The organism is Flavobacterium sp. B167r, from assembly GCF_056824315.1.
In genome coordinates, this window is record NZ_CP124859.1 from 3,020,678 (window position 1) to 3,482,050 (window position 461,373).

At 34.3% G+C, this 461,373-nt stretch carries 416 protein-coding genes, 3 pseudogenes and 1 riboswitch (2 of these 420 only partly in view); of the genes and pseudogenes, 211 read left to right on the forward strand and 208 right to left on the reverse strand.

Annotated elements, in window-relative coordinates:
- Nucleotides 1–156, forward strand: the 3' portion of a protein-coding gene (locus QLQ96_RS13525) for a S41 family peptidase (protein ID WP_482491152.1). The gene continues 1,098 nt to the left of window position 1, outside the view; only the last 156 of its 1,254 coding nucleotides appear in the window; its start codon lies beyond the left edge, outside the window; the stop codon is at nucleotides 154–156.
- A 265-nt stretch (nucleotides 157–421) separates the two neighbouring features.
- Here QLQ96_RS13525 and QLQ96_RS13530 read toward each other — a convergent pair whose 3' ends face one another.
- Both QLQ96_RS13530 and QLQ96_RS13535 read right to left on the reverse strand, forming a co-directional pair.
- On the reverse strand, nucleotides 422–553 hold the full coding sequence (locus tag QLQ96_RS13530) for a hypothetical protein (protein ID WP_482491153.1): 132 nt from the start codon (nucleotides 551–553) through the stop codon (nucleotides 422–424).
- Between the two features lie 41 nt (nucleotides 554–594).
- Complete coding sequence (locus QLQ96_RS13535) at nucleotides 595–2,103, reverse strand: ATP-binding protein (protein ID WP_482491154.1); 1,509 nt, start codon at nucleotides 2,101–2,103, stop codon at nucleotides 595–597.
- Between the two features lie 482 nt (nucleotides 2,104–2,585).
- Here QLQ96_RS13535 and QLQ96_RS13540 point away from each other — a divergent pair, with 482 nt between their 5' ends.
- Both QLQ96_RS13540 and QLQ96_RS13545 read left to right on the forward strand, forming a co-directional pair.
- Nucleotides 2,586–2,924: a zinc-binding dehydrogenase gene (locus QLQ96_RS13540; RefSeq protein WP_482491155.1), complete on the forward strand. Its 339-nt coding sequence runs from the start codon at nucleotides 2,586–2,588 to the stop codon at nucleotides 2,922–2,924.
- A 34-nt stretch (nucleotides 2,925–2,958) separates the two neighbouring features.
- On the forward strand, nucleotides 2,959–3,207 hold the full coding sequence (locus QLQ96_RS13545) for a helix-turn-helix domain-containing protein (protein ID WP_482496967.1): 249 nt from the start codon (nucleotides 2,959–2,961) through the stop codon (nucleotides 3,205–3,207).
- Between the two features lie 327 nt (nucleotides 3,208–3,534).
- On the opposite strand, the gene QLQ96_RS13550 is transcribed toward QLQ96_RS13545, so the two are convergent.
- The 10 genes from QLQ96_RS13550 to QLQ96_RS13595 all read right to left on the reverse strand — a co-directional run bounded on the left by QLQ96_RS13550 (nucleotide 3,535) and on the right by QLQ96_RS13595 (nucleotide 13,631).
- On the reverse strand, nucleotides 3,535–3,726 hold the full coding sequence (locus QLQ96_RS13550; protein ID WP_091490900.1) for a cold-shock protein: 192 nt from the start codon (nucleotides 3,724–3,726) through the stop codon (nucleotides 3,535–3,537).
- A gap of 229 nt (nucleotides 3,727–3,955) precedes the next feature.
- On the reverse strand, nucleotides 3,956–4,258 hold the full coding sequence (locus QLQ96_RS13555) for a hypothetical protein (protein WP_219071062.1): 303 nt from the start codon (nucleotides 4,256–4,258) through the stop codon (nucleotides 3,956–3,958).
- A gap of 737 nt (nucleotides 4,259–4,995) precedes the next feature.
- The gene (locus QLQ96_RS13560; RefSeq protein ID WP_257681323.1) at nucleotides 4,996–5,610 is read right to left on the reverse strand and encodes an arsenate-mycothiol transferase ArsC; all 615 of its coding nucleotides are present in this window, start codon (nucleotides 5,608–5,610) and stop codon (nucleotides 4,996–4,998) included.
- A gap of 42 nt (nucleotides 5,611–5,652) precedes the next feature.
- Nucleotides 5,653–6,126 carry a DUF6428 family protein gene (locus QLQ96_RS13565; protein WP_482491156.1) on the reverse strand — a complete coding sequence of 158 codons (474 nt, stop codon included), beginning with the start codon at nucleotides 6,124–6,126 and terminating at the stop codon, nucleotides 5,653–5,655.
- A gap of 33 nt (nucleotides 6,127–6,159) precedes the next feature.
- Complete coding sequence (locus QLQ96_RS13570) at nucleotides 6,160–6,645, reverse strand: GNAT family N-acetyltransferase (RefSeq protein WP_219071368.1); 486 nt, start codon at nucleotides 6,643–6,645, stop codon at nucleotides 6,160–6,162.
- Between the two features lie 10 nt (nucleotides 6,646–6,655).
- Nucleotides 6,656–6,988: an ArsR/SmtB family transcription factor gene (locus QLQ96_RS13575; RefSeq protein WP_219071321.1), complete on the reverse strand. Its 333-nt coding sequence runs from the start codon at nucleotides 6,986–6,988 to the stop codon at nucleotides 6,656–6,658.
- Nucleotides 6,989–7,346: 358 nt separating this feature from the next.
- The gene (locus QLQ96_RS13580; protein ID WP_219071325.1) at nucleotides 7,347–8,783 is read right to left on the reverse strand and encodes a TolC family protein; all 1,437 of its coding nucleotides are present in this window, start codon (nucleotides 8,781–8,783) and stop codon (nucleotides 7,347–7,349) included.
- Nucleotides 8,773–11,979 (reverse strand): efflux RND transporter permease subunit, encoded by a 3,207-nt coding sequence (locus QLQ96_RS13585; RefSeq protein WP_320492521.1) that lies wholly within the window; start codon nucleotides 11,977–11,979, stop codon nucleotides 8,773–8,775. Before QLQ96_RS13585 ends, QLQ96_RS13580 begins: the two co-directional genes overlap by 11 nt.
- 21 nt (nucleotides 11,980–12,000) lie before the next feature.
- Nucleotides 12,001–13,083: an efflux RND transporter periplasmic adaptor subunit gene (locus tag QLQ96_RS13590; RefSeq protein ID WP_095927849.1), complete on the reverse strand. Its 1,083-nt coding sequence runs from the start codon at nucleotides 13,081–13,083 to the stop codon at nucleotides 12,001–12,003.
- A 158-nt stretch (nucleotides 13,084–13,241) separates the two neighbouring features.
- Nucleotides 13,242–13,631: a hypothetical protein gene (locus QLQ96_RS13595; protein WP_482491157.1), complete on the reverse strand. Its 390-nt coding sequence runs from the start codon at nucleotides 13,629–13,631 to the stop codon at nucleotides 13,242–13,244.
- 505 nt (nucleotides 13,632–14,136) lie between these two features.
- Here QLQ96_RS13595 and nhaA point away from each other — a divergent pair.
- Entirely contained in the window at nucleotides 14,137–15,318 is a 1,182-nt protein-coding gene (nhaA, locus tag QLQ96_RS13600; RefSeq protein WP_482491158.1) for a Na+/H+ antiporter NhaA, read from the forward strand.
- A gap of 25 nt (nucleotides 15,319–15,343) precedes the next feature.
- On the opposite strand, the gene QLQ96_RS13605 is transcribed toward nhaA, so the two are convergent.
- The 11 genes from QLQ96_RS13605 to QLQ96_RS13655 all read right to left on the reverse strand — a co-directional run bounded on the left by QLQ96_RS13605 (nucleotide 15,344) and on the right by QLQ96_RS13655 (nucleotide 26,148).
- Nucleotides 15,344–16,654 (reverse strand): TIGR00341 family protein, encoded by a 1,311-nt coding sequence (locus QLQ96_RS13605; RefSeq protein WP_219071332.1) that lies wholly within the window; start codon nucleotides 16,652–16,654, stop codon nucleotides 15,344–15,346.
- 107 nt (nucleotides 16,655–16,761) lie between these two features.
- Nucleotides 16,762–16,980, reverse strand: a complete 219-nt coding sequence (locus QLQ96_RS13610) for a hypothetical protein (protein ID WP_095954559.1) — start codon at nucleotides 16,978–16,980, stop codon at nucleotides 16,762–16,764.
- 155 nt (nucleotides 16,981–17,135) lie between these two features.
- Nucleotides 17,136–18,188 carry a M14 family metallopeptidase gene (locus QLQ96_RS13615; protein WP_482491159.1) on the reverse strand — a complete coding sequence of 351 codons (1,053 nt, stop codon included), beginning with the start codon at nucleotides 18,186–18,188 and terminating at the stop codon, nucleotides 17,136–17,138.
- 206 nt (nucleotides 18,189–18,394) lie between these two features.
- Nucleotides 18,395–20,188, reverse strand: a complete 1,794-nt coding sequence (locus tag QLQ96_RS13620; RefSeq protein ID WP_482491160.1) for a chloride channel protein — start codon at nucleotides 20,186–20,188, stop codon at nucleotides 18,395–18,397.
- 432 nt (nucleotides 20,189–20,620) lie between these two features.
- The gene (locus QLQ96_RS13625; protein WP_482491161.1) at nucleotides 20,621–20,983 is read right to left on the reverse strand and encodes a hypothetical protein; all 363 of its coding nucleotides are present in this window, start codon (nucleotides 20,981–20,983) and stop codon (nucleotides 20,621–20,623) included.
- Nucleotides 20,984–21,283: 300 nt separating this feature from the next.
- Entirely contained in the window at nucleotides 21,284–21,742 is a 459-nt protein-coding gene (locus QLQ96_RS13630) for a hypothetical protein (RefSeq protein ID WP_219071338.1), read from the reverse strand.
- Between the two features lie 153 nt (nucleotides 21,743–21,895).
- The gene (locus tag QLQ96_RS13635; protein WP_482491162.1) at nucleotides 21,896–23,080 is read right to left on the reverse strand and encodes a DUF3570 domain-containing protein; all 1,185 of its coding nucleotides are present in this window, start codon (nucleotides 23,078–23,080) and stop codon (nucleotides 21,896–21,898) included.
- Nucleotides 23,081–23,097: 17 nt separating this feature from the next.
- Nucleotides 23,098–23,331, reverse strand: coding sequence for a DUF4266 domain-containing protein (locus QLQ96_RS13640; protein WP_482491163.1), 234 nt, complete (start codon nucleotides 23,329–23,331; stop codon nucleotides 23,098–23,100).
- Complete coding sequence (locus tag QLQ96_RS13645) at nucleotides 23,328–24,221, reverse strand: FAD:protein FMN transferase (RefSeq protein ID WP_482491164.1); 894 nt, start codon at nucleotides 24,219–24,221, stop codon at nucleotides 23,328–23,330. Before QLQ96_RS13645 ends, QLQ96_RS13640 begins: the two co-directional genes overlap by 4 nt.
- Before the next feature lie 40 nt (nucleotides 24,222–24,261).
- Nucleotides 24,262–24,696 carry a thioredoxin family protein gene (locus tag QLQ96_RS13650; RefSeq protein ID WP_482491165.1) on the reverse strand — a complete coding sequence of 145 codons (435 nt, stop codon included), beginning with the start codon at nucleotides 24,694–24,696 and terminating at the stop codon, nucleotides 24,262–24,264.
- A gap of 417 nt (nucleotides 24,697–25,113) precedes the next feature.
- On the reverse strand, nucleotides 25,114–26,148 hold the full coding sequence (locus tag QLQ96_RS13655; RefSeq protein ID WP_482496969.1) for a linear amide C-N hydrolase: 1,035 nt from the start codon (nucleotides 26,146–26,148) through the stop codon (nucleotides 25,114–25,116).
- Between the two features lie 513 nt (nucleotides 26,149–26,661).
- Here QLQ96_RS13655 and QLQ96_RS13660 point away from each other — a divergent pair.
- Genes QLQ96_RS13660 through QLQ96_RS13670 form a run of 3 tightly spaced genes read left to right on the forward strand, consistent with a single transcriptional unit; the run spans nucleotide 26,662 to nucleotide 28,759 of the window.
- The gene (locus QLQ96_RS13660) at nucleotides 26,662–27,321 is read left to right on the forward strand and encodes a BON domain-containing protein (RefSeq protein WP_482491166.1); all 660 of its coding nucleotides are present in this window, start codon (nucleotides 26,662–26,664) and stop codon (nucleotides 27,319–27,321) included.
- Between the two features lie 27 nt (nucleotides 27,322–27,348).
- Nucleotides 27,349–28,020 (forward strand): BON domain-containing protein, encoded by a 672-nt coding sequence (locus tag QLQ96_RS13665; RefSeq protein ID WP_482491167.1) that lies wholly within the window; start codon nucleotides 27,349–27,351, stop codon nucleotides 28,018–28,020.
- A gap of 19 nt (nucleotides 28,021–28,039) precedes the next feature.
- Nucleotides 28,040–28,759, forward strand: a complete 720-nt coding sequence (locus tag QLQ96_RS13670) for an LOG family protein (RefSeq protein WP_482491168.1) — start codon at nucleotides 28,040–28,042, stop codon at nucleotides 28,757–28,759.
- A 96-nt stretch (nucleotides 28,760–28,855) separates the two neighbouring features.
- Here the strand turns inward: QLQ96_RS13670 and QLQ96_RS13675 are convergent, their stop codons facing one another.
- Nucleotides 28,856–29,503 carry a hypothetical protein gene (locus QLQ96_RS13675; protein WP_482491169.1) on the reverse strand — a complete coding sequence of 216 codons (648 nt, stop codon included), beginning with the start codon at nucleotides 29,501–29,503 and terminating at the stop codon, nucleotides 28,856–28,858.
- Between the two features lie 287 nt (nucleotides 29,504–29,790).
- On the opposite strand from QLQ96_RS13675, the gene QLQ96_RS13680 reads away from it, so the two are divergent.
- A complete protein-coding gene (locus QLQ96_RS13680; RefSeq protein WP_482491170.1) occupies nucleotides 29,791–30,243 on the forward strand; it encodes a hypothetical protein in 453 nt (150 codons plus the stop codon).
- A 126-nt stretch (nucleotides 30,244–30,369) separates the two neighbouring features.
- On the opposite strand, the gene QLQ96_RS13685 is transcribed toward QLQ96_RS13680, so the two are convergent.
- From QLQ96_RS13685 to QLQ96_RS13705, 5 genes are all read right to left on the reverse strand, one after another.
- Nucleotides 30,370–31,200 (reverse strand): universal stress protein, encoded by an 831-nt coding sequence (locus QLQ96_RS13685; RefSeq protein WP_482491171.1) that lies wholly within the window; start codon nucleotides 31,198–31,200, stop codon nucleotides 30,370–30,372.
- A 65-nt stretch (nucleotides 31,201–31,265) separates the two neighbouring features.
- A complete protein-coding gene (locus QLQ96_RS13690; protein WP_482491172.1) occupies nucleotides 31,266–31,745 on the reverse strand; it encodes a hypothetical protein in 480 nt (159 codons plus the stop codon).
- 36 nt (nucleotides 31,746–31,781) lie between these two features.
- Nucleotides 31,782–31,952, reverse strand: a complete 171-nt coding sequence (locus tag QLQ96_RS13695) for a hypothetical protein (RefSeq protein ID WP_482491173.1) — start codon at nucleotides 31,950–31,952, stop codon at nucleotides 31,782–31,784.
- 212 nt (nucleotides 31,953–32,164) lie between these two features.
- Entirely contained in the window at nucleotides 32,165–32,833 is a 669-nt protein-coding gene (locus QLQ96_RS13700; RefSeq protein ID WP_482491174.1) for a BON domain-containing protein, read from the reverse strand.
- Nucleotides 32,834–32,883: 50 nt separating this feature from the next.
- On the reverse strand, nucleotides 32,884–33,426 hold the full coding sequence (locus QLQ96_RS13705; protein WP_482491175.1) for a hypothetical protein: 543 nt from the start codon (nucleotides 33,424–33,426) through the stop codon (nucleotides 32,884–32,886).
- A gap of 323 nt (nucleotides 33,427–33,749) precedes the next feature.
- On the opposite strand from QLQ96_RS13705, the gene QLQ96_RS13710 reads away from it, so the two are divergent.
- Complete coding sequence (locus QLQ96_RS13710) at nucleotides 33,750–34,187, forward strand: OsmC family protein (RefSeq protein ID WP_482491176.1); 438 nt, start codon at nucleotides 33,750–33,752, stop codon at nucleotides 34,185–34,187.
- 106 nt (nucleotides 34,188–34,293) lie between these two features.
- Nucleotides 34,294–36,786 (forward strand): cation-translocating P-type ATPase, encoded by a 2,493-nt coding sequence (locus QLQ96_RS13715; RefSeq protein WP_482491177.1) that lies wholly within the window; start codon nucleotides 34,294–34,296, stop codon nucleotides 36,784–36,786.
- 8 nt (nucleotides 36,787–36,794) lie between these two features.
- Here the strand turns inward: QLQ96_RS13715 and QLQ96_RS13720 are convergent, their stop codons facing one another.
- The 6 genes from QLQ96_RS13720 to QLQ96_RS13745 form a co-directional block, all read right to left on the reverse strand.
- A complete protein-coding gene (locus tag QLQ96_RS13720) occupies nucleotides 36,795–38,150 on the reverse strand; it encodes an MBL fold metallo-hydrolase (protein ID WP_482491178.1) in 1,356 nt (451 codons plus the stop codon).
- Between the two features lies 1 nt (nucleotide 38,151).
- Nucleotides 38,152–38,982 carry a restriction endonuclease gene (locus QLQ96_RS13725; RefSeq protein WP_482491179.1) on the reverse strand — a complete coding sequence of 277 codons (831 nt, stop codon included), beginning with the start codon at nucleotides 38,980–38,982 and terminating at the stop codon, nucleotides 38,152–38,154.
- A gap of 91 nt (nucleotides 38,983–39,073) precedes the next feature.
- Entirely contained in the window at nucleotides 39,074–39,523 is a 450-nt protein-coding gene (locus QLQ96_RS13730) for an Hsp20/alpha crystallin family protein (RefSeq protein WP_482491180.1), read from the reverse strand.
- 118 nt (nucleotides 39,524–39,641) lie between these two features.
- Complete coding sequence (locus tag QLQ96_RS13735) at nucleotides 39,642–40,691, reverse strand: response regulator (RefSeq protein WP_482491181.1); 1,050 nt, start codon at nucleotides 40,689–40,691, stop codon at nucleotides 39,642–39,644.
- Complete coding sequence (locus tag QLQ96_RS13740) at nucleotides 40,684–41,874, reverse strand: PAS domain-containing sensor histidine kinase (RefSeq protein ID WP_482491182.1); 1,191 nt, start codon at nucleotides 41,872–41,874, stop codon at nucleotides 40,684–40,686. Before QLQ96_RS13740 ends, QLQ96_RS13735 begins: the two co-directional genes overlap by 8 nt.
- A 187-nt stretch (nucleotides 41,875–42,061) precedes the next feature.
- Nucleotides 42,062–43,102: an AI-2E family transporter gene (locus tag QLQ96_RS13745; RefSeq protein WP_482491183.1), complete on the reverse strand. Its 1,041-nt coding sequence runs from the start codon at nucleotides 43,100–43,102 to the stop codon at nucleotides 42,062–42,064.
- Between the two features lie 345 nt (nucleotides 43,103–43,447).
- On the opposite strand from QLQ96_RS13745, the gene QLQ96_RS13750 reads away from it, so the two are divergent.
- Nucleotides 43,448–46,021 (forward strand): cation-translocating P-type ATPase, encoded by a 2,574-nt coding sequence (locus tag QLQ96_RS13750; RefSeq protein WP_482491184.1) that lies wholly within the window; start codon nucleotides 43,448–43,450, stop codon nucleotides 46,019–46,021.
- Nucleotides 46,022–46,074: 53 nt separating this feature from the next.
- Here the strand turns inward: QLQ96_RS13750 and QLQ96_RS13755 are convergent, their stop codons facing one another.
- From QLQ96_RS13755 to QLQ96_RS13770, 4 genes are all read right to left on the reverse strand, one after another.
- Nucleotides 46,075–47,070: an MlaD family protein gene (locus tag QLQ96_RS13755; protein WP_482491185.1), complete on the reverse strand. Its 996-nt coding sequence runs from the start codon at nucleotides 47,068–47,070 to the stop codon at nucleotides 46,075–46,077.
- A gap of 2 nt (nucleotides 47,071–47,072) precedes the next feature.
- Nucleotides 47,073–47,843 carry an ABC transporter ATP-binding protein gene (locus tag QLQ96_RS13760; RefSeq protein ID WP_482491186.1) on the reverse strand — a complete coding sequence of 257 codons (771 nt, stop codon included), beginning with the start codon at nucleotides 47,841–47,843 and terminating at the stop codon, nucleotides 47,073–47,075.
- A 2-nt stretch (nucleotides 47,844–47,845) separates the two neighbouring features.
- Nucleotides 47,846–48,616 (reverse strand): MlaE family ABC transporter permease, encoded by a 771-nt coding sequence (locus QLQ96_RS13765; protein ID WP_482491187.1) that lies wholly within the window; start codon nucleotides 48,614–48,616, stop codon nucleotides 47,846–47,848.
- 250 nt (nucleotides 48,617–48,866) lie between these two features.
- Nucleotides 48,867–49,322 (reverse strand): OsmC family protein, encoded by a 456-nt coding sequence (locus QLQ96_RS13770; protein ID WP_482491188.1) that lies wholly within the window; start codon nucleotides 49,320–49,322, stop codon nucleotides 48,867–48,869.
- Between the two features lie 558 nt (nucleotides 49,323–49,880).
- Between QLQ96_RS13770 and trxA the strand changes: the two genes are divergently transcribed.
- Nucleotides 49,881–50,180, forward strand: coding sequence for a thioredoxin (gene trxA / locus QLQ96_RS13775; protein WP_482491189.1), 300 nt, complete (start codon nucleotides 49,881–49,883; stop codon nucleotides 50,178–50,180).
- 23 nt (nucleotides 50,181–50,203) lie between these two features.
- Here the strand turns inward: trxA and QLQ96_RS13780 are convergent, their stop codons facing one another.
- From QLQ96_RS13780 to QLQ96_RS13795, 4 genes are read right to left on the reverse strand one after another with little or no spacing between them, the layout of a single operon-like run.
- A complete protein-coding gene (locus QLQ96_RS13780) occupies nucleotides 50,204–51,052 on the reverse strand; it encodes a polysaccharide deacetylase family protein (RefSeq protein ID WP_482491190.1) in 849 nt (282 codons plus the stop codon).
- Nucleotides 51,053–51,055: 3 nt separating this feature from the next.
- Nucleotides 51,056–52,081 (reverse strand): hypothetical protein, encoded by a 1,026-nt coding sequence (locus QLQ96_RS13785; RefSeq protein WP_482491191.1) that lies wholly within the window; start codon nucleotides 52,079–52,081, stop codon nucleotides 51,056–51,058.
- 54 nt (nucleotides 52,082–52,135) lie between these two features.
- Nucleotides 52,136–53,335 carry a glycoside hydrolase 100 family protein gene (locus QLQ96_RS13790; protein ID WP_482491192.1) on the reverse strand — a complete coding sequence of 400 codons (1,200 nt, stop codon included), beginning with the start codon at nucleotides 53,333–53,335 and terminating at the stop codon, nucleotides 52,136–52,138.
- Nucleotides 53,313–54,449 carry a glycosyltransferase family 4 protein gene (locus QLQ96_RS13795; protein WP_482491193.1) on the reverse strand — a complete coding sequence of 379 codons (1,137 nt, stop codon included), beginning with the start codon at nucleotides 54,447–54,449 and terminating at the stop codon, nucleotides 53,313–53,315. Before QLQ96_RS13795 ends, QLQ96_RS13790 begins: the two co-directional genes overlap by 23 nt.
- Before the next feature lie 372 nt (nucleotides 54,450–54,821).
- On the opposite strand from QLQ96_RS13795, the gene QLQ96_RS13800 reads away from it, so the two are divergent.
- Nucleotides 54,822–55,481 (forward strand): BON domain-containing protein, encoded by a 660-nt coding sequence (locus QLQ96_RS13800; RefSeq protein WP_482491194.1) that lies wholly within the window; start codon nucleotides 54,822–54,824, stop codon nucleotides 55,479–55,481.
- Between the two features lie 41 nt (nucleotides 55,482–55,522).
- On the opposite strand, the gene QLQ96_RS13805 is transcribed toward QLQ96_RS13800, so the two are convergent.
- From QLQ96_RS13805 to ppsA, 5 genes are all read right to left on the reverse strand, one after another.
- Complete coding sequence (locus QLQ96_RS13805; RefSeq protein WP_482491195.1) at nucleotides 55,523–56,038, reverse strand: hypothetical protein; 516 nt, start codon at nucleotides 56,036–56,038, stop codon at nucleotides 55,523–55,525.
- A 173-nt stretch (nucleotides 56,039–56,211) separates the two neighbouring features.
- Nucleotides 56,212–58,584 (reverse strand): glycosyltransferase, encoded by a 2,373-nt coding sequence (locus QLQ96_RS13810; RefSeq protein ID WP_482491196.1) that lies wholly within the window; start codon nucleotides 58,582–58,584, stop codon nucleotides 56,212–56,214.
- Nucleotides 58,585–58,705: 121 nt separating this feature from the next.
- A complete protein-coding gene (locus QLQ96_RS13815; protein WP_482491197.1) occupies nucleotides 58,706–59,374 on the reverse strand; it encodes a BON domain-containing protein in 669 nt (222 codons plus the stop codon).
- A gap of 50 nt (nucleotides 59,375–59,424) precedes the next feature.
- Nucleotides 59,425–59,955: a hypothetical protein gene (locus QLQ96_RS13820; protein WP_482491198.1), complete on the reverse strand. Its 531-nt coding sequence runs from the start codon at nucleotides 59,953–59,955 to the stop codon at nucleotides 59,425–59,427.
- Between the two features lie 482 nt (nucleotides 59,956–60,437).
- Nucleotides 60,438–62,825: a phosphoenolpyruvate synthase gene (ppsA, locus tag QLQ96_RS13825; protein WP_482491199.1), complete on the reverse strand. Its 2,388-nt coding sequence runs from the start codon at nucleotides 62,823–62,825 to the stop codon at nucleotides 60,438–60,440.
- Between the two features lie 289 nt (nucleotides 62,826–63,114).
- Between ppsA and dinD the strand changes: the two genes are divergently transcribed.
- Nucleotides 63,115–63,987 (forward strand): DNA damage-inducible protein D, encoded by an 873-nt coding sequence (gene dinD, locus QLQ96_RS13830; RefSeq protein ID WP_482491200.1) that lies wholly within the window; start codon nucleotides 63,115–63,117, stop codon nucleotides 63,985–63,987.
- Nucleotides 63,988–64,038: 51 nt separating this feature from the next.
- On the opposite strand, the gene QLQ96_RS13835 is transcribed toward dinD, so the two are convergent.
- Nucleotides 64,039–65,145: a glycoside hydrolase family 130 protein gene (locus tag QLQ96_RS13835; RefSeq protein WP_482491201.1), complete on the reverse strand. Its 1,107-nt coding sequence runs from the start codon at nucleotides 65,143–65,145 to the stop codon at nucleotides 64,039–64,041.
- Nucleotides 65,146–65,327: 182 nt separating this feature from the next.
- The gene (locus tag QLQ96_RS13840) at nucleotides 65,328–65,966 is read right to left on the reverse strand and encodes a PIG-L deacetylase family protein (RefSeq protein ID WP_482491202.1); all 639 of its coding nucleotides are present in this window, start codon (nucleotides 65,964–65,966) and stop codon (nucleotides 65,328–65,330) included.
- 494 nt (nucleotides 65,967–66,460) lie between these two features.
- On the opposite strand from QLQ96_RS13840, the gene QLQ96_RS13845 reads away from it, so the two are divergent.
- Nucleotides 66,461–66,901: a hypothetical protein gene (locus QLQ96_RS13845; protein WP_482491203.1), complete on the forward strand. Its 441-nt coding sequence runs from the start codon at nucleotides 66,461–66,463 to the stop codon at nucleotides 66,899–66,901.
- A gap of 62 nt (nucleotides 66,902–66,963) precedes the next feature.
- Here the strand turns inward: QLQ96_RS13845 and QLQ96_RS13850 are convergent, their stop codons facing one another.
- On the reverse strand, nucleotides 66,964–67,899 hold the full coding sequence (locus QLQ96_RS13850) for a 1-phosphofructokinase family hexose kinase (RefSeq protein WP_482491204.1): 936 nt from the start codon (nucleotides 67,897–67,899) through the stop codon (nucleotides 66,964–66,966).
- A gap of 540 nt (nucleotides 67,900–68,439) precedes the next feature.
- A complete protein-coding gene (locus QLQ96_RS13855; RefSeq protein ID WP_482491205.1) occupies nucleotides 68,440–68,610 on the reverse strand; it encodes a hypothetical protein in 171 nt (56 codons plus the stop codon).
- Nucleotides 68,611–69,354: 744 nt separating this feature from the next.
- Between QLQ96_RS13855 and QLQ96_RS13860 the strand changes: the two genes are divergently transcribed.
- From QLQ96_RS13860 to QLQ96_RS13870, 3 genes are all read left to right on the forward strand, one after another.
- The gene (locus QLQ96_RS13860; protein WP_482491206.1) at nucleotides 69,355–70,620 is read left to right on the forward strand and encodes an NRAMP family divalent metal transporter; all 1,266 of its coding nucleotides are present in this window, start codon (nucleotides 69,355–69,357) and stop codon (nucleotides 70,618–70,620) included.
- A 587-nt stretch (nucleotides 70,621–71,207) separates the two neighbouring features.
- Nucleotides 71,208–71,765, forward strand: coding sequence for a DUF1254 domain-containing protein (locus QLQ96_RS13865; protein ID WP_482491207.1), 558 nt, complete (start codon nucleotides 71,208–71,210; stop codon nucleotides 71,763–71,765).
- 134 nt (nucleotides 71,766–71,899) lie between these two features.
- Nucleotides 71,900–72,352 carry a response regulator gene (locus QLQ96_RS13870; protein WP_482491208.1) on the forward strand — a complete coding sequence of 151 codons (453 nt, stop codon included), beginning with the start codon at nucleotides 71,900–71,902 and terminating at the stop codon, nucleotides 72,350–72,352.
- 109 nt (nucleotides 72,353–72,461) lie between these two features.
- Here QLQ96_RS13870 and QLQ96_RS13875 read toward each other — a convergent pair whose 3' ends face one another.
- Both QLQ96_RS13875 and QLQ96_RS13880 read right to left on the reverse strand, forming a co-directional pair.
- Complete coding sequence (locus QLQ96_RS13875) at nucleotides 72,462–73,934, reverse strand: PAS domain-containing sensor histidine kinase (protein WP_482496971.1); 1,473 nt, start codon at nucleotides 73,932–73,934, stop codon at nucleotides 72,462–72,464.
- A gap of 134 nt (nucleotides 73,935–74,068) precedes the next feature.
- Nucleotides 74,069–74,356, reverse strand: a pseudogene (locus QLQ96_RS13880) (TIGR03643 family protein).
- Between the two features lie 143 nt (nucleotides 74,357–74,499).
- Here QLQ96_RS13880 and QLQ96_RS13885 point away from each other — a divergent pair.
- Nucleotides 74,500–75,183 carry an SDR family NAD(P)-dependent oxidoreductase gene (locus tag QLQ96_RS13885; RefSeq protein ID WP_482491209.1) on the forward strand — a complete coding sequence of 228 codons (684 nt, stop codon included), beginning with the start codon at nucleotides 74,500–74,502 and terminating at the stop codon, nucleotides 75,181–75,183.
- 10 nt (nucleotides 75,184–75,193) lie between these two features.
- On the forward strand, nucleotides 75,194–76,612 hold the full coding sequence (locus QLQ96_RS13890; protein WP_482491210.1) for an SDR family oxidoreductase: 1,419 nt from the start codon (nucleotides 75,194–75,196) through the stop codon (nucleotides 76,610–76,612).
- 272 nt (nucleotides 76,613–76,884) lie between these two features.
- Here the strand turns inward: QLQ96_RS13890 and QLQ96_RS13895 are convergent, their stop codons facing one another.
- Both QLQ96_RS13895 and QLQ96_RS13900 read right to left on the reverse strand, forming a co-directional pair.
- Nucleotides 76,885–77,757 carry an IS3 family transposase gene (locus QLQ96_RS13895; RefSeq protein ID WP_482491211.1) on the reverse strand — a complete coding sequence of 291 codons (873 nt, stop codon included), beginning with the start codon at nucleotides 77,755–77,757 and terminating at the stop codon, nucleotides 76,885–76,887.
- Nucleotides 77,754–78,044, reverse strand: a complete 291-nt coding sequence (locus tag QLQ96_RS13900) for a transposase (protein ID WP_482491212.1) — start codon at nucleotides 78,042–78,044, stop codon at nucleotides 77,754–77,756. Before QLQ96_RS13900 ends, QLQ96_RS13895 begins: the two co-directional genes overlap by 4 nt.
- Nucleotides 78,045–78,903: 859 nt before the next feature.
- Here QLQ96_RS13900 and corA point away from each other — a divergent pair.
- The 13 genes from corA (at nucleotide 78,904) to QLQ96_RS13965 (ending at nucleotide 100,647) form a co-directional block, all read left to right on the forward strand.
- The gene (corA, locus tag QLQ96_RS13905; protein ID WP_482491213.1) at nucleotides 78,904–79,977 is read left to right on the forward strand and encodes a magnesium/cobalt transporter CorA; all 1,074 of its coding nucleotides are present in this window, start codon (nucleotides 78,904–78,906) and stop codon (nucleotides 79,975–79,977) included.
- Between the two features lie 67 nt (nucleotides 79,978–80,044).
- Nucleotides 80,045–82,138 (forward strand): phosphate acetyltransferase, encoded by a 2,094-nt coding sequence (gene pta, locus QLQ96_RS13910; RefSeq protein WP_482491214.1) that lies wholly within the window; start codon nucleotides 80,045–80,047, stop codon nucleotides 82,136–82,138.
- A gap of 95 nt (nucleotides 82,139–82,233) precedes the next feature.
- Nucleotides 82,234–83,418 (forward strand): acetate/propionate family kinase, encoded by a 1,185-nt coding sequence (locus QLQ96_RS13915; RefSeq protein ID WP_482491215.1) that lies wholly within the window; start codon nucleotides 82,234–82,236, stop codon nucleotides 83,416–83,418.
- Between the two features lie 2 nt (nucleotides 83,419–83,420).
- Nucleotides 83,421–84,092 (forward strand): hypothetical protein, encoded by a 672-nt coding sequence (locus QLQ96_RS13920; RefSeq protein WP_482491216.1) that lies wholly within the window; start codon nucleotides 83,421–83,423, stop codon nucleotides 84,090–84,092.
- A 102-nt stretch (nucleotides 84,093–84,194) separates the two neighbouring features.
- Nucleotides 84,195–86,939: a helix-turn-helix and ligand-binding sensor domain-containing protein gene (locus tag QLQ96_RS13925; RefSeq protein WP_482491217.1), complete on the forward strand. Its 2,745-nt coding sequence runs from the start codon at nucleotides 84,195–84,197 to the stop codon at nucleotides 86,937–86,939.
- A 244-nt stretch (nucleotides 86,940–87,183) separates the two neighbouring features.
- Nucleotides 87,184–90,210 (forward strand): SusC/RagA family TonB-linked outer membrane protein, encoded by a 3,027-nt coding sequence (locus QLQ96_RS13930; protein WP_482491218.1) that lies wholly within the window; start codon nucleotides 87,184–87,186, stop codon nucleotides 90,208–90,210.
- Between the two features lie 4 nt (nucleotides 90,211–90,214).
- Entirely contained in the window at nucleotides 90,215–91,711 is a 1,497-nt protein-coding gene (locus tag QLQ96_RS13935; protein WP_482491219.1) for a RagB/SusD family nutrient uptake outer membrane protein, read from the forward strand.
- Nucleotides 91,712–91,782: 71 nt separating this feature from the next.
- Nucleotides 91,783–93,159: a glucoamylase family protein gene (locus QLQ96_RS13940; RefSeq protein ID WP_482491220.1), complete on the forward strand. Its 1,377-nt coding sequence runs from the start codon at nucleotides 91,783–91,785 to the stop codon at nucleotides 93,157–93,159.
- 6 nt (nucleotides 93,160–93,165) lie between these two features.
- Nucleotides 93,166–93,879 carry a carboxylesterase family protein gene (locus QLQ96_RS13945; protein WP_482491221.1) on the forward strand — a complete coding sequence of 238 codons (714 nt, stop codon included), beginning with the start codon at nucleotides 93,166–93,168 and terminating at the stop codon, nucleotides 93,877–93,879.
- A 92-nt stretch (nucleotides 93,880–93,971) separates the two neighbouring features.
- On the forward strand, nucleotides 93,972–96,272 hold the full coding sequence (gene bglX, locus QLQ96_RS13950) for a beta-glucosidase BglX (RefSeq protein ID WP_482491222.1): 2,301 nt from the start codon (nucleotides 93,972–93,974) through the stop codon (nucleotides 96,270–96,272).
- A gap of 91 nt (nucleotides 96,273–96,363) precedes the next feature.
- Nucleotides 96,364–97,137, forward strand: a complete 774-nt coding sequence (locus QLQ96_RS13955; protein ID WP_482491223.1) for a glycerophosphodiester phosphodiesterase family protein — start codon at nucleotides 96,364–96,366, stop codon at nucleotides 97,135–97,137.
- A gap of 32 nt (nucleotides 97,138–97,169) precedes the next feature.
- Nucleotides 97,170–99,089: a discoidin domain-containing protein gene (locus QLQ96_RS13960; RefSeq protein ID WP_482491224.1), complete on the forward strand. Its 1,920-nt coding sequence runs from the start codon at nucleotides 97,170–97,172 to the stop codon at nucleotides 99,087–99,089.
- Between the two features lie 166 nt (nucleotides 99,090–99,255).
- A complete protein-coding gene (locus tag QLQ96_RS13965; RefSeq protein WP_482491225.1) occupies nucleotides 99,256–100,647 on the forward strand; it encodes a M20/M25/M40 family metallo-hydrolase in 1,392 nt (463 codons plus the stop codon).
- Between the two features lie 55 nt (nucleotides 100,648–100,702).
- Here QLQ96_RS13965 and QLQ96_RS13970 read toward each other — a convergent pair whose 3' ends face one another.
- The 18 genes from QLQ96_RS13970 to QLQ96_RS14055 form a co-directional block, all read right to left on the reverse strand.
- Complete coding sequence (locus tag QLQ96_RS13970; protein WP_482491226.1) at nucleotides 100,703–101,005, reverse strand: hypothetical protein; 303 nt, start codon at nucleotides 101,003–101,005, stop codon at nucleotides 100,703–100,705.
- A 5-nt stretch (nucleotides 101,006–101,010) separates the two neighbouring features.
- Complete coding sequence (locus QLQ96_RS13975) at nucleotides 101,011–101,463, reverse strand: hypothetical protein (RefSeq protein WP_482491227.1); 453 nt, start codon at nucleotides 101,461–101,463, stop codon at nucleotides 101,011–101,013.
- Between the two features lie 89 nt (nucleotides 101,464–101,552).
- Nucleotides 101,553–102,233 carry a YiiX family permuted papain-like enzyme gene (locus QLQ96_RS13980; protein WP_482491228.1) on the reverse strand — a complete coding sequence of 227 codons (681 nt, stop codon included), beginning with the start codon at nucleotides 102,231–102,233 and terminating at the stop codon, nucleotides 101,553–101,555.
- A 101-nt stretch (nucleotides 102,234–102,334) separates the two neighbouring features.
- Entirely contained in the window at nucleotides 102,335–103,240 is a 906-nt protein-coding gene (locus QLQ96_RS13985) for a hypothetical protein (protein ID WP_482491229.1), read from the reverse strand.
- Nucleotides 103,241–103,259: 19 nt separating this feature from the next.
- Nucleotides 103,260–104,078 (reverse strand): 3-deoxy-8-phosphooctulonate synthase, encoded by an 819-nt coding sequence (gene kdsA / locus QLQ96_RS13990; RefSeq protein WP_482491230.1) that lies wholly within the window; start codon nucleotides 104,076–104,078, stop codon nucleotides 103,260–103,262.
- 449 nt (nucleotides 104,079–104,527) lie between these two features.
- Nucleotides 104,528–105,043, reverse strand: a complete 516-nt coding sequence (locus QLQ96_RS13995; RefSeq protein ID WP_482491231.1) for a hypothetical protein — start codon at nucleotides 105,041–105,043, stop codon at nucleotides 104,528–104,530.
- A gap of 6 nt (nucleotides 105,044–105,049) precedes the next feature.
- On the reverse strand, nucleotides 105,050–105,502 hold the full coding sequence (locus tag QLQ96_RS14000) for a 2-dehydro-3-deoxyphosphooctonate aldolase (RefSeq protein ID WP_482491232.1): 453 nt from the start codon (nucleotides 105,500–105,502) through the stop codon (nucleotides 105,050–105,052).
- 21 nt (nucleotides 105,503–105,523) lie between these two features.
- On the reverse strand, nucleotides 105,524–106,210 hold the full coding sequence (locus QLQ96_RS14005; RefSeq protein WP_482491233.1) for a lysoplasmalogenase: 687 nt from the start codon (nucleotides 106,208–106,210) through the stop codon (nucleotides 105,524–105,526).
- Nucleotides 106,211–106,218: 8 nt separating this feature from the next.
- Nucleotides 106,219–107,490, reverse strand: coding sequence for a sterol desaturase family protein (locus tag QLQ96_RS14010; protein ID WP_482491234.1), 1,272 nt, complete (start codon nucleotides 107,488–107,490; stop codon nucleotides 106,219–106,221).
- A gap of 213 nt (nucleotides 107,491–107,703) precedes the next feature.
- Nucleotides 107,704–107,979 (reverse strand): ATP-dependent Clp protease adaptor ClpS, encoded by a 276-nt coding sequence (locus QLQ96_RS14015; RefSeq protein ID WP_111376979.1) that lies wholly within the window; start codon nucleotides 107,977–107,979, stop codon nucleotides 107,704–107,706.
- A gap of 36 nt (nucleotides 107,980–108,015) precedes the next feature.
- Nucleotides 108,016–108,849 (reverse strand): 50S ribosomal protein L11 methyltransferase, encoded by an 834-nt coding sequence (gene prmA / locus QLQ96_RS14020; RefSeq protein WP_482491235.1) that lies wholly within the window; start codon nucleotides 108,847–108,849, stop codon nucleotides 108,016–108,018.
- A 204-nt stretch (nucleotides 108,850–109,053) separates the two neighbouring features.
- The gene (gene tpiA, locus QLQ96_RS14025; protein WP_482491236.1) at nucleotides 109,054–109,806 is read right to left on the reverse strand and encodes a triose-phosphate isomerase; all 753 of its coding nucleotides are present in this window, start codon (nucleotides 109,804–109,806) and stop codon (nucleotides 109,054–109,056) included.
- A 90-nt stretch (nucleotides 109,807–109,896) separates the two neighbouring features.
- Entirely contained in the window at nucleotides 109,897–110,391 is a 495-nt protein-coding gene (locus QLQ96_RS14030) for a TlpA family protein disulfide reductase (RefSeq protein ID WP_482491237.1), read from the reverse strand.
- A gap of 326 nt (nucleotides 110,392–110,717) precedes the next feature.
- The gene (locus tag QLQ96_RS14035; protein WP_482491238.1) at nucleotides 110,718–111,386 is read right to left on the reverse strand and encodes a YqiA/YcfP family alpha/beta fold hydrolase; all 669 of its coding nucleotides are present in this window, start codon (nucleotides 111,384–111,386) and stop codon (nucleotides 110,718–110,720) included.
- Between the two features lie 74 nt (nucleotides 111,387–111,460).
- Entirely contained in the window at nucleotides 111,461–111,613 is a 153-nt protein-coding gene (locus QLQ96_RS14040; RefSeq protein WP_482491239.1) for a hypothetical protein, read from the reverse strand.
- Nucleotides 111,610–112,083 carry a DUF6934 family protein gene (locus QLQ96_RS14045; RefSeq protein WP_482491240.1) on the reverse strand — a complete coding sequence of 158 codons (474 nt, stop codon included), beginning with the start codon at nucleotides 112,081–112,083 and terminating at the stop codon, nucleotides 111,610–111,612. The genes QLQ96_RS14040 and QLQ96_RS14045 overlap by 4 nt, the downstream gene beginning before the upstream one ends.
- 90 nt (nucleotides 112,084–112,173) lie before the next feature.
- Nucleotides 112,174–113,274 carry a BT_3928 family protein gene (locus QLQ96_RS14050; protein WP_482491241.1) on the reverse strand — a complete coding sequence of 367 codons (1,101 nt, stop codon included), beginning with the start codon at nucleotides 113,272–113,274 and terminating at the stop codon, nucleotides 112,174–112,176.
- A 61-nt stretch (nucleotides 113,275–113,335) separates the two neighbouring features.
- Nucleotides 113,336–113,875, reverse strand: a complete 540-nt coding sequence (locus tag QLQ96_RS14055; RefSeq protein WP_379695243.1) for a DUF1599 domain-containing protein — start codon at nucleotides 113,873–113,875, stop codon at nucleotides 113,336–113,338.
- Between the two features lie 212 nt (nucleotides 113,876–114,087).
- Between QLQ96_RS14055 and folP the strand changes: the two genes are divergently transcribed.
- Together folP and QLQ96_RS14065 are read left to right on the forward strand one after the other, a co-directional pair.
- Complete coding sequence (folP, locus tag QLQ96_RS14060) at nucleotides 114,088–114,921, forward strand: dihydropteroate synthase (protein WP_482491242.1); 834 nt, start codon at nucleotides 114,088–114,090, stop codon at nucleotides 114,919–114,921.
- Nucleotides 114,922–114,973: 52 nt separating this feature from the next.
- Nucleotides 114,974–115,606 carry a hypothetical protein gene (locus QLQ96_RS14065; RefSeq protein WP_482491243.1) on the forward strand — a complete coding sequence of 211 codons (633 nt, stop codon included), beginning with the start codon at nucleotides 114,974–114,976 and terminating at the stop codon, nucleotides 115,604–115,606.
- A gap of 36 nt (nucleotides 115,607–115,642) precedes the next feature.
- Here QLQ96_RS14065 and rlmH read toward each other — a convergent pair whose 3' ends face one another.
- The 7 genes from rlmH to QLQ96_RS14100 form a co-directional block, all read right to left on the reverse strand.
- On the reverse strand, nucleotides 115,643–116,116 hold the full coding sequence (rlmH, locus tag QLQ96_RS14070) for a 23S rRNA (pseudouridine(1915)-N(3))-methyltransferase RlmH (protein WP_482491244.1): 474 nt from the start codon (nucleotides 116,114–116,116) through the stop codon (nucleotides 115,643–115,645).
- Nucleotides 116,117–116,298: 182 nt separating this feature from the next.
- A complete protein-coding gene (locus QLQ96_RS14075) occupies nucleotides 116,299–116,601 on the reverse strand; it encodes an antibiotic biosynthesis monooxygenase family protein (protein WP_482491245.1) in 303 nt (100 codons plus the stop codon).
- 126 nt (nucleotides 116,602–116,727) lie between these two features.
- A complete protein-coding gene (locus QLQ96_RS14080; protein ID WP_482491246.1) occupies nucleotides 116,728–118,143 on the reverse strand; it encodes an amidohydrolase family protein in 1,416 nt (471 codons plus the stop codon).
- Nucleotides 118,144–118,348: 205 nt separating this feature from the next.
- A complete protein-coding gene (locus tag QLQ96_RS14085; protein WP_482491247.1) occupies nucleotides 118,349–118,633 on the reverse strand; it encodes a GNAT family N-acetyltransferase in 285 nt (94 codons plus the stop codon).
- A 5-nt stretch (nucleotides 118,634–118,638) separates the two neighbouring features.
- The gene (locus QLQ96_RS14090) at nucleotides 118,639–119,034 is read right to left on the reverse strand and encodes an OsmC family protein (protein ID WP_482491248.1); all 396 of its coding nucleotides are present in this window, start codon (nucleotides 119,032–119,034) and stop codon (nucleotides 118,639–118,641) included.
- Between the two features lie 2 nt (nucleotides 119,035–119,036).
- Nucleotides 119,037–119,918: a pirin family protein gene (locus tag QLQ96_RS14095; protein WP_482491249.1), complete on the reverse strand. Its 882-nt coding sequence runs from the start codon at nucleotides 119,916–119,918 to the stop codon at nucleotides 119,037–119,039.
- Between the two features lie 236 nt (nucleotides 119,919–120,154).
- Nucleotides 120,155–121,255, reverse strand: a complete 1,101-nt coding sequence (locus QLQ96_RS14100; protein WP_482491250.1) for a DNA alkylation repair protein — start codon at nucleotides 121,253–121,255, stop codon at nucleotides 120,155–120,157.
- Nucleotides 121,256–121,603: 348 nt separating this feature from the next.
- Between QLQ96_RS14100 and nadC the strand changes: the two genes are divergently transcribed.
- From nadC to priA, 5 genes are all read left to right on the forward strand, one after another.
- Nucleotides 121,604–122,461 carry a carboxylating nicotinate-nucleotide diphosphorylase gene (gene nadC / locus QLQ96_RS14105; protein ID WP_482491251.1) on the forward strand — a complete coding sequence of 286 codons (858 nt, stop codon included), beginning with the start codon at nucleotides 121,604–121,606 and terminating at the stop codon, nucleotides 122,459–122,461.
- Between the two features lie 75 nt (nucleotides 122,462–122,536).
- Nucleotides 122,537–123,460, forward strand: a complete 924-nt coding sequence (locus QLQ96_RS14110; RefSeq protein ID WP_482491252.1) for a YihY/virulence factor BrkB family protein — start codon at nucleotides 122,537–122,539, stop codon at nucleotides 123,458–123,460.
- 1 nt (nucleotide 123,461) lies between these two features.
- A complete protein-coding gene (locus tag QLQ96_RS14115; RefSeq protein WP_482491253.1) occupies nucleotides 123,462–123,890 on the forward strand; it encodes a DUF2147 domain-containing protein in 429 nt (142 codons plus the stop codon).
- Between the two features lie 10 nt (nucleotides 123,891–123,900).
- Nucleotides 123,901–124,659, forward strand: a complete 759-nt coding sequence (gene bla-B1-FLAV / locus QLQ96_RS14120) for a subclass B1 metallo-beta-lactamase (RefSeq protein ID WP_482491254.1) — start codon at nucleotides 123,901–123,903, stop codon at nucleotides 124,657–124,659.
- Nucleotides 124,660–124,683: 24 nt separating this feature from the next.
- Nucleotides 124,684–127,134: a replication restart helicase PriA gene (gene priA, locus QLQ96_RS14125; protein WP_482491255.1), complete on the forward strand. Its 2,451-nt coding sequence runs from the start codon at nucleotides 124,684–124,686 to the stop codon at nucleotides 127,132–127,134.
- An 8-nt stretch (nucleotides 127,135–127,142) separates the two neighbouring features.
- Here priA and QLQ96_RS14130 read toward each other — a convergent pair whose 3' ends face one another.
- A complete protein-coding gene (locus QLQ96_RS14130; RefSeq protein ID WP_308068294.1) occupies nucleotides 127,143–127,841 on the reverse strand; it encodes a LytR/AlgR family response regulator transcription factor in 699 nt (232 codons plus the stop codon).
- Between the two features lie 177 nt (nucleotides 127,842–128,018).
- Here QLQ96_RS14130 and rpsF point away from each other — a divergent pair, with 177 nt between their 5' ends.
- The 9 genes from rpsF to QLQ96_RS14175 all read left to right on the forward strand — a co-directional run bounded on the left by rpsF (nucleotide 128,019) and on the right by QLQ96_RS14175 (nucleotide 147,938).
- Complete coding sequence (rpsF, locus tag QLQ96_RS14135; protein WP_026729424.1) at nucleotides 128,019–128,360, forward strand: 30S ribosomal protein S6; 342 nt, start codon at nucleotides 128,019–128,021, stop codon at nucleotides 128,358–128,360.
- Nucleotides 128,361–128,365: 5 nt separating this feature from the next.
- Complete coding sequence (rpsR, locus tag QLQ96_RS14140; protein ID WP_002987043.1) at nucleotides 128,366–128,662, forward strand: 30S ribosomal protein S18; 297 nt, start codon at nucleotides 128,366–128,368, stop codon at nucleotides 128,660–128,662.
- Between the two features lie 68 nt (nucleotides 128,663–128,730).
- On the forward strand, nucleotides 128,731–129,171 hold the full coding sequence (gene rplI / locus QLQ96_RS14145; protein ID WP_482491256.1) for a 50S ribosomal protein L9: 441 nt from the start codon (nucleotides 128,731–128,733) through the stop codon (nucleotides 129,169–129,171).
- A gap of 130 nt (nucleotides 129,172–129,301) precedes the next feature.
- Nucleotides 129,302–129,775 (forward strand): DUF6495 family protein, encoded by a 474-nt coding sequence (locus tag QLQ96_RS14150; protein ID WP_482491257.1) that lies wholly within the window; start codon nucleotides 129,302–129,304, stop codon nucleotides 129,773–129,775.
- A gap of 1,176 nt (nucleotides 129,776–130,951) precedes the next feature.
- Nucleotides 130,952–142,081, forward strand: a complete 11,130-nt coding sequence (locus QLQ96_RS14155; protein ID WP_482491258.1) for an Ig-like domain-containing protein — start codon at nucleotides 130,952–130,954, stop codon at nucleotides 142,079–142,081.
- 46 nt (nucleotides 142,082–142,127) lie between these two features.
- Complete coding sequence (locus tag QLQ96_RS14160; RefSeq protein WP_482491259.1) at nucleotides 142,128–143,060, forward strand: PorP/SprF family type IX secretion system membrane protein; 933 nt, start codon at nucleotides 142,128–142,130, stop codon at nucleotides 143,058–143,060.
- A gap of 11 nt (nucleotides 143,061–143,071) precedes the next feature.
- Nucleotides 143,072–145,009 carry an OmpA family protein gene (locus QLQ96_RS14165; protein ID WP_482491260.1) on the forward strand — a complete coding sequence of 646 codons (1,938 nt, stop codon included), beginning with the start codon at nucleotides 143,072–143,074 and terminating at the stop codon, nucleotides 145,007–145,009.
- A gap of 243 nt (nucleotides 145,010–145,252) precedes the next feature.
- The gene (gene ligA, locus QLQ96_RS14170) at nucleotides 145,253–147,256 is read left to right on the forward strand and encodes an NAD-dependent DNA ligase LigA (RefSeq protein WP_482491261.1); all 2,004 of its coding nucleotides are present in this window, start codon (nucleotides 145,253–145,255) and stop codon (nucleotides 147,254–147,256) included.
- A complete protein-coding gene (locus QLQ96_RS14175; RefSeq protein WP_482491262.1) occupies nucleotides 147,246–147,938 on the forward strand; it encodes a hypothetical protein in 693 nt (230 codons plus the stop codon). Before ligA ends, QLQ96_RS14175 begins: the two co-directional genes overlap by 11 nt.
- Here QLQ96_RS14175 and QLQ96_RS14180 read toward each other — a convergent pair.
- Together QLQ96_RS14180 and QLQ96_RS14185 are read right to left on the reverse strand one after the other, a co-directional pair.
- Nucleotides 147,925–148,836: a bifunctional metallophosphatase/5'-nucleotidase gene (locus tag QLQ96_RS14180; protein WP_482491263.1), complete on the reverse strand. Its 912-nt coding sequence runs from the start codon at nucleotides 148,834–148,836 to the stop codon at nucleotides 147,925–147,927. The two genes, QLQ96_RS14175 and QLQ96_RS14180, sit on opposite strands and share 14 nt — an antisense overlap.
- 45 nt (nucleotides 148,837–148,881) lie before the next feature.
- Nucleotides 148,882–149,661 (reverse strand): 5'-nucleotidase C-terminal domain-containing protein, encoded by a 780-nt coding sequence (locus QLQ96_RS14185; protein ID WP_482491264.1) that lies wholly within the window; start codon nucleotides 149,659–149,661, stop codon nucleotides 148,882–148,884.
- 47 nt (nucleotides 149,662–149,708) lie between these two features.
- On the opposite strand from QLQ96_RS14185, the gene QLQ96_RS14190 reads away from it, so the two are divergent.
- The 18 genes from QLQ96_RS14190 to QLQ96_RS14275 all read left to right on the forward strand — a co-directional run bounded on the left by QLQ96_RS14190 (nucleotide 149,709) and on the right by QLQ96_RS14275 (nucleotide 166,575).
- The gene (locus QLQ96_RS14190) at nucleotides 149,709–150,221 is read left to right on the forward strand and encodes a DUF6913 domain-containing protein (RefSeq protein ID WP_482491265.1); all 513 of its coding nucleotides are present in this window, start codon (nucleotides 149,709–149,711) and stop codon (nucleotides 150,219–150,221) included.
- A gap of 13 nt (nucleotides 150,222–150,234) precedes the next feature.
- Complete coding sequence (gene dapA / locus QLQ96_RS14195; protein WP_482491266.1) at nucleotides 150,235–151,116, forward strand: 4-hydroxy-tetrahydrodipicolinate synthase; 882 nt, start codon at nucleotides 150,235–150,237, stop codon at nucleotides 151,114–151,116.
- 137 nt (nucleotides 151,117–151,253) lie between these two features.
- On the forward strand, nucleotides 151,254–152,048 hold the full coding sequence (locus QLQ96_RS14200; RefSeq protein WP_482491267.1) for an outer membrane protein assembly factor BamD: 795 nt from the start codon (nucleotides 151,254–151,256) through the stop codon (nucleotides 152,046–152,048).
- A gap of 9 nt (nucleotides 152,049–152,057) precedes the next feature.
- Nucleotides 152,058–152,375 carry a DNA-directed RNA polymerase subunit omega gene (locus QLQ96_RS14205; protein WP_007807938.1) on the forward strand — a complete coding sequence of 106 codons (318 nt, stop codon included), beginning with the start codon at nucleotides 152,058–152,060 and terminating at the stop codon, nucleotides 152,373–152,375.
- A gap of 7 nt (nucleotides 152,376–152,382) precedes the next feature.
- Complete coding sequence (coaBC, locus tag QLQ96_RS14210) at nucleotides 152,383–153,597, forward strand: bifunctional phosphopantothenoylcysteine decarboxylase/phosphopantothenate--cysteine ligase CoaBC (RefSeq protein WP_482491268.1); 1,215 nt, start codon at nucleotides 152,383–152,385, stop codon at nucleotides 153,595–153,597.
- 69 nt (nucleotides 153,598–153,666) lie between these two features.
- Nucleotides 153,667–154,551 (forward strand): type IX secretion system protein PorD, encoded by an 885-nt coding sequence (porD, locus tag QLQ96_RS14215; RefSeq protein ID WP_482491269.1) that lies wholly within the window; start codon nucleotides 153,667–153,669, stop codon nucleotides 154,549–154,551.
- A 61-nt stretch (nucleotides 154,552–154,612) separates the two neighbouring features.
- Complete coding sequence (recN, locus tag QLQ96_RS14220; RefSeq protein WP_482491270.1) at nucleotides 154,613–156,265, forward strand: DNA repair protein RecN; 1,653 nt, start codon at nucleotides 154,613–154,615, stop codon at nucleotides 156,263–156,265.
- Nucleotides 156,266–156,274: 9 nt separating this feature from the next.
- Nucleotides 156,275–156,796 carry a tetratricopeptide repeat protein gene (locus QLQ96_RS14225; RefSeq protein ID WP_482491271.1) on the forward strand — a complete coding sequence of 174 codons (522 nt, stop codon included), beginning with the start codon at nucleotides 156,275–156,277 and terminating at the stop codon, nucleotides 156,794–156,796.
- Nucleotides 156,797–156,817: 21 nt separating this feature from the next.
- Complete coding sequence (gene fabV, locus QLQ96_RS14230) at nucleotides 156,818–158,008, forward strand: enoyl-ACP reductase FabV (RefSeq protein ID WP_482491272.1); 1,191 nt, start codon at nucleotides 156,818–156,820, stop codon at nucleotides 158,006–158,008.
- A gap of 126 nt (nucleotides 158,009–158,134) precedes the next feature.
- Nucleotides 158,135–159,133, forward strand: coding sequence for a glycosyltransferase family 2 protein (locus QLQ96_RS14235; RefSeq protein WP_482491273.1), 999 nt, complete (start codon nucleotides 158,135–158,137; stop codon nucleotides 159,131–159,133).
- Between the two features lie 2 nt (nucleotides 159,134–159,135).
- Complete coding sequence (gene coaE, locus QLQ96_RS14240; protein ID WP_482491274.1) at nucleotides 159,136–159,732, forward strand: dephospho-CoA kinase; 597 nt, start codon at nucleotides 159,136–159,138, stop codon at nucleotides 159,730–159,732.
- A 59-nt stretch (nucleotides 159,733–159,791) separates the two neighbouring features.
- The gene (locus QLQ96_RS14245) at nucleotides 159,792–161,378 is read left to right on the forward strand and encodes a sensor histidine kinase (RefSeq protein WP_482491275.1); all 1,587 of its coding nucleotides are present in this window, start codon (nucleotides 159,792–159,794) and stop codon (nucleotides 161,376–161,378) included.
- A gap of 3 nt (nucleotides 161,379–161,381) precedes the next feature.
- The gene (locus QLQ96_RS14250; RefSeq protein WP_095927693.1) at nucleotides 161,382–162,098 is read left to right on the forward strand and encodes a response regulator transcription factor; all 717 of its coding nucleotides are present in this window, start codon (nucleotides 161,382–161,384) and stop codon (nucleotides 162,096–162,098) included.
- Between the two features lie 513 nt (nucleotides 162,099–162,611).
- Nucleotides 162,612–163,373 carry a hypothetical protein gene (locus tag QLQ96_RS14255; RefSeq protein ID WP_482491276.1) on the forward strand — a complete coding sequence of 254 codons (762 nt, stop codon included), beginning with the start codon at nucleotides 162,612–162,614 and terminating at the stop codon, nucleotides 163,371–163,373.
- Nucleotides 163,363–164,754, forward strand: coding sequence for an RtcB family protein (locus tag QLQ96_RS14260; protein ID WP_482491277.1), 1,392 nt, complete (start codon nucleotides 163,363–163,365; stop codon nucleotides 164,752–164,754). Before QLQ96_RS14255 ends, QLQ96_RS14260 begins: the two co-directional genes overlap by 11 nt.
- 12 nt (nucleotides 164,755–164,766) lie before the next feature.
- Nucleotides 164,767–165,378, forward strand: a complete 612-nt coding sequence (locus QLQ96_RS14265) for a hypothetical protein (protein WP_482491278.1) — start codon at nucleotides 164,767–164,769, stop codon at nucleotides 165,376–165,378.
- Nucleotides 165,366–166,055: a peptide chain release factor H gene (gene prfH, locus QLQ96_RS14270; protein ID WP_482491279.1), complete on the forward strand. Its 690-nt coding sequence runs from the start codon at nucleotides 165,366–165,368 to the stop codon at nucleotides 166,053–166,055. The genes QLQ96_RS14265 and prfH overlap by 13 nt, the downstream gene beginning before the upstream one ends.
- Nucleotides 166,042–166,575, forward strand: coding sequence for a hypothetical protein (locus QLQ96_RS14275; protein WP_482491280.1), 534 nt, complete (start codon nucleotides 166,042–166,044; stop codon nucleotides 166,573–166,575). The genes prfH and QLQ96_RS14275 overlap by 14 nt, the downstream gene beginning before the upstream one ends.
- Nucleotides 166,576–166,739: 164 nt before the next feature.
- Here the strand turns inward: QLQ96_RS14275 and QLQ96_RS14280 are convergent, their stop codons facing one another.
- The 8 genes from QLQ96_RS14280 to QLQ96_RS14315 all read right to left on the reverse strand — a co-directional run bounded on the left by QLQ96_RS14280 (nucleotide 166,740) and on the right by QLQ96_RS14315 (nucleotide 174,026).
- A complete protein-coding gene (locus QLQ96_RS14280; RefSeq protein ID WP_482491281.1) occupies nucleotides 166,740–167,486 on the reverse strand; it encodes an acyl-[acyl-carrier-protein] thioesterase in 747 nt (248 codons plus the stop codon).
- A 15-nt stretch (nucleotides 167,487–167,501) separates the two neighbouring features.
- Complete coding sequence (miaA, locus tag QLQ96_RS14285; protein WP_482491282.1) at nucleotides 167,502–168,431, reverse strand: tRNA (adenosine(37)-N6)-dimethylallyltransferase MiaA; 930 nt, start codon at nucleotides 168,429–168,431, stop codon at nucleotides 167,502–167,504.
- A 153-nt stretch (nucleotides 168,432–168,584) separates the two neighbouring features.
- Nucleotides 168,585–169,424: an ion transporter gene (locus QLQ96_RS14290; RefSeq protein ID WP_482491283.1), complete on the reverse strand. Its 840-nt coding sequence runs from the start codon at nucleotides 169,422–169,424 to the stop codon at nucleotides 168,585–168,587.
- A 30-nt stretch (nucleotides 169,425–169,454) separates the two neighbouring features.
- Nucleotides 169,455–170,816, reverse strand: coding sequence for an exonuclease domain-containing protein (locus QLQ96_RS14295; RefSeq protein WP_482491284.1), 1,362 nt, complete (start codon nucleotides 170,814–170,816; stop codon nucleotides 169,455–169,457).
- A 53-nt stretch (nucleotides 170,817–170,869) separates the two neighbouring features.
- On the reverse strand, nucleotides 170,870–171,523 hold the full coding sequence (locus QLQ96_RS14300; protein ID WP_482491285.1) for a YggS family pyridoxal phosphate-dependent enzyme: 654 nt from the start codon (nucleotides 171,521–171,523) through the stop codon (nucleotides 170,870–170,872).
- Nucleotides 171,514–172,044: a hypothetical protein gene (locus QLQ96_RS14305; protein WP_482491286.1), complete on the reverse strand. Its 531-nt coding sequence runs from the start codon at nucleotides 172,042–172,044 to the stop codon at nucleotides 171,514–171,516. Before QLQ96_RS14305 ends, QLQ96_RS14300 begins: the two co-directional genes overlap by 10 nt.
- A gap of 41 nt (nucleotides 172,045–172,085) precedes the next feature.
- On the reverse strand, nucleotides 172,086–172,973 hold the full coding sequence (locus QLQ96_RS14310; RefSeq protein WP_482491287.1) for a 3-hydroxyacyl-CoA dehydrogenase family protein: 888 nt from the start codon (nucleotides 172,971–172,973) through the stop codon (nucleotides 172,086–172,088).
- Nucleotides 172,974–173,060: 87 nt separating this feature from the next.
- Nucleotides 173,061–174,026 carry a Gfo/Idh/MocA family protein gene (locus QLQ96_RS14315; RefSeq protein WP_482491288.1) on the reverse strand — a complete coding sequence of 322 codons (966 nt, stop codon included), beginning with the start codon at nucleotides 174,024–174,026 and terminating at the stop codon, nucleotides 173,061–173,063.
- A gap of 255 nt (nucleotides 174,027–174,281) precedes the next feature.
- On the opposite strand from QLQ96_RS14315, the gene QLQ96_RS14320 reads away from it, so the two are divergent.
- Complete coding sequence (locus tag QLQ96_RS14320) at nucleotides 174,282–174,923, forward strand: protein-L-isoaspartate(D-aspartate) O-methyltransferase (RefSeq protein WP_482491289.1); 642 nt, start codon at nucleotides 174,282–174,284, stop codon at nucleotides 174,921–174,923.
- 27 nt (nucleotides 174,924–174,950) lie between these two features.
- On the opposite strand, the gene QLQ96_RS14325 is transcribed toward QLQ96_RS14320, so the two are convergent.
- From QLQ96_RS14325 to smpB, 3 genes are all read right to left on the reverse strand, one after another.
- Complete coding sequence (locus tag QLQ96_RS14325) at nucleotides 174,951–175,958, reverse strand: helix-turn-helix domain-containing protein (protein WP_482491290.1); 1,008 nt, start codon at nucleotides 175,956–175,958, stop codon at nucleotides 174,951–174,953.
- A gap of 85 nt (nucleotides 175,959–176,043) precedes the next feature.
- The gene (locus tag QLQ96_RS14330) at nucleotides 176,044–176,682 is read right to left on the reverse strand and encodes a DUF4136 domain-containing protein (protein WP_482491291.1); all 639 of its coding nucleotides are present in this window, start codon (nucleotides 176,680–176,682) and stop codon (nucleotides 176,044–176,046) included.
- A gap of 82 nt (nucleotides 176,683–176,764) precedes the next feature.
- Nucleotides 176,765–177,220, reverse strand: a complete 456-nt coding sequence (gene smpB / locus QLQ96_RS14335; RefSeq protein WP_177209986.1) for an SsrA-binding protein SmpB — start codon at nucleotides 177,218–177,220, stop codon at nucleotides 176,765–176,767.
- Nucleotides 177,221–177,360: 140 nt separating this feature from the next.
- On the opposite strand from smpB, the gene QLQ96_RS14340 reads away from it, so the two are divergent.
- Together QLQ96_RS14340 and QLQ96_RS14345 are read left to right on the forward strand one after the other, a co-directional pair.
- On the forward strand, nucleotides 177,361–177,999 hold the full coding sequence (locus QLQ96_RS14340; RefSeq protein WP_482491292.1) for a hypothetical protein: 639 nt from the start codon (nucleotides 177,361–177,363) through the stop codon (nucleotides 177,997–177,999).
- A 106-nt stretch (nucleotides 178,000–178,105) separates the two neighbouring features.
- The gene (locus QLQ96_RS14345) at nucleotides 178,106–178,330 is read left to right on the forward strand and encodes a VF530 family protein (RefSeq protein ID WP_482491293.1); all 225 of its coding nucleotides are present in this window, start codon (nucleotides 178,106–178,108) and stop codon (nucleotides 178,328–178,330) included.
- Nucleotides 178,331–178,332: 2 nt separating this feature from the next.
- On the opposite strand, the gene QLQ96_RS14350 is transcribed toward QLQ96_RS14345, so the two are convergent.
- The 3 genes from QLQ96_RS14350 to QLQ96_RS14360 all read right to left on the reverse strand — a co-directional run bounded on the left by QLQ96_RS14350 (nucleotide 178,333) and on the right by QLQ96_RS14360 (nucleotide 180,409).
- Complete coding sequence (locus QLQ96_RS14350) at nucleotides 178,333–178,887, reverse strand: DUF3575 domain-containing protein (protein ID WP_482491294.1); 555 nt, start codon at nucleotides 178,885–178,887, stop codon at nucleotides 178,333–178,335.
- A gap of 113 nt (nucleotides 178,888–179,000) precedes the next feature.
- Nucleotides 179,001–179,549 (reverse strand): GNAT family N-acetyltransferase, encoded by a 549-nt coding sequence (locus QLQ96_RS14355; protein ID WP_482491295.1) that lies wholly within the window; start codon nucleotides 179,547–179,549, stop codon nucleotides 179,001–179,003.
- An 8-nt stretch (nucleotides 179,550–179,557) separates the two neighbouring features.
- A complete protein-coding gene (locus QLQ96_RS14360) occupies nucleotides 179,558–180,409 on the reverse strand; it encodes an aldose 1-epimerase family protein (RefSeq protein ID WP_482491296.1) in 852 nt (283 codons plus the stop codon).
- Nucleotides 180,410–180,595: 186 nt separating this feature from the next.
- On the opposite strand from QLQ96_RS14360, the gene QLQ96_RS14365 reads away from it, so the two are divergent.
- Nucleotides 180,596–182,866, forward strand: coding sequence for a M1 family metallopeptidase (locus QLQ96_RS14365; RefSeq protein ID WP_482491297.1), 2,271 nt, complete (start codon nucleotides 180,596–180,598; stop codon nucleotides 182,864–182,866).
- Between the two features lie 99 nt (nucleotides 182,867–182,965).
- Here the strand turns inward: QLQ96_RS14365 and QLQ96_RS14370 are convergent, their stop codons facing one another.
- Complete coding sequence (locus QLQ96_RS14370) at nucleotides 182,966–183,133, reverse strand: hypothetical protein (protein ID WP_482491298.1); 168 nt, start codon at nucleotides 183,131–183,133, stop codon at nucleotides 182,966–182,968.
- A 201-nt stretch (nucleotides 183,134–183,334) separates the two neighbouring features.
- Here QLQ96_RS14370 and QLQ96_RS14375 point away from each other — a divergent pair, with 201 nt between their 5' ends.
- The 11 genes from QLQ96_RS14375 (at nucleotide 183,335) to argH (ending at nucleotide 195,023) form a co-directional block, all read left to right on the forward strand.
- Nucleotides 183,335–183,970, forward strand: coding sequence for a GNAT family N-acetyltransferase (locus QLQ96_RS14375; RefSeq protein WP_202001541.1), 636 nt, complete (start codon nucleotides 183,335–183,337; stop codon nucleotides 183,968–183,970).
- A 63-nt stretch (nucleotides 183,971–184,033) separates the two neighbouring features.
- Nucleotides 184,034–185,227 (forward strand): argininosuccinate synthase, encoded by a 1,194-nt coding sequence (locus QLQ96_RS14380; protein ID WP_482491299.1) that lies wholly within the window; start codon nucleotides 184,034–184,036, stop codon nucleotides 185,225–185,227.
- Entirely contained in the window at nucleotides 185,220–186,197 is a 978-nt protein-coding gene (argC, locus tag QLQ96_RS14385; RefSeq protein ID WP_482491300.1) for an N-acetyl-gamma-glutamyl-phosphate reductase, read from the forward strand. The genes QLQ96_RS14380 and argC overlap by 8 nt, the downstream gene beginning before the upstream one ends.
- 157 nt (nucleotides 186,198–186,354) lie before the next feature.
- The gene (locus QLQ96_RS14390) at nucleotides 186,355–187,494 is read left to right on the forward strand and encodes an aspartate aminotransferase family protein (RefSeq protein WP_482491301.1); all 1,140 of its coding nucleotides are present in this window, start codon (nucleotides 186,355–186,357) and stop codon (nucleotides 187,492–187,494) included.
- On the forward strand, nucleotides 187,494–187,934 hold the full coding sequence (locus QLQ96_RS14395; protein ID WP_482491302.1) for a hypothetical protein: 441 nt from the start codon (nucleotides 187,494–187,496) through the stop codon (nucleotides 187,932–187,934). The genes QLQ96_RS14390 and QLQ96_RS14395 overlap by 1 nt, the downstream gene beginning before the upstream one ends.
- A gap of 359 nt (nucleotides 187,935–188,293) precedes the next feature.
- Complete coding sequence (locus tag QLQ96_RS14400) at nucleotides 188,294–189,487, forward strand: glutamate-5-semialdehyde dehydrogenase (RefSeq protein WP_482491303.1); 1,194 nt, start codon at nucleotides 188,294–188,296, stop codon at nucleotides 189,485–189,487.
- Between the two features lie 94 nt (nucleotides 189,488–189,581).
- On the forward strand, nucleotides 189,582–190,343 hold the full coding sequence (gene proB / locus QLQ96_RS14405) for a glutamate 5-kinase (RefSeq protein WP_482491304.1): 762 nt from the start codon (nucleotides 189,582–189,584) through the stop codon (nucleotides 190,341–190,343).
- Nucleotides 190,344–190,419: 76 nt separating this feature from the next.
- Complete coding sequence (locus QLQ96_RS14410) at nucleotides 190,420–191,373, forward strand: N-acetylornithine carbamoyltransferase (RefSeq protein ID WP_482491305.1); 954 nt, start codon at nucleotides 190,420–190,422, stop codon at nucleotides 191,371–191,373.
- A gap of 102 nt (nucleotides 191,374–191,475) precedes the next feature.
- Entirely contained in the window at nucleotides 191,476–192,249 is a 774-nt protein-coding gene (gene argB, locus QLQ96_RS14415; protein WP_482491306.1) for an acetylglutamate kinase, read from the forward strand.
- 285 nt (nucleotides 192,250–192,534) lie between these two features.
- Nucleotides 192,535–193,605, forward strand: a complete 1,071-nt coding sequence (locus QLQ96_RS14420) for a M20 family metallo-hydrolase (RefSeq protein ID WP_482491307.1) — start codon at nucleotides 192,535–192,537, stop codon at nucleotides 193,603–193,605.
- A gap of 137 nt (nucleotides 193,606–193,742) precedes the next feature.
- Nucleotides 193,743–195,023, forward strand: coding sequence for an argininosuccinate lyase (gene argH / locus QLQ96_RS14425; RefSeq protein WP_207296660.1), 1,281 nt, complete (start codon nucleotides 193,743–193,745; stop codon nucleotides 195,021–195,023).
- An 83-nt stretch (nucleotides 195,024–195,106) separates the two neighbouring features.
- Here the strand turns inward: argH and QLQ96_RS14430 are convergent, their stop codons facing one another.
- On the reverse strand, nucleotides 195,107–196,426 hold the full coding sequence (locus QLQ96_RS14430) for a T9SS type A sorting domain-containing protein (RefSeq protein ID WP_482491308.1): 1,320 nt from the start codon (nucleotides 196,424–196,426) through the stop codon (nucleotides 195,107–195,109).
- A gap of 257 nt (nucleotides 196,427–196,683) precedes the next feature.
- Between QLQ96_RS14430 and QLQ96_RS14435 the strand changes: the two genes are divergently transcribed.
- The gene (locus QLQ96_RS14435; RefSeq protein WP_482491309.1) at nucleotides 196,684–197,682 is read left to right on the forward strand and encodes a DUF2157 domain-containing protein; all 999 of its coding nucleotides are present in this window, start codon (nucleotides 196,684–196,686) and stop codon (nucleotides 197,680–197,682) included.
- The gene (locus QLQ96_RS14440; RefSeq protein WP_482491310.1) at nucleotides 197,679–198,845 is read left to right on the forward strand and encodes a hypothetical protein; all 1,167 of its coding nucleotides are present in this window, start codon (nucleotides 197,679–197,681) and stop codon (nucleotides 198,843–198,845) included. Before QLQ96_RS14435 ends, QLQ96_RS14440 begins: the two co-directional genes overlap by 4 nt.
- Nucleotides 198,846–199,034: 189 nt before the next feature.
- On the opposite strand, the gene ytxJ is transcribed toward QLQ96_RS14440, so the two are convergent.
- Entirely contained in the window at nucleotides 199,035–199,424 is a 390-nt protein-coding gene (gene ytxJ, locus QLQ96_RS14445) for a bacillithiol system redox-active protein YtxJ (RefSeq protein ID WP_482491311.1), read from the reverse strand.
- A gap of 202 nt (nucleotides 199,425–199,626) precedes the next feature.
- On the opposite strand from ytxJ, the gene clpB reads away from it, so the two are divergent.
- The 6 genes from clpB (at nucleotide 199,627) to QLQ96_RS14475 (ending at nucleotide 205,904) form a co-directional block, all read left to right on the forward strand.
- Nucleotides 199,627–202,224: an ATP-dependent chaperone ClpB gene (gene clpB / locus QLQ96_RS14450; protein ID WP_482491312.1), complete on the forward strand. Its 2,598-nt coding sequence runs from the start codon at nucleotides 199,627–199,629 to the stop codon at nucleotides 202,222–202,224.
- Nucleotides 202,225–202,622: 398 nt separating this feature from the next.
- Nucleotides 202,623–203,513 (forward strand): DUF808 domain-containing protein, encoded by an 891-nt coding sequence (locus tag QLQ96_RS14455; RefSeq protein WP_482491313.1) that lies wholly within the window; start codon nucleotides 202,623–202,625, stop codon nucleotides 203,511–203,513.
- A gap of 303 nt (nucleotides 203,514–203,816) precedes the next feature.
- Nucleotides 203,817–204,230 (forward strand): hypothetical protein, encoded by a 414-nt coding sequence (locus tag QLQ96_RS14460; protein ID WP_482491314.1) that lies wholly within the window; start codon nucleotides 203,817–203,819, stop codon nucleotides 204,228–204,230.
- Nucleotides 204,231–204,382: 152 nt separating this feature from the next.
- Complete coding sequence (locus QLQ96_RS14465; protein WP_482491315.1) at nucleotides 204,383–204,628, forward strand: hypothetical protein; 246 nt, start codon at nucleotides 204,383–204,385, stop codon at nucleotides 204,626–204,628.
- Nucleotides 204,628–204,918 carry a type II toxin-antitoxin system RelE/ParE family toxin gene (locus QLQ96_RS14470; protein WP_482491316.1) on the forward strand — a complete coding sequence of 97 codons (291 nt, stop codon included), beginning with the start codon at nucleotides 204,628–204,630 and terminating at the stop codon, nucleotides 204,916–204,918. The genes QLQ96_RS14465 and QLQ96_RS14470 overlap by 1 nt, the downstream gene beginning before the upstream one ends.
- A 95-nt stretch (nucleotides 204,919–205,013) precedes the next feature.
- Complete coding sequence (locus QLQ96_RS14475) at nucleotides 205,014–205,904, forward strand: carbon-nitrogen hydrolase (protein WP_482491317.1); 891 nt, start codon at nucleotides 205,014–205,016, stop codon at nucleotides 205,902–205,904.
- A 119-nt stretch (nucleotides 205,905–206,023) separates the two neighbouring features.
- Here the strand turns inward: QLQ96_RS14475 and QLQ96_RS14480 are convergent, their stop codons facing one another.
- Nucleotides 206,024–207,283, reverse strand: coding sequence for an OmpA family protein (locus QLQ96_RS14480; RefSeq protein ID WP_482491318.1), 1,260 nt, complete (start codon nucleotides 207,281–207,283; stop codon nucleotides 206,024–206,026).
- Nucleotides 207,284–207,773: 490 nt separating this feature from the next.
- Here QLQ96_RS14480 and QLQ96_RS14485 point away from each other — a divergent pair, with 490 nt between their 5' ends.
- Both QLQ96_RS14485 and QLQ96_RS14490 read left to right on the forward strand, forming a co-directional pair.
- Nucleotides 207,774–208,814 (forward strand): agmatine deiminase family protein, encoded by a 1,041-nt coding sequence (locus QLQ96_RS14485; protein ID WP_482491319.1) that lies wholly within the window; start codon nucleotides 207,774–207,776, stop codon nucleotides 208,812–208,814.
- 214 nt (nucleotides 208,815–209,028) lie between these two features.
- Nucleotides 209,029–210,213, forward strand: coding sequence for an endonuclease/exonuclease/phosphatase family protein (locus tag QLQ96_RS14490; protein WP_482491320.1), 1,185 nt, complete (start codon nucleotides 209,029–209,031; stop codon nucleotides 210,211–210,213).
- Between the two features lie 103 nt (nucleotides 210,214–210,316).
- On the opposite strand, the gene fahA is transcribed toward QLQ96_RS14490, so the two are convergent.
- A complete protein-coding gene (gene fahA, locus QLQ96_RS14495) occupies nucleotides 210,317–211,600 on the reverse strand; it encodes a fumarylacetoacetase (RefSeq protein WP_482496973.1) in 1,284 nt (427 codons plus the stop codon).
- A 110-nt stretch (nucleotides 211,601–211,710) separates the two neighbouring features.
- On the opposite strand from fahA, the gene glyA reads away from it, so the two are divergent.
- From glyA to QLQ96_RS14515, 4 genes are all read left to right on the forward strand, one after another.
- Entirely contained in the window at nucleotides 211,711–212,985 is a 1,275-nt protein-coding gene (glyA, locus tag QLQ96_RS14500; RefSeq protein WP_482491321.1) for a serine hydroxymethyltransferase, read from the forward strand.
- 145 nt (nucleotides 212,986–213,130) lie between these two features.
- Nucleotides 213,131–213,724, forward strand: a complete 594-nt coding sequence (locus QLQ96_RS14505) for a MiaE family protein (RefSeq protein ID WP_095951561.1) — start codon at nucleotides 213,131–213,133, stop codon at nucleotides 213,722–213,724.
- A gap of 255 nt (nucleotides 213,725–213,979) precedes the next feature.
- Nucleotides 213,980–215,020, forward strand: coding sequence for a GMP reductase (locus QLQ96_RS14510; protein WP_482491322.1), 1,041 nt, complete (start codon nucleotides 213,980–213,982; stop codon nucleotides 215,018–215,020).
- A 1-nt stretch (nucleotide 215,021) separates the two neighbouring features.
- Nucleotides 215,022–215,525 carry a GNAT family N-acetyltransferase gene (locus QLQ96_RS14515; RefSeq protein WP_482491323.1) on the forward strand — a complete coding sequence of 168 codons (504 nt, stop codon included), beginning with the start codon at nucleotides 215,022–215,024 and terminating at the stop codon, nucleotides 215,523–215,525.
- A 5-nt stretch (nucleotides 215,526–215,530) separates the two neighbouring features.
- Here the strand turns inward: QLQ96_RS14515 and QLQ96_RS14520 are convergent, their stop codons facing one another.
- Together QLQ96_RS14520 and QLQ96_RS14525 are read right to left on the reverse strand one after the other, a co-directional pair.
- Nucleotides 215,531–216,289: a hypothetical protein gene (locus QLQ96_RS14520; protein ID WP_482491324.1), complete on the reverse strand. Its 759-nt coding sequence runs from the start codon at nucleotides 216,287–216,289 to the stop codon at nucleotides 215,531–215,533.
- A 16-nt stretch (nucleotides 216,290–216,305) separates the two neighbouring features.
- Complete coding sequence (locus QLQ96_RS14525) at nucleotides 216,306–216,884, reverse strand: pentapeptide repeat-containing protein (protein WP_482491325.1); 579 nt, start codon at nucleotides 216,882–216,884, stop codon at nucleotides 216,306–216,308.
- Between the two features lie 156 nt (nucleotides 216,885–217,040).
- Here QLQ96_RS14525 and aspA point away from each other — a divergent pair.
- From aspA to QLQ96_RS14555, 6 genes and pseudogenes are all read left to right on the forward strand, one after another.
- A pseudogene (gene aspA / locus QLQ96_RS14530) lies at nucleotides 217,041–218,449 on the forward strand (aspartate ammonia-lyase).
- A gap of 153 nt (nucleotides 218,450–218,602) precedes the next feature.
- The gene (locus QLQ96_RS14535) at nucleotides 218,603–219,889 is read left to right on the forward strand and encodes a BamA/TamA family outer membrane protein (protein WP_482491326.1); all 1,287 of its coding nucleotides are present in this window, start codon (nucleotides 218,603–218,605) and stop codon (nucleotides 219,887–219,889) included.
- 158 nt (nucleotides 219,890–220,047) lie between these two features.
- A complete protein-coding gene (locus tag QLQ96_RS14540; protein ID WP_482491327.1) occupies nucleotides 220,048–220,722 on the forward strand; it encodes a response regulator transcription factor in 675 nt (224 codons plus the stop codon).
- A 1-nt stretch (nucleotide 220,723) separates the two neighbouring features.
- Nucleotides 220,724–222,106, forward strand: a complete 1,383-nt coding sequence (locus QLQ96_RS14545; protein WP_482491328.1) for a HAMP domain-containing sensor histidine kinase — start codon at nucleotides 220,724–220,726, stop codon at nucleotides 222,104–222,106.
- A gap of 83 nt (nucleotides 222,107–222,189) precedes the next feature.
- Nucleotides 222,190–222,912: a hypothetical protein gene (locus tag QLQ96_RS14550; RefSeq protein WP_482491329.1), complete on the forward strand. Its 723-nt coding sequence runs from the start codon at nucleotides 222,190–222,192 to the stop codon at nucleotides 222,910–222,912.
- A 116-nt stretch (nucleotides 222,913–223,028) separates the two neighbouring features.
- Nucleotides 223,029–223,976: a bestrophin family protein gene (locus QLQ96_RS14555; protein ID WP_482491330.1), complete on the forward strand. Its 948-nt coding sequence runs from the start codon at nucleotides 223,029–223,031 to the stop codon at nucleotides 223,974–223,976.
- A 69-nt stretch (nucleotides 223,977–224,045) separates the two neighbouring features.
- On the opposite strand, the gene QLQ96_RS14560 is transcribed toward QLQ96_RS14555, so the two are convergent.
- Nucleotides 224,046–225,467 (reverse strand): aminotransferase-like domain-containing protein, encoded by a 1,422-nt coding sequence (locus QLQ96_RS14560; protein WP_482491331.1) that lies wholly within the window; start codon nucleotides 225,465–225,467, stop codon nucleotides 224,046–224,048.
- A 105-nt stretch (nucleotides 225,468–225,572) separates the two neighbouring features.
- Here QLQ96_RS14560 and QLQ96_RS14565 point away from each other — a divergent pair, with 105 nt between their 5' ends.
- The 6 genes from QLQ96_RS14565 (at nucleotide 225,573) to QLQ96_RS14590 (ending at nucleotide 235,235) form a co-directional block, all read left to right on the forward strand.
- The gene (locus tag QLQ96_RS14565) at nucleotides 225,573–226,487 is read left to right on the forward strand and encodes an EamA family transporter (RefSeq protein WP_482491332.1); all 915 of its coding nucleotides are present in this window, start codon (nucleotides 225,573–225,575) and stop codon (nucleotides 226,485–226,487) included.
- 241 nt (nucleotides 226,488–226,728) lie between these two features.
- On the forward strand, nucleotides 226,729–228,993 hold the full coding sequence (locus QLQ96_RS14570) for an acyl-CoA dehydrogenase family protein (protein WP_482491333.1): 2,265 nt from the start codon (nucleotides 226,729–226,731) through the stop codon (nucleotides 228,991–228,993).
- 211 nt (nucleotides 228,994–229,204) lie between these two features.
- Complete coding sequence (locus tag QLQ96_RS14575; RefSeq protein ID WP_482491334.1) at nucleotides 229,205–230,848, forward strand: DUF6377 domain-containing protein; 1,644 nt, start codon at nucleotides 229,205–229,207, stop codon at nucleotides 230,846–230,848.
- Nucleotides 230,849–231,053: 205 nt separating this feature from the next.
- Complete coding sequence (locus QLQ96_RS14580) at nucleotides 231,054–233,270, forward strand: glycoside hydrolase family 3 C-terminal domain-containing protein (RefSeq protein WP_482491335.1); 2,217 nt, start codon at nucleotides 231,054–231,056, stop codon at nucleotides 233,268–233,270.
- A gap of 118 nt (nucleotides 233,271–233,388) precedes the next feature.
- Entirely contained in the window at nucleotides 233,389–234,036 is a 648-nt protein-coding gene (locus QLQ96_RS14585) for a DUF1349 domain-containing protein (protein WP_379695063.1), read from the forward strand.
- Between the two features lie 71 nt (nucleotides 234,037–234,107).
- Nucleotides 234,108–235,235 (forward strand): acyltransferase family protein, encoded by a 1,128-nt coding sequence (locus QLQ96_RS14590; protein ID WP_482491336.1) that lies wholly within the window; start codon nucleotides 234,108–234,110, stop codon nucleotides 235,233–235,235.
- A 141-nt stretch (nucleotides 235,236–235,376) separates the two neighbouring features.
- Here QLQ96_RS14590 and QLQ96_RS14595 read toward each other — a convergent pair whose 3' ends face one another.
- Nucleotides 235,377–236,483, reverse strand: coding sequence for an NADH:flavin oxidoreductase (locus QLQ96_RS14595; protein ID WP_482491337.1), 1,107 nt, complete (start codon nucleotides 236,481–236,483; stop codon nucleotides 235,377–235,379).
- 7 nt (nucleotides 236,484–236,490) lie between these two features.
- Nucleotides 236,491–236,793, reverse strand: a complete 303-nt coding sequence (locus QLQ96_RS14600; protein ID WP_482491338.1) for an ArsR/SmtB family transcription factor — start codon at nucleotides 236,791–236,793, stop codon at nucleotides 236,491–236,493.
- Between the two features lie 209 nt (nucleotides 236,794–237,002).
- Here QLQ96_RS14600 and QLQ96_RS14605 point away from each other — a divergent pair, with 209 nt between their 5' ends.
- A complete protein-coding gene (locus QLQ96_RS14605; RefSeq protein ID WP_482491339.1) occupies nucleotides 237,003–237,494 on the forward strand; it encodes a TlpA family protein disulfide reductase in 492 nt (163 codons plus the stop codon).
- A 79-nt stretch (nucleotides 237,495–237,573) separates the two neighbouring features.
- Here QLQ96_RS14605 and QLQ96_RS14610 read toward each other — a convergent pair whose 3' ends face one another.
- Entirely contained in the window at nucleotides 237,574–237,954 is a 381-nt protein-coding gene (locus tag QLQ96_RS14610; protein ID WP_482491340.1) for a hypothetical protein, read from the reverse strand.
- Between the two features lie 212 nt (nucleotides 237,955–238,166).
- Here QLQ96_RS14610 and galA point away from each other — a divergent pair, with 212 nt between their 5' ends.
- The 5 genes from galA to QLQ96_RS14635 all read left to right on the forward strand — a co-directional run bounded on the left by galA (nucleotide 238,167) and on the right by QLQ96_RS14635 (nucleotide 245,348).
- Nucleotides 238,167–240,989 (forward strand): beta-galactosidase GalA, encoded by a 2,823-nt coding sequence (gene galA / locus QLQ96_RS14615; protein WP_482491341.1) that lies wholly within the window; start codon nucleotides 238,167–238,169, stop codon nucleotides 240,987–240,989.
- Nucleotides 240,990–241,358: 369 nt separating this feature from the next.
- Nucleotides 241,359–242,228: a helix-turn-helix domain-containing protein gene (locus tag QLQ96_RS14620; protein WP_482491342.1), complete on the forward strand. Its 870-nt coding sequence runs from the start codon at nucleotides 241,359–241,361 to the stop codon at nucleotides 242,226–242,228.
- 305 nt (nucleotides 242,229–242,533) lie between these two features.
- Entirely contained in the window at nucleotides 242,534–242,932 is a 399-nt protein-coding gene (locus tag QLQ96_RS14625) for a cupin domain-containing protein (RefSeq protein WP_379695047.1), read from the forward strand.
- Between the two features lie 227 nt (nucleotides 242,933–243,159).
- Nucleotides 243,160–244,212, forward strand: a complete 1,053-nt coding sequence (locus QLQ96_RS14630; RefSeq protein ID WP_482491343.1) for an NAD(P)-dependent alcohol dehydrogenase — start codon at nucleotides 243,160–243,162, stop codon at nucleotides 244,210–244,212.
- A gap of 152 nt (nucleotides 244,213–244,364) precedes the next feature.
- Complete coding sequence (locus QLQ96_RS14635; protein ID WP_482491344.1) at nucleotides 244,365–245,348, forward strand: aldo/keto reductase; 984 nt, start codon at nucleotides 244,365–244,367, stop codon at nucleotides 245,346–245,348.
- A gap of 297 nt (nucleotides 245,349–245,645) precedes the next feature.
- On the opposite strand, the gene QLQ96_RS14640 is transcribed toward QLQ96_RS14635, so the two are convergent.
- Nucleotides 245,646–246,233, reverse strand: a complete 588-nt coding sequence (locus tag QLQ96_RS14640) for a DUF4142 domain-containing protein (RefSeq protein WP_482491345.1) — start codon at nucleotides 246,231–246,233, stop codon at nucleotides 245,646–245,648.
- Nucleotides 246,234–246,388: 155 nt separating this feature from the next.
- Here QLQ96_RS14640 and QLQ96_RS14645 point away from each other — a divergent pair, with 155 nt between their 5' ends.
- From QLQ96_RS14645 to QLQ96_RS14665, 5 genes are all read left to right on the forward strand, one after another.
- Nucleotides 246,389–247,258, forward strand: a complete 870-nt coding sequence (locus QLQ96_RS14645; protein ID WP_482491346.1) for an XAC2610-related protein — start codon at nucleotides 246,389–246,391, stop codon at nucleotides 247,256–247,258.
- Nucleotides 247,259–247,471: 213 nt separating this feature from the next.
- On the forward strand, nucleotides 247,472–247,711 hold the full coding sequence (locus QLQ96_RS14650; protein WP_482491347.1) for a DUF7218 family protein: 240 nt from the start codon (nucleotides 247,472–247,474) through the stop codon (nucleotides 247,709–247,711).
- Between the two features lie 42 nt (nucleotides 247,712–247,753).
- Nucleotides 247,754–248,848: a DNA topoisomerase IB gene (locus QLQ96_RS14655; RefSeq protein ID WP_482491348.1), complete on the forward strand. Its 1,095-nt coding sequence runs from the start codon at nucleotides 247,754–247,756 to the stop codon at nucleotides 248,846–248,848.
- 84 nt (nucleotides 248,849–248,932) lie between these two features.
- On the forward strand, nucleotides 248,933–249,094 hold the full coding sequence (locus tag QLQ96_RS14660; protein ID WP_012026284.1) for a DUF1328 domain-containing protein: 162 nt from the start codon (nucleotides 248,933–248,935) through the stop codon (nucleotides 249,092–249,094).
- A 93-nt stretch (nucleotides 249,095–249,187) separates the two neighbouring features.
- Nucleotides 249,188–249,835 (forward strand): DUF5661 family protein, encoded by a 648-nt coding sequence (locus QLQ96_RS14665; protein ID WP_482491349.1) that lies wholly within the window; start codon nucleotides 249,188–249,190, stop codon nucleotides 249,833–249,835.
- 70 nt (nucleotides 249,836–249,905) lie between these two features.
- Here the strand turns inward: QLQ96_RS14665 and QLQ96_RS14670 are convergent, their stop codons facing one another.
- Nucleotides 249,906–250,427, reverse strand: coding sequence for a hypothetical protein (locus tag QLQ96_RS14670; RefSeq protein WP_482491350.1), 522 nt, complete (start codon nucleotides 250,425–250,427; stop codon nucleotides 249,906–249,908).
- 187 nt (nucleotides 250,428–250,614) lie between these two features.
- Here QLQ96_RS14670 and QLQ96_RS14675 point away from each other — a divergent pair, with 187 nt between their 5' ends.
- The 3 genes from QLQ96_RS14675 (at nucleotide 250,615) to QLQ96_RS14685 (ending at nucleotide 252,695) form a co-directional block, all read left to right on the forward strand.
- Complete coding sequence (locus tag QLQ96_RS14675) at nucleotides 250,615–251,187, forward strand: YciE/YciF ferroxidase family protein (protein ID WP_482491351.1); 573 nt, start codon at nucleotides 250,615–250,617, stop codon at nucleotides 251,185–251,187.
- Nucleotides 251,188–251,253: 66 nt separating this feature from the next.
- The gene (locus QLQ96_RS14680; protein WP_482491352.1) at nucleotides 251,254–251,985 is read left to right on the forward strand and encodes a DNA-formamidopyrimidine glycosylase family protein; all 732 of its coding nucleotides are present in this window, start codon (nucleotides 251,254–251,256) and stop codon (nucleotides 251,983–251,985) included.
- The gene (locus QLQ96_RS14685; protein WP_482491353.1) at nucleotides 251,982–252,695 is read left to right on the forward strand and encodes a DUF72 domain-containing protein; all 714 of its coding nucleotides are present in this window, start codon (nucleotides 251,982–251,984) and stop codon (nucleotides 252,693–252,695) included. Before QLQ96_RS14680 ends, QLQ96_RS14685 begins: the two co-directional genes overlap by 4 nt.
- A gap of 269 nt (nucleotides 252,696–252,964) precedes the next feature.
- Here QLQ96_RS14685 and QLQ96_RS14690 read toward each other — a convergent pair whose 3' ends face one another.
- On the reverse strand, nucleotides 252,965–253,465 hold the full coding sequence (locus QLQ96_RS14690) for a pyridoxamine 5'-phosphate oxidase family protein (protein WP_482491354.1): 501 nt from the start codon (nucleotides 253,463–253,465) through the stop codon (nucleotides 252,965–252,967).
- Between the two features lie 238 nt (nucleotides 253,466–253,703).
- Here QLQ96_RS14690 and QLQ96_RS14695 point away from each other — a divergent pair, with 238 nt between their 5' ends.
- On the forward strand, nucleotides 253,704–254,135 hold the full coding sequence (locus QLQ96_RS14695) for a response regulator (RefSeq protein ID WP_482491355.1): 432 nt from the start codon (nucleotides 253,704–253,706) through the stop codon (nucleotides 254,133–254,135).
- Here the strand turns inward: QLQ96_RS14695 and QLQ96_RS14700 are convergent.
- A complete protein-coding gene (locus QLQ96_RS14700) occupies nucleotides 254,125–256,947 on the reverse strand; it encodes a PAS domain-containing sensor histidine kinase (protein WP_482491356.1) in 2,823 nt (940 codons plus the stop codon). The two genes, QLQ96_RS14695 and QLQ96_RS14700, sit on opposite strands and share 11 nt — an antisense overlap.
- Before the next feature lie 209 nt (nucleotides 256,948–257,156).
- Here QLQ96_RS14700 and QLQ96_RS14705 point away from each other — a divergent pair, with 209 nt between their 5' ends.
- Both QLQ96_RS14705 and QLQ96_RS14710 read left to right on the forward strand, forming a co-directional pair.
- Nucleotides 257,157–257,498 carry a hypothetical protein gene (locus tag QLQ96_RS14705; RefSeq protein WP_482491357.1) on the forward strand — a complete coding sequence of 114 codons (342 nt, stop codon included), beginning with the start codon at nucleotides 257,157–257,159 and terminating at the stop codon, nucleotides 257,496–257,498.
- A gap of 324 nt (nucleotides 257,499–257,822) precedes the next feature.
- A complete protein-coding gene (locus tag QLQ96_RS14710; protein ID WP_482491358.1) occupies nucleotides 257,823–258,635 on the forward strand; it encodes a hypothetical protein in 813 nt (270 codons plus the stop codon).
- A 66-nt stretch (nucleotides 258,636–258,701) separates the two neighbouring features.
- Here the strand turns inward: QLQ96_RS14710 and QLQ96_RS14715 are convergent, their stop codons facing one another.
- Entirely contained in the window at nucleotides 258,702–258,962 is a 261-nt protein-coding gene (locus QLQ96_RS14715) for a SemiSWEET family sugar transporter (RefSeq protein WP_482491359.1), read from the reverse strand.
- A 149-nt stretch (nucleotides 258,963–259,111) separates the two neighbouring features.
- On the reverse strand, nucleotides 259,112–259,957 hold the full coding sequence (locus QLQ96_RS14720) for an SDR family oxidoreductase (protein WP_482491360.1): 846 nt from the start codon (nucleotides 259,955–259,957) through the stop codon (nucleotides 259,112–259,114).
- 385 nt (nucleotides 259,958–260,342) lie between these two features.
- On the opposite strand from QLQ96_RS14720, the gene QLQ96_RS14725 reads away from it, so the two are divergent.
- From QLQ96_RS14725 to QLQ96_RS14745, 5 genes are read left to right on the forward strand one after another with little or no spacing between them, the layout of a single operon-like run.
- Nucleotides 260,343–261,563 carry a hybrid sensor histidine kinase/response regulator gene (locus tag QLQ96_RS14725; protein WP_482491361.1) on the forward strand — a complete coding sequence of 407 codons (1,221 nt, stop codon included), beginning with the start codon at nucleotides 260,343–260,345 and terminating at the stop codon, nucleotides 261,561–261,563.
- 11 nt (nucleotides 261,564–261,574) lie between these two features.
- Nucleotides 261,575–265,135 (forward strand): response regulator, encoded by a 3,561-nt coding sequence (locus QLQ96_RS14730; RefSeq protein WP_482491362.1) that lies wholly within the window; start codon nucleotides 261,575–261,577, stop codon nucleotides 265,133–265,135.
- A gap of 17 nt (nucleotides 265,136–265,152) precedes the next feature.
- The gene (locus QLQ96_RS14735) at nucleotides 265,153–265,518 is read left to right on the forward strand and encodes a response regulator (RefSeq protein WP_482491363.1); all 366 of its coding nucleotides are present in this window, start codon (nucleotides 265,153–265,155) and stop codon (nucleotides 265,516–265,518) included.
- Between the two features lie 7 nt (nucleotides 265,519–265,525).
- Nucleotides 265,526–266,338 (forward strand): CheR family methyltransferase, encoded by an 813-nt coding sequence (locus tag QLQ96_RS14740; RefSeq protein WP_482491364.1) that lies wholly within the window; start codon nucleotides 265,526–265,528, stop codon nucleotides 266,336–266,338.
- A complete protein-coding gene (locus tag QLQ96_RS14745; protein ID WP_482491365.1) occupies nucleotides 266,317–266,910 on the forward strand; it encodes a chemotaxis protein CheB in 594 nt (197 codons plus the stop codon). The genes QLQ96_RS14740 and QLQ96_RS14745 overlap by 22 nt, the downstream gene beginning before the upstream one ends.
- Before the next feature lie 91 nt (nucleotides 266,911–267,001).
- On the opposite strand, the gene QLQ96_RS14750 is transcribed toward QLQ96_RS14745, so the two are convergent.
- Both QLQ96_RS14750 and QLQ96_RS14755 read right to left on the reverse strand, forming a co-directional pair.
- Nucleotides 267,002–267,766: a porin family protein gene (locus QLQ96_RS14750; RefSeq protein WP_482491366.1), complete on the reverse strand. Its 765-nt coding sequence runs from the start codon at nucleotides 267,764–267,766 to the stop codon at nucleotides 267,002–267,004.
- A 12-nt stretch (nucleotides 267,767–267,778) separates the two neighbouring features.
- Nucleotides 267,779–268,897 (reverse strand): hypothetical protein, encoded by a 1,119-nt coding sequence (locus QLQ96_RS14755; RefSeq protein ID WP_482491367.1) that lies wholly within the window; start codon nucleotides 268,895–268,897, stop codon nucleotides 267,779–267,781.
- Between the two features lie 264 nt (nucleotides 268,898–269,161).
- Here QLQ96_RS14755 and QLQ96_RS14760 point away from each other — a divergent pair, with 264 nt between their 5' ends.
- The 5 genes from QLQ96_RS14760 (at nucleotide 269,162) to QLQ96_RS14780 (ending at nucleotide 277,837) form a co-directional block, all read left to right on the forward strand.
- Nucleotides 269,162–269,521, forward strand: coding sequence for a DUF6660 family protein (locus QLQ96_RS14760; protein WP_482491368.1), 360 nt, complete (start codon nucleotides 269,162–269,164; stop codon nucleotides 269,519–269,521).
- Between the two features lie 108 nt (nucleotides 269,522–269,629).
- A complete protein-coding gene (locus QLQ96_RS14765; RefSeq protein WP_482491369.1) occupies nucleotides 269,630–272,755 on the forward strand; it encodes an efflux RND transporter permease subunit in 3,126 nt (1,041 codons plus the stop codon).
- A 163-nt stretch (nucleotides 272,756–272,918) separates the two neighbouring features.
- The gene (locus QLQ96_RS14770; RefSeq protein ID WP_482491370.1) at nucleotides 272,919–274,160 is read left to right on the forward strand and encodes a TolC family protein; all 1,242 of its coding nucleotides are present in this window, start codon (nucleotides 272,919–272,921) and stop codon (nucleotides 274,158–274,160) included.
- Between the two features lie 2 nt (nucleotides 274,161–274,162).
- Entirely contained in the window at nucleotides 274,163–275,425 is a 1,263-nt protein-coding gene (locus tag QLQ96_RS14775; protein ID WP_482491371.1) for an efflux RND transporter periplasmic adaptor subunit, read from the forward strand.
- 411 nt (nucleotides 275,426–275,836) lie between these two features.
- A complete protein-coding gene (locus tag QLQ96_RS14780; RefSeq protein WP_482491372.1) occupies nucleotides 275,837–277,837 on the forward strand; it encodes a heavy metal translocating P-type ATPase in 2,001 nt (666 codons plus the stop codon).
- 218 nt (nucleotides 277,838–278,055) lie between these two features.
- Here QLQ96_RS14780 and QLQ96_RS14785 read toward each other — a convergent pair whose 3' ends face one another.
- From QLQ96_RS14785 to QLQ96_RS14860, 16 genes are all read right to left on the reverse strand, one after another.
- Complete coding sequence (locus QLQ96_RS14785; RefSeq protein WP_482491373.1) at nucleotides 278,056–278,706, reverse strand: VOC family protein; 651 nt, start codon at nucleotides 278,704–278,706, stop codon at nucleotides 278,056–278,058.
- A 195-nt stretch (nucleotides 278,707–278,901) separates the two neighbouring features.
- Nucleotides 278,902–279,318, reverse strand: coding sequence for a hypothetical protein (locus QLQ96_RS14790; RefSeq protein ID WP_482491374.1), 417 nt, complete (start codon nucleotides 279,316–279,318; stop codon nucleotides 278,902–278,904).
- A gap of 172 nt (nucleotides 279,319–279,490) precedes the next feature.
- Nucleotides 279,491–280,105 carry a hypothetical protein gene (locus QLQ96_RS14795; protein WP_482491375.1) on the reverse strand — a complete coding sequence of 205 codons (615 nt, stop codon included), beginning with the start codon at nucleotides 280,103–280,105 and terminating at the stop codon, nucleotides 279,491–279,493.
- A 20-nt stretch (nucleotides 280,106–280,125) separates the two neighbouring features.
- Complete coding sequence (locus QLQ96_RS14800; protein WP_482491376.1) at nucleotides 280,126–281,268, reverse strand: cytochrome-c peroxidase; 1,143 nt, start codon at nucleotides 281,266–281,268, stop codon at nucleotides 280,126–280,128.
- 197 nt (nucleotides 281,269–281,465) lie between these two features.
- On the reverse strand, nucleotides 281,466–282,932 hold the full coding sequence (locus QLQ96_RS14805; protein WP_482491377.1) for a hypothetical protein: 1,467 nt from the start codon (nucleotides 282,930–282,932) through the stop codon (nucleotides 281,466–281,468).
- Nucleotides 282,919–284,400, reverse strand: a complete 1,482-nt coding sequence (locus QLQ96_RS14810) for a RagB/SusD family nutrient uptake outer membrane protein (protein WP_482491378.1) — start codon at nucleotides 284,398–284,400, stop codon at nucleotides 282,919–282,921. Before QLQ96_RS14810 ends, QLQ96_RS14805 begins: the two co-directional genes overlap by 14 nt.
- Nucleotides 284,401–284,403: 3 nt before the next feature.
- Complete coding sequence (locus QLQ96_RS14815) at nucleotides 284,404–287,763, reverse strand: SusC/RagA family TonB-linked outer membrane protein (protein ID WP_482491379.1); 3,360 nt, start codon at nucleotides 287,761–287,763, stop codon at nucleotides 284,404–284,406.
- Between the two features lie 10 nt (nucleotides 287,764–287,773).
- The gene (locus QLQ96_RS14820) at nucleotides 287,774–288,877 is read right to left on the reverse strand and encodes a FecR family protein (protein ID WP_482491380.1); all 1,104 of its coding nucleotides are present in this window, start codon (nucleotides 288,875–288,877) and stop codon (nucleotides 287,774–287,776) included.
- Nucleotides 288,878–288,944: 67 nt separating this feature from the next.
- A complete protein-coding gene (locus QLQ96_RS14825; RefSeq protein ID WP_482491381.1) occupies nucleotides 288,945–289,544 on the reverse strand; it encodes an RNA polymerase sigma-70 factor in 600 nt (199 codons plus the stop codon).
- A 292-nt stretch (nucleotides 289,545–289,836) separates the two neighbouring features.
- Nucleotides 289,837–290,445, reverse strand: a complete 609-nt coding sequence (locus QLQ96_RS14830; RefSeq protein WP_482491382.1) for a hypothetical protein — start codon at nucleotides 290,443–290,445, stop codon at nucleotides 289,837–289,839.
- 156 nt (nucleotides 290,446–290,601) lie between these two features.
- A complete protein-coding gene (locus QLQ96_RS14835) occupies nucleotides 290,602–291,951 on the reverse strand; it encodes a DUF3526 domain-containing protein (protein ID WP_482491383.1) in 1,350 nt (449 codons plus the stop codon).
- Nucleotide 291,952: 1 nt separating this feature from the next.
- On the reverse strand, nucleotides 291,953–293,404 hold the full coding sequence (locus QLQ96_RS14840; protein WP_482491384.1) for an ABC transporter permease: 1,452 nt from the start codon (nucleotides 293,402–293,404) through the stop codon (nucleotides 291,953–291,955).
- A 5-nt stretch (nucleotides 293,405–293,409) separates the two neighbouring features.
- Nucleotides 293,410–295,863, reverse strand: a complete 2,454-nt coding sequence (locus QLQ96_RS14845; protein ID WP_482491385.1) for a TonB-dependent siderophore receptor — start codon at nucleotides 295,861–295,863, stop codon at nucleotides 293,410–293,412.
- A 1-nt stretch (nucleotide 295,864) separates the two neighbouring features.
- Nucleotides 295,865–296,560, reverse strand: coding sequence for an ABC transporter ATP-binding protein (locus tag QLQ96_RS14850; protein WP_482491386.1), 696 nt, complete (start codon nucleotides 296,558–296,560; stop codon nucleotides 295,865–295,867).
- A 238-nt stretch (nucleotides 296,561–296,798) separates the two neighbouring features.
- Nucleotides 296,799–297,149 (reverse strand): hypothetical protein, encoded by a 351-nt coding sequence (locus tag QLQ96_RS14855; protein ID WP_482491387.1) that lies wholly within the window; start codon nucleotides 297,147–297,149, stop codon nucleotides 296,799–296,801.
- A 150-nt stretch (nucleotides 297,150–297,299) separates the two neighbouring features.
- Nucleotides 297,300–297,731 (reverse strand): DUF1810 domain-containing protein, encoded by a 432-nt coding sequence (locus QLQ96_RS14860; RefSeq protein ID WP_482491388.1) that lies wholly within the window; start codon nucleotides 297,729–297,731, stop codon nucleotides 297,300–297,302.
- Between the two features lie 361 nt (nucleotides 297,732–298,092).
- Here QLQ96_RS14860 and QLQ96_RS14865 point away from each other — a divergent pair, with 361 nt between their 5' ends.
- Nucleotides 298,093–298,842 (forward strand): 4-hydroxy-tetrahydrodipicolinate reductase, encoded by a 750-nt coding sequence (locus QLQ96_RS14865; RefSeq protein ID WP_482491389.1) that lies wholly within the window; start codon nucleotides 298,093–298,095, stop codon nucleotides 298,840–298,842.
- A 284-nt stretch (nucleotides 298,843–299,126) separates the two neighbouring features.
- Here QLQ96_RS14865 and QLQ96_RS14870 read toward each other — a convergent pair.
- A pseudogene (locus QLQ96_RS14870) lies at nucleotides 299,127–299,443 on the reverse strand (4Fe-4S dicluster domain-containing protein); the annotation flags it as partial.
- Nucleotides 299,444–299,584: 141 nt separating this feature from the next.
- Here QLQ96_RS14870 and QLQ96_RS14875 point away from each other — a divergent pair.
- Both QLQ96_RS14875 and QLQ96_RS14880 read left to right on the forward strand, forming a co-directional pair.
- Nucleotides 299,585–300,025, forward strand: a complete 441-nt coding sequence (locus tag QLQ96_RS14875; RefSeq protein WP_482491390.1) for a MarR family winged helix-turn-helix transcriptional regulator — start codon at nucleotides 299,585–299,587, stop codon at nucleotides 300,023–300,025.
- A gap of 2 nt (nucleotides 300,026–300,027) precedes the next feature.
- The gene (locus tag QLQ96_RS14880) at nucleotides 300,028–301,359 is read left to right on the forward strand and encodes a S41 family peptidase (protein WP_482491391.1); all 1,332 of its coding nucleotides are present in this window, start codon (nucleotides 300,028–300,030) and stop codon (nucleotides 301,357–301,359) included.
- A 58-nt stretch (nucleotides 301,360–301,417) separates the two neighbouring features.
- Here QLQ96_RS14880 and QLQ96_RS14885 read toward each other — a convergent pair whose 3' ends face one another.
- Nucleotides 301,418–301,798, reverse strand: coding sequence for a winged helix-turn-helix transcriptional regulator (locus tag QLQ96_RS14885; RefSeq protein WP_482491392.1), 381 nt, complete (start codon nucleotides 301,796–301,798; stop codon nucleotides 301,418–301,420).
- A gap of 108 nt (nucleotides 301,799–301,906) precedes the next feature.
- Here QLQ96_RS14885 and QLQ96_RS14890 point away from each other — a divergent pair, with 108 nt between their 5' ends.
- Nucleotides 301,907–302,518 carry an FMN-dependent NADH-azoreductase gene (locus QLQ96_RS14890; protein WP_482491393.1) on the forward strand — a complete coding sequence of 204 codons (612 nt, stop codon included), beginning with the start codon at nucleotides 301,907–301,909 and terminating at the stop codon, nucleotides 302,516–302,518.
- Between the two features lie 59 nt (nucleotides 302,519–302,577).
- Here QLQ96_RS14890 and QLQ96_RS14895 read toward each other — a convergent pair whose 3' ends face one another.
- Nucleotides 302,578–303,855 (reverse strand): acetyl-CoA C-acetyltransferase, encoded by a 1,278-nt coding sequence (locus tag QLQ96_RS14895; RefSeq protein WP_482491394.1) that lies wholly within the window; start codon nucleotides 303,853–303,855, stop codon nucleotides 302,578–302,580.
- Between the two features lie 238 nt (nucleotides 303,856–304,093).
- On the opposite strand from QLQ96_RS14895, the gene QLQ96_RS14900 reads away from it, so the two are divergent.
- The gene (locus QLQ96_RS14900; protein WP_482491395.1) at nucleotides 304,094–306,529 is read left to right on the forward strand and encodes a TonB-dependent siderophore receptor; all 2,436 of its coding nucleotides are present in this window, start codon (nucleotides 304,094–304,096) and stop codon (nucleotides 306,527–306,529) included.
- Nucleotides 306,530–306,781: 252 nt separating this feature from the next.
- Here QLQ96_RS14900 and QLQ96_RS14905 read toward each other — a convergent pair whose 3' ends face one another.
- From QLQ96_RS14905 to QLQ96_RS14915, 3 genes are all read right to left on the reverse strand, one after another.
- A complete protein-coding gene (locus QLQ96_RS14905) occupies nucleotides 306,782–307,804 on the reverse strand; it encodes an LLM class flavin-dependent oxidoreductase (protein WP_482491396.1) in 1,023 nt (340 codons plus the stop codon).
- Between the two features lie 151 nt (nucleotides 307,805–307,955).
- Nucleotides 307,956–308,363: a DUF1634 domain-containing protein gene (locus QLQ96_RS14910; RefSeq protein WP_482491397.1), complete on the reverse strand. Its 408-nt coding sequence runs from the start codon at nucleotides 308,361–308,363 to the stop codon at nucleotides 307,956–307,958.
- Nucleotides 308,350–309,186, reverse strand: a complete 837-nt coding sequence (locus QLQ96_RS14915) for a sulfite exporter TauE/SafE family protein (protein WP_306160104.1) — start codon at nucleotides 309,184–309,186, stop codon at nucleotides 308,350–308,352. The genes QLQ96_RS14910 and QLQ96_RS14915 overlap by 14 nt, the downstream gene beginning before the upstream one ends.
- Nucleotides 309,187–309,446: 260 nt before the next feature.
- Here QLQ96_RS14915 and QLQ96_RS14920 point away from each other — a divergent pair, with 260 nt between their 5' ends.
- Complete coding sequence (locus tag QLQ96_RS14920; RefSeq protein ID WP_482491398.1) at nucleotides 309,447–310,310, forward strand: helix-turn-helix domain-containing protein; 864 nt, start codon at nucleotides 309,447–309,449, stop codon at nucleotides 310,308–310,310.
- Between the two features lie 99 nt (nucleotides 310,311–310,409).
- A complete protein-coding gene (locus QLQ96_RS14925) occupies nucleotides 310,410–310,916 on the forward strand; it encodes a hypothetical protein (protein WP_482491399.1) in 507 nt (168 codons plus the stop codon).
- A gap of 131 nt (nucleotides 310,917–311,047) precedes the next feature.
- Here the strand turns inward: QLQ96_RS14925 and QLQ96_RS14930 are convergent, their stop codons facing one another.
- Together QLQ96_RS14930 and QLQ96_RS14935 are read right to left on the reverse strand one after the other, a co-directional pair.
- Nucleotides 311,048–311,482: a DoxX family membrane protein gene (locus QLQ96_RS14930; RefSeq protein WP_482491400.1), complete on the reverse strand. Its 435-nt coding sequence runs from the start codon at nucleotides 311,480–311,482 to the stop codon at nucleotides 311,048–311,050.
- Between the two features lie 7 nt (nucleotides 311,483–311,489).
- Nucleotides 311,490–312,047 (reverse strand): GNAT family N-acetyltransferase, encoded by a 558-nt coding sequence (locus tag QLQ96_RS14935; protein WP_482491401.1) that lies wholly within the window; start codon nucleotides 312,045–312,047, stop codon nucleotides 311,490–311,492.
- A gap of 251 nt (nucleotides 312,048–312,298) precedes the next feature.
- Between QLQ96_RS14935 and QLQ96_RS14940 the strand changes: the two genes are divergently transcribed.
- From QLQ96_RS14940 to QLQ96_RS14970, 7 genes are all read left to right on the forward strand, one after another.
- Nucleotides 312,299–313,312: a zinc-binding alcohol dehydrogenase family protein gene (locus tag QLQ96_RS14940; protein ID WP_482491402.1), complete on the forward strand. Its 1,014-nt coding sequence runs from the start codon at nucleotides 312,299–312,301 to the stop codon at nucleotides 313,310–313,312.
- 145 nt (nucleotides 313,313–313,457) lie between these two features.
- The gene (locus QLQ96_RS14945) at nucleotides 313,458–313,844 is read left to right on the forward strand and encodes a DoxX family protein (protein WP_482491403.1); all 387 of its coding nucleotides are present in this window, start codon (nucleotides 313,458–313,460) and stop codon (nucleotides 313,842–313,844) included.
- A gap of 417 nt (nucleotides 313,845–314,261) precedes the next feature.
- Nucleotides 314,262–314,864, forward strand: coding sequence for a GNAT family N-acetyltransferase (locus tag QLQ96_RS14950; RefSeq protein WP_482491404.1), 603 nt, complete (start codon nucleotides 314,262–314,264; stop codon nucleotides 314,862–314,864).
- A 210-nt stretch (nucleotides 314,865–315,074) separates the two neighbouring features.
- Entirely contained in the window at nucleotides 315,075–315,803 is a 729-nt protein-coding gene (locus tag QLQ96_RS14955; protein WP_482491405.1) for a CPBP family intramembrane glutamic endopeptidase, read from the forward strand.
- A gap of 49 nt (nucleotides 315,804–315,852) precedes the next feature.
- Entirely contained in the window at nucleotides 315,853–317,013 is a 1,161-nt protein-coding gene (locus tag QLQ96_RS14960; protein ID WP_482491406.1) for a sensor histidine kinase, read from the forward strand.
- Complete coding sequence (locus tag QLQ96_RS14965; protein ID WP_482491407.1) at nucleotides 317,013–317,720, forward strand: LytR/AlgR family response regulator transcription factor; 708 nt, start codon at nucleotides 317,013–317,015, stop codon at nucleotides 317,718–317,720. The genes QLQ96_RS14960 and QLQ96_RS14965 overlap by 1 nt, the downstream gene beginning before the upstream one ends.
- Before the next feature lie 1,670 nt (nucleotides 317,721–319,390).
- On the forward strand, nucleotides 319,391–319,804 hold the full coding sequence (locus QLQ96_RS14970; protein WP_482491408.1) for a 3-hydroxyacyl-ACP dehydratase FabZ family protein: 414 nt from the start codon (nucleotides 319,391–319,393) through the stop codon (nucleotides 319,802–319,804).
- Nucleotides 319,805–319,888: 84 nt separating this feature from the next.
- Here QLQ96_RS14970 and QLQ96_RS14975 read toward each other — a convergent pair whose 3' ends face one another.
- Nucleotides 319,889–321,085 carry an FAD-dependent oxidoreductase gene (locus QLQ96_RS14975; RefSeq protein ID WP_482491409.1) on the reverse strand — a complete coding sequence of 399 codons (1,197 nt, stop codon included), beginning with the start codon at nucleotides 321,083–321,085 and terminating at the stop codon, nucleotides 319,889–319,891.
- Between the two features lie 30 nt (nucleotides 321,086–321,115).
- The gene (locus QLQ96_RS14980) at nucleotides 321,116–321,874 is read right to left on the reverse strand and encodes a helix-turn-helix domain-containing protein (protein ID WP_482491410.1); all 759 of its coding nucleotides are present in this window, start codon (nucleotides 321,872–321,874) and stop codon (nucleotides 321,116–321,118) included.
- A 310-nt stretch (nucleotides 321,875–322,184) separates the two neighbouring features.
- Here QLQ96_RS14980 and QLQ96_RS14985 point away from each other — a divergent pair, with 310 nt between their 5' ends.
- Nucleotides 322,185–322,688 (forward strand): hypothetical protein, encoded by a 504-nt coding sequence (locus QLQ96_RS14985; protein ID WP_482491411.1) that lies wholly within the window; start codon nucleotides 322,185–322,187, stop codon nucleotides 322,686–322,688.
- 195 nt (nucleotides 322,689–322,883) lie between these two features.
- On the opposite strand, the gene QLQ96_RS14990 is transcribed toward QLQ96_RS14985, so the two are convergent.
- The 3 genes from QLQ96_RS14990 to QLQ96_RS15000 form a co-directional block, all read right to left on the reverse strand.
- Nucleotides 322,884–323,348: a transposase gene (locus tag QLQ96_RS14990; RefSeq protein ID WP_482491412.1), complete on the reverse strand. Its 465-nt coding sequence runs from the start codon at nucleotides 323,346–323,348 to the stop codon at nucleotides 322,884–322,886.
- Nucleotides 323,349–323,478: 130 nt separating this feature from the next.
- Entirely contained in the window at nucleotides 323,479–323,856 is a 378-nt protein-coding gene (locus QLQ96_RS14995) for a hypothetical protein (RefSeq protein ID WP_482491413.1), read from the reverse strand.
- A gap of 257 nt (nucleotides 323,857–324,113) precedes the next feature.
- On the reverse strand, nucleotides 324,114–324,746 hold the full coding sequence (locus tag QLQ96_RS15000) for a nitroreductase family protein (RefSeq protein WP_482491414.1): 633 nt from the start codon (nucleotides 324,744–324,746) through the stop codon (nucleotides 324,114–324,116).
- Nucleotides 324,747–324,856: 110 nt separating this feature from the next.
- On the opposite strand from QLQ96_RS15000, the gene QLQ96_RS15005 reads away from it, so the two are divergent.
- Nucleotides 324,857–325,213, forward strand: a complete 357-nt coding sequence (locus tag QLQ96_RS15005; protein ID WP_482491415.1) for a winged helix-turn-helix transcriptional regulator — start codon at nucleotides 324,857–324,859, stop codon at nucleotides 325,211–325,213.
- A 3-nt stretch (nucleotides 325,214–325,216) separates the two neighbouring features.
- Here the strand turns inward: QLQ96_RS15005 and QLQ96_RS15010 are convergent, their stop codons facing one another.
- The 3 genes from QLQ96_RS15010 to QLQ96_RS15020 form a co-directional block, all read right to left on the reverse strand.
- Nucleotides 325,217–325,708, reverse strand: coding sequence for a MarR family winged helix-turn-helix transcriptional regulator (locus tag QLQ96_RS15010; RefSeq protein ID WP_482491416.1), 492 nt, complete (start codon nucleotides 325,706–325,708; stop codon nucleotides 325,217–325,219).
- Between the two features lie 2 nt (nucleotides 325,709–325,710).
- A complete protein-coding gene (locus QLQ96_RS15015; protein WP_482491417.1) occupies nucleotides 325,711–326,196 on the reverse strand; it encodes a GNAT family N-acetyltransferase in 486 nt (161 codons plus the stop codon).
- Between the two features lie 125 nt (nucleotides 326,197–326,321).
- A complete protein-coding gene (locus tag QLQ96_RS15020; RefSeq protein WP_482491418.1) occupies nucleotides 326,322–326,915 on the reverse strand; it encodes a hypothetical protein in 594 nt (197 codons plus the stop codon).
- Between the two features lie 306 nt (nucleotides 326,916–327,221).
- On the opposite strand from QLQ96_RS15020, the gene QLQ96_RS15025 reads away from it, so the two are divergent.
- The 12 genes from QLQ96_RS15025 to QLQ96_RS15080 all read left to right on the forward strand — a co-directional run bounded on the left by QLQ96_RS15025 (nucleotide 327,222) and on the right by QLQ96_RS15080 (nucleotide 343,097).
- Entirely contained in the window at nucleotides 327,222–328,490 is a 1,269-nt protein-coding gene (locus tag QLQ96_RS15025; RefSeq protein WP_482491419.1) for an alginate export family protein, read from the forward strand.
- Between the two features lie 43 nt (nucleotides 328,491–328,533).
- Nucleotides 328,534–328,736: riboswitch (cobalamin riboswitch) on the forward strand.
- 115 nt (nucleotides 328,737–328,851) lie between these two features.
- Complete coding sequence (locus QLQ96_RS15030) at nucleotides 328,852–330,900, forward strand: TonB-dependent receptor (RefSeq protein WP_482491420.1); 2,049 nt, start codon at nucleotides 328,852–328,854, stop codon at nucleotides 330,898–330,900.
- Entirely contained in the window at nucleotides 330,897–332,042 is a 1,146-nt protein-coding gene (locus tag QLQ96_RS15035) for a YncE family protein (RefSeq protein ID WP_482491421.1), read from the forward strand. The genes QLQ96_RS15030 and QLQ96_RS15035 overlap by 4 nt, the downstream gene beginning before the upstream one ends.
- A 10-nt stretch (nucleotides 332,043–332,052) precedes the next feature.
- Nucleotides 332,053–333,252 carry a cell surface protein gene (locus QLQ96_RS15040; RefSeq protein WP_482491422.1) on the forward strand — a complete coding sequence of 400 codons (1,200 nt, stop codon included), beginning with the start codon at nucleotides 332,053–332,055 and terminating at the stop codon, nucleotides 333,250–333,252.
- Nucleotides 333,253–333,373: 121 nt separating this feature from the next.
- Nucleotides 333,374–335,653, forward strand: a complete 2,280-nt coding sequence (locus QLQ96_RS15045; protein ID WP_482491423.1) for a T9SS type A sorting domain-containing protein — start codon at nucleotides 333,374–333,376, stop codon at nucleotides 335,651–335,653.
- Nucleotides 335,654–335,747: 94 nt separating this feature from the next.
- The gene (locus QLQ96_RS15050; RefSeq protein ID WP_482491424.1) at nucleotides 335,748–336,386 is read left to right on the forward strand and encodes an NAD(P)H-binding protein; all 639 of its coding nucleotides are present in this window, start codon (nucleotides 335,748–335,750) and stop codon (nucleotides 336,384–336,386) included.
- Between the two features lie 168 nt (nucleotides 336,387–336,554).
- A complete protein-coding gene (locus QLQ96_RS15055; RefSeq protein ID WP_482491425.1) occupies nucleotides 336,555–338,540 on the forward strand; it encodes a GAF domain-containing hybrid sensor histidine kinase/response regulator in 1,986 nt (661 codons plus the stop codon).
- A gap of 77 nt (nucleotides 338,541–338,617) precedes the next feature.
- Complete coding sequence (locus tag QLQ96_RS15060) at nucleotides 338,618–338,983, forward strand: response regulator transcription factor (RefSeq protein ID WP_482491426.1); 366 nt, start codon at nucleotides 338,618–338,620, stop codon at nucleotides 338,981–338,983.
- Nucleotides 338,983–340,197, forward strand: a complete 1,215-nt coding sequence (locus QLQ96_RS15065; protein WP_482491427.1) for a tetratricopeptide repeat protein — start codon at nucleotides 338,983–338,985, stop codon at nucleotides 340,195–340,197. Before QLQ96_RS15060 ends, QLQ96_RS15065 begins: the two co-directional genes overlap by 1 nt.
- 1 nt (nucleotide 340,198) lies before the next feature.
- A complete protein-coding gene (locus QLQ96_RS15070; protein WP_482491428.1) occupies nucleotides 340,199–341,020 on the forward strand; it encodes a hypothetical protein in 822 nt (273 codons plus the stop codon).
- Between the two features lie 11 nt (nucleotides 341,021–341,031).
- Entirely contained in the window at nucleotides 341,032–342,462 is a 1,431-nt protein-coding gene (locus QLQ96_RS15075; protein ID WP_482491429.1) for a glycosyltransferase family 2 protein, read from the forward strand.
- A gap of 5 nt (nucleotides 342,463–342,467) precedes the next feature.
- The gene (locus QLQ96_RS15080) at nucleotides 342,468–343,097 is read left to right on the forward strand and encodes a response regulator (protein ID WP_482491430.1); all 630 of its coding nucleotides are present in this window, start codon (nucleotides 342,468–342,470) and stop codon (nucleotides 343,095–343,097) included.
- Here QLQ96_RS15080 and QLQ96_RS15085 read toward each other — a convergent pair.
- Nucleotides 343,094–346,108 (reverse strand): sensor histidine kinase, encoded by a 3,015-nt coding sequence (locus QLQ96_RS15085; RefSeq protein WP_482491431.1) that lies wholly within the window; start codon nucleotides 346,106–346,108, stop codon nucleotides 343,094–343,096. The genes QLQ96_RS15080 and QLQ96_RS15085 overlap by 4 nt on opposite strands.
- A gap of 168 nt (nucleotides 346,109–346,276) precedes the next feature.
- Here QLQ96_RS15085 and QLQ96_RS15090 point away from each other — a divergent pair, with 168 nt between their 5' ends.
- From QLQ96_RS15090 to QLQ96_RS15100, 3 genes are all read left to right on the forward strand, one after another.
- The gene (locus QLQ96_RS15090) at nucleotides 346,277–346,831 is read left to right on the forward strand and encodes an NAD(P)-binding domain-containing protein (RefSeq protein ID WP_482491432.1); all 555 of its coding nucleotides are present in this window, start codon (nucleotides 346,277–346,279) and stop codon (nucleotides 346,829–346,831) included.
- Nucleotides 346,832–347,182: 351 nt separating this feature from the next.
- Nucleotides 347,183–347,995 carry a helix-turn-helix domain-containing protein gene (locus QLQ96_RS15095; protein WP_482491433.1) on the forward strand — a complete coding sequence of 271 codons (813 nt, stop codon included), beginning with the start codon at nucleotides 347,183–347,185 and terminating at the stop codon, nucleotides 347,993–347,995.
- Between the two features lie 79 nt (nucleotides 347,996–348,074).
- The gene (locus QLQ96_RS15100) at nucleotides 348,075–348,686 is read left to right on the forward strand and encodes a DUF417 family protein (protein WP_482491434.1); all 612 of its coding nucleotides are present in this window, start codon (nucleotides 348,075–348,077) and stop codon (nucleotides 348,684–348,686) included.
- Between the two features lie 64 nt (nucleotides 348,687–348,750).
- On the opposite strand, the gene QLQ96_RS15105 is transcribed toward QLQ96_RS15100, so the two are convergent.
- The 4 genes from QLQ96_RS15105 to QLQ96_RS15120 are packed head-to-tail and all read right to left on the reverse strand — an operon-like array spanning nucleotide 348,751 to nucleotide 356,726.
- Nucleotides 348,751–351,174: an ABC transporter permease gene (locus QLQ96_RS15105; RefSeq protein WP_482491435.1), complete on the reverse strand. Its 2,424-nt coding sequence runs from the start codon at nucleotides 351,172–351,174 to the stop codon at nucleotides 348,751–348,753.
- A 1-nt stretch (nucleotide 351,175) separates the two neighbouring features.
- A complete protein-coding gene (locus QLQ96_RS15110) occupies nucleotides 351,176–353,599 on the reverse strand; it encodes an ABC transporter permease (RefSeq protein WP_482491436.1) in 2,424 nt (807 codons plus the stop codon).
- Between the two features lies 1 nt (nucleotide 353,600).
- A complete protein-coding gene (locus tag QLQ96_RS15115) occupies nucleotides 353,601–356,012 on the reverse strand; it encodes an ABC transporter permease (protein WP_482491437.1) in 2,412 nt (803 codons plus the stop codon).
- A gap of 3 nt (nucleotides 356,013–356,015) precedes the next feature.
- On the reverse strand, nucleotides 356,016–356,726 hold the full coding sequence (locus QLQ96_RS15120) for an ABC transporter ATP-binding protein (RefSeq protein ID WP_482491438.1): 711 nt from the start codon (nucleotides 356,724–356,726) through the stop codon (nucleotides 356,016–356,018).
- Nucleotides 356,727–357,010: 284 nt separating this feature from the next.
- On the opposite strand from QLQ96_RS15120, the gene QLQ96_RS15125 reads away from it, so the two are divergent.
- From QLQ96_RS15125 to QLQ96_RS15140, 4 genes are all read left to right on the forward strand, one after another.
- Complete coding sequence (locus QLQ96_RS15125) at nucleotides 357,011–358,360, forward strand: sigma-54-dependent transcriptional regulator (protein WP_482491439.1); 1,350 nt, start codon at nucleotides 357,011–357,013, stop codon at nucleotides 358,358–358,360.
- A gap of 2 nt (nucleotides 358,361–358,362) precedes the next feature.
- On the forward strand, nucleotides 358,363–359,697 hold the full coding sequence (locus tag QLQ96_RS15130) for a sensor histidine kinase (protein WP_482491440.1): 1,335 nt from the start codon (nucleotides 358,363–358,365) through the stop codon (nucleotides 359,695–359,697).
- 106 nt (nucleotides 359,698–359,803) lie between these two features.
- The gene (locus QLQ96_RS15135; RefSeq protein ID WP_482491441.1) at nucleotides 359,804–360,400 is read left to right on the forward strand and encodes a biliverdin-producing heme oxygenase; all 597 of its coding nucleotides are present in this window, start codon (nucleotides 359,804–359,806) and stop codon (nucleotides 360,398–360,400) included.
- 3 nt (nucleotides 360,401–360,403) lie between these two features.
- On the forward strand, nucleotides 360,404–362,680 hold the full coding sequence (locus tag QLQ96_RS15140) for an ATP-binding protein (RefSeq protein WP_482491442.1): 2,277 nt from the start codon (nucleotides 360,404–360,406) through the stop codon (nucleotides 362,678–362,680).
- A gap of 241 nt (nucleotides 362,681–362,921) precedes the next feature.
- Here QLQ96_RS15140 and QLQ96_RS15145 read toward each other — a convergent pair whose 3' ends face one another.
- The gene (locus QLQ96_RS15145) at nucleotides 362,922–363,809 is read right to left on the reverse strand and encodes a DMT family transporter (RefSeq protein ID WP_482491443.1); all 888 of its coding nucleotides are present in this window, start codon (nucleotides 363,807–363,809) and stop codon (nucleotides 362,922–362,924) included.
- A gap of 1 nt (nucleotide 363,810) precedes the next feature.
- Nucleotides 363,811–364,332 carry a GNAT family N-acetyltransferase gene (locus tag QLQ96_RS15150; protein ID WP_482491444.1) on the reverse strand — a complete coding sequence of 174 codons (522 nt, stop codon included), beginning with the start codon at nucleotides 364,330–364,332 and terminating at the stop codon, nucleotides 363,811–363,813.
- Nucleotides 364,333–364,395: 63 nt separating this feature from the next.
- Between QLQ96_RS15150 and QLQ96_RS15155 the strand changes: the two genes are divergently transcribed.
- Nucleotides 364,396–365,259, forward strand: a complete 864-nt coding sequence (locus QLQ96_RS15155) for a LysR family transcriptional regulator (protein WP_482491445.1) — start codon at nucleotides 364,396–364,398, stop codon at nucleotides 365,257–365,259.
- 3 nt (nucleotides 365,260–365,262) lie between these two features.
- Here QLQ96_RS15155 and QLQ96_RS15160 read toward each other — a convergent pair whose 3' ends face one another.
- The 6 genes from QLQ96_RS15160 to QLQ96_RS15185 all read right to left on the reverse strand — a co-directional run bounded on the left by QLQ96_RS15160 (nucleotide 365,263) and on the right by QLQ96_RS15185 (nucleotide 373,296).
- The gene (locus QLQ96_RS15160) at nucleotides 365,263–365,709 is read right to left on the reverse strand and encodes a GNAT family N-acetyltransferase (RefSeq protein ID WP_482491446.1); all 447 of its coding nucleotides are present in this window, start codon (nucleotides 365,707–365,709) and stop codon (nucleotides 365,263–365,265) included.
- Nucleotides 365,710–366,020: 311 nt separating this feature from the next.
- Nucleotides 366,021–366,347, reverse strand: a complete 327-nt coding sequence (locus QLQ96_RS15165) for a DMT family transporter (protein ID WP_026728926.1) — start codon at nucleotides 366,345–366,347, stop codon at nucleotides 366,021–366,023.
- Nucleotides 366,348–366,582: 235 nt separating this feature from the next.
- Nucleotides 366,583–367,143, reverse strand: coding sequence for a Crp/Fnr family transcriptional regulator (locus QLQ96_RS15170; RefSeq protein WP_482491447.1), 561 nt, complete (start codon nucleotides 367,141–367,143; stop codon nucleotides 366,583–366,585).
- A gap of 154 nt (nucleotides 367,144–367,297) precedes the next feature.
- The gene (locus tag QLQ96_RS15175; RefSeq protein WP_482491448.1) at nucleotides 367,298–368,794 is read right to left on the reverse strand and encodes a TolC family protein; all 1,497 of its coding nucleotides are present in this window, start codon (nucleotides 368,792–368,794) and stop codon (nucleotides 367,298–367,300) included.
- 234 nt (nucleotides 368,795–369,028) lie between these two features.
- Complete coding sequence (locus QLQ96_RS15180; protein WP_482491449.1) at nucleotides 369,029–372,151, reverse strand: efflux RND transporter permease subunit; 3,123 nt, start codon at nucleotides 372,149–372,151, stop codon at nucleotides 369,029–369,031.
- A 50-nt stretch (nucleotides 372,152–372,201) separates the two neighbouring features.
- A complete protein-coding gene (locus QLQ96_RS15185; protein WP_482491450.1) occupies nucleotides 372,202–373,296 on the reverse strand; it encodes an efflux RND transporter periplasmic adaptor subunit in 1,095 nt (364 codons plus the stop codon).
- A gap of 827 nt (nucleotides 373,297–374,123) precedes the next feature.
- On the opposite strand from QLQ96_RS15185, the gene QLQ96_RS15190 reads away from it, so the two are divergent.
- From QLQ96_RS15190 to QLQ96_RS15200, 3 genes are all read left to right on the forward strand, one after another.
- Entirely contained in the window at nucleotides 374,124–374,483 is a 360-nt protein-coding gene (locus tag QLQ96_RS15190; protein WP_482491451.1) for a nuclear transport factor 2 family protein, read from the forward strand.
- 73 nt (nucleotides 374,484–374,556) lie between these two features.
- The gene (locus QLQ96_RS15195) at nucleotides 374,557–375,036 is read left to right on the forward strand and encodes a hypothetical protein (RefSeq protein ID WP_482491452.1); all 480 of its coding nucleotides are present in this window, start codon (nucleotides 374,557–374,559) and stop codon (nucleotides 375,034–375,036) included.
- Nucleotides 375,037–375,069: 33 nt separating this feature from the next.
- Nucleotides 375,070–375,525, forward strand: a complete 456-nt coding sequence (locus QLQ96_RS15200; protein ID WP_482491453.1) for a hypothetical protein — start codon at nucleotides 375,070–375,072, stop codon at nucleotides 375,523–375,525.
- Nucleotides 375,526–375,822: 297 nt separating this feature from the next.
- Here QLQ96_RS15200 and pgl read toward each other — a convergent pair whose 3' ends face one another.
- Genes pgl through gndA form a run of 3 tightly spaced genes read right to left on the reverse strand, consistent with a single transcriptional unit; the run spans nucleotide 375,823 to nucleotide 379,491 of the window.
- Nucleotides 375,823–376,539, reverse strand: coding sequence for a 6-phosphogluconolactonase (gene pgl, locus QLQ96_RS15205; RefSeq protein ID WP_482491454.1), 717 nt, complete (start codon nucleotides 376,537–376,539; stop codon nucleotides 375,823–375,825).
- Nucleotides 376,540–378,051 (reverse strand): glucose-6-phosphate dehydrogenase, encoded by a 1,512-nt coding sequence (zwf, locus tag QLQ96_RS15210; RefSeq protein WP_482491455.1) that lies wholly within the window; start codon nucleotides 378,049–378,051, stop codon nucleotides 376,540–376,542.
- Nucleotides 378,052–378,081: 30 nt separating this feature from the next.
- Nucleotides 378,082–379,491: an NADP-dependent phosphogluconate dehydrogenase gene (gene gndA / locus QLQ96_RS15215; RefSeq protein ID WP_482491456.1), complete on the reverse strand. Its 1,410-nt coding sequence runs from the start codon at nucleotides 379,489–379,491 to the stop codon at nucleotides 378,082–378,084.
- Between the two features lie 488 nt (nucleotides 379,492–379,979).
- Between gndA and QLQ96_RS15220 the strand changes: the two genes are divergently transcribed.
- Nucleotides 379,980–381,743, forward strand: coding sequence for a hypothetical protein (locus QLQ96_RS15220; RefSeq protein ID WP_482491457.1), 1,764 nt, complete (start codon nucleotides 379,980–379,982; stop codon nucleotides 381,741–381,743).
- 123 nt (nucleotides 381,744–381,866) lie between these two features.
- Here the strand turns inward: QLQ96_RS15220 and QLQ96_RS15225 are convergent, their stop codons facing one another.
- On the reverse strand, nucleotides 381,867–382,940 hold the full coding sequence (locus tag QLQ96_RS15225) for a calcium:cation antiporter (protein WP_482491458.1): 1,074 nt from the start codon (nucleotides 382,938–382,940) through the stop codon (nucleotides 381,867–381,869).
- Between the two features lie 144 nt (nucleotides 382,941–383,084).
- The gene (locus QLQ96_RS15230) at nucleotides 383,085–383,420 is read right to left on the reverse strand and encodes a winged helix-turn-helix transcriptional regulator (RefSeq protein WP_482491459.1); all 336 of its coding nucleotides are present in this window, start codon (nucleotides 383,418–383,420) and stop codon (nucleotides 383,085–383,087) included.
- 283 nt (nucleotides 383,421–383,703) lie between these two features.
- On the opposite strand from QLQ96_RS15230, the gene QLQ96_RS15235 reads away from it, so the two are divergent.
- Nucleotides 383,704–384,447 (forward strand): SDR family oxidoreductase, encoded by a 744-nt coding sequence (locus QLQ96_RS15235; protein WP_482491460.1) that lies wholly within the window; start codon nucleotides 383,704–383,706, stop codon nucleotides 384,445–384,447.
- A 384-nt stretch (nucleotides 384,448–384,831) separates the two neighbouring features.
- Nucleotides 384,832–385,800 carry a LysR substrate-binding domain-containing protein gene (locus QLQ96_RS15240; protein ID WP_482491461.1) on the forward strand — a complete coding sequence of 323 codons (969 nt, stop codon included), beginning with the start codon at nucleotides 384,832–384,834 and terminating at the stop codon, nucleotides 385,798–385,800.
- Between the two features lie 214 nt (nucleotides 385,801–386,014).
- Here QLQ96_RS15240 and QLQ96_RS15245 read toward each other — a convergent pair whose 3' ends face one another.
- A complete protein-coding gene (locus QLQ96_RS15245) occupies nucleotides 386,015–386,803 on the reverse strand; it encodes an alpha/beta hydrolase (RefSeq protein ID WP_482491462.1) in 789 nt (262 codons plus the stop codon).
- 40 nt (nucleotides 386,804–386,843) lie between these two features.
- On the reverse strand, nucleotides 386,844–387,263 hold the full coding sequence (locus tag QLQ96_RS15250) for an OsmC family protein (RefSeq protein ID WP_482491463.1): 420 nt from the start codon (nucleotides 387,261–387,263) through the stop codon (nucleotides 386,844–386,846).
- A 304-nt stretch (nucleotides 387,264–387,567) separates the two neighbouring features.
- On the opposite strand from QLQ96_RS15250, the gene QLQ96_RS15255 reads away from it, so the two are divergent.
- The gene (locus QLQ96_RS15255) at nucleotides 387,568–387,708 is read left to right on the forward strand and encodes a hypothetical protein (protein ID WP_308854771.1); all 141 of its coding nucleotides are present in this window, start codon (nucleotides 387,568–387,570) and stop codon (nucleotides 387,706–387,708) included.
- Between the two features lie 59 nt (nucleotides 387,709–387,767).
- On the opposite strand, the gene QLQ96_RS15260 is transcribed toward QLQ96_RS15255, so the two are convergent.
- The 3 genes from QLQ96_RS15260 to QLQ96_RS15270 are packed head-to-tail and all read right to left on the reverse strand — an operon-like array spanning nucleotide 387,768 to nucleotide 389,371.
- Complete coding sequence (locus QLQ96_RS15260) at nucleotides 387,768–388,094, reverse strand: hypothetical protein (protein ID WP_482491464.1); 327 nt, start codon at nucleotides 388,092–388,094, stop codon at nucleotides 387,768–387,770.
- 43 nt (nucleotides 388,095–388,137) lie between these two features.
- On the reverse strand, nucleotides 388,138–389,019 hold the full coding sequence (locus QLQ96_RS15265; protein ID WP_482491466.1) for an ImmA/IrrE family metallo-endopeptidase: 882 nt from the start codon (nucleotides 389,017–389,019) through the stop codon (nucleotides 388,138–388,140).
- On the reverse strand, nucleotides 389,003–389,371 hold the full coding sequence (locus tag QLQ96_RS15270; RefSeq protein WP_482491468.1) for a helix-turn-helix domain-containing protein: 369 nt from the start codon (nucleotides 389,369–389,371) through the stop codon (nucleotides 389,003–389,005). The genes QLQ96_RS15265 and QLQ96_RS15270 overlap by 17 nt, the downstream gene beginning before the upstream one ends.
- Before the next feature lie 767 nt (nucleotides 389,372–390,138).
- Here QLQ96_RS15270 and QLQ96_RS15275 point away from each other — a divergent pair.
- Nucleotides 390,139–391,005 (forward strand): hypothetical protein, encoded by an 867-nt coding sequence (locus QLQ96_RS15275; protein WP_482491470.1) that lies wholly within the window; start codon nucleotides 390,139–390,141, stop codon nucleotides 391,003–391,005.
- A gap of 266 nt (nucleotides 391,006–391,271) precedes the next feature.
- On the opposite strand, the gene QLQ96_RS15280 is transcribed toward QLQ96_RS15275, so the two are convergent.
- The gene (locus QLQ96_RS15280; protein ID WP_482491472.1) at nucleotides 391,272–391,502 is read right to left on the reverse strand and encodes a hypothetical protein; all 231 of its coding nucleotides are present in this window, start codon (nucleotides 391,500–391,502) and stop codon (nucleotides 391,272–391,274) included.
- Nucleotides 391,503–391,969: 467 nt separating this feature from the next.
- Here QLQ96_RS15280 and QLQ96_RS15285 point away from each other — a divergent pair, with 467 nt between their 5' ends.
- The 7 genes from QLQ96_RS15285 (at nucleotide 391,970) to QLQ96_RS15315 (ending at nucleotide 398,426) form a co-directional block, all read left to right on the forward strand.
- On the forward strand, nucleotides 391,970–393,277 hold the full coding sequence (locus QLQ96_RS15285) for an epoxide hydrolase family protein (protein ID WP_482491474.1): 1,308 nt from the start codon (nucleotides 391,970–391,972) through the stop codon (nucleotides 393,275–393,277).
- 152 nt (nucleotides 393,278–393,429) lie between these two features.
- The gene (locus QLQ96_RS15290) at nucleotides 393,430–393,843 is read left to right on the forward strand and encodes a cupin domain-containing protein (RefSeq protein WP_482491475.1); all 414 of its coding nucleotides are present in this window, start codon (nucleotides 393,430–393,432) and stop codon (nucleotides 393,841–393,843) included.
- Between the two features lie 175 nt (nucleotides 393,844–394,018).
- Complete coding sequence (locus QLQ96_RS15295; RefSeq protein WP_482491477.1) at nucleotides 394,019–395,038, forward strand: alpha/beta fold hydrolase; 1,020 nt, start codon at nucleotides 394,019–394,021, stop codon at nucleotides 395,036–395,038.
- A gap of 68 nt (nucleotides 395,039–395,106) precedes the next feature.
- Entirely contained in the window at nucleotides 395,107–395,517 is a 411-nt protein-coding gene (locus QLQ96_RS15300) for an organic hydroperoxide resistance protein (protein ID WP_482491478.1), read from the forward strand.
- A gap of 118 nt (nucleotides 395,518–395,635) precedes the next feature.
- Nucleotides 395,636–396,370 carry a DUF1223 domain-containing protein gene (locus tag QLQ96_RS15305; protein WP_482491479.1) on the forward strand — a complete coding sequence of 245 codons (735 nt, stop codon included), beginning with the start codon at nucleotides 395,636–395,638 and terminating at the stop codon, nucleotides 396,368–396,370.
- 291 nt (nucleotides 396,371–396,661) lie between these two features.
- On the forward strand, nucleotides 396,662–397,678 hold the full coding sequence (locus QLQ96_RS15310; RefSeq protein WP_482491480.1) for a sensor histidine kinase: 1,017 nt from the start codon (nucleotides 396,662–396,664) through the stop codon (nucleotides 397,676–397,678).
- Nucleotides 397,659–398,426: a LytR/AlgR family response regulator transcription factor gene (locus QLQ96_RS15315; RefSeq protein WP_482491482.1), complete on the forward strand. Its 768-nt coding sequence runs from the start codon at nucleotides 397,659–397,661 to the stop codon at nucleotides 398,424–398,426. The genes QLQ96_RS15310 and QLQ96_RS15315 overlap by 20 nt, the downstream gene beginning before the upstream one ends.
- A gap of 219 nt (nucleotides 398,427–398,645) precedes the next feature.
- Here the strand turns inward: QLQ96_RS15315 and QLQ96_RS15320 are convergent, their stop codons facing one another.
- The 7 genes from QLQ96_RS15320 to QLQ96_RS15350 all read right to left on the reverse strand — a co-directional run bounded on the left by QLQ96_RS15320 (nucleotide 398,646) and on the right by QLQ96_RS15350 (nucleotide 403,076).
- Nucleotides 398,646–399,041 (reverse strand): DoxX family protein, encoded by a 396-nt coding sequence (locus QLQ96_RS15320; RefSeq protein ID WP_482491483.1) that lies wholly within the window; start codon nucleotides 399,039–399,041, stop codon nucleotides 398,646–398,648.
- Between the two features lie 379 nt (nucleotides 399,042–399,420).
- A complete protein-coding gene (locus tag QLQ96_RS15325; RefSeq protein WP_482491485.1) occupies nucleotides 399,421–400,488 on the reverse strand; it encodes an NAD(P)H-dependent flavin oxidoreductase in 1,068 nt (355 codons plus the stop codon).
- A 5-nt stretch (nucleotides 400,489–400,493) separates the two neighbouring features.
- Nucleotides 400,494–400,868 (reverse strand): nuclear transport factor 2 family protein, encoded by a 375-nt coding sequence (locus tag QLQ96_RS15330; RefSeq protein ID WP_482491486.1) that lies wholly within the window; start codon nucleotides 400,866–400,868, stop codon nucleotides 400,494–400,496.
- 20 nt (nucleotides 400,869–400,888) lie between these two features.
- Nucleotides 400,889–401,626: an SDR family NAD(P)-dependent oxidoreductase gene (locus tag QLQ96_RS15335; RefSeq protein ID WP_482491487.1), complete on the reverse strand. Its 738-nt coding sequence runs from the start codon at nucleotides 401,624–401,626 to the stop codon at nucleotides 400,889–400,891.
- A 15-nt stretch (nucleotides 401,627–401,641) separates the two neighbouring features.
- Nucleotides 401,642–401,860, reverse strand: coding sequence for a tautomerase family protein (locus QLQ96_RS15340; RefSeq protein ID WP_482491489.1), 219 nt, complete (start codon nucleotides 401,858–401,860; stop codon nucleotides 401,642–401,644).
- Between the two features lie 12 nt (nucleotides 401,861–401,872).
- The gene (locus tag QLQ96_RS15345) at nucleotides 401,873–402,406 is read right to left on the reverse strand and encodes a YceI family protein (RefSeq protein ID WP_482491491.1); all 534 of its coding nucleotides are present in this window, start codon (nucleotides 402,404–402,406) and stop codon (nucleotides 401,873–401,875) included.
- A gap of 85 nt (nucleotides 402,407–402,491) precedes the next feature.
- Nucleotides 402,492–403,076, reverse strand: coding sequence for a Crp/Fnr family transcriptional regulator (locus QLQ96_RS15350; RefSeq protein WP_482491493.1), 585 nt, complete (start codon nucleotides 403,074–403,076; stop codon nucleotides 402,492–402,494).
- A 216-nt stretch (nucleotides 403,077–403,292) separates the two neighbouring features.
- Between QLQ96_RS15350 and QLQ96_RS15355 the strand changes: the two genes are divergently transcribed.
- From QLQ96_RS15355 to QLQ96_RS15390, 8 genes are all read left to right on the forward strand, one after another.
- Nucleotides 403,293–404,126, forward strand: coding sequence for a universal stress protein (locus tag QLQ96_RS15355; protein ID WP_482491494.1), 834 nt, complete (start codon nucleotides 403,293–403,295; stop codon nucleotides 404,124–404,126).
- 588 nt (nucleotides 404,127–404,714) lie between these two features.
- Nucleotides 404,715–405,761 (forward strand): beta-ketoacyl-ACP synthase III, encoded by a 1,047-nt coding sequence (locus tag QLQ96_RS15360; protein ID WP_482491495.1) that lies wholly within the window; start codon nucleotides 404,715–404,717, stop codon nucleotides 405,759–405,761.
- Nucleotides 405,762–405,800: 39 nt separating this feature from the next.
- A complete protein-coding gene (locus QLQ96_RS15365; RefSeq protein WP_482491497.1) occupies nucleotides 405,801–406,895 on the forward strand; it encodes a sensor histidine kinase in 1,095 nt (364 codons plus the stop codon).
- Nucleotides 406,896–406,900: 5 nt separating this feature from the next.
- Complete coding sequence (locus tag QLQ96_RS15370; RefSeq protein WP_482491499.1) at nucleotides 406,901–407,656, forward strand: LytR/AlgR family response regulator transcription factor; 756 nt, start codon at nucleotides 406,901–406,903, stop codon at nucleotides 407,654–407,656.
- A gap of 436 nt (nucleotides 407,657–408,092) precedes the next feature.
- On the forward strand, nucleotides 408,093–409,226 hold the full coding sequence (locus QLQ96_RS15375; protein ID WP_482491501.1) for an efflux RND transporter periplasmic adaptor subunit: 1,134 nt from the start codon (nucleotides 408,093–408,095) through the stop codon (nucleotides 409,224–409,226).
- 27 nt (nucleotides 409,227–409,253) lie between these two features.
- Nucleotides 409,254–412,409 carry an efflux RND transporter permease subunit gene (locus QLQ96_RS15380; RefSeq protein ID WP_482491502.1) on the forward strand — a complete coding sequence of 1,052 codons (3,156 nt, stop codon included), beginning with the start codon at nucleotides 409,254–409,256 and terminating at the stop codon, nucleotides 412,407–412,409.
- A gap of 2 nt (nucleotides 412,410–412,411) precedes the next feature.
- Entirely contained in the window at nucleotides 412,412–413,821 is a 1,410-nt protein-coding gene (locus QLQ96_RS15385; RefSeq protein ID WP_482491503.1) for an efflux transporter outer membrane subunit, read from the forward strand.
- 81 nt (nucleotides 413,822–413,902) lie between these two features.
- Complete coding sequence (locus tag QLQ96_RS15390) at nucleotides 413,903–414,685, forward strand: hypothetical protein (RefSeq protein WP_482491505.1); 783 nt, start codon at nucleotides 413,903–413,905, stop codon at nucleotides 414,683–414,685.
- Between the two features lie 6 nt (nucleotides 414,686–414,691).
- Here the strand turns inward: QLQ96_RS15390 and QLQ96_RS15395 are convergent, their stop codons facing one another.
- The 7 genes from QLQ96_RS15395 to QLQ96_RS15425 form a co-directional block, all read right to left on the reverse strand.
- The gene (locus tag QLQ96_RS15395) at nucleotides 414,692–417,097 is read right to left on the reverse strand and encodes a histidine kinase dimerization/phosphoacceptor domain -containing protein (RefSeq protein ID WP_482491506.1); all 2,406 of its coding nucleotides are present in this window, start codon (nucleotides 417,095–417,097) and stop codon (nucleotides 414,692–414,694) included.
- A gap of 177 nt (nucleotides 417,098–417,274) precedes the next feature.
- Nucleotides 417,275–417,733, reverse strand: coding sequence for an SRPBCC family protein (locus QLQ96_RS15400; RefSeq protein WP_482491508.1), 459 nt, complete (start codon nucleotides 417,731–417,733; stop codon nucleotides 417,275–417,277).
- Nucleotides 417,734–417,815: 82 nt separating this feature from the next.
- Nucleotides 417,816–417,965, reverse strand: a complete 150-nt coding sequence (locus tag QLQ96_RS15405; protein ID WP_482491509.1) for a hypothetical protein — start codon at nucleotides 417,963–417,965, stop codon at nucleotides 417,816–417,818.
- Nucleotides 417,966–418,319: 354 nt separating this feature from the next.
- Nucleotides 418,320–419,456 (reverse strand): hypothetical protein, encoded by a 1,137-nt coding sequence (locus tag QLQ96_RS15410; RefSeq protein WP_482491511.1) that lies wholly within the window; start codon nucleotides 419,454–419,456, stop codon nucleotides 418,320–418,322.
- A gap of 192 nt (nucleotides 419,457–419,648) precedes the next feature.
- Nucleotides 419,649–420,803, reverse strand: coding sequence for a DUF4291 domain-containing protein (locus tag QLQ96_RS15415; RefSeq protein ID WP_482491512.1), 1,155 nt, complete (start codon nucleotides 420,801–420,803; stop codon nucleotides 419,649–419,651).
- Between the two features lie 272 nt (nucleotides 420,804–421,075).
- Complete coding sequence (locus QLQ96_RS15420; protein ID WP_482491514.1) at nucleotides 421,076–421,711, reverse strand: hypothetical protein; 636 nt, start codon at nucleotides 421,709–421,711, stop codon at nucleotides 421,076–421,078.
- A 226-nt stretch (nucleotides 421,712–421,937) separates the two neighbouring features.
- A complete protein-coding gene (locus tag QLQ96_RS15425) occupies nucleotides 421,938–422,876 on the reverse strand; it encodes a ring-cleaving dioxygenase (RefSeq protein WP_482491516.1) in 939 nt (312 codons plus the stop codon).
- 317 nt (nucleotides 422,877–423,193) lie between these two features.
- Here QLQ96_RS15425 and QLQ96_RS15430 point away from each other — a divergent pair, with 317 nt between their 5' ends.
- Nucleotides 423,194–424,768, forward strand: a complete 1,575-nt coding sequence (locus QLQ96_RS15430) for a sigma-54 interaction domain-containing protein (RefSeq protein ID WP_482491518.1) — start codon at nucleotides 423,194–423,196, stop codon at nucleotides 424,766–424,768.
- A gap of 275 nt (nucleotides 424,769–425,043) precedes the next feature.
- Here QLQ96_RS15430 and QLQ96_RS15435 read toward each other — a convergent pair whose 3' ends face one another.
- The 13 genes from QLQ96_RS15435 to QLQ96_RS15495 form a co-directional block, all read right to left on the reverse strand.
- Complete coding sequence (locus tag QLQ96_RS15435; RefSeq protein ID WP_482491519.1) at nucleotides 425,044–425,397, reverse strand: cupin domain-containing protein; 354 nt, start codon at nucleotides 425,395–425,397, stop codon at nucleotides 425,044–425,046.
- The gene (locus QLQ96_RS15440; RefSeq protein WP_482491521.1) at nucleotides 425,397–426,017 is read right to left on the reverse strand and encodes an alpha/beta hydrolase; all 621 of its coding nucleotides are present in this window, start codon (nucleotides 426,015–426,017) and stop codon (nucleotides 425,397–425,399) included. The genes QLQ96_RS15435 and QLQ96_RS15440 overlap by 1 nt, the downstream gene beginning before the upstream one ends.
- Before the next feature lie 174 nt (nucleotides 426,018–426,191).
- Nucleotides 426,192–426,482, reverse strand: coding sequence for a GNAT family N-acetyltransferase (locus tag QLQ96_RS15445; protein ID WP_482491523.1), 291 nt, complete (start codon nucleotides 426,480–426,482; stop codon nucleotides 426,192–426,194).
- A gap of 129 nt (nucleotides 426,483–426,611) precedes the next feature.
- Entirely contained in the window at nucleotides 426,612–427,973 is a 1,362-nt protein-coding gene (locus QLQ96_RS15450; protein WP_482491525.1) for a sigma-54-dependent transcriptional regulator, read from the reverse strand.
- Nucleotides 427,974–428,137: 164 nt separating this feature from the next.
- Nucleotides 428,138–428,806: a YoaK family protein gene (locus QLQ96_RS15455; protein WP_482491527.1), complete on the reverse strand. Its 669-nt coding sequence runs from the start codon at nucleotides 428,804–428,806 to the stop codon at nucleotides 428,138–428,140.
- Between the two features lie 9 nt (nucleotides 428,807–428,815).
- A complete protein-coding gene (locus QLQ96_RS15460) occupies nucleotides 428,816–429,289 on the reverse strand; it encodes a Dps family protein (protein ID WP_482491529.1) in 474 nt (157 codons plus the stop codon).
- A 44-nt stretch (nucleotides 429,290–429,333) separates the two neighbouring features.
- Nucleotides 429,334–429,765, reverse strand: a complete 432-nt coding sequence (locus QLQ96_RS15465) for a DoxX family protein (protein ID WP_482491531.1) — start codon at nucleotides 429,763–429,765, stop codon at nucleotides 429,334–429,336.
- An 11-nt stretch (nucleotides 429,766–429,776) separates the two neighbouring features.
- Entirely contained in the window at nucleotides 429,777–431,663 is a 1,887-nt protein-coding gene (locus QLQ96_RS15470) for an amidohydrolase (protein ID WP_482491533.1), read from the reverse strand.
- An 8-nt stretch (nucleotides 431,664–431,671) separates the two neighbouring features.
- The gene (locus QLQ96_RS15475) at nucleotides 431,672–432,406 is read right to left on the reverse strand and encodes a M17 family peptidase N-terminal domain-containing protein (protein WP_482491535.1); all 735 of its coding nucleotides are present in this window, start codon (nucleotides 432,404–432,406) and stop codon (nucleotides 431,672–431,674) included.
- Nucleotides 432,407–432,591: 185 nt separating this feature from the next.
- Complete coding sequence (locus QLQ96_RS15480) at nucleotides 432,592–433,920, reverse strand: alginate export family protein (RefSeq protein WP_482491537.1); 1,329 nt, start codon at nucleotides 433,918–433,920, stop codon at nucleotides 432,592–432,594.
- Nucleotides 433,921–434,026: 106 nt separating this feature from the next.
- The gene (locus QLQ96_RS15485) at nucleotides 434,027–434,659 is read right to left on the reverse strand and encodes a hydrolase (protein WP_482491539.1); all 633 of its coding nucleotides are present in this window, start codon (nucleotides 434,657–434,659) and stop codon (nucleotides 434,027–434,029) included.
- Nucleotides 434,660–434,744: 85 nt separating this feature from the next.
- Nucleotides 434,745–435,062 (reverse strand): phosphoribosylpyrophosphate synthetase, encoded by a 318-nt coding sequence (locus QLQ96_RS15490; protein ID WP_482491540.1) that lies wholly within the window; start codon nucleotides 435,060–435,062, stop codon nucleotides 434,745–434,747.
- Between the two features lie 52 nt (nucleotides 435,063–435,114).
- A complete protein-coding gene (locus QLQ96_RS15495; protein WP_482491542.1) occupies nucleotides 435,115–435,930 on the reverse strand; it encodes an alpha/beta fold hydrolase in 816 nt (271 codons plus the stop codon).
- Nucleotides 435,931–436,447: 517 nt separating this feature from the next.
- Here QLQ96_RS15495 and QLQ96_RS15500 point away from each other — a divergent pair.
- From QLQ96_RS15500 to QLQ96_RS15545, 10 genes are all read left to right on the forward strand, one after another.
- Nucleotides 436,448–437,254, forward strand: a complete 807-nt coding sequence (locus QLQ96_RS15500; RefSeq protein ID WP_482491544.1) for an SDR family oxidoreductase — start codon at nucleotides 436,448–436,450, stop codon at nucleotides 437,252–437,254.
- 30 nt (nucleotides 437,255–437,284) lie between these two features.
- Nucleotides 437,285–438,196 carry a helix-turn-helix domain-containing protein gene (locus QLQ96_RS15505; protein ID WP_482491545.1) on the forward strand — a complete coding sequence of 304 codons (912 nt, stop codon included), beginning with the start codon at nucleotides 437,285–437,287 and terminating at the stop codon, nucleotides 438,194–438,196.
- A 23-nt stretch (nucleotides 438,197–438,219) separates the two neighbouring features.
- Nucleotides 438,220–438,558: a nuclear transport factor 2 family protein gene (locus tag QLQ96_RS15510; protein WP_482491546.1), complete on the forward strand. Its 339-nt coding sequence runs from the start codon at nucleotides 438,220–438,222 to the stop codon at nucleotides 438,556–438,558.
- A 174-nt stretch (nucleotides 438,559–438,732) separates the two neighbouring features.
- Nucleotides 438,733–439,110 (forward strand): hypothetical protein, encoded by a 378-nt coding sequence (locus tag QLQ96_RS15515; protein WP_482491548.1) that lies wholly within the window; start codon nucleotides 438,733–438,735, stop codon nucleotides 439,108–439,110.
- A 304-nt stretch (nucleotides 439,111–439,414) separates the two neighbouring features.
- On the forward strand, nucleotides 439,415–440,338 hold the full coding sequence (locus QLQ96_RS15520; RefSeq protein WP_482491550.1) for a hypothetical protein: 924 nt from the start codon (nucleotides 439,415–439,417) through the stop codon (nucleotides 440,336–440,338).
- Nucleotides 440,339–440,342: 4 nt separating this feature from the next.
- Entirely contained in the window at nucleotides 440,343–442,322 is a 1,980-nt protein-coding gene (locus QLQ96_RS15525; RefSeq protein WP_482491552.1) for a TonB-dependent receptor plug domain-containing protein, read from the forward strand.
- A 6-nt stretch (nucleotides 442,323–442,328) separates the two neighbouring features.
- Nucleotides 442,329–442,697: a hypothetical protein gene (locus QLQ96_RS15530; RefSeq protein ID WP_482491554.1), complete on the forward strand. Its 369-nt coding sequence runs from the start codon at nucleotides 442,329–442,331 to the stop codon at nucleotides 442,695–442,697.
- Between the two features lie 48 nt (nucleotides 442,698–442,745).
- Nucleotides 442,746–443,612, forward strand: a complete 867-nt coding sequence (locus QLQ96_RS15535; protein WP_482491556.1) for an MbnP family protein — start codon at nucleotides 442,746–442,748, stop codon at nucleotides 443,610–443,612.
- A 59-nt stretch (nucleotides 443,613–443,671) separates the two neighbouring features.
- Entirely contained in the window at nucleotides 443,672–444,688 is a 1,017-nt protein-coding gene (locus QLQ96_RS15540) for a cytochrome-c peroxidase (protein ID WP_482491557.1), read from the forward strand.
- A 173-nt stretch (nucleotides 444,689–444,861) separates the two neighbouring features.
- Nucleotides 444,862–445,110: a hypothetical protein gene (locus tag QLQ96_RS15545; protein WP_482491559.1), complete on the forward strand. Its 249-nt coding sequence runs from the start codon at nucleotides 444,862–444,864 to the stop codon at nucleotides 445,108–445,110.
- Between the two features lie 49 nt (nucleotides 445,111–445,159).
- Here the strand turns inward: QLQ96_RS15545 and QLQ96_RS15550 are convergent, their stop codons facing one another.
- The 3 genes from QLQ96_RS15550 to QLQ96_RS15560 all read right to left on the reverse strand — a co-directional run bounded on the left by QLQ96_RS15550 (nucleotide 445,160) and on the right by QLQ96_RS15560 (nucleotide 447,701).
- Nucleotides 445,160–445,363, reverse strand: a complete 204-nt coding sequence (locus QLQ96_RS15550) for a hypothetical protein (RefSeq protein ID WP_482491561.1) — start codon at nucleotides 445,361–445,363, stop codon at nucleotides 445,160–445,162.
- A gap of 145 nt (nucleotides 445,364–445,508) precedes the next feature.
- Nucleotides 445,509–446,930 (reverse strand): FAD-dependent oxidoreductase, encoded by a 1,422-nt coding sequence (locus QLQ96_RS15555; protein ID WP_482491563.1) that lies wholly within the window; start codon nucleotides 446,928–446,930, stop codon nucleotides 445,509–445,511.
- A gap of 153 nt (nucleotides 446,931–447,083) precedes the next feature.
- Nucleotides 447,084–447,701, reverse strand: a complete 618-nt coding sequence (locus QLQ96_RS15560; RefSeq protein ID WP_482491565.1) for a cysteine hydrolase family protein — start codon at nucleotides 447,699–447,701, stop codon at nucleotides 447,084–447,086.
- Nucleotides 447,702–447,945: 244 nt separating this feature from the next.
- Here QLQ96_RS15560 and QLQ96_RS15565 point away from each other — a divergent pair, with 244 nt between their 5' ends.
- The 6 genes from QLQ96_RS15565 (at nucleotide 447,946) to QLQ96_RS15590 (ending at nucleotide 456,056) form a co-directional block, all read left to right on the forward strand.
- Complete coding sequence (locus tag QLQ96_RS15565) at nucleotides 447,946–448,146, forward strand: hypothetical protein (RefSeq protein WP_482491566.1); 201 nt, start codon at nucleotides 447,946–447,948, stop codon at nucleotides 448,144–448,146.
- 207 nt (nucleotides 448,147–448,353) lie between these two features.
- Nucleotides 448,354–448,953 carry a hypothetical protein gene (locus QLQ96_RS15570; protein WP_482491568.1) on the forward strand — a complete coding sequence of 200 codons (600 nt, stop codon included), beginning with the start codon at nucleotides 448,354–448,356 and terminating at the stop codon, nucleotides 448,951–448,953.
- A gap of 175 nt (nucleotides 448,954–449,128) precedes the next feature.
- The gene (locus tag QLQ96_RS15575) at nucleotides 449,129–449,572 is read left to right on the forward strand and encodes a hypothetical protein (RefSeq protein WP_482491570.1); all 444 of its coding nucleotides are present in this window, start codon (nucleotides 449,129–449,131) and stop codon (nucleotides 449,570–449,572) included.
- Between the two features lie 660 nt (nucleotides 449,573–450,232).
- On the forward strand, nucleotides 450,233–453,424 hold the full coding sequence (locus tag QLQ96_RS15580) for a SusC/RagA family TonB-linked outer membrane protein (protein WP_482491572.1): 3,192 nt from the start codon (nucleotides 450,233–450,235) through the stop codon (nucleotides 453,422–453,424).
- 12 nt (nucleotides 453,425–453,436) lie between these two features.
- Nucleotides 453,437–454,861 carry a SusD/RagB family nutrient-binding outer membrane lipoprotein gene (locus QLQ96_RS15585; protein WP_482491574.1) on the forward strand — a complete coding sequence of 475 codons (1,425 nt, stop codon included), beginning with the start codon at nucleotides 453,437–453,439 and terminating at the stop codon, nucleotides 454,859–454,861.
- Between the two features lie 244 nt (nucleotides 454,862–455,105).
- Nucleotides 455,106–456,056, forward strand: coding sequence for an NAD-dependent epimerase/dehydratase family protein (locus tag QLQ96_RS15590; RefSeq protein ID WP_482491576.1), 951 nt, complete (start codon nucleotides 455,106–455,108; stop codon nucleotides 456,054–456,056).
- 230 nt (nucleotides 456,057–456,286) lie between these two features.
- Here QLQ96_RS15590 and QLQ96_RS15595 read toward each other — a convergent pair whose 3' ends face one another.
- The 5 genes from QLQ96_RS15595 to QLQ96_RS15615 all read right to left on the reverse strand — a co-directional run.
- Complete coding sequence (locus QLQ96_RS15595) at nucleotides 456,287–457,057, reverse strand: alpha/beta hydrolase (protein WP_482491578.1); 771 nt, start codon at nucleotides 457,055–457,057, stop codon at nucleotides 456,287–456,289.
- Nucleotides 457,058–457,064: 7 nt separating this feature from the next.
- Nucleotides 457,065–457,604, reverse strand: a complete 540-nt coding sequence (locus QLQ96_RS15600) for a hydrolase (protein ID WP_482491580.1) — start codon at nucleotides 457,602–457,604, stop codon at nucleotides 457,065–457,067.
- A 100-nt stretch (nucleotides 457,605–457,704) separates the two neighbouring features.
- Complete coding sequence (locus tag QLQ96_RS15605; RefSeq protein WP_482491581.1) at nucleotides 457,705–458,736, reverse strand: alpha/beta hydrolase; 1,032 nt, start codon at nucleotides 458,734–458,736, stop codon at nucleotides 457,705–457,707.
- A gap of 24 nt (nucleotides 458,737–458,760) precedes the next feature.
- Nucleotides 458,761–459,504, reverse strand: a complete 744-nt coding sequence (locus QLQ96_RS15610) for a hypothetical protein (RefSeq protein WP_482491583.1) — start codon at nucleotides 459,502–459,504, stop codon at nucleotides 458,761–458,763.
- A 178-nt stretch (nucleotides 459,505–459,682) separates the two neighbouring features.
- Nucleotides 459,683–461,373: the 3' portion of a histidine kinase dimerization/phosphoacceptor domain -containing protein gene (locus QLQ96_RS15615; RefSeq protein WP_482491585.1), read on the reverse strand. Its footprint extends 745 nt past the window's final position; 1,691 of the gene's 2,436 nt are visible here — the last part of the coding sequence; the start codon falls outside the window, past its right edge; its stop codon occupies nucleotides 459,683–459,685.

Consider the following 461,373-nt stretch of genomic DNA (forward strand, 5'->3'; position numbering starts at 1 on the left):
CCAAATGATTCCAATTCCTGGGATAGTTTAGGTGAAGCGTATTTTTTGAATGAGGATAAAGAGAATGCCTTGAAATCATATAAAAAGTCTTTCGAATTAGACTCAGGTTCAGAATCTGCAAAAGCAATGATTCAGAAATTGGAAAGTATGAATTGACAAGATATCTATAAACAAAAGTAAGATGAATGTATTAATCCAAAAAATATATAAAAAATGGCGCCAATTGTCTTCAATCGGCGCCATTTGGCTGTGGTGGCAGGAACGGACAAATTTCTATAAATTTTATGGAAGATTTGAAGAAATTGACTTACCATATATAGTGTCTGTCTTTCCTTGCTTTATGAATTTGGTTTTGATGTCCTGTTGGGGATTGGTATAAAAATCTATTTGATTTTTTAAGACAGCTTAAATAGAATCCGCCTTAGCTTTGTGCGGCACTTTTGCAGGAAGCTCCAATAGTCGATTTGCCACGGTTTTGCAGCAAAACTTTGTCTTGTGAAACATCTTTATAAACCGCCTTAGCTTTTTGCGGTAAAATTGAAGGTAATTCCAATATTGTACAGTTTTGCCATTTGACCAACTGAATCGATATAATTAAATTGCAGATCTGCTCTGTCTTAATGGAAGAGAAACTCTAAATTCTGCACCTTTATCTTTTTTTCCGGAAGCGGTGATTGTTCCATTATGCCTTTTTGCTATTTTTCTGCAGAGCGAGAGACCCAGGCCGTTTCCTTCATACTCATCTTTGGAATGCAGCCTTTCAAAGTCATTAAAAATCCTTTCAGCGTAGACTGGGTCCAGCCCGATTCCATTATCCTTAATGATGATCCTTAAAAAGTCCGAGCCATTATCCTTTATAATCGACGATTTTATGGTAACACGCGGGGGCTGATCCGGTTTTGAAAATTTTAGGGCATTTTGAATAAGGTTGTAAAAGAGCTGGTGTATTAGAATTGGTGCCCCTTGGATATCAGGAAGTTCTCGGGTAATTAGTATGGCTCCTTTTTCTTTTATGATAAGCTCGAGATCGGTCTTAATATTTTCAAAAATCTCATTGAGATTTATTTTTTCAACAGTCTGTATGGATTTGTTAATAGTGGAGTAGGCTAAAATCCCTTCAATAATATTCTGCATTCTCTGTGCACTCTGATCCAGTTTGTCAAAATATTTTTTAGATTTTTCTTTTATAAAATCCTGCGCCTCATTTTTTAAGAGATTATTGAAAAACTTAATTTTCCTTACAGGCTCTTTAAGATCATGGCTGACAATATGTGCAAAATGCAGAAGATCATCATTGGAGCGGCGAAGCTCTTCTGTGTTTTGTGCAACCTGTTTTTTTAATTCTTCCTGAAAGTTCTTCTGCTCATTAATATCCAGAATAGTTCCTATAATGGTCTGGGGCGATCCATTTAAATCACGAACAATCTTTCCGGTTATTTTTACCCACTTCTCAGATTGGCCGCTGCTGATTATTCTTGCTTCATAAGATATCAGCCCTGTAATTTCGGCTTCTCTATGTGCATTCTCCCGGACAGCCAGATCTTCGGGGTGGATTTTTGAAATTAAAACATCAATATCTTTCAGTTCATCAACTGCTAGAATCTGCTTAAAGTTTCCGCATGAAGCAACTTCTCTGTTTGTTAGATTTATCTCGTACGTTCCTATGCCGGAAGCATCAATTGCCATTTTAAGCCTTTCATCTGCCTTAAGGGTCTTCTCTCTGGATTCATGAAGTTCTGTAACATCTGCAGCGGTATTAAGTACGCCGTAGATATTTTGATCTGGATCGTAAAGCGGAATAAAACTATAGTTAAAGTAATAGGATACAATGACACCATTTCTGCTGACTTCTACTTTTTCATCCCGGGCCTGAATTGGTATTCCCGTTTTTAAAACGCTAAGAGCCTGATTAGATAAATATTCTTTTTTAGAATCTGGAAGCACTTCGCTAAATGTTCTGCCCAGCACCTGCTTTCCTTTTCCCCACGTTTCGGTCATAGCTTGGTTAGCAAATACAATCATAAGATTATCACCAGTATAGACGGCCGTAGGCAGAAGGGTATTGTCCGCTATGTCTTGCAGAAGAATCGTATTAGGATGCATGGATTATGTTTTTTGGTGCCGTAAAGTTATCCTAAAGCGGTACTGACTGCATTATGCCGGCTTACTAAGATGTTTCATAATTCCCATGTTTAATGTGGAAATTGTGTAAGCTTTTTATGCAGAAATAAACTAATTTTTAAACTCAGTCCAGCAACAATTAATAAAGGGGATCTGAGAGGGGAAGATATAAGTAATCATTAAATGAAAGGTAATTTTCTAAATGGGTCATCATTATTTGTCAATGATCAATTCAATACAATTTAGGATAATAAAAACTTAATCCTGACTCTATTCCTCGTGTTCGAATCCTGTTAAGTTATCTAATTATAGATTGAAAATTCATTTTATTTTTCTTTATGATACGTATTTTTCTGGCTGTTTCTTTGTTTAGAGTAATTATAAAATAAGGATATAAAAGCAAAAATGATTGAAAAGGGAGAAATAGGAATTGCCCGAAGATTACACGATATTACTACAGGAGAATGACATTTTTTCTGCTTAAAAACCTTGGAGCTGACGTACTGATAGATTGCAAAACAATTGATTTTGAAACTATACTTAAAGATTATGATGTTGTTGTAAACAGCCAGGATCAAAAAATACTTGAAAAATCGTTGAATGTTTTAAGACCAAATGGAAAAGTAATTTCTATTTCAGGACCGCCGACACCTGAATTTGCCAAAGAAATGGGACTGCCTTGGTATTTAAAAATCATTATGTCTCTGCTTAGTTATGGCGTAAAAACTAAGGCTAAAAAAAAGCAGGTGCACTACAGTTTCCTATTTATGAGGGCTGAAGGATCTGGTAGAGGAAAATTATAAAAAAGAACTTAAAATCTGCCATTATGCAGAACTTATACAGATCTCTTCCAGGACATTATCGGGTCTTACCAGCCAATTATTAGATAAAAGTCCCTCTGAGATTATCTGCGAAAGGATTATTGCAGAAGCAGAAAGATTGCTACTTGGCACCAGTTACAATATCAGTGAAATTGGAAATTGCCTGGGTTTTGAAGATGACTCTTATTTTGTAAAATATTTTAAAAAATATACCGGTATCTCACCTTTAGATTTCAGGAGATCCAGCTTAAAAGAAATATCTTAATATTAAGCAATACTGATAATCCTTGAGCGTATTATCAATCATTTAGTTCAGAACAGAAAATAATTATTTGCTTTTTTATTATCCATAATCAAACTGGTCAGGACCTTCAATAGGAAAAGATCCCTTAAATCATTCTTTGATTTGCATCTATATTGATGAAGCTTATCACATATGCCAAATAATTTATTTAATGTTTTCCGTTTCATGGTTTTATATTAGCGGAATGCTTAAAAAATTAATTTAATAAGGCCAAAAGGCTCTTGAATTGTTTTATGATAAAAAAAAAGCACCTGTCAGGGACAGATGCTTTATCAAAGTTATAGTATATTAAGCTATCACTACATTTACTGCGTTCGGCCCTTTTTGGCCTTCTTTTATGTCGTATCGAACCGAGTCGTTTTCACGGATATTTTCCGATAGGCCTGAAACATGGACAAAAATTTCATTTCCTCCGTTATTTGGCGTTATAAATCCGAAACCTTTATCTTCATTGAAGAATTTTACTGTACCTTCCTGCATCTTAAATATTTAATTTGTTCAAATGTAGTGTATTGAAATGCGGTAAAGGGTAAAAAGAAATTAAATTGTGTTTTTATTAACTTTTAGGAAGAAGTTTAAAGGCATAACTACTGGTCTGCATGCTTTTTTATATTCTTTTTTTATAATTAACAAAGGTTATGAATATTGGCATTATTTTATCTGTTTGCATCGCCGGCTTCTTTAAAGTTTATCAGGCAGGTGAATTGTTTTAGCTTGGTAAGCTGCTTTTTAAGCCCCCGTCATTTTTTATTTTAATTATCCCCTTAAGGCTTACGGTGCTCTGGTCATTATCTGGATTTAAAACGATATATCCCTGCTGTTCCAAAAATATTATGGCATCTACTGTTTCTGCATGCTTCAGCTTTTCAAGAGACGGATCGCCGATATTCATGCCTGAGGTTTTAAAAACCGGGTTAAGCAGTTCTGAGAGCTCTTCAAAAGTAAGGCATGAATTAATATTTGCTGCAAGTAATTGAAGTATTTTATCAGCAAGCACAAAAGTTTTTTCCACAAAATATTTTTTTTAAAAATAAGAAAATTGAATCAAAAATAAAAAAAATGGGAAGCTATTTTTTTATATAAGGTTTTAAATCACAAAGCTTTCTTCCCTCACTCCTGTAAAAGGTGTGAGCTGAAAATAATCAGTTTAGAATTTTTAAGGAAAAAAAAAGCAGGCAGTAAGTAATTAAGATGCCAAAGAGCGCTCTGCATGACAGACAATCCTTGCTGAATTTGAATCCATTTTTCCTGGCAGGCGATCATGTAAAACAGGCTGACGGCATAAAGCAAAATTTTAAGTTCGGCTGGAAGTACTATTTTATAGCGGCCAGGCAGAGTTTTGATATTTTTTAGGAAATTTTTACGGTCTTTGCAGCATTAATTTGTATATGAATCTATGTAAAATCTAGAGATATGGAGATAAGCTGCGAAGAATTATTATGGGAGATTATTTTTTTGCTTAACGAAAAGATAAAGGATTTTTACATGCATTCTCCCATGGAGTGCTATAAAACCATGAATATCCAGTTTGCAGGCTTTACGCAGCGGGTGCCGCAGTATTATATTGCTTCATGCCTTAATATCAGTACCGTGCACCTGAGCTGCCTGGAGTATGCCATGAAAAAAAACATCCAAACAGTTAACATTTGTTATTGCATGAAAACCTCAGGTTTATTTATTTGCAGTAGTGCCTCAAGGAAGCCTAGTTTTTTGCGTCCGAGGGCTGGTGCACAATTATCTGCTGCCATTTTATTTTTTTATTTGTGAGAATACGTAAAACATTTCAGTTCCTATCTGCCCGCTGCGCTCCAGATAAGTTTCTTTCTGCTGAGGCGTTCCGTCAGAAATTTTTGGATCGTCAAAAGTGATCGGGATTCTTTTCTCTGCGCCTGCTATAAACGGGCATCCGCCGTCAGCCTGCGAGCAGGTCATTATTGCGGCAAATCCGCTTTCAGGATTGAAATCATCATCATAGGTTTTGGAAAAACCAATGACAGGAAGTCCGTCAGGTGAATATTTTATGGAATAAACGGGGTTTGATCCCTCTGAAAGAGTTTTGATGTTGAATCCTGAATGCTTCAAAATCTCCGCTGCCATTGGGAAAAGGGCAGTAGCCTCGGTTCCCCCCGAATAGCATGAAACGTTTTCGATGCCGTAATAGGCAGCCGCAGTCTGCGCCCAAACCTGCGAGAGATGGCTTCTTCTGGAATTGTGCGTGCAGATTAGGTTTAGTCTGGTTTCCAGCTTACCGTCCGCTTTTGTCTGAATGAAGTCGATTAGTGGCTGCAGGACTGCTTTGCGCTCTTCGGAGATCTGCTTAAAATCAAATGATTTAACGGTATTCTCAATTTGTGGATATAACATAGTTTTTTGGCTGTAAAGGTTTATTGATTTTCTGTTTAATGATTAGCAGCATCCTCCGCCCGGAGTGCATGAAGCGCCATTATCAGTATTTAGCTGAGATAATTTTACTTTTGGCTTATCAGAGGCAATGCCGCACTGCTCCTGAGCAAGGCAGGCTGTCTGTTTATTCAGCAGAGTGAAGTTTCTGCCGTTAAAATCCAAATCGTATTTACCGATAGTTGTGTTCTGGTACTCCACTTCAATTTCATGGTCTTCAATTCCCAATACTTTTTCTGAAAGCTCAATGATGTGAATCAGCTTTCCGGGTTTAAGCCTGTGTTTGTAGTCGCTGGCATCCCAAAGCTGGAAATTTACAACCGTTTCTTTTCTTACTGTTCCTCCGCAGTCGATGAAGTTTTTGGTAACCAGGCCTACTTCAGTCACGTGGAAATATTCCGGTACAAATGTGCCGTTGGGCAGTTCAAAATTTACAGCTTCAACTGTTTTAAGCACTTCTTTAATTTCTGAAAGTTTCATGTTTTTTTATATTTAGTTCAACTATATTTTTTATTAGATAATAACGGAGCTTCTTCTTTCAAGAATCGCAGTATCTCTCCAGATACCATTTTGTTTTCCAATTTTCTCCCTTACACCAAGTATCCTGAAACCTGCTTTTTCATGAATGCGCAGACTTGCTGTATTCTCAGGAAAGATCCCTGCCTGAAGTGTCCAGATTCCTTCTGCTTCGCTCTGCCGGACAAGTTCATTTAAAAGAGCAAGCCCGATTCCTTTTCCTGAATGTGCTGGATCCACATATACGCTCACCTCTGCAACCCCTGCATAAACGCAGCGTGAAGAAACAGGGGTAAGGGAAGCCCAGCCAATTGCCTTGCCATCTTCCTGCATCACAACTCGGCAGGACTTAAGATGTGACTGATCCCAGTTTTCCCATGAAGGGGCGCTGGTCTGGAAAGTCGCATTGCCGGTATCTATCCCTTTTTGGTAAATTAATTTTACCTGATCCCAGTGTTTATCCGAAAGTTTTCTGATTTCCATATCTTTTAGATTAACAGCATTCGCTTCTCTTTTTTGCAAGATTTGCTGATATATGCTCAAAAAAGCCTTTTATCTTTTCCAGTCCGGGTTCATTGATGCAGTAGCAGATAGAATTTCCTTCGATGCTTCCTTTAATCAGACCTGCATTTTTCAATTCTTTCAAATGCTGTGAAACTGTCGGCTGCGAAAGGGGAAGTTCGTTTACAATATCTCCGCAGATGCAGGCATCCACTTTTAATAAGTATTCCATAATAGCAATACGCGCAGGATGGCCTAATGCTTTGGCTAAAACAGCCAGCTCATTCTGGCTTTCTGTAAAGTGATCTGTTTTTGTTGTTCCCATCGTCTTATATTTATATTGCAATATTACGATATACAATTTAAAGAAAAAAAGATTTTATGTTTTTCTTTTGCTGGGTAAGATGCATGATACGCAGAGGGCGCCCAGATTGTCCATAGCCGCGGTAAAGAAGGAAAGCAGTACCTGAATTATTTTTTAACGGCAGCTGAAAATGAGGCAGAGCTTATAAAATCATAGGTGCGGCGGAAGATTGCGGACAGACTCTATTGCCTGAGGGGCATACGCTTAGGAATTATACAGCTGGATTAGTTTTAGATTTGATCCGGGATTAGGTGGTAAGCAGAAAAGGAGCCCTGTTAAAAAACAGGGCTCCTTTAAAAAAAAATAAAAATGAAAACTACTAATTCCAGCCGCCGCCTAAGGCTTTATAAACATTAACAAAAGCATTCATCTGCTGTTTTTTGGTTTCGATAAGTTCAAACTTAGATTCTAAAGCATCTTTCTGGGTCAGTAAAACTTCCATATAATCTGCCCTGGCAGAACTAAATAAGTTATTGGATATCTGAACAGATTCGTTTAAAGCATCAACTTGTTTTGACTTCAAATCATAGCTTTTTGCTGTATTTTGAATTTTAGAAAGCTGATTCGCAACTTCAACATAAGCGTTTACCAAAGTTCTTTCATAATTGTAAACTGCCTGAATTTGTTTGGCGCTTGCAGTAAGATAACTTGCCTTAATAGCATTTCTGTTGATCAGAGGAGCAACCAAATCTCCGGCTATGGAATACAATAGAGATTCTGGAGAAGTCAGCAGATACTTGGCATTGAAAGCTTCATAACCAATTCCTGCTGAAATGCCCAGCGATGGATAAAATTTAGCTTTAGCGGCCTTAATGTCGAGTTTTGCAGCGATTAGTTCCATTTCTGCTTTTTTAATGTCGGGACGATTCTCCAGAAGCTGAGAAGGCACTCCGGCATGAATATCTGCAGGAGTTATAGAACTGAATGTATTGCTGTTTCTGGCAATTTTTTGAGGAAAACGCCCCAACAGGAAATTGATTTTATTTTCTGTTTCGGTTATCTGCTGCTGTATGTCAAACTGAATGCTTTGCGTGCTTAAAATCTGAGCCTCAAACCGGCGTACAGCCAGTTCGTTTACCCTTGCCGCTTCTTTTTGTATTTTTACGACTTTTAATGCATTGGTCTGAATGTCAATATTTTGTATGATGATTTTCAATTGATTATCCAACGCTAAAAGTTCGTAATACGAATCGGCTATTTCTGCAATCAAATTGGTAACTACAAAATTCTTTCCTTCAATAGAACCTAAATAACGGTTTAAAGCTGCTTTTTTAGCATTATGCAGTTTGTTCCAAATATCGATTTCCCAACTTGAAGTCAGCGCAAAACGATAATTAGGAAGCGGATCTGGTGTTTCTTTCCCAGGCATAATTTCTGTTGTAGCTTCACCAGAACCTGTGCTTGTGTATCTTCCTGACTTCGTTACATCTGCACCGGCGCTAAAACCTACAAAAGGCAGGTATTCTCCTTTTCGTGCTTTTACTTCGCTTCTGGCAATTTCAATTTCCTGAAGTGTGATGTTTAATTCCTGATTGTTTTTTAAAGCGATATCAATCAGATTTTCTAAATTTTCGTCTGTAAAATAACTTCTCCATTTTACTTTTCCGGTATTTAGAGTGTCTAAGCCAGTGTCAGCATAGTTTTCTGGCAGTGTTTTGTTTTCTGTTTTTTCTACAATAGTTGTCGTTTTACAACCCGCTATGGTGAGTAATACGCAGGCAAGACCTGCGTATTTTATATTTCTGTTATTCTTCATTTTCCTCCGTTTGATTGTTTGTTGAAAAATCATGTACATGATGCATAAAATCATCAGATAATGAACTTTCTTCTTCTCCTTTAATTAGTTTTCGGCCTTGAGCCAATGAACCAAAAATGTAGTATAGCCCGGGAACAATAATTACTCCGAAAATGGTTCCGAAAAGCATTCCACCAAGCGCGGATCCTCCAATAGTTCTGTTACCGATTGCACCCGCTCCAGAAGCGAAAATCAACGGAATCAATCCTGCAATAAAGGCAAATGATGTCATTAAGATTGGTCTGAAACGAACCTTAGCGCCTTCAATAGCGGCTTCGAGAATGGTAGCGCCCTGCTGGTGTTTGAGGACGGCAAATTCGACTATCAATACGGCATTTTTACCGAGCAGTCCGACCAACATAATTAATCCGATTTGCGCATAAATATCGTTTTGTAAGCCCATCATTTGAAGAATGACAAACGAACCTAAAATTCCAACAGGAATCGATAAAATCACTGAAAACGGAATAATAAAACTCTCATATTGCGCAGCTAACACAAAATAAACGAAAGCCAATACGACTAAAAAGATGTAAAGTGATTCGTTACCTCGTCCAGCTTCATCATAAGAAAGACCTTCCCATGCAATATCATATCCTTTAGGCAATGTTTTAAGCGCTGTTTCCTGTACTGCTTTAATGGCATCAGCAGTGGTGTATCCTTTTGCAGGCTGACCCTGAATAGCAGCAGAATTATACATGTTGTAACGCGTGATCTCATTAGGTCCCTGTGTTTTTTTAAGCGTCATAAAAGCAGAATAAGGCACCATTTCTCCATGATCATTTTTTACATAGAGATTCAATATATCTGACGGAAGTCTTCTGAATTTTGGATCAGACTGCACGTATAATTTAAAGAAACGTCCAAATTTGATGAATCCTTGTTCGTAGGTACTTCCGATTAGAATGTTGAGGTTTTCCATCGCTTTACCAATAGAAACTCCTTTCTGCATCGCTAAATCATTGTTGATCTCTAATTCATACTGCGGATAATTGGCAGCGAAGAATGTAAACAAACCAGAAAGCTCTTTACGTTTGCCTAATTCGGCCATAAACTGCTTGTTGATTTTGTCAAAGTCCTGATAATTGGTATTGGTTGTTTTGTCTAACAAACGCATAGAAAAACCTCCAGAAGAACCAAATCCTGGAATTGCAGGCGGTTCAAAAAACTCTACAACAGCACCCAGATCTTTAGATTTCTTTTCTAACTCTTCCATGATTTCTGTAACAGAATGTTTTCTGTCCGACCATGATTTCAAGTTAATCAAACACGTTCCAGCATTAGAACCACGGCCTTCCGTCATGATTTCGTAACCCGCCAAAGAAGAAACCGATTCAACACCTTCAACCTTTTCACAGATTTTCTGCAGTTTCTGCGCTACCTGATTGGTTCTTTCTAAAGTTGCACCCGGTGGTGTTTGAATGATTCCGTAAATAGTTCCCTGATCCTCACTCGGAATAAATCCAGAAGGTAAAACTTGATTTTCTATAAAAATGAAAGCACAGAACGCAATTAAAATTCCGAAAGTTAGAACTCTTCGGCTCACAATTGTTTTTAGAACGACAACATAACGGCCTGTAAGTCTTTCAAACCATCTGTTAAAAGCATCAAGAGACTTCGTCAAGATATTTCCTTTTTTCTCTTTTCCGTGATTGTTTTTCAAAAGAATCGCACAAAGAACAGGAGTAAGGGTTAAAGCCACGATTGCTGAAATAATAATCGAGCTTGACATGGTAACCGAAAATTGTCTATAAAAAGTTCCAACCGGACCCGACATAAACGAAACGGGGATAAAAACCGAAACCATAACGGCTGTAATGGCGATAATCGCACCTCCAATTTCACCCAAAACTAATTTTACAGCATGGTAAGGCGTAATATGCGGAAATTCTTCAAACTTGGCATGGACGGCCTCGACAACGACAATCGCGTTATCAACTACAATTCCTATCGCTAATACCAATGAAAATAGGGTTACCAAGTTGATTGACATTCCAAACATCTGGATCACAAAGAAAGCTCCAACCAAAGAAACTGGAACGGCAATAATTGGAATTAAAGTGGAGCGCCAATCTCCTAAAAATATAAATACAACTAAGGCAACCAAAATAAAGGCATCTCTCAAAGTATGAACCACCTGATCGATAGAAGCATCTAAGAATTGCGAAACGTCATAACTGATTTTATAATCCATTCCTGGAGGAAAACTTGCTTTCATTTCTTCCAGTTTCGCTTTAACGTCATTGATTACGTCGCTTGCATTACTTCCGTAGTTTTGTTTTAATACAATTGCGGCAGAAGGATGACCATCTAGATTGGAGTAAATATCAAAGAATTCACTTCCTAATTCTACTTTTGCAATGTCTTTTAAGCGAATGCTTTCACCTTCAGAATTCGCACGGACAATTACATTTTCGTATTGTTTTGGCTCGTCGTATCTTCCTTTATAAGTCAATACATATTCTAAAGATTGTGCTGCAATACCAGAACTTTGTCCTAATCGTCCCGGACGGCCAATAATACTTTGTTCTTGTAAAGCTTCCATCACTTCTTCAACAGAAATTTTGTAAGCTCGCATTCGGTCAGGATTCAACCAAACACGCATGGCATATTTACGGCTTCCTAAAATTTGAGTTCTCGCAACACCTTTAACACGGCTGATTTCCGGAATCATTTTTACATCAGCGTAGTTGTAAAGGAATTTTTCATCCATGCTTTTGCTTTTCGAATAAAGATTCACATACATCAGCATGCTGGGCTGAATAGGGGTAATAACAACTCCTTCACGCTGAACCAGTTCAGGTAATAATGGCATTACCTGATCGACCCTTGTTTTGACTCTGATTACAGCTTCATTAGGATCGGTTCCTGGTTCAAAAATGATTCTAAGTGTTGCTTCTCCAGCACTTGTGGCATCTGTCGCCATATAACGCACACCTTGTGTACCGTTAAGCGAATTCTCTAAGGTGATTAAAGTAGATTTTACCAATACATCGGCACTTGCTCCCGGATAAGCAATAAAGATATTTACAGTTGTGGGCGCAATTTGAGGGAATTGCGAAATAGGTAGCTGTTTGATCGACAGCGTGCCTATAAATACAATTATAATCGAAATTATAATTGCAAAAACGGGTCTATGTATAAATTTATTAAACATTTCTTTTTCTTTTAGATTCGGTTATTCCGCATACAGTTCTAAGTTGGACATAACCGATTCGGGTTTTAAAACTTCGTAGTCTATTTTTTGATTTTCTTTTACAAGACGAAGTCCCTCTAAAAGTATTTTATCATGAATCGACAAACCTTCTTTTATTACAAATAGGTGAGGCATTTCGGCAGCAATAACAACCTCTCTCGATTTTACTGCATTGTTTTTATCAATTACATATACATATTTTTTGTCTAAAACCTCAAAAGTTGCTTTCTGAGGTATCAGCATAGCATTTTTCAGTTCTATCGGCATCTGGATGCTTCCGGTTTCCCCGTGTCGTAACAATCTTTTTGGATTTGGAAAAACAGCTCTAAAAGGAATATTTCCTGTTTCATTATCAAAATCGGCTTCAATGGTTTCTACAACTCCGGGATATTGGAATTTTTTATTGTTGGCCATCAATAAATAAACTTTCATTTTACCATTTTTTCCTGCTTTTTCCTGATAATCTAAATATTCAGATTCCGGTACATTATAATATACCCACATTGAACTGTTGTCTGCCAATTCTGTAAGCAGTTCGCCTTCATCAACTAAACTTCCCTGACGGACATGAAATTTATCGATGATTCCGTCAAAAGGCGCTCTGATTTCTGTAAACTGAAGATGAACTTTGCTTAAGGCCATTTCAGCATTTGCTTTTTCCAGTTTGGCTTTTGCCATTGCCAGTTCATTTGGAGAAACCACTTTTTCGTCAGCTAATTTTTTAGCATTTTGGTATTCTATTGAGCTGAAACTTACTTCTGCTTTAGATTTTTTTAATTCGGCTTCATAAAGCGCAGGCATAATTTTAAACAACAGCTGGCCTTTTTTAACCATTTGTCCTTCATCTACATAAATTTTTTCAAGGTAACCGCGCTCTTGCGCTCTTATTTCGATATGTTGAATAGAGTGTATCTGCGATACATAATCTTTTGTAATGGTAGTATCTTTTTCAATTGGATTCGTAACCAGAAATTTGGTTTTTTGCTCTTTTTCTCCTTCTTTTTTAGAGTTGCAGCCTGCAAAAACTAATGCACATAAAGACATGAGCATGAAAATTCTTTTCATAATAATTTCAGAATTAAAACGTAATGATTTTGATTTTTTTAACAGCCTTAAATAAGGCTGAAGTATTCCGCATCCGTTTGCCGGCTTAGAGAAATCATCTGCTGGCAAAGGATAAAACGGTAAATTGGAAATAGTTTGTGACTACTTAGGATAAAAAATCAAATTCTGAAAACTTGAAATCGAAGGTATACTTTATTAGAAAGTAAGGCGAAAATTTTAAAGTTATTAGCCTTTTTGTTAAAGGCAGGACACACTGCAAATTTATTGCGGCGCAGGAAATGTAAAAAGCAGCTGCTTTTTACAAGCTGTTTTTGAATGGTGGAAAAATTTTCTTCATTTTCTTCATTATCTAAAAGACAGCATTTTCTTTTGAAGGTTTCAACAGAATGTCTTTTAGCCAGATAAGCTCCCATATCGGACTTTATTTCCTGAAGTGCTGCAGGGTGCGGTTTTTTCTCTGAGAATTGGCTGCTGCTTGTATATACACTGCCATATCCCATTAACAGGACAACAAGTGACAGGGTAAAACTAGCAAACCATTTTTTCATAGGAAATACAAATTTAGATAAAGAATTTTATAAAAACAATCACTGTAATTTACTAATTTATGGCAAATGGTAATTTGGGATTTTTTAGACGATTTATTAAAAAAATCATTTATTTTTAGCCCTCATATTATGAATTGGCAAATAAATAGAGATTATGCCTTGTCTTTTTTTATCAAAAGCCGGCCGTTTTAAAGAAAATGAAAAGCTGGGCACCAATTCCTAATATGAAGTATGGTTCCAGCCCAGGTCTTATCAATGCCTTTTGCATATCAGCTCTTAAAAGCAGGCTTTTTTATATAAGGGCTGATGATGAAGAGACCGGATAAAATGAACGGGATACCCAGCCGGTGCCCGTTAACAGTAGAGTGCTAATTAGTGTGCCTTTGCAAAATAATCTTACTTACGTGAATGGTCCTAACTGGCATTATTAATAATACCGGGTGCTGGTTCATTTTTATGCATGGATCTTCTTGGCATTTTAAGCCCTAATGCCTATTTTTGTCCAATGGCAAAACTTATAAATCTCAAAATTTTCGCGCATTTTTTCCAATCTTCCGCAGCAGGAGGGATTCTGCTTTTAATTTGTGTGCTGGTTTCTCTTATAATGGCCAATACGGGGCTCGGAGTACATTTTAATGATTTGCTGGGGTATCCTTTGGGATTTGAAGCAGCGGGCCTGCAGCTGCGGTATCCGATCCTGCTGTGGATCAACGATGGTTTGATGGCTGTTTTTTTTCTGCTGGTAGGCCTTGAAATCAAGAGGGAAGTGATAGAAGGTGAGCTTTCATCTCTTCGCCATGCGGCCCTGCCGGTGCTGGCAGCTGTAGGAGGGGTCATGGTTCCCGCATTGATTTACTTTCTTTTTAACGGACAAAGTCCTGATACTGCCAAAGGATGGGGAATCCCAATGGCAACCGATATTGCTTTTGCGCTTGGAATACTTTCCCTTTTAGGAGATAAGGTTCCCTCGGGGCTTAAAATTTTTCTTGCCGCGCTGGCCATTGTGGATGATCTGATTGCTATTTTGGTTATCGCGGTTTTTTATTCCTCGGAACTTCATTTTCTGTATCTGGTTTATGCAGGGGGTATATTTGTACTGCTTATGATTTTTAACCGTTTGGGGGTAAAGAATTTGTTTTTTTATCTCCTGCCCGGTGCGGTGATGTGGTATTTTATACACCATTCAGGCATTCATGCCACGATAGCCGGAGTGCTTACGGCCTTAACGCTTCCCACTAACGAAGAAGAAACGGATTCCCCTTTGGAAAAGCTGGAACATGCTTTGGCTCGTCCGGTAAACTTTATCATCATGCCTGTTTTTGCACTGGCCAATACTAACATTGCTTTTGAATCTGAAATGCTGCAGGGACTTACCGGTAATCTCGGACTTGGAATTATTCTGGGGCTTTTCCTGGGCAAACCCATTGGCATCTTTGTAATGTCATGGTTCTCGGTGAAGATCAGGGCTGCTGATCTGCCTGCTCAGACGACATGGACTCATGTACTTGGACTGGGGCTTTTAGGCGGAATCGGCTTTACCATGTCCATATTTATAGCGCTATTGTCTTTTAAGGAACAGGCCTATCAGAATGAGGCGAAATTTGCGATACTTACTGCTTCTATACTGGCTGGGGTATCAGGCTTTATGCTACTGAGCTGGTATAATAAAAAGAAACGGGAACAGTAGTTTTTTGTTGATTCTTCTTAAGGGCTTACTGTCTTTTAAACAATACGGCATCTTTCACTAAAAGACGTTCATTGAGCCATTTGGTCAGTTTTTCACTTTCCTCTGCCGTTAGGTTTTTTGAGGCATCGTAAATTACAGCGGTGATCGTTGAGGTGCTGTCTTTATAATTCACTAAAGTGTTTTTGGCAATGGAAAGCGAATGGACATCAGGAAATAAGGTTCTTATTTCTTTTAAAAGCTGTTTGTTGTCAAATTTGTTTTTTGCCAGCTCTTTTTCCAGCTGGATTATTTTAACATCCTTTACATTCATTTCATTCTCGCTGCTCTTGATCTGATTTAAGATATCGCCTTTTATGTCGTTAAAGCGGTCGGTGCTGTCCTGTCTGATGCGAAGGCTGGTGCCGGCAAGGTACTTATTGCTGTTGAGTCTGCTTTTAAGGCTCTGAATCTCCTTATCGGAAAATCGTTTCGATAAGAAAGCAAGTTCGAGTTTTTTCTGCTTCGCGTTAAAATCCGTCTTTTTATAAACCACCGTATAACCCTTGCTGCTGAACTCACTGTCAACAAAAAGCTCTATATTTTTTTTAAACTGCTGTTCCCTGTATAGAGAGTAGGCGAGATAACTGCTGGGAACGAGCATTGCAGTAATGAGAAAAGCAATAATATACTTAACTTTTTGCTGCTGCTTTTCATCCACCTGTTTAACAGCAGGATAATTCAGGTATTTTATGATTAGAAAAGTGGCGATACCTATAAAAACGCAGTTGATGCAATAAAGGTAGAAAGCTCCTAGAAAAAAGCTCCACTGGGCAGTTGCAATCCCGTATCCTGCGGTGCATAAAGGAGGCATTAAAGCCGTTGCAATAGCTACTCCGGGAATAGGATTTCCTTTCTCTGACCGCGTAACGGCAATGACCCCGACAACACCGCCAAAAAAAGCGATAAGAATATCGTAAATGTTCGGGGAGGTTCTCGCCAGAAGCTCCGACTGAACGTCCTTGAAAGGACTCAGGTAAAAATAAAGCGTGGAGACCACCAGACTCACAACCGTTGCATTGAGCAGGTTTTTGAGTGATTTTTTAAGCAGTGAAAAGTCATAAATGCCCAGGGCAAAACCGGCCCCTACAATAGGCCCCATCAGAGGGGAGATGAGCATCGCTCCGATGATAACAGCTGTTGAGTTTACATTAAGCCCCACCGAGGCCACAATTATGGCGCAGGCCAGTATCCAAAGATTGGCTCCTTTAAAGGAAATGTTTTTTTTAACGGTCTGCAGTGTTTTTTCCCTGTCGTCTTCTCCTTCTCTAAGATTCAGAATATCAGTAATTTTTCTCATGAGTGTCTACATTAGGGTTACTGCTGTGATCGCTGTATTTAAAGATAAGATTTATTTTAATAACAGGGATGGAGTTCGAAAAGATTATTAGTAAAGTGAACCGTTTATTATCCATTGATTTTATCCTTGTGGTATTGTTTGAGCCATTTTTCCATTTTTTGCAAAAGCTGAATTTCCTCTGGATCACCTGCTGGATCTAAAAGGCCGATGATTGTTCTGTCGTAATTGAATTTCTTATCTTCAAAAATACAGCTGAATTTGGGAACTTCGTTGTGAGATACAAGCCATTTTCCGTGCTCTGTTTTTTTTATTTGAAATTTTTTCATAGGAGTTTAAATTTGTCTGAGTGCTTTAATTATAGTACTGTTATGATAGGCAGGCACCGAACTATTGTAAACGGCTGACAGCAGGCAGTATTGTTCATGGAGATAAAAACTTTTCAAAGCGGCAGGATCTTGGAGCTTTCGGTATTGATATAAAATTAATCCACAGCCTTATAGCCGATACAGAATAATGTTTCGCCTTCGTTTACCGGCAGTCTTCCTGCTTTATAGAGAATTGTGCCGCTTTGTGCCGCGGTGATTATTTTCACATTACGGCCAAAAACATCTGTGATATAGCCAATTTCCTCTTCTTTTATCACTCTGCTTCCTGCTTTAAAACTGCTGTAAAATAATCCCTGGCCGGGTCCCGGAACATAGGCCTGCCTGTTATATTTGTTTTTTGCAGGAGCACCTGGTATCACTTTTTTGCTTTCATACATTTGCAGCTCTTTGAGCATGCGATAAACTGCATTTTTAGTAAAGGAAACATCTGACTTCTCGCAGCTGCCAAGCTTTCCAATTTCAATGCTCAGCGCCGGGATGCCCAGCCTTACGGCCTGCTTAAAGGCATACATCGCCGGCTGGCCTTCGGCAATGGCATAGGGATAACTCACAATGGTGGAAAAACCGCTGTTTTCACTAAGACGGGAAACCAGCCGGGTCTGCTCTTTGAATTCCTTGTTATCGTAATAACAGATAAAGGGTATGAGATCTTCATTGACATCCCCGCCATGCAGATCCAGAAACACGTCCGTGGCGTCAAAAACCTGAGTGGTTATAAAATCAGCAATTACCTCGGTGATACTTCCTGTTCTGCTGCCTGGAAAAACGCGGTTTAAGTTCAGGTTGTCCGAGGGGTTTACAAAAGGAGTTCTCTGGTAGAAGGACTGCAGGTTCATAATGGGAATAATGATTAAATTTCCTTTAAGTTTTTGAGGATTTATTTCCCTGCGAAGCTGCAGCAAAGAGGCTATGGAGGGATATTCCATTCCGTGAATACCTGCCGTTATTGTAAAAGTGGGACCGCTCTGGCTCCCTTTAATTAGAGTTGCGGGAAGATCTGCCGTAATGGAATCCAAGGTGCTTAAATGAAATATGGTGTCTTTGACACCTGGCTGGAGCTGGGCTAAGATCTTTTTTAAAGAATTTTTTTGAGACTGTGCTGTTTGAACTAGTAGTATAGAAAATAAAAAAAAGAGTAAATTTTTCATGCGTATCTTAAAGCGGCTATAGCGCTTAATATATTATTGTTTAGTTGATTTAAATTCAAAATAATAGCTCGGGATTCAATTTGCTGCAGGGAGAAAAACAAAAGCTGATCGAACGGCTCTTTACCTTTTTTTAAAATTTGCTGCGGTCTGCATTTTTTTTATTAGCTGGAACAAAAATGTACCATTGTAATAATCCCTAAAAGTTATTATTCAAATGCCATGGATTTAAGCCTGTTTCGGTAGGATTCCAAAATATCTGATTTAGCCATAAAACCATAATACCTGCCGTTTTTTTCCACAGGGAGAAATATTTTACTGCTTTTCTCAAATTTATTCATGACGGTTTCCATGCTGTCAAAGAGATAGATAGTTTGAACCGGCTTTAACATTATATCTTTGACCATTGTATTTTTAATTTGAGAAGTATCAAAAATGATTTCTCTGATGTCATCAAAATAAACCAGTCCCTCGAGCTCATTCTCCGGGCTCACTACTCCAAAAACCACCTGATCGCAGTGTGCCAGCAGATCGGAAATCTTTTCCATATCCTGATCTGCTGTAAGGGGCAAATAATCTTTTTTTACCAGATCCTCAATATTGAGCGTGCATAAAATATTGCTGTCTTTATTGCTGGTGAAGGCATTTCCTTTTCGGGCAAGGTTTTTTACATCGAGAGAATGTTTTTCAAAACGTTTTGAAACAGCAAAGCTCACCGAAGCGACGATCATAAGGGGTATCATCAGATCGTAGCCTCCGGTTATTTCTGCAATAAGAAAAATCGCTGTCAGCGGGGCATGAAACAGCCCGCTGAGAATTCCTGCCATCCCTACAAGGGTAAAGTTGCTTATCGGAAGATCCGTTAAGCCGGTCAGATTTAGGAGTTTTGAAAAGAAGTATCCTGCATAGGAACCCAGAAATAAAGAAGGGGCAAAGTTCCCGCCGTTCCCGCCGCTTCCAAGGGTTATCCCGGAAGCAAAAGCTTTTAGGAACATGGAAAATCCCACAAAGGCCAGCAGCACCCAGCTGCTGCTGCTGTATTGCTCAAAGAGTGTGTTTTTTAAAAGTGCTCCTGGGTTCTTATCGGCCAGGATTTTGATGCTTTCATAACCTTCACCAAATAGGGCAGGGAAAACAAAAATAAGAATTCCCAATACCGCTCCTCCAATCAGGGCTTTTTTATAGGGGCCAAATTTTAAATGGGCGAAAAAATGTTCTGTTTTTAGAAATTTCCTGGCGTAGAAAACTGCTGTAAGACCAGTAAAAAGTCCCAGCAGCACGTAAAATGGAATATTATGATAGTCGAATGTCTGCTTTTCTCTAAAAACCAGCAGTATATTTTCATTTAAGACGACCGCTGAGACAAGCGCGCCTGTTGCCGCAGCAATCATAATAGGGGTAAAAGCCGCGATTGTAACATCTACCAGCAACACCTCGACAGCAAAAAGCACACCGGCTATAGGAGCGTTAAAAGCGGCCGCTATACCGGCTGCAACCCCGCATCCTATGAGCAGCGTCCGTTCCTGATAGCTTAATTTGAACTGCTGGGCAAAATTGGAACCAAAGGCCGCCCCGGTGATGACAATCGGACTCTCCAGTCCGGCCGAGCCCCCAAGCCCCACGGTAAGGGAACTGGTGATGATCTGGGCGTACATTTGTTTTTTAGGGATAATGCTGGCTTTTCGCGCGACGGTGTACAGGATTTGAGAAGTCCCTTTCTCCAGGCTTCCCCCTAAGATCCTTTTCACCACAAATACAGTCAATACGATCCCGATAACGGGAAGCACACTGTTAATGAAACTTAATTTTACTATTGCGTTGATATAAGCTGCAAAGGAAAAGACCCAATGGGCAAAGGCCTTTAAAAATATTACAGCAAAGGCAACAGTAATTCCAATCAGTACGCTGGAGAGAAAAATGAACTGTTTGCGGGTTAATTTTCTCTGTCCTTCAATAAGGATATGTTTGGCTTTTAAAAGGTGTTTTAGGACTATTTTTATCATTTGTAAGCAGCGTTGTAAAGCTCATGAAGGATTAATTTTTTACCTGCTGGAGCTGTTTGAATGTGTTATGTCTCAATATTTTTATGTTGCAGTGAACAAGGGTATCTGGTGCTATTGTTTACTGCTGCAAGAATTTATTTGTGCAGTAATATGCTGCAATTTGGTTTTTAGACTTGTAAATACAAATACTAAAGAGTTCCCAATTGTTCAAAGATATCGCTGCGGCATGAATTGAAGATTTCTTTAAATTGGATTTTTCTTAAAAACAGCTGTACTAATACTGAAAGAACAGTGTTCTTGGCTGAGAGTTTCAGTCTTAGAAACAGCTTGTCTGGCTTAACTGCATATTTCTTATATCTTTCTGTTTTTTACAGTTTTGTAAGCTATAGGATTACGCAGAGAATTTTTTACTTAAATAAGGAAAGCCCGCTTTTAGAAAAGCTGGTAGAGGTGCAGGTAATTATGACGCTGAATTTGGTAAATAACTTCAATACCGTAAATTAAGCTGTTTTTAAAGATTGTAAAAAGTGCTGATTTAGTGCTGTAAGGAATATTTAAAGCATCGCTTTCCGAAGCAGTTGCACGGTATTTTACTTTACTTTTAAATTTAAAATGGACATCCAGCTCTTTATATTTTATTACGAATGCAGAAGTGATTAAAGTATTGTCAAAAGAGATAAAGCCAGTTTTTAAGTGCCCAGCGCAAGATGGCTCAGGTGATCTGCCTGATGCGCTGTCAGCTGTGAAGGCAAGCAGCGATATTAGAAAAACGTATAGTAAGTTTAAATGCTTCATTAGGGAACCTGCAGGGATTGTATTTCTCCAGAAAGAAAGTGTAACAATATAAGTGATGCAAATATACTGATTTTGAAAAAGAAGAATTATTAAATGACCTAAAAGCTTTATTTTTTTTGTACGGGTTCTTTGTGCTGAATTTTAATTTTTTCATGGTTAATTTTTCCTGTCCCGGATCAGCAGGTTTTTGGCCTTTACGAATTATTTTTTGAATTTTTTGCTAAGTTGTATACTAGAAATACAAAGCTGCCTCTTCAAAGGGGTTAATGGGAAAAATCAAACGTTAATGTAATGCTGATTTTAAAGGCGGGGTTTACTGCGCGAGATATTTTGACTGCCCTTACTGCTGTTTAGAATTTTAGCAGATACGGTAAGCTCTGTATAAACAAGCAGGCAGATAATTGCTGTTTCAAGTGAAAAGTACATCAGATCAAAAGCTGTAAGCTTGCTGTAATGAATAAATAAAAAGGCAGTGGTCAGCGCACAGTACAGTAAATTGGCAGAACTTATTATTCTGATGTAAAGCGTCCATTTTGTTTTTAAAAATAAAAAGCATACAGCGGAGTAAAAGCATAAACAAGCCGCTATTGAGAAGAGTAGAGTTAATGTTGTCTTGGGCATCCCAAAATAGGGGCTTAGATTTGAAAGCACGGCAGAGAGCAGCACAGAATTAAGCAGAGCCCCCACAGAGTCAATTAAGAATAGTCTTCTGGGATTTTTTGCTAGATGACGGGTCAATTTTTCAATAATTTTATTCATTTTCGATTGCTGTTCTCTGATTTAAAGGTAATGGTTTTTTATCAGAGATTCTTATCTGTTCTTTTGTACTGGAACAATTTCCTCTTGCTGCTGTGATGTTATTCAAACACAAAGCCCAATTCAATTGGGCTTTGTGTTTTTTTTTAATTAATTTTATTTGTATTTAATGTTAATACTGATAATATCCGAAGTCATATTGGTAGTTCTTGTATAATGACCGTAACGAATCTCCAGTGTATTCCAGTGTTTAAGACCAAAAATTCCATTAAGGGGAGTAAATTTCATTCCCATCCCAAAGAAACTGCTGTCAAACTTAGACAAATCATAATTGCTGGTGTAGTATTCATCTGCTGCCGTATGTTCTCCGTAGGCTTTAAAATATTTTGTTCCACTCTGGGTATAATACCTGTAAAACGGGCTCACTGAAAATGCCTGGGTTAATTTTACAGGGATTTCAAGATCAGCGGTATGTGCTCTGAGACTCCAGTCATCCGTATAATATCTGTAATATGCACGAATAATTACATTGTCACCTAAGAAATAACTGGCTCTGATTCCCAGTGGAATTTTAAGTCTGGTATCGGGCATTTTTTCCTGATGAACAGAACCATCTTCAAAATAAACTCTGTGAAATGGAAGACTTAAATAACCATTTTGACTGATAACATCTCCTACAAGCATTATCTGCAGGTCTTTGTTTATAACCTGCGAGTAACTCAAAGTTCCTGCAAAAGTATTTCGGTTGGCACTGCCATAACCTTCTTGGCCTGATGGACGCAGTTCAACCGGTTCAATTAGTTTTAACTGATCGATAAAGGTTTGAAACTTAGCTGTAAATTCTCCGTTTTTGTCTTTTGTTTTTTGTGAAAAACTAATGTTTCCTCCAAAAGACTGGTAATCAAATTCGGTCGATGATGAAACGCCAATTCCCAGTGTTCTTCCTTTTTCTTCGTTTTCTCTCATATAAGTTAGAGAAGGGTAGAAGCGGTTGTCTGAAGAGGATGCAGATGAATTGGCACTCAAATCAATCATATCTGATGAGGCAGAGGTATAGTGGTCAATACCGGCTTCAATATCAAAAGTATGTTTAATTCCGGTTTCTCCGTATTTTACCAGTTTAACATCGATCGTGTTGGCAATATCGGTAAGATGTTCAGAACCAATTCCTCCTGTAACAGCAGAATTGTTTCCGTCTTGTTTATAATAACTGGAAACTAGATTTACCTCTTCCAATTTTAATTTTCTGCTTTTGTAAGCTGTGGAATCTGTAGGTACATTTTGCGCTCTTACCTGAAATAATGCCAGTAAGGCAAATCCTGTAATGAATATTCTTTTCATTTTTGATCGTATGAAAATTAGTTACAACCGCAGCCACCGCCGCTTTTTCCTGAATTTGCTCCGGAAGCTCCTTCTCGGTAGGATTGAAAACTGAGTTCTGTCTTTTCTATTTTTCTATTAGAAAGCACCATTTCAGAATCGTTGATTTTTCCTTTCTGATATTCCTTTACCGAAGTGCAGGAAGAGAACAATATGCCGATAAAAGCAATGCTGCAGAATAGTACGAGATTTTTTTGCTTTGGCTTTTTCATTTCAGGTTAATGTTTTTTGAAGTGTAAATTTTGTTGTTGTCATCAATTATAATACAGTATAGATCCGGAATCTGGTCAATTAGAAACAGTCCGGCTTTAATTCCCATAACCGCTATTGGAGTGGCCATTGCATCAGCAAATTCAGCGTTTGAAGCGATAATGGTCACGCTTTTTATTCCGGTTATTGGCAGCCCAGTTTTTGGATCAATGGTATGCGAATATTTTTTTCCGTTGATTGTGATAAACTTTTCGTAATTTCCTGAAGTAGCCACTGCCTTGTTGGATATTTCCATATAAGAAAAGGCTGCATTTGGAGAATCAGGATCAGCCACTCCAATAGTCCATTTAGTGCCATTTGGCTGTAATCCCCAGGCTGAAAGATCGCCACTTGCATTAATAATGCCGCTTTGAACATTGTTTTTTAATAACAGCTGTTTTGCCATTTCTGCCGCATATCCTTTTCCGATACCTCCAAAACCAATCCGCATTTCTTTTTCTTTTAAAAATACCGTTGTGTTTTCTTTGTCAAGAATAATATTTCGGTAATCAATAAGGTGGATCATTTTTTTTGCTGTCTGAGGGTCAGGAAGACTGGTCATTGTTTTGTCAAAATTCCAAAGGCTTTTGTCAAGACTTCCATACGAAATATCAAAAGCTCCTTGTGTAATTTTCGAAATTCCCGTAGCTCTTTCAATAAGATTAAAGACTTCCTGATCTACTTTGACAGGCTCTATTCCTGCATTTTGATTTATTAGATTGGTCTGGCTGTCCTCTTTATAAGTAGTGAACAGTTTTTCGATCCTTCTGATTTCTTCAATGGCAAGATTGATATTCTCATTTCCTGTTTTCTCATTTCCGGCTACAACTGTAATAGTAAAGTTGTTTCCCATGAGTTTTAGGGATTGCGAATATTTTTGATTTTTTAATATGTTACTTTTTGCTATCACAGATTGCTTTTATTTCTGCAGTCCATTGTTCAGGTGTAGTTTCAGGTTTGCCGTGCCAGGTTTTGATTACTTTTCCGTCAGCATCCAAAAGAAGGGTAAGAGGAAAACTTCCTTCCTTATTATAAATTTCGGCTAAACTTTCGTTTCGTTTTACCTGCTCCGGTGTACCGATATTTTTCTTTTTTCTTGGGAAATCAGCATTTACTAGTACCAGGTTGGTGTTGGCCAAATCAGTAAATACCTGACTCTCTAAATAATCCCTGCGAAGAACAATGCAAGGCCCACACCAATCTGATCCTGAGAAGTTAAGCAAAATAAGTTCATGTTTTTCCTTTGCAATTTTTTTTGCATTGTTAAAGTCAGGCTCCCAGTTTATAGGAAGCACCGTTAGTAAAAAGAATAAGGTAATCAGCTTCATTCTAGAGTTTGTTTTTAGATATATACGAAATAACGAATTGTTGGATATCTTATTTTTTTTACTTGCTTAAGATTTGATTAAATTTTTCCGATGCATATCCTTTTATTTTTACATTAGCTGACCCAAAAATAATTACAGTATTTATTTCTTAGGAGATCTTCCCGCTGTACCCTGCAATCTTTGCGGTATACTGCGCTGCAAAGAATTTTCACTGCCATCGGGGCTGATGGCTGCCACAGAGCCCTTTTTTGTCTTGGAGAACTGTACATTCCAGTCCAATTGCTGTACTTCTAAACAATACTCAATTTTCGTTTTTTTAGTATCATATGCCGCAATTCTTCCACTAAGCTATTATCCGCTCCATTTTCCGTCTGCTTTTTTTTATAGTTGATCCATTTTTAGTCTATCAATAATCTTTTATAAATCAAGGCCGGCAAATTTAAACGGCTTTGCTGTTTTAAAATTTAGTGAAGATTCTCCTGAGTAATTTTCATTGTTTTCCAGACTGAGCTTTCTTATTTTTGCTTTTTCACTAAAGTCAATTTTTCTGAATTCAACCCAGACTACATTAGGGTTTAGTACATTGTCAAAATAATATACAAGATTTTTTTGATCTGCTACAGTTCTCCATCTTGTGGAAGAAATATTGGGTTCTGTTGGGGAAGAAATACCAAGAGGTACCGAACAATTTCGAATGCCCCCAAAAACACTTGCAATAGCCATTCTTGTATTATCCGTTTTGGGTATAGCATCAATGTAATAGGATGCCCTGGTGAATCTGTCGGCTGCTCTGTTTGTTCCCGGCAGCATTATAGTTCCTGGAATTCCTTTCCAGTAGCTGTTTATGGCTAATTGTTCATCAAAAATAGGAGAGTTGGTCATTACGGTAAATTTTTTGTCATGATGTATCACCAGCTTTCCATTAATGTATTCTAAAATAGCATTATCTCCTGTTGGATCAGAAATAGACAAATGAACTGTAGCAAAAATGTCAGTTCCCGGAATGTATGACGAAACAACAACAAAATTATCTTTCTCAAATGATTTTACAGCTTCCGAAACGGTAGCGAAATTATCAAGAGTGTACTGCAGCCATAAGGATACTGCTAATCCTTTTTTAATACCATTTTTCTCAAAACTTGGAAAACTTGATTCGGCCAGCCATAAGAGATTGGCAGCAAGACCTTTCTCGTTCATTCCGTCAGAGGATGCAATATCCCAGGAACTGGTTATTACGCTTCCATATTTGGCTTTCCATATAACGGAATTGGTTCCTGCCTGCCCATTGCGCTCTACTGCTCTTGGAAAAATCCCTAGATTAGCCGGAATGCCGCTCTTCCAGTCCATGGAACGAGCTGTAATAATCATATCATTGAGGCCTTTGTAAACGACCCTGGTGCATGCTGCTGTCTTTTGCTGGAAAGAAATCAAAATTGCGAAAAGTAAAACTATTTGGATTTTGTTTTTTTGTCATGATATATCTATTTTTTATTTTAAGTTCAAATATTCCAGATTAGTAATTAAAGTTTAATATTCTATTGGTTTTATTTATTGAATGGATGGTGGCTGTAGATATTTGGCTGAAAAAGAATGGTTTATGTTTGGCTAGATTACAAATAAAATCAATGGAATCTTAAGAAATCTATTGTTGGGATTCAGCTGATTATGTTTCAAAAAAAGAACACAATTTCTTAAGTGTTTTTGAAATAATGATATAAATGAATTGGTGATTCCATTTCAAAGCATATCTTTTTTAGCTTTTTTGTTTTTAAAATTAGCTGAGGGCCAATACTTTTTAATAAGAATGAAACGAATTCACATAACAATCCAATAATGATTTGTATCACTTTTGAGACCGCCAGAAATCATTTTTTTATTGATGTACTTTTTTGAATTTTACCTCATCAGATAAACTAACTGTTTCATACAATAGTAGTCAGTCTATAAAATTTTAAATTTTTTGCCATGAAAAAGAAAGATGATATTTTACAGAAAGAAGTAAGTGAAGCAATCAAATGGGAGCCTCTTCTGCATTCCAATGAAATTGATATCAGGGCCCGCAGCGGCATTGTAACGCTGGGAGGAACAGTTGACAATTATGCTCAAAAGAGAGAAGCGGCGGAAGCCGTTAAGAATGTTTCCGGAGTCAAAAAAATTATGGACGAGATCAAGGTTGACCTATTTTTTTCGGCTGTTAAAAGCGACAAGGAAATTGCTGCATTAGTAAACCAGACCTTAAAAGATAACTGGGCTGTTCCCAGCTACAGCATAAAAGTTACCGTCCAGCAGGGCTGGGTTACCCTAGAGGGCATACTTCATTGGAATTTCCAAAGAAAAGCGGCGGATAATGCCATTCGTTATTTGAAAGGAATACGCGGTGTAATTGATAAGATAAAGATAGAGCCGGAAATCAAAAGCGAATTGAACCAGGAGCTCATCGAGAAAGCACTTCGACGCAGCTGGCTGCTTGAGATCGATAATATTAAAGTAAAGGTTGATGGCAAGACAATATTTCTTACTGGCACTGTTGAATCTCTGTTTGAGAAAGAAGAGGCGGAAAGAATCGCATGGAATACTCCGGGTGTGGGGTATGTATCTAATGAACTTTTAGTGGAATTAGATTGATCAATATTAATTGTAAATAAAAATAGTATGAAAAGTAATGATATCTTGCAGAGAGAAATTCAGGAGGCGCTTAAATTTGAACCCCTGCTGCATGCAGCTGAAATTGGAGTTATTGTAAAAAATGGAATAGTTACCCTTACGGGAAATGTAAATTTACTAGTTAAAAAAACAGAAGCACTCCATGCTGCCAAGAAAATAAAAGGCGTAGCGGCAATTGTCGATGAAATTATGGTTGTATTGGAAAAGGGCTCCTGTACTTCTGATCAGGAAATTGCCGTGCAGATTGTAGCAAAATTTAAAGAAAATCAAATTATTCCTCAAAATACCGTTAACATAACTGTAGAAAAAGGATCTGTGACGGCAGAAGGAATATTACCATGGAACTTTCAAAGAGAGATCGCTCTTGAGTTAATTAGAAATCAGACAGGAGTCAGGGAAGTCACCAATAACATTAAACTGAAAAGAGAAGTATATGATCAGGTAGAAAAAGAGTTACTGGAAAAGGCATTGCAGCGCCACTGGGCATTTGATATGGATGAAATTGATGTTGAGGTGGCAGGGGCTACAGTACAATTATCAGGAACGGTTGGTTCAATCTTTCAAAAAGAAGAAGCAGAAAGGATTGCTTATAAAACCCCGGGAGTGATCAAAGTTATAAATCATTTAAAAGTAAATCTTGAACAGCCCTATCTGTGTTAACTATAAAAAAAATATAATTATGAAAGAGAAGATAGATCAAAATGATAAATCAGAAATTATGTTTTTGCAAGGTCCCCAGTCCAGATTTGCTGAACTTAAATTTATATGTATTACTTTATGGGAGCTTATAAGATGCTTTCGTAAGCTTTATTCTATCGGCCCATGCATTACTTTTTTTGGATCTTCCCGTTTCAGGGAAGATCATTCTTATTATGAATTTACCAAAAAGGCAGCCGGCGAATGTGCCAGACTCGGCTTTACAATAATGACAGGAGGAGGACCGGGCCTGATGGAAGCGGCAAACCGCGGAGCAAAAGAAGTGGGAGGCAGATCCGTCGGGTGCAATATTAAGCTTCCAATTGACCAGATGCCTAACTCTTATCTTGATAAATGGGTAGAGACAAAACACTTTTTTATTCGCAAAATACTTTTGGTAAAATATTCTTTTGCCTTTGTAGTAATGCCCGGAGGTTTTGGGACTTTAGATGAATATTTTGAAGCGCTTACACTTATTCAGACCAGCAAAATTAAAAACTTTCCCATAGTGATCTTCAATAAACAATATCATAAGGCGCTCATTGAACATATTGATCTTATGAAACAGCAGGGAACAATAAATGATGCTGATTCAAAATTATTCATGATAACAGATGATATTGAACAGGCAAGGCTTTTTATTATTGAGAACAGTATTAAACATTATGGATTAAAATCAAAATTTCAACCTAAACCCATTTAATGGATTTGACAGTTTGGACTCTTTTATATTTAGTTTAATACAGCAGCATTTTTGAAATAATTTTTAGTTTAAACAGATTTTACAAACCGAATGTTTTTATTTTTTCTGTAAACGAAGATTCTCAATTATTTTATTTTCAAGCATATCATGTATAATTAATTTTCCATACTCATGTGCGAGAATCGTCTTAGCTGATGGATTAAAGGATTGTGTCTGTGCCGAATATATTAACTTTTGGTCAGGCATTATAAAGAGATTGCTTTCCCAAAAATAATAAGTGTCATTTATATAATAGCCTTCCTGGTAGATTCTGCTGTAAACAGCAGCGCAGTAAATAGAGAAATCATTACCATTAAATGGATCTGTGAGATCAAACATACTTTTTGGAGCGTGGTAGTTTTCTTTTCGTTTATTAAGCAGTACAATCGTTAAAACGGCAGCTAGATCATCTTGCTTTAATTGTGTGATAACTTTTTTTTCATCCTTCCCTTCAAAAGCCTTAGAGCCGTAAAGCTCAAAAGATGCTATGGCATCATAGCCAAGGTTGCATAGATCGTCGGCCAGATGATTTTCCATTTGCCGCTGCAGTGATCTGTCTGAATCTTTTAGCAAGCCAACCACTACAATACGACCGGTTTTCAAATTATTAAGCTGTAAGTCCTGCCATGAACTGACTATACTTGAACTTGCGCACTGAAGCAGTAGAAGGGATACTGGTATGATTATCCATGAAATTCTTTTCATTGTGATTGTTTTGAATTAAATGTTTCTTTTAATAGTTTAAAATTATGATTTTCAAACTGGTTCAAATATGATTGTAATCATCAATGAATTATAAATAGTAAATTATGCAACAATGGTAAATCCATTGAATTACGTAATATATGTGTAAAATCATATCTGCAGATGATCTCGATCATTGAGGGTTTTTTATCATTGGGTTACCTTAGATCTAATTTAAAATCAATAAAGGACTGCCTGTAGATTTATATTTAAGAAAAAATCAAAAAATAAACCTTAAATCAAAAAACATGAAAACAAAATTCAGCATATTGGGAATTTTAACAGTTCTGTTTTATTCCTGCCAGGATAGGTCATCTTCAACTGAAGAGAGCATCGATTCTGATTCATTAATGGTTACGCGGAATATTGAGGAGCAGACCCTTAGAAAATGGTTTTCTTTAAACAGGGAATCTGACAGTATAATTGATGCGGCTGAACTAATCATAAAAAAACAGGGCCAGGTGATAAAGACCGGCAATGAAGAAAAAAAACATAAAACATTGCAAAAGCTCAAGGATCTTCAATTTCATCTTGATGAATTTAAAAACAGGGTTAATTATATTAAAGATTATGAAGCCGATACTGAAACTTTTGACCGGTCTGTAGTTCATCTCTTAGATTCACTAAAATTAGATTACCTGCAGGAAAAGCTTAAACTTGAAGCCGCTATGTGCGAATTTCAAGAATTTCAAATTCCATAGTTTTTTATTCAAAATTAAAAGGATTTGAATAGTTAAGAATGTTTTCGCTGTAAAGAAAAAGCTTTATTGTAAGTTGTAAAAAGTATTGGCAGGCTAACTCGCAGAGGTGAATTTACCTGCCAATTATTATTTTTTAAATACGAGCATTGGAGTTCTGGTATTGAAACCTTTTTCAGCAGTTTTAAGCGGCTGAAATAATTGCTCAAACCAGCTTCGGTCCTCTTTGGCAAACATTGTTATAATAGAAGGTTTCGTTTTCATAATGTCTATCTGCAGATGTCGCAATAATGATACTTCCGGATTTAACTTTTTGAAATGAAAAGATATCTTGTCAGATCTGAATTTTTGTTCAATTTTATTGAATTTTTTATTGATCTCTTCTTCCTGCGTAAAATAGTCGTAATGGTAGACAGCAGTCAAGGCATCAACTGAGGCTGCAAATTTTTTAATCAAGGGTAGTTCAGATTCTAAATTTTCCAGATCAGACGGGTACAGAACGCTGCTAATTTTTTTTATTCTGTAATGCCTTGGAACAACCAGTACGGGAAGCGGAGAATCATGTAAAATTCTGGTGGTATGGCTGCCCAGCAGCTTATTTACAAGACCGCCTCCCCTTGTACTCATACAAATGTAATCGGCCTTGATTCTTTTTGCACAGTCCAAAATGGCTTCATTTACATCTAGCCTGCTTTCTACTATATAATTTATTTTACCTGGCTCTTTGCCTGTCTGTCTGTACAGAGTATGTATAAATTTTGTGAGGGATTGTTTCTGTAATTTAGTATCAGGTTCCGGAAGACCTGCAAAAGTTACAGCTGACCATGGGTCGATTATAAATGCAGTGTTTATATACAGGAATGTAAGCTCATACCCAGTCTGAGAGGCCAGCTGTATGGCAAAACGTAATGCAGTTTTGGAGGAGTATGATAAGTCGGTTGTAACAAGTATTTTTTTCATGTTTTCTAATAGTTTTATAATGAGCGGCAGATTGAAATTATTTTAATGCTTAACGCACTTCAATACTATTTTGAAGCAAACTTCATTTCATTGACATATAGGTTCATTTTTTTCCATTGGCTGTGATCGATTGCTGCGGTATCTACATCAGTAGTCCAGTCAAATCCAGGGAGCAGTTTTAATCTATTTATAACACGTTTTTTGTATCCAAATGAAAAGCGGTCACCTCGCATTTGCAATTCTATAGTTTTGTTGTCATTGGCTATGTTTCCGTATAGTATTGTCTGGGTCTTCCAGTCGCCTCCCCAGATGAGGAAAGATCGTATAAAGCATAAAAAAGCAACTATAATCAAGGCTATTAATTGTGATTTAAAACTTTTTAATTTCCCAAGCAGCCGGCCTGTGATAAATATAAAGGTGAACGCCGCAATAAGAAAGATGGCAAAGTGAAGCATTGAGTTGTTGATGTAAAAAGGGGTATAACGATTCACCAGTGTCAGGGCTGCTGTGATAACAAACAGCGCATATAGCGTTATATTTTTCATAATTTATTATTGTAAAGGTAAAAAACGAAGCAGCTTCTAAAATTTATCCGCATCATTAACTTCAGATTCATCCTGAAAAAGATTTGATGGCGTGTTTAAATCTTTTTCATATTGCTTTCGATCTTTATTGTTTTGTAAAAAGATGTAAATCATCACAATTAAGGTCACGATGCTAAAAAATGCTAATATAATCCAGCTTGGTTCCATGGTATAGATATTTAAGAGTTATCTTTTTTTGAATTTTTTCTTACACTATTGATCAGGATTACAGCTGTAATTGCTGTAATTGCCATTAAGGCTATTATTGTTTTCATAACTTTTTATTTTAGAGTTGTTTTTATGAGATGTCTTTCAAAAGAAATATTTTAGGCTTCAAAGCAATTTGAACAAAAGGGAGAAGCATATTCTCCCTTTAAAAGCTATTCTGATATGGCATATTTATGTTCTACGGCAAGCTGGTTATCTACTGACCAGATACCTGGGGTTTTCCAAACTATTTTTTCAGCTAAATCTTTTTGATAAAGCGAAGAAACAGCTCCGGTCAATGTCACTCCTGTACCGTCAACCCTGACAAGTATATTTTCAGAGTGCAGTGTCCAGTTGCTGGCAAGGGCTCGTGCAATATTCTTTTTCTCAATTTCATCCTGTATTTCAGCTTTTATTTTGATACGGCTGTTTACTCCTTTAACGCCATTAAGATGGCTGATGGATTTGCTGGCAGCTTCTTTTTGGTAATTCCAGGTTACCTGACCTTCCAGAGTAACCCAGCCTTTTTCAACTTTAATCTGAATATTTTCCTGCGGAACATTCCAGTTATCAGTTAAAGCCTTTAAAACATCATTGGCAATATCTTCATCAGATTTGGTGTTGCTGGAATATTTAATTTCTATTTCTTCAACAACTGCCTTTACGCCATCAACATTTTTGGCTGCGTTTTCAGCTTCAATTTTTTTATAATAGGCATCTACAGTTCCCATCAGGGTTACGACACCATTTTTTGCAGTTACGCCAATTTCTGCGGCATGAAGCTGCGGTTCCCATTTAATGGCATTCTGAACATCTCTTTGCAACTCTTCATTTGTTTTCATATCATTTTCATTTAGATTGTTAAATATTAATAGTTGTTAATTTGAAATTTTTAGTTTTTTATTTCGTGGAAGTGAGAAACTTCATTCTTTAATAGTGCTTGGCCCTCTCTTTCTTTTATTGAATTCTCTACAGGAGCATGAGGATTAAGTATGCTTCTTATGATTTCTATATTGGCATTTTTCTGCTGGGCAAACAGTATATATTTACGGGCTTTTATTTCTGTTTTATATTTAATAGGTTCACCTTTTGAGAATCCCATGCCTATTATTGGAAGGGTTGCCCCTAAAAGAACAGCTATACATGCAAATATAATAGGGGTTTTAAAATATGGAAGACTTGCTGTGAAGTTGAAAATAAAAAGCAGTCCAAATAAGAGCCCGCATAAACCGATGGTGAATAATCCGGTAGTGCCCCATTTTTCCATTTTGTCATAAATGTTAAAATTTCCGGTGACACTTTGTTTTATGTAGCAGTCCTGGCCTATTATTTCAAGTCCTCTAATATCACAGCCGCTTTTTTTAAGTTTTTTGACTGCATCTTCTATCTGCTGCAGCGTGTTATAATCTGCTATAAATTGTTGCTGGTTTTCCATGGCTCTCTATTTTTTAATTATGGAAGGTCTAGGCTGTTTTTTTTTTAATTGCCAGAAGCTTTCGCAATTACCGGTATCTAAAAAGTTCTTACTGCATACCTTCTGATTTGCGTTGTAAAATTGCATTAAATCAAAAAAAGGAAAAATGATCTAAATCATTTTGAATAATGACTTTTAGCATTTTTATATTTATTACCAGTTAAAATGATATGTTGAATATCATTTGTTATTATTGGCTGACGAGCTAATTTAGATAAGTCTTATTGACATTTAAATTGATTTGCAGTAGTGAGAACTGCTTTTATATTTCAAAAAATTATTATATGGAGACCTCGCAAGAATATCAGGTAGATTTGCAATGGCTGGAAAATCAAAATGCAAGGGTAAGTGCTGTGATTTTTAGCAGCGCTATAGAAGTAGCAGAAAATTCGTGTTTGAAAAATCTGAAAGAAGATGTCTGGTCAGCAGAACATTTATTTCTTGCGTCTGTTGAAAGCTCGTATATGACAGCATTTTTTAATTTGGCCAGACATAAAGGAATCAAGTTTAAAAAGTTTAAAAGTACAGCCCGTGCATCTATAGCACTATTTGATGATTTTTCAGAGATAACCGATATTGTGCTAAGGCCTATAGTCGTTATTGAGGAAAGTAAAATGATCAGCAGAACATTGAAAATTTTTTCACTGTGTAAGGAACATTGTTTGGTGGTAAAGGCATTAAAAATAAGGCTGCATATATTTCCGTCGGTTAGTCTGGAATAAAAACAGCGTATTCTCTTTTAATACTTTGAAGCGGCTAATTAAAGCAGAAACTTATTTCGTACCTTTAAGATATATTATACTGTGATCTAATTTAGCTGCATAATCTATGAATAAAAAGGAAAAAGAATTACAGGGACTAAGTATCGAAGAAGTTATTGATTTTAGAGAAAAATTTGGAGTCAACAAGTATAATTACAAAAAAGAGAACAGGTTTTTAGCTTTTCTAAAAAACATCTTTGCAGAACCAATGATTCTTTTATTACTCGTTGCCGCCGGAATTTACTTTATCAATAGGCAATATAGCGACGCACTATTTCTTACCGTTTCAATTTTATTAATAACGGCAATATCACTTTATCAGGAAAAGAGAAGCCAAAATGCTTTGGCAAAATTACAGGAATTCACAGAACCTTTATGCAAAGTTATTCGTGACGGGAAACAGCAAAACATTAAAACACAAGATATTGTTGTTAGGGATTTGGTAATTGTTGAAGAAGGGGGATTGGTCCCTGCTGACGGAGTTATCATTAGTTCAAATGATTTTTCAGTAAACGAATCGATACTTACCGGGGAGTCTTTGAGTGTTTTTAAAGATCAAGAAAAAGAAGATAATAAAGTGTTTTCGGGAACTGCCATTGTAAGCGGATTAGCAATTATTAAAGTTACAGAGATAGGAAACCAAACAAGATTAGGGAAAATAGGGAGCAGTCTGGAAGCTATTAACGAAGAAAAGACACCATTAGAACTGCAGATTGGGAATTTTATAAAAAAAATGGTTTTTCTTGGAGTTCTGGTTTTTATTCTGGTATGGGCTATCAATTATGCCAGAATGGGTAATATTCTGGGAAGCCTTTTGGTAGCGCTTACCTTGGCAATGAGCATATTGCCAGAGGAGATTCCGGTTGCTTTTACAACATTTATGGCATTGGGAGCTCGTCGGTTAATGAAAATGGGCATTGTAGTCAAACAAATGAAAACAGTTGAAACACTTGGCAGTGCCACCATTATCTGTACAGATAAAACAGGGACCATAACTCAGAATAAAATGGAGTTAGCGGGGCTTTATTTACCGTCAGGGTTAGAGACCGATGTTAGCATTTTTAGAGAATCAACAGAAACGGAGGATCTTATAACAACCGCTATGTGGGCCAGTGAACCCATACCTTTTGATCCGATGGAGCTAGCACTTCATCATACTTATAAAAAGTTTGCGGCTAAAGATTTGACGGCCAATTTTAAAATGATTCATGAATATCCGTTATCAGGCAAACCGCCAATGATGACCCATATTTTTGAAGATGCTGCCAATAATCGTATTATTGCGGCTAAAGGAGCGCCTGAAGCAATTTTTGAAGTCTGCCATCTTACAAACGAATATAGAGGAATTGTGCTAGAGGCTATGGATAAACTAACCGGAAAAGGCTACAGGGTTCTTGGTGTTGCTCAAGGTGTTTTGGAAGGAAATGATTATCCTGAAAAACAGCAGGAAATCCCCTTTATGTTTAAAGGTCTGGTTGCCTTTTATGATCCGCCTAAGGATAATATTTCAGAGGTATTAGAGTCTTTTTATAAAGCGGGAATAGGAGTTAAGATCATTACAGGTGACAATGCCCGCACAACAAACGCTATTGCTCAGCAGATCGGTTTTAAGGGATCTGATAAAGCCATTACAGGAGATGAACTGATGAAATTGAGTGATTCGGAATTACAAGCTAAAGTATTGGATATCAATCTGTTTAGCCGAATGTTTCCCGAAGCTAAACTTAGGATTGTCAACGCTCTCAAAGCAAACGGGCAGATTGTTGCCATGACGGGAGATGGGGTCAATGATGGGCCTTCCCTTAAAGCATCGCATATCGGTATTGCTATGGGGAAAAAAGGAACAGCTATAGCAAAAGATGCCGCCTCACTTATTCTGGTAGAGGATGATCTTTCTAAAATGGTAGATGCTGTGGCAATGGGAAGGAGAATTTATACGAATCTAAAAAAGGCAATTCAGTATATTATATCAATACATATACCTATCATTCTGATCGTTTTTATTCCGCTTGCTTTAGGATGGATTTATCCCAATATATTCAGTCCGCTGCATGTAATTCTGCTCGAACTTATTATGGGGCCAACCTGTTCGATACTCTATGAGAATGAACCTGCTGAAGCCGATACGATGCAGAGAGGACCAAGAGCATTGATATCTACTTTTTTTAAGACAAAAGAATTGATAACAAGTATTTTGCAGGGAGTTGTTATTACTATAGGAGTATTAGGCGTATATCAGTGGTCAGTATACAATCAATGGAATGAAAACAGCACAAGAAGCATGGTTTTTTTAACTTTGATTACTGCCAATGTTGTACTCACATTAGTAAACCGATCTTTTTATTACTCATTACGGGCAACGCTTCACTATAAAAATTTCATGGTTTCTCTTTTAATAGGCATTACAGTGCTTTTGGTTATACTGCTCTTTACAGTACCCTTTTTACGTTCTTTATTTAATTTTGAAATGCCTACAATTTTTCAGCTCTTTGTATGTGTTTTGGCAGGATCAGTATCCGTATTATGGTTTGAGGTTCCAAAGTATTTTAGAAGGAAATGAAGAATCTTCTAGATTTCTATTTCGCTTCCTATGAGCGGAACACTGCAGTTATAACCATATTTATCCTGAATTTTAATTCGAAGTTCATCTGCCGGAAGATTTTCTCCATGTACTAAGTAAATGCATTTGGGAACATTTTCAAGTACTGAAAGCCAGTTTACAAGATCTTGCTGATCGCCGTGGGCAGAGAGTCCTTCGATCTGAACTATTTTAGCTTCTACGTTATAGTAGTTTCCGTATATTTTAATTTCATTGGCACCTTCAAGAAGTCTTCTTCCACGTGTGCCTTCTGCCTGATAGCCTACCATTATAACAGTAGTTTTTTCAATACCTATATAATGTTCAAAATAGGATAATACGCGGCCTCCTGTGGCCATTCCGCTTGCGGCGATGATTACTTTCGGCTGAGGATCTTCAATGATTCGCATAGTCTGTTCGTATTCAGAAACTATTTTAAACATTTTGCACATTTCATGACAGTCATTAGCAGCGAGTTTGTGCCATTGCATATTCTGTAAAAAAATATCCAGGACACTGGCGCCCATTGGGGTATCCAGAATATAAGGTACATTTGGAATTCTGCCCTCTGTTTTAAGCTGCCATATCAAATACATTATGGATTGTGCTCTTTCAACGGCAAATCCCGGAATAATAACCGTTCCTTTTTGTTCTATAGTGGTATTTATATAGTTTTCAAGTTCTTTTTTTGCATCCAGATCAGGATGAAGGCGGTTGCCGTAAGTACTTTCTAAAAAGAGATAATCTGCCAGTATGGGTTTGGTTGGCGGAAACATCAAAACATCGTCATCGCGTCCTATATCACCGGAGAAAACCAAAGTTTTGTCTTCGAGATTCAGCGTAATACTACAGGCACCAATGATATGTCCTGCACCAGTATAAACAGCAGTAATATCTGGAGCAATATCTGTTGCAATGTCAGGCTGCACGATTTTAAAAAACGGAAAAACGGCTTCAGCCTGCTCTAAAGTATAAAGAGGTTCTGCTTTTTCATGTTTAGAATAATGCTCTTTGTTGGCTTTATTGGCTTCTTCTTCCTGAATTTTAGCGCTGTCTAAAAGAACAAGTTTCGCCACATCTCTAGTAGGAGAGGTGCAATATATTTTGCCCGTGAATCCTTGTGCAACGAGTCTAGGAAGCCATCCGCAATGATCCAGATGACCATGTGTTAGCAGCACATAATCTATTGTAGAAGGCAAAACCGGCAAGGGCTCCCAGTTAAGTTGTCTGAGCGCTTTAAGACCTTGAAAAAGCCCGCAATCAATCAATATTCTAATACCGTTACTTTCTATGAGTGTCTTTGAGCCTGTTACGGTTCCGGCGCCTCCAATAAATTTTACTTTCATTTTAAATAAGTTTACAAATTTGTGAAGCTTCTTTTAGTACATTTCGAATCCTGTTTTCACTAATTCCTATTTTATGAAGACTTTTCGAATCATTAATCAGATCTTTTACAAGTATTTGATCCAGAATAAGCAGTTTTTCTTTTTCGACCATTGAGAGCGTGGTGAGGCAGGTAATCGGGTAAAGTCCTCCTTTATCTATTTTATTTTTAATGCTGTCATTTTTAGGATAATCCCAGCTCAAGAGTGTTATCCCGCTGCAGATAGCAAAATTTTCGGCATCTTTAGTAAATCGGTTATTAGTTACTATTATACAGGAGTCTATGTTTTCGCTTCCGCTAAAAATAGTGTGCTGTTTTGCTTTGAGATCATTAAAGCGGGAAAGAATATACATCGGCACTTTCACATCTGAAGCGCCTTCTCTGCTGCTGTGAAATTTACATTCGACCATCCAGACTATGTTCTCTTTTTTCAGTGCTATATCTACTTCATGCGATACACATTTTCCCTGCAAGGTTAGATTTGTCCTTGTTTTGTAACCTTCAGCAGCATAAAGTCTGGATATAAATTTTTCAAAGAAAAAACCTGCCGGTCCTAGCATTTGTAATGCGTAGCGCAGATTGTATCTAGCAGCATGTCCGTTTGCAGCTTTTTTTAAGATCGCAAACGCCAGTTTGTATATTTGCTTAGTAGTTATGCCTTCATACATTTGATTTTGTATCTGTAAAAGGCATTCTCTAATAAGATCGGCATCAGCCCCAGATTTTTGAAGGGAAAGTTTTAGTTTTTCAATATCGAAAGGCACAACATGGCCTGAGTGTTTAATTACCTTCATACTATTCAATATTACAGCAGATTTTTTAATGAAAATATGGCATAAAATGTGCTTACAAAATATATTTTATGAGCACATTTTATTTTTTGGTTTATCCAATTTTAATTTGTTTTGCTGGAGTCTTAGGACTGGTGTTCTTTTTTGGAAGTGTCACTTTTAGAATGCCATTTTTATAATTGGCATCGATTTTATCAGCTGTCACATTATCTGGTAAAACAAAAGAACGATTAAATGAGCTATAAGAGAATTCTCTTTTTCTAAAATTTTTGCCATTTTCTTCAGCTTCTTCCTCTTTTTCTGCACTGATAGTCAATACTCCATTTTTAACCTCTGCTTTGAAATCTTTATTTTGGAGCCCGGGAGCAGCAAGTTCTATTTCAAAATTTTCGGTATTTTCAATGACATTAACATTGGGCATAAAAGCTCCTTTTTGATTTGTAAAAGCAAAAAATGAGGGTATGTCCAGAAAACCATCGTTAAAAAAATCATCAAAAACGTTAGGTAAAGAAACGTTGTTCTTAGTTGGAACTAGTGTTGTCATAATAGTATAAGTTTATATTAAACATTTGTTGAATTGTTTAACCAAAATTATAGCAGAGTCTCGGTATATAAGATGACGGCAATCATGTGAGAAATTGATACTCATCACATTTGAAGAATTAGTTTTTTATTCTGCTTAGTTTTTCTAAATTAATTATATGTATTGTACTGGAAGTCTTTTCTATTAATCCTTCTTCTTTAAAATCACTTAGCGTCCGGCTTACAGTTTCAGGTGAAGTTCCTGAAAAAGCTGCAAGATCGTCTCTGGAGAATTTGATACTGGTGCCATCAGCGCTGTGCTGATGCAGTAAGTGTACAATGCCCTGCGCGATTCTTTTTCGCACTGACATATAGGCAATCTGCAGCAATCGTTCTTCTTTTTCTCTTACATCATTTGCGAGAATTTTAATGAATTTGGCACCCACATCCGGATATAGAAAAAGGAGTTTATCAAGCTGTTCTGTCGGCAGGAAGCTCAATAACGTATCTTCCAGCGCAATAGTAGTGTCATTGTAGGTATCAGTGGAAAAGAGTATATTAATATCCAGATAATCATTTTCCCTGTAAACTCCCGTAATTAGTTCGCGGCCTTCCTGGGTAAGCTTTACAGTTTTGACTTTCCCGCTTATGATATAGTAGATCCCTAGTACATGATCCCCTTCATAATGAATGTACTGATTTTTTTTATACTGCCGGGCACTGCGGTCCAGCATGATTTCTTTTAGCTTTAACAGTCCGTCTTCTTTCGAAATAGCTGCATTTAGATTTTCGGCGCTCTGTCCATAAAAAAGCTGCTGCAGTTCCTTTTTTTTCAATCTGGCTTCTACGGCCCGCAAGAGTTCCAAATCATCAAATGGCTTGGTAAGGTAATCATCTACTCCCAGTTCCATGCCTTGCCGGATATCCGCCCTTTCCGCTTTGGCAGTTAAAAATATGATAGGAGTTGCCTGTGTTTCAGCATGTTTATGAAGAATATGCAATACGCCATAACCGTCAAGTTCAGGCATCATAATATCACATAATACAAGATCAGGTACTATTTTAAGTGCTGTTTCAACTCCTTTTTTTCCATTAGCCTCGGCAAAAACCTCGTATCCTGATAGTTCAAGTATTTCAGCAACATTTTCTCTAATATTGTCATTGTCTTCAATAATAAGTATTTTAGTCATAACGGGGAAGTTCAATAGTAAATAAGGTTCCTTTATCAACGGCACTTTTAAATGAAATGGTACCGTGCATTAATGATACGTAACGTGAAACGATATGGAGCCCCAGACCAGTCCCGGGAATATTTCCTGTATTATGGGCTCTAAAGAAAGCTTCAAACAAATGTTTGTGATCTTCCTCGGGTATTCCAATGCCGTTATCTTTTACGTTAATCTTTACTGTGTTCTTGTTTATAGAAGTCCATAGTTCGATTTGGGTGTCCTCCCCAGAGTATTTTATTGCATTGGAAACCAGATTAATGATGCAGTTTTTAAGCAGGTTTTTGTCCAGTTTTACCAAAACAGCTTCAGCATTTGGTTTGTTGATTATCTTTTGTTTCTTTTTTGTTAGAAGTTTTAGATCTCCTACAATTTCCTTTATAAATCCCTGGAGATCAAAATTTGAAATCTGCAGTGTTATTTTATTGGATTCTGTTTTTTCAAGGAGCAGAAAATCATCGAGAATTGTCGTCAGGTTTGCAATAGCACTTTTTATTTTGCATATATGGGTTTCAATTTTCGGGTTATCTATATTTTCGGCATAACGCTGAAGAAGTGACGTGGAGAGCTGAATGGTGCTAAGAGGTGTCCTGAATTCGTGGGAAGCCATTGATAAGAGACGGCTTTTGATTTTATTTAGCTCCTTTTCTTTTTCCAGGGTGCTGCTGACTTCTTCTTTTGTCAGGGTCAGGGCATCAATTGTTTCATTTAAAGTCTGCGTACGGTCTTTCACAAGTTCTTCTAAATGCTGCGTATACTGCATCAGCCGGTTTTCTGCTTCTTTCTGGTGGCTCATATCGTGAATGAAACCTGCAAAGATTCTTTCTCCTTCAAAATTGACTTCGCTCACCCCGAGCCGAAAAGGAAATATATTCCCGTCTTTTTTCCTTCCCAGGACATCTCTGTCATGTCCAATGATATGCGGAATTGCTGTTGATTTATAATTTTCTATATAGGAGTCATGCTTTTCTCTATCTGGAGAAGGCATGAGAATTGATATGTTATTGCCAATGATTTCCTCGGGAGTATATAAAAAAAGGCGGCATGCAGAAGGATTTATAGATTCTACAATCCCCTTTTCGCTGATCGTGATTATTCCATCGATTGCATTTTCAATAATTGCATTTAAAAGCGCCTGGTTTTTCATTTCACAATCGATTTATCAGATCAAATTTCGACAAAAGTTTTTGAAAATCAACACTTTGCATGGTTTAATTTTTGATATGGGCCAACGGGGCAGATAAATACTGAATATTATTCTGGTTAATAGCCGGTTCTTGAATAAATATCCAATTTCATCAAAGGAAATTAATAATCAATTTTTCTAATAATATTTAATTATCTCTTTTCAACAGTATATAAACTGCTTCCCATTGAGGAATATTCTGTGCTGCAATTTTTAAAATAGCCATCATAGGGATGAACAATATCATCCCGGCGACATCCCAAATAATGCCCCCGGCAATAATTGCAGCCAATGTAGCCCATGTACTTAAGTTTAGCTGTTTGCCTACTATTTTTGGAAAAATTACATTGGCTTCTAAATATTGCACTACAGTAAAAACAAGTATAACACCTACACTATACCATATTGAATCTTTTGTGATATAAGCAATAGTAATCGGTAATAATGAACTTATGATAATTCCTACGTACGGAATAATGGTCATAATTGCTGTAAGCATGCCGAAAAGTATGGCATTTTGGATGCCTAGCGCAAATAAACCAATGGAATTTAAAACGCCAACCATAATATAAACCAATATCATTCCTTTAATAAATCTGGCATAAGTAAAGATTACTTCCTCCAAAACTGCTCTGATTTTTATTTCGTTGTTTTTGCCTAGCACTATAATCATAAAATGGACAAAAGAAGCGCGATGATAAAGAAATAATACGGAATAGACGGGAGCGAGAAAGAACATAAACAAAACACTAGATGCAGCAGAAAATAGGCTGTCAGCTATAGATGTAACCTTATTGCTGCTGTTTAATATTGAGTTATGAATCCATTCATCCTGCATTTTTATGGTTACGTTTACATTTTGCTCCAGCCATCTTTGAGTTTGTATAAAAGAGATCTTTAGCTTTTGAGCAATTTTAGGCAATTCATCGCTAAACATCTGTAACTGCCAGTTTAATAAGAAAACCAATAAAAAAAGCAGAATAAAAATGATACTCAAACATACTGTTATTGCAGCATATCTCGGCATACCATAGTTTTCAAGCCATAAACAAACCGGATATAAAACAAAGGCTATCAGTAAGCCAAATAACATCGGCACAAATAATATAGCACCAAACCGAAGCAGCAGGCTTCCTGCTAATAGGAAAAGTGTCCATTTTAATAAGGAATTTGCAGTTTGATTATACATGGCCTGAAGTTTTATCAGTATAGATTAACGAATAGGTAAGCCAAAAGTAAATTTTATTTGAAAAAAAAGTAATGATTATTATCACGATAATTAATGATTACAATCATCTTAGTATAATGGTTTTTGAATTAGCTTTGGTTAGATGTTTTTTGTCGTTTGGGTCTGTTGAAAAAGCTTTTTTATCGCCAGACTCGCAACAAATTCAGGACCGCTGCCCGTAATTACGAAATAATTCTATTCATCTTAATGCATTGATCTCTTTAGTTACTATTTAATGACATGGAGAGTAAAAAATCCTGGGATATTATGACATTGGCAGCAATTGTAATTTTAAATTAAAATTTTATGAACTGGCACAATTTGGAGATAGCAAAAATTTATGAACTTCTGAATACAGGACCTCAGGGATTAAAATTGAAGGCAGCCGAAGAAAGATTGCTTCAGACAGGTCGTAATATACTACAGGAATTAAAAAAAAAATCGCTCATTAGCATTTTCATAGCGCAGTTCAAGGATACTATGATTTTGATACTGTCTGTCGCCGCTATTGTATCAGGAATTATAGGTGATTTTACAGATACAATAACAATTATCATCATTATTATTATAAATGCAGGACTTGGTTTTGCACAGGAATATAGAGCCGGAAAAGCTATACAAACCCTCAAGAAAATGGCTGTTCATCAAGTAGCAGCAATAAGGGAAGGCAGCAGAATTTGGGTATCTGAAGATAAACTGGTGCCAGGCGATTTAGTGGTACTGGAATCAGGCAGCGCAGTGCCTGCTGATTTGAGGATCATTGAATGTGTAAATTTAAAAGTTGATGAAGCAGCACTGACAGGCGAATCGGAAGCAGTCGAAAAAGATACCGAAGTTCCGGAACAGTGTGTATTATCTGTAGATGAAATACGGAACATGGTTTTCAAAGGAACTTTTGTTATTAATGGCAGTTGTACAGCTGTGGTAGTAGCTACCGGCATGACAACCGAACTGGGGCGTATAGCTGAAATGATACAGGAAGATGAGGAACTAACGCCATTACAGCAGCGAATGTCATCATTTGCTAAAAGGCTGTCGATTATAATATTTTTTATCTGCATCTTATTTTTTTTAAGAGGGTGGCTTCAGGGAGTAGATATTGTCATAATGTTACTCACCAGTATATCCCTGGCTGTAGCAGCCATACCAGAAGCTCTTCCAGCGGTAATTACAATTTCCCTTGCAGTGGCAGCCAAGAGCATGATCCGGCTTAATTGTTTGATAAAAAAATTGCCTGCAGTTGAAACTTTAGGCTCGGTAACTTATATCTGTACCGATAAAACCGGTACGCTCACCAGAAACAAAATGGACGTCGAAGAAATTTTTACTGGTGGTCATTTATATAGTAAAGAAGAAATTCAGGCTGCAGGAAACGGCGAAACCATCCATCTTTTATTTCAGGCTTTTGCCCTCAATAATAATGCAGCTGTAGAAGGAAATACAATAAAAGGTGACAGTACAGAAGCAGCTTTACTGGAGATGCTTAACGAAAAAAGAATTGTTATCGATAAATGGCCCCGTATTGGTGAGATTGCTTTCGATTCAAAGCGAAAACTAATGACCACTTTTCATCAGTATAATGATATGATCATATCTTTTACCAAAGGAGCTCCTGAGGTTTTAATCGATTTATGTAAAAATCGTGATGTAGCGGCTTTACATTCTCAAGTAGTTAACATGGGGAAAAAAGGATATAGAGTTTTGGGTTTCGCATTTCGTTATTGGGACAGCTTGCCGGATAAGCTTATAACAGATCTTCATGAATTAGACTTACAGTTTTTAGGGTTGGCAGGAATGATCGACCCTCCAAGAGAGGAAGTGCCTTTTGCTTTGGCACAATGTAAAACAGCAGGTATTGTAACTGTTATGATTACAGGAGACCATCCTTTGACAGCAGAAAATTTGGCACGACGCATCGGTATTATCGAAGGAGAGAAGGATATTATAATAACCGGGCAGGAACTTGCTGCACTGGATAAGGATGCTTTTGCTGCACAAGTAGAACACATTAAAGTCTATGCACGGGTATCCCCTGAGCAAAAATTACTGATCGTAAAAACGCTTCAATCCAAAGGACATTATGTTGCAATGACAGGCGATGGAGTGAATGATGCGCCATCTCTTAATAAAGCAAATATTGGGATAGCAATGGGAATTACAGGAACAGATGTTTCCAAAGCAGCCGCACATATGATACTTCTTGATGATAATTTCTCTACCATTGTTACAGTTATCAGGGAAGGCAGGAGAATTTATGATAATATCCTAAAATTGATTAAATACCTTATGACCACTAATTCAGGCGAGCTGTTGATTTTATTGTTAGGACCCGTTGTAGGTCTTCCAATAGCCTTATTGCCCATTCACATCTTATGGATCAATCTGGTGTCTGACGGATTGCCGGCATTATCTTTGTCGTACGAAAAAGAAGAGAAGAATATTATGAAACGCCCTCCGAGAGCTCCGCATGAAAGTGTTTTTGCAAATGGCGGCGGAGTGCACATGCTTTGGGTAGGATTGCTTATGGCCTGTATAGTACTGGCTGCGCAGGCATGGGGAATACGAAAAGGAATGCCATGGCAAACCATAGTTTTTCATGTGTTGAGTCTTAGTCAGATGGGACATTTACTTGCGGTACGCTCTCACCATTATTTTTTATATTCTGGTTTGTTTTCAAATTCAAGGCTTATTGCATCGGTCCTGGTCATATTATTGCTGCAAATAGTAATTACATATAATCCGGTACTTCAGCGCATTTTTCATCTTGAAGCTTTAACATTTGCTGAGTTTGTTTTTGTCGGGGTCACATCATCTTTTGTGTTTATAGCTGTAGAAATTGAAAAAGCAATATTTCAGGACAATATTTCAAGGAAGACGTAATTTCCTTTTTAACCTAATGGATAAAAAGATACCAGATTAAATTTCAAACGGCTTTATTTAGTTTTTTGCGTTGTATTATCTTTGTTTTCTTTTTCCAGTTTTTTGAAATATCCCCTGAAAAGAAAATTATGTTTTAAGGCTTCCATGTTGAGATTAAAATTATAAGTCCCTTTTTCTATATTCTCAAGGCTTGCATTAATTTTTTGACTCAAAAGAGAATCTCTTAGTAAAACAGGAAGAGGGCCTTTTCCCTGCTGTAAATCTTCATTTAGCGAAGCTGCAGTAAGTTTAAGCTGAACAGATGTTTCATTCACAGCCTTGCTGGTCTGTTTTAAATTTTGGATTGTCGTCGCAAGATCGTCAGCAAAGGCTTTATTGGAAAGCAATAAGCCTGCTGCACCTTTACCTGAGTGTATGTCTTCTACTATTTTTTGCAGGGTTAAGGTCAATTTTTGGGTATTTTGTGTCGTCATGCGAATATTAAACATTGATTGCTGCAGGTTTTCTGATAATTCCCTTTTTTCCATAAGACTTAAGATTTCACTTTGCTCAATGCGAAGGCTCACGTTTTTGAGTGCCTTTGAAATAACCTGTATATTATCTGTACTGCGCAGAAGGCTTGTTAGAACCTGATCAATATCTGCAGTTTTCTCTACTATTAAATAGTCACCATCCTGCACCATTATCTCACTTGTTTCGGCAGGAGTGATGTTTAGCAGTTTATTTCCCATGAGCCCATCGGTTCCGATAGTAATTTTTGAGTTTATTGGAATTTGGTGTGCGATATCTTTCTTCATCACCATTGTAACCTCTATTGTTTTGGAATTTATTAGTTTAATAGATTTTATTGTCCCTGCATTAATTCCCGAAAACAAAACGTTATTGCCTTCCTGAAGACCGTTTATATTTGAGAACCTGGCTTTTAATTTGATATTGCTTCCTGTAAAGCTATTGCGGTTTCCAATATAAAATAAAGAAATTACAAGAAGTATAAATCCAAGGACAACAAAAGCTCCAAGCTTCAAATTGTTTGCACTGTCAGTATTCATGGCTATAGAAAAAATTGTTTGATATTGTAATCGTCTGAATTTTCGAAATCAGCATATGTGCCTTCTGAGTAGCACTTTCCATCTAAAAGCAGAACCACTCGGTCTGCTGTTTTTTTTACGCAATTCATATCATGAGAAATAATAATTGAAGTGGTATGATACTTTTTTCTCACCTCTAAGATAAGATCTTCGATTTCTCGTGCCGTAACAGGATCAAGTCCGGATGTAGGTTCATCGTATAATATTATTTTAGGCTTCAAAATCATAATTCTGGCCAGCGCAATACGTTTTAGCATTCCTCCTGACATCTCAGAGGGCATCATATCGATGGTATGAGAAAGTTTTACGTTTTCCAAGGCTTCGATTACAAGAGCATTAATCTGCTCCTGAGATAGTATACTCCCGCTTCTTCGCAGAGGAAATTCCAGATTTTCGCGAATGGTCATCGAATCATAAATAGCATTGCTTTGAAAAAGAAAACCAATTTTTGTACGCATAGCGTCCATTTTTTCAGATTCAAGCAGCGTTATATCTGTGGCGAAGACAAAAATGTGTCCCTTTTCAGGTTTTATCAGGCCAATGATACATTTAATTAATACTGATTTGCCACACCCTGATTTTCCTAATATCACAACGTTTTCTTCTTCAAAGACTTTGAGATTGAAATCGGTAAGAACCTTATTGCTTCCAAAATTCTTAAACAGGTTTTCAATAACAATCAGCGTTTTACGATTATCAGGCAACGTTTTAATATTTGTTAATGAATTTTCCATGTTTAGTTAAGCCCTAAAAATTCGGTTATCTGTACAGCCAACAGATCAATTATAAAAATAAAAACAGAAGCTAAAACTACAGCTGAGTTGGCGGCGTTTCCAACACCTCTTGTTCCTTTGACAGCACTATAGCCTTTGTAGGTTCCGATAATACCAATTACAAAACCAAAAAAGTAAGTTTTAATGTAGGATGGCAGGACGTCGCTCATTTCCAGTGAATTGAAAATTTCAGAAAAGAACAAGCGCAGACTCGTCACTCCCTGAATATTAACTCCAATGTATGCTCCAATAAGCGCAATCGCATCTGCCATTACAATTAATATAGGAAGCATTATGACACATGCCAAAACCCGTGTAGCGACTAGATATTTAAAAGGGTTAGTGCCGCTCACTTCCATAGCATCAATCTGTTCAGTAACTTTCATTGATCCTAGTTCTGCACCAATACTGCTGGCAATTTTTCCTGCAAATATGAGAGCGGCAACCACAGGACCGATTTCTCTAATAATGGCTATTCCAACCATTACTGGAAGCCGGGACTCAACTCCATATTCTACAAGTGAAGGACGCAGCTGCATGGTAAGTACAAGACCAATAATGAGGCTGGTTAACGATACAAGAGGGAAAGATTTGTAGCCAATAAGGTAACATTGCCGAAGTAATTCTTTAGTTTCGAAAGGCTTACTAAAACCGGTAAAAAAGCAGCGAATTGTAAATCGGGACAGATTGCCTGTATCTTCTAAAAGGTTCAAAATTGGTCTGGTAATTTTCATGTGACCTGAATTTTAATTGTAGTAAAGGAACTGTTTATTTAACATGAAAAAAATGATGAGAATCACTATTCCGGTTTTATCCAATTTTATAACCCTGTAAATTATGTGAATAACGGAATTTTTAAATGACCCGATTTAAATGAAAAACTATGAAAAAATGAGGTATAATGAAATGTGGCAAGAGCTGTATAATAGAAACGAATGCTGTATAAGGTGCTTTTGTCCTACTGGTGAATTGTAAGTTTATTATTTATTGGGGATTATTTATTTTTATTGTGGGATTCATCGTAATTTTTGATTTTACAGAATGTGAAATCAAACAGGCTGCTTCTGATTTTTGTAAAACTTTCTCTGTTTTTTCACGATCTTTTTCTTCTGTTATGGTAACTACAGGTTCGAGTATAATTTCACTTATCATGAATTTTCCCTCGATCTGTTCCAGCTTTCCTTTTGATTTGCAGCTGAAACTTGTAAAAAACAGTTGTGAATTTTCAGCGACTGCCAAAAAAGTTGTCATCAGACAACTGCTTACTGCGGCTGTAAATAAATGTTCAGGTGACCATATTCCTGGTATTCCCTTCGGAAATTCAGGAGGTGTTGCCACTTCAATGCAGTTTTCTTTTTGCTGATTTAATTCAGGGGAACACATAATCCCTTTGCGGGCAATATTCCATTTTACTTCAACAGTGTAAAAATGAGCTTCCATAATTTTTCTATTTTAGTTTTTAGCATTCTTTACTTTGAATAGGAGACAGGCAATTGTTGATTTTTTTCGATATCGGATTTGCTGTCCTAAATCATTATTAACAGTAAAAATATCCAATTGGCAGATCGTCTACTATGAGAACTATCACCTAAAAGAATGATTTTAAACACAAAAAATAGTAACTTTAAATTTTGGACAGACAATAGAATAGAAAAGAATGTTAATTTAAAAATGAGCTGCTTCTTGGCAAAAGCTGTATAATAATTAGTATTGTAACTTAACAATATATATTTCTTTAGCCCCAATGATGACAATAATCATTTTTAATTGAAACGCATTAAAGTAATTTTGTTTGGTTATGTTCGCTAAAGTTTGAATTGTAGAAAAAAAATGAAATTCTTCAAGGCGAATTACGAAAGTAACAACAGTTGTGGTCGTTACTTAATATTTTTAAAATACACTAAAAACAGTATTTTTCAGTCGGTGTTCCAGTAGTTCATTTACTTTTTAAATTGTTCTATATTAATTTTAAAATACTAAACCCTTAATAAATATATTATGAAAGCCTTCACTGAAATAATAAATAATGATAAACCAGTTTTAATTGATTTTTATGCTGCATGGTGCGGTCCCTGCCAAATGCTTGGCCCTGTATTGAAACAAGTGAAAGATAATCTGGGAGACCGTGTTTCCATTATTAAAATTGATGTAGATAAAAATCAGGAAATAGCAGCTTCTTATCAAATTAAAGGGGTTCCCACAATGATGCTGTTTCAAAATGGAAAGCAGCTTTGGCGTCAGTCGGGAGTATTGTCTAAAGATGAAATTATAAGGGTGATAGTCGAAAAAACTAACTGACCGCCATATTTTTTGCTTTAGCATTAATAGCAGATATATTGAGTTTCTTTTTTCTTTATAACGGCAAGAAAATTTTCAGTTTTCAAAGAATTAGTAACGCTGATGCGTTCTATGGAATATAAAGGAACTGAAGAGTCCTGTCTGCCATAAAAAATAAAAGCAGCAGTAAATCCATATTTTCTTAAAGAGTCTGCCGCTGTAAGATTCCATGCTCCATATGGATAGGCAAAACTGGTTACAGGTTTCTGGGTTATTTTTTCAAGCTCTTTCTTTGGTTTTACTATCTGCAGTAGCCAGTCTTCTTTTTTAAAGTCCGTGACCTTATGATGGTCCCAGGTATGGCATCCAATGATATGTCCCTTGTCTGAAAGGGATTTAATTTGGTTTTGATTCATGTAGTTTTTTTTCCCGATAGCAACTGTCATGATAAAAAACACCCCTTTAAAATTGTATTTGTCTAATATCCCGGCACCAATTTCATATTGTCCCTTAGTGCCGTCATCAAAGGTTATGACGATTGGATTTTTGGGTAAAGACCGCTGTAAATTCAAATAATCTTTAAGCTCATCGGGTGTGATACTGGTATATCCATTATCAGAAAGCGCTTTGATCTGCCAGGCAAAATTGTCTGGTGAAATACTATAGGCTTTTTGTTTAGGACCATCATTTTTTGAGATCTCTTTTATGTTATGATAGCACAAAACAGGTACTTGTTTTATTTTAGAAACAGTAGATTTTACAACCTTATTTGCACTATAGAATGTAACATTGCGGAAGTATCTTTTCTTTTCTAAATTCGTGGCATATCCTTGGAGCAGCAGAAGAAATAGACATAAAATGTATAATGGGTATTTAGGTGATAAAGCTTTCATAAGTTATTGATATTGAATGTAAATGGGTATAGGCGTCAATTTTAAAATTTCCTCAGGTGTATATAAACTCTGATTGAATCGGGTATCGTTTTTATAGAACAGCTTAAATCCCGTAAATTGAACAGGTTCGTTATAAATCGCCATGCGATAGGAGGAACGCTTTAACTCCTTGCTGCCAAACCCATCCATATTCATGACTATTTGCACTTCAGGGCAGATTTTTATATTTTGATAACCGGTAACCATCGGTTTGGTAAACCGGTGTATTACCAGTATTTTTGGAGGCAGCTGGTTTTCTCTTACAAGTTTTGCCAGAATATCAACAGCCTCATTAATATCAGCAGAAGAAAGCGTGCCTATTTTTGTTCCAGGAACTTCGCCTTTTTTCATTGCAAACTCCGGGTCAATTGCTAAATGGACATTTGACAGCCTTAAAAATTTATTTAATGTCTGGACTTCCTCCGCTACGCTGCTTTGGCCTATTTGGACATCTAGGAAAACGATTGCATCTATAGAATCTGCCCATGACAATATGGTGTCTATTTGGCTAAATGGCATTCTTAACCTGTATTTATTGTCTTTTCCAGGGCTGCCTTGAGCAGTGATAGCAATATAATGCAAGGCCGGAACAACCGGAGTTTGTGGATCAGCTGCAGACCACTGTGCTGCCTGACCCTGAAGTTTTTCCAGCATCTGATCTTTAGGAATTTCTCCCAAAATCCCCATTTGTTTTGAATAAAGATTCCCGTAAAAAGCAACTACTCTTTTATATGGTAAAATGGCTCCCTGTAAGGGATTCTGCATTTTATTATCGTATTTTCCGATAGTGCTGGCTGAATCTGATGTTGGTGCTTTTTTTTCATTTACAAGACTTTTCCTTGCGGGGAAATTTGTTTTTTCTGTATTAGTTTGTGTCGAAATACGAAGTATTTTTTGTGTTTCCGGCTTATTAAAACATCCTGATAAAGTAAAAATACATATCAATTTTACTAAAGTCTTGTACGAGAAAAAGGTATAGAAATTTTTCATGGGTCGGAAGTAATTTTTGATCAGCGCAAGAAAGAATTAATCATGTTGTATTTTTTAATCACGATCAAAGTAAGGGGTTGTATTGCTTTCAACACATGCTGCAGCATATAAGTATAAAGACGCGGACCATGTCTGCCAGTCTTCACCCATAGGTTCGCCAGTTTGAGCTTTATACCACTCATTAAAGCCATATTCAAGATCTTTTCTTCTTGATTTTTTAATAAGATCGGTAAGTTGAAACAATTTGCTTACAGCCAATTGGTGTTTGTCAGCCGCAATAAGTGACGCTATGTGAAATGCAGAGATGAATGGCCAAATTCCTCCATTATGATATTCCCCGGGCATATTGTAGCTTTCATAACGGGATATCCAATCTGGGTCTCCCGGAGAAATAAAAGGAAAAAAGTTTGGAGCCAGAGGGAGTGCCAGCTGTCCATTTTTTATCATCAATTCACATTCATCTTCAATCCAGTTTATGATATGATGTCTTCTGTCAACAGACGCAAGTCCTGAGAGAATCGCTATACTATTGCCAAGAAGATCAAATCGTTCACTACTGTACAATTTATAAGACCATAATGAAAAATATGGTTTTCCTTTTATTATCATACCTTCATGCAGGTGTGTGGGATTTTCCGGGGCTGTAATGGTAAAATGCTGCATCGCTTTTTGCACTAGCTCTGCCTGATCATTCAACCCCAATATTTTAAGGTAACTATAAACCAGGGTATTTACATACAAACCATAACCCAAAACCCATTGCTCATCACGCCAATCACTTGTAGGCTGCTGTGCTATAAGATAGTTTTCTGAAGGACTTTGGTATTCCATCCACGTTAATGCTTTTTGGACTTCATTTTCCAGAAAATCTTTTTTACCTGTGAGCTTTCTAAAAACACCTGCAGCCAAAAGGAATAAAGGTGTAGTGTCGCTCGCACCACGATTTTCAGCATCATGAACCATCGAAGGTATACTGCCTTTTATAGATTGGTTTTTTGCAAGCGTATTTAATGTTTTCTCCATTACAGCCAACAAATGTTCATTATTTGTAACTGCGATACCAAATATAGCAAGAAGCAAATCTCTGGTATAGGGTTCAGGATAGCCCCATGCTGCAGTTCTGGGCAGTCCATGGTACGGACCGGCAGAATTGTGCAGCAGCACTTCCAATGCGGCTTTTTTTGCATCCTCGATTTCCTTCCAGTTCCTGGTATCCATGGTCTCTCTGCTATTAGTAAATATTAAGTCTTTCATTGATAATCTTTACAAATTTGGCTGCCACAATTCGATAGTCGAAGTTTTCAACTACATGATCTCGTGCCGCAGCACCCATTTTATTTCGTAAATCAGCACTGCCCATCAATTTTACCAGTGCTTCACTAATATCCTTAACGCTGGCCCGATAATCGACTGTTCGTGGTTTGTCAAAAACAATACGCCTGTTTTCTTCGTAACCGGAATCACCATTTAAAACCACCTCATTAAGTACTATTTTTTGATCGACCCGTGCCAGAAAAGCGGTTTTTTTATCTATCATTGTGTCGAGCAGTCCCATAGCATTGATTCCAATTACGGGTTTGCCGCATGCTCCTGCTTCTACCTGCGGCATGCCGAATCCTTCAAGCCTTGAAGGAGCAGCATATATATCGCAGGCTGCGATGAGGTAAGGAATAAAATCCCTCGAAATTATACTGCTTTGAAATAAGACCTTATTGGTGATTTCCAATTGTTCTGCCAGCTGGAGGTCTAAATTGTTTTGTGTTACGGTTCTGGGCTGCGGCCATACTTTGCAAACGTATTTCCAAGGCGGGAGCTTAGTTTTTGCAAGAGCTTCCATAACCTCACGTGCTCCTTTGGATGCTGCATCGCCTCCAATGGTAAGTATCATTTGCTGCTCGGGCGAAATCCCTAATACCTTCCGGACCGCAATTATTTTTTCATCATTTTTATCGCGAGGCTTAAAACTGTCAGTGTCACAGCCTACCGGTAGTACCTCTATATTATCGGCGGTAATGCCATCCCGTATATACATTTGTTTCACCCAGTTTGAAGTAACAAGTATTAATGGCAGCCGGTTTAAAACATCCTGATAATTGGCAATGTAGCCATCTGCAACCAGCCAGGGAATGCCTCTGATACCATATTTTTGGGGATGAAGAACCAGTTGCGGCGTGTTTCCCCAATAACCCGTTCCTACCACTACATCGGGCTTGAACCATTTGTAATACCATTCTTTTTCAATCTCTGATTCTAAATGTACGGCATGGGCATCGACACCATTGGCCAATAATCCCTTATAAAGAAGATCTCCTTGTGTTGCGAGTCCTCCTGGAGTGGGCGGGTAATCATATAAGACAAGAATTTTCATAATAAACTTTATTTACCAACTATTTTTCTGTGCCTTATTTTAGCACTAACGAATCATGTTATTATTAATTTACTAGCATAAAAAAACATATTGATTTCTGGATGTACAAAATTGTGATTTAATAAAAAGCAAAAATATGATGGAAGTCATTTGTAATGGTGAGCTTGGACACAATGTAAAAACTCCTGTACTTTTTGTTTTATTTATCTGAAACGATAATTCTTTACTATGTTCTGCATCACTATTTCTGCTGATGAAGATCATTTTTCTTAAAGGCTCTTTTTTCCAATTTTGCAATACAATAAATGAAGGTTAAAGAAATAGCCATTCAATGAAATACTGTATTACTATTTTATTTAAAGTCAGGGAATCATGGAAAATAAAGATGAAATTTTGAGAAAAGAAGCGATTGAGGCTTTAAAATGGGAACCGCTTTTGGATTCTAATGAAATTATTGTAAATGTGCTCAATGGAATAGTTACCTTAGAGGGTACTGTAAATACCTATGCTCAAAAAAAAGTGGCAGAAGAGGTTATTAGGAATATTTCAGCAGTGAAAGCAGTGGTGAATGATGTAAAAGTTGAGCTGTATTTTTCAGCCGTTAAAAATGATAAAAAAATTGCCTCTTCTGTTATTTCGGCCTTGAAAGAGAATTGGGCTGTTCCTGATCACAAAATAAAAGTTACGGTTAAAGACGGATGGGTAACTCTAGAGGGTATTTTACATTGGAATTTCCAGAGAAAAGCAGCAGAAAATGCCATTAGGTATCTAAACGGTGTTCGCGGTGTAATTGATAATATAAAGATAGAGGCTGAAATAAAAAACGAATTACGTAAGGAGCTTATCGAAAAAGCCTTAAAGCGCAGCTGGATTCTGGACATCAATAATATCAGGGTGAGAGTTGATGGTAAAACGATATTTCTCAGCGGTATTGTCAGTTCACTCTTCCAGAGAGAAGAAGCTGAAAAGATTGCCTGGAATACACCCGGAGTATGGTTTGTGGATAATGAAATTGTAGTAGAGCCCGACTAATAAATTAATGCAGAAAATGTTTAGAAGTATTTTCTGCTTTTTTACCGGTACAAAGCGAACGGCAGTTTAAAATTAGCATCATTTGATTTTAAATGGAGTTCATTTACATAGAGGTTAATTTTTTTCCATTCCCTTACATTTAGGGCAGCGGTATCTACATCGGTAATCCAGTCAATTCCAGGAAATAATTTCAGACGTTTTGTAATTCTTTTTTTATAGCCAAATGTAAAGCGGTTATCCTGCATTTGAAAATCCACTGTTACATTTTTATTTGCTATGCTGTGATACAAAATGATTTGGGTTTTCCAGTCGCCGTCCCAAGTCAGGAAAGCTTTCGCATAACACAACAGACTAACAAGCAATATAAAAAGTAATCTAGATGGCTTACTTTTTAATTTGCCCAGAATTTGGCCGGTTATAAAAGACAAGGTTACGATCGCTGTAATTATTAATGCTAAATGGATTACTGAATTGTTGATGTATAAAGCAGTGTATCGATTTAGGACCAGCAGTGCTACGGATATTAAGAATATCACATATAGTAAAATGGTTTTCATGGTTTTCAGTTTTAAAATGATTTGAAAGAATAATGCATAAACAAATGGAAATAATAAGATCTTTCGCCGCATAGATTTGAGATTTTTTTAAGCTCCCGGTATCTGAAAAAATATAATTGTTGAACAACTTATACTAATTCTGGAGTTTGTTAAAATTTAAACATTTCTATTTTTCAGACCTTTATTTCAAAGTTTTTAGTATTTGCATCTGGCACTTTATTCAAAATGCTGTCTGATGTTTTTTGACATTTCAATTCCTGAAGCGTTAATCTTGCCATAAGGTAACTTATCGTAGATTCAGCTCCCTGATTCAGGTTAATGCAGTTTTCTTCCAGTCCATCATAACAACCGCCGGTGAAGGGATTGTAAATGATTCGGTTTAAATGATTGCTGCCAAGGAACCAGCTAAAAGCAATTTTTATTTTTTTTCCGTAGCCGAAATTTTTAAAATGATTTTTAAACCTTGCCAAAGCTAATATTGTATAACCTACATCTACAGGCTGCTGCCCGCCTATATTTCTTTTCGAAATTCGGTCATTCTTATAAAGCCACCCTTTGTTTGAGATAACTGTTATACTGTCTTTTGTGAATGTGTTAGCTAATAAAAAATCAAAAGACTCTTTGGCAATGGATTCATATATCAAATCGCCGGTGGCCTTATAAGCACATAGCATTGCTTCGGGAATACTGCTATTGGCATAAGTCAGATAGCTCTCGAACCATCTCCAATTGGGTTTTCTTTCATGCCTGTACATTTGAACAAGACGATTTGCAAGCGTTTTGATTAGTGATAGATTGTCATTTTGCGGGTTAACTTTGTTGTAATAGTATAGCCCTTTGATGGTAAAGGCAGTAGCTCTTGTCGCATAATTAAACTCTGCTGTAGCAATGGCTTTATTGATTGTTTTTATTGCATCTAATTGTAGAGCGGCAGGCAGTAATTTCCCAAGTGAAATCATAAAACCCAATGCCCAGATAGCACGCCCATTTGAATCCTGAAGATTTTCATTTTTTTGATTGGTAAATTCTTCCCTTATGTTGACATAGTTTAAGAAACTTCCATCTTGCTGCTGGCAAAATTTTATAAAATTATAGTATACCGATATAAGAGACAAATCAGAAGATTCTTTCTTCAATTGATAGTGCTGGCATACTGCAATCAGTGCTCTTGCATTATCGTCAAGAGTATAGCCAGAGTTTAGATCTGGTTTGTTGAGTACGCAAAATTGAAGCATTCCAAATGGAGTGGTAATTTTTTTAATATGGCTTAAATTAACCTTGGGTTTTTTATATCGCAATATGGTTTTATCGGTAATGATTTTTTTAAACAGTAAAGCGTGAGCGATTGCCGAGTTTTCCCAGGCAGTTGGAGCTAATTTATGGATACCGTTTAGTGACATATTTTCTCGTACATCTGCATTTTTTAAAAGCCTTATGACTTCGGCAGACAATCTATCAGGGTTACCGAAGTCAATTATAACTCCCGTTCCATCCTGAATTACTTCTTCGGCATGCGGAATAGGAGTGGAGATGACAGGACATCCACAATTCATCGCGTAGGAAAATGTACCGCTGACAGCCTGATTGGGGTCACTGGATGTAAAAAGATAAATGTCTGTGAGCTGTAAATATTCCAATAGTATTTCTAAAGGCAGATAATTGTTAATGAATTTTACATGATTTTCCAGCTGCAGGGAAGTGATTTTTTCGGCAAGAAATTCCCGGTATTTTTCGCCCTCATTTTTAATTACACAGGGATGCGTTTTTCCAATAATCAGAAACAATGTTTTGGGCTCATGTTTTATAATTTCAGGAAGAGCATATAAAGTAGTCTCAATTGATTTTCCGCAGCTCAAAAGACCAAAAGTCGAGAGTATTTTATAGCCCAAAACATCATATTTTTGCTTTAGGATTTTTTTATCTTCATATTTTACCAGATGTGTGCCATGTGCAATGACTGTAATTTTATCACGGTCTATTTTATATGTTTTTTCCAGCAGCCTGGCAGATGTGTTGGTCATCACAATAAATCCCGCAGCTGCCGAACTCATTTTGTCCATCAAGCTTAATGTTTGAAAGTCGGGATTTGGCAAAACGGTGTGCAGCGCTATTAGAATTGGTTTTTTTAAAGATTTTAAAAAATCTAAAAAATCAGTTTCATTATCTTTAAAAAGCCCAAATTCATGCTGCAGGACAATCAGTTCTATAGCTGGATTTTGATTGCAGGTCTGAGAGAGCCTTTGATAAGAACTTTTTATGTCTGTTCTAAGAATATATTTTACAGATTCGCTGTATTGATGTTGCTCGTTCTTGTTCTCTAATGCTGCGACCGTGATTTTAAAAGTGTTTTTAAATTTATTTCTTAACGCCCTAACCAAATCCTGAGAATATGTGGCAATGCCGCATTGTTTTGGAGGAAAGGTGCTGATCATTAAAATTTCAGGCTTTTGTTTATTTCTATCAGCTATTGCTGATTTGATAGATTTTTGAGAATGTTTTTTAAATAGAGGCATTTTTTTGTTGGGAAAAACGATATCTTTTTTCATGTCATTAAAATTCATTGTAGTTTGTTTTTTCTGGTAAGATTTCCGGATTTGCTTCCATTTTTAAGCAATGAAGTTAAAGCATTATAAAAAGGGAGCGTTTTATCTCCCTTTTCTTTTTCTGCTATGGCAGGGCCACATATTTATGCTCAATAGCGAGCTCGTTCTCGACAGACCATATACCAGGGGTTTTCCAGGCTATCTTTTCAGCTAAATCTTTTTGGTACAATGAGGAAACGGATCCCGTCAGGGTCACTCTGGTTCCGTCTGCCTTAACGTGAATATTTTCAGAATGCAGTGTCCAGTTGCTGTCCAAAGCTCTTTCGATATTTTTTTTCTCAAGTTCATTTTGTACCTCAGCTTTAATTTTTATGTGATTGTTGACACCTTTGACACCTGTAAGATGGATCATGGCTTTGGCAGCAGCTTCTTTTTGGTAGTTCCAGGTAACCTGGCCTTCAAGTGTAATCCATCCTTTTTCAACTTTCAGCTGAATTTTATCATCGGGAACATTCCAGGTGTCAATCAGGGCTTTTAATGCATCATTTGCAAGGTCTTCATCTGATTTGCTGCTGTTGGAATATCTAACTTCAATCTCTTCCACTACTGCCTTTACGCCCTCCACACTTTTGGCTGCATTCTCTGCGTCGATTTTTTTAAAATATCCATTTACTGTGCCAAGCAGGGTCACGACCCCGTCTTTGGCTGTTACGCCAATTTCTGCAGCATGAAGCGTTGGTTCCCATTTGATGGCATTTTGCACATCTCTCTGTAAATCTTCATTTGTTTTCATAATACTTTTATTTAATTAATTAAAAAATGGCCGGATCTCAATATGTTTTTTTAATTTGGGTGAAACCTATCATTTTCCAGCAGCAATTGATTTTCTTTTTCGGCTGTTGAATTTTCTTTGGGAACATGTATTTTGAGTATGCTTCTCATTTTTTCTATCTGAGCCGCAGACTCATTAGTGAACAGCATGAATTTCAGGGCCTTTATTTGTGTTCTGTACTTAATTGTCGGCTCCCTCGAAAGCGCAAGGCTGACTAGTGGTATGGCAGCTGCTAAAAGTATTGCCCCGCATACATATATTATGGAAATTCTAAAATAGGGAATACTCATGCCTATGCTGAAATAGAAGAACGAACCGAAGAGCAGTCCGGCGAAGGCAATAGCAAATAAACCAAGGACGCTCCATTTTTCCATTTTATCATAGAGATTATGATATCCCAACACGTTTTGCTCGGTGTAGCAGTCCGTCCCAATAACGCATAGCTTTGTGATATCGTAACCGTTTTGCCTAAGTTTCTTAATTGCTTGTTCGGTTTCCTGCTGTGTCTTATAATGCGCTATTAATAATTTTTTATCTTTCATGGTTTTAGATTTAACAGTTGTTATAATATTGGGCAGCGTAGATGCTTTGCAGATGAAAATCAGCCGCGTATGTAAATTCAGAAGAGATGTGTATTGATGCCGCAGTCAGCTTACTTTTAACTTATGCCGTCGGGTTTTGATTTGTCTGATCCGGACAGCAGACCCTCTGTTTTATTAGGTCCTTTTGTTAATAATTCTAATATTAACAGCGTTTAGATCATTGTTTTTTTAGGTTAAACATCATTTAATTGTTTAATCAAAATTAGTATGGAGCAGTGATATTGGGAATGATGATAATCATTTAACGGTTTGATCTTCATCATTATAATGTTTTTTTTAGGTTTCCTTAAATCAACTTTATATAATATTTACAGCAGGTGTTTTTTTAATGTTCCTTGCGGGAGTGAATTAATGTAAAGAAGGGGGCACAGCATTCTTTGTTGACAATAATTTTACTCATGCACACGGGATAAATTTCTTTTTTATTGTTGCTGTATTTCTTGTTTTGCCGCGTTGATATTTTTAATGCCGTTTATTAAAGCGTCAGAATTAAATGAGATGCTGCTGATTCCTGCCGCTACTAAAAATTTTGTAAAGTCTGCTGAATCACTGGGTGCCTGCCCGCACAGCCCGATTTTCTTATTCATTTTGTTAGCGCTTTGTATCATTTGAAAAATAAGCTGTTTAGAAGCGGCATTCTGTTCGTCGAAAAGATCAGCAATTAAGGCCGAGTCACGATCAATGCCTAATGTAAGCTGGGTAAGATCATTTGATCCTATGGAGAAACCATCAAAGATTTTTCCGAATTCCCCGGCAAGCAGCACATTGGAAGGGATTTCTGCCATTACGTATATTTCCAGACCGTTGCTGTGCTGCTTTAAACCATATTTTTTCATTATGGCGATTACTTTTTTACCCTCTTCAGGTGTACGGCAGAAGGGAATCATGAGTTTTACATTGGTAAGTCCCATTTCTTCGCGCACTACCCGCATTGCCTCACATTCCAGTCTAAATCCCTCACGATAGTTTTCATGGTAATAGCGTGAGGCACCCCTGAAGCCAAGCATCGGATTTTCTTCCTGGGGTTCAAAAAAAGAGCCGCCGAGAAGTCCGCAATATTCATTGCTTTTAAAATCGCTCATTCGTACAATAACCTCTTTGGGATAAAAGGCGGCTGCAATTACTGCAACACCCTGCGAGAGCTTTTCAATCAGGTAGTCTGGTTTACTGCTGTAATTCTGCGTAAGATTGTTCATAAGTGCGCTTTGGGCATCATCGGTAATTCTTTCAGGATGTATGAGTGCCATAGGGTGTATTTTCACATTGTGCGTAATAATAAACTCAAGGCGCAGCAGTCCAATGCCGTCATTGGGGTAGAAGGATAATTGAAAAGCCCTTTCAGGTTCCGAAACAATCAGCTGCACTTTTGGATGTCCTGGCAGGGGCAGCTGATCCAGTGCTGTTGTTGTCTCCAGATATTCCATTTTATCTTTATAGACATACCCTGTTTTTCCCTCAGCGCAGCTGATGGTAATCAGGTCGCCGTCTTTAATAACCTGGGTGGCATTGCCGGTTCCTACTACAGCGGGCGTGCCAAGTTCGCGTGCCACTATGGAAGCATGACTTGTTCTTCCCCCTTTATCGGTAATGATCCCCGCTACTTTTTTAAGTATTGGGTCCCAATCCGGACTGGTAGAACTGGTTATAAGTATTTCCCCTTTTTGGAGTGCCTGAGTGTCTTTAGCAGACAGCAGTATTCTTGCATAACCGCAGATTATTCTATTTCCTATGGCCTCGCCCTGGGTAAGTATGATTCCTTTTTTTTCCAGTTTATAAGAAGTAATAGATAATGGTTTAACTGCTGAATGAACAGTTTCGGGCCTTGCCTGAATGATATAAAGCGTTCCATCCATACCGTCTTTGGCCCATTCAAAATCCATTGGTCTTTGATAATGATCCTCTATGATAAGCGCCCATCTGGCGAGTTTTTCAATTTCGGGATCTTCCAGTACAAACTGGCTGCTCCAGCTTCTAGGGGTTATTTTCAGCACCGTGGTATTTGTGCCGGTTGGATTGTCGCTGTAAATCAGCATTTTGCTTTTACTGCCGAGGTTTTTCTGTAGTATTGCTTTTTTATTATTTTTAAGAGCCGTCTTAAACACAAGGAACTCATCGGGCGTTACAGTACCCTGAACAATGGTTTCGCCTAAACCCCGGGTGCCGGCTATATGCACCAGATCGCGAAATCCTGATTCCGGCTCAAGGGTAAATCCTATCCCGGAGCATCCAATATCGGATCGGATCATCTGCTGGATGCCCACTGAAAGAAATACGGCGGCATGATCAAAACCTTTATCTTCTCTGTACTTGATTGCCCTGTCAGTATAGAGCGAGGCAAAACAGCATTTAACGGCATAAATAAGCGGCATTGTGCCTTTAATATTTAGAAAAGAATCGTGCTGTCCTGCAAAACTGGCATTGGCAAGATCTTCCGCAGTGGCGCTGCTTCTTACCGCTACAGCAAGTTCTCTGCCATCGGATAAGGCACTATAAGCCGATGAAACAGCAGTCTGAAGAGCCAGCGGGAATTTTGCATCAAGCAGCAGTTTTCTGGCCCTCAGGCCAATTTCCTGTAAGTTTGTAAAGTCTTTTTTGTCCAATATTCGCATCAGCCCATCCAATGCAGGGCTCAGGCCATTATATTTTATAAAATCTTTGTAAGCGTTTGTGGTTATGGCAAAACCATTAGGAACCTGAATTCCTTTGGGGACAAGGTTGTTATACATTTCACCCAGCGAAGCATTTTTGCCTCCTACTTTATTGATATCATTAATTCCGATCTGGCTAAATTTTAAGATGTACTTTTTCATTTTAATGGCTTTAAAGCTGTATTAGAGCTGGCTTTTCTTTTACAGTAAAAGTAGTACGGCTGTTATCTGCCAGAAATGACAGCCGTCATGGGATAAGATTTATTTTCAGTTTACGGTCTGGTTTAAAGTGATCTTCGTCATTTTATAAATTCAGCTTTTAGCTGAAATTTGCAGTGAGCTATCAATTAAAGCGGTACCGCAGGCTGAATATAAAATAGCTTATCTGTATTTTTTTTTTGCAATACAGTTTTTTAATTATTTGGGCGGGGTAATTTTAAATAAGTGAACAATGAAAACTAAGAAATCGCAGAAGCAGAACGTAACAGTCTTTGAGAAACTGCGAAAAACCGATACATCCGGCAATGAATACTGGAGTGCCAGAGAACTGGCCAAGGAACTTGGCTACGATGATTATAACCTGTTTTTTTTAGCAGTGCAGAAAGCCATGACCGCATGCGGTAACGCCGGCCAAAACATAGAAACACATTTTAAGCAGGCTGCATTTTTCGGATCAGCCTCCCCTAAAGGGCATAGCGGCAGCGGCGATGTAAAATTATCACGTTACGGCTGTTATCTCACTATCCAAAATGGCGATCCAGATTTAAAACCTGTCGCTTTAGCACAAGCCTATTTTGCCGTGCAGGCACGTTTGGGAGAACTCAGCGGGCTTCAGAAACAGAATAATTTAAAAATAGTAAGGCAGCGAAGATATTTTCTTCGCGGGGAACTTGCTAAACGCAATGTTCAGCTGGCCGGAGCAGCCCGAAAAGCTGGTATTACAAAACCTGAGGATTTTGCGTTTTTTCAAAACCACGGCTACAGGGGGCTTTATGGCGGTCTGGATGTAAAAGCACTGCGGGAGCTCAGGCATCTTGATGCGGACCAGAATGTACTGGATCATATGGACAGCAGTGAATTGGCAGCTAATTTATTTCGTGTGACACAAACAGCGGAGAAACTCAACAGCGATCAGGTGCATAGTATCGTGGATGCCAACAGCATCCATTTTGCTGTGGGATTAAAAGTACGCAATGCAATGGAGGATACAGGAATTGCATTGCCTGAGACCCTCCCGGTTGTGGAGGACATTATGGACCAGGCAGACAAAGAACAAACTTCAGTAAAAACAGTAAAAAAAGAGGGACGATCAGGTAAAAAGTAAACCGGTCTGCTTTTGATGGTGCCCCTTCAGTCATCCCCTTTGAGACAGAATTTAAATTGATGTATACTCGATACGGCTGCTTTGGTCTGTTCCCTTTGGTTTAGTGAAAATCAGGGATTCCTCAATACTGCTGCCCTTATGGCGTAAGAGTTCTTCAAGCAGCTCATTTAAGCTTACAGAAGCACAGGCAATACAGCTGTCAGCTGCCCCGTAATAGATATATAACTTGTCTCCGAATAGGGAAGTCCCCGTTGGGAAGACCACATTGTTGACCGTTCCTTTTAATTCGTGATCCAGATCCGGGGTAATAAGAGCATAAGGCAGGCGTGCAATTTCCCTGAAAGGATCACCAAGATCGAGCAGCGCAGCGCAGGCGCAATAAATATAGCCTTTACCGCTGGTGCTTACCCCATGGTAGATCAGAAGCCACCCTTCTTTAGTTTCAATAGGCGGGGCCCCAGCACCAATATAGCTGATCTCATGGGCAAACTTTGGACGCATTAGGATATTTCTATCGAAATTCAAAAGATAGTTCCTCCAGAATTTCCTGGTGAGTTCCCCGATGGAGGATACCGACACGATTTGGATGTCCGGTCTTATGCGATGCAGGAAATAAAATCTGTTATTAATTTTTCTTGGAAAAAATACCACATCCTTATCCCATATCGGCATTTTTTCAAAAGATGTGCTCCCGGGCCTGCTGTTATGATAGTACTCGTATTTGGCATTCAGGCCGCCCCGGGATGCTGCAAGCAGCTTAAAGGTATGGAAACTAATTTTGGGAACGATGATACCTTTTCTATGGAAGTGAACAAGATCGTTGGATGTTGAAAGACTTCCCAGTGCAGTAATTCCATTATAGGAAGTGAAGGTCAGATAATACAACCTGCCGATATTGACAATACGAGGGTCTTCTATGCCGTGCGATTCCTCTATGGTGCCGGGTTTTAGCAGAGGCACGCAGTTTCTTTTGACAACTTGTAAAGGCCCCTGGAGGCGGCAGTAGCCTATAGAGGAATAATTGCCTGTCTGAATGGCGCGGTAAAGCATATGTAGAGTTTCTCCCTGCTGAAATACCGCCGGGTTGGAAACCCCTTGATTCTCAAAATAGTTTTCCGTTCTTTCAAGAATAATGCCCTGTTTTATTACTGTTATCATAGGTGATTTTTTTTACATTCATTCTGATAGTTTTTATAGGCTTTTCTGCTGTAAGTATCAGCTGTATTTTCTAATAGTGTCCGGGCAGTGCCTGTCAGAGAGCAGTATAATTCTTAAAAATAATGTTGCAGCTTAGATTAATTTAATGAGGTAAATTATCTTTTAATGTTCAGCTCTTGCTCTTATGCCTTTGTTTTTTTTAGCCATAGACCAGCGTCCTGCTTGTCTTTGAGTCTCCAAAAAGCTTCTGCCTTTGGCGTGGTTCTGGCTTCCCAGGTGTCCGAAGAAAAGCCATATATACTGCTGATAATTTCGTATTTTTTATTCCAGGTGCTCTCAGAAAGTACATTATACATATCTGCCTGCTCAATAGCTCTTGGATAATATGTTCCGCCGCCATCAGTATAGGCAAACAGCAGCAGCTGGCTGCAGGATATTTTATCACAATTCCAGAGCTCTATAACCGCAGCACCGATTTCCTCATGACGCAGGTGTCTGGTATATTCCCCCAGAGGGCTGTGGGTTATGATAAGGTCAAAGTGTGTATTGGAGGCTATTGCTTTAAGCAGGATCTGCTGGATTAATTCTTGCGGCTGGGGCTCCTGCTGTGGCCCATCGTCGAGATCCGCCATGGTGCCTTTACTTTCTAATGCATAAACTGCATTATGAAATTTAGCAGCCCTGTCCGTGTCAGAAGCTCTGCAGAGAGATATAATTAAGCAGTCCCAGTCTCGATTTTCAGCCAATAATCCTCCAGCCCATAATGTTTCATCATCAGGGTGGGCAACTATTACCAAAACCTTCATTATCCTGTTTTCCATGGATGCTTTATCAGTACTTAATCTTGTAATGCAAGATCGTTATAAATAAGAAAAACAATAATGACAGGTATCATTTAAAACCGTGATCATAATCACTTGGATATGAAATAAAGTTTTGGAGCGTATAATTGATGAGATGAAAAAAATATAAAAGGCGGCCACGCAAAGTTTCGAAACCCAATTTCAGGAGAGATCCTATACCGTTGTTTTAAAATACTTTAATAAAAACAATGATTTACATCATTTTTGAGACTGATAGCAATCATTTGTTTTTCAATATTCTTTCTTCAATTTTACAGTACTGTAAGGGTCAAAAGTGCTGATATTTCCCTTGTTCCAGTTTAAGGATTATAAAAGAAGAGTTAGTACACAATATCAGGGCAGTTTCCTGTTTTTTTAAGGCTTAATATTCAAAATATTTAGATAAGATTAATTTTTTAATTACTAAAGATTATGAGCTGATACTTCACTGGGAAAATTAAACAAGTAAAAAGATGAAAACAAAATTCTGCATGCTGGCTGTCATTGCATTGCTGATGTACTGCTGCCAAAAAAAAGATTGGACAGATCCAAACGAAAATGAAATAGAGATAGATTCAGCTGAAATCTCAGGCATCAATGATAATCTGCTTAGAAAGTGGTTCTCATTGAATAGAGAATCTGACAGTATAATTAAAGACGCACAGCTGCTTATTGATCAGCGCAGAGAGCAGGTTGAATTTCATCCGCAGGATGAGCGCGAGTATATCAATACCTGCATAGAAGAAGCCCAGCTGCGGCTTGACCTATTGAAGAAAAAAGTGAAATTTACTAAAGAATTTGCAGCTGGCATTAAACATTATGACCCATCCCTGCAGTATACCATTGACTCATTGGAAGAAGACTATGTCAGAGAAAAATATAAACTGGAAGATGCATTAAGACAGTTAAGATAGTAAAGAAGCATTGTCACTGCAATTCTTATTGTTATTTTTGCTTTAGGCTAAAAATATATAGATTACACGTTGTTTTTGATAATTTTAAAAATTGTTTCTGCATCTTTTTTGCCGCATAGTGCTGTTCCTTTATTCATTGCGGCAGCCGTTCCGCAGGCCACTGCAAAGCAGAGTGATTTCTCAAGGCTGTTTCCTTTTGCAAGGGCATATACCATCCCTGCAACCATACTGTCTCCAGCCCCTACGGAGCTTTTTACTAAAACCTTCGGGGGCATAACTCTAAAAGACTGGTTTCTGGTTACCAGAACAGCTCCTTTTGACCCAAGTGATACAACGATTATCTCACAACGGCCCAGTGCTAAAATTTTTTTAGCGGCCTTTTCTGCCTGTGAAGCCGGTATTGTTTTTCTGTTTGATAAATAAGCCAGCTCTGTAAGGTTTGGCTTTATCATAAAGAGTTCGTTTTTTAAAACATTTTTTAACGCAGGGCCTGATGTGTCAACAATGAATTTAGCACCTTTTTTCTGGGATAGTGCTGCCAGACGTATAAGTACAGTGGCGGAAATAGTTGCGGGCAGACTGCCGCTGGCTATAATATAATCGATATCCTTTATATTTTCTACGGCCTTAAGGCACGCTCTGCATTCTTTTTCTGAGAGTTCAGAAGCAGGCATGCTGAACCGGAATTGCCGGCCTGTAGATTGCTCGTCTATTACAAGATTTTCCCTGGTTTCATGCCGGGCCTCGATGATCATCGAAGGCACGTTTTGCTTTTCCAGCAGGGTGTTGAAAATTTTTCCATTACAGCCGCCGGATGGGAAAACTGCCAGAGCCTCTATTCCGAATTTGTTCAGCACCCGGGCAATATTAATGCCGCCCCCGCCAGGTTCTGATTTTAGATTGCTGCATTGGAGTTTCTTTTCAGGCACTAAGTTTTCAACCTCAGCACTTTTGTCAATACAGGGACTGAAGGTGATGGTGATTATTCTGGACGTCATAATTTTAAGAAAAAAAATGTTAATAATATACTTTTGCCAGCAGCTGCCTGCTGGAAATCAGCATTCATCTCCTGCTGTATTGCTTTAGTTCTCCTATTTTAGTAATTTGACTTATCAGAGTTACTGCAGCTCTTTGCAATAAAGGATTACCGCCTGCACATTTTGCTATGATTGTAACGACTTACTGCATGATGTAATAAAAATCAGCTGTTTTATCTGATATCATAAATCACTTCTAGTATTTTTCTGCAGCCGGGAATAAAAGGGCCGGATCAAAATTAACCCATGGAGCTGCAGGTTTCTATTTTTTCTTTTTGTATCCCCAGATTTCCATATGCGCTCTTTCATGCTTGCCGTTGGGCAGTGTCTTGCAGATAAAGGTCATTTTACTCAGTCTGCGTTCAGCTGAATCAAATTTGATAAGCTGGCTTTCTCCATTTGCCGCTAGAGTATTGTTGACTGTAATTTTATGTGGGGCTCCTTTACTGTAGTGCAGCTCTGCGCTTACCAGTTCAATAAGGGTTTCCTTGACCTTAAAATTTAACTGTGCAAATTTATTGCGGCCATTACCAAAACCTGATCGGTTTCCTTTTTTAAACTCACCGTGGTTTTTCCAATTTTATGCCAGCCTTCTTTTGTGCTTGTCATCACCTCAGCTTTCTGGGCCTGCAGCGTGCTGCATATGCCGGTGCCAAGCAGCAGTATGGCCATAATTGTTTTTTTATTTTCGCTGTCTCTTTAAAGATTTATCATGCGAAGTACTTTATTTTTCTATAAAGCGCAAATGATGTCTGTTACTTTTATTGATGATGGTCATCATTAATTAAAAATTTATAAATAAGCATAAATTGGTTATAACGGCAAAAGCTGAATAAAACTTATACAGCCTTTCTAAGTCTCATGGCTGAGTTCGGGTTTTTATTTGGCTGTCAGCAAAAATGTGAAACCCTGGATTGGAAATCACCAAAAATCAGCAACCAATAAGTTCTTCCGCGCGTAAAGCCGTGATCCCGATCAATAAAAATAGTGACAAGGGTCATAGGTTCTAAAACTGTATTGTTTGAATTTTACTTAAAATAGTTTTTGAGTGGATGTAAAATATTGGGGATCAGTCCTTTTTTTATCAAATAAATCCGCTGATTTGGAACAGGAGAAAACGGCATATCAAAATTATAGGCATTTTTAGAGTTATAATGGCAGACCAGCCGGTCTGTTTAATTTAAGTTTCCCCAAGTGAAAAATAAATCCAGAAAGCGATATTAAAATTTTAACAATGAAAAATAGAACAATAAAAACAGCGGGCGTATTGATCAGCCTTTTTTGTTTAATGATAAACCTATATTTTTTTTTACATCAGGATGATTATTCTCAAGCAATCATAAAAATAAATATTGCGGCCGCCTTTTTACTTTTGGTAGTTGTAATTCTGCCGGCCATTTTAAGACGACTAAAAAAATGAAAAAAAATAAAAAATTAGGGTCCGCTTTTGTTGAGGGCTGGAAAAAACTCGGGCCGGGACTTGTTACCGGGGCGAGCGATGATGACCCCTCAGGCATAGCTACCTATACACAGGCAGGCGCTGCATACGGGCTATCCACATTATGGACGGCCCTTATTGCATTTCCCCTGATGGCTGCAATCCAGCAGATGTGCGCCAGAATAGGCCTGGTTACCACGCACGGCCTTACGGGAACCCTTAAAAAACATTATCCCAGAGCTGTATTGTACCTGATGCTGGTTTTCAGCTTTCCTGCCATTATAATGAACATAGGGGCAGACATTGCAGCGATGGGTGCTGTGGGAAATTTATTGTTTCCTGCTGTTGATGCGGGTTATTTCAGCGTCCTCTTTACAATAATTCTTTTAGGGCTGATAATCTATCTGCCTTATCAGAGAATTGCCTCGGTCTTAAAGTACCTCTGCATTGTGATGCTGGTATATTTTATTGTCCCGTTTTTATACAGGCAGGATTTTGCTGCAATCCTCAAAGCTACGTTTATTCCCGACATTAAGCCCGATAGGAAGTTTCTGTCCATTATAGTAGGGATACTCGGCACCACTATTTCACCTTATCTTTTCTTCTGGCAGGCATCGGTGGAAGTGGAAGAACGCACGGCAAGGCACCTGATTGTAAACAAAAAAATAATCCGTCAGATGAATAAGGATATCGATTTTGGAATGGCAGTTTCAGGTTTTGTGATGTACTTTATTATTCTAACGGCGGGCACTGTTTTGTTTAAAGGCGGCATCAATCAGATTGAGACCGTGGAGCAGGCCGCCTTGGCGCTAAAACCATTGGCAGGAAATCTGGCTTATCTTCTCTTTGCCGCAGGGGTTATCGGTACTGGGTTTATTGCAATTCCTGTACTGAGCGGTTCGATTTCCTATATCATTACCGAAACATTCGGCTGGGAGCAGGGACTTGGAAAAAAGTTTCATGAAGCCAAAGCATTTTACGTTATAATAGCCGTTTCACTGCTTCTTGGTTTATCTTTGAACTATATTGGAATTACTCCCATTGAGTCATTGATTTATACCGCTGTTCTCTACGGTCTGACTGCCCCTGTGCTGATTGCCATGATCCTGCACATAGCAAATAATAAAAAAATAATGAAACGCAATGTCAATGGATGGATTGCAAACAGTATCGGTTTTGCGGCATTAATAATTATGACAGCCGCCGCCGGGGCATTAGTTTATATGCAGTTTTGCCAGCACTAAGGCTTCCGCTGTTTTCTTATATGCAATATCCTGTATACACATAGGGGACGGTATCTTTCCTCTGTGCAATTTTCACAAATAATGAAGAAGCGGAGAAGGGGGGATTTACCTGATCAGAAAAGACAGTCAGCACTGGGACATGTCCTACAGAAATTTTGTAAAATTATTGCACCCCATGATGATAGAAGACGATCAGGACGACAGGGATTTCCTTCGGGATATTTTCGAGAGTCTTGATTATCCCAACCTGATTGTCTTTTTTTAAGATTCTTGCATGGTGCAGGGCTACCTCTTAGATGCAAAAAAAAATCCTTTATGATTATTTCCGATATTAATATGCCCAAATTTAATGGCTTTGAACTAGGGGATAAAATACTTCAGGACAGGGTAATTAGTTATAACTATTTCATTCATTAAGCCAATTCTCCTATTGCCGGTTTCTGCAGTTGGCATAGGAATATTTGGATGCAAGGAACTTAGCGATCCAAAGGAGATAGAGAATCTAAAACAGAGAAATGGAGAAATAAACAGTTTATTTAAGAAAATAAGCTCAAAGAAATATCCTGTAATTGAAGTTGCCGTTACTGATGTACCCTAAACTCGGAGATTATTACGCTGCCAAAACAATTGGGATATTGGCTTACCAATGGGGATATGCACCAGTAAGGATGGAAGTAACAATGCGTGAATATGTGAAGGTTCCAAATCCAAAACCTACAACCAGCTACAGAGCGCCTTTAAACCAGATTGGCTGGGCACGAACTCTTCCAACAGCTGGAGCTGCAGATTTGGCAACCGCAAACAATGATACTTTTTATTTGAGCACTGTGGTAGATTTAAAAGAGCCAATGGTTTTAATAACGCCCGATACCAAAGACCGTTATTATGTTGTTGATGTTTTTGATATGTATCAAAATCTTATAAGTTATATAGGGAGAATAACAACGGTAACTAAACCGGGGAAATTTGCCATTGTACCTCCGGGATGGAAAGGAAAAATACCTCAGGGAGTAACCAAAGTGATAATCAGTACAACTCCAAAAGTATGGCTTTGGGGCAGATTAGGTGGTAAGGAAGGAGAGGATATGTTGATAAACGGGTGTTTAAAAAGAGTAAAAGGTAATATTTTGCATGGTTTTTCCTAAAATATTTTTTATTTTTACATATATAACTGTTACACTGATTTTATTCGATCGTTTGTCGATTTACAAGCTTATATTTTATATATAAACATTGCAAATTTGTAAATTGTCTTATATTTTAAGTAAAATATAATTTTATGGCGATGCAAAACGAAATGTCGAAGAGATATATCTACATAGCTGATGATGACGAGGATGACAGAGCAATTTTAACCGAAGCAATCCTTGAGGTTGACCCCTTTGTACTTGTAAAAGTGGCTGAGGACGGAATGCAGATGATGGATATACTTCAAACGGTATCCGATCCGCTTCCGGAAGTTATTTTACTTGATATAAATATGCCTAAAAAGAATGGTTTAGACTGTCTGGAAGAGATACGGAAACATGAAGGAGATCTAAAAGAAGTGCCCGTTATAATACTCTCAACCAGCAGCGATCCTGCCAATATAGAAAAGGCCAAGGAACTTGGGGCCTCGTTTTATGCTGTAAAACCAAACCGATTCGATATACTCAAATCATTCCTTGAAGAAATTTTAAAAATGGACTGGAGCTCGTCTGAAAACAAAGACAGGAAATTTAGAATAATATAATATTTAATCTTATTTTTTTGAAATTACCGAGGTGTAAATTAGACCGATGACATTATTTTTTTAGCCTTAATATGTCCATTACAGGATTTTCGGACCTTTGAGCCCTTTCCTATAGATAAGAATCTGCCTGCCTAATAGGAAGTGTTACTGTAAATTCAGCACCATTGTTTTTTTCTCCAGTTGCACGGATTGCACCATTATGTCTTTTTGCTATTTTTCTGCAAAGGGCAAGTCCAAGGCCGTTTCCTTCAAACTCGTCTTTAGAATGCAGTCTTTCAAATGCATTAAATATCTTCTCGGCAAAAACAGGATCCAGACCAATACCATTATCCTTGATTTTTATTTCAAGTAATTCAATCCCATCCTCATTATTTATAACATCAGCAGTTATTACTACGCGTGGAGGCTGGTCTGCTTTTGAAAATTTAAGGGCGTTATGAATCAGGTTATAAAAAAGCTGATGGATAAGTATTGGTGCCCCCTCAATATCGGCAAGTTCACTTATGACCAGAATGGCCCCTTTTTCATTAATTATGAGTTCCAGATCTGTTTTTATATTTTGAATAACCTCGTCAAGATTTATTTTTTTAACAGGCTGTGTTTTTTTATCCAAGGTCGAATAAGCAAGAATACCTTCTATAATGGTCTGCATTATTTGCACTGACTGATCTACTTTATTCAAGTATATGATGGAATTTTCATTAAAGATGGTTTTGGATTCATTTCTTAGAAGGCTGTTGAAAGTTTTTATTTTTCTGACGGGTTCCTTCAGATCATGACTGACAACATTGGCAAAATGCAGCAGATCATCATTGGATCTTTGCAATTCCATTGTACTTTCCGCAACCTGTTTTTTTAACTCTTCTTCAAATTGTTTCTGCTCGTGGATATCCTGTATAATTCCGATAATAGTGGTAGGATTTTCATTTTCGTCTTTGATGATTTTACCATCAATTTTCACCCAGCGAATAGAACTGTCATCGTTTACAATTCTGGCCTCATAGGAAATTTTACCTGTAACTTGCGCAGCTTCATGTGCTTTTTCTCGCAGAGCCTGATCTTCGGGATGAAGTTTTGCAATAAGCTGTTCATTGACGATTTCATCTTCAACTGGCCAGATGGAATTAAAATTTCCGCGGGTTGCTATTTTTTTTGTGGAAAGGTCAATTTCGTATGTGCCCATACCGGACGATTCGATAGCCATCCTAAGCCTTTCATCTGATTTTTGTAACTCTTGTTTGGCCTGATGCAGATCAGTTACATCTGCTCCGGTATTCATGACCCCGTAAATATTGCCCCTTGTATCTGCAAGGGGTAGAAAACTATAATTAAAAAAATGTGATTTCATCTCGCCATTTATCACCAGATCAACTTTTTTGTCCTTGGCGTGAAAAGCAGTTCCGGTTTTAAGGACCGTAAGTGCCTGATCAAAGATCTGCTGGTTTTGAATTTCCGGAAGAATATCGAGATAATTTTTTCCTATTACACTTTGTCCTTTACCCCAGGTTAGGATCATTGCAGGGTTGGCAAGTTCAATTTTCAGGCTTGGACCTGTATATACTGCAATAGGTAAGGGAAGTATTGTCCACTATATCTTTTAAAAGCTTTAAATCATAGTACATGGCAGTTTATTTATTAAGCGAATCTAATTTATATTTTTGAGTATGTGCTTATACGAATATCCAAAAGACTTTCACAATTCCAATACTTAATGGATTATTTTTTAGATATTTTATTATTGGTAATGGAACGCTGAAGACTGCACTTAAAACGTTTAATGCCCTAAGTGCGCATTGCAGAATGTTTTGTTTTACAGTTTTCGACACGTTTACGCCATAATTTATAACTACTAAACTTTAATTCATTTTTCATTAAAACTTTTACATCAGCTTCAGATAAATTAAACTGAAACTTTATGGCGTCAAATGTTGTTCTGTCTTCCCATGCCATTTCAATAATCCGATCTAGTGCTATATCAGAGAAATTAGGTTTTTCCTTTTTCATAAACTCTTCATTTTAATGCTAAGATAATTAAAGTAATATTTTTTTGTTTAATTATTTTTAAAAATAGTTAAACAATTTTGTATCTTTAACAGAGAAAGTACCTCAAATTTTTTAAGCGAAATAATCATTATGAAATTTAAAAGATGAATAAAATTTTAATTATAGGAGGAAGCAAAGGAATAGGAAACGCTATTATACAGCAGCAGCTCAAAAATAATCATGTATATAATATCAGCAGAAGCAGTCCTGGAATTTCTCATCCTAATTTAGTTCATTTTTCTTTGAATGTGCTGCAGGATGAATTGCCGGATATTGATGTTATAGATTCTTTAATTTATTGTCCGGGATCGATTAATCTTAAACCTATTTTAAATTTAAGTATTGATGATTTTAGAAATGATTTTGAAATTAATGTAATTGGAGCCGTAAAGGTTATTCAGAAGTATTTGCCGGCTTTAAAAAAAGCAAAAAAGCCCTCTATTGTTTTATTCAGTACCGTTGCTGCAAAATTAGGAATGCCATTTCATGCCAGTATAGCAACTTCCAAAGCTGGTGTAGAAGGACTTGTGAAATCGCTTGGTGCAGAACTTGCAAGTGTTGTGCGCATCAACGCGATTGCGCCCACGATTACCGAAACTTCTTTATCTGCATCGATTTTGCGAAATGATCGAATGAAGGAAAACATGACAGAAAAACATCCTATGAAAAATTATCTAATGCCGGATGAAGTCGCGCACATGGCAAATTATCTGATTTCTGAAAATGCAGGATCCATTTCCGGTCAGGTTTTCGAAATGGATTACGGATTGGTAAGCTTTAAATTATAAAGAAAAAATCATGAAAATTCTTTTAACAGGTGCAACAGGTTATATCGGCAAAAGACTTTTGCCGCTGCTCATCGATCAGGGGCATGATGTTATTTGTTGCGTAAGAGATAAAAACAGGTTTTATTTTCCTGAAACAATCGCACAGAATGTACAGGTTATCGAGGTCGATTTTCTAAATCCGGAGTCGCTCGCCAATATTCCTTTAGATATTGATGCGGCTTATTATTTAATCCATTCGATGTCTGGCGCAGCAGCCAATTACAATGAACTCGAAAGTATTTCTGCGAATTATTTTGTCGAAAAAATGAATGAAACAACGGCAAAACAAATCATCTATTTAAGCGGAATTGTTAATGACAAATCATTATCTAAACATTTATCTTCCAGAAAAGCCGTAGAAGATATTCTGATGGCAGGAACAATTCCCTCTACGACTTTAAGAGCCGGAATAATCGTAGGATCGGGAAGTGCTTCTTTTGAAATAATTCGGGATTTGGTTGACAAACTGCCTGTAATGATTACACCTAAATGGCTCAATACGAAATGCCAGCCGATTGCCATTACAGATGTTTTAGAATTTTTGACCAAATCATTACTGAATCCGGTAACCTATAACCACAGTTTTGATATTGGCGGACCAGATGTACTGAGTTACAAAGAAATGCTGCTTCAGTTTGCAGAAGCAAAAAAACTGAAAAGATATATTTTTACAATTCCGGTAATGACACCAAAATTATCCTCATACTGGCTTTATTTTGTTACATCAACTTCTTTTAAACTGGCATCGGCACTAGTTAGCAGCATGAAAGTAAAAGTCGTTTGCAAGGATAACAGAATTAATAATCTTTTAAATGTAAAACCCATAAGCTACAAACAGGCGCTCGACAGGGCTTTGATCAAAATAAATGAAGATGATATTGTTTCGAGCTGGAAGGATTCTTTAATAAGCGGAAGATTTAAAGGAAATCTGGCACATTATCTTAAAGTTCCAAAAAAAGACTGTTTTATAGACCGAAGAAAAAGAGAAATTTTAGACCGGGAATTTACAATTGAAAAAATCTGGTCGATTGGCGGAGAAACAGGCTGGTATTATGCAGACTGGCTTTGGAGTATGCGCGGCTTTATGGATAAAATTTTTGGAGGAGTAGGAGTAAGAAGAGGAAGAACGCATAAAAAAACGATTTTTCCGGGTGATGTTTTAGATTTTTGGAGAGTTGTTTACGCCGATAAAAAACAAGGAAAACTGATTTTATATGCCGAAATGAAATTACCCGGTGAAGCCTGGCTCGAGTTTAAAATCATTCACAATACCTTGTATCAAGCTGCCACTTTTAGACCTCAGGGAATATGGGGAAAATTATATTGGTATTCGGTTTTGCCTTTTCACGGTTTTATTTTTAATGGGATGATTAACAAATTGATTCGCTAATATTTTGGTTGGAATAAAACTCCAAAAGACCTAATTAGTAATGAAGTCTTTTGATTTTTTAGATGTTAATTTCCACTTAAGAGGAACTACAATTGTACAAAAAATTGCTGATTAGATTCCATATAATTGTACGCCGGGTTTCGAGTATTATCTTCTAGTAATGTTTCGAACTTGAGCCTTCAAATTGTTTTAATACAGTATTATCGGTTCTAGTTAAATCTAAATGCATCGATTGTGCAGCCAGTTTAACTCTAGCATCATAAGAAAAGCGATTATTTAATTGCCTGCTGATTCTGAAACTCTTCGATGGTTAAGTTTCCGAGTGCAGAATGTCTTCTGCAGGTGTTGTAAAAATTCTCGATATAATCGGTTATTGATTTTTCTGCTTTCTCTTTAGTCTTATATTTATTTTGGTATACCAGTTCTACCTTTAATGTCTTGAAGAAGCTTTCTGCTACCGCGTTATCATAGCAGTTTCCCTTTCGGCTCATGCTTTGGGTTATTTTATTTGTGGCTAATAAAGCAATAAATTCACGGCAGGCATATTGCTTTCCTTGGTCTGAGTGAAAGAGTAGTTCCTGATTGTTCTGCAATGGACGATTTAAAAGAGCTTTCGTTAAAGAGGTGATGCTGGTATCTTTTGCTCTCATTGTTTCGCTGATTGACCAGCCGATCACTTTACGGTCAAAAAGGTCTATCACCACAGTGAGATAGATCCAGCCTTCATCTGTTTCGATGTAGGTTATATCAGAAACCCAGATTTCGTTTCTTCTGGCTGCCTTAAAAATCTGTTCTAATCTGTTTTCTGCTGATCTGTTATTACGGTGTGGGCTTGTAGTCTTTTTATATTTAGATTTTGCAATGCTTCTCAGATGGTTTTCCTTCATAATCTGCCCGACAAATTTTCTGGAAACTTTTATCCCGATGGAATCTAATTCTTTAGCAATTCTAGGGCTTCCGTATCGGCATTGGCTCCAGTGGTAAATTCTTATAATTTCTTTTATTATATGGGCTTTCCGTACAGACTTTGCAGTGGGTGTTCTTTTCCTCCATCGGAAGAAACTGCTTTTGTGGATCTGAAAAATCCGGCACATCTTCTCGACAGGAAATATTTCAGCATTTTCTCTGATGAATTCATATTTCACCCGCCGCTCTTGGAGAAGATATTTTGAGCCTTTTTTAGGATATCCCTTTCAATTTCTAATTCTTTTATCTGTTTCCGAAGCTTCTGCAGCTCATTTTTATGGGATATTTCAGCTGAAGTTTTCTTTATGGTAAATCTGCCTTCTTGGTAAAGCTTCTTCCAGTGCTGAAGGGTACTTGTACTGATGTTGAGTTCTCTTGCCACGTCACAGACTCTTCCGCAGTGGATGCTCATGGAAGCGGCCAGAATCTTAAAGCTTAAAGTAAAGGTTCTCCTCGTATTTTTCATGCTGTTAAAATTTGCAGGAATAAAATTAGCTTCCTATCAGAAATTTTAGGCAATATATCCTCATTTTTTACTGCTTCAGATAAACACTGCCTAAGCTTTTAGTCGCAAATAAGGTGTCAACTCCACGCCGGAAAGTGCACCGATTCTGCACCTATAATTTTGTGAGGATTTATAAATATTGAAAATAGGCTTTAAACGAAAAAAACCTGCAAATCGTTGAATTTGCAGGTCTTCAGACATTTTTTGTGGCTTTTTGAAAAGATTGAAAACTTTAAGTTTTCCGCCTTTTCGGCCTTTCCGTGGGGAGAGCAGTATTGAAACCTACGAGGATCAATTTAACCTATTAAAAATATTATTATGGCCTTGCTTGGAATGATGCATTCTTTCTATTTCATCAATATTTTCGGCGCTGATAGAGCATAATGAATATAACGGTAAGATTTAAGAAGAGATAAAAAAAATGGGAGTTCCAGTTTCCTTTTTAATGATCAGGGAGAATTACTTTCTTATTAAAAAACTTAGTTTTATTAAGAAACTATTCCTGCTATAATGAAGTTTAAAATGATTAACTTTCAGAATGGAAATATGTTGTTTTGTAAAATAAAATAACAGGTTTGTACCATATTTGTACCACGACGTTGTGAAGTACTGATATACTTGGAATGTTATTTTTGAAGAAGTAAAATAATTTACTCTTTATTGAATATAAAAACCGAGTCAGAAATGGCTCGGTTTTTTTTATGCCTATAATTTAAAAAATGCATTGCATTGTGTCTTCTTATACGATTTCCACAAACTGATAATTGTCATTTCCTGTTCGGATTCTTTTTCGTAATATTACTATTGTAAATTTTCATGAATGAGAAAGATTAAATACAAGAAAGGACGCAAACTCCAACACATTACTTTAGAGTACACTGGCACGCATAAAGATCACGAAACAGAAATGCAGCTTTTTGTATATAATGATGCCGATGTTGTCGAATACGATAAGTTTACAGTCTTAGCTTTAAATTCTTGTTTTGATTATACTAAAAACAATTGGCTCAATATTCATGGGCTTAATGATATCAATCTTATTAAAACCATCGGCTCACATTTTAAATTAGATGATTTTCTTCTTGCCGATATTTTAAACACCACAAAAAGAACCAAACTAGAAGAACAGCAAGATGTTTTGTTCTTTAATATAAAATCACTTCTTCCTTCTGAATATTCAGATAATATTAGCGTCGAACAATTAAGTTTTATTTTGAAAGATGGAATCTTAATTTCTTTTCAAGAAAAACGAAGCGACTTCTTTACGCACATTCGTGAGCGTTTGCGTACGCATGCAGGAATTGTTAGAACCAAAAAGGTAGATTATCTCTTGTATCTGCTTTTAGACGCTGTAATTGAAAATTTCTATATCACGCTGGAAAATGAAGAAGATAAAATCGAAGACTTAATCAATTTGACTAAAAAAGATGCTAAACCAGTTATTTTAGAGAAAATAGAAAATCATCGTGATAATTTAAATTTTCTAAAACGTTCCATTGTTCCGCTTCGAGATTCTCTTTATTATCTGAAAACGAAAAAAGATGACGACGATGACAATGGATTAATTCAGAAAGAAACATTCAACTACTTTATCAGATTGCATCAAAAGAGTTTAGAGCTTTTAGAACAGATAGAATCTGATATGAGCGCACTAGAAAGCGCTTCCAACTTTTATTTTTCGGAGCAAAGCCGAAAAATGAATGAAATTATGAAAACGCTGACCATCATTTCAGCGATATTTATTCCGCTTACTTTTATTGTAGGAGTGTACGGAATGAACTTTGAAAACATGCCAGAACTCAAAATGGAAAACGGCTATTTTGTAGTCATGGGAGTAATGTTTTTATTGGTAATAGCCCTAATCATTTATTTTAAAAAACGACGTTGGTTTTAACGTTTGTTTTGTTTTAAAAGAATGTGATTTTATATAAATTTGTTATTTAGAATAAATATAAATAATTATGAGTAAAGCAATATATATAGCCACTAGCGACCATAACAGTGGTAAATCAATTATCACGCTCGGTTTGATGAGTATCTTGATTGGTAAAACAGCCAAAGTAGGGTATTTTAGACCTATAATTGAAGATTTTGTTGATGGCGAAGTAGACAATCATATCGAGACTGTTTTGTCGTATTTCAACCTTGATATTCAATTTAAAGATGCTTATGCCATTACAAAAAGCCAATTGATCAAGAAAAAGAATAAAGGAAAAATAGGAGAGGTTCTCGACTTAATTATTGAAAAATATAAAAAGCTCGAAGAACGTTTCGATTTCGTTTTGGTTGAAGGAACAAGCTTTACCGGAGAAGGAACTTCAATCGAATTGGATTTGAACGTTTTAATCGCTAAAAACCTTGGTATTCCAACTATAATTGTTGGTTCTGGAGTTGGTAAAACCTTAGAAGAGCTTTTAGACAGTTTATATTTGGTTTACGATTCTTTCAAAATTAAAGAAGTTGAAGTTTTGTCAGTTTTTGCTAATAAAGTTCAGCCAGAAAATATTGAATTAGTTACCACTAGTTTGCAAAAGAGTTTGCCATCAAATGTTTTGATAAATACAATTCCGCTTATTTCAAGTTTGAATAATCCGACGATGCAAGAAATTGTACACGAATTGAATGCTAAAGTTCTTTTCGGTGAAAATTATCTGAATAACGAAATTGGACATTACAGCGTTGGAGCGATGCAATTGCATAATTATCTAGTTCATTTGCATGACAATGCTTTAGTAATTACTCCAGGAGACCGTTCGGATATTATTTTAGGAGCTTTACAAGCTAATGAATCCGCTAATTACCCAACTATTTCAGGAATTATCCTGACCGGAAATATTGTTCCGGAAGAAAGTATTTTGAAGCTTATTGAAGGACTTTCTCCAATTGTGCCAATTATTGCTGTTGATGGCGGAACGTATCATATTACGAATAAAATTGGTTCGATAAAATCGGAGATTTACGCGAACAATACACATAAAATAGAAACATCGATTAATACTTTTGAAAAATATGTTGAAATCGAAGCACTATCGCAAAGAGTAATCACTTTTGTAGCTGAAGGTATGACGCCAAAAATGTTTCAATACAACATGGTTAAAAGAGCGAAACAGCACAGAAAACATATTGTGCTGCCAGAAGGAAATGATGACAGAATTATTGCCGCAGCATCAAGATTGCTAGATATGGATGTGGTTGATATTTCTATTATTGGAGATAAAAAACAAATTGAAAGTAAAGCTGCCGAACTTGGACTTACTTTTGATTTTTCTAAAGTAAACATCATCAATCCGATTGAATCTGAAATGTATGAGGATTATGCGAATACGTATTATGAGCTTAGAAAAGCGAAAAACGTAAGTATCACAATGGCAAGAGATTTAATGGAAGATGTTTCGTATTTCGGAACTATGATGGTCTACAAAGGCCACGCAGACGGAATGGTTTCTGGCGCAGCGCATACCACTCAGCATACAATTTTGCCAGCATTGCAATTCATTAAAACAAAACCAAATTCGTCGGTAGTATCTTCTGTATTTTTCATGTGTTTAGAGGACAGAGTTTCTGTTTTTGGAGATTGTGCCATTAATCCAAATCCAACGGCTGAACAATTGGCAGAAATTGCAATTTCTTCTGCAGAATCAAGTTTAGCTTTCGGTATCGAGCCAAAAATTGCGATGCTTTCTTATTCTTCTGGATCATCAGGAAAAGGAGATGAGGTTGATAAAGTAAGAGCAGCTACGGCAATTGTAAAAGAGAAAAGGCCAGATTTAAAAATCGAAGGACCAATTCAGTACGATGCGGCGGTTGACTTAAGCGTAGGAAAAAGCAAAATGCCAGATTCTGAAGTGGCAGGGCAAGCAAGCGTATTGATTTTCCCTGATTTGAATACCGGAAATAACACGTACAAAGCCGTTCAAAGAGAAACTGGAGCTTTGGCAATCGGACCAATGTTGCAAGGTTTAAACAAACCTGTCAACGACTTAAGCCGCGGCTGTACAGTTGATGATATTATTAATACAGTCGTAATTACAGCGATTCAAGCACAGGGAATGTAAATTCAATTAAAAATTTAGAATTAAAAAATGGTGATTGTGAGTAGAAAAAAACTCAGCACCTTAGAAACTTAGCATCTTAGCACCTTATAAATAAAATGAAAATACTAATTATAAACTCAGGAAGTTCTTCAATAAAATATCAATTAATGGTAATGCCAGAAAACGAAGTAATTTGTTCTGGAATGATTGATAGAATTGGTTTAGAAACTTCAAATATTACTTTTAAAACGGCAACAGCTTCTCGCGAAGAAACACTTCCTATCCCGAATCATAAAGTAGGCTTGCAGAAAGTAGCGAATATGCTTTTAGATGCTGAAAAAGGAGTAATTAAATCAACTTCGGAGATTACGGCTGTTGGACATCGCGTGGTACATGGCGGAAGCGATTTTAGCGCTACAGTAAAAATTGATGATAAAGTAAAAGAAAAAATCAAACAGCTTTTTGAATTAGCTCCTTTGCATAATCCAGCAAATTTAGAAGGAATTAATGTGGCAGAAGAAATTTTCAGTTCAGCAGAACAAATTGCTGTTTTTGATACTGCTTTTCATCAGACAATGCCTGAAGTAGCTTATAAATATGCTATTCCAAATTATCTTTTAACTGAGAACAAAGTTCGTGTTTACGGTTTTCACGGAACGAGCCATAAATATGTTTCTGAAAAAGCAATTGATTATTTAAAAGACAATTCAAAAATAATTACAATTCACTTAGGAAACGGCTGCAGTATGGCCGCAATTAAAGACGGAAAATGTATTGATACTTCAATGGGATTTTCGCCTTCAAATGGTTTAATTATGGGAACGCGTGCTGGAGATATTGACCAGTCTGTTGTTTTTTATATGATTAAAAACTTAGGATATACTCCAGATGAAGTAAACGCAGTTTTACTAAAACAAAGTGGTATGCTTGGGCTTACGGGTTACAGTGATTTGCGAGATATTGAATCAGAGGCAGAAAAAGGCAACAAAGATTGCCAACTGGCCTTGCAAATGAATGCTTATAGAATTAGAAAAACAATTGGTGCTTACGCCGCAGCCTTAAACGGATTGAATGCGATTGTTTTTACTGCCGGAATTGGAGAGAATTCTTCGTTTATGCGTAATTTAATTTGCACTAATATGGATTATTTTGGAATCGAAATTGATGCAGAAAAAAATCAAATTCGTTCAAAAGAATTGAGAGAAATCAATAAAGCAACTTCTATCGTAAAAGTTTTGGTTATTCCAACGGATGAAGAATATGAAATTGCCAATCAGGTTTATCAGTTATTAGAAAATTAATAATGATGGAATTCGGAAGGAAAATAGCTGAATTAGAAAAAAATCTTGAAGGTTATTCGAAAAAAAACGAGTTAGATAAAAGTTATTTAATAAAATTTCCAGAAGAATTACAATTAGTTTTTGATTATAAAATTTTTGGAAATAATTTACTAGCAGTTCCTGCAAAACTAATAAATGAACACGATGATGAGGAATTCGAAAAACCGTTTAAATTTCTAGAGTCTTTAAGTGAAATTGAAGTCTTCGAAAGTGAATTTAGATCTGAAATTCCAGATAATTTTATTCAGATAGGCAGTTTTTATGACTCAACAGAAATTGTACTTTTAAATATGTCAAAAAAGACAGTTCATGTTTTTCATGTTTCTGATATTGTTGATAGTGATTGGTTAAATTACAAATTGACTAATAAAATATGCGATTTGAATACATTTTTAAATAATGTACAGCTTCAAACGGTTTGCTGTTTAATGAATCCTAAAAATTATTCGGAGTACGATATTTTTGAAATTAGGAATGGTACAGATTTAATAAGCGAAAATGAGAATATTGAATTTTCAAATTCTGAAAGTGTATGGATGGAGTATATTAAACGTATCAAATTATCCTTAAAACAAGGATTTAAGATACATTATGCACCCCAAAAAGTATTAAATGAATTAGAAAAAGAAACTTAGTAAGAAAAATATCTAAAAAGAGAAGAGTTCCTTAAATAGGAGCTCTTCTCTTTTTAGTAAATTAAATATTTGTGAGTATCTTTGGATTTAAAAACGAATATCTTGAAATCGATACTTTTTAAATCAGTTTTCTTCTTTTTTATCGCTTTACAGCTTCAAGCACAAGAATTACTTCCATTTGTCGAAAATTACAGCAAATCAGATTATCAGGGTGATAATCAGATCTGGAATGTAGCGCAAGGAAATGATAATGCGATGTATTTTGCCAATAATCATTATTTGCTTCGTTACGATGGCGTAAAATGGGAAAAATATACACTACCAAACAAAACCATCATTAGATCTATTCTGATTGAAGGCGATAAAATCTATTCTGGTTCCTACAAAGAATTTGGCTATTGGTATAGAAAAGACGGAACGATGAAGTACGTTTCTATTACCAAAAACCTTAGATTATTTGACGAGAAGGACAACGAAGAAATCTGGAAAATATTCAGATTTAACGGTTCGCTTTATTTTCAATCTTTTAATGATGTTTTTATTTATAACGGAAAAACGATTAAGAAAATTAAATTTCCATTTCTTATTTCGTATTGTTTTGGCGTAGATAAAGATTTATATGTTGCTTCTGTTAGGGATGGAATTTATAAAATGAATGGCAAACATATTGCGAATCCTAAAGGATGGAATGTTTTGAAAAATACCGTTGTTCACGCGATAGAAAAATATAAAAACCAGACTTATATCTTCACTCAGAAAAAAGGTGTTTTTATTGTAGAAAAAAATGGATTGAGAAGTTGGGATAATCCAATAAATGAAATTTTAAAATCGGCTACAATTAATGTGGCGAAATTTGTCAAAAACGAAAAATTAATTTTTGGAACTGGAAATCGCGGTATTTTCATTTTAGATTTAAAAACCAATTCATTCAAAAATATTGAACGCGATAATGTTCTCATGAATAATTCGGTTCTAAGTTTAGGATTGGATAAAGAAAATGATTTATGGGTTGGTTTGGATAATGGAATCGCACATGTTGAGGTTAATTCTCCTATTTCTTTCTTTTACGATAATTCTGGACTTTTAGGATCGGTATATGCGGTTGCTTCAATTAATAAAGGTTATTTGATCGCTTCAAATCACGGTATTTTTGAATACAGCGCCGGAAAATTTAATATGATGCCAAATACGCAAGGGCAGGGCTGGAATATTTCTCTAATTGACGGAAAATATATTATTGGTCATAATGATGGCACTTTTTCATATGAAAATAATACTTTGACTAAAATAAATGGTGTCAGCGGAGGTTGGAATATGTCTAAAAGCAGCATTAATGACACTTATTTTCAATCGACTTATAGTGGCATTTTGGTTTATGATGATCCTTCAAATATGTCGCATTATAAAATCATAAAAGAACTTGCAAAGCCTATAAAATATGTAGCTCAAAATAAGAAAAATGAAATTTGGGCTGCCGATAATTACCGTGGTTTGTATCGTGTTTTGCTAGATGATAATTACAATACGCTAAAAGTTGAAAATGTTACGCAGCAAAGTAAAATTCAAAATGATTTTGGAATAAAGATTTTTGAGTTTCGAAAAGAAATACTTTTTCTAATTAATAATACTTGGTATACCTACAATTCTATATCGGGTAAATTGGAAGAAAATGAATTGTTTAATACAAATTTCAAAAATGTTACCGATGTCGTTTCTATAGATGAAGATCATTTTATGGTTTTGCAAAACGGAATCTTGTATCATATTTATGCGCAAGGCAGTAAGTTTGTCTGGAATATTATTCAAGAGAAATATTATAAAGGAAAATTGATTAATGAGAATCTTAGAATTTTCAAAAAAGACAATTATTATTTGTTCAATCTAGATGACGGATTTGTTTCGCTTAAACTTCAATACGAAAACAAGCAAAATTCTGGAGTAAAAATTGAAGCGTTTAGTAATGATGTTCAAGTTCCGATTGATGAGAAAATTAAATTTAATACAGAATTAAGAATTAATGTCATTTCTGGAATTTACGGAGCAAGCAGACCAAATCTATTTTACAAACTCGATAAAGAAAAAGAGTTTTTTCCAATTTCAGACGGATTGATTGTTTTGAATAATTTAAGCAGCGGTTATCATTCGGTAGAAATATTCAAACATGATGGAGCAACTTACGACAAAGTTTCATTTTATAAATTTAAAGTAGCCGAGCCTTGGTATTTTTCTTTTTGGATGATTCTGCTTTATCTTCTTGTTGTCGGTGCTGTTTTATTTTTCTATTATAAATGGAATAAACTTCGCTATATGCAAAAATTAAAATTGCAAGGCGAAGAACTGAAACACCAGAGAGAAATTCTTGAGATGGAATTGAAGAAAGAGAATGAACTTAATATTCAAGAATACGAAAAACACATCTTAGAATTAGAATTGCAAGCCAAATCTTCGGAAGTAGCTGGGAAATCTTTATCAATTGCAAAGCAAACAGAAATGATTGATAAGATTCAAGGCATTTTAGAAACGGAAAAAGATTTCGGTAAACTGAAAAACGAAATTAGAAAAGCAATTAAGATTAATGAAGTAAATAAACACGAATGGGAAACTTTTGAAACCAATTTGAATCAGATTCATAACGAGTTTATTATTAATCTTTCTAAGAAATATCCACAATTGACTCCAAAGGATATAAAGCTGTGTGTTTATCTTAAAATGAATCTTTCTTCTAAAGAAATTGCTCCTATGATGAATATCTCTTTTAGAGGCGTAGAACTGCATAGATATCGTCTCAGAAAGAAGCTAAACCTTACTCAGGAAGAAAACCTGTCAAAGTTTTTATTAAGTCTGTAAGATTTGGTTTTATTTTTTACAGAATTTATATTTTTCAATATCATTTTTTATATAATTATGATACATCATTACTACATCATAACGATATGTTAAAGAAATTTTGTTAACATTTATATTGTTGAAAATCAATGATATAATGTTGAAAATTAACATAATGATGTAGTTATGTTGTAGTGGTATTTGATGTACTACAACGTTGTAATTGCTTAATTTGGCTCTACTAACTTAAACGATTACGTACTGTATGAAAAATTTTATTTTTAGCTTTTTAGCTCTCTTGCTACTGCCTACATATATGATGGGGCAAGCGCAAGCAATCAAAGGAAAAGTGGTTGACAGCAGCGGAATGGGAGTTCCCGGAGCAATCATTAGTGCTTCAGAATCTAGAACATCTGCTGATGCTGACTTTGATGGTAATTTTACCATAAATGTAAAAGCTGGAGAAATTTTAAAAGTCTCTATGCTTGGTTTCGATTCTATTTCTGTACCTGCAACGGCAGGAATGACAATTACATTAAAAGAAGCGGGTGACACTGCTTTAAAAGAAGTGGTTGTTATTGGTTATGGTACCAGAAAGAAAATAGACAATACTTCGGCAATTACTTCATTAAAAGCGGAAGATGTTACTAAAACAAAAGTATTAAATGCTTCTCAGGCCATTCAAGGTAAAGCTGCCGGTGTACAAGTAACTTCTTCAGATGCTCCAGGTAGTACGCCTTCTGTAGTTATTAGAGGTTTGGGTACTGCATTAGGAGGAAGAAGTCCTTTATATATTGTTGATGGTATGCCAACAGAAAATATCAACAATATTAATACAAATGATATTACTTCTTATGAAATTCTGAAAGATGCTTCTTCATTAGCAATCTACGGAACAAGAGCTGCAAACGGGGTTATCATTATTACTACTAAAAAAGGTAAAGGTGACAGAGTTTCTGTAGAGATCGAAAGTTTTGGTGGTGTTAGAACACCGCTTAAGAAAGTTAAAATGGCAGATGCTAATCAATACGCAAGCTATACTAATGCTTCTTTAGGAACAGATAGATTTTCTACAAATCAACCAGTTAACACAAATTGGCTTGATGAAATTACAAGAACTGGTACTTATACTCAAAACAATATTTCTATCTCTGGTGCTTCAGAGAATGTTAAATACTTCTTTAGTGCAGGTAACTATCAAGAGCAAGCTATTCTTAATGGCTTAAACTATAGCCGTACAAATTTTAGAAATAATAATGAATTTAAGCTTTCTAAAAAAATCACTTTAAATCAGAACTTTAGCTTTACATCAGCTAATTCTACTCCAAAACCATTAAGTGCTTTTACAAATGCATACAAGCAATCACCAATTGTTCCAGTACGTTTTTCAAATGGAAAATATGGTGTGCCTTTTGCAGACGCTACTGGAGTTGCGAGTCCAACAGGTTCTTCATTTAATAATGTTGGAAATCCAGTATCACAATTAGATTTCTACAATGAGCAACAAAGAAGCATCACACTTCAAGGAGGTTTGAAATTAGATTATGAAATCTTAGAAGGTTTAAAATTCACTTCACAATTTAATGGTGAATATTATACTTGGAAACAATATAATTTTGAAGACACTAGAAATGTTTGGTTAGCAGCAAACCCAACTCGTGTTGAGTCAGGTTATAATTCTTCAGATCCTATTAATTTATTGACAAGAGGAAGAGAGCAGTATTTTAACTGGAACTTGTCTAACTACTTGACTTACAATAAAGTTTTTGCAAATATTCATGATGTTGAGTTAACAGCGGGTATTGAAACTTCTGTAAAAGGTCCTAGAGAAAAATTAGCAATTGTTAGAAAAAATGTAAGTCCAGATTCTAATTATTGGTCTCTATACAATTCAACAGATGCTAAAGGTGTAGATTATGTTGGTACGGTAACTAGTTTACAAGATATTGTATTCAACGAAAGCAAATTAGCTTCTTACTTTGGACGTGTACAATATAAATTATTGGACAGATACTTAGTAACTGGTACTATTAGACGTGACGGATCATCAAATTTTGCTAAAGATTACCGTTGGGGAACTTTCCCATCTGTTGGTCTTGGATGGATTATGACGAAAGAAAGCTTCTTAACAGATATTAAAGGAGTTGATTTGATTAAATTGAGAGGAAGCTGGGGTAAATTAGGTAATCAAAATGTACCATTAAATAATCAAGGATATGCTTCTGGTCTTAATAGTTACTTAGGAGGTTCAATCTTAAATGAAGGTACAAGTATAACTTCTCAAATTGACCCTACTTTAACTTGGGAAATCACAGAAGAAACGTCTGTAGGTTTAGATTTCGAATTCTTAGATAGCAGATTAAAAGGATCTTTCGATGTTTATGATAAAAACACTGATAATGTTATTTTAAATATTAAACCTTATCCAACTTCGGGTATTACTGTTGCTACGCCATCTCATGTTGGAGAAGTATCAAACAAAGGATATGAAATTGCTTTACGTTGGGATGATAAAATCACTGACGATTTAAGCTACTGGGTTGGAGGTAACTACTCTCACAACAAAAACGAACTTACAAGTTTAAAAAATGTTTCATTATCTCAAGTTATTGGAGGTAATTTAGGGAATGGTCAAGACACTAAATTGTTGTACAACAATTCAATTGGCCAACCATTAGGTAGTTTCTATCTTTATCAATATGCAGGTGTAGATCCAGCAAACGGAAACATGCTTTATTATAATGCTTCTGGTGATAAAGTAACTCAAGACGCTTTATCTGCAACAGCTGATAAAAAATATGTTGGTTCAATTTTACCAACATCTAACTATGGAGTTTCTTTAGGATTGGTTTACAAAAGCATCGATTTCTCAGTTGACGGATACGGAACTGGTGGAGCAAAAGTTTACAATGGTAAAAAAGCACAACGTTTTGGAGGTGAAAACATTGAAGCTTCTATGACAAATAATTATTGGACTCCAACAAATACAACTTCATCAAATCCAAGACCATTTAATACTGTTCCTGTTGCATCTACTTATTACATGGAATCTGCAGATTTCTTTAGAATCAACAACATTACTATAGGATATAAACTTCCTATTCCTGAAGGTCAATTTGTTAGTGCTTGCAGAATTTATTTTAATGCAATTAACCCTTTTATCACACAGAAGTATTCTGGTTTCTCTCCTGAGTTAAACGGAGATGGTAATCCATACGGAACACAAGGTGTTGAATTGGACGCTTATCCAACATTAAGATCATTTGTAATTGGTGCTAATTTAAAATTTTAATATTATGAAAAAGATATATATATCAATCTTCGTATTATCTGCGTTTACTTTTACAGGATGTGCTGATGATTACCTAGATGTTAAACAAACAGAAACTGTTTCTGTAGATGATATCGAATTGTTTAACAATGACAGTGGAGCAAAAACATTTGTTACCTCTATTTACAGCAAATTTTTAGACTGGGATATGAGTTCATTCGGATGGATTGGATTAGCTAGCATTACATCTGATGATGCTGACAAAGGTTCAACTCCAAGTGATACGGGTACAGATAAAGATGTTCTAGATGCATTAACTTATAACGCATCAAACCCGTCTGCTGAGAGTACATTTAATGCAAATTATGATGGAATCAACAGATGTAATCAAGCATTAGCAATTCTTCCTAAATTGGATAAAGCTGATCCAGCATTGGTAGCAAGATTAATAGGAGAAGCAAAATTCTTGAGAGCTTTCATGTATTTTACTTTAGTTAAATGTTATGGAGGTGTGCCAATTGTAGATCACGTTTCTAGTATTCCATTATCTCCAGAGGATAAAACAATGCAATTAACTCGTAAAACTACGGCTGAGGTATATGCTTTTATTGAAAAAGATTTAGCAGATGCTATCCAAGCTTTGCCAAATAGAACTGCATATGCAGATTCTGAGAAAGCAAGAGCATCAAAAGGTGCTGCGTACGCTTTATTGGCAAAAGTAAGTTTATATCAAAAAAATTGGCAGAAAGTAATAGACAATTGTGATCTTATTACAGGATATGGTCTTGCTCCAGATTATGCTAAAATGTTTAGACTTGAAGGAGAAAACGATATTGAGTCTATTTTTGAAATAAACGGAAACGGTGCAGTTCCAGCACGTGGTATTCAAGGATATTCAAACACTCAAGGTGTGCGTGATTCTTGGGGATGGGGCTTTAACCAGCCTTCTCAAAGTTTGGTAGACGCATACGAAACAGGAGATGTTAGAAAAGATGCAACCATTATTTTTAGAGGAACAACTTTATATGATGGTACTGTAGTTCCAACAGTAGAATTAGAAGAAGGACAAACAGATCCTAATCCAAGATATAACTTTAAAGCATATTCTTCTGCCTTTACTAATGCATGGGAAACAGATGCAAATATTAAATATTTAAGATACGGTGAAGTTCTATTAATGAAAGCTGAAGCTTTAAATGAATTAAGCAGAACTTCTGAAGCAATCACTTTACTTAACCAAATCAGGCACAGAGCAAAATTAGGTGATACTCCAGCTTCAAGTCAAGCAGAAGTTAGAACTGCTATCTGGAAAGAAAGAAGAGTAGAGTTAGCATTTGAGTTCGACAGATTCTTTGATTTAGTAAGAACTGGACAGGCAAAAGATGCTTTTGCAGCAGACAAAAGTATTTATTTCCCTAACGGAAGAGTGTTTACAGAAGGTAAAAACGAAGTATTCCCAATTCCAGCTTCATTTATTTTACAAGCAGAAGGTTTAAGTTCTCAAAACCCTGGTTATAATTAATATCATTTATATATCACTTCCTTCAGTTTCTGGAGGAAGTGATTATTTTATTAAAATCTTAAATTTTTATAATGATTAGAATTTCAGTTTTATTTTTAGCTTTTACTTTCTTTAGCTGTGGATCTAAGTCTGAAAAGCCAAAAGAAAATGCACAGGAAAATACTTCTGGCGTTGCTGCATTAACAGATGAGCAGCTTTTAGATGCTGTTCAAAAACAAACTTTTAAATATTTCTGGGATTACGCAGAACCGAATTCTGGATTAGCTAGAGAACGTTATCATCCAGACGGAGTTTATCCTGAAAACGATTCAAATATCGTAACCACAGGAGGTTCAGGTTTCGGATTAATGGCGCTTGTTTCAGGAATGTCACAAGGTTATATTACAAAAGACCAAGGGGTAGAGAGACTTAACAAAATTGCGGATTTTTTAGGCAAAGCAGATCGTTTTCACGGAGCATGGTCACATTGGATTGACGGAAATACAGGAAAAGTAAAGCCTTTTGGAACCAAGGATAACGGAGGAGATTTAGTCGAAACCTCATTTTTGGTTGCAGGAATGATTACCGTTCGTGAATATCTTAAAGATGGTTCTGAAAAAGAAAAAGCAGTTGCTCAAAAATTTGATGCGCTTTGGAAAGGTGTTGAATGGCAGTGGTATACAAACAATAAAAATGTTTTATACTGGCACTGGTCGCCAAATTATGCTTGGCAAATGAATTTTCCGCTACAAGGATATAATGAATGCCTTATCACTTACATAATGGCTGCATCTTCGCCAACACATGCAATCGATGCGAAAGCATATCACGAAGGTTGGGCGAGAAGTGGTGGAATAGTTTCTTCAAAAACAAAATACAATATCCCGCTTATTTTGAAGCATAATGGTGCAGAAGAATTTGGAGGTCCGTTATTCTGGGCGCATTATTCTTATGTAGGTTTAGATCCAAACCAGTTGAGCGATAAATATGCAAATTATTGGGATTTAAACGTAAATCAAACCAAAATCAACTACCAATATTGTGTTGAAAATCCAAATAAAAATGGAGGTTATGGCCCTGAATATTGGGGATTAACAGCTTCATATTCAAGAAATCCTGATGGTTCAATTGGCTATAACGCACATATGCCAAGCAATGATCAAGGTGTGATTTCTCCAACTGCGGCAATTAGTTCAATTGTATATACGCCAAAAGAATCAATGGCTTTTATTCGCAATTTATATGAAAATCATAAAGAAGAAACTTGGGGAGATGCAGGTTTTTATGATGCTTTAAGTTTAGGAAACAAATGGGTTGCAAAACGTTATTTGGCAATTGACCAAGGTCCAGAAGTTGTAATGATTGAAAATCACAGAACAGGATTATTATGGAAATTGTTTATGAACGCTCCAGAGGTAAAACAAGGTTTAACAAAACTTGGATTTAAATCTGGGAAATACGGAATTTAAGATTCGATGAAAAATACATTAGCATTTATATTGATGTTAGTTTCTACTGTTGTTTTTGGGCAGAGTGAAACAACCGGAAAAATTAATACAGTTATAATGTCTAAATACGAACTGGGATATGTTTTGCATCGTCCAGCGAATATTAAAGAGAAAAAGCCATTGATTGTTTTTATTTCTGGAGATGGAGAAAAAGGAACTGATCTGGAAAAAGTAAAAATAAATGGTCCTTTAAAATATTTAAAAAACCACCAATTAGACGCTTATGTTTTGGCTCCGCAATGCAAGGAAGATGAAAATTGGGATATAGAATCGATTTACCAGCTGATTGTAAAAATTCAGAAAGAAAACAAAATTGATTCAGATAGAATATATGTTACTGGTTTGAGCTCAGGAGGTTGGGCTTCATGGAATTTGGCTTTTTCACATCCGGATCTATTTGCAGCAAACGTACCTGTCGCTGGCTTTGTAGATTTAATTCAGTTAGAACACGCTTGTGAAATAGCCAACATTCCAACCAGAATTTTTCACGGATTACAGGATAACGTGGTAAACGTGAATTATGCGATTACAATTTATAATGAATTGAAAAAATGCAATGCAAAAGATGTAAAGCTGACCATTTTTGATGATGCAAATCATGACAGCTGGACAAGAGTTTATGATAACAAAGAGATCTACGATTGGATGTTTCAGCAAAGAAAAACGAATACAAACAAATAAATAGAATAGAATGAAATCGCTTTGATTCAAATAAAAAACTAAACAAAGAAAAGCGATTCCATGTTCCGATTAAAAACAAATATTAAATACACATGAAAAACAAATTAGTCTTACTTTTTTTAGGATGTGCTGTTTTGGGTTATGCTCAAAAGAAGACGCCTAAAAATACAGTGAAAATTAAACCAAAGTCTGAATTTGTGGCGGAGTTGATGTCAAAAATGACTTTAGACGAGAAATTGGGTCAGTTAAACTTGCCTACATCTGGTGATATTACCACAGGGCAAGGAAATAGCTCAAATGTGGCAAAAAATATTGCTGAAGGAAAAGTGGGTGGTTTGTTCAACATTAAATCAGTTCAAAAAATTAAAGAAGTACAGAAAATTGCGGTTGAAAAAAGCCGTTTAAAAATTCCGTTGCTTTTTGGTATGGACGTAATTCACGGTTACGAAACTACATTCCCAATTCCGTTAGGATTGTCTTGTACTTGGGATATGGGCTTAATCGAAAGAAGTGCTCAAATCGCTGCTAAAGAGGCAAGTGCAGACGGAATCAACTGGACATTCTCTCCAATGGTTGACGTTTCTCGCGACCCAAGATGGGGAAGAGTTTCTGAAGGTTCAGGAGAAGATCCATACTTAGGAAGCCAAATTGCAAAAGCAATGGTAAACGGTTACCAACAGCACGATCTTTCTAAAAATAACTCAATCTTAGCTTGCGTTAAACACTTTGCTCTATATGGAGCTCCAGAAGCGGGTCGTGATTACAACACGGTAGATATGAGCCACATCAGAATGTTTAACGATTATTTTCCTCCTTACAAAGCGGCTGTTGATGCTGGTGTAGGTTCGGTTATGGCTTCTTTCAATGAAGTTGACGGAATTCCTGCAACTGGAAATAAATGGTTAATGACAGATGTTTTAAGAAAACAATGGGGTTTCAAAGGATTTGTAGTAACAGATTACACTGGAATTCCTGAAATGATTCCACACGGAATGGGAGATCTTCAAGACGTTTCTGCTTTAGCTTTAAACGCTGGTGTTGAAATGGATATGGTTGGAGAAGGTTTCTTAGGAACTTTGAAAAAATCTTTGGATGAAGGAAAAGTAAAAATCGAAACAATCGATAATGCGGTTAAATTAATTTTAGAAGCAAAATACGATTTAGGATTATTCCAAGATCCATACAAATACTGTGATGAAAAAAGAGCTAAAACAGAGATTTTCACAGTAGATAGCAGAAAAGAAGCGCGTTCAATTGCAGCTCAATCTTTAGTTTTATTAAAAAACCAAAATCAGCTTTTGCCTCTTAAAAAATCTGGAACTATTGGTTTAATCGGACCATTAGCAGATGCTAAAGAAAACATGCCAGGAACTTGGAGTGTGGCTACAAAAATGGAAAATGCTGTTTCATTATTGAAAGGTATTCAAGAAGTTGCTGGAGCAGGAACTAAAGTTCTTTATGCTAAAGGAAGCAACTTAGATTACGATGAAACTTTTGAAACTAACGCGACAATGTTTGGAAAAACATTACACCGTGATGCACGTTCAAAAGAAGATTTATTAGCAGAAGCTTTAAAAGTAGCAGAACAATCAGATGTAATTGTTGCGGCTTTAGGAGAATCTGCTGAAATGAGCGGAGAGTCTAGCAGCCGTACAAACTTGGAAATTCCACAAGCGCAAAAAGATTTATTAAACGCTTTATTGAAAACAGGAAAACCAGTTGTTGTTGTTTTATTTGACGGACGTCCGTTAGTAATTACTGAAGAAGAAAAAACAGTTCCTGCAATCTTAAACGCTTGGTTCGCTGGAACAGAAGCTGGTTACGCTATTGCTGATGTTTTATTTGGAGATGTAAATCCTTCTGGAAAATTAACTTCAACTTTTCCAAGAAGCGTTGGGCAATTGCCAATTTACTACGCACACAAAAATACAGGAAGACCGCTTTCTAATACAGAAGGTAAATTCGAAAAATTCAGATCAAATTATATTGACGAAAGAAACGAGCCTTTATTCCCATTCGGATTTGGTTTAAGCTACACAACTTTTGATTATTCAAACATCAAAATTTCTTCTGATAAAATGAATGCATCTGGAAAATTGAAAGTAACTGTTGATGTAACAAACACTGGAAATTTTGACGGAAAAGAAACCGTTCAATTATACATTAGAGATTTAGTTGGTTCAGTAACAAGACCAGTTAGAGAATTGAAAGGTTTCCAAAAAATAACACTTAAAAAAGGTGAAAAACAAACCGTAAGTTTTGACATTACTGTTGAAGATTTAAAATTTTATAACTCTGATTTACAATTCGTAGCAGAGCCTGGGCAGTTTGATATTTTCATTGGAGGAAATTCAAACGCCGATAAGAAAGTTAGTTTTGAGTTAACTAAATAGTTGGTTTATTTGATTAGTGAAAAGCCCTTCGTTTGGAGGGCTTTTTTTCTAAGAATGAAAGACCCTTTTGTAATTTTTTAACTACGATTATATGAATACTTTTAAAATATTTAGTGCAATTTGTCTAATTGCTTTTTCGTCTAGCTATGCGCAAAAAAATGCAATTGTAGCACATCGTGGAGCTTGGAAAAAGAATAATCTGCCAGAAAACTCAATTGCAGCTTTAAGGCATGCAATCGATTTAAAATTACCTGGTTCAGAGTTTGATGTTTGGAGAACTGCGGATGATTCGCTTGTAATCAATCATGATGCGCATTACAACAAACTGCTTATCGAAGAAACGAATTATGCAGATTTAATAAAGTTCAAATTATCTAACGGAGAAAAACTTCCAACCCTTCATGAATACATTTCAGAAGGAATGCGAAATAATAAACACACACTTTTGGTTTGCGAAATCAAACCGTCAGAAATAAGTAAAGAAAGAGGACAAAAAACTGGTGTAGCAACCGTCGAAACCATTAAAAAATTAAAAGCCGATAAAAATACCTGCTACATCAGTTTTGATTATGATATTCTAAAGAAAATCAGAGCAATAGATTCTAAAACTTCTTTACAATATCTTGAAGGAAATAAATCTCCAAAAGAATTAAAGGCTGATAAAATTAACGGAGTCGATTATCATTATTCTGTTTTTCAAAAGCATCCAGAATGGATTCAAGAAGCAAAGGATAACAAAATTATTCTAAATGCTTGGACGATTAATGATGCAAAAGATATGGATTGGATTATTGAACACAAATTCAATTACATCACCACAAACGAACCCGAACTTCTGAAAGAAAGATTACAGGTAAAAAAATAATTCTTTCGACTTTACAAACTTAAAATCTCACCATGAAGAATATATTTAAACAATTTAAGCCAATTGTATTACTTTCGATGCTTGTTGGAACCAGTCTTTCGGCACAAAATTTTGGTAAAACAGAATGGTTTGACCCGAGCAAGCCAGCAACAACCTATTGTAATCCGATTAATATTGGATACAATTATACAACACACAATCATAACGGAATTCCAGAATCACGCCGTTCAAGTGCAGATCCGGTAATTATTACTTATAAAGGCGAATATTATTTATTTGCAACCAATCAAGCAGGTTTTTTTTGGAGCAAAGACATGTCAGATTGGAATTTTGTTTATGGAAGTTTCCAAAGACAGCCAGGCGACGATGATCAGTGCGCTCCAGCCGCTTGGATTGTAAATGACACTCTATTTTACGTTGGTTCAACTTGGAAAAGAGATCATCCAATCTGGAAAACAGCAGATCCAAAATCAGGAAGGTGGACACGTCATGTAAACAAAGCAATGCTGCCAACTTGGGATCCAGCGATTTTTCAAGATGACGACAAAAAAGTCTATATGTATTACGGTTCTAGCGGAAAATTACCTTTAGTTGGCGTTGAGGTTGATTATAAAACTTGGCTTCCAAAAGGAAATCAGGCAGATTATGCGACTTTATACAAAGCAACTGAAGTTGAAGATATTCAAAAGCCTTACGGACAAATCAAAGAAGTTGCAATTCTAGATCCTTCAGCTCACGGATGGGAACGTTTTGGGCCAAATAATGATATGGAACCTGCACCTTGGGGAAATTTCATTGAAGGCGCTTGGATGACCAAACACAACGGAAAATATTATATGCAATACGGAGCACCTGCAACCGAATTTAAAGGTTATGCAAACGGTGTACATGTTGGAGATAATCCGTTAGGACCGTTTACGTATCAAAAACACAATCCTATGTCTTATAAACCAGGCGGATTTGTAATTGGTGCTGGACACGGAAATACGTTTGCAGACAATTACGGAAATTATTGGAATACGGGAACGTGTAAAATATCTATTAAAGATCGTTTTGAACGTCGTATAGATATGTTTCCTGCTGGATTTGATAAAGATGATGTAATGTATTCTATTACTGCTTACGGAGATTTTCCAATCGTTTTGCCTACAAGTCAGCGCGATCAGACAAAAGGAGCTTCTTCTGGATGGATGTTGCTTTCATATAAAAAGCCTGTAACAGTTTCTTCTTCTGAAGAATGTATGGAAGTAGAAACGCACAGAATGGACAACGGAGGAAAAAAAGTGTATGAAAAATTCTGTTATGGACCTGAAAATCTTACAGATGAAAACATTCAAACCTATTGGTCTGCAAAGACTAATAATCCTGGAGAATGGCTTCAAATGGATTTAGGAAGACAAATGGAAATCAATGCGCTTCAAATCAACTATGCAGATCATAAAGCAACTCAGTTTAATAAAGCAATGGATATTTATTATCAGTATAAAATCTTCATGTCTGATGATGCTCGAAACTGGACTTTGGTTGTAGATAAATCTAAAAACGATAAAGATGCGCCTCACGATTATGTAGAATTGACAAAATCGATTAAAGCGCGTTACATTAAAATGGAAAACATTCATAATGCATCTGGTTTATTTGCTGTTTCAGATTTCAGAGTTTTCGGAAACGGATTGGCAGCAAAACCAAAAGCTTTAGCTTCTTTCAAAGTAGACAGAAACAAAGCGGATTCTAGAAACGCAATGATTTCTTGGAAAAAACAAGCTGATGCAATTGGTTATAACATTTATTACGGAATTGAACCTGATAAATTGTATAACAGCATTATGGTTTACGGCGATAATACGTATGATTTCAGAGGTCTAGATAAAGGGACGAAATATTATTTCACAATCGAGCCTTTTAATGAAAACGGAATCGGAACAAAAAATAAGATTATTGAAGTAAAATAATTTTTATTTATAAAATCTGTAAAAGCTCCAATTGCAAATTGAATAATTTGCAATTGGAGCTTTTTTTTGAGAAAAGGTTGAGAAAAAAGCCTCAGAAATGTCAATTATTTTGTTCCTTTGTGAATGTGCCAAAAGCACTATAAACACCAAAATTACTATCAAAACTATGAAAAAAACAATTCTTTTAACTGCATTAGTTTTAAGCGGATTGACATCTTTTGCTCAAACAAATGATGAAAAAAACATCAAATTATTTTACAAAAAAGCCTTAACTGAGTCAAAATGCTACACTTGGTTGGAATATTTGTCTAACGATATCGGAGCTCGATTGTCTGGATCTAAAGGTGCAGAACAAGCAGTTGACTACACTAAAAGACAATTAGAAAGTTTAGGGCTTGATAAAGTTTATTTACAAGAAGTTATGGTTCCTCACTGGGTTAGAGGTGAAAAAGAAACAGCTTATATTCTTGATGGAAAAGTAAAAACGAATGTGCCAATTTGTGCATTAGGTGGTTCTGTAGCAACAGCAAAAACAGGCCTTACAGCAGAAATTATCGAAGTTCAAGGAATTAAAGAATTAGCTGAATTAGGAGCAGATAAAGTAAAAGGAAAAATTGTTTTCTACAACCGACCAATGAATCCTGAAAACATTGAAACTTTTACTTCTTATGGAGCTTGTGTTGACCAAAGATATGCAGGAGCAAAAGAAGCGGCAAAATTAGGAGCAGTAGGAACAATTGTACGTTCTATGAACTTACGTCTAGACGATTTTCCTCATACAGGAACTCAAAGTTACGGAGACTTGCCAAAAGAACAATATATTCCAACAGCTGCAATTAGTACAAATGGCGCTGAATTGTTAAGCAAAACTTTAAAAAGAAATCCAGCTTTGAAATTTTATTTCAAACAATCTTGCGAGACTTTACCAGATGCATTGTCTTATAACGTAATTGGTGAATTGACAGGAAGTGTGTCTCCAGAAAACATTATGGTTGTTGGCGGACACTTAGATTCTTGGGATTTAGCAGACGGTTCTCACGATGATGGAGCAGGAGTAGTGCAAAGTATGGAGGTAATTCGTATTTTGAAAAACTTAAACTACAAGCCAAAAAATACAATTCGTGTAGTATTGTTTATGAACGAAGAAAATGGCGGAAAAGGTGGTGCTAAGTATGAAGAAGTTTCAAAACAAAATAAAGAAAACCACATTTTTGCTTTAGAAAGTGATTCAGGAGGATTTTCTCCAAGAGGATTTTCAATTGAAGCGGATGATGCTAACTTGAAAAAAATTCAAGGTTACAAAGATCTTTTCGAGCCTTATTTAGTGCACAGTTTTACAATTGGTCACGCAGGTTCAGATATTAGCCATTTGACTTCGCAAGCTATCGTAAAAGCAGGTTTGAAACCAGATTCTCAACGTTATTTCGATTATCACCACGCAGCAAACGATAAATTTGATGCAATCAATAAAAGAGAATTAGAACTTGGTGCAGCGACAATGACTACATTAATGTATTTATTAGACCAAAACGGAATCGAAATTAAAAAAGCGAATTAAGATTCAAATTATAAAAACTAAAAAGCCATAAGTTTTACTTGTGGCTTTTTTTATGTCAAGATTTCATCACAATTAAATAATAAAAAAAGATGATTGGAATGTTAGAAAGCAAGATTAAAATCTTCAATCCAATATCTTTTCGCTGTTGCGGAAGATGTACAAAACGATCGGTCAAATGTACAAACATGATTGAATTGACGGCAATTCCGGCTAAAGCAAAAGGCCACGCAATAACCAAAACCATTGGATTTCCATTTGAAATAATATAAAGAACAAATAGAAGCGTACTGATTATAAATGTCCCAATAGCTAATTCTGTAGATTGTTTTTCTTCTGAAGGATTATGAATTGTTTTCATGATTTTTAAATTTTAAAAGTTTGCTGAATAGTTTGAATTGGCATAAAAAGCATTTTCGAAAAATCGAGATAATGAAAGGTGTTTGCTTTTTTTCCTTTTTTATATTGTTGAAGGAAATAGCTCATTCGTTTCGGGTAAAAAATAGTTCCTGTTAGTATCACCATAAACAAATACAAGCTTTTCTTTCCATTTCCGAATAAATAATACTGCATTCCGATTTCTTCATAAACAGAAATTCCAGTACCAGTCAGAACGTGAATAATATCGTGATCTTCGAGTTTCTCCTGAATATCAAAATGGTTTTTGTAAAGAAAACTTCCTAAACCAAATCCTAAACTTTCTTCTGGATAATCCATTAAAATGCTTTTATCAATATTCCAAGGTTCATTTTTCTTAAAATATTTTTGATATGGTTTTTTTGAACATTCATACAGTTTTTCAATTAAATAGTCTCTCATAGGTTAGTTTTAAAAAGTTCTTTGAATTTCAAAGTAAATTGATAAATAAAAAAGCTAGAAACAATAAAGTAATCTAGCTTTTTAAAATATTAGTAAGTGTCTACAACAGTTTTCAAAATATTAGAATCGGCAATGTCAGAAGGAGCAACGACTTTTTCTTCTAGCGGAATATCATTGCCATAACGCTCTTTCAGTATTTTTTGAACTCTCGAATCTTTCAAATTAAAATCTTTCAATTCTTTAAGTTGAGATAATTCAATTCCAGCCGCATTTTTATAAATCTTCCAAATCAATTCAGAACAATAAATTCTGTTATCCGTCCATTCAAAATAAGCGTCATATTCTTTACCATCAAATTGCTGACTGTAATCTTTCATTTTTTGTAAAACTTCTGGCTTTAAAACGCTATCGTCTTTTAATCGTTTAACCACATATTTACTATCTCTTCCATGTTTGATCCAATCTTCTAACGGAGTAAGTTTTACAGGCTGAACAGCTTCAAAAACAAACCATTTTCCGTTGATATCATAAATAATTCCACAATGAGAAAACTTCGAATTTGTCGCAATACGAACCGCTTCACATTGTTTAGATTCAGAAGTCTGAAAAATAAGATCTCCATCCTTATACTTGCTTGCACTTGCAACTGTTTTTTCTTCTTTGGTTCCTGTAAACGGATTGTTAGGAAAAACTTTTATTGCCACAAATAAAGCACAGCCAAAGCTTAACAAGAAAGTTATAATCGGGAATAGGTATTTTTTATTTTTCATAAAGTAAAATTTAAAGTACTTTGAGCTGCAAAGTAAATGATAAAAAAAATAGCTGCCAAATAAAATGACAGCTATTTTCGAAATATATTTTTTTGAAATATTTAGATTCTAAAAATACCTCCAACAGCAATGATTCGTTGGAAATAAGTAAAGTGCTGAGAAGCTTTATCTTCAGGACTTGTTGTAGTTTTGATATCCTGCATGTTGATATAACCACCTTTTAATTCCCCTTGAATGTAGAAATGTTTAAAAAAGGTAATGTTTAAACCAGCTTTAGCAGAAACACCATAACCAGAAACGTGAAAATCATCATGACGTTCTTTTCCTAAAAGTGTTGTATTGGTTTTAGGATATAAAACTCCAGCACCCAAACCTTCAGTTAAATTAATCTGAACTTTATCAATATTTGGCAATCCAAACCATTTTGAAACATCATCAAATCTTGCCACCTCAGTATTAATGTAATTCAAACCGTCAGTATGCTCATACATTAAAAAAGCAGGGCCACCTAATTGAGTTTCACCTTTATCGTAACCACCTTCCTTCGCGCCACCTAGAGACATATCTACAGGTCTGTTATTGTATTCGCCATTGTAGATTGAAGCAGGGTCATCAGAAGGTAAATTGATGTTTCCGTTTACGTTTGCAATTTGGTTTTGTGACATTACATATTTCATGTGGTCAACACCAATTGTAACGCTGTAATGATCGCTAAAAAAGTAACCCAATCTCAAATTCGTTTGCGGAATTGTCATATTAACAGGATTAACATAATCAACATGCCATCCTTTTGGTTTGTCATGAGCTTGCATATTTTCAACTGTAAAGTTGTAATCTTTACCTCTGAAATTCACATCAGATTTTGAGTAGCTTTCTCTGTTACCGCCCCACATTACAAAGAATTTTCCTTTGTTGTGCGCTGCGTATTTTTGTACTGGTATTTCTTCCTGAGCAAATGTGCTTAAAGAAACACAAATCAGTAAGAAAAATAAAATTTTTGTTTTCAAAGAACTTAAGTATTATAATTTAAAATGCGTTAACTGTTTTTCTGATAGCAACTAACTTGTTCATTAAGCCTTCAAAATAGTCTAAATGAAGCATATTAGCACCATCACTTTTTGCATTAGCAGGGTCAAAATGTGTTTCGATAAAAATACCGTCAACACCAACTGCGATACCCGCTTTTGCTACTGTTTCAATCATGTCAGGTCTTCCGCCCGTTACTCCAGCAGTTTGATTTGGCTGTTGTAAAGAGTGTGTAACATCTAGAACCGTAGAAGCATATTGTTGCATAGTAGGAATTCCTCTAAAATCAACAATCATGTCTTGGTAACCAAACATAGTACCACGATCTGTAACCATAACGTTTTCATTGTTACAGTCTAATACTTTTTGAACCGCGTGTTTCATGCTTTCTGGACTCATAAATTGCCCTTTTTTCAAGTTGACCACTTTTCCAGTATTAGCCGCAGCCACAACAAGATCAGTCTGACGAACTAAGAAAGCTGGAATTTGCAATACATCAACGTATTGAGCAGCCATTTCAGCATCTTCGTTAGTATGAATATCTGTTACAGTTGGAATATGAAAAGTTTCAGAAACTTTTCTTAAGATTTTTAATGCTTTTTCGTCACCAATTCCAGAAAAGCTGTCAATTCTAGAACGGTTTGCTTTTTTAAAAGACCCTTTAAATACATAAGGAATCTGAAGATTGTCAGTAATACCAACTAATTTTTCAGCAATACGCAACGCCATTTCTTCTCCTTCGATAGCACAAGGCCCCGCCAATAAAAAGAAATTCCCGCTGTCAGTATGCTTAATTTGAGGAATATGTTGTATGTTCATAAAATTATTTTTTTGCATTGCAAAGGTAGTTATGATTTATGAGTTTCAGATTAAGATTTAAGATTATTTTAAGAACTAGAATCGCTGGCTAGCAGAATAGAATTAGCATATTCTAAAATTTATTAAATACTTTTTCCGAGGCAATATTAAAGCATAGAAGAACACTAATAAATGACATTTATCATGTTCTAAAAATTTACAGTTAATTCTTTGCTTTCCGTCTTTTAATAAAGTATTGGATCAAAATAAGGAGCTATTCCTGCTATTCACTTCAATCTTTTTATCGTAATCCTTTTTTTCTAGAACGTTGCAGGAGCTTCCGTTGGTCGCTCTGCAACGACCAGAAAAAATAGGCTTTCTCAAAAAAGGATTTCCGCTTCTATCAGGGCTAGGAGTTTAGTGGAATTACGAAAATTTAGGATAATTTTTTATAAAAACAGGATTGCGAATCAATGCATTTCAAAGTCGTTTGCTAAAATGGTTTTAGATAAGAAATTTTCAAGTTCAGTTTTGTCAACATATCTTTTAGGAATAATTATGCCAGCTTCTTCTTGAGATTTTGTGTTCGCATTTACAACAAAATAATAGAGATTTTCATTTTGCATAACTCTTTGTACATCTGCATAATATTTGTTATTTGTACCGAATATTATTTTTTCAGAGTCAAAAGTTACTATAATAGTTTCATTTTTATAAGCATTCTCAGCATGCTCCTGATTCATGAGCTTGTTGTTTTTAGTGAGCCAAATATTATAGACTTTTATTCCGAGAAAAATTGAGATTACCAATAAAACAACAAATAGCAAATAATACAAAACAAAACCAAAAATGATTGCAGGAATCCCAAGAAACAGAATTGCAATTATTGCATATTTTAGAGATATACGTTTAGTTTTTGCTGTAAGTATTTTTAATGAAGTAATATCTTCACCAGAAATTTTAATTTCGTAAGTTAGTTTATCCATAAAAAATTAATTCTGCTTCAATCTCAATCCCATAGGAACCATCAAAATCCCTTTTTCATAAATATTTAAATAAAGCTTTACAGGTTTTTTTTGTCCTTCCCATTTCAATTCATAAACATTCAAGAATCCAGCCCCCATATTGCTTCTTTTAGTAGGGAATGGGCAACAAGTTTCTAATCTGTGAAATGTTATTTTCTCGCCATTTGGACCAGCCAAAGCATTTAAAAAACGAACTTCGTTCAGCGCTTCATTATTTGTATTCTGAAAAAATATATTTATCGGGTAATCAGGATCGTAACCGTATTTTTTGTCTTTTGCAAATTGTGTTATAGAAAAAGTATTGTCCTTTTTCAAAATCAAATCTGGCGCATTGTCATCCACATTTTTCAAAGTCGATTTTGAGCTTACGCAAGAAGAAGCGCTGATTAATAAAACAACTAAAAGAGCTATTTTTTTCATGGGTTGAGGTTGTTGGTAAAGTTAAACTGTTTGCTGTACTTTTTTTGGATTTAGTTTTAAAACACCAACTACAATCAGATATTGTGCCAGAAGATAAGTCAGCATAATAAAAAAAGAACTTTTTGGAATCGGAGCATAAAATTTATTTACAGCCAAAATGCTATCAGAAATAATAAAGAAAATGGCTCCAAAAAACACAAGCTGATTGCCTGGTTTTTCCCAAACCAAAAAGCCATTCAAAGCAAATAAAAGCATAATAGAAATTACTGAAGCATAAATAGAAACTGGAATTTCAAGATTGCCTAAATAGGGCATTAAAAAAGAAACCATTCCAATTAAATAAATTGCGATTAAAATGCTGCCAAATATAAATAACGGTTTGTTTTGTTTTCTTCTAATTCTTCTCTGCTTATTAAAAAGAATACAGTAGACAATATGTGCCGTCAGGAAGCATACAAGTCCTAAGATAAAATAAATCTCTCCAAGATCTGTAAAAAGCAAAATCACGTCCCCAAGCCATGAAAGCGTTAGTCCTGCCAACAAAATATTTTGATTCGGAAATTTTCTATAAAAATAAGCTCCAAACCCTATAATGGGTATCAGTATGGGTTTAAGAAAGAGGTCAAAACGCTCATGGCCAGAAAATAATATGATTAGATAAATTATACTAAATGCGGCATAAATTTTAAAAAAAGAAGAGTTTCTCATAATAGGGGTTATGAATTGATATATTGGTTTTGGTTGGTTTTGAAATCAAAATTGACAAAATAAAATGTTGTTAAAAAAGATAAGATCAGGTAGGTAAAAATAATATAATTACTAATTGGAATTACACGATTTAAACCAAACCAATCTCCATAGTAGCCAATAATACAAATTACAAATCCTAATCGGATGCCTTCCCATAAAAGAGCAAACCGATTTTTGTCCATTAACTCTGTATAACTATATATGGTCACGAAAATGAAAAATCCATAGATAAAAATATTTGGAAGTCCGATTTTGGCAATATTCTCAAACAGATAGCTTACAAATAATAGTGTTATTAAAACTTGTGCAACAGACCAGTATATTAATTTTTGGGAATTTTGTGTTCCGTATTTTTCAAAACCAAAAACGTTTTCAATTTTATTTACGGGATATTTTTCTTCAAAGTTTTCAGGACGCCAGCCCGTTGGCTTAAACCAAATGGTTAATTTGTCATTCCATTTTGGAGCGCGCCAGGCATCTTTGAGAAGCAAGCTCAAATGCTGAAAATTTATTTTAATCGGATTCCATGTACTTGCAGGTCTTGTGATTCCGAAAACTGGAGGAACTTCATCTAATTCTTCTTGAAAAGTCCCGAAAAGTTTGTCCCAAAAAATAAAAATCTGAGAATGGTTTTTATCTAAATATTCTGGATTAATAGCATGATGCACACGATGATGCGAAGGAGTAACTAAAATATGCTCAATAAATCCCATTTTCTTGATGTGTTTGGTATGATACCAAAATTGTAAAAACAAATGAATAGGAAGCGTTATAGCAATTACAGAAGCAGGAACTCCCAGTAAAGCAGCTGGAATCAATAAAAAGGTAAACAGATTGACCAAACTCGCAATCGGCTGTCGAAGCGCACAGGCAAGATTAAATTCTTCGCTGCTGTGATGTATGGCATGTTTGTTCCAAAGAAAATTAATCTGATGTGCCAAACGATGGCTCCAATAGCCGTAAAAGTCAATAACAAAAAAAGCGATGCAGTAGGAGAGAACATTGGTTTCCAGATGCTGTAACGCAATTTTAGAAACCAGCCATTCATAAGAAAGAAAAGTAACACTTAGTCCCAGAACATCTTTAACCGAATTGGTTATGCCAGAACTCATACTAGATACGCTATCTATTAACGGAACGGTGTCGTTTTTTTTATAAATGCCATAAATTTTTTCAAGAACAATTAGGGCTAAAAAAACCGGCATCGCAATAATTAATATTTTTCCATATTCTTCCATGAAAACATTCTATTTCGTTCAAATATAAAATAAAATAGAATGCTTTTTAAACTATTGATAAAATAAACTGTATTAGTTTGGTATTTTGTTTAAAGTAAATAAAACAAAGAAGGGATTTTCACAATTGAAAAAGAGAAATTTATAAAAATAAAAACGCATCCTATTCAATTCTAGTATAGAATAAAACAGGATGCGTTTTAAATTATGATTCAATTAGACAATTTCGGCGCTAAGACCAGCTTCCAAAAGTTGTGTGCATTGAGGTTTAAGTTTTTCAATCGGGCCTGTTTTTACAGTGCATTTTCCGTTGTAATGTACAATCAAAGAGCATTGCTCGGCTTGCTCTGCAGTGTGGCTGCAAACACGCATAAGAGTATCAATAACGTGATCAAAAGTATTTACATCATCATTGTAAACAATGATCTCGTTATTAAAAGCAATGGCTTCTTTTTCGCGAACTCTTTCTCTTACCTTTTCTTTAGTACTCATGTTTTATAGTTTTTGTACTGAATTGATTATCAATATCTAATTTACGTATTTTAAAGATACCCAGTTGTTTCTTTGAAGCTTTTTAACATAAGTCAACCCTTTTTCAACACATGAAGCATCAATAAACGGAATGTCTTCTTCATAAAAACCGCTAAAAAGAATAATACCTTTTGGGTTTAAAGCATCGACATACGCCTGCATATCATTCAATAAAATATTTCTGTTGATGTTGGCAATAATTAGATCGTATTTTTTGCCTGCCAATAAAGCTGCATCGCCTTCATAAACGCTAATGTGTTTGCAATTATTGCGTTCAGCATTTTCAATCGAATTCAAATAACACCAATTATCAATGTCAATAGCATCGATAGGTTCTGCGCCTTTCATTTCGGCTAGAATCGCTAAAATCGCAGTTCCGCAACCCATGTCCAAAGTTTTCAAACCTTTAACATCCATTTCTAGCAAATGCTGAATCATCATGTGAGTTGTCTCATGATGACCTGTTCCGAAACTCATTTTCGGTTCAATCAAAATATCAAACTCAGCATCCGTTTTAGGGTGAAAAGGAGCACGAACATGACATTTTCCATCAACATCAATTGGTTCGAAGTTTTTTTCCCATTCTTCGTTCCAGTTTACCTGATCGATTTCTTCAATTGTATATTCAACTTTAAACTCTTCAGATTGTAAAATGTAAATATCATCTAGAATATTTTCGTCCCATAAATCCTTCTTCACAAAAGCAGAAATTCCGTTTTCTGTTTCTGTAAAACTTTCAAATGCTTTTTCGCCTAGTTCTGCAACTAAAATTTCAGAACCTAATTCTTTTGGCTCAATCGTAAAATGATATCCTAAATATATATTTGACATAAAAAAAAATTTTTGCAAAGGTAAGAATAGAAAACTGAAGTTGTTTAGACGAACCTTGTTAATTTAAGAATAAATTTAGGCATAAAAAAAGCGATACATATTAAGTATCGCTTCTATTTTTTTGCCACAGATTAAGAGGATTTAAAAAGATTATTTTAAAAAAAAATCAGTGAAAATGTTTTTAATCTGTGGCAAAATATTTTCTTAGATAGCAGTAACAATAGCCAAGAAATCGTCAGCTTTTAAAGCAGCACCTCCAATTAAACCACCATCTACGTCTGGTTTAGAGAAGATTTCTTTAGCATTTTCTGGTTTTACAGAACCACCGTATAAAATAGAAACTTCATCAGCGATTTCAGCTCCAAAAGCTTTACGGATAGTTTCTCTAATAAATTCGTGCATTTCTTGCGCTTGTTCTGGCGAAGCAGTTTCTCCAGTTCCGATAGCCCAAACTGGTTCGTAAGCTAAAACAACTTTAGACCATGATTCTTTTGCAATGTGGAAAACTCCGTCACGCAATTGGTTTTCAACAATGTTGAAGTGATTTTCAGATTGACGATCTTTTAATTCTTCTCCAAAACAGAAAATAACTGTCATGTCATGTTTTAAAGCAGTATCAACTTTGTTTGCGATTAAAGCATCTGTTTCGTTGAAAATTGCTCTACGCTCAGAGTGACCTAAAATTACAGTGTTAACACCAATGCTAGTTAACATATCTGCAGAAATTTCTCCTGTAAAAGCTCCACCTTCAGCTTGGTGAACATTTTGAGCAGAAACTCCAATAGTTGTATTTTTTAATTTTGCTGCTGCAGCTTGTAAGTTTACAAAAGTTGGAGCTACAATTACTTGTGCATTTGTTTTAGCTGGAATTTTAGCAATTAACTCGTTTAATAATTCTTCAGTTTGCGCTGCGTTTTTATGCATTTTCCAGTTTCCTGCAACAATCGATTTTCTCATTTTGGTAGTTTTATATTATTTTTTTGTTTTTTTGAAATTAAAGCCAAAGTCCAAAATTGATATATGAATTTTGACATTGCCATTGAAAAATTATTTCAATGTTTGTAAAGTAGAATTGATTTTTTCGAAATCAGTTTCTATAGCGCGGTATAAAACGATTTTACCGGTTTTGTCAATAACAATATATCTCGGAATCCAATCTAAGTCGATTGCTTTTCCAAAGAGGCCTTTCATACCATCATTCATCATAAAATGATCGCCTTTTAATTCGTGTTTTTCGATTCCAGCTTTCCATTTATCAGCTGTTTTATCTGCAGAAAGGAATAAGTAAGACACGTCAGGATTATTAGCTTGTAATTCTTTTAATTTTGGCATTGCTTTTACGCAATCACCACACCAAGAAGCCCAAACTTCGATAACCAAAGTTTTTCCTTTATATTTTTTTAAGATGTTTTTGAAAGTAACCTGACTTCCATCAAGAGCAAGCAATTTCTCCGATAAAGCTTCTTTAGAAAAAGCTGTTTTTTGAGCTTGTGAGCAAGAAAAAGAAATAAATGCAATTACAACAAGGACTAATTGTTTCATATTTTATTAAAATTATTTTTTATTAGAATACTGGATTCGCAAAGTTAAACAAAGAAATGGAATGCCAATTGTACATTAACAAAATTTGAAGAGTCGTTTATTTTGTAACAAATCGGAGTTTTTTGGTTCAAAAAGGCTTATTGAAATCGTAATAGTAGCGCTTAAAAATTGTGTTTTTTTCTAACTGAGATATTTTAGAAGAAAAAAAAATATAAAAATTTTATTTAGGGAAGAAGATTTCAATCAAAAAAACGTCAGATCTCAATCAAAAAAAGCCTTCAATAAAATAAAAATTATTGATGACTTTTGTATGTTTTTTGGAGTATTTAATTCAAATCATAATTTCCATTTGCCCATTTTTTGCTTGGAGCAATCCAATTGTCTGCAGCCTTATACAAAAAGCCATGTTTTAGACCCGTGTTAAGTTCAATTTCTTTAAAATGAATTATTTTACACTTAGAAGTTTCCTTTCTTTTGATGGCAGAAACTCCGTAAATATCTGATTTTTCATAAATGGTTAAAATGTTTCCGCAGAAATTAATATCTGGAATTTCTGTAATATCGACATCTCTGAAACAGCCAATAAAAACAAAATTTACATCAGGATTGGAGATGTAAGTTGAAACATATTGTGCAATATAACCGCCTTGTGACGTTCCGATTACAGTTATGTGATTTGGCGGAACACCATTCTTTATTAGCTTTTTAACTTGTTTTGCCATTTTTTCGGCATATTCGGCAGAATTGGTGTTTTTCTTTCTTTTTTCACTAAAAACAATAAAGTTGTCTTTTCTAAAAGATTCTAAAATCTCATTGTATTCTGCTCTGCCATATTCTGGATGAACAGCATTTAAATCATTTTCTTCAACAAACTTGTTATGAAGAAAGAAAACGTAACGTTTGTCTTTTTTTAATGTCTCTACTTGGCTGAAGCCTGTTTGAACAAAAGAAAGAACTAGTGAAAAAATAAATAAAATTTCTGAGATTTTTTTCATAATAATATATTTTAGCATAAAAAAAAGTCCAATTTAAAAGGACTTTTTATGAGATAATGTATTTATAAATCAAATTATAGATTTAAATCAAAAGTAAGCTTATTAACTTCTTCTTGTTTTTTTGATTCTATAATTTTTAAGTCGTCTAATTTTTTATCAATTTTTAATTTAGAATTAATCGAAGAATTTTTGTTAACAGTTGAAGTATTCTTTATTGTAGTTTTCATAACTCTTTTCTTTTAATAATAAAACCAAAAAAATCTTCATTTGGTTTAAATGGAACACTAATCACATTTCCTAACTCATTCTTTAGTGCTCCAAAGATAATGAAAGTTTCGGATAATTCTTGTAAATTAATTGAGATTGCTCTTCTGTACAAACGAGTTCTGGCTAATGAACTACCTTTAAAAAAGACTGTTTTGTGAGGGTATTTTTCTGTAAAAATGTAAACTGATTTAGCAACTGTTGCTAAAATTATATTTCTATCTCCGTTGTTTGTAATTATCGAATCGTCTAAAGTATATTTTTTTTGAACTTCATTAAAAATTAAATCTCCGAATGCTAAATTGTAAATTTCTTTTGATTGTGTAATGCTAAAAATCACAACTTTCGTTATTTTTCCATTTGGGCCAATACTTTTAAATTCAAAAATAGTTGTATCAGTATTTTTATATAGTTCGTATTGCGAATGGTTCATTTTTTTAAATTGATTCGCAAAAATATAAAATTTAAGTAAAAAAAAGCTACAAAAAATTGCAGCTTTTAAATTATTTTGTAGTTTGAAATACTATAATTTCAAATCATCAACATCATTAAAATGTACTTTTTGAGCGATAGTTCCATCATGAACCACAACTATACTTGGGTTAGCTCTTTCAACCGTTTTTAAAGCTGTTCCGTCGCAGAAATAGAAATCAATATCTAAAGTGTAATCTTTCTTCGCTTTAGCAATTTCATCAGCTCCAGAAGCCGTCATTCCGATTACTTTGTAGCCTTTTGCTTTTGCATCTGCCGTAACTTTTGCTAATTTTTTCATTCCTTCAGGATTCGATAAATTCAAATCGTAAGTTACATAAATCAACAATTTAGGCTCTTTTAATAATTCTTCTTTATAATCAGAATCATCTTTTGTCATTGTAAAATCGTGAATAGGAGGAACGTAACCTTCAGAAATTACTTTGTCTTTACGGTCAACAAATACAGCTCCTTCTGGAATATTCATTAAATCTTTCTCTGTGAATTCTTTATCAACTCCGTTTACTTTGTAGATAAAAATCATTTCTACAACAGATTTTGGAGCACCTTCTGGAATTTCCATTCCTTTTTCAATGTTTGTTCCCACTTTATAAGGACGGAAATCTTTGATCGGATTATGGTTGATAACCCAAACGGCCATAAAAACGCATAAAACAATGCTTAATAAAGTAAGGATGTTTGTAACCATTTTTGAAAATAACGGTTTTACTAATTTTTTATTAATGAATAAAATCAAAATAAAGAAAAGTAAAACAACATCTTTTGTGAATGATTGCCAAGGTGTTAAGTGTAAAGCGTCTCCAAAACATCCGCAATCTTTTACTACATCAAAATAAGCAGAGTAGAAAGTAAGGAATGTAAAGAAAACGATTAGCAGCAATAAAGCCCAAATAGTTAATTTTGATTTATATCCTACTAAAAGCATTACGCCTAAAACTACTTCTAAAATCACTAAAAAGATAGCTAAACCTAAAGCTAAAGGTTCTAAAAATGGCATATTGAAAACGGGCTCGCTAAAATATTCAGCCAATTTATAAGAGAAACCAACAGGATCGTTTAGTTTGATTAATCCAGAAATGATAAATAGGATACCGACAAATAATCGGGAGAATTGGGTAATGATGTTTTTCATGGGTAAAGTTTTTTCTGCCGCGAATTACACGAATTTAATTTGTGAAATTTGTGGCTAAATATTATTTTATTGGATTAAGTATTAAAGCAAAAACAGAATAATTAATCATATCCTGATAATTAGCGTCGATACCTTCAGAAACCAAAGTTTTACCTTTATTGTCTTCAATTTGCTTAACGCGAAGGAGTTTCTGTAAAATCAAATCGGTTAGAGAACTTACGCGCATGTCACGCCAAGCCTCGCCGTAATCATGATTTTTAGCTTCCATTAAGTCTTTGGTCAATTGAACTTTAGCATCGTATAATTCAGTAGCTTTTTCAACGTCAAGATCGGGCTGATCTACAACGCCAAGATCTAACTGAATCAAAGCCATGATAGAATAATTGATAATTGCAATGAATTCTCCTTTTTCATCTTCATCAACTTTACGAACATCGTTTTCTTGCAAACTTCTGATTCGTTGTGCTTTTATGAAAATCTGATCGGTTAACGATGGCAATCTTAAAATTCTCCATGCGCTACCGTAATCTTTCATTTTATTGATAAACAATGTTCGGCAAATCGCGATAACATTATCAAATTCTTGGGAAGTATTCTTCATTTATATGCTGTATATTTGCTAAAATTTCTTCAAAAATAAGGAAAAATTAAAGAGTTTCAAGTTTCAGGTTTCAAGTTTTTCTAAACAAATTGTTAATGGGGTTAACTTGAAAGTAATATTAAAAGTTTCAGGTTTCAGGTTTCAAGTTCCAGAACTTGTGCGATCAGTATCAACTTGAAACTTTAAACTTGAAACAAAAAATAAAAAAAATCATGACAATTAACTGCAAAGGAGAACTTATCGATTTGTCGATTCCTAAAGTAATGGGAATTCTGAATGTTACTCCAAATTCTTTCTTTGATGGAGGAAAATATAAAAACGAAGACGAAATAATTTCGCAAGTAGATAAAATGCTTTCTGAAGGCGCAACTTTCATCGATATTGGAGCATATTCAAGTAAACCAAGCGCAGAGTTTGTAACCGAACAAGAAGAAATCGACCGAATTGTTCCTGCAATTGAATTGATTTTAAAGCATTTCCCAAAGACTTTATTGTCAATTGATACTTTTAGAGCTGAGGTTGCAAAGGCGAGTATAGAAAGTGGCGCAGCGATTATAAACGATATTGCTGCTGGAGAATTAGACGAAAAAATGTTTGACGTAATCGCCCATTATAACGTTCCGTATATTATGATGCACATGCGTGGCAATCCGCAGACGATGCAGAGTTTGACGCAATACGATGACATGATAAAAGAAATACTTTTTTATTTTTCAGAAAAAGTAAAAAAAGCAAGAAGTCTAGGAATCAACGATTTGATTTTAGATCCAGGTTTCGGTTTTGCTAAAACGACTGATCAGAATTATGAATTGATGCAGAAAATGGAGCTTTTCAATATTTTGGAGCTACCGGTTTTAGCTGGAATTTCAAGAAAATCAATGATTTATAAAGCACTAGACATTACACCACAAGAAGCTCTAAACGGAACGACATTTTTGAATACTATTGCTTTGACAAAAGGCGCTAAAATTCTTCGTGTTCATGATGTGAAAGAAGCTATGGAATGTGTGACTTTGTTTACTAAGTTAAATTCATACGATATTTAAGTTAGTTTTGCATAAACGACAAACTTCGCATTAAACCTTTATCTTAATAAAAATGAAATACTTTTCTCTACTCATAATTTGTCTTTTAATTTCATGCGGAAAAAAAGAAGACGTTTTATTGCCTAAATCTAATGTTTCAATCGCAAAAGACGTACAAGATCATTCGCCGATTTATATTTTCTTTAAAGTGGATGGAAAAGATACAATCGCAGATTTAAACCGAAAAAGTGCTATTATTTCTACTAATTGGATTTTTAATATTGACAAGCGTCTGTCTTTAAAAACGGTGATTCCGGACGTAATTAAAATGCAGGAAAAGAAAAGAGCTGATAGCGCGCACAAAAATGAAAACGCTCAAAACTATTACTCTTATGCTGATTCTATTGGAAAGAATTTAGCTTTTTTGCCTTTCACGAAAGTGTTTTATAAAATGGAAAAACCTGCTGCTGGAAGTTTTGTAGTTTACTTTAAAAAAGGAAAAAAGCAGGTTTTTATGGCAAATCAGGAAATAAAGATCTCAGAAATTCTAAAACATTTTTATAGTATCAAATTTGATAGAGTTCCAGATTTGGTGTTTTTATTCGATAAGAATATGAGTTATGAGGAATATATTCAATATAAAATTTTATTGCAAAAAGATGTGACTCATAATCTTGATACACTTCCAGTAGAATACATTTTCTAACTTGAAACTTGAATCAAAGAAAACTTGAAACAAAACTTATTGGTGATGATAAGGTTCGTTGCGTAAAATCGTAAATCCGCGGTACAATTGCTCAATAAAAAATAAACGAACCATTTGATGGGAAAACGTCATTAGCGAAAGCGAAATTTTTCCCTGCGCTTTTTTGTAAACAGTTTCAGAAAATCCATACGGTCCGCCAATTACGAATACTAAAGTTTTTACACCAGAATTCATTTTCTTTTGTAATTCTTCTGAGAAACCAACGCTTGAGAAGTTTTTTCCGTTTTCATCCAGCAAAATCAATTGATCTGTTGGTGTAAGTTTAGAAAGAATCAATTCGCCTTCTTTTTCTTTTTGCTGACTTTCAGATAAGTTTTTTACGTTTTTGATGTCCGGAATTATCTCCAAATCAAATTTGATGTAAAATGACAAACGTTTAGTGTAATCGTCAATCAAAGTTTGAAGCGATTTGTTATCTGTTTTGCCTATTGCGATAAGTTTGATGTTCATAGTTTTATTTTGCCACGAATTGCACGAATTGGCACGAATTTAATTTTTAAATATAATTTTATCAGTCTGATCTGCTAAATCTGCAAGAGTATAATTTTTCACGCAGATTTTATGTTTAATATTTTTATGAAAAATCTGCGCTGATCAGCTAAAATCTGTAAAATCTGCGTGAAATTCTCTATCTATTTTTTATTCTCAAAAACAGTTTCAAAATGTTCTACAATTGGAAACGGTTCGTAATAATAATGTAAAATCTTTTTCCACTCCAAATACGCTTCAGAGGTCCTAAAACCTACAGTATGATCTTCTAAAGTATTCCAATCGACCAATAAAAGATATTTGTTTTCCACTTCAAGACATTTTTCTAATCGATGTCCTAAATATCCATCAATTGAAGAAATGTATTGACTTGCTTTCGCAAAATCAGCTTCAAATTGTGAAGCTAATTCTGGTTTTACATATAAAAAAGCGACTTCTAAAATCATAATTTATATATTTTTTTTCACGCAGATTTTACAGATTTGAGCAGATTTAATTTTCGATTTTTGAAAAAAAATTTGCGTTCATCAGCTTAAATCTGCCAAATCTGCGTGCAATTTTTTTTCAACCTATTAATTTTTAGAAAACTTCGCTTCAAAAGTTTTAAAACGAACATCTAAATCTTTCAATAATTGTTTCTTAACCGATGCATCTTGAATAAAACTGTAATTAATACTGTTGTAAACGTACTTTTTAATCGTTTCATAATTCACATCTGGATATCTTTTGGCTAGTAAAACATATTGTTCTGTCATGCTGCTTCTTAAAATTCCAGCATCATCGGTGCTGATTACAATTGGCACGTTAAATTCTTTGTAAAGTGTAAACGGATGTCTGTTTTCTTTTACTTTCAAAATGAATTCGTTGCTAGCCAAATTGATCTCAATCGGAATATTGTTTTTAGACATATATTTCAATAAATCATACGAATTCGCTTCGTAAGCAATATCGACTCCGTGGCCAATTCTGTTTGCTCCAGCAACGTAGATTGCGTCATTAATATGCCAAGTCAATTCTTCTGGCTGAACCAAACCTAAAGTCAGTTCGCCTGCGTGAAGTGTGTATTTTACGTCAGGAAATTTTGAATGACAATATTTAAACATCACCATATGAAGCCAGTAATCTTTCATTGAATTTTTTCCGTGTTCTGGAGAAACGATATTTACACCCGCAGTTAATTTGCTTTCGCTTGACGAAATAAAAGCAATCGTCAGATTTTTAAATAAATCAACCGGATCCATAAAACGAAGCACAAAGTTTTGATAGCGCATGGTGAATTTTTCGTCATCCATTTTTAAATCTTTATGCAGTTTTGCAATGAAATTAGTGTTGAAATTTTCAGCGTATTTTTTTGCATCTTTTTTCTGAAGCGATTTATACAATTCATCTAAAAGTTTTAAAACCGTTTTTTCGTCTTTTTGATCGGCTGCCTGACGCAACTTTACATTAAAATCTGCTAAATCAGAAACATTCATATCACACGGAATTGTAGATAATTGTGTTTCGATATAAGAAACATTTTCGGCAATAGCGCGCTTTTTTAATTCCAACATTCCTTCGGCAAAATGGCCTTGAATTGTAGGTTCGAATTTCATAAAAGAATCAAAGAATTGATCATCAGAAGGAACAGAACCATTATAATCTTTAACAGACCAAGTCTGCATGATTTGCTGTTCGTAATACTCTAATTTTCCTTTATTTGCAAGAGATGAGAAGTTTTCCCAGTTTCCTTTTTCAGGTTTGGTTTTAGAAACTGCCATAGTTTCCATATTCAAATAAAAGTCTTCTGCGATAGCTCTTTCTAAAAGAGGTTCTGCATAAACGGATCCTGAAAAATGGTGGTGTAAATCGCCTCCTTTGGGCATTTGTTGGAAGAAAGCTGTTAAGAGAGCTTCATTATTTCTGATTTTTTCTAAATAACTCTCAGCCGATTGAGAAAAGCCGATTTGTGCTATAAAAATACAGAAAAGCGTAATTATTCTTGTCATACTCTAAGATTAAATTACGCGCAAATATACGACTTTCTGCGCAATTTTGAAAACGTATTTTTTTTTTACCGCAAAGAACGCAAGGTTTTTTTACATGCAAGACTTAATATAAACGCAAAGTTCGCAAAGCTTTGTGAAAAAAAACTTTGCGAACTTTGCGGTTTAAAAAAAACTTAGAACCTTAGCATCTTGGTATCTCAGAACCTTAAGAAAAAAGTACATCACGAATTTCTTCAACCTTGTCAAAAACGCTTTTCGCGAAAGGACAAAGCGGAATAATTTTTACATTGTTAGCTCTAGCATATTCTACAGAAGCCATAACTAGTTTTTTACCAACACCTTTTCCGTTAAAATCGGGACTAACTTCGGTGTGATCGATGATAAATTTTGAATCTCCCGCCCAAGTATAAGTCATTTTTCCAGCTTCTTTTCCGTCTTCAATTGCTTCAAAATAGCCTCTTCTTGTATCGTTTATTTGTTGAATTTCCATGGTAATTATATAAGTGTGGTTTTAATTTCGATTGAATGTGTTAGTGTTTTGTGAATCGGACAACTGTTCGCAATCGTCTCTAATCTACGTCTTTGTTCGTCGTCAACTTCGCCGATTACTTCAATTCTTCGGGTAAATGAGGTGCAATTTCGCTCTGAATCTCTTTCAAAATCAATTTTTATATTGATTTCTTCAACGTTCCATTGTTTACGATTAATGTACATTCGTAAAGTAATTAATGTGCAAGAAGCCAATGATGAAGCCAAAAGTTCAGTCGGATTTAAACCTAAATTTTTACCACCTAACGATTGAGGTTCGTCTGAAATTAAAATATTTCCACTTGCCGAAGTGATTTCTGTGCGATACAAACGCGTATCTATTTTTGCTGAAATTGTATCCATAATTATTTGATTCTTGGTTCAGGTAAAGGAACAAATTCGGTTTCGCCAGGAACTTTTGGGAAAGTTTGAGCTGTCCAGTCGGTTTTTGCTTTTTCAATTAGGTTTTTATCAGAAGAAACAAAGTTCCAAAAGATAAAATGTTCTTCAGGAAATGGTTCGCCACCAAAAATATAAACGGTAGAATTTGCAGCAATTTCGAATTCACAAAGCGAACTTTCTGTAGTAATCAAGATTTGTCTCGGATCGTAAGTGTGTTCGCCATTTTTAATGCTTCCTTCCAAAATATATAAACCGCTTTCGCCGAATAAATGTTTTCCAATATTAATTTTCTTAGCTTCTTTGCTTTTGATTTCAATAAAATAAAGCGGACTATAAACTGGAACAGGTGATTTTTTGCCAAAAGCTTCACCGGCAATCAATTTGTATGAAACGCCATCTTCTTCCCAAGCTGGAATATCATCTGCTTCAACATGCGTAAAATTTGGATCCATTTGTTCTAATTCCTTCGGAAGCGCCACCCAAATCTGCAATCCGTGAAGCATTTTATCAGAATGTCTTAAATATTCAGGCGTTCTTTCAGAGTGAACAATTCCTTTTCCTGCGGTCATCCAGTTTACGGCGCCTGGTTTTATTTCTAATTCTGTTCCTAAACTGTCGCGGTGCATAATACTTCCTTCAAACAAAAAAGTAAGAGTCGAAAGTCCGATGTGCGGGTGCGGAGGAACATCCATATTTTCATGGTCACTTAAATGTGCTGGTCCCATATGATCGATAAATACAAATGGTCCAACGGCTCTTTTTTCACGGAAAGGCAATAATCTCCCTACCATAAAATTGCCAATATTGGCGGCACGTTCTTCGATGATTAAACTGATGTTTGACATGTGATATTATTTGATTTGAAAACAAAATTACAGTTGTGATGCGTGTCTGTAACTTAATTTAGATTAAGAAAAGTTGTTTTTTGTATTAACTATAAAAGTAAGGAAAATTGATGATTGTTCAAATGGTTGATTTTAAGCTATTTTTGTCAGACTGAGCGAAGTCGAAGTCCCGCAAAGTGATTCAGCAAATGGGGCTTCGACTTCGCTCAGCCTGACAATACTGTATGATTTACGCTTTAATCAATCAACTCAAACTCCAAAACCTCACTCTCAGTTCCATTAATTATAATCGACAATTGATGAATTCCAGTATGAAAAACACGTGTCGTAATCAATTTAAAAGACTGATTTCTTTCAATCTTCGTTAATTGATTTGGATGATAAATTTTCTCACTGATTTTGAAGACTTTTTTCGCCAAATGCCCTTTTGCTTTTTTGTAATGAACAGCATATTCTAAACGAACAGTTTTAGCTTCTTCATTTTTATTATTTAAGTGAAAATGAAACTGCAGATAATCTCCAATTTTCACTTTAGGTGTTTTGATTTCGAAAGAAGAAAGTTCAATATTGGTACTTTCTAAACCATAATGACTTAAAATTTCAGGATGTCCTTGTTTTAATAAAGTTCTGCATCCGTGTTTTATAATTCCATCAGTTTCTTTGCTTTGGCCTTTCCATCCTGAAGCGATTTCAAGAACAATTTCTGGGTTGTCTTTTACGATATCATTTAAATTATTGGCAACACTTCTTCGAACATATTCCGAAGGATCATTTTTTAGATTTTCCAAAATAGGAAGAATAGAAGTAGGGTCTTTTTTCAAGAACGGAATCGCCATTGCCCACGGTAATCTCGGTCGTGAACCTTCGCTTGCCAATCTACGAACGTGATGATTTTCATGCAAAGACCATTTAATCATTTCGTCAATCATTCTTTCTTTATACTTTAAAATGAAAGGACGAACGGCAAACTCGCAACTTATAAATTGTGTGATGGAAACAAAAGCTTTTGTTGAGGTTTCAAAATCGTCTAAACCGTACATTTCGATATAATCGGCGAAGAAAATGAAGGCTAGATTTCCTTCGGTAAAACTGTTTTTCTTTAAATTTTTGATGATTTTATCAATTAAAGAAGTCGCTTCTACAAAATTTTGAGGCATAAATTTATGCAGAACAACTGTAGTGTGTTTCATTCTGTCTTTCCATTCTTTTTGGGCGAAATCACCTTCATAAATGGCTTCAATGAATTTCTTTTTGTTGAATGAAGAATGCACTTCGGCGACAGCCTGACCAAATTTTTCGTAAAAAGAAAGCGAATAAATATCTTTAATTAATCCCATAAATTTTGCTTGATTGAACCTCAAAGATATTTAATGTTTTTAATTGTTGAGGTAGATTTTGGTTTAAAAATTTAAACACATAGAAACATAGTTTTTTTATTTATAGTCATTTAGATTTTGGAAAAAATCTAGATTTTAACACATAGTTTTGACGTTCAGCTATGTGCATTAATGAAAGTGAAACGCCTTTTTTAAGTTTTTAAAAACTATGTTTCTATGTGTTTAAGAAAATGCGTTATTCTAGATTTTAAAATGAAAATTTAAGTCAATAGAAAACTTTTCGTAGAAAGGAAACTTTTAATTCCATAAAATATATCCTAATTTAGCATTATTATTAAAAATAGAAAAATGATAAGCGAAGCACAATTTCAAGCAGAATTACAACTTTTGATTAGTAATGCCATTAGAGAAGATGTTGGACCTGGAGATTACAGCTCGCTGGCTTGTATTCCAGATACTGCTCACGGTCAGGCTAAATTATTGGTGAAAGATCAAGGGATAATTGCTGGTGTTGAATTGGCTAAAATGATATTTGCGCATGTTGACCCAAAACTAAAAGTAAAAACTTTTATTGAAGACGGAACGCATGTTGAATACGGCGAAGTTGTTTTTGAGGTTTCAGGAAGCTCGCAGTCTATATTAAAAGCCGAAAGAGTTGTTTTGAATACTATGCAGAGAATGTCTGCAATTGCTACAAAAACAAACCATTTAATGGGACTTATGGAAGGTACAAATGCAAAGATTTTGGATACGCGTAAAACAACTCCAAATTTTAGAGCTGCAGAAAAATGGGCTGTAAAAATTGGTGGAGGCGAAAATCATCGTTATGCTTTGTACGATATGATTATGCTGAAAGATAATCACATCGATTTTGCTGGCGGAATTACTCGTGCAATTTCTAAAACGAAAGAATATTTAAAAGAAAATAATCTGGATTTAAAGATTATCGTTGAAGCTCGGGATTTGGATGAAATCAGAGAGATTTTATTGAGTGATGGTATTCATAGAATTCTGATTGATAATTTCAATTATGAAGATACCAAAACGGCTGTTGAGTTAATTGGTACAAAATGCCAAACGGAATCTTCAGGAAATATCAGCGAAAAAACGGTTAGAGAATATGCTTTATGCGGTGTAAACTATATTTCATCTGGTGCTTTGACGCATTCTGTTTATAATATGGATTTGAGTTTGAAAGCTTTTTAATGGAGTTATGAATTTTGAGTTATAAGTTATGAGTTTGTTTTAAATCTGAACTCTAAAATCTAAAATCAAAAATTTATGTCGAAAGAGATAGAAGCTCGGATTGAGAAAATACCTGTGGTACGTTTTTTAGTTCGACTTTTGAAGAAAATAAAACTGCCTTGGCTAGAAGGTTTTTCGCTGTATGATTTGCTTGAAATGTATACCATCGGGATTATTGATGGAGCATTCTCATATCATGCGAGTGCGGTTTCTTTTAGCTTTTTTATGGCTTTATTTCCTTTTGCGCTGTTTATATTAAACTTAATTCCGTTTATTCCGATAGACAATTTTCAGGAAGATTTCTTGCAGTTCGTTCAGCAGAGCGTTCCGCCAAATACTTATGATGCGATTAGTAAAATCATCAGCGATATCTTAAATAATAGTCACTCGGGCTTGTTATCGTCAGGTTTTTTGCTTTCGATTTTTTTAATGGCAAATGGTATTAATGGAATTCTAAGCGGTTTTGAATCGTCGAAACATGTTTTTGATAAACGCGGTTTTTTCCATCAATATTTAGTTGCACTGGCCATTTCGCTCGTAATGACGATAATTTTGTTTGTTACGGTGGCAACAATCGTAGTTTTTGAGGTCTTTATTCAAAAAACAATTATTCAGGATGTACTTAGTGATCGAATTCCGCTGATCATTTTAGGAAGATATCTGTTTGTTGTTTTAATGATTCTGATAACATCTTCAATATTATTGCGTTATGGTACAAAGCAGTACAATAAAGTGCCTTTTATAAGCATTGGTTCTGTTTTTACAACGATCTTAATTGTTATATCTTCGTTCTTTTTTGGGATTTGGGTTATAAAATTTTCAAAATATAACGAACTTTATGGTTCTATTGGAACATTATTAATTCTAATGTTTTATATTTGGATAAACTGTATGATTCTGCTTTTAGGGTTCGAATTGAATGCTTCTATCAGAAAATTAAAACAAAAAAAAGAAAAATAATATGAAAAATTTGATGCTAACTATCGGAGTGTTCTTCTTTGCGCTGACCATGCAAAGTCAAAGTGTAATTGGAAAATGGAAAACAATTGACGACGAAACAGGAGAAGCTAAATCTATAGTGGAGATCTATGAGAAATCAGGAAAAGTGTACGGCAAAGTAATAGATATACTTCGTGAAAGCCACAAAAAAGATGTTTGTGTAAAGTGTGATGGAGCTGAAAAGAATAAGCCAATTTTAGGAATGGTAATTATCAATGGTCTTAAAAAAGATGGTTCAGAATATAATGGAGGAACGATTTTGGATCCTACAAGTGGTAAAAAATACAAATGTTATATTACTTTAGAATCTGCTGATAAATTAAAACTTCGCGGATATGTGGGAGTTTCTATAATGGGAAGAACACAATATTGGACGAGAGTAAAAAACTAATTAAAACCTAATGCGAAAATTAGCTTCGATAATTTTATTCTTAGTTATAGTTTCAAATAGCTTTGGACAATCTGAGAACTCGCCATTACAAATAAGTCATCTTACGGGTGACTTTTATGTTTATAAGACTTTTAATGTTTATAAAGGAGTAAAGATTCCTGCCAATGCCATGTATGTAGTTACGAATGAAGGTGTTGTTCTTTTTGATGCGCCATGGGATAAAACGCAGTTTCAGCCTTTATTAGACAGTATCGAAGCAAAACATCATAAGAGTGTCGTAATGGTTTTTGCAACGCATTCGCATGAGGATCGCGCTGGCAGATTAGATTTTTATAGAAAAAAAGGAATAAAAACCTATTCTGGTAAATTGACAGACGAAATTCTTAAAGCGAATAATCAAGGAAGGGCAGAATTTACAATTCCAGACGACGCAACTTTTACCGTTGGGAAATATACTTTTGAAGTGTATTATCCAGGCAAAGGACATGCACCAGATAATATTGTGGTTTGGTTCGGAAAAGAGAAAATTCTTTATGGTGGCTGTTTTATAAAAAGTGTTGAAGCAAAAGATCTAGGATATTTAGGCGATGCTGATGTTAAGGAATGGGCAAAATCCATTAAAAAAGTGCTGTCAAAATTTAAAAATCCGAAATATGTTATTCCGGGACATGATGGCGGAACAACAAATGAATCTATTGGACACACTTTAAAGTTGGTTCAGGATTATAATCTTTCAAATAACACTTCCCCTAAATCAGGTCAGAAATAATTTGCTGACTTATAAAAAACTTGCATGCATTTCATTGAAGTCATTTTACCGCTTTCTTTAGCTAAGACATTTACATACCGAATTTCTGAAGCTGAATTTCATTTCATAAAAAAAGGAATGCGTGTTGCTGTGCCATTTGGTAAAAGTAAAATCTATACAGCGCTTGTTCTGGATGTTCATCAAAATGCTCCAACATTATATGAAGCGAAAGAAATTCATCAGATTTTAGATGAAAAACCAATTGCAACCGAAATTCAGATAAATCACTGGCTTTGGGTGGCAAATTATTATATGTGCGGTATTGGAGATGTGTATCGCGGTGCATTTCCGAGTGGATTATTACTTGAAAGTGAAACGATAATTTCGCACAAACCAGATGTTATTGTAAATGACAGCGAACTTTCTGATGATGAATTTTTGATTTACGAAGCTTTGCATCATCAAAGTTCATTAAAGGTTCAGGAAATTGCTTCTATTTTGAACAGGAAAAATATATTTCCAATTCTTCAAAAACTGATTGCGAAGGATATTATTTTTTTGGATGAAGAAATAAAAGAAACGTACAAGCCAAAACTGGTTCGATATGTAAAATTGCATTCAAAATACGAATCTGATAATGGTTTGGCTGAATTGCTCGAAGTATTGAAAAGTGCTAATAAACAGAAAGAAATTGTTTTAGCTTATTTTCAGTTAAATGCATCAGAGAAAAAGCCAATTACAGTTAAACGACTTACGGAAGTTTCAAATGTGACTTCTGCAGTTGTAAAGGCTTTAATTGAAAAAGAAATATTCGAAGAATATTATCTACAACACGATCGTGTTACATTTAATGGAGAAAAAACTGAAAAAGAGCTTGTTTTAAGCGAGGCGCAAGAAAATGCTTTTTCTGGAATTAAAAAAAGTTTTCTTGAGAAAGAAGTTTCTTTGCTTCATGGTGTAACTTCAAGCGGAAAAACGGAGATTTATATCAAGTTAATTGAAGAATATTTAGCGACTGGAAAACAGGTTTTATACCTGCTGCCAGAAATTGCACTTACTACACAATTGGTCTCGAGATTACGTCTTCATTTTGGAGATAAAGTAGCTGTTTTTCATTCTAAATATAGTAATAATGAAAGGGTTGAGGTTTGGAGGCAAACGCTTGAAAATTCGCCAAAAGCACAAATTGTAATTGGAGCAAGATCTGCTTTATTTTTGCCTTTTAATGAATTAGGATTATTAATTGTCGACGAAGAGCACGAGCAGACTTTTAAACAGACAGATCCTGCACCGAGATATCACGCAAGAGACGCTGCAATTGTTTTGGCTAATTTTCATAAAGCAAAAGTTTTGTTGGGTTCAGCTACACCAAGTATTGAAACGTATTTTAATACGCAAAATGATAAATACGGATTGGTAACGCTTTCTGAACGTTATAAAAATGTCCGTTTGCCTGAAGTGCTTTTGGTTGATTTGAAAGACAAGCATTTCAGAAAAAAAATGACAGGGCATTTTAGCGACCTTTTAATCGAAGAAATTGCAGAATCGTTGTCGTTGGGCGAGCAAGTAATTTTGTTTCAAAACAGAAGAGGATATTCGCCTATAATAGAATGTATGACTTGCGGACACGTACCGCATTGCCAGCAGTGCGATGTGAGTTTAACTTATCATAAAAATAAAAATCAGATGCGATGCCATTATTGCGGTTATTCAATAGCAAAACCTACAAATTGCCATAGCTGTTCTAGTATAGATTTAACCACAAAAGGATTTGGAACCGAACAGATAGAGCAAGAGCTTGTATCACTTTTTCCAAAAGCAAAAACAGCTAGAATGGATCAGGATACTACGCGAGGCAAATTTGGTTTTGAAAAGATAATTGATACGTTTAAAAATCGTGAAATAGATATTTTGGTTGGTACACAAATGCTTGCTAAAGGATTGGATTTTGATAATGTAGGCTTGGTCGGAATTATGAATGCTGATAATATGCTTCATCATCCAGATTTCAGGGCTTTTGAACGCAGTTTTCAAATGATGACGCAAGTTGCGGGAAGGGCAGGAAGATCAGAAAAACAAGGTAAAGTTGTAATTCAAACTTATAATCCAAATCATAATACAATTCAGCAGGTTACAAACCATAATTATATGGGTATGTATAAAGAGCAATTGTATGATAGGCAAATCTATAGATATCCGCCTTATTTCAGAATTATCAAGCTTACGCTAAAGCACAAAGATTTTGATAAACTGAAAGAAGGAGCCATGTGGCTGTATCAGGTTTTGAGCCAAAATTTGGGAATACCAGTTTTAGGGCCAGAAGAGCCAGCAATAAGCAGAATACGAAATGAATATATTAGGACTATTTTGATAAAGATTCCGCAAAATAATCATTTAGGAAACACAAAAAAAACTATTCAGAAAATGCTGAATAGTTTCGAAGCTGTGGCTCAATACAGAGCTATAAAAGTTGTGGTTAATGTAGATTTTTATTAAACGGCAATTTAAGAAGAAGTCGAAAGTGCTTTTACAAGATCTTCTTTTTTATTGCGGCTTAAAGGTATTTTGGTGATGCCGATTTCAGCAAATTTGCTATTAAAGCGTTCAACCTTGTCTATATTAATGATATAAGATTTGTGAACACGAATAAATTTGTCTTTCGATAAATCATTTTCAAAAGATTTCATTGTAGAAAGAACCAGATTGCTGTCATCCTCGGTTACTACTCTTACGTAATCTCCAAAAGCTTCAATCCATTTTATTTTTGAAGTGAAGATTTTAAGTTTTTTTAGGTTACTTTTGATGAAAATATGTTCGCCTTCTTCTTCTTTGACATCTTTTTTAAGCAAATGCATATCGATTGCTCTTTTAACAGAGGCATTAAAACGATCCACTGCAATAGGTTTCTGAAGATAGTCGGTAGCGTCGTAGTCAAAAGCTTTTAAAGCATATTCAGCTTTAGAGGTAATAAATATAATTTGAGGTTTAGATTTTAGTCCGTCAAGGAAATCAAAACCGTTAATAACTGGCATTTCTATATCAAGAAAAATTAGATCGATATTATTTAATGAGATACAACTTTTTGCTTCAATTGCATTAGAAAAATCCCCTATTAAATGCAAGCCTGGGTGATTATTTACCAATTTGGCAATAATTGTCCTTTGTATAGAACTATCATCTACAACAACACAGTTTAGTTTCATAACATTTATATTTAGAATAAATTCAGGATAGCAGTAGTAAATGTATTATTTTTTTGTAAAAAAAACTAAGGTTAAGGGATATTTTTTGTAGTATGACGAATAAAAGAAAAAAAATGTTGCATATATAAATTTAATCCTTACTTTTGCACCCAATTTTAACAAATAAATTTTTTATTTATGAATCATTATGAAACTGTTTTCATTTTAAATCCCGTTTTATCTGAGGTTCAGGTGAAGGAAACAGTAACGAAATTTGAAGAATTTCTTACTAGTAGAGGAGCTGAAATGGTATCGAAAGAGGATTGGGGTCTTAAAAAAATGGCTTACGAAATCCAAAACAAAAAAAGTGGTTTTTACCATTTATTCGAATTCAAAGTAGCTGGAGAAGTTCTTGTAGCTTTTGAAACTGAATTCAGACGTGATGAAAGAGTTATGCGTTTCTTAACTGTAAGTTTAGATAAACATGCTATTTCATGGGCTGAGAGAAGAAGAGCTAAATTAAAATCTACTAAAGCGTAATTATTATGTCTACAATCGAGCAATCTGCAAAAGGAAAAAAAGACGGAGATATCAGATATTTAACGCCTTTAAACATTGAAACTAACAAAACTAAAAAGTATTGCCGTTTCAAAAAATCAGGAATCAAATACATCGATTACAAAGATGCTGATTTCTTATTGAAATTCGTAAATGAGCAAGGAAAAATTCTTCCTCGTCGTTTAACTGGAACTTCATTAAAATACCAAAGAAAAGTTTCTGTAGCTGTAAAAAGAGCTCGTCACTTAGCTTTAATGCCATACGTGGCCGATTTATTAAAATAGTATAAAAAACTCTAGTCGCTGGTTTCTGTAAAACAGAACCTAACTTCTAAAATTATAAGGACAACAACATGGAAATTATTTTAAAACAAGACGTACAAAACTTAGGATTTAAAGATGATGTAGTATCTGTAAAACCTGGTTACGGTCGTAACTTTTTAATTCCTCAAGGTTTTGCTACTTTAGCAACTCCATCTGCTAAAAAAGTTTTAGCTGAGAATTTAAAACAAAGAGCTCACAAAGAAGCTAAAGTTGTTGCTGATGCAAAAGCTACTGCTGAAACTTTAAAAGCTCTTGAAATTAAACTTACTGCAAAAGCTGGTGGAGAGAAACTTTTTGGTTCTATCACTAACATCGATATCGCTGAAGCTTTAGAGAAATCTGGTAATGCTATCGATAGAAAATTCATCACTAGCGGTGTTGTAAAACGTTTAGGTAAATATAGTGCAAGCATCCGTTTACACAGAGATGTTATCGTTGATTTACCATACGAAATCGTTGCTGAAAAATAATAATATTTTTTTTCAATATATAAGAATCCCGATGAAAATCGGGATTTTTTTATTTAATAAAAACAGAAATAAGTTATTCGCTTAGGATTTGCTTAAAGCTGATAACGTAATCAATAAAGTAAAAAATAGAATGAAATATGCAAGATTAACAAAAGAGCAATTTGACGAATTACATGCTGAATTTGCAAGTTTTTTGGCTACACAAGCAATAGATAGAAAAGAATGGGAAGAACTTAAGGTGAATAAGCCAGAAGTTGCAGAACAGGAACTTGATGTTTTTTCAGATTTGATCTGGGAAGGTGTATTATCTAGAGCGGAATATTTAGAACATTTTTCTAAAAATCACATTTTCCTGTTTCATTGTTTTGATACTGATATTAAATCGATTGTTTTAAAAACGTTTTCTCCAGAGGTTGATTTTTTGACTAAAGAAGGGCTTCAATGGTTGAGCGATAATATGTTTACGGATAATATCGAAATGAAAGTAGGAAAGAAAGTGTTTACAGATGAACGAAACTCTTCAATTTTCGAATTAATTAAGCAAGGTGCTTTTTTAAGTGATGGACAATTATTTAATCAAATCAATACAATTATAGAATCTTAGACTTTAATTTTCTATATTTTTTCATAAGGCAGGCAATTATCAATAATTGCCTGCCTTATTTTTTTTAACTTTTGTTTAATCTTTTGATTGCATTTGAACGCGTATTTCTACTTGTTTCAAAAAACTCTTTAAGATTTCCTGAGTATAAATTTCAAAAGAATGGATTGTTTTAATGTTTGGTCTGAATTACGGATAGTTTTATCGATAAATTTATTTTAAATGTAAGATTTTACTTTATTTAAATCGATTTAACATATTTTGTTTAATATTTTGTTTAAATATAAAACAGCAATAGAATTATGTTAAAAGTAGCGTTTTTCCTGATGTTTGCTAGATGCAATAAATGCGAGATTAAAGTTTTAAGAATAAATTATAAGAATTTTAGGTTTGTTTTATGTTTTTGTTTTTGCTAATTTTAGATAACAAAAGTTAAACAAAGTTTTTCTTTCGGCTTTCAAAACATTTTGATAGAAATTTATTTTCCATTGTTGTTAAGATTGAAAATTAAAAATTATGCAATAACCTAATTAAGTCTGCGTATGGAGTTGAAAACTACTTTCTTTGCCAAATCTACTTTAATTGTAAAGTTTATTTTATTATTATTTTCTAACCTATTAAACTTACTTCGTATCAGCGATAATTTTAATCGTTGCATAATACTTAATTCTTTTTCAAAAGATTCACATTTTTTTAGTTTACTGTCTTATAATTATCCCATTAGGTGGCTTGATTATAAGGAGTTATAAATTTCTTCGACATAAATAGGTTCAAATCAGTTTACTAACTTGATTGTTTTAAGAAAGACTAATCAACTTTCATTAAAAAAATGAACCAACTTACATAAAAAGAATCCCCAGTTCTGCCTCAACTAAAATTTTCATTATGAAAATTAGACCTACAACAAATCACTCCTCTGGAAAAATTGATTACAATCATTTTTTTCCAAAAAAAAGCAGAATTTATTTTATCTCGAGGAGATAGAATTTATTCTCTGGTATATTTTGATATACCGAATTCAGCATAATTTTTTTTTAAATAAAACAGGGTTTAGAAGCTTATTCTATAAGTTGCTGATTTTGTTTTAACTGTTTCATTTTTAATTGATTGTTTAATTGCGTAGGTGCTTGCACTTACTGCGAGAGGTGTTTTATTGTCCATTTTCTAATCTTCCAAATTATGAAAAAAAAATTTACTTTTTGTAGTCTCAATCTTCAAATGAGATTATTAGGACTTTTAACTTTATTCTTGATATGCACTAATGCATTCTCTCAAACTATTTGTAGACCAGTGTCTCAAACAAATAGTGCGGGAGGAGGACTTTTGTGTTTAGGAGTAGATGTTAATAGCCCTGCCAACGCTTATGATAGCGCTGGCTTATCTACTTATGCAACATTAACAAATGGTGTTGCAGTACTTGGATGTTTTGCAGAAGAAACAATGACTTTAAATCAAACGGCCCGAGCCGGTGACCAAGTTGCGATATACTTTGGTACAGGCAACGGATTGCTTGATTTAAGCTTGTTAGCAAATGCAACAGTTCAAGCTAAAAATTCTGGAACCAATGTCGGTTCAAGTGTGGCTTTAAATAGTCCGCTTTTGAATTTGAATTTGCTAAGTGGCAATACAGTTGCTGTGGCAAAATTCCCTATTACTGGCGATACCAACCAAATTCAGATTCAGGTTGGTGGCGGACTTTTAAGTCTTTTAGTAAGCTTGAGAGTTTATGATGTTAGGTTAGAATTTGCACAGCCAACGGTATCTGGCGGTTTGTCACAAACTGTTTGTGCGGGTGTTCCAACCACTCTTACAGCAACAGAGGCTGCAGGGACTTCATTAGCATGGTATAGTTCTGAGTTTTCTACCACAGCTCTGGCAGTTGGGAATACTTATACAACTCCTGCCTTAACAGCAAATACAACATATTATATAGGAATAACTAGAGCTGCAGGTTGCGAAGGAAATGTTCGTGTACCTGTTGTCTTAAATGTTTCTAATCCGGCGATTCCAGCAGTTAGTAATGTTGGAACAACGGTTTGTTCTACAGGCACAACTCAGCAAACGACTTTATCAGTTGTAAATGCTGCTCCAGGGACAACTTACAATTGGTATTCTTCGTCAACAGGTGGTCCTGCTTTAGCCAGTGGAACTACTTATTCTCCAACAGTACCTTTAGGAACAACTCAATTCTTTGTGGAGGCTGCAATAGGAACTTGTGTTAGTTCTCGTACGCCAGTTAGTGTTGTGGCGACTGCGGTACCAGCAACACCTACAGTTCTTACACAAAGTGTAACAATACAATCTGGTCAGAATGCAACTTTAAGCGCATCGACTACTGAAGTTGGGGCACAATTAAATTGGTACGAAACTGCAACTGGCGGAACAGCTGTTGCAACGAATACAGCAAATTTTACAACACCAATTTTAACAGCTACGAAAACCTATTATGTTGAAGCGCAAAGTCCAAATGGGAATTGTGTTAGTGCAACTAGAGTACCGGTTACGGTAACAGTTCAGCCTGCAGCTTTAGGAGGATGTCTTGAAGCTAATAGTCAAGTAACTAGTCAAGTTGGTATATGTTTATTGTGTAGCGCAACTAATTTGAATAATTCGGTAGATGGTAATCCTGCGACTGCTGCAACCTTAAGTGTTCCAGTTGGAGTTGCCGCATCGATACAACAAACATTGCAATTTAATAATCCTGGAAAAGCGGGGGATATTGTTGATGTTGATTTGGAATTACCAGGAGGTATAGCCGATCTTTCTTTATTAGGAGCGGTGACCTTGGCAACTTATAATGGTACAACGTATAACAATGATAGAGTAGCCATAACAAATCCGTTAATTAATTTGCAATTACTATCTGGAAATCGCTTTAGAGCGAGTGTAACTGCAGGAGCTAATTTTGATCGTGTAGAAATTCGCTTGGGAGCTGTGGCAACAGTATTATCTACGTTAAATATTTATCAGGCAGCTTATAGATATAAAGCTCCTACTATTACTGGTAATACAACTATTTGTAGCGGAGCGACAACAGCTTTAACTGCAGCTCTTGCAGTGGGTGAAACGGTTAATTGGTATAATGTTGCTACAGGAGGTACTTCTCTAGCAGCTACAGCCACATTTACAACACCAGCTTTAATTGCACCAACTACTTATTATGTACAGGTGACAAGAAATGGCTGTGTAAATAGTGTAAGATATCCAGTTCAGGTTTTAATTGATAATCCTGTTTTGCCAACAACTATTACTGCCTCTCCTACAACTATTTGTAGTGGACAGTCAACAACATTATCAATAAATGCTCCAGTTGCTGGTACTGATTATAATTGGTACGATGCGGGTGGAAATTTAGTATTTACAGGTAATTCTTTTACAACTCCTACATTAACTGTAAATACAGATTATTTTGTAGAAGCGGCTATTGGGGCATGTGTAACGCCAACACGTAGAACAGTAAACTTAATAGTTAATCCAATACCGGCAACTCCTACTTTTACATCATCTAATGTAATTATTCAGTCTGGTCAAAATGCAACATTGAATATTGCAAATCCAGATACTGCTAACATACGATATAACTGGTATACTGTACCAACAGGAGGAACGCCAATAGCATTGAATGTTACTTCTTATACAACGCCTGCATTAACAAGTAATCAAACATATTATGTACAAGCATCTAATTTAGTTACAGATTGTGCTAATACAGCAAGAGGAGCTGTAACAGTTACTGTAATAGCTAGTGCTAGTACATGTTTGCAAGCTAGTTCTCAAACTTCATCAAATGATGGACTACTATGCGCTTTATGTACTCCTACTGCTGCAAATGATGCTGTTGATGGTAATATTGCTACTTTTTCACAGCTTAGTGTTCCAATTGGGGTAGCGGCTTACCTTGAACAACAATTGATTTTTACTACTCCAGGTATGGCGGGAGATATCATTGATGTTGATTTAGAAGTTCCAGGAGGGGTTTTAGATATTAGTGTATTATCTAATATTACTCTTGCAACATACAACGGCGCTACTTTTAATAACGACAGAACAGCAATAAACGGTGGTTTGTTAAGCATTCAGTTATTATCTGGAAATAAATTTAAAGCCAGTTTTACTGCAACAGCACCGTTTGATCGTATTGCAGTACGATTAGGAGGAACTGTAACTTTATTGAGTAATTTATATATTTATCAGGCAGCTTATAGATATCCAAATGCTACAATTACTGGAGCTTCGGCACCAATTTGTGATGGACAAACAGCTAATTTATCTGCAACTTCAACAGGAGGAGAAACTTTTCAATGGTATGATTCTGCAACTGGCGGAAATATTGTAGCAGTAGCCCCTACAGCGGCTTTAACAACTACAACTACTTACTACTTGCAAGCAACTCGCGGAACTTGTGTTAACAGTTTGCGTCAAGCGGTTACAGTTAATGTTTTACCAATTCCAACTGCGGCAAATATTGTCATTACAAGTCCAGTTGAAGCTACTTGTGCAGGAGAGGCTGTTTTAACTCCATCTTCTGATATAGCTGGCGTTCAATTCAGATATTATACAGATCAAAATAAAACTACAGAAATTGTAGACGGAAGTGTAATTGGAGGAGTAACATTTGCAAAAGATGCTAGTACGGGTGCTCTTTCATTAAGTGGTTTAGCAACTTCTGGAGCTCCTTATAATTATTATATTTCTGCTCTAAATGGTGGCACTTGTGAAAATGTGAATGGAGATTTAAAACTAGTAACAGTTACTTTTCCTTCAATCACACCATTAACTGTTATTGCTACACCATTACAAGCATGTGGAAGCGCGAATTTAATCAATGCGATCACTAATTTTGATTCATCAGGAAATACTACTTATACATTTTATAATCCTTCAAATAATGTAATAACTGCTGATGCAGCTGCAAATATAACAGTAAGCGGTGTTTATTCAATAGAAGCAAAGAGTATAACAAGTACTTGTCTTTCAGCTAAGGAATCTGTAACGGTAACAATTAATGCATTACCAAGTTTGGTAATTACTAATCCGCAAGAATCTGTAAATGTTGGAACAGATGTTCCATTAAATGCAACTTCTACAGGAACTATTACATGGTTTAATCCGCAAGGGATTCCACTTGCAGGGCCTCCGTTTACAACTGGACCATTAAATACACCAGGAATTTACACCTATACGGCTGTTGCAACTGATGGAATTTGTACTACTACAGCAACTAAGGTAATCAACGTAATAGATCTTACTAGTTGTCAAAACTTAACAGAACGAGTTTACGCAACAGGGCAATCTGCAGGTTCTATAATTACTGGAGGTGTTTCAAATGGTGCACTTGCAGTTGATGCAAACCCTCAGACATTCTCAACAATTACTACTGGTATCGGACTTTTAGGGGTTGGAACAACTTGGCAAAATTTAACATGGCCAGCTAATATCACTAAAGGTACTCCGGTAACGGTTAAATTAGGTTCTGAATATAGTTTATTAGCTGTTGGCCAGAATTTATCAGTAGTGGGTACAAAAAATGGTAATCTTATCGGTGCAGCGCAACCAGTATCTGGGTCATTATTAAACTTAATTTCTGGAGATAATACTTATGAGTTTACTTTTGTTCCTTCAGATGCATCTGGTCCACAAGATTATGATGGTATTCGTGTTGTATCTTCTTCACTTGTAAGTGTTGCTCAAAATGTAAAAGTGTTTGATGCTCATTACAATAAACCAGTTACAGCAGTAACTTGTACACCAGGAGATATTCAAGATATTTTTTATGGCGCAACAGATTTAGGGCTTCCAGTTGGAGCTTTAACTGCTGCAGTAGGTGTTAGTGACGCTTGGAATGTTGCAGATAATGATGTGACTACCTTCGCAACAATGTATAGCGGAGTAAGCGCTTTAGCATCAGCAGATTTAACAGTGCAATTTAAAACACCTTCTGTTCTTAGTGATACATTAAGAATCGTGGTTTCTAAACCAGGCACTCTTTTAACTGTTAACTTACTTACAGGATTTTCAGTTCAACGTTATTTAGGAAATGTAGCGGTTGGTGCTCCAATCCAAAATACGAGTCAATTATTAAGTATAAAATTATTGCCAGGAAATTCTTTGGCAATGGTATTGGTATCTTCTCCAACAGAAATTTACGATAGAGTTAGAATTCGTTTAGGTGGTGTTGTAGGAGTTTTAGATTTCTTGAGAGTTCATACTGTAGAAAGAACAGCCAATACAACGGTCATCGGAGCAGATCCGCAGAATAAAATTACGGTCTGTCCAGGAACCGAGATTACGCTCCAAATTCCTGAAGTGGCTTGTTCAACATATTTTTGGTATGATGCAGAAACTGGAGGAAATCAAGTTGGAAGCGGACCAAGTTTTACAGTTCCAGCTAATCTAACAGCAGGTATTTATAAATATTATGTTCAGCCAGTACGTTATGGTTGCGAAAATTACGCAAGAGGAGAAGTGACTGTTGAAGTAAAAGCTTCTGCTCCAGTAAATGCGTTAACAGATATTACTTTAAATGGAGGAACTACAACTTCGGTATGTTCAGCTTCAGGATCTGTAACTTTAGCAACAGGTTTAACAGGAACACCTGTTTTAACGAATCCTGTTTATCATTGGTATAAATTGAATGGTACAACAAGTGACTTAATTCCAGACGAAATAACTGCACAGTTAATAGTAAATGGATTGATTCCAGGAACTTATACTTATTTTGTTGGAGTGAGTTCTGATGAATTGTGTGAAACTGCAGCAGCAGATAGAAAACAAATCACATTCACGATTTTACCTCCTTCAACAGGAAATGATATTTTAGTTGATGATGTAACGGTTTGTCCAGGCTTATCAGCATCATTAACTCCAACTGCACCAACATTGACAAGTCCAGTATTTACTTGGTACTTAGATGCTAATAAAACACAGCCAATTACAAATGGAGCTGTTATAGCTGGAGTTACTTATACAATTGATGCTACAGGTGTTTTAACCGTTACAGGTTTAACAAAAGCAGTAAGTCCGATTACATATCATGTAGCCGTTTCAAGCACTAACACCTGCGAAAATTTAGCAGGAACATTGCAAGACGCAGTAATTATTGTTAGTGATCCAAATACACCAACGACTGCAGAAAGCACTCAGAATTTCTGTCTGTCTGCTGCGGCAACTGTTGCTAATATTCAAGTGAATGAAAGCAATGTAGTTTGGTATGATGCTGCCACGGGAGGAACAGCATTTGCTTCAACTGATTTGTTAGTAAGCAGAATCTACTATGGAGCGGTTAAAGATTTAGCTACAGGCTGCGAAAGTTCAGTGAGATTGGAAGTTACAGTAAATGTAAACGATCCAGGAACTCCAACATTAGTAACAGCAGGTACGCAGAACTTCTGCTTGGTAGATGCGCCAACTTTTGCAAGCATTCAGTTTAATGAAGCCAATATTGTTTGGTATACAGCATTAACAGGCGGAACAGCGATTGCATCGACTACAGTTTTAACTAGCGGTACTTATTATGCAGCGATCAGCGATCCAACATCTGGTTGCGAAAGTGCGGTTAGATTAGCGGTAACGATTAGTGTTACTGATCCTGGTACACCAACTTTGGTAACAGCAGGAACACAAAACTTCTGTTTGGTAAATGCGCCTACTTTTGCAAGCGTTCAGTTTAATGAAGCCAATATCGTTTGGTATACAGCTTTAACAGGCGGAACAGCGATTGCATCAGCAACAGCTTTAACAAGCGGTACTTATTATGCAGCAATTTTAGATGCAGTTACAAATTGTGAAAGTTCAGTAAGATTGGCTGTTACGGTAAATGTCAACGATCCGGGAACTCCAACTTTAGTAACGGCAGGAACACAAAACTTCTGTACGGTTAATACTCCTACTTTTGCAAGCGTTCAGTTTAATGAAACAAATATTGTTTGGTACACAGCTTTAACAGGAGGAACAGCGATTCCATCTACAACAGCTTTAACCAGCGGTACATATTATGCGGCAATTTCAGACCTTACAACAGGCTGTGAAAGTGCTACAAGACTTCAAGTTGATGTAATTGTAAACGATCCAGGAACTCCAACATTAGTGACAGCAGGCACACAAAACTTCTGTTTGGTAAATGCGCCTACTTTTGCTAGTGTTCAGTTTAATGAAGCCAATATTGTTTGGTATACAGCATTAACAGGCGGGACAGCGATTGCATCGACTACAGCTTTAACTAGCGGCACTTATTATGCAGCGATCAGCGATCCAACATCTGGTTGCGAAAGTGCGGTTAGATTAGCGGTAACGATTAGTGTGACTGATCCGGGTACACCAACTTTGGTAACAGCAGGAACACAAAACTTCTGTTTGGTGAATGCGCCTACTTTTGCAAGCGTTCAGTTTAATGAAGCCAATATTGTTTGGTATACAGCGTTAACAGGCGGAACAGCGATTGCATCTACTACAGCTTTAACTAGTGGTACTTATTATGCTGCGATCAGCGATTCAACATCTGGCTGCGAAAGTGCGGTTAGATTATCGGTAACGATTAGTGTTACTGATCCAGGTACACCAACTTTGGTAACAGCAGGCACACAAAATTTCTGTTTGGTTAATGCGCCTACTTTTGCAAGCGTTCAGTTTAATGAAACGAATATTGTTTGGTATACAGCATTAACAGGCGGAACATTAATTGCTCCGACAACAGCTTTAACCAGCGGTACATATTATGCGGCAATTTCAGACCTTACAATAGGCTGTGAAAGTGCTACAAGACTTCAAGTTGATGTGATTGTAAGCGATCCAGGAACACCGACTTTAGTATCAGCAGGAACACAAAATTTCTGTTTAGTGAATGCGCCAACATTTGCAAGCATTCAGACTAATGAGACTAATATTGTTTGGTATACAGCTTTAACAGGCGGAATAGTGATTGCTCCAACAACAGCTTTAACAAGCGGAACTTATTTTGCGGCAATTTCAGATCCAGTTACAGGATGCGAAAGTTCAGCAAGATTAACTGTTGATGTGATTGTAAGCGATCCAGGAACACCGACTTTAGTGACAGCAGGAACACAAAATTTCTGTTTAGTGAATGCGCCAACTTTTGCAAGCGTTCAGTTTAATGAATCCAATATCGTTTGGTATACAGCTTTAACAGGCGGAACAGCGATTGCATCTACTACAGCTTTAACTAGTGGTACTTATTATGCTGCGATCAGCGATTCAACATCTGGCTGCGAAAGTGCAGTTAGATTATCGGTAACGATTAGTGTTACTGATCCAGGTACACCAACTTTGGTAACAGCAGGCACACAAAACTTCTGTTTGGTAAATGCGCCTACTTTTGCAAACGTTCAGTTTAATGAAGCCAATATTGTTTGGTATACAGCATTAACAGGCGGAACAGCGATTGCATCTACTACAGCTTTAACTAGCGGTACTTATTTTGCAGCTATTTCGGATCCAGTAACAGGATGCGAAAGTTCGGCAAGATTAACGGTTGATGTAATTGTAAGCGATCCAGGAACGCCGACTTTAGTGACAGCAGGCACACAAAACTTCTGTTTGGTAAATGCGCCTACTTTTGCAAGCGTTCAGTTTAATGAATCCAATATTGTTTGGTACACAGCGTTAACAGGCGGAGCAGCGATTGCATCGAATACAGCTTTAACAAGCGGAACATATTATGCAGCAATTTTAGATCCAGTTACAAATTGTGAAAGTTCAGTAAGATTGGCTGTTACGGTAATTGTAAGCGATCCCGGAACACCGACTTTAGTGACAGCAGGAACACAAAATTTCTGTACGGTTAATGTGCCTACTTTTGCAAGCGTTCAGTTTAATCAAGCCAATATTGTTTGGTACACAGCGTTAACAGGTGGAACAGCGATTGCATCGAATACAGCTTTAACAAGCGGAACATATTATGCAGCAATTTTAGATCCAGTTACAAATTGTGAAAGTTCGGCAAGATTAACGGTTGATGTAATTGTAAGCGATCCAGGAACGCCGACTTTAGTGACAGCAGGCACACAAAACTTCTGTACAGTTGATGCGCCTACTTTTGCAAGCGTTCAGTTTAATCAAGCCAATATTGTTTGGTACACAGCGTTAACAGGTGGAACAGCGATTGCATCGAATACAGCTTTAACAAGCGGAACATATTATGCAGCAATTTTAGATCCAGTTACAAATTGTGAAAGTTCAGTAAGATTAACGGTTGATGTAATTGTAAGCGATCCAGGAACGCCGACTTTAGTGACAGCAGGCACACAAAACTTCTGTACAGTTGATGCGCCTACTTTTGCAAGCGTTCAGTTTAATCAAGCCAATATTGTTTGGTACACAGCGTTAACAGGTGGAACAGCGATTGCATCGAATACAGCTTTAACAAGCGGAACATATTATGCTGCAATTAACGATCCAGCAACAGGATGCGAAAGCGCAGATAGAGCTGAGGTTGTAGTAAATGTAACAGATCCAGCTACGCCAACAACAAATGCTGCAGCACAAACTTTCTGTACAGGAACAAACCCTACAGTTGCTAATATTCAAGTGAATGAAAGTAATGTAGTTTGGTATACAACTCAAACAGGAGGAACGGCTTTAGCTTCGACAGTTGCATTGACAACAGGAACTTACTTTGGAGCAATAAAAGATCCTGCAACAGGCTGCGAAAGCAGTGCAAGATTACAAGTGGCTGTAACAGTTGGAAACACAATAAATCCAACAACAAACAATGCGGCACAAACTTTTTGTTCTGCAAATGCACCAACAGTTGCTAGTATTCAAGTGAACGAAAGTAATGTAACATGGTATACAGCTTTAACAGGAGGGACAGCCATTCCGGCAGGAACACCTTTAACATCTGGAGTTTATTTCGGAAATATAGTTGATCCATCAGGTTGTGAAAGCTCAACACGTTTGCAAGTAACGGTTACTGTAGTTGATCCTAGTGCAACACCTACGACAGCTAACACTACTCAAAACTTCTGTACTTTAAATTCGCCAACAGTGGCGAGTATTCAAGTGAACGAAGCAAATGTTGTATGGTATAGTACAGCAACAGGAGGAACAGCAATTGCGTCTACAACAGCTCTTGCAACAGGTACTTATTATGGTGCGATTTCAAGCGCTAATGGATGCGAAAACCCAGTAAGATTAGCTGTTACGGTAAATGTAAATTCACCAAGTGTAATTACAACACCAAGAACTACACAGACATTCTGTTTATCTGCTTTGCCAACATTGGCTAGTATTTTCGTAAACGAAACAAATGTAGTTTGGTATGCATCTGCAACTGGTGGAACAGCATTAGCAAATACAACTCCACTGACTGCAACTACTTATTATGCAGGATCATTAACTAATACATTTAATGGCTGTGATAACGGACCAAGATTAGGTGTTACAATTGCATTTGAAGATGATGCAGCTGTTCAAATTACATCTACAGATGATACGCCATGTGTATTTAAAGGTGTAACTTATTCAATTGCAAATGGTAAATCGAATTATGTTTGGACGATTAACGGAGGTACAATTGTTTCTGGGGGAGGTACAAGCGATGGATCTGTAACAGTTTCTTGGTCAGATGTTGGGCCAGGAACAGTAACTGTAGCTTACGTGAATAATTGTGATGAAAGAACAATTAAAACGCTAAATGTTACCGTTGCAAGCTGTTCAGATTTGACGATTACTCATACTGTAAATAATCCAACTCCGAATTTTGGAGATAAGGTGACATTTACCATAACAGTAAACAATGTAGGTGAGGGTGATTTCATAAATACGATTGTTAGTGATTTGCTTCCAAGTGGTTTACAATTAGTGAGTTCTTCAGCAGCTTCAGGAACATACGATCCAGCAACGCAAATCTGGACAATTCCGACACTAAACGCAGGACAAAGTACAGTATTGACAATTGTTGCAGAAGTTCTGCCAAGTGGTACTTACACAGTTATTGCAGCAGTAGAAATTTCGACTCCTTTAGATGTTGATGCTTCAAACAATTCAGCTTCAGTAACGTTAGTGCCAATTTGTCTAACAGTTTACAATGAGTTTACTCCAAATAATGATGGTAGAAATGATTTGTTCAGAATTGACTGTATTGAATCTTATCCAAACAACGAATTGAAAGTATTTAATAGATACGGGGCATTAGTGTATAGTAAAGCACATTATGAAAATGATTGGAACGGTACTGCAAATGTATCCGGAGTAATTAATAGAGGAGATATGCTGCCAACAGGTACTTATTTTTATGTGATAACCATTGGAGATGGAACGGTTAAAAAAGGCTGGTTGTCTATTATGAGATAATCACTTCTATTAATCATCTAATTAACTAAACTAAATAAGTATCGTTATGAAACTATATATAAAATCATTAGAAACGTATTTAATTTTAATATGTTCTTTTATCTCGGTTTGTGCTTCGGCACAACAAGATCCCGAATATACCCAGTATATGTATAATACTATGGCGGTAAATCCAGCGTATGCTGGATCTACCGGAACCATAGAAGCAGCACTTTTATATCGTTCTCAATGGGTCGGAATGCCTGGCGCTCCAGAAACACAATCTTTCTCTATTCATTCTCCTCTTAGAAATGAACAATTAGGATTAGGTTTGAGTATTGTAAATGATAAAATCGGACCTTCAAATGAACTATATCTTGACGGAAATTTCTCTTACTCATTGCCTTTGGGGTATGAAAAAAGATTAGCTTTTGGTATAAAAGCTGGTACGAGAATGTTAAACGTTGATTGGTCTAAAGGAAGATATTATGACAATGATGATGTTTTGTTAAATCAGAACATTAATAATCAAATGAAACTAGCAGTAGGAGCAGGTATTTACTACTATACAGAAAAATGGTATGTAGGACTTTCAGTTCCAAGTTTTATTCAGAATGATTATTATGACGATGTTCGAGAATCTATTGATTACGATCGTATGCACTACTATTTAATGGGAGGTTATGTTTTTGATTTAAATCCAAATTTGAAATTTAAACCAGCATTTTTAGTAAAAGCAGTAAGCGGTGCGCCACTTACAGCAGACATATCGGCAAATTTCATGATTCAAGAAAAGTTTGTTATAGGAGGAGCATATCGAACAGATGATTCGGTAAGCATACTGGCAGGTTTTCAAATCTCACCAAGTTTCTATCTTGGATATGCTTTTGATTATACTGTAAGCCAATTGAATAAATACAACGATGGTTCACACGAATTCATCTTGCGTTATCAATTTGTGAAAAACCAAAGCAAAATTAAATCTCCTCGATTCTTCTAAAACCAAAACTTATGAGAAAACTATATATCCTATGTTTAATTTTGAGCGTTACGTTTAGTTTCGCTCAAAAAACTAATTTAAAGAAAGCCGATGCTTTGTTTAGAAACTTCTCGTATTTGGATGCCTCCAAAGCTTACGAAGAATGTTTGCAAAACATAAAAGATCCATCAGCTCAGACTTTGAAGAACGCGGCAGATTCTTACTATTTTATTTCTGATTCAAGAAATGCACTTAAATGGTACAAAAAATTGTATAAAGTGCAAGGAAATAATCTAACTGATATTTACTATCTGCGTTATATTCAATCTATGAAAGCAGTGATGGATTACGATGAAGCAGACAAAATCACAAAAGAATATTTGGATAAAAAAGGTGATAAAACGGAGATTAATAAGTATGTTGTTCAAAAGAAATACATGGACAGCGTTGCAAAAGCAAAGCCTCTTTACACCATTAAAAATTTAGATATTAATACTAATAAGTCAGATTTTGGAGCAACATTTTTTAAAGATAACGTAGTATTTACATCAGCTCGTGACACCACAAAGTTTAGCGAGAAACTGTACACTTGGAATAATCAGCCTTTTCTTAATTTGTATCTAGCAGAAAGAAATCCGGCAGATGGAAGTTTATTCAACGAGACTGTTTTTCTTCCAAATGTAATGACCAAATACCATGAAGCAACAGCAAGTTTTGATAGTCAAGGAAAAACAATTTATTATTCGACCAATATTGTAAAGAAAAACAAACTGGTAGTTGATGAAGCCAAAGTCAATAATTTTCAGATTGTCAAAGGGGCAATTGTCGATAATAAATTAGAAAATCCGCAGAAAGTATTTTTTGACAGCGATGATTATTCTGTAGGACATCCATCATTAAGTGAAGATGGGCAATTGCTTTTCTTTGCTTCAGATATGCCTGGAGGATATGGAGAAACAGATTTGTACATGGTAAAAATTGCGGCCGACGGAACTATGAGCTCGCCTCAGAATCTTGGGCCAAATATTAATACGATTGGTAATGAAGTGTTTCCATTTTATCAAAACGGAGTTTTATACTTTTCTTCTGACGGACATTATGGTTGGGGAGATTTAGATGTCTATGAAAGCAAGTTTTTGGCAAATGGAAGTTTTTCAGCACCAAAGAATCTTGGAGCACCAGTCAACAGTAACAAAGACGATTTCTCTTTTATAATTGATAAGACAAATGCTTACGGTTATTTTTCTTCTAACAGAGCAGGAGGAAAAGGGGATGATGATATTTATTCTTTCGTAAAAGGAAAACCAGTTTGCAACCAAAGCATTTCTGGAATGGCTATCGATCACAAAACGAAAAAGCCTCTTACAGATGTTACGATAATGGCGTATAACTCTTTTAGCGAAGTTTTAGGTGAAACCAAAACAAATTTTGACGGAAAATATGCTATTGAAGTTCCTTGCAACAAAGTAGTTAAAATGATTGCTGCAAAACCAAATTACAGCAGTGATGATAAAACAGTAGAAACAACTAAAGAAAATGGTGGCGAAATAAAAGATGTAAATTTTGAATTGAGCAATTATGATGACTTAGTTGTCAAAAAACAAGGAGTTGAAAAAGTCGATGTAAATCCAATTTATTTTGATTACAACAAGTACGATATTACGCCAAAAGCAATTGAAGAATTATCTAAAGTTGTCTTTATTATGCAGAAATTTCCAAATATTAGAATCAAAATTGAATCGCATACAGATTCACGCGGAAAAGATTCGTACAATTTGAAACTTTCAGACAATAGAGCAAAATCTACACGTGATTATATTCTTTCACAAGGTATAGATGTTTCTAGAATTGAAAGCGCAATTGGATACGGAGAATCTCGATTAGTCAATAAATGTAAAAATGGTGTAAAATGTTCTGAAGAAGAGCATGCGCAAAATAGACGTTCAGACTTTATCATTATTCAAAAATAATTTTATATTTTCGCTGTAAAGTATTGGTTTTCAGTTTAAAATATAAAACGTCGAAACCATTTGGAAGTTGGTTTTTATTAATTCTTTTTAAGAATAATGGACAAGGAGAAAATCAGACTGCATGAATTTGCAGTCTGATTTTTGATTTTTTAAAACTTTCATTTTTTCTGCATTTGAACAAAAATAAATTCTAATTTTGATATTCAGTTTTTCATTATTATAATCTGCAATATTTTACTATTTATGAGCATTCAAGAGACCATTCAAGCATTACGAAATGAACTTAATCAGCACAACTATAATTATTATGTGTTAGACAATGCCACAATTTCAGATTATGATTTTGATATTAAGCTTAAAGAACTACAGGATTTAGAAAGCAAGCACCCAGAATTTTTTGACGAAAACTCGCCAACTCAGCGAGTAGGAGGAAGTGTTACCAAGAATTTTAAAACAATTGCACATCAATACAGAATGTATTCTTTAGATAATTCTTATTCTAAAGAAGATCTTCTAGATTGGGAAAACCGTATTCAGAGAGTTTTAGGAAACGTAAATCTGCAATATACTTGTGAATTAAAATATGATGGAGCCTCGATAAGCATTACATACGAAAACGGAAAATTAGTTCAAGCCTTAACTCGCGGAGATGGTTTTCAGGGAGATGAGGTTACAAATAACATCAAAACCATAAAATCGGTTCCGTTGCATTTAAAAGGAAATTATCCTGATAAATTTGATATTCGAGGCGAAATTATTCTTCCGCATGCTGGTTTTGAAAAAATGAACCAAGAATTAATAGAAATTGGAGAAACTCCATATTCAAACCCAAGAAATACAGCATCAGGAAGTTTGAAATTGCAAGATAGCGCTGAGGTTGCGAAACGACCTTTAGAGTGTTTGCTTTATTTTGTAATAGGAAACAATCTGTCCTTCAAAACACAATATGAAGGATTAGAATTGGCTAGAAGCTGGGGATTCAAAGTTCCGAAAGAAGCAAAATTAGCCAATAGCATGAATGAAGTTTTTGACTTTATTGACCATTGGGATACTCACCGCCATAATTTACCTTATGAAACTGATGGTGTTGTGGTAAAAGTTAATAGCATTCATTTTCAAGAAGAATTAGGATATACTTCCAAATCACCACGTTGGGCAATTGCTTATAAATTTAAAGCAGAACAAGTTTCAACCAAATTAAAATCAATTTCATATCAAGTAGGAAGAACGGGAGCAATTACACCAGTTGCCAACTTAGAGCCTGTGCAACTTGCGGGAACTATTGTAAAAAGGGCGTCTCTTCATAATGCCGATCAAATTGAAAAATTAGATATTAGGATAAATGATACTGTTTTTGTTGAAAAAGGCGGAGAAATTATTCCAAAAATCATAGCAGTGGATTTAGAAAAACGTCCAGAAAATTCAGAGAAAACACATTATATTTCATATTGCCCAGAATGTCATACTGAATTGGTTCGAAATGTGGGCGAAGCCAATCATTATTGTCCTAATTTTTACGGATGTCCTCCGCAGATTATTGGAAGAGTGCAACATTACATTTCAAGAAAAGCAATGGATATTGAAGGGCTTGGAGGAGAAACTGTTGCTTTACTTTTCAAAAATGGCTTAGTGCACAATTATGCTGACTTGTATGAATTGAAAGTCGAAGACATTCTGCATTTAGAAAGAATGGCTCAAAAATCAGCTGAAAACTTGGTAAATGGCGTTCAGAAATCAAAAGAAATTCCATTTGAAAGTGTATTATTTGCTCTAGGAATTCGTTTTGTCGGAGAAACTGTTGCCAAAAAACTAGCCAAACATTATAAAAGTATAGATGCTTTAAGCAAAGCTTCTTTAATGGATTTAGTTTTGGTTGAAGAAATTGGAGAAAGAATCGCCAAAAGTGTGATCGAATTCTTCGAAAATGAAGAAAATCAAAAAATTATTGAACGTTTAAAAAGTTATGGAATTCAATTTGAAATTGAAGAAAAAATAAACCCAAATGCTACTGATAAATTTGTTGGAAAAACTTTTGTGGTTTCTGGCGTCTTTAGTCAATTTTCTAGAGATGAACTTAAGAAAGCCATTGAAGATAACGGAGGAAAAGTAGGAAGCTCAATTTCTGCAAAAACAGATTTTGTAGTGGCAGGAGATAATATGGGGCCAGCAAAACTGGAAAAAGCAACTAAGTTGAACATCATCATATTATCAGAAGAGGATTTTATAAACAAATTGAATGAAGCCTAACAAACCATCATTAATTTTGTTCTTCATCGGCTTGTTTTGTACAGTTATTTTTGATTGTACAGAACAAGATGTTCTTGCGACATATGCAAAAGCTATCGTTCTCCCCGCTATTTTTATTTATTATTTAATTAGCAGTGAGTTCGAAATCGGAAAAACAGAAGGTTTAATTTTTTTCTTCTGTTTTGTTGGACAAGTTTATGATTTAATGGATGTTGAAACCTCTGAATTAGGAGGAGTCTGCAGTTTTCTGATTGTTTACAGTTTAATCGTCACCTTATTTATTCGGGAACACGAAAGAATAAAATTAACCAGACGTGATATTCTGCCGATTTCTATTGTAGTGGTTTTTATCGTCTATTTGTTAGTCTCTGTTTTGAGCCTGCAGCTGGACAGTATGAGAAAATTTATACTACTTTACACCATTTACGGAATCATTTTAAGCGTTCTCAGTTATTTTTGTTTTGTGAGTTACATTACAAAAGGAACACATATAGCATTGTTAATGTCACTTATGGCAGTAAGCTACATCTTCTCTGATATTTTTTATATTTTTAATGAATATTTCTCGTATTCAATTGTTTTAGTTTTAATACGAGATACAACTCAAATTCTAGCTTATTTCTTTATGGTAGAATACTTTTTAGAAAAAGCTAGAATTCAAAAAAAGACTATACAACAATAGTTGCGCTTTGGTTAGTATGGGCTTTGTCTTTATCAAAATAGAAATCGATACGGCCTAAATTAATTCCGTAACATCCAACTTGATTTACTAGCACATCTTTTCCAGCTTTATTTTTTACAATTGTAGGTTTGTCCAAGAAAGTGTGAGTGTGTCCTCCAATAATTAAGTCGATATCTTGAGTTTGTTCTGCAAAAGTCAAATCACTAATTTTTGTCGGTTCATCTTTGTATTTGTAACCTAAATGCGAAAGGCAAATTACCAAATCACATTTTTGTTCTTTTTTCAAAAGATGTGTCATATCCTGAGCAACTTCAACAGGATTGTTGTAAACTGTTTCCAAATACAATTTTTTATCTACTAAACCTTGCAGTTGAATTCCAACTCCAAAAACACCAACTTTAATTCCGTTTTTATTAAAGATTTTGTACGGTTTCACATGTCCGTCCATAACCGTATTTTTAAAATCATAGTTAGAGTTGATAAAATCGAAACTTGCGTGCGGAAGTTGCGCATACAATCCGTCAAGACCATTATCAAAATCATGATTTCCAATTGTAGAAGCATCATATTTCATCATGCTCATCAATTTGAACTCTAATTCGCCTCCATAATAATTAAAATATGGCGTTCCCTGAAAAATATCTCCAGCATCCAATAAAAGGACATTCGAATTTTCTTTGCGGATAGTTTCAATCAAAGCTGCACGACGAGAAACGCCACCTTTATTAGGATTACGCGGATCATCAGCAGGGAAAGGATCGATATGACTGTGCACATCATTAGTATGTAGAATCGTTAAATGCTTAATATCGTTACTTTCAAAACTGCTCAAAGACAATCCTAAACTTAGTAGGGCAGTACTCGCTGCTGTTTTTTCGATAAACTCTCTTCTTTTCATTTTGTATATTTTTTGCAGAAATGCTTTGCTTGTTCTTTATAATTTTTATTCCTCTGTGATTCTGATATTTTTAGGAGCAACAACAGTGTCTACTTCTTTAAAATAATCAATCAATACATCTCTAAGTTTGTAGTTTAAGTCAAACTTTTGAGTGCTTTTTGCAAAGAAAGTCATGCTGTCGCCTCCATTTGCTAAATAGTCATTTGTAGCAACATAGTACGTTTTGTTTAGATCAAGCGGTTTGCCTTGTACCATGATGTTTTTTGCCTTATTGTCTTTTGTAATTGTAAACGTCATTCCAGACAATGGTTGAGGTTTTTTCTCCTTAATAATATAAGCAGCAATTTCTGAGATCTGTTCTCCCTTTAGAGCCATAACAACCAAGCTATTTTCAAAAGGCATAATTTCGAAAGCCGATCTTGTTGTAACATTTCCTTTTGGAAGAATAGCGCGAATACCGCCATGATTTAAAAGACATAGATCAATGTCTTTCTTTTCGCGAGCGTTAAAAACGATGTTTCCTCTCTGTACACAAACATCAGCTAATAGGCTTCCAATGCCAGTCTGCCATTTTCCAGTGCTTTTGTCAAGAGTTTCAGGGCAATAAGCCAAGACATTGTCCAAATCTTTGTTAATGTGATCGCGATAAGGCTTAATAAAGTTTTCAATTTCAGGAGTTTCCGCAGCCTTTTCGTTAACTTGAAGTTGTTTTCCTTCAATTTTTGTTAAATTGTAGTTATTCTTACTACAGGAAGAGATTAAAAAAAGTGTTAAGAATATAACAAAAAGTTTTAAAAATCCGTTATACTTTTTTAGTTTTACCATTTTAAATGCAACTTAAATAATTAATTTTGTAATCTGGTAAAAGTACTATGTTTTTGAATTATATAAAGGAGTTTTTTGTAAAAAAATCATTAAATGATAATTTAAATAATGAAAAAAGCGAAGTCTTTACTAAAAATATTCAAACGGTTGGTTTATTGATAGATGAAAGCAATTTTGAATCTTCAGAAGCACTAATAAAGGAGTTAACGCTCCACGGAATTGCTTCAGAAAATATAAAAGTTGTTGCTTACAGAGAGAAATTCAAGGAAAAAGAGACCTATCCTCGCCCAACTTTTGGTGAAAAACACATCAATTGGAGGGGAGAAATTACAGAAGGTTTCTTGACTGAATTTGTAAATTCAGAATTTGATCTTTTATTAAGTTATTATGATGTGGAGAATATCATTTTAAAATTGATTACAAGCAAGTCAAAAGCTAAATTTAAAGTCGGATTCTCTGCTGTAGATCAAAGATTAAATCGTTTGATGATTAGTACAGAATTAGGAAGCTATAAACTGTTCATTTCGGAATTGTTTAGGTATTTAGAAAAAATAAAATAAATTAATTAATAATATGCAATCATTGATAGGAACTGGTGTTGCGCTTGTGACGCCATTTAAAAAAGATTTTTCAGTTGACATCGAGGCTTTACAGCGAATTGTAAACTTCTCTATAGATGGTGGAGTGGAGTATCTTGTTGTGATGGGAACAACAGCAGAAAACGCAACCCTTACAGCAGATGAGAAAGAGTTGGTTATAAAGACTGTAATCGATGTAAATAAAGGAAGATTGCCTCTAGTTTTAGGAGTAGGAGGTAATAATACTATGCAGATTGTTGAAGAATTAAAAACAAGAGATTTTGCTGCTTTTGAAGCAATATTATCTGTTTCTCCATATTATAACAAACCAACACAGGAAGGAATTTATCAGCATTTTAAAGCAATCGCTGAAGCTTCTCCAGTTCCTGTAATCCTATATAATGTTCCGGGAAGAACGGCAAGCAACATGCTTCCTTCAACTGTGGTGCGTTTGGCTAATGACTTTAAAAATGTTGTGGCAATTAAAGAAGCTGCAGGAGATATGGCTCAAGCTATGCAAATTATTAAAAATGCACCAAAAGATTTCTTAGTGATTTCTGGAGATGATATGCTGGCGCTTCCAATTGTTTTGGCAGGTGGAGCAGGAGTTATTTCTGTAATTGGACAAGGTTTTCCTAAAGAATTTTCAGAAATGATTCGTTTAGGATTAAATAAAAAAGCGGTTGACGCGTTTAAAACACATTATTTCTTGTCAGACAGTATTGATATGATTTTTGAGCAGGGAAATCCAGCAGGAATCAAACAAATCTTCCAAGCGCTTGGAATTGCTGAGAATACGGTTCGTCTTCCTTTAGTTTCTGTTGATGATTCGTTAGCGACAAGACTAAATGAGTTTGTAAAAAACAGCATTAAATAATTGTTAAAGTGCTAGTATTTTAAGATACTAAAAAATTATTTTGCAGTAGCTAAATTAATAACTAAATTTGCCACCGAAACTTCGGTGCCATTTCACTTTGACATAATTGTCTGAGAGATTGTAATAACAGTAAGAAAATGAAAAAAATAGTATTGCTTTTAATTGTTGTAACTCTTTTTTATTCTTGTGGAGAATATCAAAAAGCGTTGAAAAATGAAGATGTTGCAGCAAAATTTGAAATGGCAACAAAAATGTATGATGCTGGTAAATATACAAAAGCGATTCGTCTTTTTGAACAGTTAGCAACTTCGTACAGAGGAAAACCTCAAGCAGAAAAGCTGTTTTACATGTTTTCGCAGTCATATTATAAAACAAAACAATATTATTTAGCTGGTTATCAGTTTGAAGCTTTTGTTTCGGGTTATCCAAGAAGTGAAAAAGTACAGGAAGCTGCTTTTTTAGGAGCATATAGCTATTCTAAATTGTCACCAGTTTATAGTTTAGATCAAGCAGATACTGTAAAAGCATTAGAAAAGTTGCAGACTTTTATTGACAATTATCCAAACTCTGAATACATTCCTCAAGCTAATGAGACTGTACAATTGCTAAATGGTAAATTGGAGAAAAAAGCATATGAAAATGCTAAAGGATATAATACAATTTCAGATTACAAATCAGCTTTAATAGCTTTTGATAATTTTATTGCTGATTTTCCTGGAACACCTTTGAAAGAAGATGCATTGTTTTATAAATACGATTCAGCATATAAATTGGCAATTAACAGTATTCCTTCAAAAATGGAAGAACGTTTGCATGTTGCGCAAACAGCTTATGCTAACTTATTGAAGTTTAAAAACGATACAAAATATAAAAAACAGGCAGACGAAATGAATGCCAGAGTTGAAACAGATTTACAAAAATTTACTAAATAAAAGAAAGTCATGGATTTAAAAAAGACGAATGCTCCTGTTAACACAATAACTTACAATAAAACAGTTATTGAAGAGCCAACAGGAAATGTGTATGAGGCAATTACCATTATGGCTAAAAGAGCAAATCAAATTAATTCAGAGATTAAAAAAGAATTGACTGAAAAATTAGAAGAGTTTGCTACTTATAATGATAGTCTAGAGGAAGTTTTTGAAAATAAAGAACAAATCGAGGTTTCTAAATTTTACGAAAAATTACCAAAACCACACGCTTTAGCTGTTCAAGAATGGTTAGACGGTAAAACTTACCACAGAGGTTCAAACAAATAATAGTACAATGTCAGTTTTAAACGGGAAAAAGATTTTACTAGGTGTTTCTGGTGGAATCGCAGCGTATAAAACAGCCACTTTAGTACGACTTTTTATAAAAGCAGGTGCACATGTCCAAGTGATTATGACACCTGCTTCTAAGGATTTTGTAACCCCACTTACATTATCTACTTTATCAAAAAATCCAGTACATTCAAATTTCTTTAATCAAGATGATCAAGATGAAGTTTGGAACAATCACGTTGAATTAGGTCTTTGGGCTGATTTAATGCTGGTTGCACCTGCTACTGCAAATACGTTGTCTAAAATGGCAACAGGAAACTGCGACAATCTTTTAATTGCTGCTTATTTGTCTGCAAAATGTCCAGTTTATTTTGCTCCTGCAATGGACTTAGATATGTACAAGCATCCTTCAACTTTATCAAGCTTCACTGCATTAAAACAGTACGGAAACATCATGATTCCTGCTGAAAGTGGAGAATTGGCTAGTGGTTTGTCTGGCGAAGGCCGAATGGCTGAGCCTGAAAATATTGTAGCTTTTCTAGAGGCTGATTTGGAAAGCAAATTGCCTTTAAAAGGAAAAAAAATACTGGTTACAGCGGGACCGACATACGAAGCGATAGATCCTGTACGTTTTATAGGAAATCATTCGTCTGGAAAAATGGGGTTCGATATTGCTAATGAAGCGGCAAGTCTAGGAGCAGAAGTGTTTTTAATTGCGGGACCGAATCATTTTAAAGCGAAAAACAGTCTGATAAAAGTGGTAGATGTAGTTTCTGCTCAAGAAATGTATGATGCTTGTCATTTGTATTTTAATGAAGTTGACGTGGCAATCGCGGCTGCGGCAGTTGCAGATTACAGACCTAAATTTGTTGCAGATCAAAAGATTAAAAAAAATGATGCAGAATTTTCGATAGAGCTTGAGAAAACAAAAGATATATTGTCTTCTTTGGGTACTATCAAGAAAAATCAGTTTTTAATTGGATTTGCATTAGAAACTGAAAATGAAATTGAAAATGCTAAGTTGAAAATTCAGAAAAAAAACTTAGATTTGATTGTTTTAAATTCCTTACAAGATAAAGGTGCTGGTTTTAAAAAAGAAACCAATAAAGTAACATTTATTGATAAAAATTTTGAAATCGAACCTATGGAATTAAAATCAAAAGAATCTGTTGCGGCTGATATTTTGAATAAAGTTATTGTGCATTTTTCAAAATCATAAATTTAAAATATACGCCGAAAACATAATTTGGAAGCAACTTATGTTTGTAAAATTAAATATTAGACGATTATGAATAAGATAGTTACGCTATTGGTATTTTTAAGCTTTGGTTTTGTGCAAGCTCAACAGCTGAATTGTACAGTGACTATTAATACAGAACGTCTAACAAATCCAAATAATCAGGTTTTTAAAACGCTTCAAACTTCTTTGGCTGAATTTGTTAATAAGACAGATTGGACAGGGTCGATTTTAAAACAAAATGAGAGAATAAACTGTTCGATGTATATTACTTTATCTTCCAACAGTTCAGATCAATTTTCAGGAACAATTCAAGTTCAGTCTTCGAGATTAATTTTTAATTCCACGTATTCTTCTCCGGTTTTAAATTACAACGATAAAGATTTTAATTTCAGATATACAGAGTACGAACCATTGTTGTTCAATCCAAGTACTTACGATTCAAATTTGGTTTCAGTTATATCTTTCTATTGCTATATGATTTTAGGAATGGATGCAGATACTTTTCAAATGGGTGCTGGTAACCCCTATCTTCAAACCGCACAAAATATTGCGAATGTTGCGCAACAAGGAGGTTTTAAAGGATGGAATCAATCTGACGGACTTCAGAATCGCTACTATTTAATTAATGATATGATCGCTCCAACCTACAGTGATTTGCGTCAGACAAGCTATGCTTATCATACAGGATTGGATGCAATGACATTAGACACAAAAGCGGCTAAAGAAAAAATAAAAAATGCATTAATACTTACTGGTAAATTAAATTCGGTTAAACCAAATGCCTTTATAACCCGAGTTTTCTTTGATGCAAAATCAGATGAAATTGTTTCAATTTTTTCAGGAGGACCAAGTATTACGATTACAGATTTAACAGATGTTTTAAATAAGGTTTCGCCATTAAACTCTACTAAATGGTCACAAATTAAATACTAATCTCATTTTTCATTTTTATCTTCGCTAACTTTTTAACTTTTATATTTACAAAACTTGCCCTATGATTACGTCATTGTCAATTAAAAATTATGCTCTTATCGAAAAACTGGCCATAGATTTCTCTAAGGGTTTTTCTATAATTACAGGAGAGACAGGTGCAGGAAAATCGATTATTTTAGGAGCCATTGGTCTTGTTTTAGGAAAAAGGGCAGATCTTACTTCGTTAAAAAATAAAGAAGAAAAATGTGTTATTGAAGCACAATTCGAAATTGGAAAATACAATTTAAAGGAATTTTTTGAAGCTAATGATTTGGATTATGAAGATGAAACAATCATTAGAAGAGAAATTTTACCTTCTGGTAAATCTAGAGCTTTTATAAATGATAGTCCAGTAAATCTTCAAGAATTACAAGATTTGAGTTTGTATTTGATAGACATACATTCTCAACAGCAAACTCAAGAATTATCAGATGAAAATGTCCAGTTTAAAATTATTGATGCCATTGCAAGCAATAATGAAGTAATTGCCGAATATCAAAAACTGCTAAAATCTTATAAGTCAGATAAATCGAAGCTAAATGCTTTGCTTAAAAAACAAAGCGATGCAGGTAAAGAGCAAGAGTATCATACATTTTTGTTGAATGAATTGGTGGCGGCTCAATTAAAATCTGGCGAGCAGAAAGAATTAGAGGCAGATTATGAAAAACTGAATAATGTTGAGATAATTAAAGAATCTCTTGATAGATCTTTGGTAATTGCAAATGAAGAGCAATTTGGTGTTTTTCATAATTTGAATGAAATAAAAAATGCATTGCAAAAAGTTGCTCCGTTTTCTGTAGAATATCAAAATTTATTTGAAAGAATAACGAGCTTAGCTATTGAGTTTGATGACGTTTCGAAAGAATTGCAAAACTCATCAGAAAAATTATTGAATGATCCTACGCAATTAGAGCTAATCAATCAAAAATTGCAATCAATTTATAATTTACAGAAAAAGCATCAAGTAAGTTCTGTAGAAGAATTGCTTCAAATTCAATCAGATTTAGGAAACTCTTTGCTGGAGCTGGATAATATGGATGAAGAAATTGATTCATTGTCTAAAATTATCGAAGAAAAAGCAACAAAATTAGATAATTACGCTTCTAAAATACATGAAAATAGGGTAAATGCAATCCCAAGTTTATCAGCACAATTGGTTTCAATTTTAGAGACACTAGGCATGCCGAATGCTCGTTTTAATATGGAATTGCAGTCTTCTGAGAATTATTTCCAAAATGGAAAAGATGAGTTGCAGTTCTTGTTTTCTGCAAATAAAGGAACCGATTTTGGTTTGCTGAAAAAAGTAGCGTCAGGAGGAGAAATGTCTCGTATTATGCTGGCTGTGAAAGCAATTTTAGCTAAATATTCAAAACTGCCGACATTAATTTTTGACGAAATTGACACTGGAGTTTCTGGAGAAATCGCCATTAGAATGGGAGAAATTATGAAGGAAATGAGTAATACGATGCAAATATTCGCAATCACACATTTACCGCAAATCGCTGCAAAAGGAGATTCTCATTTTAAAGTTTCTAAAGCTACTGTTGGCAACGATACGCTGTCAGAATTGAAGCTTTTATCACAAGAAGATCGAATTATAGAAATAGCTCAAATGTTGTCGGGAGCAAATATTTCAGACTCGGCTTTAAATCACGCAAAAGAATTATTGAATTAAAATATAGAAATGGAGAGTTTGAGTTTTTACGAAAATCAGTTTATAAAAGCAGATTCGTTAATTTCAGAAGGGAATTCGGCAGATGCAAAAGAATTACTGGAAGAAATCTTATCCCAGTATCCTGATTTTGGTAAAGCACACAATCACTTGGGTTGGATTTATTATAACAAGCTGAGCGATTACGAAAGAGGGATTTATCACTATAAATTAGCGATGAAATTTGAACCTAAATATGCAGCTCCATATATAAATTATACTTATTTGCTCATTGATATTGGTCGTTATGCCGAAGCAAAAGAGCATATCAAATTTACAATTTCAAATTTAGAAAATGCGGATAACTCTTCTTATAACAGTGAATTAGGAAGAATGGCAGAGTACGAAAGCAACTATATGACAGCTTATAGCTATTATAAAGAAGCTACGAAAAATGCATTAAACCCAAATTTTATTGACAATATGAAGGCTAATATGAAAAGGGTTAAGGATAAAATGTCTATTTTTGAAAAATTAAAACTGAAATTGAAATAATACAAAAAAAATAATTGCAAGATGATTATAGAACCTAGAATGAGAGGATTTATTTGTTTGACTGCCCATCCAACGGGAGCTGAGCAAAATGTAAAAAATCAAATCGAATACATCAAATCTAAAGGAGAAATCGCTGGTGCTAAAAAAGTTTTAGTAATCGGTGCTTCTACAGGTTTCGGATTAGCTTCAAGAATTACTAGTGCTTTCGGATCTGGTGCATCAACAATAGGAGTGTTTTTTGAAAAACCACCAGTTGAAGGAAAAACAGCTTCTCCAGGATGGTATAATTCTGCAGCATTCGAAAAAGAAGCTCATAAAGCAGGTTTATATGCAAAAAGTATCAATGGTGACGCGTTCTCAAACGAAATTAAAAGAGAAACTTTAGATTTGATTAAAGCAGATTTAGGACAAGTAGATCTTATAATTTATAGTTTAGCTTCGCCTGTGCGTACAAATCCAAATACAGGTGTTACGCACCGTTCAGTTTTAAAACCAATTGGGCAAACTTTTACAAACAAAACGGTTGATTTCCATACAGGAAAAGTTTCAGATGTTTCTATCGCTCCTGCAAATGAGGAAGATATTGAAAACACTGTTGCAGTAATGGGCGGTGAAGACTGGGCAATGTGGATTGATGCTTTAAAAGCTGAAAATTTATTAGCTGAAGGAGCTACAACAGTTGCTTATTCTTATATCGGGCCATCATTAACAGAAGCAGTTTACCGTAAAGGAACTATCGGTCGTGCAAAAGATCACTTGGAAGCTACAGCATTTACTATTACAGATACTTTACAGTCTCTAGGAGGAAAAGCTTATGTTTCTGTGAATAAAGCATTGGTAACTCAGGCAAGTTCTGCAATTCCAGTAATTCCATTATACATTTCTCTTTTATACAAAATCATGAAAGAAGAAGGAATTCACGAAGGTTGTATCGAGCAAATTCAACGTTTATTCCAAGACAGACTTTACAATGGTTCTGAAGTTCCTGTTGATGAAAAAGGAAGAATCAGAATTGATGACTGGGAAATGCGTGAAGATGTTCAAGAAAAAGTAGCAAAACTTTGGTTAGAAGCTACAACTGAAACATTACCAGAAATTGGTGATCTAGCAGGTTATAGAAGTGATTTCTTAAATTTATTCGGATTCGAAGTTGCTGGTGTTGATTATAACGCAGACACTAACGAAGTTGTTAATATTGAAAGTATCAAATAACAATATTTTACTAAGTAAAACGAAAAACCATCAGCTAAAAGTTGATGGTTTTTTTGTTAATATAACATATCTTTGTTAAAATTTTAAAACAATAAAAATATACCTTTTAATAACGCATATTCTGCTATGATTTTTTCTTTAATTATACCCGTGTATAATCGTCCAGATGAAGTTGATGAGCTTTTGGAAAGTCTCTCAAAATCTGATTATAATGAAGCTTTTGAAATTGTTCTTGTTGAAGATGGATCTTCTATTCCATGTCGAGATGTAGTGATGAATTATCAAGGGAAATTAAATATTTCATATTATTTTAAAGAAAATTCAGGCCCTGGAGATTCTAGAAATTTCGGAATGCAAAGAGCAAGAGGGGATTATTTTATCATTTTCGATTCAGATTGTATTATTCCGTCGCAATATTTATCAGAAGTTCGTAAAGAATTAGACGAGCAGTATGTGGACTGTTTTGGAGGTCCAGACAAAGCATTAGATAGTTTTTCGGACATCCAAAAAGCAATCAATTTTGCGATGACTTCTTTCTTAACAACTGGAGGAATTAGAGGTGGTTCGGAGAAGATAAACAAGTTTCAGCCACGTAGTTTTAATATGGGAATTTCAAAAAAGGCTTTTGAGGCTTCAAAAGGCTTTGGAAATATTCACCCAGGTGAAGATCCAGATTTGTCGATTCGTTTATGGAATTTAGGCTTCGAGACAAGACTTTTTAAAGAAGCTTACGTGTATCACAAAAGAAGGATAGATTGGGAAAAATTTTCTATTCAAGTAAACAAATTTGGTATTGCTCGACCAATTTTAAATAGCTGGTATCCTGAGCATAATAAATTAACTTTTTTCTTTCCGACTTTCTTTATTATTGGATTATTATTAGCTTTTTTATTGTTAATTTTAAATATCGATATTTTATTACAATTATATTTCGTATATTTCGTTATAATTTTTCTTACAGCGAGTATTCAAAACAAAAGTATTAAAATTGGATATTTATCTGTAATAGCAGTTTGGAAACAGTTTTATGGTTACGGAACAGGATTTTTAAAATCATACATTAAAGTAATTTTATTAAAGAAAAAACCGCAAGAAGCTTTTCCGCGTATGTTTTTTAAATTATAAGAATGACAAAAGTTATTGGTCTTACAGGAGGAATAGGCAGCGGTAAAACGACTGTTGCAAACTATTTTCAAGAAATGGGCGTTCCTGTTTATATTGCTGATGATGGTGCTAAAAGAGTAATGCAGTCAAAAAATATTCTTGCGGAAGTAAAATCTGCTTTTGGTGGCAATATTTTTGATGATGAAGTTTTAAATCGTTCGAAATTGGCGCAAGTTGTTTTTAACGATAAAGAACAGTTAGCAAAATTGAATGCGATTGTACATCCAGCAGTAAAATTAGATTTTGAAGAATGGATAGAAAAGCGCAAAAATTATGATTATGTAATATATGAAGCCGCTATTTTGTTTGAAAGCGGAAGGTATAAAGATTGTGATGTAATTATAACCGTCACTGCTCCCGAAGAAGTGAGGATTGAACGAGTTATAGAAAGAGATAAAACTACCCGAGAACAAGTTTTAAGCAGAATGAAAATGCAGTGGAATGACGAAAAACGAATTTCTAAGAGCAATTTCGTGATTAATAACAATAATCTTAAAAATGCCAAAGAAGAAGTTGTTAAAATCCTTAAAATTTTGAATATAAAACAAAAACAGTCTTAAATGTTAATATTTGGTTAATGTATTGTTTAGTATATTGTTAAAATATTAATTTTGTTTCGATGAATAAATTATTTTTTAGAATACTTGTTTTGCTGATGAGTCTGTCCTTGATAGGGATAATTCTGGTACAAGTGTTTTGGTTCAATTCTTCGTTTAAAAACAATGAAGAGCAATTCAAATACCACGTTACTCAAGTAATTGGAAATGTTGCAGATAAACTGGAACAGCAAGAAGAGTACAGTTTCTACGACAAATACAACCGTATAAAAGACAGTACGGGTAAAATTCCAAAAAAAGAAGATTTACTAGAAGTGCTTTATGTACAGAGAAACACAAAAACGAATAAAACAATCGTTTATTCAAATACATTAACCTCAGAAGATTACGATATTAATGGTTCTGTTTTTAATAAAAAATTTAGTAGCGAGCGCTTTAAAAATTTTAGTTCAAAAAGAGTAACAGAAGTTTATAATAATAACACAGGAATTGATAATAATAGTTTAGGACAAAGTATTATTCCTGATCTGAGAAGTGAAAAATCGGGAAGCTTAGATATTTTAAATAAAGTTCAGCAACAGATTCAATATAAAGATATTGCCTCTTTAACCCCAATTGAAGGGCGAATCACAAAAGACAAGCTTTTTAAATTATTAAAGAAAGAGCTTGAGGAATACGGTGTGAAAACCAAGTTTGAATTTGGAATATACAGTAGTGGAAATCCAACCAAGATAAAATCAGATGGATTTCATTTTGATAAAGAATCTACTTATAATATACCAGTTTATACAGATAATGAAGGGAATAGTAGGTATGAATTATCAGTTACTTTTCCGCACAAAAAGAAGTTCTTATTATCTGAATTGTTAAGTATTACTATTTTATCAATAGTTTTTACATTAATTATAATAGTTGCATACACAAGTGCGTTAAATCAATTATTGCGTCAGAAACATATTTCAGAAATCAAGACAGATTTTATAAATAATATGACGCATGAGTTTAAAACTCCTATTGCAACTATAAACCTAGCATTAGATGCTATTAGAAGTCCGAAAGTTATTGAAGATAAAGAAAAAGTTTATCGTTATCTTCAAATGATTCGAGATGAAAACAAAAGAATGCATGCTCAGGTTGAGAATGTTCTTCGTATTTCAAAATTAGAAAAAAGAGAACTCGACATCACCAAAGAACCAACTATGGTTACAGATATTATTGACGATGCTATTGAACATGTTAATTTAATTCTGGAAGACAGAAAAGGTACTGTAGTTAAGCACTACAACGCAGCAAGAACAACCTGTTTGATAAACGATGTTCACTTTACAAACGTTCTGGTTAATATTTTGGAAAATGCGATAAAATATTCTCCTGACGAGCCAGAGATCGAAATCTTTACTGAAAATATTAAAGATATGATTCTGATAAAAGTGAGAGATCATGGGTTGGGAATGAGTAAGATAGCTCAAAAACGAGTGTTTGAGAAATTTTACAGAGAACACACTGGTGACCTTCATAATGTAAAAGGACATGGTTTAGGACTTGCTTACGTGAAAAGAATAGTAGAGGATCACAATGGTCAAGTATATGTAGAAAGTGAAAAAGGAAAGGGTAGCACCTTTATAATAAAAATACCATTAATAAATTAAAATATGGAAAATACTAACAAAAGAATACTTTTAGTAGAAGATGACCTAAATTTTGGGGCGGTTCTTAAAGATTATTTAATGTTAAATGACTTTGAAGTTACTTTAGCTAAAAACGGTATGGAAGGTTTCGAGAAATTCAAGAAAGATGTATATGATTTATGTATTCTTGACGTAATGATGCCTTATAAAGATGGTTATACTTTAGCCAAAGAAATTAGAGAGAAGAACAGTGAAGTGCCAATTATCTTTTTAACAGCAAAATCTATGAAAGAGGATGTGTTAAAAGGTTACAAAGCTGGTGCTGATGACTACTTAAATAAACCTTTTGATTCTGAAGTTCTTTTAATGAAAATTAAAGCAATTATTCAGAGAAAATCAGCGGATACAAAAGCAGAGCAAGTACAGTTTGAATTTAATATTGGTAAATTCCATTTAAATTCAAAATTGAGATTCCTTACTTTCCAAGATGAAGAGCCAATCAAATTGTCTCCAAAAGAAAATGAGTTGTTAAAAATGCTTATTCTTCATGAAAATGATTTAATGCCAAGAGAATTAGCTTTAACAAAAATCTGGAGAGATGATAACTATTTCACATCAAGAAGTATGGACGTTTACATCGCTAAATTGAGAAAATATCTAAAAGCAGATGAAGATGTTGAAATCTTAAACATTCACGGAGAAGGTTTCAGATTAGTGATAAAAAGCAAAGTTTCTGAATAATTATTCAGCAAAAAATATAGAAGCTCTGAGAAATCAGGGCTTTTTTTATGCAATAAATAAAAATTTTTTGATTTGTTTTTATGAGATTATTTTTAAATTAATCGACTTGTTTTCAGTGTTTTAATGTTGATTTTTTACTCTTTAAAAATAGTGTGGTTAATTATTTTGATGAATTTTCTTTAAAATAATTTGGAAAATCAAAAAAGTATTATGAATATTTGCACACGAAAAAAAATAATAACCCTTTAAAACGAAGAAATAGTGTTTGTACTTACATCGACATCTCAGAGCTTTACACCAAACGGATTTGGTGAGGCAATTCTTCGTGGCTTATTTCAATCCTAGAAATATACTTTTTAGATATATAAAAAAAGCCCGAAGACAATAAGTTTCGGGCTTTTTTTTATTCTAGACTCTTCAAAATTTTCCCGAAAATCGATTTTTAGTATTTATCCGAGAGGATAAATGGTTCTAGCCTTTTGGGCTGTTAATTTAATGCACGATAATTTTTTTATGGAAAGTTATACGGTAGACGAGTATGCTTTATGTGCTCGTTTTAAAAGTAAAAGAAGAAAGAAAAGATTAGTAAAAGAAGATTTTGAAAAACAATTAATTCAGTTAAGAGAGCTTGAAGTTGAGCTTTGGAAAAAGCGCAGAGACTTACCATTAGTTCTTTTAGAAATTCCTTATCAAAAAGGCTGGCAACGAAATTTCAAATTAAGAGACGACGTTGCAAGATCTAGCGAGGCCTCATTTTACAGAGAGTTATTGGAAAAAATAAATACATGGCAGTTTTCTCCTGAAAAATCTTTTAAGAAAAGGAAAAAGAGAAAAAGAAAACATTTGTATGTTGAAAAACTCCAAACTGTAAAAGAGTTTTCAGAATGGGAATGGAAAAGTTCAAAACTAGAATTGACCGAAAAAGAAAAAGCACATTTTTATAAAAGGGAACGTTGGTGCAGCAATTGCAAACGATACAAAATTCATTATGTATTTAACGAGCCTTGGCGTTATGTGCTTCGTGTCAGCCCTTATATGATAACACACACCAAAATGGTCGATTCAGATTTAGAAAGTCAAATTCAACTTATTGACAATTATATTGTTAATCATAATCTGAGGAATAAAATAAATAGATTAATACTCGGCAGATCTCATAAATGGAGTTACTATGAAAATGAAAATCCAAAAGAGATAAGTCCAATTAAAAATAAAAGTTTGCATGCATTGTCTCAGCAATATGCAGATGAAATGATAGAAAATCATGGGAAATAAATTATCTGGAAAAGACTTGATTAAATTGGGTTTTCCAAAGAACAATTCAATAAACATCGCCTTAGGGCAGATAAACAGATATAGAAAAAGAGAAAAAAAAGAATCTATTCTAACAGAAGCAAAAGATGTTTTGTTGCATCCTGAAAAATATGAAGGAAACGGAACTTGGGGTAAAGTTGCCGAAGGTTTAATAAATCCGGTTCAGGTAAGAATGCATCAGCTTAAGACAACGAGAGCGCCATTTACCATTTTTGGTGAAAATGAAATTGATCAGCAGGCAAAATTTCAATTATATGATTCTTTGAAACTGCCAATTTCAGTAGCTGGAGCTTTAATGCCAGATGCGCATTCTGGTTACGGATTGCCAATTGGCGGTGTATTGGCTACAGATAATGCTGTAATTCCATACGGAGTTGGAGTTGATATTGGTTGCAGAATGAGCCTTTCAATTTTTGATTTGCCAGCTTCTCATTTCAAAGGAAGAGAACATCAATTAGAAGCAATTTTGAGAGATAATACCAAATTCGGAATGAACGAAGTGCAATCTTCAAGAGTAGATCATGAAGTTTTTTATAAAAGTGAATTTCAAGATATTCCATTGTTAAAGAATCTTTTGCCGAAAGCCTACAAGCAATTGGGGAGTTCAGGCGGAGGAAATCATTTCGTAGAATTCGGAATCGCAAGAATTGATAATCCAGAAAACGAATGGAAGTTAGAAAAAGGAGAATATTTTGCTGTTTTGTCACACAGCGGTTCCCGCGGATTGGGAGCTAATATCGCGAAACATTACACGTATTTGGCAACAAAACAATGTCCGTTACCGAAAAATGTACAGCATTTAGCTTGGCTAGATTTGAATACGCACGACGGTCAGGAATATTGGCTGGCTATGAATCTAGCAGGAGAATATGCAAAAGCGTGTCACGATGATATTCACAGAAGAATTGCAAAAGCAATCGGGAAATGGGTAGTGGTAACAATTGAAAACCATCACAATTTTGCTTGGAAAGAAATGGTAAACGGTCAGGAATGCATTGTGCACAGAAAAGGTGCAACGCCGGCTGGCGAAGGTCAGTTGGGAATTATTCCAGGTTCGATGACAGCTCCAGGTTTTATTGTGAAAGGAAAAGGAAATGCAGAAAGTTTGAACTCTGCTTCACACGGTGCAGGACGTTTGTTTTCTAGAGCGAAATGTAAAAGCAGTTTTACGCAAAGTCAGATTAAGAAAGAATTGAAGAAACATGATGTGACTTTAATTGGTGGTAATATTGACGAAGCTCCAATGGCATACAAAGACATTGAAAAAGTAATGGCAAACCAAACCGATTTAGTAGAAGTTTTAGGAACATTTACGCCTAAAATTGTTAGAATGGATCGCTAAAAATTAAAGATTATGGAAAGATTTCAAGACGAAAATAAATGGCTGGGGAGCTTTTATAATGAGATTTTGGTTAAATGTCCAAAGTGCGAATCAAAGGCAACTGTAAAAGAAGAACTAAAAGAAAAATGTGAATGCGGAAGATGCCACAGTATGGTTTTTGAATGCAAAACGTGCTTTCATAAGATTAAAGAGCCTGTTTATCATTACATAGTTTATATAAAAGAATACTGCAATAATTGTTTCGAAAAATTTGAATATGAGTCGCAACCATTAAAAGAGAAACCTGAAACGTATAAAACTAAATGTCCTCATTGTGATTTTCAGGAGGAATGGAAAGCTAAAACATATCGAGTTAAAGAAGAGTCGAAAGTTGACAATGGTTTGGTAAAAGAACCGTGGTATAATTTGCCGCTTTGGTTTCAAAAGGAAGTTAGCGGAAATCTTTTTTGGGCTTATAATCTGGATCATATTGAGTATTTGGAAAGATACATTAAAGCAGATTTGAGAGAAAGAAACAATGAAGGAAGTGGTAATGGAACTATGGTTTCGAGACTTCCGCAATTTGTAAAAGCAGCGAAAAACAGAGAGAAGCTGCTCAAAATTTTAAAGAAATGGAAAGAATAATTCAGATAACAGCGGGTCGCGGACCTGCAGAATGCACTTGGGTTGTGGCTCAAGTGCTTAAAAAAGTTCTCGAAGAAGCACAAGAACATCGACTGGAAACAGTATTGCTACAAAGAGAAGCAGGAACTGAAAACGGAACTGTTGAAACGGCTTCGATTGCTGTAAAAGGAAAAAATACTGATCAGTTTGTGAATTCTTGGATTGGAACGGTTCAATGGATTGGTCAAAGTCAATTTAGAAAAATGCACAAACGCAAAAACTGGTTTATTGGAATCTTTGAAATTGAACACAAAAAAAATAGCTCATTTTCTGAAAACGAGATTCAATATCAGGCTATGCGTAGTTCGGGAGCTGGAGGACAGCATGTAAACAAAGTGAGTTCTGCGATTCGAGCCACTCATATTCCGACAGGAATTGCAGTAGTTTCAATGGATAGCCGTTCGCAACATCAAAACAAAAAACTGGCAACAGAACGATTAATTAAAAAACTAGAAGACGAGAAATTGCTCCAACTTAAAAATCACGTGGGAAAACAATGGGAAAATCAGCTGAATGTACAGCGTGGAAATCCTGTGAGAGTTTTTTCAGGAAGTGATTTTAAAAAGAATAAAGTAGAGAAAAGTTACAAAGGAACTCGTCAGAAACTAAAAAACGATTTACGAAATGAAAACGATTGATAAATACCTTTTTCAAGCTTTGGATAGTTATCCTTATTCGCTTGAAGAAACAATAGAATCTTTAGATTATGCTTTTTCTTATGATTCAAAAAATACAATGATTCTATGTTTGTATGGAAGAATTCAGGTAGAGCAATTAATGAATTATGAAGAAGCAAAAACATATTTTCAAGAAGCTTTAGCGATAAATATTCATGCTCTCGAAGTTTATCCGTATTATTTGCAGACTTTGATTTTAAATGAAGATTACGATGAAGCTCAAAAATTAATTGATTTTGCTTTGACTATTAAAGGAATTAGTAAAGCTATGATTTTTGTGAAGAAAGCGATTTTATTAGAAGTGCAGCATAAATTTAAAGAAGCTTTAAAAGAAATTAAACAAGCAAAATTGTATTCGATTCAGCATGATTATGATTCTGGAATTAGTGAAGTTGAAAAGCGAATTAAAGATAAAGTTGCTTTGTTGGAAAAAAAGAAGCCTAAAGAAAAGAAGAAAAATGCTAAAAAGAAGTCGAAATGATTATAACAAAAAACGATGCAAATTGCATCGTTTTTTATTGAGTTCAATTTCCTGCAAGGTTTCCAAAACCTTGTAGGTATTTTTTAATTTAATGTAAAAAAGATAAATTCTATAAATAGCAGACCTACAAGGTTTTTCCAAACCTTGCAGGAATTAAGCGTGATTTATTTCCAGTGCAATTCTAAAGCAAAACAATTTTTGTCTCCCTTTGTAATGCTAAAAGTTGTTGCTGAATGATCTTCATTATCATTTTCATGAATTATAACTTGATCATGTAGAGAAAGTTCTTTTAAAAAGTTCATTTCAAAGCTTTTAACTTCTTGTTTTAGAATTCTTTTTGCCTCGACATGATCTAAGCACCATTCTAAATATTTTACATTATTAGCATGATTTACAATATCTAAATCAGATAAATAAACTGTTTTTTCGAAAACTGATTCCTTTTCTGGATTAATGTTGATTTTTGAAAAACCTTCTACTGTAGCTCTGTTGTCTGGAAAAAGTTCAAAATGTTCAAAAGGTAAAGCTAAAGCTTCTGGGCGACGCGCTTTAGTATTAAAAACAGCCCAATAGGTTTCGCTTCCAACGATTTTTTTGCCGTTTACATACATCTCAAGCGCACGTACTGAACGTGAATTTTCAAGACTGTTAATCCATGTTTTTACAGTTACAACATCCTGCCATTTTGGTAAAGCAGTTATTTCTACCCGCATACGGCTTAAAACCCAAGCTTGATCAAATTCTTGCATATCGGTAAAGCTGATTCCGCCAACTTCTGAATGGGCTGCAGCTGTAAGTTGCAAAAGATTACATAAGTCGGTATATTTTAAATAACCGGTTGATGTACATTGTGTAAAATTAATTTCCCAGTCTTTACTTAAAACTGATGTGAAATTTGGTGATATTGGCATTACTAATTTAAGATTTTAGATTGTTGATTTTAGATTTTCTTCGATGTAATGAATAATCTCATTTCTATCAGTCGAATAATCAAACCATTTGGTGTTTTCATTTCGTTTGAACCACGTTAATTGTCTTTTAGAAAATCTTCGTGTATTCTTTTTAATTTCTTCAATTGCGCATGGCAACGTGAATTCTCCGTCAAAATAACTAAATAATTCTCTATAACCGACCGTTTGTAAGGCATTTAACTCTTTGTTAGGATAAAGTGCTTTGGCTTCTTCAAGTAATCCTTCATTCATCATTATGTCGACACGATGATTGATTCTACTGTAAATGACTTCTCTGTCAGCATCTAAACCAATCAAAATAGGAGTGAAGTTTCTGTTGTTTTTCTTCAAATTTAAAAATGAAGAATATGGTTTTTGAGATCCAATGCAAACTTCTACGAAACGCATCATTCTCTGTGGATTTTGCAGTGTTTGAGGATTTTCGATTGTTATTTTTTGGTAATAATCTGGATCTAGATTTTTTAATTGTTCTTGAAGATATTCGATTCCAAATTTTTCGTAGTTTGAATTTACTTCATCTCGAACTTTTGAATCGATTTCTGGAAATTCGTCGAAACCTTTTAAAACGGCATCGACATACAAACCTGATCCGCCAATTAGAATGGCAAAATCATTGTTTTGATGCAATTCTTCTAGTTTTGAAAGCGCTTCTTTTTCGTAATCTCCAACGGTATAATTTTCAAAAATCGATTTGTTTTGAATAAAATGATGTTTCGCAGCACTTAATTCTTCCTGACTTGGAACAGCGGTTCCAATCGTCATTTCTTTGAAAAACTGACGGCTGTCACAAGAAATAATTTCGCATTTAAAATGTTGTGCCAAAGCAATACTTAGAGCAGTTTTCCCGATAGCTGTTGGTCCGACGATTGTTATTAGGTATTTCATATTTTTTAGCCCAGATGGAAATGGAAACCCCGGACTTATATTTGTTTGTTTTTTTTGGAATAAAAGAGCGACCAATGGAAGCTCCTTTTATGACTTTAAAAAACAACAAAGATAAGGAGGAGTTGCAATGTACAGCTGGATTAGCTTCTTATTTTAATTATTTGGCAATTCTGTTCCGCATTGATAACAATATTTTGCGTTGTCAAAATGGACTTGAGATTGGCAATTTCTGCATGTTTTTTTACTGTTAACCGCATTGTTTTTTAGACTGCTTTTTGCAAATTCGGCAGTTACAATTCCTGTTGGAACTGCGATTATTCCGTAACCTAAAATCATTACAAATGCTGCAATAAATTGTCCTAAAGGGGTTTGTGGAGAAATATCACCATAACCAACTGTTGTTAAAGTTACAATTGTCCAATAAATTCCCATCGGTATGCTTGTAAATCCAGATTCTTTGCCTTCGACTAAATACATTATGGAACCAATAATTATGGTACTGATTAAAACGAAGTAAATGAAAACTAGAATTTTTTCTTTACTTGCATCAATGGCTTCTTTTAGTTGTAAAGATTGATGATTGATTTGCGGAATATGTAAAATTTTGAACAATCGAAGAAAACGTAACGCTCTTACGATGGATAAAATACTTGCTCCAGGAAAAAATATTGACAAATACATGGGTAATACGGCGAGCAAATCGATGATTCCGTAGAAGCTGAAAATGTATTTTATTGGTTTTTGAATGGAAATTATTCTCAAAATATATTCAATAGTGAAAAATATAGTGATTATCCATTCGCAAATTAGTAGTTGTTCGTGATATTTAGAGTTGATTCCTTGTACCGTATCGAGCATTATTAAAAGAACGCTCAGCAAAATTAAACCTAAAAGAATTAAATCAAACATTCTTCCTAAAATGGTGTCCGTGCCATAAAGGATGATTTTAATTTTTTCTCTAAAGATTTCGTATTGCGATTTTTGCTTTTTCATATCCTTAAAGATAATCGAAGTTTTGTTTTGTTAAAAATGAAGTATTTTTATTGACTTGCTTTTGCGCACATAACTCTGAATGATATTTTTTACATCGCGGTTATGTTGCATTGGGATCAGAATATTTTTCAGAATATTAATATTTGTGATTTGATAGTTTAAATCGTAATAAGCATAACCTTGATATATACCGTTTTCGATTAAAATTGCGCTTCTTTCGTTTACATTTCGGCCTCTGTCAATTAAAATCATGTTTTTGTTTTCGAAACTATTTTCTGAAATAAATTGCTGTACTCTTAAATTGTAAACTTCTGGAGTAACTTCGCCAATACAAGCGCCGTCACATTCTTTGATTTTATATTGAAAACACTCTTTTTTAGTTTGATATAAACCTGTCAGTTTCTGACATAAATGATATTTTGTTGTAAATCTAAAAAGTGCATTTTTTCCTTCTTGTAAAGAAGCAAAAGAGGTAATTTCTTTTTTGCGTCCGTCGGCTTTTTCAAGTTTTAGGTTGATGTACCCGTTTGCATCTTTTTCAGAATATAATGCAAATGGGAAAAAAGCTTTCTTTTGGGAACGATTGTGTATCGGACGATTGATTTTTACTTCTTGACTTTCTTTTAAAAGCGCAATCAATTCGCTTCCAGTTTCTTCATAAGTTATCGTAAAGACTTCTGCCTGAATTCTTTTGCTTTTGGTTGTAACTCCCGTAAAATGCTGATTAACTCTTTTTTTGATGTTTTGGCTTTTGCCGATATAAATTAGCTTACCGCCTTCATTATAAATATAATAAACACCAGTTTTGGTTGGCATTTGATTCAAAAGATCTAAGAATTTCGGTGAAATTCCTTTTTCTACTTCGAGTTTTATAAAATCTTTTACGATTGTTTTTTCGGTATCTTTTTCTAAAAGCATTTTGAACAGCTTTGTCGTTGCCATAGCGTCTCCGCTTGCACGATGTCTGTCTGCCATTGGGATTCCAAGCGCACGTACCAGTTTGCCTAAACTGTATGAAGGTTGTTCTGGAATTAATTTTTTGGCTAATTCTACTGTACAAAGTGTTCTGGCTTCAAAATCGTAGCCCAAACGACGGAATTCTGTACGAAGGATTCTGTAGTCGAAAGAGGCGTTGTGCGCAACGATTACGCAATCTGAAGTAATTTCTATGATACGTTTTGCAACTTCATAAAATTTAGGAGCAGATTGTAACATAGCATTATTGATTCCAGTCAGTTTTACTACAAACGGCTGAATCGGAATTTCGGGATTAACAAGACTGATGAATTGGTCGATTACTTCGTGCCCGTCAAATTTGTAGATGGCAATTTCAGTAATTCCCTCTTCATTAAATTGTCCTCCAGTGGTTTCTATGTCAAGTATTGCGTACAAATTCAGTATTCAGTCTCAGTTTTTAGTAATCAGTTAAAATCTACGATTTATTTTTAGCGGCCTCCAAAAATGCTGCTTCCAATTCTCACCATTGTGCTTCCGCATTCGATAGCTAATTGATAATCTCCAGACATTCCCATTGAAATTGTTTTTAAATCAACAGTTTGCAGTTTTTGAATGGAATCAAAAATAGATTTTAAATGTGTGAATTCTTTTTTTATTTGGTTTTGGTCTTCAGTGAAAGTGGCCATTCCCATTAAACCTAAGATACGAATATTTTTCAATTCTTTGAACTCCGTAGAAGTTAAAAGTTCGTTTAGTTCATTTTCGTCCAAACCAAATTTAGATTCTTCTTCTGCAATATAAATTTGAAGAAGGCAATCTATAATTCTGTTATTTTTTAAAGCTTGTTTATTGATTTCTTGTAATAATTTCAAACTGTCAACACCATGAATCAAAGTGACATACGGCGCCATAAATTTGACTTTATTCGACTGAACATGACCAATCATATGCCATTGAATGTCTTTAGGCATTTCTTCCCATTTATCAGTCATTTCCTGAATTTTGTTTTCTCCAAAAATGCGTTGTCCGGCTTCGTAAGCCTGCATCAAGTCTGAAACAGGTTTAGTTTTTGAAACGGCAACAAGAGTTACGTGTTCAGGTAAAGTTGCTTTAATTGTATTTAAGTTTGATGCTATTGACATTTTTCTATTTTTTCTTGGATTCTCATTATATCTAACTTTTCGTCAATTATAATTTTTTCTCCCTTGTATTTTTTAAATTCATTGAATATTTCGATTATTTGTTTGTCAGAAAATGTTTGAAATGAATTTACAGTATATTTATCTTTTCCTTTTTTTAAGTTTATATAAAAAGTTGCGCCAGTTAAACCTGATCGAGAGGGATTGCCTTTAACTTCAATTTTTGTTTCTTTTAATATAAGTGACTTTTTCCATTTCGTATTGAAAACTTCTCCTTCTAAAGTTACCTTATTTTCATCAATCGAAATTATATTAATATTATTTTTAAAAGTATTTATAGCTAAGGTCATACATAATATTAAAAGAGCAAATTCGAGAAAACATGCGTAATATTTTAGATTTTCGTCTTTAAAAAAAGGAAAAAGTATGTATGAGTAAAATATAAATACAAACACAAAAGCAAAAGGTTTTTTACTAAATATTCTAGCTTTTAAATCTTTATGTTCTCCTTCAAATGTAATCATATGCTAGCCGAGAAGTAGTCTTAATTTAGAAAAAACAAATACTAAATAAACTGCTTCGAAATTTTCTCTGCTTTTTTGCTTTCGCTGTAATCGTAAAAACCTTCTCCAGATTTAACTCCTAATTTTCCAGCTCTCACCATATTAACTAAAAGTGGGCAAGGAGCATATTTAGGGTTTTTGAATCCGTCGTACATTACATTAAGAATTGCAAGACAAACATCAAGACCAATAAAATCAGCTAATTGAAGTGGTCCCATAGGATGTCCCATTCCTAATTTCATTACCGTGTCAATTTCGTAAACTCCAGCAACTTTATTGTATAACGTTTCAATTGCCTCGTTTAGCATTGGCATTAAAATTCTGTTTGCCACAAATCCTGGATAATCGTTTACTTCAACAGGAACTTTACCTAATTTTTCAGATAAAGTCATGATGATTTTAGTTACTTCATCGCTTGTGTTGTACCCGCGAATGATTTCAACCAATTTCATGATCGGCACCGGATTCATAAAATGCATTCCGATAACTCGCTCAGGATGTGCGACAACAGCTCCAATTTGAGTAATCGAAATTGAAGAAGTATTAGTTGCTAAAATGGTATTGTGAGAACAATATTCGTTTAATTGTTTGAAAATGTTTAGTTTTAATTCCACATTTTCTGTTGCAGCTTCGACAACTAAATCAGCGCCAACAACCCCATCTTTTATATCTGTATAAGTAATAATATTTGTAATTGTTTTAGCAACATCATCTTGAGTAATTGTTCCTTTAGACAGCATTCTATCTAAATTGGCTGCAATAGTTGCCATTCCCTTATCTAATGATTTTTCAGAAACGTCGATTAATTTTACAGTAAAACCGCTCTGCGCGAAAGTATGCGCAATTCCGTTACCCATTGTTCCTGCTCCAATTACAGCTATTGTTTTCATATTGTGATAGATATTTTTTTATGATTTAGCCACGAATTCACTAATTAAATCGTGAATTCGTGGCTAACTTATTTTTTTGAAATTTAATTATTTATCGAAACAATCAATAATTTGATACGCTACACGCAATGCATCTGTAGCTTGCTCCAATGTTACAACTGGCGTAGTATCTGTGTTGATTGCATTTGCAAAAGATTCTAATTCATCCAAAATGGCATTGTTTAGCTCTACATCTGGATTGGTGAAATAGATTTGTTTTTTTACTCCTTCCGCATTTTGAAGAATCATATCAAAATCTCCAGGAACTTCTGGCGCATCTTTCATACGAACGACTTCACATTTTTTCTCTAAAAAGTCAACAGAAATGTAAGCGTCTTTTTGAAAGAAACGTGATTTACGCATATTCTTCAACGAAATTCTGCTCGCAGTTAAGTTCGCAACACATCCGTTTTCGAATTCGATCCTAGCGTTGGCAATATCTGGAGTATCGCTAATTACTGACACACCACTTGCATGAATATCTTTCACTTTTGAATTCACAACACTTAAAATAGCATCAATATCATGAATCATTAAATCTAAAACCACAGGAACGTCTGTACCACGCGGATTAAATTCGGCCAAACGATGCGTTTCTATAAACATCGGATTTTCGATCATGGTTTTTGTAGCAATAAAAGCGGGGTTAAAACGCTCTACGTGACCAACTTGCCCTTTTACGTTGTGTTCTTTAGCCAAAGCAATAATTTCTTCAGCCTCTTCTACAGTGTTGGCAATTGGTTTTTCAATAAAGATATGTTTTCCAGATTTGATCGCAACTTTTGCACATTTATAGTGTGAAAGTGTTGGAGTTACAATATCAATCACGTCGACAGCGTGAATGAGTTTTGCAATTGTGCTGAAGTTTTTATAGCCAAACTCTTTTGAGATTCTTTCGGCATTTTCTTGATTTTCGTCGTAAAATCCAACTAATTCGTATTGGTCAGATTGTTGTAATAAGCGTAAATGTATTTTACCAAGATGACCAGCACCTAAAACTCCTACTTTTAACATGAGAATGTATTTTAAACAAAAATAGAATTTATTTGTTGAATGTAAAAATGAATTTAGGTAATTGTTGGTTGTTGGTCGTTTGTTGTTAGTTGTTTGAACTTTGTTGTTGGTTATTCCTTTCTTTTTGTAGCATGTCATCTTGACAAATAGAGACTTTTGACTTTCGACTTTCATCTTTATTAATTTATTATTTAAAAATCAATATTTGAAATCCTGTTTTGTTTCTTATTTTTGCGAAAATAAAACCTACCCATTTTGAAAGATACTGCAAAACATCAAGGACTTCGTAATCAATTAGTAACAACTTTAGAACAAAAAGGAATTACTGACAGAGCTGTTCTGGAAGCGATAAAAAAAATCCCGAGACACCTTTTTTTAAATTCAAGTTTTGAAGATTATGCTTATCAGGACAAAGCGTTTCCTATTGGAGCAGGGCAGACTATTTCTCAACCTTATACAGTGGCTTTTCAGTCGCAATTGCTTGAAGTTAAGAAAGATCATAAAATTTTAGAAATAGGAACAGGTTCTGGTTATCAAACTGCCGTTTTATTTATGCTTGGCGCTAAAGTATTTACTGTTGAAAGACAAAGTGAATTGTTTAAAACAACTTCTAATTTGTTTCCAAAGTTAAATATTCGTCCAAAACATGTTTCTTTTGGAGATGGATATAAAGGATTGCCAAATTTTGCTCCCTTTGACAGTATTATCGTTACTGCAGGCGCACCTTTCATTCCGCAGCCTCTAATGGCGCAATTAAAAATAGGAGGAAGGTTGGTTATTCCTTTGGGAGAAGATGTTCAGATTATGACTTTATTGATCAGAAAGAATGAAACTCAATTTGAAAAACATGAGTTTGGAGAATTTAGATTTGTTCCTTTATTAGAAGATAAAAATTAAGAGACAAGCCCGTTTATGCGGGCTTTTTTATTTGTTATTCAAATGTATAGCATGTGTTAGATTTTCTTTTTCGATTTGAAGAATATAATTTATAAAGGCTGATTTGTCATTTTTGATTTTGTATTCATCTAAAACAGAAAAATATTCACTTTCATTATTTTTATCAGTTTGAGCTATGGTGTAGACATAATTGTTTTGAAGTAAAATCCAATTCATTATTATGTTCGCTATTTGCAAATTTCCTTTTTCAAAAGGATTAATGTCAAGAATTTTCAGGTATATTTCAGACGCCAGAATTATTGGATTGAGATTGTTTTTATGCATTTCATACCAATTAAAAAGTAAATTCATTTCGCGTAAAACAATTGGATCGTTTTTATATTTTCCTGCATTCTCAAACTGAATACCTTTGAAGATTAAGTTATGGATTGAAAGAAATTCTTTTTCATTTAAACTTGTTTTCTTTTGACTCAAATCTTTTATATAAGCTGATATTTCTTGAAAATTAATTGCTTCGATATGTTCTTGCATACTTTTTCCAGAAATCGTGATTCCATCATTAATGACAGATTTAGTTTCTTCTAATGTCAGAGAATTTCCATTTGAGTGAATGCTTTTAAAAATAAATTCTAACTCTAATGTTTTAGAAATCTGGCGTAGTTCAAAATGATTAAAAGATTGAAGTTGCTTCTTTAAAGTTTCTATTTCAGTTAAAATGATTTGATTAGAAAATAGTATTGCAGAATCAATTTCTTTTTTGTTTTTCTGAATTTCTTGTTCTGCAAGAAGCAAAGCTTTCAAAGCAAATTCTTCATCACCAATTTCATAAAGAATCTTTTCTTTAAGCCAAGCAACCATTAATGTTTCGTAATCAATTTCTAAAAGCTGAGATAATTTAATGATTTGATCTTTAGTTGGTTTTCTAGTTCCAGATTCAAATTTACTGATTAAAGCTTGGTCAATACCAGAAAGTTGCGCTAATTCACGCGTTTTTAGACCTTTCTGTTCTCTGGCATTTTTTAAAAGCGATTTCATTTATGAAAAATTTAGTCTTGACAAATTTAGTCAATTTTTTTAAACAAAAGAAAAGCAGCATTTTACAATACTGCTTTATCATATTTTATTTTGGAGGAAGCGAACCGTCTTTTCTCATTTCTTTTACAACGGCTTGCATTATGGCGTCAACCGTTTGTCCTAAATCGGTAACATATTGCGATTCAGTAGTTCCTGTCCAAATTAATTTATTTTGTTTTAATGAAAAAATATTGGTTTCGACCATATAAGAAGTGGTTTCTTGGTAGTATCCCGGATCGTAGAAATTGGGAGAATACATTCCGTACCAATTTCCAAAACCGTAGCCGTACATTCCAGTATACATTCCGTCAAATCCTCCGTAATACATTCCGGTGTAAGTTCCTGGAACATAATTGACTTCTTTTTCTTTGCTGACTAAACGCATTGTGACAACGCCATCAAAGTTTTCATCTTGTAAAATCTTTAGTTTTTGTTCTTGTGTTAATTGTGTGGTTGCATTTAAGTATTGATACGAAGTTTTGAATATGGGACTGCTTGCTGCAATTCTATTTTCAGTAATTCGTCTCGAAGCTTCATCCTTGACCAAAGCTACAACCAAAACTTTTTTAAATTGTTCCTGAGTGATCGTTACATCAGGATCTCTCCAGCTGTTTACAATAGAAGTATTACTGCCACAACTTGAAAACGCCGCAATAGCGAAAAACAAAACTAAGTACTTTTTCATATTTTACAGTTAAATTGGTTATAAGTAAAAATAACTATAAAATGTTAATTATAAGTGTTTTGTGTGAAAATAAAAAAGCTTACTAGTTGTAAGCTTTTTTAATGCGGTCTAAATCTCGTTTAGTATCTTGTTCTTTTAAAGATTCACGTTTGTCATAGTTCTTCTTCCCTTTACAAAGTCCGATTTGCAGTTTAGCTAAACCTTTCTCGTTTGTAAACAGTTTTAAAGGCACAATAGTTAAACCTTTTGCTTGAACATTTTTATGAAGTGTTTTTAATTCTTTTTTGTTTAAAAGCAATTTTCTTTCGCTTCTTGATTTATGATTGAATTGGTTTCCAAAAGAATATTCTTCAATATAAGTATTAATGGCAAAAAGTTCCATGCCACTGAATTCACAGAAGCTTTCGGTAATATTTGCTTTTCCTAAACGAATAGATTTAATTTCTGTTCCCGCCAAAACAATTCCAGCAGTATAAGTGTCGATTATTTCGTAATCGAATCTGGCTCTTTTATTGAGTATGTTGACTGATTTTATCATGACTGCAAATGTAAGACAAAATTGAAAATAAATGTGGCTGTTAAAGATAATTAAAGGTTTTTTTTAATCTATGATTTAAATCAGTATCAAGGAAAAACCTTACTCATAAGTTTGTCCTGTAATTTAAAAAACAAAATAAAATGAAAAAGATTTTAACGCTAGTGAGTATGGTATTAATCGGTTTAACTGCTAAAGCTCAAGAATCATCTCAAGGATTGAAAGGAGCGTGGTTTGCTACTTCTCAATTTGGCTATCAGCAGACTAAAAATGAGGATAATAAAAACACAAATTTATCTGTTATTCCAGTTGTAGGTAATTTTATTACGCCGTCAGTTGCTGTTGGAGCGGGTTTTGGATATATCAATATTAAAGCGGAAACGGCTGCAGGGACTGCTGCAAAAACAGATTTAATTGTAGTTCAGCCTTTAATTAGAAAATACTGGAACATAGCAGGAACGTTATATTTCTTTGGACAGGCAGCAATACCAGTAATTACTGGTAAAGAGAAAGAAAGCGAGTTGAAAGTAAATCAGGTAGGATTATCTGTATCAGGAGGTTTAGATTATTTTGTAACTAAAAACTTCTCTGTAGAATTCTCTTATGATTTGGCTAATTTTACTTCTACAACTTTAAAAGCTAAAGATGGAGAAAAAACAACTGTTACAAACTTCGGATTGGCGCATGTTGCAAATGTAGATCCATTTTATAATACAGCTTTAGCGGGAAGTAATCCTAATTTGACTTCTCCAGTTTCTGTTGGATTTAAATTCATATTCTAATTTATTCTTTATTTGATTAACGTAAAATTCTATTTTAGTAATTTTACAAAAAAAAGACCGTACTGATAAAGTACGGTCTTTTGATATTATTTAAAAAAAGTATAAAATGCAAAATCAATCTAAAGATCCATTACACGGAATTACACTTCAAAAAATTGTCGAAACCTTAGTCGATCATTATGGCTTTGATACTCTAGGAGAATTAATTCCAATTAAATGTTTTAACTCAAATCCGAGTGTAAAATCTAGTCTTACCTTTTTAAGAAAAACAGATTGGGCCCGAAAAAAAGTAGAAGAGCTTTATATAAAAACGCTTCCTAAGTTAAGCTAATTTTATAATTTATAAGAAATCATAACTCCACCACGGTACGGAAGCCATTCGCCACTTTTATTGTAATTAGGTGCTTTTTCATATCTTCCTGGAGTTCCATCATTGTAATATCCTTTATAGAATCCTTGGTGCCATCCTCCACCTACAAAAATGTCAAGTAAAAACTTATCGTTTAGTTTTAAATTGTAACCAACTGTACCTCCAATTCTGTAACCAAAACCATCTTCGTATTTGTTGCTATTCCAATAATTCCATTTTTGTATTTCATATTTATCAGCTCCTATATGTGCTCCTGCATAAAAACCATTGTATTTTTCTTTAAAATGGTAACGAACCTCAGGAGTAACAGTTATAAATTTCATTGGGTTATGTCCGTTAAACGATTCCCAGAAAGAAGCCATTACGTCAGCACTAAAAGTAGTTTTCTCTCCAATGCTAGTTTCTATTCCAATATTTGGAACTAATAATAAAGCAGTTGCTCCGTTAAACTTTACAAATGTCTGGCTTTGCAGTTGCATACAAAATAAAAGAACAAATAGGGCAGATAATTTTTTCATAAATGTGTTTTTGGAATTCAAGATCAGCTGTTTTTAGCTGATTTTGAGCGCAAATATAACCTATAATGCTTGATAACAACTGCCTATAAGATTATTTTAACAAGAATAAAATCTTACTTTTCTAATAATGAATAAATTACCTTGTCTAGAAATTTTCCTTCCCAAAATTCTGACTGCTTTAAATGAGCTTCTTTAACAAATCCGCATTTCTGCAATACCTTTTCTGAAGCGTGATTTTCTGGATCTATTACGGCTTCTATCGAGTGTAATTTTAAATCCTCAAAGCCAAATTTAATCAGTCTGTTTACTGCTTCTGGAATAATTCCTTTTCCATGATGATCTGGCGAAAGCATATAACCGATTTCAGCTCGGTAATTTTCGGGTTGCAGTCTGTAATAGCCAATAATTCCTAATAATTTAGGACTGCCTTTGAGTCTGATACCCCAATTTATTCCAGTATTATTTTCAATTTTTTCGTCAATCATTCTGATATGTTCCAAAGCATCCTCATGATTTTTAACTAAAGGTCTCGGAATATATTTCATGGTTTCAGGATTCGAACGTAAATCAAAAACTTCTTGCGCATCTTTGTCCGTAATTCTGTCAAGAACTATGCGTTCTGTTTCTATTGTAGGAAATGGAGTGAAATTAAAATCTAACATTTTGTTTGTTATAATATTGTGATACTAAATTTTGCACTGAAATCTTTGTTTTCGTTTAATGTCAAAACACCTTCTTTTTGATATAAATCGCCAGTGTTTTCATCGGTATCCGAATAGCCAAGCCAAGGTTCGATACAGATAAATGGCGCATTTTCTTTTGTCCAGATTCCTAAACTTGGAAAATCGTAATAATCAACTTTTATGTAGGGTTTTGAATTATTTAGAATAGTTAAAGATTTTGACTCTAATGTTTTAAAAATTAAAGCATCATTTTTAAACAGCTCATAATTTAAAGGAACTAAATTGTTTTTTGTTTCTAAAACTTTAGTTTTAGATGAAATCAAATCATTTTCAAGAAGATAATATTTCAAGTTTTCTTCTTTTTCGAATTGAAAAGCATAATCTTCAAAATCATTTGGAAGCGCAATCGCAGGATGTGCCCCAATCGAAAAAGGCATTTTCTCTTTTCCGTTATTAATTACCTTATATTCTAGTTCTAATGAACTTTCGTTAAGCGTATAAATAAGCTGTAATTCAAACTCAAAAGGATATTTTTGCAGTGTTTCTTCAGAAGATTTAAGAGAGAAAACAGCTTTGTTTTCTGTTTTTTCAATCAAAGAAAATTCCATGTCTCTGGCAAAACCATGACGCGGCAAATGATATTCTTTTTCATTGATTTTATAAGTGTTGTTTTTTAAAGTTCCGACAATCGGAAAAAGAACAGGAGAATGTTTACCCCAAAAATCTGGGTTTCCTTCCCATATATATTCGTTGTTTTGATTGTCTTTTATAGAAAATAACTCAGCTCCAGCATGTTTGATAGAAGCTTTTAATATAGAATTTGAAATAGTTGTAGTCACAATGTTAAGTATAAAATGAATATTTTTTTACAGAGATGTAAATATATTTTATAAAATTTAGTTTTTTAAGAAAATAGCTTAAATTATTTTATTTATAAAATTTTGCTAAAATTGAATTTATGTTTTGAAGTTTCTCTGTAAATAGCTTTTTTTTTCATTAATTTGCTACATAAACAGCTAAAAAATATGAAAAAGCAATCTGCGAAAGCCATTTTAACCGCGGCTTTATTTTTTGGGATTTCTTCAGTATGGGCGCAGCAAACTCCTTCTGCGACAACAGCAAATCCAGTAAATAATTACAATTACCATGATGCCTTTGGCCCTCATTTCTACACAAAAAATGGTACGCCAACTCGTACTGCTAGCGGTCAGCCAGGAGTAGAATATTGGCAGAACAGAGCCGATTATCAGATTACGGCAAAACTGAATGCAACTACAAATGAGATTGTAGGTACAGATGAAATCACTTACACGAATAATAGTCCTGAAAAATTAGGGTTTCTTTGGTTGAATTTAGATCAGAACTTATTTAAAGACGATTCTAGAGGAAACGCTATCGTGCCTTTAACAGGAAGCCGTAACGGAGCTCAAGGGCAAGTTTTTGATGGCGGAAATAAAATTAAATCTGTAAAAGTAATTTCTGGCGGAAAAACTAAAACAGAAGTTGAAGCAAAATATATTGTTACGGACACAAGAATGCAGATTTTCCTTCCGCAGGAATTGGCAGCAAAAGGAGGTTCTGTAAAAATTAAAATCGAATTTTCTTTCATAGCGCCTTTTGAAGGATCTGATAGAATGGGAGTTTTAGAAACTAAAAACGGAAAAATTTTCACGATTGCACAATGGTACCCACGCATGTGTGTGTATGATGATGTGAGAGGATGGAATACAGCTCCTTATTTAGGTGCTTCTGAGTTTTACTTAGAATATGGAGATTTTGATGTAAAACTTACAGTTCCAGGAAATCACTATGTTGTCGCTTCTGGTGAATTATTAAACGGTCAGGAAGTATTTTCTGCTGAACAATTAAAAAGATATAAAGACGCGTCTAACAGTGATAAAACGGTTATGATTCGTACAGCTTCTGAAGTTGCGGCAACGGCAAATACGAATGCAGGAACTGAAAAAACATGGCATTACAAAATCAAAAATGCACGTGATTTCTCTTGGGCATCGTCTCCAGCTTTTATCTTAGATGGAGCGAAAATTAACCTTCCAAGCGGTAAAAAATCATTGGCATTATCTGCTTATCCTGTTGAAAGTGATGGGCAAGAAGCTTACGGACGTTCTACAGAATATGTAAAAGCGTCAATCGAACATTATTCAAAACAATGGTTCGAATATCCTTACCCAGCGGCTACAAACGTTGCAGGTAACGAAGGAGGAATGGAATATCCAGGAATTGTTTTCTGTGGATGGAAATCTAAAGGACAAGACCTTTGGGGAGTTACAGATCACGAGTTTGGTCATATTTGGTTCCCAATGATTGTGGGTTCAAACGAAAGACTATTTGCTTGGATGGATGAAGGATTTAATACTTTCATTAACTCATTGAGTACAGCTGCATTTAATAATGGAGAATACAAAGAAGATCCGACAGATTTGCATCATCAAGCAGAACCTTTTACAAGGCCTGACTTAGAAACGATTATGAGTTCTCCTGATAATATGAAGGAAGGAAATATTGGAATGTTATGTTACTTTAAACCAAGTGCAGGTTTAGTGATTTTAAGAGAGCAGATTTTAGGTAAAGAGCGTTTTGATACTGCTTTTAGAACATATATTCAGCGTTGGGCATACAAACACCCGCAGCCAGATGATTTCTTTAGATCTATGGAAAACGTTGCTGGAGAAGACTTAAGCTGGTTTTGGAGAAGCTGGTATGTAAACAACTGGCGTTTTGATCAAGGTATTAATTCAATTAAATATGTAAAAAATGATCCTGCAAAAGGAGTAGTGATTACAGTTGAAAATTTTGATAAAATGCCGATGCCGATTGTTTTAGACGTTAAAACAAAAAGCGGAAAAGTATCAAGAGTAAATTTACCAGTAGAAATCTGGCAGAGAAACAAATCTTGGTCTTTCAAACACAATTCGACAGAAGAAATTGAAAGTATTATTTTAGATCCAGATCATGTTTTTCCAGATAATAATGAATCAAATAATGTTTGGACTGCTGGAAAAGGAGTGGTAGAGAAAGCGATTATAATTGATGGTTATTTAGGTAATTATACAACAACAAAATCTCCGTTAACTATTGAATTAGTAGATAAAAACAGTGTTTTGACAGCACAGTTGCCTAATTATCCAAACTTTTCTTTAGATCCTGTTGCAAACGAAAAAGATACTTTCGAATCAAAAAGAGCAGGATTGAAATTTAAATTTAATGAAGCTAAAACAGGTTTTGAGATGATTTTCTTAGATAATGGTCAATCAATGCAGTTTACTAAAAAATAGTTAGTAAGATTATAACTTATTTAAAACCCGATAATTAGAAATAATTATCGGGTTTTGTTTTTCTGTATATTCACAAAACGTAAAAAAAATGTTAGAATTTTAATTTTTTGTTTTGGAAATAAAAAAATAATGTACTTTTGCACCGATGAATAAAATAAGTTTACATATAACTTCTTTGTCACGGACAAACTCACCGATTACTTCTCCCGAAGTACGGACACTATCTCTATAGTGTTCACTGAGTTTTATAGCCGTATATTTATTCATACCCTTTTTTCATTTTGAAATCACATAATTTGTCCATTGGACAAACGTATCCTAAAAGTATTTATTATTTTGTAAATTTTCTTAATCAATGTTTTGATTTTGAGAATGTTACTTCTTTTATGCTTAATTTTATTGGATTCAATTCTGGATTTCAAGCGAATCAATATGCTTTAATTTTTAACTCTAACTTCAATAATTGAAATGAAGATCTCTATTGTTGTAACTCAAGAAGAACATTTTAAGTATGCGCAGGAAATCTGCGATACGATAGAATCATCTGCCTTATTAAGAGGTACGGGGATTGCTAAAAGAACTCCTGAGTACATTCAGAAAAAAATGGCAAATGGTGATGCGATGATTGCTTTGGCTGACGGAAAATTTGCTGGTTTTTGCTACATAGAAAGCTGGCAACACGGAAAATTCGTTGCTCATTCTGGATTAATTGTTCATCCTGATTATAGAAGCCATGGTTTGGCTAAAAAGATAAAATCAAAGGTTTTTGATTATTCTTTGAAGAGATTTCCAGATGCTAAAATATTTGGTATTACTACTGGTTTGGCAGTTATGAAAATTAACTCTGAACTTGGCTATAAACCGGTTCCTTTCTCAGAACTTACAACCGATCCAAGTTTCTGGGCAGGCTGTAAAACCTGTACTAATTTCCCGATTTTACAAAGCAAAGAAAACAAAATGTGCCTTTGTACCGGAATGTTATATGACCCGAAGGAAAAACAAAAAACACCACCAAGACACCCTTTTAACGAGGCTGTTTTAAACAGACTTAAAAAAATCAAACAGGCTTTATTCTTGAATAAAATTTTGTCATTGTTTGTTTAAGTCAATTAATTAGAAAAAATCTCAAACTGCTACATACGAAAGTATTAGCCTAAATTATAAAAAATGAAAAAAGTAGTATTAGCTTATAGCGGAGGATTAGATACCTCGTATTGTTTGAAATATTTAAAAAATGAAAAAGGATACGAAGTTCACACTGTTCTTGTTGATACAGGAGGATTCGACGAAGAAGAATTATCAGCCATTGAAAAAAGAGCTTACGAGTTAGGAAGTGCACAACACGCAAACCTTTCGATCGTAGACAAATATTATGATAAAGCTATAAAATATTTGATCTTCGGAAATGTATTAAAAAACAATACTTATCCATTATCAGTAAGTGCAGAACGTGTTTTTCAAGCTATTGAAGCAATTAAATATGCTAAAAAAGTTGGAGCAAATGCAATTGCACACGGAAGTACTGGTGCAGGAAATGACCAAATTCGTTTCGATTTGATTTTCCAAACTATTGCTCCAGAAATCGAAATTATTACACCAATTAGAGATTTAAAACTTTCAAGACAAGAAGAAGTAGAATACCTTCAAAAAAATGGTGTAAGCTATTCTTGGGAAAAGGCACAATATTCTATCAATAAAGGACTTTGGGGAACAAGTGTTGGAGGTAAAGAAACTTTAACTTCAGGACAGCCGTTGCCAAGTGAAGCTTATCCTTCGCAATTGCAAAAAGAGGGTGAGGAAAAAGTAACGCTTCATTTTGAACAAGGAGAATTAGTTGCCTTAAATGGCAAAAAAGATGTTCCAGAAAAAAATATTGTAAAACTTGAAAAACTGGCAAATGCTTATGCAATTGGTAGAGATATTCACGTTGGGGATACTATTATCGGAATTAAAGGAAGAGTTGGTTTTGAAGCTGCTGCACCATTAATCATCATTAAAGCGCACCATTTATTAGAGAAACATACTTTAGGAAAATGGCAGCAATACTGGAAAGAGCAGTTAGGAAACTGGTACGGAATGTTATTTCACGAAGGTCAGTTTTTAGATCCTGTAATGAGAAACATCGAAACTTTCTTGCAAGACACTCAAAAAACAGTAAATGGAACGGTTACAGTTTCTTTAAAACCATATCATTTTTCGCTTGACGGAATCGAATCTAAAAATGATTTGATGAATACTGGTTTCGGTCAGTACGGCGAAATGAACAATGCTTGGACATCAGAAGATGCAAAAGGATTTATTAAGATTTTAGGAAACGCACAAAATATATTTTCATCAGTAAATCATTTAGAGCATGATTAATGTCGGAATTATTGGTGGTTCAGGCTATACAGCTGGAGAACTCATCAGAATATTAATGTATCACCCCAATGTAAACATCGATTTTGTTTACAGTACAACAAACGCTGGAAAACCGCTTTCTGTAGCGCACCACGATTTGATGGGCGATATTGAAATGAATTTCACAGCTGAAATCAATCCAAATGTGAATGTTGTTTTCTTGTGTTTAGGTCATGGAAAATCGATTTCATTTTTGAAAGAAAATCAGTTTGCAAGTCATACTAAAATCATTGATTTAGGGAACGATTTTAGATTGAATAAAGATGCTCATTTCGAAGGAAAAGATTTCGTTTACGGATTGCCTGAAATCAATAAAGCGGAAATTAAAAAAGCAAATTATATTGCTAATCCAGGTTGTTTTGCAACTGCTATTCAGTTGGCTTTATTGCCATTAGCAGAACACAATTTGTTGAATAATGATGTTCATATTAATGCAACAACAGGAAGCACAGGAGCAGGAGTAAGTCTTTCAGAAACTTCTCACTTCAGCTGGAGAAACAATAATTTTTCACATTACAAAGCTTTTGAACACCAGCATTTAGGTGAAATTTCAGAAAGTCTAGTGCAACTTCAGGATGATTTTGACAGTGAATTGCTTTTTATTCCAAACAGAGGAGATTTCCCAAGAGGAATTTTCGCAACGCTTTACACAGTATGTGATGACAGTTTGGAGCAATTGGTTGAAAAATACGAAGAGTTCTATAAAAATGAGCCTTTCGTAACGGTTACAACAACCAACATCAACATGAAACAAGTGGTTCAAACGAACAAATGTATCATTAGTTTATTGAAAAAAGGAAACCGGGTTTTAATAACATCAATTATAGATAACTTAACCAAAGGTGCTTCAGGACAAGCAATTCAAAACATGAATTTAATGTTCGGATTAGAAGAAACCACAGGTTTACATTTGAAACCAAGCGGATTTTAATTTTTTAGTTTCAAGTTTAAAGTTTCAGGTTTCACGTTTTATGCGTAATCTGAAATATGATAAAAGAAACATAAACTAGTTTCAAGTTTAAAGTTTCAAGTTGCGCGTTTTGCAGATAACTTGAAACATGAAACCTGAAACAAAATAAACAAAAAACATGAACTTATTCAACGTTTACCCATTATACGATATCACTCCAGTAAAAGCAATTGATTGTACAATCATCGATGACAAAGGAGTAGAATATTTAGATTTATACAGCGGACATGGTGTGATTTCTATCGGACACACACAGCCGGATTATGTAGTAAAACTTAAAAATCAATTAGATAATTTAGGTTTTTATTCGAATGCAATTCAAAATCCTTTGCAGGTTGAATTGGCGCAGAAATTAGGAAAGCTTTCAGGATTAGAAGATTATGAATTGTTTTTATGCAGTTCTGGTGCTGAAGCAAACGAAAATGCTTTAAAATTAGCTTCTTTCCATAACGGAAAATCAAGAGTTGTGGCATTTCATAATTCTTTCCACGGAAGAACTTCTGCTGCAGTTGCAGTTACAGATAATAAAAAGATTGTTGCGCCAATAAATGCTCAACAAGAAGTAACGTTTTTACCTTTAAACCAAATCGAATTGGTTGAAGCTGAATTAGCAAAAGGAGATGTTACAGCTGTAATTATCGAAGGAATTCAAGGAGTTGGAGGTTTAGATCAAGGAACAACCGAGTTTTTTCAAGCTTTAGAAAAAGCATGTAAAAAACACGATGTGGTTTTAATCTTAGATGAAGTACAATCAGGATACGGAAGAAGCGGGAAATTCTTCGCTTTCCAACATCACGGAATCAACGCTGATATTATTTCAGTTGCAAAAGGAATGGGGAATGGTTTTCCAGTTGGAGCGATTTTGATTTCTCCAAAATTCGAAGCAAGTTTCGGATTATTAGGAACTACTTTCGGCGGAAGCCACTTGTCTTGCGCAGCAGGAATTGCAGTTTTAGATGTAATTGAAAAGCTTGATTTACAAAAGAATGTAAATGAAGTTTACGAATATTTCTTAGAGAAAATCAAAGAAGTTGAGGGAATCAAACAAGTAAAAGGAAAAGGCTTAATGCTAGGCGTTGAGTTTGATTTTGATGTTGCAGCTTTAAGAAAGAAATTAATTATCGAAAAACACATTTTTACAGGAAGCGCGAACAATAAAAATCTATTGAGAATTTTACCGCCTTTAACTGTGAAAAAAGCAGATATCGATACGTTTGTAAAAGCTTTAAAAGAAAGTTTGGAGGAGCTTAAGAATTAATGAAGATTCTTAAAAATGTTTTAGGAGTTATATTGGTAATAAGTGTCTTATTGCCAATGTTTCTTTTCCTTAATCCATTTGCGTGGGGAATGAGAAGAGCTCCAGAATACATTCCATCTGAACAGCTTGAAAAAATTTTGGAAGGAATGAAAAATGAGATCAATCAATATGAAGATGGTGTAGTGATTGATACATATGATAATAAAGCGAAATTGTGGTATTTCAGAGATTGTGAAAATGAAGAGTTAGATTCCTTGGATAATTTTAAGATTGAAATTTCTGAAATACAAAATGATTCTTTTGTTAAAGCAAAAATTAAGAAGTACGCACCTTTGATTCAGAAAGAAATAGGCTGTAAATGTTACGATTCTTTGATTTTTACTTATAAAAAGAAAGAAAATGAATCTGAAAAATTTGTTTCTGAATTCAAAATTAAATAAAATGAAAAAGGATTTTTTAGTCTCAGAATCATTTCTTAAGTATCAATCAATTGGATACTTGTTTATAGTTTTATGGGCTGTTATAATTGCGAATTTCCAAAATCTTTTTGTTGTTTGGAAATACTTGGAACTAATGAATTTGATATTATTTTTTGTGTATTTTGTTATTGTATTAGCTTCTGTTATCATATTAGTAAATCAGATTTTGAAAATTTATTTTTCGTCAGACAATAGTATAAAGAGAAAAGTGTGGGTAGTTGCAAATATTTTATTCTATTACGGGGTTTTAATTGCAGATTTATATTTATCAACACAGATTAGATTTTAATACATCCAAAAACAACCAACCACAAGAAACTATGAAACCATTATCAATTGAAATACGCAATGCGGTTTTGCGGACTATGGCAAAGCTGGTCGAACAGGAGCGGAATCAGATAATCTTGACCAATCAGGAAGATTTGAGCGATTACGACGGTTCAGATTTAGCGATGGAAGAACGCCTGAAAGTAGATGATAAAAAAGTTGATGAAATGATTTTATCATTAAATCAGTTAGCTTCACAGGAAGATCCCATCGGCATTGAGCGTTTTCATTTTACGCATGATAATGGAATTAAAGTCATAAATAAAACCGCAGCTTTCGGAACTATTTTAATTATTTACGAATCTCGTCCAGATGTTACAATTGAAGCTGGCGGAATTGCTTTCAAATCCGGAAATAAGATTTTATTAAAAGGCGGAAAAGAATCCTTAAAATCAAATTTAAAGATTGTAAGTCTTTGGCATAAAGCTTTAGAGGAAAACGGAGTTTCAAAAGATTGGGTAGAATATCTGAATTATAACAGAACTGAAACCCAGACATTTTTAGAAAAACCAACTCAAAAAGTAGATTTGATTGTTCCAAGAGGAGGAGAAAAATTAATTGAGTTTGTAAAAGCGCACGCAACTTGCCCGGTAATTGTAAGCGGAAGAGGAAATAATTTTGTTTACGTTCATGAAGATGCTGATACTGATTTGGCTTTAAAAGTAATTTTAAACGCTAAAACGGCTAAAATTTCGGCTTGTAATGCAGTTGATAAAGTTATAATTGATTCTAAATTACCTAATTTTGAAGGGTTTACGGCAATGCTGATCGAAGCTTTAGACGAATCAAATGTTGAAATTATTGTCGATAAATCTTTAGAAAATTTTGAAGGAACAAAAATGCTTCAAAATGAAGATATTTGGTACGAAGAATTTTTAGATTACAAAATCGTAATCGGAACAATTGATTCTCAGGAAAATGCAATTGAAATGATTAATCAATATTGCGGAGGACATTCGGCAGTAATTATTACAAAAGATAATGATGCGGCACAACAATTTATGGAATCGATAGATGCAGCAGCGGTTTACCAAAATGCATCAACGAGATTCACAGACGGCGGACAATTTGGCTTAGGCGGAGAATTAGCAATAAGCACTGATAAACTGCATCAAAGAGGACCAATTGGTTTACAGCATTTGGTAACCAATAAATGGTATGTGTACGGAGAAGGACAAATTCGATAATTGAGATAATTTGTCAATTAGATAATTAGAAAATTTTTACTTTGAGAAAAAGACTTAGAATCTTAATATCTCAGAACCTTAGCATCTTATTAAAATGACTAAAAAGAGAATTTTATTAAAAATAGGAAGTAATACTTTAACCAAAGAAACTAATCATATTTCGCGGGGAAAGATTGAAGATCTTGGTATTCAGATTGCGGCTTTAAACGACGAATATGAATTTATTATCGTAAGTTCTGGAGCAATTGCTGCGGCAAAGCAATTTGTAAAGCTGGATAATCAAGATAAAGATGTTTTTGTAAAACAGGCTTTAGCATCTATCGGACAGCCTCATTTAATGCGGATTTACAATGAAAATTTTAAGGATTTAGGATTAAATACTTCGCAGTGTTTGCTTTCTTATTCTGATTTTGAAAAAGAGCAGACCAAAAAGAATATTGTAAATACGATTAATGTATTGGTTAAAAACAATTACATTCCGATCATCAATGAAAATGATACTGTGGCGACAGATGAGATTCGGTTTGGAGATAATGATAAACTAGCGGCTTTAACAGCGGTTCTTTTAAATGTTGATATTCTGATAATTGCAACTAATACAAACGGCATTTATACGAAAGAAACCTTTCAAAATGAAGTTCCAGAAACAATTAAATTGGTAAATGATTTAAAATCACTCGAAAAAGAAATTGGAGATTCAAAATCATCACACGGAACAGGAGGGATGCAATCGAAAATTGAAGCGGCCGCAATTTCAAAAGCAGCCAACATAGAAACTTGGATTGTAAATGGATTAAATGATAATTTTATTTTAAAAGCATTAAAAGACGAAATTCCATTTACAAAAATAATATAATGAGGCAATTAGAAAATTAGATAATGTCAGAATTGTCTAATCATCGAATTATCACATTATCTAATTAATTAAAAATATGAACTATATCTCAATAAAAGAAATCAACTCATTATCAAAATGGGTAAACCAAGCGATCAAAATCAAAAAGAATCCGCTTAAAAATCAAAGTTTAGGAAAAAACAAAACTTTAGGAATGCTATTTTTCAATCCGAGTTTAAGAACGCGTTTGAGTACTCAAAAAGCAGCTATGAACTTAGGAATGAACGTTATGGTAATGAATTTTACTAACGAAGGATGGACTCTTGAATTTGAAGACGGAGCGGTAATGAATTCTGGTGCTTCAGAGCACATTAAAGAAGCAGCAGAAGTAGTTTCACAGTATTGTGATATTATTGCAATTCGTGCTTTTGCAGGTTTAGTTGATAAAGAAAAAGATTATGCGGAAACTGTAATTTCTGGATTCCAGAAATATGCTACAGTGCCAATCGTAAACATGGAAAGTGCTGTGCGTCACCCATTACAATCTTTAGCAGATGCGATTACAATGGAAGAATTCAAACCTAGACATAAAGACAAACAAAAAGTAGTGCTTTCTTGGGCACCACATCCAAAAGCGTTACCGCAGGCAGTTGCTAATTCATTTGTAGAAATGATGCAAATGCAAAAAGATATGGATTTTGTAATCACACATCCAGAAGGTTATGAACTTAGCCCAGAAATTACAAAAGACTGCGTAATTGAATACGATCAAGATAAAGCTTTCGAAAACGCTGATTTCGTTTACGTAAAAAACTGGAGTAATTTTAATGATTATGGAAAAGTAACGAACAGTGATCCAAATTGGACTGTTACAGCTGAAAAAATGGCATTAACGAATAACGGAAAATTCATGCACTGTCTCCCAGTTCGTCGCAATGTAATTGTGACTGATGAAGTTTTAGATGGAGAAAATTCAATTGTAATTGAACAGGCAAATAATAGAACATATTCTGCGCAATTGGTGTTGCAGAAGATTTTGAAAAAATTGTAAATTTAAGTTACAAAGTAACAAAGTGACAAAGGAACAGAGGTTTAATAACCTTGAGTAAAGCCTTTGTTCCTTTGTCACTTTGTTACTTTGAACCTAATAAATATGCAAGTCTCAGTAATCAAAATTGGTGGAAACATCATTGACAATCCAGCAGAATTAGAACAATTTTTAACTGATTTTTCTAAAATCGAAGGACATAAAGTTTTAGTTCACGGTGGTGGAAAATCGGCTACGAAAATGGCGCAGAGTATTGGTTTGGTTCCGCAAATGATTGACGGACGTCGAATTACAGACGCTCCAATGTTAGATGTTGTGGTAATGATTTATGCAGGTCAGATCAACAAACATATTGTGGCACATTTGCAGGCGAAAGACAACAATGCAGTTGGTTTTTCTGGAGCTGACGGAAATTTAATTCAGTCAACAAAAAGAAACCACCCAACAATTGATTACGGATTTGTAGGCGATGTAAAGCAAGTGAACACTAAATTATTGGCAACTTTATTAGAAGCTGGAATTGTTCCTGTTTTTTGCGCAATCACGCACGATAAAAACGGTCAATTATTAAACACAAACGCTGATACTATCGCAAGTGAATTGTCAATCGCATTGTCTGAAGTTTTTGATGTTACGCTGACGTACTGTTTTGAAAAACAAGGTGTTTTGATGGATTCAGAAGACGATTCATCTGTAATTACAGAAATCAACGAAGTATTATATAATAAACTAAAAGAAGAAAAAGTAATCCATTCTGGAATGATTCCGAAATTGGATAACTGTTTCAATAGTTTATCAAGAGGTGTGCAGAAAATCAAAATTGGGCATCACAAAATGCTTCAAAATTCAGATATTTTGCATACAACGATTACGTTATAAAATATGTCGCCACGAATTTGCTTCGCCTGTTCGCTGTCGCTCGGGTCAAAAATTGACACTAATTCGTCTGTTAAAAATAGAAAATAATTTTAGCTACAGATTAAAAAGATTATTTTGATTTTAAATCTGTGACAAAAAAGTAATTTGCGAAAATTCGCGTAATTGGTGGCAAAAAAATAGAGTGCACAAGGTATTTTAAATAAATTTGCGCAAGTAAAAATGGTCATTGGAAAGCACTTAAAAACTTTGTTGCTTTGTCCCTTTGAGCCTTTGAACCTTAATAAAATGAAAAATATAGATACGCTTACCCAGGAAGCAATTAGTTTATTAAAAAGCCTTATTGAAACGCCTTCATTTTCAAGCGAAGAAGATCAAACGGCTCTTTTAATAGAAAATTGGTTCAATCAGAATGAGATTCCTTTCAAAAGAGAAAACAACAATGTGTGGGCTTTCAACAAATATTTCGACGAAAACAAACCAACACTTTTATTAAACTCACATCACGATACCGTAAGGCCAAATCAGGCTTACACCAACGATCCATTTAAAGCGATTGAAAAAGACGGCAAATTATTCGGTTTAGGAAGTAATGATGCTGGAGGATGTTTAGTTTCGCTTTTGGCGACATTTGTGCATTTTTACGAAAATCAAAATTTATCACATAATTTGGTGATTGTGGCTTCCGCCGAAGAAGAAAGCAGCGGAAAAAATGGTTTAAACAGCGTTTTAAAACATTTACCAGAATTAGATTGCGCAATTGTTGGAGAACCAACTTTAATGCAATTAGCTGTGGCTGAGAAAGGTTTGTTGGTTTTAGACGTAAAAGTAAAAGGAACAGCAAGTCACGCCGCGCATCAAAACGATGATAACGCTTTATATAAATCAATTCCGGTAATGGAATGGTTTAAAAACTATAAATTCGACAAAATCTCAGAGGTTTTAGGTCCGGTTAAAATGACCGTGACGCAGATTAATGCAGGGAAACAACATAATGTAGTTCCATCAGAATGTGATTTGGTTGTCGATATTCGTGTAACCGATTGCTATTCAAATGCTGAAATTTTAGAAGTAGTAAAGGCAAATGTAAACGCTGAAGTTACGCCAAGATCAATGCACTTAAATGCTTCATCTATTCCACACGAACATGGTTTAGTACAAGCTGGAATTGCTTTAGGAAGAACAACTTATGGCTCTCCAACACTTTCAGATCAGTCCGTTTTAAGCTGTCAGTCTTTAAAACTTGGGCCAGGAGAAACATTACGTTCGCATTCAGCAGACGAATTTATTTTTGTAAACGAAATTGTAGAAGGAGTCGATTTGTATATTAAAATACTAACTGATTTCTTTAAATTATAAGAAAAAAAAACCGCGACGAATTCACGAATTATTTTTTTACTATCTAGACGAAATATTAATTCGAATTAATTCGAAAAAAATAATCGCAAAGATTATCAAAAATAATTCGTGAATTCGTGGCGAAAAAAAATAGAACTATGAAACTTTGGGAAAAAGGAATACCAACAGATAAACAAATCGAACAATTTACAGTTGGAAACGACCGTGAATTAGATTTGGTTTTAGCAAAATACGATGCTTTAGGTTCAATTGCGCACGCCAAAATGTTGGGACAAATTGGTTTGTTGACTTCAGAAGAAACAACTTCTTTGGTTGATGCTTTGAACGAAATTATCGCTGATATCGTAGTTGGAAATTTCGAAATCGAAGACAGTTTTGAAGATGTTCACTCTAAAATCGAATATTTGTTAACGGTAAAATTGGGCGATGCAGGAAAGAAAATCCACACAGCGCGTTCTCGTAACGATCAGGTTTTAGTAGATGTTCATTTGTATTTAAAAGACGAATTAAAAGCTATAAAAGAACAGGTAAAAACACTTTTTGATTTGTTGATGGAATCAGCAGAAAAACATCAAAATGTATTGTTGCCAGGTTATACGCATTTGCAAATCGCAATGCCATCGTCATTCGGAATGTGGTTTTCTGCTTACGCGGAAAGTTTGATTGATGACATTACAATGTTGAATGCCGCTTCAAAAATTGTAGATCAGAATCCGTTGGGTTCTGCTGCTGGATATGGAAGTTCATTTCCAATCAACAGAACATTTACAACACAGGAATTAGGTTTCGAAACTTTGAAATACAATGCCGTTGCAGCGCAAATGAGCCGTGGAAAGGCAGAAAAAACTGTTGCTTTTGCGATGACAAGCGTTGCGGGAACATTGTCAAAATTCGCAATGGACGTTTGTTTGTATATGAGTCAGAACTTCGATTTTATTGGTCTTCCGGCGCATCTTACAACAGGTTCAAGTATTATGCCGCACAAGAAAAATCCAGATGTTTTCGAATTAATCAGAGGAAAATGCAACAAGATTCAGGCACTTCCTTACGAAATCACTTTAATTACAAATAACCTTCCAAGTGGTTATCACAGAGATTTACAGCTTTTAAAAGAAGGTTTGTTTCCAGCGATTCAAAACTTAAAAGCTTGTTTGGATATTGCTATTTTTTCAATTAAAGACATCACCGTAAAAGATCATATTTTAGAAGATAAAAAGTATGATTATTTGTTTACAGTTGATACTTTAAATGAAATGGTGGTTGCAGGAATGCCGTTTAGAGATGCTTACAAAGCCGTTGCTGAACAATTAGAAGCAGGAACGTATAAATCTCCAAAAGAAACCAAACATACGCACGAGGGAAGTATCAATAATTTATGCCTAGATGCAATTAAAGATAAAATGAAAGCTGCTTTCTAATCTCTTGTGAGATGTGAAATGTAAATTGTAGAAGATAAAAAAAGGTCATTGAAAAAATCAATGACCTTTTTTATGGAGTAAATTTAGTTTTTTACGAGTTTGAAAGTTTTGCTTCGGTTTTCGATTTGAACTTTACAGATGTAAATGCCTTTCGCAAGATTTCCAACATTTAATTCTAGTTTTTCATCTGGAGTAATATTTTTGGAATTCGAATATACTTTTGATCCATTTGAAGAAAATAAATCTACTTCAGCTAAACCATTATCCGAACTTGAAAAATCAATATTTAAAAGACGATTAATAACTGATGGATAGTATTTTAATTCTAGATTATTCTTGACATTGTCGTTTAATCCTAAATTAGTGCAACTTGTAGAAATAGTGCCTTGAGCTGTAACTTGTAGCGTTGCTCCAGCACCACAATTTGGGTTCGAAACAAAGCCCGCAACATTTGGAATTGCAAGAACGCTGTAAATATAAGAAGGTTTTGTTACTGTAGTTCCTGAGTTTGCTGGTGCATTTAAACAATCTGTAAAAGTAATTCCGATTTTTCCGCCATCTGTGCTTACGTAGCTTTTAAAAGCAGTCCCAATGTTAGCAAAATTAGTTCCTTCAACATAGCAAGTTGTATTGTAATTTCCTCCGCCTAAACCAATGGCTAGCGAACCAGAAACAGAAGTGTTATAATAGCAGTTTAAAATATGAAGTTCAGCATTTCTAGCTCTTGGCATTCTTTCTTTGCAACCTTCTGCCCAATAGCAATTTTTGAAAGTGATACTGTAGTGACCATCAGAAGGAGCATCGGTTTTAGAAGAACCAACTAAATCAGAAAAGCGATGATCATCGGCTCCGCCAGAACCTCCAGCTTTTGGTGCTTTTAAATAAGTAAATTTGCACCAAGAAACTGTTACGTTATCTGCAGCGCCTTTATTGTCAAAATTGCCATCCATTCCGTCTTGGAATTCACAATGATCAACCCAAATATTTGTTGCTTCAGAAGTTAGATTATCGCGTCCGTCAACATCATACGCTCCGGGTCCTTCAAAAATTAAGTTTCTGATAATAATATTGTTAGACCCTGGTTTTAAACTTAAAATTCCTGAACCTGCTGCAGTTTGATCTAGATTCACCAATCGCGCTCCTGGAAGACCAATAATTGTTTTGTCGTTGACTTGTAGGCTTGTATACGTACAATTTATGATTCCTGAAACTAAGATAACTTGCGGAGTTGTCAATTTTAATTTAGCAGTTAAATCTGAAAGGGTGGTTACAGTTACAGGAGCTGTATTTCCGCCTCCAGTAGCTGAAGCTCCAAATCCTTCTGGAGCAGTCAAAAAGTAATTTTGTGCAAATAGAAAGGAGCAAGGCAGAAGCAATGCCAATAAAATAAGTTTTGTTTTCATTTAAAATGTGGTTTTTTGTGGTTTGAATAGTTAATGTAATCGATTGCACAAATGTAAAAGAATAAAAATAATTACAAATTAATTTAGCAAATTTTTATCCATAAAGTTTTGGTTTAATGAATTTTAAATGTTGGTTTTATACTAATTTTAGCAAGGGTTAATTGAGATGTTTTTTATGAAGTTTGAAGGTTTTAATTGTGAAAAGGAGAAAATTCATGCTAAATACATATATTTGATTTACCAGTTTATAAAATAAAATGAAAAAATTTAACGAACAATCTAGTCTCAATCTATTTGAAAAAGGTTTAATTACTGAAAATCAGTTTGATGAAGTTAAAACGTATCGAAGCTTAAATATTTTTTCGCTAAACGCGGAATTAAAGCTTTTTCTTTATCTCTCAGTGCTATTATTTACGTCTGGAATCGGAATTTTGATTTACGAAAATATCGATTCAATAGGGCATATTGCGATACTATCATTGCTTTTGATTGTGATTGCGGTTTGCTTTTTTTATTGTTTTAAACACTCTAAAGGTTTTCAGAAAGAAGAAACCACTTTTGAGCATCCTGTTTTGGAATATCTTGTTTTAGCAGGAAATATTCTGACTTGTATTTTTATTGGATATCTTCAGTTTCAATATAAACCTTTTGGAGAACATTATGGATTGGCAACTTTAGTTCCGACAATTGTGAGTTTCTTTTGTGCGTATTATTTTGATAACAGAAGTGTTTTAACAATTGCAATTACTGGTTTAGCAGCGTACATCGGACTTTCGGTTACACCCCAAGATTTGTTAAGTAATAACGATTTTTATGCTAGTCAGAATCTGAGTTATTCGGCCGTTGTTCTTGGTGCATTGTTGGTTTTATGGGTAATTTACAGCCGTAAAATTTCTCTAAAAACACATTTTGGACTGATTTTTCTAACTTTTGCATTGCACATTGCCAGTATTGCTTCAATTGCAAATATGACTAGCTATGATGTAATTACTTGGATACCGTTTACTTTGATTTTAGTGGGCTCAACTTATTATTTTCATAAAGCAAGTTACGATTACAAAGCAATGTCGCTTTACGTATTTATGATTGTTTATGGTTATATCGGCGCTAATATATTCTTGGTTAAAATTTTTGAAAACTTTAATTTCTCAGATATTTGGGAATTATTCGTTTTCTTATTGCCTGCATATTTCATTGGTTCAATTGTAATTTTTATTAAACTAATTAAAAACTTCCATAAAGTAATTTCAGAATGATAGCGTACGATAAAAAAATGTTAGACAATGAAGCTTTAATTGACGAAGCAGGCACATTGTACAAAGGAGGTTTTATTAGTAAAGAACAAAAAAAGTTTATTGAGAAAGAATTGCCAGATTTAAAAAGCCAAAGCAATATTTTGGTTAGAATCGGATTCTTTTTGCTGGGCTCTTTTTTGTTCGGTTCCATTTGCGGAGCAATTTCCTTGTTAGGATTAAGTAGCGAGAGCATATTTTTTGAAATCTGCTGTTATATTTTTGCCGTAGTCGGATTTGTTGGAGTAGAATTTTTAGCCTCACAAGATTTCCGCAATCACGGACTCGATGATGCTTTTATCTTAGGAACACTTTTGAATGTTGGATTTGCCATTGGAATTACAACAGAAGGCTACGAAATGGTCATTGCTGCATTTGTTTCAATTGCCTCATTATTTATCTTTTTAAGGTATTTGCATGTTTTGTCAATGCTCGTTTTTTGCCTTTCAACAAGCGCTTTTTTGTTTTACGGAATGTTTGAATTCGGAGATATCGGAAAAGCCATTCTGCCATTTACAGCGATCATTTTTGCTGGAATCTTTTACTTTTTCACGAAGAAGCTAATCAATAATTTAAAGAAAAGTTACTATTATAATGGATTACTGTTGGCGAATAGTTTTTGTTTGATTTTATTTTATCTTTCTTGTAATTATTTGGTTGTTAGAGAGCTTTCTGCAGAACTTTTAGGAGTAGAAGTAAAACCAGGAACAGATATTCCGTTTGCTTTTTTCTTTTATGCATTTACTTTTATAGTTCCAGTAGGTTATTTAGTTTATGCTTTAAAAACAAAAGACAGATTAATGCTTTGGATTAGTTTTTTAGCTATCGGATTTTCAATTTATACCATTCGATTCTATCATTCCGTTTTGCCTTTAGAAGTCGCGCTTACGCTTGGCGGAGTAGTTTTATTTGCAATTGCTTTTTTTTCAATTAAAAAATTAAAAGAAAAAGAAAGCGGTTTAACCTTCAAACCAGATAGAATCAATCATTCAGATACACTTTTAAATGCAGAAGCTTTGGTTGTAGCTTCAACTTTCGGAATGAAGCCAGAAGTAAAACCACAAGCTTCTCCAATGGATTTTGGAGGTGGAGGTTTCAGTGGAGGAGGCTCTGATGGAAGCTTTTAAGTTTAATTATGAGTTATGAGTTATGAATTATAAATTATGAGTTATGAGTTGATTTGAATTCAAATAAATAAAAAGAAAAAGCCTGAAATTATACACATGTAATTTCAGGCTTTCTAGGTTTTAAATTTCGTTGTAATTTAAATTGAGTAATTAACTAATAATTTATAATTCATAACTCATAATTCAAAATTAGATTTTGCTTTTCAACGCTTCAGCATCAATATCACTGTGTGAAACATCATAAATGGCTTTTCCGTTTTTGATTAAAATCAATTGAGGAGATTCGTGATAAACTCCAAATTTGCTTGCAATTTCGTTCGAAATATCTCTGTGTGCTATCAAGTCTAAAAAGTACGCATCTACAACATTCTCAAGATCATAATCTCTTTCAAATTGTTTTAAAGCCATACGGCTAATGCTGCATCTTGTGCTGTGTTTAAAAATAACAACTGGTTTTTCATTAGAAATAGCTTCGATTTCTATTAATTGAAGGATATCTGTTAATTCTGTCCAGTTTACTTTACTTTTTGGAGCTTCTGAGTTCTCTGAACTTCCGAAGATTGAATTAAAAAAACTCATATTTGACTTGTTTTATGACTTTTTGACGTGTTAAAATTGGAAAACCTGATTTTAACCGTCATTTTGTCTGTTTTTTCACTATGGAATATAATTTGTCTATTTCAATGCAAAGTTAAATTATTTGGGTCAAAAAATTGCCTCAATAAACCGTAACTTTAATCTTATAAAATTAAACAGTTAAATAAATCAAAATCATAAAAAAATGAATATAAATAAGTTTACTATTAAATCGCAAGAAGCCATTCAGTTGTCGCAGCAATTAGCACAGCGCAATGGCCAACAGCAAATTGAAAATGAACACATTTTCAAAGCTATTTTTGAAGTTGATGAAAACGTAGCACCGTTTATTTTGAAAAAATTAAATGTAAACGTACCATTGTTTTTGCAAATTTTAGATAGTACAATTCAGAGTTTTCCAAAAGTTTCAGGTGGCGAAATTATGCTTTCAAGAGATGCAAATAAAACTTTGAACGAAGCAGAAATTATTGCACACAAAATGAACGACGAATATGTTTCGATCGAGCATTTAATCTTAGCCATTTTTGACTCGAAAAGCCGAGTTTCTCAGATTTTAAAAGATCAAGGCGTAACAGGAAAAGGTCTTAAAGCGGCGATTGAAGAATTACGCAAAGGCGAAAGAGTAACTTCGGCTTCAGCTGAAGAAACTTATAATTCGTTGAATAAATACGCTAAAAATCTAAACGAATTAGCACGTACAGGAAAACTAGATCCGGTTATTGGCCGTGATGAAGAAATTCGTCGTGTATTGCAAATCTTAACTCGTAGAACCAAAAACAACCCAATGCTTATTGGTGAACCTGGAGTTGGTAAAACGGCTATCGCAGAAGGTTTAGCACATAGAATTGTTGACGGTGACGTTCCAGAAAACTTAAAAGAGAAGATCGTTTTCTCATTAGATATGGGAGCTTTGATCGCTGGAGCGAAATACAAAGGAGAATTTGAGGAACGTTTAAAATCGGTTGTAAAAGAAGTTACAGCTGCAGAAGGTGATATTGTTTTGTTTATCGATGAGATTCATACGCTTGTAGGAGCGGGTGGAGGTGAAGGTGCAATGGACGCGGCCAACATCTTGAAACCAGCTTTGGCTCGTGGAGAATTGAGAGCAATTGGTGCTACAACTTTAGATGAATATCAAAAATATTTTGAAAAAGACAAAGCACTTGAAAGACGTTTCCAAAAAATTCTGATTGATGAGCCAGACACCGAAAGTGCGATTTCTATTCTTCGCGGAATCAAAGAAAAATATGAAACGCATCATAAAGTTCAGATTAAAGACGAAGCCATTATTGCTGCAGTTGAGCTTTCGCAAAGATATATCACCAATCGTTTTTTGCCAGATAAAGCGATCGACTTAATGGACGAAGCGGCTTCTAAATTGCGTATGGAAATCAATTCAAAACCTGAAGAATTAGATGTTTTGGATCGTAAAATCATGCAGTTGGAAATTGAGATAGAAGCCATTAAACGTGAAAAAGAAGAAAGCAAGCTTAAAATTTTAGGTATGGAATTGGCCAATCTGAAAGAAGAGCGCAACGAAATCTTCGCAAAATGGAAATCTGAAAAAGATATTGTTGACGGAATTCAGGCTGTAAAACATGAAATCGAAGACTTCAAATACGAAGCAGAACGTGCAGAACGTGAAGGCGATTACGGAAAAGTAGCCGAAATTCGTTACGGAAAAATAAAAGAAGCACAGGAACGTCAGGAAAATTTGCAAAAACAATTACAAGAATTCCAATCTGGAAATTCTTTAATTAAAGAAGAAGTTACCAGAGAAGATATTGCAGAAGTTGTAGCAAAATGGACAGGAATTCCGGTTACAAAAATGCTTCAAACAGAAAGAGAAAAACTATTGCATTTGGAAGACGAATTGCACAAACGTGTTGTAGGTCAGGAGGAAGCGATAGAAGCAGTGAGTGATGCAGTTCGTAGAAGCCGTGCCGGTTTGCAGGATATGAAAAAACCTGTTGGAACATTTTTATTCTTAGGAACAACTGGAGTTGGTAAAACCGAATTAGCGAAAGCGCTAGCAGAATATCTTTTTGATGATGAAAATGCAATGACACGTATCGATATGAGCGAATACCAAGAACGCCACAGTGTGAGCCGTTTAGTGGGAGCGCCTCCAGGATATGTAGGTTACGATGAAGGTGGGCAATTGACTGAAGCGGTTCGTAGAAAACCTTATTCTGTGATTTTGTTGGACGAGATAGAAAAAGCGCATCCTGATACTTTCAATATTTTATTGCAAGTTTTGGACGAAGGGCGTTTAACGGACAACAAAGGTCGTTTGGCTGATTTCAAAAACACGATCATTATCATGACGTCTAATATGGGAAGCCAGATTATTCAGGAGAAATTCGAAAATCTGAAAGGCGGAGTGGAAGCAGCTACAGAAGCAGCTAAAAACGAAGTTTTAGGATTATTGAAACAAACTGTTCGTCCAGAGTTTATCAACCGTATAGACGAAATCGTAATGTTTACGCCGCTTACAATAGATAATATTTCGAGAATCGTAGGCTTGCAATTAAAAGGCGTTACCAAAATGCTAGCACAGCAAGGCATTACAATGGATGCAACTCCAGAAGCGATTGCTTACTTGTCAGACAAAGGATATGATCCTCAATTTGGAGCAAGACCTGTAAAACGTGTCGTACAAAGAGAAGTTTTAAATCAATTGTCAAAAGAAATTCTGGCAGGAAACATAACAACAGACAGCATCATTTTATTAGATGCTTTCGATGGCAAGTTGGTTTTTAGAAACCAGACAGCTAATTAATTTTTTTTTCATTTTGTTAATCTTAAAAAGCATCAGTTTTTAACTGGTGCTTTTTTTTTTTGCCCAAAATTCTGAAACTTTTTTTTTAATTCATATAACAAAATATTCTCAAAAAAGAATCAATTTTAAATTTATAAAAATCAGCAAATTATTAATTAAAATTTAAAATCATGAACAATATATTTAGAGGATTACTGGCAGGATATGGCGCAAAAAAATTAGGTGGAGGCTGTTTTGGGACAATTATAGTTTTTATCATTTTGTGGGTTCTTTTAGGTCAATGCAGCTAAGAGCGACATTACAGAAAATTACGAATAAAAAACACAAATTTTGATACGATATTATTGGGCAGATTAAGGCAAAATGTCTAGATTCGCATCACTAAAAAAAATAAAAAAATGGGTTCAGGTTTTTTCGCTCTATTAGACGATATCGCAGCAATTATGGATGATGTTGCAGTAATGAGTAAAGTTGCTGCAAAAAAAACAGCCGGAATCTTGGGCGACGATTTAGCGGTAAATGCCGAAAAAGCTTCAGGATTTGCTTCATCAAGAGAGTTGCCTGTTTTGTGGGCAATCAGTAAAGGTTCGTTATTAAACAAAATAATTATTCTTCCAATCGCATTTTTGCTAAGTGCATTTTTGCCAGTTGCTATAATCGTAATCCTTGTTCTAGGCGGACTTTTCCTAGCTTATGAAGGAGCCGAAAAAATTTATGAATATATTTTCCCTCATAAACACGATCACCCGGAAGGAATTACCGATGAAGTGTTTACTGAAGAGCAAATATTAGAAATGGAAAAAGGAAAAATAAAATCAGCGATCATAACCGATTTTATTTTATCTGTAGAAATAGTAATTATAGCATTAGGAACTGTAATTGAAGAACCACTGACACAACAGATAATAGTAACTTCTATAATCGCGTTGGTTGCAACAATTGGAGTTTACGGAATTGTAGCGCTTATTGTGAGAATGGACGAAGCAGGCTATAAACTTATAAAATTTAGCAAGAATGAAAATAGCCCGTCAAGATTTATCGGAAATTTGTTAGTAAAAGCACTTCCGTTGGTAATCAAAGGCTTAACTGTAATTGGAACCATCGCTTTGCTTTTAGTTGCAGGAGGAATTTTTGTGCATTACATTCCATTTTTTCATCATTATGTGCCTCAAATAAACCTTCCGTCAATTATCAAAGAATTTGTAATTGGATTAGTTTTAGGGGTTATCGTTTTGATAATTGTAAATCTTTTCAAAAAAATATTCAAAAAGAAAGAAAAGGCAGTTTAATTTTTGCTTTTAAAATATGAAGAACACCAGTCGAAAGATTGGTGTTTTTTTTTGTAGCAAAAGCAAACATTTTCAGTTCAAGTTTAATCCCGCTATCCACTTTATCTTTTGTGGTGAACCCCACCACAAAAGGATGCCGTTTCTATCGGGGCTAAGGCTGAAAGTTTTGTTTTTATAAGAAACATTGGCCGATACGGAGCTTTCTTATAGTTTTTTTTACGCCAGCTTTAAATTATTTTGCATTATTTCAAGCAACCTTTGTAATTTAGCGCCATCTACATAATAGAACTTAATTAAACTTATATGAAAATTTTTAGAATACAATCAGTTTTGGCAGTGCTTTTTTTAGCTGTTTCTTTAGTAGCATGCAGTAGCGACGATAACAGTAAAGAAACGACTAAAACCATTTCAAGAGCAGCAAATGTTACTGCTATTACAGGATCTCCTACAGGAAAAGTTGGAGTTGATGTTAATTTTGAAATATCTTTTATAGTTGATAACGCTTGTGGAGAATTTGACAGAATTAGCGACATCTCAATTGGTAAAGACAACGGATTTCAGATAGAGGCAAAATACCCTACAGAAACTTGTGGTAATCAAACGCCAACTGCGTTGCACACCGTTTATACATTTTCACCACAGTCAAAAGGAACTTTCGAAATTAGATTCAAAAAATCAGAAACTGAATTCTTGGTTAAAAAAATAGTTATCGAATAATTGTTTTACGATAGTATAATCTAAACCATTTTACAGCGATTTTAAATCAAATGTAAAATGGTTTTTTATTTATTTTTTTCGGATTTAAAAAAAGATAAACTAAAAACTCAAAATTAAAATTGATTATCTTTGAATAATAAAAGAATAGGAATATGGGAGCTTTAGAGTTAAGAGATAGTATTTTGGAATATATAAATACTGCAGATGAACGTCTTTTAAAAGTGGTTAAGGCAGTTATTGAAAGTTATCAAGAAGAAGAAATTGTAGCTTTTTCAGTTGACGGAAAACCAATTACAAGATCTGAATACAAATCTGGATTGGCAAATTCTGAAATTGAAATTAAAAATGGGAAAGTGGTAACACAGAAAGATTTAGAAAAAGAATCTGAAGATTGGTAGTGGGAAAAGTAGTTGAAATAATCTGGACACTTTCTGCCCAAAATCAATTAAAAACAATTTTTAATTATTATAAAGAAAAGTCTCTAGACGGAGCTAAAAATGTTAAAAACGATATTTTTACAGCGGTTAAAAGTATTGTTTTTACGGAGCAATATCAAAAAGATGATATTGAACCTGAATATCGAAAAATTCTAGTCAGAAAATTTAAAATATTATACAGAGAAGAGAACGACGTTATTTACATTGTAAAAATATTTTCAATGAATCGTAATCCTTACAGTCAATTATAAAGAGCTTTTGAGCTCTTTTTTTGTATCATAGAGATAAGAATCAAACTTTGCCATTCCTTTAAAATTTATTACTTTTGCACTCTAAATTTTATGTCATGGCGAAAAGAAAATATAAAATATCGGTTATTCAGTTAAATCTGAATGATGTTGCCGAAAATAATCTTAAAAAATGTATCAGTTGGGTAAGAGATGCTGCAAGTCAAGGTGCTGAGGTAATCTTACTTCCTGAATTATATAGCAGTCATTATTTTTGTCAAAGTGAAGATGTAGACAATTTTGCATTAGCAGAACCACTTTACAGCACTTCATTTATTGCATTCAGCGAATTGGCAAAAGAATTAGGAGTAGTAATTATTGTTCCCTTCTTCGAAAAAAGAATGGCTGGAATCTATCATAATAGTGCTTACATAATTGATGCTGATGGAACTGAGGCTGGTTTATACCGTAAAATGCATATTCCAGACGATCCGCATTTCTATGAGAAATTCTATTTCACGCCAGGTGATTTAGGTTTCCAAGCAATCGAAACTAAAAAAGGAACTGTTGGAACTTTAATCTGTTGGGATCAATGGTATCCAGAAGCAGCGCGTATCACGGCTCTTAAAGGTGCTGAGGTTTTGTTTTACCCAACAGCAATTGGATGGCATCCTAAAGAAAAAGAGCAATACGGAGAAAACCAATATGGCGCTTGGATGAATGTTATGAAAGGTCACGCTGTAGCAAATGGTGTTTTCGTAGCAGCAGCTAACCGAATTGGTTTAGAAAAATATCTTGAAGGAACAGAAGGAATTCAGTTCTGGGGAGCTTCTTTTATCGCTGGGCCACAAGGAGAAATTTTAGCTCAAGCTTCTCACGATAAAGAAGAAATCTTAATTGCTGAGGTTGATTTAGATTTACAAGAAAATGTTCGTCAAAACTGGCCATTCTTCAGAGACAGAAGAATTGATGCTTTTGGAGATATTACAAAAAGAGCAATTGATAAATAATTAGATTTATCTGAAATATAGAAAAAGGACAAAATTCACATTTTGTCCTTTTTTGTTTTTAAGCTAAATAAAAAGGCGGTTTCAGATTCTGAAACCGCCTTTTTTCAATTTATATTAGATTACTTCACTTGGAAAGTAACTCTTCTCACGATCTGACGTGCCTCTTTAGAATTTTTGTTAACAGAAGTATCTTCTCCGTTAGCAATTACATTCAATCTTGATGCATCAATTCCTGCATTTACTGCTACTTTTTTAACAGCCTCAGCTCTTTTTCTAGATAATTCAGTGTTGTAGTCTGAGTTACCGATTTCATCAGAATAACCAATGATGTCTGCCGATTTTCCAGGGTTGTTTTTCAAATATTTCACTAAGAAATCTACGCCTGATAAAGATGCGTTTGTTGGTTTAGACGAATTGAAGTCGAAGTAAACGTTTACATAACCACCATTGATTAACTCTTCAACAGTATTGTTTGTAGCTGTTCCAGCGCCTTTCTTTTCGTAATTTTTATCTAAATAGCTTTCTAACTCATCTGGCACACCATTTTGATTATTATCAATAGATTGACCTTTTGTGTTAACTGCAACACCTGCAATAGAATTTGGTTCTAAATCGTATAAATCAGCAACTCCGTCTTTGTCTGAATCGATAAGACCAGTTTCGATTAAATCCACTCTTTTTTCCAATTCACCAATTCTATCTTCTTCACCAACCCAGTCAGCATGTTTTTCATTTTTACCAAGGTAAAATGTTAAACCTACAGAAGCATTAAGTAAAACACCATCAAATGAACCTGTTGTTGTGTTACCCATTCCATCGAAGTTCCAGTTTTGTCTTCCGTTTACAATTCCGGTAAGATCTCCAGTAAGTGCCACTCTATTGCTTAATTTGATTTGTCCAGTTAAACCGGCAATTCCGTGAGCCATATAATCTTGTCCTCCAAATCCTGTTTCAGTACTAATTTGTGAAACTCCAAAACCTCCATGCGCCAAAAGACCAATTGTGTTTGTCCAAGTTTCAAAGTTTAAAGCACGTCCAACGTTAACAACCCCTTGTAAACTTGCTCTAACATAACGGCTTTCAAAATCTGGAGTGTCTTTTTTCTCTTTAAATTGATCGTAACCAACGTCTAATTTCACCCCAAATTTTGGATTAAACATATATCTTACACCTAAATCTCCGTGAAAAAAGTTTGCAGATTCTGTAGTATAACCTGGAGTCATTGTTCTAGTTGGTTTGTTAACCCCGCCATTTAGTTCGATCGACCATTTGTTGTATTCTTGATCTACGTTAGGTTTGGTAGAAGTGGTAGCCATATTTTGAGCGCCTGCAGCAAATGATAATAATAATAAGGATACTGATACTAATTTCTTTTTCATGATATCAAAAATTAAATTGTTTTTATTTTAAACTCATGAGCAAAATTAGAGGTCGAATTCTAGAATGTGTTGTATATATGCTTACATAATTCCCATCTTTTGGCTAATAATTGTGTAAATACGTTAAAATAAGTACAATAGAAAGCATAAAAAAAGGACAAAATTTACATTTTGCCCTTTTGCTTTCCTGAAAAAGTATTAATTATTTTAAATCTGGCTGATAAATTTTAACAGATCCGTCTCCTTCGCTGCTTACTACCAACAAGCTTCTTTTTGTTGGGCTTTTGAGGATTGATAAATTTTTCATGTGTTAGTTTTAGTTTTCGCAAAAGTAATTCTGAGCTCTGTGTTAAATATTAAGGCTGTATTATTTAATCTTTAACTTAATTTTTACAGGATATTTTTTGTGAAATTGTATATGATTTTCACTCGTTTGTTTTAAAATCCTAACGAATGCTTATCTTTGCATTTTCTAAATTAGAACGTATTTATGTCAACAAATAATAGAAGATTTCCAGCAGAGTGGGAAAAACAGCAAGGAATTGTATTGTGTTTTCCGCATAATGGCAACGATTGGCCAGGAAAATATGAAGCTGTTCAATGGGCTTTTGTAGAGTTTATTAAAAAAGTGGCGAATTTTGAAACTGTTTTTTTAGTCGTTGCTGATGAAAAACTAAAAGAAAAAGTAGCTGATATGCTTGAAAGAGCTCGTGTAAACCTTGAAAACGTTTCTTATATTATTCATAAAACCAACAGAAGTTGGATGCGCGACTCAGGTCCAATTATTGTAAAAAATGGTTCGAATAGAGAAGCTTTGAATTTTAATTTTAATGGCTGGGCAAAATATAAAAATTATCAGTTAGATAAATTTGTTCCTGGTAAAGTAGCCGATTTTATTGATGTTCCTTTAACTCAAGTAATGTACAAAGGAAAACCTGTAATTGTAGAAGGCGGAGCGATTGACGTAAACGGAAAAGGAACTTTACTGACTTCTGAAGAGTGTTTGATGCACCCAACAATTCAGGTAAGAAATGCTGATTTTACCAAAGAAGATTATGAAGCAGTTTTTAAAGAATATCTTGGTGTTACAAATGTAATTTGGTTAGGAGACGGAATTGAAGGCGACGATACTCACGGTCACATCGACGATTTATGCCGATTTGTAAATGAAGATACGATTGTAACGATTGTTGAAACAGATAAAAACGATTCAAACTACAAGCCTTTGCAAGATAATTTGAAACGCCTTCAGAATGCAAAATTAGAAAATGGAAAATCTCCTGTAATTGTAGCATTGCCAATGCCTAAACGTGTTGGTTTTGAGGATTTACGCTTACCAGCGAGTTATGCAAATTTCTTGATTTTGAATAATTGTGTTTTAGTGCCAACATTTAATGATAGTAATGATCGTGTTGCTTTAAATATCTTAGCAGAATGTTTCCCTGATCGTGAAGTAATCGGTATTAGCTGCATCGATTTTATCTGGGGCTTCGGAACTTTGCATTGTTTAAGTCAGCAGATTCCTGCGTAAAAATCATAGCCACAGAATTATAAAAAATCACTTTTATCTTTTTAATCTGTGGTCAAATTGTCTGATACACAGAGACTTTTTTATATCATTTGAGCTGTCACTTTTAGTGGCAGCTTTTTTTGTTGTATATTTAACAAAGAGATTTGTGGTGAGTCTCGACAACCTTCTTATATTCGTGTGTTCAACAAAGCAGAAATGCAGATTTAATTTTTATATGAAGAAAATATTTTTTATTCTTTCCGTGCTTTCTTCCGGAGTTCTTTTTTCGCAGTCTGATTCACAAGAAAAAGTTGAACTTACATTTGCAACCTATAATGTAAGTATGGAATCTGATAATTATTCTCCAAAAGGTGCAATGGGAAAATCGGAGCAGATATTGATTCATCAACTTAATTCAGGCAATAATACTCAAATTAAGAATATTGCCCAGATTATTCAGACCGTTAGGCCTGATGTAATTTTGTTAAATGAATTTGACTACATTAAAGATCCTGAACTTGGCGTAAAGGCGTTTATTAAAAATTATTTGAAAGTCAGTCAAGGCGGAGCAACGGCCATTGATTATCCTTACTATTATTATTCAACAGTGAATACTGGTCAACCAAGTCCGTTCGATTTGAACAATGATGGGAAGTTAGAAAATTTTGGAAATGATGCATGGGCATTTGGCATGTATTCTGGGCAATATGGAATGATGCTTTTATCTAAATATCCTATTGATGATAATAACGTTCGTACTTTTCAACATTTTAAATGGAAAGATATGCCAGGAGCATTGCTTACCAAAAAAGCGGATGGATCGGATTGGTATAGTAAGAAAGCTTGGAAGGAATTTCCATTATCTTCAAAATCTCACTGGGACGTTCCTGTACAGATTGGCAATAAAACAGTACATATTTTAGTCAGTCATCCAACTCCTCCAACTTTTGATGGTGCTGAAGATCATAATGGGAAAAGAAATCATGATGAAATCCGATTCTGGAAAGATTATATTTCAGATAATTCAGCTTCGTACATTTATGATGATAAAGGAACAAAAGGCGGTTTATCTGCGAATTCTCAATTTGTTATATTGGGTGATCAAAACGCTTCACCAGTTGAAGGAGACGCTATTAGAGAAGGTATAAAGTCTTTAATAGAGAGTCCAAAAATTATTAGTGACTTTACGCCTGCGAGTAAAGGTGGTGCCGAATTTAGTCCTGAAAATCCTTTTGGAGTTAATCATACTGCTTTTTGGAGAATGCGTGCTGATTATGTATTGCCGTCTAGACTTGGTTTTAAGTTTGTTAGCAGCGGTGTGTTCTGGCCTGCAAAAGGAGAACCAATGTCAGGATTAGTTGAAAAACGTGAATCAAGTTCAGATCATCGTTTGGTTTGGGTAAAAGTAGTTTTGGAATAATTACTTTTCCTTCAATATTACGAGATTTAAATATGAAGCATAAAAAAACCTTGGTTATTCCAAGGTTTTTTATTTTCTATAGCTCTTCAGAGTGCTTTACTCTTCATGGTCTAATGAAAGGAGGCAATAATTGACTTGAAACTTCTCCAAAACCAATTCTTACTTCTGCATTTTCGCAGAAACCTCTCATGATAACAGTGTCGTTATCCTCAATGAATTTGCGTTCGCTTCCATCTTTTAATTTCAAAGGATTTTTTCCTCCCCAAGTCAATTCTAACATAGAACCAAAACTATCTGGCGTTGGACCAGAAATTGTTCCAGAACCCATCATATCTCCTGAATTTACGCGACATCCGTTAGATGTATGGTGTGCCAACTGTTGGCTCATTGACCAATATAAATATTTGAAGTTAGATCTTGAAATAACCGTTTCTTCTTGATTTTCAGGCTTTAAAGCCACTTCTAAATGAATGTCAAAAGCTTTTTTACCTTTTGTCTGAAGATACGGAAGCGGAGTAGGATCTTGTTTAGGACCTTTAGTTCTAAAAGGCTCCAAAGCATCCATCGTTACAATCCATGGTGAAATCGAAGTTGCAAAGTTTTTAGCTAAGAATGGTCCAAGCGGCACATATTCCCATTTTTGAATGTCACGTGCGCTCCAGTCGTTCAATAAAACCATTCCGAAAATATACTCTTCTGCTTCGTAAGTTGGGATATTTTCTCCCATTACATTTACATCTGTTGTAATAAAAGCAGTTTCTAATTCGAAATCTACTAAACGAGAAGCTCCAAATACAGGTGTATCATGTCCTGCAGGCAAAGTTTGTCCCATTGGTCTGTGAACGGGAATTCCAGATGGAACAATTGTAGAACTTCTTCCATGATATCCAACCGGAATATGAAGCCAGTTTGGCAACAAAGCATTCTCTGGATCACGGAACATTTTTCCTACGTTTGTAGCATGTTCTCTACTAGAGTAAAAGTCGGTGTAATCGCCAATTAAAACAGGAAGTTGCATCTCTACATCTTCAATTTTAAATATAACAATATCTCTGTGTTTTGTTGTATCTCTTAATTGCGGATTAGTTTCGTCGAATATATCTGCGATACGATTTCGAACCAAACGCCATGTTTTTTTCCCGTCAGAAATAAAATCATTTAGCGTATCCTGCATAAACATATCATCGGTTAATTCTATTCCTTCGAAATAGTTTAGTTGTTGTAAAGCCCCTAAATCTATAGCATAATCACCAATTCTCGTTCCTACTGTAACGACATTTTCTTTGGTAAGAAACACGCCGAAAGGAATATTCTGAATAGGGAAGTCGCTATTTTCTGGCACTTCTAACCATGATTTTCTACTGGTATCGTTAGCGGTTATAGGCATGTTTAATGTTAATTGTTTTGTTGAAAAATTGTATGTCAAATATATCATAATCTAGCAGTTTGACAAACGTTTTTTTGTATTTTTGCGTGAAATTAACGAAAAACAAAAAAATGCAACGCGACGAACAAATTTTTGATCTTATCCAAGAGGAGAAAGAAAGACAAATTCACGGATTAGAGCTTATTGCTTCTGAGAATTTTGTAAGTGATGAAGTAATGGCAGCAGCAGGGTCTGTTTTAACTAATAAATATGCAGAGGGTTATCCTGGTAAAAGATACTACGGCGGTTGTGAAGTAGTTGACGTTATTGAGCAGATTGCTATTGATAGAGCTAAAGAATTATTTGGCGCAGAATATGCAAACGTACAGCCTCACTCAGGTTCTCAGGCTAACACAGCTGTTTACCATGCTTGTTTGAATCCTGGTGATACTATTTTAGGTTTTGACTTATCTCACGGTGGTCACTTGACTCACGGTTCTCCTGTAAACTTCTCAGGACGTTTATATCGTCCAGTTTTCTACGGTGTAGATGCTGAAACTGGTCGTTTAGATTATGATAAAATTCAAGAAATTGCAACTAAAGAACAGCCAAAATTAATCATCGCTGGAGCTTCGGCTTATTCTCGTGATATGGATTTTGCTCGTTTCAGACAAATTGCAGACAGTGTAGGAGCGATTTTATTTGCTGATATTTCTCACCCAGCAGGTTTAATTGCAAAAGGATTAATGAATGATCCAATTCCTCATTGTCATATTGTTTCTACAACAACTCATAAAACATTAAGAGGACCACGTGGAGGTCTTATTTTGATGGGTAAAGACTTTGAAAACCCACAAGGATTAACAACTCCAAAAGGAGAAATCAGAATGATGTCTTCATTATTAGATTTAGCTGTTTTCCCAGGAAATCAAGGTGGACCTTTAATGCACATTATTGCTGCTAAAGCGGTTGCTTTTGGTGAAGCTCTTAAAGATGAGTTCTTTACTTACGCAATGCAATTACAAAAAAATGCAAATGCAATGGCTGATGCTTTCGTAAAAAGAGGATACAACATTATCTCTGGCGGAACTGATAACCACATGATGCTTATTGACTTAAGAAATAAAAGTATTTCTGGTAAAGAAGCTGAAAATGCATTAGTAAAAGCTGAAATTACAGTAAACAAAAACATGGTTCCTTTTGATGACAAATCTCCATTTGTTACTTCTGGAATTCGTGTAGGAACAGCTGCAATCACAACTCGTGGTTTAGTTGAAAAAGATATGGAAACTATCGTAGCTTTAATCGATAAAGTACTTGCTGATCATACAAATGAAGCACTTATCGAAGAAGTTGCTGATGAAGTAAACGAATTAATGAGCGAAAGACCAATCTTCGCGTATTAAAAATTAGTCAAAAGTCATAAAGTCGAAGGTCGAAAGTCTAAAAAGAAATGCGAATTTCTATTTTAGTTTTTGATCTTCGATTTTCTTTTTAAGTTTTCTATTGACTTTATGACTTTAGACTTTCAAACTTTAAGACTTAAAAAAAATGGGCGTATTAAGATTACAATTGCCAACCGACCCAAGATGGGTAAATATTGTTGAGAAAAACATCGAAGAAATCTTGACAGATCACGCTTGGTGCGAGCAGAAAGCGGCAACAAATGCGATTACAATTATCACAAACAATTCTGAACATCAAGATTTAGTGAAGGATTTATTGGCTTTAGCCAAAGAAGAAATCGATCATTTTGAGCAAGTTCATAATATCATTATAAAAAGAGGATTGAAATTAGGTCGTGAGCGTAAAGACGATTACGTAAACGAACTTTATCAATATATGAGAAGAAGTGGCGACGGAAGCCGTGTTTCTGGTCTTGTTGAAAGATTATTATTCTCGGCAATGATTGAAGCAAGAAGCTGCGAACGTTTTAAAGTACTTTCTGAAAATATTCAGGATGAAGAATTAGCAGTTTTCTATAGAGAATTAATGGAAAGCGAAGCAGGACATTATACCACTTTCATCACTTATGCCCGTAAATATGGAACAGGAATCGATGTTGAAAAACGTTGGAGAGAATGGCTGGCTTTTGAAGAATCCATCATTACCAATTACGGAAAAGGAGAGACGATTCACGGGTAAGTTTTAGTTTTCAGTCGCAGTCACAGTTTTTTGTTTGTTTTGTTTCAGGTTTAAAGTTTAAAGTTTGTCAGGCTGAGCGAAGTCGAAGTCCACGCAAAGTATCAATTTTGAAATAAAAAAATCTGTTTTTCATCCGCGTTTTCGCGAAAGCGAATCTGTATCATCCGCGTTCGAATTTTTAAGTTTTTAAAATCTAAAATCTTCAATCTAAAATCTAAAATTTCCTATATTTGAGAGTAACCAAAATCTCGAACTATGAGAATAGAAATGGACCTGAAATTAGGATTTAAAGACGTAATGTTTAGACCAAAAAGATCAACGCTTAAAAGCAGATCTGAAGTTTCCTTAGAACAAAATTTCAAATTTCTGCACAGTACTTCAAATTGGACAGGAATTCCAATTATGGCTGCCAATATGGATACCGTGGGAACTTTTGAAATTGCAAAAGTCTTGGCAGGGGAAAAGCTGTTTACGGCTATTCATAAGCATTACACTTTAGAGGAATGGAATGATTTTTTGAAAAACGTTAGTCCAGATTTCTACGATTATATTGCGGTAAGCACGGGAATAGGAAAAGAAGATTTTGAGAAAATTGAAAAAATAATCACTGCAAATCCGTTACTGAAATTTATTTGTATTGATGTTGCAAATGGTTACTCAGAACATTTTGTTCAGTTTTTAAAGAAAACTCGAAAACAATATCCAGATAAAATTATTATTGCAGGAAATGTTGTTACAGGCGAAATGACCGAAGAATTGCTGTTAGCTGGCGCTGATATTGTAAAAGTCGGAATTGGTCCAGGTTCTGTATGTACCACTCGTGTAAAAACAGGCGTTGGTTACCCACAATTATCTGCAATTATTGAATGCGCCGATGCTGCACATGGTTTAGGCGGACACATTATAAGCGATGGCGGTTGCACAACTCCAGGCGATGTTGCAAAAGCCTTTGGAGCCGGAGCCGATTTTGTAATGTTAGGTGGAATGCTGGCAGGTCATACAGAAAGCGGCGGTGAACTGATTGAAGTAAAAGGTGAGAAATTCAAACAATTTTACGGAATGAGTTCGAAAACTGCTATGGATAAACATGCTGGAGGCGTTGCAGAATACAGAGCAAGCGAAGGAAAAACGGTTCAAGTTCCGTTTAAAGGGGACGTAATTTATACCGTTTTGGATATTTTAGGCGGAATTAGAAGCACTTGTACTTACGTTGGAGCATCAAGATTAAAAGAACTAACTAAAAGAACGACTTTCATCCGCGTAAGCGAACAAGAAAATCAAGTTTTTAAAAAATAATATGATTCAAATTACCGAAGCATCGATTGGAGATATAGCCAAAATTCAACAGATTGCACATATAACGTGGCCAATTACGTATGGCGAAATTCTAACGAAGGAACAATTAGAATATATGCTGGATCTGATATATTCTGATGAAGCACTTTCAAAACAAATTCAGAATAAAGAGCAGTTGTTTTATATGATTTCAGATTCTAATTCCATAATTGGTTTTATAGGAATTGAACACAATTATAACGACGAAGCGACAACAAAAATTCATAAAATCTATCTTCTGCCAGAAACTCAGGGAAAAGGATATGGTAAAATTGTTTTTGAAGAAATCGGAAAAATGGCTTTAGAAAACAACTCAAAAGAACTTTTATTAAATGTAAACCGTTTTAATACCGCTTTGAATTTTTACAAAAAACTAGGTTTCGAAATTAAAGAAACGGTTGATATAGAAATTGGAAATGGTTATTTGATGGAAGATTATGTGATGGGGAAATTTTTAGAGCTATAAAAAAATTAAAGATTTAAAGGAGTAAACCCCCAATCTTGGCGGTATGCTTTTACTTTAAATTTTGGTTTATTGTAAAAGTTTAGTTGATAAACTCGATAATTTTTTTTATCTAAATAACAATTATAATTTATTACATATTCTTCAGGATGCCATTCTTTTTGCATTAGATCGTAATTTTTTTTGAGTCTGATAAGAGACTTATCATGATCTTCATCAGGAAGATCTGAATTTGAATACATAGTTCGATAGATTAAAGTACTGTCGCGTTCTTCTAAGTTTTGACAATTTAAAATAGAATAAAGAAGATCGTTTGTAATTTCATATTTAATGGTTTCTTTATTTTCTTTGTCACTTGCTGTTAATTTGCTTAAAGCATTATTCAACTCTAAAGTAAAAGTAGAGTTTGTTTTTTGAATGCTAGGGATTTGATTATCAAATGGGAATTCCCAATAATCTTTGTATTTATTTGAAAAAAATGGAATTGCATAACATTCATTTTTTGAATTGACAAAAACAATAATTTGTTGATTGCCTTTTATGCTGTCAGGCTCAGAAAATAACTGAATTTCAAAATTAAACTTTCCGTTTTTAATGCTTTTCACAAGTTGATAATCATTTCCAAACTTATCTTTATTGGTTTTCAATTGAGGGAATCTTTGGATGATATTTTTGATTGATTTTTTTACATCGGCTTCTTTTTTTTGGACACAGCTGACCGTTACAAGAAAAAAAAGAATAAAAACGATATAATTTATGTTTTTCATATTTTTTTAGATTTAATTAACTCACAACAATATCATGCTTAAACAATAACCCTTTCACTTCATTTAAAGAAAAAACTGCTTTTTTCAATTTAGTTTTAGACGGATCAATAGTATAGTTGTAACTCGTTTTAAAATCGGTTTTGTTGGCAACGGCTTTATTGAATTCTGAACGGTATAAATCGCAGTTATAGAAAACAACATTCGTAAGATCTGTAGCCATAAAATCAACGGCAATCAAACTGCAGTTGGTGAAAAATGTTCCTTTTAATTTTAGCGTATAAAATTTCGAAAAATCTAAAATGCAATCATTAAATTCAATTTCGAAAATCAATTTATCGCACATTGCAAAATTGACGTCTTTAATTTCGCATCGATTGAAAGTTGCAGTTCTAAAAGCAACGTAATTTATTTTGGCTTCAGAAAAAATACAATCGTTAAAAACACAGTCGATAAAAGTAACCGCTAAAAAAGTGCAGGCAGAGAAATTACAGTTATTAAAAACGCAGCATTCGAAGTCCTTAAAATTAAGGTCATCTTTGTCGTAAATAATTGTATTGTATTCTTTATCAAGAAAATACTCGCTCTCTTTTTTCAACTCTTTTTTGATAATTATTTGAGGTTGAAAAGGTAATAATTTGCTGTAGAATTTTCGATGAAAATCGTAATCATTTTAAAATTATTAACGACTTTAGAATAAATTTGATGTAGCTTTACGCTTATTTTTTAAGCTAAAATTTATCAATTTCACAATATGGAATCAACAAGAAAAGAACATGATTTTCTAGGAGAATTAGACATTCCAAATCATTTATACTACGGAATCCAAACTTTCAGGGCTGTAGAAAATTTCAATATTACAGGTATTCCAATTTCAAAAGAACCTTTGTTTATCAAGGCTTTAGGATATGTGAAAAAAGCTGCGGCAATGGCAAACAAAGATTGTGGTGCAATCGATGCTAAAATTGCAGAAGCGATTTGTTACGGAAGCGATCAGATTATTGCAGGTAAATTTGATCAAGAATTTGTGAGCGATTTGATTCAGGGTGGAGCAGGAACTTCTGTAAACATGAATGCGAATGAAGTTATTGCCAATATCGGATTGGAATATTTAGGTCATAAAAAAGGAGAATACAATTTTCTTCATCCAAATAATCACGTAAACTGTTCGCAGTCTACAAACGACGCTTATCCATCAGCTTTTAGAATTGCTTTGTATTTGAAGATGGAAAGCTTTATTAAAACTTTGGCAGGTCTTGAAGTTGCTTTCGCTAAAAAAGGAGAAGAATTTAAAGAAGTTTTAAAAATGGGAAGAACGCAATTGCAAGATGCGGTTCCTATGACTTTAGGACAAGAATTTAAAGCTTACGCAACCACAATTGGCGAAGATATTCAACGTTTGAAAAATGCTCAGGAATTATTGTTGGAAATAAATATGGGCGCAACAGCGATTGGAACAAAAGTAAATGCTCCAGAAGGTTACCCAGAAATTTGCGTAAAATATTTGGCTGATGAGGTTGGAATTCCGTTAACACTTTCACCAGATTTGATTGAAGCAACCGTAGATACAGGGGCTTACGTACAGATTATGGGAACTTTAAAACGTTCAGCAGTTAAGATTTCTAAAATCTGTAATGATTTACGTTTATTAAGTTCTGGACCAAGAACAGGTTTAAATGAAATTAATCTTCCAGCGCGCCAGCCAGGATCTTCAATTATGCCAGGAAAAGTGAATCCGGTAATTCCAGAAGTGGTAAATCAGACTTGTTTTATGTGATTGGTCAAGATTTAACGGTTACAATGGCGGCAGAAGCGGGACAATTGCAATTGAATGTAATGGAGCCAGTTATTGCTTTTGCAATGTTTACTTCGTTAGATTATCTTGCTAATGCAATTCAGACTTTAATCGATAAATGTATTAACGGAATCACAGCAAACGTCGATCATTGCTATAATATGGTAATGAACAGTATCGGAATCGTAACACAATTAAATCCGATTATTGGTTACGAAGAAAGCGCAAGTATTGCTGGAGAAGCTTTAAAAACAAACAAAAGCGTACATCAGATTGCGGTTTTAGAACAAAAGTTAATTACTCAGGAAAAATGGGATGAGATTTATTCGTTAGACAATCTAATCCATCCAAAATTTATAACGAAATAATGAAAGTTAAAATATTACCAAGCCGTCAATTTTTTTGACGGCTTTTTTTGTTAAAATAGTTTGAAATTATTTTTAGTTAGAGGCTAAGATGTTGAAAATAAGGCTTATATTTGCGATGAGATTGAATCTTAATTTCTAAACAAAACTTTGTAAATGGTAATTTTTTTTCAAAATAATGCCGTTCAGTACAAGTCTAAAATCTTAGGATTACTATTTCTTATTTCCTTTAATTTATTCGCTCAAGAGGAAATTAAAAATCCTGAAATCGAAACCCCAACAATCTGTCCTCCTAAAACATTATTCGACCTTTTTAAAAAGCAAGACGATGCTTTGGTCGTTAAACCCACAAAGAACAATTTCTTTTTATTAATTCCAGCAATTGGTTCACAGCCTGCAACAGGATTCTTTTTTGGTGCCGTGGCGCAGTATACATTTAAAGGAAAAGAAGAAAAAGATAAATATTCAATTGCTAATGTCGGCATTACTTATACGGTGAAAAATCAGTGGTTGGTTAATATCAAAAATAATATTCTGCTTAATAATAATAAAATCTTTTTGAGTGGAGATTATAGATTGTATTTGTTTTCGCAACCTAATTATGGTTTAGGAACCGATATTATTCCGCCAAGACGTGATCAGATTTCTGGTTTTAGCGTAGATTCACTTGCTCAGGACATGGATTACAATTATTTAAAATTCCATCAAACCGTTTCTTTTGAGGTTAAGAAGAATTATTATATTGGAGGAGGTATTAATATTGATTGGTACTCAAGTATACAGGATAAGGAATTGGATGTTGCAAATGGAAAATATACTTACCACTACAATTACAGTCAAAAATACGGATTTGATAGTTCTGAATATTTCCTAAACGGAATGAGTCTTAATTTGGTTCATGATTCTCGTGATAATCAGGTAAATGCATCAAAAGGCTGGTTTGCGAATATTAATTATAGATTTAATCCAGTATTGTTTAATAATCAGGATTATAGTAATGTATTGTTTGCTGAATACCGCCATTTTATACCTGTCTCACATAAAAATCCCCACTACATTCTCGCAATTTGGACTTACGGACAATTTGTGACCAAAGGAAAAGTGCCTTACTTAAATCTTCCTGCAATTGGCTGGGATCAGCGCAGTAGGAGTGGGGAAGGATATACGCAGGGGTTATTTAGAGGAAATGGCTTGGTTTATCTGTCTACAGAATTTCGTTTTCCTATTACATGCAATCAAATGTTGAGCGGTACGGTTTTTACCAATTTTGTAACAGCCAGTAATTCTGATACTAATTTGCAACTATTCAAATCGATACAGCCTGCTGTAGGCGCTGGTTTGAGGATTTTAATTGATAAAGCTTCCAAAACCAATCTAATTTTAGATTATTCATGGGGAAATAACTCTAAAGGATTCTATTTGAATGCGGGTGAGACTTTCTAAAAATTAAAAATAAGAAGCTTTCAGCGTAAAATAATATTAAAAAGCAGGCGATTATGTCTGCTTTTTTGATTCTTCATAATTAAATCATAATTTGTAATGATGTGCCAAATTATGTTAAATTGTATTCCTATTTTTGTTGTATATACAAACTTCTTAAGATGAAATTACTTATAGTCGAAGACGAGCCAAATCTATTATCGATTTTACGAAAAGGTTTTGCAGAAAATAATAATGAAGTAAGCGTTGCAATGGACGGTAAAACGGCTATGGAGATGATTCATAATTATACCTTCGATGTAGTAATTTTAGATGTGATGCTTCCAGATATTAACGGAATTGAAATTTGCAGAAGACTTCGCGCAGCCAAAAACTTTGTGCCTATTTTGCTTTTAACAGCTTTAGGGACTTCAGAAAACATTGTAACGGGACTCAACGCTGGTGCCGATGATTATTTGGTTAAGCCTTTTAAATTTGGAGAATTAGACGCCAGAATAAATGCGTTGTACAGAAGATCGCAACAGGAAACAGAAAAAATAGATACCATCACAATTGCTGATTTAGAAATAAACGGACGTGCAAAAACCGTTAAAAGAGATGGAGAAAACATCATTTTGACTGCTAAAGAATTCAAATTATTATATTATTTAGCTAAAAATACGGGTCGCATCGTTTCGCGCGATCAGATTTTGGATAACGTTTGGGATATCAATTTTGATATGAACACCAACGTTGTCGATGTCTATATTACATACTTAAGAAGAAAGATTGATAAGCCTTATTCGTCGAAACTTATTCATACCATGAAAGGTTTGGGGTATGTTATAAAACCATAATATGGATATTAGAAAAAAAATTACTTTTAATTACGTTGCCCTTTCTACCTTTAGTACATTGCTATTGTGCATCATTGTGTTTTTCTTGTTTAGAGAAAATAATAGATACCACTTCTTAAAGCGTCTGGACGATAGAGCAAAAATTGTTTCTTCTATTCATTTTCAAAAAGATCCAGAAAAGATCAAATATTACAAAAACCTCAAAAAGAATGGTCTTGAAGAATTGATCGAGGAAGAAGAATATGTGTTGAAAATCAACAGTCATAATAGTTTTGATTATAATACCAATTTAAATCTTCCAAACTCTTTTTATACCAATATTTTAAAGACGGGAAAAGATTCTTTCGAAAGAGATAATAAATATTATTTAGGACAGATTTTTCAAGAGAACGATCAAAAATACATTGTAATTGTTGGCGCGCGCGATCGCAAAGGTAAAGACACGACCGTTTATATTGTCAAAATCATGCTTTTTGGCGGAATTGGTTTTGTGATTTTAGCTTTTCTTTTAGGACGATTTTTAGCCAAACGCGTTATCGATCCTGTAGCAAGAATTACAAAAGAAGTAAAAAGAATTAGTGCCTCAAATCTTCATAATCGTCTTCCTGAAGTTAAAAATTCTGATGAAATTTCAGATTTGACGAATACTTTTAATAATATGCTGGATCGTCTAGAAACTTCTTTTGAGATTCAAGCCAACTTTATTAATAACGCTTCGCACGAATTAAAAACGCCAATAACAACCATTATTGCCGAAGCAGAAATTATGCTGCTTAAAGAAAGGCAGCAACATGAATATATAGAGTCTCTACAAAATATTTACAGTCAGGCTTCAAGATTAGGAAACTTAACAGAAAGTTTGCTAAAACTGACGCAAACGGGTTATGACGGACAAAAACAAGTGTCTGATATTGCCCGAATGGACGAACTTTTGTTGGAAGTAAAATCGGATCTTGATAAAATTTATCCAGACAATCGAGTGAGTATCAGGCTTAATTTTGCGCCAGAAGATTCAAATCTATTATTGTTGCCGTGTAATAAACCTCTTTTAGAATTGGCAATCAATAATATTATAACCAACGGAGTAAAGTATTCTGATAACAACGAAGTATTTGTGAGTCTTTCTGCTAATAAAGAAATGATCAAAATCTCGATTAACGATATTGGAATTGGAATTCCGCCTGAAGATATTCCGCATTTGTATGAACCTTTCTTTAGAGGAAAAATTGCAGCTAAATATATTGGATATGGTTTAGGGCTTCCGTTAGCTTCTAAAATCATTCGAATGCATGACGGTGAACTTCAAGTGCAGTCTGAGCAAGATAAAGGAACAATCGTTACGATTATCTTTAAAAAACTCAATATTAAAAAATCTAATGTTTAAGTTTAGAAAATTCTAATTTTAGATTAATAAAGGTCTAATTTACGGATAGTTATTTTGTAGGTATAAACTAAAAGATTATGCTTATGAAAAATTTTCTTATACCTACGACTTTAAAAGATGATACAATCTCGGCTGTTAAATCTGCTGTGAATCAGTCCAAAAATACGGAATCAGAAATTATTTTAGTATTAGTTTCAGAAGCGCCTGATACGTTTTCTTCTTCTGGTTTTTTAAGGGAGATGAAATCCGGACTTACCAGAAGTCAGGAAGAAGTTCTGGAAACCTGCCGATATATTGTTGAGCATACTTCAAACATAAAATTAAAAGTTCACAACCAATATGGACTTTCAGCACCAATTTTTAAAAGACTAATTGAAGTTTTTTCAGTAAAATTGGTCATTCTTACGCATTCTTATAAACAGGAAACCAAAAGAATTCATCAATATTTGGTGCAATTAGCAGGAAATCAGAAATGTCCGATTTTACATTTAAGTACAGAAATTAATAAAGAGGTTTTCCATAAAGCGCTTTATGTAGAAAAATCTAGTATGAACATTCATGTAAAAGATGTTCAGGATTTCTTGAGCGCCAATTTCTCTTTCGAAATTGTAAGCCAGACGGCAAGTTTTGAAGACAACTACGAAAAAGTCGCTCCATTTTTATCAGAAGCCATTTCAAAACACAATATTGATATGTTGGTGGAAACCAGAAAAGGCGAAAAAATCAAATTTAAAAAATCCAAAAAAGAAAATGTCAATGAAAAATTAGGACTTCCTGTTCTTTCATTGTACGAAGAGATGGTTTAAGGGTTTGAGATTCTAAGTTTCTAAGACACTAAGTCTCTAAGCTTTTTGATTCTTAGCATCTTAGAAACTTAGCATCTTAGCCTCTTAAAAAAAATATTAATTTAAATGCCGAAAATATGTTGTTAAGGAAAAGAATACCAATGAAGTACATTCTCGGGAAAATTAAAGTAGAAATTGGATTAGTGCTGGCATATACCGTGCTGTTTGAAATATTTCATCATTATTTTATCACTTTACCCGTAGATATCCCGATTGCCATTCCGACCATGATCGGAACCATTATTTCTTTATTATTAGCTTTTAAGTCGAATCAGGCTTATGACAGATGGTGGGAAGCAAGAATTGTTTGGGGCGCTGTTGTAAACGACTCTAGAACTTTGATTCGTCAGGTTTTGACGTTTTATGAAGATCCAGATTATTCTGTTGAAGCGAGCGAATTCAAAGAAAATTTTGCAAAAAGACAAATTGCATGGTGTTATAGTCTTGGGCAGTCGCTTAGAAATAGAGACGCTGTGAAACCGCTTGAAGGTTTGATGAGTGAAGAAGAAATTAAATACATCAAGAACCATCAAAACGTTCCGAATGCAATTTTAATGTTGCACGCAAGAGATTTGCGAAATGCAAAAAACGATAAAAAACTTAATGTTTATCAGCAAGTTGAAATTGACAATACGCTATCTAGATTGTGTGACGAAATGGGAAAATGTGAACGAATTAAAAACACTATTTTTCCAACAACATACAGCATGTACATTCGATTAACGCTGTGTTTGTTTATTTTGTTATTGCCTTTCGGATTAACAAGCGTTTTGAGCTGGTTTGCCATTCCGCTGATTACAGCAATTGGAGCCGCTTTCTTTTTGATCGAAAGAATGGCGATTCATTTGCAAGATCCGTTTGAAAACAGACCGACAGATACGCCAGTTACTGCAATTGCAAACACAATCGAAAAAAATATCAAGCAAATGCTAAATGAATATCAAAGCGAATTTGACATTCTTAAAGAATTTGACTTAAAAGACGAACCTAAGAAAGTCGAAAAAGACGCTTATTTTGTCTTATAACTATTTAATTTTGGTCTTCTTTTAATTGTTGGTTGGACAGTGAGTAGTTGCGCTGTCCAACATTTTTTTTTACAACTGCTTCACCAATCTCCCCAATGTTTGAATTGCAGTTCTCAATTCGTTAGACCAAGGCAATCCAAAACTCAAACGCATGCAGTTTGAAAACTGGTTTTGAAATGAGAAAATTCTTCCCGGCGCAATACTAATATTGTGTTTAAGCGCCAAATGATAAAAAGCTGCTGTGTCGATTTTTTTATCCAATTCAACCCAAAGAAAAAAGCCTCCTTGCGGCTGACTCACTTTGGTTCCTGCAGGAAAAGATTCTAAAACCGTATTGATGTAATTGATGCAATTTCGATTCAAAATCTGGCGTATTTTTCTAAGATGATTTTCATAACGGCCATTTTTCAAGAAATCTCCAACCACTTCATGCGTAATAGTTGTATTAGAAATAGTATGATACAATTTCGTTCTTAAAACTTCTTTTTTAAATTTCCCTGGTGAAACCCAACCCACACGATAGCCAGGAGCTAAAGTTTTAGAAACTGATCCGCAGCACAAAACAATTCCGCTTTCATCGTAAGTTTTGCAATTTGTTGGTCGGCTTGCGCCAAAGTACAAATCGCCGTGAATATCATCCTCAATTAAAGGAACATTATAAAAATCCATTAAGCGTACAATTTCTTTTTTGTGTTCATTAGGCAGCATACTTCCAGACGGATTACTGAAATTGCTCATCAAAACACAAGCTTTTACTTTATTGCTAGAAAGCGTTTTTTTAACTGCCTCGAGTTCAATTCCCGTTGTCATATTGGTTGGAAGCTCCATTACATACAAACCTAATGATCGCGCCAATTGCAGAATTCCAAAATATACAGGACTTTCCGTAATAATAGTATCGCCCGGTTTTGTCAGTGTAAGTAAACAATCAAAAATGGCAGAAATACAGCCTGGAGTCGTTATAATATCTTCTTCGGTAAGAGAACCGCCCCAAGTGAATGACCAGCGGGCAATTTCTTTTCTCAAATTACTATTTCCTTGAATTTCCTCGTAACTCGTGCCGCTGTTGGACAATTGGCGCATTGCCTGAACCATACTTTTGTTCAATTTGGCAATTGGAAGCAATTCATTTGACGGAAATCCAAGCGAAAGCATCGTTACGTCTTTAGAACGCATATCGCCATAGACCAAATCGATTAAATCTTCTCGTTCAATGTTTTCAAGACTCAATTTCGGTTTGCTAGCCGAAGGTTCGGTAATTACTCGTGCCGAAATATTACTCACATAATAACCTGATTGTGGCCGAGATTCAATAAGAGAACGGCTTTCAACTTCATAATATGCCTTACTTACCGTACTCATGCTATAACCCGTTTCTGCACAAACTTCCCGTATAGAAGGCAGTTTGTCACCAACGTTTAAAACGCCCGATTTAATCTGTTTCTCGATTCGGTCAGCAAATTGAAGATATAAGTAATTAGAATTTTTCATAAAATAAAACTGTTATGCTGCAATTTACAAAAACTGTATCTGTATTGCTGTTTTATTTTTAAGAAATTTGTCTCATCAAAAGAAAACAATTCAAAAAATAATTTTGTGAAAACAACAAAGTATTATATCGCGGCGATTTCAGCCTTTATTACATGGGGACTTTTTAGTTTGGTTTTAAAGCCAATACACGAATATCCTTCATTAGATATTTTATTTTTTCGCGTTTTTAGCTGCGGTATGTTAATGGTTTTAATTGCTTTTCTATTCAAAAGAAAACAGATAAAAGAAACCATTCAGATTTTTAAAGCTTTATCAAAATCAGAAAAAAGAAAATCGATTCTGCTGAATATTGGCGGAAGCGCATTTTTAATGGCAAATTGGTTTACATTTATTTATGTGGTAAATCATGTTAGTGTAAAAGCGGCTTCGTTGGCGTATTTGGTTTGTCCAATTTTAACAACTTTACTCGCTTATTTTATACTGAAAGAAAAACTGCTAAAAACACAATGGTTTTCAGTAGGATTAAGTATTTCAGGATGTGTACTGCTTTCTTACAGCGATATAATGGATATGTTTTTTAGCATTATTATCGGTTTAACTTACGCCGCATATTTGGTTAGCCAACGCGCCAACAAAGGTTTTGATAAGTTTATTGTTCTGACCTTTCATATAACATTGGCAGCATTAGTTTTAGTGCCATTTTACCCAAGTTACGGAGGACCAGTTCCAACAGAATTTAAATTCTATTTCTGTATTGAAACCATTGCCATTTTATTTACAATTATTCCGCTTTTCTTGAATTTATATGCGCTTTCAGGAATCAATTCTTCAACGGTTGGTATGTTGTTGAATATTAATCCGATGATTGCTTTTGGTTTGGCGGCCTTCTTTTTCAAAGAAAATATTACGCCTTTACAGATTACGGCATACGGCATAATTTTTACCGCAGTGTTAGTTTTTAATTCACATCATATTTTTGCTATTAAACAAAAAATGACCTCAATATCCAAGGGTTCATAATTCTTAGTTTTCATGTTTTTTATTGGTTTAAAATCGAAAATTATAAGAACCTTAACAGGATGTTTAAACAGGAATGAGTATTTTTCATTCCTGTTTTTTTATGCGATAAAGCGAAAAAAGGGATAGCCACGAATTCACGAATTTTTTATATTTATTTTAAAATAATTCGTGACTCGAGCAACAGCGAACAGGCGAAGCAATTCGTGGCTAAAAAAACTATTAAAAACCGAATACTATTGATATGAAAAATACCAAACTTCAAGCCTTTACGCCATTATTTTATTTAGTGTGGTCAGATGATTTATTGACTCAGAAAGAATTTGCAACCTTAAAAGAGTTCATAAATTCCTTAAATGTTTTATCAGAAGAAGAAAAAGAATATTTGCTTTCTAAAACAGATATTTCGAATCCGCCTTCGCGAAATGAACTCACACAATGGAAATTGGATATTGAAAGCAGTATTCAAGATACATCTTCGATCAAGTCGATTTTTGAAATTGCAAAAGCACTTTCAGGAAGCGATTTGGATTTAACTCCAATCGAGTCAGATTTCAAAAAACTGGAAAATGATTTAGGAATTTTAGGCGAAGAAGCACTTCAAAACTTCAAGACAAAAGCGGGTTCTTTTACAGCAAATTCTCATACTAATGCAAGTTTTGACATTCAGAAAATTACTCAAATATTAGACGGAAAAGAAGCTGCGATAATTGAAAAAGTAAAATCGGTAATTTCCAGACCTGAATTTGCTTATGAAACTTCAACCGATATTAATGTTTTCAGACAAACAGTTTACAAATGGTGTAAAATTCTAGCCGATGAAAATTTAGGAAGCATGGCTTACCCGAAAGAATACGGTGGAGGAGGAAATATCGAAGATTATTTTGCCATTATGGAAACGCTGAGTTACCACGATTTGAGTTTGGTAATTAAATTTGGTGTTCAGTTCGGACTTTGGGGAATGAGCGTTCAGTCTTTAGGAACAGAAAAACATTACGCTAAATATTTAAAAGATATTGGTTCGCTGAAACTTCCTGGCTGTTTTGCGATGACAGAAACGCATCACGGATCGAACGTAAAAGGCTTGGAAACAACAGCAACTTACAATCATAAAGAGCAGACTTTTACGATTCATACGCCAAATAAAAATGCTCAAAAAGAATATATCGGAAACGCAGCAGTTCATGGACAAATGGCAACTGTTTTTGCAAAATTAATTATTGACGATCATGATTATGGTGTAAATGCTTTTGTGGTTCCGTTACGAGATCCAAATGGAAAGGTGGTAAATGGAGTGACAATTGGCGATTGTGGCCATAAAATGGGATTAAACGGCGTTGATAACGGAACTATTAGTTTCGACAATGTCGTGATTCCGAAAGAAAATATGCTGGATCGTTTTGCTTCTGTGAATGATAAAGGAGAATTTGAAAGTCCGATTCCGAGTGATAACAGACGATTTTTTACCATGTTAGGAACTTTGGTCGGAGGAAGAATCGGAATTCCGCGTTCGGCTTTAGCGGCAGCGAAATCTGGGTTGACGATTGCCATCCGCTACAGCGATCAAAGAAGACAATTTGGACCAGAAGGAGGTTCTGAAGTTCCAATTTTAAACTACAGAATGCATCAGCGCAGATTGTTGCCGCCTTTGGCTAAAACATATGCTGTCCATTTTGCGCTTCAATATTTAACAAAGAGATTTTTAAACAAAACCGAAGCCGAAATGCAAGAAATCGAAGCGTTGGCGGCGGGAATGAAATCGTATTCAACTTGGAGCACGAGAGATATTTTGCAGGAATGCAGAGAAGCCTGCGGAGGGAAAGGCTATTTATCTGAAAATAGAATTGATGCGCTTAAAAATGACACTGAAATTTACACGACTTTTGAAGGCGATAATACAGTTTTGATGCAATTGGTGGCAAAAAACCGTTTAGCAGAATTCAGAAAGTCATTTGGAGAAATGGGATCGTTGGGAATCATTAATTATGTTTATGAAAATGCAAAAACAGCTATTTCTGAGAAAAATCCAATTGCAACCAGAAGAACAGATGATGAACATTTGTTAGATGGAGAATTTCATCTTCAGGCTTTTGTTCACAGAGAAAAAACAATTTTGGCTTCTGCAGCACGACGTATTAAGAAATTAATAGATAGCGGTTTAGAACCTTATGACGCATTTAATGTGGTTCAACACCAAATGATTGATGTGGCTGAGGCATATTTAGAAAGGATAGTTTTAGAGCAATTTCAAATCGCTATAAAAGAAATTGAAGACGAATCAGCGAAAGCTATTTTGACGAAATTGAATCAGTTGTATGCGCTTTCTCAGATCGAAAAAAATAAAGCTTGGTATTTAGAAGACGGTTATATGGAAGCGGTAAAAACCAAAGCAGTTCGTAAAATGGTAAATCAGCTTTGTTGGGATATTCGTCCAGATGCTGTCGCTTTGGTAAATGCTTTTAATATCCCGGAAAGCTGTTTGTCTGCGCCGATTGCAGCACATTTATAATTTTGAAAAACAACTTTTTAATAGATGATTTCGATTTGGTTTATTCCATTTCGAAATCATTTTATTTATAACAAAACCTATTTTGCTGTCTTATTTTTAAATATCATAAAAGTAAATAACATTCATTTTGGTTGATTCTAACCACTGTTAAATTAATTCAATTTTTATATTTTCGCTTTGCTATATTTGTAATTCCTTATATTAAATCGCTTTGAAAAAATACTGCTTATTTCTGTTTCTTATACTAAACTTTCCGCTTTTTGCATCGGAGAGTACAGAGGTTATTCTAAAAGAATTGAACGAAGCGATCAAAAATAAACAGCATTATGTAAAGATTAAAGAAGAACGAATTCTGAATTTCAAGAAAATAAAATCTGATAATCTTACGAAAGAGCAGGAGTACAATTATAACAAAACATTGTATTTCGAATATCAGAAATTAAACTCAGATTCGGCTATTCAATATGTAAAAAAGAACCTTAAAATTGCTGAAGAACTTCAGAACAAAGAACTTTTTAATTTAGCGCAATTGCAATTGGTAACGCTTTATTCTTCATCAGGAAAATACCGCGAATCTGAAGCTCTTTTAAAAAGCATTAATAAAAAAAGTCTAGCAGCTTCATTGCTTCCAAATTATTACATTTCCTATCGTGAGTTTTTCGAACATTATGCCGCTAACAGTTATAGTCCTGAGTACAGAAAACAGATTGGAAGATATCGAGATTCGTTACTAAACATTCTAAATCCTAATACGTTAGATTATAAAATTAATCGAATTCAGCAAGATATTTTTATTAATAGAAAATACACTGATCCGAAAAAGCAATTATTAGCTTTATTAAATAAAACAAAAGAGGAAAGTCCGCAATATGCGATGATTACTTATTTATTGGGAAAAATAGCAGAAGTTACTCATGATTTAGAATCTAGAAAAAAATACTACGCGCTTTCTGCCACCTCAGATATTAAAAATGCCAATAAAGACAATGCTTCATTACAAGAATTAGCTTTAGTTTTTTACGAAATCGGCGATGTTGATATGGCGTACAAATTGACGCAATCTGCCATTGAGGATGCTTTGTATTGCAATGTTCAGTTTAGAACTTTATTGATGTCAGAAGTTTATTCGATTATCAATACTGTTTATTTAGAGCGTGAAGCCCAGCGAAAAAGCGATTTACAGATTTCTCTGCTTTGCATTAGCCTTCTTTCTCTATTTTTATTGGTTGCAATTATTTACGTTTATAAACAAATGAAAAAGGTTTCTAGAATTCGAACAGAATTGTATGAAACCAGTCAGAAACTAGCAGAATTAAATAAAGATATTACTGAAACTAACAGTCAGCTTCAAGAAAGCAACTTGCAATTGTCTGAATCTAATTTGGTTAAGGAAGAATATATTGCACATTTTTTCAGTCTTTGTTCAACTTACATCAACAAGCTGGAGAATTACCGCATTATTTTAAATAAAAAAGCTACGGCAAAACAATTCGACGAAATTTATAAAATATTAAAGTCAACTACTTTGGTTGATAATGAATTAGAAGAATTGTACAAGAACTTCGATATTATCTTTTTGAATTTATATCCAACATTCGTCAAAGATTTCAATGCCTTATTAATTTCAGAAGAACAAATTGTTTTAAAGCAAAATGAATTGCTGAATACAGAACTTCGAATTTTCGCCTTAATCAGACTCGGAATTACAGACAGTGTTAAAATAGCCGCATTTTTACGTTATTCTTTAAGCACAATTTACAACTATCGTACAAGAGCTCGAAATAAAGCAGCAGTTTCACGAAATGATTTTGAAGAAATGGTGATGAAAATCGGTTCTATGGCTTTAAAAGCGTAAATGTTTATTTTAAAACTACTACTTTTTTTGATATAATTTTTAATTTAAATATTTGTAAATCAATATTTTAATTTTTTAAACCACTACTTTTTTCTATCTAAAAATGTAACGTTAACGATAACGTTTTAGTTTTACAATATGATAGAAAAAGTTTTTATAATAGACTTTCTAATTTTATCTAACTAATGCTTTAATTATTACTGTTATGTTAAAAAACGTAAAAACAATTGTTGTTTTACTTTTACTAAGTTCGTTGGGAGCAAATGCCCAGAACAAAGTTCCAGTTTATCTAGATGATAAAAAACCGATTGAAGAGCGTGTAGAAGATGCGCTTAAACGAATGACTACCGATGAGAAAATTGCCATGATTCATGCGCAGTCTAAATTTAGTTCTCCAGGCGTTAAACGTCTTGGAATTCCAGAAAACTGGATGACCGATGGACCACACGGAATTCGTACAGAAGTAAAATGGGACGAATGGGATCAAGCCGGATGGACAAACGATTCTTGTATTGCTTTCCCAGCACTTACTGCACTTTCATCAACTTGGAATAAAGAATTGGCTTCTTTATATGGTAAATCTATTGGAGAAGAAGCACGTTTCCGTAACAAAAACGTATTATTAGGACCTGGTGTAAACATTTACAGAAGCCCATTAAACGGCCGTAATTTCGAATATATGGGAGAAGATCCGTTTTTGGCTGCAAAAATGGTGGTTCCTTATATTAAAGGAGTTCAAGCAAATGGAGTTGCTGCCTGCGTAAAACACTTTGCCTTAAACAATCAAGAAACAAACCGTAACTCAGTTAACGTAATTGTTGACGATCGCGCCTTATACGAAATCTATCTTCCTGCTTTCAAAGCTGCAGTTCAAGAAGGTGATGTTTGGTCAATTATGGGATCTTACAACAAGTATAAAGGACAGCAATGTTGCCACAATGAATATTTGTTAAACGATATTCTTCGCGGAGAATGGGGTTTCAAGGGAGTTGTAGTTTCAGATTGGGGTGGAGTTAACGATACTAAACAAGCGATTCATAATGGTTTGGATATGGAGTTTGGTTCTTGGACAAACGGTCTTTCTTGGGGAACAAGCAATGCTTATGATAACTATTATTTAGCAAAACCATACTCTGAAATGATCAGAAAAGGAGAAATTGGGACTAAAGAATTAGACGAAAAAGTACGTCGAATTCTACGTTTATCTTTTTTGACTACAATGGATAGAAATCGTCCTTTCGGATCTTTTGGAACTGAAGAGCACGCTCTTGCTGGTCGTAAAATAGCTGAGGAAGGAATTGTTTTAGTGCAAAACAACAATAACATCCTTCCAATCAATCTTTCAAAAACTAAAAAGATTGCCGTAATTGGAGAGAATGCTATTAAAATGATGACAGTTGGAGGAGGAAGTTCTTCGCTTAAAGCAAGATACGAAATCACACCGCTTGAAGGTTTAAAGAAAAGAATCGGAAATCAAGCTGAAATCGTTTATGCAAGAGGTTATGTTGGAGATCCAACAAGTAATTACAATGGCGTTATTGCTAAAGTTAGTTTAGAAGAAAAACGCCCGCAAGCAGAATTAACTGCAGAAGCTTTGAAAATTGCTAAAGATGCAGATATCGTTCTTTTCATTGGAGGTTTGAACAAAAGTGAAAATCAAGATGACGAAGGACACGATCGTAAACATTTAGAATTGCCGTATGGTCAAGATAAATTAATCAGCGAATTAGCGAAAGTGAACAAAAACATTGTTTTCGTAAATATTTCTGGAAATGCAGTTGCTATGCCTTGGATTAAAGAAGTTCCAGGAGTTGTTCAAGGATGGTTTTTAGGAACTGAAGCTGGAACTGCTTTGGCAAATGTTTTGGTTGGAGATGTGAATCCGTCAGGAAAATTATCTTTCACTTTCCCAGTAAAATTAGCTGATAACGGAGCTCACGCTTTAGGAGAATTTCCTGGTGGAGATGAGGTAAAATACAACGAAGGAATTTTTGTTGGATACCGTTGGGTTGACAAAAACAAAATCAAACCATTGTTCTCTTTTGGACATGGTTTAAGCTACACGACTTTCGCTTACGGAAAAGTAACAGCTGACAAAAAACAAATTAACGCTGGAGATAAAATTACATTCTCTGTTAATGTGAAAAATACAGGAAGCAGAGAAGGTTCTGAAGTGGTGCAATTGTACATTACAGACGTAAAATCTTCATTGCCTCGCCCGATAAAAGAATTAAAAGGTTTTGAGAAAGTTGCTCTTAAAGCTGGTGAAGAAAAAACAGTTACGTTTACAATTGATAAAGCGGCTTTAAGTTTCTTCGACGATAAAAAACATGACTGGGTTGCAGAACCTGGTGACTTTGAAGCAATCATCGGTGCTTCATCAACAGATATAAAATCTAAAGTGAATTTTTCACTTAAATAAGTTTTTATTTCTAAAAATTGGTTGGTTTGTAAAGCTGCAAGTGTCAAAATTTGCAGCTTTGCTTTATATGTAAAATGTTAGATGTTTAAAGTTTTGACATCTATTAAAAATATATTTTATGAAACGAATAGTATTATTTGGAACTTTATTTCTTTTATTTCAAAATCTTTCAGCACAAAGCTTGAATAAAATGCAATGGTTTAATGAACCTGAAAAATGGGAAATTAAAAACAATGCATTAATTATGAATGTTACTGCAAACAGCGATTACTGGAGAATTTCGCACTACGGATTCACAGTTGACGACGCGCCTTTTTACTACGCCAATTATGGTGGAGAATTCGAAGCAAAAGTAAAATTAACTGGAAACTACATCGCGCGTTTTGATCAAATGGGATTAATGATCCGCATTGATGAGAAAAATTACATCAAAACAGGAGTAGAGTTTGTTGATGGAAAATTTAATGTTAGCACCGTTGTAACACACGATAAAAGTGATTGGAGCGTAACAACTCTAGATAAAGTACCTCCTTTTATTTGGATTAAAGCCGTTCGACGATTAGATGCCGTTGAAATATTCTATTCATTTGACGATAAAAACTACATCATGACTAGAAATGCGCCTTTGCAAGATAATACGCCAGTTATGGTTGGTTTAATGGCTGCTTCTCCAGATGGAAAAGGATTTGAGGCGAAATTCGAAAACTTTACCGTAAAACATCTTCCAGACCAAAGAAGAGCAGAATGGCTGAAGAATCACCAATAGATTAAATTTCAATTTTTAATCTAGAGGTTTCGGGATCAAATTCAAACTATCAACAATAAACTATCAACCGAATGAATATTAAACCAAAAAAACATTACGAAATTCTGGACGGACTGCGTGGAGTTGCCGCTATTTTAGTAGTTGCTTTTCATATTTTTGAAGCTTTCGCAGGCGGAAATCGTTTTGTGCAAATTATAAACCACGGATATCTTGCTGTTGATTTCTTTTTCCTTTTATCTGGATTCGTTGTCGCTTATGCGTATGACTATCGCTGGGGAAAAATGACGCAATGGGAATTTTACAAACGTCGATTAATCCGTTTACAGCCAATGGTAATCATGGGAATGATAATCGGGGCAATATTTTATTATTTTCAAGCTTCAGATATTTTATTTCCAATGATTGGAGGAATGGAAGTTTGGAAAGTTATTTTAACCATGGTAATAGGATTTACATTATTGCCAATCCCGCCTTCGTTAGAAATTAGAGGTTGGGGAGAAATGCATCCTTTAAATGGTCCGGCATGGACACTTTTTTTCGAATATATTGCAAATATCTTGTACGCCTTAATCTTCCGTAAATTTTCGAATAAAGTAATGTCAGTTTTTGTATTGATATTTGCCGGACTGTTAATCAATTATACTGTTTTTGGACCAAAAGGTGATGTAATCGGCGGATGGTCATTGAATTTGGAACAAATGAATGTGGGTTTCACTCGTTTATTGTATCCGTTTTTTGCAGGAGTTCTATTGTGCCGTTTAGGAAAATTAATCCATGTAAAAAATGCTTTTTGGATTTGCAGTATTTTAATCACGATTGTTTTAGCATTGCCAAGATTTGGAGATGAAAATAGTCTTTGGATGAATGGTATTTACGAATCAGTTTGTATTATTTTGATTTTTCCATTAATTGTTGCGATAGGAGCAGGAGGAGAAATTAAAAACGATTTATCGCTTAAGATTTGCAAAGCTTTAGGTGATATTTCATATCCAATTTACATTACGCATTATCCTTTAATTTATTGGTTTACAGCATGGGTTGTAGATAATAAAGTAACTATGGAAAAAGGATATTTGGAAGGAATTGGAGTTCTAATTGTAAGCATAATATTGGCTTTTGTATGTTTGAAATTATACGATGAACCAGTTAGAAATTGGCTTGTAAAGAAGTTTCAAAATAAAAAGACAGCAACAGTATAAAGATTTTTTTAGAGTTTGTAATTTTTGTTAGTTACAAATGTAGAAAGGGATAAACGATTAAGTTTATCCCTTTCTTATTTTAAGAATTTTCGATATCAAAGAAAAAACTTAGAATCTCAGTGTCTTAGCATCTTAAAAAAATTATTCTAAAACCAATTGTGATAAAGCTTCTTTACTGAAACCTTTCAACTCATCTGTTTTTCCAGCTTTGATTTTAGCAACCCAATTTGGATCTGATAAAAGAGGTCTTCCAACAGCAACCAGATCAAAATCGCCTCTGTCGAAACGTCTGTTTAATTCTTCTAAAGAAGTTGGTTCAGAACTTTCTCCTGCAAATGCACCAAAGAAATCACCAGAAAGCCCAACAGAACCTACAGTAATTGTTGGTGCTCCAGTTACTTTTTTAGCCCATCCTGCAAAGTTTAAATCAGAATCTTCAAATTCTGGTTCCCAGAAACGACGTTGTGAAGCGTGAATAATATCAACACCAGCATCAACAAGAGGAGTAAGCCAAGCTTCCAATTCTTGTGGGTTTTTAGCCAATTTATAATTATAATCAGAAGGTTTAAATTGAGAAAAACGCATGATAACTGCGAAATCATTTCCAACTTGTTTTCTAACTTCTTTTATCACTTCAATTGCAAAACGGTTACGTTCAGGAAGAGTTTTTCCTCCGTAAATATCTTCACGTAAATTCGTTTCAGCTCTAAAGAATTGGTCAATTAAATAACCGTGCGCACCGTGAATTTCGATAGTATCAAAACCTAATCTTTTAGCATCGGCAGCAGCTTTTCCAAAAGCAAGGATAGTTTCTTCAATATCTTTTTCAGACATGGCAACACCATTTCTAAAATCAGGACGGTTTAATCCAGACGGCCCTTCAAAAGGAACTGGCGGAACCCATCCAGAATGGTGGTTGTCCATAATTCCCATATGCCAGATTTGCGGTCCCATTTTTCCGCCTGCAGCATGAACTTCGTCGATCACTTTTTTCCATCCGTTTAAAGCTAAATCGCCATGAAAGTGAGGAACATTTGCATCATTAGAAGAAGATTTTCTTTCGATAACAGTTCCTTCAGATAAAATTAATCCAACTTCACCTTCAGCTCTTTTTTGGTAATAAGCTGCGACTTCATCAGTTGGGACTCCATTAGGAGAAAAAGAGCGCGTCATTGGCGCCATTACGATTCGGTTTTTAAGATTTAACGACTTTAAGTTAAATTCAGAAAACAGGTTGTTTGTACTCATAGTAATTTTACAAATTAGATTGAATTAATTTACTGAGTGCTTCAAAGGCACCTTCGTTACGTTTATAATAAGTCCATTGTCCAACACGTTTGGCTTCGATAAAACCGGCGCGCTGTAAAATAGACAGGTATTCGGATACTGTGGATTGTGTTAAACCAGCTTTAGCTTGAATCTGTCCAACACAGACACCATGCTCAAATCCGGCATGTTCAAGCTGTCCAGGAAAGTTAATTTCGGGTTCTTTTAGCCATACCAGCATTTGCAATCTGGATTTATTGGATAATGCTTTAAAAATTTCGATCGTTTCCATGGCACAAATATATCGACTTTTCCCGATATACCAATTAAGGAAATAAGATTTAGGATAAATTTATGATAGGATTGGAGAAAGTTTTTATTAAGCTTAGGGATTTTGTCAAAGAAAAATTATATTTGTTTTTAGAAAAATCTCGTAATCGTGATAGCTGTCAGAATTGCGAGAAACTAAAACAGCCCCATATTTATTAAATAAACTTAATCATGAAAAAAACTTTACTTATCGTAGCATTCTTATGTTGCGTAATTACCAGTTCTAAAGCACAAGTTGTAGGTGTCGATGTTGGAGATATTGCTCCAGAAATTGATCTTCCAAATGCAAGAGGAGAAAAAATAGCATTATCTTCTTTAAGAGGTACTTGGGTTTTAGTTGACTTTTGGGCTTCTTGGTGCGCGCCTTGCATTAGTGAGCAACCTTTATTGATAAAATTACACAATCAATATGCTGGTTACTTATCTATTTATGGTGTTTCTATGGATACGAAAAAGCCATTATGGACGGGAGCAATCGCAAAAGCAAAATTGCCTTGGACAAACGTTAGTGATTTAAAATATTGGCAATCTCCGGTAGTTGGCGATTATATGTTGCAAGCTGTTCCATTAAACTTTTTAATTGATAAAAACGGAATTATTGTAGCAAAAAATATCCACGGACAGGCTTTAGAAGATAAAATAAAAACCTTGTTTGTAGAGTAATTGATTTAAGAGAAATGAACTTTACGTCTTAAAAATAAAAAAGCCTAATCGTAATGATTAGGCTTTTTTTAATTCTGTTTTAAGACTCTTTGATAACTTTCTTTACACCTCCAAAACTCGTTTTCAGCATTTCTCTAATCTGAAACTGCGTTTTGTTTCCCGATGCGCTTTTCCAATCTTTGAGATCATAAATATGAATTTGATCTGCGTAAGGATTTGTTAAAAATGAAATTCGTGAAATCGTATATTTATAGTATTTCAGTTCGTGCGAAACATGTCGATTTGGAACAACAATTAAAATGTTTTCCCAATTCAAAAAGTCTTTCGGAACATCTTTTCTTTCTAATAATCCTAAAGATTCAAAAAAAGCAGTAATCTTCTGATCATTAAGTTTGTTAATCTTATGATCGAGGCTTTTAAAAGTACTTTGGAGCCTATTTTCGTTACTAATAGTACTCATAATATAATAGCTTTTTATGATTTTAAATATAAAATTACATCAAAAGAAAATCATTTTTCAATCTGAAGTCATTAGATTCATTCTAAATTTTAAAACCTGCTTTAGAAGTATTTGATATGAATGAGTTATCATGTTTTGATAAAATACTATTAATCTTTTTTCTCTAAAAGCTTTATTTTTATAACTATTTGATTTTACTAACAACCAAACCTATGAAAACCACTTTTTTACTGAGAACAATTCTTTATGTTTTAATTCTATTTTCGATTCCTCTTTGTGCGCAAAACAAATCGGGTAGAGAGCTTATTTTAATTGATAAAGATTGGCGATTTTCACTCGGACATTTATACGATACTAAAAAAGATTTCGGACATGTCGAAGGATATTTTTCCTATTTAACCAAAACGGGATTTGGCGATGGGCCAGCCGCAAAAGACTTTGACGATCGTGCTTGGAGAAAATTAGATTTGCCACACGATTGGGCAGTCGAACAGCCTTTTAGCGAAAGCGCAAGCTTCAGCCACGGATTTAAAGCAGCAGGAAAAAATTATCCTGAGAAAAGTATTGGCTGGTACAGAAAGAAAATTACAATTCCGAATGAGGATTTAGGAAAAATTATTTCTTTAAAATTTGATGGCGTTTTTAGAAATTCAAAAGTTTTTTTTAACGGATTTTATTTAGGAACTGAAGAAAGCGGTTATAATGGTTTTGAATATGATGTGTCGGCTTACGTTAATTATGGCGGAGAAAATACAATCGTTGTTCGAGTTGATGCTTCGATGGAAGAAGGATGGTTTTATGAAGGCGCTGGAATTTACAGACACGTTTATTTGCAGAAAACAAATCCGATTCACGTAGTTCAAAATGGAACTTATGTCACTTCTGAACTCGTAGGAAATGATGCCGCAGTTACGGCAGATGTAAAGATCAAAAATAATGGAAAATTTAAAGGTTCGATTGAAGTTGTGCAAACCATTTTAGACAATAAAAATAAGCAAGTTGCGATTTCGTCTGAAAATGTGTTGGCTCCGGAATTTTATCAAACCATAAATTTTAGTTCAAAATTACGAGTAGAAAATCCGCTTTTGTGGGATCTTGATTCGCCAAATTTGTATCAATTAATTACAGAAATAAAAAGTGAAGGAAAAGTAATTGATAGTTATAAAACTTCTTTCGGAATCAGGACGATTGAATTTAATCCTGAACAAGGTTTTTTTCTTAACGGAAAACATGTAAAATTAAAAGGAACAAATAACCACCAAGATCACGCAGGAATTGGAACAGCGCTTCCAGATGAAATTCAGTATTACAGAATTGCAAAACTGAAAGAAATGGGATCTAATGCGTATCGTTGTTCGCATCATCCGCCAACGCCAGAATTATTGGAAGCTTGCGATAAATTAGGAATGTTGGTTATTGATGAAACCCGTTTAATGGGAATTAATGATTATCATTTGAATGATTTGCAGCGAATGATCGAGCGCGACCGCAATTATCCGTGTATTTTCTGCTGGTCGGTTGGAAATGAAGAATGGCAAATTGAAGGCGGAATTACTGGTGAAAGAATTACTAATATCATGCAGGATTTCAGCAAAAGTATTGATCCGACAAGACCCGTAACAGTAGGAATTAGTAGTGGATTTAAAAGCGGAATTTCTAATGTAGTCGAAATTATGGGCTATAATTATTTAGGAAACGGAGATATTGACGCACACAGAAATCAGTTTAAACAGCAGCCAGGAATGGGAACCGAAGAAGGTTCGACTTTTGCAACACGCGGAATTTATTTTACAGATGACGCCAAACATTATCAAAGTGCTTATGATAAAAAGCCTCGACCAACTTTTTATAGTATAGAAGAAGGCTGGAAATTTTATGCTGAAAGACCTTATTTGGCAGGAATGTTTATCTGGACAGGTTTTGATTATCGTGGCGAACCAACGCCTTACGGTTGGCCGTCTGTAACTTCTTATTTCGGAATGATGGATGTTTGCGGCTTCCCTAAAGACAATGTTTTTTATCTAAAATCTTGGTGGGGAAAAGAACCAGTTTTACATCTATTGCCACATTGGAATTGGAGCGGAATGGAAGGCAAAGAAATTGATGTTTGGGCATATTCAAATTGTGATGAAGTAGAACTTTTTCTCAATAAAAAGAGTTTAGGGAAAAAGAAAATGGAGCAAAACGGACATTTAGAATGGAAAGTAAATTATGCTCCAGGAACTCTGGAAGCTGTTGGATATAAAAATGGTAAAAAGGTTTTGACTGATGTTCAGAAGACTACTGGAAAACCAGAAAACATCAAATTGTCTTTAGATAAAGAAAATGTATTGAAAGGAAATGTTTCCGTTTTAACGGTTGAAACAACAGATAAAAATGGCTTGCATATTCCAATAGCGAACGATGAAATCACCTTTTCTATAAAAGGAGGAAAAATTTTAGGAGTTGGAAATGGAGATCCAACTTCATTAGAAAGCGATCAGTTTATTGATGGCATAATATTAGTTGCTATAAATAATTTTAAGGAACAGAAAAGTATAAATGCGACTTTACCACAACAACTACCTGATTTTTCAGAGAATGAATGGACGCAAGCTTTTAAAGACCGTGATTATAAAAAACAAGCGCCATCGTATATTTATAAAGGTGAATTTGATTTGAAAAATAATTCAGCTTCGAATGTGGTGAGTTTCTTTTATAAAAAAATAGGAGTAGAAACAGTCGTTTTTGTAAACGGAAATAAAGTAGAACCAAGTAAAGAAGATTCGCAAAAATATATTTTGAATGCAACTATTTTAAAAGAAGGAAAAAATATAATTCACATTGCCGCAACGCCATTACAAAAAATAAAAGACTGGGATGTTATGAATACAGATCCAGGAATTATTCAAGTCATAACACCAGCAGAATCTTGGAAAAGAAAGCTTTTTAATGGATATGCGCAAATCATTATTAAGAAAGATGAAAATGCGAAAGAAGCTGTTTTGTCTGCTTCCGCGAAAGGATTAAAGAATGGTGTTATTGTAGTAAAGTAGTTTTTTTTAACCGCAAAGAGCGCAAAGAATTACGCAAAGTTCGCAAGTTTTTTTATTGTAAATGAATTGCGTCCAGCTTTAGCTGGATGTGAAATAGATTGTAATAATATCAAGGCTTTAGCCAAACAGTTGTTAGTTTGGCTAAAGCCTTTTTTATGCTTGAATTTTAAACCTCCAGTTAAAACTGGAGGCAATCCAAGAAAAACTTTGTGTCTTAGCGACTTTACGAATATATTTCTTTTAAAAAAGACTTTGCGAACTTTGCGAAAAACCTTAGCGCCCTTTGCGGTTAAACTAACAAACTTTAAACCTGAAACCGAAACAAAAAATTAACAAAAGAATAATGTTTGATTTTCATAACTTTGCAAAATGAATAATCAAACAGAAACTCAGAATTGCGATTTTACTTCAGATTTGAAGATGAAAGGTTTTAAAGTTTATCCTATAAATGGAGATTTCAGTAAAGTTCCCGTCTATAGTCGAAGAGACTTTTATAAAATCTGCATTAACACCAGTAAAAGTGTCATACAATACGCTGACCGCGGAATAGAAACCGACGGAACGATTCTGTTTTTTGGTAATCCGATTATTCCTTATTCTTGGGAAACAATTTCTGAGAAATATGAAGGTTATGCCTGTGTTTTTACGGAAGAGTTTTTTAAAACCAAAGACCGATCAGAAACACTTCAGGAATCACCTTTGTTCAAAATAGGAGGAACGCCAATTTTTACGTTAACTCCTGAACAAAAAGTGTTTATCGATTCATTATTCCGGAAAATGATTGAAGAATATGAAACCGATTATGCATTCAAAGACGATTTAATGCGGAGTTATGTCAATTTGATTATTCATGAATCAATGAAAATGCAGCCTTCAGAGAACTTCTTCAAACATAAAAATGCTTCTTCGAGAATCACTGCTTTGTTTTTAGAATTATTAGAAAGACAATTCCCAATAGAGACTAAAAATCAGCCTTTAGCTTTAAAAACACCTCAGGATTACGCCCAGAGTCTTTCTGTACACGTAAATCATTTAAACCGTTCTGTAAAAGAAATTACAGGAAGACCAACTACGGCACACATTACCGATAGAGTCATCAACGAAGCAAAAGCTTTATTGCAGCACACTGATTGGAGCATTTCTGATATTGGTTACTCGCTAGGATTTGAATATCCAAGTTATTTCAATAATTACTTCAAAAGACTTACAGGAACGATTCCAAAATCACTTCGAATGTAAATTGTTTCAATTTCTTAATTTTTTGTTTGAATATTGTTATTTCGGCATTGTAGTATTGTTCTACATTTGCCCTGAAATAAACAACGAATCTTTGTATCAGTTTTTAAATGACTAAATAATACTTCACAAAAGCGATGTCCAGCTTTACTATTTAGTTTTAAAATTTTTGATAGTAGAAAAATATAAATTTTTAAAGTATTGCTAAAAATCAAAATCTCCTTCTGCAAAGAGATTCGCTGTACTGATTATTTCACTGAAATAATAACAACTTTAAAATTAATTATTAACCTAAAAACAACGAAATTATGTCGACACATTTCACTGCTGTAATCGAAGAAGGTAAAATTCCAAATACTTATATGACAGGCGAAGTGTCATATAAAAAGCAGACAAGCGAAATTCATCCCGAAAATACTGTCATTAAAGATATTTCTTTTGAACCTGGAGCAAGAAGTAACTGGCACAGTAACGCAAGTCTGCAATTAATCATTGTAACCGATGGAGTTGGATATTACCAAGAACGAGGCGGGCAAATTAATCTTATCGAAAAAGGAAAAGTAATCACAGTTTTACCAGGTGTAGAGCATTGGTACGGAGCAACTCCGAAAACCAGATATTCTCACATCACCATTGTCACAGAAGTAGACAAAGGTTCTGGAACATGGTTGGACAGTGTTACTGATGAGGAATATTATTCTTTTTAAGACGCAAAGATTCTGAGATTCTAAGATTTTATCCCAAAAATTATTGGGCAGAGTCTTTTAAGCAGATTTTACGGATTTATAATAGTTTTATTTTTTGATTAGATTAAAATAATCGAAATTTATATAACTATTTGTAAATCAGTATAAATTAGCTAGATCTCTATTGCAATTTCCTAACGGTTTTAGCCTGAAACTTGAAACAAAAAACAATAACAATAAATAAAATTATGGAAACAAAAAGTATTAAAGCTTTTGGTACAGAAGCTGCCGAATCGCCATTAAAAACCTTAGATATTACAAGAAGAGCAGTACAAGCACATGACGTTGAAATTGAGATTTTGTATTGCGGAATATGTCACTCAGATTTGCACTCTGCTAGAAATGAATGGCATGGCACTATTTATCCGATTGTTCCTGGCCACGAGATTGTAGGGCGTGTGACTAAAGTTGGAGATCATGTAAAAGGCTTCAAAGTTGGTCAGCTAGCAGGAGTTGGCTGTATGGTAGATTCTTGTAGAGAATGTGAGCATTGCAAGGAAGGTTTGGAACAATTTTGTGATCCAGGAAATACATTAACTTTCAATTCTCCTGATGTTCATTTGGGTGGGCAGACTTTTGGGGGGTACTCACAAAGTATTGTCGTTGATGAAAACTATGTACTGCATATTTCAGACAAATTAGATCTTGCTGCTGTTGCTCCTTTATTATGCGCAGGAATTACAACTTATTCTCCTTTAAAACATTGGAAAGTTGGTCCTGGTCAAAAAGTAGGTGTAGTTGGTATCGGAGGATTAGGGCACATGGGAATCAAATTAGCGAAAGCGATGGGAGCACATGTAGTAGTTTTTACTACTTCAGAATCTAAATTCGAAGACGCAAAACGTCTTGGAGCTGATGAAGTTGTTTTATCGAAAGATCCAGAACAAATGGCAAAATATGCTAAAAGCTTAAATTTTATTTTGGACTGCGTTTCGGCTGAGCATAATATCGATTCGTATTTAAATTTATTAAAAGTAGACGGAACATTAGCATTAGTTGGAGCTCCAATGGATCCGCTTCCTGTTACTTCTTTTAGTCTTTTAATGGGAAGAAGAAGTTTCTCAGGTTCGAATATTGGTGGAATCGCAGAAACTCAAGAAATGCTTGATTTCTGTGCAGAACACAACATCACAGCAGATGTAGAAGTAATCGGCGTTAACGATGTAAACGATGCCTACGAAAGATTATTAAAAGGAGAGATCAAATATCGTTTTGTAATTGATATGGCTTCGCTTAAATAAGATGCTAAGATGCTAAGGTTCTAAGACTCTAAGTTTTTTCTTTTGCGCTTAGAATCTTAGCATATTTACTAAATAATAAATAAGAAGATTTAACTAAAAGGATTAAAAACTTAGAATCTTAGCATCTCAGAACCTTAGAAACTTTAAAAAATATGCAAACACGTAAACTAGGAAATAGCGGCTTAGAAGTCTCATCATTAGGACTTGGCTGCATGGGAATGAGTTTTGGTTATGGACCAGCTCATGACAAAAATGAAATGATAAGTTTGTTACGTTCGGCTTACGAAAAAGGAATTACCTTTTTTGATACAGCAGAATGTTACGGGCCATTTTTGAATGAAGAGTTATTAGGAGAGGCATTATCGCCTTTTCGCGATAAAGTTGTAATTGCAACAAAATTCGGATTTTTGGAAGGCGATTCTAAAAAAGGATTAGACAGCCGTCCAGAATGGATTAGAAAAAGCGTTGAAGGTTCGTTAAAAAGATTAAATACAGATGTAATCGATTTGTATTATCAGCATCGTGTTGATCCGAATGTACCTATGGAAGACGTTGCAGGAACTATAAAAGACTTGATTCAAGAAGGAAAAGTAAAACATTTTGGACTTTCAGAAGCTGGTATAGAAAGCATACGACGTGCGCACGCAGTTCAGCCTGTTACTGCGCTTCAGAGTGAATATTCACTTTGGTGGAGAACTCCAGAAGAAGAAATTTTTCCAGTTTTAGAAGAATTAGGAATTGGTTTTGTGCCTTTTAGTCCGTTGGGAAGAGGTTTTCTAACAGCTAAAATTGATGAAAACACACAATTTGATAGTACTGATTTTAGAAATACTTTGCCTCGTTTTACGCCACAAGCCAGAAAAGTAAATCAAGCTTTAGTAGATTTATTATCAAAAATTGCTGCCGATAAAGGTGCAACAAACGCACAAGTTGCACTTGCTTGGATTTTGGCTCAAAAACCTTGGATTGCACCAATTCCAGGAACCACAAAACTGCATCGTTTAGAAGAAAACCTTGGCGCAGTAGAGTTAAAACTTTCAGTACAAGATCTTTCAGAAATCGAAAACGCAGCTTCAAAAATAACAATTGAAGGATCAAGATATCCAGAGCACTTGCAGAAGCAAGCGGGAAAATGATTTTAAGATGCTAAGATTCTAAGGTGCTAAGTTTTTGCTTTGCCGCTTAGAATCTTGGCTATATTTATTAAAACATGGCAAGAGATTAAGATTTAAAGGCACTTAAAAAAGCTTAGTATCTCAGAATCTTAGAACCTTAGCATCTTAAAAAAAGAAAACCCCTCAAGCAATTCAACTCTTGAGGGGTAATTTAGCAAAGATTTGAGGTTCTTAGATACTCAATAGAATCTTAGAATCTCAGTCCCGAAACTTCGGGATTGCATCTCAAAAAATAAATAATAACCAATTAAATTTATTTTACTTTTTGTCTAGGTTTTGTTTTAGCAATTTAGCGTGTTCTAAATGTGCTGTTAAACCTGCAATATTGTTAGAAGCCCAAGTTTTTACCTCTTGGTCATGTGCGTCTTCGGAAGCTTTTTGTAGTTTCTTGATTGCTTTTTCGTGACCGTCAATCATCATATCAGCGAATTTTTTATCGAAATCAACACCTGATTTTTCGTTCAATTTATTGTATTCCTCTTGACCTTCTTCAGTTAAAGAAGTTGGCAGAGTAAAGTTTTTCGCTTTTGCTAAAGCACTTACTTCAGAAGCCGATTTAGTGTGCTCATCAACAAGCATTTTACCAAATTTTTTCACTTCAGCGTTGGTACTTTTCGTTTGAGCCAGTTTGCCAATTTCGATTTCAGCTAAATTAATTTCGGCTTGATCTACTAAAAATTCAGAATCATCTTCTTTACTGTCGATTGAATCGAATTTTGCTTCGTTCGCATCTTCTGCTACTTCTTTTGGATCTTCCTGTTTTGTTTCGTTTTTACAAGATTGAAGGAATAATATAAGTAGTCCTGCTCCTAAAATGGTTTTTCCGGCTAATAATAACTTTTTCATGATTTTAATAGTTTAATGTTATAATGTAAAATTATTAATAAGCTGTAAGAAAAATTTACAGGATTTTTAAGGATTGTTATAGGATTTGGATGCTTTTTACTTTTAGAAATGTAAATTTGTATATAATTATAGAGTAAAGGAAAAACATTCGATTCATGAAACAAAAAATTACAATCCTATTTCTTTTAGTGACAGCTTTTGTATCAGCCCAAATCAATTATAAAGGTTTTATTGATAAATATCCAATTGAGTTTGTAACCGATATTTATTCAGATGGACAAGGATCTGCAATTTATGCTTATTCTAATTATGATACTCCTATTGTTTTAAATGGCAAGCTTTCGGGCAAAACTTTAGTATTTACAGAAAAAGATAACAGCGGAAAAGAAACTGCAAAATTGAGTTTCGAAAATTACAATGCAGAAAGCGATCAATTAAACGGAACTTGGAAAGATTTAAATTCAGGAAAAGAGCTTGCAATTAATTTGACCAAAGAGTTTGATTTCAATTCTAATAATGGTAAAGAATGGACGGAAAGAGAAATTCTACAGTCCGTTTCTATGAAAGGAAAGTATATTAAATTGGTTATTTCGAAAGATAAAGACGGTTCTTTTGGAGTTTCGGGAATAAAAGTAATCGAAAAAAAGACCGATAAATTAATTCAGAAAATTGACATTGGATCTCCGAATTTGGGATTATTTAATGTGAGTGTTGGAGACTATAATTTTGATGGATTTGAGGAATTTTCTGTTTTTGAATCAAGTTATTCAGGACCGAATACTTCCAGAATATATTTTCTATACAATCCGCAAACCGGAAAATACTTTGAGAGCAGTTTTACTGGCACTTCATTAGAATTCAATAGTAAAACAAAAAGAATAGTTGAACACAATCAATGTTGCGCAGGCAGAAGCATTGAAAGAACCGAATATAAATTAGTCAATAATAAAATGGTTTTAGTAAAAAAGACATGCTTTGAATATGACCAAAAAACACAGGACTATAAGAAGTTTAAATGTGATTAATGAATTAAATAGCAAATCCCAACCCAAAAAGAGTTGGGATTTTTTTTGTAAACATTTCACAATTCACAACTTACATTTTACATTTCCACTTTCAGAATTCCCATCCTATAAATTTGAAAATTCGTACTAAAATTCTATAACAAAACCGTCTTACTTTTTGAGGAACTTTGACTTATAAGATTTTTAGAATTTACTCCTATAAAAAATAAAGCCATGCCAGATCCAAGAATTAAGAATGAAGCGCAATATGAAGCATTGGTAAAAAAAGGATATAGCAAAGAAAAATCAGCACGTATCGCCAACACGCCAAATGCAGGAGAGAAAGGCGGAAAAGCAAAACCGTATGAAGAATGGACAAAAGAAGAACTTCAAAAACAAGCCAGTAAAGTAGGTATAAAAGGAAGATCTTATATGAATAAAAAAGACTTAATTAAGTCTTTGAGAAATAATTAAAGCTTTAAACAAAATCATTTCTGTGATAAAAATTTAAATACCATGAACGCGGCGAGAAAAGAAAATTTAATGAATCAGCTGATTAAAGCGCCACATCTAGTAATTGAAAAACTAGACTTGGAATACATCAATGACAATCAGTTAACAATTGTACGCTGCCGCGAAGGAGAGAATTTCGTTTATAAAAAGAAAGGGAAAGAGGTAAAGAACAAAAACGAAATTAAACGAATTAATAGTTTGGTTCTTCCGCCTGCATGGGAAAATGTTCGCATTGCAGATATTACAAATGGTCATTTACAAGCCGTTGGAACGGATCTTAAAAATAGAAAACAATACCGTTATCATCCAAGATGGAACTTGATTCGAAATCAAACGAAGTTTTATAAAATATTCGAATTTGGAACTAAACTTCCATCGATTAGAAAACAAGTCGATCTTGATTTGGAGCAGAAAGAATGGTCAAAAGAAAAAGTAACGGCTTTGGTAATTCGATTAATGGAAGAAACGCATATTCGAATCGGAAATGAAAAATATGCCAAAGACAACAAATCGTATGGTCTTTCGACTTTAAGAAAACGCCATATCAATATCAATAGAAATTCGCTTCGATTTGAGTTTATTGGCAAAAAAGGGAAACAGCATACCATTACAACCCGAAACAAACAATTGGTGAAATTGGTAAGCCGTTGCGAAGAAATTCCAGGTTACGAAGTTTTTAAATATTACGATAACAACGGCGAAAGAAAAGTTTTAGACAGTCATGCTGTAAATGAATATCTGCACAATATTTCGGGAGAATATTTTAGTGCGAAAGATTTCAGAACGTGGGCTGCATCGATTATTTTCTTTGAAAGTTTAATGGAAATAGGAGTTACTTCAGATGAAAAAGAAATTAAACAGAATGTCATCTCAGCTTTTGATTTAACGGCTGAGGCGCTTGGAAATACTAGAAAAGTCTGTAAAGATTATTACGTTCATCCGCTTTTAATTTCGACTTACGAAGATGGTTCCATTCAAAAATATTTTGATTTGGCTCAGAAAAGCCGAAGCACAAGAAAATATTTTACAAAATCAGAAATAGCGTTTTCGGAATTGATTCAGAATTATGAAATCAATTTAGAAACACCTTGTTCATAAAAGAGTTACTGCATCTCTCCAAAAGCTTAAAAATTTACATACAAACAGAATCAAAAAATCAGTATTAACTAAAAAACTATTATTATGTTACGTTGGACAGTCACTTTTATTATTCTAGCTATAGTGGCGGGAATATTTGGTTTCGGTGGAATCGCTGCTGGAGCCGCTAGTATAGCAAAAATTTTATTCTTTATATTTTTAGTTCTATTCGTTATTTCGTTAATCAGCGGAAGATCGAGAGTATAAGAAGAATAGCAGAATAGAAAACAAATTTAAAACGACACATTCTTTTTGAAAATGTGTCGTTTTGTGGTTTTAATAAATAAAAAAAAACAGGTCATGGGAACACAAAGCGGTGCTTATCAGGATGTTTACATTAAAAGGGAAGACACGATGGTAAGCCTAAAGAATGATGTAACAGATTTTTGTGAAAAATACATAAAACCTGTTCATCCTGAAAATTGGGATTGGTCGGTTCGTGATTTTGAAGATCCTAAAAATGATCCGACAATTGCAGAAGCAAGAGCGATTGCAAATGTTGTTTTTAAAGATTTAAGCGATACTAAACACACAGATGTAGATCTTTCGACGATGAACAATGTTCACGCCATTAAAGCCTATCTGGATCCGAATAGCAAACACGAAGCTTTTAATATGGAAGAATTTGCATTTGCTTTAAAAGTTGAATTGGAACATGGAAGAGTAAAAGATGTGAATGTGACCAATAATCATCCTTTTTTGACCGCTATGATTGCACTCGCTCACATGACAGAAAGTTTGACTTATTATAAAAGGCTAAAAGTGATGGAAGCAGAGGGGGAGATTTATGAAATTGTCCGAAAATTGGAAACATCGCCAGTCGGAAAAGAAAAATGGTATATAGAATTGGGCAAAGCCGAACAAGAACTCAACGAAGCCAGAGCAGGATTAGCAGAACGTTTGGCACGTATGGACGATATTCCAGTATTGGAAATTATTGGAGATTAAGTAGTTAAATTTTTAGACTCAAAAAAACCGTTAAGAAATTAACGGTTTTTTATTTTATGAGAATAAGATATTAAAATCGGCGTGGATCATTTTCTGGATATTCTTCGTCATCGTTATCTTCCTGAACATCGTCTTCGATATATTCATTTTCGTCTTCATCGATATCTTCTTCTACATAATCTTCTTCATCTTCATCATCAATGTCTTCTAGAGCATCTTCAGTTTCGTTAAAGTCATATTCGTCTTCTTTAAGATCTGAAGGATTGTCGAATTCGTCATTTTCTTCAACATAATTATCATCTTCTAATTCTACTTCATAAATATCATTGTTGTTGTCTTCGAGATCTCTATCGCTATGAAAATCGTCATTTAGATCTTCTAAATCATCATCGCTGGCAAAATCTTCCTGATCGGGATTTGGCCTATCCGGATTGTAGCCATTTCTTACCATATAGCCTCTTTCTGCAATTTCACTTTTGTCATTATCAGGTCTTTTAACGTCAGTTTTAAGATCTTGACTCAGGTTTCTGTCGCTTGAGATATGTTCATTCAAATCTCGTTTAATTCTGTCTTTATTATTGATAGTATCCATGACATTTTGTTTTTATGATTAATACTTACAAAGCTAGCAGGAAGATAAAGGAATTACTTATAAGATTATTAAGTGTAATTGTATAATTAACAGATGTTTAGAATAGAATTTTAATTCTAAATCATATAACCTCTCCAAAATTGCAGGCAGTAATTTTATCATCATATTAATCATAAAATTATTTACCATGAAAACTACAGACAATAAAAAAGAAACTACTGCAAAAGAAACTACACCAAGAGGAGTCACTAAGCCAAAGTCAAATGCCGCATCGGGATTGTCTGAATTATTTGAAGAAGGTTTAAAAGATATTTATTGGGCAGAAAAAGCTTTGACAAAAGCCTTGCCTGTAATGTCTAAAAATGCTTCATCTGTTGAATTAAAGGACGCAATTGACAACCATTTGACAGAAACTGAAGAACAAATTGCCCGTTTAGAAGAAGTATTTAAGATTGTTGGTAAAAAAGCAACAGCCAAAAAATGCGATGCCATGGAAGGTCTGATTGAAGAAGCCAAAGGGATGTTGGAAGAAACCGAGTTTGGAGTAGTGCGTGATGCAGGAATTATTGCTGCAAGCCAGAAAATTGAGCATTACGAAATTGCCACTTACGGTACTTTAAGACAATTTGCAGAAACTCTTGGCCTGCCAGAAGCTGCAACTTTATTGGAACAAACGCTTGATGAAGAAAAAGGAGCTGATAAAACGCTTACAGAAGTTGCTGTAAATGCAGTAAATCTTGAGGCTGCAGAAATTGAATAAGGTATTAAGAAATCAATAAAAGTGCAGTTTTCGGACTGCACTTTTAGTTTTATAAAAATAGAATATATGCCCGAAGGTCCGTCAATATTGATTTTAAGAGAAGAAGTGCAGCAATTTACTGGACAGAAAATAATTTCTGTATCTGGAAGCGCCCATATTGATATTTCTCGTTTCAAAGACAAAACCATTCTTGCTTTTAAAACCTGGGGGAAACATTTTTTAATCTGTTTTGATTCATTTACAGTAAAAATTCACTTGCTGATGTTTGGAACTTATCGAATAAATGAACGTAAAGAATCTCAACCAAGACTTAGTTTAGTTTTTGAAAAAGGAGAACTTAATTTCTATACTTGTTCGGTTAAAATTCTGGAAGGAGACATTAATTCTCATTACGATTGGAGCGTTGATGTTATGAATGAAAATTGGGATCCGAGAAAGGCACAGATTAGTATGGAAAAAATGCCCGAAAAGATGATTTGTGATGTGATTTTGGATCAAGATATTTTTTCTGGAGTTGGAAACATTATAAAAAATGAAGTTTTATATCGCTGTTACGTTCATCCAGAATCGATTATAGAAAAAATTCCGACTCATGAAAAAAATCAGATCATTGCTGAATGTTCGACTTACAGCTTCGAATTTTTATATTGGAAGAAGAAGTTTGAACTCAAACAGCATTGGGAAGCCTATACAAAAAGTGTTTGCTTAAGATGCAATCTTCCATTTCAGAAGAAACAGACTGGAGAACGAAAACGCAGAAGTTTTTTCTGCACTAACTGCCAAAAATTATATATATGAAAAGCCACGTAACAATAGGATGTTCCAGTTTTTATAACAGTTTTTGGAAGACTGTTTTTTATCCGCAAAATTTACCTTCCAAAAAATGGTTTGATTTTTATTGCCAACATTTTGACACTTATGAGTTTAATGGCAGTTTTTATAAATTCCCAACCATTCGTATTTTTCAGAACTGGTACAATAAAACGCCAGAATATTTTGTGTTTTCGGTTAAAGTGCCGAAAGAAATTACACATATCAAAAAATTGATAGATTGCGAAAGCCGTTTAGATGAATTTTACAACGTTTGTAAAGAAGGAATGAAAGATAAACTTGCTGCTATTCTATTTCAATTTCCGCCTAGTTATGATTTTAGCAAAGAAAAATTAGAAACGATAATAGGAATTCTGAATTACGATTTTAAAAATGTAGTCGAATTTCGGCACGAAAGCTGGTGGAACGATGAGGTTTGGAATGCATTTAAAGAAAACAACATTACATTTTGCAGTGTGAGTCATCCCAATCTTCCTCAGACTATTTTCAAAGATTTTCCAATACTTTACATGCGTTTTCATGGAATTCCGAAATTATTTCATTCCCGTTATTCCACAAAAGAATTGAAGCATATAAACCGCCAGATTCATTCCAAAAAAGGATTTGTCTATTTCAATAACACTGCAAGCGAAGCAGGTATTTTGAATGCTTTAGAATTGAAAAGAATGGTTGTTTAAAGTTTTCTTAACCGCAAAGACGCAAAGGTTGCGCAAAGTTCGCTAAGTTTTTTGGTTTTGCCACAGATTAAAAAGATTAAAAAAAATCTATTTGAATCTGCCTAAATCTGTTAGATCTGCGTTAAATAAAATTACCCAACAGCAAAAAAATAACCGCAAAGGTCAAAAATTTAACGCAAAGCAAGAAGATAAATCTTAGCGAACTTTGCGCAACCTTTGCGTCTTTGCGGTTAAAAATTCTTTGCGGTTAAAATAAGTCGGTTAAGAAACTATAATTTCAAGCTTCCTTCAATTCCGTCATCCATTGTTTTTCCTGTTATCAGAGCCGCTGTCATTTTAGCAATGGCAACCATTTTTCCGTTTTTGTTGTTCCAATAATAACCATCTTCCGGAATAAATTTGATAACGCTCAAATTCGGATCGTCTACGCCGCCTGGCATCCAAATTTTTACTAAAGGATTCCATAACTCTTCAATAGTTTCTCGATCATACGAAATACTTGCTGTCCCGTGAAGCGTTAAAAACTTATCGTGAAGTTCAGAAAAGAAAATTTCAACCATCGGATTCAAAGTAATTTCAGCATTCTGACTACTGTTTCGGTCAGATAAAAACCAAAGCTGTCCTAAATCATCAATTTTCTGAACAGACATTGGTCGAGATTGAATTCTGTATTCGTTATACGTACAAAACATGCATGTTTTAATATGTGCAGCAAGATCTTTTATTTTATCTACTGCAAATTCATCTGTAAGGTCTTTATGATCTCCCATAACATTATATTTTAAGTTAGATTTTATAATTAATAGCTTGACAAATAAGTTTTTACTTTGTTTTGAAATAGCTAATAGTAAAGTTGGTTCTTTTTGCTCTTTTATAGATTATATAATTAACCTTATAAATTATGAGATTTCAATTCGTTTGTTTTTGTAGGAAATTGGTTCAGAATCTGTTTGTTACATAAAATTACATTATCTTTGAAAGATTATAATTCTAAGCCTAAAAATACAAATGACAGATTTTACAATAATCTATACCGATGATGATGAAGATGATTTATGTATTTTTACAGATGCAGTAGAAGCTATACCTCAGAACATTAAACTTCAAACTTACTCTGGAGGAGAACATTTCTTAAATGCAATTTTCGATCCGCCTGTTACACCTTATGTAGTTTTCTTAGATTTAAATATGCCTGGAAAAAACGGATTCGATGTTTTAGAAGAACTTCGAAATTCAGGTTATAAAAAAGATATTCCAGTTGTAATCTACTCAACCTCAAGCGAACCGAGCATTATTGAAAAATGCCGCAAGCTCGGAGCTAATTGCTTTATTACAAAGCCAGTTTTAATGAACGATATTATAAAATCAATAGAACACACGATGCAGATTGATTGGAAAAAATTCATTCCCAACCAATCCAATTTTGTGTTTAAATATTGAGTTCAGACAAATCTGGAATGTAAATATTAAAAACAGAACCTTTGCCTTTTTCGCTCGTGACCGTGATGAAACCTTTATGATTTTCGACAATTTTTTTGACAATCGCAAGGCCAATTCCGGTTCCTTTGTATTCGCTTTCTGTATTTAAACGCTGAAAAACTTCAAAGATTTTTTCTTTATAAATAAGTTCAAAGCCAATTCCGTTATCTGAAACTTGCAGGTGATGGTAGATTTTGTCTTTAAATTCAGCATTTGGAAGCGATTTTCCGTCAACTTTTGTAACCGAAATTTTTACTTTCGGAGGAATGCCGGGATGAGAAAACTTTAAAGCGTTTTCAACCAGATTATGCAGCATTTGCCTAAACTGAAACTGAATAAGTGTAGCTTCTCCTAAATCGTGATATTCTACAACAGCATTTTTTTCTTCAATTCGATCTGAAAAATCACTTATGACTTCTTCTGCAATTTCGTCAATTTTAACCATCGTAAAAACACGATCAGCAGAGTTGGCGCGGGAATAGGTTAATAAATCCTGAATTAGATTCTGCATTTTCTTAGCCGAAAACTCAATTCTGGTTAAATAAGATTTGGCATTCGCCGAAATATTCTGCTCGTCCAAATCGGCTAATCTGCTGGCAAAAGTCTGGATTTTTCGAAGAGGTTCCTGCAAATCATGACTTGAAATATAAGCAAACGACTGCAATTCAATATTCATATTAACCAAATCTCTGTTTTTGAGTTCCAGTTGTGTTGTACGTTCTATAATTTGATCTTCCAGCTGATTCGTAAAATTCTTTTGTTCTTCGATATCGGTGCTAGTTCCGACCCACATTTGAACCTTTCCAGATTCGTCAAATTGCGCAATCGCCCGGCTGAGCTGCCATCTATATTCGCCGTCATAACGTTTAAAACGGTGAATAAAAAGAAAATCATGTCCTGATTTTACAGATTCCATCCATAGTTTTACGTTTTCCTCGCGATCGTCTGGATGCACAATTTGCAACCAGCCGTTTTTTTCAATTTCTTCTCTAGACAATCCAGAATAATTGTAAAACGTTTCATTAAAATAATTCATATTTCCTAAAGTGTCGCTTGTCCAGATAAGCTGAGGCATAGAATCGGCGAGGAGTCTGAATTTTTTTTCGCTCTTCATTAAAACATGCTGAATTTCTTTTTCGATTGTGAAGTCCATTACAGTACCCAACATTTTTGAAGGTTCATTATTTTCATCAAAAAAGATTTTGCCGTGAACTTTAATCCATGCAATCGAATTATCTAATTTTAAAATTCGAGCTTCATATTTGTAAATTCCTGTTTTTAATGCTTTCGCGAAAGCCTCTGTCACAATATGATCATCTTCTGGAAGTATACGGCTGCGAATATCCTGATGAACAATTTTTTTATTTTTTTCAAAACCGAAAATGTCAAGAAGTGTATCGCTGTAGATTAGCTTTTTGGTTGTAAGATTTAAGTCCCACATTGCAATTTCGGCGATTTCAGTAGCTAAACGCGCTCTTGCTTCGGCAGTTTCTAATTTTTTTCTAGCTTTAACTTTAGAAGTAACATCATAGACTGTACACATGATTCCCGAAGATTTTCCGTCTTTTTCATAGAGCGTTGTGTATTCGTAGTCAAGATAGAATTTTTTTAATTTTCCTTTAATATCCACATAAGCGACTGCTTCATTTTCGCGAATTGTTTTTCCATTAACGAGAACTTCGTGTAGCAATTCTGGGTATTTTTGGTTTTTTAATTCTGGAAAAACGTTCATTAAAGGAATGCCAATACAATCTTTTTCTTCCTTTTGCCAAATGTCATGAGTCATGGTTTTATTAGCCATTTCGATGACATAATCTTTTCCTCTAAAAATGGCCATTGCAATTGGAGAATCCATAATAATACTTCGAAAGGCTTTCTCTCTTTCCGTCAATAAATATCTGGCTTTAACTTCATGAGTGACTTCATACGCAACAACGATAACTCCAGTAATGTCGTTTTCTTCATTCAAAGGATAAAAAACGAGATTAAAATAAGCCAATTCTTGTTTGTTATAACGATTTAAAGTCACCGCAAACTCGTCAGCATAATAAGGCGAACCAGTTTCTAATACATTTTTTAGAATAGGATATGCAGTTTCTTTGGTTTCAGGAATAGAATCGAAAATTGATTTGTTTAAAATAGCACTTTCTTCTTTATCAATGATATGAAGATAAGTCGTATTAGCCATTTCGACGATTAGATTGGCTCCTTTTAAAACACAAATTCCGAGCGGTAATTGTTTAACCGTATTTCTAAAACGTCTTTCGCTTTCTTCCAATTTTCGGCGTGTAATTACCTGATTGGTAGTTTCATTGCAAATTACTAATACGCCATTTGTTTTTCCGTTTTCATCATTTACTGGACTGTAGCTGAATGTCCAATAAACATCTTCCATTTTTCCATTTCTGTAAATCGGCAATAATTGGTCTTCATGCCAAGTGGCTTCCCCTTTTTGAAGCACTTGATCGATTAAAGGTTTAATAAAATCCCAGATTTCAGGCCAGTAATCGGCGCCTTTTTGGCCTAGAATAGAAGGATGTTTGCCATCATTGCCTAAACTTGGACGATATGCATCATTATAAAAACAAATATGATCTGGTCCCCAAAATAAAAACATTGGGAATTTTGAGTTAAGAAGAATTCCTAAAGTGGTACGAAGACTTTGAGGCCATGATTCTACAGATCCAATTGCTGTTTTACTCCAGTCTTTGGCACGGGTAAGCGCACCCATTTCTCCTCCATTTGCCAAAAAATCATAAATATTGTTATTCATTAAAATCTTATTTTGTGTCTTGCTAATAAGCTACTTTCAATACCTATTAAAGGTAGTAATTCTTGTTGTTGAATTAAGCTTTATTAAAATTAATAAAAATAAATATTCTCAGAAATGCGATTTTTGAATGAGGCAAGATTAAAATCGTTAGAGTTAATTTTATCTCTTTTCTATGCGGAAATTTGAATAACAGTTTAAAATAAAAAGCAATGAAAAGGGAAGATTCAAAACACGAAACCGATAATATAAAGAGATATCAAGACGAAGGATACACAGTAAATTATTTATTCGAAAACGACCGTCTAATAGATTCAGAAAGTAAAATGGCATACAAACCAGAGGATATATTTATTGTGGCGCATCATCGTTACGAAGGCATGAGTGATCCTGATGATATGTCGATTTTATACATAATAGAAACTAAAGACGGCGGAAAAGGAACTCACTTGTTAGGATATGGTCCAACGGCAGATTTGGAAGAAGCCGAATTTTTTAAAGATATTCCGAAAGACAATTATTCCAAAAATGCAGACATAAACGAACTAACATAAAAGAATAAAAATAGATTGGTATTTTTATTTTGCTGATGAGCAGTTGTTTCAAATTTATTTGAAGCAGCTGCTTTTTTTTGGAGGTTCTAAGGTTCTAAGGTTCTGAGATGCTAAGATACTAAGTTGGAAATAACTACAACCCTCAGAACCTTAGTGACTCAGAACCTTAGAGCCTTAAAAATAAAAATTATGAAATATCTCACCAAAATTGTATAAAGTTTTGACTGACAATATAAACGAAATTTGGGTTATAGAAATTGAGTTAGCAACCAAGGTTATTTTTACTTAAATAATTCTAACAAATTCGATAAACCAAAACAAACGATGAAAAAACTTTACATAAATACTGGAAGCTTTGATGCTGTTTTTAATAATTTGAAAGAGAGCTTTGGCGGAGACTTATTGGTCACAGCCAATGAGTACCAATTGAGAATTAAATCAAAATGGGCAAACGGAAGTATTTCTGGAGTTCGTTTTGAAAAAGAAATGACATACTTAAATTTTGATTTGACTTTCAATCAAGAAATTAGTTTAAGTATTGAATCCAATCCGTTTTCGCCTGTGTTTTTTGCTTATTGCGAAAAAGGAAATGTTTTGCATAGTTTTGGTGCCGATGGAGCAACTCATTGTCTTAAAAAACAGCAATCAGGCATTATGAGTAATTCTTCTACGATTAATAGTGTATTGCATTTTCAAAGCCATCAGCAGATTCAATTTTCAATAATCGGAATGCCAACAACAATCGAAAATAAAGAAAGTGATTTTGTTTCTCAAGTAAAAAAAATATTTACAAGCAATTCTGGAAATTACATTTACATAGGAGATGAAAATCATCAAATTGGAGAAAAATTTCAAGAACTAAAAAGAATTCCAAATCAAGGAGCAATTCGTTATGTGTTAATGAAAAGCATTCTTCGTGAAGTTTTAGAACTTGAAATAGCGCAGCATACTTATAATTATTTTACTTCGTTTGAGCCTATTCTAAACTTTGCAGTAAAACAATTAAGCGAGATTAAGAAACTATCTCATATGAAGTTAACCGGAATTGCAGCGCCAGTACAGTTTTTAAAACGAAACTTACAGCCTCGAAAATACCATTTGGAATTAAAACCATACGACCAAAAATTAGCTAGCTAATAAGCATCCCATATTCTTCACCTTCAAAAAACAGCTTTGATCGAGCTGTTTTTTCTTTTTAGAACCTTATTCTTTTTCATAATAAATGATGAAATAAACCATGATTAGATTTAAAACTAAAGAAATACTGTTGGTTAGAATAATTGGAAGATCTTTTTTTAGAATTCCATAAACAATCCACATCGCGATTCCGAAGGTTAAAATGCTGAACATTCGAAGCGAAATTTCTTTTACTTTCTTGGTTTTCCAAACCTTCAATATTTGAGGAATTGTAGAGATCGTAATACAAGTTCCTGCAAAAAGTCCGATGATGTCTATAAAATTCATTGTTTGTTTTTTAAGGTTTAAAGGAACAGAGGGGCAGAGGTTCAAAGGGTTTTGTTAGGAACTATCAAAGGGACGAGGGAGTTTAAAATATACTTAGAGTAAAAAAAACTTAGCATCTTAGTATCTCAGAACCTTAGCATCTTAAAAGACTAACCCACCAACTCCCCGCCATTAATGTGAATAAATTGTCCTGTAATATAACTGCTGTCTTCAGAAGCTAGGAAAACATAAGCAGGTGCGACTTCCGAGGGTTGTCCCGCTCTTTCCATTGGATTATCTTTCCCGAATTCAGATAGTTTATCAAAACTTGCAACAATTAAAGGAGTCCAAATAGGACCAGGAGCAACGCCGTTTACCCGAATTTTCTTTTTAGCCAACATGCTCGAAAGCGAACGTGTAAAACTTACTATTGCACCTTTTGTACTCGCATAATCGGCCAAATGTTCGCTTCCGCGAAAGGCAGTTACAGAAGTCGTATTGATGATAACATCGCCTTCTTTTAAGAATTGAAGCGCGGCTTTCGTAACATAAAAAAACGGATAAATATTGGTTTCAAAAGTTTTATGAAGCTGTGTAGCCGTTATTTTTTCCAATTCGTTTTGCGGAAATTGTATAGCAGCATTATTCACCAAAATATTTATGTTTTTAAAAGTCGTATGACATTTTTTTATTGCGGCACGGCAAAACTTCTCGTCCTTCAAATCACCACTGATTAAGAGACATTGCTGACCTTCTTTTTCAACCATAGTTTTTGTTTCTAGAGCATCTTTATCTTCTTTCAAGTATACGATTGCAACATTTGCGCCTTCTCTAGCAAAATGCACGGCAACACTTCGGCCAATACCGCTGTCACCTCCAGTAATAAAAGCTGTTTTTCCTAATAATTTACCGCTCCCTACATAATTCTCTCTTATGATTTCTGGTTCGGGAGTCATCATATGTTCATTTCCGGGAAGATTTTGTTTTTGTTCAGGGAATGTTTGTTTCTTTTTCATGATTTCCTATTTTAACTTTTGTACGCTATTTAAAATTAGCTGATACCTAAAGTTTTAGTTGGCTTAAAAGAAATTTTGTTTGCCTCAATCAAAACAAAAACCGAATTGTGTATGAAAATACATCTATTTAGCAAAAATGTTAAAATAATAGAAATTTCTAATAACCTAGCAATCATATCATACCTTTAATTTGAGGGTAAAAGATGGGAATTTTGTAATTATTTATGGTTTAAATAAAAAACCTCCCCGTTAATTTTTTTATACATTTGAGAATTTCCACGCCTATTTTTAACAGCTCATTTGCAATTAATTAAAAAAATAGGAAATTTTTTATGTTTTATTTTAAAGTAATTATTTTGATATACAACCGATTTAGCTTCCCGAGATGGTATTAATTGTAGACGATATAAGAGCAAATATTATTGCTCTGAAGAAAACATTAGAGCTGCATAATATCGATGTTGATAGTGCCGAATCTGGAGAAGAAGCTTTAAAGAAGATTTTAAAAACAGATTATTGCTTGATAATCATGGACGTTCAAATGCCTGGACTTGATGGCTTTGAAGTAGTAAAAATCCTTTCTGGAAATAAACGGACAAAAGATATTCCTGTAATTTTCCTTTCTGCACTTAATACCGAGAAAAAATACATCTTTAAAGGTTACGAAACAGGTGCTGTTGAATACATTACCAAACCCGTAGATAGTGATTTGCTGATACTTAAAGTAAAAACTTTCATTAAAATCTACGAACAGCAAAACGAACTTAAAGCAATAAAAGACCTGCTTTCTAAAGAAATAAAAATTAGAAAAGAAGCGCAGGACAATTTAGAAATTAAAATTGCGGAAAGAACAAAAGAACTGGTTCAGAAAAATGAAGAGTTAGAACTCCGGAATCATGAATTACAGCAGTTTTCCTGGGTTGTATCACACGATTTAAATGAGCCGATTAGAAAAATTCAAATATTTATAAAAATTATAAAAGACCTTTACTTAAAAGCAGACGATAAAGCGATTGATTATGTTGATCGAACGATAAAATCGGCAGAAAGAATGCAGACTTTAATTACTGACCTTTTGGCTTATTCTAGGCTTTCGGCTCAGGTTAAACCTGAAAAAACCGATTTAAATGTTGTCTTACAGGAAGTATTGGGCGATTTTGATTATTTGATCGAACGCAAAAATGCTGAAATTAGAACAAACGAACTTCCAACAGTTGATAGCATTCCGAGTCAGATGCGTCAGGTTTTTCAAAATCTAATTGGAAATGCTCTGAAATTCTCTGGAAATACTGATAAACCAGTAATCGAAATCACTTCTGAAATCATTTTAGAAAAAGATGTTGACAGTCCGACTTCTCCAGAAGGCAAATTTTGCAGGATTGTGGTAAAAGATAATGGAATTGGTTTTGACGAAATTTATCTGGATCGCATTTTCATTATTTTCCAAAGTTTAAACGACCGCCAGACGTATGAAGGAACGGGGATTGGATTGGCAATTGCAAAAAAAATCATAGAAAAACATAACGGATTAATAACAGCCAAAAGTAAACAAGGCGAGGGGGCAAGTTTTATTATTGTACTTCCTTTAAAATACGAATTAAAATAATCTAGAAATTTATGAATGGTAATTTTAAAAGAAATCTATTAATTAGTTCACTAGTTTCACTGTTTGTCCTTACAATTAGTTCTGTTGCTTCTTTTATAAGTATTAAAAGTCTTTTAAACAGTAACTTTTGGGTCAACCATACTCAGGATGTAATTTATAACCTAAATGAAGGTTCATCAATTATAACCGAGGCTCAAACGAGTATGAGAGGCTATCTTCTTACTGGCGACGAGCAGTTTGTAGATCGTTTTAATGATTCTGAAAAAAGATCAAATACTTATTTCGAAAAATTGGATGAGTTAACATCTGATAATCCTTCGCAAACAGAATTACTAAAAGAATTAAGGGATAAACGTTCTGGTTTCTTTAAATATCTGAACAATCAAATTGTAAAAAAACGCTTAAGAAAAGAAACTCTGATTTTCGATTTGAATGAGGGTAGAAATATGATGAACGAAATGAGAGCGATCATCAAAAAAGTTGAAAGTACAGAACAAAAACTTTTAGAAGAACGAAATGCAAACTCAGAGCGTTATGGTAATTATAGTTTGGCTTTAATTGTTGTTGCTTTCTTTATTGCCTTTCTTATTTCTATTGTTTTTCTAATTAGAATTCTAAAAGATTACAACGAGAGAACTTTATTGCAACAGGAATTAATAATAAAAGATAAAGAAACGGCTGAAAGATTGCAAGTAATTGGCGGTATAGCAACACAAATTTCTAAAGGAAATTACGATGTTCAAATCGACGATAAAAAAGCAGATACTTTGGGCGCGCTTGGATCTTCGATTCATGAAATGAAGGATTCCTTAAAAAGTTCTTTTGAATTATTATCGCAGAAAGAATGGCTTCAGTCGGGTATTGCAGTTTTGAATGATAAAATGCTGGGTGAAAAAACAATTCAAAAATTATCTAAAGATGTTATTGAGTTTTTATGCCAATATACAAACAGCAGTGCAGGGGTTTTATATGTGGTAGAAGGAGAAGAAATTGCCATTTCTGGAGGATACAGCTATATTCCAAGTAAAAATAGAGAACGAATCAAAAAAGGAGACGGGCTGATCGGACAAGCAATTGTTTCTGGAAAAATGCTCGAATTGAAAGCGCCTTCGCCAGATAATATTCAGATCAATTATGCATTGGGCGAAATTAAGCCAACTCATATTGTGGCACTTCCATTAATGGATTTTAAAGTTGAAGGAGCAGTAGAATTGGCAAGTGTTTATGGTTTCTCAGTATTGCAGTTGGAGTTTTTAAATATGGTTGCTAATAATATAGGAATTGCCTTAAAAGCAGCTCAGAATCGTAAACGAGTTTTAGAACTTCTGGAAGAAACAAAATCACAATCAGAAGAATTGCAGATTCAGCATAGTGAATTGGAAGCTATCAACGCAGAATTGGAAGCGCAAACCGAAAAACTCCAAGCTTCGGAAGAAGAACTTCGCGTGCAGCAGGAAGAATTGGAGCAAACCAATGAAGAATTATCAGAAAGAAGCGTTTTATTAGAAGAAAAAAATACAGAAATACAGAAAAAATCAGAGGCTTTAGAATTGACAACTCGTTACAAATCTGAATTTTTGGCTAATATGTCGCATGAGCTGAGAACGCCTTTGAACTCGATTTTGCTATTGAGCCGTTTGCTTTCTGAAAATAATAATGAAACAATGAACAATGAAGAAATTGAATTTGCAAAAGTAATTCAGAGTTCAGGAAATAGTTTGTTAGGATTAATTGATGAAATTCTGGATTTATCTAAAATAGAGGCGGGTAAAATGGATCTGGAATTCTTAGATGTTTCGACAAAAGAAATTACAGACAATTTGTATAATTTATTTCATATTGTTGCCAAAGAGAAAAACATCAATTTTGAAATCATTGCCACAGAAGCCCCAATCGTTATTAAAACAGATAAAATGCGTTTGGAGCAAATCTTAAAAAATCTGATTTCGAATGCGATTAAATTTACTGAAAAAGGAACAGTTAGCCTTGAAATTAAAGTTAGCGATGACAACGATAAATTAATTTGTTTCATTGTAAAAGATACCGGAATCGGAATTCCATTAGAAAAACAGCCATTAATTTTTGAAGCTTTCCAACAAGCAGACGGTTCAACAAAACGCAAATACGGAGGAACTGGTTTAGGATTATCAATTAGCCGTGAATTGGCAAAATTGCTTCGAGGAGAAATTGTACTTCATAGTAAAGTAAACGAAGGAAGCTCATTTACACTATGTCTTCCAGTTTTAGGAATGGCCTTAAATAAAGTTACGGTTAGTAAAAAAGAGGAAGAAGAAGTTTTTGAAGAAATCGAAGAAACAGACAATAAACCAAGATACATTAGCGAGGTTGTGCCAGCAGAAATTGAAGACGACAGAGATTCAATTGTAGAAGGCGATAAAGTAATCCTGATTGTAGAAGATGATATTAGTTTTGCTAAGTCTTTATTGGCCTTTACACAAAAAAAAGGCTACAAAGGAGTTGTTGCTGTAAGAGGAGATTATGCATTAAATTTTGCCTTAATCTACAAACCAATCGGAATTTTATTGGATATCGAATTGCCAATTAAAAGCGGTTGGCAAGTTTTGGAAGAATTGAAGAATAATTCGCAAACCAAGCATATTTCGGTTCATATTATGTCATCGCACAAATTGAAACAAGAAAGTTTGCTGAAAGGAGCTGTAGATTTCTTAGATAAACCAGTTGCTTTTGACAAAATACCAGAAATTTTTACGCGTATCGAACATATCATCAACAAAGAATCGCAGAAGGTTTTAATTATTGAAGACAATCCGAAACACGCAAAGGCGTTGGCTTATTTCTTAGAAAGCTATGATATCAATTCGGAAATTAAGAGTGAAGTTTCAGCAGGTTTATCGGCTTTGGGCAAAGAAGAGGTAGACTGCGTAATTCTTGATATGGGAGTTCCAGACAAACAAGCGTACGAAATTCTCGATGGCGTTAAGAAAAGTCCAGGATTAGAAAACCTGCCTGTTATTGTCTTTACAGGAAAAAGTTTGTCTATAAAAGAAGAATTGAAAATTAGAAAATATGCCGATTCTATTATTGTAAAAACGGCACATTCATACCAAAGAATGCTCGATGAGGTTTCGCTTTTCCTTCATTTGGTTGAAGAAAAAAAAGAAGGAACCGCAAAGGAAAACCACAAAAAGCTGAATGCGCTAAATAATATTTTGTTTGAGAAAAAAGTATTAATTGTAGATGATGATGTACGAAATATATATTCTCTATCAAAAGCTTTAGAGGCATTTAAGATGAATGTAATTACAGCTTTTGATGGAAAAGAGGCTATTAAAATTCTAGATGAAAATCCAGATACAGATATGGTATTGTTGGATATGATGATGCCAAATATGGATGGTTATGAAACAGCCGAGAAAATAAGAAGTAATCCTAAATTTCTTAACTTAGCCGTAATAGCCGTGACGGCAAAAGCCATGACGGGTGACCGAGAAAAATGTATTAAGGCGGGAGCCTCAGATTATATCACAAAACCTGTTGATGTCGATCAGTTGTTATCGTTATTGAGAGTGTGGCTTTATGATAAAATCTAATCTTTAAAATGCTGTAAATGGGAAAAAAACGTGTGTTGATTGTAGATGATGATTCTAGGAATATTTTTGCTTTAGTAAATACTTTAAAAGCAAAATCTTATGATTGTATATCTTGTTTAAGTGCCGAAGAAGCGCTAAAAATATTAAAAGAAGATTCATCGGTAGATGTAGTTTTAATAGATATGATGATGCCAGAAATGGATGGTTATGAGGCGATTCCGCTTATAAAAGAAATTCCTTCGCAAGAATCTACGTTGGTAGTAGCCGTAACGGCGCAGGCCATGGCTGGAGATAGAGAAAAATGTATAGAAGCTGGAGCAGATGCCTACATCTCAAAACCAGTAGATGTAGATAAATTACTTCAGATTTTGGAAGAAATTTAGGTGAATTATGATTGAAGATATTGAATTAGAAACTCTTATAAATGATGTTTACGAATATTATGGTTTTGATTTTGGAAGTTATTCCAGAGCTTCACTTAAACGACGAGTAAGCCGGGTTTTCTATTTAGATGGATTTAAGCATTTTCATGAATTTTTATCTAAAGTCCGTACCGATCCTGAATATTGTAAAAGAATGATTGATGAAATTACGGTTAATGTAACCGAGATGTTTCGCGATCCATCATTTTATCTAACATTAAGAAAAGAAGTCCTTCCTTTATTAGGAACCAAACCTTTTATCCGTATTTGGCACGCAGGCTGTTCTACGGGAGAAGAAGTGTATTCTATGGCCATCATGTTGAAAGAAGAAGGATTGTTGCACAAATCGATATTGTATGCAACAGACATAAATGCATCGGTTTTGGAAACTGCCAAAAGCGGTATTTTTCCTTTAAGAATGATAAAAGATTATGCAGATAATTACCGTGATGCAGGCGGACAAGAGGACTTTTCAGATTATTATATTGCGAATTACGGCTTTGCGAAGTTCAGTGATAATCTTTCGGAAAAAATGGTTTTCTCACAGCACAATTTGGTTTCAGACACTTCATTCAACGAGTTTGACCTCATTTTGTGCCGTAATGTTTTGATTTATTTTGATAATAATCTGCAAAAAAGAGTCGTTAACTTATTTGATGATAGCTTATCTGTTTTAGGGTTTTTAGCTCTTGGAACAAAAGAAACTATTAAATATTCTATATCTCAAACCAAATACAAGCAATTTGCTAAAGAGAAAATATGGAGGAAAATAAAAGAATAAAAGATTGTAAAGTAGTTATAATTGGCGGTTCAGCAGGAAGTTTGCAGGCATTATTGCAAATTTTGCCATTTTTAGAAAAACCAATTTCTTTTGCTATTGTAATTGTCGTTCACAGAAAAAGTACAGACGAACAAACTTTAGAAGATTTAATAGCTTTAAAATCAAAATTAAGAGTAAAAGAAGTAGAGGATAAAGTAAAAATTGAAGCAGGATTTATCTATGTTGCGCCTTCAAATTATCATTTATTATTCGAAAAAAATGAAACACTGTCTTTAGATACTTCAGAAAAGATAAACTACAGCAGACCAAGTATAGACGTCTCTTTTGAGTCTGCTGCAGAAATCTATGGCAATCATTTGATCGGAATTTTGCTTTCGGGTTCCAATTCAGATGGAACAATCGGATTAAGAGCGATTCAGGCAGCTGGCGGAATAAGTGTAGTACAAAGTCCGCTTTCTGCTGATATGCCTTTTATGCCTAATAACGCTATTTTGCATACCACTCCCGATTTTGTTTTAAGTACTGATGAAATTCTTCAATTTATAAAGGAAATTAATATTGTTGATTTTTGATTAACGATTTTTGATTTTAGATTGAAGATTAACGATTTTTGATTTCTCTTACATCTGAAATCAAAAATCGTTAATCTTCAATCTAAAATCTTTAATTCTTTTCATCTTCAGGAAGAATTACTTTATTGAATTCAGCTTCTTGTTCGGCTCTTCGTTTTGCTGCTTTTCCTTTGCCAATTGGAATTCCCGCAGTAATGTACCAAGATCTATTGAATTGGTTATTTGGGCCATCGCCCTTCATTACAGTAACTAATCCGTAATAATATTGAACGGTGAAATTTAAACCATTTCCAACATTCAAATGATATCCGGTTCCAAATGCAAGTCCAGCATCAATAACATGAATCTGATCTCGGATGTTTTTCTTATAAATAACATCGTCATTATTTATTTCATTCTTAAATTCGTCAAAAGCTTTAGCAAGCAAACCAAATTGAGGCCCAGCTTTAACGTAGATATTATTTTTGAATTTATACTTAATCAATATCGGAACATTAAAATAACGAATTTCACGATTTACGCTTCCGCCTGCAAAAGTATTGTCCAGATTTTGATCGTTTAAGGAATAAACTGGAATATCTTGCGCTCCCATAGGCGATTTAACAATCACTCCCGTATTGATCATCCAAGCAGGGTTTTTTCTTGACTTTAAATCAAAATAAAAACCAAGATTGAAACCCGGATTTGTAGCAGAAGATCCCATATTTGAAATGGTAGAAAAATTCACGCCACCTTCCAAACCAAATTCCAGAAATTCCGAATTGAGTTTGTCTCCAAAAATCAAGGAAATCAAGACTTGTGATTGCGCCGAAGTAATACAAAAAAAAGTGACAAAGATTAGAAAACCTTTTTTCATGGAAAGTATGAATTAAAGTCCAAAACGGTATTGAAAACTTCCTAGAACCTGAGTACGACTTCCTAAGAAACCGCATTCTGCACGAAACATAAAATGTTTGTTAAATTGGTATTGAGAACCAATAATAAAGTTCCACATGTCTTTAGGTCTCTTTTGAAGCGAGTATTGTACAGACGAATCTGCACCTCTCGCTAAGGCATCATCCAGAGTGCCTAAAATAGTTCCAGCACTTTCTAAAGCTCTGTTGGCCGTATTATGTTTCGCAACATTCGAAGGTTTTTTTTGCTCGGCAGGAGTTAAGCCATCCCACCAATTATCTACTTTGGTTTGGTTTTCGGCTACTTTTGCTAAACCGCTATCAACTTTAGCTTGTGCATCATCTAAATTGATAAAATCAGAAAGGGGTAAATTTCCATTTGTGTCACCATTAATATGAACTCTAAAGGCACCGACCCATCCTGTAATTGTTCTTTCTTTCTGAAGTTTAAAAGTCTTACCTAATCTTGGTCCAAAGACATAAGAAAAAGCAGGTTTGTCAAGTGAGCTAATATCAGTCCATGCCATATTCATGTCAAGTGCCAACCAGCCTCCGCCAATACCAATTGTAGGTGTCATACCAATACCAAAAGTAGTAGCGTCAAAATTGGCTTGAGTATTGAATTTTGCAACTTCCGACCAATTATTGTCGGCATCAGGAATCCAGATTCCAGCATTGATTTTGGTAGCGGTATTTGCTTTTCCAAAGATTCCGTAAATATTTAAGAAAGGAAGAAGCCAAATGTCAGGTCGAATTGTTAATGCACCTGCTTCTACATGTGATTTATCAAATCGTACAATTTCATCCAGATTATATTTTGGGCCATTATTGAAGCCAACTTGAAGATTGTTGATCACAATTTCTGAATCCTGCCAAAAATAATTGACAGATATTCCGGCAGAATAAGGAAGCTTGTAACCCTTTTGAGCTACCTTTTCACCCCAGATAGGAAGAGCATATGGGTATTCTTCTATTTTAAGACTGTCTTTTAAAGGTTGATTTTTTTCTCCTACAATTTTATCGGTATAAACCTGCCCGAAAATCTGTATGCTGAAAAATAATAAAGAGGCTGATATTAGTGTCTTACATTTCATTGATTAGAGTATTTAAAATTAATTAATTAAACTGCGAAAAATAAATTGTACTAATGTGCTTAAAGAAATCTCTGTTATTTTTTTGGCGTATAGAAAAAGTGTTTTTTAGGATTAAATTTTGGACTTAAATAATTGTTAATTATTGTTAAAGTTAACTAAATTTTCTTACTTCCAACAAAATTTTTAAAGAAAATTAAAAACTAATGAAATAATTTTCAGACAGTTAAGAAGTGCATTGTTTTTAAGATTATCAATATAAGTTCAATGGAAAAATTAAAAATAAATTGTACTTTTACAGCTGTGAAATGGATAACAATCATATTGTCGATTTACCTGCTGGCACTTTCCAATATGCCGTGTGCAGATATGGAAGTAAACAGCGCTATGCATAAAACAGCTCAGTTTGCTTCAGAAGACAATCATTCGCACGATAAAGACAATGATTTATGTTCTCCATTCTGTGCTTGCAATTGCTGCGGTGCACAAGTTTTAAGTTACCATTCTGCTGTAAGTTTCGAATTTCCTAAAGCTTACACTCAAATTTCAATTTCTTTACCCAATTATAATTCTGTTTTTATTTCCGATTTCTTTGGAAGTATTTGGCAACCGCCTCAGATAGCATAATGATTGAGCCTGTTCGATAAAAATCGAAAACGGGCGAGAGAGTTGTGGACTTTCCACACATTTACAGGCAATTTAATTGTCTAATTTCTCACGTCATTATACATTCAAATGTTAGATAAAATCATACAATTTAGTATACGAAACAAATTCGTTATACTATTATTTACCCTTGTGCTTATTGCTTGGGGAAGTTATTCGCTTAAGAAATTACCTCTTGATGCACTGCCTGATATTACGAATAATCAGGTTCAAATTATAACGACTGCGCCAACGTTGGCAAGTCAGGAAGTTGAACAATTAATTACTTATCCGCTAGAAAGAGCTGTAAAAACTGTTCCTAATATTATCGAGTTGCGTAGTATTTCCCGTTTCGGATTATCGGTTGTAACCGTTGTTTTTGAAGACGATGTAGATATTTACTGGGCGCGCGAACAGATATTTCAACGCTTAAAAGAAGCCGAAGAAAATATTCCTGATTATGTAAATTCTCCCGAATTGGCACCAATTTCTACAGGATTGGGAGAAATTTACCAATATGATGTTTACGCCAAAAAAGGCTATGAAAACAAATACAGCGCAGTTGAACTTCGAACCATCCAAGATTGGATTATTATTCCGCAATTGCAAGGAATTAAAGGTGTTGCAGAAGTAAGTACTTGGGGTGGAAAATTAAAACAATTCGAAATCGCCGTAAATCCAAATATGCTCAATAGTTTGGGCGTTACGATTACCGAAATTTTTGACGCTTTAGAAAAAAACAATCAAAATACGGGTGGAGCTTATATAGAAAAAGATCAATACACGTATTTCATTCGCGGTGTCGGAATGGCAAAAGGCGTAAAAGACCTTGAAAATGTTGTGGTAAAAAACCGAAATGGTTCGCCAGTTTTGGTTCGAAATGTAGCGCAAGTTCGTGAAGGTGTTGCATTGCGTTACGGAGCATCTACAAAAGATGGAAAAGGGGAAATCGTTTCAGGAATGGTTTTGATGCTGAAAGGAGAAAACTCAAGCGCTGTTGTAAATCGTGTTCACGAAAAAATGGAGCAAATCAACAAAAGCCTTCCAGAAGGAGTTGTTGCCGAAGCTTTTATTGATAGAGGAAAACTCGTAGAGAATTCTATTAAAACCGTTGCTAAGAATTTATTAGAAGGAGCTTTAATTGTGATTTTCGTCTTGATTTTATTCCTAGGAAATCTTCGTGCGGGACTAATTGTAGCTTCGGTTATTCCGTTAGCGATGTTGTTCGCAGTGATTTTAATGAATGCCTTTGGCGTAAGCGGAAATCTGATGAGTCTTGGTGCCATAGATTTCGGAATTATTGTCGATGGAGCCGTCATTATTGTTGAAGCCACGATGCATCATCTGCAGAAATTCAAAAACAAAAAAGAATTGACGCAAGAAGAAATGGACGAAGAAGTTTATAATTCGGCTTCAAAAATTAGAAATAGTGCGGCTTTTGGTGAAATTATCATCTTAATCGTTTACTTGCCAATTCTAGCTTTAATTGGAACCGAAGGGAAAATGTTCAAACCAATGGCCATGACAGTTGGTTTTGCCATTATCGGAGCATTTATTCTTTCGCTGACTTATATTCCGATGATGAGTGCTTTGTTTCTTTCGAAAAAAACAGAACACAAAGAAAATTTCAGCGACCGCATGATTGCTTGGTTAGAAAGTCATTATACGCCATTATTGAAAAAAGCTTTGGAGTTTAAAAAAGTCGTTCTTTCTATTGCCGTTGGATTATTCGCTTTGGCGTTTATTATTTTCCAAAATATGGGAGGCGAATTTATCCCAACAATTGAAGAAGGCGATTTGGCAATCAATGCGACAATTATGACTGGAAGTTCGCTTACGCAGATGGTTGAAACAACGACCAAATACGAACAGATTCTGAAAGCTAAATTCCCAGAAATTAAAACTATCGTAACCAAAATAGGAAGCGGTGAAATCCCAACTGACCCAATGCCGATTGAAAGCGGAGATTTGATTATTGTTTTGAAAGACAAAAAAGAATGGAAAGGCAAATACCATAATTGGGAAGAATTGGCGAATGCCATGAAAGAAGAAATGGAAATTATTCCAGGTGCTAATATCGAAATCTCGCAACCGATCCAGATGCGTTTTAACGAATTAATGACAGGAAGCCGATCGGATATTGCGATCAAGATTTTTGGTGATGATTTGGAAATTCTAGATGCAAAAGCGACAGAATTGATTTCCAAAATAAAAGGAATCGAAGGAATTGGAGATTTAAAAGCCGATAAAGTGACCGGTTTACCACAAATCACAATTAAATACGATTACGATAAAATCGCCCTTTACGGGTTGAATATTTCAGATATTAATCAAATCATTCGTTCGTCTTTTGCGGGAGAAGTTGCGGGAAAGATTTACGACGAAAGCAAACGATTTGATGTTGTAGTAAGAATGGACGAAGACAATCGTGGCGACATTATGGATGTAAGCAATTTGTTTATTCCGCTTCCTAGTGGTCAGCAAGTGCCGCTTTCTCAGGTTGCTTCTGTTGAATACGAACAGGGGCCTGTGCAGGTCATCCGCGAAGACGGAAAACGAAGAATCACAGTTGGATTAAATGTCCGTGGAAGAGATATTAAAAGTGTTGTGGAAGAAATTCAGGCGAAACTGGATAAAAGTTTTAAACTTCCTGCGGGATATTACGTAACGTACGGCGGACAATTCGAAAATCTGATTGAAGCCTCGAAAAGACTTTCTGTTGCTTTACCAATTGCTTTAGGATTGATTTTAGTCTTGCTGTATTTCACATTCAAAAGTGTTAAACAAGCTTTATTAATTTTCACAGCAATTCCGTTATCAGCAATCGGAGGAGTTTTTGCGCTTTCGCTGAGGGGAATGCCGTTTAGTATTTCGGCTGGAATTGGTTTTATAGCTTTATTCGGAATCGCAGTTTTAAACGGAATTGTACTGATTTCGTATTTCAACCAATTAAAATCAGAAGGCATTTCAGATGCATTTCAACGAATTATTATCGGAACTAAAACTCGTTTACGTCCCGTGTTAATGACCGCAGCCGTAGCTTCATTAGGATTTCTGCCAATGGCTTTATCTACAAGCGGCGGAGCAGAAGTACAAAAGCCATTAGCAACCGTAGTAATCGGCGGATTAATCTCAGCGACTTTATTGACTTTAATTGTTTTACCGATTTTGTATTTATTACTGGAGAGGTTAAAACGTGGTAAAATTAGTCAATGAGAAAATTTGATAATTAGATAATTTATTACTGCGAGAGGCAAAAAAAGATTTTTCACGCAGATCTAAATAGATCAAAGCAGATTTAATTTGATTATAATAAACAAAAATCTGCCTTTATCAGCTTAAATCTTTTTAAAATCTGCGTGAAACAAAAATGATAAAAATGAAAAATTCAATATATAAAAATCAAACGAAAAAGCTTTGCTTCAAATGGCTATTGGGATTGCGATTAGTTGCATTTCTATTAGCAGGAACAGCAACATTCGCTCAGCAATCGATAAGCTTAGAAAAAGCAATAGAATTGGCCAAATCAAACAACATCGACTTAAAAATTGCCGATAAAGAAATCGAAAAACAAACCGTTCTTAAAAAAGCAGCTTTTCAACCAGATCCGCTTCAAGTGCAATATCAAGGAGGTCAGTTTAATAGTGTTGATTACGACCATAATGTTTCGGTGCAGCAGTTTTTCCCGTTAGGAAATATTACAAAAGCCAACCGACAATTGCAGGAAGAATTGGCAAAATTGGCAGAAAAACGAAAAGCATTGTCTTCGTATGAAATCGAAAAAGCGGTGACATTAGCGTATTATCAATATTTATATGGCGTTTCGATTCAGAAACTCAATTCAGAACTGAATGATATTTATACGAAATTCCTAAAGAATGCTGAACTGCGCTTTAAAACAGGAGAAAGCGGGAACATTGAAGTTATCAGTGCCAAAGCGAAAGTAAAAGAAATCGAAACGCAGAAAGCGCAATTAGAATACGATTTGGCAATTTATCAAAAGCAATTGCAATTTTTCATTCAAACCGATGAAAATATTGTTCCTGACCAAAATACGGCTTTGCAATACACTTTTGTTCAAAATCAAGAAAACACAAAAGCAGAGACTTTGATGACTGATTTTTACAATCAGCAGATTTCAGTTTACCAAAAAGAAGCTGGAACATTTAAAGCTTTGAGAACTCCGAAAGTCGGTTTAGGTTATTTTGCTCAGACAATAAATACAGAATCTTTGTTTCAAGGATTTACAGCTGGATTGCAGATTCCGTTGTTTGGAGGCGTTAATACAACCAAAGCAAAAGCAGCTGAAATCAGTATTTCGCAATCGCAATTGGCTTTAGATAAAAACAAATTGATGCTGAATTTACAAAGAGAAGAATTGAAAAATAATTTCGAAAAACAGCTAAAGAATTTGGCATATTTCCAAAATGAAGGATCGCTATATGCCAATCAGATTATTGAAACTGCCCAGAAAAGTTATGCCAATGGCGATATGAGTTATTGGTCGTATATCAGTTTTTTAAATCAGGCAATTGATATTAAAAAACAATTTGCAGAGGCAACGCACAGCTACAATCAAAGTGCGATCGAACTTCAATTTCCAACCATCAAAAACAATTAAAAATGAAAAATATATTTTATTTAACCGCAAAAAGCGCAAAGGTTTCGCAAAGAACGCAAAGTCTAATTTCCTTGCGTGCCTTGCGCTTTGTCTTTGCGTGCCTTGCGGTTATTTCCATAACAAGCTGCAATGAAAAGAAAGCTGAAGAATCGCAGGAAGAAGAAAAATCATCGACAGAAGTTGCTTTAACGGCTTCTCAATACAAAACAGTCGGAATTGAAACAGGTATTGTAGAAGATCGAAATCTGAATAAAATTATCAAAGCAAACGGTTACACGACAGTTCCTCCGCAAAATTCTGCTGAGGTTTCGACTTTGATTGGCGGAACGGTAAAAGATATTTTTGTTTTGGAAGGAACTTTCGTAAACAAAGGAAAAGTTTTGGCCACCATTCAAAATCTGGAAGTTATCGGAATGCAGGAAGATTATCAATCGGCTGTGGCGAATGTGGAATATCTGCAATTAGAATACAATCGCCAGAAAACGTTGAGTGATGAAAATGTGAATCCGAGAAAGACTTTTCAGGAAGTAAAAGCCAAATTAGCTGCAGAAAGAGCCCGTGCGCAGGCAGCAAAAAATAAGTTAGAAGCTTTGCATGTCAATACAAAAGGAGCAACATCGGTTGTGCCAATTGTTTCGCCTATAAATGGTTATGTTGGGAAAATTAATATTGCGAAAGGTGCTTTTGCCAATACAGGAGTTTCGCTCTTTGAAGTCGTTGACAACAGTCAGATGCATTTGGATTTGAATGTTTATGAGAAAGATTTAGGTTCGATTTCTATTGGTCAGGTAATTGATTTTGTATTAACGAATCAATCCAACAAATCGATTAAAGGAAAGATTTTCGGAATCAATAAATCTTTTTCTAACGAAAGTAAAACCGTTGCCGTTCACGCCAAAATCGATCCTGCAGATGCAAAAGGTTTAATTCCAGGAATGTACGTTTCGGCAAATATTAATATTGTGAATGCGACAGTTCCTGCATTGCCAAAAGATGCCGTAGTTCGAAATGCAGATAAATATTTTGTTTTCATTCAGGAAGAAGGACACTCAGAAGAAAAACATGATCACGCAGCGGGAGAAAAAGAAGAAGCTCACGAAGAGGAAATTCATTTTAAAGCTGTAGAAGTAATTCCAGGAACAACCGATTTAGGTTTTACAGAAGTTAAGTTTGTAAATGATATTCCGGCCAATGCTAAAATTGTAACGAAAGGCGCATTTTATCTGCTTTCAGCAATGAAGGGCGGAGGAGAGCATACGCACTAGTTTTTTGAGATGCTAAGATTCTAAGGTGCTGAGGTACTGAGTTTTTTCATTGACATCAAGACGTGGATTCGCAAAGTTTTTGAATTGCCTCCAGTTTTAGCTGGAGGTGTTTAATAGCAGAATTTAAAGGGCTTTAGCCAAACTTGCGATTTTAGGCTGAAGCCATTCACACTAGATTCAAATAACCTCCAGCTGAAGCTGGAGGCAATTGAAAGAGAAATTTTTGCAGATTTAATTTAAAATTATCTGCATAATCAGTTTAAATCTTTTTTAATCTGCGTGAAAAAAAAACTTAGCGTCTTCGGAGTCTTTGTGACAAAAAAACGATACAAATTGCTTAAATTTAGGACATTATTTAAAACAAAGTTTCAGGAACTTTAAAACTTGAAACTTTCAACTTGAAACTCAAAAATGATACATCAAGATAAAGAAGTAAAAAGTACAAAAAATAAAGCCAAAACTTCCTGTTGCTGTTCTCATGACGAGCCTGTACATTCTGATAATGACGGGCACGATCACGGAGAACACGATCATGAACATAATGTAGAAGGAGGGCTTTTTAAACTATTTCTGCCATCAATAATATCGTTTGTTTTATTGCTTATCGGAATTGGTTTTGATAACTATTTTCCGCAAGAATGGTTTACAGGATATGTTAGAATTGTGTGGTATGCGATTGCGTATCTCCCTGTTGGAATTCCGGTTTTGCGAGAGGCTTACGAAAGTATTGTAAAAGGAGATGTTTTCTCTGAGTTTTTCCTAATGTGCATCGCGACGATTGGAGCGTTTGCCATTGGCGAATATCCTGAAGGTGTTGCCGTTATGCTGTTTTATACTATTGGAGAAACCTTTCAAGGAATGGCGGTTAGCAGAGCAAAAACGAGTATTAAAAAACTTTTGGATCAGCGTCCTGATGAGGTCCATATTTTAGAGAATAATGTTGCTGTAAAAGTCAAAGCCAAAGACGTTCAAATTGGAGCTATTATTCAGCTAAAAGCTGGAGAAAAATTAGGTTTGGATGGCGAATTATTATCAGATTCTGCTTTTGTAAATACAGCAGCTTTAACAGGCGAAAGCAAACCAGCGACTAAAAAGAAAGGCGACTCTGTTTTAGCTGGAATGATAAACGGAAATACTATTATCGAAGTAAAAGTTACAACAGCTTACAGCGACAGTAAACTGTCTAAAATTCTGGAATTGGTGCAAAATGCCACTGCAAAAAAAGCGCCTGCTGAATTGTTTATCAGAAAGTTTGCTAAAATCTATACGCCAATTGTGGTGTATTTGGCCATTGCAATTTGTTTGATTCCGATGCTTTTTGTAGACAATTATGTCTTTACCGATTGGCTGTACCGAGCTTTAGTTTTCTTGGTTATTTCTTGTCCTTGTGCGTTGGTTATCAGTATTCCGTTGGGTTATTTTGGAGGAATTGGCGCAGCGAGTAAAAACGGAATCCTGTTTAAGGGAAGTAATTTCTTGGACAGTATTTCGACGATTCAAAATGTTGTAGTTGACAAAACAGGAACTATGACGGAAGGTGTTTTTAAAGTTCAAGATGTCATCATAAAACCTGAATTTGACAAAGACGAAATTTTAAAACTGGTTAATGTTTTAGAAAATAAAAGTTCTCATCCTGTGGCAACGGCAATTCACAATCATGTTGGAACAATTGATTCTTCGGTAGAATTGAAAAATATTGAAGAAATTTCGGGACACGGATTAAAAGCTACTCACAATGGAAAAGAACTTTATGTAGGTAATTTCAAATTGTTGGATAAATTCAATATTTCGTATGATATAAATCCTTCAACAATAGTTTACACCACAATTGCAATTGCTTACCAAGGTAAGTTTGCAGGTTATTTGACAATTGCTGACGAAATAAAAGAAGATGCCAAAGAAACCGTTTCTAAACTAAAATCTTTAGGTGTAAAACTGACAATGTTAAGCGGTGATAAAACGAATGTTGTTCAGTTTGTGGCTGATAAACTCGGAATAACAAAAGCTTTTGGAGATTTGCTTCCAGAAGACAAGGTCAATAAAGTAAACGAAATTAAAGCTAAAAACGAAACAATTGCCTTTGTTGGTGATGGCGTAAACGATGCGCCCGTAATAGCTTTAAGTACGGTCGGAATTGCAATGGGAGGTTTAGGAAGCGACGCCACAATCGAAACTGCCGATATTGTAATTCAAGATGATAAACCAAGCAAGATTGCAATGGCAATTAACATCGGAAAACAAACTAAAAAGATTGTTTGGCAGAATATTATATTGGCTTTTGTGGTAAAAGCTTTTGTATTAATTCTAGGCGCGGGCGGACTCGCTACAATGTGGGAAGCTGTTTTTGCCGATGTTGGAGTAGCACTTTTAGCAATTTTGAATGCGGTTCGAATTCAGAAAATGAAGTTTTAGAAAACTATTTAAGGTTTAAATAAAAAATCCACTAAATCCACTAAATCTGCTAAACCTGCGAGGAGAAAAAAATTTCACGCAGATTTTCAGATTGAAGCAGATTTAATTTTGATTAAAAAAATCTGCTTTATCTGCTTTATCTGCTTAAATCTTTTTAAAATCTGCGTGAAATAAAATTACAGAGTTTATAAAATAATTTTCTCGCAGATTCCGCAGATTTAAAATTTTAAGTTAATTATATTTTCATTATTCTCGAGGGTAATTTCAATCGGATTACTTTCAGAAGGAATTTGAGTTGGATACCAATTTCTAGTAGGTTGAACCAAAATTAATAAGCCTTCATGATCGCCAATGGCTGAGAATTTATCTGTATTTGTATTTTGAGAAAAGAAATGAAGTCCGTGTTCTTCAATTAATTGATTTCCTAATTGTAACGGGTTTTCGGTAACAATTCCGATTTCACTTATGTTTAAAATAGAAGCAGAGTTGAATTCGCCAACTTGTTCATTATTAAGATCATGTCGAGCAATGAATTCTAGTAAATTTCCGTTGTGATCGAAGAAATAAATAGAATGCGCATTCCAATTTTCGAAATTAGTAACCACACTATTATCTTCAAGAACAATTAAATCTACTTTGTCTTTGCACCATTGAATAGCTTCTTCAAGCTGATTTTCAGGAATATTAAAAGCAAAATGATATATGGAATCAAAGTAAGGATCTTCGACAAATTTTAAAATGGAAGTTCCCGCCTGAAATGTTATCGATTTTGGGTCATTTTCCAGAATGAAAAGTCCGAAAATGTTCTGATAAAATGCTTTTGTTTTTTGAATATCGTTTGTTTTGATTTCTATTTGATCTATTCTCATAACTGTAATTTTTTATAAAAGAAAAGCTTCTTTTGAGTGATAAACAAATTTAAAAAATGCCAGTGTTATTGGGAAAACAGCGTTATTTTATGAATCGATGGAATTATAGTAATTTACGATTTTAATTTTACATAGAAATAAAAAAAATCCGTATCAAATGCATGATACGGATTTTATATTGCTAAAAAACAGACATTAAGCCATGTCTATTAATCCTCTTTTTACAACATAATGATCGTCATTTTTTACTAGATAAAATTGCGCGGCAAATCCAGAAGGTTCATCCATATAAGTTACGCTTACATCGAAATATCTTGAATTGCCTTTTTCTTCATACCACATAAAATCATCCAGAATTCCTAAATTCTGCGTCCATTCTAAATTGTTAATCCATTCTCTTCCTTCAAAAGACTCATCTTCGGCACTTTCGTGAATCAAGTAATTATCGCGCCAAATGACATGGATAGATTCTTCCCAATCATCATAAACATGGTCTACTATATTTTTTGCATTATCTAATTCGCCTTTATTTAAATAAGCGAAAAATTCTTCTACTAAATTCTGAACTTCTTGTTCGGTCGGTTTTTCTTTCCAAGTTTTTAGAGAGGCCATAACGTTGTTTTGATTAAGTTTTTAAATGGGATTATTTTAAAATTTTTCTCGTTAAATGTATGAAATTTATGATGTCATTTTAGAAAATGATGAATTTTAAAAACAAAAAAAGCCCATTTAAATTAAGAAATGGACTTTGGAGATCTGTCAATTTTTGGGGCAATTTACAGATCTATTTATTTTTTTTGGGACGATTTTTATTATGATTATTTCTAAGATTAACAATTTCAGGATTATTGCTAAAAGCAAATAGCATTAATTGTCTTGTTGGCATCATCATTAATTCTTCTTTTCTGAATTGTTCGAATAATTCAACTCTAAGATTTCGGATTTCGGCAGATACTCTAGGATCATTGTTTAAAAATAATTCCTGAAGTCTGTACGGATGTTTAATATTCAATCTTTTAGCGATCTCAATTACTTCGTTTTTATTTTTCCAGATGTGAAAACCAACTCTCTCCCAAGAATAGGTAATTCTGAAATGAGCAATTCTAAAAGCGTCATCATCATTAAATTCTGAATTTAAAATAACCCTTACAGAATCTGAATATTTTTTGATTCTCTCTGGCTTAATATTGTAATCAATAAGCATTTTTTCATAAAGCTCTTTTGATATTTGTATTTTAAGATTTTCATCCAAATATTTATACTTATGATTTAAGAAATCAATTTTTACAAGTGAATCAATTTTTTTATCTTTTTCTAGTAAAACCTTTTGAAGATCTTCTTGCGAAAACATAAAATTATAAGATAAAAAGGCAATAATTAAAATGTATAATGACTTCATATAAATGGATCTTAAATTATTTATTTAGGCATTTCTGGCGTCATAATTCTTCTTGTTGGCGTGCTTAAAGTTTCGATAAAAGCTAGCAAATCAGCAATTTCTTCTTTGCTTAAATCCAATTTTCTAAGCATTGGGTCAACTTTTGGAATCAAAGAATCTCTTGCTGTTCCCAGATATTTCTTTTGAACTGGAGATGGATTTCCTAAATTGTACAATTCTACAACATCCAACAAAGTTGGGAAATGTCCGTGATGCATCCACGGTTTTGTGTTTACGACTTCACGAAGTGTTGGCGTTCTAAATTTACCAATATCTTTTACATCTTTCGTCACATTATAACGTCCGAAATCTTCATTTTTTGTTCCGAATAAAGTTTGTCCGTCATTATGAAACTGATTGTCGCTGAAGTAAGGCGTATTATGGCAATTGATGCATTGCGCTTTCGTTCTAAACAAATGCATTCCTTTTACTTGTTGATCGGTATAAATATCTGATTTTCCGCTTACAAACTGATCAAATTTACTTTTCGGACTATTAATTGATCTTTCGAAAGTGGCAATTGCATATTGAATTCGCTCTAAAGTCACTTTTTTATCTCCAAAAGCTTCTGTAAATAACGAATTGTATCCTTTGATTTTAGCAATTTTATCAACGGCAATCGTCAGTTTTTCATTCATTTCTAAAGGATCTTGAACAGGAAATTGTGCTTGATCTTCTAAGCTCGAAGCGCGTCCATCCCAAAATAGGGAAGTGGCATACGCCGAATTTAGGATTGTCATAGAATTGCGTTTTCCCGTCTGGCGATCGTGACCAAAAGAACGTGTTAAATTATCCGTCCATCCCAATTCAGGATTGTGGCAAGAAGCGCAGGCAATTTGTCCGCTGCGAGATAATCTCGGATCAAAAAACAAAATCTTTCCCAAACTTTCTTTTTCCTTCGAATACGGATTATAAGCAGGATAAGGAACCGCAGGAAGCACACCAATATCTTGAAATTTAGATTTATCGACGTTTTCGTGTAATTCTGCAGCGGGCCATTTCGAAGAATCTCCGCTGGAATAGAGTTTTCTTAATTCCTGAATATCGATGTAGTCAGGACCTTCCATACTTTTGTAAGCCGTTAAGCTCAGCAGGAATAAGATTGGGATGATTAGTTTTTTCAATTCTTTTTGTTTTTGTTTTTTTTCTTGATTTTTTCCTGATTTTGTTTTGAAGTTTCAAGTTTCAGGTTTCAAGTTATCCGAGAAAGTGAAACTTGAAACCTGAAACTTGAAACCTTTTTAGCCTCCAAAAGCTTTGTCAAAGTTTTAAACTTTGACAAAGCTAGTTGTGACTGTCAACCGCGACTGCGACTGAATACTTAAAGCGTAACTTCCTTTGGACACGGAATACTTAAAGCCGCTGGTTTCGGATAGGTTTTATTATTGTACATTCTGTATTGTGTCGAAACTGTTCCTCCAAACAGTTTGTCATTCGTCAGTTTTAATTCAAATGTAATCTCATATAAACCATTGCTGATTTCTTTATAAGTTCCGTCACCAGAAATAGCAATTTGATAAGTGTTGTCTTTATCTTTTCCGATTGTTATATATTGTGGAATCACTAAAACAGTTCCTCCGGTTTTGCTGTTTCCGTTTGCTGGAAAAAACTCTAAAGCAGAGGTAATGTTGAAACCAGGTGATATTGAAGCTGAGTTGCTTTCGTTAGAAAACCATCTCTTTAAACCAAAAGAATTCACCGTATTGGTTCCGGTTGCTACATTAAATCCAATTTTGAAAGCATCGTGATAAATATCGTCGTTAGGATTTGTAGTTCCTTTATCGCTGTATAATATTGCATTTGGATCATCTTTTGTAACGATAATGGGAAAAGTTAAAGCATTGAAAGTCATCCATGCACAGTTTCCATTATTATTAAACCAATGTTCGCCGTAGGTCAGATAAAACGCATTTGTAGGGTCAGTAAATTTTGAAGCTGGAAAGGCTTGAACATCTCTCGGCGTTTTGATTGGTTTTGCAATAGTTAAAATCGTATTTCCTGTAGCTATATAATTTGTTGAACTTTCAAGAGTAAGTTTTGTCTCGTAACGGGCATCATCATTTTGAATGTCTTCTAAAAGCGTCATATGATATGTAATTGAGCTTCTGTTGTCTCCGTAATCATCATGCGTCAGAGAATATTCAAATCCGTTTACGAATGTAAAAGGACTGGTTTGTTCAATTTCTTCGGGAACAAATCCGTTAGGAAAATTTACTTTAAAATCAATTTTTTCTCCAACCTCACCTTTTATCAGAAAACTGTTTACAGGAAAAGTATAAGGCGTTACAACTTCGCCTAAATTGATTGTAAAAATATCGTTTGGTGTGGCAGTATTTAGATTTCCGATATGAATAGCAGGATCAGAAGTGTTTTCCAATTTTAAAGTAATACTTTGTTTGTCTTTCCATCTTTTATCAAATGACAAATAAATCGTATCTGACAGTTTATTGCCCTGAAAAAGCAATTCGCTGGCAGGTTCTACAGTAAAAGTATCCAGACTTCCAGAAGTTGATGCACTGAAAGTTGCCTTAACAGGATTTTTTAAATCGACTGCAGTCAAGGTAACGGGAACTTTAAGTATTTTAACCGATTTGTTTTCGTACTCAGAAGACGGAATAACCGTCGTGCTCATTCTAGGATATTCTAACGGAACACCATTTAAAGTCGTAAAATTGAATCTGATAAAAGGATCAATGTTTTGTGATTCTAATCTGTAATCATCTTTTGAACAAGATGAAAACAAGATTACAAGAAGGCATAATGCGGTTATAATTTTAGTATGATTCATTTTGTTTTAGGTTTGTGTTAAGAAGTAAATTTCTGCGTGGTATAGGCAATATATATTTTGGAGACGGATAAGCTACACTGCAAATCAGTGAAATACAGCCGTCATTACGAGAAACATCTTTTTTGTTTCTGGCAATATCAAAAAATAAATGACCCTCAAAACAAAGTTCTTTTCTACGTTCTAAGAACAATTCCTCTGTGATATTAGTATTGTTTGTAAGCAATGATGCTTTTGCTCTAGCTCTGATAACATTAATGTCGTCTCTAGCCTGATCTGCGTTGTTCAGCCCGATGGCAGCTTCAGCACGAATCAAATATTGTTCGCTTAGTCTAAAAGCCACATAACCAGGGTTGTCTTGAAATTTTTTTGTGAAATTGTAATCTACATTAACTGGTTGTAAATTGATTATGGTCGAAATTGATTTCTTTAAAAATAACTGTTTTCTAATGTCGCTATTTTCATATAGATTCAATAAATCTTCCGATGCAGCGTAAGTTCCGTAACTTGTATTATCGGTATATCCGAACTGAGTAAATAGAGATATACTCGCAGATCCGTCATTCGATCTTGGAATAGTAAATTCTAATAAAATCTCAGAAATTGGAAGATCTGGCTGTTCCCATTGCGCGATATAATTTTCTGAACTCACTAAGCTGATACCAGAATTTGTAATAACATCAGTAGCTGTGTCATAAGCATTTTTATAGTCTTTCTTAGATAAGTAAACTTTTGCTAATAAAGCTTTGGCATTTGTTTTATTGAAATAAGAGTACGAAGGCCCTTCAGATAAAGGAGCTCCAGAATATAAATTTATAGCTGTTGTAATGTCTTCAATAATAAACGCATAGGTGTTTGCAACTGTTTCTCTTGACGGATAATAAAGCTTTTCATTGATAGAAGCTTTACTGTACACAATTCCGATATGAGACGCATCTGGCGTAAAGTCGTAACCCTGAGCATACAGCTGGCTAAGTAAAAAGTGAATATAAGCTCTCGTTGTTAACGCTTCAGCTTTTATCTGATTTTTCTCTTCAATAGTTGCGTCTGTAAGGGCATCTGTAAATTCTAAAAACAAATTTGCCTGATTGATAATATCATAACAAGTCGCGTAAAATGAACTAAAATTAGAAGCTTCCTGTAAATCATCAAAAGCATAAACGCCAGCTACATTACTAGAAACGCTCACTTGTCCGTTAGTAGTACCGTTACTTATAGTTGGAGTAAATTTTAAATTGCCTCCCTGTAAATCTGCGTAAACAGAGTATGGAGCACTACGAACTGCTGCCTCAACTTCAAGATACATTCCTCTCATGGCTTCCAGCACACCTTGTTTGTTTTTTAACTGTTCTGTAATAGAGGTCTGTGTGCCAGGTTCCTGCTCCAGAAAATCACTGCAGCTTTGCAATACTGCCATTGAAACTATAAGGAAAGCGATTTTTAATTTTATGATAGGTTTAAAATATTTCATTTTTTAAAATTTTGTATTAATTCCCAGTGAAATTGTTCTTGACTGCGGATAATTAAAGCTGAATTCTCTAATTCCATTCATTCCTTTCGGACTTTTTTCTTTGTACCAGTAAAAAGCATTTGAAACATCTGCAAAAACAGTCAGCGTTTCTAAAAATGTATTTTCGATAGGCACATTATAACTTAAATTAATGTTGCTGATTTTGAAGTAAGTCGCGTCGTAAACATATTTGCTCAAATTAGGAAGCAGTGTGTTTTGGCCTGGAGCTGGCTGCGAAACTATATCTCCTTGATTTCTCCAGTAATCATAAGCATTAACAGACAGATTTCGATTTATCAAATTGCTGTATTTCGAAACGATTTCATCTGAAATTAATTTGTCGCCACCCAACTGGAATGCGCCTGTAAAAGACAAAGTAAAACGGTTATCGAATGAAAAACGGTTATTGAAACCTCCAAAAGCTTTTGGCTGAAGATCACCGATAGGTTCCCAATCCAATTCGTTAAAAAGACTTCTCCAAGTTGGAGCATCATAAAGCTGTCCATCTTTGCGAATTAAATCACGTCCCGTTGCAGGGTCTACACCAGCCCATTTTACACCCCAGATCGTTGTTGTACTGTATCCGATTTTTTGTGCAAGAGCAAGGTTTGCTATAGAATAATCACTTCCTAAACCAACAAGATCGGTTACTTTATTGTCAACGGTTGAAATATTTACAGCAGTTGTCCATTTGAATTTTCCTTTTTGAAACCATTTGATTCTTGTTGTCAATTCAAAACCTTTATTGTACATGCTTGCTGCGTTCAACTGCATGGTGCCGTAACCAGTTTCTGTAGGGATTTCGCGACTTGTAATTAAGTCATTCAAATCATCATAGTAATATTCCAATGACAATTCAACAGTATTGAATACATTAAAATCAATACCAGCATTGAATTTCTTATTTTTTTCCCAGCTCAAATTTCCGTTAGGAGAGGTGCTTGGAGTTGCATAAGAACCGCCGTTGTAACCCGTTTGAAGTATAGAATACAAACCTTTAGAACGGTAAGAACCAATTCGGGAATTTCCTGTAGAACCGTAACTAACTTTCAGTTTTAAAAAGTCAATCCAAGAAGAATTGTTTAAGAAATCTTCGTTAGAAGCTATCCACGCCAAACCTGCACCGCTGTTTAAAGCCACATTGGTATCATCTCCAAAAACAGAACTTTCGTCACGTCTAAGGTTTCCTAAAACAAAATATCTTTTTTTGTAATTATAATTTAACTGTCCGAAGAATGAAACACGTGCATTGTAATTGATATCACTTCTGTAAGATTGTTTTGTTTTGCTTTCGTCAGTAGTTGTGTCGGGATTATCATCTTGAATGGCTTCATTTACATTATGAATCACATTGGGGTTTACAAATCCGGTTCCAGATGCATAATTAAAATTATTTCTTTCATCTGAAAGTTCAAATCCGACAACACCATCAATAGCATTATTTTTATTGATGTCTTTATTGAAAAGCATTTGACCTTGCCAGTTCCATTTCGTAGAATTACGTTTGTTAATCAGTCTACGTCCCCAATTAGAATAGGTTTCTCCATCTAAAAGAAATGTACCATTATTCTGTCCGCTTTCATTTTCACCAGAAAAATAACGATCCTGTACTTTATCCAAGTAATCCATACCGAATAAAGTAGCAAATTTGATGTTTTTATTCAGTTCATAACCAACATTCAAACTTCCAATAAGCGCTTTAGATTCGTTTTCATTTTTGTTTTGCTCAATTGCTGCTAACGGATTTCCTCCTGTCGGACCAATTAAACCTAATTTTGAATACGTTCCGTCTGCATTATAAGGAGAAATTGTTGGCAGATAGGCAAAATCATAATAAATATTTGGCGCATCTTTCTTAATATAACTCGGATTAAGAGATAAATTAATATTCCATTTAGATTGTTTGTAGCCTAAATTAATACCACCATTTAATTGTTTTGTCGTATTTCCTAATTGTGGCTCGTCAATATTTAAATACGTAATATTGGTGCGGTAAGTAATTTTAGAAGTTCCTCCAGAAACACTAAAATTATACTTATTGTATATCCCAGATTGATTTAAAAGATCAAACCAATTTGTATTAACACCGTTATAAGGAACAGGAATATAACTTGGATTTCTGCTCAAATTAAAAGCATTATTGATTTCATTATATTGTTCTCCGTTTAAATATTTAATCTGATTTATGGCAGTAGAAACCCCTAATTGATTAGAAAATTGAAATTTTGCTTTTCCTTGTTTTCCTTTTTTAGTTGTAATTAAAATTACTCCATTTGCTCCATCGGCACCATAGATACCAACCGCTGCGGCATCTTTAAGAACCGTTAAAGACTCAATATTATCTGGAGATAAAAACGCCAGAGGATTTGATAGGCTTTCGCCAAGACCACCCGCTGCTTCAAAACTGGTACTATCGATACCTTTTTGTTCATTCATTATAACCCCGTCAACAATAATTAAAGGCTGACTAGAAGTTCCAAGAAGATTTCCATTTAACGGTTTTAAAGTTCCCTGACCACGTATATTTATTTTAACAGGAGTTCCAACTCCAGAAGTATTTTCAACCAAAACCCCTGCAATTTGTCCTTCGATCATTTTGTCAACACTTTCAGAAGCTTGCTGCACCGGAATATCTTTAGCTTGTAAAGTAGAAATACTTCCAACAATTTCTTCTTTTAGTTTTGTAGTTCCGTAAGAAGACGTAATTACAACCTGATCCAATTCATCTGTAACTTCTTGAAGATAAAAGATAAACTCTTTCTTGTAGCCAGCAGTTTGCGATTGCGATTCCATTCCTAAATAGGCAACTTCAAGAATTTGATCTTTAATATTATCGCCTTTTAGTTCATAAGCAAATTTTCCGTTTGCATCCGTTATTGCGCCCATTCCAGTTCCGTTTACGCGAATAGTTGCACCAGGAAGAGGCTGTTTGTCTTTTGCGCTGTAAACCGTTCCTTTAATAACGCGTTCTGTTTCTGGAACAGCAGATTTAGATCTGTCAACAGGAGCAGCATTGGTCAATAAAACTTGCTTTTTTTGAATGTAGTAGGAGATATCTGTGCCTTTTAAAAGCTTCTTCAAAGCAACTTCTAAAGTGGCATCATTAACATCTAAATCGGCCAACTGATCCGTATCTATTTTTTTTGCATTATAAATGATTCTAAAATCACTTTGCTCTTCAATAGATTTGATAATTAGGCTTATAGTTTTGTTTTTTACGTGAATTGTAATAAGTTTATTCTGAGAAAATCCTTTAAATCCAGATATGAGTAGGGCTAAGAAAAACAGAATTTTTCTTAAAACGGGTTGTATCGTAAATGTCATGTTTATTTATTTATCGCGGATTGGTGATTGTAATGGTTTTTTGTTGAATAGAATAATTAAAAGGCGTGTCACGTTTTAGCAGGTCTAAAATGTTCTCGACACTAGATTCGCTGATTTTAATTGTACCTGTAAAATTCTGTCTGGCCAAATCAGAATTTTCGTTGATAATTTCAACATCATAAGTACGCTGAATAATTTTAGCGATTGTAGAAAATGGGGTGTCTTTAAAAGCAAGTTCGCCTTTTGTCCAGGCAGCATAAAAGGTTGGGTCGACTTCTTTTAAGACCAGTTTTTTTGAATTATTCTGCCACGTCGCCATTTGGTTGGGCTCCAACAGAATAGCATTAGAAGGATTAACAGCTTCAGACATTTTAATACTTCCTTCAATTAATGTACTATTAACTGTAGGGTTTTCAGGATAAGCGCTCACATTAAATGTTGTCCCGAGAACTTCAATATCTGCCTGATTAGCATGAACAATAAACGGATGCATTTTGTCTTTGACAACTTCAAAAAATGCTTCACCAGTTAAGTAAACATTTCTGTTTCCGTTTAAGCCAAATTGCTCCGGATAGCGCAAAGTTGTTCCAGAATTTAAACTCACAACAGTACCATCTGAAAGTTTAAGTTTGAAACGTTTTCCGTACGGAATAGAAAGCGTATTATAAATCACTTTATGATCCTGAACTTTACCAAAGTAAATAATTTCAGTCGGAAATTTTTTGGCAACCAAATCGCCTTTGTCATTTAACAACGTAGTCTGAGTTTTTCCTGAGAAATATTCCAGACGGCCGTCGCCCAATTCTAGAACAATTTCTTTTGGAGTTTCAGATTTAGCGTTAAATAAGTAAATAGTAGTTCCTAAACCCAAAAACAATAGAAAAACAGCAGCATATTGTAAATACTGTCTGATTTTGTTTTTTGATTTCATCTGAATTACCGGAACAGTTTCAATAGATAAATCACAAGAAAGAGTGGTTAATACCCAAATCTTCTTAGTTTTTATAAATTGTTTTTTATTTTCTTCCGATGCTTCGATCCAATCAAAAAGTGCCTGAACTTCTTGTTCTGAAGCTTCGTTAGAAAGGTATTTATGTATTATTTCCGATGTCATATATGCTTTTTAAAACTTCTCGCCATTATAAGTACACCTCAGAATTAAAATACCCTACCCTTTATTCTTAATTATTATAAATAAGGATAAAGATTAAGAACAAATAATCAGATAATTTGGTCTTTAAAATCTTCAAAGCCTTTGTCATATGGGCTTCTACAGCTTTTAAAGTAACTCCCATCTCTTCTGCGATTTCTGCATTTTTTTTATTTTCAAAGCGTTTTTTAATAAAAACTTCTCTGGTTTTTGGCGGCAGATCGCTGATAGATTCCTGAATTATACGTTCTAATTCGGTTAATTCTAAAGTGTCGAATTGAATCGAATTCAAAACTTCGATATCCAATTCTCTTTCTTTGTGGTTTAATAGGTCATTTTTGAATTTATCCTTCACTTTATTATGACGGATTAAATTCAAGCATTTTGATTTGGAGTAAGTAAACAAGAAAGCCTGAATTCCGTTGATAGATTCTATTTCTTCTCTACTTTGCCATAGGTGTAGTAAGGCTTCCTGAGCAAGATTTTCAGCTTCGTCCTGATCGTAAATAAATTGGACGCTGAAAGACTGGATTCTTCTAAAGTATTTATCGTAAAAAAACTTGAATGCAGTTTCGTCTCCTTCCTTAAAGGAATAGAAAAGATCTAATTCGAAACTGGCATTGTTATTCATTAAAACAAATTTACTTTGAAGAAAGCAATATTAAAGTAAATTTTAAAAACTACTCAATTTTGCTCAGAAAGCGGCAAATATAAAAGTTTATTTATATTAATTCTAAATAAAATGAAAATAAAGACATTTCCATGAAATTTTATTCAGAATAGGTTTAAGATAGGTTGTTTTTTAACCGCAATGCACGCAAGTTTTTTGATATTCAAACGTATTAAAAACACAAAGTTCGCAAAGCTTTGTGAAAAAAACTTTGCGAACTTTGCGTTTCCTTTGCGTCTTTGCGGTTAAAAAATCAATTCAAAATCAAATCGATATTTTTAGACAATCGATCAGCCAACTCGGGTTTAGTGCTGTTGTTTAAAATCCACGGGACTAATTTTCCATTTTTTATGATTTGTTCTTTAGAATATACTAAACTAAAATATTCTCTCGAACTTGCGTTTTGCTTTACATCTTCAAAATAATAACGCGATTGTTTCAAAGAAGGATATTTCTCTAAGAGATAATCATTTAAAGTATAAGAAGCTCCCTCTTTATACAAATCAGCGGGAAGAATAGGGGTAATGGTAATTTTTTGAATATTGCCTTTTAAATCATTATAAGCCTCTTTTGTAGTTGAAAAATCAGATTGTTTTAATTTGTCTTTTTCAGATAACTGACGAATTACAGAAAGTCTCACATAATCACCATTAATTTCAATCACTTTAAAAATAAAATAATTATGCTGCATGCTCTGACTTCCGTTTGAACCTCTTTGTTTGCTAAAAATAAAACTGCCCAACTGCAATTTATGTTCCGGTGTATTAATCGCTTTTTTCCATTTGTATGGATTGTAAACGAAATGTTTAAAGGCGTATAAAATGATAATAATAAGAAGGCTTATTAAAAGTAGTTTTTTCATCAAATAGAAATTTCAATAAAAATAATAATTTTAACCGCAAAGCACTCAAGTTTTTTCATGTACTAAACTTAATAAAAACACAAAGTCCGCAAAGCTTTATCTAAAAACCTTTGCGAACTTTGCGTAATTATTCGCGTCTTTGCGGTTAAAAAAGCCTTAAATAATAACTTTTCTATTAAAATTTCGCCATCCAAAACCAATCAATAAAAGACTAAAAAGCAGTAACGGTAAAAATGCTTTTGTAAAACTTGTTTCAGAGTTGTCTTTGAAAGTTTCTACTTTAAAGTCTTCCCATTTTTGTTGATCTACAGCCGCATTGTCGAATATTTTTGGGTAAAAATGAAGACGCAGTTTTTCGTGAAATTTTGTTGTTTCTTTTAAAAATAAAAGCTGGTTTCGCAAATCAGATTTTGCAATTTCGTTTAACTGAATTTGTGTATGAAGCGTTGGAATAAACTGTGCAATTAATTCACCTGCACGGTTTCGCTGTTCTAATTTCGATTCTAATTCTTTTGATTGAACTGCCGATTCGTCATCTCCCATTTGCTGCATCGCGTAATACCAAAGCCAACTGAATTCTTCATCAGGAAGCACATAATTTTTAAACTGCGGATAGTGTTTGTAGAATTTATCCAGTGTTTCCTGTTTATCCATATCCCATTTTTCATGGTAAGCATTTCGTTGCGTAAGCGTTAATTCTAAAGCCTCAGGAACTTTATATTTGTTGATGATATACGTATTGATTGCGGCAGGAAGAATGATTATTAAGAACAGCCAGATTGTCAATAAAATAACAGCATTGAAGTTTGAATTTTTCTGAAGTGAAACAATGAAAAAACAAACCGCAAACCAAAACAAAATGTACAAAACTGACAACCCGTAAAATACAAAAAACGATTTATCGAGCGGAATTTGTAAAAACAAAACAGCAACCAAAAGAATTAAAGTTAAAAGCGCGATTAAACTTAAAATTCTAACATAGAACAGTTTTAAGATGTATAAAAAAGTATTCGGACTTTGCACTGCAACAATCTTCCAAGTTCCAGATTCTTTTTCTTCAGAAATAATATTATACGAAAAAGCAATAATCAAAAGTGGAAATAAGTACAATAACACAAAACTAAAATCGATATTTCCTGATAAAAGATTACTCGGATTATTGAGTTCAGAATCGTATTTCTGACCTTCTAAACCGCGAATTGTAACATTTTGGATGGAAGGATTTACATCGCGCTGTCCGATTGCTAAACTGTTAATAGGTAACGTATTGTTGACCAATGAAAACTTAATGTAGTAGAGTAGCAGCCCAATTTCATCTTTATGAAAAGCAGCATTTCTGGCAATATGTTCTTTTTGGTAAACAGTTGCTTCAGTAATATTATTTTGTTGTTTTTCCTGAAATTGATGACCAATTAAAAGGCTTATAAAACCAATAATCAATAAAAAAAGTAATCCAATTTTGGTACCTTTTGAGCGTATAAAATTTTTAAATAAGAGTGCAAACATGTTAAATGGCTTTTAGATTTTTAGCAGCAATTCTGATCAAAACAAACAATAGAATTATCCACAAAAGAATAGAAATGACAGAAGCAATTTCGGTTTTTAAAACGTCATTGATTCCTTTTGGTTCATAATGAAATTCTTCAAGATCGGCCCAGTGCTCTTTTCCAATTTTTAAAGGTTTATCGTTTGGTCCAGGCTTTTTATTGCTGATATATTTTACTTGCAAAGCGTTCATTTTCTGCGCCATATCGTAACGGTAAACTTCAGCTTGTTTCTGAAAATCGATGTAAGAATCATAATCCGTATTGGATAATCCCATCGATAAGTTTTTCATGGCGATATAAGGATTCAAAAAAGAAACTGCCTTAGAAAAACTGTTTTGTTTGGCATAAATTTTCAGCAAATCTTCCAAATGCCTATTATAAATATTCGAACTGATTCTTTCACCTTCGGTCATAATAAATCCAGAATAATTGAAAGGGAGTTTTTGTACAGAATCGACTTTATAAACTCTTAATAAAGAATCTTTTATTGCTTTATAATGTAAATCATTTGGATTGTGGCTGTCGCCTTGCTTTAAAATATCGTTTTCAATATTGCTGGTAAACTGAATTTTAGATGGCGCTTCGTACAAATAAGCTCCAATTGCCTGCGTTGTTCTTGGCAAAATAATTGTCAAAATCAACCAGATTCCAATTAAAGTAACCAAAGCTTTTTTTGAAGTTTTGCTTGACGCCGAAACCAAAACGGAAACCACACAAAAGAACATTAGATAAATAAAGTGAAATGCTATAAATAAAAGCATTTTGATCATTTCATCTGACGGAATTGAAAAATTCTGAAGCGTTGACCAGATTAAAACCAATACAATAATAGTTGGAATAAAAAGAAGCATAACCACGCTTGCAACACCCAGAATTTTGCCCCATAAAAGCTGTTTCCAATTAATTCCTTGGCTTAAAAGGATTTTTAAAGTTCCGTTTTCTCTTTCGTAAGCAACAGAATTAAATCCGATAAAAAAGATTAGTAAAGGCAGTAAAATCTGCAAAACCATAGCAATGCTTATTTCGCCAAAACGAAGCATGCTGTTTGAAAAACCAGCTTCAGAAAAATTGGCTGTGTTTTGTTTATGCGCTTCTAAGAAAATGGCATTTCCAAAAAACGGTTCCATTCCAAATTCAAAAACGCTCAACGATGTACTTTTTCTAAAAGCAAAATTGCCGTAATGCGCCATTCTATGCGGATTTTTATCTGGATTTTTCAACCAGTCTTCACGAGATTCATGTTGATATTTTTCGCTAGTTTCGTTCTGGCTTCTATAATTGTCCCAGCCTGAAAAAGCTGCAAATAAAAGCAACACACCAATAAAAAATGTAATAATATAGAGTGCCGAATTTTTAAAAACAGAATTTCTAAAATGTCTGGCTATAAGGAGTTCTGTATGTAATAATTTCATATAAATTAAAATTTATAAGTTACGGTCAGGCTTGCATTCCTAGGACTTCCAGGAAATAAACGCAAATAATTCTGTGCGCCAAGCCAATAGGTTTTGTTTAATAAATTGCCTGCATTTAGAGCAATTTGCACATTGCTTTTGTCGGGTTTGTAAAACAAAGCCGCATCAAAAATGGTAAAATCAGGAAGTGTAAAATCTCTTGTAAACCAAGGCACTTTACTGCTTTGGTATTGAATTCCAAATCCAACTCCGAGATCTTTTAAAGCAGAATCGGGAGCAAAGTTGTAACGCGTCCATAAATTGGCGCTATTTTTTGGCGTATTTTGTTTTCTTGCACCAATTAATGCCGGATTACTGTCTTTTGTAATTTCAGCATCGATATAACTGTATGAAGCATTAATTTGCCAGTCTGGCGTTATATAACCCGCTAAATCGCATTCAAAACCACGGCTTCTTTCAGCACCTCTTGTTACTAACAAATCAGGATTTGCAGGATCATTTGCATTCATTAAAATATTACGCTGATTGATTTCGTAAACGGCAGCATTAAAAGTCATGGTGTTGTTTAAAAAAGTGGTTTTTACTCCGACTTCTTTCAAATCGCTTTCTAAAGGATCAAACAGACTTCCGCCTGGTAAAGAACCTGTTTGAGGCATTAATGTTACTGTATTAGATTGCGGCTGATAGCCTTCTAGATATGTTGTATAAACATTTATCGCACTATTTACGGCATAAGTGATCCCGATTCTTGGCAATAAAGCTGATTTTTTAACCGTCAGTTCATTATTGGTTTCATAATTCGTAATATCTTCAAACCATTCGTTTCTCAAACCCAATAAAAAAGTAAACTTATCCCATTGAATCTGATCTTGAATGTAAATCGCATTGGTAGTCGTTAATGCTGATGGCAGTGCCGTTCTTACATTCAAAGTATAATCTTCAGGACTTGTAATTTTATAGACAGGATTATTTAAATTAAAATAATCGACATTCGGTTTAGGCAAAACAACACCATCAATCGTAACTGTTTGATAGTTTGAGGCATTCGCCAAAACAAAAGTGCTGGCAACCGTTCCGTCATTCAATAAATAACCTCTTCCTGCATTTTGTCCGCCGCCTTTATTTTTATTCCAGCTGCTTAAATCGTAACCTGTCAATAATTTATGATTCAGTTTTCCTGTTTTTAAATCAAAATTCAAATAAGCGCTTAAATTGTCAATATCCCAATTTTGCTGACGCTGTACAAACTGCATCATGGCAAGACTTGTAACAGGCTGATTGTTCATATCTACCGCAAAACCATTTGTGGTTCTGTGTTCCTGAAGATCTTCTGTCCAAGTTTGCTTCATGTACGATGCATTAAAACCAATTTTAGAGTTGAATTTATGTGCAAAATTGGTCATCAAAATCATTTCTTTCGACTTGAAAAAATCACCAGGCGCGCCAAGATTCAAACTTATCGGAGTTTTATTCAGATTAGTTTTCCCTGCGACTGCACCAAAAATAGGCTGTCCGCGATCTAAAACTCCTGCCATGTCGCTCAAAATCAGTTCCGTATTAATTGCCGTTTTTTCATTTGGGATATAACTGAAAGAAGGCGAGATCAAAAATGATTTATTATTGACTAAGTCACGAAACGATTTTGCCTGCTGATACGCACCATTTACACGATATAAAAGCGTTTTAGATTCATTTAAAGGGCCTGTAAAATCAAGGGTTCCGCGCAAAGTGCTGAAACTGCCAACGCTCATGCTGATTTCTTTTCGGTCAACTGCCAAAGGTTTTTTGGTCACCATATTAATGCTTCCGCCTGGATCAACAGAAGAAAATGTAGCGCTTGACGGACCTTTTATCACTTCAATACGTTCAATATTGCTTGTTAAAGGCTGTAGAAAATAATACTGGCGTGTTCGCATTCCGTTAATAATCTGTCCTTCTTCATTTTGGCTAATGCCACGAATCGTGTACTGGTTGTAATAACTCGCCGGAATTACGCCACTAGACATTTTCACTGCATCAGCAAGATAAAAAGCGCCTTTATCAGCAATTAATTCTTTGGTTATCGTTGAAATAGATTGCGGAATATCTTTGTTTAAAGTGGCAGTTTTAGTTGCGGCAAAGGAATAATCGCTATTGTATTTTTTTGTCGAACGCCCCACGATTTCAACTGTCTGCAATTCGTTTCGGTCAATTTCGAGTTGAATTGTCATAAAATCAGAATTTGATTTCAACTGCATGGTTTTGTATCCAACAGCCGAAACTTTTATTGTTCCCTGACCTTCGAGATTAAAATTTCCGCTAGTATCTGTACTGGTTTCTTTATCAGAATTTAATAATTGTACAGATGCCCCAATAATGGTTTCTTTTGAATTGCTATCGATAACTTTTCCTTTTATTTCCTGCGATTGCACTTGATTGGCTAGTCCGATAAAAAATAGGATTGAAAATATATTTTTCATCTTAAACAGTCTGTAAATACAAATCCTCTAGTTCATTAGCCGAAATTTTATCAGCTTCAATAACCGTAACTAAATTTCCCTGTTTCATTATTCCAATATGTGAAGCCACTTCTCTGGCTCTGAAAATATCGTGAGTTGCCATTAAAATCGCCGTTCCGTCTGCCGAAAGCTCTTTTAAAATTTGCGAAAACTCATTAGAAGCTTTTGGATCTAAACCGCTTGTAGGCTCATCTAATAACAGCACTTTTGCTTTTTTTGCCACTGCAATTGCAATTCCTACTTTTTGGCGCATTCCTTTAGAATAGCCCCCCAAATTTTGATTATGTGCTTTTACTTGCAATCCCGCTTTTTCTAAAAAATAAGTTAGCTCGCCATCAGAATATTTGAATCCTGCTAATGACGAAAAGAATTTAAGATTTTCTAAACCAGTAAGATTTGGATATAGCATTACTGTTTCAGGGATATAAGCAATATGTTTTTTGGTTTCCTGATTGTTTTCGATTACTGAAATATTATTAATTTCTAATTCTCCTGAGGTTGGTTCAATAAATCCTAAGAATAAATTAATGGTAGTAGTTTTTCCGGCGCCATTCTGCCCTAATAGAGCAAAGATTTCACCTTCTTTTACTGTTAAATTTAAGGCATTCAAAGCCGTATGGTCGCCATATTTTTTGGTAAGATTTGTTGCTGTAAGCATAGAATTATTTGTTGATAAAATTAATTTTAAAAAAATAGATATAGAAATATCAGCCTTTTGATAATATTTAAAAGCTTGATTATTAGGTTTTTTTGTTGAGGAATCACTGCGATAAATAAGGATGTTTTTGATTTGGAGCTAAAAAAGAACTGAATCAAAAAACTGTAATGTAAATTTTCCTTTTACTCCATTAGAACAAATAGAGTAAAGGCTTTTAATTTAGAAAAAAGTGCAGCAATTAAAAGAATGCAGGAGGTGCGCGCAGTGCAAAAAGACTGCCTTTGAAAAATGTTGAAATTCCTTCAAAATATAAGAATTTATAAGAAGGTTCAACAACGGTTTTGTAAAATGTAAAGGTTGGGAATGCGTTTGGAATAAACGTACTAAAAGCAAAATGACAAATATGGCAATTTGCATCGACCGAGTGGCTGTGCGTTATTTCTTTTTGGCCAGGAGTATATTTATGGTCACAATGTTTTTCTGCCGATTGCTTTAAGATATGCTCATAGGAGTGAACCGTCTGAAACAGCATGGCAAACAATACTGCAAAAGACATCAGGAAATTTACTGCTGTAATCTTCTTTTTCATTCCGAGGTATTTCTGCTGGATATTTAAAGGTTTAATTATCAAATAAATAAACGCAACAGCGTTGCAAATATAGATATCTTATTTAGAAATGCTGTTATATCATCCTAATTTTTTGGATAACCTGTAAGTTTGCAAAGTGATTCTTACTTCTTATAAATTGCTGTACAGTAATTGCAACGTATGAAAATCGGAAGAACCTTCAAAATATTTGTGTAGGACTTCTTGAAAAACAGGTTCTGAATTTTGAACACTGGCAAATAAAGTCATACACGATTGAAGTTTTTCGATATCAAGACTTTCGAAAATATCAGAAACATTTTCTTCTTTTTTAATCAATTCTGAAGTTATTTCTACAAGATGTTTTCCTAAAATTGGATGCTCCAGAAAAGCGATTGCTTCGTCGGCATTTTTGATTTCGTAAAATTTTGAATTATCACTTGAACCCATTCCTTGTATCTGCGGAAAAATAAACCACATCCAAGGAGATTCTTTTTTACCATTTTTAATTTCGTCCAGAGCCGTTAAATACAATTTGTTTTGAGCATCTAGAAAACGAAGTAATCCATTGTTATTGTAAGCCATTATTTACGATATTTATTTGGGGATATCAGGTCATAAAACTAGTCAAAATATGTTTACTTGTATGTCATCAAATCTTTTTTTTAAAGTCATTTTATAACATTTTAAACAGAATAATTTAAAACAGCGGTTAGTCGTAAAATTCAATCTCTAATTTTAATATTAACAGATAAAATAGTACTAATTGAATTCTTTATTGTTATAAAATCAAGTTTTTGTTGGTAATTCTGTTATGATTTTTCTATTTTTATCAAAAGACGGTTTACAGCGGTCTTTAAAAATAAAATTAGGATTGATATTGAATACTTTACAATATCAATATTTTCAACTGGGCACGCTTCGCCCATTAAAAAAATAAATGCTTATGAAAATAGGATTAATCGGATTCGGAAAAACTGGAAAATCAGTAGCTTCAATACTATTAGAAAATGAAAAATTCAGCCTTGAATGGGTTTTAAGACAAAGTAATGTTTTAGAGCACAGATCAGTTCCTGAGTTTTTTGGAATCCAGTCAGATGAACCCGGCTTAATCTATTCAAGCTCTCATACCTCTGTTGAAGAATTGTTAGAAAAACATCCAGTAGATGTCATAATCGATTTTTCTTCCAATGAAGGAATTTATACGTATGGAGAAACAGCTGCAAAATACAAAGTGAAAATTATTTCGGCAATTTCACATTACAAGGAAAAAGAATTAAAATTACTCCAGAAGCTGGCAGAGAAAACTACTGTATTTTGGTCGCCAAATATTACATTGGGAGTTAACTATTTGTTGTTTGCAGCAAAATTTTTGAAGAAAATTGCACCTTGGGTCGACATTGAAGTTAACGAAGAGCACTTTAAAACCAAAGAGGGAACGTCTGGAACAGCAGTAAAAATTGCTGAAGCGCTAGATATTGACAAAGAAGATATTAATGTTGTTAGGGCAGGAGGAATTGTTGGGAAACATGAGGTTATTTTTGGTTTTCCTTTTCAAACGGTGCGTTTAATACACGAATCGATTTCGAGAGAAGCTTTCGGAAACGGTGTTGTTTTTGTAGCCGAAAATATAAAAGAGAAAGAAAAGGGACTTTATAATTTTGAAGATATTCTTACTCCATATTTTACAGTTTGATTCTAAGATTCTAAGATACTAAGATGCTAAGTTTTTTAGTTTGTCTTCCTGAGCGAAGTCGAAGGATCTTAGTTTGAAGATTTGAAAACAAATTAATATATTTTTAAAATTTTTCCGCCACAAATTCACGGATTTTACCAAAAATCAGTGTAATTCAGCGCACCTTATCAAGCACAGATTATAAAAATAATTCGTGAATTCGTGGCTAAAAAAAAGTTTGAAATATTTGCAGAAAATTACAGTATTCAGATTAAAATTAAATCTGCGAGAAACAAAAAATTAAATTATTTTCTAAGCAAAACTGCTTTACTATACTCATAATTCATTTTTGCAATCGAAATAACAGAAATACCTTGCGACATTCGATTTCGCAGGCTCTTGTGTCGGAGCAATTTCCAAAACCTTCTTCATCCATTTGTTTAACCATTGAAATAGCACGTTTAGAAGCTTCTACTTTTCCTTGTGGCAATAATGCGAAATGCGTTATTTTGGCACTGACAAACAAAGGCGCACGGGCATTTTTGCACGAAGCAATGCAAACTCCGCATCCAATGCAGGCGGCGGCATCGAATCCGGTTTCGGCAGTTTCATACGAAATCGGGCTAAACGATAGACATTCGCTTCACTTATAAATAAAATTATTAATTCTTGATTTTCACGACTTTTTTGATTTTTATAAATTAAAAATATTTGATATATCAATTAAATAATTATATTTGATATATCAAATAAATTAACTGAAATGAGAAAGAAAACGCCAACAGGCACAGTACTTTATACTGTTGAACAAACAATAAAGGAATACAGGAAAATTTGTCAGAAGAATATTCAAAAGATAGTTAAAGATATTACAGTTGATCAATGTTTGGTATTAATTATTCTTAATGACAATTCAAATATTTCTCAAATAGAGATGGCAAGACTCATTTTTAAAGACAATGCTTCTGTTACCAGAATTATTGAGTTAATGGTTAAAAAAGATTATCTCGTAAGAGAAGAGAATGAATTAGATAAAAGGAAATCAAAGCTCGTTATAACTGAAAAAGGTTTGGATACAATAGGTTTGCTGACTCCTGTGTTTAATTTAAATCGGAAAAAGGCACTTGATGGTTTGTCTGCAGAAGAAATTGAACAGCTTGATCAAATTCTTCAAAAAATTATTTCAAATTGTAAAACTTCATAAAAATGATAAAACATATTGCACTAGTATTATTCGTCTTTTCGATTGGTTTGAATTCGCAGAATATAACAGCTCAAAAGAAAGAAAATAATTTGTCCGACTTAAGTAAAAAGCAGATTATAGATTCATTATCCAAGAAGCTAGAAGAATTTTATATAAAACCAAAAGCAATTGGGGAAATAGCTAAAAAGCTGAATGAAAATTTAAAAAAAGGAATCTATAAAAATATTTTGCTTCCAAATGAATTTGCTTCAAAGCTTAGTGCAGATTTAATAGAAGTAAGTAAGGATCTGCATTTTAGAGTTATGTACGACCCAGCTTGGGCAGAAAGCCAGCAGAGAATCAAAGAAAAAGAGACGCAGGAAAAGATTAAAGCAGAAGAATTAATTGAAGCCAAAAAGAATAATTTCGGTTTTCTGCAAGCTAAAATTCTGGAAGGAAATATTGGTTATTTAGAGTTTAATTATTTTGAAGATCCTGCAATTGCAAGTGAAACTGCTGCTTCAGTAATGCAATTTCTTAATAATACAGATGCATTAATTATTGATTTGTGTAAAAATAATGGCGGCGCTATGGAAATGGGACAATTCATTAGCAGTTATTTTTTCTCAAACAAAGAATTACCACTTTATAAATACTATTATTTTGAAGAAAACAGAAAGAAAATAGAAAGAGAAATGTGGCTTTTACCATCAGTTCCTGGAAAACGATTAGATGCAGTTCCTATCTATATTTTAACAAGCGGTGGCACTTTTTCTGCTGCCGAATGGATGAGTTATTCTCTTCAAAATTTAAAACGCGTTACTATTGTAGGCGAAAAAACGGCTGGAGGTGCTCATCCTATCACTAGAACGCTATTGGCTGATGGCTTTTCTGTTAATATTCCGTTTGGAGAGGTCAAAGACCCAATTACCAATTCGGACTTTGAAGGAAAAGGGGTTACGCCCGATGTATTGTGTAAAAGTGAAGAAGCGATAAATACTGCTCATTTATTAGCATTGAAAAATTTGTCGCAACAAAATAAAGATGCTCTAAATAATCTCGATTGGTTTGCCCCAGTTGTCAAAAACAGGCAGAAACCTTTTGTTGTTAATAGTGAGCTTTTAAAATCTTATGTGGGTAAATTTGGAAAGTCTGAATTGGTACTTGAAAACAATAATCTTTATTTTAAATGGAACAATATAATTACACTTTTATTGACGCCACTAGAGTCTGATTTATTTATGGTTGATGGAACTGATGATTATCGCATAAAAATTGTACTCGAAAATAACTCAGTTACTGCAATCAAAAGAATCTATCGTGATGGGCAGGAAAGAATCTATAACAAAGATTAAGTTTCGAAGTCTTTAAAAGCATAAAAAACTCCAAGCGCTATAAGCTTGGAGTTTTTTTTTATTTACCTATAATTTCTTTTCGATGCAATGTTCCCCAATCTTTTAAGGCAATAATTACATTCGTAAGCGATTTGCTGTGTTCAGTTCTCGAATATTCTACTGTTGGCGGAAAAGTATCGTAAACTGTTCGTAAAACCAATTTATTGATTTCTAGATCTTTTAATTCTTTAGAAAGCATTTTATCAGTAATTCCGTTGATGACCTTTGAAATTTCTTTAAATCGTTTCGGGCGATCAGAAAGAGCAATTAAAATAGGAAGTTTCCATCTTCCGCTCAAGATTTCTAATGCATCTCTTACAGGAAGCAATGCCGCCATGCATTCTTGTGGTTTGTGAGCTTTTTCTATTATTTCGCTCATTGTGTCCGTTGTTGTTTCCATGTTTTTCTTGTTACTATCTTCGAGGATAGCGCTATCCTCAAGGATAGTACTATAAAAGAGATAGTAAATGTAAATAAGTTTGTATTGTAAAACAAATAATATACAATTATGAGCCAAAAGATTCTACAAATACTAACAAGTACAAATGGAGAAAATTCATTTAGCAATCAATTATCTAATGCTGTCATTGAAAAGCTGAAAACAGTAAACCCAAACACTACAGTGCAAACATTAGATCTTTCTAAAACACCTTTGCCATATTTAACAGGCTCTCATATTAGTGCCGTTTATTCGCCAGCTGAAACACATTCTGAGGAACAAAAGTTAGCGCTTAAATATTCAGATGAGGCCATTCAAAATTTATTGGAGGCAGATAGTATTGTGATTGGAGTGCCTTTATACAACTTCGGAATTCCAGCTGTTTTAAAAGGATGGATTGACCAGGTTGCTAGAGCAGGCAAGACTTTCAGTTATGCTGACGGTTCGCCAAAAGGATTGGTAAATAATAAAAAAGTGTATTTGTCAATTGCATCTGGCGCAATATTTTCTGAAGGACCATATAAAAGTTATGATTTTTCAGAATCGTATTTGCGTGCCGTTTTGGGCTTTTTAGGAATGACAGATGTAACCACATTTAGAGTAGAAGGAACAGCAATTCCTGATTTTGCAGAAAATGCGCTGCCGAAAGCTTTGTCTTCGGTTGAAGAGTTTGCTTTTTAATTAAAAAAAATCGTTGTCAAAGTTTTATACTTTGACAACGATAAATTATAGCTGATTAATTATTTTTCAATTATCATCGTTACGCCCTGTCCGCCAGCGGCACAAATCGAAATCAATCCTTTTCCTGAACCTTTTTCGTTCAATAATTTTGCCATTACACCAATAAGTCTTCCGCCAGTTGCCGCAAATGGATGCGCAGCGGCTAAACTGCTTCCTTTTACATTCAGTTTATTTCGATCTATTGCGCCTAAGGTTTTCTTCAAACCAATTTCGGCACTCAATTCTGGACTTTCCCAGATTTTTAAAGTAGCTAAAGTTTGAGCAGCAAAAGCTTCGTGAATTTCATAATAATCAAAATCTTGCAGGTTTAATTCTGCTTTTTCCAACATTCTTGAAGCAGCAAATAAAGGAGCCAACAAAAGATTCTGCTGATTTTTAACGTATTCAATCGCAGCAATTTCAGCAAAAGTGATGTAAGCCAAAATAGGAAGTCCTTGCTCTTTTGCCCATTCTTCGCTAGCCAAAAGAACGCAAGACGCGCCGTCAGTTAATGGTGTTGAGTTTCCTGCAGTTAATGTTCCGTTTACTTTATCGAAAGCAGGTTTTAATTTAGCCAATTTCTCAATTGTACTGTCTTTTCTCAGATTATTGTCTGTTTTTAATCCGTTGAAAGGCGTAATCATATCATCGAAAAAGCCTTCATCATATGCTTTAGCCATATTCAAATGACTTCTTAAGGCAAACTGATCTTGATCTTCACGAGATATTTTATAATATTTTGCTGTGATTTCAGTATGTCCGCCCATTGAAAGACCCGTTTGAGATTCTTCATTTCGAGGAACTAAAGGAGATAAATCTTTCGGACGAAGCTTTAAAAAAGTTTTAATTTTTCCGCCTAATGATTTTGCTTGTCTTGCTTCTAAGAGAATTTTTCGAAGTTTCTCACTAACAGCAATTGGCATATCGCTGATAGAATCTACACCGCCAGCAATTCCAGAATCAATTTGTCCAAGGGCAATTTTATTAGCAATATAAATAGCGCTTTCAATTCCGGTATCGCACGCTTGCTGTAAATCGCATGCGGGAGTTGCAGGATCTAGACTGGTTTTCATGACACATTCGCGAATTAAATTATTGTCATAAGTATGTTTAATTACAGCACCTCCAGCAACTTCACCTAATAATTTTCCTTTCAAATTGTATTTATCAATAAGACCATTGAGCGCTGCGGTCATCATATCCGTGTTTCCAACATTAGAATATGCAGTATTAGCTCTTGCAAAAGGAATTCTATTATAGCCCACAATAGCTACTTTTCTTATTGTATTTGATTTCATATCAGGAACTTATTTGTTTTTGGGTTTGTAAATTTTGAAGTATAAAGATAGAAATAGATTTTGGTTTCAAACTTAATGCAGATTAATATTATCAGGAAATAATAGTGAAATTGTGTTTTTTAAATTATTTCTACTGATCTAATATAATTTGTTTTATTTATTTAGAATGAATTAAAATAATTTGGAAAAGTTGAGATTACCACATACTTTTGTCGCTCAATTTAAAATCAAAACCAAAATGAAAATAATTATTAATCTAAAAGTTTATTTTTTCGTGCTGTTTTTAGGCTCATTAAATATGATGGCGCAACAGCTTGGAACTGTAAACGGAAAAGTTTCTTTGAGTGGCAATAAACCGGCAGAAAATATTGCTGTAGCTTTAAAAGGAACAAAATATTCAGATATTACGACAGTTTCTGGACATTATGAAATTAAAAATGTAAAACCTGGAACGTATACTATCGTATTAAATGGGGTAGGAATTCAATCTATTGAAGATAAAATTGTAGTAAATTCAAAACAAGTTACGACTAAGAATTTTTCTCTTTCTGAAAGTCAGGAAGATCTTGAAGAAGTAGTAATTAAAAAGAATAAATATAAGCAAGATAAGCCTTCATTGTCTTTACGTCTTCAAACGCCAGTTTTAGAAATTCCACAAAACATACAAATCGTAAGTGGGCAAACTTTAAAAGATCAGCAAATTACGAGTATGAGCGACGGAGTAATTCGTAATGTAAGTGGCGCTGTCCGTTTGGAGCACTGGGGAGATTTGTATACTAATATTACAATGAGGGGCTCTCAAATTCAGGCTTTTAGAAATGGTTTTAATGTGGTTTCTTCTTTTTGGGGACCATTAACAGAAGACATGAGTTTTGTAGATCATATCGAATTTGTAAAAGGGCCAGCAGGATTTATGCTTTCAAGCGGAGATCCAAGCGGATTATATAATGTGGTAACTAAAAAACCAACGGGAGTTACAAAAGGCGAGGTGAGCGTACTAGGCGGAAGCTACGATTTTTATAGAGTGAGCGTTGACTTTGACGGAAAATTAGATAAAAAAGGAAAATTGCTTTACAGATTTAACGGAGCTGCGCAAAACAAAGGATCTCACCGTCCGTTTGAGCGCAACAACCGTTATGTAATTGCTCCTGTAGTTTCGTATCAAATTGACGACAACACAAAAATTACAGCAGAATATAATTTCCAATATGCTAATATGACTGAAGTAGGTTCTTACTATGTTTTTGGTCCAGCGGCGGGAGGTTATGCTACTTTGCCTGTAGGTTTTACAATGACACAGCCAGGATTACCTGATACTAATATTCAGGATCATAGCGGTTATCTTCAATTTGAGCATAAGTTTGATGAAAACTGGAAACTTACTGCACAGACTTCTTACTTTAAATATATTCAGCAAGGATATAGCTCGTGGCCTGGAGTTGTTGGTCCTGGACCTGCAGATAGAGATTTTGATGGTGTTCCAGAAGGGAATCTTGCGTATGGAGAAATCATCAGAAACGTTGGTATTTGGGATGCTGAAAGCAATATGTATTTAGGACAAATATTTGTGAACGGAAAATTCAATACAGGAAATGTTTCGCATAAAATATTAGGAGGATTAGATTTAGGAAGCAAAGATTATATGGCAGATTGGGGACAATCACATGATTTAGATACAGTTGATAATCCGTTTAATGTTTACAATCCAAATTATGGAGCGCCTTCAAACGGTTTTCCGCAATTTGATCATAAGACACCGCTAAGCCAAAGAGCGGGAGGGCTTTATGGTTCGGAATATGCTGCGGGATATATTCAAGATGAACTTGGTTTTTTAGAAAATAAACTGAGATTAACGCTTGCCGCAAGATACACGTGGATTAGCCAGACTAGCGCGTATGATGTACCACAGGAAGATAGCCATATTACGCCAAGAGCAGGTTTAAGTTATTCTATTACTGATAACTGGGCAGTGTATGGATTATATGATCAGGCATTTACACCGCAATCGGGGATAGTTAGAACTGGAGAGGTAAAACCGCTTACAGGAAGCAATGTTGAATTTGGAATTAAAAAAGATTGGTTTGACGGTTCTTGGAATACAAGTGTGTCCGTTTATAATATCTTGAAGAAAAATGAATTAACGGGAGATCCTAATAATCAGCCAAACGAGCAGTATAAAATAGTTCTAGGTGAAAAAAGAGCGCGTGGTGTAGAATTTGATGTTAGAGGAAAAATATTTGATGGTTTAAATCTTATTGCTAATTACGCATTTACCGAGTCAGTTGTAACCAAAGTTGATCCGGATGTTTCTGAAGCTAATGGCATTAATGTTGGAGACATTGTACCAGGTTATGCGAAACATACTGCAAATGCGTGGCTAAATTATACTGTTCAAAACGGTAAACTAAAAGGTTTTGGAGCTTCTATTGGAGGAACTTTCCTTGACGGACGTCAAACTGACACTTGGAGTGAAGGTCTTCAAAAATTGCCATCTTACTTTAAATTGGATGGAGGTTTATCTTATGAAACAGGTAAAATTAAAGTTACTGCAAACGTATTCAATATCTTAGATAAATACTTATACAGCGGTTCATACTACAGCTGGTTAAATGCTTATTACTGGCAGACAGAAGCACCTAGAAACTTTAGAGTTGGTGTTACATATAAATTATAAATTTGTTTTCGTTGAAAAATTGCAAATCAAAAGAAGCATCGTCTTAATTGGCGGTGCTTTTTTTAAAAACAAAGGCTCAAAGGGACAAAGGTTAAAAGTTTTTATGAATTGCCTCCAGTTTTAACTGGAGGTTAAGATTCAGATTGTAAAAAAAGGCTTTAGCCAAACTTCGTGTGTTTGGGCTAAAGTCTTTTATTTATCCTTATTTTTATCCAGCTAAAGCTGGATGCTATTCATTATCGTAATTAAAAATTACCCTTTCTTAATCAACGGGATTAATTTTGTACCAATCAATTCTATTGCATTCATTAATTGTTTGTGTGTTAATCCGGCGTTATCCATTTGGAAAGTAAATCGGTCAACTCCGCCAAGTGCTTCGCTGTGACGCAGGATTTTCTCGGCCGCTCTTTCTGGGCTTCCAACAATTAAAACGCCTAAATCATCAATTAAACCGTCAAATTTCCCTTTAGTTACAGGAGGCCAACCTCTTTCATAACCTAATTTTGTCCATAGTTCGGCATAACCAGGATAATAATCTGCAATTGCACTTTCTGTTGTAGTACCAACATAACCAGGCGAATGCAAGCCAACTTTTAGCTCTTCTGGTTTGTAACCCGCTGCTTCTCCAGCTTCACGATATAAATCGACCAAAGGTTTAAAACGATGTGTTTGTCCGCCAATAACAGCAACCATCAACGGAAGTCCTAATGAACCTGCTCTTATGAAAGATTCTGGTGTTCCGCCAACTCCAAGCCAAATAGGCAATTTTTCTTGTATTGCTCTCGGATAAACTGGAAGATTGTTTAGTGCAGGACGAAATTTTCCTTCCCAAGTCACAAATTCGTTATCTCGAATCTGTAAAAGCAAACCTAATTTTTCGCTGAAAAGCTTATCATAATCATTCAGATTAAATCCGAAAAGGGGATAAGCCTCAATAGCAGATCCGCGGCCTGCGACGATTTCGGCTCTTCCTTTCGAAATCAAATCTAAAGTCGCAAAACTCTGATAGACACGCACAGGATCTGCTGCGCTCAAAACGGAAACGGCACTCGCCAAACGTATATTTTTGGTTCTCGCCGCGGCCGCACTTAAGATGACAGCCGTAGCAGAATCTAAAAATTCTTTTTTGTGATGTTCTCCAATTCCAAAAACATCAAGACCAACCTGATCTGCAAACTCAATTCTTTGCAAAAGCTGTTCCATAGCATCAACACTGCTCAAAGTGTTGTTGTCGCCATACATTGCCGAAGCAAAACTATCTATTCCTATTTCCATTTTTTTTAGCTTTAGGCCATAAGCTTTAAACTATAAGCATTTAGAATACCTATAGTTTATTGCTTACAGCAATAATTTTTTTTAGCTTTAAGCTATGAACAGCTAACACTTTAGAAAGCCTAAAGCTTACGGCTTATAGCTTATCGCAACATTAATGTGAAAATCCAAACGAAATACTGATAATAATAATCATGATTACAATTAAAGTAATGCCGACATATAAATAATCTTTCTCTAATAAAAACGAGAATAACGAAAGCAAAACACGTAAAACAGGCGTCATAAAAAGGAAAATAATTCCCGTAAAAATTAATGATTCTCCGTTTCCTTGAATCGCTCCGTTATAAATAGTAGCAATTACTTCAAATATATTTCGGTCGTTTTCTTTAAAAACTGAATAATCTTCGATCTGGTTGCCATTGTGCATTAAATAGACAATTCCGCCAATAAAAGCTACTGATAACGAAATCCAAACGCCATATCGAAGCAAGTTTCCTATAATAGTTTGAAAATCTTTTTCTCCAAATTTTTCTTCTTGTACCATATTAGATTTTTCCATTTAGTCCGTTATAAATCATGTTTATTGCCAAAACGAAAATCAAGCAGGCAAAAAATATTCTCAATTTCTTCGGATTCGTTCTTACTAAGATTTTTGCTCCAGCCATCGCTCCAAACAAAACGCCAATTACAACCGGCATACAAATTCCAGGTTCAATATATCCTTTTTGAATATAAATTACAGAACTTGCCATTGCCGTAACTCCCATCATAAAATTACTGGTTGTAGTAGAAACTTTAAAAGGAACACGCATAATGTTATCCATTGCAATAACTTTAAAAGCGCCAGAACCAATTCCGAGAAGACCAGACATCATTCCGGCAACTCCCATCATACTGAAACCGCCAATTACATTTTTGGTTCCGTATTTTACAACTTCACCATCGTGGGTTGGATAAGTTCCTTCTAATTTTAATTTTTTAGCCAACGGACTAGATTCTAAAACGATATGTTCTTCTTTCTTTCGAAGCGAATTAATAGCGGAAAAAATCAAAGTTAAACCGAATAAAACCGCAATAAAAGAAGTAGGGGCGATAGTAGAAAGCAAAGCACCGCAAACTGCTCCAATAGTGGTAGCAATTTCGAGGAAAATTCCCATTCTCATATTCGTAATTCCTTCTTTTACATAAGCAGCGGCAGAGCCTGAAGAGGTGGCGATCACGGAAACTAAAGCAGCTCCAATAGCATAATGAATGTCGACACCGAGAAGAATAGTAAGAAGCGGAATAATAATGATACCGCCTCCTAAGCCTGATAATGAACCAATAAAGCCTGCTAAAAAGGCACCGAGAATCATGATCAGCGTAAAGGTAAGTATTGTCATTTAAGATATGTTTTTGTAATTGCTAATTTACGAATACAAATTTGTTCACGGAAAAATTACAGGCTTAATAATACCTTAAAAAATTTTTTAGTCTCAGTTTTCGGTCTCAGTCTCAGTCTATTTTAGACTCTAGAAGCTTTGTCAAAGTTTTAAACTTTGACAAAGCTGTTAACCCTCAAAGAAAAGACTGAAAACCGCGACTGCGACTGCGACTAAAACTGAAAACCGTATATTTGAAAGTACAATTCAAAAAAAAAGTCTTGGAGAATAAAATCCTAACGTATTCCTTAACGCATCACAAGAGCTTGTTTTCTCATGGAGATCAGAAAGAATATTTCTATATCCAGACCAGTGAGCATCCTTATATTAGCGAGCCTTATCGAGCCGAAAGTTATGCAATTGAGTTTCTAAGAAAAGGAAGCATCATAATGCATACGGGACTCGAAACAAAAGTTGTTCATGCTCCAGCGATTATTACTTTAGGACCTTCTGTAATTAGAAGTTTTTCTAAAAATGAAGACGAAATTTTAATCGATATTATATTTTTTAAACCGCAGTTTTTCTTAGAAAATCAAGCGAACGTATTTTTTCTAACGCAATATGATTTTTTTGAAAAAAGCGAAAGCAATAATTCTCTGCTCACAAAACCAGATGAAAGCAAATTTGAGCGAATTTTCAGTTTAATTAAAGAAGTATCAGAAGATCAATCCAAGCATCAAGCTTCTATTTTGCGAAGTTATCTCTACATTTTAATTTATGAAATTGACACTCTTCAGAAAGAAAAAGCTACTACTGAAGTACAAAATCCTTTATTTGAAAAGTTTAAAGAATTGCTTTTTAAAGAATTCTTGAATTTCAGAACTGTACAACATTATGCAGATGAATTAAACGTAAGTAGAAAATATCTATCTGAAGTAATTAAAAAGAACAGCGGAAAAACGGCAAGCGAATGGATTAGCGAAATGGTCATTTTGGAAGCTAAAGTCTTATTGCAGAATAAAAAAATATCCATCAATCAGATAAGCGATTTGCTTCATTTCTCTGATCAATCCGTTTTTGGAAGATTTTTTAAAAACTCTGAAGGAATTTCGCCTTTAGAATATCGGAAAAAACAAATCGATTAAAATCATTCCGCCGACTTTTTGCACAAAACAGAAGTCGTATTGCTCTTTTTTTAGACAAGCTTTCTGCGCAATTTTGTTTTTTATTTTTAAAGAAAAGAAATGAGTAAAGTTGCAAAATTTGTTGTCATCATTAACGATAATGTCTTTTGGATGGAACACAAGGCCGTTCAGTTTTATACCAATTTATTTAAGGAAAAAGAAATAGGAGAGAAATACGCCAAAGAGCATCTTTCTCAAAAAGAGTTGTTCCGAATTCAGAATGATTTTTCGATCGAAATTCTGATGGCTTATCTTGATGAAACTCCACAATCGTATTTAAAATTAGATTCATCGAGAATACTAAACGAAAACTTAGGAGCATCAAAAGCAATTAATCTAAGTGAGATTATTTATTTTGATGAAGAAGATTTAAAAGCACTTATCAAACGCGCTGAAGAAATCACCTCTCAAAGAAAACACGATTTAATTTGGGCGAAAGCTTTCGCCGTAGATACGGCTTTGATCGACATTTTACGATCATTAAATTACGAAGAATTTGATTGGCAAGAAAGCATTGAAGATCAATTTCCAAAACGAATTTATTTCCGAAAAAAAATGGGAGCTTAGTTTTTTTAGTTTTCAGTCTCAGTCTCAGTTTGCTTAAGACTCTAGAAGCATTTTCAAAGTTTCAAACTTTGTCAAAGCTGTTAATCCTCAAAGAAAAAACTGAAAACCGCGACTGAGACTGAAAACTAAAATTATATTCTATTATCAACCGCAAAAGATGTTTTTCCAATATTGGCAAGCAGTAAAGCCGCTGTACAACTTGTCCAAACCGAATAATCAAGAGGTGCTTTTACAGAAACTGAAACCGACATAGCAAACGCAAAAAAGAACATTAAAATAGCAGTTCCTAACGCGGCAAGTCTGGTTTTAAAACCAAATAATAATAGTAGACTTAGTAAAACTTCAAAGAAAGTGGCAATTCCTGCAAGAACTTCTGCTGTGGCTTTGTTGGCAAATGAATTTAAAGATTGGGTGTAGATGACAAAATTTTCCCAATTTCCCCAGGCAACTGCGTGAGATCCTGGTGCGCCCCAAACTCCAAATCGGTCTGCTACGGCCGAAAGCATTGTGATTCCTAAAACTATTCTTAAAATTAAACCTGCTTCTAGTATTGTGATGTTTTTCATTCTATAATTAATTTTTCATTTGGAGGTGTTCTAAGTTTTTTTTGACCAAAGTTTTGCTTCCAACCACTTTAAAACCAAGCTTTAAATACAGTTTTTTAGCATTCGGATTATCTTCTTCAACCAGCAGACCTAAAACTTCTTTATTTTTATGAACGTATTTATCTATCAAAAATTGCAATAATTTAGAACCAATTCCTTTTCCTTGATATTTCGGATTTACACCTAATGAATCTATATAATATTCGCCCTCACGAGTTTCAAACTCAGGATCAAATTCAGGATTATGATGTTTTCGAACATATTCCACAATCGGATTTCGTAATTTTTCAATGTCTGCTCCGTTGTAAATGTTTACTGCGCCAATGATTTCGTTATGTTCTTCAGCCACAAAACAGTTTTGATACGAATACTGATTATTTTCTCTTTCAATAAAGTACAGCAGAAATTCTTTCGCGGAAGCGTAATCTTCCTTCGCAATAAATTTATAGATGATATCTTCCATTGCTAATAATAATATAGGAGCGATTTTTTCTGCGTCTGTTTTTTCTGCTTTTCTGATATTCATTTTGAAGTGTTTTTTAGCAAATTTAAGGCTTTCTAATTGTTTAAAATTATTTCACGCAGATTAAAAAGATCTAAGCAGATTTAGGAGATTTATCTAATTTAAATCTGCTTTAATCTGTAAAAAATCTGCGTGAAACAAAAAATAAATCAATCTGCCGAATATCTACCAATATACGCTCAATATATACCAATCAAGAGATTCCAACTAGCCTTATATTTGTAATATAGTTTTAATTTAAACATTAAAAAGAAATGAAAGCAATAGGATTTAAAACATCACTACCCATAGAAAATCCAGAAAGTTTTATCGAATTTGAAGCCGTAAAACCAATTCCTGGGCCACACGATTTATTAGTTAAAATTGATGCGATTTCGGTAAATCCAGTCGATTTTAAAATTCGCCAAAATAGTGCGCAAGATACCGTTTTAGAAACGCCAAAAATTATTGGTTGGGATGCTGTTGGTATCGTACAGGCTGTTGGACAAGATGTTACTTTGTTTGAAGTAGGAGATTCTGTTTATTATGCAGGAGATATCACCAAACAAGGAAGCAATGCTGAATATCAGATAATTGACGAAAGAATTGTCGGCAGAAAACCAAAATCATTGAGCATTGAAGAATCAGCTGTAATTCCGTTAACGGCTTTAACGGCTTGGGAAATTCTGTTTGACAGAATCAGAATTAGCGCTGATAAAGACAAAGGAAAATCTATTTTAATTATTGGAGGAGCAGGAGGAGTGGGGTCGATTGCCATTCAATTGGCTAAGAAAATTGCGGGGTTAACAGTTATTGCAACTGCGTCGCGTCCTGAAACTATTGATTGGTGCAAAGAGCAGGGAGCAGATTTTGTAGTAGACCATAAAGATTTGATTTCTTCGGTTCGAGAAGCTGGTTTTGAGTACGTTGACTTTATTTTAGATTTTGTAGATACCAATGCTTATTGGGATACAATGGTTGAATTGATAAAACCTCAGGGACATATTGCCTCAATTACAGGAAGCAGTGATCCTGTTGCATTAAACAAGTTGAAAAGCAAAAGCGTTTCATTTTCTTGGGAATTGATGTACACGCGTTCTATGTATCAGACAGAAGACATGATCGAGCAGCATAATATCTTAAATATTGTAGCCGATTTATTGGACGATGGTATTTTGAAAACTACATTAAACACAACCCTAAACGGACTTACAGCTGAAAATCTAAAGAAAGCACACGAACTTTTGGAATCTGGAAAGACAATTGGAAAGGTTGCGATAAAGTTTTAAAGTCAAAATCGCATTTGTGATAGTCTAAAAAAGGTTATTTGGAATTGTTTTAAATAATATTGTTTTAGAATGATAAAATTTATGTATTTTAGTCGGCTTACAAGCCCAATTTGTATTTTAAATTTTAACCTAAACAACATTATTTATGATTTCAAAAAACACAGACCTTGGATTATTGCTATTGCGTATCAGCACAGGTGGATTAATGCTTTTTCACGGTGTTTCTAAACTGATTCACGGAATTTCTTTTCTAGTAGAGAACATGGGCGCATTTGGATATGCGGTTTACCTTGGCGAGGTTTTAGCGCCAATTTTAATCCTAATCGGATTCAGAACCAGAATTGCTGCCGTTCTTTTGGCTGTAACTTGCTTAGTAGCAGTTGCAACAGCTCACTCTCAAGATGTTTTTAAAATCAGTGAACACGGAGGTTATGCTTTAGAATTATTAGGGCTGTACTTTTTTGGCGCTCTTGCATTATTCTTTACAGGAGCTGGAAAATTTGCTGTTTCTAAAAACAATCAATGGGACTAATTTACAAGTCACTACATAATTATAAGAAAGCTCTAAATTTTGATTTAGGGCTTTTTTGATTTTTATCCCTTTCATCCCTTTCATTTTGAACATGATTTTATCATTTTGATAAGTTTTTATAAATTAATTAAGGCTGATTTTTTGTTATTTGTTTTGTAATGAGTTGTTTATAGTAGTTTGAGTTTGCTGTGGCATGCCTTTTGTTTTTTGTTTGTTGATGATGTAGTTAATCAAACTGGCATTTAACATTAAAATATTTAAAACATGAAAACAAATCAAAGCAGAAGCAAACAAATCACAAAAGCCTATTCTTCAAGTAAATCTAGACGAAATAAAGATCGATTCGTCAACTTAATGGTATTTACAGTAGTTCTTTTTATTACTGTGATGATGATAGCTAAAATAGTTTAAGCTGTTATGAAAACCATTCATTATGAAAGAAATACAGCTGCTTTTCCTTTGAATGAAAAAGCTGTTGAATCTTTTGATTTCATTATCGAAGAAACAAGTGCTGAACATCTTTTTTATTTAAATGAAATCTGTGAAGAAACACTATTATCCGCCAAAGTCCGCGGAACTGGAATCTCAGGCAGACCGCCAGAACTGCTTGCAAAAAAGATGAAAGAAGGCGAAGCAATTATCGCAATTACACCAGACGGAAAATGGGCAGGTTTTGCTTTTATTTCTTCTTGGGAAAACGGGAAATATGTTTCTAATTCTGGATTAATTGTCGCGCCTGAGTTTAGACACACAGGATTAGCCAAAAAAATTAAAAAGAAGATTTTCGAACTTAGCCGTAAAAAATATCCAGAAGCAATCATTTTCAGCCTAACGACTGGCCTTGCCGTTATGAAAATGAATCACGAACTCGGTTTCGAACCCGTTACTTATTCTGAATTGCCAAAAGAGGATCTTTTCTGGGAAAACTGCAAAAGCTGTATCAATTGCCCAATTTTATTAAGCAAAGAACGAAAAAACTGCTTATGCACTGCAATGCTATATAATCCGAAGAAAAACTAATGTGTCAATTTGCCAATTAGATAATTAGATAATGTGCCAATTAGATAATGAGAGCAATTGACTAATTATCTAATTTGCACATTCTCTAATTATCTAATCGGATAAAAACACATTTTCACGGAGGAAAGTCTGCGTTCTACCGATTGCACTTGAAAAATTTGCGTGACATAAATACTTTTGATTCAAATTAAAACCTTAAAAATCAAAATTATGTCATTGTTTACGCCACTTCTTTGGATCTTATTAATTACTCCGCTTATTGTTATAGCACATTTCAAATCTGAAAAATCAAACTTGAAATATTTAGGATTTTTCATTTTGTACTTTCTTGCAGACGTATTTTTGCAAGCTTCAGGAAAACAATTGATCGATTTGGATTTAAAATTCAATTGGGCTGGCAAAATCTTGAGTTTAATTTTAGGATTAAGCATCATTTTTTCAGTTTCAAAAGAAGAAAGAATCAAAATCGGATTTACGACTAAAACCAATTCCAAAAGCAATTTGAAATTCGGATTATTGGTTTTCTTAGGATTCACTTTCTTTGATATCATTTTCAAACTGATTTTATTCCCAAAGGGAGGAATATTCAATTTAGAAACCTTTCTTTTCCAAGCCACAATGCCTGGATTAACGGAAGAAATCCTTTTTAGAGGAATCTCTTTATGGCTTTTAGATAAAGCTTTTGCGCCTACATGGAAGTATCGCGGAGTAAAATTTGGATGGGCATTTGTAATTGTAACCGTTTTATTTGGAGTTTCTCATGGCGCTGTTTTAGACCAAGATTTAAACTTAAAATTTGATATCATTACAATGGTTTATCTTACCGTAATTTCTTCATTCAGCGTAGGTATTTTGAGAAATTTTTCAGGAAATCTGATCTATTCTATTTTAGGGCACAACATGATTAATTTGATCAATGCGGTTATTCGAATTTTATAAAACCTGCCAAATTAAAGTTATATTTGAAACTGCTTTACAACTCAACTACATGCCAAATAACAAATCGACTTCGGGATATTTTTTAGATAAAATCGCTTTGCTAAATTTTGAACATTTTTTAACCAAACGAAATCGAATTTTACTGCACGTTTGCATGTGGTTTGCGTTTTCTATTTTGCTGTTTTTGAGCTATGTAATCGGTTATAAACTGATTTATTTTGATGCGATTTTGCTAACGATAAGAATGGCATTGGTCAACATGATGGTGTTTTATATGCTGTTTTATTTTTTGTTGCCAAAGATATTTTCAGGAACTAAAACTAGAATCATAATCTTTTTACTTTTCGTTTTTCCAATTTTGATTTTCGTTTGGATGGCTTCAATGTACTTTATTTCATTGATTTATTACAGTTTAGGTCTTGAAATTACTTTTGGAGAATTAAAAGATGTCATCAAAATGAGTGCAGAACAGACGTTTTTAGAAGCCGTTTCTCCAAAAAGAATGCTTTCGCAAACGATTATAATTATTTCGTTGCTTTCGCCTTTTTGTTTTGCTAAAATTTTGGTTGAAATCACGAAATTGTATAGTAAGAAATTCAAGATCGAAAGAGAAAAAACCGCTTTAGAAATTCAAAACATTCAAATTGAAAAAGACTTTTTGAAGGCACAATTGAATCCGCATTTTTTGTTTAATACTTTGAATAATCTCTATGGATTAACGGTTCGAAAGGACAATCTCGCTCCAGAATTAATCCTGAATCTTTCGGATATTATGAGTTATACGTTGTATGAATCGAATACTGAAATTGTTCGTTTGGAGAAAGAATTGGATTTCATCAAAAATTATATCGCTTTAGAGAAAATGCGTTATGCTGATGAAACAGATATTCAAATTCACATTGAAGGACAAACTGCTGGACTTTTTATTGCACCGCTTTTGACTTTTACTTTCATAGAAAATGCTTTTAAATATGGTTTAAAAAGTAAAAATGCTTTTATGAAATTAGACATTAAGATCGAAAATAATACTTTTTGGCTTAGTTTAGAAAACGATTCGGAAGAAACGATAAATGATTCTAAATTCGGCGGAATAGGAGTGGAGAACGCCCGTAAACGCTTAGAATTACTCTATCCGAATCAATATGAATTAGAAATTAATAGACTAGAAAATTCCTTTAAAGTCGATTTAAAAATGGTTTTAAGAAAATAATGGAAAAGTTGAAATGCATTGTCGTTGACGATGAGCCAATTGCAAGAGATATTATCGAATCTTTTATTGCTGAGATTCCTTTTTTGGAATTGCAGAATTCATTTGGAGAGGCCTCTAAAGCGTTGTTATTTCTTCAAGAAAATGAAGTTGACATTGTTTTTAGTGATATTGAAATGCCCAAATTTAATGGTTTAGAATTGGCGCAGTCACTTACCAATGCTCCGGTTATTATTTTTATCACAGCGCATCGCAATTTTGCTTTAGAAGGGTTTGATACTGGCGCGGCAGATTATCTCTTAAAACCCGTTCGATTTGATCGTTTCTTGAAAGCTGTAAATCGTGCTAAAGAGTATCTTACATTAAAGAAAACAACCTCGGTTCACCAAATCAATTCCGATCGTATTTTTATAAAATCGGAGGGAAAGTTGATTAAAATTTTACTGAATGAAATCCTTTATGTGGAAGCGCAAGGCGATTATTTAAAATTTGTAATTAAAGACGCATCGTACACTACTTTGGGAACCTTAAAATCTATGGAAGAAGTGCTGAAACTTCCAATTTTCTTTCGCGTTCAGCGTTCTTTTATTCTAAATCTTGAAGCGGTTAGAAGCTTAAATGGCAATGTAGTGGAATTGACTGACGGAAAAACTATTTCTACAGCTCTCAACAAAAAAGAAGAACTCTACCAATTGTTAGGAATTAGATAATGTTGTCAATTAGATAATATGTCAATTGGATAATGTGTCAATTAGGCAATATGTCAATTACAAAATTGGATAAATAGGCCGATTTAATGGCTGGAATGAATAGCGCAAAATGCTTTATAACCTCGACTTAGCCACTTTTAAGTCACAATTAACGGCTTTTGTTATATAGTTGCGTTAAGCGATTGTAACTTTAAGGAAAACAATGTCAAATTTTGCTGAATAGCACTAGAAATGATTTACGCGGTGGAGTAAAAAGCTATCATTCGTAGTTTGGAACTCTCAAAAACAGACAAAAATACTTTGGCTTTTGCCTTTACTTCTTTAAATAAATTCCATATTTACGAAGACATATTTACACCCGTTAATCAAATTTTAATCCCAAATTAGCGAATTAAATCGATAAAAATATACCATCAATTTCACTACAAAACATGCATTTGACGAAAGAATTGAAACTAAAGATAAACAGCTGGAATTTTGAAATTTCATGATTGTAATTATCTATTCTGTACAGATATAAAAGATAGCTTTGTTCGTGCAATAATAACAAAGATCTTATTTAATGTTTTACTTTATGTTTTTGTATTTAATTGTTTGTTATATAATATTATATATTAAGTTTTATATTCTTAAAAATAAGATTAAATTAGATGTTTGAGATTATTTTGGCCCCATAAAACAACACTTTCCAGACGCTCCTAATCAGGCTCTTTTTTTAAAATAGCATTAAAAAATAGGAGAGAAGTATTGCTGGTCTTTTTTCATCAATTTTTAATTGCTAAATGATACAAAAGAAATGAAATTTCATAATTAAAAATGTTTTTAAAATTAGGATTTAGTGACTTTTTTTTGAGGGAAAAAAAAGAGAAGTATCCTATGCTTTTTAACTTAAAAAAATGCTAATTTTTATTATAGTTTTTATCTATACAGTATATTTAAGTAATTGATTTTTAGATTTTAAATTATATTTAACTAAATAAAAAGTTTAATCATTGTAATTAAGAAATATTTTGGATTTTAGAGTTCGTTTTTTACTCTAATTACAATGCTCAGCCTTAAAAAAAATCAAAAAAAATGACTTCAAAACAGAACCCAATTTTGCTTGTCAATCCAACCCAATTTTTCTGAAAAAGGATTTTGTTATTGTTCTGATTGAAAACTGAAAAAAAAAGTCTCCATATGGAAAAGAATTTTGTTTACACTTCAGCCGGTTTGAAAAAAATAGAATGAATAAAAACTTATATGCAAGTTCATTTGGACTAAAAAAGAAAATGTTTTTTGAACGAAAGGTTTTGGAATAAGAGATATTTTTTAATTTGACGAAAAGTTTCAAATTGTTTCTATTGCGCTTAAAATATTGCCAAGGAACAAGCGATAGTTTGTTGGAGCTATTTTTAAGCGATTTTAAAGGCGTTATTTTTATTTTATAGAAGAACATCGGTTTGCTTGCTTTGGTTGCTAAAAACGGCAAAAAAGGACTCTGTTGCGTCCGTTCGAGTCAAAGGAGTAGATTTGTTTGTTGCAGAATTTAAAAATAATTAGGTTCAGAATAGAAAAAGAAGCACGGAAAAGAAGTGTTAGTGCATAAATGCAAAAGCATAAACTGAGATATAATTTAAAACATTGCTTATTTCATATCGGATTCGTACATTGGTAAAAATTAGAAAAACATGACTAAAAAAATAGAAGATTTAATTCCGCATCGCGCACCGTTTCTTTTTGTTGATGAAATTATCTCTTATACATCGGAGACAATCATTGGTTTAAAGACATTTACAGATAAAGATGCTTGGCTTCAAGGGAGTTTTCCAGATTTTAATTTTGTTCCAGGAACTATTTTAATCGAAGCAATGGCACAATGTGGAGGCGCAGGAATCAAGCTTTTAGGAATCGCAGATGGCGTTTTTGGATTGGTCAGTATGGATAATGTCGAGTTTTTTGGAGGTGTTGAGTTTAACAAACTGGTTAAATTTGTAGTAAAAAACATTCGCACAAGCGAAAAAATTATCAAACAATCTGGCGAAGCTTTTGATGAAGACAGATTGATTATGAAAGGTGAGTGGATGTGTGTGAAACTTCAGTGAGAAAAGATAGAGGCAAGAAGAAAGATTCTCTTGAGATTTTAGATAATAAAAGCGTACTGGATAATTCTAGGACGCTTTTTTTATTTACTTATTCGAACAAAATATTGAAAGCAATTTTTCTAATGCATTTTCAGCATGCAGCTGTTCGCCATTTTTTAAAGTGTTTTCTAAAGCTTCAGCGGCCCTCTCCAACATTCGTTTTTCAAAATAAGAAATAGCAGATTTTAAATCTTGAAATTGATTGTTGGTTAAACATTCTGAAAGTTCAAGTGCATCAAGCATCGCCAAATTAGCGCCTTTTCCAGCAAAAGGTGGCATTCTATGTGCGGCATCACCAATCAATGTTAGGTTTCCTTGTGTTTCCCAAGATTGATTTTTTGGAAAATAATATTGCGGACGGGGTATAAAGTGTAATTCTTTACTCATAAAAAGTTCATGCCATTCGGAACTCCAATCGCTATAAACGTTTTTAAACCAATCAAAAATTTGCTGATTGTCTTTAAAATTTAAATCATTTTCTGTAATCCAGTTTTCGGAAATTTTACTGCTAAGCAGAAACATCAAAGAACCGTCTCCTTTTGTGCCGTACATAATGGTTTGTTCATTTCCTAAAGCCAGCACTTTTCCGCCTTTTGAAAATTCAAAAAGATTAGGAGTATTTTTCTCGGCGTTATAAATCGTGCCTTCAATCATCGCAATGCCAGAATAAATTGGTTTTTGCAGACTTAGATAAGGACGAATTTTAGAATTTGCCCCATCTGCGCCAATTACCAAATCGGCATAAATATTTTTTCCGTTTTTAAAGAACAATCGCCACCCCTTATTTTCTTTTTCCATAGAAAGAAATTGACTATCCCAAATAATAGTTTCTGGTAAAAGTGAATTCAATAAGACAGCTCGAAGTTCTGAGCGGTCTATTTCTGGACGTGGTTTTGAAATATCCTGAAGTGAATCTTGATTAGGATTTGAAGTTTCTTCTGAAGAAATTTTAGAGGTGTTATGTTCATCAAATTTCAATTCAAAATTCTGATTCACAATTCGGGCTTTACTGGCATTCGGCCGAATATTTTTGTAAAACTCGTTCAATAAATCAGCTTTTTCCATCGCTATCAAACCTGAATCCTCATGTAAATCTAGTGGCGAACCCTGTACGCGAACGTATGAGTTTAAGTCTCTTTCATAAACTTTTACATTCACATTTTGCAATTGTAAAAGACGGGCTAATAATAAACCGCCCATTCCGCCGCCAACAATGGCAATATTTTTATTCTCTAATAACATAGTTTTGTGTTTAAAATCTATGTCGCAAAATTATTTAGACGAAAGAGCGGATAATAGTATAAATCGGTCGTTTTTATTTTGAAAAAGTTCTTTTGGAAGCGAACCCGAAATTTTCTTGATTTCTTTAATGAAATGCGTTTGATCTGAAAAATTCTCCTCGGGGAAAAGTTTCCCTTTTGCAATATGTTCTAATGAAGCGCGAAAGCGAAGAATTGAACAATATGCCTTTAATGAAAGCCCAAAATACTGATTGAAATAACGATTAATTTGACGACTATTCCAGTTGCATTGCTCAGACAATTCTTTTACAGCTAAATCTCCGTTGGTTTCATAAATGAGTCTGAATAGTTTTTGTTTCCGATGATCGATTTCTTTTGCTAGTAATGATTCAATTTTTGAAGAAGCTTTTTCGGTGAATAATTTAAAATCTTCTAAATCATTTTCATTGAAATCCCAAAAATCATTTTCAAGAAGTTTTCCTGAGTTTAAAATTTCGGCAATGCTTTCGCGGAAAATATATTCGGCTGAAAGAAGTTTAAAGCTAATTACAAATGTTAGACTATTCGCAGGAATTTTTCCTTTTTCATATTGTTGAGTTCCTAAACCTAGAAGTCTAATCTGAAAAGAAGTTTCGGCGGTTTTGATTAAGGATAAATCTATTCTTCCATCAGGAAGGCCTATTGTTTCTAGAGTTTGATCTGATTTGTTTTTCATGCACCAAAAACTATCTACAAAATCTGAAAGGTTTTTGCAGGGTTTATTGGATTTGTATTCTAAATCGTTGAACATTTTATCAAATTTAAAGCGAAATTATACAATTTGGCAATCAATTTTTTTAAATCAGTATAGCTTTAAAAAGGGTGTAAAGTTGTTTTTATTGTCAGAAAAAGGGCAATGAAAAACTTAACATTGGGTAAGTTGTTGATTTTTAAATAAATAAAAGCTGTTTTTATTGGTGATGAAAAACTTAACATTGGCGAGTACCTTTTTCAATTTATCTTTGTTTATTATTTTTTGATGTTAATTTAATAATTTAATAACATTGAAAATTAATTTATTCGAAAATAAAATTAATCAATTTCTTAAAATTAACAGAATAATGACAAAAGAAGTGCTTGCTAATGAAATCGATCAGGAAGTTGAGGCTACTCCAGTTATCTCAAACGAAGAGAACAAACAGGAAGATGCTTCAGTTTCAGTAACAGAATCGACTACGGATGCTCAAGAATCTAAGCCAAAACCAAAAAGAGCTCCTAGAAAAACAGCAGAAAAAGAGGTTGTAATTGCAGAAGAAACTGTGGCTACATCTGAAGAAACTGAAGCTTCAGAAGAAACAACTGATAAAAAAGAAGAGAAATCAAAATCTAAAAAGAATAAAAAGATGAAAGAAAAAGAAAAAGAGAAAAAAGTAGCTAAGAAGAAAGAAGCTAAGAAAAAAGAAAAAGCAGAAGACAAGAAAAAAGCTAAAGCGAAAAAAGCAAAGCTAAAAGCTCAAGCAAAAAAGAAAGCTAAAGCTAAAAAAGCAAAAGATAAATCAAAAGCTAAAAAGATCGCTAAAAAGAAAGCAAAAAGATCAAAAGCTAAAAAGAATAAGAAGAAATAAATTATAGTTGTGCTTTTGTAAGGCTAAGCGAAGTTGAAGCCCGTAAAGTTCTTCCATTACAATAAAATGAAAAAGCCACAGATTACAAGATTATCACAGATTTTTAAATCATTTTAATCCAATAATCTGTGGCTTTTTTATTCACAAGTCTTCAAATAAAGTCTTTCATCTTGCTTCTTTCATCTTCATGATCTCTCAAATCTCCTCGCTTTTTACTTTTTTCTGCATAGCGAGTTTGTCAATTTTCTGAAGAAATTCGGGATCAAATTCTGAGTAGGCTCTTAATCTATATTTTTCGTCTCTAATTTTCATTACCAGCCGAATCTTTTGCACCATCAGCCAAACGGGTTCATATCTTTTATGGCCAAGTAGATATTGAATTTTGAGAATTGATATTTTTCGGTGTGTAAGTGTCATTAATTCGATGCAAATCATCCAATAGCGAATAGGAAGATTGGAATTTTCCATTACAGTTCCAGATCTAAGACTTATTCTGCTGCCGCATTTCCTGCACTGAAATTTTAAATCATTCTGACGAAAAGAATGCTGGTCATGCCCGCATTTTCGGCACAAAAGGCCGTTTTCTAAGCGTTTGTTTTTAAGCTCTTCAATACAAGTTGCTTCATCAGAATATTTTTCAAAATAAGCGCGTAATTCCATTTATACAATTCCTCATTTAGGTTTCGAAATATAAAATATTTTAAAGAAATGAAGAACAAACTGGAATAAAAAATAAAAAGGAATATTCGTTGTCGAATATTCCTTTTTATTTTGGGGGGCAAAATTATTGTTATAGTTTACCTGCGATTTCTTTTTTGTATCTATTAAGGATAGATTTTGTCATACCCAAATTAGCTTTTGTAGAATCTACTGCAAGGTAAATAAAGTAATCCTGATTGTCAGAAACGTCGATAATGTGAATTTGAGAACTTAATGTAATCATTACATTGTCAATAACCTGACCATTTAAATTCAATGCTTTAATAGCATTCATTTTTGCTTTAACTACTTCAAGGTTGTATGCAGATGCCAATTCTGGATCAAAATCTGCAAGTGCAGAGTGTGAGTAGTATGCCATACCGCTTGCGATTTCAGCCACAGATACAGCAATGAAACCTGGGACGTTCTTTTTTAGGTCTTCCCCAAATTGCGTTAAGAAATCAGACATAAGTTTTTAAAATTTAATTAAAATGAATTGTTTTAGTTGGGCAAAATTAGCTATACAATATCATTTAATTATCCGTAATTCGTACCTTTTTTTTGTAAATAATAAAAAATAACATTAGATCTAAGAAATCATTTTTTCTGTTTTCAAAATGAATTTTGTTTTGAATTGAAAATGAAATATTTAAACCGAAAATGCTTCTGAAAAAGCGTTGCTTGCACCTTTTCAAAAGCATTTTTATTTAAGTAAAAATTAAATTTTTACTTGATTTCTGTTATAAAATCTTCTTGTGGAGTTCTTACTTTTTTCATGTTTACCAACCAGTCATTTGCATCATCTCTATATCCTAGAGGCAATACTAAAACGCTTTTTAAACCAAGTTCACTTAAACCTAAAAGTTTATCTACTTCAGCAGGAATGAAACCTTCCATTGGAGTTGCGTCTACTTGTTGTTCAGCAGCAGCGGCGATTGCTACACCAAACGAGATATAAGCTTGCTTTGCAGCGTGGTGCGCGTGCCATTCTTGTCCAAGAGGCTCGTACATTCCCCAAAGTCTTTGTTTGTACTCGTCCATTGCGTCAGCTGGAATTCCTCTTTCTGCAATTGTTCTGTCAAATACAGCAGAGATTTTATCTAAGCTATAACCGTCCCAAGCAGCCCAAACCAAAACATGAGAAGCATCTGTAACTTGACTTTGGTCAAAACTTACCGCTCTAATTTTGTCTTTTAAATCTTTGTTTGTGATAACAAAAATCTTGTAAGGCTGTAATCCAGAAGAAGATGGAGCCAATTTTGCAGCTTCAAGAATATAATCTACTTTCTCTTGAGGAACTGCTTGTCCGTTCATTTTTTTTGTAGCATAACGCCACTTTAGTGCATCTATTAAAGCCATTTTTCTTTTATTAATTAAAAATTGTATTCAAATGTAAATACTTTTAAGTGTATTTTTGTCATCCGATTACCAAAAGTAACTGTAACATCGAGGTAACTTAACAATACAACATGCTTAAAGAAATAGAACACGATCCAAAAAAATGCACACAACATATTATGGCAGTGCATGACGCAATGTATATTTTAAACGGAAGATGGAAAATTTCTATTATCGCATCACTTTGTTTTAATACCTTAAGATTTACTGATTTATTACGTGAAGTCGAAGGTATTTCTGGGAAAATGCTAAGCAGGGAATTGAAAAACCTAGAAGAAAATCAACTTGTTACCAGAACTGTTTTAAATACACAACCAATAACCGTTGAATATCAATTAACAGAATATGGACACACGCTAAAAGAAGTAATTGATTCTTTAGCAAAGTGGGGGTACAATCACAGAAAAAAGATTACAGGCAAAGAATAGGGATTAGTTTTTAGTCTCAGTCTCGGTTTTCAGTTCTAAAGCTCTTTGGAGAAAACCTTTACGAGTTAAATTTTGTTCTGTTTCTTCAATCGCTTTTAAAAGATTGTTTTGATTATCTGTGATTTCTTTTAAAGCATTTTTCATCACCGCCCAAACCGGTTGCATTTTTACGACAAGCTCTTTTCCTTTTGTTGTAAGCACAATCAACCTCTTGCGTTCGTCTAATTTGTCTTTTTTAGAACTAATGATTTTCAGTTTTTCTAATTCCTTCAATAAACTTATAGTTGACGGATGGCTATAGCCAATTTCACTCGCAATTTCTACAACACTCAGCATTTCTTTGACGTGAAGCGTATAGATTACAGGAAACCATTTCGGTTCAAAATCAATATCAAAAGATTTATAGACTAAAGCGCCGTCTTTACGCAATTGCTCGCTCAGACGCTGCAGTCGCGTTGATATGGCTAAAATTCCAATTTCATCAATTATATTCATTTTTATGGATTTAGTTTTAAATGACAAAAAACGTTATCAGGTCGCATTAACGGAAAATCTGTTGGAAGCGTTTCTTTTGGAATCGTTACAAAATTATTCTTTTCATAAAAACGCAAAGCAGCTTGAAGTAACGTAACCGTTCCTAAATATAAGTCTTTAATTCCTTTTTCTTTACTGTATGCAATTAATTGCTCTAATAATTGTTGTGCGATTTGGAATTCTTTTCCTCTGTATTCTTTCTTTACGAACATTTTCCTGATTGCAGCGGCTTCAGAATTGAATTTTACCAAAGCAATAGTTCCGACCAATTTGTCGTCTATAAAAGCGCCAAGAAAAATGCCGCCTGGTTTATAATAAAAGTTTTCAATGTCCAATAAATCGGGCTGATCTTCTAAAGTAACGGGTACATTAAACTCTTTTTGCTGAATGTTTAAAATCAAATCTACGATTTCATTTTCGTACTTATTTTGTATAGGTTGAATGTTCATTTGTATGGTAAATTAAATATAGGTACAAAACTACGTAGTTAACTACATATATCCAACAAAAAAACTGCCGAGATTGGCAGTTTTAAGTGTTTTTTATGATTTCAAACGATTTCTGTTAGAAAGTTTTATTCTTTAACTAAAACAATAACAGCTTTGTATCCCGTGCCAACATTCCATTCGCTTGACGAAATAACTTGACCTTTATCGTCATAAACTTTAAATTCGGCAGTATTTGGAGAAGCAAATCCTTCGTTTAATGCTTCAATGTCAATTTTGTTGATTCCTTTTACTAAGTTTATTTTCACGCTTTTAAAATCGCCATCCAAGGAAACTTCAGGTTCAATTACTTTATCATTTAAATATACTTTTACTTTATCGCCGTCAACAAAAGCTGCATCACGATACATAATAGTAGAAGTTACAGAAGTAGTGTTGATGTTACCTAAAAATTGGTTTCTTCTATAAAATATGCCTTCTACATTTTCATCTGGTTTGTAAAGATTTCGGTCTTTAAATAGTTCTTCTGGATTAACTTTCAAAGGTTCAGGTTTCTCGATAGGCGCAGGCGGATTTTCTTTAGGCGATGCTTCTTTCGGCGGAACAACTTCTTTTTTTGTAGCGTCTTTTGCTGGAATTGGTTTGAATTTATTATCAATTTCCTGAGCAAAACCTTGCAGCGAAAAAGAAACAAAGGCAATTATTAAAAATATTCTTTTCATGTCTTATAATATTAATCTTGAGGTGTTGATATAAAGATTAGATGCATCAATCTTTTATATATAAACATTTTATCAAACTAATTATTGTCTTAAAAGGCGTTATTTTTTTTAAAAAATATTTCTTATTTCATAAAGATAGTGCATTTTTGAATGGAAAGAAAGTCTGTTTTTCAGCGAGAGTTCGGCTTAATATCACAAAGAAAAAATTTATGTGATGATAAGTAAACCTGAGAATATTATATTTGTACAGTAACTCTATGGGATTTATATATGAAAATTAAAAATATACTTAAAATATTTTTCTTTTTGTTCTTTCTATTAATCGGTCATGGTTTACATGCACAGGTAAAAGATAGTTTGTCGCAGCAGTTTGTAATGAATGTCGAAATACGCCCTAGGGCAGAATACACATCAAATTATATACTTCCTCCTAACGATTCTATTGAGCCCTATTTTTATATTACTCAAAGAAATAGAATCTCCATGCTTTATGGCCGCCAAAAATGGTTTGTAAAATCGGATCTTCAGGAGATACACCTTTGGGATGAACAAAATTCTAATTCTAAAGTTGGAAGCATCAATTTTTATCAACTGTTTTTAGAAACAAAATTTAAGTCAATAAACTTTCGGTTAGGAAGACAAAGTATACTGCTGGATAATGGGCGATTATTTTCTGATGCGCCTTGGGCTCAGCAGGGAAGGGCACACGAAGGAATTCGAATAATGAAATATAGTTCACATTTTTCAAACGATCTTTTTTTTCTTTTTACCAGAAAATACAATACTAGTTTTGAATCTGCTTATTCGCCTGTCGCTTCCAATAAATATAAGTATATGGCAGTGTATAATTTTAGTTATAATAGGAGTCCAAACTTTTCTTTCAACTCGACAAATACGGTTGATTTTTTAGAAAAAGCAAATTCAGAAACGGTTTATACCCGTGCAACCATTGGAGGAAGAATTGAATTCAAAAAGAAACATTGGTATTATACTTTAAATAGTTATTTTCAGTTTGGACAAAATCAAAAAGGACAGCATTTAACAGCTTATTATTTTCAGCCAGAAGTTAAATTATCATTACAAAAATCAACTTTTCGTTTAGGTGCTGAAATCATTAGCGGAACAAGTAATCTATCGAAAACGGAAAATTCAGAAGATTTTGATGTTCTATATGGTGTTACTTGGAAATTTAATGGCAATATGAATGTTTTTACCCGTTTTCCTTCTGATGTAGGAGGAAAAGGACTCATAAATCCTTATTTATTTGCTTTGTTTCCGCTAAATTCTAAATTCGCTTTTCGCTCAGATTTTCATCTTTTTTACACCCAATATGCCTTACAGAATAATTTAAATCAGGATATGTCGCAATTTTTAGGATTTGAAAATGATTTTTCTATAAAATATACGCCTATTAAAGCATTGGAAGTTAACGGAGCATTTTCATTTTATAAATCGACAGAATCAATGCAGAATCTTCCTAAAGTACAAGACGTAAATAAACTGTCATTTTGGAGTTACTTAATGGTTTCCTACACCTTCAACGCTGTCAATTATAGAAGAAACAAGAAGTTTTAGGCTTAAAAATCTTCTGAATTTATAGTTTTATAAAAGATATTATATATTTGCGCCTGATTTTGGTCTGTTTTTTCATTTTTGAAAAAGCAGTTAAAAGGGAATCAGGTGTAAATCCTGAACAGACCCGCTACTGTAAGTTCTATATAAGTCTTTAAACATTACTAATGCCATTGTTCGTAGTTTCGGATGAGAAGGCCGTTTAAAGATGGAACAAGTCAGGAGACCTGCCACGATCACATAGTTTAAAACTTTCGTGGTATGAAGTTGATGACAAGATAATGACCTGCTATTTAGGATAGTTGGCCTATTTCTATGTTTTTGCAATTACGGCATCACGCAAAGTTTATTTAATTAAATCGTGATGTATAATTTGAAGAAAACGTTACTTTCTGTTTTTTTAGTACTTGTTCCTTTTTTGCTTCATTCTCAAGCGGTAACTGATAGTTCGCGGGTTTTAAAAGAAGTTATTTTAAAAGGAAAACCTTATCAGGAAGTGATTCCTGTACAAAGTCTTTCGGGCGTTCTGCTCGAAAATTTGGCGTCTCACAATGTTGCAGATGCACTTCGCTATTTTGCCGGAACTCAAATTAAAGATTATGGCGGTGTCGGCGGACTCAAAACCGTTGATGTTCGTAATATGGGAACGCATCATGTTGGTGTTTTTTATGACGGAATTCAGCTTGGAAATGCTCAAAATGGCGTAACCGATTTAGGAAAATATTCGCTTGACGACATGGAATCTTTGACGATGTACAACGGTCAGAAAAGTGAAATTTTTCAATCTGCTAAAGATTTTGCTTCTGCTTCTACGATTTATTTAAGAACCAAACGCCCTGTTTTTTCAGGCAATAAGAAAACAAATCTTCTAGTTCGTTACAAAACAATGTCTATCGATTATCACGATCCTTCTTTTAGATGGGAACAAAAACTGAACGATAAAGTCAGTATGAGTGTGAGTTCTGAATACATCAAATCTAACGGACAGTATAAATTTAGATATAAAAGAAAAAATCAAGATGGAAGCATTGCCTACGACACAACAGCAACACGATGGAACAGTGATATTGAAGCTTTTCGATTTGAATCGGGACTCTTCGGAAAAGTAAATAAAGGAACTTGGGATGCCAAAGTGTATTATTACGATTCTGAAAGAGGCGCTCCAGGAGCAATTGTAGAAAATAAGTTTCGAGATGGTTTCCGTCAATTCGACAAGAATTTTTTCTCTCAGGCTTCCTTAATAAAAGACGTTTCCGAAAAATATAAATTTCAATTAAAAGGAAAATTCGCTTACGATTATACACATTATATTGCTCGAGACACTACGAATGTTTTAGGCGAAATCGTAACTGAAGGAGCACAATCTGATGATAGTTATTATCAGCAAGAAACGTATTTCTCCGCAGTTAATATGTACAGTATTTTACCAACTTGGGATGTTTCGCTGTCAACCGATTTTCAATACAATAAATTAAATGCGACCAGAAGAGGAATTCAGACGCAATTTTCTTTCCCACAGCGTTATACTGCACTGGTTTCTCTTGCGACTTCTTATCGATATGAAGGTTTTAAAGTTTTAGGAAATGTACTTGCAACGCGCGTTATCGAAGAGGTAAAGTACAATGCCAAAGCGCCCAACAAAACCGAATTTACTCCCGCTATATTTCTAGGTTATACGCCATTTAAGCAATACGATTTCAATTTAAGAGCTTTCGCCAAGCGAATTTTCAGAATGCCAACTTTCAACGATTTGTATTATACCATGGTCGGTTCGAGCACTTTGAGACCAGAATATATGAATCAGTACGATGTTGGTTTTACGTATAATTTCCCTGTAAAGGAAAGCTTTTTTGATAAATTTTCTTTTCAAGCAGATGCTTATTACACCAATACAAAAGATAAAATTATTGCGGCGCCAACAGGAAATTTATTCCGTTGGATGATGACGAATATTGGTGAAGTTAAAGGAAAAGGAATCGAAACGGTTCTGAATATGGCTACTCATATCGATAAAGTAAATCTAACCGCAAACTTGACTTATACCTATTCTCAAAGTCAAGATTTTACTAAAGTCATGGGTTTAGAAATGTCATCTTACGGAGATCAGATTCCTTACACGCCTTGGCACAGCGGATCTGGAATTTTGAACGCGGGTTATGAATCTTGGAACTTCAATTACAGCTTTATTTATGTCGGAAAACGCTACAACGGAAATGTCAATAATATTAAAGTGAATGAAGTTCAGCCTTGGTACACGCACGATTTGGCGGTTCAGAAATCTTTCACATTCGAAAATTACAAATTAAACGGAGCGATTGAAGTCAATAATGCTTTCAATCAGCAATATGAAGTGATTTACAATTATCCGATGCCGGGAAGAACATTCAAATTTATAATCAGTTTTGAGTTATGAAAAAGCGTTTTTTTAAAATAATATTCGGTTTAAGCATTGCCGTTTCTTTGGTTTCTTGCCGTGAAGACGAAACGATTTTTCTTTCTTCGGATGTAAGTGTTGCGGCGCCAAGAAGCGATGGCAACATTGAAGGTTTTTATCTTCTGAACGAAGGAAATATGGGTATGAACCGAGCGAGTTTGGATGTCTTTAATTACAGAACAGGAAATTATACTACCGATGTTTATTCGGAAAGAAATCCTTCGGTTGTAAAAGAATTGGGAGATGTTGGAAACGACATTCAAATCTATGGCAATAAAGTTTATGCCGTAATAAATGTTTCCAACAAAGTGGAAGTTTTAGAAAAATGGACTGCAAAACGCATCAAAAAAATAGACATTCCGAATTGTCGATATGTGACATTTTACAAAGATAAAGCTTATGTGAGTTCGTATTCTGGCCCTGTCGCGATAAATCCGAATGCTGAAATTGGTTTTGTTGCTGAGATTGATACGACTTCATTAGAAATAAAAAGAAAAGTAACCGTCGGCTATCAGCCTGAACAAATGGTGATTCATAACGGAAAATTGTATGTAGCTAATTCTGGAGGTTACAGAGTTCCAAATTATGATAGAACAGTTTCTGTAATTGATTTGGAAACGTTTACAGAAATTAAGAAAATCGACGTTGGAATTAATTTGTACAGCATGCAAATTGACAGCCGTGGCGATATTTATGTGAGTTCACGAGGCGATTACTACAACACGCCTTCTAATCTTTTTGTGATTGATACGCAGACAGATGAAAAGAAAATGCAACTCGATATTCCTGTTTCTGGAACTTGTTTAGTTGATGATTTATTGTATTACTACAGCGTTTCTTGGAGCTATTTAACAGGAGGCAATAAAGTGAGTTACGGAATTTTAGACACCAAAACTAAAAAAGTAATTACAGACAAAATTATTACGGATGGAACTGATAAGCAAATTATGATTCCTTACGGACTTCAAGTCAATCCCGAAACCAAAGAAATCTACATTACCGACGCTCAAAACTATGTTGTAACGGGTTATATCTACTGTTTTACGCCCGAAGGAAAATTAAAATGGAAAACAACCGCAGGGAATATTCCCGCTCATATTGCTTTTATAACTAAAAAATAAATATTGTAAAATGAATAAAAACCTTTGTAAAATCGCTTTGTTTTCGATTCTCTTTTTGGGATTTATGGCTTGTGATAAAGATAATGAAGAAGAAAAAGAAATGCTTCCCACAGAAGTTCTAAAAGATTCGTACACCATTGATCGTTTTAAAGTGCTGAATATTACAACAGAACTTCCAAGCACAGCAAAACTGACTTGGAGCGTAAAAGACTCCATTATTTCAGAAAATGCTGATTTGGATTTCATTAGTCCGTTTCAGAAAAATTATCCTCTGACTTTAAAAGTAGAATTGAATGGCGAAATAAAAATTTATTCTTCCTCAATAAATGTACTAAAAGAGACCAAAGCGTACAGTAAATATATTTCTAATGTACTTGATTTTCGTCCAGCAGTTGGTCAGTTTACAAATGAAATTCCGCAATATGTAACAGGAAATACGGAAGCTAACATTATTGCAGCAGCGAAAAAAGCAATTGTGGGTTCGAATACTTCTATGATTTCGCTTGGCGGTTTTGGTGGTTACGTAGTTCTTGGTTTTGATCATACGATTCCGAATATGGATGGCCGTGATTTTAAGATTTTAGGAAATGCTTTTTGGGGAAGTGAAGCCAACGAAGCGCGTTCTGGATCTTGCGAACCCGGAATTATTATGGTGGCTTACGACAAAAATAAAAACGGAAAACCAGATGATGACGAATGGTATGAAATTGCTGGAAGCGAATACTTTAAAAGCACTACAATAAAGAATTACGAAATAACTTATTTTAAATCAGATGCCAACAAAACGCCAATTGTTGGAGCTGAATTTTGGCAAGTTAATACCGAATACATCAAATGGCAGGATAATGCAGGACAATCGGGTTATAAAGTTCAAAATGTATTTCATGACCAGAATTATTATCCACTTTGGATTGCCGATGCTTCTTATACTTTAAAAGGAACCAAAATAGCCAATAATTTCTACGATCAAAGCGGCGAAGGTTCGTATTGGGTAGGAAAATCGTTTGAATTTGGTTATGCCGATAACGCTCCAAATAACGATGAAGCTTCGAATATTGATATTTCTTGGGCAGTGGATAAAAACGGAAAATACGTAAAACTTCCCGGAATTGATTTTGTAAAAGTTTACACATCAATTAATCAGGAAGCGGGCTGGCTTGGAGAAGTTTCTACGGAAGTTTCAGGCGCTTACGATTTGCATCTTAATTAATTTTTAAACACATAGAAACATAGATTTTAAGAAAACGCCTTTGCTAAGTCTAATGATCTATTTTTCTATGTGTTGAATATAAAAACAACAGATTAACAGAACATTTTAAAACCAATAAATTATGAAGAAGAACTACTTTATAGTAATCATGTTATTTTTCGCATTTCTAACCAATGCGCAAATAACAATTCAAGGCGTTCCTAGAAATGATGTTAAATCAAAAACAGCAACGCAAAAACAAGTAACGGCAAAAAGCACCAATACAACCACTTTTGCAGATATTCAATTTTGGGTAGGATCGGGGTCAAATCAGGCTGCATTTGTAGTGCAATGGAATGACGGAAAAACTTCTGACGCTTTGGTTTGGGGTTTTAAATGGGATGGAACTGCAACTGGAGAAGATATGATTAAAGCTATTGCAAAGGCTGATCCGCGTTTCTTCACGTTGCTTTATCAAGGAACGCAATTCGGATCTGCAATTGGCGGATTTGGTTACGATTTGAACGGAACTGGCACAAACGGACTTTATAAAGATGCAAATACAACCTATCCTTATTATCCTTTTGATGGTATCGTTAATACTTCAACGTATGATTTTGATTCGTATACAGCCATCGATACCAATGATCATTGGTCATCGGCTTGGTATACAGGGTTTTGGTCGTATTGGGTTAAAGATCCAACAGATAGCGATTACAATTTTTCCGGAGTAGGAGCTTCTACTCGCGAATTGCAAAATGGCTCTTGGGACGTTTGGAATTTTAATCCAGAATTTGAGGCGATTGATATTGCCACAACTTTTAATCCAGTTGCTCCTTATTCTAAAGTGATAGATTTTACCAAAGGTTATTTTATGGTAAACGAAGATTGGTTTGGGCACGTTAACGGATCTGTAAATTTTGTTGAAAATAACGGAAATATTAATTATCGCGTTTACAGTGAAGCCAACAATAACAATAGTTTCGGAGCGACTACGCAATACGGAACTATTTATGGAGATAAGTTTTATTTCGTTTCCAAACAGGCAAAAGATGGTGGAGATACGCAATACACGCCTGGCGGAAGATTGGTTGTTGCCGATGCTTTAACGATGAAAAAAATTGCAGCATTTGATAATATTGGAGGAGGAGATGGCCGTTCTTTTGTTGGTGTTGATGAAAAAACAGGTTATATAGGGGCTTCAAATGGTATTTTTCTTTTTGATATTGCCAATATGAAAGTTGGAAGTTTGATAGCAGGAACGGGCGGAGGAAGTCAGTACGTGGGACAAATAGGAAATATGATTCGTACATCGCAATATGTTTTTGCTGTGAAACAAAGTGCAGGAATTTTGGTGATTGATCCTAAAACAAATACGGTGGTTAAAACTATCGCTGGAGCATTCCATTCGGTTACACAAGCGAAAGACGGAAGCGTTTGGGGAATTCAGAATCAGAAATTGATAAAAATTGATGCGTTGACTTTTGTAACAACCGAATATGCGATTCCGACAACAAAATATTTAGGTTCTTGGGGAGCTTGGAATGCGGGAAGTTTTACGTACAGCAACAAGGAAAATGCTTTGTATTGGAATAATAATGTAAGCAGTTTTGTTGGCGGAATTCAAATTGTAAAGTTTGACATTGCTACAAAAACATTCAATGAAAATTTCGCTACGCTGCCTGGACAAACGGGAACATACAAGCAGATTATATACGGTGCGGGATTGCGCATTGATCCAGTTTCGGACAATTTAATTGTAAACACAACAGAAAGCGGATTTGGAGCTCATTACCAGAAAAACTGGATTCATACTTACGACAATACAGGAAAACTGATTGATACAAAAGTTCTAAACGATTATTATTGGTTTCCTGCCATGGCAGTATTTCCAGATAATGTGGCACCAACTGTAAACTCGATTTTGCCATCACAAGTTTCAACAGGAAGTCCGACAATTATTGATTTGAAAACGGTGGTTTCTGATGAAGATAATATTTCGGCAGCGATTGTAAAAACGATCAAATCAAATAGCGATGAAAACATTGTCTCGGCAGAAATTAATACTAATGAAGAATTAATTTTAACCCCAAAAAATGGCGGAACAGCAACCGTTGTAATTAGTTTTAATTCTAATGGAAAAGTGGTTGAGAAGTCAATTTTGGTTGATACATCGACTTTAGGAAGAGATGAATTCACCAAAGTGCAATTGTCTATTTATCCAAATCCAGTTGCAGATTATTTGAATATCAGCACAGAAGATGAAATTGTAGATGTTGTTGTTTATGATGTAACAGGAAGAACGATCAATACTAGATTGAATAACAGTCAAATTGATGTAAGTAATTTTGCTAAAGGTTTTTATGTAATTAATATTGTAACTGATAAAGCCAATTATACTCACAAATTCATCAAAAAATAAGATTTAAAATATTTAGAGAAAACCTCTTTGCTTAATTGTAAAGAGGTTTTTTCAATTAAAAAGATGAGTATATTTACTTTTAAAATTCTTTATTATGAAAGCATTGGTAATTGGAGCAACAGGCGCAACAGGAAAAGAACTGGTTAAGCTGCTTTTAGAAAGTAATGATTATTCAGAAGTTTCAATCTTTGTAAGACGTTCAATAGGAAAATCACATTCTAAATTGACAGAACACGTTGTTGATTTTTCAGATGTAAATTCGTTTCAAGAATTAATAACTGGAGATGTTCTTTTTTCATGTTTGGGAACAACTTTAAAAGATGCAGGTTCAAAAGAAAAACAATGGAAAATCGATTATGATATTCCAGCTGATTTTGCCGCTGCTGCGAAACAAAACAATGTAAATTCTTTGATTTTGGTTTCTTCTTACGGCGCTTCCGCGAAAAGCAATGTCTTTTATTCTATGATGAAAGGAAAGTTAGAAGACCATCTTCAAGAACTTAACTTTCCGCAATATATTATTTTCAGACCCGGACCGCTTATTAGAGAAAATACAGATCGTTTCGGCGAAAAAATTTCAATAAAAGTGATCAAATTCTTGAATGCTATCGGAATTTTCAAAAATCTAAAACCAATCACCACTGCGTTTTTAGCCGAAAAATTAATAAAAGCTCCAAAAGTGCTTCCGTCAGGAAATACGATGCTGGAGCTTAACAGAATTCTTGAATTGTAAAAATTATAAGTTATGAATTGTGAATTTCGAAGATTATAAATGTATTCCAACTTATAATTTATAACTCCTAATTCCTAGTATTTATAGAATTAAAGTAGAGCGTATATTAGGGATTCAACGGTTTTTTAGATTAATTTTGCCTTATCTTTATACACATACCACGCCAAAATGAATATAGATTTCCCTATTCCAGAAAACGAATTACAGCGTTTAGCAGCTCTAAAACGTTATAATATACTCGATACGCTTCCAGATCATGCCTTTGACGATGCTACAAAACTTGTCGCTTATATCTGCGGCGTGCCAATTGCCCACATTTCTTTTATTGATGAAAATAGGCAATGGTTTAAATCTGAGATCGGAATAGGTGTTTCTGAAGTGCCTCGTGAAATTAGTTTTTGCCAGTATACTATTTTGGATTCTAAAATGGTCGAAATAAATGATACGCATTTAAATGACCGTTTTAAAGAAGACCCAAATGTTACTGGGGGTTTTAATGTAAGATTCTATGCAGGAGTGCCACTTACAACACCAGATGGCTATAATATTGGAACGCTTTGCGCGATTGACCATGTTGTTAAAGAACTGAATGAAAATCAGCGTAATGCACTTTCTATCGTCGCCAAACACGTTATTGCGCAGTTGGAATTAAGTACAAAAAATAAACAGCTGTATGCACAGAGAAAAATTGCTGAGCGTGCAGTTTTGGCAAGAGACAGTTTTTTGGCCAATATGAGCCACGAAATCAGGACGCCTTTAAATGCGATTATTGGTTTTACAGATTTGCTTGCGCAGACCGAACTGGATGATACACAGCGAGATTATATTGGAAGTGTTCAGATTGCAGGCGAAAATTTACTTTTGATTGTAAATGATATTCTGGATCTTTCTAAAATAGAATCGGGAAATTTGGCAATCGAATCTGAAGCATTTAATTTAAAAAAGGCACTTAAACACGTTTACAATTTATTGAAAGTAAAAGTGCAGAAAGATGTCGAATTTGATCTTTTTCTTGATGCTGAAATGCCAGAGATGGTGATTGGAGATCAAGGAAGGCTTAATCAGATCTTGGTAAACCTTGTTGGGAATTCGCTAAAATTTACAAGCGAAGGAGAAGTAACAGTTTCTGTAAAGAAAATAGAAGAAACAGAGGAAAATTATACGCTTAAATTTTCTGTAAAAGACACTGGAATTGGAATTCCGAAAGATAAATTGGAAACCATTTTTGAGCGATTTACACAAGGTGAAGAAAGTACAACGCGAACATTTGGAGGTACTGGCCTTGGACTTAATATTGTAAAACAATTAGTCGAATTGCAAAAAGGAGAAATTCATGTAAAAAGCACTTTAAACCGTGGTTCTGAGTTTTTCTTTATTCTTTCGTATAAAAAAACTAATTCTGAAGAAGTTGCAGTAAAAACAATTTCTAAAAATGAGTTAGGAAATCTTAAAATTTTGCTTTGCGAAGACAATGTTTTAAACCAAAAGCTCGCAAAAAGCGTAATTAATAATTTTGGTTTCGATTTGGATATTGCGCACAACGGTGAAGAAGGTATTGAACTTTTATCTCAAAACGAATATGATTTGGTTTTAATGGACTTGCAGATGCCTGTAAAAGACGGTTACCAAACGACGGAATATATTAGAAATGAGATGAGGTCTAATATTCCGATAATTGCCATGACGGCACATTCTTTAGTAGGAGAGCAGGAGCTTTGCTACAAGGTCGGAATGAATGCTTATGTGCCAAAGCCTTTTAAACAAGCCGTTCTTTTAAAAGCCATAAAAACCGTAATGACACCAGGCAGCGATGCAATGAATAGAAGAATTATAGACATGTCTTTTTTGGATGAAATGGCTTGCGGTGATCTTGAGTTTAAAAAGGATATGATTGATCTTTTTGTTGATAAAATTCCAAATCAGACGGAACAGTTAGAAGAAGCTTTTCAAAAGGAAGATTATGAAAATGTAAAAAAACTGGCGCATAATATGAAATCGAGTATGGATATTTTTATGCTTCAGGATTTGAGTAATTGTCTTTCGATTATTGAAGAGGAAGCTTCAAAAGGTTCGTTTACATCAGAAACTTTAGATAAAATAAATATTTTTAGCTGTGGAATTGAAGAAGTCGTTAAAATTTTAAAAGAGTTATGATTTAAAATAAATATGCAATAGCTTTACAGTATAAGACGTTATAAATTAAGTTATCTCCAGATTAAAAAAAACAAAAAATGAGAATTATTGTAGCTGAAGATAATGATATCCTACGCAAATCGTTATCTTTTTTCTTAGAGTCAAAAGGATTTAATGTTGACCAGTTTTCTGATGGAAAAGAGGCTCTAGAAGCAATCGAAAAAGAAAACTATGATTTAATATTAACCGACATTAATATGCCAGGTGTTAGCGGAATGGAAATCACGCAGCACGTTAGAGAAAACCTTAAATCTGACGTTCCTGTCATCATACTAACTTCTTCGGGAGTTGAACAAACTGAGCTTGATTCTTTCGACATTGGAGCAAACGAATTCATTGCCAAGCCAGTAAGTCCAGCCGTGCTTTTAGTGAGGATCAATAAATTGCTAAAAACCCGAATCTAATGAAGTTTATCTATTATTCTATTTTTCTGCTTTTTATTTCTTCTGTTGCAATTGGACAAGAAATCAATATAGATGAGACTTTGGCAAACGTTAAGCGTGAGGTCGAAAAAGAAAATTACGATAAAGCATTATCGCTCATTGAACCTTTGCGGGCCAAATATCCAGAAAATGAGGATATACAAACATATACCGGACGTATTTACAGTTGGAAAAAAGACTATAAAACGGCTGTAAAAATTTTGTCTCCAATTGCAGACAGAAACAATCCGAATCTGGAAGCTTTGCAAGCGCTTGTAAACATTTATTTCTGGCAAGAAGATTATGAAAAATGTATTTCATATTGCGATAAATATCTGGCAATTGATCCAAAATCTGTTGATGTAGTAAGGATTAAAGCAACTTGTCTAGAAAAACTGAATCGAGATCAAGAAGCATTGGATTTAATCGAAAAATCAGCTTATATTGACAATAGTACTCAGGCTTTTAGAGGAATCCGTACGCTTATTGGACGCAAAGCAAAAAATGCAGTTTCAGCTTCTTATTTAAATATTTCAACTTCAGATCCTGGACAGTCTCCATTTCATTACGGATATGTCGAGTATTCGCATAAATTCAGCAAATCGGCAATTGTCGGAAGAGCCAATGTTGGAAACATAGGCAGTGATACTCAAATGTTATTTGAAACCGATTTTTATCAGACCTTTTCAAATAAAAGCTATTTGTACGCAAATGCTGGAGTTTCTACGGGAGAGACTATATTTCCTGTAGCCAAAGGAGGTTTAGAATATTATTTTGCTCCGCAGAAAAAATTTGATTTTTCGCTTGGCGCAAGATTCATGCATTTTGAAACAGACGATATTACATTACTTACAGGTCAAGTAGCTTACAATGCTGGAATTTACAGTTTTGCGTACAGACCTTATTACGATATTTCTAACGAATTGTTTTCTCACGTTTTAAGCGTTCAGCGTGTAAACGAAGAAAAAGAACGTCTTGTAAGACTGGAATTGCAGTACGGAAACGTACCATATTTGTATCTCTACAATAGTTTTACACAACCTCTAAAAGCTTATAGAGTTGGAATTCAGTACCAGCATCGCTTTGGCGATTCGTTTTTTGTACGCCCAATTTTTCTTTACGAATATGAAGAATATATACCAGGAGAATACAGAAATAAATTTAATGTACAGCTAATTGTAACGAAACGTTTTTAAGATGACAGAAATCTGGGATTTATATAAAGAAGGTCGTTGGGAAGTGCCTTTTCTTACTTTCTCTATATACCTATTCGTAGGAGCATCATTTATTCTGTATCTTATAATTGTAGCAAGCAGAAACAGTAAAATCAAAAAAGAACGTCTTACAAAAGAATACAGCGTTACGATAGATAAAATACTGTCGGATGTTATTTTTGATAATGTTCCTTATTCAAAAATTAAAGAAGATAAAAATTTTCAAGTGCTTTTTGATACGCCTTTTTTTAGAGAAGTTTTGACAGATTCTCTCATCAATCTGCATAAAAACTATGAAGGTGTTTATGCAGAGAAATTAGAACAGTTTTATAAAGATTCTAGTTTGATAAAATCTTCATTTAGAAAGCTTAAAAGTTTGAAATGGGAAGTAAAATGCAAAGGAATCACAGAGCTTGCAGAGTTTAATATTAAAGGAGCATTTGCTCCAATTATAGCCTGTTCTAAAGCTAGAAAAAAAACATTAAAAATTGTTGCCTTAAATGCCGCTATCAAACTTGAAGGAACTCGGAGTATCAGCTATTTAGTAAAGCATTCTGACCCGATTGACGATTGGATGCAACTTAATATTATTGGCGCTTTCAAAAAACATAATGTTGGCGATACTGAAGGAATAGAACATTTATTGGAATCGCACAATACAACGGTAATTACACTTGGTTTAAAGCTTATAAAAGAACTTAAACTATCCCAAAAAGTTCTTCATGTGGCGCAATTGGCTAATCAGACAACAAATGCGACTATAAAATATGAAGCGCAGAGTATTTTGCAGACATTAACAGCATAATAGTATAAGAAATGACTTTTATTAATCCTGAAATAACATGGTTTTTGGATGTGTACATACTCCTAATATTGGGCTACGCCATACTAATCATGTCGTCTTATTTAGCGCTGGCCTATATTTCTACAAAAGAACTGAGAAGTTATCTTAAAAGAAACAGTTTTGTAAATTATGATGTACTGTTAACCAGTGATTTTGCGCCAAAACTTTCGCTTATTGCGCCTGCTTATAATGAAGGTTTAACTATCGAAGAAAATGTAAAATCACTGCTTTCGCTGAATTATAATAATTATCAGGTTATTGTGGTAAATGACGGAAGTAAAGACAATTCGATGGAAATCCTGACCAAAACGTACGATTTGGTTTTGACCGATTTAGATTTTCATCCGCAAATTGAAACCAAAAAAATTAGAGGAATTTACACTTCAAAAAATGCGGCTTTCAAAAAACTAATTGTCGTTGATAAAGAAAATGGAGGAAAAGCCGATGCATTAAACGTTGGACTTAATATTGCGCAAAATCCGTATGTGGTTTGTATCGATGTCGATTGTATTTTGGATAAAGATTCGCTTCTTAAACTTGCAAAGCCATTTTTGGAAGCATACGGAAAACGTATTATTGCAACTGGTGGAGTTGTTCGAATTGCCAATCAATGCGTGATAAAAAACGGACGTTTGGTCGAAGTGCATATTCCAGATGTTATGCTGCCGAGAATTCAGGTTTTAGAATATTTACGCGCCTTTCTTTTAGGAAGAATGGCTTGGGGAAAATTAGACGGATTATTGCTTATTAGCGGTGCTTTTGGCGCTTTTGATAAAGAAATTGCGATACTTGCAGGCGGTTATAGCACCAAAACAGTTGGAGAAGATATGGAACTGATTGTGAGAATGCGCCGTTATATGCTCGATAATAAATTGCCCTATTCGGTGAGTTATATTCCAGATCCGCTTTGTTGGACCGAAGCGCCAGAAGAATTCAACATATTCAAAAAACAGCGTTCGCGATGGATGAGAGGAACCATAGAAACTTTAAGCATTCACAAAAAAATGTTTCTAAATCCGAAATACAAATTATTAGGAATGTTGAGTGTGCCCTATTGGACATTATTTGAGTTTTTGGCACCTGCAATCGAGTTTATCGGACTTGTAATAACCGTTGTATTCATTGTATTAGGATTATTAAACTGGCATTTTTTCTTCTTGTTGTTGCTTTTTGTATATTCGTTTGCTGTTTTATTTTCGGTTATTGCTTTGTATAGCGAAGAAAAAACGTATCATAAATATCCAAAACAAAGAGACTTTTTTAAACTTTTGATGGCCGCTTTTATAGAACCGTTTTACTTTCATCCGCTTACCGTTTATGCGGCTTTGGTTGGTTATAAAGAAAAAATTATGGGAACTAAAGGCTGGGGCGAAATGACTAGAAAAGGATTTACTAAGAAATAGTGAATATGACCAAGAAAATTTTAATAGTCGACGACCATTTAGTTGTGCGAAATGGCGTAGCAATGATTCTTGAAAGACAATTTGAGGACGTTGCAATTTCGAATGCTGAAAATTTCTTTGAAGCGATTACACTTTTAAAAAATCTTCCTTTTGACTTGGTTATTTTGGATATCAATATTCCTGGCGGAAAAAATACCGATATGATTACCGATATCAGAGCCATTCAAACTGATGTCAAAATATTAGTTTTTTCGGCACACGAAGAAGAACAATATGCATTGAAATATCTTTCTTGCGGAGCGAATGGTTATGTGGATAAGCTCTGCAGCGAAGAAAAAATTATGTTTGCCATTACTTCAATTTTTGAAACAGGAACTTATATTTCGCCTGAACTGGTTAGTAAATTGGTGGATAATCAATCGAATAAAAGAAAACTGAATCCGTTTGAAGGATTGTCAAAAAGAGAACTTCAAATAACCGATTTATTAGTTCAAGGAAACGGAAATTTAGAAATATCAAACATTCTCAATATTCACATGTCTACTGTGAGCACTTACAAAGCAAGAGTTTTTGAAAAACTAAAAGTCAATAATCTGGTAGAACTCATTAACTTGTATAAAACTTTTCAGAGTTAGTTATATTCTACCATTATTTCAATTGTGGTTCCTTTATCAATATCGCTTACAATGTTGATGTTTCCTTCAATAAGAATAAGAAGTTCAATAATCATATGAAGTCCGAGATGATAATTTTTTAAAATCGGAGTTTTGTAAAAATTGTGGTAATAATCGATAAGTTCTTTGCTCATTCCTTTACCGTTATCTACAATTTTAAAATTTAAAATGTTATTCTGAGTGGTGCATAACAGTGAAATTCTTCCGTTTTTGGTATTTTTTATAGCATTATCAATCAAATTATGAATAATGATCGAAAGTGCTTTTTTGTTCGTTTTCACAAATAAAGCTTTCGGCACATTATTGATAATTGTGTTATTTTCAGCTTCGGCAATTTTTTCAAAAATCTGAATGCTTTCTTCGATTAATTCATATAAAGAATAACATTCGTCTTCTAGTTTTTTTCCTTCAATAAAAATAGAAGAGTATGTAATAAGATTTTCAACATATTCATACAATTGCGATGTTGATGTCTGCAAGGTTCCTAGTTGCTGTTTAAGTTTTGGATCTTCTTGTATCGTATTGTTTTCAAAAAGATGTTTTATAGAAGAAGACAAGAATTTCAGCGGACTTTTGATATCGTGGCTCATGCTTTTTACCAACATTTCGTGCTGTTTAATTTCTTGTTTTAAGTTGTTTTCTGTTATTTCAAGTTTTTTGACTGTAGACGCCAATTTTTTTGTCTTTTTCGCAATTACGATTTGAAGCTGTAAGCTTTTTATTTTCTGATAATATAATCTGATGTACCACAGAGAAATAACAAAACCAACAAAAAGAATACAGCAGAGAATTGTAAACCAGATGGTCTGATGAAATTTTGCAGGTACAACAAGAATTACTTTTTTGTAGGCATAATTGGTATCAAAACCAGACAAACTTCTAAAGGTAAGGGTGTACGTTCCGGGAGGCAATGTTGTAAAAGATATAGATTTATCGGCTTTTAGTCGTTCCCAGCGATCAGTGCCAATTTTGTCCATTTTTGCCTCGATGCTCATATTTTTTGAATTGCTATAATATGGATACGAAATCAAAAAACTGACCCTCTGAAAATTGTTTTTTAAGACAATGGTGTCTTTTAGGAAAAGTGTTTTTTGGTCTAAAACAACTTTGTCAATAAAAAGCTCCTTGCCAGGAAGTAAAGGAGAAACTTTATCTGGATTAAAAAATACGATGCCATTCATGGATGGAAAAACGATCTCATTGCTTTTTAGAAAATTCCCGCAGGGCTGGCACCCGCCATTGAATTCGCTAATTAAGAAACCATCCGATTTGTTATATTGATGATAATATATCACCGTATTTTTATTTTTAGAATACTTAATAAGCGCTTTTCTAGAAACCTGAAAAAGCCCTTTGTTGGTTGAGATCCAGAAGAAATTATTTTTGTCTTCAATGATGCAGTGCGCAGAATTAAGAGAATGTTCTTCGTCTGTTGGGAAAGAATATAAAAGGTTATTAGAATACAGAAAAAATCCTTTCTCATATGTTGTGAGCCATAATTTCTGCTGACTGTCAATAAAAATACTTCTGATGCTTATTTTATCTGTACTTTTTACAAAATGTATTTTTTTTGTCTTTAAATTATACTCAAACAAACCATTGCTGCTAGCTAAATAGAGGATATTATTTTGCTGAGCAATGTAATTGATATTGTTTTTAAAAATGCTTTCCAGTTTTACTGTCCCGTTTTTTATAGAATACAATTTTGGTTTATGAAAAACATCTTCTCCTAAACTTACCCAAATCGTATTGTTATTGTCTTTGAAGATTGTTTTCGGATTTTGCTCAAATTGGTAGGAGAGATTTTCTTTATATCCCGATTTTTTTAGAAAACATAGCACTTTCTTGGCTCTGCTAATCCATATGTTTTTTTCGCCATCCAGCGCAATGCTTATTTTTTCGTCTAAAAAAACACTTTTCGGGAAATGAATACTGTCAATAACCCTTTTATTGTTTAAAATCAGGCCTTCAGCAGTTATAATTGTACTGTCGCTAAATGCTTGTGCGGCATAATAAACTTCTGCTTTTCCTTTGTTTTTTGTTATGGATTTGAAGGGTGGAAAAGAAATAATGCACAATCCGTTTGTGCCGCTTCCTAAATACAGTTTTTTATTGTTTTGATCGTAATATATTGCAATGATATTACTGTTTTGAAGTTCTTTGTATTCAATAATAAATTCAGCGGTTAACTGACCATTTTGATTTTTTAGTTGGTATATTTTATTTTTCACACAAAGAAAAACCTGACCAGTAGTGATGTTCCAGTAAAGCTTATGATTAGCGTTCAATAATATGTTTAGTTTTCCTGAAGATTTGCTGTTTTTTGAAAAACAATGGTAATTGCCATTATTCAACAGATAAAAAAGAGTGTTATCTATCGCAAAAAAATTAAAGACATTATCGTTTTTAAAAGCAGTTTTAGAAATGCTTTTCATTTTAGAATCGCATAATTCTATTTTTTCAGTATCAAGAAAATAGATATCGCCTGAGAACAGCCTAATAAAAAAGGATTCACGGTTATCAATGGTATAATTAGAAGGAAGACCATCGTGAAAAAAGAAATGCTTACCGCTTCGTGTTAAATTATATTTTGGCGCATCCTTTTTTAGAATCTGAACTTTTGCATTTTTGATAAAGACAAATTCTTTTCTGCTTTCATTAAAACTAGTGAGACTATCTTTTTCAATGCTTCCAAAAATATCTTTAAAACGGTTGTGTTCTAAAGTTGTGTTTGACGAATTAAAGACTATAAAATTATTTCCATCATAACGTACAATTCCATTTTCGGTTGTCATCCAGATAAAATGGTGTTTGTCCTGAATGATTGCATTTATGCTATTTTGATTCAGTTCGTTATTATCAGCAGTATACCATCTCGCCGTGTAGTTTTCTTGGGAGACTATTTTTGTTGTGATAAGCAGTAGCAAAAAACAACAATAGCGAAAAGAAACAAAAGCTGTTATTTTGGACATCTGACTAATTTTATACAACACAAACTTAGCAAACATAAATTAGAAATGGAGATTTGTAGTTTTAAATCTACACCGTTGTAGATTTATTGGCACAACCAATACAGGCTCTGCAATGGTTTGTAAGGTTATATTTGCCTTATAAGGTTATAGACAAAGTTTCAAAAACGTATGAAAATAGGAGTAATTGGTTTGTGTAGTTTTACAATAGATTTTGTAGATCGAGCAGTCAAGGCAGGACATCAGGTAATGTTAAGCAATACCCGCGAAAATTACCAATATAAAGATCTCGCCCAAACAATGGGAGAGAATGTAAAACTAGTAAGCAGAAATGAAGCAGCAAATGCCACTATTCTGATTTTGTTTATTCCGCGTGAAGATGTAGCACTATTTTTAACCGATTTACCAGATATGACCGAAAAAATATTGATACATGCCAGTAATCCTATTTTTAGTTTAGAATGTCTTAAACCAAATTCAAAATCATCGAGCGAAATAATAGCTTCACTTTTACCAGAAGCTCATGTAATAAAGGTTCTTAATATCGTTAATCCAAGCGTGTTTTCATTACTAAATCAAAGGACAAAAGGAAACGAAATATTTTATACAGGCTCAGACACAGAAGCAAAAAATAAAGTAAAAACATTTTTTAAAAGCCTAAACCTTGCTGGAGTAGATTTTGAAGATTTCTGTTTGCCCCCAAAAACGGTCTATTCGATAAATTGATTCGAGTATTTTGTTACGAAACCAGCTTTGAATATAATCCATTATTCAACCCCCGAAATGTTCCCAGAAAAGCTAACTTTCTGGGGCATTTTTTTGTTTTTAAACACATAGAAACATAGTTTATCTTTTTCAAAAAAAGGAAATTGAAAGAAACTAGTTTCTAACACATAGGTCTGCGCACTGAATGCCTCCAATTTTGTCATTTCGACGAAGGAGAAATCTTCGTTAGAAACTCTACAAAGATTGGCGATATTCTGTACGGAGCTACTTACGAAGATTTCTCCTTCGTCGAAATGACAAAAATGAGCTGAATAAATCTAGATAATCAGTTCAAATCTGTAATTTAGTACTATGAAAATCCAGCTCAAACAATCTTCTTTTCTTGAAAAAGAAATCAACGAACCTTATTACAACATTTTGATGTTCGATGGAAAAGCAATTTTTTCTGTTGATTTGACCGATTATGAATGCAAAGGAAAATGTCTTTTGTTTTTAACGCCATATCAATTATTGCAATGGAAGAGTTCTACAGCGCCTTTCATTAACATTTTAAGTTTTCACGGAGATTTTTATTGCATTGAATATCATAAAAAAGAAGTCGCCTGCAACGGAATTTTATTCAATGATATTTACAGCGAACCTTTCGTAGCTGTTTCCGATTTTATTTTCGAAGAAATTGCAAGCATTATCGAAAGAATGAAAAGAGTAGAAGACTCTGAACTCGATTATGATAATTCGATTCTAAAATCGTATCTGCAGGTTGTTTTGGCATTAAGCAGCAAAGAAAAACAGCTCAAAATGTCACCACAAATTCAGGAATCTATTGGAAACGCTGATATTTTGAAGTTTCAGCATTTGTTAGACACACATTTTCTAGAAGCCAAAGAAGTTTCTTTTTATGCCACAAAATACAATTTGAGTGTGAATACTTTCAGTAAAAGAATCAAAAAGCATTTCGGAAAATCGCCTTCGCAGCTTATTCAAGATCGAATTGTTTTGGAAGCAAAGAAACAGTTGCATTTAACTACGAAAACCATAAAAGAAATTGCAGACGATCTTAATTTTGAAGATGAATTTTATTTCAGCCGCTATTTTAAGAAAAGCGTTGGCATTTCGCCTAAAGAATTCAGAAAAGAAGTCGGTATTTCTATCGTGGCAAAATAGTCCATGAAAACTCCTTTAAGTCCATTTTTATCCAAGTAGCTGTAAAGTAATTTTGGTGTGTATTTAAAACATAATCAAAATGGAAAAATTAATAAGATTTGTAGCTGGTGGACAAAGCAACTTTATTCACTTTTTAAGAATTGCCATCTTCATTGTAATGGCTTGGATTGGCGGATTAAAAGCCTTTAAATATGAAGCAGACGGAATTGTTCCGCTTGTCGCGAATAGTCCGTTTATGAGTTTCTTTTATAAAGATGCTAACAAACAAGTCGTGAATGAAGAAGGAAAAACGGTAAAAGCCTACACGCTTCATAAAAACCTTGAAGGTAAAATTGTTGAAAAAAACATCAAATGGCACGAAGAAAACAGAACTTATATTTTCGCTTACGGATTAGGATTCGTTATTGTGGCGATAGGTTTACTGGTTCTTTTAGGAATTTGGTTTCCTAAAATCGGCTTTGTGGGCGGACTTCTAACGTTCGGAATGGCATTTGTAACTTTATCGTTTTTAATCACAACGCCAGAAGTTTATGTTCCTAATTTGCGCGGTGATTTCCCAACGCCAGAATTCGGATTCCCTTATCTTTCTGTCGGTGGCCGTTTGGTTCTCAAAGACATTATCATGATGAGCGGCGGATTGATTGTAGCTTCGGCGAATGCAAAAGAAATTCTAAAAAGATTTTACTCTTAATCAAAATACAAAAAGCTGTGCAAGGTTTTAAACTCGCACAGCTTTTCTACTAAACATAAACTGATTATTCGTATTTTAAATATTTTAAAACATCGGCTTTTGTTGCCTGATACGCTTTCGCTAAAACGATGACTAAAGTAAGCGCCAATAAAAAAACAAAAGAAATCAAGAAAGGCAAAAGAGGAATTTCTATTCTAAAAGCAAAATTATTCAGCCATTTTTGTAGCAAAATATAAGCAGGAACAATAGCAATTAGAAAGCCAATTATGCAATACAAAACATATTGTTTGGATAATTCTTTTAGCAAAACATTGGTGTCTGCGCCTAATGTTTTTCGAATCGCAATTTCTTTCATTCTGCGCTGAATCGAATACGAAGCCAAAGCAAATAATCCGAACAAAGCAATGAGTATTACAACAATATTTAGCAATGAAAACAGATTTTTTTGCTTGACATAAGACTCATAAGTTCTAGCGTATTCTTTATCGGCAAAATCGTATTGAAAAGGATATTCTGTGTCAACTTTTGTTTTCCAGAATTTTTCAATTTCAGCAATAGAACTTTGAATCTGATCTGCTTTTAATTTTACATAAATTCGATTCATTTCATTGGCCATATCCAGAGATTTTATATGATAAAAAGTAATTGGCGGAACATCAACTTCTGGACTTAACAAGTTAAAATCTTTAACCACGCCAATAATCCTCATTTTCTGATTTCCAATTTTAATTTCTTTCCCAATCGGATCTTTCATTTGCATTAAACTCAATGATTTTTCATTCACTAAAACCGAATTTATAGTGTCTGAAGCTATGTTTGGGCTCAAATTTCTGCCTTTTATTACTTTTATATTCAGTAGATTTAGCATGTCATAATCAAGTCCGATTGCTTTTTGTTTGAAAAGTACGTCTCGATACCAAATTGGCCATTGAGAATCATCAGCTCCGTCAAAAGAAAGAAGACCAGTTGAAACGTTTTCTACACCTTTAATTTTTGAAAGTTCCTGTTTTATCGTATTGTATCTTTCAAAAATGTTCTTTCCAGCATTTTCTCCTTGATAATACGAAGACGGCAGATTTAGCGAAATTGCCATAACCTGATCGCCTTTAAAACCAAGATCTTTATTGTTTAAATATTTTATTTGCTGATAAACAATTACAGAACCAATTATGAAAAATGAAGCAATGGAAAATTGAAGAATCAGCATTCCGTTTCTAACCCAAACACCGCTTTTGCTTCGCGAAAAATTGCCTCTTAATACTTTTAAAGTTTCAAAATTAGCAACATATAATGCAGGAAATATTCCAGCAAAGACAATGGTTATGATAAAAACGAATATTAATTGAAGATAAAATTGGTTTTCGACTATCCTTAGATTTTTCTCTAAAAAAGAATTATAAAAAGGAAGTGCAATTTCTACAATCATTAACGCTAATAAAACCGAAAATGCAGTCATCAAAAAAGTTTCAAAAATAAATTGCCAAACAATCTGCTTTTTGGATGCGCCTAAAACTTTACGAACCCCAACTTCTTTGGCTCTTTTAATCGAATTTGCCGTTGCTAGATTGATGTAATTTACAATGGACAGAATAAGAATTAAAACCGATAAGCAAGCCATAATGACTAAAAACTGATAATTTCCTCTCCCTTCAGGATAACCATCGGTCACAGAATGCAATCTTGCAGACGAAAGCGGTTCCATTAAAACCTTAAAACTTCCCATTTTCTTGACCATTTCTTCAGGTGTAAAACCCGCTTGCTGGGCAGTTCTTACAATAATCTCATCATAAAATACTTTATCAAGCATTTTTCGAGTTGATTCTGCTTTTGAAGGATCTTTTAGTTTTACTAATACTTTTAGAACAAAAAGACCAGGATTTTTAGCAGGATCTGCCAAGTCTTTCATATGATTTATCACGATATTTGGCGCAATCGATGAATTTCCCGGAATGCGATAAACGGCCGAAATCGTAAACATGGCATCCAAACATTTGATTTGCTTTCCCACGGGATTTTTATTCCCAAAAAAGCGTTCGGCAAGTTTTTCAGAAATGGCAATACTATTTTCGTCTTTTATAGCCGATTTGGCATTTCCATAAATAAATTCAAAGGGAAAAAGAGAAAAGAAATCTTTTTCTGCATTTATGATTTTGTCTACAAATTCCTTTTGCCCATTATAAATCACTTTGTCTTTTTGATACCATTCGTCTGCGTAAACAACATTTTCTACATTCGGATCACTTTCTAAATGAGGCTTTAAACGCACAGGATTATTTGCAGTTACAGGCATATCGCTTAATTGCGCTAATACCTGATAAACATTGTCTTTTTCTGGATTCCAGGCATTATAGCTATGTTCGTCGTTCCAATAAAGGAGCGCGAAAATCAAGCCTGAAATTCCAATTGATAATCCGAGAATATTGAGAGCAGTAAATAGTTTATTGCTCTTTATTTGATAGATAAATATATTGATCCAGTTTTTTAGCATCTTATTCGTATTTTAAATATTTTAAAACGTCTACTTTGGTTGCCTGATACGCTCTAGAAAGGACTACTATTAAAGTTAGAGTTAATAAAATAGTAAAGCCGATTAAGAACGGATAAATAGAAATTCCGATTCTATAGGCAAAATTTTCTAGCCATTTATTAAGTAAAAAATAAGCAGGAAATAAAGCCGTTAAAAAGCCTATAACGCTAAATACAACGTACTGTTTGCAAAGCTCTTTAAGCAGTAAATTGGTTTCTGCTCCGAGTGTTTTTCGTATTGCAATTTCTTTCATTCGTCTTTCTATCGAATAAGAAGCTAGAGCAAATAACCCAATAAGGGCAATTACGATTACGATAATATTCAAGAGGGAGAAAACGTTTTTTTGTTTTACGTAATTCTGATATGATTTTGCATATTCTTTATCGACAAAATCAAATAGAAATGGATAATCTGAATCTACTTTCTTTGACCAAACATTTTCTATAGTAGCAACAGTTTCCTGCATTGTTTTAGGATCTGCTTTTACATAAATATTGTTGAGAAGATTGCTAAACCAGCCCACGCTTTTAAAATGAAAAATAGTGATAGGCGGAATTGGTTCGCCAGGATTTCCGATATTAAAATCTTTGACAACGCCAACAATAATTGCTTCTTTGCCATCCCAATTGATCTTTTTACCTATCGGATCTTTTTCATTTAGCAATTTTAAGGCAGTTTCATTAATGATCATCGAACTAATAGTATCCTGTGCAAATTGCGGATTCAAATAACGTCCTTTTAGCAATTTTATCTGCATCATTTCAAGCACGCCAAAATCGACAGGAATGTTGTTACCGTCTATATTTGTATCTTTATAATGATAAGAAATGACAGATTTTGCACCACGCCCCAAAACAAAACCGCCACCTGAAACTTGCTGAACTCCTTTAACGCGAAGTAATTCGTTTTTTATTTGTGCATATTTGTTCATTCGGTCCTTATCAGAAACTTTTTCTCCATAGATATTTCGATACGAAATATTGATAACCTGCTCTCCATTAAACCCCAATTCTCTAGAATTCATGTAATTAATCTGCTGATGTACAATGTATGAGCCGATAATGAAAAAAGAGGCAATAGCAAATTGAAAGATCAGCATTCCATTTCTAAGCCAAACTCCATTTTTGCTACGTGCAAAGTTTCCTCTTAAAACCTTTAGAACTTCAAAATTTGAAACGTAAACCGCTGGAAATATACCTGCAACAATGACTATTACAATAAATATCGCAATAAGCTGAAGGTAAAACTGAGTGCTTTGTAATGTTAATGTTTTTTCTAAAAAGACATTATAATAAGGCAGTGAAAGTTCTACTATTACCAGTGAAATTAAAATGGATGCAATTGCAATAATAGCTGTTTCAAAAATAAACTGCTTGATGATATTGGTCTTGGATGCTCCAATGACTTTTCTAACACCTATTTCTTTGGCACGTTTTACGGCATTTGCCGTAGCAGAATTAATATAGTTAACAATTGATAACGTGAGAATTAATATCGATAATCCCATTAGAATCAATAAAAGCTGGTAATTCCCGTTTGATTCTATCAATCCGCCAGTTTTAGTATGTAGACGAATGGTTTTTAAAGCTTCTAAATGAGGTTTTACTTCTCCAAACTTTTTAATAAAATCTTCTGGTTTCATACCTTGGGCTTCAGCACGTCGCAGTGTCATATTATTGTAATAAACCTTAGAGAGACTTTTTACGACTGCATCTGCATCAGTAGTGTTTTTTAGTTTTAATAAAAGAATATACTGAAAATTTCCCCATTGCTGAATACCATTTTTGATGCGTAAATCCATAAAATTTACCACACAGGAAGGATTAGCAATAGATTTCTTATCTAGTTTATACACGCCTCTAACAACTAAAACTTGATTTTGCAAAATTATTTTCTTGCCAAATGCACTTTCGTTTCCAAAAAGCTGTTGTGCCAGATCTTGCGATAAGCAAATGCTATTGCCATCTGGCAAACCTGTTTTAGCGCTTCCTTCAATAAATTGATACGGAAAATACTCAAAGAAGTTTCCTTGCGCCACAAGCACACTTTCAGATTGCACTTTTTTGTCGTTATAACGAATGATTTCGTTGTCGTAATTTCCATTTACATAACAGAAAGATTCCACTTCGGGAGAAGCTTCTTTTATTGCCGCTCCAATTGGAGCAGAACTAGAAGCCCAATAAGTCGTTTCATCCATCTGGTTGGCTACTAAAAAAACGTTTTCCTTATTAGGATTCCATTGATCGTAGCTTTGTTCGTCATTCCAATACAGAATTGCAAAAATTAATCCTGCAATTCCGATACTCAAACCAAGAATATTCAATGCTGTAAAAAGCTTGTTGTTCTTGATTTGATATATAAATATGTTTATCCAATTTTTTAGCATCTTACTCGTATTTTAAGTATTTTAAAACATCCACTTTTGTCACTTGATATGCTTTTGCTAAAACTATTGTCAGCGTTAGAAAAAGCAATGAAACAAAAGCAATAAAAAAGGGCAGAAGAGTTATGTCAATTCGGAAAGGAAAATTTTCGAGCCATTTTTGCAGTAGCAAATAAGCAGGTACAATTCCGATTAAGAAACCAATTATACAGAAGATTACATATTGTTTAGACAGTTCTTTCAGCAATATATTGGTTTCAGCGCCAAGCGTTTTTCTGATCGCAATTTCTTTTAATCTTCTTTCCATAGAAAAAGAAGCCAAGGCAAATAACCCGAAAACCGCAATTAGAATTACAACGACATTCAATAGAGCAAATAAGTTTCTTTGATCTTCGTATTTTTTAAAAGTTCGAGCAAAGTTTTTGTCTAGGAAACTGTATTCAAAAGGATATTCTGAATCTACGTTTTTAGACCAAAAAGCCTTTAGTGCTGATATAGTTTGCAGCATATCTTTAGAAGAAACTTTTACAGAAATCGTTTCAATATTACCTTGTGTCCATTTTTGTGTATTGATATGAAAGAAAATCATCGGACTAATTTCTGTATCAAGACCGTAGTAATGAAAATCCTTTACGACTCCAACGACTTTGTATTTCCCTCCTTGCCAGTCAATTATTTTATCCAAAGGATTTTTTTCGTTCATTTTTTTTGCTGCCACTTCATTTAGCAAAACATTAGAAATCGTGTCAGAAGCTAGTTTTTCGTTAAGAAAGCGTCCTTTTACCAATTTAACGCCCAACATTTCCAGCATTCCGAAATCTGAACCCAATTGCTGAATGATAACTTCTGGAATGTTTTTATAATGCAAACCGCCTCTAGAACACCAATTTTCGCCAATAGCAAACGCTCCAGCAGAAACTGCTTCAACGCCTTGAATTTTCTTTATTTCCTGTTTTAAGCTTTCATATCGTGCAAATTGTTCTTTATCTTTTTGCGCTCTAAAAGTGATGTTCATTATTTGAGATCCGTTAAAACCCAAGTCTTTTTTGACCATAAATTGAACCTGCTGATAGACGATTAGTGATCCAATGATAAAGAAAACCGCGATCGAAAATTGCAATATAAGCATAGCATTTCGAAGCCATATACCGCTTTTGCTGCGCGAAAAATTTCCTTTTAAAACGCTCAAAACTTCAAAATTTGAAATATAAAGGGCAGGAAAAACACCGCTCACAATAACGACAAGAATAAAAATTACAATGAGCTGTATGAAAAACTGAGATCCTGCAAGAACTAATTCTTTGCTTAAAAGCTGATTGTAAAAAGGCAAAGAAACTTCAACAATTACAAGCGCCAGCAACAAAGCAAATAGCATCGTTAAAGCAGTTTCAAACACAAATTGAAGGACAATCTGCCTTTTAGTTGCGCCAATAATTTTTCTCACGCCAACTTCTTTTGCACGTTTTATCGCATTAGCTGTAGCTAAATTGATGTAATTTACAATTGAGAGCAATAAGATTACAATTGATAATCCCATTAAGATTCGTAAAAACTGAAGATTTCCTGTTCCCTCTGGAAATGGATAACTGCCTTTGATAAGTCTAGAATTTCCAAACGGAATTACTAATGTTTTCAAAGGTTCGCCGTATGTTTTAATAAATAATTCTAGCGTCATTCCTTCATTTCTTGCCTGTCTTTTATAGTTTTTTTCTATAAAAATTTCATCCAGAGCTTTTTTTACTAGTGGCGCATCAGTTTTTTTCTTCAATTTTAGAACTAAGCCATAATTGAAGCCCCAATGATCTTTATTTTGTTCAAGACTTTCTTCAATGATGTTGGTAACCGCGCTAGGCATGACAACCGATTTTCCGGGTATTCTGTAAACGCCACGAACCACAAATGTTTTGTCATCATATTTTACCTGTTTTCCAACTGGATTTTCATTTTTAAACAAACGAAAAGCAGTTTCTTCAGAAAATACAATGCTTTGAGGTTCTTGAAGAACCGTATTTGGATTGCCGTATTTGAATTCGTACGGAAAAAAAGAAAAGAAACTTTTTTGTGCAGAAAAGATCTTATCTGCAATTTCTGTTTTGCCATTGAATTGAATCGCCCCTTTTGAATAATAATCAGTGAAATAGCAATAATCTTCTAAATATGGAGTAGAGGATTTAAGAAGCGGTGCTGTGATGGCAGAGTTTGTCGCAAAAATATTTCCTTTTCCGACATCGTTCATCACAATAAAAGTTTTATCCTTTTCAGGGTTCCATTTATCGTATGAATATTCATCGTTCCAGTAGAGCGTTGCAAAGATTAAACCTGCAATTCCGATACTTAAACCAAGAATGTTGAGAGCCGTAAAAAGCTTGTTATGCTTTAATTGATAAATAAATATATTAAGCCAATTTTGAAGCATAAACTAGTTTTTAGCAGTTACTAAAACGTCTACATTTCTATGATTTGCTTTTTCTGAAAGGATTACACCATCTTTCATTAAAATGGTTTTTTGCGAAAAAGAAGCATCATAATCTGAGTGTGTAACCATCAAAATTGTCGATCCGCTGGCGTGAAGATCGGTCAGCAATTCCATTACTTCATTTCCGTTTCTACTGTCTAGATTTCCTGTTGGCTCATCGGCCAAAATAATTTTCGGATTATTGATTAAAGCTCTCGCTACGGCCACACGCTGCTGCTGTCCGCCTGAAAGCTGTTGCGGAAAATGTTTTAACCTATGAGCGATTCCCAAGATTTTTGCCATATCATTTACACGAGATTTTCTTTCGGCAGAAGGAACATTATTATAGATTAAAGGCAATTCGATATTATCAAAAACCGATAATTCATCAATTAAATTGAAGTTTTGGAAGATGAATCCGATGTTTTCTTTTCTGGCTTGCGATTTTTGTTTTTCCTTTAAACCGACCATTTCTTGGCCAAGAAGCTCATAACTTCCGCCCGAAGCGCTGTCTAAAAGTCCGATAATGTTTAGTAAAGTTGATTTTCCGCTTCCAGACGGTCCCATGATCGAAACGAAATCGCCTTGGTTAATGGTTAACGAAATTTCGCTTAATGCTTTGGTTTCTAATTCCTCAGTTCTAAATACTTTTGAAAGTTTGGTAATGCTAATCATAATGGATCGTTTTAAATTTTGATTGATTTTCTTTTAAAATTTTTATGCCTTCGGAAATGCAAGAAACAAGGTTGAAAATTAAGATAAAATATTTTTAAATTATCGCTATTTATTTTGTTATTTGTGCTTCAGAAAGGCGTTAATAATTAATGATTTACAAGTTCTAATGTGATTTTCATGCCAAGAAATAAAACCTTGTAACTGCTTTGTTTTTAGTGATTTATTTTTCGATAAAAACCTAAACTGTCCATTAATGAACACCTTTTGTCCAAAACCGAACAATAATGAAAAAGACCAACGCTTCTATTTTAATCATCGACGATCAGGAAGACATCCTTTTTGCGTCGAAAGTCTATCTGAAAAAATATTTTGAGAACATTTTTACCTTAAATAATCCGAAAAATGTTGTCGAATTATTGTCTAAAAATGCCATTGATGTAGTTTTATTAGACATGAATTACAGATTAGGATTTGAAGATGGGAGAGAAGGTTTGTATTTGCTGAAAGAAATAAAAACGCTTTCGCCAAAAACAGTTGTCATTTTAATGACCGCTTTTGGAAAAGTAGAAACTGCTGTAGAAGGTTTAAAATCAGGTGCTTTTGATTATATCTTGAAACCTTGGGAAAATAAAAAACTCTTGGAATCGGTAAAACAAGCCGTAGATAAAGCGCGAAAAGAACAGAAGAAAAATAAAGAAGTTGAGATAAAAGAGGAATTTTTTGTCGGTATTTCTGAAATCATAAAAAAGGCCTATTCGCTAGCGGATAAAGTGGCAAAAACGGATGCTAATGTTTTGATTTTGGGCGAAAATGGAACAGGAAAATTTGTTCTCGCGCATCATATTCATTCGCAATCAGAAAGGAAAAATCAGCCTTTTGTTGCGGTTGATTTGGGTTCTTTAAATTCGAATATTTTTGAAAGCGAATTGTTCGGTTATGCCAAAGGTGCTTTTACAGATGCCAAAATTGATACAGCCGGACGTTTTGAAATGGCGCAAAATGGAACTATTTTCTTAGACGAAATAGGAAATGTGCCACTTCATTTGCAATCGAAATTGCTTCAAGTTATTCAAACTAAAACGGTGACGAGATTAGGAGAAACAAAAGCAAGACCTTTAAATGTTCGCATTATTACCGCAACCAATTTGAATTTAAAACTAGAAGTTGCTGATAAAAGCTTCCGTGAAGACTTGTATTATCGTATAAATACGATGGAAATTATTTTGCCTCCGTTAAGAGAAAGACACGAAGATAAGATTCCGCTTGCTGAATATCTTTTGGATAAAATGATTGAAAAATATGGAAGAGACGAAATTACTTTTGATAAAAAAGTCTTGGAACAAATTGAAAAACACGCTTGGAACGGAAATATCCGAGAAATGGAAAATAAGATCGAACGCGCCGTTATTCTTTGCGAAAACAATACAATCACAGTTTCTGATTTGGATTTAGAAACGATAACGCCTTATGAAGAAAATCCAGATGATGTTCAGCTTTCTTCGGTTGAAAAAGCTGCGGTTGAGAAAGCGCTTCTTAAAAACAATAATAATATTAGTAGAACTGCCGAAGAATTGGGTTTATCAAGAGGTGCGCTTTACAGACGTTTGGAGAAGTTTAATATCAATATCGGCTAATTATGTTGAAGACTTTACAAACTTATAAACTCATTTTCCTGCGATTGATTTTTATCGTTATCGGAATCGAATTGTCGCTTTACTTTTTTAAAATCGGTTTGCTTTTTACTGGAATATTTGGCCTTTGCATGGTTTTTCTGCTTGGTCGCGAAATGTATTTTTATGTTCGAAATCTGGTTTTGGTTTACAATAAAACTATTTCGTCGATTTTGCAGAATGATTTCAGTTCTGATTTTTCAAAACATAAATTCAATAGTTCGTACAACGATTTGTTCAATTTGTATGAAACACTTAAAAATAAACAAAATGAACAGGTTACGAGAGATATTATTTATCGTTCGATTTTAAATAATATAGAATCTGGTGTCATTATTTTGCAGAAACAAGAAGCAGATTGGAGCATCTTTTTAATGAATGATTATTTTTCGAGCCATTTTAATGTTTCGAAGGTTTCGAAATGGAAATATCTTAAAAATCAGTTGCCGGCTTTATGTGAGATTATTGAAGAAGATGATTTTCATGAAATTAAAACTTCAATAGAAATCAGTATCAATGAACAAAGCAGACAAACTTTTGTTTTACAGGCATCAAGAACCGAAATTTTTGAGCAGGATTATTTCATCGTTTTGTTAGATTCGATTCAGAATGTTGTGGAGAAAAAAGAAAAGGATGCTTGGATTAATTTGATGAAAGTGATTTCACATGAATTGCTGAATTCTATAACGCCAATTCGTTCAATTTGTCAAAATTTGGAAGATTTAGTTGAGCAAGATTCGCTTTCATCAGAAGATTTAGAAGACATTAAACACAGCGTTCAAACGATGTTGAGACGAAGCGACCATTTGCAGAAATTTGTAGAAGGCTATCGAAAACTCGCCATGTTGCCTTCTACAAAAAAAGAAAAAGTAGAATTACAGCATTTAATTGAAAACTGTATTCAAATTATGAATCCGTTATTCAAGAAAAATAATATTGAAGTTACCAATTTAGTTACTCAAAACTATTGGGTAAATGTCGATTCTCAGCAGACAGAACAAGTGCTAATCAATTTATTGACAAACTCAATTAATGCATTAGAAAACAAAAACTTAAAGCAAATTTCGATTTCGGCGGAAGCCAAAAATAACCGCGTTTTTATACGAATTATAGACAACGGAAAAGGAGTTGAAAAAGAAATTGAAGACAAAATTTTCCTTCCTTTTTACACCACCAGAACCGAAGGGGCAGGAATTGGTTTGACTTTATCTAAAAATATCATAGAAGCACATGGCGGTTATATTTCGCATAAAAATGAAAATGAAAAAACCGTTTTTGAAATTTCTTTGATTGAAGATTGATAGAAATTTGTTAAAAATAAGATTTTAAAAACTGTTATGTATTTTTTTTTAAATTTGTGAGAGAGCAGTTTTGAAATAACTCTCGCAAACATACAAAAAGTAATATATGAGTAGTAATACAACATCTTCAATAGCTTCTAATTTTCTTTCTGATTTAAAAACGCAAACTTCTGATTCTCATAAGAAATTAGAAGAACTTCCAGTTTCAATGTCGATTATGTCGCCAGAAATGAAGGTCGAAGATTATACGTATTATCTAAGTTTAATGCACGATGTTCATAACGATACGGAGGGACTTATTTTTCCGTTTTTTTCTAATTTAATTGATGATTTAGAACAAAGAAGAAAGAAACATCTTATAGAGAATGATCTTTTATTTTTAAATTCTAGTAAAACAAATACAGAAAAGGTTTTTCAAACTGAAGGAATTTCTCCTGCTTTTGCATTAGGAATTTTATATGTTGTAGAAGGTTCGACACTTGGCGGAAGATTTATTTTGAAAAATGTTTCAAAAGTATTACAACTTTCTGAGGATAAAGGCGTTTCTTATTTCAATGGTTATGGAGAAAAAACAGGAAGTTTTTGGAAATCTTTTCTAGCTTTTCTATCAGAATATGAACAGGAACACAATTGTGGAGAGGAAATTATAGAAGGAGCTGTATTTGCTTTTGACAGCATTTACAAGCATTTTGACCGAAAGTAAAAAATGAAAATTAAAGACATAGTTAATCGTGAGATAGTTAATTTAACCAATTGCGAACACGAACCCATACATATTCCTGGTAAAATACAACCTCATGGTTTTCTATTAGGTATTACGACTGACTGGAAAATAGATTTTTGTACAGAAAATATTGCTGTATATTTTGACTTGAGCCATACTCAAGTATTAGGTAAAGATTTTGCAACTGTTTTTGGTTCGATTGCCCAAGAAGATATATTGGCATACATAAAAGGAGATGAAATTCAGGATGCTTTTCCTCTTGAAATAGAAATACTTGGAAAATTATTCCAAATTAATATTCACAAAAGCGGTGCTGTTTTTGTTTTAGAAGCCGAACTTTTATTTCCTGACAGAGAAAAATTGGCTGATGCTTACAAACAAACGATTCAGTTTGTGAGTCAAATGAACAGAACCAAATCACTAAAAGATTTATGTGCTCTTGTTGCTAAAGGAACGCGCGAAATAACGGGTTACGATCGTGTAATGATTTACCGTTTCGATGAGCAGTACAATGGCGAAGTATTTGCAGAAGATTGCAGAGAAGATTTAGAACCTTTTCTAGGATTGCATTATCCGCATACGGATATTCCTGCTCAGGCTCGCGAATTATACATTAGAAATCAGCTTAGGTTAATTGTTGATATTAATTATGAACCAGTTCCAATTTATACAGTTGATGATAAAGAAGGAAAAAATCTGGATTTGAGTCTTTCTATTTTAAGAAGTACATCGCCAATTCACGTAGAATATTTAAAAAATATTGGAGTAGGAGCGACATTGACTATTTCTTTAATTCATCACGATAAATTATGGGGATTAATTGCCTGTCATCATTATTCGGAAAAAAATATTTCTCCTGAGATTAGATTGGCTACAAAACTTCAAGGACAATTTATTACTTCTCAAATAGATATTAGACAGTCTAATGACGAGTATATTAATGCGCAGAAAACTATTTTAGCATTAGAACAATTAACAGCGCTTGAGCTTTCTATTGTAAAAGAATCTTTAGAAAAAATTATTGAAGCGCCACAATTGTTGGAAATTGCTAATGCTTCTGGCGTTTCTATAATTTCTAAAAATAAAATATATAAAAAAGGATTAACACCATCTGAGGAAGACATTTTAAGGCTCGTTGAAAAAATTACAAGTAACAATGTAACTGAAATTTTCTCAACCAATAAAATCACAGACCATTTTCCTGAATTTGCTGAAAATTCTAATTTGGCAGGAATCATCTATCATTCATTGGGTATTGATGGCCATATAATTTGGTTTAGACCTGAAACAATTTCAGAGATTAACTGGGGCGGTGATCCAGAGAAAAGTATTATTAAGGATGCTAATGGATTACATCCTAGAAATTCTTTTAATATCTGGAAACAGATTGTCAAACATCAGAGTATTCCTTGGAAAAAGTATGAAATTAACGCTGCAGCTCAATATGCCCACACTTTACATAATCAGTTAATTTTGATTATGCTTAGTGAAGAAGAAGAGAAATATCGCAGTCAGAGTGAAATATTAAAAGAAACCAATTCAGAGTTAGAAAATATCAACTGGATTAGTACGCACGATTTACAGGAACCATTGCGCAAAATTCAGCTGATTACTTCAAAAATGCTGACCGAACTTGATGTTATTTCTACAGAATCTATTTCGAATTCTTTACAGCGTGTTTCTAAATCTGCCAACAGAATGAGTGGTTTGCTAGAAGATATTTTGAAATATACTCGAATAAAAAACACAAGAGATAAATTACAAGAAGTAGATTTAAATAAAATTTTGAAGTCTACTATTAAAGAAATGCACGAAAGCATTAAAGAAAGTGGCGCTGTAATTGAGAATGAAAACCTTCCGGAAGTTCATGCTATTGGATTTTTAATGCGTCAGTTGTTTATTAATATTCTGCAGAATTCCTTAAAATATGCTTCGGCAGAAAGACAGCCGAAGATTGTAATAACTGCTTCTCAGGAACCTGTTTTAATACATGACAAATACAAAGTGTACTGTCACTGGGTTCGTTTTTCTGATAACGGAATTGGTTTTGAGCAAAAGTATGCCGAATCTATATTTAAAGTTTTTACAAGACTTCATGCACAAGAACATTATACTGGTTCTGGGGTAGGTTTGGCACTTTGTAAAAAAATTATGCAGGCTGTAGGAGGAGATATTCGTGCTGAGGGAAAACCTAATGAAGGCACCGATATCATTATTTATTTCCCTTGTGATCCTACAGATATGCTTTTGCCTATTTAAAAGGCTAAAAAACTCAGAAACATTGTTAAGCTTTGTCAAAGTTTCAAACTTTGACAAAGTTTACGACAATATTTAAACATAGCCCAAAGTTTCAACTTTGGGATTAGAGATTGCGATTAGATCTATGTGATTTTCAGTAAAGTGAAACGCCTTTACACATTCTAACAATGTATGTTTCTATGTGTTTAAAAAATCAGCATAATCAGCTCAAATCTTATTAAATCTGCGTGAAAAAATCAATTTAATTTTTTCGAACAAAAAGCTTTAACCTATCACTTTTAAAATTCACTTCAGAAATAATAGTAGCAGAAAAAATTAAAGCTCCGCCTAAAAGTAAGCGCCACGAAAGATTTTCTCCCAAAATAAAGAAAGCTCCAATGGCACCAAATACAGGTTCAAACAAATAAATAACCGCTACACGTTCTGCTGATAAATAACGTTGCGAAATGTTGGAAACCGTGTACATAAAAGCAGTAGAAAACAAAGCGCAGTAAATAGCACCCAACCAAAATGTGTCGTCATTCGGGAACCAAACGGCTTGTGAATCGGTAAGTGCGATACAAAAAGTAAATAAAGCGCAAAATGCGAACATCGGTACAATCGAGTACAAAAGATTTTTGGTAGCGGAATGTTTTTCTACCGAAATCAAATAAACGGCAAAAGCAAATGCGCCAGAGATTGTAAATAAATCGCCCACGTTTATGGTAAATTTGTCTGTTATCGCAATAATAAATAATCCTGTTAACGCAGTCAGAGCCGCAATCCAGATTTTTAAAGGCGTATTGGTTCTGTAAATCGCTAATTTCAGCATCGGAATAATAATTACTGTCAATCCTGCGATGAAAGAGCATTGCGAAGCGTCAGTATATTTGAGTGCCGTAGTCTGTAATTGAATTCCTAAAAACATAGGAACTGCAAGTATAAAACCCGTTTTGATCGCTTCTCGATTGATATCTTTAACGTATTTCCAGAAAACAATGCTCAGTACAAATACAGCCAAAAGGAAACGATAAAATAAGAAAATGTTAAGCGAAAAATTTCCAATTGCCATTTTGGTAATTGAGTATGAAACTCCCCAGAATGCAGTGCCAAGAATTAGTAAAAACAATAAAAGTTGTCTTCTTTCCATTTTAAATCAATACTTTTTTCATCATTAAATCAGTTTGTTCGTCGTCGCCTAATCTGAAAATATGCGTGTCAAATTGTACGAAACCATTTTTAGTGTAGAAACTTACAGCCCTGAAATTCTTTTCCCAAACGCCCAGCCACATATAAGTTGCTTTTAATTCTTCGGCAGTTGTTTCTGCTTGAGAGTATAAGGCTTGCGCGACTTTTTTACCATGAAATTCTTTCGCTACATAAATACGTTCTACTTCTAAAGCGTTTAAATCTTCTTTTTCTGTTTGAGCTTCAGCTGTATTCAATTTTAGATAACCAACTATTTTTTCATCCAAAATGGCTAAATAAAAGTAAGACGACGGATTGTTTAATTCTGAAGAAAGTTTTTCTGTAGCGAAGCTCTCATCCAGATATTTTTTCATGTTTTCTTCGCTATTTACATCAGCAAAGGTTTCAGAAAAAGTTTGTCTTCCAATTGCTTGCAGTTTCAAAAGATCATCAATTGTTGCTTTGGTTATTTTTAGAGTATTCATTTTTTATTTCTTTAATGCGTTAAAAGCTATTTTTTATTCTTGATAAATGCGTAAATTGCATCAATGGATTTACAGCAGATTAAATATTTTTTGGCCTTGGCTCGTGAACTTCATTTCTGGAACACTGCCGGAAAAATGAATATTACACAATCAGCATTGAGCCGTCAGATTCAGTCTCTTGAGAATCAGCTTGGTGTGCAGCTTTTTGAACGTAACAAACGCAATGTCAAACTTACTGCAGCTGGCCAATTTTTAAGAGAAAAATGGGAGGTTGAATTGAGTAAATTAGAATTTATTCATCAATCTGCCCGCCAGATTCAGTTAGGGGAGAGCGGTACCATTACCATTTCTCATCCCGATTCAATTTCAGCTTCTCTTATGCCTGAAATTATATCTCGCATTTCAGAAGATTTTCCAAAACTTAAAATCAAATTGGTTCAAGTTCTTTATGAAAATCAGCAGGATTTCCTTCGCAATTATAAAATCGATTTGGCGATAACCAGAGATATTAATAATGCTAAAGATATTCAATCTCAAAAAATTTATACCGACCATTTAGCGATTGTTGTACCCGAAAATCATCCGTATCAAACTCCCGAAGATCTGACCAAAGAAACGCTTGCTTCTCAAAAGTTTATATTGCCAACTAACGATGAAGGAAGCAGTTACAGCGATCTTATTCGAAGGTTATTCAATTCTTTAGAAAATGCTCCAGAAGTTTATCTTCATTCTGAATTTGGTTCTTCAATTATTGCTTTAGTTCGAAAAGGACTTGGAATCGCGATTTTACCCGATTCGTATGTTTTTCATGAAATTCCTGGAATTCGATTTATCAAATTGCCTTTAGAAACCGATTTGTACATCAATTGGAGAGCAGAAGATCATAATCCTGTGTTATCCAATGTTTTGAAATTGATTATTCCATAAATCTTACGCGCGCAGCATTTCGATATGCGGAATTCCGTCTTCATCATAAACTTCGCCTTGCTCCACAAATCCGAGCGATTGGTAAAAATTCGATAAATGATATTGCGCACTGATTCTTATTGGCGCTTTCCCAAACTTTTCTTCGCAACCCGCTATCGAAGCTTCCATCAATTTTCTTCCTAAACCTAGTCCGCGGTGTGATGACGCAATTGCAACTCTTCCGATCGAAATTTCATTATAAGAAACTCCAGAAGGAAGCAAACGCGTTACGCCTGCCAATTGGTTATCAACGTAATACAATAAATGGAAACCTTTTTGGTCTTTATTGTCTAAATCAAGATACGGGCAGTTTTGTTCGACTACAAAAACGTCACATCTCAAACGAAACATATCGTATAATTCGTGATTGGTTAATTCGTCAAAAGATTTAATGGAATGGCTGAATGTCATTTTAATTTTAGGCTTTAATTTTTGACAAAGATAAAGTAGAGAATAATGTGATAAAATGCTATTTTTTTATCATGTGATGCTGAAAACGCATTAGTTGTTTTTTGAAATATCAAATTCCAAGACCTAAAGTTCACAATATTTGTCATTCCTCGTTCCTCGGAATGATAAGATTACGATTATTAGTAGTGTTTAAAAACAAAAAAACTTTGTCAAAGTTTCAAACTTTGACAAAGTTGAGTGTAACAATTTTAAAAGTTTCAAGTTAAGTTGAGTAACTTGAAACTTGAAACTTGAAACAAAAAAATATATTTTTAGTGCGAAACGGCTTTTAAACCAACGATTGAACCAACCAAAGTCGCTAAGAAGAATAATCTCCAGAAAGCTGCAGGTTCTTTAAAAACAAAGATTCCGACCAATACAGTTCCAACCGCTCCAATTCCTGTCCATACAGCATAAGCAGTTCCTAACGGAAGCGTTTCTGTAGCTTTCATTAACAATAGCATACTTACTGTTAATGATATAAAGAATCCAATATACCAATAGTACATTTCGGTTCCTGTTGTTGCTTTTGCTTTTCCAAGACATGAGGCGAAGGCTACTTCAAATAAGCCTGCAATGATTAAAATAATCCAGTTCATATAATTAAATTTTGAGGTGCAAAGTTCCTTCATGAAATGCAGAAAAAATTTAACAAATGATAAAAAATGAAGTTATTTTTAATCTGTTTCGATCAACAGGAAAAATCTAACTTAATCTGCTAAAATCTTTTATAATCTGCGTGATTTTTTTTTGCGTATAGATTTTTCACGCAGATTTACACAGATTAAAGCAGATTTGTATAGATTTAAATTTAATCTGAATTGAATAGATAATTTATTTTAATTCTGCTCGAATTCTGCTTAAACTGACTTGCGTGATTCCTAAATAAGAGGCAATGTGCCCTAATTGTACTCTTTGAAGCAATACAGGATGATCTTTCATTAATTCCAAATACCGTTCAGAAGCATTTTTGAATTGTTTTGAAATAAGTCGTTCTTCGGTTTTGATTAATTCTTTTTCGGCAAATTTTCTTCCCCAATTTGCAATATGAACGTCTTCGCTGAAAAGCTTTCTCAAATTTTCTGTTTTGAGTTCGTACAATTCGCAGTCTTCTAAAAGTTCTATAGTTTCGTAACCAGGCAAATCTTCGACATAACTTTTCATCGAAATTACGGTTTCGCCTTCTTTTCCAAACCAAAAAGTCACTTCATTATCTCGTTCTACATACGCTCGTACCAATCCCTTTTTTATAAAATAAATATTCGATTCTATTTTATTGGCTTTTAATAAAATATACCCTTTCGGGAAAGCAATTTCGGATACATTATTTTGCAAAGCCAATTTTGACTCTTCGGGAAGTTCGTATATAAGGTCAAGGATTTTGAAAATATCCATCAATGGGATTTTAGAATTTAGAATAAAGGTAAAAAGTAAACGGGAAATGAAAGGTGTTTTAATAAAAAAATCCCATTTCAAATTGAAATGGGATATAAAATAGCCTCTGCGATGAGCTATTATAAACAGAAGCAATTTTTGACCAACATATAAACTAATTTATTCCTCCGCCTAAAGCTTTGTAAAGCAATACTTGTGAGTTTGCATTTCGAAGTTGAATGTCGACAAAGTCAAGTTCAGCCTGCAATTTATTTTTTTGGGCATTGATGATTTCCAGATAATTAGCATAACCGCTCAAATACAAATCGTTTGAGACATTTACGGCAATTTCTAGGTGATCAATTTCATTTAATTTATATTTTAAAACATCTTCAAAAGCTTGATTTCTATGCAATAAAGCACTTAACTCATTGAAAGCTGTTGTAACTGTATTTTGATATTGAAGAAAAGAGATTTCCTGTCTTCTATTGGAAACATAAAATTCCTGTTTGATTTGCCCTTTATTGAAAACTGGAGCTGTCAAACCGCCTAATATTTGCCAAGCGAATGAACCAGCATCAAAAAATGTATTGAATGAAAACGAATTGAAACCTGCATATCCGCCCAAGTTTACAGTCGGGAAAAAAGCCGCACGAGCCGATTTCGCATCAGCATTACTTGCTAATAATTCGAAGTAAGCCTCAGATACATCTGGTCTTTTGTGAATGATAGAATCCACGCTGATTTTTTGGTTTAAAACCTCTAAATGTCCAGATAAGAAATCGCTGCTTCTGTCGATTTTTCCGCCGTATTCTCCCAAAAGAGTCAATAAAGCTTTTTCCGTTTGATCGATGCTTAATTTTAATTCTGATGCTTGGGCGTGAATGTTATTGTTTTGTGCATTAAACTGTTGTACAGCCAATTCTGTAGCTTTTCCAACCGATCTTTGTGCCGAAACAATATCAAGCGCTCTTTCCTGCGTTTTTAAGTTGTCATCATAAATTAGGGCTTGTTTGTCTAAAGCGATAAGCTTGAAATACAGGTCGGCAACATCTCCTAAAAGGCGTGTTTGCAACAAACGCATTCCTTGCTGAGAAGCAAAAAATCGCTGTTGCGCTGCTTTTTTACGATTGCTTAATTTGCCCCAAATGTCAGCTTCCCAAGAAACTTTTGCTCCTAAAAATAGATTTGGCGTAAGATCTTCGTTTATTCTTTGTTTTTCGTTAATATTTTGAGAAAAGTTAGTATCAAAGTTACCAACTCCGTCCATTGTATATTTTCCGTAATGCGTTCCAGAAGCATCTGCCACAAGATCTAAAGAGGGAAGAAGCGCTAGTTTAGCCACTTTTAAATGCGAATTGGCAATTAAAATTCTTTCCTGCATAATTAAATAATCAGGGTTTTTGGTAATGGCTTTTTTTAGTAATTCCTCTAATTTCGGATCTTTAAAAAAGGTTTCTGTTTTTAATGGAATAAAAGGTTGAGCCTCAGTTGAAGCTTCTTTTTTCTGCGTATCAAAATTGTCTGGAAGCTTTGCAGCGTCTAGTTTACTACTGACTTTTGGTGCAGAACAAGCCGTTAAAAGTAAAACACCTGTTATTATAACGGCACTTTTGGTTGTCCTTAAAAACTGCAAATCAGCATTTTTATATTGGTTTAATATGTCTTTCATTGTTTTAATTTATTTTGTTCAATCTATTGTATATTTTAAGACACATAGAAATATAGATTTATATAATTCTATTTATTAGCTTAAATTTAATCTGTGTAAATCTGCTTTAATCTGTTTAAATCTGCGTGAAAAAAATTATGCACAAAAAAATATTTCACGCAGATTTTAAAAGATTTTAGCAGATCAAATTAGATTTTAATTGTTGATTGAAACTATTTTGTTCTACTAAACGAATTAATTGTTTGACTTACTCATTCGTTTTTCCAATTTTGCAAACAGTATGTAAAGTCCAGGAATAATTAAAAGACCAAATACAGTTCCGATTAACATTCCACCCGCAGCCGCAGTTCCGATCGAACGGTTACCAATTGCACCTGCACCAGAAGCGATACACAACGGAATCAATCCTGAAATAAAAGCAAACGACGTCATCAAAATAGGACGGAAACGAAGTCTGGCTCCTTCAATCGCGGCTTCGACAATATCGCGGCCGAGTTTGTTTTGCGCCATGGCGAATTCTACAATCAGAATGGCGTTCTTGGCGAGCAGACCAATCAGCATGACGAGCGCAACTTGCGCATAAATATTATTGTCTAGCCCAACCATTACAAGTGCGATGTAAGAACCGAAAACTCCAACAGGTAAACTCAATAATACTGGGAACGGAAGCAATAAACTTTCGTATTGAGCAGCCAATAATAAGTATACGAAAAGTATACAAAGACCAAATATATATATCGTTTGGTTACCCGAAAGAATCTCTTCACGCGTCATACCAGACCATTCTAATTCAAAACGGCTAGGCAATTTTTCCGCAGCAATTCTTTCCACGGCAGCAATCGCATCTCCAGAACTGTAACCTTCAGCTGGTTCACCGTTAATCATAGCCGACATATACATGTTGTAACGTGTTAAAACCTCTGGTCCGTAAACTCTCTCTAATTTGATGAAAGTAGAAAACGGAACCATTTCGCCTGCGTCATTCTTCAAATACATATCCAAAATGCTTTCGGGATTTTGACGGAACTGCGGACTCGCCTGAACCATAACTTTATACATTTGAGAGAAACGAATAAAATTGGTAGCATAAAAAGATCCTAACATCGTCTGTAAAGTGCTCATGGCATTGTCTACAGAAATTCCTTTTTTGGCTGCTAAATCGTAATCAATATGAATTAAATATTGCGGGAAAGTAGCATCAAAACTCGAGAATGAGTTCTGAATTTCTGGCGAAGCATTCAATTCTTTGATGAACTCTTTCGTTACTTTATCAGTGTTTGTGATACTTCCTCCAGATTTATCCAGCAAACGAAGCTCAAAACCACTCGTGTTACCAAAACCAGGAACGGTTGGCGGTGCGAAAATCTCGATTTGCGCGTCGGTAATGTTTTTTGTTTTTTCTGTAAGTTCCGCCATAAATTCGGTAACCGAAATATCGCGTTCGCTCCAGTCTTTCAAGTTGATCATTCCCATACCGTAAGAAGCTCCAGCGATTTCAGTAACAATACTGTATCCTGCAAGAGTAGTTACGTTGTCAACACCTTGAATTCCTTTTGCGATTTTGGTAACTTCGTCCAAAGCTTTTTCAGTACGTTCAACCGTTGCTCCTTGCGGAGTTGTAACGCTTACGTAAACCATACCTTGATCTTCTGTTGGGATAAATCCTGATGCTAAAAAGCGAGTTGTTCCCCAAGTTAAAATACAAAACAGCACTAATAAGCCAACTGTAACTGTACTACGGTCAGCGAATTTTACCAATACTTTGATGTATTTCGAAGTAATATTGTCAAACCAATTGTTGAATCTTTGGAAGAAACAATCCAAAAGCGATTTTTTCTCTTTATTAGGATCGTGTGCTTTCAGCATAATAGCGCAAAGGGCAGGAGTAAGCGTAAGGGCGTTAATACCCGAAATCACGATACTAATTGCCATTGTTAACGAGAACTGTCTGTAGAAAACTCCGACTGGACCGCTCAAGAAAGCAACAGGAATAAATACTGCAGCCATTACAATTGTAATTGCGATAACGGCACCTGTAATTTCTTTCATGGCACTAATGGTAGCGTCCATTGGTGACATATGTTCTTCAGTGATTTTTACGTGAACGGCCTCGACAACGACAATCGCGTTATCAACCACAATTCCGATGGAAAGTACTAAAGCGAAAAGTGTCAATAAGTTGATCGAGAATCCCATCATCGACATAAAAGTAAACGCCCCAATAAGCGCGACAGGAACTGCCAATACCGGAATTAAAGTCGATCTCCAATCTTGAAGGAAAAGGAAAACTACGAATGCCACTAAAAGAAAGGCTTCAACTAAAGTTCTTAATATTTCATGAATCGAAGCGTCAAGGAAACGAGATACGTCATACGCAATGTTGAATTCCATTCCTGGAGGGAAAGAAGAACCTTTTAATTCCGTCATTTTTGCTTTTACGCTCGCAATTACTTCAGAAGCGTTCGAACCTGGACGTTGTTTCAACATGATTGATGCAGAAGGTTTTCCGTCGGTTTTAGAAACCATTCCGTAACTCATTGCACCAAATTCAATTTTCGAAATATCTTTTAATCTTAAAATCGTTCCATCAGAATTGGCTCTTAACGGAATTTCTTCGTATTGTTTTGGTTCAAAGAATTTTCCGCCATATTTAATTACATATTGTAACTGATTGTTCATTTGTCCTGAACCTTCACCAACTTTACCTGGCGCAGCAGAAATGTTTTGCTTTTGAAGCGAATTAATTACTTCATTAGCCGAAATATTATACGAAAGCATTTTTTCTGGATCCAGCCAGACACGCATTGAATATTCTTTTTGTCCCATGATTTCGGCACGTCCGACACCATCAATACGTTTTAATTCCTGAAGAATATTAATATCCGTAAAGTTGAAGATAAACTGCTCATCCTGAGTTTTGTCGGTACTTGTAATGTTCAAGTACATCAACATACTGTTTACCTCTTTTTCCGTCGTAACTCCAGCACGAATTACCTCTTCGGGAAGTTCATCCAAAATCGTGGTAACCCTGTTCTGAACGTTTACGGCAGCTAAATCGGGATCGGTTCCTACTTCAAAGAAAACCTGAATTAAAGTCAAACCATCATTAGAAGTTACGGTCGACATATAAGTCATCCCTGGAACTCCATTTATGGCTCTTTCTAACGGAAGGGCGACGGCATTGGCCGAAACCTCCGCATTTGCTCCTGTATATTTTGCTGTAACGGTTACAGACGGTGGTACAATATCTGGGAATTGGGTAATGGGAAGCTGAAACAACGCCAGCAATCCCAGAAGGACTATCATAACCGAGATGATTAATGACAATATTTTCCTTCTGATAAATAACTCTATCATTTTAAATTTTTTAGATAAATAATTAAATAACTGTTTTACAGGTCGATAACCTACATTTGTTTCATGTTGATTTTATCGCCGTCTCTCAATGATTGCGTACCTTCTTGTACAATTAGGTCATCGCTTTTTAGACCGTCATTCAAGATATAAACATCATCTAGAGTCGTTTCAATTGTAATATTCGTCATTTTAACTACTCCATCTTTGTTAACGCGGAAAACGTATTGTTTGTCCTGAATAGAAAAAACTGCTTTCTGCGGAATTAAAATTGCATTGGTTTTTGGTTCTGAAATAATCAATTTTCCAGAAGTTCCGTGTTTGATAAATCCTTGTGGATTGTGAAATTTTGCTTTGTATTGAATAGAACCTGTCTGTCTGTCGATTTCTCCATCGGCAGTTCTTAATTCTCCTTTTTGATCATAAACTTGTCCGTTTGGCAATACCAATTTAATATCACCTTGCGTGTTTAAAGTTTTGTCTTCCATCATTTGGAAATAAGTGTTCTCAGGAATTGAGAAATAGGCGTAAACATCATCTAATTGAGAAACCGTTGTCAATAATGAACCGTTTTCTACTAAACTTCCTTCTTTAAACGGAATACGGTCAATCGTTCCGTCAAATGGCGCGCGGATTGTCGTGAAACTAATTTGTTGGTCAATTGCTTTTTTCTCTGCAACTGCGTGAGCTACTTTCGCGGAAGCGGCTTCATATTTTGCTTTAGATAATTCTAATTCTTTGTCTGCAATTACTTTTTTATTGAAAAGCGTTTGTGCTTGTTCTAATTCAACAGTTGCAATTCTTAGATCAGCTTTTGAACTTTTGTAAACGGCTTCGGCTTTAAGTAATTGAATCTGAAGTTCAACATCGCTTATTTTGAAAAGGACTTGCCCTTTTTTTACTTTTTGTCCTTCGCTTACGTATACTTTGTCTAGTAAACCAGGAATACGAACGTGAATTTCTACATTATTTTTAGCATGTACATCGGCAACAAATTTGCTCGAAACTATAGTGTCTTTTACAGTAACCTTATAAACAGGAAATGTTTTAACGTTATTTGAATCTTTTTTTGATTTATCTCCGCACGAGACTAAAACGAATAACGCCAAAGTGCATAAAAGGAATGAATTTTTATAATTGCTCATCATTAGGTTTAAATTTTTGAATAAATAGATGTTCTCCCTTGATAATAAAATATCGGGAGTTATGAATTTGGATTTGTTTCCGAAAAAGATCGGAATAGAAAATAAATAGATGTACGGAAACTTCTCTTTGAAAAAAAGTGCCGTTTTGAGAATGTTTTTATAGCAATAACCGCTCAATCACAAAAGCAAATGAGTTATTGTTCCAGAAATTGGAAATATAAAAACGACGATTTTTTAAAGCCTAGAAAAGTTGGTATAAGTGAAGGTGAGTATGCCTTTGAATTTGGTATATGGATGCTATACCATAGATTAAGCTCTTTTTATAAAGCTTGAAGTTTACTAAATTACTAAAATAAGGAGCTTTAATTGTACTTTGTTCTAAAGTAGTCGCTCTCGATTTAATTTTCTTTTTTAGCTTATAATGAACTTCTAAATTTTTTGTAGAAGAATAATCAGATGAAAAAATCTGAGTGTCGTCTGCCGCGACGCTATCTAAGGTAATACAGCTGCTGAAGTGATGAATCGGCGTATATCTCTCCGTGCCTCTAAAAAAACAAAGCAGAGATAATAAAACGATATATATGAACTTCATGGGTTTCATTCAGTGCAGCGGTATTGTATTTTTGTTCCTTAAAAAGAGGATTTATTTTGTTTAACGTGCGCCAAATATAGTAATTTGAAAAGTAAGGTTTCTTAAAATTATTTTAAAACCAACGAGATTTTAAGATTTAATAATATTTAGTGTTGATTTTTAAGAGATTAATTTTTATTTGAATTTCATTTAGTAAGGCGGTATGTTTATCTTTAATCAAAATTAAAAAAAAGAAACTATGCCAAATCAATTTGAACACGTAATAGAAAAAGCGTATAATGCTTTTAACGAAAGAAATATCGATAATTGTTTGTCTACAATGCAAGAAGATGTACAATGGTCAAAAGCTTGGGAAGGCGGATATATTAGCGGTCACGACGAAATCCGAGAATATTGGACAAGACAATGGACAGAAATTAATCCGAAAGTGTTGCCAGTTGGTTTTGACGAAAGAGAAAATGGAAGTTTAGAAGTAAAAGTCCACCAAAATGTGAAGGATCTTCAAGGCAATTTGATGTTTGACGGATTTGTAAAGCATGTTTATACTTTTCAAGACGGATTGATTAAAACGATGGATATTGAGTTGATTGAGAATTAAAAAGGTTGTACTCTGTAGATAAACTTGTTATTTACTTCATTATGAAATTTCACATCAAACAAAGCTTCAATTATTGAGAAATAATTTAGATTTTATAGAATTTGATTTTATGATTAATTTGAAAAATAAGCATATTTTAATACTTTTAATTTCATTGATGGTATCTTGCTCGCCAAAAGACACAAAGAATTGTCATTATAAGATTAAATTTAAAAACAATACAGATAAGGTTCTTTATATAGAAACAGCATCTGATACAATTTTGTATCCATATAGTGATCCAAGACCTTATGCAACTAATACTCTTGTAAAAAGTCGCGCTGGTAATGATAATGTAGAAATTGGTACTGCATATTTTCAAAGAAACGGAAAGCCAATGTGTATCGAAGATTTATTTAAAAATGAAGATAAAATATACTTATTTGTTTACGACTCTATTGCCTTAGGAAATAAGGATTGGCAAGAGATTACAAATGCTTATCTTGTTGCAAAAAGATTTGATTTTACCTTAAGTGAATTAAGAGATAAAGATTTTTTGATTGAGCATAATTAAAATAAATCATATTATCATCTATAACTTTAAAGTATGCAAAAAACTAAAATCATTCTCTTTATTTTTATTTTAATTCATTTCTGTTCGTGTGATAAATTGGATACTAGAGAATTACTTGTGAAAAATAATTCAGATAAAGCAATATTTAGCATTCTGTCAGGAAATGACAGCATGAATGATGGACCATTCTATTATGAATATAAAGATGATTTTTCTGAAAGTAAAAAGGGAGATTATGATGCGCCTTTTATTTTTGAAGAAATTAAAATGAGACAAACAATTGCTAATTCTGATAGACCGAGATATTGGGATAATTATTTTAATACATTAGAAGATAAAAAGGCAAGAGTATTCATTATTGAAAAAGATAGTGTCGATAAATATGGCTGGAAAACGATTTTCAATAGGAATATTTACAGTAAAAAGTATCTTGTTACAATTAAAGACTTAGATAGTTTGAATTGGACAATTGCTTATAGTGGAAAGTAGTACAGTTTTTGGTGCGATTTTTTTTTGAATATAAAACCTTCTGCGAGAGAAAAATAAAAAAGTTATGCATTGATTACAAAGTTTACTCTCGCAGATTCAGCAGATTTTTTTAAAATTTCATCTGCTAGATCAGCTAAATCTGCTAGAGGAAAAAATAAAAGAATCTGTTTTAATTTGCTCCAATCTTTTTAATCTTGATAGCCATCGGGAGCGTGAAACCTTAAAACGTATTTTAAATAAAAAAGGTTTATACTTTTCAGCATAAACCTTAATTTTTATAGTTGTAAAAACAATTTCTTAGTTTGTTCCAGCAGCAGCTTTATCTACTAAAAACAATAATTCACCAGAAACTGGCTTAATCAATTGCATTGGATATAACGTCGGATTATATTCTCCAGTTGTCACTTCTTTTAAAGCATGAGTTTTCTTTTCTCCGAAAGCCACAACCATAATTTTTTCTGCTTTATTGATTAGTGGAGCAGTAAGCGTGATGCGATACATTTTCTGTGGAGCTAAATAATAAGCATCAACCCATTTTGTTTGCTCTTCTAAAACCGCTTCACCTGGGAAAAGAGAAGCCGTGTGACCATCATCTCCCATACCTAATAAAATCAGGTCAAATTTTCCTTCTTCGCCTAAAACAGTTCTAACAGATTGCTCATAAGTCGCAGCATATTCTTCAGGAGTTACGCCGTCTTTGTACATTTCGAAGATATTCTCTTGCGGAATAGGAACGTGGCTTAATAATGTTGAATAAGACATTTTTGCATTACTCAAATCATCATTTAACGGAACCCATCTTTCATCACCCCAAAAAATATAAACTTTGCTCCAGTCAATTTTATTTTTGTAAGTATCAGAAGCCAATAATCTGTAAATCCCTGCAGGAGAAGAACCTCCTGTAAGAACAGCTGTAAATTTGCCTTTTGCAGCAATTGCTTTTTCTGCAGAAGCTACAAAAAGGTCTGCAGCTGTAGTATTAATTTCTTCTGTATTATTATAAATCTTTATCATTTAAACTTCTTCTTTTGTTTGTGTATTCGGAATCCATTTGTGGCCTTGGCGCGCTAATAATTCGTCCGCTTCTTCTGGTCCCCAGCTTCCTGCTTTGTAATTTGGGAAATTCTTTGGAGCAGTTGTTTTCCAAACTTGCTGAATGGTATCAATTGCATCCCAAGCTTCTTCCACTTGATCCCAACGCATAAATAGAGTAGGATCTCCTAACAATGCATCTGCAATTAAGGTTTCATAAGCTTCTGGTGACATTGTTGAACAAGCAAAATAATCAAAAACCATTTCAGCAGGTCTTAACGACATAGATAAGCCTGGTTTTTTGGTCATAAATTGCAATTTAATGTCCATTGAAGGCTGAATATTGATAATCAACCTATTTGGTGTCATGCCTTCTTTTCCATAAGAAAACGAAGAATGCGGCACTGGTTTAAACTGAATAATGATTGAAGACTGTTTTTCTTCCATTCTTTTTCCTGAACGCAAATAGAACGGAATTCCTTGCCATCTCCAGTTGTCTAGATAGATTTTCATTGCCACATAAGTTTCTGTATTAGAATCTGGCGCAATGCCTTTATCTTGGCGGTAACCCGGAACTGGAACACCTTTTATTTCTCCAGCATCATATTGACCTCTAACAATATAGTGATCAACTTCTTCTGGTTTAATGCGGCGAATTGATTTCAAAACATCTGCTTTACGATTACGGATATCATCAGCATCTAAAGAAGCAGGAGCTTCCATAGCCGTCATACATAAAATCTGAAGCAAGTGATTCTGAATCATATCTTTTAAAGCTCCAACACCTTCGTAGAATCCGCCACGTTCTTCAACGCCGACTTCTTCTGCAACGGTAATTTGCACGAAATCAATAAAATTACGGCTCCATAAAGGCTCAAACATCGAATTTCCAAAACGGAAAGCCAAAATATTCTGAACCGTTTCTTTTCCTAAATAGTGATCGATTCTGTAAATCTGCTCTTCTTTGAAAGTCTGCGAAAGCATTTCATTCAATTCAATTGCAGAAGCTTTATCGTAACCAAAAGGCTTTTCGATAATAATACGATCTTGTTTCGGATTTGCGGCAAGTCCGATTTTCTTGATATTGCTCGAAATTGTAGAAATGAAAGAAGGCGTAATCGAAAGATAGAAAAGACGATTAGAGCGCTCTCCAAAAGCTTCGTCAAAACTGTTAATTTTCTCGTTCAATCCAACATACGATTCTTCTTTGTCAATATCAAGACTGTGGTAAGTGATGTGTGAAAGAAATTTTTCTGTTTCTGGATCATCAATTCCTTTTCTTCTTGAAAACAGATTTAGATTTTCTGCGACATAAGCGCGAAAATCTTCATTGGTTTTTTCAGCTCTACCAAGAGCAATAATCTGAAACTTTTCAGACATACGTCCGTCAAGGTACAGATTTTGAAAAGCAGGGAAGAGCTTTCTTTTCGCTAGATCCCCAGTTCCTCCAAAAATTACTATAATTGTTGGATTCTTTAGTTTATTTTTAGTCATTGTGTGGTGTAGTTGTGTTGCTTTAATTGTTTACTCAGCCCATTGAGTATGAAAAACGCCTTCTTTGTCGATACGCTCGTAAGTATGCGCTCCAAAATAATCACGTTGTGCTTGAATTAAATTGGTTGGAAGATTAGCAGAACGGTAAGCATCAAAATACGCTAACGAGTTCATTAATCCTGAAACTGGTAATCCTTTTTGAACTGCAAACTGAATAACCGCTCTCATTCCTGATTGGTTTTCTACTAATTTTGAAGCGATTCCGCCATCTAAAAGTAAGTTTGGCAAATCTGTTTTTGCTACGTATGCTTTTCTGAAATCTTCTAAAATTGTAGCACGAATGATACATCCGCCACGCCAGATTTTAGCAACTGTTTCTAAATTTAATCCGTAGTTGTATTCTTTAGAAGCCGTATGAAGTTGAGCCAAACCTTGAGCGTAAGTCACAACGATAGAAAAGAACAAAGCCGATTTTAAAGAAGCAATGGCTTCGCTTTGAGAAACATTTGTTTCGTCAGCGTTCCAAACTAATTTCTTAGCTGCTTCGATTCTTTCTGGTTTTGTTTTCGACATATCGCGCATGTTAACTGCCGCGTCGATTGTCGGAACTGGAACTTGCAAATCCATAGCATTTTGCGAAGTCCATTTTCCTGTACCTTTAGACCTTGCCCAATCAGAGATTTTATTGATTAATTGCGTTCCGTCTTCATCTTTTTGTTTTAAGATGTTTCCAGTAATTTCAATTAAATAAGATCTTAAATCGTCAGTTTGATTCCATTCAGCAAAAGTTTTCTGAATCGTTTCATCATCCAAGTTATAACCTCTTTTCATTAAGTCATAAATCTCAGAAATCAACTGCATGATTCCGTATTCAATTCCGTTGTGAACCATTTTCACATAGTTTCCAGCAGAACCATTTCCTAAATATTCTACACAAGGTTCGCCGTCTACTTTTGCTGCAATAGCTTCAAAAATAGGACGAAGTCTTTCATACGCTTTTTGATCTCCACCTGGCATCATAGCAGGACCGAAACGAGCCCCTTTTTCACCACCAGAAATTCCCATTCCGAAGAAGTGGATTCCTTTTTCAGATAATTCTAAAAATCTTCTGTCAGTATCTGTAAAATAAGTGTTTCCACCGTCGATGATGATATCTCCTTTATCTAAATGAGGAAGTAAACTAGCAATAGCGCTGTCAACTGGTTTTCCAGCAGGAACCAATAACATAATTGCTCTTGGCTGTTGAATAAGCTCTACAAAATGCTTAACATCTGTAGTCGCTTCGATTGTATGATCAGGAGCAGCTTCTTGTTGAAGAGAGTCGACTTTTTCGGTATCTAAGTCTAAACCTGCAGCCGCGAAGTTGTGGCTGGCGATATTTAAAAGTAGGTTACGGCCCATTACACCTAATCCTACAATTCCAAAATCAAATTTGTTCATAGTTTTCAATTAACTAAATTATTAGAAAGCTGTTTTTTGCAGAAAAAGCACGAAAAAGCACAGTAATGTTTTTTAGTTCAATGTTTTGCAGAAAAACAATGTTTATTTTAATTTTTTTACATTCAAAATGCAGACTGCTAAGTTAGGCAAAAATGCTGAAAAAGGAGGAGTAAAATAGTTCACTTTTGGTCTTTATTGTGATACTTTTTTATGTGTAAAAAATACGCTTATTGTAGTTGTTTCTAGTTCTTTATACTACTAAATCGTTGTAATACTGGTAATGCGAATTACAAGTTACTTTCAAAGGCATAATATACTATTGGTGAGCATAACTGGTAAAAAAATATAAAAAAGGTTATTGAAAATATAGGAATTGAGGTAATTTTGGAAATGCAATCTTTAGTTTGTTAAAATTTTAATTTCAATAAAGAGTAATGATAAAAATCGAGCATACAAATAATCAAATCATAGAGTAATTCCCTTTTTATATGCCAAATAACACAAAGTTTATTTTTTCATTCATTTTATTGATGCTTATTTCTAGTGTCTTTTTTAAAGTAAATGCACAATCCATATTAGAAAATGAAATATCTGTTGATGCGGAAAGGAAACCATTGCGCAGTGTTTTGGATTTAATGGAAGAAAAAGGAAATTTTAGATTTGCTTATTATGGCAAATTGGACATAAAAGATAGTATCGTTAGCATTCATGCCGATAATTCTTCGATAAAAGGAGTTTTAGAACATTTATTAGGAACTAAATACGAATACAAAGAATCACCAGGATTTGTTATTGTTCGTTATGCTCCTTTAGAACTTGCTTTGGTGTTAGAAAGAAATACTGTTATGAGTGATGGACAGCAAATTGTAAACGGATATATTGTAGATACAAAAACTAACAATCGCATCGAAAATGTGAGTGTGTTGGAGAAGAATGCACTGCTGTCTACATTAACCAATAAAGATGGGGTTTTTGAACTTCGATTAAAAAATGCGCCTCAGGCCATAGAACTTACGGCGGTTAAGGAAAATTATAAAACGGTGACGATGGTATTTCTTTCTGAAATTAAAATTCAGATGGGAGACAAAAAAAACAAAACAGATTATATTGATGGAGATTTCTCTGCAATTGAAAGATCAGGAATTGGCCGTTTCTTTATTTCTTCCAAACAAAAAATACAAGCGCTCAATTTGGGAGGATTTATTTCTAAAGTTCCCTTACAAGCTTCTTTAATTCCAAGTATCAGTACTCGAGGAATGCTAAATACTCAAATAGTTAATAATTTTTCGCTAAATATATTAGGAGGTTATAATGCTGGAGTTCGTGGATTAGAAATGGCCGGACTTTACAATATCAATCGTATGAATGTTGATGCGCTTCAAATGGCCGGAATATTTAATACGGTTGGAGGTTCTGTAAACGGAGTTCAGTTAGCCGGAATCTATAATAATGTTTTTGGCAATTTAAGAGGATTACAGGTAAGTGGTATTCATAATAGTGTAAAGGGTTCGCAAGTTGGTCTGCAAATGGGGGGCATTTACAACAATGTATATAAAGATTCAAAAGGACTTCAAATTGCAGGAATCGGTAATACAGTAAAGGGTTATCAAAACGGGTTGCAGTTTTCTGGAATTTACAATATTGGAAAAGATACAGTGCGTGGCGCACAAATTACGGGACTTTTTAATTATGCGAAAGAACTAAACGGAGTCCAATTTGGATTAGTAAACATTACCGATTCGCCGTCTGGCTATAGTTTTGGTTTGTTGAACTTTAAAAAAGGCGGTTACAAGAAAATTAGTATTACAAGCAATGAAATTTCAGATGTCAATCTTTCGGTAAAAACAGGAGATCATAAAATGTATACCATTTTGATGGCAGGAAGAAGCAATCGAAGCGATGAAGAAAAGCTTTTTTCTTTCGGAATAGGAATAGGGAAGAACATTCCGTTAGGGAAACGTTTTACTTTTAATCCCGAATTTAGCACACAATATCTTTATTTAGGAAATTGGGACATCTACAATTCCTTGTCTAAATTCGATTCTTCTTTTTCTTTTCAATTATGCAAAGGCGTAGCGTTATCTGCTGGACCATCTTTTAATTTGTATTGGTCAGAGAAACAAGATAAATACGGTAATGCAAATACCTCGACATTTGTTCAGGATCGCACCAAACATTCTGCAATAATTAAAAACAACAGCAAAGATATTCTGGGATGGATAGGATGGAGTTTTGGATTGACTTTTTTTTAAAGAATAAAATATGCCTGTAAATTGATATTTACAAGCATTTTAAGCTATGTGTTAGAAACTAGTTTCTTTCTAAAGTTCTTTTAAAGTAAAATAATCTATGTTTCTATGTGTTTAAAAAAGAATTTAAGGATAAATCATCAAAAACATGAAAGCAAATAAATTCACTAAAAGAACCACACCATAAACGATATTCGATTTTCCTTTACTTAAAGAAAGCATTACTGTGAAAACCGACAAAGCGAGCAATACAATAGATTTAATATCAAGGCCCAAAACGATTGGCATATTCATAGCGATACAAACCGCCGCCACACTCGGAATAGTTAATCCGATACTGGCAAGGGCAGAACCTAAAGCCAAATTTAAACTCGTTTGCAGTCTGTTTTTTCTGGCTGCAATAATTGCTGCAATAGCTTCTGGCAGTAAAATGATAATCGCAATAATAACTCCGACAAGAGATTTTGGAAGATTGTAACCTATAATAATCGTTTCAATAGTTGGCGAAAGCGTTTTAGCCAATAAAACCACAATTCCTAAACTGACTAAGAGAAAAATAAGACTCGTATAATAGGTTTTGTTATCGATTTCTATCGGATGAATTTTAGCTTCTTCATCAGTTCCATTCGTTAGAAAATATTGGCGATAGCCTTTGGTTTGAGCAAATAAAAACGAACCGTAAATGACCAAACAAGCAATTGAAGCAAAAATAAGTTGTGGAGTTGAATAATAAGAACCGTGAACACTTTCGGTAAAAGTGGGGAAAACCAAAGTAAATACAATAATAGAAATCAGCGAAACCAAACCAATCGTAACCGAAGAAGTCGAAAAATTCTGTTCATAATGTTTGATGCTTCCAATGAGAAGACACAAACCAATAATTCCGTTAAGAATAAGCATAGTTGCCGCGTAAACGGTATCTCTGGCTAAAGATGCTGCTTCAGAACCTTCAGAAAGCATTAGAGAAACAATAATTGAAACCTCTATTACAGTGATCGAAATAGCCAAAATAATCGTTCCGTAAGGTTCTCCAACACGTTCCGCAATAATTTCGGAATGATGTACAGCCGACATTACACTTAGAATAAGCAGAACACTCGCAACAATTTGAATAGTTGTGCTGTTTTCAATCCATCCAGTAAAGAACAAAACCCAAGACAGAATCGGAATAATGATGGTCCATTGTAGTAATTGTTTCATTTTTTGTAGTTTTTCAAAATTTATACTAATAATCGCCGATAGGGCCAACAGAACCGGCTTTAGCTTTAAATATACAGCTTTTATAGCTAAAAATCTTTCGAAAACTACTTTTTTAAGGACTTTTTAAGTTTTAAAGAGTCATTTTTATGAATTTTTGATGATTTCTTTTCGATGCGATTTCCCCCATTTTATCATTTCTTCGATCACAGGACCAAAAGATTTGCAATATGGAGTTGATTCATATTTGACTTGAATTTCGGCATCACGATCTTCGGTTCTTTTTAAGAGCATATTAACTTCCATTTCTTTGAGTTCTCTCGAAAGCATGCGAGTTGTGATTCCCAGAATACTTCGTTCGATTTCTCTAAAACGATGATTTCCGTTGCAAATCGAATTGATAATGGGCAAACGCCATTTTCCTCCCAAAACATGCAGCGTGTCCTGCAGCGCTTGTACTTCTTCTTTTTGATTTCTTTCCATCTTAATCATTTTTTTTTCGCCACGAATTCACGAATTTCTTTTTTTATCTAAATTCTTCCGCACTGAATTGATTAACCTCGAATTGAATATAAATCAACTAGTATAATTCGTGTCATTAGAAAATATTTTTTGCATAGATTATAAAAATAAATTTGTGAATTCGTGGCTAATAATTTTTTCCATCGCAACTGATAGAATTAGTTTGGTATACTCCGTGATACTGGTTACAAAGTTATACCATTTTGGATTTAAATTTGCTAAATAATTTTTAAATAATAAAAAAATGGAAAATCTAAAAAATAAAACAGCCGTTATAACAGGAGGAAACAGCGGAATAGGATATGCAACAGCCAAACAATTAAAAGAGCAGGGTGCAAATGTGATTATTACAGGAAGAAGAAAAGAAGCAATAGAAAAAGCAGCTCTGGAATTGGGGGTTACCGCAATCACAGCAGATCAGTCGAGTGTTTCGGATATTGAGAAATTGGCTGCTCAAGTAAAAGCTGATTTCGGTTCGGTTGATATTTTGTTTATCAATGCAGGAATTGCAGGTTTGGGAACGATTGGACAAACCTCAGAAGAATTGTATGACAGTATTATGAATGTGAATTTAAAAGGCGCTTTTTTTACTTTAGGCAAATTTACTTCTATTTTGAAAGATGGCGCTTCGGTAGTATTTCTTTCTTCTAATACGGCGAGTATGCCAGGCCCAGGATCTTCGGTTTATTCGGCGAGTAAAACGGCTTTGAATTCTATAATGAAATCGGCTGCACTCGAATTAGCGCCAAGAAAAATCAGAGTGAATTCTGTGAGCCCAGGGCCAACAGAAACCGAGGTTATGAAAAAAGTAGGCCTAGACGAAACAACTGTAAAAGGAATTATGGATGTTGTAGTAGAAAAAGTACCGCTAAAACAAATGGGTAGAGCAGAAGATGTTGCTAAAATGGTATCACATCTAAGTAGTGAGGCTTCAGCATTTATTACAGGAGCTGATTTTATTATGGATGGCGGAATGGTTTTGGCTTAAGTTACTGAGTTGCTAAGATGCTAAGTTACTGAGTTTTTCTGTTTGCGAAAAATTCTAATTTCTTATTGAATACTTAAAACAAAAGCGATCCGTTTAAGATCGCTTTTTTGATTTCAAATAAGTTTGTTTTGAAAAAACATCATTTAGGAACGATAAACACAATATGCTCCAAAAACTACTCCATCTGCATTTACGCCGTTCCGTTCTGTTGTTCTAAAAATATGTACGATAAGTTGGATGCTTTGGTTTTTATTTTTTGTGAAAAAGATGATAATTATTTTGATTCTAAATAATTTAGGTTTTGAGAACCTTGACAAAGTTTTCATTAGAAACTAAAAATAAACTCTGCAACTTAGTACCTTAGCATCTTAGAAATTATAAAAGATGACTATTCAGCAGTTAAAATATATTGTCGCTCTAGACGAAGAACGCCATTTTGCGAGAGCCGCCGAAGTTTGCATGGTAACGCAGCCCGGACTTACCATTCAGTTAAAAAATCTAGAAGAAGAAATCGGAATTAAGATTTTTGATCGAAATAAAGTGCCGTTGACGCCAACCGTTTTAGGAATCGAAATTATTAATAAAGCCAAAAAGATTCTTCGCGAAGTCGATGAAATTCGTGATTTTGTCATCAACGAAAAAAATCTGCTGGAAGGGGAGTTGAAGCTTGGCATTATTTCTACTTTATCGCCTTACCTCATTCCGCTGTTTATTCAAGCAATGAAAGAAGCAGCGCCAAAAGTACATTTTATTATTAAAGAAGGTTATACTGGACATTTGATGCGCGATTTAGAAACGGGTGCCATTGACGTTGCTATTATGGCGACACCAACCGGAAACCCGAATTTAATCGAACATGTTATTTTTAAAGAACCGTTTGTGGCTTATTTAAATCAGACGCATCCTATGGCGAATGACGAATTTTACGAAATGCAGCCTGGCGACAAAACCGAATTGTTATTGTTGCATCATGAATATTGCTACAACGCACAATTGCTAGACATCTGCGGACTAAAAACATCCGATAAAATAAAGGAACAATTTACCTACGATATCAATTCGATAGAAACCTTAAAAAATCTAGTTCGCGCCCATTTAGGATTTGCAATTATTCCGAAACTTTCGACCATAAACGAATCTGGCGCACTTTTTAAACCTTTCAAAGAACCCGTTCCCGTGAGAGAAATAAGTCTAGTAGTTTCCGATTCCTTTTCCAAGAAATTATTATTGGAGAAAATGAACGAAGCGATCTGGAACTCCCTTCCCGAATCACTCAAAAAAGATTTCAATTATAGAAAAATCCGCTGGAACGATTCGCCTTATTTTATTAAAGCGATTAGTAAGTATAGTTAGAAATAAAAATTCCAAATTCCAATTGCTGTGTAGCTTGGGATTTGGAATTTTTTATTTGGAATATTTCCCAGTTTTGTCTTCCTGAGCGAAGTCGAAGGACACGCAAGTAGTTCCGTATAATGTCGCCAATCTTTGCAGAGTTCTCGTGGAGATTTCTCCTTCGTCGAAATGACAAAAGGGGGGTAATTTATAATTAATAATTCACAATTTATAATTATTTTGACGCTTCAACAATCACATTCGCTACTTTCTCTGGCTGAGAAATAAACACCACATGACTACCTTTAATTTCAGTAATTTTTGTGTTAGAACGTTTGTACATTGCGTGCTGAATACTCGGCACAATACTTTTATCTTCAGTTGCTACGATTCCGTAAGAAGGTTTAGTTTTCCAAGCGGCTTTAGTAATTGGTGTTAAAAAACCTTGCGCATGAAAAGCACCTTGTGAAGCATACATAAAATCGGCTTGTTCTTTGCTCAAATCGCCTGCAAAACCAGCGTGGAATTTAGCTTTGTCATAATAAGCAATTCCTTTTTCATCTGGAGGCAATACACCGTTTTCTGGAGCTGGAGGCGCAGTTTGCAACCATTGAACAGAATTTTCTCCATTATCAGGCTGTAAAGCTGCTACGTAAACCAAAGCCGCTACTTTCGGGTGATTTCCAGCTTCAGTAATTACAGTTCCGCCCCAAGAATGTCCAACTAAAATTGTTGGTCCGTCTTGTTTGTCTAAAGCCAAGTTTGTAGCATTCACATCATCTTCCAAAGAACTCAACGGATTTTGAACGATTGTTACATTATAGCCTTTTTTAGTCAAAACCTTGTATAAACCTTGCCATCCCGAACCATCTGCAAATGCACCGTGAACCAATACGACATTTTTAATTTGTGGAGCTGCTGCTTTTTGTGCGTTTACGTTTACTGTTGCCAATAAGAAGCTAAAGATCAATGCTGCGAATGCTAAAGAGCGATTCAATTTTTGTTTTAAATAATTTGTTTTCATGTTGTGTATTTTTAATGTGCTGATTTTTAATTGATTAAAATTAAGAAATTAATGATACTGATAATGCGATTTCAGTATTTAATAACTTAGAAATTGGACAAATTTCTTTTGCTTTTTGAGCGGTTTGCTGAAATTCTTCTTCAGAAATTCCAGGAACTTTTCCGGTAAGTTCTAATTGAATTAAAGTAATGGTTCCGTCTTCAAAAGTTACTTTAGCCGTTGTGTCTAAATCTTCTGGAACGAAACCAGCTTCAGACAATAAAAAGCTTAATTGCATTGTAAAACAGCCAGAATGTGCCGCTGCGATTAATTCTTCAGGATTAGTTCCAACACCTTGCTCAAAACGAGTTTTGAATGATAATTGGGCATTGTCTAAAGTTGTACTTTGTGTACTAATGGTTCCTTTTCCTTCCATTCCTGTACCTTTCCAGTTTGCGTTTGCTCTTCTTGTAAATTTCATGATTTCTATTTTTAAAGTTATTTTTAAGATGATCAAATCATTTCTTTGATTTTTGATGAGACAAAGGTATAGGGAAGGTGGTTATTAATCAAATTAATAATTTTTTGTAGTTATAAAATTTATTTATAATTATTGATTGGGATACCTGTGGGATAAATTTAGGATGAATTGTACAGGGAAATAATTTTAACCTGTAGTTATGGTTTTCCATAATTCAGTCTTGAATTTATTAATGTTATTTGTTTAAGATTAGTTGGTTAAATCTCTAATCTATTTATAAATGTTTAATTTAAAAAACACATTAATGGAAACAATTGAAGCAATCAAGCCTGGTCCAAAACCAAAAAAGGAAGATGGAACATTAGATGAAAGAAGACGTGTTACGCCTGACAAAAAGAAAGATTATCCGCCTTTAAAGGAGCATGATCACAAGCCAAAGGATTGATAAGTTTTGATTTAAAGAAAAAAAAGAGACAGTTTTAAATTGTCTCTTTAAAAATTATATTAAATTAATTTTTCAAAATATCTTGCACCATTATCAGGTACTATCATAACAAAACATTTTGGGTCTTGTTGAATATATAATTTTGCGTTTAAAATAGTTTTTGGACTACCAATAATTCTTCCGTCAATTATAATGTTGAAATTTTCTTTTTCCATTTCTTCGATTTCAAAAATACCTTCTGTGATTGTTCTATCTTCTTTTTTTGAATAATATAATGTTGCATATTTTCCAAAATGGAATGTAAACTCTAATTCATCTTCATAATGATAGAGAGGGAAATCTTTACTAATCCATGTTCCTGCTAATTCTTCTTTAGTTGGTATCATACTTTAATAAATGCATTATGTTTAATGGCAGAGTGAATTTGTTTTAGTTAATTATGATTTTGTTTTTAGTAGCTTTATTTTCGCCTTTAGGAAAAATCAAAACAAATGCATTGTATGTATTATCAAAATAATGATATGTAAAATCTACATTTCCCGTTAATGTTTTTAAACTAATAGTCCCATTCGTGTTCCATTTTTTATTGAGAAAGCAGTGGTCTTTTATGAAATTCCATGTAAAGCCAAAATTCTCAGGCCATTCAATAGAACCAAAATTATTTAAAAAAGACTCTGAATGAAAAGCATTTCTAAATTCAGCATTTGCAACCGCTCCTTTAGGAGAGAGATTTTTAAGAACTAGTAGTGCGCACCTTTGTTTGGAACATTCAACATATCTTCTAAATGTAGCATGTCCTGATGCTCCGAAATGCTTTGCTATTTGTAATATTGATGGTAATCCTAATTCGTATTTTTTAATTTCATAATCGAATCGATCATTTTGAAATAAAGTAACCGAAGCAAAATAATTTGCTTCAGCTTCAAATTCTTCATCAGTGTCTGGATCTAATGTTTCATCATCATCTAAAAATTCTAATGTTTTTTTTTGCCAAGGTAAAACACTATGGCCTGTTTCATGAAGTTTTACAAAGCCTTGTCTATTTATATTTTGCTCCAAATCTAAATAGATTAATTTTTCGGAACGATCCAAAAAGCCTCTGATTTTTGATAAGCCAGATTTTAGTACTTCTGAGAAGAAAAAACTTTTGTATTTTTTTTCTAATGACTTTAAGTCTATTCCGCTAGCTATAACAAGCTCTGAATGTTGAACAATCTTATCAATTGGAGTAGGAAACACATCCAATGATTTTGATTGTTTTAAAATGTCATAAGAAATATTATCTATGTCTTTTTTAGATTGTAGATGCATTCTTATTTTTAAATTTGATAAATTTAATAAACTCAATAATTTCTTTTTCTTCTTCTAAAGAAAGCTTGTCTTTATAAAAAGCAATTTCTTTTTCTAAAAAACTTTTATCGTCATTTACTTCTAATATATTGTCTTTTTTTTCAATTATTCCAGAAGCGGTTAATAAAATATCAAGATTGATTTTGTAAACCGAAGCTAATTTGTAAAGTATATTAGCAGAAGGTTTTTTTATTTTGTCATTTTCTAATTGACTTAAATAAGCATTAGATATCCCAGTTGCATTTTCAACCTCGCGAAGAGTTAAGGAAACATTTTCTCTTGTACTCTTCAATGTTTTTCCTAGAGTTTCCATACGTTTTTTTATCAAATATAATCTATAATCTAAATATATCAAAACCTTTGTTAATTTTTTTAAGAAAATTATATCGAAAAGCTTGCTAAGTAAATTTAGATTCTTTATCTTTGCTCTGTATTAATGTTATAATCAGGATAAAAAGATTACATTCCTGCTTGTTGAGTAAGGATTTTGCTGGTGTGATTAGGAAAAAAAGCGTCTACCCCGATGCGCTATAGTTTGAAAATTTAATTTATAAAGCAATTTTAATTAGTTGAGTTGCTTGATTTCCAGAAAAAGTTTTTTTCTTTTTTAACTGTCTTGTGCTATTGAGGCAACTTAATATACGATTAATTAATGAAAAAAGTTGAAATTAATTTGTAGTTAATTTCTTTTTGCGTAGAATATTTTGTGATTTAATAATCAAGAAACTATTTGTTGTTTCTTTTTGTTTAATGCAAAATATTGAAGAGTATTAGTTATGTGTAACTAATTAGTAGATATCGCAAGTAATTAAATTAAAAATGATACAGAAGTATCGCTTAAAATTAAAATTATAGACTTTAAAAAAAAGACAAATTATAATTCCGTTTGTCAACCAAAAGGTTAGTCACCTAAAGGGATATGAAATATATGAGATTTGTTTTTTGTAACTCTGATCCGGGTGCAAAGATATAAATCAAATTCAATTTTGAGTAAAGAAAAGTGTTAAAATTTGAGTTGTCATGTATTGCAGGGATTGAGGACGAAGAAACCCTATACTTTAACTTAAAAAAAGAACAGAAATGATAGATATCATAAAAAATTTCGGTCTTGACCAACGCGGTTTTACTCAACATAGTGTTGAATTTGTAAATGTTTACTTAGGTGTAGACAATTCATTATTCTTAGATTATAATAAAATTATTCTAGGAAATTCTAAATTCTATAAATTAATGCAGAATGATTTAAATATTTTTATGAGAAATATGTTTAATCATTTGGCAAATAGTAATGATAAGGATTTGGAGAAATTATTATTAGGCCTTCATGAAACTAACGCTACACATTTAGGAATGTCAAAAGACAAACCCAAAGGCAATTCAGTAGGCAATGAATTAAAAAAAGAGATTTTCAATAATTTGCAATTTTTGAAAAAAATCTTTTTAAAAGGAAATTTAGAAATTGATTGTCTTTATTTTGGCATAGAAAAAATTGGTCCAGATAGGATATCTGACATTGTTACGAGTATCGTTAAAAAGCAATTAATATTATTTACTCAACAGCAATGTAAAGTACATGGTATTCAGATGTATTCTCAAGCAGTCAGTAAAGTTTTTGATTCAGGTAATTTAACTTGGGGCGCATCTTTTTTTGATTTACCAGTTTATGATAATAAACCTATAATATTCGTTCCAAAGGATATTGTGTCAACTTATGCAGGAATATCGGGAACTTTTGACTCTTTTGTGCGATATGGGTTTAATAATTTTTTTAAATCTTCATTAGATTATAAATTAGAAGTTCGAGGTAAAGATGGTGATATTGATTCAAATCTAAAAAGAAATGAATTTGATGAATATTTTAAGAGTTTAGGTTTAAATAAGAAGAAAATTTCTCAGAAAATATTATTAGAAACAGATAATTTAGATTTGGTAAATGCATTAGCATAAAACCGAAAATTAATTTCAGTCTTAACTGATGATGATTTAATTGAGATAATAGAAAGTAAATTTAGAGAAGCTAATTAATAAATGCTTAATAGATAATCTTTCATATTGCAATACCTCAAAATTGAATTATAATTTTGGGGTATTTTTATGTAAAATATTACATGAAGCATAAGTTTATTGTAAAAGATATACTCTGCATAAAAAATTAAAAACCCTTGGTCTTTTGAGAGAAGATCAAGGGTTTTAATTTTTTCAAAAAAGAAACCTTATTCTACATCCAAATACGGATTTAAAGTTTCGGCTAGTTCATTGAGCCAATAGAAACTGTCTCTTAATTTGGTTTCTTGGTTGATGTTTTCTTGTTCGCTCATAACGTTTAGTGCGAGGGTAAAATTTACCTGTCTTAGGGCTTTTGCCATATCGATTGGGTCGATTCTGTCGTTGAAGAAATTCATCAGCTTGATTTCGGCTTCTTTTGAAAGGGTTTTGGTACTCATAATCTTAACTTTTAGGGAAATATAAAACCCGTATAGCTACAGGTGTCCTACGCAGTTAAGAACGCGTTGCGATTGTTTCCAATACCGCCACCATACCATACGGGCAAACTTTTTTTCTGTGATCATAATTCTTAATTTTTAGGAATCGCAAATATATTAAAAAAAGCGCGACTTTAATAAATAAGAAAAATAATACGTTTTTATAGAGAATGATTTCCAAAATTCTCCTTATAAAAACAAGAACCCTAGCCCTGATAGGAGCGGCATCCTTTTTCTTGCTTCTTTAGCAAGGAAAAGATATAGCGGATAGCAGGAATTAGCTCCTCAATAAATACTACAACTTCAAGTCCTGTCCATTTCAGCCTTTAATCTGTCCATTTCAACTATTTTCTGATTTCGCAAGAAGGGTTATCGAAATACTTTTGACAAAGAAATTAACGAATAACACTAATTTAAAAATCAAAAAAATGAAAACACTTCAGAGAAACACACCTTCTTTTATACAAACAATTGCAGCGGGAACTTTTATGCTGTTGGCATCAGCTTCTTTTGCTCAAAACAAAGACAAACAAACTAAGAACGATGCGAGTTTAATTCGTCCTTATCATATAAGCGTTTCGCAGGATGCGATTACAGATCTTCGCAATCGCATCAATGCGACAAGATGGCCAGATCAGGAAACGGTTAACGATCAATCGCAAGGTGTAAAACTGAATCAGATTCAGGGTTTGGTAAAATATTGGGGAACAGATTATGATTGGCATAAAGCCGAAGACAAATTAAACGCGCTGCCTCAGTTTGTAACCAACATCGACGGACTGGATATTCAGTTTGTACATGTAAAATCGAAACATAAAAATGCAATGCCTTTGATTATTACTCACGGTTGGCCAGGTTCCGTTTTTGAACTTTTAAAAGTCGTTGGACCGCTTACAGATCCGACTTCATATGGCGGAAAAGCAGAAGATGCTTTCGATTTGGTTATTCCGTCTATGCCTGGTTACGGTTTTTCTGAAAAACCAAAAGGAACAGGCTGGGGACCAGAGAAAATTGGAAATGCTTGGGATGTTTTAATGAAACGTTTAGGGTATAAAAATTATGTTTCGCAAGGCGGCGATTGGGGTTCTGTAATTGCAGATGCCATGGCGCGCCAAGCTCCAGATGGTTTGTTAGGAATTCACGTGAATATGCCTGCGACTGTTCCTGCTGATGTTGCAAAAGCTTTAAAAGATGGTGATCCAGCTCCTCAAGGATTATCGGTTAAGGAAAAAGCTGCTTTTAATTCACTAAACAAATTATATACAAAAGGCGGTGGTTATGCCGGAATGATGGTAACACGTCCGCAGACTTTAGGCTACGGATTGACAGATTCTCCTGTTGGATTGGCTTCCTTTTTCTTGGATAAATTCAACGAATGGACCTACAGCGGAGGAAATGCCGAAAAATCACTTACAAAAGACGAAATGCTAGACGATATTTCATTGTATTGGCTAACGAATACAGCTAATTCTTCGGCTCAATTGTATTGGGAAAATAACAATAACAATTTTAATGCTTTCGAACAAAAAACGGCTGATATTAAAATTCCAGTAGCGATTACAGTATTTCCTGGAGAGATTTATCAGGCACCAAAAAGCTGGGCTGAAAAAGCATACAAAAACTTGTCTTATTATAATGAAGTAAACAAAGGCGGACACTTCGCTTCATGGGAAGAACCACAAATTTTCACTGTTGAACTTCGAGACGCTTTTAGAGGATTAAGAAGTAAAAAATAATTTAAAGTATCTAAAATATAGAAAAATATTTCACGCAGGTTTTCCAGATTAAAGCAGATTTAATTTTAGAAAAAATCAGCTAGATCAGCTTAAATCTTTTAAAATCTGCGTGAAATAATTAAAAAATATCCAAACTAAAAACAGAAAAAATCATGGAAACGAAAAAACAAAAAACATGGGTTGTAATCGCAATTATTATTTTAGGAATCATTGCCTTTTTAGTTCCGAATCAGCTTTCGGCTCAGACAGGAGTAAAACGCACCGATTTGCAAAGACACGATCTAAGTACTCCAGGAAAAGAAATGGTTCAAGCGAGAATCGATTTTGCAGCACATTCAGCATTTGGAAACCACTTTCACCCAGGAGAAGAAGTGATTTATGTTGTAGAAGGCACTTTAGAATATCAAATAGAAGGCGAAAAACCTGTAATTCTAAAAGCAGGAGAAGTACTTTTTATTCCTGCAGGCGTAGTGCATTCCGCTAAAAATAATACCAATACTAACGCAGCAGAACTAGCAACTTATATTGTAGAAAAAGGAAAACCAATCTTGACGTTGAAGAAGTAGTATTTGTTTAAAGTTTCAGGTTTCAAGTTGGACATTCATAATTCATAATTAAGTATTGTCCATTTCAACCCCGACTTTGTTCACTTCACCTATTTTCAACTTTTAAAACAAGCATTGTCAAAATACCTTTGACGAAGAAATTAACTGATAATCAAATAATAAAAAACTAATAATTATGAAAACGATCTTAAAAATTACAAACAGCATCACAACGAAAATAGTTTTAATTGCAATCTTTTTTATGAATGCAAATTTAACTCAAGCACAAACTTCAACGCAAAAAGTAATCGAAGTAAGCAGTTCCCTTGGAACTTTAAAGCAAATCAAAGCAGGTTTATTAAACGTAGGTTACACAGAAGCTGGACCTGCAAACGGAACACCAGTAATCTTACTTCACGGTTGGCCTTACGATATTCATAGTTACAACGAAGTCGTTCCGATTTTAGTAGCAAAAGGATATCACGTTTTTACACCTTATTTAAGAGGATTCGGGACAACTACCTTTCTTTCTAAAGATACTTTCAGAAACGGTCAGCAAGCAGCTTTAGCAAGTGATATTATCGCTTTTATGGATGCGTTAAAAATAGACAAAGCCGTAATTGGCGGTTTCGATTGGGGAGCTAGAACAGCAGTTGTAGTTTCAGCACTTTGGCCAGAACGCGTAAAAGGATTGGTTTCGGTAAGCGGTTATTTGGTAGTGAATTTAGAAGCTAATTTAAAACCGCTTCCTCCAACAGCTGAATTAGGATGGTGGTACCAATATTATTTCGCAACCGAAAGAGGAAAACAAGGTTACACACAAAACACTTACGATTTCAATAAACTAATCTGGAAAATCGCTTCTCCACTATGGAATTTCGACAAAGCAACTTACGATCAAACCGCTCAATCTTTTGACAATCCAGATCACGTAGCAATTGTAATTCACAATTACAGATGGAGACAATCGCTAGAAGCAGGAGAATCTAAATATGATGCTTTAGAAAAACGTTTGGCATCAAAACCAGAAATTAAAATTCCAACCATTACAATAGGAAGTGATTTTGACGGCGCTTTCGCGGATGGAAAAGCGTATGCAAGTAAGTTCACAGGAAAATACGAGCACAGAATTTTAAAAGGAATCGGACACGACGTTCCGCAAGAAGATCCGAAAGCATTTGCGCAAGCCATAATTGATGTAGCTAATTTGAAATAAATATCAATATCAAACAAATAAGAACAAACATTTCACTTTTTACAAATAACATTTTACAAAGAAAAAACATGGAAACAAAAGTTTTATACACAGGAAAAACACATACAACAGGCGGTAGAGAAGGAGCTTCTCAAAGTTCAGACGAACAATTGAATATCAAATTAAGCGCACCGGGATCTTCACGTCCGGGAACAAATCCAGAGCAGTTGTTTGCTGCAGGATGGTCGGCTTGTTTTATCGGAGCTTTAGGAATCGCGGCTTCAAAACAAGGAATTAAACTTCCTGCTGAAACTGCAGTAGATGCTGAGGTTGATTTATGTGTAACGGAAGGAGAATATTCGCTTCAAGCGAGATTAAACATCAGCCTTCCAGGATTGGACACTGAAACTGCAGAAGTTTTGGCGGCTCAAGCGCACCAGACTTGTCCATATTCTAAAGCAACTAAAGGAAATATTTACGTTGAAATTAATATTCTTTAATACTAGTTCAGTTAACCTGCAAGGTTTTTAAAACCTTGTAGGTTTAGCTTAATTTTGAGAATACTAAAAAGCATACCTACAAGGTTTTCAAAACCTTGCAGGACATAAAATAGAAATCATGGAAAAGATAAAAATTATAGGTTTTTTAATGTTACTGTTTTTATTAACAGGAAACATTAGTTTCAGTCAGAACTCAGATAAAAAAGGTTTTGCACTTTTAGAATTATATACTTCCGAAGGCTGTTCGAGCTGTCCGCCGGCAGATGAATTGCTTGGGAAGATTCAAAATGAATATCAAGACAAAAATGTTTACGTACTGGCTTATCACGTGGATTATTGGGACAAACAAGGGTGGAAAGACATTTTTAGCAATGCCAATTATACACAAAGACAATACGATTATGCGCAATTTTTTGGAAAAGAGCCAATCTACACTCCGCAAGTAATCATTAACGGAAAATCAGATTATATCGGTTCTCAGGAAACCAGTTTAAGAAACGGAATAAAATCGGCACTTTCTAAACCTTCTGCGGTCGATTTGTCTTTAGAAACAAAACAGCAAAATGATAAATTGACTCTGAATTACAGTATTATCGGCGCTTTTAAAAACAGTCATTTACTAGTTGCAGTGGTTCAAAAATCGGCAAAAAGCAATGTGAAAAGAGGAGAGAACGCACACCGAGTTTTATCGCATTTTCAAATCGTACAGCGTTTGCAGACCATTGATTTAAAAACAGCAAAAGGAAGTTCAACAATTACTCTGCCTAAGAATTTTAATCCACAAGATTTTGAAGTGGTTGGATTTGTGCAGGATATGAAATCAGGCGCTATTCTTGGAGTAAAACGTGCTTAAGTTTTTGTTTCACGCTCCCGATATCGATCGGAATTTAAAGAAATATTCCGTACTATTTGTCATTTCGACGAAGGAGAAATCACACTAGAAACTCACAAAACGAATTTTCAATCTTTGTAGAGTTACGAGTGTGATTTCTCCTTCGTCGAAATGACAAAATATACGCGTAACGTTTCTGTTTTTAAATAAAAAATCTGCTCAATATGCAAAATCTGCGAGAGCAAAATCTAATTTAATTTTTCAAAATAAACCTATCTTTGACAGAGCAAGATCAAAAAATAAACCTTAATTATGGAAAAAGTTAAACGCTTTCAGGTTTCTCAAAAAGTCATTTGGGGAAGTTCTATCGCGCTGGCGATTATGGCTTCGATACCTAAATTATTTGATGCCGATTCTACGCCTGGTGATCTTATTATAAATTCTTCAATTACACTTTTGTTCTCCCTTTTTATATGGCATTACAATATTTATAGTTTACCTAAATTTTCTTCGCACCGCGTAAATAAAAGTCTTTTTAACTGGAAACTTTTGTTGAGTGTTGTAATGGGGATTCTGCTGATGGTGGTTCTGGTAATTGCGCATCAAGAGCTCTTTCAGGTATCCAAAATGGACGCACCGATTATGTTCGAACTTCGTGGTGTTTTGATTAACCTTATCGTTTATATGTTTTTGCATTTGCTTTTTCAAAACTATCAGACTCAGCAAATGGGAGTAGAACTTGAGCGAACAAAAGCAGTAAATCTTGGCGCTCAATACGAATTGCTAAAACAGCAGGTTAATCCGCATTTTCTTTTTAATAGTTTGAATACCTTAAAATCAATGGTCGATATTCAAGATCCGCAGAGTTCCGATTTTATATTGAAATTATCTGATTTTTACCGATTTACATTAGAAAGCCGAAAAATGGATTTGATTCCGCTGAGCGAAGAACTTCAGATTTTAGACTCCTATGTTTATTTGCTGAAAGCGCGTTTTGAAGACGGATTTGTTTTAGAAAATAAAATTGATCCCAAACAATACGATTGTGCAATTCCGCCTTTTAGCTTGCAATTATTGATTGAAAACTGCATCAAGCACAATGTCGTTTCTTTAGACAAACCTTTGATTATTAAACTCTACACCGAAAATGAGTTTTTAGTAATTGAAAATAAAATTCAACTCAAAAGAGGCGCGGTGTCTACAGGTGTTGGTTTGGATAATATCAACCAGCGTTTTATGCACCTGATTCACAAAGAAATTGAAATTGATAAAGACGAAAACACTTTTAAAGTAAAAATACCACTGAATTATGAATATCATAATAATTGAAGATGAAGTAAAAACGGCCAAAGCACTTGGCCAGCTTATTCTGAGCATCAGACCCGATGTTCAGATTTTGTCTTATATACAAAGCATTGACGGAGCGGTTGATTATCTTATGGAAAACGATCAGCCCGATCTTATTTTTATGGATATTCAGCTTGCAGACGGCCAATGTTTCGAGATTTTTAAAAATGTTGAGGTGGTGTCGCCTGTAATTTTCTGTACTGCTTTTGACGATTATGCAATCGAAGCTTTCAAATCAAATGGAATTGATTATGTTCTAAAACCATTTTCAAGAGACAGTATTTCGCAAGCTTTAAAGAAAGCGGGAGAATTGAAAAACTTCTTTCAGAGAAATAAAAAAGCAATGCCAGATTTCGAACTTTTATTAACGAGAAATGGTGAAAATAAAGGGAAAAGCAGTTTTTTGGTTTTCAAAAACAATAAATATCAAACGGTTTTAACGGAGAATATTGCGTTTTTTTTCATCAAAAACGAAACGCCTACCATTATGACTTTAGATAAAAACGAATATCCGTTAACGCAGTCTTTAGATGAAATTTACAAGCTTTTATCGCCAATTCAGTTCTTTAGAGTGAACCGACAATATTTGGTTAATTTTGCAGCAATACGAGAGGCAGAGCATTATTTTTCACGTAAGATAATCGTGAAATTAAGCGTTCCGACAGAAGATAAATTATTGGTTGGAAAAGAAAAAGCAACTGCATTTTTAAGCTGGTTAGAAAACAGATAAAACCAATTAATTTATTGTTTTTCTAAGATAAATTAATTGGCTCAATTTTACAATCCAGGAAACATAAAACAGCTTATAAAAAACAAAGCTGAAAGTATAAAACAGAGAATTAAAATGATCTTTTTCATGACATTTTTTTATTAAGAAAGATTAAGTAGAAAATAATAAAATGCCTAATATTCAAGTATTAGGCATTTTTATTTTGATGTAATTTTGTTTTTAATTGATTTCTGATGGAGTATAAGTTGCTATATATAATTTTCTATACATTGCATACGTTACACTTACCATTACAAAGGCGATTATGGCATCTGTTGCAGCGCCAAAACCTAAGACAGCGATTTTTGAAAAGAAAGCAAAGATGATGTCGAAAAATATTCCTGCGAAAACCCATTCTTTCAATCGTAACAATTTGTTCGGAATTAAAAGCGTAATGACACCGGCTAATTTAAAAACGCCAAGGATATAAATAAAATGCGCTGGATATCCCAATTGTTGTGTGATTCCCCAAACCAATGGATTCTTTGTCAATTCGAAGAAACCGCTTGCGCCAAACCATAAAGAAGTTAATACTGCGCCTGTCCAATAGATAATTTTTGTTGTTTTTGAGTTCATGATTTTGATATTTAAAGTTATTTAACGGTACAAATGTGCGTCGAAAGCCTTAAAATCAAAATCGAAAATATGTTGAAACGGACAAACTTCAGGGTGAACTGGACAGTCTGTGAGTTGTGAATTGTGAATTGTGAATTGTGAATTGTGAGTTGTGAAATGCGTTTGTGTTTTTAACCGCAAAGCACGCAAAGGGTTTTCGCAAAGTACGCTAAGTTTTTTTTGAGATCAAATTAAGTTATTTTAAGTTCGCAAAGCTTTGCGAACTTAAAACGCAATCTATAGAAAAAAAACTTAGCGTGCTTTGCGGTTAAACACACAAGTATTTCAACTTGAAACTTGAAACAATTTAATTAAACTTAGCATGCTTTGCGGTTAAAAACTACAGCAACGCAGCTGTTTCAGAAATTAAAGCCTGCATTAATTCTCCCGCTTTATGGTGTTTTAAATTGCTTGTGTTTTGTCCCGACCAAAAACTAATCATATCGGTTCTTCCTTGAGCGAGTGCGGCGACTTTTAAAGGTGCTATTAATTTGGTTTGAAGAGGAAAAGGAAGTACTTCAGTTTCAAAAGGAACAGCGTCAGAGATTTTATTGCTGATCATTCTGCCCATTCTTCCTGTAAGCGATTTTGAAACTGTGGTTGGAACATTCGGATTCTTAAAAAGCATTTCTTTATGAACAGGAGCAGCGCCAGATTCATCTGTAACCATAAAAGCCGTTCCCAATTGTACAGCATCAGCGCCTAAGGTCAAGGCCGCAGCGATTCCTTTTGCATCTATAATTCCGCCTGCGGCAATAATTGGCGTTTTGGTTTTCGCTTTTAATTGCTGTACAAGAGTGAATAATCCTGTAAAAGAATCTTGCGCTGGTTTCAAAAAAGAAGGTCTGTGTCCGCCAGCTTCAAATCCTGCTGCGATAATGGCATCGACTTCGGAATCTTCTAGAGCAAGCGCTTCTTCTAATGTCGTGGCAGCGCCAATGGTTTTTATTCCGAGTTTTCGGCTTTCTTGAAGGATTTCTTTTGACGGAATTCCGAAAATAAAACTAAAAACGGCAGGTTTAAGTTCAAATAAAACTTCAACTTGTTTTTCAAATTTAGAAGGAATATTCGAAGATAAATCCGGAAGCGGAATTCCTAATTCATCGAAATAAGGTTTAAAATTCTGTTTGATCTTTTCCAGTTTTTCTGGAGGATAGTTTAGAAGACTTTTGTCAACATCATTAACCCATAAATTAATATTATAAGGTTTAGAAGTAGCGAGTTTGATTTCTTTTCCAGCTTCTCGAATTTCTTCTGGAGTAAGGGTATAAGCGCCGTAACTGCCCAATCCGCCTGCATTGCTTACAGAAGCCAATAGAGCGGCAGTTGAAAAACCACCACCCATCGGACCTTGTAAAATTGGATACTCAATACCTAGTAATTGTGTTATTTTGGTTGAATTCCACATTGTATTTAATTTACTTTAGTTGCTAATTTATTGCTTATAACCCATTTGCCATCAACCATGATAAGGCTTAAAAGGTCATAATAATCATACTCGAATATCGGAACTTGCACTTTCGCGACAGCGGTATTATTGATAATCTCTAAAGATAGGATTTTCATTTTGAATTCTTCTCCCAATTCCTGCGGACTTTTGCGGTTTTTTACGCCTTCCAAATATTGATTTACAGTTTTAAAATGAGTTTCCCCATTAAGATCAAAACCAATAATCGCTTGCGGATGAAAAACACTTTGCAATAAAGGGACATCACCGTTATAAATTCCGTTAAAATAATTCATAAGCACAGCTGTAATTAAAGCCGCGTTTGTAGCAAAATTTTCCATGATTTAAAGTTTTGAAGTTATCAAATGCTGTGTCCAGCAACGTGACCGCCATCTAAATTAATGATTTCGCCCGTTACAAAATTACTTTCAGCCAAATAAAGAGCCAATTGCGCTACGTCGCTAGTTTCTCCAATTCGTTTCAATAAGTGCAATCCTGCTAAACTATCCGCATTATCTACACCTGTTTTAGCTTGAAGCGGACTTCTGATAATCCCTGGAGCAATCGCATTTACGCGAATATTGTTTTTTCCGAATTCAGCGGCAAGCTGTCTCGTAAAAGCATGAACACCGCCTTTGCTTGAAATTGGAGCAGTAGCAGGAAATCCGTCGATGGCGTGATCTACCAGAACAGTTCCTATATTAATGATTGATCCTTCGCCTTGTTTCAGCATTTGTCGTACAGCAGCTTGGCTTGTAAAATAAGTTCCTTTTAAATTAATGTTTAAAAAACGATCCAAGTCTTTTTCTTCAACATCTAAAAAAGATTGCGGCTGAAAAATTCCAGCATTGTTGATCAATACATCGACACTTCCAAAACGTTCTAAAGCAGTTTGAACTAATTTTTTTCCTGTTGCCGCAAGGCTTACATCACCTTGTATCATCGCTAATTGGCTATGATGACCTAATTCTTTAAAAGTGTTTTCAAGGTTCTGCAAATTAGCAGAATTGATGACTACATTGTAGCCTTTTTCTAAAAATAATTGAGCTATCGATTTACCGATGCCTGTTGAGGCACCGGTTACTATAATTGTTTTCATTTTTCTAATTTTAAATTATTTCTTTTGAGCTGTAATGCCTCTTTCGCGCAATACCGAAACTTGTTCGCCTGCAAATCCCCAATCGTCTAAGTCTATTTCCTGAATTACGATGTGTGTAAGGCTAGGATCTTTGTCTAAAACATCTGTAATTAATTGCGTAATTCCAGATATGAGTTGCTGTTTTTGTTCTCTTGTAACGCCTTCACGAGTTACTTCAATTTTTACGTATGGCATGATTTCTAGGAATTAAGCAAGTTTTGCTGTTAGATTTACATCCAATTCAAATTCGTTGTAAATCAAAGTGTCTCCAAGATTGGTGAAGAAATTTCCAGAACGGAATTTCATATCATATTTGGTGCGGTCAATGATGATTTTGCCTGAAGCTTTTAAGTCGCTTTCGTTTCTTTTTACTTCTAAATTAAAACCAATTGGATGTGTAATGCCTTTGATAGTAAGATTTCCTTCGATGAAATAATCTGAAGAAGATTGTTTAGAAACAGCTTTAATGTCTAAAGAAGCAGTTTTGAATTTGTCTATAGAAAAGAAATCATCAGAAGCCAAATGTCCTGCAAATTGTTGATTTGTAGCGGGATCGGTAACGTCAAGAATTACGATAGAAGTAGTGTCGATAACGACATTTCCGCCAGTAAGTTCGTCATTAGAAAAAGTAAAATTACCTTCTTCGATATTAATTGTTCCATTGTGTTGTCCAGTAACTTTTTTCCCAATCCAGTTTACTTGACTTTCAGTATTCGAAATTTTAAAATTTTTAGTTTCCATTATTCTGTATTTTAAATTGTTATTAATTTATAGTACAAAGTAATGGCGACATTCAAAATTGATTACGTGATGTAGATCACATTCGTCAATGCGGTTTGGAAGCGTTGTACAATCGGCTTAAAGTTTCTCTGGAAACACCAAGATAAGCAGCGATCAAATGTTTTGGAACAGTATTGTATAAAGCAGGATATAGGGAAAGCAATTCTTCGTATCTCGTTTTCGTGTCATTATTCATAAAAGAAAGCAGTCTTTTCTGAGAAGCGACATAACCGCGATTGGTTCTCCATCTAAAAAAATGTTCGACTTCATGTATTTCGCTGCAGATTTTTTCTCGATCCTGATTGGAAAGCGAAAGAATTTCAACATCCGATATACAATCTACATTAATAGTAGCTTTGGTTTGATTGTAAAGCGCCGCATAATCAGAAGCCCACCAAGTCGGCATCGCAAACTGCAGAATATACATTTTGACTTCATCATTAACATAAAAGGATTTCAAACAGCCCGAAATAACAAAATACTCTTTGTCAACTTCTTGACCTTCACTAATAACAGTTTGCCCTTTCTTAAAAGTTTCTGCTTTAAAATGCGAAAAGAAATAATCAAACTGTTCGTCAGTTAAGGAAACAATTTTTGAAACATGTTCTTTTAAAAGATTTTTGGCATCCATCGCAGCAATTTTAATATCAGTAAAAGTAATAAATATTAAAAGGGTCGGAGCCGATTATTTTTTTATCGTTTTTAAAGTAAGAAACAAAAAAGGAAAGCCTGTTTTTTCAGTAATGAAATTTTACGGTTGAGTCGTTAAAAATGATCATTCGGTTATATAAAAAAAGGTTGAAGCTTTTATTTAAGCAATTTTGCTAGAAAGCTTAATTATATATTTATGAATTCACCTCTTACTATAATCGCCGCAACAAATTTTTCTGCCATCGCCACTAATGCTGTTAATTATGCAGCTGGACTTGCAAAAGCTACGGGCGCAAAATTGGTTTTATTTAATTCATTTTCGTTGAGTGTGCACAGTGCAAACTCGCATATAACTGCAGATGCCATGCAGAAACAGATTGAAAAAGCAATTTCTAGACTAGAAAATTTGGCTAAAGAAATAGGAGATTCGTTTGCAATTGAAACAGCAGCTATTTGTACCTATTCTTTTTTGGAAGATGAACTTCCGAAAATTATTGCAGCAACAAATGCTGATGTTGTAGTAATGGGAATGGCAGAACGTTCTTTTGAGCAGGAATTATTAGGGAATTCGACCACAACCGCAATTAAGAATTTACATATTCCAGTTCTGGCTGTTCCTGAAAATGCTCGTTTCTTAAACATTAAAAAAGTATTATACGCTTGTGATAGTTTGAGTTTTTCGGCTATAAAGAAATTCAGCTGGATTAAAAATGCTTTGGGTGATTTTGGAGCTGAAATCGAGTTTTTTAGTGTAGACGAAAAATTAGATGATTTGAAAGAAGAACAGCACAGAATTTTAATGAATTCGAATATCGAAAAAGAATTTGAAGACGTAAAATATCTATATAAAACCGTAAGATCGAATGCTGTTATTAACGAAATTAAAAAAGAAATTAATAATTATGAAGCTGATTTGCTGATTATGGTGCCTCAAAAATACGGTTTTTGGGATTCTTTGGTTCACAGAAGCAAAACTAGAATTCTAGCAACCGGACTTGATATCCCATTATTGTCTTTTCCGAATTATTAAAGATTAATTTGATTTAAAAATAATGACATAAAAAACGCAAGCTTTTTTTGAAGAAATTTTATCAAAAGAAATTTTAACAGATTTTTTTTGATTTTAGGGATTTTATAATTTTTAGTGCTTGATGTCGAATTTCAAAATTATATCTTAACAATTCAGATAGTTTTGTTAATTATTCTTAATTGTCTGCTTGTTTCATATTTTTTTAAATTAATTTTGTGGCACTCTAAAAACTTAAATGCAAATAGGTTTTTTATCAGTATGACAATAGCTGTAATTGGGAATTATTTACAAACTGAAACAGCATTGTATAATTTTAAAATTAAAATAAATTAAAGATTTTACACCAAGTACTACCGAGAAAACCCTAGGTGTAGATTTTAATTTATTTTAATTGGATTTTGTATAATGTTTTTAGCTTGTTCAGATTTTAAAATAATATTTCTCAGAAAAGCTATTGTTATCAGATTTAAACGGCTTTTAAGGAATACAATTATTGTTTCCTGCATCGGTTGTAAACGACTGTAAAAGGAAAGAAAAAGTAGTAAGCATTGGGTTCTAAGGGTACAAAGCTTAAAAAAACAAAAAACAATGAGCGCAGTAATTACAGCTATAGGTGGTTTCGTACCATCATCAATTCTGACCAATAAAAAGATTTCAGAAACAGTTGATACATCGGAGGAATGGATCATCAAAAGAACTGGAATTAGAGAACGTAGAATCGCAGACGACGACACAGCAACATCTGACCTTGCCGCAGCAGCGATTGAAAATCTCTTCGAAAATTATAATGTAGATCGAAATGAGATTGAGGCTTTGCTTGTAGCAACAGCAACTCCAGATCACATTTTAGCACCAACAGCCAGTATTGTCTGCGATAAAAGCGGACTTACAAATGCTTTTGGTATTGATATGAATGCAGCATGCAGCGGATTTTTATATGCGTTGGAAATGGGTGCAAACATGATTGAAAGCGGACGTTATAATAAATTAATCATCGTTGGAGCAGATAAAATGAGCTCTATCGTAGATTATGAAGACCGTAATACTTGTATTCTTTTCGGAGATGGAGCAGGAGCAGTTTTGTTAGAAAAATCAGAATCTGAATACGGTTTAATGAAAACGATTCTAAAAACTGACGGAAGCGGTGTTTCTTCTCTAGCTGTACCAGCTGGAGGTTCTAGAAATCCAACTTCTATGCAGAGTCTTTTACATAGAACACATTATCTAAAACAAGACGGAGCTTTTGTATTTAAAAGAGCCGTTGCAGCAATGAGCCAAGTTTCGCAAGATGCTTTGGTGAAAAATGATTTAGAAGCAACTCAAATTGACTGGGTTGTGCCACATCAAGCTAATTTGAGAATTATTAATGCTGTGGGCGAAAGCTTAAATATTGATTCAAATAAAGTTAAAGTGAATATTGATCGTTACGGAAATACAACATCAGCAACAGTTCCGTTGTGTTTATGGGATTTCAAAGACGATTTTAAAGAAGGACAAAATGTATTGATCACTACTTTTGGAGCAGGATTTTCTTGGGGTGCAACGTGCTTGAAATGGGGCGTTATGCGTGAGAAAAATCCAGTTGCTATTATAAATGCAGACAACAAAGAAGAAGGTGTTCTTGTTGAACACTAATAAGATAGGATTTTTCAATTTTTACAGTTGAGGGAATAAATGGGTAGAAAGAACCAAAATAAAAAAACAGGCAAGAATTTTTTCTATAAATACTACAGGATTATAGTAATTCCAGCCGTTTTTTTGGTCTATCTTTCATCCTATTATTTTCTAAATCCGTACCGAAATTTTGAAGAGGAAGGTTTGCTCGATTTAGATCAAACCTTCGATATCTTCATTATTTTGCTTTATTGTGCCATCCTTACAGAACTGACTCTGTTTGTTGGACGAAAATTAAATTACTACATAAGCTGGGAGCAAAATCCAGCATTTAGAGCGATAGCACAATTTATTTGTCTTATTGCAGGAAATATACTTTTAAACTATTTTTTCTCCTGCCTTTGGGATTATTTATACCCATGTACGGCTTTGCAAGAAAATGATTTAGTTACCATTTGGCAGTCTAAAATTATGGCGGCGATTATTTCGCTTTTCATAAGCGCCATTCATACGGGAATATTTCTTTTGAACAGATGGCGTCTAAATGCTATAGAAACTGCCGAATTAAAGATAAAAGCCTCAGAACTTCAAGAAGCGGTTACACGTTCGAAATTGGAGTCTCTTAAAATGCAGTTAGATCCGCATTTTGTATTTAATAATTTCAGCACCTTGACAGAGTTGATTTATGACGATCAGAAAGAAGCGGCTTCGTTCTTAGAAAATATAACGAGAGTATATCGTTATATGATCTCCAATTCAAATAAAGATACGATTACAGTAAAAGAAGAAATCGAATTCCTTAATGCTTATTTTTATTTGTTGAAGAAAAGATTGGGCGAAAAAATCGATTTGAAAATCGAGGTTGATGCTACTTCGCTGGCACTTCATTTACCGCCTTTAACATTGCAGTTATTGGTAGAAAATGCTGTAAAACATAATATGGCAACTTTAGCCAATCCGCTGACGATTACTGTTTTCTCTGATTCTGGAGATATTGTTGTTCGAAATAATTTGCAGCGAACTGCAGGAAAAAGCTTTGTTTCAACTGGAATTGGAAATAAAAACATTGAATTCCGCTATAAAATTTTATCTGAAAAAATGCCAACTTTTAGCGAATCAAACGGTTATTACGAGGTACGTCTGCCATTAATTTAAGAGTTATGAAAATTTTAATTGTAGAAGATGAAAGTATTAACGCCAGCAGGCTAAAAAGACTGTTGGAAGAGCTAGAATCCAATTGCGAAATTTTAGGCATTATTGATACGGTTGTCGATACAGTCGCGTGGCTAAAATCAAATCCATGTCCAGATTTGATTACAATGGATATCCGCTTAGCTGACGGACTAAGTTTTGCTATTTTTGATGAAATCGAAATCAATTGTCCAGTAATTTTTACCACGGCTTATGACGAATATGCCATTCGTGCTTTTAAGGTAAACAGCATCGATTATTTGATGAAACCAATTCAAAAAAATGAGTTGGAATTTGCCTTAACAAAATTCAAATCCCTAAATAAAAACGAATCCAGCGTAACCAATATCGCAGGAATTCTAAAAGAACTGATTGAAAAACCAGTTTTCAGAATGCGCTTTTTAGTGACGTACCGTGACGGCTATAAAAGCGTAGACGTTTCAGATATCGACTTTATATATTCTGAATTTAAAACCAGCAATTTATTTCTTAAATCTGGTGTAATTATTTCCATTCCGCAAACTATGGAAGAACTGGAACAGGAATTAGATCCGAATCTTTTTTTCCGTGCTAATCGCCAGTTTTTCATTCGTGCAGAAAGCATCAAATCTATTGCAAATTACTTCAACGCAAAATTAAAAATCCAACTAAAGCTAGATCCTGAACGCGAGGTGATCATAAGCAGGGAAAAAACACCTTTCTTTAAGCAGTGGATGGATCGATAGATTTAAGTTGCTAAGGTTCTGAGATGCTAAGATTCTAAGTTTTTTTTCTTGTCGTAAAGTCACTAAGTTTTTTTTCGCCACGAATTCACGATTTTTTTTTGCTACGAAGGTGCGAAGTTTTTTTGCCACGAATTTCCGCTAATTTTTTCCTCTATTTACGATGTTTTACGCTCATTTTGTCAATTTCGACGAAGGAGAAATAAAAATTCGAGAAATTATCTCGCCAGTATTTCACACAATAATTTTAATTAGAGAAAATTCGTGAATTCGTGGCAGAAAAAAACTTAGCGACTTTGCGTCTTAGCGGCAAAAACAAACCCCGTCCGTTTCGGTGTCGAAAAATGTCGTTTGGGTAACTTTCTTCCCTAAAAAAGTCCTTTTCTGCTGTTATTTTGCGCCCAAATTTGAGGTAATTCATTTAAAAATGAAAAGTAAAATGACAAAACAGTTTTTTAAAAATAATAAAGCAATTGGCAGAATTGCAATTTTATTGATAACTCTTTCCCTTTTTTCATGCGGGAAAAGCGGAGATGCGCAAATGGCTCCTCCAAAGCCAGAAGTTGACTTTCTTCAGACCAATTCAGCAACAGGAGAAGTAGAAAAAAAATATCCAGGAACAGTCGAAGGTGCTGTAAACGTTGATATAAAAGCCCAAGTTTCAGGCTATCTTGAAGCGATTTATGTAAAAGAAGGAGATTACGTAAGCAAAGGACAATCTCTTTTTAAAATTAAAGGTGATGTTTACGCCGAACAAGTAAACAACAGCCGTGCAGCGTATAAAAGCGCTTTGGCAAATCAGGCAAATGCAAAACTGGAAGTAGAGAAAATCAAACCTTTGGTTGAAGGAAAAGTATTCTCAGACATGCAGCTAAAAACAGCACAAGCCAATTACGAAGCCGCAACTGCACAAGTAGCACAGGCTAAAGCCGCTTTAGGATCATCTCAGATTAATGCCGATTTCTCTTTGATTAAAGCTCCTGTAAGCGGCTATATTAGCCGTATTCCAAACCGAATTGGAAATTTAGTAACGCCAACAGATGCCGTTCCGTTGACTGTTCTATCGGAGATTAATAGCGTCTTTGTTTATTTTTCGTTGACAGAAGCCGATTATTTAGCCTTTTCGAAAGATGCTAAAAACAATCAGACCGTAAGTTTAATTATGGCTGATGATAGCGAATACGATCAAAAAGGAAAACTGGAAGTTGCCAGTGGAAATATCGATCGTGCAACAGGAACAATTGCATTAAAAGCCATATTCCCAAATCCGAAAAAGCAATTGCGTGCGGGAGGTTCTGCGAGAATTGTGTTGAACAAAAGTTTATCGTCTGTAATTACAGTTCCGATGGCAAGTGTGAAGGATATTCAAGATAAATTCTTTGTTTTCATTCTAAAAGACGGAAACAAAGTAGCCATGGTTCCAATTGAAATTGCTGGAAGCGCTGGAGTAGATTATTTCGTAAAATCTGGATTAAAACCAGGAGATAAAGTAGCACTGAATTCTATCGATGTACTTTATGATGGAATGGAAGTCGTTCCAAAAATCGCTGCTAAAAACGCAAGCAGTAAATAATTTTTCATTTAATAAAATAACATTTCCATGTTAAAGAAAATAATAGACAGGCCAGTATTGGCCACAGTTATCTCTATTGTACTGGTTATACTGGGGATTATAGGTCTTACCCGATTATCTGTAACGCGATTCCCAGATATTTCGCCACCAACCGTTATGGTAAGCGGTTCTTATCCAGGAGGAAACAGTGAAACCGTAATTCGTTCGGTAGTAACGCCTTTAGAAGAACAGATTAATGGAGTAGAGAACATGCAGTACATTAAATCGACTGCAAGTAATGATGGATCTTTTTCTATCAGTGTAATTTTTAAACAAGGAATTGATCCAGATCAGGCTGCGGTAAACGTTCAAAATAGAGTACAGCAAGCGACTCCAAAACTGCCTCAAGAGGTTATCCGAATGGGATTAACGACTTCGAAACAGCAGAATAGTATGATTGTTATTTTCAACTTGTATACAGATGATAATAGCAAATACGACGAATTGTTCTTGCAGAATTACGCGAATATCAACTTAGTTCCTCAAATGAAACGTGTTCCAGGAGTTGGACAAGTTCAGATTTTCGGACAGAAAGATTATTCGATGCGTGTTTGGTTGGATCCGCGTAAAATGGCAAATGCAGGTTTAGTGCCTTCAGATGTTACGCAAGCCATTGCAGAGCAAAGTTTAGAATCGGCTCCAGGTAAATTGGGAGAAGAATCTAAGGCGGCTTTAGAATATGTAATTCGTTATAAAGGAAAAAAGAACAAGCCCGAGCAATATGAAAATATTGTCGTCAAAAATGTTGGCAGCAATGTTTTAAGATTGAAAGATGTTGCACGAGTTGAATTTGGTTCTATTTCATACAGCGGTGATAATAAATCGAACAGTAAAAATGCTGTTACGATGGCAATTTTACAAACTTCGGGTTCAAACGCTAACGACATCGAAATCGGAATTAATAAAGAGGTGGAACGACTGTCTAAATCTTTTCCTCCAGGTATTAAATACGTTAACGTAATGAGTACCAAAGATAGATTGGACGAAGCAACAGGTCAGGTAAAATCGACTTTATTTGAAGCGTTTATTCTGGTATTTATTGTAGTGTTTATTTTCCTTCAGGACATTCGCTCGACGATTATTCCAGCGATTGCAGTACCTGTAGCGATTGTAGGAACGTTTTTCTTCCTTCTAGTTTTCGGATTTACGATTAACATCTTAACACTTTTTGCCTTGGTATTAGCCATCGGAATTGTGGTAGATGATGCGATTGTCGTCGTCGAAGCCGTTCACAGTAAGATGGAAGAAGATCCAGAAATTTCAGCTAAAGATGCTACACACGGTGCGATGGCAGAAATTACAGGAGCGGTAATTTCGATTACTTTGGTCATGTCTGCCGTATTTATTCCGATCGGATTTATGACAGGATCTTCAGGAATTTTCTACAAACAATTTGCTTATACATTGGCAATTGCGATTATCATTTCTGCTGTAAATGCCTTAACGCTAACGCCTGCATTATGTGCGCTTTTGCTAAAGAATCATGGTGGAAAGCATGGTGATCATCATGAGAAAACAACTTTTAAAGAGCGCTTTTTCGTTGGATTTAATTCAAGTTTCGACAATTTAACGGGAAGATATATTAAAGGCGTTCGTTTCTTAATTGGAAAAAAATGGATTGCTGCCGGTTTAGTAACTGGAATCACAGCTATTGCGGTTTACATGATGATGTCAACTCCAAAAAGTTTCGTTCCTCTAGAAGATGACGGATTCATGGTGTACAGTTTATCTATGCCTCCAGGAACAGCGTTGGATCGTACAACTGCAGTGGTGGAGAGAATGGAGAAAATATTAGAAACAGAAAAAGCTATTGATGTTAATACAAGTATTACAGGATTTAACATTTTGAGTAATAGTGCCAGTACAGCTTACGGTTTAGGATTTATCAAGCTAAAACCTAAAAAAGAAAGAGGTGAAGTTAAGGATATTGATGAAATTTTAAATAGCGTTACAGCCAAATTAGCTGCAATTAAAGAAGGTCAGGTTATGGTTTTCAGAATGCCTCCAGTTGAAGGATTTGGGGTAACAAGTGGTGCTGAGATCGTGTTGCAAGATAGAATGGCAAGAGATCCAGAAACTTTAAAAAAGATGTCTGATAAAGTGATTGCTCAAATTATGCAGCAGCCAGGTGTTCAATACGCTTACACGACTTTTAGAGCCGATTATCCGCAATTGGAATTGGAAGTTGATGAAGACAAAGCGCGCCAAATGGGGGTGAATGTAAAAGAACTTTTAGGAAACATTCAAACTTATTTTGCAGGAGATCAATCTTCAGATTTTACCCGATTTGGTAAGTTTTACAGAGTTAATGTAAAAGCTGATGGTATTTTTAGAATGGACGAAGATGCGTTTAATGAGATTTTCGTAAGAAATGCTGACATGCAAATGGTTCCAGTAAAATCGATTGTGAAATTCCACAAAGTGTACGGTCCAGAATCGGTGAATCGTTACAACCTTTATAATTCGGTAAATATTACTGCGATGGCTTTGCCAGGTTATAGTAACGGACAAATTATGGGGAATCTAGAGCAAGTTTTAGATAAACTTCCATCTGACTACAGTTACGAATGGACCGGTTTAAGTTTAGAGGAAAAAGCAGGAGGAAGTCAGACAGTTGCCATTTTTGGGTTATGTCTATTGTTTGTATTCTTCTTGCTTGCAGCTCAATACGAAAGTTATTTATTGCCTCTTGCGGTATTGCTTTCTATCCCGACAGGAATTTTAGGAGCTTTTGCCGGAATTAAAGCAGTTGGTTTGGACAACAATATTTATGTTCAGGTTGGATTAATCATGTTGGTCGGACTTCTCGCGAAAAACGCCATTTTGATTGTCGAATTTGCTTTACAAAGACGTCTTGCAGGATTAACGATAATCGAAGCTGCGATTGAAGGATCAAGATCAAGGTTACGACCAATTATCATGACTTCGCTAGCTTTTATTGTAGGTATGATTCCGTTGATGTTTGCTTCTGGAGGAACTGCAGTTGGAAACCGATCAATCAGTGTCAGCGCCGCAGTAGGAATGTTTAGCGGTGTTATTCTAGGAATTTTTGTGATTCCGTTGCTTTTCATTGTATTCCAATATTTACAGGAAAAAGTATCAAGGAAAAAAATCGCAACTCAAGTTCAAACGATAAAAGAATAAGAATGAAAACAGTATATAAAATAGGAATGGTTTTACTTACCGGAGCGGTCATGACGTCGTGTGTGGTAGGGAAAAAATATTCTCGTACAGATTTACAAGCTCCAGAAAAATATCGCGAAGAAGTCGCGGTTACTGGAGACACGGTTTTACTTCCGTGGAAAAGCTATTACAAAGATCCTTTATTGGTGGCTTTGATTGAAAAAGCTTTAGTCAAAAACAATGAAGTGATCATTGCCATGAAAAGCATGGAACAGCTCGACCTCAGTTATAAACAAGTCAAATTATCGTTATTACCCACATTAGATTTCGATGCTGGAGCGAGCCGTTCTTATCCTTCTAAAAATTCACTAAACGGATCTTTAAGCCAACAATTTATTGGTAAAGATTATATGGATGATTACAGTGCGAATCTGCGTCTTTCTTGGGAAGTTGATATTTGGGGAAAAGTAGCAATGCAGAAAAGAGACGCTAAAGCAACTTATTTTGCTCAAAAAGAGAATCTTTCGGCGTTAAAAACTCGAATTATTGTTCAAGTTGCGCAATCTTATTACAATCTTTTAGGATTGGATGAACAGCTGAAAATTGCAGAGAAAAATATCGAATTGAGCACGAATACTTTGGGCATGATGGAATTGCAGTACAAATCGGGTTCGATTAGTTCGTTGGCAGTTAATCAGACTGAAGCTCAGAAGAAAACTGCTGAGTTGCTAGTGCCTTTAGCGAAAGCGAATATTGCGGTTCAAGAAAATGCTTTACAGATTTTATGCGGAGAATATCCAGATAAAATTGAAAGAGCAGGAAATATTGATGCGGCTGAAGTTTCAGTACTTTTTCCGTCAGGAATTCCAGCTTTGCTTTTAAGCAGAAGACCAGATGTAAAAGCTAGCGAATATGCGGTTATGTCTGCCAATGCCAAAACAGGATTGGCAAAAGCAACGATGTATCCAACTTTAAGTTTAAGTCCGTCAATTGGAATAAACTCTTTTGAATTTGACAATTGGTTTAATTTTCCAGGTTCGGTTACCAAAACGATTGCAGCCAATTTAGCACAGCCAATTTTTAGAAAAAAAGCTTTGCGAACGGCTTATGAAGTTGCTGTTTTAGAACAAGAAAAAGCAGTTGTGCAATTCAAACAATCTTTTATAACGGCAGTTGGCGAAGTGAATGACGCGACGTCAAGATTAAAATATGCTGACGAACGTATCATTTTAGCGAAAGATAAAGCAGAGTCGTTAGAAAAAGCGACTTCCGATGCTTCTTTGCTTTACAAAAGCGGAATGGCGAATTATCTAGAAGTAATTGCAGCTCAGAACAGTTCGCTTCAAAACGAATTGGATCTGGTAACAATAAAACTCGAAAAACTGAATGCGGCAATTAACCTGTACCGTGCTTTAGGAGGCGGAGTAGAGTAGTACTTAATTTTTTTTAATTCACCATTTCTGTAAGCAATTATGGAGATGGTGAATTTTCTTTTGAATTGATCATACTGGTTTATGGACAAAATTACTTTTACCCGATCAGAACTTTATACTTTGGTTTGGAAATTTCCAATTCCGCAGATTGCAAAACATTATGAAATTTCCAGTATGGGAATTAAAGATGCTTGTGAAAAAATGAATATTCCGCTTCCTAAAAACAGATATTGGATTGGACCAGGTTATAAGAGAAAAAATGTTCCGCCGCTTTCATTAGATTTTAAAGGAAATAATGAGATTGCAATTTTGAAAAAAACGTACGAAATGCAATTTAGAATTCCTTCAAATTCTACGCCTTTATTGGATTTGGCTCAAAGTATAAAAAACGATGTTCATGCTCCGTTGACCATTAGCGATCAGCTGGAAAATCCGCTTGAGATTATTTTGACCACAAAACAATATTGGGAAAATAAAATTTCAAATAAAGATATTCAGCCAGATGTGCTTGAGATTCTTAATCTAAATGTTTCTGAAGAAAGCAGAAATCGAGCTTTACTGTTTATGAATACTTTTATAAAACTCATTCAATATCGCGGGCATGAATTTAGAAAAGGTCTTGATGGTTTGGAAACTATTGTTTTTGAAAACGAAAATGAAATAAAAATAGATTTAAGAGAAGCTCAGAAAAGAGTAACCAAAAGCGGTTTAAGAGAAACTTCTGGTTACATTTTTACTGGTGATTTTATTTTTAGAATTTCAAGAGGATCCAATAAAAGAGAGTGGCGTGACGGAAGGATTTCTTTAGAAAATAACCTCGCCTTAATCATGGCGAAAATAGAATTAATGGCCGCTGAAAACTAGTTTTTTTTATCTAAAATCCTTTTTGAAAACCAATTGAAAACTAAGTCCATTTTCATTTTTAATAGATAAATCACCTTCAAGCGTATTGCTTAAACCGTATATAAGCGTCATTCCAAACGAATTGCTATTTTGCAATTCTTCGATATCGGGTATTCCAATTCCGTTATCAGAAACCTCGAGCCTATAGCAATTTTCCCTTATTTCAGATAAACAAAGTCGAATGACGCAATTTGAATTTTCCTTAAAAGCGTATTTTATCGAATTCGTTATGATTTCGTTAGTAATTAATCCGACAGCAATTGCTTGAGAAATATCCAATTCTATTGAAGCAATTTCAACTTCAAAATGAATGTGTTCCGCATTGAAAGATTCTTTTAAATATTCGACCAATTCATTGCAGTAATCGGGCATATTAATCATAGAAACATTATCTTCCTGATATAATCTCTGATGAATCAGCGACATCGCATAAATTCTGTTTTGGCTATTTTTAATGGTAGAAATAGCCAAATCATCTTTCAAATAAGAAGATTGCGAGTTCAGAAGACTAATTACTGTTTGAAGATTGTTTTTTACACGATGGTGAATTTCCTTCAAAAGCCATTCTTTTTCTTCAACCAAACGCTCCAATTTTACATTTTTAAGCTTGATTTCTTTTTCTTTTAATTGCAGTCGGCTAGTATTACGCTGTTTGATTTTAGCTCTGTTGTACAATAAAATAATGATAATCAGCAATAAAAATAAACTGCTGATAGAAATGGTGTTTAAAAGTCTGGACGAATGCAATTCACGTTTCTGAAGATTGGTCTGCTGCTTTAAAGATTTTATATTCTGTACTTTAGCACTAGTTTCGAACCTGAATTTCAAATTTTCATAATCACGGTTTTTACTAATGTTATCCATCGAATCCTGAATTCGATTATAAATTTCCATATGCTTCATGGCAGAAAGGTAATTTCCGTTTAGCGAATCAATTTTAAATAGAGCAAGCTCTAAATTGTGACGGCTGTAACCTTCTGTACTATTAGCTTTTGAGATAATTCGATCCGTAATTTCTTTTGCTTTATGAGGCTTATTAATCTTGACATAAAACAAAGCCATGATCGAGTAGCAGTCTGCAACATCTTTGATTGTTTCTGGTGAATTTAATCTTTCTGCAAAAAATTCAAGTTTTTTATAACTGGCTTCGGCTTCTTTTAATTTTCCTAACTCTTCATAACAGCGCGCCTTAAGCTGATTTAGAATCATATTATCCAAATTGTTTTTTGGCGGATATTTTTTAGAATTGGTTTCCAGATATTTTAAAGCTTCAGAGTATTTAGAATTATCCATTAATGATCTTAAAGCGCCAAAAAAACTTTTATACCAAGTTCCTGCATTAATTTCTCTTTGATTATACTCAATTCCCTTCTGATAATATTTAATAGCATCGTCATAATAGCCTGTGCTGTTATAAACGTTGCCTAGGCGTATGTAAAAGCTATCTGCAAAAGCATAATCTTTCGTTTTCTCCATCGAACTAACGCTTTCCAAGGCATAATAAAGTGCATTTTTGTAATTGTTGTGGAATAGTTCAATATACGAAATAGTGGTTTCGGTATACTGTGTGTATAGAAAACCATTTTTTTTCTGAAGATTAAGGCTTATAAGCAATTCTTCTTTTGCCAATTTCATTTTGCCAGTCCAAAAATGCACAGGAATTATTTTCATGTAGGTTTCAATCTCTTTTTCTTTGTTGCCTGTTTTTTTATAAATAGCTAAAGCCTCGGCAAGAATAACCGCTTTTTCTTTATTGCTATCAGGCATAAAAGTACCTTGGTTATCAATTGCTTCTGCTAATAATTTCTCATTTTGGGTTTTTCTTGCGGCATTAACTAATTGCAAAAAAATTGTGCTGCTCAATTGCGGTTTGTCTGCTTGGTAATAATATTTGGCAAGTAGAAATTTAGATTGAAAATACCACTTTTGAATTTTGGTTTTTTCTGCCAGTTTTTGAGCTTTATTAATATACAAAAGCGCATTTTTGAGATCATCTTTTTTGGCACCGGCTTTAAAAAGGTAAAAACTCCCAATTTGCAAAGACAATTTAATTTGATCGACTGTATTTAATCTTGGCAATAGCAATTCTGCTCCGCGAGCATAATTATTGGTGATTAAATTATTTCCTGGAAAGTTGGATCCGTCATTATAACCTTCGTCGTTGGCAAGCGTGTACGGAAGTTTGTTCGCCTTGCATGCTAAAATCATTGCACTGTCAATATCTATAGAACCTTGGCTAACATTTCGAAGATAAATAGCAACGTTATGCAGCATCAATCTATTTTTCTGAAGCTTAAGTTTATTGCCTTCATTTTGACTGAAAAAAGGTGTGGTACAAAAAGTTAGTAAAAGTAAGAAAATTACTTTTTTCATGTTTTGGAGTGTTTGGAAGGGTAAAGCTAATAGTTTTAAAAGTGTTTAGAAAACATTTTATGCCATATTTTTTTGCTTCGAAAAAAGGATTATGTGATGAAATAATTATAAAAAAAAGCCGCCTAGAATCTAGACAGCTTTTCTAAAATATTATGTTTGAGAAGTCAGCTTCAGTTTTTACTGCTCTGAAATTTCTTTTAATTTGTCCATCGCTTTTGGATAAGTAGTATTGAAATAATCTAAATATTCATCAATAGTGTCCATTTCTACGGTTACGGTTGTAACGCCGTTATTTTCCTCAAAAGTGTAATTTTCATGTCCGCCGGCCCATTTTTCAACTTGTTCGCCTGTGGTTACTTCGGTATCTCCATCCAAAAAACCGTAATGACGAATGGAAACAAAATCAGCAGGTTTATTTTCTGCAATTTCCGAAACCATTCCGGCTTTATTACCGTTTTCATCTGTTCCAACAAAACGGATTTTACTTCCTTTGTCCCAACTGCCTTCATAAGTAGAAGTAGGGTTAAAAATTGCTACCCAATATTCATAAGTGGCTTTGTCCTTTAAGCCGAGCATCGTTTCATATACTTTTTGAGCAGATGCATTTATTTCTTTTTTGAATTTTAGTTTTTGCATGGCTTCTATATTTTAAAAGTTTATAAATTAGTTTGATATTCAGTAACTTAATTTTTTGCAATCACTTTATTGGCGTTAGTTTTTATTCATTTTTCGTTCTGGTAGAATGTAACATTTCTAATTTCCATCCGTTTTTTGTTAAAATTGGGGTCGCACTTTCTAACCAATACATTTTGCTAGTTTTATCATCAAAAGAAAATACAGCTTGGTTTTTGTATGCAATCCATGCCATTTTGTTTAAGATCTTAATTTCAATAACTTCAATTGAGTTTACTCGTTTCGGAATCGGTTTATCAAGTATGGCCCTTTTTAAATAATTTGCAATAGAGTCATTGTTCCATATTTCTCCATTTTCTAAAAGAAGAAAATCTTTTGTGTAGTATTTGTCAATTTTTTTAGCATCTAATTTAGATCAAATTTCGTCAAAAGATTCAATAATTAATTGTTTTATTTGCGCTTTGTCGGTTTTGGTTGCGCTTTGTCCGAATGATAGTGTTGTAAAACATATCATAAAAATTGAGGTAATGAGTTTTTTCATTTTTTTGATTATTAATGATAGTTCAGCTGCTAGCGCGGAGATTATATATTATTCAATCGAGATATCTTTACTTTTAGTTACTTTAGGAATATAAATAAGATAATCATAACCCTTTATAGTTCTTGATAAGTATACATCATCGATTTTTAGCTTGTTTTGTAAAATAGATTTTTTTAAAGGTCTTAAATCAAAACAGTACCATTGTTCGTCTTTTGCCAAATTTAGAAAAGATTTAAAACTAGACTCATCATCTTTATCTTCTCCTTTTCCGATAAGCATTATATGTAACGATTTTCTAAAATGTGCATCTTCAATATTAGAAATTAAGTTGCCAATATCATAAATATCAGTTTTTGTTAATATAGTTTCACCTTTTGGCAGATGAACCGCACCAAATTTGAAAAGATTTTTTTTGTTTTCCCAATCCGGCATTTGGTTTACTAAGATGTTTTTCATCAGTTGAATCCTCAAGACATGATTTCTATTACTATAAATTTCTCTGCTTAACTTTAGGTCTTCAATTTGCTTTCGCTCTTTGTCAGAAAGTTTTAATGTTAACAACAAATTTATTTTTTGAAGGCAATCTTCTGAAAGCATATAGTACTTTTCCAAACCATCTTTAGACGCAAGTAGTTTGGAATTATGAAGCATTTGCTCATATATTTCAATCACTTTTTTATTTTTAGAACTTTCTTTTAAATTTGAAATTATCATTTGATCTGCAAAAATGCTAACTTGTTCAACACCATGTATTTTGGTATTACGTTTTACTAAATCCTTAAACAGAGTAAATTCGGGATCATACTGTAAAAAAGAAAAGTTTGAACTATATTCTTTAACAAAAAGATCAAGTTTTTCATTAGGTAAAGACTTAATTTTTGTTTCAATTATATCTACTGAATAAGGATCGACTTCAAGAAAATAATTGTCAAATTTAACCTCATTGGTAATCGCATTAGTGAAATAAGGAACTTCGTTTGTAAAATGAGTTTCTCCCAGCAACACGCAATTAGTTTGTTTTATTTCGTTTAGTAAAACATCCCATCCTTTTCCTTGAAAAGAAATGTTTTTATCAATTTGGAAAGGAAAAACATTTTTTTGAACTAAACTGTCTAGTAATATGTTTTGAGCATAATTACAATTTGCAATGAACAATGTAAGAAGTACGAATTTTATTTTTTTCATTTTGTATTATCTTGTTTATTTAAATTGACTTATAATCTTTTGTTTTGGCTATTTCTACTAATTTTTTTGACTAATTTTCATGTCTGCAACTCCCTGATAGTTTATATGAATTTCAAAAGTCGTTTTATGTAAGCATTTTTTTTTGGAATATAACTCAACATTCACCAGCGAGACGCTTGCGGCAGCGGAGGATCAAAAATACCAAAAAGCTCTACTATGAATTTTTTTATAAACATATTCTTCATTAAAAGATTCAATAAAATAGTCGGCCGTTTCGAGTCCAAAGCCTTCAATATTTTCCTCCAGAAATTCTTTATTCGCTGCTATATACTCTTTTGTTGGTTGAAGACCCAATGGATAAAAAATCATTTCACCGTCAAATCCACACCAAGTGTCAAAGTCAACCATTTTAGCTTTCAAAATTAAATGAAGATCAATTGCATCTTTATTTTTGCTGGCAAAGTAACTAAACGTTAAAAGATCTTCGCACATACAATCAAATTCTCCTAGTTCATGATCTCTTCTGTAAGCAATGGCAGTTTTTAATAGATATCTTGATAGTTCGGTATTTTTGTAATTTTTCACATAACCAACAAATTCATCTCTTTCAGGGTGGTCACTGTAAAGTAACAACTTCTCAAAATTTGCTTGGTCGATTGTCTTTTTATTATTGAATTCTGAAATTATTCCTTCTACAAATGGCGTGCGAAATACTTCAGGAATTGAAAATTTCTTTTTTAAAGCGTTGTTGACTTCAATTATGGATTCATTCATTACATAAAACCATTCGCTTCCACTATCAATTTTCGTTTTTTGTTCTTTTACAAAAGCGGTAATATCTTGGATTGATTTTATGTACTCGTTATTGAATTTTTGCAACGCCTCATTTTTAATTCCGATTTGAACGGCTCTACGTTTTAGGTTTTCTCCTTTAAAATTGTGGTCTGGATCCCACTGAATCCTTACATCGCTATTGCTTAGATTTTCTCGCCATGTTGATTCATCTCCGTATGATTTGTCGTAGCTTGTCAAAACACCATCAGCGAGAAGTTCTTCGAAACCTTCAAAAGTCATCTCAATAGCTAAAATCCGACTTTGATTGCTATCTTTTTCTGCCCAATCACTTCTGTACATCATCCACAAAAAGTTAGGCTTTATCCAAGTCATTCTCTCGAAGCTGTAATCTGTTCCTCCGAATTTTTGATTTTTTATGGCATAATCTGCAATGCTATCATTGAATGCTTGATATACAAAAATATTGGATCCACTTTTCTGTCCTAGTATAAAATTTCCTTCTTGCGGAAGTCCTTTCTCATAGCTATGATGTTGAATTGTCTTTAGGTTCATTTTTATTAAGATTATTATAAAATGCATATCAAGTTCTTCAAAAGTTTTAATTTCTGATAATTTGATGTGCTATTCAAGTTTATTTTTGTTTTATTGAGCAGATAATCCTAACACTGTCAGCACGGATTTGTAAATCCGCGCTATCGGGTTTTGGGATTAAATTAAGTTCATTATTCGGATTTGCTAAAATCATTCAAAATACAAAATCATCTTTCCATTAAGTCTATTGCCTAAATCCATTGCAGTAGCTGTTGGCGGTAGTTTTTCTCTTTTTAATTGGTTTGCTTTTTATATGGATTTTTAATTTTACTTAATAATTCGGTTGCTTTTTCCAACGAATAGTATGTATTTATTAATTGAATAAACATATTGTAATTTCCGATTTCGTTTAAATCATAATATTCTATAACATTTTTCCCATTATCAATTAACTTTTTCATTGTAAATTTAATAGTTAGAGAAACTATTGACGATAGTATTCTTGTTTCTAAGTCTCTTAATTCAGCGTAACTAGAGAATATAAAGTCTCCGTTTTTAAAGTTGTCTGAACGATACCAATGCTTAAAATCATTCCAATTACTTTCATCAATAATTTTTGCATTTAATTCTTTTGTGATTGGAATTTCAGTTATCAAAAAGTCACTTCTTTGTCCAATATATTTTGAAGCATATTTTCCTCTTGTCCCTGGAAAATGCATCATTCTTATCGGACCAATTGCAATTCCTGATTTATGAATATTTTCTAAATTGTATTTTGTTTTTGCTTCTTCGTCAACTAAATTATATACGTAAATAATTCTACCATCAAATTCATAAAAATCTGTAAAATCATAAACTTCCGCAAAACCATATCCTTGATTATGGTCAAGTTTAAATCTATATATTTTCCCTGAATTTTCTTTTATCATCTCAATTTTCTCAAAATTACCGCCAACTTGTATATACTCGCTACAAACGACAATACATCCGAAAACAGGTGAATTGTCGCTATTTAATAATTTGCAAGTAAATATAAGAAGTTTTACTACAAATCAAAGCCCTTACAAATCATTGAACAAAAAAAGCCATCCCAAATCAGGACAGCTTTTTCAAAATAGTTGTGTTATTCGGGATGAACCCAGTTTAGCATTTGAATTAGTTTATTTTAACCAAATGTTTTTCAATCGCTTCTCTTTGAGACTCATATTGAGCTGGAAGTTTCAAGTTTTGACCTAATTCTTCTAAGCTTTCGTCTACTGTAAATCCAGGATTATCTGTTGCAATTTCAAACAAAACTCCTCCTGGTTCTCTGAAATATAGTGAGTGGAAATATTGTCTGTCAATTTGCGGCGTAATCTGTAATCCGTAGTCTTCGATTTTTTCTCTGAATTTCATTAAGATTTCATCATTCTGTACACGGAAAGCTACGTGGTGAACAGTTCCGTTAGCATTTAAACCTCTTTTTTCTTCAGGTAATTCTACCAAGTCAACGATAGCAGCATTTTCAACTGCATCTGTAGCATAACGGTAACGGTTTACATCCTGATCGATCAATTTATAACCAAAAATATCAGTTAAGATTGCAGCAGTTGCTTTGATGCTGTTTAAAGTCAAAGTAATGTTATGAAAACCTTTTGTAGCTACATCAGCTTTTACTTCGTCAGTTTCCCAAGCTTTTCTGTTATCGTCTGTTTTAGATTCGATTAGCTCCAATTTTAATCCGTCTGGATCTAAGAAAGTCAAATATTTTTCACCGAACTTTTCAGCTGGTTTGTTGTAAATTACATTGTATTGCTCGAAACGTTTTTGCCAGAAATCAAGGCTTCCTTTTGGAACAGAATAACCAATTTCAGTTGCCATTCCAGAACCTTTTCTTCCTTGCTGAATTCCAGCTCCCCAAGGGAAGAACGTTAAAATAGTTCCAGCGCTTCCTACTTCGTCACCAAAGTAAAAGTGGTATGTTCCTGGATCGTCAAAGTTCACCGTTTTTTTAATGAATCTTAATCCTAAAACTTTTGAATAAAAGTCAAAATTGCGTTTAGCGTCACCTGCAATTGCAGTAATATGGTGTAAGCCTAAAATTTTATTTTCCATGGTATTTTTATATTAAATTGTTGTTTGATTTTTCTTTTACAAATTTACGGCGGTTATGCTTCTGCATCGATTAACCTAGATTAAGAAATAAAACTGCACTGTTTTTTGAATATCAAGAGTGATCCAAATAACATTCCGATTTTGAAAAGGTTTAGAAAACAAGGCTTTCGATGAAAAAGTAAATTTTTGAAAATACGATATATCGTAATTTTATGATTTGAAAATGGCATATTTAGAAAATCGATAGTTATTTACTAAATGCGATTCCTTATTTTTACGCTATCACCCGCCAAAATACCAACAAAAAAATGCCGTTTATGCAAAAACCTACAGATAAAGCAGCTATAACAATAGACAGATTGCAGGAAAGAGAAAATGAGCAAATGCTTATTATGTCTATATGTACGGCACTTTCTCGGGTTTTAAACAAAGACGAATTTGGCGCTCTTGTTGACGGAATATTAAAAGATAATTTCCAATTTGACGACTTTATTTTAACTTCTTCAGATGAAAGCAAAGAGGAATATTTCATTTTCCATTCAAAAGAGATAAATACAGATTCAAAAAAGTACACTACAAAGGATGGCTTTTTTGATGAATGTATCAATTCTGCCGACATTGTCTCCTTCGATTTATCAAATTCAAAGAATCCAGATTATATTCAGAACATTTATAAAAAGGGTTTTAAAAATGCAATCGGAATTGGTCTTCCTTATATAAAAGGAAATCGAAATGTGCTTTTTCTTTTCTTTAAAAATCCCAAAACTTTCAACAGAGAATCTAATCGTATTTTAAGAGGAATTGCAATGCAGCTTTCTATTGCGCTTAGAAACATTATGCTGACAGAGCAAAATGAAAGCATTCTTACCGAATTGGAATTATTGAAGAAGAATATTTCAGGAAAAAAGAAAGAAAAAAACAGTCACAAGAACGAAGGTTTTCATGGAATTATAGGATCTAGCGATGCTATGAAAGAAGTTTACGAATTGATTTCGCAAGTGGCAACTTCAAATTCTACTGTTTTAATTTTGGGAGAAACTGGAACAGGTAAAGAACTCGTAGCTAGTGCAATTCATGAGTTATCTGAGGTTTCAAACAAAAAAATGATTAAAGTCAATTGTGCTTCGATTCCCGAAAATTTGATCGAAAGTGAATTATTTGGACATGAGAAAGGTGCTTTTACTGGAGCTACAGAACAAAGAATCGGTAAGTTTGAACTAGCCGAAAACAGTACTATTTTTCTAGATGAAATAGGAGAGTTGCCATTAGAATTGCAAGGGAAACTACTTCGTGTTTTACAAGAAAAAGAAATTGAAAGAGTGGGCGGAAACAAAAGCATAAAAGTGAATGCTAGAGTGATCGCTGCAACTAATAAAATACTTGAAAAAGAAGTTTACGGCGAGCGTTTTAGAAACGATTTATATTTCCGATTGAATGTTTACCCAATCAAGCTTCCTGCTTTGCGTGACCGAAAAGAAGACATTCCTGTTTTGGGGCATTTTTTCTTGGAAAAACATGCCACAAAAATGGGGAAAAATGTAAAACGGTTTTCTAAAAAAGTACTTAACAGCATGATGGCCAATGCATGGCCTGGAAATGTACGCGAACTTGAAAATATGGTAGAAAGGAGCATTTTGTTTGCCAAAGACGAAAAGATCAAAGAAATGATTTTTCCTGAAATTATAATTACTACTTCTAATACTTTAGTAAATGATTTTTATACCAAAACGCTTCAAGAAGTAGAGAAGGAGCACATTCTAAAAGTCATAAAAAAGTGCAACGGACGAATTTCTGGTCCGCAAGGTGCGGCGGTTTTACTTGGTTTGCCTTCTACAACATTGACTTCTAGAATGCGTAAACTAGGAATTAAAAAAGATCATTTTTTAGATTGATGTTTTTTGAAAACGTGAAACTTTGACAAAGTTCTCGCGAAGAATTATTAAATTTAAACACATAGAAACATAGTTTTGGTTTGTGAAAAAAGGCGTTTCACTTGCAATATTTCACATAGAGCTATGTGTTAGAAACTAGTTTCTTTTTGTAGCCTTTTCAAGATTAAAAAAATCTATGTTTCTATGTGTTTTAAAAAAAAAATCAACTTTGTCAAACTTTCAAACTTTGACAAAGTACAGCAGAAACTTGAAACTTGAAACTTGAAACAAAGTCTTTAAACCAACTTTATAAAAATAGATTTTCTTAGTTTAGGTTCAATGTTTTTAGTTTTGTGACCTTTTCCTGTGGTATCTTCTACAAGTAAAATAGAACCAGTTGGGAACGTTCTTTTTTCTCCTAATGAAGTTTCAATTTCTACGCCTCCTTCCAGCAAAACAATATATTGGCGATCGGGAGCGTTATGAAAATCGTAATCATAAGAAGGACTGACTTCTCTAAAAACGATCGATTTTACAGGCTCATCATCCGACAAAAAACCGATATCGCCATTATTTTTCAACGGAACTTCAAAATCTTCAAAATGACTTTCTCCGTTGGCATCGCTGTAAACACGAGTTATCGTAAACATTATTTTTTATTGAAAATTAATGCATTGGCACAATTTATTTCGTCTTGACTAATGGTATGTCCCATATTTGGGTAGATTTTTTTAGTCACATCCGCGCCCATTTTTTCCATAAGCGTTTCAGTTTCATTGACTCTTTCAACAGGAACGTGAAAATCTGGATCGCTTGTTCCGATAAAAACTGGTGTATTTTCGAAGTTTCCAGAATAATGGTTTTCATACACTTTATCACCAATTAATCCTCCTGTGAAAGCTACGACTCCGCCATATTTTGCTGCATTTCTGGTCGTAAATTCCAAAGCAAGACAAGCGCCTTGAGAAAATCCTAAGAAATAGATGTTTTCTTTTTCGATTCCGTTTTGCTGTATCGCTACGACAACTTGATGTATAGCTTCTATTGATTTTGAAAATGAGGGTTCATTTTCGTCCAAAGGAGCTAAGAAAGAATACGGATACCAAGTTCTGTTTTCTGCCTGAGGCGCAACTAATGCAAAATCATCAACTTTAAGATGTTTTGCAATCGAAAGAATATCATGAGCGCTAGCACCGCGTCCGTGAATCATGACCAAGGCTTTTTTAGCTTCATTTAAAGGAATACCATCTGTTAAAATATCTGTATTCATGTTGTTTTGTTTTTTTAATTATTGTTTGACGAATGAGTGTTCCACACAGATTTACACAATCTTGTCATTTCGACGAAGGAGAAATCGCACTAGTAGCTCAATAAAGTGAATTCAATCTTTGTCGAATCCCGCGTTCGATTTCTCCTTCGTCGAAATGACAAACAGTATCAAAAATTATTTCTTCCAAATATCTTCGTATTCGTCTGGATGTCTTTTAAATTGTGCGTGAACGTAAGGACAAAGCGGTAAAACTTTCATGTTATTGGCGCGTACATAAGAAACCATTTCTTCTAAAAGTTTCTTAGCATAACCTTTTCCTTCTGCTTCTGGTTCAACTCCTGTGTGATAAACCGTCAATAAATCTGGTTTGATGCTTACCGTCATTTCTCCTTGTTTTTTATCGTCAACATAGAGGTTAAAAGCTCCATGTTTTTTTTCGTCTAATTCTAGTTTTATTGTTTCCATATATTTGTTTTTTTATTGCGTGAGATTTAACCGCGAAGGCGCAAAGTCAGCGCAAAGTTCACAAAGATTTAATTTTAGCTTTGCGAACTTTGCGTAATTTCTTGCGCTCTTTGCGGTTAACCTACGCATTTAATTATATCCCTGCTTTATTCCTAATTTTTTCATTTTTGAATACAAAGTCTGCGGTTGGAGTTTTAAAAGTTCAGCGGCACCGCCAGCACCAGAAACTTTGCCATTGCAGATTTGAAGCGCATTCATAATATGTTCTTTTTCCATTTCTTCCATGGATTTTAGTTTACCCGTTCCGATTTCTAAAGAGACAGTAGGGGTAATGGAAGGTAAGTCAAATTTTTCAATTTCGTTTGTTTTGGAGAGAAGTACATTTCTTTCTATCAAATGTTCTAATTCACGCACATTTCCTGGCCAATTGTAATTTTTTAATTGTTCTAATGCTATTGCACTTATTCTGTTTACATTTCTTTTAGAACTCGCGGAGTATTTTTTTAGAAAATAATTAGCTAATACTTCAATATCTTCTTTACGCTCTCTTAAAGAAGGCAATTGTATAGGAAAAACATTTAACCTATAATATAAATCCAATCTGAAACGTCCTTCGGCAACTTCTTTTTCCAACGATTTGTTTGTGGCGGCTACAATACGAACATTAATTTTAATGGTTTTATTGCCTCCTAGACGCTGAATTTCCTTTTCCTGTAGAACGCGTAAAAGTTTTACTTGAGAATCAAGCGGTAATTCGCCAATTTCATCCAGAAAAATAGTTCCGTTATTGGCTTGCTCAAATTTACCGATTCTTAATGCATTAGCTCCTGTAAAAGCACCTTTTTCGTGCCCGAAAAGCTCAGATTCTATTAATGAATGTGGTAAAGCTGCACAGTTTACAACCACAATCTGATTTGATTTATGTGCCGAAAGTTCATGTATCGCATGTGCCGCTCTTTCTTTTCCTGTACCGCTTTCGCCCAAAATCAAAACAGAAGTTTCGGCAGGCGCTGCAATTTTTATTTTTTCAATGGCTTCTTTTAAAAGAGAACTTTGACCAATGATTCCTTGAATTTCCTGATTTTCACTGCCGATTTGCGTTATCTCCAAATCTTCTTTTTCTTGATTAAATCGATATCTGGCAATATCAAGCATTACAGTAAGATCTTTTTCTCTAAAAGGTTTTACCGTAAAACCGTACGGATGCGTAGCTTTTACAGCCTCAAGCGTACTTTGGTTGGTATTTGCTGAAATATATAGAAAAGGCAGATTCATTTCGCGTAGTTCCCAAGCCAAATCAATTCCAGTTAGATTGCCTTTTAAAATGATATCTAACAAAATCCAATCAGGTTTTTTTTCCTCGATTAATTTTCTTGCCTGAGCCACAGAAGCAGCAATACCAACAACTTGATAGCCCACTTTTTGCAGTATGATTTTTAAATCATTTGCAACTATAAATTCATCTTCAACAATTAGTAGTTTCTCCTTCATTACATTATTTGAATAATTTCAAGAATAGCCAAGAATTTGGAGCTTTTTGGAAATTTCTTTTAGATGGATTTTAGCGCTCTTTTTTTGGAGAAAAGAGCACTAAAATCATTTTTTAAAGATACTATATTCTCAGAAATCTGCAATCTGAAAAATAGGCGTTTTGCTTAGTTATTTCGGTGGTATAAGTAGCAAATAATCATTGCTGCTCCTGGCAGAATTAAAGTTCCTAATCCGAAAAACTTTCCTGCAATTGCTCCTAGAAAACATCCTACAAGAAATCCGATTAAGGTAACAAGCTGTTTTTTAAAACTTAAAAATACTTCAGCATCTTTAAATCTGTTTTTTAATAAGTTTCCTAAATCAAGAGAAGCTTGAGTGACATTTCCTGTCATCATAGTTGTCGGGCCGTGCGTTTCTTTCGCGTAAAGCTTTCCAAAAGCATTCTGAAGCCCCATTGCAAAAACTGTTGTCATTGCAACGGTGTACATTGTCCATTCTTCGAAGTTTTGCAAATAGCCAAAAACATACGATGCAATGCCGCTTAAAACCAAAATTATACCTTCCCAAAATAAAATAGTATAGCGATTGGTTGCTTTTAGAGCGATTCTTCCTCCTGTAATTACTGCAATAATAAAAACAGGGAAAGTAAGCAGTTTTATCCAAGCATGAATGTTTGAACCTTTGACAATCTGATACGCAAAAACAATAAAGTTACCTGTTACGTGAGCTGAAAATATCGAATCGGCTGCGACAAAAGTTACAGTATCGCAATATCCTGCTATAATGGTTAAAAGCAGGGTTACGTACCAAATATTTTTTTGTTGAATTTCCATAATTTGTTTTTATTTTAAATGTGCGCGAAGCATCCACGCCATTTTTTCATGATTTTCTACAAGACCTGTGATAAAATCGCTTGTTCCTGCGTCTTGCAAATCTCCTGCAATTTTATTGATGTTTTCACGTAAGTAAATAATAATGCTTTCATGATCTACAAGCAATTCCTTGATGAAACCAGTACTGTCGTTTTTCTCTTTTAATTCTTCTGAAAGATGAGTTAAAGCTAAGAAATCTTTTAAAGTTCCTGGTGCATAATGTCCTAGAGATCTGATTCTTTCAGCAACGCTATCTACAATTTCATCAATTGCATCATATTGCTGTTCGAAGAAAAGATGTTTGTTATAGAAATCCGGACCTTCGACATTCCAGTGTGCTCTTTTGGTTTTGGTATAAAGTACATATTCGTCGGCCAAAATTTTAGTTAAGATATCAACTACTTTGTCTATGTTTTCTTGTTTAATTCCGATGTTTGTTTTCATTTTTAAATTAGGTTTGATGAATAATGTTTTATGTTAATTATGAATTAATTTAATAATGCTAGTAGATAATTATCTAGTGAATAAGTTCCTGCACCAAGCGCAAGAAGCAGTAATAGTGATAAAGTGTACATGTAAGGAACGTCGCGCACTTCTAGAGAATCATTTCTATGAACTACAAAATAGCCAATTGCGGTTACGCCAATTGTTGGGAGAACGGCAAGACGTGTTCCGAGTCCAAGAATAATAAAAAACGGAATTACAGTATCTGAAAATGTGGCAACTAAGCCATTTAGTTTTTCAGGCAGATGCAACGGATTTGGAACGTGTTCTTTTTCTCCATTTTGAACTCTAAATTTTTTCATTCCGTGTACTCTGACAAGTTCAATTGCCAGTAACACTCTAAATGCTAAAAGCGCCGCATTATTAAATAAATTCCCTAAATCGGAATGCAATATTTGTTTTATAATTTCGATCATTTCTTTAAAATTTAGAAAGCAAAGCAAGAACAGCCTAAAGCGCCCCAAAATGCATTGTAATTGTTTACTGGAACATTGCTCATTCTCGCAGCGTCGTGATTGTGCAAATGAACATCGCAACTTCCGCTACAGCTGTGAATCTGCGAAGTAAGTTTTGGTTTTGCATCTGCTTTTGCATTTTTTTCAATGGCACTTTGGAAACTGCTTCTTACTGGATATCCGTTGTAAATATTTGTTGGCGACCAATCTGGTAAAATCGGAATGTGTGGCGGTGAGAACGAAGAAAAATCTCCATTAGCATACACAATTTTTCCGTCTACAATGGTCAAATCGGCTTCGATTTTTTTGATGTCTTCGTCGTCAATCGTAAAATAATCGCGATCTAAAACGGTTAAATCGGCAAACATTCCAACTTTAATATCTCCTTTTTTAGTTTGCTCTTGCGAAAACCAAGCGCTTCCTCTAGTGTACAATTCTAAAGCAGTTTGTCTGTTCAATCTTGTTTCGTTATACAATTGCAATCCTCCAATTGTTTTTCCAACCGTCATCCAATACATTGAAACCCACGGATTATAACTGCTCACACGTGTAGCGTCTGAACCTGCACCAACTGGAACTTCCATTTCAATCATTTTTTTGATTGGCGGAGTGTTTTCTGCAGCTTTTGCTCCGTAACGATCTGTGAAATATTCACCTTGATATGCCATTCTGCTTTGAACTGCGATTCCGCCGCCTAACGCTTTTACACGTTCAATGTTTCTTTCGTCAATCGTTTCGGCGTGATCAAAAATCCATGGAAGTCCGTTGAAAGGAACGTCTTGATTGATCTTTTCGAAAACATTTAAAAATCTTGTAATACTTTCGTTGTAAGTTGCATGAAGTCTAAACGGCCAACGATTTTCTACTAAAAGACGAACAACTTTTTCCAGCTCCGCTTCCATGTTTTCTGGAAGATCTGGTCTTGGCTGAAGGAAATCTTCAAAATCAGCGGCAGAAAAAACTAACATTTCGCCCGCTCCGTTATGGCGGTACATATCGTCGCCCTGATATAATTTTACCGTATCAATCCAGTCATTAAAATCTTCAAATTCGTGTTTTGGTTTTTGAGTGAAAAGATTATAGGCAATTCTTACCGTCAATTGTTTCTTTTCGTTCAATTCATTAACGACTTTATAATCGTCTGGAAAGTTCTGAAATCCACCTCCAGCATCAATAACACTTGTGATTCCGAAACGGTTTAATTCTTTCATAAAATGGCGAGTCGAATTGATTTGATGCTCGTATGAAAGCGTTGGACCTTTTGCCAAAGTCGAATACAAAATCATCGCATTTGGAGTTGCTATAATAAGTCCGGTTGGTTCTCCATTTGAGTCGCGTTCGATTTGTCCTCCAGGAGGTGCAGGCGTATTTTTATTGTAACCAACCGCTCTTAATGCTGCTCTGTTCATAATTGCTCTGTCATACAAATGCAAAATAAAAACAGGAGTATCTGGTGCAATCGCATTGATTTCTTCTAAAGTCGGCATTCTGCGTTCAGCAAATTGAAATTCTGACCAACCGCCAACCACACGAACCCATTGTGGATTTGGCGTACGATCAACTTGTTCTTTTAGCATTCGAAGCGCATCTGCCAAAGAAGGAACGCCATCCCAACGTAATTCTAAATTATAATTTAAACCACCACGAATTAAGTGAATGTGCGAATCGTTGATTCCAGGGACAACTCTTTTATTCTGAAGATCAATTATTTTGGTTTCCTCAGAAGCAAAAGTCATGATGTCGCTGTCATTTCCAACAGCAATAAATTTTCCGTCTTTGATTGCAACAGCTGTTACGTTTGGAGTTTCAGCATTGAAACTATGAATTTTACCGTTGAATAAAATTAAATCTGCTTTCATAATTTCGATTATTTTGCGTTCAACTTTGTAATTGCTTCTTTAATTCCTTCTCCTGCAACCGTATAAAAAGCAGGGCCTGCCAATAAAATTATTTTGTTTAAAGGTTTGTAGTTTGCTAATTTTTTATCTTTCAAATAAGCCTGAGTTCTGTAAGCTTCAAAAGAACCTAAAACTACATTTTCTGCCACAAGAGCTGTTGGAGAATCGATTCCCGCATCTTTGATATCACTTGCAAAAGAGAAGTTAGAAACGCCCAAACGTAACGCTTCGCGCATTGCAGTGCTTCCAACACTTTTCATTAAATCGGGTGTAAATTTATTGCGGTCTCCCAATCCGATTAATAATAATTGTTTTGATGCTAAAGTTCCTTTTGGAGGCGTAATCAATAAAGTTTCAAGAGAATGACCTGTAAATTTTCCGCTTTTGCGTAATTCTGTAATGATTCCTTTTAAAGCGTCATCTAAATGCACCATTCCGTTTAAGTTTGCTGGAAGGGCAGGAGGATTGAAGATATCACCTTCTGTATATTCAAAAACGCAGGCAACTTGTAAGTCAGCTTCTGCTGCAGATGGTCCCTGAACCAATCCGTTTACTGCAATTCCGTCTACTTTCCCCCAAGTTACCGTAGAACCGATTGAAGCTGTTTGTGCAAAAACATTGCTGCTAAAAGTGCCTGCAAATGTTATAATTAAAAGAAATAGATGCGAAAATCTAAATCTGTATGCTGAAGTGTTTGTTTTCATTTTTGAAAGTTTAGTGGTGAGAAATTTTAAACACATAGAGACATAGAGTTTTTTACTTAAAAAAAAGAAAAAAGAAAGAAACTAGTTTCTAACACATAGCGATGTGTCTTTATGCAAGTGAAACGCCTTTTACACATTCCTACAAGCTATGTTTCTATGTGTTTAAAATTATATTAATTGTTTGTTTAAAATTTGAATACAAGTCTGGCGTTAAAGAAAACCCCATCTTTTGAGTTCGGGATAATGTCATTGATAAAAGCACCTGTTTTGAAATACTGAATACCGCTGACAACCGAAATATATTTGTTTACACTGTATGTAAAATTGGCGAGATAGGCAGTTCCGATATATCTTTCGTCAGAATCGCTTCCGCGAAGGTTTAGGACACCGCTTGGTCTATAAACTCCGTCTTCTGTTGAGAATCTCCAGTTCAAAACCACATCGACCTGCATCTTTAGCTGCGGCAATAAATCCATCGTTGCGTAAGGATGAATATCGATAAGGTTTACTGGCCCAACTTGCGGACTAAAACCAAAATATCCTCCTTTTGGATACAGCGGATTAAATGTCTGAAGATTTCCGTTCCCTTGATTTTTATCTCCTGAGATATAATCGTTTCTAAGATTGATGGTTGGTTTAAATTTTACATTTTCAAACATATATCCAAGATCAACAGAACCTGTCCAAGCATTGATGTTTCCAGAACCAAAAGTTCCGAATTGATACGCTGCTTCAAGGTTGTAAATAAAACCGCCGCCGTATTTCCATAATCTAGAACCTATTGTATGCCTTCTTTCAGGAGCAATTCCTTCTTCAAAAACAGATTCGTCTCTTCTGAACCCGAGATAATACAGATCGAGATTTCCTGCTTTTGGGAAAATTATTTTAGAATATGCTCCCCAAAGATTAAGCTGTTTGGACATTTTATTATCGAAAACTCCTGTGTGAACCGTATCGGCCATCATAGCAAAAGCATCAATGGATACTCTTTCAGAAGAATACATTATTTTTCCACCTGTAAAATAAAGTCTCGCATTTGGACCTTCTCTAACAGAAAGCAGTCTTCCAGAACCATAATCCAATTCTTGTCTTCCGGCGCGAACGGTTATTTTTTTGTCTTTTTGCTGCCAGACATTCACATCTAGAAAAAGATTCTGAACATTCAGCTGATCTTCGTCAATACCGCGAGCTCCGTTTGTACGGCCATCTTCTAGAGCGCTTCTCAATTGGGCAAATATTCTAACGCGTTTTCCTAAATGCACATCGGCATGAAGATCGTAACGTTGGAGTAAGAAATTGTTGTGTCCAATATTAAGTCTTCCCCAGTCTTCATTGTTGAAATCAACGTATTCATATCGGGCTTCGCCACCAATTGACATATAAATGTCTTTTTCTTGATTTAACGGAATGAATTTTAATCGTTCATAAAAGTTTCGGTTTGAATCTTTTAAGAATTCATAATTTTCATCATAACGCAAAAGCTTAAAACTTTGAGCCGATGCCGTGTTTCCCATTAAAAGAAAAGAAACAATACATATGAAAAGTATTTTTGATAATATGGATTTTGATGATTCCAACATAATGAAGCGTAAGAGATTTATAATAAAAGAATTAGCCAGATTAGTGTTTCAACATGTTGTGAGCATAGTGAATACCTAAACCATAAGATCCTCCATATTTTTTCATCAAGTTTGTTACAGGAACATAAGTTTCCTCACGTGCCCAGTCTCTTTGAAGCTCTAATAAATATTGGATAGAAGTTACAGGAATTGCTCCAGCTTGAATCATTCTTTGTACAGCACGCTCATGAGCTTCAACAGTTACATCGCCGCAAGCATCTGTAATAACGTAAACTTCGTAACCTTCTTCAATTGCAGATAAAGCTGGACCAACAATACATACGCCTGTCCATAATCCTGCAAGGACTAATTTTTTCTTGTTTTTTCCAGTGATTGCTTTATAAGCGTTTTCGTCTTCCCAAGTATTCATTGTAGTTCTGTCAATGTAGCCAGAAATTGCAATTGGATAAAATTCTTCCAGTTCTGGAAAAACAGGACCAGAGAAGCTTTCTTCTGCAACTGTAGTTACAACTGTTTCTACATTAAAAATTTTCGATGCTCCAGCAACAATTGCCACATTGGTACGTAATTCGCTTAACGGAATATTGTGTGTTGCGAAAGCCATTTGTCCTTCAAAATCGATTAATACTAATGCGTGATTATCTGGGGATAATAAGTTAACTGATGGTTTCATAAGATATTTATTTTTAAGATTTTTAATTTGGTTAGGCTAATGAAAGTCAACGATCATTAGCGATATATCGTTATTTTGTTGAAAATTAATGTGTTGAAAGTTTTTTGATCATTTCAGCAGAAATTGAATCGGCATAGATTCCAAAAGCGCTGGTCAAAACACCTTTAATATTGTAGATTTCAGAGATGATGCCGTATACGATATCTTCATCTCCAGGATCGGTATCTCCTTCAAAACGGAATAAATATTCAATTTTGAATTCTTCTGGCGACATGCTTTGTGTATTGTTATTGTAACGAATGCAATTGCTGTCAAGATTAAAGTTTTCTGTAAAACCTTGTGTGCTTAACCATTGCAAAGCTTCTGTAACCGTATCAAAAGAGGGTTGTTGGAAAAAAATCATAATTTTAGATTTAACTACCTGTAAATGAATATTCACAGGTAGTGATTATGGATTATTTTATGAAATCTAAAATATCTTTATTAATTGTTTCCGCTTCTGTAGTTGGCATACCGTGAGGGAAACCTGGATACGAAATTAATTTTCCGTTTTTCAATAATTTAGCTGCTCTCGGAGCTTGACCGTAAGGAACGATTTGGTCATCTTCACCGTGCAATACTAAAACTGGAATGTCTAAACTTTTAAGATCTTCTGTGAAATCTGATTCAGAGAATGCTTTAATTCCATCATGATGCGCTAAAACAGATCCCATCATTCCTTGACGCCACCAATTATGTTTAATTCCTTCGTGAACAGTTTGTCCTTCACGATTCCATCCATAAAAAGGAATTGGAAAATCGTAAAAATATTGGGCTCTGTTAAATGCTGTTCCTTGTCTGATTTCGTCAAAAACTGACAATGGAACACCTTCTGGATTCGATTCGTTTAAAATCATTATTGGTGTAACAGCACTAATGATTACTGCTTTTGCAACACGTCCTTTTCCGTATTTAGCGGCGTAGCGAATTACTTCACCACCTCCAGTTGAGTGTCCAATATGAATAGCATCTTTTAAATCTAAGAATTCAGTCAATTCAGCGATATCAGATGCGTAAGTTTCCATGTTGTTTCCTTCAGAAGTTTGGCTAGAACGACCATGTCCGCGGCGATCGTGTGCAATAACTCTATATCCTTTTTGAAGGAAAAACATCATTTGCGCGTCCCAATCATCACTTGATAAAGGCCATCCGTGGTGAAAAACAATTGGTTGTCCTGTTCCCCAGTCTTTGTAATAAATCTGTGTTCCGTCTTTTACTGTAAATGTACTCATGATTTTTAATTTTAGGATTAATTATATTTGGAAATATTTGAATTACTAATTATTATGTTTAAGTTTTTAACATATAGTTTGTTATATGTTTATTGTTATAATGTTTCTGATGCAAATATATTATAGAATAAAACCTGCATTGGTTAACCTAGATTAAGAAGTGATTTTTTTGTTTTTATTTCACTTGCAGAGTACCTAGAAACAAGGATATTTCGTCGCTTTTTATATTTCGAACTTTTATATTTATAATTGATGCCAGAGAGTAGCCAATTAGTATGCCTTATTTGCAGTGCCTTTGTTTTAAAGGGATTGAAGGATTTTTAAGTTTTTTAAATTTACGATATTTCGTTGTTTTATGAAGCGCTCGTTGTTTTTTATGTAAAAAAGACATTTAAAGTCTTTTTAAAGAAAATTTTACATCGAAGTTATTTTGACTAATCTATTATCCTTTTTGGCTACAGATAGCACATTCATTAGAAGCAATTTTGCAGTGTACAATTATTAAAACACTACAAAAATGAAAAAGACAATTTTTATTACAGGAGCTTCATCAGGTTTAGGAAAAGCAGCGGCTAAATTATTTCACGCAAACGGATGGAATGTAATTGCAACAATGCGCAAACCAAAAAACGAAACCGAATTAACGGCATTAGAAAATGTAAAAGTCATAGCGCTAGATGTTACACATTCATCGCAAATAAAAGAAACGATAAAAGAAATTTTAAAAACAGAAAATATCGATGTCGTGCTAAACAATGCAGGTTACGGTTTAATTGGACCTTTAGAATCTTTGAGCGAAGATCAGATTAATGATCAGCTTCAGACCAATCTTTTTGGCGTAATCAATGTTACAAAAGCTTTCGTGCCGTATTTTAGAGAAAGAAAAAGCGGAACATTCATTAATATAACTTCTACATTTGGATTATTAGGTTTTCCGACTTGCTCGATTTATAATGCGTCAAAATTCGCAGTTGATGGATTTTCTGAAGGTTTGGCTTATGAATTGGCTCAATTTGGAATCAAAGTAAAAGTAATTGCTCCTGGCGGAATGCAAACTGATTTTGCAGGAAGATCTTTGCAGGGTGGTTTGCACGAAGCTTACAAAGATTTAATTGCTAAAGTAAGTGAAGGTTATAGCGAAGAACAAATTGCAAATTATACCAAAGCAGAAACGGTGGCAGAAATTATCTATAATGCCGCAACAGATGGTAAAAATCAATTGCGATATATTGCAGGAAATGATGCCAATGAATTATATAATGAACGACTCTCGATTACTCCCGAAAATCAATTTCAGAAAATGCGTTCCCAATTTTTAATGTAACCAGATGTTTTTCAATTAAATTTGTTTCCAATGAAAAAACAGCCCGCAATATTCAATTCGTTATCCCAATTGCACAAATCGATGGGACAGCCTGCGCCGCTTCATCCGCTTATAAGTATTATAAATTATGGAGAGGCCAAATTTGATGCAACCGATCTTGAAGGCGGTATTATTCTGAATTTTTATAAAATATCTTTTAAAACAAAATTTTCTGGAAGGCTAAAATATGGTCAAGGATTTTATGATTTTGAAGAAGGAGGAATGTCTTTTGTAGCCCCTGGACAATTGTTGCGGATGCAGGAAGAAGAGGCCGATTATGATGGAATGTCGTTGCATATTCATCCCGATTTATTTTGTTCGTACGCTTTAAATTCACAAATTAAACAATACGGATTTTTTAGTTATGTTGCGGCTGAAGCACTTTATCTTTCTGAAAAAGAAAAAAACACCATTTTGAGTATATATCAGTTCATTCAAGATGAATTAAACGAGCGAATTGACCGATTCAGTCAAGACGTTATTGTTTCTCAAATAGAATTGCTGCTTAATTACGCCAATCGTTTTTATGATCGTCAGTTTATTACGCGTAAGGCGGTCAATAATGATCTTCTTTCTAAATTAGAAGAACAGCTGGAAGCCTATTTTAAAGAAGATAAATCTTTAATGAAAGGACTTCCGTCTGTAAATGCCATTGCCGAAAGTTTAAAGGTTTCACCTCGTTATCTGAGTGATTTGCTTCGAAATTTAATTGGATTGAATACACAGCAGTTTATTCATGAAAAAGTAATTGAAAAAGCCAAAGAATATCTGGCGAAAGATGAAATGACCACCGCAGAAATTGCATATTATTTGGGTTTCGAGCACCCGCAATCTTTCAATAAACTTTTTAAAAGCAAAACAAATCAGTCTCCTTCTGATTACAAGAAAAGCCTTTTGAATTAGGTTAATCAATAAAAAAAAACACAATGGACATACATAATTTTATTAACGGCCTGCTTGCCGCCAGCAACGCATTTGATACTGATAAATATCTGGAATTTTATCAGCCCGATGCAATATTAGACGATCCTTCAGTTGGGAAGAAATTCATTGGACATAAAGGAATTAAAGATTATTTCGAAAGTTATTTTATTGGTTATAATACCAATACAAAGCTGGTAGACTTATCCATTATAGATGCTGAAAATGCACATTTGGAAGTAGAATTCACAGGAAGTTTCTCTGAAGGCAAAATAGGAGGGATTTTTGATTTTAAATTTAAAGACAAGAAAATCATTTTTGTAAAAGCAGATTTGATTTATTAAAAAAAATGCTAGACGTAACTGTTTAGCATTTTTAGTTTTCCTGAATTGGGTTTGTTTAGCAAGAAATAAATCCAAAATAAGATATTTTTATCTTTTATTAAATAAAAAATCAGATTTCGTTAAAATAAATACAAAATTGTACGTACTTTTGTCAGCAAATATTTAAACAAGCACTTGAAAAGGTTAATAATCATAGCACTTTCTATTTTAATCCTGTCGCCATCTTTTGGTAGCTTGTTCATTTATGCTTCTTTTAAAATCAATCAGAAAGAAATTGCGCAGACAATTTGTGTGCAACGTAAACAAGCTTTCAATAGCTGTAATGGTCGATGCGAACTTCAAAAAAGCATTAAAAAATATTCTGACAACGAACGAAAAATGCAAGATAACCTAAAAGATAAATTAGAGCTTGTGTATGTTCAAAATACTGCTGAAATCAATTTTAGCATAATTCCAGTTATCGAATCAAAAGATAACGCTTCTATTTTGTTTGAGAAGAAACCACTTGGTGTTTCTAATCTTACTTTTCATCCTCCTCTCTACACAGTTTAGAGATCATTTTTTGTTTTAAATTCAATTTTATAAAAATCCAAATTCCAACTTTTTAAAGTTGAAATTTTGAATGGTTTGTTGCTCGCTTTCGCGGATTTTAAATCTAAGTTTGAGTAATATTTTTAAATAGAATTTATTTTAAAACGAATTTGATCTTCTTTGTAATTGAAGGAAATAGCCATATTTCAACTTCATTTACGTTTGCCACTTTCTTGGCTTATTCACTAGCATTTTGACTTTTTTGATATTCAAAAATTTATGGCTTGATGCTACATTTTAAACGTTTTTTTATAACATTCATCAAATGAAATCTTTTAATTTTTGGATAATCGCATTGTTATTTGCGGTTACTTCCTGTACAATTGATAAAACAGATTACGAAGCTGAAACTGGTTCTGAAGTTCCTGGAAATCTTGAATTTAAAGAGGCAACTTCGCTTATAAGCGGAAACTATAAGGTTAGTATAGAAGCTTTAAACGGAACATTCTACAAAGGATATAATGAGCTTCATTTAAAAATTATCAATACTCAAAACAATCAAGAGTTGACGAATGCTGCAGTAACTTTTCTACCAATAATCAGTAATGCCGACGGAAGCAAAAGTTCTTGCCCGCACGAGTATAATGTTGTCTATGATGCTGCTAATAAATACTACAGCGGTTATTCTGTTTTTACGGGAGAAAGTTCAACTACAGCAAGTTGGAAATTGTACATCAGTTTTACGGCGGATAACCAAAAATATGAGATCAATAAAGATGTTACGGTAGAAAAACAAAGCAATAAAAATCTTAATATGACTGCTTTTACAGGAAATGATGGCGAGCAATATGTGATTGCTTTGATTTCGCCTCAAAAACCGACAGTTTCAGAAAATCAGTTGGTTGCTGGTGTTTACAAATATAATAAGCCAACGACTTCTGCGGGAACTTTTCCAGATCCGACACAGTTTTCTTATTCTGAGGTTTTGGGATATACTTTAAAATTAGATCCAAGAATGCCAGAACCTTCTATGGGAAATCATTCTTCGCCAAATAACAAAGATTTGACGCAAGGAGACGATGGTTTGTATCATGGTGTTGTCAATTATACGATGACAGGAAATTGGACATTAAATTTAATCATGATGAACCAAAACGGATTGATTATAAAAGGAACTATAGTTCCGACCGACCATACGCCAGGAGTTGAAGGCGTGAAAAGCGAACTTTATATTGATACTTTATTCTAAAACCATGAAATATATTACAATGCTGCTTTTCTTGGGATTTTCAGTTACAGCCCAAAATCAGCACGCACACCACGATAGCATAAAAAACTTAGAAGAAGTAACAGTAAAAATTGCGACCAAAAAGAAAATAGAAACAGAAATGAAAATGGCTGTTTCTGTTGACGAATTTTTGTCTTCATCAGAAAATATCAGTTTTATAAAACGCGGTGCTTACGCTTGGGAACCTTTATTAAATAATATGAGCACCGAACGTTCGACTGTTACCATTGACGGAATGCACGTTTTTGGCGCTTGTACCGATAAAATGGACCCAATTACGTCTTATGTGGAAAGCAATAATCTGGCAACAATTGACATAAAATCAGGTCAGGAGGGAAGCCTTCACGGTTCGACAATTGCAGGAAGCATCGATTTAAAAAGAAAAAGTACGCCGTTTGGACTTGAAAAGAAATGGAACGGAGCTTATCAATCTGGATTTGAGTTTAATAATAAGCAGTTTTTCAATTTAGGAAATGTTTCTTATTCGGGAACAAAATTTGTTGCCGACGGGAGTATTTCGTACCGAACAGCAGACAATTATTCTGATGGAAATAATAACGAAGTAAAACATTCTCAATATAATAAATTCAATACTTCGTTAGGGTTGGCTTATAAAACCAGCGATTTATCATCGGTTAGATTAGACGCGATTTTTGATGTGGCCAAAAATGTAGGTTATCCTGCTTTGCCAATGGATTTGTGGCTTTCGCGTGCGCTTATTACTTCGGCTTCTTATAAACAATTATTCGAAGAAGGTTTGGTTAGAGTGGTGGATACAAAAATATATTATAATGCGATTGAGCATTATATGGACGATACAACGCGACCAGAAAATTTAGTTCACATGGATATGCCGGGTTGGAGCACAACGTACGGATTGGTTTCGAAAGCGAATTTGAAAAAGAACGATTACTCGTCTGAAATTCAATTGAATGCTTATGATAATTTGTCTATTGCAGAAATGAGAATGTATCCGCAAGATCGAAGCCAAAGAACGATGTTTGCTTATAGTTGGCCTTGGGTTACGACTCGTTATGCTGGGCTTTCTATGAATAATTCTTGGGATCTTTCAGAAAGAAGCCAGGTGCATTTGGGAGGTTCTTTGGGCGTGAATTACAATTATTCGAAATATGTGGAATTCAATTGGATTTTTCATCCAGGCGCACCTCAGGAAAAAACGAGATTTCTGCCAAGTCTTAATGCGGCTTATAACTTAAATATTGATCAATTTAATTTTTCTGTTGGAACTGGTTATGGCCATAGAGCGCCTTCTGTTTCTGAAGGTTATGGTTATTATATCTATAATAGTTTTGACCGTTACGATTACATCGGAGATCCGAACTTGAAAAATGAAATTTCGTATGAAGGAAATGCAAGTGCAGGTTTTAAAACTGAAAAATTAAGCATTCAAGGAAAAGTAAACTATTTCTATATTCAGAATTATATTATTGGAAAAATCTTAAGCTTGGGAAGTCCGATGAATTATCAATCGGTTGGTGTAAAAGGATATACATCATTAGATTATGCGACGCTTTTGAATATGTCTGCGAATGTGAGCTACGATATTTTGGAACATTTGCATTGGAAAGGAACGCTTACCTATGCCCGCGGAATGGATGATAAAGGAGGAAATCTGCCTTTCATTCGCCCATTAAGCTATTTGACTTCTTTTCATTATATGTATAAAAATTTCGGAATCCAGACTTCTGTAAATGGTGATTTCGAACAGATTAATTACAGTCCACAATACGGAGAAGATTTAACAGGAGCTTACACCATTTGGAATATTTCTGCTGATTATTCTTTTAAAATCAACAAAGTAAGAAGTACAATTCAAATTGGAGCAGAGAACTTATTAAATGAATATTACAGCACTTATGCCGACTGGGGAAATATTCCGAGAATGGGGCGTAATATTTTCACCTCTTTAAAATTGAATTTCTAAGAAAAAATGAAAAAAGTTTTTAGTATCACAATGACGATTTTGTTCCTGCTGGTTTCTTTCCAGCAGGCACTTATCATTGTGCACTTTAAACTGAATCAAAATGTTATAGAAAAAGAATTTTGTGTAAACAAAGCCAAGCCAAAACTGCAATGTCATGGTAAATGTCATTTGAAGAAAGAATTGCAGGAATCGGAAAAAAACACCGATTTGGAATTGAGAAGTATCAGCAAAAAGATTGATATTGCTTTACACACAAATATTGAATTTCAGGTTCCACTATTAAAAATTATAACATCCAAGAAATTGCCGATTTATAAAGAATTGGATCGGCTAGAACCTTGCCTTGAAATTTTTGTACCGCCGCCTATTTTATAATTTCCCTTTCGACTTATAAAATAGAATACAAAAATTAAAATCATAAAAATGCAAAATTTTAAAAAATACCTTTTATTATCAGCGGCCGCTTTGGCATTTGTTTCATGTTCAAGTGATGACGATGCTCCAGCAGCAAACAATCTAACGTTCGAATTTAACAATACGTTCAAAGATAAAACAATTGTTTTGGGAGATGCAGCTTCAGCTTCGGCAACGACAAACACTTCAGCAGCAGGACAAATTCATCATTTTTCTGAAGTAAAATATGTGATTAGCAACATTCGTCTAATAAAAGACGACGGAAGCGAAGTGCCTTACAACGTAAATGATTTAGACAAAGGTGCAACAGTAATAGATCAGGCAAAAGTGGCTTCATTAAGCTACGTTTTGAGCAATGTACCGTCAGCATCATACAAGCAGATTAAATTTGGTTTGGGGATTAAAACAGACCAAAACACTTTAGATCAAACTAGATTTCCTAAGTTTTATGCTGCGGCTGGAGCCAATGATACTGAAATGATGTGGGAATGGGGAACTGGATACCGTTTCACAAAAGTAGAAGGCTTTTACGATACAGACAACAAAGCAATGTCTATTCATACTGGAAGTACGGTAGCAGGAAAAGAAGGCGCATATACGCAAGGTGTAAATGCTTATAGAGATATTACATTAAATCTTACTTCGAATGCAATTGTGGGTAAAAATGCTCCGAAAATCAAAATTAAAGCAGATTTTGATAAACTTTTAAGCGGAAAAATCAACACGATTACTTTATCTACAGGAACAGAAATGGGGGATAATGCTACGCCTAATATTCATACGGCAGCGCAAATGGTAAAATTTGTGGATAATCTAGGAGGAAATGGAACGAACGATATTACAGGAATGTTCTCTGTGACTAGCGTAGAAAACTAAATTATATTCTGGAGCCGTCTGGAAAAAAAAGACGGCTCTATTTTTAAAATTCATTAAAAATGAAAAAAATATTTAGTTTCCTATTATTAACCTTGCTTTTGGTTTCTTGCAGCAGTGAAGCTGATGAAACTTATTTTGATAATCCAGAACTTTCATTAAATATTCCTGTCGATTTTCCAGAATTGAACTCTTATGTGAGTTTAAATAAACCCACAAAATATGGCGCTGAATTAGGAGAAAAGCTTTTTGCTGACAAAAGATTCAGTAAAGACAATACGATTTCATGTGCGAGTTGTCATATTCAAGCGAATGCATTTGCAGATCATAATGCGCGGGCTATTGGAATTGAAGGAAGAGTTGGACTTAGAAATGCGCCTCCACTTCAGAATTTAATGTTTTTGAAGTTCTTTAATTGGGATGGAAGCCGACTGCAGTTAGAAACTCAGCCTTTGGTTCCGATTATTACTCATGAAGAAATGGATTCTTCAATTTTGGAAGTTATTGAAAAAATAAAAGAGGATGCTTTTTATAAAGATTTATTTAAAAAAGCATTTGGAGATCAAGAAATTACAGCAGATAGAATTTACAAAAGCATTGTTCAGTTTGAATATACTTTAATTTCTGCGAATAGTAAATATGATAAAGTGAAACGAAAAGAAGGTCAGTCGTTTACCGAAAGTGAAGCGGCGGGTTATGCAACCTTTCAACAGAAATGTGCTAGCTGTCATAGTACAGAATTGTTTACAGATCAGAGTTTCAGAAATATGGGCTTTCCTTTAAACACCGATTCTAATGAAGCAGGACGAGGAAGAGTTACTGGAATTCCTGCTGATTTTATGAGTTTCAGAGTTCCATCTTTACGGAATGTAGAATACACGGCACCTTATGGAAGTTTTGGACAGTTTGCAACCCTGAAATCGGTTTTAGATTATTTAGATAGCGGTGTTTTAAATTCAGAAAATTTAGATCCTATTTTAAAAAGTAATGGGAATAGAATTCCGCTTACAGAACAAGAAAAGGAGAATCTTCTTGCGTTCATGAACACGTTGAGCGACAAAGAGTTTACTGGAAATTAATCTGTAAAGGCTTGATTTTACTCATGTTTTTTATTTCTTTTGAAAAAAAGAAAAAATGTTTATAATGTGTTGATAAATAATACGTTGCGAACTGTGTTAAAATCTGATTTCGATAGATTAAATGTTTTAAATTTATAACTGAATGATAGTTAATTATTTAAAAATTTGTGAATATGGAAAGAGCTATAAAATTACAGGTTCGCAAAGAACTTGATGGAAGACAAGAGGTAAATATTATTAAGCTAAAAGGTAGTTTAATTACAAAAGGCTACACAGAAATTATCCATATTAGCGACAAGGATGACGAATTCTATATTAATTCGTTTGCTACTACAACAGAAGCAAACAAAGAAGTAAAAGAATTTATTTTGGACTTTATAAACAAAGAAAATTTAAGCAATACAATCAGTGTTCTAGCATAATTTGATAGAACACTGATTGTATTGCTTAAAATATAAAGTTGTAAGTGTTTTAAATTGTATTTGAAAAACTTGTATTTTGATCCAGATAAATATGCTGATCTTTTAAAATATCATCTGGTTTTTCGTCCCAATCTCCCCAATCTCCTACGTAAGTTTTACGAAATATTAATTCATTATTATCACCGTTAAAAACTATAGTACGGTCTGTACGATTCTCGTTTTTCTGATTAAAATTTATTTGTAGATTTTTCATGGCGCAGTTGATTTGAATTATGATTACAAAAATACTCACACCATTTTTCAAATTGTTATACAATAATATTGGTTTGTTATTTAATTCACATGTATGTGTTTGAAAGCTAGATTTTTATATGAAAATTATTTTTTTAGCCTTCATTTTAATTCTTTTCGTTTTTTATTGACCTTCCTCTTGGTTCATCGCCTTCGCGAAGAATAATCTCAGAATGTAAAAACTGTGCGGCATCTGCAGAATCTTTTACTTTAGTGGCACTTCGCTCCAGCATTTCAGATTCAAAATCGTTTAATGCAGTTTTTCTTAATCCGATTTCTCTCCATTTTGATTTTGCATTGCAACTTTTATATATTTTTCTGGCTAATTTTAAAGCGTCCAATAAAGCTTGGTTTGCACCTTGACCTTTAAAAGGACTCATTGGGTGTGCAGCATCGCCAATTAAAGTACTGTTTTGATTCTTTTCTAATAATTCTGAATGAAGCAATTCGCGATCGTAAACAGGATATCCCGAAATTAAATTTTCTTGTGTAGCTTCTACAATCTGCGGAATAGGAGCGTGCCATTGTGTTCTTCTGCAAGCCTCTTTTTTAAGTGCTTTTTGTCCTTTTGCACTTAATTCTTTGGACTCTTCTTCTGACATCGGAAAACTTAACTGCCACATTACAGAATCTGCTGTATAAGGCATAATGTAAATTCGCTCATTGCCATTTGCAGTCTGAAAAACCGTTGCAGAATCCAATAACGGACTCGTAACTCCTTCAAGAGCGCTTAAAGGGCAAATTCCTAATATTACAATGCAATCCAAATAACGAAGCGGAGTTGTATCTTCTCCAATTATAATTTTTCTCACAACACTTCGAATGCCGTCTGCGCCAACCACAAGATCGGCATTTACGGTTTTTATTTCTCCGTTTGTTTGAAAATTTAGTGTTACACCATCTTCAGATTCTTGAAAATCTAATAATTGATGTCCCCACTGTACAGTATTATTTCCTCCCAGTTGTTCCAGAAGAGCTTTACGCAGCGATTGTCGCGCAATATGCATATTAGTGCGTTTTGTAGAAGGTTGAATTTCATTTTCTATCCATTTTCTAGTTCCCCATTCGCCTAATATTTTACCTTCTGTATTATGAACAATATGTTTTGTTGAAATTACGCCATTTAGAGTAGTAATTCCTAAACCTTTGATTGCCTTGCTGGCTTGTTGAAGAGTAAGTCCGTAGCCTTGAGATCTGGCGTCAAAATGAGTATCTCTTTCGTAAATTGAAAAAGGTATTCCGCGATGCAAGCAGGCAACAGCCAAAGCAACACCGCCAATTCCAGCACCAATAATGGCAACATGAGGTTTTGATGAATCGGGATCTAAATAATTTTCAGATTGAATTAATCCTGATCCAGAGCAATTCAGGCAGGAATGCAAATGAGCTTTAGGACGAACTGGCACACTTCCTAAAATTCCTGATCTCTCATAAGCAGCCAATTCGTTTTGATAGCGGCGCTGTGCCTTCTTGCTGAGTCCACGGTTTTTTTTGCCTTGTCCCTGGCATTCCTCACATATAATCCACATAATTTATAGCGTCCTTTTGTATCCATTACAAAGTTACAGCAACTACGGCATTTAAACTACTGATTTTCAAAGCAGAACCATATTGTTACTTAAATTTTTTAGGCCTTTAAAATCAATAGGTTATAATCAATTAGTCCTACGATAAAATATATTTTACGAATTTATATTATTTATGAATTCTTCTGTAGTCGAAAGAACATGCCCATAATTCGGGAAATTAGTTTCGACAGTTGCTTTTATTTCTTCCCAATTAAAAGCCCCAATTCCATCTTTAATTAAGGTCACATGATATCCCAGTTCGACACCATATCGAGCAGTAGTATCAATGCAAGTATTGGCTCTCATGCCCGCAATAACAATCTGATCAATGTCATGCTGGCGCAAAAGAAAATCCAAATCGGTATTGGCAAACCCGCTTGCTGTCCAATGATTTTGAGCAATAAGATCGCCTTCCTGCATAATAAGGTCAGGATGAAATTCGGCTCCCCAAGAACCTTTTTCAAAAGCCGTAAAATCCTTAGTTCCTTGATGCGAAGGCGCCATAAATTTCCAATTCAGATAATCTCCTACTTGAGTATGACGGTGTGGTGCATATATAATCTGAATTTTCTTTTCTCTTGCAGCAGTTAATAGCTTTTTGAGATTGGTAACGACTTTGTTTCCTTCAACAGTTTCTTTAGTTACAGGATATAATTTTCCTCCTTCAGAAAGAAAATCATTAAAAGGATCAATAATAACGATGGCAGTTTTTTGAAGTTGATATAAGCTCATGATTTTTAAATTTTGATTTAAATCATTATAAACTAATAATATGCCATTAAAGTTTTGGTACTGTTTCTTGATGTTTCAACAAAATATAAAATTAGAAAACGGCGATATTTAACGAATTTTCGAAATACAACAAATGGGTTGAGATAAAATTGAAGCAGTTTTATTTTATAATTTTTAAAAATGATTATATAAGTAAGACCATTGTATTTGACCTAATTTTAAGAATCATTAAAAACTAGGAATTATGGAAAAGAACAATCAAACCCAGAAAAACTCGAATCCTAAACAGGGCGGGGCAGATCATCGAACAGATACTAGAAAACATCAATATAAAGAACATGATGAAGTTTTGACAAATGATGAAAATTATGATGTTGATACGAAAAAGTTCAAAGGCGAAAAACCTGAACTTGATGATAAATTGAATAATGAAGAAAAGAAATAATACGAAAACGCCTCAAGTCAATTTGAGGCGTTTTTATTTGCTTTTGCTCCTCACAAGCACTTTTTTTATGAGATAAAACAGAAGAAGTGAAAAATATGATTGGATTTTTATAGATTTGTAAAAATCTAATACAGTTCCTCAATAATAATTGAGCAATAATATATAATACAAGGCATGAAATCGGTTACTTCAATTTTTTTACTTTTAATGTTTGTCTGCAATTCATACTCACAGTTGAGTTCTGACAAGATATTCGAAAGTTTTAAGCAAGGTGAACGTACAAATTGTTCATCGATAGCATTTATAAAAGCCTCTTTAAACGTTTACGGATTAGATAATCTTTTCGAAAGCGAAAAATTAAACAACGATTCTTATAAGATTACATTAAAAAACGATGCAACCTTTAATCTGGATAGCAGCGAAGTTAATAAAGCTAGAAAATCAGCGGGGTTTGTTTATATTAAAGATAATTGCGACAGCGAAAAAATAAGAGATTATGCTGTTCTGACTTATGCTGTAATGGCCAAGTACATGCAGATTATTGATAAAGAACCAACTTTTGATAAGGCATTGGAAGAATTAGAAGAAGGTACAGTTTATACACCAACCATCTATAAATATCTAGGATTCAAATTAGGCAAGCAAATTCAAAAATTAAAGAGACAATCTGGAAGCGAATATTGCGGTGTTGTAGCTTGGTCAAAAGCGCATGCAGTTTTTGTATGTGAAGATTTTATGGATTACTACGGCAATAAAAAAAGTATTTGGATAAAGTATCCGGGACGTTTCAGAATTATTAAATCTTAAACAAAATAAGGGTTTAAGTGCCGAAAATTCTTAATTTCTGATAGTTCTAATGTACTATTTTACTTCTTGAGATTAAGATATTATTATAATTTTGGGAAAAAGGAATTATAAAAGTTGGTTTTTAAGTTAATTTGTATATTTTTGTTTTTATTCAAAAACCAAATCTATTAAGAAAATGAAGAGTAAGATTATTTTATTATGCGTCCTTTTCTTCTTGACAACTGCTGCTGTTTCTGCGCAGGCAAAAAATGCACCAAGAAGTATTATTAGTACAACAGCTTTAATTCGTAAATACCATGATCAAAAAGAATTGAGTGGTATGCAAAAAGGAGAACTTTTAGAATTATACATTGAACGTATTAAAGTTCTTGTAAAAACACTTCCTTACATTGCTTTGGTTACTAAACCAGGTGTTACAATGGCAGACTTAGGTATTCCTGATACTAGTGAAAACAAAAAGTTCTTAGATGTACAAGCAGAAGGTACAACAACTTTCTTAGATACTACAGTTGATTTTCAGAGAAAAATGATGCCGTATTCTGATAAAGGAAATCTTATCGCTGCAATTTTATTCTATGAAAACACATTGAAATCTTTACACGAATTTAATGATATGTAAATAATTTAGAAATAAAAATAGAAACTCCAAGGTCTTACGATCTTGGAGTTTTTTTTTTGCGCTAAACTTTCCAAGAAAAGAATTTAAAAAGATTTAAAAAGATTTAAATCGAATTTTAAATTTAATATTTTAAAATAATTCTTATAAAATCGTAAAAACCTCGTTTTTGTATAACTATTTAATTATTATTTACTTGAGGTGTCTTGTTTAAGGTGTTTAACATTTTTTTTGCAAAAAGTTTAATTAAAATTTGGGAACTAATATTTTTAACATATTTTTGTTCTATCAAATTAGTAGAGTTTAAAAGTAAGTTAAAAGCACAGAGATTAGAACCATACATTTCATTCAAAAAAAGCAAAACCATTTGGCAGTTTAGACCTAATGCGTTACTACGGTTAAAATTCCTCTTTTTAATTCATTAAAAAATTTAAGAAACACAATCCTAATAACAGGGTTAAAATTTTTATAGGCCAATTTAAAATAATAGTAATCTAAAAAAAGTAAAAATGAAAAAACGAATGTGTTGCAGATAAAAAGAAAAAACCATTTCTGTTGCAGCAGAAATGGTAGAAGCTTAAAATAAATTGTCATCTCTAAAAGGAAAGCGCGAATTGCATAAAGCTATTTTGGCGAGCCTTATTATTAAACTAAAACAAAGTAATGAAAAAAAAATTAAAAAGATATGCTTGGCTATGTATTTTGTTGATTACCATAGGGGTTAAAGCTCAAGAGACAAAGCCACTAATCCAGTCTAAACTGGAAGGAACAGTAGTCGACGCAGTTACAAAAGAGCCAATTATCGGAGCTTCGGTTACGATTCAAGGAACTACACATGGTGTGATAACAGATACAGATGGAAAATTTTATTTCCAAACAGGACAAAAATTTCCATATGTACTTTTAGTTAGCTATTTAGGATATAAAAAACAAGAAGTTGTAGTAGACAAAAACGCGATTACTATCGCTCTTGCGGAAGAACAGAATGCATTATCTGAAGTAGTGGTTACGGCACTTGGAATTACAAAAGAAAAGAAATCTTTAGGATATACTACTCAAGCAGTAAAAGGAAAAGAGTTGGCAACGACAAAAGAAACCAACTTCTTGAATGCTCTTTCTGGTAAAGTAGCTGGTGTGCGTATTACAAATTCGCAAGGAGATATGGGATCTTCTCGTATTATTATTCGTGGAGAAACTTCTATTGCAGGAAACAACCAACCGCTTTTTGTGGTAGACGGAGTTCCTGTAGATAACTCACAATTGAATTTTGGTGGAGCTACTCGCGATTTCAGAAATGCAATTGCCGATTTGAATCCGCAGGATATTGAAACTTTGACTGTTTTGAAAGGACCAAATGCTGCCGCTCTTTACGGATCGCGTGCTGCTCATGGTGTTGTGCTTATTACTACAAAATCTGGTAAAGGACAAAAAGGAGGATATGGTGTTACCTTTAATACAGGTATAACAGTTTCTCAAGTAGCAACTTTACCTTCTTTTCAAAATACTTTTGGGCAAGGTTCTAACGGAAGATTTAGCTACGTAGATGGTAAAGGAGGAGGAGTTAATGATGGTGTTGACGAAAGCTGGGGACCAAGAATGGATGGGCGTCTTATTCCGCAATTTTATTCTAAAGGCGAAGCTGTTCCTTTTGTAGCGCATCCAAATAATGTGAAAGATTTTTTCAATACAGGACTTACTTATGATAATAGTGTTTCTATTGCAAAAGCTAACGAAAAATCAGATTTCCGTTTAGGTGTAAACAATCAAAAACAGCTTGGAACTGTGCCTAATAGTGAAATAAACAAAACAAACGTTTCTTTTAACACAAATTATCAGATTTCTGAAAATGTTAAAGTAGGTGTTAATGCCAATTATATTGTTACAAATGCTCCACAATTGCCAGGTGGGCCAAATGGAGGTCGTGCTGCAGGTGTAATGTTGCAATTTCTTTGGTTTGGGCGTCAGGTTGACATCAATGAATTGGATAAAGATTGGAATACCAACTGGAACAACAGCTATTATAGCAACCCGTATTGGAATGCATATTACAATACAACAAGCCAGCAGCGTAACCGTATAATTGGAGATATCCATTTGGATGCGAAGCTTGCAGAAGGATTAAATTTCAGATTTCGTACAGGAGTTGATTATTATAACGATAGAAGAAAATATACTATTAAGTACGGTACAAACGGAACTCCTTTCGGATCGTATGCTGAAGATGCTTACACTGTAAATGAGCAAAATACTGAAGGTATATTTCAATATACAAAACAGCTTAATGATGATTTTACTGTAGACGCACTTGCAGGATTTAATATTCGTAACCATAGCGATGCAAATAACTATCAGAAAGCGCCACGTTTAGCGGTTCCAGATTTGTATACTTTAACGAATTCTAGAGATCCATTAACATCATCAAATTCATTATCAAGATTAAGAGTTTATAGTGCTTACGCTTCTGCTCAATTTGGTTTTAGAAATTATGCTTTCTTAAACGTCACGGCACGTAATGACTGGTCTTCAACATTACCGAGCAGCAACCGTTCTTATTTCTACCCATCTATTAATGGTAGTGTAGTTTTAACAGATGCATTGAATATTAAGAGCAACACGCTTGATTTCTTAAAAGTTCGCGGAGGTTGGTCTGAAGTAGGTAACGATGCAGATCCGTACCAATTGTCTACAGTTTACAATTTCCAAACCGCATTTGACGGAAATCCAATTCAAACTTCATCTTTGAGAAAATTGAATGAAAATTTGAAACCAGAAACAACTCGTTCTACTGAAGTAGGTCTTGAAGCTTCGTTCTGGAAAAACAGACTACATTTTGATGTTGCATATTATAACACAAACAGTTTCGATCAGATTTTAGAAATAAAAACTACAGCGTCAAGCGGTTATACTTCGCAGTTAATTAATGCAGGTAAAATTAATAACCAAGGTATTGAGGTACAGTTAGATGGGAATCCGGTTCAAACAGAAAACTTCAAATGGAATGTGGCTGTGAACTATTCTAAAAATAAAAGTAAAGTAGAAATTTTAGATTACGCAGGAGATATTAAAAACTATACAATTGGTTCTTCTGGAGGTGTAGATGTATTGGCATCTGTAGGACAAGCTTACGGAGCACTTTACGGAACAGCTTACGAGCGTGATGCAAGCGGAAATATTGTGGTAGGAGCAAATGGTCTTCCAAAAGCAGATCCGACAAAGAAAGTTTTAGGACATTATACTCCAGATTATTTAGCTGGTCTTACGAATACGTTGACTTACAAAAATCTAGAGCTTTCTTTCCTTGTTGACGCGAGCGTTGGCGGTGAACTTTTCTCTGGAACAAACAGAACAGGAAACTATACAGGAGTTTTAGCGCAGACGCTTCCAGGACGTGGTGCTGAAAATGGAGGTTTAAGTTATTATTATCCAGGAGATAATACAGCTAATCCGAAAACTTTGGTAACTGGTGGAGCTGCTCCAAGCGGTGTAACAGTTTATGATGACGGAATGATTTTCGGAGGTGTACTTGCAGACGGGACAACTAATAATAAAGTGATTAGCGCACAGGAATATTACAAAGCATCATATAACATTAGCGAAGCGTATATCTACAGTTCAACTTTCGTAAAAATGAGAGAGATTAAGCTTAGCTATAATTTCAATAAAAAGCTAGTTAAAAAACTAGGATTAGAAGGAGCAAGCGTTACTGCTGTTGGACGTAACTTATTCTTTATTTACAAAGATGCTCCAAATATTGATCCTGAAACGGCTTTCAATACTGGAAATGCACAAGGATTGGAAAGTTTAGCTTTACCAACAACTAGAAATTTCAGTTTAAATCTTAATGTTAAATTTTAAAAACTCAGAATCATGCTAAAAAAACTATCATATACATTACTGTTTGCATTGGCACTGAGCTCTTGCAGTGATACTTTGGATGATATTAATAAAAATCCAAATGCAACTGAAACTCCGCTAGCGCCATATCTTTTAACTGGTACCTTAAAACAAGGTGCAGATTTGTACTGGGGTGATGCAAATAACTTTAACTCAACTTTGCTGTTTGTACAGCATTGGGCTAAAATTCAATATACAGAACCAGATCGTTACGATGTTTCGAATGCTTCTTTCACAACATTGTGGGACAAAGGATACGCAACTCTAATTACAGATTTGAATACGATTATAAAATTTCCAGATGCTCAGGCAAACCCTAATTATAAAGGCATCGCATTAACGTTGCGTTCATGGACATTTTTGTTGTTGACAGATGCTTACGGAAGCATTCCGTACAAAGAAGCCGGTCAAAATGTAACCCCTGCATACAATACGCAGAAGGAAGTGTATACTGGTTTGCTTGAAGATTTAAAACAAGCGCAATCTTTGTTAAATCCGTCAAGCGGTTCTGTTACAGGAGATTTGGTTTATAAAGGCGATATATTGAAATGGAAAAAATTTGTGAATTCACTTCGTTTACGTATTGCTTTAAGAATTTCTGATAAAGAACCTACATTAGCAAAACAAGCAGCGATTGACGCAACAACTGATGCTGCAGGAGTAATTAGCAATGAAAGCGAAACATTTAAGTTTACTTACACCAGTTCGCCACAGCAAAACCCTGCTTCGGCTTGGTTTGAAACCAGAGATGATTTCCGTATTTCAAAAACTATGGTGGACCAATTATCTGCATTGTCAGATCCTCGTTTACCTGTTTTTGCACAATTGCCTTCAGATGCAAGTGTAGGGAAATATGTTGGAGGTGCAAACGGATTATCAAACAGTGATGCAAATAGCCAAGGTTTTGCAAAAACATCAAAACCGGGAACTTATTTCTTAACGTCGGCTTCTCCTGCGGTAATTGCTTCTTACTCAGAAACATTATTTAATCTTGCAGAAGCAGCAGCTCGCGGCTATATTTCTGGAGACGCAGAACAATATTATAAAAATGCTATTACAGCATCTTTAAATCAGTTTGGAATTACGAATGCGACAACGATTTCAACTTATTTAGATCAAGCAAGTGTGAAATATGATGCATCAAATTATGCTAAATCAATTGGTACGCAAAAATGGATTGCTTTCTTCGGACAAGGTCTTGATGCTTTTACAGAGTGGAGAAGATTGGATTATCCTGTTCTAACAGCTGGTCCTTCAACTGTTTTGGACGGAAAAATACCTTCGCGTCTTTTCTATCCTGGTACAGAACAATCTCTTAACGGAGCTAGTTATCAAGCCGCTGTAGCAGATCAAGGAAAAGATTTATTGACAACCAAATTATGGTTTGATGCTAAATAAATCTGAATTTTAATAAAATAAATTTCATCAAAAAAAGCCCTGTATCAATTGTGATACGGGGCTTTTTGCGTTGTTTTCAAATATAAAAGTTGTTTTTAATTTAGATGGAAAATAATAGATTGTTAAGGAATTATAAATTAGCAATAAAATACAATATAAATGAGTTAAAGTTTGGAGCGATGTCGTAACAATTTTCCATAAATTAGAGACAAACATTCAGAGATAACAGGTAAAGCGAAGTAATATGCAGACTATATTAGGAGCCAACGGACAGATTGGAGAAGAATTGGCAAGAGAATTGAAAAGAAATTATACTTCAGATATACGAATTGTAAGCCGCAGAGCACAAAAAGTAAATGATACAGATACCATTTTTTCGGCAGATTTAACCAATCGAGAAAAAGCAATTGAAGCCGTGAAAGGCAGTGAAATAGCATATTTTACATTAGGACTTCCTATGGATACAGATTTGTGGGAAAAACAATTTCTGCTGATAACAAGAAATGTTATTGAAGCCTGTAAAATCAACAAAACGAAATTAGTGTTTTTTGATAATACCTATATGTATCCGCAAGACAGCAGAGTGCTTACAGAAGAAACTGCTTTTACACCTGTGGGTAGGAAAGGGGAAATCAGGAAAGAAATGACAGAAATGGTTTTAAACGAAATAAGATCGGGACAATTGGAAGCGGTAATATGTCGTGCACCCGAATTTTACGGTCCAGCCAAAACAAAGAGCATTACGAATACTTTAATTTTTAATGCCATTAAAGAAAATAAAAAACTAAAAGTGCCTTTGAGCAATACCAAAAAACGAAGCCTGATTTGGACACCTGATGCAAGTCGCGCCACAGCATTAATTGGAAATACGCCAGACGCTTTTGGGCAAACGTGGCATTTGCCAGTTGATGAAAGCCATCTTAACTATAAAGAATTCATAGCCTTATCTTCTAAAATATATGGAAGAGAATTGAAATATAAGATTATCCCAAGGTTTATGTTCGCAATAGGATCGCTTTTTAACAAACAAGCAAAAGAATTGCAGGAATTGCTTCCAAGATATGAACACGCGAATGTTTTTGATGATTCAAAATTTAGAAAACGTTTTCCAGATTTTGTTGTAACAAGCTATAGAAATGGAATTGAACAAATTAAAAATGAGCAATCAAACGTTCCTACGGAACGTATAATCTGAATTCTAATTTAATTTCTACCGACGAGATATATTCCTAACGGAATATAAAAAAATCATTCCGTAGGAATGTTTCGTCGGTAAAAAAAATGGTATGGGATTGAATAGTGTCTCGTAGGGACACCTGATTTTTTGGAAATAATATTTGCCAATAAATCAAACATTCCTACAAAACACATAATCTGAATTCCGATTTAATTTCTAGCGACGAAAACATTCCTACTGAATGTTTTTTATAGTTTTTCAAACCAATTTAAAATATAATCGGCAACGCTTTCCCAGCCGGGTTCTCCACAGATAAAATGACTTTTACCATCAAAAATTTTTAGATCAACACGACCTGCATTTTCTTTATATCTGCTGGCAATTGTTTGCGTTAAGTTAGGAGGGAAGATGTGATCGCTTCCGCCGCCAATAAACAAAATAGGCTCGTGCGATTTTTTGAAATTGATATTAGAAAACGAATTTAAAACCAGCTCTCTGCTGACTTTATAACTTTCTGGCACTGCGAATTTATCAAAAGCGATGCTTCTTTGCGATTCTGGTATGGTATTAAAAAAGGCATAATCGTACCATTGTCGGCTTCCCATAAAATATTTAGCTGTTGAGAAAAAGCCAAAAGCAGGAATTACCGTTTTTAAAGTTTGAAACGGAGGAAACACATTTTTTGGAGGTGCTCCGTCAATGCTTACCCCAGCCGCCGCCTTACCTAATTCGACTAATTTTAAAGTTGCCATTCCAGCCATAGAATGTCCTATTACCAAAGGTTTTTCTGGTAAAGTGTCTATTAATTTACTGATGTTATTAACGATGTCTATAAATCCAGTTTTGATAAGATCAGGATGAACTCTTGCTCTCAATTCGGCAGGAACTCCCTCGTGGCCAGGATTTGTTGGAGTGTAAACCGTATATCCTTTTTGTTCATAGTACTTTTTCCATTCTGTCCAAGTTTTGTCGTTCACAAAATTTCCATGAATAAGCACAATAGTTTTTGATTTTGACATGATTCTTTTATTTGATTAATGTTAGAATTTCTTTGAAAATTTCGCTTCTCGAGTCTTTCACAAGTTCATAAAGGCACATTTCAATATTGGTTAATGAAGCTCCTTTGTCTTGCAGTTTTTGCAAAGCAATTGCAATACTTTGTTCTGATCTGGAAGAAACACAATCAGCTACAATTTCGACTTCGAAGTTTTTTGACAATAGCCCTATTGCAGTTTGATAAACACAGATATGAGCTTCTATACCACAAATTAGCCACTGTTTCTTTCCAGAATTAATAATTGCTTTTTTAAAATCTTCGTTATCTAAAGCATTGAAAGAAAACTTCTCAATTGGTTTCTGATTCTGCAATAGCTTTTCTAATTCAGGAATTGTTGCGCCAAGTCCTTTCGGGTTTTGTTCTGCCCAAATTATTGGCATTGAAAGTAATTGACAACCTCGGATAAGTTTTTCCAAATTAGCTACCAACTTTTCGCTGTTGTGTACAATTCGAGCCAATTTTCCTTGAACATCAATTACAATCAATCCAGTTTTTTCTTGTACAAGCATAACTATTTTGTTTATGTTTTGGAAATTAAATTTACAAAATTATTTTATGTAAAATATTTAATAACAAGTTGTTATGTTTGTTATGTTGAATGATTAATTCTTACTTCAAGTATTTTTTGAGTTCTGCTGCAGCTTGAATAAAAAGTACTTTAGTTTGCGGAATTTCAGCCAAACCATTCAATAAACCGAAATCATGAATTACGTCATTGTATCGAACTGTTGTAACTACAACTCCTGCATCACTTAATTTGCGTCCGTAAGCTTCTCCTTCATCTCTTAAAATATCATTTTCAGCAACTTGAATCAAAGTAGGAGGTAGACCTTTCAACTGAGATAAACTGGCTTGCAATGGCGAAGCGTAAATTTCTTTTCTTTTGGAAGGATCTACATATTGATCCCACATCCATTTCATTAAAGAATCAGTCAGAAAGCGCTGTTTTCCATATAGTTTGTACGATTCAGTTTCAAAATTGGCATCGGTTACGGGCCAGAAAAGAATTTGCACTTTATACAACGGAGTTCCTTTTTCTTTTGCCATTAAAGCGCTCGCTGTAGCCAAATTTCCGCCGGCACTGTTGCCAACAATTCCGAGTTTGCTTCCGTCAACATTGATTTCGTTTCCATGTGCAGCAATCCATTTTGCGGCTGCATAAACCTCATTTACAGGCTGCGGATATTTGTGTTCTGGAGAAAGAGAATAATTAACAAAAACGCCAACATAACCTGTCAATACGCTCAAATCTCGAACCATTCTTTTGTGGGTAGGATAATCGCCTAAAACCCAACCGCCGCCATGGATAAACATAAAAACAGGCAGTTTTCCTTTCGCTCCAGCGGGACGAACAATATTCAGTTTGATTTTGTAACCATCAGCAGTAATTTCTTTTTCAGATTCTTCAATTCCAGACAAATCAACTTTAAAAGCATTTTGTGCACCAACCAAAACATTTCGCGCATCTGCAACAGGAAGCGATTCCAATGGCGCGCCTCCAGAATTTAGCGGTTTTAAAAATGCTTTTACAGCCGGAGTTAAATGCGGATCTGTAGCGTAATCGCCTTGGGCATTGGCTGGCAAATTGGTTAGGATTATATAAGGGATAAAAATCATTTTTAGGAAGATTGATTTTTTCATAATGTTTAAATATTGGATTACTTTTTATTTTACAGAATAAGGCAATGAAAGATTTCCGCTGGCAACAGTGTAAACTTTGTATACCCCAAGCATTGGCTTTGAACCTTCAGAATCATGAGAACCGCCAGCGCCTGTTCTAACTTCCATGTAACAGCTTACAGCATCAAATTTGAAATTGGTTTTGTTGTTGATTCTAAAATCAGGTACAATTACTTTTATAGAATTTCCTTTAGCCACGATATTAAAACCTGGACTATCCATATACATTGCCATTCCTGGATTTGTTGGAGGCAGAACAACCTTTGGATCTCCTTTGGTAAATTCTTTAACTGAAAGTCCGCCTGCAACACGTTTGTCTTCAACTAACAAAACCCAGTGCGCGTGCCAGACTAAGCCATCATTTAGATAATTTCCGTCTAAATTTTCGTCCCAAAGAGGAGTGTCTTCAAAATCAGGGTGAGAAGTAAGGGCAAGTGCCACTATTCCTTCGGCTTGACCGAAACCAATATCAGAAGATTTTAAAGTAGTCGGAAAAACATAGGCTAAAACTGGAGCGCCATTCAGTTGTCCAACTGGTTTAGGCATTGTTTTTCCTGCAGTTCCTTCGACTTTAATATCCCAAACTGTAAGACCTAAATCGGCTTTATGGGTTATTGTAGCCGATTTTATTTTGAAATCGGCATTATTGTAAGAGCCGCATTTGTCGCAGGCTTTTGCGTTGCTAAAATTTAGCAATAAAATAAGTATTGATACTATTAATTTTTTCATAGCAAATTGGTTTTAAGGGTTAACTTCCCTACAAAACCAATTTATATGCCATGACAAAAAGGCCTTTAAATAGTAGGCTTTTAGCGCTTTTTGGTGGATTTAAAAGCACTATATTTCGCTAAACCTTTTTAGATTAGTGAGATTTCGCTATAAAAGAAATTAGTTTATGTTCTTCAAATTATCGTCTTTTTTCATTGATTGGAAATTCTTTAGAAAACTCAATTTTAAGAATTGTTCCGTTGTTATTTTCCATAGAAAAAGCTGCGTCTAAGTCGTCGCTAAGGCCTCTTATCAAACTTAATCCGAACGAATTGATTTTTTTACTGCTGATATTCGCATCAAAACCGACTCCGTTATCGGCAATTGTCAATAAGTATTTGTCTTCGGTTGTGGCTTGGAGCGTGACATAAATCATTCCTGTTCTGTTATCTGGAAAAGCATATTTTATAGAATTTGTGATTGATTCGTTTAAAATAAGTCCAATCGGAACGGCCTGAACAACGTCCAATTCTAGCGGATCAATTTTAAGTTCAAAACGAACGCGCTGTCCAAGCGAAAAAGATTCTCTTAAATATTCAACCAATTCTTTGATGTAATTCGGCATATTGATCGTTGCAATGTTTTCAGAATTATATAATTTCTGATGAATTAAGGACATAGAATGAATACGGTGCTGACTGTTTTTAATAGCCGATAAAGCCATATCGTTCTCCAAATAAGCCGATTGCGAATTAAGAAGACTAATCACGGTTTGTAGATTGTTTTTTACACGATGATGAATTTCTTTCAAAAGCCATTCTTTTTCATCCAGTAAATGTCTAAGATTGATATTTTTTTGGTTGATTTCTTTTTCTTTCAGTTCTAATTCAGCATTATTTTTCTGTTTCAAACGGTATCGATTATACAATAAAGCAAGAAAAAGAACCAATAAGACCAAACTCCAGATGGAAAGCGTGTTTAATAATTTTGATTTTTTTAAGGCTGTTTGCTGTAAAACCGTTTCTTTGTCTAATAATTTGATTTTCTGCTCTTTATTTTCTGTTTCATACTGAATTCTAAGTTCTTCAATCTGTTTGTTTTTAGAATAATCTAACAGAGAATCGCTCATTTTTTTGTACAATTTATGATGAATTAAAGCCGATTTAAAATCACCATTTAACGAATCTAATTTGTATAAAGACATCTGAAGGGCTTCTGAATTATAGGTCTTACTGTATTTTTTTGAAATGGCATCGATTTTATCCAGATAGAATTTTGTTTTCTGAAGGTTGTTTCGATTGGCATAAAACAAAGCCGCAGACGAATATGTATTGCATACATCTCGATAGGTTTGCGGAGAATCTATGCCGTCTGCAGCTTCTGCGGCTTTAATAAAATACTTTTCTGCGGTGCCAAAATTTTTAATTCGCCAGTAGCAATTAGCGTAAGCAAAATTCATCAGCATATTGTCAATGGCATTTGGTGGAGCATAATGGCTTGTTATAGAGTTCATGTATTCAATTGCCTCTTTATTTTTTCCTTTTAAAGACAAAGATGCCGCAGCAGTAATTAAACTCTTGTACCAGCTGCCGCTGCTATAAATATTTTGTCCATACTGAATACTTTTTTCCGCCATTTTTATAGCTTCATCCGTATGTCCCATTTGTAGATAAGCCAATCCTAATCGCATATAAAAAATATCAGCAAAAGTAAAGTCTTTCGTTGTCTCCATGGTTTGCACGCTTTTTAAAGCATAATAAAAAGCATCTTTAATATTGTATTGCACCCCATGAATATAAGAAATCGTCGTTTCGCTAAATTGCTGTTGTCTAAAACCAATTTTGCGCATCGTAGCAATATTTTGATAAAGTATTTTCTTAGCATCGTTTA

Excerpts from the sequence above, each read along its gene's own strand:
- QLQ96_RS15485 (WP_482491539.1), bottom strand. The coding sequence starts at position 434,659 with ATGAAACCATCAGTTAACTTATTATCCCCAGATAATCACGCATTAGTA.
- QLQ96_RS14660 (WP_012026284.1), top strand. The coding sequence starts at position 248,933 with ATGTTACGTTGGACAGTCACTTTTATTATTCTAGCTATAGTGGCGGGA.
- QLQ96_RS15180 (WP_482491449.1), bottom strand. The coding sequence starts at position 372,151 with ATGATAGAGTTATTTATCAGAAGGAAAATATTGTCATTAATCATCTCG.
- QLQ96_RS13705 (WP_482491175.1), bottom strand. The coding sequence starts at position 33,426 with ATGGAAAACCAGCAACAATTTATAGCAGATTATAACACGCTGCAGCAG.
- QLQ96_RS14815 (WP_482491379.1), bottom strand. The coding sequence starts at position 287,763 with ATGACATTTACGATACAACCCGTTTTAAGAAAAATTCTGTTTTTCTTA.
- QLQ96_RS15500 (WP_482491544.1), top strand. The coding sequence starts at position 436,448 with ATGAAAAAGACAATTTTTATTACAGGAGCTTCATCAGGTTTAGGAAAA.
- QLQ96_RS14330 (WP_482491291.1), bottom strand. The coding sequence starts at position 176,682 with ATGAAAAAGTACTTAGTTTTGTTTTTCGCTATTGCGGCGTTTTCAAGT.
- QLQ96_RS14390 (WP_482491301.1), top strand. The coding sequence starts at position 186,355 with ATGAACTTATTCAACGTTTACCCATTATACGATATCACTCCAGTAAAA.
- QLQ96_RS15600 (WP_482491580.1), bottom strand. The coding sequence starts at position 457,604 with ATGCTTGTACAAGAAAAAACTGGATTGATTGTAATTGATGTTCAAGGA.
- QLQ96_RS13680 (WP_482491170.1), top strand. The coding sequence starts at position 29,791 with ATGAAAACAAAATTCAGCATATTGGGAATTTTAACAGTTCTGTTTTAT.
- QLQ96_RS15565 (WP_482491566.1), top strand. The coding sequence starts at position 447,946 with ATGGAAAAGAACAATCAAACCCAGAAAAACTCGAATCCTAAACAGGGC.
- QLQ96_RS14770 (WP_482491370.1), top strand. The coding sequence starts at position 272,919 with ATGAAAAATTCAATATATAAAAATCAAACGAAAAAGCTTTGCTTCAAA.
- QLQ96_RS14200 (WP_482491267.1), top strand. The coding sequence starts at position 151,254 with ATGAAAAAAATAGTATTGCTTTTAATTGTTGTAACTCTTTTTTATTCT.
- QLQ96_RS15260 (WP_482491464.1), bottom strand. The coding sequence starts at position 388,094 with ATGATACCAACTAAAGAAGAATTAGCAGGAACATGGATTAGTAAAGAT.
- QLQ96_RS15130 (WP_482491440.1), top strand. The coding sequence starts at position 358,363 with ATGTTGAAGACTTTACAAACTTATAAACTCATTTTCCTGCGATTGATT.
- QLQ96_RS13535 (WP_482491154.1), bottom strand. The coding sequence starts at position 2,103 with ATGCATCCTAATACGATTCTTCTGCAAGACATAGCGGACAATACCCTT.
- QLQ96_RS14830 (WP_482491382.1), bottom strand. The coding sequence starts at position 290,445 with ATGAAAAAACTACTTTTAATAAGCCTTCTTATTATTATCATTTTATAC.
- fabV (WP_482491272.1), top strand. The coding sequence starts at position 156,818 with ATGATTATAGAACCTAGAATGAGAGGATTTATTTGTTTGACTGCCCAT.
- QLQ96_RS13765 (WP_482491187.1), bottom strand. The coding sequence starts at position 48,616 with ATGAAAATTACCAGACCAATTTTGAACCTTTTAGAAGATACAGGCAAT.
- QLQ96_RS15490 (WP_482491540.1), bottom strand. The coding sequence starts at position 435,062 with ATGATTTTTTTCCAACAACCCTCTTTTGATACGGTTACAGAAGCTTTG.
- QLQ96_RS14880 (WP_482491391.1), top strand. The coding sequence starts at position 300,028 with ATGATAAAACATATTGCACTAGTATTATTCGTCTTTTCGATTGGTTTG.
- QLQ96_RS15035 (WP_482491421.1), top strand. The coding sequence starts at position 330,897 with ATGAAAAAGCGTTTTTTTAAAATAATATTCGGTTTAAGCATTGCCGTT.
- QLQ96_RS13800 (WP_482491194.1), top strand. The coding sequence starts at position 54,822 with ATGGAAAATAAAGATGAAATTTTGAGAAAAGAAGCGATTGAGGCTTTA.
- QLQ96_RS15415 (WP_482491512.1), bottom strand. The coding sequence starts at position 420,803 with ATGAACCTAAAGACAATTCAACATCATAGCTATGAGAAAGGACTTCCG.
- bla-B1-FLAV (WP_482491254.1), top strand. The coding sequence starts at position 123,901 with ATGCGAAAATTAGCTTCGATAATTTTATTCTTAGTTATAGTTTCAAAT.
- QLQ96_RS13855 (WP_482491205.1), bottom strand. The coding sequence starts at position 68,610 with ATGGCCATACTGCTGCTTGGCACCGGCATATGCAGCACGCTGCAGGCC.
- QLQ96_RS13635 (WP_482491162.1), bottom strand. The coding sequence starts at position 23,080 with ATGAAAAGAATATTCATTACAGGATTTGCCTTACTGGCATTATTTCAG.
- QLQ96_RS15095 (WP_482491433.1), top strand. The coding sequence starts at position 347,183 with ATGAAAATCCAGCTCAAACAATCTTCTTTTCTTGAAAAAGAAATCAAC.
- QLQ96_RS15320 (WP_482491483.1), bottom strand. The coding sequence starts at position 399,041 with ATGAACTCAAAAACAACAAAAATTATCTATTGGACAGGCGCAGTATTA.
- QLQ96_RS15590 (WP_482491576.1), top strand. The coding sequence starts at position 455,106 with ATGCAGACTATATTAGGAGCCAACGGACAGATTGGAGAAGAATTGGCA.
- clpB (WP_482491312.1), top strand. The coding sequence starts at position 199,627 with ATGAATATAAATAAGTTTACTATTAAATCGCAAGAAGCCATTCAGTTG.
- QLQ96_RS14300 (WP_482491285.1), bottom strand. The coding sequence starts at position 171,523 with ATGTCAATAGCATCAAACTTAAATACAATTAAAGCAACTTTACCTGAA.
- QLQ96_RS13725 (WP_482491179.1), bottom strand. The coding sequence starts at position 38,982 with ATGAAGGTAATTAAACACTCAGGCCATGTTGTGCCTTTCGATATTGAA.
- QLQ96_RS13585 (WP_320492521.1), bottom strand. The coding sequence starts at position 11,979 with ATGTTTAATAAATTTATACATAGACCCGTTTTTGCAATTATAATTTCG.
- QLQ96_RS14605 (WP_482491339.1), top strand. The coding sequence starts at position 237,003 with ATGAAAAAAACTTTACTTATCGTAGCATTCTTATGTTGCGTAATTACC.
- QLQ96_RS14115 (WP_482491253.1), top strand. The coding sequence starts at position 123,462 with ATGAAAAATTTGATGCTAACTATCGGAGTGTTCTTCTTTGCGCTGACC.
- QLQ96_RS14685 (WP_482491353.1), top strand. The coding sequence starts at position 251,982 with ATGAAAAGCCACGTAACAATAGGATGTTCCAGTTTTTATAACAGTTTT.
- QLQ96_RS15455 (WP_482491527.1), bottom strand. The coding sequence starts at position 428,806 with ATGGAAATTCAACAAAAAAATATTTGGTACGTAACCCTGCTTTTAACC.
- QLQ96_RS15160 (WP_482491446.1), bottom strand. The coding sequence starts at position 365,709 with ATGACATTCAGCCATTCCATTAAATCTTTTGACGAATTAACCAATCAC.
- QLQ96_RS14555 (WP_482491330.1), top strand. The coding sequence starts at position 223,029 with ATGTTGTTAAGGAAAAGAATACCAATGAAGTACATTCTCGGGAAAATT.
- QLQ96_RS15005 (WP_482491415.1), top strand. The coding sequence starts at position 324,857 with ATGCTTAAAGAAATAGAACACGATCCAAAAAAATGCACACAACATATT.
- QLQ96_RS15555 (WP_482491563.1), bottom strand. The coding sequence starts at position 446,930 with ATGTGGATTATATGTGAGGAATGCCAGGGACAAGGCAAAAAAAACCGT.
- QLQ96_RS15460 (WP_482491529.1), bottom strand. The coding sequence starts at position 429,289 with ATGAAAACAAACATCGGAATTAAACAAGAAAACATAGACAAAGTAGTT.
- QLQ96_RS13930 (WP_482491218.1), top strand. The coding sequence starts at position 87,184 with ATGAAAAATTTTATTTTTAGCTTTTTAGCTCTCTTGCTACTGCCTACA.
- QLQ96_RS13795 (WP_482491193.1), bottom strand. The coding sequence starts at position 54,449 with ATGAAAATTCTTGTCTTATATGATTACCCGCCCACTCCAGGAGGACTC.
- QLQ96_RS15470 (WP_482491533.1), bottom strand. The coding sequence starts at position 431,663 with ATGAAAGCAGATTTAATTTTATTCAACGGTAAAATTCATAGTTTCAAT.
- QLQ96_RS15080 (WP_482491430.1), top strand. The coding sequence starts at position 342,468 with ATGACCAAGAAAATTTTAATAGTCGACGACCATTTAGTTGTGCGAAAT.
- QLQ96_RS13870 (WP_482491208.1), top strand. The coding sequence starts at position 71,900 with ATGGCGATGCAAAACGAAATGTCGAAGAGATATATCTACATAGCTGAT.
- proB (WP_482491304.1), top strand. The coding sequence starts at position 189,582 with ATGACTAAAAAGAGAATTTTATTAAAAATAGGAAGTAATACTTTAACC.
- QLQ96_RS14150 (WP_482491257.1), top strand. The coding sequence starts at position 129,302 with ATGAAATATGCAAGATTAACAAAAGAGCAATTTGACGAATTACATGCT.
- QLQ96_RS15550 (WP_482491561.1), bottom strand. The coding sequence starts at position 445,363 with ATGAAAAATCTACAAATAAATTTTAATCAGAAAAACGAGAATCGTACA.
- QLQ96_RS14050 (WP_482491241.1), bottom strand. The coding sequence starts at position 113,274 with ATGAAAAACATCATTACCCAATTCTCCCGATTATTTGTCGGTATCCTA.
- recN (WP_482491270.1), top strand. The coding sequence starts at position 154,613 with ATGATTACGTCATTGTCAATTAAAAATTATGCTCTTATCGAAAAACTG.
- QLQ96_RS15065 (WP_482491427.1), top strand. The coding sequence starts at position 338,983 with ATGAAGTTTATCTATTATTCTATTTTTCTGCTTTTTATTTCTTCTGTT.
- QLQ96_RS15405 (WP_482491509.1), bottom strand. The coding sequence starts at position 417,965 with ATGGCATGGATTGCATACAAAAACCAAGCTGTATTTTCTTTTGATGAT.
- QLQ96_RS15530 (WP_482491554.1), top strand. The coding sequence starts at position 442,329 with ATGAAAAAAGTTTTTAGTATCACAATGACGATTTTGTTCCTGCTGGTT.
- QLQ96_RS13865 (WP_482491207.1), top strand. The coding sequence starts at position 71,208 with ATGTACCCTAAACTCGGAGATTATTACGCTGCCAAAACAATTGGGATA.
- QLQ96_RS13590 (WP_095927849.1), bottom strand. The coding sequence starts at position 13,083 with ATGAAAAGAATTTTCATGCTCATGTCTTTATGTGCATTAGTTTTTGCA.
- miaA (WP_482491282.1), bottom strand. The coding sequence starts at position 168,431 with ATGAAATACCTAATAACAATCGTCGGACCAACAGCTATCGGGAAAACT.
- QLQ96_RS14735 (WP_482491363.1), top strand. The coding sequence starts at position 265,153 with ATGGGAAAAAAACGTGTGTTGATTGTAGATGATGATTCTAGGAATATT.
- tpiA (WP_482491236.1), bottom strand. The coding sequence starts at position 109,806 with ATGAGAAAATCGATTGTTGCAGGAAACTGGAAAATGCATAAAAACGCA.
- QLQ96_RS14600 (WP_482491338.1), bottom strand. The coding sequence starts at position 236,793 with ATGGAAACGATCGAAATTTTTAAAGCATTATCCAATAAATCCAGATTG.
- QLQ96_RS14430 (WP_482491308.1), bottom strand. The coding sequence starts at position 196,426 with ATGAAAACAAAACTTATTTTATTGGCATTGCTTCTGCCTTGCTCCTTT.
- QLQ96_RS14825 (WP_482491381.1), bottom strand. The coding sequence starts at position 289,544 with ATGAATAACAATGCCAGTTTCGAATTAGATCTTTTCTATTCCTTTAAG.
- QLQ96_RS13810 (WP_482491196.1), bottom strand. The coding sequence starts at position 58,584 with ATGAAAAAAGATATCGTTTTTCCCAACAAAAAAATGCCTCTATTTAAA.
- QLQ96_RS14725 (WP_482491361.1), top strand. The coding sequence starts at position 260,343 with ATGGTATTAATTGTAGACGATATAAGAGCAAATATTATTGCTCTGAAG.
- QLQ96_RS14535 (WP_482491326.1), top strand. The coding sequence starts at position 218,603 with ATGGTAATTTTTTTTCAAAATAATGCCGTTCAGTACAAGTCTAAAATC.
- QLQ96_RS13565 (WP_482491156.1), bottom strand. The coding sequence starts at position 6,126 with ATGAAACTTTCAGAAATTAAAGAAGTGCTTAAAACAGTTGAAGCTGTA.
- QLQ96_RS14915 (WP_306160104.1), bottom strand. The coding sequence starts at position 309,186 with ATGACAATACTTACCTTTACGCTGATCATGATTCTCGGTGCCTTTTTA.
- bglX (WP_482491222.1), top strand. The coding sequence starts at position 93,972 with ATGAAAAACAAATTAGTCTTACTTTTTTTAGGATGTGCTGTTTTGGGT.
- smpB (WP_177209986.1), bottom strand. The coding sequence starts at position 177,220 with ATGATAAAATCAGTCAACATACTCAATAAAAGAGCCAGATTCGATTAC.
- argH (WP_207296660.1), top strand. The coding sequence starts at position 193,743 with ATGAAACTTTGGGAAAAAGGAATACCAACAGATAAACAAATCGAACAA.
- QLQ96_RS15475 (WP_482491535.1), bottom strand. The coding sequence starts at position 432,406 with ATGAAAACAAACACTTCAGCATACAGATTTAGATTTTCGCATCTATTT.
- QLQ96_RS13975 (WP_482491227.1), bottom strand. The coding sequence starts at position 101,463 with ATGAGAGACTATTTAATTGAAAAACTGTATGAATGTTCAAAAAAACCA.
- QLQ96_RS14645 (WP_482491346.1), top strand. The coding sequence starts at position 246,389 with ATGAAACAAAAAATTACAATCCTATTTCTTTTAGTGACAGCTTTTGTA.
- QLQ96_RS14790 (WP_482491374.1), bottom strand. The coding sequence starts at position 279,318 with ATGGCCTCTCTAAAAACTTGGAAAGAAAAACCGACCGAACAAGAAGTT.
- QLQ96_RS14990 (WP_482491412.1), bottom strand. The coding sequence starts at position 323,348 with ATGGAATTACGCGCTTATTTTGAAAAATATTCTGATGAAGCAACTTGT.
- QLQ96_RS15240 (WP_482491461.1), top strand. The coding sequence starts at position 384,832 with ATGACTATTCAGCAGTTAAAATATATTGTCGCTCTAGACGAAGAACGC.
- QLQ96_RS14010 (WP_482491234.1), bottom strand. The coding sequence starts at position 107,490 with ATGGAAGAATATGGAAAAATATTAATTATTGCGATGCCGGTTTTTTTA.
- QLQ96_RS14985 (WP_482491411.1), top strand. The coding sequence starts at position 322,185 with ATGACAAAAGAAGTGCTTGCTAATGAAATCGATCAGGAAGTTGAGGCT.
- QLQ96_RS15140 (WP_482491442.1), top strand. The coding sequence starts at position 360,404 with ATGAAAATTAAAGACATAGTTAATCGTGAGATAGTTAATTTAACCAAT.
- QLQ96_RS14875 (WP_482491390.1), top strand. The coding sequence starts at position 299,585 with ATGAGAAAGAAAACGCCAACAGGCACAGTACTTTATACTGTTGAACAA.
- QLQ96_RS15505 (WP_482491545.1), top strand. The coding sequence starts at position 437,285 with ATGAAAAAACAGCCCGCAATATTCAATTCGTTATCCCAATTGCACAAA.
- QLQ96_RS14235 (WP_482491273.1), top strand. The coding sequence starts at position 158,135 with ATGATTTTTTCTTTAATTATACCCGTGTATAATCGTCCAGATGAAGTT.
- QLQ96_RS14400 (WP_482491303.1), top strand. The coding sequence starts at position 188,294 with ATGAAACCATTATCAATTGAAATACGCAATGCGGTTTTGCGGACTATG.
- QLQ96_RS13885 (WP_482491209.1), top strand. The coding sequence starts at position 74,500 with ATGAATAAAATTTTAATTATAGGAGGAAGCAAAGGAATAGGAAACGCT.
- QLQ96_RS15610 (WP_482491583.1), bottom strand. The coding sequence starts at position 459,504 with ATGAAAAAATTAATAGTATCAATACTTATTTTATTGCTAAATTTTAGC.
- QLQ96_RS14850 (WP_482491386.1), bottom strand. The coding sequence starts at position 296,560 with ATGCTTACAGCAACAAATCTTACCAAAAAATATGGCGACCATACGGCT.
- QLQ96_RS15420 (WP_482491514.1), bottom strand. The coding sequence starts at position 421,711 with ATGATAAAAGAAAATTCAGGGAAAATATATAGATTTAAACTTGACCAT.
- QLQ96_RS14100 (WP_482491250.1), bottom strand. The coding sequence starts at position 121,255 with ATGGGATTAATTAAAGATATTTATTCGCTTTCTTTTTACGAAAAATTT.
- QLQ96_RS13900 (WP_482491212.1), bottom strand. The coding sequence starts at position 78,044 with ATGAAAAATACGAGGAGAACCTTTACTTTAAGCTTTAAGATTCTGGCC.
- QLQ96_RS13915 (WP_482491215.1), top strand. The coding sequence starts at position 82,234 with ATGAAAATACTAATTATAAACTCAGGAAGTTCTTCAATAAAATATCAA.
- QLQ96_RS13720 (WP_482491178.1), bottom strand. The coding sequence starts at position 38,150 with ATGAAAGTAAAATTTATTGGAGGCGCCGGAACCGTAACAGGCTCAAAG.
- QLQ96_RS15410 (WP_482491511.1), bottom strand. The coding sequence starts at position 419,456 with ATGAAAAAAATAAAATTCGTACTTCTTACATTGTTCATTGCAAATTGT.
- QLQ96_RS13650 (WP_482491165.1), bottom strand. The coding sequence starts at position 24,696 with ATGAAGCTGATTACCTTATTCTTTTTACTAACGGTGCTTCCTATAAAC.
- QLQ96_RS15105 (WP_482491435.1), bottom strand. The coding sequence starts at position 351,174 with ATGCTAAAAAACTGGATCAATATATTTATCTATCAAATAAAGAGCAAT.
- nhaA (WP_482491158.1), top strand. The coding sequence starts at position 14,137 with ATGGCAAAACTTATAAATCTCAAAATTTTCGCGCATTTTTTCCAATCT.
- QLQ96_RS14550 (WP_482491329.1), top strand. The coding sequence starts at position 222,190 with ATGAAAAATTTTCTTATACCTACGACTTTAAAAGATGATACAATCTCG.
- QLQ96_RS15235 (WP_482491460.1), top strand. The coding sequence starts at position 383,704 with ATGGAAAATCTAAAAAATAAAACAGCCGTTATAACAGGAGGAAACAGC.
- QLQ96_RS14620 (WP_482491342.1), top strand. The coding sequence starts at position 241,359 with ATGAATAATCAAACAGAAACTCAGAATTGCGATTTTACTTCAGATTTG.
- QLQ96_RS13575 (WP_219071321.1), bottom strand. The coding sequence starts at position 6,988 with ATGGGAACAACAAAAACAGATCACTTTACAGAAAGCCAGAATGAGCTG.
- QLQ96_RS13640 (WP_482491163.1), bottom strand. The coding sequence starts at position 23,331 with ATGAAAAAGCCAAAGCAAAAAAATCTCGTACTATTCTGCAGCATTGCT.
- QLQ96_RS14765 (WP_482491369.1), top strand. The coding sequence starts at position 269,630 with ATGTTAGATAAAATCATACAATTTAGTATACGAAACAAATTCGTTATA.
- QLQ96_RS13815 (WP_482491197.1), bottom strand. The coding sequence starts at position 59,374 with ATGAAAACAAATGAAGATTTACAGAGAGATGTGCAAAATGCCATCAAA.
- QLQ96_RS14955 (WP_482491405.1), top strand. The coding sequence starts at position 315,075 with ATGTCATTGTTTACGCCACTTCTTTGGATCTTATTAATTACTCCGCTT.
- QLQ96_RS15165 (WP_026728926.1), bottom strand. The coding sequence starts at position 366,347 with ATGAACTGGATTATTTTAATCATTGCAGGCTTATTTGAAGTAGCCTTC.
- argB (WP_482491306.1), top strand. The coding sequence starts at position 191,476 with ATGCAAGTCTCAGTAATCAAAATTGGTGGAAACATCATTGACAATCCA.
- QLQ96_RS14095 (WP_482491249.1), bottom strand. The coding sequence starts at position 119,918 with ATGTCAAACATCAGTTTAATCATCGAAGAACGTGCCGCCAATATTGGC.
- QLQ96_RS13715 (WP_482491177.1), top strand. The coding sequence starts at position 34,294 with ATGAATAAAAAGGAAAAAGAATTACAGGGACTAAGTATCGAAGAAGTT.
- QLQ96_RS13935 (WP_482491219.1), top strand. The coding sequence starts at position 90,215 with ATGAAAAAGATATATATATCAATCTTCGTATTATCTGCGTTTACTTTT.
- QLQ96_RS13955 (WP_482491223.1), top strand. The coding sequence starts at position 96,364 with ATGAATACTTTTAAAATATTTAGTGCAATTTGTCTAATTGCTTTTTCG.
- QLQ96_RS14075 (WP_482491245.1), bottom strand. The coding sequence starts at position 116,601 with ATGATTTTAGAAGTCGCTTTTTTATATGTAAAACCAGAATTAGCTTCA.
- QLQ96_RS14930 (WP_482491400.1), bottom strand. The coding sequence starts at position 311,482 with ATGAAAAACATCACAATACTAGAAGCAGGTTTAATTTTAAGAATAGTT.
- QLQ96_RS14895 (WP_482491394.1), bottom strand. The coding sequence starts at position 303,855 with ATGAAATCAAATACAATAAGAAAAGTAGCTATTGTGGGCTATAATAGA.
- QLQ96_RS14055 (WP_379695243.1), bottom strand. The coding sequence starts at position 113,875 with ATGAAGAATACTTCCCAAGAATTTGATAATGTTATCGCGATTTGCCGA.
- QLQ96_RS14710 (WP_482491358.1), top strand. The coding sequence starts at position 257,823 with ATGAAAAAACTTTACATAAATACTGGAAGCTTTGATGCTGTTTTTAAT.
- QLQ96_RS15570 (WP_482491568.1), top strand. The coding sequence starts at position 448,354 with ATGTTTGTCTGCAATTCATACTCACAGTTGAGTTCTGACAAGATATTC.
- QLQ96_RS14715 (WP_482491359.1), bottom strand. The coding sequence starts at position 258,962 with ATGAATTTTATAGACATCATCGGACTTTTTGCAGGAACTTGTATTACG.
- QLQ96_RS13735 (WP_482491181.1), bottom strand. The coding sequence starts at position 40,691 with ATGACTAAAATACTTATTATTGAAGACAATGACAATATTAGAGAAAAT.
- QLQ96_RS13610 (WP_095954559.1), bottom strand. The coding sequence starts at position 16,980 with ATGAAAAAATTTCAAATAAAAAAAACAGAGCACGGAAAATGGCTTGTA.
- QLQ96_RS15015 (WP_482491417.1), bottom strand. The coding sequence starts at position 326,196 with ATGAACATTCAACCTATACAAAATAAGTACGAAAATGAAATCGTAGAT.
- QLQ96_RS13970 (WP_482491226.1), bottom strand. The coding sequence starts at position 101,005 with ATGAAAACAATTCATAATCCTTCAGAAGAAAAACAATCTACAGAATTA.
- QLQ96_RS13615 (WP_482491159.1), bottom strand. The coding sequence starts at position 18,188 with ATGAAAAATTTACTCTTTTTTTTATTTTCTATACTACTAGTTCAAACA.
- QLQ96_RS14460 (WP_482491314.1), top strand. The coding sequence starts at position 203,817 with ATGAAAATTTTTAGAATACAATCAGTTTTGGCAGTGCTTTTTTTAGCT.
- QLQ96_RS13920 (WP_482491216.1), top strand. The coding sequence starts at position 83,421 with ATGATGGAATTCGGAAGGAAAATAGCTGAATTAGAAAAAAATCTTGAA.
- QLQ96_RS14935 (WP_482491401.1), bottom strand. The coding sequence starts at position 312,047 with ATGAATATCAGAAAAGCAGAAAAAACAGACGCAGAAAAAATCGCTCCT.
- QLQ96_RS15495 (WP_482491542.1), bottom strand. The coding sequence starts at position 435,930 with ATGAGTACATTTACAGTAAAAGACGGAACACAGATTTATTACAAAGAC.
- QLQ96_RS15285 (WP_482491474.1), top strand. The coding sequence starts at position 391,970 with ATGAAAACACTTCAGAGAAACACACCTTCTTTTATACAAACAATTGCA.
- QLQ96_RS15430 (WP_482491518.1), top strand. The coding sequence starts at position 423,194 with ATGCAAAAACCTACAGATAAAGCAGCTATAACAATAGACAGATTGCAG.
- QLQ96_RS15395 (WP_482491506.1), bottom strand. The coding sequence starts at position 417,097 with ATGAAAAAAGTAATTTTCTTACTTTTACTAACTTTTTGTACCACACCT.
- QLQ96_RS15225 (WP_482491458.1), bottom strand. The coding sequence starts at position 382,940 with ATGAAACAATTACTACAATGGACCATCATTATTCCGATTCTGTCTTGG.
- QLQ96_RS13755 (WP_482491185.1), bottom strand. The coding sequence starts at position 47,070 with ATGAATACTGACAGTGCAAACAATTTGAAGCTTGGAGCTTTTGTTGTC.
- QLQ96_RS15355 (WP_482491494.1), top strand. The coding sequence starts at position 403,293 with ATGAATTCACCTCTTACTATAATCGCCGCAACAAATTTTTCTGCCATC.
- QLQ96_RS14000 (WP_482491232.1), bottom strand. The coding sequence starts at position 105,502 with ATGAAAAAAATAGCTCTTTTAGTTGTTTTATTAATCAGCGCTTCTTCT.
- QLQ96_RS15030 (WP_482491420.1), top strand. The coding sequence starts at position 328,852 with ATGTATAATTTGAAGAAAACGTTACTTTCTGTTTTTTTAGTACTTGTT.
- QLQ96_RS15465 (WP_482491531.1), bottom strand. The coding sequence starts at position 429,765 with ATGATCGAAATTATAAAACAAATATTGCATTCCGATTTAGGGAATTTA.
- QLQ96_RS14705 (WP_482491357.1), top strand. The coding sequence starts at position 257,157 with ATGAAAAGGGAAGATTCAAAACACGAAACCGATAATATAAAGAGATAT.
- QLQ96_RS15450 (WP_482491525.1), bottom strand. The coding sequence starts at position 427,973 with ATGAAGGAGAAACTACTAATTGTTGAAGATGAATTTATAGTTGCAAAT.
- QLQ96_RS13805 (WP_482491195.1), bottom strand. The coding sequence starts at position 56,038 with ATGAAAACCATTTTACTATATGTGATATTCTTAATATCCGTAGCACTG.
- rlmH (WP_482491244.1), bottom strand. The coding sequence starts at position 116,116 with ATGAACATCAAACTTATCGCAATAGGCAAAACAGATAACAAATCGCTT.
- QLQ96_RS15175 (WP_482491448.1), bottom strand. The coding sequence starts at position 368,794 with ATGAAAGACATATTAAACCAATATAAAAATGCTGATTTGCAGTTTTTA.
- QLQ96_RS14315 (WP_482491288.1), bottom strand. The coding sequence starts at position 174,026 with ATGTTAAAAGTAGGAGTTTTAGGTGCTGGTCATCTTGGTAAAATACAT.
- dapA (WP_482491266.1), top strand. The coding sequence starts at position 150,235 with ATGCAATCATTGATAGGAACTGGTGTTGCGCTTGTGACGCCATTTAAA.
- QLQ96_RS15090 (WP_482491432.1), top strand. The coding sequence starts at position 346,277 with ATGAAAATAGGAGTAATTGGTTTGTGTAGTTTTACAATAGATTTTGTA.
- QLQ96_RS14740 (WP_482491364.1), top strand. The coding sequence starts at position 265,526 with ATGATTGAAGATATTGAATTAGAAACTCTTATAAATGATGTTTACGAA.
- QLQ96_RS14840 (WP_482491384.1), bottom strand. The coding sequence starts at position 293,404 with ATGAAATTATTACATACAGAACTCCTTATAGCCAGACATTTTAGAAAT.
- QLQ96_RS14835 (WP_482491383.1), bottom strand. The coding sequence starts at position 291,951 with ATGTTTGCACTCTTATTTAAAAATTTTATACGCTCAAAAGGTACCAAA.
- QLQ96_RS14435 (WP_482491309.1), top strand. The coding sequence starts at position 196,684 with ATGAAAAAATTTAACGAACAATCTAGTCTCAATCTATTTGAAAAAGGT.
- QLQ96_RS13940 (WP_482491220.1), top strand. The coding sequence starts at position 91,783 with ATGATTAGAATTTCAGTTTTATTTTTAGCTTTTACTTTCTTTAGCTGT.
- QLQ96_RS15315 (WP_482491482.1), top strand. The coding sequence starts at position 397,659 with ATGAATATCATAATAATTGAAGATGAAGTAAAAACGGCCAAAGCACTT.
- QLQ96_RS13780 (WP_482491190.1), bottom strand. The coding sequence starts at position 51,052 with ATGAAAGCTTTATCACCTAAATACCCATTATACATTTTATGTCTATTT.
- QLQ96_RS13605 (WP_219071332.1), bottom strand. The coding sequence starts at position 16,654 with ATGAGAAAAATTACTGATATTCTGAATCTTAGAGAAGGAGAAGACGAC.
- QLQ96_RS15380 (WP_482491502.1), top strand. The coding sequence starts at position 409,254 with ATGTTAAAGAAAATAATAGACAGGCCAGTATTGGCCACAGTTATCTCT.
- QLQ96_RS13695 (WP_482491173.1), bottom strand. The coding sequence starts at position 31,952 with ATGGAACCAAGCTGGATTATATTAGCATTTTTTAGCATCGTGACCTTA.
- QLQ96_RS13700 (WP_482491174.1), bottom strand. The coding sequence starts at position 32,833 with ATGAAAACAAATGAAGAGTTGCAAAGAGATGTTCAGAATGCCATTAAA.
- QLQ96_RS14155 (WP_482491258.1), top strand. The coding sequence starts at position 130,952 with ATGAAAAAAAAATTTACTTTTTGTAGTCTCAATCTTCAAATGAGATTA.
- QLQ96_RS14855 (WP_482491387.1), bottom strand. The coding sequence starts at position 297,149 with ATGAAAAAGAAGATTACAGCAGTAAATTTCCTGATGTCTTTTGCAGTA.
- QLQ96_RS14950 (WP_482491404.1), top strand. The coding sequence starts at position 314,262 with ATGAAAACCATTCATTATGAAAGAAATACAGCTGCTTTTCCTTTGAAT.
- QLQ96_RS15110 (WP_482491436.1), bottom strand. The coding sequence starts at position 353,599 with ATGCTAAAAAATTGGATAAACATATTTATATATCAAATCAAGAACAAC.
- QLQ96_RS13670 (WP_482491168.1), top strand. The coding sequence starts at position 28,040 with ATGAAAGAGAAGATAGATCAAAATGATAAATCAGAAATTATGTTTTTG.
- QLQ96_RS14480 (WP_482491318.1), bottom strand. The coding sequence starts at position 207,283 with ATGAAAAAGAAATTAGTATCAGTATCCTTATTATTATTATCATTTGCT.
- QLQ96_RS14185 (WP_482491264.1), bottom strand. The coding sequence starts at position 149,661 with ATGGTAAAACTAAAAAAGTATAACGGATTTTTAAAACTTTTTGTTATA.
- QLQ96_RS14225 (WP_482491271.1), top strand. The coding sequence starts at position 156,275 with ATGGAGAGTTTGAGTTTTTACGAAAATCAGTTTATAAAAGCAGATTCG.
- QLQ96_RS15100 (WP_482491434.1), top strand. The coding sequence starts at position 348,075 with ATGGAAAAATTAATAAGATTTGTAGCTGGTGGACAAAGCAACTTTATT.
- QLQ96_RS15150 (WP_482491444.1), bottom strand. The coding sequence starts at position 364,332 with ATGAATACTCTAAAAATAACCAAAGCAACAATTGATGATCTTTTGAAA.
- QLQ96_RS14380 (WP_482491299.1), top strand. The coding sequence starts at position 184,034 with ATGAAAAAAGTAGTATTAGCTTATAGCGGAGGATTAGATACCTCGTAT.
- QLQ96_RS13745 (WP_482491183.1), bottom strand. The coding sequence starts at position 43,102 with ATGTATAATCAAACTGCAAATTCCTTATTAAAATGGACACTTTTCCTA.
- QLQ96_RS15115 (WP_482491437.1), bottom strand. The coding sequence starts at position 356,012 with ATGCTTCAAAATTGGCTTAATATATTTATTTATCAATTAAAGCATAAC.
- QLQ96_RS15265 (WP_482491466.1), bottom strand. The coding sequence starts at position 389,019 with ATGCATCTACAATCTAAAAAAGACATAGATAATATTTCTTATGACATT.
- QLQ96_RS14165 (WP_482491260.1), top strand. The coding sequence starts at position 143,072 with ATGAGAAAACTATATATCCTATGTTTAATTTTGAGCGTTACGTTTAGT.
- QLQ96_RS13960 (WP_482491224.1), top strand. The coding sequence starts at position 97,170 with ATGAAGAATATATTTAAACAATTTAAGCCAATTGTATTACTTTCGATG.
- QLQ96_RS13770 (WP_482491188.1), bottom strand. The coding sequence starts at position 49,322 with ATGGAAGCTCATTTTTACACTGTTGAAGTAAAATGGAATATTGCCCGC.
- QLQ96_RS14730 (WP_482491362.1), top strand. The coding sequence starts at position 261,575 with ATGAATGGTAATTTTAAAAGAAATCTATTAATTAGTTCACTAGTTTCA.
- QLQ96_RS14700 (WP_482491356.1), bottom strand. The coding sequence starts at position 256,947 with ATGAATAACAATATTTATGATTTTTTGGCAAATGGAGGAGAAATGGGT.
- QLQ96_RS15595 (WP_482491578.1), bottom strand. The coding sequence starts at position 457,057 with ATGTCAAAATCAAAAACTATTGTGCTTATTCATGGAAATTTTGTGAAC.
- QLQ96_RS15120 (WP_482491438.1), bottom strand. The coding sequence starts at position 356,726 with ATGATTAGCATTACCAAACTTTCAAAAGTATTTAGAACTGAGGAATTA.
- QLQ96_RS15255 (WP_308854771.1), top strand. The coding sequence starts at position 387,568 with ATGGAAACAATTGAAGCAATCAAGCCTGGTCCAAAACCAAAAAAGGAA.
- QLQ96_RS15230 (WP_482491459.1), bottom strand. The coding sequence starts at position 383,420 with ATGGAAAGAAATCAAAAAGAAGAAGTACAAGCGCTGCAGGACACGCTG.
- QLQ96_RS15190 (WP_482491451.1), top strand. The coding sequence starts at position 374,124 with ATGCCAAATCAATTTGAACACGTAATAGAAAAAGCGTATAATGCTTTT.
- QLQ96_RS15020 (WP_482491418.1), bottom strand. The coding sequence starts at position 326,915 with ATGAAAAGAATATTTTTAATAATTGCCTTTGTTTCTTTTTCGCTGCAA.
- QLQ96_RS15185 (WP_482491450.1), bottom strand. The coding sequence starts at position 373,296 with ATGATGAGCAATTATAAAAATTCATTCCTTTTATGCACTTTGGCGTTA.
- QLQ96_RS14720 (WP_482491360.1), bottom strand. The coding sequence starts at position 259,957 with ATGAAAAAGAAACAAACATTCCCTGAACAAAAACAAAATCTTCCCGGA.
- QLQ96_RS13665 (WP_482491167.1), top strand. The coding sequence starts at position 27,349 with ATGAAAAGTAATGATATCTTGCAGAGAGAAATTCAGGAGGCGCTTAAA.
- QLQ96_RS14570 (WP_482491333.1), top strand. The coding sequence starts at position 226,729 with ATGAAAAATACCAAACTTCAAGCCTTTACGCCATTATTTTATTTAGTG.
- QLQ96_RS15545 (WP_482491559.1), top strand. The coding sequence starts at position 444,862 with ATGGAAAGAGCTATAAAATTACAGGTTCGCAAAGAACTTGATGGAAGA.
- QLQ96_RS13790 (WP_482491192.1), bottom strand. The coding sequence starts at position 53,335 with ATGAAAGACTTAATATTTACTAATAGCAGAGAGACCATGGATACCAGG.
- QLQ96_RS15220 (WP_482491457.1), top strand. The coding sequence starts at position 379,980 with ATGCCAAATAACACAAAGTTTATTTTTTCATTCATTTTATTGATGCTT.
- QLQ96_RS14585 (WP_379695063.1), top strand. The coding sequence starts at position 233,389 with ATGAAACGAATAGTATTATTTGGAACTTTATTTCTTTTATTTCAAAAT.
- QLQ96_RS14110 (WP_482491252.1), top strand. The coding sequence starts at position 122,537 with ATGTCGAAAGAGATAGAAGCTCGGATTGAGAAAATACCTGTGGTACGT.
- QLQ96_RS14675 (WP_482491351.1), top strand. The coding sequence starts at position 250,615 with ATGAAAACTACAGACAATAAAAAAGAAACTACTGCAAAAGAAACTACA.
- QLQ96_RS15510 (WP_482491546.1), top strand. The coding sequence starts at position 438,220 with ATGGACATACATAATTTTATTAACGGCCTGCTTGCCGCCAGCAACGCA.
- QLQ96_RS14365 (WP_482491297.1), top strand. The coding sequence starts at position 180,596 with ATGAAAAAGCAATCTGCGAAAGCCATTTTAACCGCGGCTTTATTTTTT.
- QLQ96_RS14250 (WP_095927693.1), top strand. The coding sequence starts at position 161,382 with ATGGAAAATACTAACAAAAGAATACTTTTAGTAGAAGATGACCTAAAT.
- kdsA (WP_482491230.1), bottom strand. The coding sequence starts at position 104,078 with ATGAACATACAACATATTCCTCAAATTAAGCATACTGACAGCGGGAAT.
- QLQ96_RS15385 (WP_482491503.1), top strand. The coding sequence starts at position 412,412 with ATGAAAACAGTATATAAAATAGGAATGGTTTTACTTACCGGAGCGGTC.
- argC (WP_482491300.1), top strand. The coding sequence starts at position 185,220 with ATGATTAATGTCGGAATTATTGGTGGTTCAGGCTATACAGCTGGAGAA.
- QLQ96_RS15335 (WP_482491487.1), bottom strand. The coding sequence starts at position 401,626 with ATGAAAACAATTATAGTAACCGGTGCCTCAACAGGCATCGGTAAATCG.
- rpsF (WP_026729424.1), top strand. The coding sequence starts at position 128,019 with ATGAATCATTATGAAACTGTTTTCATTTTAAATCCCGTTTTATCTGAG.
- QLQ96_RS14515 (WP_482491323.1), top strand. The coding sequence starts at position 215,022 with ATGATTCAAATTACCGAAGCATCGATTGGAGATATAGCCAAAATTCAA.
- QLQ96_RS14960 (WP_482491406.1), top strand. The coding sequence starts at position 315,853 with ATGCCAAATAACAAATCGACTTCGGGATATTTTTTAGATAAAATCGCT.
- QLQ96_RS13740 (WP_482491182.1), bottom strand. The coding sequence starts at position 41,874 with ATGAAAAACCAGGCGCTTTTAAATGCAATTATTGAAAATGCAATCGAT.
- QLQ96_RS14970 (WP_482491408.1), top strand. The coding sequence starts at position 319,391 with ATGACTAAAAAAATAGAAGATTTAATTCCGCATCGCGCACCGTTTCTT.
- QLQ96_RS15155 (WP_482491445.1), top strand. The coding sequence starts at position 364,396 with ATGGATTTACAGCAGATTAAATATTTTTTGGCCTTGGCTCGTGAACTT.
- QLQ96_RS15245 (WP_482491462.1), bottom strand. The coding sequence starts at position 386,803 with ATGAAAACAAATTATTTAAAACAAAAATTGAATCGCTCTTTAGCATTC.
- trxA (WP_482491189.1), top strand. The coding sequence starts at position 49,881 with ATGAAAGCCTTCACTGAAATAATAAATAATGATAAACCAGTTTTAATT.
- porD (WP_482491269.1), top strand. The coding sequence starts at position 153,667 with ATGAATAAGATAGTTACGCTATTGGTATTTTTAAGCTTTGGTTTTGTG.
- QLQ96_RS14015 (WP_111376979.1), bottom strand. The coding sequence starts at position 107,979 with ATGAGTACTAAAGAAAAGGTAAGAGAAAGAGTTCGCGAAAAAGAAGCC.
- QLQ96_RS15250 (WP_482491463.1), bottom strand. The coding sequence starts at position 387,263 with ATGAAATTTACAAGAAGAGCAAACGCAAACTGGAAAGGTACAGGAATG.
- QLQ96_RS14805 (WP_482491377.1), bottom strand. The coding sequence starts at position 282,932 with ATGAATCATACTAAAATTATAACCGCATTATGCCTTCTTGTAATCTTG.
- QLQ96_RS15350 (WP_482491493.1), bottom strand. The coding sequence starts at position 403,076 with ATGGATGCCAAAAATCTTTTAAAAGAACATGTTTCAAAAATTGTTTCC.
- QLQ96_RS14245 (WP_482491275.1), top strand. The coding sequence starts at position 159,792 with ATGAATAAATTATTTTTTAGAATACTTGTTTTGCTGATGAGTCTGTCC.
- QLQ96_RS13890 (WP_482491210.1), top strand. The coding sequence starts at position 75,194 with ATGAAAATTCTTTTAACAGGTGCAACAGGTTATATCGGCAAAAGACTT.
- QLQ96_RS14440 (WP_482491310.1), top strand. The coding sequence starts at position 197,679 with ATGATAGCGTACGATAAAAAAATGTTAGACAATGAAGCTTTAATTGAC.
- QLQ96_RS15370 (WP_482491499.1), top strand. The coding sequence starts at position 406,901 with ATGAAAATTTTAATTGTAGAAGATGAAAGTATTAACGCCAGCAGGCTA.
- QLQ96_RS14465 (WP_482491315.1), top strand. The coding sequence starts at position 204,383 with ATGGGAGCTTTAGAGTTAAGAGATAGTATTTTGGAATATATAAATACT.
- QLQ96_RS14545 (WP_482491328.1), top strand. The coding sequence starts at position 220,724 with ATGGATATTAGAAAAAAAATTACTTTTAATTACGTTGCCCTTTCTACC.
- QLQ96_RS13620 (WP_482491160.1), bottom strand. The coding sequence starts at position 20,188 with ATGATAAAAATAGTCCTAAAACACCTTTTAAAAGCCAAACATATCCTT.
- QLQ96_RS14375 (WP_202001541.1), top strand. The coding sequence starts at position 183,335 with ATGAAGATCTCTATTGTTGTAACTCAAGAAGAACATTTTAAGTATGCG.
- QLQ96_RS14925 (WP_482491399.1), top strand. The coding sequence starts at position 310,410 with ATGAGTAAAGTTGCAAAATTTGTTGTCATCATTAACGATAATGTCTTT.
- QLQ96_RS13595 (WP_482491157.1), bottom strand. The coding sequence starts at position 13,631 with ATGAAAAAATGGTTTGCTAGTTTTACCCTGTCACTTGTTGTCCTGTTA.
- QLQ96_RS13570 (WP_219071368.1), bottom strand. The coding sequence starts at position 6,645 with ATGGAAATCAGAAAACTTTCGGATAAACACTGGGATCAGGTAAAATTA.
- QLQ96_RS14355 (WP_482491295.1), bottom strand. The coding sequence starts at position 179,549 with ATGTTAGATTTTAATTTCACTCCATTTCCTACAATAGAAACAGAACGC.
- prfH (WP_482491279.1), top strand. The coding sequence starts at position 165,366 with ATGGAAAGAATAATTCAGATAACAGCGGGTCGCGGACCTGCAGAATGC.
- QLQ96_RS14190 (WP_482491265.1), top strand. The coding sequence starts at position 149,709 with ATGTTTTTGAATTATATAAAGGAGTTTTTTGTAAAAAAATCATTAAAT.
- QLQ96_RS15010 (WP_482491416.1), bottom strand. The coding sequence starts at position 325,708 with ATGAATATAATTGATGAAATTGGAATTTTAGCCATATCAACGCGACTG.
- QLQ96_RS15480 (WP_482491537.1), bottom strand. The coding sequence starts at position 433,920 with ATGGGAAACACGGCATCGGCTCAAAGTTTTAAGCTTTTGCGTTATGAT.
- rpsR (WP_002987043.1), top strand. The coding sequence starts at position 128,366 with ATGTCTACAATCGAGCAATCTGCAAAAGGAAAAAAAGACGGAGATATC.
- QLQ96_RS14420 (WP_482491307.1), top strand. The coding sequence starts at position 192,535 with ATGAAAAATATAGATACGCTTACCCAGGAAGCAATTAGTTTATTAAAA.
- QLQ96_RS15540 (WP_482491557.1), top strand. The coding sequence starts at position 443,672 with ATGAAAAAAATATTTAGTTTCCTATTATTAACCTTGCTTTTGGTTTCT.
- QLQ96_RS14340 (WP_482491292.1), top strand. The coding sequence starts at position 177,361 with ATGAAAAAGATTTTAACGCTAGTGAGTATGGTATTAATCGGTTTAACT.
- QLQ96_RS13730 (WP_482491180.1), bottom strand. The coding sequence starts at position 39,523 with ATGACAACACTAGTTCCAACTAAGAACAACGTTTCTTTACCTAACGTT.
- QLQ96_RS15300 (WP_482491478.1), top strand. The coding sequence starts at position 395,107 with ATGGAAACAAAAGTTTTATACACAGGAAAAACACATACAACAGGCGGT.
- QLQ96_RS14310 (WP_482491287.1), bottom strand. The coding sequence starts at position 172,973 with ATGAAAACAATAGCTGTAATTGGAGCAGGAACAATGGGTAACGGAATT.
- QLQ96_RS14305 (WP_482491286.1), bottom strand. The coding sequence starts at position 172,044 with ATGATTACATTTGAAGGAGAACATAAAGATTTAAAAGCTAGAATATTT.
- QLQ96_RS14045 (WP_482491240.1), bottom strand. The coding sequence starts at position 112,083 with ATGAACCATTCGCAATACGAACTATATAAAAATACTGATACAACTATT.
- QLQ96_RS15390 (WP_482491505.1), top strand. The coding sequence starts at position 413,903 with ATGGACAAAATTACTTTTACCCGATCAGAACTTTATACTTTGGTTTGG.
- QLQ96_RS14580 (WP_482491335.1), top strand. The coding sequence starts at position 231,054 with ATGTTAAAAAACGTAAAAACAATTGTTGTTTTACTTTTACTAAGTTCG.
- QLQ96_RS14655 (WP_482491348.1), top strand. The coding sequence starts at position 247,754 with ATGAACGCGGCGAGAAAAGAAAATTTAATGAATCAGCTGATTAAAGCG.
- QLQ96_RS14265 (WP_482491278.1), top strand. The coding sequence starts at position 164,767 with ATGGAAAGATTTCAAGACGAAAATAAATGGCTGGGGAGCTTTTATAAT.
- QLQ96_RS13630 (WP_219071338.1), bottom strand. The coding sequence starts at position 21,742 with ATGAATAAAATTATTGAAAAATTGACCCGTCATCTAGCAAAAAATCCC.
- QLQ96_RS14890 (WP_482491393.1), top strand. The coding sequence starts at position 301,907 with ATGAGCCAAAAGATTCTACAAATACTAACAAGTACAAATGGAGAAAAT.
- QLQ96_RS13760 (WP_482491186.1), bottom strand. The coding sequence starts at position 47,843 with ATGGAAAATTCATTAACAAATATTAAAACGTTGCCTGATAATCGTAAA.
- QLQ96_RS14520 (WP_482491324.1), bottom strand. The coding sequence starts at position 216,289 with ATGAAAAACATAAATTATATCGTTTTTATTCTTTTTTTTCTTGTAACG.
- QLQ96_RS13840 (WP_482491202.1), bottom strand. The coding sequence starts at position 65,966 with ATGGAAAACAGGATAATGAAGGTTTTGGTAATAGTTGCCCACCCTGAT.
- QLQ96_RS14860 (WP_482491388.1), bottom strand. The coding sequence starts at position 297,731 with ATGGCTTACAATAACAATGGATTACTTCGTTTTCTAGATGCTCAAAAC.
- QLQ96_RS14885 (WP_482491392.1), bottom strand. The coding sequence starts at position 301,798 with ATGGAAACAACAACGGACACAATGAGCGAAATAATAGAAAAAGCTCAC.
- QLQ96_RS15425 (WP_482491516.1), bottom strand. The coding sequence starts at position 422,876 with ATGGAAAATAAAATTTTAGGCTTACACCATATTACTGCAATTGCAGGT.
- QLQ96_RS14695 (WP_482491355.1), top strand. The coding sequence starts at position 253,704 with ATGACAGATTTTACAATAATCTATACCGATGATGATGAAGATGATTTA.
- QLQ96_RS14760 (WP_482491368.1), top strand. The coding sequence starts at position 269,162 with ATGGAAAAATTAAAAATAAATTGTACTTTTACAGCTGTGAAATGGATA.
- QLQ96_RS14945 (WP_482491403.1), top strand. The coding sequence starts at position 313,458 with ATGATTTCAAAAAACACAGACCTTGGATTATTGCTATTGCGTATCAGC.
- QLQ96_RS14280 (WP_482491281.1), bottom strand. The coding sequence starts at position 167,486 with ATGCCAATATCACCAAATTTCACATCAGTTTTAAGTAAAGACTGGGAA.
- QLQ96_RS15345 (WP_482491491.1), bottom strand. The coding sequence starts at position 402,406 with ATGGAAACTAAAAATTTTAAAATTTCGAATACTGAAAGTCAAGTAAAC.
- QLQ96_RS13580 (WP_219071325.1), bottom strand. The coding sequence starts at position 8,783 with ATGAAGAATAACAGAAATATAAAATACGCAGGTCTTGCCTGCGTATTA.
- QLQ96_RS13820 (WP_482491198.1), bottom strand. The coding sequence starts at position 59,955 with ATGAAAGATAAAAAATTATTAATAGCGCATTATAAGACACAGCAGGAA.
- QLQ96_RS15295 (WP_482491477.1), top strand. The coding sequence starts at position 394,019 with ATGAAAACGATCTTAAAAATTACAAACAGCATCACAACGAAAATAGTT.
- QLQ96_RS14910 (WP_482491397.1), bottom strand. The coding sequence starts at position 308,363 with ATGGAAAAATCTAATATGGTACAAGAAGAAAAATTTGGAGAAAAAGAT.
- QLQ96_RS15055 (WP_482491425.1), top strand. The coding sequence starts at position 336,555 with ATGAATATAGATTTCCCTATTCCAGAAAACGAATTACAGCGTTTAGCA.
- nadC (WP_482491251.1), top strand. The coding sequence starts at position 121,604 with ATGATAAGCGAAGCACAATTTCAAGCAGAATTACAACTTTTGATTAGT.
- QLQ96_RS14395 (WP_482491302.1), top strand. The coding sequence starts at position 187,494 with ATGAAGATTCTTAAAAATGTTTTAGGAGTTATATTGGTAATAAGTGTC.
- QLQ96_RS14625 (WP_379695047.1), top strand. The coding sequence starts at position 242,534 with ATGTCGACACATTTCACTGCTGTAATCGAAGAAGGTAAAATTCCAAAT.
- QLQ96_RS15580 (WP_482491572.1), top strand. The coding sequence starts at position 450,233 with ATGAAAAAAAAATTAAAAAGATATGCTTGGCTATGTATTTTGTTGATT.
- QLQ96_RS14410 (WP_482491305.1), top strand. The coding sequence starts at position 190,420 with ATGAACTATATCTCAATAAAAGAAATCAACTCATTATCAAAATGGGTA.
- QLQ96_RS14175 (WP_482491262.1), top strand. The coding sequence starts at position 147,246 with ATGAAGCCTAACAAACCATCATTAATTTTGTTCTTCATCGGCTTGTTT.
- QLQ96_RS15330 (WP_482491486.1), bottom strand. The coding sequence starts at position 400,868 with ATGGAAAATTTTGCTACAAACGCGGCTTTAATTACAGCTGTGCTTATG.
- QLQ96_RS15560 (WP_482491565.1), bottom strand. The coding sequence starts at position 447,701 with ATGAGCTTATATCAACTTCAAAAAACTGCCATCGTTATTATTGATCCT.
- QLQ96_RS14005 (WP_482491233.1), bottom strand. The coding sequence starts at position 106,210 with ATGAGAAACTCTTCTTTTTTTAAAATTTATGCCGCATTTAGTATAATT.
- QLQ96_RS13835 (WP_482491201.1), bottom strand. The coding sequence starts at position 65,145 with ATGATAACAGTAATAAAACAGGGCATTATTCTTGAAAGAACGGAAAAC.
- QLQ96_RS14510 (WP_482491322.1), top strand. The coding sequence starts at position 213,980 with ATGAGAATAGAAATGGACCTGAAATTAGGATTTAAAGACGTAATGTTT.
- QLQ96_RS13625 (WP_482491161.1), bottom strand. The coding sequence starts at position 20,983 with ATGAAGCATTTAAACTTACTATACGTTTTTCTAATATCGCTGCTTGCC.
- QLQ96_RS13750 (WP_482491184.1), top strand. The coding sequence starts at position 43,448 with ATGAACTGGCACAATTTGGAGATAGCAAAAATTTATGAACTTCTGAAT.
- QLQ96_RS14370 (WP_482491298.1), bottom strand. The coding sequence starts at position 183,133 with ATGAATAAATATACGGCTATAAAACTCAGTGAACACTATAGAGATAGT.
- QLQ96_RS13785 (WP_482491191.1), bottom strand. The coding sequence starts at position 52,081 with ATGAAAAATTTCTATACCTTTTTCTCGTACAAGACTTTAGTAAAATTG.
- QLQ96_RS14035 (WP_482491238.1), bottom strand. The coding sequence starts at position 111,386 with ATGAAAAAAATCTCAGAAATTTTATTTATTTTTTCACTAGTTCTTTCT.
- QLQ96_RS14995 (WP_482491413.1), bottom strand. The coding sequence starts at position 323,856 with ATGTCTGATTTCTTAACGCAATTTGGGGAAGACCTAAAAAAGAACGTC.
- QLQ96_RS14595 (WP_482491337.1), bottom strand. The coding sequence starts at position 236,483 with ATGAGTACAAACAACCTGTTTTCTGAATTTAACTTAAAGTCGTTAAAT.
- QLQ96_RS14560 (WP_482491331.1), bottom strand. The coding sequence starts at position 225,467 with ATGAAAAATTCTAATTACTTATATCTTCAATTTGCTGACCGAATCGAG.
- QLQ96_RS15125 (WP_482491439.1), top strand. The coding sequence starts at position 357,011 with ATGAAAAAGACCAACGCTTCTATTTTAATCATCGACGATCAGGAAGAC.
- pta (WP_482491214.1), top strand. The coding sequence starts at position 80,045 with ATGAGTAAAGCAATATATATAGCCACTAGCGACCATAACAGTGGTAAA.
- QLQ96_RS14670 (WP_482491350.1), bottom strand. The coding sequence starts at position 250,427 with ATGGATACTATCAATAATAAAGACAGAATTAAACGAGATTTGAATGAA.
- QLQ96_RS15060 (WP_482491426.1), top strand. The coding sequence starts at position 338,618 with ATGAGAATTATTGTAGCTGAAGATAATGATATCCTACGCAAATCGTTA.
- coaBC (WP_482491268.1), top strand. The coding sequence starts at position 152,383 with ATGTCAGTTTTAAACGGGAAAAAGATTTTACTAGGTGTTTCTGGTGGA.
- QLQ96_RS14610 (WP_482491340.1), bottom strand. The coding sequence starts at position 237,954 with ATGAGTACTATTAGTAACGAAAATAGGCTCCAAAGTACTTTTAAAAGC.
- QLQ96_RS15535 (WP_482491556.1), top strand. The coding sequence starts at position 442,746 with ATGCAAAATTTTAAAAAATACCTTTTATTATCAGCGGCCGCTTTGGCA.
- QLQ96_RS14810 (WP_482491378.1), bottom strand. The coding sequence starts at position 284,400 with ATGAAATATTTTAAACCTATCATAAAATTAAAAATCGCTTTCCTTATA.
- QLQ96_RS14785 (WP_482491373.1), bottom strand. The coding sequence starts at position 278,706 with ATGAGAATAGATCAAATAGAAATCAAAACAAACGATATTCAAAAAACA.
- QLQ96_RS15145 (WP_482491443.1), bottom strand. The coding sequence starts at position 363,809 with ATGGAAAGAAGACAACTTTTATTGTTTTTACTAATTCTTGGCACTGCA.
- QLQ96_RS14640 (WP_482491345.1), bottom strand. The coding sequence starts at position 246,233 with ATGAAAAAGTTATTATTAGCCGGAAAAACCATTTTAGGAGCAGGACTA.
- QLQ96_RS13710 (WP_482491176.1), top strand. The coding sequence starts at position 33,750 with ATGGAGACCTCGCAAGAATATCAGGTAGATTTGCAATGGCTGGAAAAT.
- QLQ96_RS14030 (WP_482491237.1), bottom strand. The coding sequence starts at position 110,391 with ATGAAACAATTAGTCCTTGTTGTAATTGCATTTATTTCTTTTTCTTGC.
- QLQ96_RS14905 (WP_482491396.1), bottom strand. The coding sequence starts at position 307,804 with ATGGAAATAGGAATAGATAGTTTTGCTTCGGCAATGTATGGCGACAAC.
- QLQ96_RS14180 (WP_482491263.1), bottom strand. The coding sequence starts at position 148,836 with ATGAAAAGAAGAGAGTTTATCGAAAAAACAGCAGCGAGTACTGCCCTA.
- QLQ96_RS13550 (WP_091490900.1), bottom strand. The coding sequence starts at position 3,726 with ATGCAGGAAGGTACAGTAAAATTCTTCAATGAAGATAAAGGTTTCGGA.
- QLQ96_RS14505 (WP_095951561.1), top strand. The coding sequence starts at position 213,131 with ATGGGCGTATTAAGATTACAATTGCCAACCGACCCAAGATGGGTAAAT.
- QLQ96_RS14040 (WP_482491239.1), bottom strand. The coding sequence starts at position 111,613 with ATGAAAACTACAATAAAGAATACTTCAACTGTTAACAAAAATTCTTCG.
- QLQ96_RS15360 (WP_482491495.1), top strand. The coding sequence starts at position 404,715 with ATGAGCGCAGTAATTACAGCTATAGGTGGTTTCGTACCATCATCAATT.
- QLQ96_RS14980 (WP_482491410.1), bottom strand. The coding sequence starts at position 321,874 with ATGTTCAACGATTTAGAATACAAATCCAATAAACCCTGCAAAAACCTT.
- QLQ96_RS15135 (WP_482491441.1), top strand. The coding sequence starts at position 359,804 with ATGAGTAGTAATACAACATCTTCAATAGCTTCTAATTTTCTTTCTGAT.
- QLQ96_RS15440 (WP_482491521.1), bottom strand. The coding sequence starts at position 426,017 with ATGAATACAGATATTTTAACAGATGGTATTCCTTTAAATGAAGCTAAA.
- QLQ96_RS15270 (WP_482491468.1), bottom strand. The coding sequence starts at position 389,371 with ATGGAAACTCTAGGAAAAACATTGAAGAGTACAAGAGAAAATGTTTCC.
- QLQ96_RS15310 (WP_482491480.1), top strand. The coding sequence starts at position 396,662 with ATGGAAAAAGTTAAACGCTTTCAGGTTTCTCAAAAAGTCATTTGGGGA.
- QLQ96_RS15435 (WP_482491519.1), bottom strand. The coding sequence starts at position 425,397 with ATGTTTACGATAACTCGTGTTTACAGCGATGCCAACGGAGAAAGTCAT.
- QLQ96_RS14085 (WP_482491247.1), bottom strand. The coding sequence starts at position 118,633 with ATGGAAATTCAACAAATAAACGATACAAGAAGAGGCTATTTTGAAGCA.
- QLQ96_RS14745 (WP_482491365.1), top strand. The coding sequence starts at position 266,317 with ATGGAGGAAAATAAAAGAATAAAAGATTGTAAAGTAGTTATAATTGGC.
- QLQ96_RS14160 (WP_482491259.1), top strand. The coding sequence starts at position 142,128 with ATGAAACTATATATAAAATCATTAGAAACGTATTTAATTTTAATATGT.
- QLQ96_RS14755 (WP_482491367.1), bottom strand. The coding sequence starts at position 268,897 with ATGAAATGTAAGACACTAATATCAGCCTCTTTATTATTTTTCAGCATA.
- QLQ96_RS13965 (WP_482491225.1), top strand. The coding sequence starts at position 99,256 with ATGAAAAAAACAATTCTTTTAACTGCATTAGTTTTAAGCGGATTGACA.
- QLQ96_RS13980 (WP_482491228.1), bottom strand. The coding sequence starts at position 102,233 with ATGAAAAATAAAAAATACCTATTCCCGATTATAACTTTCTTGTTAAGC.
- folP (WP_482491242.1), top strand. The coding sequence starts at position 114,088 with ATGACAATTAACTGCAAAGGAGAACTTATCGATTTGTCGATTCCTAAA.
- QLQ96_RS14975 (WP_482491409.1), bottom strand. The coding sequence starts at position 321,085 with ATGTTATTAGAGAATAAAAATATTGCCATTGTTGGCGGCGGAATGGGC.
- QLQ96_RS14845 (WP_482491385.1), bottom strand. The coding sequence starts at position 295,863 with ATGAAAAATATATTTTCAATCCTATTTTTTATCGGACTAGCCAATCAA.
- QLQ96_RS14820 (WP_482491380.1), bottom strand. The coding sequence starts at position 288,877 with ATGACATCGGAAATAATACATAAATACCTTTCTAACGAAGCTTCAGAA.
- QLQ96_RS13685 (WP_482491171.1), bottom strand. The coding sequence starts at position 31,200 with ATGAAAAAAATACTTGTTACAACCGACTTATCATACTCCTCCAAAACT.
- QLQ96_RS14065 (WP_482491243.1), top strand. The coding sequence starts at position 114,974 with ATGAAATACTTTTCTCTACTCATAATTTGTCTTTTAATTTCATGCGGA.
- QLQ96_RS15585 (WP_482491574.1), top strand. The coding sequence starts at position 453,437 with ATGCTAAAAAAACTATCATATACATTACTGTTTGCATTGGCACTGAGC.
- QLQ96_RS14750 (WP_482491366.1), bottom strand. The coding sequence starts at position 267,766 with ATGAAAAAAGGTTTTCTAATCTTTGTCACTTTTTTTTGTATTACTTCG.
- rplI (WP_482491256.1), top strand. The coding sequence starts at position 128,731 with ATGGAAATTATTTTAAAACAAGACGTACAAAACTTAGGATTTAAAGAT.
- QLQ96_RS13560 (WP_257681323.1), bottom strand. The coding sequence starts at position 5,610 with ATGTTATATCCACAAATTGAGAATACCGTTAAATCATTTGATTTTAAG.
- QLQ96_RS15045 (WP_482491423.1), top strand. The coding sequence starts at position 333,374 with ATGAAGAAGAACTACTTTATAGTAATCATGTTATTTTTCGCATTTCTA.
- QLQ96_RS13995 (WP_482491231.1), bottom strand. The coding sequence starts at position 105,043 with ATGGATAAACTAACTTACGAAATTAAAATTTCTGGTGAAGATATTACT.
- QLQ96_RS14455 (WP_482491313.1), top strand. The coding sequence starts at position 202,623 with ATGGGTTCAGGTTTTTTCGCTCTATTAGACGATATCGCAGCAATTATG.
- QLQ96_RS15365 (WP_482491497.1), top strand. The coding sequence starts at position 405,801 with ATGGGTAGAAAGAACCAAAATAAAAAAACAGGCAAGAATTTTTTCTAT.
- QLQ96_RS14325 (WP_482491290.1), bottom strand. The coding sequence starts at position 175,958 with ATGAAATCGCTTTTAAAAAATGCCAGAGAACAGAAAGGTCTAAAAACG.
- QLQ96_RS14650 (WP_482491347.1), top strand. The coding sequence starts at position 247,472 with ATGCCAGATCCAAGAATTAAGAATGAAGCGCAATATGAAGCATTGGTA.
- QLQ96_RS14865 (WP_482491389.1), top strand. The coding sequence starts at position 298,093 with ATGAAAATAGGATTAATCGGATTCGGAAAAACTGGAAAATCAGTAGCT.
- QLQ96_RS14260 (WP_482491277.1), top strand. The coding sequence starts at position 163,363 with ATGGGAAATAAATTATCTGGAAAAGACTTGATTAAATTGGGTTTTCCA.
- QLQ96_RS15290 (WP_482491475.1), top strand. The coding sequence starts at position 393,430 with ATGGAAACGAAAAAACAAAAAACATGGGTTGTAATCGCAATTATTATT.
- QLQ96_RS14900 (WP_482491395.1), top strand. The coding sequence starts at position 304,094 with ATGAAAATAATTATTAATCTAAAAGTTTATTTTTTCGTGCTGTTTTTA.
- QLQ96_RS14130 (WP_308068294.1), bottom strand. The coding sequence starts at position 127,841 with ATGAAACTAAACTGTGTTGTTGTAGATGATAGTTCTATACAAAGGACA.
- QLQ96_RS13860 (WP_482491206.1), top strand. The coding sequence starts at position 69,355 with ATGAAAAAAAATAAAAAATTAGGGTCCGCTTTTGTTGAGGGCTGGAAA.
- QLQ96_RS15575 (WP_482491570.1), top strand. The coding sequence starts at position 449,129 with ATGAAGAGTAAGATTATTTTATTATGCGTCCTTTTCTTCTTGACAACT.
- QLQ96_RS15305 (WP_482491479.1), top strand. The coding sequence starts at position 395,636 with ATGGAAAAGATAAAAATTATAGGTTTTTTAATGTTACTGTTTTTATTA.
- QLQ96_RS13645 (WP_482491164.1), bottom strand. The coding sequence starts at position 24,221 with ATGGGAAACAACTTTACTATTACAGTTGTAGCCGGAAATGAGAAAACA.
- QLQ96_RS14680 (WP_482491352.1), top strand. The coding sequence starts at position 251,254 with ATGCCCGAAGGTCCGTCAATATTGATTTTAAGAGAAGAAGTGCAGCAA.
- ligA (WP_482491261.1), top strand. The coding sequence starts at position 145,253 with ATGAGCATTCAAGAGACCATTCAAGCATTACGAAATGAACTTAATCAG.
- QLQ96_RS15340 (WP_482491489.1), bottom strand. The coding sequence starts at position 401,860 with ATGCCATACGTAAAAATTGAAGTAACTCGTGAAGGCGTTACAAGAGAA.
- galA (WP_482491341.1), top strand. The coding sequence starts at position 238,167 with ATGAAAACCACTTTTTTACTGAGAACAATTCTTTATGTTTTAATTCTA.
- QLQ96_RS15605 (WP_482491581.1), bottom strand. The coding sequence starts at position 458,736 with ATGAAAAAATCAATCTTCCTAAAAATGATTTTTATCCCTTATATAATC.
- QLQ96_RS14290 (WP_482491283.1), bottom strand. The coding sequence starts at position 169,424 with ATGAAAAAGCAAAAATCGCAATACGAAATCTTTAGAGAAAAAATTAAA.
- QLQ96_RS15445 (WP_482491523.1), bottom strand. The coding sequence starts at position 426,482 with ATGGAAACAATAAAACTAGAATTAGACGAAAAAAAACATGGAGCTTTT.
- QLQ96_RS15070 (WP_482491428.1), top strand. The coding sequence starts at position 340,199 with ATGACAGAAATCTGGGATTTATATAAAGAAGGTCGTTGGGAAGTGCCT.
- QLQ96_RS14080 (WP_482491246.1), bottom strand. The coding sequence starts at position 118,143 with ATGACAAGAATAATTACGCTTTTCTGTATTTTTATAGCACAAATCGGC.
- QLQ96_RS14205 (WP_007807938.1), top strand. The coding sequence starts at position 152,058 with ATGGATTTAAAAAAGACGAATGCTCCTGTTAACACAATAACTTACAAT.
- QLQ96_RS14775 (WP_482491371.1), top strand. The coding sequence starts at position 274,163 with ATGAAAAATATATTTTATTTAACCGCAAAAAGCGCAAAGGTTTCGCAA.
- QLQ96_RS14590 (WP_482491336.1), top strand. The coding sequence starts at position 234,108 with ATGAATATTAAACCAAAAAAACATTACGAAATTCTGGACGGACTGCGT.
- QLQ96_RS15520 (WP_482491550.1), top strand. The coding sequence starts at position 439,415 with ATGAAATCTTTTAATTTTTGGATAATCGCATTGTTATTTGCGGTTACT.
- QLQ96_RS14275 (WP_482491280.1), top strand. The coding sequence starts at position 166,042 with ATGAAAACGATTGATAAATACCTTTTTCAAGCTTTGGATAGTTATCCT.
- QLQ96_RS13690 (WP_482491172.1), bottom strand. The coding sequence starts at position 31,745 with ATGAAAAATATAACGCTATATGCGCTGTTTGTTATCACAGCAGCCCTG.
- QLQ96_RS14345 (WP_482491293.1), top strand. The coding sequence starts at position 178,106 with ATGCAAAATCAATCTAAAGATCCATTACACGGAATTACACTTCAAAAA.
- QLQ96_RS14690 (WP_482491354.1), bottom strand. The coding sequence starts at position 253,465 with ATGGGAGATCATAAAGACCTTACAGATGAATTTGCAGTAGATAAAATA.
- QLQ96_RS13675 (WP_482491169.1), bottom strand. The coding sequence starts at position 29,503 with ATGAAAAGAATTTCATGGATAATCATACCAGTATCCCTTCTACTGCTT.
- QLQ96_RS15400 (WP_482491508.1), bottom strand. The coding sequence starts at position 417,733 with ATGCAAAAACTAAAATTCAAAAAAGAAATAAATGCATCTGCTCAAAAA.
- QLQ96_RS14490 (WP_482491320.1), top strand. The coding sequence starts at position 209,029 with ATGAAGAAAATATTTTTTATTCTTTCCGTGCTTTCTTCCGGAGTTCTT.
- QLQ96_RS15040 (WP_482491422.1), top strand. The coding sequence starts at position 332,053 with ATGAATAAAAACCTTTGTAAAATCGCTTTGTTTTCGATTCTCTTTTTG.
- QLQ96_RS14255 (WP_482491276.1), top strand. The coding sequence starts at position 162,612 with ATGGAAAGTTATACGGTAGACGAGTATGCTTTATGTGCTCGTTTTAAA.
- QLQ96_RS15275 (WP_482491470.1), top strand. The coding sequence starts at position 390,139 with ATGATAGATATCATAAAAAATTTCGGTCTTGACCAACGCGGTTTTACT.
- QLQ96_RS15325 (WP_482491485.1), bottom strand. The coding sequence starts at position 400,488 with ATGTGGAATTCAACCAAAATAACACAATTACTAGGTATTGAGTATCCA.
- gndA (WP_482491456.1), bottom strand. The coding sequence starts at position 379,491 with ATGAACAAATTTGATTTTGGAATTGTAGGATTAGGTGTAATGGGCCGT.
- QLQ96_RS14635 (WP_482491344.1), top strand. The coding sequence starts at position 244,365 with ATGCAAACACGTAAACTAGGAAATAGCGGCTTAGAAGTCTCATCATTA.
- QLQ96_RS14485 (WP_482491319.1), top strand. The coding sequence starts at position 207,774 with ATGTCAACAAATAATAGAAGATTTCCAGCAGAGTGGGAAAAACAGCAA.
- QLQ96_RS15280 (WP_482491472.1), bottom strand. The coding sequence starts at position 391,502 with ATGAGTACCAAAACCCTTTCAAAAGAAGCCGAAATCAAGCTGATGAAT.
- QLQ96_RS14795 (WP_482491375.1), bottom strand. The coding sequence starts at position 280,105 with ATGAAGTCATTATACATTTTAATTATTGCCTTTTTATCTTATAATTTT.
- coaE (WP_482491274.1), top strand. The coding sequence starts at position 159,136 with ATGACAAAAGTTATTGGTCTTACAGGAGGAATAGGCAGCGGTAAAACG.
- QLQ96_RS13945 (WP_482491221.1), top strand. The coding sequence starts at position 93,166 with ATGAAAAATACATTAGCATTTATATTGATGTTAGTTTCTACTGTTGTT.
- ppsA (WP_482491199.1), bottom strand. The coding sequence starts at position 62,825 with ATGAAAAAGTACATCTTAAAATTTAGCCAGATCGGAATTAATGATATC.
- prmA (WP_482491235.1), bottom strand. The coding sequence starts at position 108,849 with ATGTCAAATATATATTTAGGATATCATTTTACGATTGAGCCAAAAGAA.
- glyA (WP_482491321.1), top strand. The coding sequence starts at position 211,711 with ATGCAACGCGACGAACAAATTTTTGATCTTATCCAAGAGGAGAAAGAA.
- corA (WP_482491213.1), top strand. The coding sequence starts at position 78,904 with ATGAGAAAGATTAAATACAAGAAAGGACGCAAACTCCAACACATTACT.
- QLQ96_RS14350 (WP_482491294.1), bottom strand. The coding sequence starts at position 178,887 with ATGAAAAAATTATCTGCCCTATTTGTTCTTTTATTTTGTATGCAACTG.
- QLQ96_RS14965 (WP_482491407.1), top strand. The coding sequence starts at position 317,013 with ATGGAAAAGTTGAAATGCATTGTCGTTGACGATGAGCCAATTGCAAGA.
- QLQ96_RS13850 (WP_482491204.1), bottom strand. The coding sequence starts at position 67,899 with ATGACGTCCAGAATAATCACCATCACCTTCAGTCCCTGTATTGACAAA.
- QLQ96_RS13540 (WP_482491155.1), top strand. The coding sequence starts at position 2,586 with ATGACATTTTTTCTGCTTAAAAACCTTGGAGCTGACGTACTGATAGAT.
- pgl (WP_482491454.1), bottom strand. The coding sequence starts at position 376,539 with ATGATAAAGATTTATAATAATACAGAAGAAATTAATACTACAGCTGCA.
- ytxJ (WP_482491311.1), bottom strand. The coding sequence starts at position 199,424 with ATGAGTTTTTTTAATTCAATCTTCGGAAGTTCAGAGAACTCAGAAGCT.
- QLQ96_RS14630 (WP_482491343.1), top strand. The coding sequence starts at position 243,160 with ATGGAAACAAAAAGTATTAAAGCTTTTGGTACAGAAGCTGCCGAATCG.
- QLQ96_RS15375 (WP_482491501.1), top strand. The coding sequence starts at position 408,093 with ATGACAAAACAGTTTTTTAAAAATAATAAAGCAATTGGCAGAATTGCA.
- QLQ96_RS14665 (WP_482491349.1), top strand. The coding sequence starts at position 249,188 with ATGGGAACACAAAGCGGTGCTTATCAGGATGTTTACATTAAAAGGGAA.
- QLQ96_RS15075 (WP_482491429.1), top strand. The coding sequence starts at position 341,032 with ATGACTTTTATTAATCCTGAAATAACATGGTTTTTGGATGTGTACATA.
- QLQ96_RS13660 (WP_482491166.1), top strand. The coding sequence starts at position 26,662 with ATGAAAAAGAAAGATGATATTTTACAGAAAGAAGTAAGTGAAGCAATC.
- QLQ96_RS15525 (WP_482491552.1), top strand. The coding sequence starts at position 440,343 with ATGAAATATATTACAATGCTGCTTTTCTTGGGATTTTCAGTTACAGCC.
- QLQ96_RS14475 (WP_482491317.1), top strand. The coding sequence starts at position 205,014 with ATGGCGAAAAGAAAATATAAAATATCGGTTATTCAGTTAAATCTGAAT.
- QLQ96_RS14540 (WP_482491327.1), top strand. The coding sequence starts at position 220,048 with ATGAAATTACTTATAGTCGAAGACGAGCCAAATCTATTATCGATTTTA.
- fahA (WP_482496973.1), bottom strand. The coding sequence starts at position 211,600 with ATGCCTATAACCGCTAACGATACCAGTAGAAAATCATGGTTAGAAGTG.
- QLQ96_RS15050 (WP_482491424.1), top strand. The coding sequence starts at position 335,748 with ATGAAAGCATTGGTAATTGGAGCAACAGGCGCAACAGGAAAAGAACTG.
- QLQ96_RS14940 (WP_482491402.1), top strand. The coding sequence starts at position 312,299 with ATGAAAGCAATAGGATTTAAAACATCACTACCCATAGAAAATCCAGAA.
- QLQ96_RS13845 (WP_482491203.1), top strand. The coding sequence starts at position 66,461 with ATGAAAACAAAATTCTGCATGCTGGCTGTCATTGCATTGCTGATGTAC.
- QLQ96_RS14780 (WP_482491372.1), top strand. The coding sequence starts at position 275,837 with ATGATACATCAAGATAAAGAAGTAAAAAGTACAAAAAATAAAGCCAAA.
- dinD (WP_482491200.1), top strand. The coding sequence starts at position 63,115 with ATGAAAACTAAGAAATCGCAGAAGCAGAACGTAACAGTCTTTGAGAAA.
- QLQ96_RS15200 (WP_482491453.1), top strand. The coding sequence starts at position 375,070 with ATGCAAAAAACTAAAATCATTCTCTTTATTTTTATTTTAATTCATTTC.
- QLQ96_RS15085 (WP_482491431.1), bottom strand. The coding sequence starts at position 346,108 with ATGTCCAAAATAACAGCTTTTGTTTCTTTTCGCTATTGTTGTTTTTTG.
- priA (WP_482491255.1), top strand. The coding sequence starts at position 124,684 with ATGCATTTCATTGAAGTCATTTTACCGCTTTCTTTAGCTAAGACATTT.
- QLQ96_RS14090 (WP_482491248.1), bottom strand. The coding sequence starts at position 119,034 with ATGGATACAATTTCAGCAAAAATAGATACGCGTTTGTATCGCACAGAA.
- QLQ96_RS15000 (WP_482491414.1), bottom strand. The coding sequence starts at position 324,746 with ATGGCTTTAATAGATGCACTAAAGTGGCGTTATGCTACAAAAAAAATG.
- zwf (WP_482491455.1), bottom strand. The coding sequence starts at position 378,051 with ATGACTAAAAATAAACTAAAGAATCCAACAATTATAGTAATTTTTGGA.
- QLQ96_RS15170 (WP_482491447.1), bottom strand. The coding sequence starts at position 367,143 with ATGGATATTTTCAAAATCCTTGACCTTATATACGAACTTCCCGAAGAG.